Source organism: Pseudomonas sp. EggHat1, assembly GCF_014892995.1.
GTDB classification, from domain to species: Bacteria; Pseudomonadota; Gammaproteobacteria; order Pseudomonadales; family Pseudomonadaceae; genus Aquipseudomonas; species Aquipseudomonas chaetocerotis.
Genome location: NZ_JACKQK010000001.1, coordinates 1 through 458,664, shown reverse-complemented (window position 1 = coordinate 458,664; position 458,664 = coordinate 1). Strand labels below are relative to the sequence as shown.

Genomic DNA, 458,664 nt, shown 5'->3' with positions numbered 1-458,664 from the left:
CGACGGCAGGGGCTTTGGCGAGAGGCGTTGCACCGAGGTGGGGCTGGCCTGCAAGCGAATGGTGCAGGCTCTTCGGCGCTGGCGGTGCGCACAGCGCACCCTACGGTATCGAGAGGGGTAGGGTGCGCCGTGCGCACCGAGGGCTCGAAGCTCGGTGTCTTAAGGCACCAGGTAATTCTTCACCCCGGTGAAGATGATCTGCGCGGCCAGGGCGCAGACGAACAGACCCATCAGGCGGCTGACGATCTGCAGGCCCTGGTCGCCGAGCAGGCGCTCGAACTGGTTGGACAGGTACAGCACCACGCCCACGGTGAGGCTGGCGAGAAAGATCGCCGCCACGGCCACCAGCTTGTCGTCCCAGTGCGGCTGGCTGGCGCCCATCAGCAGCAGGGCGCCGATGGTGCCGGGGCCGACCGTCAGCGGAATGGTCAACGGTACGATGGTGACGTCCTGCTGCACGTTGTCTGTCTGCACCGCCGACTTGCCCTGGGCCATGCCGAGGGCGGAGATGAACAGCACCGAGCCCGCGCCGATACGGAAGGCGTCGATGGTGATGCCGAACAGAGTGAAGATGTGCTTGCCGAACAGGTACAGCAGCACGCTTGCGATCAGCGTGGCTAGCGCCACCTTCCAGGCCAGGCGCTTGCGTTCCTTGAGGGTGTAGCCGCGGCTGAGGCCGATAAAGCAGGAGAGGACGAAGAAGGGGCTGTAGAGCACCAGCATCTTCAGGTACAGGCTGAACAACTCGGACATGGGGCGCTCGTTTGAGATGGGTGGACTGAGGTAGGGCGGATCGGAGCGCCGACCGCTCGTAGCTATGCGAACAGTCCGTCGCTCTTCGTCACAGCGCAAATCCAGCGGCGTACTGCTTCGCGAGTACGCCCTACGATACCTCGCGCTGGCGACGCAGTTCGCGCTCGGCGATCCAGTGCTCGATCAGCTCACGCAGTTGCGACAGTTCCACCGGCTTGGACATATGGCCATCCATGCCCACAGCGCGTGCGCGCTCCTTGTGCTCGCTCAAGATATGCGCAGTCAGCGCCACCACCGGCGTGCGCGGGCGCTTCTCGCTCTTCTCCCAGGCGCGCAATTGTTCGGTGGCAGAGAAGCCGTCGAGCACCGGCATTTCACAGTCCATCAGCACCAGGTCGTAGGGCTGCGCTTTCATCGCGCTGAGGGCTTCCTCGCCGTTGCTGGCAGTGTCCGGCTTGAGGTTGAGCTTGCCGAGCATGCCGCGAATCACCTTGGTCGAGATGCTGTTGTCTTCGGCGACCAGAATGCGGAAGTCGGCCGGCACGTTCAGCGGTGTGCTCACCGGTGTCGGTGCGGCCTGCGCCGGAGTGTCGTTGGGGCGCTGGGCCAGCTCGTCGGCCAGGGTGGTCTTGAGCGTATAGCCGGCCACCGGTTTGGCCAGGATGCGCTTGATCCCGGCGTTACGTGCGATCACCTTGCTCGGCGCGTTGCTGATGCCGGTGAGCATGATGATCAGAATGTCGTGGTTGAGGCTCGGGTCTTCCTTGATCTTGGCGGCCAGTTGCATGCCGGTCATGCCGGGCATGTCCTGATCGAGCAGCACCGCGTCGAAGTATTCGCGCATGTGCGCCTTGGTGCGCAGCAGGGCCAGGGCCTCCTTGCCGGAGGGCACGGCGCTGACCTGCATGCCCCAGGCGTTGCATTGCTGCATCAGCACCTTGCGGCAGGTGTCGTTGTCGTCCACCACCAGCAGACGCGCGCCCTGCAGCGGGCTATCCAGGTCGGCTTCCGGTTGTTCCAGACGGGCGGCGTCCAGCGGCAGGGTCAGCCATAGTGTGGTGCCCTGGTTGCCGCTGCCCTGGATGCCGAACTCGCCGCCCATCAGGCGCACCAACTGGCGCGCGATGATCAGGCCGAGGCGCCCACCCAGGCGGGTGGCGGAGAGGAAGTCGCGGCTCTGCAGTTCGGCATTGAGCAGGGCGTCGCGCTCTTCCGGCAGCAGCGGACGACCGCTGTCCTGTACGGCAACGCGCAGACGATGTTGGCCATCGCTGCTGTCCAGGGCGGCGACCAGCAGGATTTCGCCCTCGTCGGTCTGCTTGAAGGCATTGTCCAGCAGACTCAGCAGGGCCTGGCGCAGGCGCGTTGGGTCACCGCTGATCACACGCGGTACCTGTGGCTGGATGAAGCTGATCAACTCCACGCGCTGTTGTTCGGCCTTGGCGCGGAAGATGTCGAGGCAGTCCTCGATCAGCGCGCCGAGGTCGAACTGCACATCGTCCAGCTCGATCTGCCCGGATTCGAGCTTGGAAATGTCGAGGATTTCGTTGATCAGGGTGAGCAGCTCGTTGCCCGAGCTGTGGATGGTCTGCACATAGTCACGCTGCTTGGCCGACAGCGGCGTGCCCAACAGCAGTTCGGTCATGCCCAGCACTCCGTTCATCGGCGTGCGGATCTCGTGGCTGATCTTGGCCAGGAACTCGGCCTTGGCCTTCAGCTCGGCGCTGCTGGCGGCCAGGGCGGTGCTTTCCTGCAGGGTATTGTGCTGGATCTGCCGCTGCCGCTCGGTCAGCGAAACGCTGAGGATCAGTCCGGCCAGGGTGGCGACACTGAACACGCCCAGCACCAGCCAGCCAGGATTGAGCTGATCGAAGCCCAGCAGCACCGGCACGAAGAAACCGAATCCCATGTTGAAGACCAGCATGCCCACGGTGATCAGGCGTGCCGGCTGATAACCGGAGCGCCAGTGCCGGCTGCTCACCAGCAGCAGATTGATTGCGCTCAGGGCCACCAGCAGGTAGACCAGCGAGCTGTACCAGAACAGCCCGGTGACGACGATCCACAGGGCGTAGGCCAGTACCAGCAGGGCATTGCCCTGCAGCAGGCGATTGAGTGGGCTGTGCTGCACGGGCGTGCCGTGCATGAAGCCCAGGCCAAAGGCCAGGACGCTGAAGGCGGCGAACAGTGCGGAGAGGTCGGCGACCAGTGACTGGTTATAGCCCAGGCTGGGCAGCCACTGGGCGAAGATTCCGAGATTGGCCGCCGAGCATACGGCCAGGCCGATGTTCACCCCGGCCAGCCATAGACCGCTGGCGCTGCGGCTGTAGATGAAGCGGATGAGGTTGTACAGGGTCAGCAGCAGCAGAGCGCCGAACAGCATGCCGTAGAGGTAGGCGGGCTTTTCCAGGCTGACCAGTTCGGCCTGATCCATCACCTTGAACCAGGTCATCAACGGGTGGTTGGAGGTCAGGCGCACATAGGCGACACGGGCCTGGCCGTCATTTGGCAACGGCATCAGATAGAAACGCGACGGCAGCGGTCGCGAATCCAGCGGCATGGCCTCGCCGGTGTGCAGGTTTTGCTCCAGCTGGCCGTCTCTCAGCAGGTAGTAATCGAGGTACTGCACCCGTGGTGAGAAGATCCACAGCCAGGCGGGCTGCTGCTGCGGTGCGAACTCGGCACGAAGCCAGACGGCGTGGTCACTGGGCGGGAAGGTGAAAGACTGCTTGCTGAGGGGCTTGAACTGCTGGCGCTGGGCGCGGACTTCTTCGAGACCCAGACGGGCGCTGGCGTCGACCAGATAGGACCAGCTGTGCGGGCCTGTCGGGGCTGAGTTCGCACTGGCTGTCAGCGCAAGGCTGAGAAACAGCATGCTGGCGAGTAGTCCGATGGCAATCCTGAGCCGGCGCACGGGCAAAATCCTTCTAAATGAGTGGCCGGATTATAGCCAAGCATCTGCTCGCGGGAACATGGTGCAGCCAGGCATTTTTAAGGCTTTTTGTTGGAAAAAGCCGCCTTTTTACCGGACTGCACCCTGTTTCTCGATACCTCAGAACCTGCTTCACGATTTCGCGAGCTAGAGCGATACAACACCGACGGCGGCCCCGCAAAAACAAGCGAGGACCGGTCGGAGTCGCGCTCGACTTTACACGTTGTAAATGAGCAGTACTCGCTTCGCTCGCCCTCCGGGCCGTTAGCCGCAAGCGGCTTCCGACCGGGCTGGCGTTCCAGCATGTTTTTAACGCAGTAGCGCCGACGCGCGCCAGATCGTGAACAGGTTCTAGTCTTCGCCGCGCTCGCGGGCGATAGCTCGATAGCCAATATCGTTACGGTGGAACATGCCGTTCCAGCGAATCTTCTCGGCCAGACGGTAGGCCTGCTGCTGGGCATCGGCAACGCTGGCGCCGATGGCGGTGGCGCAGAGTACGCGACCACCAGCGGTAACGATCTGGCCATCCTTCAGCGCGGTACCGGCGTGGAACACCTTGCCGTCGAGCTTGGCGGCTTCATCGAGGCCTTCGATCACATCGCCCCTGGTGTAATCGCCCGGGTAGCCGCCAGCGGCCAGTACCACGCCCACGGTCGGACGCGGGTCCCAGGTCGCTTCGACCTTGTCCAGCGCCTTGGCCAGTGCGGCCTCGACCAGCAGCACCAGGGAGCTTTCCAGGCGGCACATGATCGGTTGGGTTTCCGGGTCGCCGAAGCGGCAGTTGAATTCGATGACCTTGGGCTTGCCAGCCTTGTCGATCATCAGGCCGGCATAGAGAAACCCGGTGTAGACGTGGCCTTCGCTGGCCATGCCGCGCACGGTCGGGTAGATCACCTCGTCCATCACGCGCTTGTGTACTTCGGCGGTGACCACCGGGGCTGGCGAGTAGGCGCCCATGCCGCCGGTATTCGGGCCGCTGTCACCGTCGCCGACGCGCTTGTGATCCTGGCTGGTGGCCATCGGCAGGACGTTCTCGCCGTCGACCATGACGATGAAGCTGGCTTCTTCGCCGTCGAGGAACTCCTCGATCACCACGCGCGAACCGGCCTCACCGAAGGCGTTGCCGGCGAGCATGTCGCGCACCGCGTCTTCGGCTTCCTGCAGGCTCATGGCGACGATCACGCCCTTGCCTGCGGCCAGGCCGTCGGCCTTGATCACGATCGGTGCGCCTTTCTCACGGAGGTAAGCCAGCGCCGGCTCGATCTCGGTGAAGTTCTGGTAGTCGGCGGTGGGGATCTTGTGGCGCGCAAGGAAATCCTTGGTGAACGCCTTGGAGCCCTCCAGTTGGGCGGCTGCGGCGGTGGGGCCGAAGATATCCAGCTTGCGGCTGCGGAACAGGTCGACCACGCCTTTGACCAGCGGCGCTTCCGGGCCGACGATGGTCAGTTGCACGTTCTTCTCGGCAAAGTCAGCCAACTGCTCGATAGCCAGCACGTCGATGGCGACGTTCTCGCACTTGGGCTCGACGGCTGTGCCGGCGTTACCCGGGGCGACGAAGATTTTCTCGACGCGCTTGTCCTGCGCCACTTTCCAGGCCAGGGCGTGTTCGCGACCGCCGCTGCCGATGATCAATACGTTCATATTTGTCTCCTTGTGGAGGCGGGCCGGTGGCCCGGTTGGTGGATAGAAAAAGCGCTATCCACCCTACGAATTCCGAGGTCGCGATGAAGCCGTTAGATGCTAGGCGCCCCGGGTTTCGACAAGCGGAGTTGCCTACTGGCAATGAGCATTGGCGGAACCCGGGGCAACAACGCAGATGCCGGTTTCAGTGCGGCCGATTTTAGTGCCTGAAGTGGCGCATGCCGGTAAACACCATGGCAATCCCGGCTTCGTCGGCGGCGGCGATCACTTCGTTGTCGCGCATCGACCCGCCCGGCTGGATCACAGCGGTGATACCGGCCTTGGCGGCGTTGTCGATGCCGTCGCGGAAGGGGAAGAAGGCGTCCGACGCCATGACCGCGCCCGGCACTGGCAGGCCAGCGTGCTCGGCCTTGATGCCGGCGATGCGCGCGGAGTTGACGCGGCTCATCTGGCCGGCGCCGACACCCACGGTCTGACGGTTCTTGGCGTAGACGATGGCGTTGGATTTGACGAACTTGGCCACTTTCCAGGCGAAGATCAGGTCGTGGATTTCCTGCTCGCTCGGCGCGCGCTGGGTGACGATCTTCAGGTCGGACGCTGCGATCATGCCGATGTCGCGGCTCTGCACCAGCAGACCACCGTTGACGCGTTTGAAGTCCCAACCCGCAGCACGCTCGGCCGGCCACTCGCCGCATTCGAGCAGGCGCACGTTGGCCTTGGCAGCGACCACCTCACGGGCGGCGGCGCTGATTTTCGGGGCGATGATCACTTCGACGAACTGACGCTCGACGATGGCCTTGGCGGTTTCGCCATCGAGCTCGCGGTTGAAGGCGATGATGCCGCCGAACGCCGATTCGGTATCGGTGGCGTAGGCCAGGTCGTAGGCCTTGCGGATGCCGCCTTCGTCTTCCGGTACCACGGCCACGCCGCAGGGGTTGGCGTGCTTGACGATGACGCAGGCCGGCTTGACGAAGCTCTTCACGCATTCCAGCGCGGCGTCGGTGTCGGCCACGTTGTTGAACGACAGTTCCTTGCCCTGCAACTGGATTGCGGTGGAAACGCTGGCTTCGCCCTTCTTCGCTTCGACATAGAACGCCGCACTCTGGTGCGGGTTCTCGCCGTAGCGCATTTCCTGCGCCTTGACGAACTGGCTGTTGAAGGTGCGCGGGAAGGCGCCGCGACCTTCGGTGGACAGGGTGTCACGCGCCTGGTCGATGGTGCCCAGGTAGTTGGCGATCATGCCGTCGTAGGCCGCGGTGTGCTCGAAGGCCTTGAGTGCCAGGTCGAAGCGCTGGGCGTAGCTCAGGCCGCCGGCCTTGAGCGAGGCGACGATGCCGGCGTAATCGCCGGTGTTGACCACGATGGCGACGTCCTTGTGGTTCTTCGCCGCGCTGCGGACCATGGTCGGGCCGCCGATGTCGATATTCTCGATGGCGTCGGCCAGGTCGCAATCAGGCTTGGCCACGGTGGCTTCGAAGGGATAGAGGTTGACCGCCACCAGGTCGATCGGCTTGATGCCGTGCTCGTCCATCACCGCACCGTCCAGCGCACGACGGCCGAGGATGCCGCCGTGAATCTTCGGGTGCAGGGTCTTGACGCGGCCGTCCATCATCTCCGGGAAGCCGGTGTAGTCGGCTACTTCCACTGCGGCTACGCCGTTGTCCTTGAGCAGCTTGTAGGTGCCGCCGGTGGAGAGAATCTCGACACCGAGGGCGGCCAGTTCGCGAGCGAATTCGAGGACACCGGTCTTGTCGGAAACGCTGATCAGCGCGCGGCGGGCGGGCAGAAGGGTGGTCTGGTCGGTCATTTCACTATCCATCAGAGCGGGGATATCAGCAAAAAAGGCGGCTCATGCGGGCCGCCCTTTTCGGGAGTTCAGGGTTACAGCAGGTCGTACTGCTTGAGCTTCTTGCGCAGCGTACCGCGGTTCAGGCCGAGCAGTTCGGAGGCCTTGGTCTGGTTACCTTTCACGTAATTCATGACGGTTTCCAGCAGTGGCGCTTCGACTTCGGTGAGCACCAGGTTGTACACGTCGGTGACGTCCGCGCCCTCGAGATGGGCGAAGTAATTGTGCAGCGCCTTCTCCACGGCGCCGCGCAGGGTCTGGCCCTCTTCGCTCGGCGTGTTCAGGTGCTGTTTAAGGCTGGTGTTGTCACTCACGGGTGCAATTCCACTCACTAGGGTCTCTGTCATCAACGTCATGCGGCCACCTCGTTTCCATCGTTGTGCCGTTCGCGGAAGAACGCGCGAACGTGGGCGCACTGTGCGTCCGTACTGTCCAGACGGTTGAATTGGGCGCGAAACTCCCTGGCGCCCGGCAGGGTTGCCAGATACCAGCCGACATGCTTGCGGGCGATACGCGTGCCCATCAATTCGCCGTAGAAGGCGTGCAGTGCGGCCAGGTGTTCTAGCAGAATGCGTTCCACTTCGAGCAGGCTCGGTGCCGGCAGGGTTTCGCCGGTACTCAGGTAGTGCTCGATTTCACGGAAGATCCACGGCCGCCCTTGGGCGGCGCGACCAATGAGCAGCGCGTCGGCGCCAGTGGCGTCGAGCACGGCCTTGGCCTTCTGTGGAGAGTCGATGTCGCCATTGGCGAACACCGGAATCGATATCGCCTGCTTGATGGCGGCGATGGTGTCGTACTCGGCTTCGCCGGTATAAAGGTCGGCGCGGGTGCGGCCGTGTACGGACAGCGCAGCAATGCCGGCATCTTCGGCGATTTTCGCCACGGTAATGCCGTTCTTGTTCTGGCGGTCCCAGCCGGTGCGAATCTTCAGCGTCACCGGCACGTCCACCGCACCGACCACGGCAGCGAGGATTTCCCGTACCAGCGGCTCGTCGCGCAGCAGGGCGGAGCCGGCGGCCTTGTTGCAGACCTTCTTGGCCGGGCAGCCCATGTTGATGTCGATGATCTGCGCGCCCAACTCGACGTTCTTGCGCGCCGCGTCGGCCATCATCTGCGGATCACCACCGGCGATCTGTACCGAGCGCGGCTCGGGATCACCAGCGTGCAGCAAGCGCAGGCTGGACTTGCGGCTATTCCACAGGCGCACATCGCTGGTGACCATCTCCGACACCACCAGGCCGGCGCCGAGACGGCGACACAGCTGGCGGAACGGGCGATCGGTTACGCCGGCCATGGGGGCCAGGATCAACCGATTGGGCAATGTGTAAGGGCCAATACGTGGGGCCGACATGGGGCGTCCCTGCTTGTTGGTGCGCAGTTGAGACAAAGGGCGATCAACACCCGCCCTCCACTGTGTCCTCAGGGGAAACGGCGGTGGGTCGGTGCTCGCGAAAGGGTGGGCATGATACCCGCTCTGGATGACCGGATAAAGGTCGTTTTGAACAAATTCTGAACAGCTATGGGCTTATCGCCAGTAGTTAGATGGAAGGCCTGCGACCACGTGTCGCGCCGTCTCCAGGCTACTCGGGCGAGTGGAAGCTCAGGCTGTAGTTCACCGCGCGGGTGCCCGGATCAAGGATGTCCAGGGAGATGTGGATGGGCGTCTGCGGTGGCATCTCGCTCTGTCCGGCCAGCTCGCCGGCCAGGTACTCGCTGGGTTTGAAGCGACGACTGGCGACCAGTTGGCCACCCAGGTCAGCGAAGCGCATCTCCAGCAGTGGGAAGGGCTGGGCGAAGGAGGCGCGGTTATAAAGGATGGCGTCGACGATCAGGGCGCCGGAGAACTCCGGGTGGCTGCGTACTACCAGGTTGCTGCTGCGAATCTGGCTGATGTCCACTTTCGATGGCAGGGTGCAGCCGATGTTCGGGCACAGTTGTTCGAACCAGGGGCGATAGCGGTCCTGGCGTGCCAGTTCATCGAAGTTGTAGGCGGCGTATTGTGCCAGCAGGCCGCCAGCCGCCAGGAGATTGAGCACTCCCCAGCCGAGCAGACGCCCCCATGACGTGCCCTGTGGCTGGCGCCAGTCGAGCTGCAAGGGTTCGTCATCCAGTTCGAACAGGCGCTCCTCGCGCAGGCCCGGCTCGTTGCGCACTGCCTTGGGCTCTTCACGCTCTGTGCGCAGATCTTCGTCCTGTTGCTCGTCATCGATATCACCCAGGCGCGGCTCAGCGGATTCGTCGAGGTCATCGGCGATGGGCTGCTTGTGGGATGTGGCGGGAGGAACGAACTCAATGGCAGCTTTCGGCTCAGGTGCAGCGGTGGGCTCCGGCTGCTCTTCGGTTGGTTGCAGCTCGAAGCTGTCGCGCTCGCGCTTGACTGGCTCGTCGCGCAGCAGGGCTTCGGCCCAGGCTTCGTCATGCGTGTCGTCGTGCTCGTCCGTTGCGCGGCTGGCGAAATTCTCGGCATAGCGCGGCGCCTGTTCCAGTGCGAGGAACTGCTGCGACAGCTGCTGTTCCTGCTCTTCCAGCCTGGCCAGTTCCTCATCGAGATCGAGGTTGTCGAGGTCGAGGTCGTCATGAATCCACAGGGTATCGTCGGCGGAATTGGACGCTGGCGACTTGGTGCGGGTGTCGGGTTGGGCCTTGACCGCAGTGCTTACCGTTTTGGCTATCGCTGGCGCAGGTGCGGCTGCACGGGGGCCGAACAGTTGCTCGGCGGCGTTGAACACGTGCAGGCAGGCACCGCAGCGTACTGCGCCATGGGCAGCAGCCAGCTGCGCCTGACTGACGCGGAAGCTGGTACGGCAATTGGGGCACTGGGTGACGTGGCTTTCGCTCATGCGCGGGTCCGGAAAATCCAAGCAGCTAGTCTAACGCAACGATTGCGCGCGGTTCAGCGCTTGACGCCGCTGATGCGCACCCAGCCGTCCTTGATGGCCGTCGGGTCGAGGTCGAAGGCGCCTGCGTAGGCGGCGCGGACTTCCTCGGCCTGCTCGGCGAGGATACCCGACAGCGCCAGGCGTCCACCGCCTTTGACCAGTGTGGTGATCTGAGGTGCCAGGGAAACCAGCGGGCCGGCGAGGATGTTGGCGACGACCACGTCGGCAGGCTGCTGCGGCAGGTCGGCAGGCAGATACACCGGGAAGCGCGCCGGATCGATACCGTTGCGCGAGGCATTGTCGCGCGAGGCCTCCAGGGCTTGCGGATCGATATCGGTACCCGCTGCCTGCTGGGCGCCGAGCAACAGTGCGGCGATGGCGAGGATGCCCGAGCCGCAACCGAAGTCGAGCACGCTGCAGTTGTCCAGGTTCTGGCCATCGAGCCATTCCAGGCACAGTGCGGTGGTCGGATGGGTGCCGGTGCCAAAGGCCAGGCCCGGATCGAGCAGCAGGTTGACCGCGTCCGGCTCCGGCGCGGCGTGCCAGCTTGGCACGATCCACAGGCGTTGGCCGAAGCGCATGGGCTGGAAGCCATCCATCCAGCTGCGCTCCCAGTCCTGATCCTCGATGCGTTCGACATGATGCTCCGGCAGCGCGCCGCCACACAGCAGCTGCAGGTGGGCGAGCAGGGCGGTTTCGTCGGTGTCGGCCTCGAACAGGGCCAGCAGGTGAGTATTCGACCACAGCGGCGTGGTGCCCAGATCCGGCTCGAAGATCGGCTGATCTTCGGCGTCCATGAAGGTTACCGATACGGCGCCGACTTCCAGCAGGGCATCCTCGTAGGTTTCTGCCTGCTCAGGAGTGATGGCGAGACGGACTTGTAACCAGGGCATGAGAAACCTCGAAAGCATGTGGAACGGTTTGGCCGCGCAGCTTACTTGAACGGATGGCCGGCCGGCCAGTTCGGCTATCGGCCGGAAACGACAAGGGCTGCCCGAGGGCAGCCCTTGTTTAGCACTTCAGTCATGACCTCGCGAGCTAGAGCGAGACAAGGCAAAAACGATCGAGGGAGCGGAGCTTACATTTGTAAGTGAGCATTCCGAGGTCGTTTTTAACGCCGTATCGCCGACGCGCAGCTGGTCATTGGGCTCAGTGCTTGTCCATACCCAGTTTCTTTTCCAGGTAATGGATGTTCACGCCGCCTTTGACGAAACCCTTGTCGCGGGTCAGGTCGCGGTGCAGCGGCACGTTGGTCTTGATGCCATCGACCACGATCTCGTCCAGGGCATTGCGCATACGGGCCATGGCCTCGTCACGGTCCTTGCCGAAGGTGATCAGCTTGCCGATCAGCGAGTCGTAGTGCGGCGGAACGCTGTAGCCGCTGTACAGGTGAGAGTCGACGCGAACACCATTGCCGCCCGGAGCATGGAAATGCTTGACCTTGCCTGGGCTGGGCATGAAGTTGTCCGGGTCTTCGGCGTTGATCCGGCACTCGACCGAGTGACCGAGGATCTTCACGTCTTCCTGCTTGATCGACAGCTTGTTGCCAGCGGCGATGCTGAGCATCTCCTTGACGATGTCGATACCCGTGACCATCTCGGTGACGGGGTGCTCCACCTGAACGCGGGTGTTCATCTCGATGAAGTAGAAACGACCGTCTTCATAGAGGAACTCGAAGGTGCCGGCGCCACGGTAGCCGATCTCGATACAGGCATCGACGCAGCGCTTGAGCACTTCGGCGCGGGCCTTCTCGTCGATCAGCGGGGCTGGAGCCTCTTCGATCACCTTCTGGTGGCGACGCTGCAGCGAGCAGTCACGGTCGTACAGGTGAATCGCGTTGCCCTGGCCGTCGGACAGTACCTGGACTTCGACGTGACGCGGGTTGCCGAGGAATTTTTCCAGATAGACCATCGGGTTGCCGAACGCAGCACCGGCTTCGGTGCGGGTCAGCTTGGCCGACTTGATCAGGTCTTCTTCCTTGTGCACCACGCGCATGCCGCGACCACCGCCGCCGCCAGCGGCCTTGATGATCACCGGGTAGCCCACTTCACGGGCGATGCGCAGAGCTTCTTCCTCGTCTTCCGGCAGCGGGCCGTCGGAACCGGGAACCACCGGGACGCCGGTTTTGATCATGGCCTCCTTGGCCGATACCTTGTCGCCCATCAGGCGGATGGTGTCGGCTTTCGGGCCAATGAAGGCAAAACCGGAGTTCTCCACCTGTTCGGCGAAGTCGGCGTTCTCGGCGAGGAAGCCGTAGCCCGGGTGGATGCCCGTGGCACCGGTCAGTTCAGCTGCGCTGATGATGGCCGGGATGTTCAGGTAAGACTGAGCGCCGGCTGCCGGACCAATGCAGACGGACTCGTCGGCCAGGCCCAGGTGCATCAGTTCGCGGTCGGCGGTGGAGTGCACGGCAACCGTCTTGATACCCAGCTCTTTGCAGGCGCGCAGGATACGCAGGGCGATTTCGCCACGGTTGGCGATAAGGACTTTTTCCAGCTTCTGCATTGCAGGCTCCCCGTGCATCAAACGATGGTGAACAGGGGTTGGTCGTACTCAACCGGCTGGCCGTTTTCCACCAGGATGGATTCGATCACACCGCTGGCTTCGGCTTCGATGTGGTTCATCATCTTCATCGCTTCGACGATGCAGAGGATGTCGCCTTTCTTCACGGTCTGACCGACTTCGACGAAGTTGCCCGAGGTCGGCGAGGCGGCGCGATAGAAGGTGCCAACCATCGGCGAACGCGCCACGGTGCCGTTCAGTTTCGGGGCGGCGGCCGGGGCGGCTTCAGCGCCCGGAGCGACTGCGGCGACAGGCGCCGCGATCGGAGCCGGTGCCGGTGCGTACATCGGCTGCGGAGCATAGGCCGGTTGTTTGCTGTGACGGCTGATGCGTACGGACTCTTCGCCCTCTTTGATCTCCAGCTCGTCGATACCGGACTCTTCCAGCAGCTCGATCAGTTTCTTGACTTTACGGATATCCATGAATGGTCAACTCCCAGAGGTGAGGTAGGACTTGTCTACCAGGCTACGCGTCAGGCGCGCCCGGTCAGTTGTTCGAGTGCCGCTTCCAGGGCCAGCCGATAACCGCTGGCGCCAAGGCCGCAGATCACCCCTACTGCAACGTCGGAAAAGTAGGAGTGATGGCGGAAAGGTTCACGCTTGTGCACGTTGGACAGGTGCACTTCGATGAATGGGATGCTCACTGCCAGCAATGCGTCACGTAATGCGACGCTTGTATGGGTAAAAGCGGCAGGATTGATCAGGATGAAGTCGACACCTTCACCCTTTGCGGCGTGAATGCGGTCGATCAGTTCGTACTCGGCATTGCTTTGCAGGTACAGCAGATGATGGCCCGCCTCGCGTGCGCGGCGTTCCAGATCCTGATTGATCTCGGCGAGGGTGGTGGCACCGTATTTGTCGGGCTCGCGGGTACCCAGCAGATTCAGATTGGGGCCGTGCAGCACCAGTAGGGTGGCCATGGTCGCGTTCCTTGTTGTTCAGGCTGCGCAGGACTATGCCGCAGCTGCGCGATGTCAGCAATAGTCGACACGATGCCTGCTGTTTACGGCAGAAATATGACTATAGCGTTGGTTTTGGTCGTTGCTAGGACATTTGCAGCGTGCGGGCGATGATCGCGTCGACAGCGTTCAACGACCTGCCAGGCGGCTGCTGGCCTGATCCAGGCGGCCAGCGAAGGTGGCGGCATCGACTTCACCTACGACACGCAGATCGAGCAGTTCGTCACCATTGCCGGCAAACAACTGGATGGCAGGCGGGCCGAACAACTTGTAACGGTCCAGCAGGGCGCGCTGGGCGGCGTTGCTTTCGGTGATATCGAAGCGGATCAGGCGCCAGTCAGCGAGCTTGCTGCCGACTTCGGCATTGCCGAATACCTCGCGCTCGATGACCTTGCAGCTGATGCACCAGTCGGCGTACCAGTCCAGCAGCAGCGGCTGACCGGTGGATTTGGCCGCGGCCAGTGCGGCGTCCAACTCGGCGGGGCTGCTCAGGGTTTGCCAGGCACCGCTCTTGGCGCTGCTCTGGCTGGCACCAGCCTGTAGCTGGCCGAGTGGCTTGAGCGGATCGCTCGCACCCTGCAGGGCGCCGACCCAGGCGGCCAGGGCATAGACCAGCAACGCCAGGCCGGCGATCTGGCCGAGCTTCTGTCGATGCGTTTTGGGGCCGAACTCCAGCGCACCGAGGAATACTGCCACGCCACCCGCCAGCAGGCCCCACAGGGCCAGACTCAGACTGCCAGGCAGCACGCGCTCGAGCAGCCAGATCGAAACGGCCAGCAGCAGCACGCCGAAGGCATTGCGTACGCTCACCATCCAGGTACCGGTTTTCGGTAGCAGCGCACCACCGCCTACGGCGAACAGCACCAGCGGCGTACCCATGCCGAGGCCGAGCGCGAGCAGCTTCAGGCCGCCGCCCAGGGCATCGCCACTGGCGCTGATATAGAGCAGGGCTCCGGCCAGTGGCGCCGAGACGCAAGGGCTGACCAGCAGGCTGGAGAGTACGCCGAGCAGGGCTGCATTCAGATGCGAGCCGCCATGGGTTTTGCCGGCCAGGCGATCCAGCGGTTCACTGATGAAACGCGGCAGGCGCAGCTCGAACAGGCCGAACATGGCCAGGGCGAAGAGGGTGAAGAAGGCGGCGAAAGGCACCAACACCCAGGCTGATTGCAGGCGCGCCTGTAGATTGAGGCCGGCGCCGAACAGCCCCATAAGTGTGCCGAGGACGGCGAAACAGATCGCCATCGGCAACACGTAGGCCAGCGACAGAGTCAGGCTGCGAAAGCCCCCCAGTTGCCCGCGCAGCACCACGCCGGACAGGATCGGCAGCATCGGCAGCACGCAGGGGGTGAAGGTCAGCGCCAGACCGCCAAGGAAGAACAACGTCAGTTCTTTCCAGTTCCAGGCTGCAGCCACGTTAGTCACGGTCGACAGGGCGCTTGCCGAGCTCGTCGCCGGCATATCACCGATCTCGATGTATTCGGTCTCGGGCGGATAGCACAGGCCCTTGTCGGCACAACCCTGGTAGCCGACCTGCAGGCGCAGCGGGCGGTTGTCCGGGTTGTCCAGTGGCACGCGGATATCCAGCACGCCGTAGTACACCTCGACATCGCCGAAAAACTCGTCGTGCTTGGCCTCTCCTGCCGGCAATTCGGCGTCGCCGAGCACCAGATCCGCTGGTTCGACGCTGAAATTGAAACGATGGCGATAGAGGTAGTAGCCCTCGGTCGCGACGAAGCGCAACGTCACTGCCTGTGCGTCGCTGCTCACCAGGCTCAGCTTGAAGGCTTCGCGCACCGGCAGGAAGTCACTGCTGTTGTTCAGCGGCGCGCCAATCGGCGAGGCGGCTGGGCGCTGGTCGAACAGATTGGCGCTGGCGGGCAGGCTCAGGCAGAGCAGAAACAGGGGAAGTAGCAGTCGACGCAGTGACATCGGGCGAATATCTCGGCGGAAGGTGGCGGCATGATACCGGAAAGCGCCCGCCCGTATCGTCGCCGCCGCGCCGGGACGTCGATTGCCGGGGATGAGCGGCACCTTGGAGGAGGCCGGCCTTGTAGAGTTCCCGCGCAGATCGCGCCTGCGCTGCCGTGTCGCAGGCGGTTAGACGCGAAACGCCTGCACGGCGCTGTGCAACTGGCCGCCAAGGTGTAGCAGGCGTTCACTCTCGCTGCGTCCGTTGGCGATCAGGCCGAGGTTGTCGTCGCCCAGTTGGTGGATGCGTTCGCCGTGTTCGCGAATCTCGCTGACTGCGTCGCTCTGCTGGGCGGTGGCCTCGGCAATGCGCTCTGCCATGCTGGCGATGGTGCGGATGGCGCTGACGATCTCGTCCAGCGCGCCATCGGCGGCCTCGGCTTTGCCGGCAGTAGCTTCGGCGTGTTCGACCTGGGCGCGCATCGCTTGTACCGACTGGTGCGCAGCCTGTTGCAGGCGGCCGATGACATCCTGGATTTCTGCAGTGGCGCTGCCGGTACGCTGCGACAATGAGCGTACTTCGTCGGCGACCACGGCAAAGCCACGGCCGGCCTCGCCGGCGCGAGCGGCCTCGATGGCGGCGTTGAGGGCGAGCAGGTTGGTCTGTTCGGCGATGCCGCGAATCACCGTGAGTACGCTGCCGATGGTGGCGGTCTCGTCGGCCAGGCGCTCGATGGCCTGGGCATTGTCCTGCACCTCGCTGACCAGCGCGTGCAGCCCCTGAAGGCTCTGGCCGATGACCTGCTGGCCCTGGACCAGGGCGCGGTCTGCGTCGCGGCTGGCGTCGGCGGTCTGGCTGGCGTCCTGGGCGACCTGGCCGATGGTCGCTTCCAGCTCGCCCAGCGCGTCGCGGATCAGAGCGGTATCGCCGGCCTGGCGTTCGGCACCGCCGTGCAGGCCGCCGCTGAGATCGGCCAGGGTACGGCTGGAGCCGGCGACATGCTCGGCATGGCCGCGGATGCTGGCGACCAGCTCCACCAGATAGCGGCGCAGGTGATTGAGCGAGTCTTCGATATCGCGCAGCTCGCGGGTGCGGGAGTGGATGCTGATCGGCGTTGCGAAATCACCTTTGGCCCACTGTGACAGCGCCGGTACCAGGCGCTCGAGCACCTGCGAGAGGCGCCGCTGGATGCGATCGATGAGCAGGGCGATGAGCAGGATCAGGCCGATCATCAGGCCCTGAATCAGTCGTACCTCGCCCTGAATGCGTGCGTATTCGCCTTTTACCAGGGGCTCCAGCGCAGCCAGTGCCTGTTGCACCTGGGTCACTCGTTCGGTGGTGGTCAAGGCCAGTTGCTGGCGTTGCTCGACCAGCTCGCGAGTGCGTTGCAGTTCACTGGGGTAGCGACGCACCAGGGAGCCAAGTTCGCGTTTCAGCTCGATGCCGCGATCCTCCGCCTGTTGCTCCTGTTGTGTGTCATCCAGCCCGAGCAGCGCGGCGAAGCCGACGCTGGCAGAGCTGTCGGCCTGCTGCACGCCGAGTAGCGGCAATTTATCCAGTGCCTCTGCCTGCTGGGCAAGTGCCTTGAGTTCGCGTTCGACATCGCCGAGCAGTTCGCTACGACCCTGACTGGTGAAACGTTCGCGGGCGTGGGCCAGCTTGAGCAGGCGCGAACCGGCTTCCTGCAGCGGTTTGCGATACTCACCGGCGGCAGGGCTGCTGGCATCTGCGACGTACTGGGTCAGTTGTTCCAGCGCAGCGAGCATCTCGCGTTCGGCTTGCAACAGCAGGCCTTGCGGATCACCGGCCAGTTTGCCGGCCGCCAGCAGTTGATTGGCGCTGAAGTCGCGCAGTTGCTCAAGGCTTGGGCGCAGCTCGGTGGTCAATTGTTGCGGCAGTTGTTCGAGGGAGTCGTCGAAGGCGTCGATGGCCTGGGTCGCGCTGCTGTGTTGCACGGCGTTGCCACTGGCCAGGTAGGCCTGAATGTTGTCGGCCACCTCGCGCTGGAACTGCTGGGACAGCGTCAGGTAGCGCTCCATCAGTTGCACCGGTTGCTGCAACGCGCGCTGCGACCACCAGAGCGTCGCCGCCAGCGCAACGCAAACGGTGACCAGCAGCAGGGTGTTTAGGTTGGTGAGCAGCTTGAGGCGCATGGCGGGCTCGATCGACGACTGAACGATGCCCGCGAGCTTATTGCGGTTTGGTTACAGGCTGATGACGCTGTGAGCTGTGTCACGTTCTACGGCGAGTCACTCGCTGCTGTACAGCTCCACCCGGTTACGACCACCGTGCTTGGCCTTGTACAGCGCTTCGTCTGCGCGCTTGGACAGTGTGTTGCCATCCAGGCCCGGTTGCAGCATGGCGATACCACAGCTGAAGGTGCAGGACAGGTCCTGCGGCTGGGCCGGGTAGTGGATTTCGGCGAAGCGCTGGCGAATCTCTTCCAGCACCTTGAGCGCCGATTGCTCGTCGGTATCGGGCAGCACCACGGCGAATTCCTCGCCGCCGTAACGACCGATATGGTCGGTCTTGCGCAGGCGCTGCTTGAGGAACAGCGCCAGGCTCTTGATCACCCGGTCGCCCATGGGGTGACCATAGGTGTCGTTGACCTTCTTGAAGTGGTCGATGTCGAGCATGGCGAAGGCCAGTGGCTGCTCTTCGCGGCGTGCGCGAAAGCAGGCGTCATCGAGCAGCTGCAGGGTATGGGTGTGGTTGTACAGGCCGGTCAGGCTGTCACGCACCATGCGCGCCTTGAGGTTGCGCGCACGTGCTGCGCGGTTGCGCACGGTGGCGATCAGGTGGCGTGGCTTGATCGGTTTGGTGAGGAAGTCGTCGCCGCCCTCGCTCATGGCGTCGAGCTGCTTGTCCAGGTCGTCCTCGGCCGACAGGTAGATGATCGGCACGCTGACGTAGCGGTCATTGTGGCGGATCACCTTGGCCAGTTCGGTGCCGTTGCACTCGGGCATGTACATGTCGAGGATGATCAGGTCCGGCTGGAATTCGGCCAGCGCGTCCATCGCCTGGATCGGCTCGGTGAGGGTGTGGGTGAGGATGCCGGCACTGTTGAGTACGCGCTCGGTGTGGGTCGCCTGGGCCTTGGAATCGTCGACGATCAGCACCTTGTACGGGTCGTACTGCGAGACGTGGGTCAGTACCTCGATGCGTTCGAGCAGGCTCGATGCATCCAGTGAGCCGGTGAAGAACTCCTGGCCGCCGGCGCGTACGGCAGCCAGGCGCGTCGGGGTGTCGGTATCGCAGTGGCTGAAGAACAGCAGCGGAATTTTCTGCTCCAGACCTTCTTGCACCGAGTCGGCAAGTTCCAGGCCTGCCCCGGCGAAGTCGACGTCCATGACAATGGCGGCCGGGTGGCGCTCGCTGATGGCGGCGCGGAAGGCGAACTCATCGCCCAGGGCCTGCGCCGCCAGGCCGAAGAAATCCAGTTGCTGGGCCAGACGCTCGGCGCGCTGGGCATCCTGCAGGGCTAGATAAACCGGTTTGCGCAGGGGGGGCAGGAAGGTCTGTTCGAAGGCATCACTATGACGCAGGCCGGTTCTCGACAAGCGCTGCATGGCCTGATTGAGGCGGGCGATCAGCGTGCTGTTGAGGCGACCGCGATTTTCGACTACGTCATCCAGGCTGACGCCAATGCTTTGCGCCAGTTGCGCGTGCTCGGTCTGTTCGAAACGCTCGGCGTAACGCAGCAGTCGCAGGTTGGCTTCGGTCAGCTCAGCCATGCCGGCATCGTTCCATTCGCTGCGTTGCAGGCGCTGCCAGACTTCCAGCACCTGGCGTGCCTGGTGAATGACGCGCTGGGCGAAATGGTGCTTGAGGCGATCTCGACTGGGATCCGGGTGCTCGGTCATGGGCCGACTTCTATAAGTGGTTAAGTCAGTGGTGGCTCGATGCTATCACTTGCTGGAGGCGCTGACATTGCCGTCGATCAATTGGCGTCGGTATTTCTGTCGAATAAGCGACAGAATTTTAGTTTTCCCCTACCCGCGTTAAGTTTGCCCCTCTGCCCTGCGTTTTGCTGTGGGCTTGCCTTATAGTGCGTAGCAGGTCGCAACCCGTTGCTCGGGTTGTGGTCGAACACTCGAATTCGCTTGAAAAGGACACTGCCATGCTGGACTGGAAGAATCGCGCGACGAACTCGCAGGGCGGCGCCGCCAAGACCTCAGGAGGCAGTCGCAGTGGCGGCAGCCTGATCGCTCGAGCTCTGGGCGGTCTGATTGGTGTCTATCTGCTCATCGCCCTGGTGGTCGGCTGGTACTGGAGCCAGGAGCCGTCTGTCTTCCAGGTCCAGCAGCATGCCCAGAGTTCGGCGCAGCAGGCGCAACGGCAGATGGTCACCGGTTACACCTCGGTGGAAACCCTCAAGCAGGTCGCTGGCACGCTGCTCGACAAACCGGGCGGCTATCTGTCCAACGATCTTGCGCCGCCCGGTCTGTGGCTGGACAACATGCCGAGCTGGGAATATGGCGTGCTGGTGCAGGTACGCGACTTCTCGCGTGCCCTGCGCAAGGACTTCGCCCGCTCGCAGTCGCAGTCCACCGAGGACCCGGACCTGGCCAAGGCCGAGCCGCGTTTTCACTTCGACAACAAGAGCTGGGCGTTACCGGCGTCCGAGTCCGAGTACCGAGAGGGCATCAAGTCGCTGGATCGCTACCTGGCTCGTCTGGCCGACCCGGCGCAGAGAAACGCGCAGTTTTACGCGCGTGCCGACAACCTGAACAACTGGCTGGGTGATGCCGGCACACGTCTTGGCTCGCTGTCTCAGCGCCTGTCCGCCAGCGTGGGCCAGGTGCGCCTGAACGAGAAACTGCAGGTGGGCAGCGATGCCGAAGAGTCCGGGCAGGTGGGTGAGGGCGGCGTTTACGAGACGCCCTGGCTGCAGATCGACAACGTGTTCTACGAGGCTCGCGGTCAGGCCTGGGCACTGGCTCACCTGCTGCGCGCTGTGGAGGTGGACTTCGCCGACGTGCTGGCGAAAAAGAACGCCACCGTCAGCGTGCGCCAGATCATTCGTGAGCTGGAAGCCGCGCAGGCCACCCTGTGGAGCCCGATGATCCTCAACGGCAGCGGTTACGGCGTTCTGGCCAATCACTCGCTGGTGATGGCCAACTACATCTCCCGCGCCAACGCGGGGCTGATCGACCTGCGTCAGTTGCTGAGCCAGGGTTGATGGTCGCGATTTCGGCAGCGGAGGCGGCGCATCGTGCTGCCTCTGACCGCGAGCGCGTGGCCTGGGTCGATGAGCACGACCGGCCGCTGGGCGGTGTTTCTCGTGTCGAGCTGCGCGAGCGCCGGCTGATCGGGCGTGGCACCTACATTCTCCTGTTCAACACGGCCGGGCTGTTGTGCGTGCATCGGCGAACCTTGAGCAAGGCGTTGTATCCCGGTTACTGGGACGTGGCGGCCGGCGGCATGGTGCTCGAAGGCGAGGACTACCGACTCTCCGCCGAGCGTGAGCTGGCCGAGGAGCTGGGTATCGTCGATGCCCAGCTGACCGAGCATGCGCACTTTCTCTATGACGCTCCGGAAAGTCGCCTGTGGTGCATGGCCTACTCGGCTGTATCCGATGCGCCGCTGGTGTTGCAGCCGGAGGAGGTGCTGGAGGCGCGCTTCATCAGCGTCGAGCAGGCGTTGGAGGAAACCCATCGCTTGCCGTATTGCCCGGATTCGCTGGCGGCGCTGGAGCGCTACATAAAAAGGCCATAAACAGGCCGCTTGCGGCTAGCTGATGTGCCCGAAGGGCGGGAGAGGGTGTTTGTGTCGGCACCTGTATTTCGTCGAGCTTAGCTCGTTGGGTGCGCCTTCACCTCGAATAGGGGCCCTTGGCGCGTACCGCCCACCCTACGGCGTCGCGGATTCCGAGCGCTCCGTGCACGATGACGAACGGCGTCGCCATCGTGCCGCACAATGACGCAAATCCATACTTAGCAAGCGCCGCCTTTGCCGTTACACTGCCCGGCCTTTTCGGCGGACGTCTGTCCGTCTGCGCTGCCCCTGCCTGAGTGGGGCTTCGCGGCTGAACCCGTTCAGCCAGTCGCTATCCTGACCCCTACGAGGACAAGCCGGTGGTCAAGAAAGCCTCTTCATTCTCCGCCCTGAGCGGTCTCGTCTATTCCACCGATGGCGGTCGTCATTGCCCGGATTGCAACCAGGCGGTGGATGCCTGCATCTGCAAGCAGACGCGCATTCCTGAAGGCGACGGCATTGCCCGTGTGCGTCGTGAAACCAAGGGCCGTGGCGGCAAGACCGTTACCACCGTCAGCGGCGTGCCACTGGCCGAGGAACCGCTCAAGGAACTGGCCAGTGCGTTGAAGAAACGCTGCGGCACCGGCGGCGCGCTCAAGGATGGGGTGATCGAGATCCAGGGTGATCACGTCGATCTGCTGTTGGCCGAACTGACCAAGCGCGGCTTTACCGCGAAGAAGTCCGGCGGCTGATAAGTCCTTTTCTAAACTTGGATGACGCTCATACGGTCAACCACCGAGCAAACGTCATCTTGCTTTCATCATTTCTAAACTGGCCGCCAGCAAGGTCAGGCTTTTCTCATGGGAGAACCCGATGTCCGCACGACGCACCCGCAAAGACGACGGCAGCCAATGGACCGTAGCCGATAGCCGTAGTGTCTATGGCATTCGCCACTGGGGCGCCGGTTACTTTTCGATCAACGATGCCGGGCGTATCGAGGTGCGTCCCAACGGCCCGGACAGCCAGCCGATCGACCTCTATCAGCAAGTCGACGAGCTGCGTCAGAGCGGCCTGTCGCTGCCGCTGCTGGTGCGTTTCCCGGACATCCTGCAAGACCGCGTGCGCCGCTTGACCGGGGCCTTCGATGCCAGCATCGAGCGCCTGGAATACCAGAGCCGCTACACCGCGCTGTACCCGATCAAGGTCAACCAGCAGGAGGCGGTGATCGAGAACATCATCGCCACGCAGAACGTCTCCATCGGCCTCGAGGCTGGTTCCAAGCCCGAGCTGCTGGCCGTGCTGGCGCTGGCACCGAAGGGCGGCACCATCGTCTGCAACGGTTACAAGGACCGCGAATTCATTCGTCTGGCGCTGATGGGGCAGAAGCTCGGCCACAACGTATTCATCGTCATCGAGAAGGAGTCGGAAGTCGCCCTGGTGATCGAGGAGGCGGCTGAACTCAAGGTCGCGCCGCAGATCGGCCTGCGCGTGCGTCTGTCCTCGCTGGCGTCGAGCAAGTGGGCCGACACCGGCGGAGAGAAGTCCAAGTTCGGTCTGTCCGCTGCGCAGATCCTTCAGGTGGTCGAGCGCTTCCGCGCGGCCGGGCTGGATCAGGGCATTCGCCTGCTGCACTTTCACATGGGCTCGCAGATCGCCAACATCGCCGACTACCGCAAGGGCTTCCGCGAGGCCATCCGCTACTACGGAGAGCTGCGTGCCATGGGTCTGCCGGTCGATCACATCGACGTCGGCGGTGGCCTCGGCGTGGACTACGACGGTACTCACTCGCGTAACGCCAGCTCGATCAACTACGACATGCAGGACTACGCCGATGCCGTGGTCGACATGCTCAAGGAATTCTGCGACCGCCAGGAAATCCCCCATCCGCACATCTTCTCCGAGAGTGGCCGGGCGATGACCGCGCACCATGCCGTGCTGCTGGTGCAGGTCACCGACGTCGAGCGGCACAACGACAAGGTGCCGGAGATCGATGCCAGCGCCGAACAGCCGGAAGTGCTGCAAGTGCTGATCGAGCTGCTGGAAGACAGCGACCCGGAAATGGTCGCCGAAACCTACTGGCGCGCCACCCACTACATCGAGGAAGTGGCTGCGCAGTATTCGGCCGGCAAGCTGAGCCTGGCGCAGAAGGCACTGGCCGAGCAGTGCTACTTCGCCATCTGCCGTCGTCTGCACAACCAGCTCAAGGCGCGTCAGCGTTCGCATCGTGCGGTGCTGGACGAACTCAACGACAAGCTCGCCGACAAGTACATCTGCAACTTCTCGGTGTTCCAGAGCCTGCCGGACACCTGGGCCATCGGCCAGATCCTGCCGATCCTGCCGCTGTCGCGTCTGGATGAGGAGCCGTTGCGCCGCGCGGTGCTGCAGGACCTGACCTGCGACTCCGACGGCAAGATCCGCCAGTACGTCGACGAGCAGTCCATCGAGACCAGTCTGCCGGTGCACGAGATTCGTGAAGGTGAGGATTATGTGCTGGGCATCTTCCTGGTCGGCGCCTATCAGGAAATCCTCGGCGACATGCACAACCTGTTCGGCGATACCGACTCGGTGAACATCTACCAGGGCGCCGATGGCAGCGTGGTGCACGCCGGTATCGAGACGCACGACACCATCGAAGACATGCTGCGCTACGTGCACCTGTCGCCGGAAGAGCTTATGACCCACTACCGCGACAAGGTGGCCAGCGCCAAGATCAGCGCCCGTGAGCGTACGCAGTTCCTCGATGCCTTGCGTCTGGGGCTGACCCGCTCGTCCTACCTGGCCTCGTAAGCCGCCTGCGGCCCCGGATTGCATCCGGGCTACGGTGCGTCCTGAGACCCTTGGTGCGCACGGCCGCCCTGCTGTAGGGGGCGCCGTGCGCACCGCGCCAAGGATTCAGCCGATCATCCCGTAGCCACGCGCCATCAGCGCCGCCAGCAGCGGGATCGCCAGCAACAGCAGCAGCTCGATACGGATGCTCCAGGTCACCAGGGCGACCTGCCGAGCGCTCGGCTCGGGCACCTGGCCGGCCTTCACGGTTTTGCGCCACTTGATGAACACCACCGTTGGCAGGATCGACAGCAGGCCAACCAGGACGAAAAGCCCCACCTTGGCATGAAACAGGCTGTTGCCCATGTAGTAGGCGGCCCCCTTGCCGAACCACAGCACGCGGGCGACACCGGTGGCCAGCACCAGGCCGGCGCAGATGCCGTAGGCCATGTCGGTGATCATCAGGCTGCGCGCACGGCGCAGATCCAGCGGTGCCTTGAACTGCACGTGTTCGACGCTGAGCAGAGCGAACAGCGCGAAGATTGACAGATAGTGCAGGTAAGCGACGAACGCGGCAGCCATGATTGCTTCCTTTCAGTGCGAGCTTGGGATGATTTCACTGCGGTTGTGGCCACCGTGCTCCAGGCGATCGAGCGCCCGCTGGCGTTCGGTTTCATTGGCGGGTAGCGGGGCGCTGAGCATGGGCGATCTCTCCTGTTGCTGGGGAAGGGAACCACAGGTCGCGACGGCTCAGTTGCCAAGCATAGCCAGCCAGTACCAGACTGCGCAGCCCCATGAAGGCCAGGAATGCCAACCACAATCCGTGATTGCCCAGGCTTTGCAGCCACCAGGCCAGCGGCAACACCAAGGCCAGGGCGATGAGCATGGCGTCGCGCATTTCCCGGGCGCGGGTAGCGCCGATGAACAGACCGTCGAGCAGGTAACTCCACACTGCCAGCAGCGGCAGCATCGCCAGATACGGCAAGAAGTTCAGGGCCAGTTCGCGCACTTCGGCGATATCTGTGAGCATGCCGACGAACCAGTGCCCGCCGAGCAGGAAGAACAGGGCGAAGCCGGCGCTGGCCAGCAGCGACCAGGCACCGGCTACCAGTAGCGAACGGCGCAGCGCAGCGCGATCACGCGCGCCCAAGGCGTGGCCGCACAGGGCTTCAACGGCGTGCGCCAGGCCGTCGAGGGCATAGGCGGTCAGCGTCAGACCGTTGAGCAGCAGTGCATTGGCAGCCACTGTGGCATCGCCAAGGCGTGTGCCTTTCACGGTGATCAGGAAGAACACCAGTTGCAGCGCCAGGGTACGGATGAAGATGTCACGGTTGACCGCCAGCAGCGGGCGCCAGTTGCTCCAGCGTTTCAACGCGCTGCTGTCGAGGCGGCCCGGATAGCGCCCAAGCGCGCCGCGGGCCAGCCACAGGCCGAGCAGGGCGCCACTCCATTCGGCGATCACCGATGCCCAGGCCGCACCGGCCACGCCCCATTCGAGACCGAGCACGAACAGCAGGTCGAGCGCCACGTTGATCAGGTTGGCCGTCAGCAGGATCGCCAGCGGGCCACGGGCGCTCTGCGTGCCCAGCAGCCAGCCGATCAGGGCGTAGGTCGCCAGGCTGGCGGGCAGGCCGAGCAGGCGGATCTGGAAATACTGGCGCGCCAGTTGATCCAGCTCGGCCGAGGGCTGCATCAGGCTCAGCGCGGCGTTACTGAAGGGCAAAGCCAGCAGGCCCAGAAGCAAGGCCATGAACACGCCCAGCCCGAGCCCTTGCACCAATACCTGGCGCAGTGCGCCGCCGTCCTCGCGTCCTGCTGCCTGAGCGGCGAAGCCGGTACTGCCCATGCGCAGAAAGCCCATGGCCCAGGTCAGCAGGGTGTAGAGGCTGCCGCCCACCGCCACGGCAGCCAATTGGTGGGCATGCGGCAGATGGCCAACTACGGCAGTGTCGACCAGCGCCACCATGGGCACCGACAGGTTGGAGAGAATCATCGGTGCGGCAAGGGCCCAGACCTTGCGCTGGGTCGGGGCGTGGCGCCAGGCATCGAGCAGGGCGGACATGGGCGGCTCCGGCAAAGCACCGATTATAGGCACAGCGCTGGCGTGGTCGCACGTCGCCTCAGGAGTGTGAGTGGCTTGGCGAATTCTTCTGCAAGGCTCGTCGTTGGCAGGGCGCCTCGGCTATAGTTGTCGGCTTCTGCGCCCCCTGATTCCGGAGCCCGCAATGCCGAACAAAGGACTGCTTCTGGCCCTCGCACTCACACTGCCCCTGACCCTGCTCGGTGCCTGCGATTCTTCTGAACCCCCTGCCACGGTGACCCCCGCCGCGCCTGCCGCACAACAGCCGCAAGTGCCTGCGCCTGCGGTCGACCGCGACGCGCTGGCCAAGCGCTATGCCGGCCGCGAGCTGGAGGTGGTGGACGTTTCCGAGGTGCAACTCGACGGCGCCAGCGCGCTGTCGGTGACCTTCTCCATCCCGCTGGACCCCGACCAGTCCTTCGCCGAGCGCCTGCACCTGGTTGATAGCAAGACCGGCAAGGTCGATGGCGCCTGGGAACTGACCGACAACATCAGCGAGTTGCGCCTGCGCCATCTGGAGCCGCAGCGCAAACTGGTGCTGACCATCGATGCCGGCCTGAAGTCGATCAATGGTGGCAAGCTCGCTGCCGAACATGTCAGTCGCTTCGAAACCCGCGACCTGCAGGCCAGCGTCGGTTTCGCCAGCCGTGGTTCGCTGCTGCCGACACGCCTGGCCGAAGGCCTGCCAGTGATCGCGCTGAACGTCGACAAGGTCAACGTCGAGTTCTTCCGCATCAAGCCCGAGGCGTTGCCGCGCTTCCTGTCCCGCTGGGGGCGTTCCAGCAACCTGGATACCTGGGAGGCGCGCGAACTGCTGCCGATGGCCGATCTGGTCTATGGCGGGCGCTTCGACCTCAATCCGGCGCGCAACACCCGCGAAACCCTGCTGCTGCCGATCGCCGGCCTGGAACCGTTCAAGCAGCCGGGCGTGTATCTGGCGGTGATGCGTGAGGCTGGCAGCTACAGCTACTCGCAACCGGCGACGCTGTTTTCTCTGAGCGATATCGGCCTGTCCGCGCATCGCTATCGCGATCGTCTCGACGTGTTCACCCAGGCGCTGGAAGGTGGCAAGGCGCAGTCCGGCGTGCAGCTTGAGCTGCTCGACGGTGAAGGTGCCCTGCTCGCCGAAGGCAAGACCGATTCGGCTGGCCATGCGCAACTGCCGTTGCCAGCCAAGGCCCAGGTGCTGCTGGCCAAGCAGGACGAGCAGACCAGCCTGCTGCGCCTGAACACGCCGGCGCTGGATCTGGCCGAATTCGACATCACCGGCCCGAAAGCGCATGCCCTGCAGTTCTTCGTGTTCGGCCCACGCGATCTGTATCGCCCCGGCGAGACCGTGCTGCTCAACGGCCTGTTGCGTGATGCCGACGGCAGCCCGGTCAAGACTCAGCCGGTCAGTGTCGAGGTGCGTCGCCCGGATGAGCAGATCAGCCGCAAGTTCGTCTGGAATGCCGGTGATGACGGTCTCTATCAGTATCAGCTGCCGCTTGCCGAAGAGGCGCCGACCGGCCGCTGGCAGTTGCTGCTGGACCTCGGCGACGGCAACCCGCAGCTCTACGAATTTCTCGTCGAGGACTTCCTCCCCGAGCGCATGGCCCTGGAACTCAAGGGCCAGGAGCAGCCCTACGCGCCGGGCGACAGTGCCGAGTTCGCGGTGACCGGGCGTTACCTCTACGGTGCGCCGGCTGCCGGCAATCGTCTGACCGGGCAGCTCTACGTGCGCCCGCTGCGTGAAGCGGTGGCCGACCTGCCGGGCTATCAGTTCGGCGACATCACCGAGGCCGACCTGAGTCAGGACCAGGAACTCGACGAGGTCAATCTCGACGACCAGGGCCGCGCCGTGTTGCGCCCGGAAAATCGCTGGAGCGACGCCAGGTCGCCGCTGCGCCTGATCCTTCAGGCCAGCCTGCAGGAGTCCGGTGGCCGTCCGATCACTCGGCGTATCATCCAGCCGGTATGGCCGGCCGAGCGTCTGCCAGGTCTGCGCGGGCTGTTCGAGGGCGAAGAGGTCGATGCCGACAGCCTGGCCGAGTTCGAAATCCTGGTGGCCGATGCCGCCGGCAACAAGCTGGCCGCCGACAACCTCAACGTGCGCCTGGTGCGCGAGCGCCGCGACTACTTCTGGAGCTTCTCCGACGGTGAAGGCTGGCGTCACAACTACAACGAGAAATTCCTCACCCTCAGCGACGAGCCGCTGAAGATCGCCGCTGGCGGCACCGCCAAGGTCAGTTTCCCGGTGGAGTGGGGCCCGTACCGGGTCGAGGTGGTGGACAACCAGACCGGCCTGGTCAGCAGCCTGCGTTTCTGGGCCGGCTACCGCTGGCAGGACAACGCCGACGGCGGCGCGGTGCGCCCCGACCAGGTCAAGCTGGCGCTGGACAAGCCGGCCTACGCCGCAGGCGATGTGGCCAAGATCACCGTTACCCCGCCGGCTGCCGGCAACGGCTACCTGCTGGTCGAGTCCAGCGAGGGGCCGCTGTGGTGGCAGGAGATCAGCGTGCCGGCAGGCGGCAAGACCTTCGAGCTGCCCATCGACCAGAAATGGGCGCGCCATGACCTCTATCTCAGTGCCCTGGTGATTCGCCCCGGCGAGCGCAAGGCGCAGGTCACGCCGAAACGTGCCGTTGGCCTGCTGCACCTGCCCCTGGAGCGCGCCCCGCGCAAGCTGGCGCTGAGCCTGGAAGCGCCGGAAAAAATGCGTCCGAAGCAGCCGCTGACGGTCAAGGTCAGCGCGCGCAACGCCGACGGCAGCATTCCCGAGAAGGTGCATGTACTGGTCGCTGCGGTCGATGTGGGCATTCTCAACATCACCAGCTACGCCACGCCCGATCCGTTCGCCAATTTCTTCGGGCGCAAGGCCTATGGTGCCGACCAGCTGGATATCTACGGTCAACTGATCGAGGCCCAGGGGCGTGTTGCAAGCCTGGCCTTCGGCGGTGACGCCGGCCTCGCCGCCGGTGGCAAACGTCCGGATACCAGCGTGCTGATCGTCGCGCTGCAGAGCGATGCACTGAAGCTGAACGACAAAGGTGAAGGCGAAGTCAGCCTGGATATCCCCGACTTCAACGGTGAGCTGCGTCTGATGGCGCAGGCCTGGACCGACGAGCGCTTCGGCATGGCCGAGGCCAAGACAGTGGTCGCAGCGCCGCTGATCGCCGAGCTGTCGATGCCGCGCTTCCTCGCCGGTGGCGACGAAACCACCCTGGCGCTGGATCTGACCAACCTGTCCGGCAGTGAGCAGAAGCTCGACGTGCAACTCGGCGTTGAAGGTCAGCTGCGCCTGCTCGGCAAGGGGGAATCACCGATCAGCCTGAAAGATGGCGAACGCACCACCTTGCGCATTCCGGTGCGCGCCGAGGGCGGTCTGGGGCAAGGTCGTATTCATGTCGAGGTGCAGGGCCTGGCGCTGCCGGACGAGACGCTCGGCGACTTCAGCCGTGAGTGGACGCTGGGGATTCGCCCAGCTTATCCGGCGCAGCTGCAGCACTTCCGTGCGGTTCTCGGCGAAGGCGAGCCCTGGAGCATGCCGGCTGGCACCCTCAACCAGTTCGAGCCTGCCGGGCTGGAGGCCGTGCTGGCGCTGTCGAGCCGGCCGCCGCTGAATCTCGGTGAGCAGATTCGTGCGCTCAAGGCCTATCCCTATGGTTGCCTTGAGCAGACCACCAGTGGCCTGTACCCGTCGCTCTACGCCGATGCCGCCAGCCTCAAACGCCTGGGGCTGGAAGGCGAGCCGGACGAGCAGCGACGCAAGAGCATCGAGCTGGGTATCGAGCGCCTGCTCGGTATGCAGCGTCACAACGGTGGCTTTGGCTTGTGGAGCGCCGAGAGCGAAGAGGAATACTGGCTGACCGCCTATGTCACCGATTTCCTCCTGCGTGCCCGTGAGCAAGGCTTCGGCGTGCCGCCAGAGGCACTGAAGAAGGCCAGTGATCGCCTGCTGCGCTACCTGCAGCAGAGCAGCCTGATCGAGGCCAGTTACAGCCAGGACTTCGCTCACACCCGCTTCGCCGTGCAGGCTTATGCCGGCTATGTTCTGGCGCGCAGCCAGCAAGCGCCTCTGGGTGCGCTGCGCAGCCTGTTCGACCGTCGCAACGAAGCGCGTTCCGGCCTGCCGCTGGTGCAACTGGCGGCTGCGCTGAAACTGATGGGCGATGCGCCGCGTGCCGAGCAGGCGTTGAATCAGGGGTTGATCCAGCAGCGCGATGGCGAACGCTGGATGGCCGACTATGGTAGTCCGCTGCGTGACCAGGCACTGATCCTCGCTCTGCTGGAAGAGCACGACCTGGCTGCCGGCCAGCGCGAGCAGCGCTTGTTCAACCTGGCGGATGAGCTGGCTGGCCAGCGCTGGCTGTCGACCCAGGAGCGCAACTCGCTGTTCCTCGCCGGCCGCGGCATTCTCGGCAAACCCGAGCAGGCCTGGAGCGCCAAACTCGCCAGCGGCGCTTTCCAGTTCGACCTGAGCAACCAGCAGCCCGGTATCAAGCTGGAGCGTGGCGAACTGGCCGAACCGCTGAGCGTGAGCAACGGCGGCAGCGCCACGTTGTATCAGCAACTGACCCTGTCCGGTTACCCGAGCCAGGCGCCGCGTGCCGGTGGCGAGAACCTCAGCATCGAGCGCGAATACCTCGGCATGGATGGCCGCCCGCTCGATCTACAGCGTCTGGACAGCGGCGAGCTGGTGCTGGTGCACCTGGCTGTGAGGGCCACGCAGCGCGTGCCGGATGCGCTGGTCGTCGACCTGCTGCCGGCCGGCCTGGAGCTGGAGAACCAGAACCTGGCACAAAGCGCAGCGAGCCTCGATGACGCCGGCAGCAACGTCAAGGAATGGCGTCGTTCCATGCAGAATGCGCGGATCAAGCATCAGGAGTATCGCGGTGATCGCTACGTGGCAGCGGTGGATGTGGAAGGCTACGGCACCACCCATCTGCTCTACCTGGCCCGCGCGGTGACGCCTGGCAGCTACCGCGTGCCGCCACCGCAGGTGGAGTCCATGTACCGGCCGAGCTGGCAGGCGCTGGGCAGTGCGCCGGATAGTCTGGTGGTGAGGGGGCGCTAAAAGCGGCCCCGGATTGCATCTGGGCTACAGGAGTCGCGTAGTCCGGATGCAATCCGGGAGCTTTGTTGAGTGGGCACGGAGGCCCGATCATGGTCGCTTATCGAAGAGCCCGGGTGGCAGGTGGTTGTTATTTCCTGACCCTGGCACTGCAAGACAGATCTAGCGACTTGCTGGTCAGATATTCAACTCGGCTTCGTCAGTGCCTACGGAGCGTTCAAGCGCAGATGCCTTTTCGCCTTCCTGCTCTGGTCGTGCTACCCGACCATCTGCATATGCTGATGGTGTTGCCGACCGATGACGCCGACTTCTCTGCACGGGTTCGCAAGCTCAAGAGAGAATTCATTGTTGCGTTACGCCAACAGGTCGGGATCAGAGTGCAGACCAACGCCAAGGGCGAAGCCAATATCTGGCAGCGACGTTTCTGGGAGCATCTGATCCGTGACGAGCAGGACTACCGCAACCATGTGGATTACATTCACATCAATCCGCTCAAGCATGGTCTGGTCGCTCGTGTACAGGATTGGCCGTTTTCCAGTTTTCATCACTATGTACGGCAAGGTTTGCTACCCAGCGATTGGGCGGGTGGCACAGGCGTTGAGATCGAAAATGCTGGTGAGTAAGGTGATCCCCGGATTGCATCCGGGCTACGCCGACCCTGTATCCCGGATGCAATCCGGGAGCTTGTGCTGACCATGCGACTCAACCACTTGCGTCGCTGGCTCATACTCGCTTGCGTTCCCCTGGCCCTGCTCTGGCTAGCCGACCGCCTGTTCCCGCTGCCCCTGCCCGAGGACGATCTGGCGCGGGTGGTGCTGGCCGAGGACGGCACGCCGTTGTGGCGCTTCGCCGATCGTGACGGTGTATGGCGTTATCCGGTGACGCCGGATGAAGTTTCGCCCTATTACCTGGAAGCGCTGCTGACCTACGAGGACCGCTGGTTCCGCCAGCACCCCGGCATCAACCCACTGGCGCTGGGCCGTGCGGCCTGGCAGAACCTCACCGGCGGGCGCGTGGTGTCCGGCGGCAGTACGCTGTCGATGCAGGTGGCGCGTCTGCTCGATCCGCATGGCCGTGACCTGCCCGGCAAACTCAAGCAACTCTGGCGCACGGCGCAGCTGGAATGGCATCTGTCCAAGGATGAAATCCTTACCCTGTATCTGAACCGCGCGCCCTTCGGTGGCACCCTCGAGGGCGTCGCGGCGGCGAGCTGGAGTTACCTGGGCAAACCACCAAGCCAGCTCACGCGTGCCGATGCCGCGCTGCTCGCGGTGCTGCCGCAGGCGCCCAGCCGCTTGCGCCCGGACCGCCATCCCGAACGCGCCCAGGCAGCGCGCGACAAGGTGCTGCGGCGTCTGGGCGAATTTCAGGTGTGGCCACAGGCCCAGGTGGATGAGGCGCTGGAGGAGCCGGTGTTTCTCGCGCCGCGCCGTGAGCCGAGCCTGGCGCCCTTGCTGGCGCGGCGACTGAACCGTGCCGGCAGCCCGCCATTGATCCATACCACCCTCGATGCCGGCCTGCAGTTGCGTCTGGAGGATCTGCTGCTGGGCTGGCGGGCACGTCTGCCGGAGCGCACCTCGGCGGCGATCCTGGTCGTGGAGCACGAGAGCATGGCCGTGCGCGCCTACCTTGGCTCGGTGGATATCGCCGACACCTCGCGCTTCGGTCATGTCGACATGGTGCGCGCCCTGCGTTCGCCCGGCTCGACGCTCAAACCCTTCCTCTACGGCATGGCCCTGGATGCCGGGCTGATCCACTCCGAGTCGCTGCTGCAGGACGTGCCGCGGCACTACGGTGACTACCGGCCAGGCAACTTCGCTACCGGCTTCATCGGCCCGGTGTCGGCCAGCGAGGCGCTGGCCACCTCGCTCAATCTGCCGGCCGTGCAGTTGCTCGAAGCCTACGGGCCGAAGCGCTTTGCCGGCGAATTGCGCAGTGCCGGTGTGCCGATTCGCCTGCCGGCGCTGGCCGAGCCGAACCTGGCGCTGATCCTCGGTGGCGGCGGTTCGCGCCTGGAGTCGCTGGTGGCGGGTTACAGCGCCTTCGCGCGCGGCGGCATGGCGGCCAGACCTCGCCTGCAACCAGATGATCAACTGCGCGAGCGGCGCCTGCTTTCGCCCGGCTCGGCCTGGATCATCCGGCGCATTCTCAGCGGCCAGGCACGCCCGGATCGCGACCCGCGCGCCTACCTGGCGCAGCGGCCGACCCTGGCCTGGAAGACCGGCACCAGCTACGGCTTTCGCGATGCCTGGGCCATCGGCGTCGGTCCGCGTCATCTGATCGGTATCTGGATCGGTCGCCCGGACGGCACCCCGGTGCCCGGCCAGTTCGGCCTGGCTTCCGCTGCCCCGCTGCTGCTGCAGGTGCATGATCTGCTGGTCAATCGTGACAGCCAGCGCGGCATCGCTGCGCCGGCCGATCCACAGCCGGCCGAGGTTGGCGTGGCCGCCATCTGCTGGCCGCTGGGGCAGCCGATGAGCAAGGATGATCCCAACTGTCGGCGCCTGCGCTTTGCCTGGACGCTCGAAGGCACCACGCCACCGACGCTGCTGGCCGCTGATCAGCCGTTGGGCAGCGGCCTGCGCGAGCGCTATTGGTTGAATGCCGGTGGGCGTCGCGTTGGTCCGGGCTGCCCGGGGGCCGCGGTGCGCGAACTGGCCTTGTGGCCGGCGCCATTGGAGCCCTGGCTACCGCGTCGTGAACAACGCACGGCACGTTTGCCTAGCGTCGATCCGAGCTGCCCGCCACCGCGCAGTAGCCAGGTGGCGCCGCTGTCCATCGTCGGCGTGCGCGATGGTGATCGTCTGCGTCGCCCGCAGGGCATGCATGAGCCGCTGCGGCTCAGCCTTTCAGCGCTGGGGGGAAGTGGCCGGCGCTGGTGGTTCCTCGATGGCCGGCCGCTGGGTGACACTGCGCTGGATGCACCTTTCAATCACGCCTTCGACAGCGGCAGGCATCAACTGAGCGTGCTCGACGAGGGTGGCCAGACCGCTCGTCTGGAATTCAACGTAGGGCCGTAAAGCGCGCCGCTGGCGCCGACCGCTCTGGCCTGCGCCCTGATCATCACTGCACATGATCTCGCCTGGAGCGAATAAAGCTCTGTCGTGAGCCGCCGATATGAAACCTGGCGGTAATCGATTTGCAATTTGTGTACATTTTTGTATCCAATTGCTCGGGCGAGCTCAAAAATAATAACCGGGAGAAGCCTCCATGCGCCTCTGGCAACGCAGTATTCAGTGGCAGTTGATCCTCAGCATGGGCGCTGCCCTGCTGGCCAGCATTCTGATCGTCGTCGGCATCTACTCGGCGGTGGTCGATCGCCTGACTGAACGCTACCTGATCGAAGAAGCGCTGCCAGCGCGGGTGCTGGCGATCCGCAACGACCTGGAGCGGGTGCTGACTGCGCCCATTACCGCCAACGCCTCGATTGCCGAGAACAGCCTGGTGCAGGATTGGCTGGCTGCTGGCGAGGATGCCACTCGGCGTGACGAATTCGCGCGCTATCTGGAGGGTGTGCGCGCCCAGCAGAACGCCATGACCACCTCCATCGTCGCCCTGGCCAGTGGCAACTACACCACCGGTGAAGGGCTGATGCGCACCCTGGACCGCAGTCAGGCGGAGAACCAGTGGTTCTATCGCCTGGTCGACAGCGACCGTGACCGGGTGCTGGAAATCGACATCGACAAGACCACGCGGCTGCCCACGCTGTTCATCAATCAGCGCATCAAGCGTGGCGGCAAGACGCTCGGCGTCTCGGGGTTGGGCTACAACCTGGCGGACATGTCGAAGATGATCAGCGAGTTCCGTTTCGGCGAGCGCGGCCAGGTGTTTCTCATCGACAGCCAGGGCAGCGTCAAGGTCCACCCGCGTTCGCAACTGAGCGGCAGTGGCAAGCTCGCCGAACTCTTCGGCGCCGACGCCAGCCGTCAGGTGCTTGCAGGCGACAGCCGGGCGGTACGGTTCGAGCGCGATGGCGAGATCTTTCTCGCCGTGGCGCAGAAGTTCGCCAGTATCGACTGGCTGCTGGTCAGCGAGGTGCCTGAGGCCGAAGTCTACGCCGAGGCTCGGCAGGCGCTGCTGATGACCAGCCTGATTGGTGTGGCCGTTGCGCTGTTGTTCCTGGGGCTGGTGGTGGTGCTGGCTCGCGGTCTGGTGCGGCCGATCCGTCAGGTGACCCAGGCACTGGTGGAAATCGGTGGTGGCGGTGGTGACCTGACGCGCCGCCTGGATGAATCGCGGGCCGATGAGCTGGGCGATCTGGCCCGTGGCTTCAACCGCTTTCTCGCCAGTCAGCGCGACCTGATCGGCGATGTGCTGGCCACCAGTGAGCGGTTGCGTACCGCAGTCGGCCAGGTGGCGCGGGTGGTGGAGAACACCGCAGGGCGCGCCGGCCAGCAGCAGGAAATGACCGACATGGTGGCCACCGCCGTACACGAGATGGGCCTGACCGTGCAGGAGATCGCGCGCAACGCCAGTAACGCTGCGCAGTCCTCGCACAGCGCACGCGACGAGGCGCAGAGCGCGCGTCAGGTGGTAGGCCAGTCCATCGCCCATATCGAGCGAATGTCCGCCGATATTGGCAGCGCGGCGGGTGCGGTCGCTGAGCTGGCCGAGCAGGTCGCTTCCATCGATCAGGTGCTGGCGGTGATTCGCGGTATCTCCGAACAGACCAACCTGCTGGCGCTCAACGCCGCCATCGAGGCGGCACGTGCCGGGGAGATGGGGCGCGGCTTCGCTGTGGTGGCTGACGAGGTACGCACGCTGGCCAGCCGTACTCAGGCGTCGACCGACGAGATCCAGCAGATGATTCAACGCCTCAAGCAGGGCGCGGAAACGGCCGTCAGTTCCATGCACGCGGGGCAATCGGCCACCGGCACCGGCGTTGAGGCGAGTCAGCGCACCGGGCAGTCGCTCGGCGCCATCACCGAGCAGGTCGAGCGCATCAGCGACATGAACACCCAGGTGGCTGCGGCGACCGAAGAGCAGAGCTCGGTGACCGAGGAGATCAACCGCAACGTGCAGGGCATCGCCGATCTGGCGCACGCCACCACTGGTGAGGTGCGCGCCTGCCGCGAGGATTGTCAGACCCTGAGCCGCCTGGCCGATGACCTGGCCGGGCAGATGGGCAAGTTCCGCCTCTAGTCGGGGTGCTGTCTTGTTAGGGTGCGCCGTGTGCAGCGCTTATCGCCGCAGATTTGCTGGTGCGCGCTGCGCACCCTACCCAAACCCCGCACGATCCAGCGGAGCCTCAGTGATCGGCCGTAACCAGGCGGTTGCGGCCCTCGCGTTTGGCGCGGTAGAGCGCACCGTCGACGCGTCTGAAGAAGGCGTCGGCGTCGCCGTCATGACTGCTGCTGAAGCAGCCGACGCCCAGACTGGTGGTCAGCTCCAGGCGCTGACCGGCCAGCAGCAGGCCTTCCGTTGCCAGTTCCTGACGAAATTGCTCGGCCAGATCCCACGCCTGGGCCAGGGTGGTGCCCGGCAGCAGCACGCCGAATTCTTCGCCACCCAGGCGCAGCAGGGCATCGGCATCACGGCGAAACACCTTGCGCATGCGTTCGGCGAATGCGCTCAGGCAAGCATCGCCACCGGCGTGGCCGTGTTCATCGTTGACCTTCTTGAAAAAGTCGATATCCATCAGCACCAGCGACAGCGGCTCGCCCTGGCGCACCGCATTGGCTACCAGGCTGGGAAACAGGTTGTTGAACTGATAGCGGTTGCCCAGCTGTGTCAGGCTGTCGGTGCGGCTGAGCAGATCGAGCTGACTCTGCTGCTCCAGCAGCTTCAGCTCCAGGTCGAGGGTCGCTCGGTATTCACGGTGATTGCGGCCCAACACCAGAATCAGATAGCCGAGGTAGAAGGTCAGGGTGATCAGCATCGCGTGCTGGTGCTGCCAATTTAGCGCCATCACCGCCAGGCCCGGCAGGTAGAGCAGGGCCAGGGCCAGCAGGGCGCGGCCACGGCGCATGGCGAAGTTGAAGGTCATCGCCGTACCGAAGGCCACCGTGGCGAGGGTGGCGATCATTTCCGAGTCGTTGTAGGCGTCGCTGTATAGCGCCAGCGCGTGAGCCTGCCCCCAGCACAAGGCGGTGAGAAGGATCAGCCCCCAGTGATGATCGAGCCAGCGTTGCAGTTGCTCAGGGTGGTGGATTCCATCAGGACGGTGCAGCAGGCGTGCAGCCAGTAGTACGGCGAACACCGTGCAGCCCAGCACACCGCTTGGAATCAGGCTGCCAGGATCGGCACTGAACACCCAGGTCAGCAGCCAGGCAAGCAGGTAGAAGAATCCTCCCAGACGCGTGCGGATGCGGGTGTCATCCACTTCACGCCACAGGGCGAAGGTATTGGGTTGGCGCGGTACTTCGGCGTCGGTCATTTTTGTGATCACAGAATGCTCTCGCGTGAGCATAGCGCTTTTTGCTTGCAGCAAGGGTGTCGATTGGCCAGCATCCTGCGCCGTTCAGTCCTCAACACCTTGTTACCTTTGCCGCCTGCCTGCAGCGAACCCGCCGCTCTGCAGGCAGTCAGAGCCCAGGCTTCGTTGTCTCGAACGACTGCAACAAATCCGCCGCACACTGCACCATCCACCTTCAAGCGAGCGCTACGCGATGATGTCCGCTGCCAAGGGGATGCTTGGAAAGCTTCCTGTTCTGAGCCCATGGAAATGGGCGTTGCTGTTGGGGGCCGTGCTGGCTGCCTATCAGATGAAAGCGATGCACCTGGACGACCGTCTCTATTTCTGGATCACGACGTCCTGGCATCAGGATGACTGGGCTCACCGTAGTCTGTGGCTACCGGAGTATCGGGTCGAGATCGATGCCAAACCGGTCGTTGGCGTTGCCGATAATTTCTCTGGTCTCAGCTACGACGACGACCGCCATCAGATCTGGGCCGTGCTCAACAACCCGGAGCAACTGTTGAGGCTGAGCCTCGATGGCGAGGTCCTAGGCCGCTATCCGCTGCATGGCTTTCAGGATATCGAGGGGGTGACCTACCTCGGTGATGACCTGCTGCTTCTGGCTGAGGAGCGCAAGCAAGCATTGGTCGCGGTGCCTGTGCCGCACGGTGAGGGGACCTTGCAGCGTGCCGATTATCGTGCACTGACCCTTGGTATCGATCTGGGTGGCAACCAGGGTTTTGAAGGGCTCGGCTACGATCGGGCTGGCGACCGTTTGTTCGTCGTCAAGGAACATTCACCGCGCAAGCTCTACGAGATTCGCGGTCTCAAACGCAGTCTGGAGGGCGAGTTCGGCCTTGAAGTGATAGATCGTCAGGACTGGATAGACCACCGGATATTCGCGAGCGATCTGTCGTCCGTACATTTCGATGAGCGCACCGGCCATCTGGTGTTGCTTAGCGATGAATCGCGCTTGCTCATCGAGCTGGGCAAAGATGGGCGACTGATCAGCTTCCGTTCCCTGCTTCGGGGTTTCGCAGGCTTGCATGGCAGTGTGCCGCAGGCCGAAGGTGTCACCTTCGATGCACAGGGAAATCTTTACCTGGCCAGCGAACCCAATCTGTTCTACCGGCTGCAACGCCAATGAGGTTCACACCCGGCGGATCAGCCAGATGCCGGCAACGATCAGCAGCAAGCCCGCCACCTTGCCAAAGGTGATGGGCGCTTCACGAAAACCTGCCCAGCCGAAGTGATCGAGGGTAATGGCCATGGCCAATTGCCCGGCGATCACCAGCACCATGAACAGCAGTGCCCCAACCCGTGGCCCGGCGAAGGCCGCCGTGGCGATGAAGAAGGCGCCGAGCAGACCGCCACTCCAGTGCCACCAGGTCAATTCCTTGAGTGCGCCGAAGCCAGGCATCTCACGCTGGCTCAGTGTCATCAGCAGCAGCGCCAGGCTGCCGACGGCGAAGGAGATCAGCGCTGCGGCGAAGACGCTGGACAGCTGGCGGGCGAGTTGGCCGTTGATGCCGGCCTGCAGAGGCAGCACCGCACCGGCGAGGAAGGGCAGGGCCAGCAGCCAGCCACTGATGTGGTTCATGATGAGCTCCGAAGACTACAAAAAAGCGCAATTATGCGGCCCTCTGATGCAGGGCGCAGCTGACGACTCATTCCATGACGTTGGGTATGCCCATCCAGTGACCCTGATCCCCAGCATTCAGAATTGACTACTGCAGCACGAATGTGAAAACCGTTTTGGCTTTGCATGATGTGTCTGCTTTGCATGGTGGCTAAACAGTATTACTCTTGCGCGCCTGTCTTTGGTCCTTCGTGCCAGGCTCACTTACACAAACATGGATGAACAGATATGAAAGGAATTCGTAGCGGTCTGGTTACTGTATTCATTGCGTTGGCGGCATTGACCGGTTGTGCTACTCCTCAGCCGCCGGTTGCCATGGATCAAGCTTTCTGGGCTGAAAAGCAGGATCGCATCGGCATCGCCATCACCGAGATTCCAGCACCTTCTGTGCAGATGACCGGACAGCAGGGCCTGCTGGACGTCGCCGTCAACAAAGGCATGGCCTCGGGACTGACCAAGAAGGTCGAAAGCTGGGACTCCACCAGCCTGCGCGGTTTGCAGCAGAAAGTTGCCGAGCGCCTTCAGGCTCAGGGGTATACCGTCAAGCTGCTGGACAAGCCCTACGACTTTAAGGACTTCAAGAAGGCCGAGCGCAAGCTGGGGTACGCCGACCTCGACATGACGCCGCTCAAGGCTCAGGAAGGGATCGATAAAGTGGTGTTGCTCATGCTTGGCGTTAACGGTACGACGCGCAGCTACTACGGCATGATCCCGACCAGCGACCCGGTGTCTCAGGTCACAATGGTCACCACCATTGTCGACCTGGATGACAATCGCCTGATCTACTTCCAACCCTCGGCCGTGAGTCGTGCGGCAGAAGGCGAATGGGATGAGTCGCCCGAGTATCCCAATCTGACCAATGCTTTCTACAAGGCGTTGGACGAAGCCGAGCAAAAGATACTGCTGCCTTTTGACGCGCAGCAGCTGTCCAGTAAGTAATCGTGCGGTTTGGGCGGGTCGGTGCAGGTCTTTTGGGGCTTGCACTGTCAGGTTGTGCGACCGATCCAAACCTCGCTCCTGCTCACAGCGATATGCTGGAAGCCCAGCTGGCACAGGGCTTTCAGCTGGTCATCGAAGCCCCTGAAGACGGATGGCTGAATGCGGATGTGGTGGTCGATGGTTCCCAGCTTTCCGAGGCTGGTGAGCAAACCTCCAGACACCTCAGCGGTACGATGCAGGGCGTGGCGAATTCCGGTGCCGGAGCAGGTGGTGGTGCGGCCGTCGTAGGGACAGTCATTGGCTCGATGCTGCTGGCCAACCTGTCGCAGTCGGCGATCGAGCGGGATGCTCATCGGGCTGCCAAGGACCAGATCGATCCTGTTGACCAGGCCCTGAGCGGTCACGACTGGGCCGACTATTACCACCTTGCGTACAGCCGAGAGTTGAGTAAGCAAGGCTACGCGCCGTCTCTGACTGCAGATATCAGCCTGCGAATCGTCCCACGCGTGCGTTTCAGTGAAGGCATGCAGGTGTTGCGTCTGGTGACCGAAGCTCGGGTGACCCAGGGCAGGAAAACTCTTTACGCCGGGCGCATCGAGTCGTTTGCCGAGCCGATGCAATGTGAAGATTGCCTTAGCCTCTGGCTGGCGCAGGATGCGGCCCACTTGCATGCCGCTGCCGATGCTGGTGTGGATGACAGCGCCGCATTGTTGGCAAGCGACTGGCGCACGAGCAGATTTTCCGGTGTCGCCAGTCAGGAGCAGACGCTGCGCTATCAGCTTGGCGCGACTCGTCATGTCGAACGCGGTCGTTTACTACCGCTGGGAAACTCCCGCTCGGTTTTTCTCAGTCTGCGCGGATGGCTCAAATCCATGCCGGTGGCTGTCGAGGCTCGCTAGCGAACCGCCAGCACGGCGCTCCGCTGGCGGGTTCCTCTGCACGCTCTAAAGTCGTTTTTGCAGTTGCACCAGGGCCACGCGGCCGCCGTCCGGGGCGCGGCGTTCGACGATGCCGACGGTCTGGTAGCCGAGTCGGGTGTAAAGCAGCAGGCCGCCAGCGTTGGCGTTGAAGCAGGACACCTTCATCAGCGGTGCCTTGTAGCGCTCGCGGGCGATCTGTTCCATCACTTCTACCAGGTGCTGAGCCACCCCCTGGCTGCGCGCCCAGGGCGCCACCATCAGGTTGCCCAGGGCGCAGAACTCGTTGTGCTGCCATTGATAGAAATTGGCGAAGCCGGCGACTTTTTCATCCAGTTCCACCACCGTGCTTTCACGCCGCTCGGCGATGGCTGCAGCGAGCTGGCCGACGTTCAGCGGCCAGATGGCCTTGGGGTAGCAGAAGAACAGTTCATCGATGTTCTGCGGGAAGCCGACCACGTCACCGAGGTCGGTGGCCGTGGCCGGGCGGTGTTGCAGGTGTGCGTTCAAACGCGGTGGTCCTTGTTCAGCGCGGTGGATATTGCGAGAGCACCTGGGTGACGGTTTCGCGGATCGCGCGTTCGCGCTCGGCAGGCGTTGGCGGCTGGCTGCGCATTAACTGCTCACCGCTACCGCGCCACACCAGTTTGCCGTCCTTGGCGTCGTACAGGTCGATCTGCAGGGTCGCGACCTTGTAGTCCACGCGGCGCGTTTCGGTGAAGGCCGGACCGCCCCAGTAGCCCCCCCAATAACCACCCCATCCACCACCGTACTGGGTGGTGATCTGATCCTGGCGCTCGTCGACGATCAGCACGCTCTGTACTTTCAGATCACCCTGGCCATCGGCCGCCTGGCGCAGGCCGCGCTGGTCGAGCTGTTCGGCGACGGCCTGGCTGATGCGTGCCTCGGTGATATCGCTCTTCAGGCGAACGTCGTCGGGCTGATAAGTGAGTTTCTCATCCATCCAGCTCCAACTGCGGTAGGCGCCGAAGTCGCGGCTGGGGTCGAAGTCGCGCTCCAGGCTGACACTGGCACAGCCACTCAGCAGCAGGGCCACGATCAGGTAGGACAGGTTACGCATGATGCTCTCCTGGGCAGTCGATCAATAAGGGGGATAGCCGTCCAGCGCGCTGCGGATGGCCGCGCGCATGGCATCGGCCTGCGCAGCCTGGTCCTTGCCGGCCACGGCTTCGCCGCTACCGGACCAGACCACCTGGCGGTCGCGTGGGTCGATCAGTTCGATGCGTACCACGGCCACTTTCTGCTCGTAAGTACGCACGATGGGTACGCCGCCGTAAGCACCGTAGTGACGGTCCCAGTGGCTGCCGGTGCCATAGTAGCCACCGACGTTGTCCTGATACTGGCGCAGGCGGGTTTCCTGGCTGATACGTGCGTTGACCAGCACGTCGCCAGGACCGTTGAGTGCCGGGCGCAGGCCGTACTGGTCGAGGCCGGCGCTGACGCTGTCGGCCAGCTGATCACCACCAGGCGCACGGCCATCCAGCCAGCTCCAGCTGCGGTAGCGGCCGTAGTCGCGTGGTGCTGCTGGATAGGCGCTGCGGTCGAAGGTCGTGGCTGCGCCAGGCGGTGCCGGCGGCATCGGCAGCGATTCGGCCTGGTAAGGGTTCTGGCTCTGGCAGGCGGCCAGCAGCGGCAGGATGAGTATGGCTATGGCGGTGCGCATGGTCGTCTCCGTAGTCGCGCGCGACATCCCCGATGGCTTCAGGCTACGCCGGACTGTCGGCTTCGTCCAACGCGTGCACCACGGTTTCAGCGTGGTCGGCAGATCCAGTGCAGGTAGCGGCCGAGTCCCTCGAAGCTGGGGTGGCGGCGGTGCGCCAGTTCCATTTCCAGCAAGTCGATCAGCTCGGCCTTGGCCTGGAATTGCTGCGGCATGTAATCGTGGAACACGCGCACGCCGCTGCGGCTTTCGACCTGCCAGTGGGCGACGAGTTGCGTGGCCAGTTCGCGTGGGTCTACCGGTTGTTGTGGTGTCAGGCTCTGTTTCTCACCGGCGAAGTGCTCCTTGCGCAGCTTGCGAAAATGACCCTTGAGCAGGTTGCGGTAGATCAGCGCGTCCTTGTTATAGAAGGCCAGCGACAGCCAGCCATTACTTACAGTCAGCTGGTGCAACACCGGCAGGATGGCCGCCGGTTCGGACAGCCACTCCAGAACGGCGTGACATAGCACCAGATCGAAGGGCTCTTGCAGCTGGCCGAGCAGTTCCTGCCAGGGCGCTTGAATGAACGTGGCGTTCTGTCCGGCTTCGGCGAAGCGCTGGCGTGCACCTTCGAGCATGGGTTCGGCGGGTTCGGCCAGAGTGACCTGGTGACCACGCTGGGCCAGCCACAGACTCATGTGACCCAGGCCGGCGCCGACGTCCAGCACCCGCAGCGGGCGATCCGGCAGCGCCTCGGCCAGGTCGGCCTGCAGCACCGCGAGGCGAATGGCACCCTTGGAGCCGCCGTAGATCTTCTCGGCGAAGCGGGTGGCGAGTTCGTCGAAGTGGCGGTCGCTCATTTGAGGAAGCGCCGTTCGTTGTCGGCGAGCTTGTCTAGCACCGCCTGGTTCATGTCGAGGCCCAGCTCACTGCACAGTTGCAGGAGATAGAGCAGTACGTCGGCCACCTCCTGGCCGGCATGGACGAGCTGATCGGGAGGTAACTGGCGGGACTGCTCCTCGCTCAGCCACTGGAAGATTTCCACCAGCTCGGCCATCTCCACGCTAGCGGCCATGACCAGGTTCTTCGGGCTTTGGTAACGACGCCAGTCGTTGTGATCGCGAATGGCGTGCATGCGGGCGGTGAGTTCGGCGAGGTTCATGGTGCGGCTCCGTTCCAGCCGCATAGCTTCGGCTCGAACGACCCGGGCTGCAAGCTGCGCTTTACTTCGGATTGTCTCCCCTCTCCCGCTTGCGGGAGACGACTGCATGGATGCAGGAGGTAGGGCGACGCAGGACGCTAAAGCCGAGGGGCCGGGGGAGAGGGCTGTCCGATAACAACGGTGCCGCCTGAACCGCCCTCTCCCCAGCCCTCTCCCATGAATGGGAGAGGGGGTAGAATGTGCAAATCAGGCCTCCAGAGGCTGCCAACTCCCTGCCATATGCGCTATGTCGCCCTCGCCGATCAGGCGGAACTGGCCGCTGGCGGCAGACTCGCTGGCCTGCAGGGCAACGTGGGTGGGCAGCAGCACGGGTTTCTGGAAGCGTACCTCCACCTCGTAGCCGGTCTGCGGCAGGTGCGCGTGCAGGGCTGAGAGGCTGCGCGCCTTGTTCCACAGGCCATGGGCGATTGCGCGAGGGAAGCCGAACAGGCGTGCCGTCACGGCGAACAGGTGGATCGGGTTGTAGTCGCCGGCCACGCGCGCATAGCGCCGGCCAGTGTCGGCGGGTGCGGCCCAATCGGCCAGTGGCGACAGCTCCAGCGTCTGTTGTTCGGCACCTGGCTGCGCTTGCCCTTCGAGGCGCAGGGCGCGGCAGAGGATGCGGCTATCACCTTCCCAGAGCAGGCCGAGTTGGTCTTCCAGGCGGGTGATCAGGCTGAATGTGGCGCCCTTGTCGTGGGGTTGCAAATCGGCGACCTGCACGCTGATCTGGAACGGCCCCAGCCCACCCAGCGGACGCAACACGCGGATACGATTCTGCAGATGCACAAGGCCCAGGAGCGGGAAGGGAAAGCGGCGGTCGGTGAGCAACTTCATCTGCAGGCCGAAAGCGAGCACGTGCGGATAGACAGGTGGCAGGTATGGGCTGTCTGCGATGGCGCAGACCTGGCGATAGCGCGCCAGGTGCTTCGGGTCCACCTCCACGCGGCAGCGCAGACCGATGTTGGGCAGTTGGCGGCCAGTCACCTTGCGGCGCAGGGCTGCGCGCAGGAACAGACCAGGCAAGGCCGGTGGTGCATCGAGATCGAGCCAGTCGATGGCCATTGGCGAACTCCTTGGCGAATGAATGTCTGCAGCTTAACTCTCAGACCCACGCTGACATTGGCTGTTCTGCCCGCAGCGTGCGCAGGCTAGCCAATCCGTCTGTTGCGCGGTTTGCGCGTGGCAGCTCGCTGCCCCTAAGATGGCGCCGCTCACGAATAAAAAGAACAGCAGGAATCATGCGTGATCTGACCGACGATGTGGCGTTGATGCGCCCGGTAATCGATGCCCTGCGCGCCAGCGGAACCGATCCTGACCGTGTGCTGGTGCGTGTTGGCCTGCCTCCTGGCGGGCTGCCGGCTGGCCGTTTTCCCCATGCGGCCCAGGCAGCGTTCTGGAAAGCCGCCAGCGAAGAGTGCGGCGAGGAGCATGTGGGGCTGTACCTGGCCCAGCACCTACCCGCCTTCCATGGCCTGCTTCTGGAATACCTGTTTCTCTCCAGCGAAACCTTTGGTGCGGGCCTGCGCCATGCGCTGCGCTACGTACGCCTGCTCTCCGACACCCTCAACGCGCGTTTGCATGTTGACGGCGATATGGCCGTGCTGACGCTGGGCCTGCAAGCCGATACGCCGCGCCATTTTCCGGAGATGTTGGCGGGAGCGGTGATCCGTCTGTTCACTGCCTTGACCGAAAACGATTTTCGCCCGCGTGAAGTGCGTTTCATGCATCTCGAGGGTGCACCTGCAGAGCGCTACCTGGCGGTTTATGGTTGCCCGGTGCGCCTCGGCGCCGAGGACTGCGCATTGCTGTTCGACGCCGCGGTGCTGGACAAGGCCTCGCGCCACGCCGCGCCGGAATTGTTGCGTATGCACGAGTCGCTGGCGCGGCGGCAATTGGCGGAAGTGGAGAGGCTGGACCTGGTGCGCCAGGTGCGAGAGCTGATCGCCGAGTTGTTGGTCGATGGTGGCGCCACCCTGGAGCAGGTAGCGGCGCGCTTGAACATGCCGGCGCGGCGCCTGCGCGAGCGCCTGGCCATGGCCGGTGTGCGCTTCAACGATCTGATCACAGATTACCGCTGCCGCCTGGCCAAGGAGCTGTTGCTGAAGACCGACGAGCGCATCGAAGTGATAGTCGAGCGTACCGGCTTCTCCGAGCCGAGCACCTTCTACCGCGCGTTCAAACGCTGGGTCGGGGAAACACCGGTGGAGTTTCGCAAGCGCGGCAAAGGTTGATGCCATCCTGTGGGAGGGGCTTTAGCCGCGACCGTCGCCGCTGAAGCGCCTCTCACAGATAGTCACTCGACTGTAACCGTGGTGTGGGCCGGGCGGCGATCCGCTTCAGCCCACCAGCCCAACGGTCTCAGGCACCGAGCAGACTCTGCCCGCACACGCGCAGTACCTGCGCGCTCACCGCGCCCGAGCCCGGCTGGGCGAACCAGGCCACGGCTTCGGCGACGTCCTGCGGCAGGCCGCCCTGGCTCATCGAATTCATCCGTCGGCCGGCTTCGCGGATGCCCAGCGGAATGGCGGCGGTCATCTGGGTTTCGATGAAACCGGGGGCCACCGCGTTGATGCTGATGCCTTTCTTCGCCAGGGCCGGTGCCCAGGCCTGAGCCAGGCCGATCACGCCAGCCTTGCTCACCGCGTAGTTGGTCTGGCCCATATTGCCGGCAATGCCGCTGATCGAGGCAATCAGCACCACGCGGCCGTTGTCATGCAGTTTGTCGGCGTCCAGCAGCGCCTGGGTCAGCACCTGCGGCGCCTTGAGGTTGACGTCGATTACCGAGTTCCAGAACGCGTCGCTCATCTTCGCCAGGGTCTTGTCGCGGGTGATGCCGGCGTTGTGCACGACGATGTCGAGGCCGTCGGGCAACGCCTCGACCAGGCACTGCGGCGCATCGTCGGCGCAGATATCCAGAGTCACCGCGCGCCCGCCCAGGCGTGCCGCCAGCGCCTGCAGCGCATCGGCAGCCTGTGGCACATCGAGCAGCACGACCTCGGCGCCGTCACGGGCGAGCACTTCGGCAATGGAAGCACCGATACCACGTGAGGCGCCGGTGACCAGCGCCTTCTTGCCAGCCAATGGGCGTGTCCAGTCCTTGACCTGTTCGCCGCAGGCGCCGAGATGCAGCACCTGGCCGGAGACATAGGCACTCTTGGGCGAGAGGAAGAAGCGCAGCGCGCCTTCCAGTTGCTGCTCGCCACCCTTGCCGATATAGAGCAATTGCACGCTGCCACCGCGACGGATTTCCTTGCCCAGCGAGCGGGTAAAACCTTCCAGTGAACGCTGCACGCTGGCGGCGACCGGGTCTTTGAGTGATTCGGGCGCACGCCCCAGCACCACCACTCGAGGGCTATTGGCCAACCCCTTGAAGGTGGGCTGGAAGAAGTCGCGCAGCTCGATCAGTTGCTCGAAACGGGTCAGGTGGCTGGCGTCGAATACCAGTGCCTTGAGTTTGGGGCTGTGCTCGGCGGTCCAGCGGGGCAGATCGAGCTGGCCGTCGCGAGCTGAGAACACTTGATCGGTGAGCTTGTTGGCGAAGGGCACCACGGCCTGGAGCAGTTCGCCTTCACCACCGAGCAGCAGGGCGCCGTCCACCGGTCGCACGCGGCCAGCCATCCAGCGTTCCAGGCGCACAGGCGCCGGCAGGCCGAGGGCGCTAACCAGGCGGCGGCCGGTGGAGGAGTTGGCGAAAGCGAGGTAACGATCGGACATGAAGGGCTCCTGCGGGCGAATCGAAAGTCGTGTCACTGTACGCGGCAGTTGGCAAAGCGCAATTGACTCTGTTGCCTCACATGCCGGCAAGGCGGCCAATGTTCGCACCTGTTTGAGGTTTAGCCTGTGCGGCCAGAAGGCTACAGTGTCACTCTCATGTTTCTGGGAACTGGCGGACGGGCAATAGTTCGCCACAGGTTTCTTCGATTTCTCGACCAGCAAGGAGTCCCCATGACCCAGTTGCGCCGGGTCGCCATCGTAGGCGGCAACCGTATCCCGTTCGCCCGTTCCAACACCGTCTACGCCAGGGCAAGCAATCAGGAGATGCTGACCAGCGCCCTCGAAGGGCTGGTGGAGCGTTTCAATCTGCATGGTGAGCGCCTCGGCGAGGTAGTGGCCGGTGCCGTGCTCAAGCACTCGCGGGACTTCAACCTGACCCGTGAGTGCGTGTTGGGCTCGCGCCTGGCGCCGGAGACCCCGGCCTACGACCTGCAGCAGGCCTGCGGTACTGGTCTGGAAGCAGCGATTCTGGTGGCCAACAAGATCGCCCTCGGGCAGATCGACTGCGGCATCGCCGGCGGCGTTGACACCACCTCCGACGCACCTATCGGCGTCAACGAGGGGCTGCGGCAGATTCTGCTGGAGGCCAACCGCGGCAAGAGCACCGGTGACAAGATCAAGAGCCTGCTGAAGATTCGCCCGCGCCACTTGGCACCGCACATTCCGCGCAACGGCGAGCCGCGTACCGGATTGTCGATGGGCGAGCACTGCGAGTTGATGGCGCAGCGCTGGGCCATCCCGCGTGACGAGCAGGATCAGCTGGCACTGGCCAGTCACCAGAAGCTCGCGGCGTCCTACGCCGAAGGTTGGCACGATGACCTGATGACGCCGTTTCTCGGCCTGACCCGCGACCAGAACCTGCGCCCGGACATCAGCGCGGAGAAGCTTGCGACCCTCAAGCCCTGCTTCGAACGTGGTCCGCGTGGCACGCTGACCCCGGCCAACTCCACGCCGCTGACCGATGGCGCCTCGCTGGTGCTGCTGGCCAGCGAGGAATGGGCCAAGGCCCGTGGTCTGCCGGTGCTGGCCTATCTGCGCGATGGCGAGGCGGCGGCAGTGGATTTCGTCCAGGGCAAGGAGGGCCTGCTGATGGCGCCGGTGTACGCGGTACCGCGTCTGCTGGCGCGCAATGGCCTGACCCTGCAGGATTTTGACTACTACGAGATCCACGAGGCCTTCGCCGCCCAGGTGCTGTGTACGCTCAAGGCCTGGGAGGATGCCGAGTACTGCAAGGAGCGCCTGGGCCTGGACGCCGCGCTGGGCTCCATCGACCGCAGCAAGATGAACGTCAAGGGCAGCTCGCTGGCTGCCGGCCACCCATTCGCAGCCACTGGCGGACGCATCGTCGCCAACCTGGCCAAGCTGCTGGCTGTGGCCGGCGAGGGGCGCGGCCTGATTTCCATCTGCGCGGCCGGTGGTCAGGGTGTGACTGCAATCCTCGAGCGGTAATCCAATACGGGTGGTCGCAAGTCATCGCGATCATTCGATGTAAGCAACTCCGTGATTCGGGCGGCCCGCATAGCGCGTGGCCGCCCTTTTTTTGCGCGCCGCCTGGCTGTGGGAGGGGCTTCAGCCGCGACAAGCGCTCGCAGCGTGCTGTTTTCGGTGAACGCTGCGGTGGCCTGTCGCGCGGCAAATCACCACAGCGCCAGTTGGGCCTTTAGCGGCTAGTCTTTTAGTGCGCATTGATCCAGATCAATACGCCTTTTCGCGCTTTACTCAGCAGCTTCTCGGCTGCATACCACTTCCATAAGAACAATTTCAGCTCGTTTGACTCCAAGACCTGGAGTCTATGGATCGGCTTTGCGTGCTGGGGCCGAAATAACCCTGAATGAGGATGTGACATGTTCGGCCTAGAGGCGCTTGATCTCGCCCGAATCCAGTTTGCCTTCACCATTTCCTTCCACATCGTCTTTCCGGCCATCACCATCGGTCTGGCCAGCTACCTGGCGGTGCTCGAGGGGCTGTGGTTGAAGACCGGCAATACGCTGTACCGCGACCTTTACCACTTCTGGTCGAAGATCTTCGCGGTCAACTTCGGCATGGGCGTGGTCTCCGGCCTGGTCATGGCCTATCAGTTCGGCACCAACTGGAGCGCCTTCTCCGACTTTGCCGGGGCGGTCACCGGGCCGCTGCTGACCTACGAGGTGCTCACCGCGTTCTTCCTCGAAGCGGGCTTCCTCGGCGTCATGTTGTTCGGCTGGAATCGCGTCGGGCCGGGCCTGCACTTCTTCTCCACGGTGATGGTGGCCATCGGCACGCTGATCTCGACCTTCTGGATCCTCGCTTCCAACAGCTGGATGCATACGCCGCAGGGCTTCGAGATCATCGACGGACGGGTAATTCCGGTGGACTGGTTCGCCGTGGTGTTCAACCCGTCGTTCCCCTATCGCCTGGCGCACATGGCCACGGCGGCGTTCCTCGCCACCGCTTTCTTCGTCGGCGCTTCGGCGGCCTGGCACCTGCTGCGCGGGCGTGACAACCCGGCAATCCGCAAGATGCTGTCGATGGCGCTGTGGATGGCCCTGCTGGTGGCGCCGGTGCAGGCCTTCATCGGCGACCTGCACGGCCTCAATACGCTCAAGTACCAGCCGGCGAAGATCGCTGCCATCGAAGGCCACTGGGAAAATGTCGGCGACGAGCCGACGCCGCTGATTCTGTTCGGCTGGCCGGACATGGAGCGCGAGGAAACCCGCTTCAAGGTGGAGATCCCCGCGCTAGGCAGCCTGATCCTCACTCATAGCCTGGACAAGCAGGTGCCCGCGCTGAAGGACTTCCCGCCGGAGGACCGGGCCAATTCCACTATCGTCTTCTGGACCTTCCGCATCATGGTCGCCATGGGCCTGATGATGATCTTCGTCGGACTCTGGGGTACCTGGTTGCGTCGGGGCGAGCGGCTGTATACCTGCCGTCCGTTCCTGCACCTGGCCGTGTGGATGGGCCCGAGCGGGATCATCGCCATCCTCGCGGGCTGGTACACCACAGAGATCGGCCGCCAACCGTGGATCGTCCATGGTCTGATGCGTACCGCCGATGCTTCATCAGGGCATAGTGCGGCGCAGCTGGGCTTCACTCTGGCGCTGTTCGTGGTGGTCTATTTCGTGCTGTTCGGTGCGGGTATCGGCTACATGCTGCGCCTGGTGCGCAAGGGGCCGAAGATCGATGAGGGCAAGGAAACCTCAGAGGGTGGGCCTGGCCAACCGCGTACGCCAGCGCGTCCGCTCTCGGCTGCCGAAGAAGGCCTGGAAGATGGCGAAACCGACACCTTGCCGGAGAGGAGCTGAACATGGGTATCGACCTTCCGCTGATCTGGGCGGTGATCATCGCCTTCGGTGTGATGATGTATGTGGTGATGGATGGCTTCGATCTGGGCATCGGCATCCTCTTTCCCTTCGTTCGTGACGACGGCGAGCGCGACGTGATGATGAACACCGTCGCGCCGGTCTGGGACGGCAACGAGACCTGGCTGGTACTCGGCGGGGCAGGCCTATTCGGCGCCTTCCCGCTGGCCTATGCGGTTGTACTCGACGCGCTTTATTTGCCGCTGATCCTGATGTTGCTGGGGCTGATTTTCCGTGGTGTGGCCTTCGAGTTTCGCTTCAAGGCCAAGGCCGCCAAGCGCCATCTGTGGGACAAGGCCTTCATTGGCGGCTCGCTGACTGCCACCTTCTTCCAGGGCGTGGCACTGGGTGCCTATATCGATGGTTTCGAGGTGGTCAATCGCAGCTTCGCCGGCGGTGCGTTCGACTGGCTGACGCCATTCTCGGTGTTCTGCGGCCTGGCGCTTATCGCCGCCTACGCGTTGCTCGGTTGCACCTGGCTGATCATGAAGACCGAAGGTCGCCTGCAACAGCAGATGCATGATCTGGGGCGCCCGCTGGTATTCGTGGTACTGGGAGTGACCGGCATCGTCAGCCTGTGGACGCCATTTGCCCACCCGGATATTGCCGAGCGCTGGTTCAGCCTACCCAACCTGTTCTGGTTCATGCCGGTACCGGTGCTGGTGCTGCTGTGCACCTGGGCGCTGCTGCGGGCCGTGGCCAGCAACGCCAACTACTCGCCGTTCCTGCTCACCCTGGCGCTGATCTTCCTTGGCTACAGCGGTCTGGGCATCAGCCTGTGGCCGAACGTGATCCCGCCGTCGATCAGTATCTGGGAAGCCGCCGCACCGCCGCAGAGCCAGGGCTTCATGCTGGTGGGCGCGCTGTTCATCATCCCCTTCATCCTCATGTACACCGCCTGGAGCTATTACGTGTTCCGCGGCAAGGTGACGGTGGATGATGGCTATCACTGAGGGCTGTGAAATGACCAAGGTCGAGCAGGATAAAAAACCGCTGTGGCAGCGTCTGGGTTGGCTGGTGCTGATCTGGGCCTGCAGCGTCACCGCCCTGGGTATCGTGGCCTGGCTGTTGCGCCAATTCATGAGCGCGGCGGGGTTGGGGACGCCGGGCTGAGCCCGGCGATCCAGCCAACTTCCATTCGGCCGATTGGGTCGAGTGGATATATTTGAAAATCATTTGCGTTTGTAATATTTTCTCGGGCTTTCCCGGCACCGAGAACTCTGCGTGTCCCTGCCTGTCGATCCACTGCCTCCTGAAGAACTGTTCCGGCGCCATTCCTCGGAGCTGCTGCGCTTCTTCACCCGGCAGACACGCTGCAGCGAGCTCGCCGCCGACCTGCGCCAGGAAACCTGGCTGCGCTTGCAAGGGCGCCGGACCGAGGAGATCGGCAACGTGCGCGCCTTTCTCTACCGCATCGCTCGCAACCTGCTTATCGACCACCATCGTCAACAGCAAGCTCGTCCGCAGTCGGCACCGCTCGACGAAGCGCTGGAAAGCGAACTCCCCGAACCCGAACGCGCCATCGAGGACAGCCGCCGTCTGGCTCGCCTGCAGATCCTGATGCATGAGTTGCCCGAACACCTGCGCCAGGCGCTGTTGTGGAATCGCCTGGACGGGCTGACTCAGCGTGAGATCGGCGAGCGTCTGGGCGTCTCGGAAAGCATGGCCGGACGTTATATCCTCAAGGCCCTCGAATATTGCCAGGAACGCATGGATGACCGCTGAGGCAGATCTGCGCAGCCAGGCCCGGGAGTGGCTGGTGCTGCTGAATTCCGGGCGAGCCAGTGCCGCCGATCGCGCGGCGGTCGAGCGCTGGCGCCAGGCCAGTGCCGAGCACGCCAGTGCTCTGGCCGAGGCGGAGCGTCTGTGGGCGCTGCTCGGCCAGGTCGAGCGGCCGGCTGCCGTGGTGCAGGCCATGCCCAGGCGTAAGCGGCACTGGCCGCTGCCACTGGCCAGCGCGGCCTGCCTGCTGCTGGCGCTGTGGCTGGCGCCGCCAGGCTGGCATGCCGATGTACGTACTCAGGCCGGAGAAATCCGCGAGGTGACGCTGGAGGATGGCTCGCGGTTGCAGCTCAATGGCACCACCGCTCTTGACTGGTACGCCGATGCAGACGGTCAGCGCCGAGTGCGTCTGTATCGCGGTCAGGTCGATTTTCAGGTAGCGGCCGATACCAACCACCCCTTCGTGATCGAGGCCGGTGAGGCGCGCATTCGCGTCACCGGTACTCGGTTCGACGTCAACCTGCTGGGGGATCAGGTGTTGCTGGCGGTCAGCGAAGGGCATGTGCAGGTCAGTGACAGCGAGGGTACCGAGCGAGCCGTGCAGGCTGGCGAGCAGATCGCCTGGCGTGGTGGTCGTCTGCAATCACTGCAGCCACTGGATGCCGCGCGGGCTTTGGCCTGGCAACGGGGGCGGCTGGTATTCCGTGATCGCCCGTTGCCCGAAGTGTTCGAGGAGCTGCAGCGCCAGCAGGCACAGCAGGTGCTGTTTCTCGATGCAGCGGCGCGTGAGCTGAAGGTCACCGGCGTATTCGCTCTGGATGATCCACAGGCCTTACTGCGCGCCATCGAGACCGCTCTGCCGGTCAAGCTGACCCACTTGCCGGGCGTGCTGCTGGTGTCGTCCGACGACTGATCTTCCAACCTGACAACTGCCGGACGTGCACTACGTAGGGTGGACAACGCTCTTTTTGTCCACCGTCGTTGGCCGATTTCGCTACCCGCCCGATGGTGGACAAGCCTTCGGCAGGTCGTACAAACGCTGTAGCCCGGATGCAATCCGGGGCTTTGTTCGCCTCTCCCGGATTGCATCCGGGCTACGACTGGGTGATGGCGCGAATCATTTTTCAAAAATATTTGCAGCGCCGGTTCAGGAATGCGAATTACCTTCGTCTTCTGTTTCTGCAAATGCGACTTTTTCGCATGAATGGCCAGCAGAACACAGGATATCCGTATGCGTTCGATTCCCTTCTTCCCGACGTTGATCGCGCTTTCCCTCGGCCTCGCTGCAGCGCAGGTGCAGGCCGTCGAGCTCGACATCCCGGCCCAGCCTCTGGATTCGGCGCTCACCGATTTCGCCGAGCAGGCCGGCATCCGCCTGCTCTACGATGCCAGCCTGACTCGCGGGATCAGTGGTCGCCAGGCACTCAAGGGGGATTATTCCGTCGGCGAAGGGCTGCAGCAGTTGTTGCAGGGCAGTGGCCTGACTTTCAGTATCGGCGCCGACGGCACCGTCACGCTGATCCCGCGTCCTGATAACAGCGATGTGCTGGAGCTGGGTGCTACCACCGTCAGCGGCCAGCTCGATGGTCGCCGCGACCTGCCGGCCAGCTATGCCGGCGGTCAGGTGGCGCGCGGCGCGAACATCGGCCTGCTGGGCAATCAGGACATGCAGGACGTGCCCTTCGCCTTTTCCAGCTACACCTCCGAGCTGATCGAAACGCGCCAGGCGCAGACCCTGGCCGACGTGCTGGCCAGCGATCCGGGCGTGCGCCAGTCCTATGGCTTCGGCAACTTCTCGCAGGTCTTCGTCGTACGCGGCTTCCAGCTGTACAGCGACGACATCGCCTTCAATGGCCTGTACGGGATACTGCCGCGGCAGATCATCTCCACCGAGTCGGTCGAGCGCGTCGAGGTATTCAAGGGCGCCAACGCCTTCATCAATGGCGTGGCGCCTGGCGGCAGCGGCGTCGGCGGGGCGATCAACGTGGTCTCCAAACGCGCCGAGGACACCCCGACCCGCAGCTTCACCCTGGACTACGCCAACGACAGTCGCGTGGGCGGGCATCTCGATCTGGGGCGTCGCTTCGGCGAGGACAACCGCTTCGGTGTGCGGGTCAACCTGGCGCAGCGTGAAGGCGAGACGGGCATCGACGACGAGCATTCGCGTTTCAGCCTGGCCACCGTTGCCCTGGATTACCGCGGCGAGCGCCTGCGCCTGGCAGCCGATCTTGGCTACCAGAAGCAGCGCGTCAACGAGGGGCGTTCAGTTGTCTACCTGACCACGACGGGGGTCACCTCAACCTTGAGTGGCAAGGTGCCTTCGGCGCCTGACTCTACGCATAACTACGCCCAGCCCTGGAGCTGGTCGCAGCTGGAAGACAGCTATGGCATGCTCAGCGCCGAGTATGATCTGTCGCCGTCCTGGACCGCCTACCTCATTGGCGGCGGCAAGTACACGCGGGAAAACGGTGTGTACGCCTCCAACTACGTCTATGGCGCCGATGGCGCGGCCCGCATCGGCCGCCTGTATTCGCCGCTCGATCAGGAAACCTTGAGCCTGGCCACGGGGCTGCGTGGCGAATTGCAGACCGGCCCGGTCAGCCACAAGGTCAATCTGGCGGCCAACGGCATCTGGCAGGAAAAGCGCAACGCCTTCGAGTCCACCGCCGCTGGTAGCCGTGGCAATGGCAACTTGTACGAAGCGCTGCCGATTGCAGAGCCGCCCGCCACCAGCGTCTCCGGCGATCTGCATGACCCGGATACCACCGCCAAGGTGCAGAACAAAAGCCTGGCCGTCTCCGACACCCTGGGTTTTGTCGATGATCGTGTGCTGCTGACGCTTGGTTTGCGCCGGCAGACCATTGGCGCCGACGCCTGGAGCGCGGCCAGTGGCGCCCGTACCTCCAACTACCAGGACAGCATCACCACGCCCGCCTATGGTCTGGTGATCAAGCCCACCGAATACCTCTCGCTCTATGCCAACCGCGTGGAGTCGCTGCAGCAGGGGCCGACGGCGCCCAATGCCGCGAACAACCGCGGGACGATGTTCGCGCCGTACCGCTCCAAACAGACCGAGCTGGGGGTGAAGCTCGACTGGGGGCGCTTCGGGGGCAACCTGAGTGTCTTCCGTATCGAGCAGCCGCAAGGTGTGCTCGACGGCAGTGGCAACTACGGCGTGGATGCCGAGCAGCGTAACCGCGGTGTCGAGCTGAGCCTGTTCGGCGAGCCGCTCAGCGGGTTACGCCTGTTGGGCGGGGCGACCTGGACCGAAGCCGAGCTGCGCGGCACGGTCGGTGGTGCCAACGATGGCAACCAGGCCGTCGGGGTGCCCGAATTCCAGTTCAATGTCGGCGCCGACTGGGATGTGCCGGGCGTGCCGGGGCTGAGCCTCAATGGCCTGCTGTTGCGCACCGGTGGTCAGTATGTCGATACCGCCAATGACTACAGCATCCCGGCCTGGACCCGCGTCGATCTGGGCGCGCGCTACAAGACTCGTCTGGACCAGCGCGCCGTGACCTTCAACGCGATAGTGGAGAACGTTGCCGACGAGAACTACTGGGCCTCGGCCAATGGTGGCTACCTGACCCAGGGCGCGCCGCGTACCTTCAAGGTCTCGGCCACGGTCGATTTCTGATCGGGGGCGGGGCGGCGTCTGGCTTTTGCTTGCCGGTCGGCGGTTGATCCCGGCGTGTGCTTGTTCCCATACTGGCCTCCTTTCTTCGTCCGCCAAGGAGGCCCGATGTTCGCCCTCAGCGATACGCTCAAACGCCGCTTCGCCGCGCTGAAATCCACTGCCGACTACTGGTCGCTGCGCCATGTGCGCGAGAGCCGGGAGTCCTACTGGGTGCGGCGGCATGTGGCGCAGGCGCCGTCCTTCGTCGACGATGCCGGCGCCATGCTTACCGTGCGTATCGCCGGTGTCGAAGCCTATGCGGCCACCAGCGATCTCAGCCAGACCGGCTTGCAGGCCGCGCTGGAGCGCGCCGAGCAGATGGCCCGCACATTGGCCGGGCACAACCTGCTCGACCTCGTCAGCCTGCCGTACCCCACCGAGCAAAGCGACGATGTGATGCCGGGTTACGCGCAGCCGCTGGCAGGCGCCGGCCACTGGTTCGAGTCGCTGATGGCCGAGTCGGCGCGGATTCCACTGGATACGCGCCTGGTCGACAGTCACGTTGGTCTGACCTTCACCTGCCATGAGCAGATCTACCTCAACAGCGCGGGCGCCTGCCTGCGCCGTGCCCAGCGCTACGTCTTCCCGCAGGTGGGCGTCACCGCCAGCGACGAGCATGACAGCCAGAGCCGCAGTTTCGGCGGCACTCATCTGGCGCGGCAGGGCGGTGCCGAGGTGCTGCAGCAGTTGGGCGTGATCGGCAGTGCTGAGCGCATTGCCGACGAGGCATTGCAACTGCTGCTGGCGCCCAACACCCCGAACGGTTCGCGTGACCTGCTGCTGATGCCGGACCAGATGATCCTGCAGATCCACGAGTCCATCGGCCATCCACTGGAGTTGGACCGCATCCTCGGTGACGAACGCAACTTCGCCGGCACCAGTTTCATTCGCCAGGAAGATTTCGGTCATTACCCATATGGCTCGTCGCTGCTCAACGTGACCTTCGATCCGGGCGTGCCAGGCGAGCTGGCCAGCTACAGCCATGATGACGACGGCACTCCGGCGCAGCGCCATTACCTGATCCGCGATGGCATCCTCCAGCGCCCGCTCGGCGGTGCGCTGTCGCAGTGGCGCAGTGGCCTGCCGGGTGTGGCCAACAGCCGTGCGTGCAACTGGAACCGGCCGCCCATCGACCGCATGGCCAATCTCAATCTGGAGCCGGGTGACAAGACTCAGGCTGAGCTGATCGGCGGTATCGAGCGCGGCATCCTGATGAGCAACAACCGCTCCTGGTCGATCGACGATGCGCGCAACAAATTCCAGTTCGGCTGCGAATGGGGCCAGTTGATCGAAAACGGCGAACTCAAGGGCGTGGTGAAGAATCCCAATTACCGCGGCATCAGCTCGCGGTTCTGGCGCAACCTGCGCGCGGTAGGCGACGCCAGCACCTTCGAGGTGATGGGCACGCCCTATTGCGGCAAGGGCGAACCCAACCAGGTGATCCGTGTCGGGCATGCCTCGCCGGCCAGCGTCTTCGCCGATATCGACGTTTTCGGAGGGGCTGCCTGATGGATGCACGTCAGCATTTCAGTACGTTGCTGGAGCACCTGCAGGAGCAGGTCGTGGGCGAGGAGGGTTTTACCCTGGCCTACGGCGCCGAGGTGTCCAGCTTCATCCGTTTCAACCAAGGTCAGGTGCGTCAGGCCGGGCAGGTGCAGCAGGTGTACGTCACCCTGTCGCTGTACCAGGGGCAGCGCCATGCCGAAAGCAAGCTGGCGCTCAGTGGCGTGCTCGACGAGGATTTGCAGCGCCTGCAGCAGATAGTGCAGCGTCTGCGTGGCGTGCTGCCAACCTTGAGTGACGACCCTTATTTGCGCTTGAATCGTGAGGCCTGGCGCAGCGAGTTGGCGGGCGAAGCGGTGCGGCTCGATAGCGCGGCCATGGCGCAGCAGATCGTCGCGGCGGCGGCTGGCCTGGATCTGGTCGGCTTTCTTGCCGTCGGGCCGCAGTACCAGGGCTTCGCTAGTTCCTGGGGCGCGTTCGGCTGGTACGCCGCGAGCAGTTTCAACTTGGAGTTCAGCCTCTTTCACGGCAACGGCCAGGCAGTGAAAAGCGCTTATGCCGGCGAGCAGTGGGACGCCCAGGCGTTCGCTCACAAGCTGGAGCGTGCACGGCAACAGCTGGAGTTTCTCGGTCGACCGGCCAAGGTGCTGCAGCCAGGGGCCTATCGCGCCTATCTGGCGCCGGCTGCGCTGGAAGAGTTGGTCAGCCTGTGCTGCTGGGGCTTCGGCGCCCAGGCGCTGGCGTCAGGTGGCAGCCCGTTGCAGCGTCTGTTCAACGGTAAGGCCGAGCTCAGCCCGTTGCTGACGATGGACGAACGCATCGAGGGTGGCTTGGCGCCGGCTTTCACGTCCGAAGGGCCACGCCAGCCGCTGCGCCTGATCAGCCAGGGGCGACCTGGCGAACGCCTGATCAGCTCGCGCAGTGCCGCCGAGTATGGGTTGATCGCAAATGGTGCGTGCAGTGGCGAATATCCGCTGTCCTTGCACATGCGAGGCGGTGAGTTGGACGAGCACGACGTGCTGCAACGGCTCGGCACCGGGCTGTATATCGGCAACCTGTGGTACGGCAATTTCTCCGACCTGCCCGCCGCGCGCCTGACCGGCATGACCCGCTTCGCCACCTTCTGGGTCGAGGATGGGCAGATCCAGGCGCCGGTGGACACCATGCGTTTCGATGATTCGCTGTTCGACTTCCTCGGCCCGCAACTGGAGGCGTTGACCCGCGAACCTGAGCTGCTGCTGCCAGGCGGCACTTACGGCGCCAGGCAGACGGGCTCGATGGCCTTGCCGGGCGCGTTGTTGTCGCGCTTTACCCTGACGTTATGACGATCACTCGAGCATCTGGGCGCGCAGCACGCGCTCCTCTCGCATGATGTGGATGATGAAAACGGTTGTGTCTGTATAGCGGTAGAAAATTCGGCAAGGTGGGACGACGATTTCGCGGTACACCGAGTGTGGAAGCTCATCAGGAACGCGGCCCGAGAGGGGGAAATCCACTAACCGTGAGACTGTTTCAACGACTCTTCTGACTAGTGCTCGCGCGGCATCCGGTTTGTCGAGGGCGATGTATTGCGCGAGATCGTCGAGCTGTTCGAGGGCGGTGTTCGTCCAGACTATTTCAGCCATTTGCTCAGCCTTTCCTTGGCCTGCTCATGGTTCAGGGTGTTGCCCTCGATTACGGCACGTTCTCCGCGAGCCAGAGCATCCAGAAGGGCAAGACGCTTCTGCATGAACTGGTAGTCATCGACATCCACCAGATAAGCCGAAGGCATTCCATGTTCGGTGATCAGTACAGGTTCTTTGGACTCGTGAAGGTCGGCCAGAATCTTGGTGGCCTGTCGCTTCAGGTTGGTGACCAACTCGACTTTCATGGACGATGCCCGCTGCGCAGATGAAAGTGCCACTTTAGTGATACTTTTCGGCCGTTACAATCAACGGGTCACTTTCTCGCCTTGAGCACCACGAATTTCGGATTGGCCGCCACCTGCTCGACGCCACGGAACAGGCGCGCCAGCTTGGCGTGGTAGCCCAGGTGGCGGTTGCCGACGATCCACAGTTCACCACCGGTGACCAGCGCCGCGCGGGCTTGCTGGAACATGCGCCAGGCAAGGAAGTCGCCGACCACCTGCTGCTGGTGGAAGGGCGGGTTGCACAGCACCATATCCAGCGAGTCGGCGGGCTGTTCGGCCAGACCGTCGCCAGCGCGTATGGTCACTGGTCGTTCACCGAGTGCCGCGCGCCAGTTTTCCTGCGCCGATTGCACGGCCATATAGGACTCGTCCACCAGCGTCAGCTCCGCCTGCGGGCTACCCAGGGCGTAGGCGATGCCGAGCACGCCGTTGCCACAACCGAGATCGGCGACTCGCACGCGCCCGAGGTGGCGCGGCAGATGCGGAAGAAAGGCGCGGGTGCCGATATCCAGGCCGTCGCGACAGAACACGTTGGCGTGGTTGACCAGCTCCAGCGCCGGTTTATCCAGGCGGTAGCGGGTCGGGTAGGGCGAGTGCGGCATTGCCTTGGTTTCAGGCGTGGCGACCAGCAGGCGGGCTTTTTTCACTGCCAGCGAGGCCTGTACCGGGCCGATGTATTGCTCCAGCAGATCTCCCGCTGCGCGCGGCAGGTGCTTGATCATCGCCCCTGCGACCACGCGTGCGCCCGGCGCCAACTGGCCGTGCAGACGGATCAGTTGCTCCTCCAGCAGCGCCAGGGTCTTGGGCACGCGAATCAGCACCCAGTCGAATGGCCCTTGCGGAGTTTCGCAGCTCGGCAGAAAGGTCACCGTCTCGCCACCCAGGCCGTTACTGGCGAGATTCTTCTGCAGGGCGAGAAAGCCCAGGTGCGAATCGCCGCTGCTGCTCACCTGGCAGTGCCCGGCCAGCGAGCACGTGAGGGCGCCGAAGCTGTCGTTGAGCACCAGCACGCGGCTGCCTGCCTCGATGCCTTGCTCATGAAGATGACCCAGCAGGTATTCGTCGGCGGCATCGAAGGCTTGTAGCGGCTCGTTCGCCTGGTGCGGCTGACGCTGCAGTTCGAGGCTGGCGAAGGGAGTTTCGAGAGTAGGCATGCAAACCTTCGGTGTTTGTCGCTGGCCGATTGCGCCAGACTGGACAGGTATTCAATGAAGAGGTGCCTCTAAACACGTAGGCGAGGCAGTCAGCACAAGGCAAAAACAAGCAAAAAAGCGGAGTTTACGAGCTGTAAATGAGCATTTTGAGCTTGTTTTTAACGCAGTGATGACAACGCAGATAGTGTTTGGAGGTGCCTGAAGGGGTGATTATGACCGTCAGCGAAGACAAGTTCACCCGTCAGACGCTGCTCGAGGTACACAGCCTGACGCCGAGTCTGTTCACCCTGCGCACCTCCCGCGATGCGAGCTTTCGTTTCCGCGCCGGGCAGTTCGTGCGCCTGGGCGTGGAGAAAGCCGATGGCAGCGTGGTCTGGCGCGCCTATTCGCTGGTGTCCGCGCCACATGACGAGTTTCTCGAGTTCTTCTCCATCGTGGTACCGGGCGGCGAATTCACCAGCGAGTTGAGTCGACTGCGCGTGGGCGACAGCCTGCTGGTGGAGAAGATGGCCACCGGCTACCTGACCCTTGACCGCTTCGTCGACGGCCGAGACCTCTGGCTGCTGGGTAGCGGCACTGGCATCGCGCCGTTTTTGTCGATCCTGCAGGACTTCGAGGTGTGGCAGCGCTTCGAGCGTATCGTGCTGGTGTACAGCGCGCGCAGCTTCGCCGAGCTGGCCTATCAGCCGCTGATCCGAAGCTTCGCCGAGCTGGAACACCTGGCCGAATTCGCTCACAAGCTCACCTACCTGCCGGTGGTCACCCGCGAGCAGGCGCAGAATTGCCTGAATGCGCGTATCACCGATCTGCTCGACAACGGTGAGTTGGAGCGTGCAGCGGGCCTGCAGCTGGCGCCCGAGCGTTCGCGAGTGATGATCTGCGGCAACCCGCAGATGATCGACGACATTCGTCAGCGCCTGAAGGTGCGCGGCCTGAATCTGAGCCTGACCCGGCGGCCGGGTCAGGTGGCGGTGGAAAACTACTGGTGATCAGTCTTCGCGGATCGCTTTGAGTCGATGTTCCCAACGGCGCTTGGCGAAGCGGCGCATGTTGGGGATATCGTCGGTCTCGTCGAGAATCGGCTTGCCGATGATGGTTTCCATGATGTCTTCCAGTGTCACCAGGCCGTGCCAGCTACCGAACTCGTCGTACACCAGGCACATGTGCTGGCGCTCCTGCATGAGCAGGGTCATCAGGTTTTCCACGTTCATGCTGTCCGGCACGACCTTGATCGGCTTCATGATCTGGGTGATCGGTTCGCCATCGTTCTCGGCCGCCAGAGCGTCATAACGGAACACCACGCCCAGCGGCGACTCGTCCTCGCCGATCACCGGGTAACGGGAGAACTGGCTCTCGCGGGCACGTGCCTTGAACGCGGCGATCGATTCATCCGGTGCGGCGGATTCGCAGACGATGCGTGGCGTCATGATGTCGCGCAGACGGATCTCGTGCAGATCGAGGATGTTGCTGATCACCCGCTGCTCGTCTTCGTCGAGCTTGCCCACTTCGCGGCCAAGCAGGGTCAGCGCCTTGATCTCCTGGCGAATGTCGTGCTCCGGCTCCTTGCCGCCGAACAGGCGCATGATCAGGTCCGACATGACGATGAACGGCTTGAGCAGCAGGATCATCGCTCGCAGCAGGCTGGGCAGGAAGGGCGCCAGGGCACGCCAGTAACGGGCACCGATGGTCTTCGGCAGAATCTCCGAAAGCACCAGGATCAACAGGGTCATGACCGCCGAGGCAATGCCCAGGTAACCGTCGCCGAAGACGATCGCCACCTGTGCACCGACACCGGTCGCACCAACGGTATGCGCCACGGTATTGAGGGTCAGGATGGCCGCCAGCGGCTGGTCGATCTTGTCTTTGAGCTCTTTCAGCCTTTCGTACAGCTGCGGTTTTGCGACCTTCTGCTGAGCGATGTAACTGGGCGTGAGGGAGAGCAGGGCGGCTTCGAGGATGGAACAGATGAACGAAACCAGAATGGAGAGGACAGCGAACGCTATCAGGAGTGTCATGTAGGGGGATAAGTGGCCAATGGCCGGCCAATTTAGCGCAAGCGCAGTGGAAAACAGCAGAAAAGCTGCAACATTTCATTTCGTCATGCTGGCGCGGTTGGCGTTTGCTGCCCGGCGTCTCTTCTGCCGATGTTTCACTGCCTGCACGTAGCCAGGCTTCGACTAGGCTAAAGGGACACTATCTGGGGAGGTCCTCCATGCCGCTTGAACATCACCCGTTGACCCGCGAATTTCCTCAGCAAGGCGACGTCATGCGCAAGCTGATGCAAAGTCATCCGCACTTCCCTCGCCTGGCTGGCGAATATGAAGCGCTGGACAAGCGCATCTACGAAATAGAGGACGGTCGCGAAGCTGTCGACGACCTGACCTTGCAGGGGCTCAAACTGCAGCGTGTGGGTCTCAAGGACGAGATCGCCGATCTGCTGCGCAAGGCGGGCAGTGCTTGATCCGGATCAAATGAACGGTCGACGTGCAGCGCTAGGCTGGAGCCATCTTCCCTGTCAGAGGCTTCATCATGCACGTCGACCACCATCCGCTGGTTCATGATTTCCCCGAACTGCGCAACGAACTGCAGCGCCTGCGGCAGAGCGATGAACAGTTCTCTCGCCAGGCCGAAGAGTACGAAGCGCTGGACAAGCGCATCTGCCGTATAGAGGACGGTATCGAGTTGCTCGATGACGTTACCCTCAGCGCACTGAAACTCCATCGTGTAGCGATCAAGGACGAACTGGCGCGCCAGCTCAAACGCGCTGCAGGTCAGTGCTGCGGTTGTGGCAATGGCTGTCGGGGTTGATGCCCGGAAAATGCGGCAGACACGGCGCCCCCTACGAGATCGCTACCGGTAGGGTGCGTCGTGCGCACCGGCCTTCCCGGATCTCGTCTTGACTTCGCCATCGGAGCCGAAAGGCCTCAATGCACGGGCGGGTTGATCAGATAAGTGAGCAGCCCGTCCGCCTCTTCTTCTGTCCACACCGGGCGCGCCGGCCTGGGCCATTCGTTCAACAGCTGCTGCCAGAAGGCACAGGCCAGCTCATCCTGACGGTAGAAACGCAGCAGCCAGGGGCTGCCATCGCCCATTACCTGCTGTACCAGGGCGCGACCGATGCCCTGGCGACGATACTTTTTGAGGATGAACAGGTCGGCGAATTCCGGCACATCAAGACCAGGTAACTCGCTCTGTTCGATCAGCAGGAAGCCGGCAATGAAGCCGTCGACCAGTATCAATTGCGCACTCCAGCCCGGCTCCTGCCAATAGCGCTGCAGGTGGGGTTGGTGGATGTAGAAGCGACCGTCCGTCTCCACGTCTTCCTGCTCCCAGTCCGAGCTTTCGTAGGCGTAGAACTGGTAGAGGTTGGCCAGTAGCGGCAGCTGTTCGGCGCTGGTGGGTAACAGTTGGATCTGCATATGTGCATTCCGGGCAGAGTGGCAGTGGTCTGTAAATTTATCCAGTTGTTCGGTATCGTTCCAGCCTTCGTTCAGCGGCAGGATTGATCGCAATGGCCAAGGCAAAACGCATGTACGGCTGCACCGAGTGCGGCGCCACCTTTCCCAAATGGGCAGGGCAGTGTGGTGAGTGCGGCGCCTGGAATACCTTGGTCGAAACCGTGGTGGAGGGTGCCACGCCCAGCGGGCGCACAGGTTGGGCTGGCGACAAAGCCAATATCAAAACCCTGGCTGAAGTCAGTGTCGAGGAAATTCCGCGCTTTTCCACCGCTTCCGGCGAGCTCGACCGGGTGCTCGGTGGCGGTCTGGTGGATGGCTCGGTGGTGCTGATCGGTGGCGACCCAGGCATCGGCAAGTCGACCATCCTGCTGCAGACCCTGTGCAATATCGCTACGCGTTTTCCCGCCCTCTACGTCACTGGTGAGGAGTCGCAGCAGCAGGTGGCCATGCGTGCGCGGCGGTTGGACCTGCCGCAGGACAAGCTCAAGGTAATGACCGAAACCTGCATCGAATCGATCATCGCCACCGTGCGCCAGGAAAAGCCCAAGGTCATGGTGATCGACTCGATCCAGACCATTTTCACTGAGCAACTGCAGTCGGCGCCTGGCGGTGTAGCCCAGGTACGCGAGAGTGCGGCGCTGCTGGTGCGCTTCGCCAAGCAGAGCGGCACGGCGATCTTTCTCGTCGGCCACGTCACCAAGGAAGGCGCGTTGGCCGGCCCGCGCGTGCTGGAGCACATGGTCGACACTGTGCTGTATTTCGAGGGTGAGTCCGACGGTCGCTTGCGCCTGCTACGGGCGGTGAAGAACCGTTTCGGCGCGGTCAACGAACTGGGCGTATTCGGCATGACCGACAAGGGCCTCAAGGAAGTCTCCAACCCCTCGGCGATCTTCCTCACCCGCGCGCAGGAGGCGGTGCCCGGCAGTGTGGTGATGGCCACCTGGGAAGGCTCGCGACCGATGCTGGTGGAGGTGCAGGCGCTGGTCGACACCAGTCATCTGGGCAATCCGCGCCGCGTCACCCTGGGCCTGGATCAGAACCGCCTGGCCATGCTCCTGGCGGTGCTGCACCGCCACGGCGGGATTCCGACCTATGACCAGGACGTGTTCCTCAACGTGGTCGGTGGGGTCAAGGTACTGGAAACGGCGTCCGACCTGGCGTTGATGGCGGCGGTCATCTCCAGTCTGCGCAACCGGCCGCTGCAGCACGACCTGCTGGTGTTCGGCGAGATCGGCCTGTCCGGCGAGATTCGTCCGGTGCCGAGTGGTCAGGAGCGCCTCAAGGAGGCGGCCAAACACGGCTTCAAGCGCGCCATCGTGCCCAAGGGCAATGCGCCCAAGGAAGCTCCGCCGGGCTTGCACGTTATCGCCGTCACGCGCCTGGAGCAGGCGTTGGATGCGCTGTTTGACTGAGTCTCTGTGATGTAGGCCCGTTTGCCATGTGATAGGCGAGCCTGCTGGCTGAGCGCGATATGCGAACTTCCTTGAGGATGCTCTGAAAAAGCCGTCATTCCTGTGTAGGTGGGCATCCAGAGCCTATGGATTTCCTGGGTTCGCGTAGTCGCGGAGTGACGATAAATGGCTTTTTAAGAATATTCTTGGTTCTGGCTCTGGTTTTTAAGAATTTTCTTAGTGCCTGCTCTGGTTTTTTAAGAATATTCTTAGTGCCGGCTCTGGTTTGTTCAGCTTTTGGTCAGGAGTTGTGCGTTAGAGTTTTCCTGGTTATCTGGTCCGAGCCAATGCTCACCTTGAATTCGACTGGCATGCTGCGCGCTTCCTATATCTTGAAGCCTGCAGTGTATTTCTGTGTGGGCGGATTGCCTGCTGTAGATGTGCGCGTCACTACCAAGTCAGTGCATGTAATTGCGTGTCCTGTGATGGTTGGGTCGCCAAGCTGTTAATGCTTGAAAGTGTTCAGTTGTTTGTGTGGCTTTGATGTCGTTATAAGCGCGTGCGGCGTAGTGGCGTGATGTCCGATGGGAACTTTGCGCGCGTAAAGTTTGCTCTTTAATCGGCCTGTCTTAGCCATTGTTTTTGTCAGAAAAGTTATCTTGGGTGATGTCCGGTAGCCTCTGTTGGCCGTCCTCCGGGCACCTTCGTGTGTGGGTGAAATAAGGGCGACTCTGAAATATGGGTGAGGCGGTCAGCGCAATGCTGATTGCTGTTCCGAGAGAAGGCGAAAGACGGTCGGTGTCGCGCACAAGATTTTTTAATGCAGTGATCATGACGCGGGTAGTGCTTAGACATGCTCCGTAGGGCTTTGCGTTACTTGAATTGGTGACATTAGACGCTTTGTGTCGGCGTGTCTTCTTGAAAGGCAGATTACTTTTTTAGCATGGCGTCTTTGTTGCGCTGAGCTACTTCGTTGGTTTGATTTTTTAAGTTTTGATCAGTGTCTGTTGTATGCGGTGCGTGGAGTGAGTCGGAGATTGCAGGCAAGCATGTATGCGCATTAGTTTCCGGTTAGGCAAGGAACGCCTGAAGTGAAAAACTACATTAACTGGAATGGTGTGGGTTCATTATGAATAAGATAAAGCAGCATGGTGTAAACCCCTTGAAAAAGCGGCCGGCCAGTCTTCTGGGTTCGGCAATGGCCGCCATTGCCTGCCTCCCAACGCTGGCTCTGGGTGGCAATGAGTGTGGTGTCGGTCCCACGGTCGTGTGTAACGGCACCGGGAACCCTTATGCAGATGGCATTAACTATACCGGCGCGAATAACAATGTGACGCTGGCCGCAGGCACGGTAGTCGACACAACCGGCGGCAATCCGCTTGGTGCTCACTCGGATACCACCGTAGGTATCGGCCTGGGCGTTCCCTCAGTCACGACCGCAGGTAATGCCTCTCTCACGGTCGAGGCGGGTGCCAGAGTCATCATCGCGCAGGACAACACCTATGGTCTTGTCATTCGCGGCTCGTCGGGTGATTCGACCGGTACGCTGGTCAACAATGGCTCGGTTTCGATGCAGGGAACAGGCGGCCGGGCAATCTACGTATTCACCAATGGCGATGCCTCTGTCACCAATGGCGCGAGTGGCGTTCTCTCAGGGAGCGCTGCCTTCGGTATCTTTGCCCAGGATGCCGGCGTCGACCATGCAGTCTCCGTCGTCAACGACGGCGAAATCAATCTGACCGCTGATGGCTCGACCGGTATTCGCGCTGTTGCCACGGGCGCTGCGGGTTCGGCGTCGGTCATTCAGAACGGTACGGTGTCTGCGGGTGCCGGCGGCATCGGTGTGGAAGTTCGTCTGGGTACTACGGCCGCGAGTACCGGCACATTCGTGAACACCGGGACGATCACGGGGGGGACGGGGGTCAGTTTTTCCCAGGGGCAGGGAACGATGACGGCGACCAACACGGGCTCGATCATCGGTACGGATGCCACGTCCAGCGGCCTGCTGGTTGGTAGCGGTGTAGCCAATATCACCAATGCCGGACTCATCTCGGGTAACACGGGTGTGACTCTGCAGACGGATAACAACAGTCTGACCAACAGTGGAACCATTACCGGAACCGGCGGTACGGCCGTTGCTGTTGCGGGTAACAACAATGCCGTGACCCTCACCGATGGCTCCGTACTCAATGGGGGAGCTGTCAGCACGGGTACGGGCAATAGCCTGCAGTTGCAGGGCTCGGGTTTCGTTTCAGGTGATCTTTCAGGATTCTCCAGCCTGGACGTGTCCGGATCTCTCTGGCAGGTCGGCGGGGATGTCTCGACAACATCCGGTTCGCTGAGCATAAGCTCCGGGACGTTGCAGATCGGTACAGGCGGCACCACCGGCTCCATCACAGGGGATGTAATCAATAACGGTACGCTGGCCTTCAACCGTTTCGATGACATCACCTACTCGGGTGTTATATCCGGTACTGGTGGGCTTTCGCAGATCGGCTTGGGCACCACGACGCTTACAGGCGCCAATGTCTATAGCGGGGAGACGCGTGTATCTGCTGGGCGACTGGCTGCTGGCAATGCGGGTGCATTCAGTTCCAGTTCCACCTATGCGATCGATGCTGGCGGTGTGCTGGACCTGAACGGTTTCAGTCACGCGCTGAACAGCGTGACGAATGCTGGCGAAATCCGCATCGGTGATAGCGCCAATGCTACTTTCACGACGAACAACTACGTGGGTAACGGCGGTGTCATTGCCCTCAGCACCTACCTGGGCGCAGATGGATCAGCGTCTGATCGCATCGTTATCGATGGCGGTACCGCTACGGGTAGCACAACGCTTTCGATCACTAATGTGGGTGGTCCCGGAGCACTCACGACAGCCAATGGAATACAGATTGTCGAAGCCATCAATGGCGCGACGACCTCTGCTGATGCGTTTCGTCTCAATGCGCCGGTGGTGGCCGGTGCTTTCGAGTACAGCCTGTATCGAGGCGGTCTCAATGCGGGCATGAACGATCAGGACTGGTTCTTGCGCTCTATCGATACATCGTCCGCTGGAGGGCCTGGTAATCAAGCGCTGAGTGCTTCGGCGCAGACTGTCCGTGCCTATTCCAGTCAGCTCGGCACTTATGCGCTGTCGACCCTTGGTTCTTTGCAGCAGCGTAAAGGTCATAGCATCTGGCTGAACGGTAGTGCTGACGGCGCTGAGAAAGGTAGCCGCAGTGAGGCAAGCCCAGCCGGTTCCTGGGGGCGTGTGGCTGGCGAGTACGGCTCTTATGACCCCAAGAAGGGTTCGCCGTACACCCAGCACATCGGTTTCATGCAGCTTGGTTATGAAAATACTGCTTTGCAGAATGAGCACGGGGTGCTTAACGCCGGTCTCTACGCAACCATGGGCACGTCGCACGTCAATGTCGACGTTACCCGTGATTCGGCAAGTGGCGAGAAGCGCAGTGGCAAGATCACAACGACCGGCTACGGTGTAGGCGCCAGTGCCACCTGGCTGGAGGAGAATGGCCTCTATGCCGATGCCGTGGGGCAGTTGACCTGGTATGACAGCAAGCTATCGAGCAAAACGGGGGGGGGCAACAAAGGCTGGTCGTCCGTGATGAGCCTGGAGGTCGGTCAGCGCCTTGATGCCGGTTCGGATTGGACGGTGGTTCCGCAAGCTCAATTGGCATGGACTCACGTCGACTTCGACAGTTTCAGCGACGAACATGGTGCACGTATCGTTCAGGCCAAGAACGATAGCCTCAAAGGTCGTGTCGGTGTCCAGTTTGAACCACCTGTGAGCTGGTACAGCGACAACAGTCAGAACAATCCGGTGAAGCTGTACGGCATTGCCAACCTTAGCTACGACATCCTTTCCGGCAGTGAGGTCGATGTCGCCAAGGTTCGTCTCGACCAGAACAACCGGCGCCTTTGGGGGGAGTTGGGAGCGGGTGGCAGCGTTGTCCGAAAAGACAACTGGAGTGCATCTGGTGAGATTAGCTGCGCCGAGGCTATAGGTGCTGGCCGTTCGCACAATCATGCGTTCAAGGGAACGATCAGCGTGAGCTCCGCCTGGTAAGTGCCAGGCAAGGCAGCAACCATTCGAAGCCCTTCCGAACCGGTATGAGCATCGCTCATTCGGTGTGCGAAGGGCTTTTTCGTTCGCAGACAGAGTGCTTCAATTGCGGCGTCCTGCCGCAATTGAAGCATCGGCGACTCTTGACGCAGATCAATAGATAGCCGGCTATCGGCGTGCAGCATGGTGATGTGTCCAAAAAGGAGGCCACATCATGTTTCTGTTCTTCGACTTTTTTTCCCGTGCGTTCAATCCGGATGTTCAGGTCACGCAATCCCGTGAAGCAAAGCGCGAGGCCAAACGTATCGAAGCGCGGCGTCAGCGTCGCAAGGCTGCCGAGGTTGTGTGCCGCGCCCACTGATATGCGCGGGATACACAGGCGTCAGTGGCAGCGTTGGCAACCGTGTTGCTTGTCCTGACGCATCAGGTCGGCAGGTTTTTCGATATCCGTCCTGCGGCGGATGTTCAGGCGATGGTTCCACTGTTCGCGCACTGATTGCCAGTTCACGTGCCGTGGATCTGTTGTTCAAGCCTTGCGCCATCATTTGCGGTATCTGACTCTTGAGCGGGGACAGTGCTGCCTCCGGCGTTGACATGTAGCCAGTCAGCGCCCCGGCCAGCGCCTTGATCGCGGCGATGATTTCTCGTGATCTTGCACCTTTGAGTACATGGCCAGCGGCACCAGCCTGCAGGGATTGGCGGACACATTGCCGGCCACTGTACATGCTCAGTCTCACTACCTTGAACCTCGGATGACCGCGAGCGAGCAGTGCTGTCAGCTACAGTCCGCTGACGTCCCTCAGGCCAATATCCATCAGCGCGATGTCGGGTCGTTCGCGTTCTACCAGCGTCACGGCTTCTTTCGCAGAGCCGGCTTCGGGACTGTATCCGCACACTGGTGCTGGAGAGCCTTGAACCGGTGGCTCTGGAGCGCCTCTGTGCGTTCGTGGAGGGCTTGCTGGCGCGCTTCGGCGATGCGCTGCTGCGCTACAAGGGTGTAGTTGAGGTGGTGAACGAGCCGCGCGAACGCGTGCTGGTGTTCATTGGTGGCGACCTGCCTGAGGATGAAATCCGCCAGGGATTCGCCAAAGCGCTCAGTCGGCCTTGATCAGGGTTGGTCGCCCAGGGCGGCGAGCTCTCGTTCAAGCAGACTCTCGTCGCCCAGATTGAGTTCGACCAGCCGCCGCAGATGGCTGATTGATTCCAGGTCGATATGGCGGCAGACGAAGCCGAGATAACCCGCCTGGGTACGGGTCAGCAACACTTCCATCTTTACCCTCGCTTCGTCGCCGAGCTGGATCTGCGCTTCGAACGGCTGATCCGGGTCAGCGTTCCAGTCTGCCGGAGTCTCGACCATCAGACCCTTGAGCGAAAGGTCATGCAACACCGCCGCCCATTGCCGCTCGTCTTGAACGAGTACGGTGGGGGCGTCGAAGGCGATGCGCTGAAAGCGCCGACGCTCGTTGGCTGATTCACTCATGCCCATACTCCTGAAGGATTTACATCACTATAGCCAAGGCTGACGGCTCCGTACTTTGCCCCTGTGTCGCAGGGCACAGCAGAGGCATACCAGTTTGACAGGTGGCCAAGTCTCGCCAAAGCTCCGTGTGTAGTTTTTATTACTCGATATTGCGGAGCGATAGACATGAGCAAACGACTGCTAGGCAAAGGTTTGGTCTTCGGCCTGTTGAGCATGGCCAGTGTCGGGGCATTTGCCGACGCTGCGGGTGGCAATGGCTGCGGCTGGGGCAACATGCTGTTCGAGGGTCAGCGTGGCATGGCCCCGCATTTCCTGGCCACCACCACCAACGGCACATTCGGTAATGCCACCTTCGGCATGACGTCGGGTACCAACGGTTGCGATACCAGCGGCGCGCTGGGCTACAACGGTCGCTCCATGTTGGCGATGAACGGCATGCTCGACTCCATCGCTGAAGACATGGCCATGGGCCAGGGCGAAGCGCTGGACGCCTACGCCACCCTGCTGGGCGTCGAAGCTCAGGATCGTGCGCGCTTCGCCAAGGTTACTCACGACAATTTCGGCAGCATCTTCAGCAAAGCCGACGCCACCAGTGAGCAGGTGCTGGCAGCCACGCTTCAGGTGATGAGTCGTGACGCGCAACTGGCGCGCTATGTGAAACAGCCCGCGTAGGCGGTAATGTCCGTTTCGTTGTCGGTGCGCACGATTCGCAGAGTTCAGTAGGGTGCGCCGTGCGCACCAGCCGTATACCGTGCACGACAAGGAAATCGACAAGGCAAAAAGAAGCCCGCCAATCGGCGGGCTTCTTTATTTCAGGCCAGCGGCCTTAGTTGCCGTAGACCGGGAACTTCGCGCACAGCGCCTTGACCTGCTCACGCACGCGGCCTTCGACTTCATCGTTGCCGATGTTGGCCAGCACGTCGCAGATCCAGCCTGCCAGTTGACGGCACTCGTCTTCCTTGAAGCCGCGAGTGGTGACGGCCGGGGTGCCGATACGCAGGCCGGAGGTGACGAACGGCGAGCGCGGATCGTTCGGTACGCTGTTCTTGTTGACGGTGATGAAGGCGCGTCCCAGGGCTGCGTCAGCATCCTTGCCGGTGATGTCCTGCTTGATCAGCGAGAGCAGGAACAGGTGGTTCTCGGTGCCGCCGGAGACCACGTCGTAGCCGTTGTCGATGAACACCTGGGCCATGGTCTGGGCGTTCTTGATCACCTGTGCCTGGTAAGCCTTGAACTCAGGCTGCAGCGCTTCCTTGAAGCACACTGCCTTGGCGGCGATGACGTGCTCCAGCGGGCCGCCCTGGCCGCCCGGGAAGACGGCGGAGTTGAACTTCTTCTCCAGCTCTTCGTTCTTGCGCGCCAGGATCAGGCCGCCGCGCGGGCCGCGCAGGGTCTTGTGAGTGGTGGTGGTAACCACGTCGGCGAACGGCACCGGGTTCGGGTACAGACCGGCCGCGACCAGACCGGCCACATGGGCCATGTCGACGAACAGGTAGGCACCAACCTTGTCGGCGATGGCGCGGAAACGCGGGAAATCCAGAACCTGCGAGTAGGCGCTGAAGCCGGCGATGATCATCTTCGGCTTGTGTTCGACGGCCAGGCGCTCGACTTCGTCGTAGTCGATCAGGCCCTGGTCGTTGATGCCGTACTGTACGGCGTTATAGATCTTGCCGGAGAAGCTGACGCTGGCACCGTGGGTCAGGTGGCCGCCGTGGGCCAGGCTCATGCCCAGCACGGTGTCGCCAGCGTTGAGCAGGGCCATGTACACGGCGCTGTTGGCCTGGCTGCCGGAGTGCGGCTGGACGTTGGCGTAGTCGGCGCCGAACAGCTCCTTGGCGCGGTCGATGGCGAGTTGCTCGACCACGTCGACGTACTCGCAACCACCGTAGTAACGCTTGCCCGGATAGCCTTCGGCGTACTTGTTGGTCAGCACGCTGCCCTGGGCTTCCATCACCGCCGGGCTGGTGTAGTTTTCCGAGGCGATCAGCTCGATGTGCTCTTCCTGGCGCTGGGCTTCCTGCTCCATCGCGGCAAAGAGTTCGGCGTCATAACGAGCGAGGGTCAAATCACGGCTGAACATGGCGGTCCCCTGAAATCAGCTGGGCGGTAGAAAGAGGGGGCGGATTCTACCGCAAAGGTCGCATTCAGGCATATGAAGGTCGGTCATGAGCCTGACAAGTGGCCTTCATGCTGAGTTGGGGCCTAGAGCTTGCCGGCGTCCCGCCCGTCAACTGAGGATGAACAGCGCTGCGCCGCTGAATTGGGCTGTGAGCTGACGTGCAGGCATGGGTCTGCCCAGCAGGAAGCCCTGTACTTCGTCGCAGTCGTGTTCACGCAGGAAGTCCAGTTGTGCCTGGCTCTCCACCCCCTCGGCGATCACCATCATGTTCAGGCTGTGCGCCATGGCGATGATGGCGCGGGCGATCTGCGCATCTTGCTCACCATCAGGCAGGCCGTCGACGAAGCTGCGGTCGATCTTCAACACGTCGATGGGGAACTGCTTGAGGTAGTTCAGCGACGAGTAGCCGGTGCCGAAGTCATCCACTGCAATGCACAGGCCCAAGCGCTTGAGGTTACCAAGAGTCTGCATTGCGCTGGCGACATCACGCATCAGTATGCTTTCGGTCAGCTCCAGCTCCAGGCAGGCTGGGGCTACTCCGGTTCTGTCCAGAATGGCGGCGATGCGTGCGCTCAGGTCGCCTTCGGCGAACTGACGGGCCGACAGGTTGACCGAAATCTTGGGGATGCGGATCTTTTCCTCGTGCCACGCCTTGAGCTGACGGCAGGCTTCTTCCAGCACCCATTCACCGACTTGCACCACCAGGCCGAGTTCTTCGAGTACCGGGATGAACTCATCCGGCGGCACCAGGCCGCGTGTCGGGTGACTCCAGCGCAGCAGCGCCTCGACCCCGGTCAGGCGATTGCCATCGCCGGAGAACTGCGGCTGATAATGCAGGACGAACTGGCCCTGTTCCTGAGCGTGGCGCAGGTCGCTTTCCAGCTCCAGGCGTTCCAGGGCACTGGCGTTCATGTCGGCCTGGTAGAACTGGAAGTTGTTCTTGCCGCGTTCCTTGGCGTGATACATCGCGGTGTCGGCGTTCTTCATCAGTTGGCTCAGCTCGCTACCGTCCTGTGGGGCAAGGGCGATGCCAATGCTGGCGGTGACGAAGAATTCGCGGCCTTCGAGAACGAAAGGGCGCGCCAGGCTGGAGAGAATCTGCTCGGCGACATGAATGGCGCGATTGAGCGCTCCCTCGCGGGTGGCGCGCGGCTGCAGCAGCAGGGTGAACTCGTCGCCGCCCATACGCGCCACGGTGTCGTCGCCGTCGACGCAGGCGGACAGGCGCACGGCCACGTCCTTGAGCATGCGGTCGCCGGCGGCGTGGCCGAGCGAATCGTTTATCGGCTTGAAACGGTCGAGGTCGAGGAACATCAGCACCACCCATTCATCATGCCGATCCGCATGCTGCAGTGCGCTGTGCAGGCGATCCTGGAACAGGGTGCGGTTGGGCAGGTGGGTCAGGGCGTCGTAGTAGGCCAGACGATGGATACGCTGTTCGCTGGCCTTGCGCTCGCTGATGTCGCTGAAGAAGCACACGTAGCTGACCAGATCGCCTTCCTCGTCATGCACCGCGGTAATGCCGACCCAGGCCGGGAAATTCTCCCCACCCTTGCGCTTGAGCCACACCTCGCCTTCCCAACTGCCGCGCTGGTTGAGTTGGCCGAGGATGTACTGCAGGTGCGCCGCCTGCTGACGGTCGGCGGTGAGCATGCCGGGAAGCTGGTCGAGCACCTGACCGGCGGAATAACCACTGACGCGGCTGAAGGCCTTGTTGACCTGAACGATGTAACCGGCCGGGTCGGTCACCAGAATCGCCGCGGTGGAGTGCTCGAATACCGTGGCGGCCATGCGCAGGTCTTTTTCCGCGCGGCGTTGCTGGCTGATGTCGCGGCCAACGCCGAGGATGCCTTCGAAGCGACCGTTCTCGTCCCACATCAGCACCAGGCGCAGTTCCACCGGGATCTTGTGGCCGTCGGCGCGCAGGCAGTCGAAGACGAACAGCTGATCCGGCAGCTCCTCGCGCAGACGCTCGAGGCGGTCACGCTCGCCGAGCGAATCGCGAATCCGCTCGAGCAGCACGTAGAGGCTGGCGAGCTGCTGCGGGTTGGCCGCCAGGCCCTGCAGGCCGTTGGTCGTCACCCATTCGGCGTTGTAGCCGAGCATGGCCTCCACCGACGGGCTGACGTAGTTCAGGGTCAGGCTGTCGTCGGTGGAGACGATCACGTCGCTGATGCTTTCCGCCAGCAGGCGGTAGCGTTGCTCGCTGTCACGCAGCGACTGGTTGCGCTCGATCTGCTCGGTGATGTCCTTGGCCACGCCGATCAGGCGGCTGACGCGACCGCGCTCATCGCGCGCCAGAGCCTGCTCGCGGATGCTGAACCAGTGCCATTGGCCATTGCGGTGACGCCAGCGCAGCACCGATTCGAGCAGCAGACCGTTGCCGACCACTTTCTGCAGGTTGCGAATGCGCCAGTAGTATTCGCTGTCGTCCGGGTGCAGTACCTGCTCCCAGAAGTCTCCGCCCATCGCCTTGAGCTCGCTGACGCTATAGCCCAGTTGCAATCCGAGGCTGTGGTTGCTGAACAGCACCTGCCGGTTCTGCATGTCATGCACGTAGAGCAGGTCGGGTACCGAGCGCACCACTTCGGACCAGAAGCGCTCACGTTCGATCAGCGACAGCTCGATGCGCTTGCGGCTGGTGATGTCGCTTATGCTCAGGGTGACGGCCTGATAGTCCTGGAGCATTTCCGGCAGGCGCAGCACCAGCCAGACGTGACGCTGCAAGCCTTGTGCGGTGACCAGCTGGGTTTCCAGCTCCATCAGGTTGGGGCCTTCGAGCACGGCCACGGCCAGGCGGTAACACAGGTCGTCGGGCTGTACCGGGCCGTTGTCGATCAGTTGCTGCCAGGCCTGTTCGGTGGACTTGACCCCGAGCAGATTGAGCGCCACCTGATTGGCCTCGGTAATGCGCAGTTGCTCGACCAGTAGTTGCTGATGCTCGGCATCGGCCTGCAACCAGCGCTGCAGACCCGCCGCATCGCGTAATTTGTGCTGCAGCAACAGGCAGCGCAGGCCGGAGAGGTCGAGCACGCAGAGGGCTACGCCGGTGCCGTCGAAGATGTCCTGATAGCGTCTGCGGGTTTCCTGCAGTACGCGCATGGCCTGCTGCTCATCGGTCACATCGCGCAGCACCCAGACGTAACCGGCATGACGCCCGACTTCGCTGATATCGCTACGGGTCACGGCGAACAGTCGCTCGCGCCCCTCGCTTTCGACTCTGATCAGCTCCGGCCCCAGATCGCTGCTCAGTTGTGGGCTGTTGAGCAGCAACGGGTCGAGATCGGGCAGCAGATCAAGCAGATGGAGTTCCCCGGCCACGTCGCTGGGAACCCCGAACAGCGCTTCGGCCTGCGGGTTCAGGTAGCGCACCTTGCCATCGGCCTGGGTCACCAGAATGCGTTCTTCGACGGCGCCGAGCGCACTGGCGGCCTGGCGCAGCGAGCGGCGTGTTTCGGTATTCAGGCGCTGCAGGCTGCGCTGCTCGCGTTGCAGGCCGTACAGGGCCAACAGGGTAAGCAGGCTGCACAGCGCGAACAGCAGGAACTTGCCGGCCAGGGTCGGCATCAGCTCGTTGCCGGCGCGCTCTGCATCGAACAGGGCGCGCAGTTGCCAGTCGCTGCCGGGCAGGGCGATCAGGTCGAGGCTTTGTGCCTGCTCTGCCGCAGTAACCGGAGCGATGATGCCGCCAGCCTGTTGCAGGTCATCGGCGCGCGCTATCACGCGGTGACTGAGCAGGTCTTCGAGCAACCATTTGTGCTCGCTCTGGTGCTGCTCGCGCAGCCAGCCGCGCAGCGCACTGGTGCGCATGCGCAATATCCGGTGGCTGTTGTCGGGCTGACGCAGCAGCAGGTAGAGCACACCGCCGTCCAGTGAGCTGAAGGCGAAGTGATAGGGCGCCGCGCCACTGCGTTGTTGCTGGTTGCGAACGAAACTCAGGTCGCGCGACTCGCTGGCGCTGTCGGCCAGCAACTGCCCGTTGGCATCGAGCCAGGCCACGCTGTTGACGGTCGGGAAGATACTGCGCAATGCCGTGACCAATTCGCTGCCGTCGCCAGCGCGCGCCGGGCTGCTCTGCAGCATCGCCTGGCCCGCCTGCGCCTTGAGGCGCATGTTCAGACTCAGATGCTTGGCCAATTGGGTGCTGTAACCCTGGCTCAGTTGCTTCTGGCTATCGAGCAACTGGCGATATTCCTGGGTCAGTTGCCACGCCAGCAATCCCAGTATCGCCAGCACCAGCACCACCAGTGCACGGCGCAATGCGGCGCGCGACTCGCCCGGGGAGGAGGAAGGCAGGGATGAGGGAGTCGACACGTTCTGTGAACCTGTAGCCGGTGCTGGGCTATTTTGAGCTTTGTGAGACGCGCGGGCATGCCTGCGCTCGCGCGAGCCGGCTAGAATGCCTGCAAACGTGGCCAAGTGCCAGCTGCGCCGACGAACGTAGGTTTGCCCTGCCACGCACATTCCGGTAGTTTTGCGCCGCGCGCGTGAACTGTCCGCGCGGTACTTGGCGTTCGCTCCAGCAGGGGCTAAGGTCTCTGCAAACGCCCCGCTGCAGGCTTCGTGAAAACTGCCTGCAGCCGGTAATACGGCGGCCAAGCCGGCATGCGCCAGATGGTCAGACTGCAGGCGTTGCTGGTTTCGTCACTCGCAACGCTTTCGCAGTGCCTGCAAGGCCCGCCATTTTCAGCCCTCATTCTCACCAGTCAGGTTCTCCATGGCTCAGTACGTCTACAGCATGCATCGGGTCAGCAAGGTCGTCCCGCCGAAGCGTGAAATTCTCAAGGACATCTCCCTGTCATTCTTCCCAGGCGCCAAGATCGGCGTGTTGGGCCTCAACGGCGCCGGTAAGTCCACGCTGCTGCGCATCATGGCCGGCGTCGACACCGAGATCGACGGTGAGGCCCGTCCGATGCCGGGGATCAAGGTCGGCTATCTGCCACAGGAGCCACAGCTCGACCCGAGCAAGACGGTGCGCGACATCGTCGAAGAGGCGGTAGGCGAGATCAAGCAGGCCCAGGCCCGTCTTGACGAGGTCTACGCCGCTTACGCCGAGCCGGACGCCGACTTCGACGCCCTGGCTGCCGAGCAGGCCAAGCTCGAAGCCATTCTGCAGGCTTCCGATGGTCACAACCTGGAGCGTCAGCTGGAAGTCGCCGCCGACGCCCTGCGTCTGCCGGCCTGGGACGCCAAGATCGAGCACCTGTCCGGTGGTGAGAAACGCCGCGTGGCGCTGTGTCGCCTGCTGCTGTCGGCGCCAGACATGTTGCTGCTCGACGAGCCGACCAACCACCTGGACGCCGACTCGGTCGCCTGGCTGGAGCGCTTCCTGCACGATTTCCCCGGCACTGTGGTGGCCATCACCCACGACCGTTACTTCCTCGATAACGTCGCCGGCTGGATTCTCGAACTCGACCGCGGTCACGGTATCCCTTACGAGGGTAACTATTCCGGCTGGCTGGAATCGAAGGCCAACCGTCTGGCCCAGGAAGCCAAGGCCGAGGCGTCACACGCCAAGGCGATGAAGGCCGAACTGGAGTGGGTGCGCCAGGGTGCCAAGGCGCGTCAGTCCAAATCCAAGGCGCGTCTGCAACGCTTCGAGGAAATGCAATCGCAGGAATTCCAGAAGCGCAGCGAGACCAACGAGATCTACATCCCGGCTGGCCCGCGTCTGGGCGATAAGGTCATCGATTTCCACAACGTGTCGAAGTCCTTCGGCGACCGCGTGCTGATCGACGACCTGTCCTTCAGCATTCCCAAAGGCGCCATCGTCGGCGTGATCGGCGGTAACGGTGCCGGTAAGTCGACCCTGCTGCGCATGATCACCGGCAAGGAGCAGCCGGATTCCGGCCATATCGAGATCGGTGAAACCGTACAGATCGCCAGCGTCGAGCAGAGCCGCGAGATGCTCGAGGGCAACAAGACCGTGTGGGAGCAGATTTCCGACGGCTTCGACATGATCAAGGTGGGCAACTACGAGGTGCCGTCGCGCGGTTACGTCGGGCGCTTCAACTTCAAGGGCGCCGACCAGCAGAAGTTCGTCAAGGACCTCTCCGGTGGTGAGCGCGGTCGCCTGCACATGGCGCTGACCCTGAAGCAGGGCGGCAACGTGCTGCTGCTCGACGAACCGTCCAACGACCTCGACGTGGAAACCCTGCGCGCGTTGGAAGAGGCGCTGCTGGACTTCCCGGGCGCCGCCGTGGTGATTTCCCACGATCGCTGGTTCCTCGACCGTATCGCCACGCATATCCTCTCCTACGAGGACGATGGCAAGGTCAACTTCTTCGAAGGCAACTACACCGAGTTCGAAGCCGACCGCAAGAAACGCCTGGGCGATGCCGCCGCGCAGCCGCACCGCGTGCGCTACAAGAAGCTGGCGTAGGACGGGTTAGTGGCGCCAAGCACGTAATCGGCTGGTTTCACGAGCAGAGTGCGCCGCGTAACCCGCTATGCGATATCCCGGTGTTATGCTGAGATGAAAAAACGGAGCCTGCGGGCTCCGTTTTTCGTTATGGGCGCACGGCGCCCCGTCGCTAACCGGGGCGGGGCCCCACCAAAGGCTGCTTTGGTTTCGTAGGGTGCGCTGTGCGCACCGGTTACGCTGGAATATCGGTGCGCACAGCGCACCCTACTTCAGAGCCTGGCCAGCAGGCTTTCCAGCGCCTTGGCCTGATCCTCGGCCAGATCGATGATATGAAAGCCGGCCCAGCAATGCTGGCCGTCGGCGCCGGGGCGGCTCCACAGGCAGTCGGCGCCCAGGCGCACTTCTTGTACCGAATCGCTACCTGAGGTGCACACCAGACGGCATTCCAGCACCGCGTCGGCGGTGTGGGGGGTGTCGCTGAACAGCATGAAACCATCGGCAGACAGGTCGACTATACGGCCCAGGCGCTGTCCGCTGTTCAGGTCGAAGACCTCCAGCTGCATTTCGGTACCATGGCGGCTGTGTTGACGACGCTCTTCCATGGGAATTCCTCAGCGGGGTTCGGCCGTGCGCCCAGTGAAGCGCTGCAGCACACGGTAAATGGCAGTCAGCGCGCGATCCACCAGTGGCGTCGCGCGTTCGGGTGTCACGATGCGGGCCAGGCCCTTTTCCATCTCGCTGGCCAGCAGGGTCAGCGGCTTGATCGCCACGCGTTGGCCGCTGTGGTCGACGAACATGTAGTTGTGCGTGGTCGGGCTGAACCAGGAAAGCTTGAGTACGCGGCTCTTGCCGCCCTCGACGAACTCGAACCAGGTGCCGAATTCGACGCTGGCCAATTCGTTGGCCAGGGCTTGTGCATGTGCCGAGAGCTTGCTGCGCGAAGGTGCCTGGCGAGCCAGATCGGCATCCTCTCCGAGCATGGCGCCCAGAGGGCTTTCTGGCAGGGTGGGTTTGAGCTGGTCGGCCAACTGCGGTTGTTTGGCTTGCACCGCATGCTGGCATGCCACCAGGTCCTGCAGCAGGCGGCGGATGCCATCCTCATGGTAGCCGCCGAGCAATTCCAGGCCCTTGCGCAGGTCGCTGAGCATGGGCACGCGCTGTTCCTGCAATTGCAGCACCTCGGCCTCGCCGAGCGGTGTGCCGCTCCAGGCCAGCTGTTCGGCCACTTCGCAGGAGCGCTTCCACTCCGTGCTCTGCTCGCCATGGCGCAGCAAGACGAAAACCAGGACGTCGGCCCAGGTCAGCTCGAGGAAATTGCGGATGATTGTCGGCAGGTTGCGTTGCCCGACGCATCGCTGAACCACCTCAAGTGCCTGCTCGCGAGCCCCAAGCAGGCGGTCACGGCCCTTGGCAGCCTCTATCGCGCGGCGTTCGCGCAGTTCGACCTTGTGGCGCAGGGTCTCGACATATTCGTTGAACTCCTCGATCAGACTGTCGAACAGCGCCAGGTCACCGCTGAAACCGTGAATCACCCGTTCGACCACCCATTGCATCTTGGCCAGCAGGCTGCGTTCGTCACCTTCGCTGCCATAAAGCACGCCAGCCTGGGCCATGGTGTTGAGCAGGCGTCGCGCCGGATGGTGGTGCTGGGTGAACAGCGCCTTGTCCTGCAGCGCAATTTTCAGGTAGGGCGTATGCAGGTGCGAAAGTGCGGTCTTGCAGGCGTCTGGCAGGTTCTCGTCATCGAGGATGAAGTCGAACAGCATGCCAACCAGGTCGATCACGTCGGCTTCCTGATCGGACACCTTGCTGTCGCCCGGCAGGCTGCTGTGCGATTCCAATTGTTGCTGCAGGTCGGCCTTGAGGCCTTCAACGGCTTGCGGTTGGTGCAGGCGTTGGGCCAGTTCGTGGGCCGACTGCTGTTGCATGCGATTGAGCGCAGCAAGCAATTCGCTGGCGCTGTAGGTACGACTGGCCTCGCGCGGTGAGAAGCTGATGATGCTCCGTGTGCCGCCCAGCAGCGGGGCGTCCGGGTGGCTCTGGCGATGCTCGCCTAGCAGGCTGGACAGGCCGCTGAACAGCGCGGCCGGATCGCTCGGCGGCGGTGCGCTGAGATCGAGGTCGAACAGCGCCGGTTCCTCGGGGGCAGACGTCGCGCCCGGTCTGCCCGGTGCTTGCTGTTGGGGTGTCGGGGCTTCTGCCTGAGGCGCATCGGGGCGGCTGACGCTTTGATTGATCTGCGCGCTGTACTTGAGGTTGGGCAGCACGCCGGCATCGATCAGGCGCTGGTTGAGTGCGCCGTAGAGTGAATCGAGGCTCTGCATCACATGGCGATCGAAGAGCATGTACAGGATGGTCTTGATCTGCAGTGGGAAGGGGCAGGGCGCCAGCGCATCGCGAAACGCCTGGGCAATGGCCTGTGGGCCGAAAGGGTTGCTGTCCTCGCCGAGCTTCTGGCCGTTGTTGAGCAGTGCCAGGCGCTGCTCCAGAGCGAATAGCGGCTGGGTGCAGCGTGCCTTGACCCGGCTGACCATATTGGTGACTTGCAGGGTTTCTTCGTAATCCTCGTTTTGCACCAGCGCCAACTGCTCGGGGTCCACTTCGGCCGGCGTCTGATCCTGCAGCTTGCCGTCGAGGAAATCGGAAAAATTGTTGGCGATGGCCTGGTGGTAGCTGCGCTCGATCTGTGGACGCTGGCGGCGGATCTCGCGCATGTTGTCGAAGAACAACGTCTGCACCTTGTTGTTCTCGGCTTTCTCGGCGCACTCGAACAGGGTGTCATCGACTTGGCCGAATACACCGCTCAGATGCTCCGCCAGTCGATTCATCACCAGTTTGCGGCAGGCTTGTACCAGATCGCTGAAGCGCGGCTGTATACCGCGGCTGGCGAGGCTGACCACCTTGGGGTGAATGGGGGGCTTGTCCTGGTTGCTCATGGACTGTCCTGACTGGCGTCGTCGGCTGGCGCGTCCTGCGTCGTGCCGCAGTTCGATGAAACATATAGTAGTCCATGGCTTGCCTGCAAAGCATTGTCATAAAAGCAGTTTGCAGGGGTTGACAGGGAAATTTTGCTACGTAAAATGGCGCGCCTCTGAAGCGGTAAAGCGAAAGCCGAAGCGCAGCAGAGCTGGAAGACCGAAGTTCCGCGATAGCTCAGTCGGTAGAGCAAATGACTGTTAATCATTGGGTCCCTGGTTCGAGTCCAGGTCGCGGAGCCAACTTCCTATCGGGGTATAGCGCAGTCCGGTAGCGCGCTTGCTTTGGGAGCAAGATGTCGGGAGTTCGAATCCCCCTACCCCGACCATTTTTGGGTCGTTAGCTCAGTTGGTAGAGCAGTTGGCTTTTAACCAATTGGTCGTAGGTTCGAATCCTACACGACCCACCACCACAACGAACAAGCCCGCCTAGTGCGGGCTTTTTCGTTTTTGCGTTTGGGTTTTGCGGCGTGGCTCGAATGCGGCCCGGGGCGGCTGTTCTGTATCGAGAGCGTCCCGGATTTCATCCGGGCTACGCATCTGCTCGTCTCCCCCTGTCCCGCCCTGCGTCCGCATCTAGCTCGTAGGGTGGGCTTTAGCCCACTAGCGGGGGTGAGAGGTGGGCTGAAGCGGATCGCCGCCCGGCCCACCCTACAACGCTTGTTTCCGCTGCTTCAGTGCAGTTTCAGACGCGGCTCGGTGCTGCGCCCGATGCGATCACTGAGCATCAGCAGCAGGGTGCGTGGCACGCCATACAGGGCCATCTGGTGCATGCGGTACAGCGACACGTAGAACACCCGTGCCAGCCAGCCTTCGAGCATGACGCTGCCGGTCAGATTACCCATCAGGTTACCGACCGCTGAGAAGCTCGACAGCGAGATCAGCGAGCCGTAGTCGCGATAGTGGTATTCCGGCAGCGGCTGGGCGCTGATCTTCAAGCGTAGCGACTTGGACAGCAGCGATGCCTGCTGATGCGCTGCCTGGGCGCGTGGCGGCACGTTGCGGCCTTCGGTGCCGGGCTGTGGACAGGCTGCGCAGTCGCCAAAGGCGAACACGTCGTCATCGAGCGTCGTTTGCAGGGTCGGACGAACCTGCAACTGGTTGATACGGTTGCTCTCCAGACCATCGAGATCCTTGAGAAAACCGGGGGCGCGGATGCCGGCAGCCCAGACTTTCAGGCTGGCCGGGATGAAGTTGCCGTCGGCGGTTTTCAGGCCATCGGCAGTCACTTCACTGACGACGGCGCCGGTCAATACGGTGACGCCGAGCTTCTCCAGGGTCTTATGCACCGGACGCGCGATGCGCTCGGGCAGGGCAGGCAGCACACGCGGCCCCGCTTCGATCAGGGTGATGCGCATATCTTCGGGGCGAATGCGATTCAGGCCATAGGCAGCCAGTTGCTTGGCGGCGTGGTGCAGTTCTGCTGCCAGCTCGACCCCTGTGGCACCAGCGCCGACGATGGCAATGTCGATTTTCGAGCCGTCTTCGCTCTCGTTGGCGTGCGCGCGCAGGTAGTGGCTGAGCATACGGCGATGGAAGCGCTCAGCCTGCGCGCGAGTGTCGAGGAAAATGCAGTGCTCGGCGGCGCCAGGCGTGCCGAAGTCATTGGTGGTGCTGCCAACGGCAATGACCAGGCTGTCGTAGGTGATCCGACGCTCAGGCATCAGCACCTGGCCGTCGTCATCCAGAGTCGGTGCCAGGGTGATGCTCTTGCCGGCACGGTCGAGGTCGGACATGCGCCCGAGCTGGAACTCGAAATGATTCCACTTGGCCTGGGCCACGTAGTTCAGTTCGTCTTCTGAGGAGTTCAGCGAGCCGGCGGCCACTTCGTGCAGCAGGGGCTTCCAGATATGGGTGAGGTTGGCGTCGACCAGAATGATTCGGGCGGCGCCGCTTTTGCCCAGTTTTCTACCCAGACGGGTGGCCAGCTCCAAACCGCCGGCGCCTCCGCCGACAATCACGATGCGATGGGACATGGATATTGCTCACAAGGCTTTGAAAAATGCGGTGTGAGTGCGAGAGGGCGAGCGCAAGGCAGCTCATAGCACCAGTCGACTCAGAAGGCGGCTCAGCAGGCCCAGGCCAATGGTCACGACCATGACCACCGCCAGCAGACGCCAGACGCGAAATGGCTGACGTTCAACCTGATGCTGCGGTGCGCTCAGGTAGTGGTCGACTTTCTGCTGGTCTTCGGGGCTCAGACGACTGGTCATGGGGGCCTCTGCTTGAATGCCGCTATTCTAGGCGTGCCCGCCAGCCTTGGCGAGCGTCGTTGTCCTGCGGGTCAGATAATGGGTCAAGGATTTCAACGCTTACGGCGTCCTCCAGGCGAATGATGCCGCCCTCGATCACGCGAGCGGTGATACCGCCATGGCCACGCATGGCCTGGAAGGTGCCGCGACCAAGGCGTTCCTCCAGGCGGGCACAGGGTTGGCACCAGCCGGTGGTTTCCAGCAGCGCCTGGCCAATGCGAAAACGCCGGCCCTTGAGACTGAACAGATTGATGCCGGCGACCGCGATATTACGGCGCAGCTCGCTGGGCTGCATGGGCGCATCGCGACCGAGCAGGCCTGCGACGACGGCCAGATGCTCCCACTGGATCAGCGTGACCTGCCGCGCATTGCGTGGCCCGGGGCGGCTGTGATCGCCGGTCAGCCCGGCTTCACGCCGCGCTTCCACGACTTCGACTTCGAGCATTGCCTCACGTGCCCTGGGGCGTACGCCTATCCAGCGCACCTGGCCGACCTGCGGTACATCGGCCAGCAATTCCTGCAAGGGGCTCATAGGCCGATACCGATGTCGAACAGCAGGCTGCGTCCGAGATTTTGCCGCAGAAAGTCCGGCGCGTCCGGGTGAGCGAACAGCACACGGGCGAAGCGCGGACCGACCAGCGACAGCGAGCGCCAGCCCTGGCGCAGGTATTCGGTGGGTGGCGGGAAATGACTGTTGCAATCGAGCACGGCGCGCTTGAGGCTGACGAAGGCGACCAGGTCGAGTTCGCCGAGGTCGATGCCGCGCTCGCGGTAGTTATGCGCCTTCTTGCGCAAGGTCGGCGCCAGCCTCGCCTGCATCTCGCTGGCCGGAATGCGCTTGGGGCGTGCTTCGCGGCGTACCAGCTGGCTCAGGGAAAAGGCGCTGCGTCGCCGCTCCAGCTCGGCGCGCCACTCGTCATTCAGGCGCCGGCCCTCATCGAGCACGAAAAACACTTCGAAATTGGCATCGCGAAACAGCACGTCCGGCGGCTCCTGGCCGCTGGGCGTGAAGTCATCGCTGTGGTGACGCACGTTCAGCGCTTGCAGCAGGCGCTGACAAACCCAACGCTCACGCTCCCATTTCTTGGCGTTGGAGAGGAAGGCATTGGCTTGTTCGGCCTGGTGCGTCAGCAGGCGCAGATAGTCGGAATCGTCCATGTCCGAAGCTTAGCTGCAGCGCAGGCTGGCTTGCCAGTGCCGGCAACTCCAGTCGTTCCAGTGAGCGTGGAAATCCAGCTGGGCTTTGTTGGCTGTTGTCGATCAATGGCAGGGCAGTCGCCATTGCAGTTGCTCTGCCGGCAAAATCAAATCCGAGTGCCGGTGTAGACTCCCTGGCACGGCGATGAATGAAGAGAAGGGTGTGCGCATGATCGCTTCCAATCTACTGGCTTTCTCCACCTTGTTGGGCGGCTGGCTGGTCTATGGGCTGGCGCTGCTCTGGGCGATAGCACGGGCGCCCTGGGTCGAGCTGTTCAGTGACCTGCGCCGCCAGCATCTGCTGTTCGGCACCATGCTCGCGCTGTTTCTGCTATGGCTGGTGCGCCGCGATTTCGACTCCGGGCTTTCCTATCACTTCATCGGCATGACCGCCGTAACCCTGCTGCTCGACTGGCCACTTGCCGTGCTGGCGGGCCTGGCGGCGCAGCTTGGCCTGCTGGCTATCGGTCGCATGGACCTGGCCTCGCTCGGCATCAACGGCGTGCTGCTGGTGCTGATTCCGGTGCTGATCACCGAGCTGTGCGCGATCCGTGTCGAGCGCGCGCAGCCGCGTAACCTGTTCGTCTATATCTTCTTCTGCGGTTTCTTTCCGGCAGCGCTGGCTACGCTGATGACGCTGCTCGGCGGCCTTGCCCTGTTGTGGATGGACGGGCTGTTCCCCATGCCACCCTGGCTGGACGACTTTGCCGGCTACCTGTGGCTGGTGGCGTTCCCTGAAGCCTTTATCAACGGCACCATCGTCACCGCGCTCGTGGTGTTCTACCCGGACTGGCTGGAAACCTTCAATCGCAGCCGCTATCTGCAGGCGCCCTGGAAGGAGGGTGATCACGGCGAGTGAATGGCGCTGTATTGGCCGATTGAATGGCGCTGCCGGGATTGATCCTGATCAAAGCTCAGGGCGGGTCTGCCGCCATGCTGTGAAAACCGCTTCCGAGGGACTTGAACATGAGTATTCACAGCTGGGCCAGAAGCGCCCTGCACGATGATTTGCGCGACGGCGAAGCCCAGGGTTTCGAGCGCTTGATGGTATTGCGTGCGCTGCTGGCGGAAATCGTGCAGCAGAACAAGGCGCTGCGCGACGCTCAGGAACTGGCCGGCGAACTGCAGTTTCTCGCCGACAACCTCGACGATGATCGCGATTACGCCTTCATGCGCCCCTGAGCCGTAGGGTGCGCCATGCGCACCGCCTGCGCGCATGATGCTGATGGTCTTCCGTAGGCGCTACCGCAGGACTGGCTTCAGCCGCGATTGCTCGTCAATGCGGTCTTGTTGGCAGCTCGCCGCTGAACATCTCGTCTTCCAGGTCGTTGCCGGGAATCGCATGCTCTTCGGCAGCCCAGGCGCCCAGATCGATCAGCTTGCAGCGCTCGCAGCAGAAGGGGCGGTAGGTGTTTTCGGCTTTCCACTCGACGGGGGCGCTACAGGTTGGGCATTGAACGGTAATGGTCATGGCTGGCCTCCACGCAGGGTCAGATAGAAGTTGTGCAGGCGCTCGACCTCCGCGTCCAGCCAGGCCATATCACGATCATTGATCAGCACGTCGTGAGCATGGCGCAGGCGCTCTTCGCGGCTGGCCTGGGCCTGCATGATGGCGCGAACCTGTTCTTCCGAACTCTGGTCGCGCGCGATGGTGCGTTGCACCTGCAGCTCGGCAGGCGTGTCGACGACCAATATGCGTTGGGTCATCTGCCGCTGGCCGGACTCGACCAGCAGTGGCGACACCAGAATGGCATAGGGCGATTCTGCGCGCGCCAGCACCTGAACGATCTCCTGGCCGATCAGCGGATGCAGCAGGCCTTCCAGCCAGCGGCGCTGCTCAGGGGCGGCAAATATCAGCTTGCGCAGTGCGGCGCGGTCCAGCTCGCCATTGGCTTGCAGTACGCCCGCGCCGAAATGCTCGACGATCCTGGCCAGCGCCGGACGTCCCGGTTCGACCACCCAGCGCGCCGCATGATCGGCGTCCACCACGTGCACGCCACGCTCGATAAAGCCTTGCGCTACCGCGCTCTTGCCGCTGCCAATGCCGCCAGTCAGGCCGAGTATCCAGGGTTTCATAACGCCAATGCGGCCTCGTTACTGCTCAAGGCCGCGATTGTAGGGGGGAATTGGATGCGATGCGAACCGCGTGTACCGCGATCCGTCATCCCCGCGAAGGCGGGGACCCAGCTTGTGGAGTCAGGATGACTCCTGGACTCCCGCCTTCGCGGGAGTGACGAGTGTTGCTGGATTAGCTCAAAAACCGGCGAACTTCAGATAACTGCCGGTAATCACATCACCCCACAGCAGGGCGATCCACCCGGCAATCGCCAGATAAGGGCCGAAGGGAATCGGTGTGCCGGAATCGCTGCCGCGCATGCGCAGCATGATTACTCCGAGCACCGCCCCGACCAGTGACGACAGCAGAATGGTCAGCGGCAGAATCTGCCAGCCACCCCAGGCGCCGAGCATCGCCAGTAGCTTGAAATCACCGTAACCCATGCCTTCCTTGCCGGTGATCAGCTTGAATAGCCAGTACACCGACCACAGGCTCAGGTAACCGGCAATCGCCCCCCACAGCGCGTCCTCCAGGCTGGTGAATAGCCCGAAGTAATTGACGATCAGGCCCAGCCACAGCAATGGCAGCACCAGCACGTCCGGCAGAATCTGGTGATCGGCATCGATCAGGCTCATCGCCAGCAGCCCCCAGGCCAGCACCAGCATGGCGCCGGCCTGCCAGGTGAACCCGAAATGCCAGGCAACATAAGCAGAAAGCAGCCCGCAGGCCAGCTCGACGATGGGGTAGCGCTTGCTGATCGGAGTCTTGCAGTTCGAACACTTGCCGCGCAGGAACAGATAGCTGATGACCGGGATGTTCTCCCAGGGCTTTATCTCATGGCCACAATCAGGGCATGAAGAGTTGGGCAGAAGCAGGTTGAAGGTTTCTGCTGGTGCGGCGGGCGGTAACTCCAGTACCTCCCGCGCCTGGCCTTGCCAATCGCGCTGCAGCATCAGCGGCAGACGGTAGACCACGACGTTGAGGAAGCTGCCGATCAGTAGACCGAAAATCGCACAGACAAAAACAAAGGCCGACAGATTGTCGGCCATAAAGTCGAACGCCATGTTTTAGCCAACCACCGAACCGAGTTGGAAGATGGGGAGATACATGGCGATGATCAGGCCGCCGACCAGCACACCGAGCACAGACATGATCAGTGGCTCCATCAACGTGGTGAGGTTATCTACCGCGTTGTCCACTTCTTCTTCATAGTAACCGGCGGTTTTATCCAGCATTTCATCCAGAGAACCGGCCTCTTCACCGATGGCGGTCATCTGTACCGCCATGGTTGGGAAAATCCCGGTGTTGCGCATGGAGAAGTTGAGCTGCGAGCCTGATGAGACATCATTCTTGATTCGGTTGACCGCATTGCGAAACACCACATTGCCGGTAGCGCCCGCCACAGAGTCCAGCGCGTCAACCAGTGGTACGCCAGCAGCAAACGTGGTTGCCAGGGTTCGAGCAAAACGCGCGACTACAGCCTTGTACAGAATGGGGCCAACGATGGGGGCTTTGAGCAGCGCTCGGTCTAGCGAATCGCGGAACTTCTCCGAGCGTTTGTATGCCTGGCCGAAGCTGTAGAACGAAATAAATAACGCGAAAACTACCAGGAACCACCACTCCTGCAGCCACCTGGAAAGATTCACCACCACCATCGTAAAGGCCGGCAACTGCGCACCGAAACCTTCGAATACGCTCTCGAACTGCGGTACGACCTTGATCAACAGAATCGCCGTGACGATCACGGCAACCACGACTACCGCAATAGGGTAGGTCATGGCCTTCTTGATCTTGGCCTTCAGCGCTTCGGTTTTTTCCTTGTAGGTGGCGACCCGGTCGAGCAGGGTTTCCAGGGCGCCGGACTGTTCGCCCGAGTCGACCAGGTTGCAGTACAGGTCATCGAAGTACATCGGCTTCTTGCGTAGCGAGGCGGCGAAGCTGTTGCCCGCAGCTACTTCCTGCTTGATCTCATCGATCAGCTTGCGCATGTTCGGATTGTCGAAGCCTTCGGCAATGATGTCGAACGACTGCAGCAATGGCACACCAGCTTTCATCATTGTGGCCATCTGGCGGGTGAACAAGGCGATATCCATCGGCTTGATCTTCTTGCCCGCGCTGAAAAGGGAAACCGCCTTTTTACGCACCTTGAGCGGGTTGATGCCCTGCTTGCGCAGCTGGGCCTTGACCAGTGCGGGAGATTGGCCGGAGATCTCCCCCTTGATCTTGCCGCCTTTTCTGTCGGTACCTTCCCAGGCGAATACGCTGGTTTTCAGTGCTTTTTCCGCCATGGATTAGTCCTTGGTCACACGGTTGACTTCTTCCAGGCTGGTGATGCCCTGCATCGCCTTGAACAGCCCGGAAGTTCGGAGGTCATTGAAGCCGTCGGCTTTCGCCTGCGCGGCGATTTCGATGGAGTTGCCTTCCTCCATGATAATGCGTTGCAGGGAGGGCGTGATTTTAACTACTTCATAAATCCCCACCCTTCCTTTATAGCCGCCTTTGCAATTGTCACAGCCATTGGGGGCGAACAGCTTGAAGCTGCCAATCTTGCTTTCAGGGAAGCCTTCTTTGAGCAAGGCCTCGCGCGGTAGTGTTACTTCCTTCTTGCAGTTGCAGAGTTTGCGCGCCAGCCGCTGGGCGATGATCAGGTTCACCGAGGTGGCGATGTTGAATGCCGGCACGCCCATGTTGCGCAGGCGGGTCAGGGTTTCCGCGGCGCTGTTGGTGTGCAGGGTGGACATCACCATATGCCCGGTCTGCGCGGCCTTGATGGCGATTTCGGCCGTTTCCAGGTCGCGAATCTCACCGACCATGATCACATCCGGGTCCTGGCGCAGGAAGGCGCGCAGGGCCTGGGCGAAATCCATGCCGTGTTTCGGGTTGACGTTGACCTGGTTGATGCCTTCCAGGTTGATTTCCACCGGATCTTCCGCGGTGGAAATATTGATGTCCGTGGTGTTGAGGATATTCAGGCCGGTATAAAGCGATACCGTTTTGCCCGAGCCTGTTGGGCCTGTCACCAGAATCATGCCTTGCGGCTGCTTCAGGGCTGTCATGTACAGCTCTTTCTGTTCCTCTTCATAGCCCAGCGCATCGATGCCCATCTGCGCGCTGGTGGGGTCGAGAATCCGCATCACGATCTTCTCGCCCCAGAGGGTGGGCAGGGTGTTGACGCGAAAGTCGATGGCCTTGGTCTTGGAGACCTTCATCTTGATCCGGCCGTCCTGCGGCTTGCGCCGCTCGGAGATATCCAGTTGCGCCATGACCTTGAGGCGGGCGGAAAGACGGCTGGCCAGCTGGATGGGCGGCCGGGCTACCTCATGCAGCATGCCGTCGGTACGAAAACGTACGCGGTAGGCTTTTTCGTAGGGCTCGAAGTGCAGGTCGGACGAGCCGCCCTTGATGGCGTCCAGTAGCATCTTGTTGATGAAACGCACCACTGGCGCATCGTCAGAATCGTTACCGGCGCCAGCATCGTCCGCTTCGTCGCTGACGGCTTCGACATCAAGCCCGTCCAGGTCAACGTCGGCCAGTTCTTCCATGCCGCTTGTTCCGGCGTCGAAAAACTTGTCCAGTGCATCGCCCAGCTTGTCGTCTTCGACCAGTAGCGCTTCGGTGCTGATGCCGGTGCTGAACTGAACATCGGTAAGGGCCTGGTGATTGGTCGGGTCGGACAGGGCGATGAACAGCTTGTTGCCGCGACGGTAGAGCGGCAATACGCGGTGCTGGCGGCACAGTTTCTCGCTGACGAGATCCTTCGGCTGGTGCTCCTTGTCTACCGCGCTGAGGTCGAAGTAGGGCACGCCGAACTGTTCGGCGGCGATCTCGGCCACGGCACGGCTCGAGGCCAGCTTGTTCTGTACCAGATAGGACACCAGCGGAATCTTGTTGCGCAGTGCCTGGGCAAAGGCCTGGCTGGCGGTGCGTTCGTCGATAAGGCTGGCATTGACCAGTTGGCGGGCGAGGCCGGTGAGTTGGGCGGTATCGCTCATGATGCAGGCGCTTGGTCCGAGGATTGATCCTGCTTATATAGCCCATATTACGTCTCGGCCCAAGCGCAGTTATCTGATGTGACCAAATGCGTCACATGCTGCCGAATTCCTGTGAGGTGAATTGGGCCGGTACGCTGGATATCCTTGAAAAAGCGGTATTTCAGAGTTGGCACGCGACCTGCTATGTACTCCGCAGGTCGCTGACCTTAACCACATAGGAGTTAATCCATGAAGTCTCTGAAGAAGCAAAAAGGTTTTACCCTGATCGAGCTGATGATCGTCGTTGCGATCATCGGTATTCTGGCTGCCATCGCCATTCCGCAGTTCAACGAGTATCGCGCCAAGGCGAACGACTCCACTGCTCAGGCTGACACCAAGAATGGTATCAGCGTAATGACCGCTGCTCAGCGCTAATTAATAGAGGAATTTGATATGAAGAACAATCTGCTGGGTTTGATTGCAGCTGTTGCATTCGGTTTTTCGGTTTCCACTGTTGCGGCTCCAACTGCAATCACTGGCGCCGTGATTACCGGTGGTACTACTGGTGCGTGTACTGTTCTTGGCGAAGATGTGAAGGTTAATCTGTCGAAGGGTGTCAAGGGGTCTTATGACTGCTTCGAGGGAACTAACTCTATTAATATCGGCGCTTGCCATGAGGCCGGTAGTCGTAGCAATCAGCTGGTTTGTGCTCAGACTGGTATTAATGGTCAGGGTGCTGCCACATACAACAACGCTGCCTGTAACGACGATAACGTTGGTGACACCATTACGCTTAGTGCTGGCCTGAGTTATCGTGGGTATCGAGCCAGCACTACCGGTGGCTCGGTTGCAACTCAGTCGCTCAGCGCAGCATGCACTGATGCCACTGTGCAAGAATTGGTTAATCAGCAGCAATAATTAGATGTGTTGGCTAGGGGAGGGTTCTGCTCTCCCCTTTCTTTTTTGTGGTTTTCAATGTGCGGGTATCATTTTTTATGAAGAGCACCGCGGGCGGCTTTACTCTTATTGAATTAATGATTGTGGTTGCTATTATTGCTGTGCTTGCTGCGATTGCGATACCTCAATTCAATGAGTATCGAGCTCGTAGTAATGATTCAAGTGCGCAGGCTGATGTGAGTAACGCAATTAAAGTTTTTTCGGTTGATATACGGCGTTGATATTTTTTTCTGATTTTTATTTGATTAAGCGTTTTCAATGCAAATACTTTCTGAGCTGTGTGTGGGGGTTCGCTTATCTGTCAGGGCGGGCTTCTTATGGTTGGTTGGTATATCTGGTTTTGTATTATTTCTTATCGTCTGGATGGCCTCCGAGTTCAGCGGCCGCCAACCTGCAACCGTAGGGCTGGACGTTGGGCTGTCGGTGATGCGCCTGATCCTGCCGTTGATCATGGTGCTGGTGGTGCAGGAGCTGCTCTCGCGCGAGTTCGACAGGCGTTATTTTCTTTCTTCCCTGACGTATCCGCGTGCCCGGCAGGGGTTGCTGCTTGGCCGCTTCGCGTCGGTTGTCGTATTGATGTCGTGCGTGCTGATCGTGATGGCGGTTGCACTCGGCCTGCTGGTTGCCTGGATCGGTGAAGACTACGCCCAGGCCACCGGCGTTTCGCTGGGCTGGCCTTACATCGCGACCGTGGCGCTGATCGGGCTGGATCTGCTGGTGCTGACGGCGCTGGCTGTCTTCCTGGCCATGGTCGCCTCCACGCCCAGTTTCGTGCTGATCGGTACGCTGGGCTTCATGCTGATGGCGCGCTCCTTCGCGGCCATCATCGAACTGCTGACGCGCGAAACCTGGGTCGTCGAGGGCGCGGAAAGCTACCGAGCCGGCGTCGGTGTGCTTGGCTACCTGCTGCCCGACCTGGGCTCCCTCGACATCCGCATGACGGCCCTTTATGGCCGCATGGAGTTCCTGCCCAGTGATCTGGGTGTGCTGGTGCTCAGCTGCCTGGCCTACGCCTTCGCCTTCCTCTGGTTGGCGGTGTGGGTATTGCAGCGCAAGCGTTTCGCCTGATCATGTTCAAGCGCTCCTTGAGTCTTCTATTCGCTCTCGCCGGTTTCGCGGCGTTCGCGGCTGCGGTGCTGTGGCGCAGTGGTCAGCCGATCGTCTTTCACAATGCTACGGTCAAGGACCGTGTTGTGGTGTCAGCCCCGGTCCTGACCGCGCTTTATGCGGGTGATCGCTTTCTCGCTGCGAACATGGAGGCCATACGCCTTTCTGCCACGGCTGTGGACCAGGGGCAGGCCGACATTCATTACCTGGTGCGGGCGCAGGTGGTCGTCGCCCAGCTCAATGCCTGCCACGAAGACAACTATTACCTGGCCAACGGTTTGCTGACCTGGGGTGGCGCGGTTGCCGAGGGTAACGAGGTATTGCGCAGGGCCATGGATTGCCGTTTCTGGGACGGTATCCCGCCCTTCTTCTATGGGGTCAATCTGGCCTTTTTCGAGAAGGACAAGACGCAGGCGGTGCAGGCCCTGGAGTTGTCTGCAGAGCGCTGGCCGGAGAACGCTGTCACCTTGCGACGCATGGCAATCATGTTGCGAGCCGAGGCGCTGGCAGATGAGCGTTTGGCAGTCAATTACCTGATGCAGCAGCGTGATACGACTCATGATCCCAAACTGCGTGAGATGCTCGACAAACGGGTGATACGACTGCAGGGGTTGATCGATCTGCGGGCTGCCCAGCGTCGCTACGAGGAGGCTCATGGCCCTTTGCAGAATTTTCAGCAGTTGGTCGACTCAGGGGAGATGGCTATGCTCCCGCAAGACCCGTTGAGACTGGGTTACGAGTTGCGTGACGGGCGTATCGAATTCAGAGAACTGAAAATTCCTGGTATGGAGAATCAGCAGTGAGTGCTGTGCTGGAGTTCAAGAACGTCAGCCAGACGTTTCGCGTCAAGGGCAAAGAGGTTCGGGCGCTGAAAGACATCAGCTTCGCGCTCGCCGAGGGCGAAGTCTTTGGTTTTGTCGGGCCCAATGGCGCCGGCAAGTCCACGACGATCAAGGTGATGCTCGACATCATCAACGACTATCAGGGCCAGGTGAGCATCTATGGTGTGGATGCGCGCAATGCTTCGGCCCGTGCGCCCCTGGCCTACGTGCCCGAAACGCCGGCTCTGTACGAGCAGTTCACGCCGCTGGAAATCCTGCGCATGGGGCTTTCCATGTACGGGATCAAGGGGGCCGATGCCGATGCCAGATGCATGCACTGGCTGGAGCGCTTCTCCGTCGATATGAATGCCAAGCGGCGAATTCGTGAGCTGTCCAAGGGTAATGTTCAGCGTGTGGCGCTGGCCCATGCGATGGTCGTGCAGCCCAAGTTGCTGGTGCTGGACGAGCCGCTTTCCGGTCTTGATCCAGTCGGGCGCAAGGATGTGGTGGAGATCCTCACCGAGTTCAAGCAACAGGGTGGGGCGATCTTCTTCACCTCACATGTGCTGCATGACGTGGAGCGTATTGCCGACCGCTTCGGCTTTATCAACAAGGGTGAGTTGCTGACCGTGCGCTCGCCGCGCGAACTGGCTGCCGAGCGTGCTGACGATATGCTGGTGCGTTATCACGCTGCGCAGCCGATAGGTGAGCCGCTACGTGTGCTGCGTGAGGGTGAGTTCGAGTGTGAAGTGCAGCAGGCCGAGCTGCCTGCCTTCATTGCACAGCTGAACCAGGTGGGCGGTCATCTTCTGACGGTCAAGCCAGCCGTTTCGTTGGAGACGGTGTTCTTCAATATCCTTGATGGCGCTGCTCGAAAGACGAGTGCCTGACGTAGGGTGCGCCGTGCGCACCGACTGCTTGCTGCGATCTCTCCCGCCCCTGTAGCAGCCGCTCTTGGGACTGGCGTTGTTCTACAACGCCAATCTCATCGACAAATCCACCGCCTTCACATCCTTGGTCAGTGTCCCCAGCGAGATGTAGTCCACGCCCGTCTCGGCGATCACGCGCAAGGTGCTGTCATTGATGCCGCCCGAAGCTTCGAGCTTGGCGCGGCCGGCGGTGAGTCTTACGGCTTCGCGCATATCCTCCAGTGACAGTTCGTCGAGCATGACGATATCGGCGCCCGCTTCCAGCGCTTCGCGCAGTTCTTCCAGGCTTTCCACTTCGACTTCCACCGGCTTGCCCGGGGCGATCTGGTGGGCGGCGTTGATGGCCTGGGCGATGCCGCCGCAGGCGGCGATGTGGTTTTCCTTTATAAGGAAGGCATCGTACAAACCGATGCGGTGGTTATGGCAGCCGCCGCAGGTCACGGCGTATTTCTGTGCCAGACGCAGGCCCGGCAGGGTTTTGCGGGTGTCCAGCAGCTTTACCTGGGTGCCTTCTACCAGGTCTGCATAGTGGCGGCAGCGGGTGGCGACGGCAGACAGGCTCTGCAGGAAGTTCAGGGCGCTGCGCTCGCCACTGAGCAGGGCACGGGCTGGGCCTTCGAGGCGGAACAGGGTCTGGTCGGCGCTGACCTTGTCACCATCCTGCACCTGCCAATGCACTGCGACGCGCGGGTCGAGCTGGCGAAATACCGCATCGACCCACGCTGTGCCGCAAATCACGGCCTCTTCACGCGTGATCACGCGGGCGCTGGCCAGGCGCTCGGCCGGAATCAGCTGGGCCGTGATGTCGCCGCTGCCAATGTCTTCTGCCAGGGCGCGGCGGACGTTGGCTTCGATTTCGCTGCTGAGGTCGGCGAGGGTCAGGTTGGGCATGATCGGCTCCGGTGTAGGCGAGCGGCGATTATAGAGGCAGGCAGGGGGAGGGCAATGGGTTGGAGTGTGCTCGGAACCACCGCGGGGCAAAAGGATTCGCTGCGGGTCGCAGCGCCTGAAAAGGCGGGCGCGGCCCGACCAGCGGGGCAGCGTCACAGGGCTGTCAGCGTTACGCTGTAAAGATACGGCTGTCGTGTATGGGCTACCGTCTGGAGGTGGCGTGTGGCTATCTGTGATCTGGGTCATGTCTGTAGGAAAAATTGGCTTGGTATGGCGCGCGGCCTCCCTATAATGGCTTTACTTTTTTCATTATTGACGCCAGGCCTTTGACGTTACGGACGACGCTCGGTTGACGCTGTGCAGACCAGGAAGCTCGAGTTCGGGCAGTCTGCGGGAGACTAGAATGAAGACCGACGCGAACGTGGTGCACCTGAACAAGGCCACCGCAGAGCAATCGCCAACTTCGCCGGTAGGAAGACTGCCCGTGGCGCTGATTCAGGTGCGTGACAAAGCGGCGCAACAGCTCAAGCAGAACCTGCAGAGCCTGTTCGACAACGCGGACGATACCCTCTTCGAGATGGCGGATCGGGCGACCAGCAATGCCGAGCAGAATGCGTTCTTCGAGGCCATGCGCGACCTGCGTCTGAAGCGCAAGAACATCGAGCGCGGTTTTCTGCAGAAGGTGTTCGAGTCCTTCGCCAATCTCAATCAGTACGAAATCGGCAAGCCTCAGCCAGCCCTGGATGCCGTGTCGTTCGACAGCCTGAGCCTGGTGCAGAACGACGAGCTGGAAGAAACCGTGGCGCTGGACGCCATGGTGGCCAAGGTGATGAGCCGAGACGCTGTTGCCTTGGGTCATCTCACCACGCGCCTCAATGCGGTGATCAGCAAGAAGCTGGACGACAAGAGCAACCCGCTCGGCCCGACCCTGCTCAGTGAATACTTCCTCGACGCCTGCAGCAGCCTGGGTGTGGAGATCAAGGTCAAGCTGATCATCCTCAAGCTGTTCGAAAAGTACGTGCTCGGCAGTTGCGACAGTCTTTATGCCGAGGCCAATCAGGCGCTGGTCAGCGCGGGTGTGCTGCCTGAACTGAAATCCGCACCGCCGCGCCGTCAGCAGCGCCCGGCAGCTTCCGCTTATGTCCAGTCGTCCGGTGAGGAAGGCATTCCCTTGCTCGAAGGCGCCGATCAGGGTGTGCAGGAAGTGTTCGGTGCGCTGCAGGATCTGCTCTCGCAAGTGCGCGGCACGGCGATGCCACGCCGGGCTCAGGCCGCCGATGCAATGCCGATCACCAGCAGCGACCTGATGCGCCTGTTGTCGCACATGCAGCAGCGGGCTCCGGCGCAGGTCAGCGTCGAGGATTTCGATCTTCGCGACCAGCTGGAGCGATTGCTCGAACGTGCCAGTGCCAAGAGTGGCAAGGCGCGGGTGGTGGGCGAGGTCGACGAAGATGTGATCAATCTGGTGTCGATGCTGTTCGAGTTCATTCTCGATGACCGCACCTTGCCGGATTCGCTCAAGGCACTGATTGGGCGCCTGCAGATCCCGATGCTCAAGGTGGCGGTGCTGGACAAGACCTTCTTCAGCCGTGGCAGCCATCCGGCGCGCCGCTTGCTCAACGAAATCGCCTCTGCCGCGCTGGGGTGGGTCGATCAGGACGATGCGCAGCGTGACAGCCTCTATCAGAAGATCGAACAGGTGGTTCAGCGCCTGCTGAACGATTTCGTCGATGATCCTGCGATCTTCTCCGAGCTGCTGGCCGAGTTCATGGCGTTCACGGGCGATGAGCGTCGTCGCAGCGAACTGCTCGAGCAGCGTACCCGCGACGCCGAGGAAGGCAGCGCCAAAGCCGAACTGGCCCGCCGCCAGGTCGAACATGCACTGAACGAGCGGCTGCTGGGCAAGACCCTGCCGGAAGTGGTAGTGCGCCTGCTGCAGGAGGCCTGGAGCAAGGTGTTGATGCTTACCTGCCTCAAGCATGGCGTGGATTCGGACGAATGGCAGGCTGCGCTGCAAACCATGGACGACCTGGTCTGGAGCGTCGCCCCGCACGAGGATCCCGAGGCGCGTCTGCGTTTGCTGGAGCTGGTGCCGGGCTTGCTCAAGGCACTGCGTGAAGGCATGGCCAGTGCTGCGTTCGATCCGTTCTCTACCAGCGAATTCTTCAGCCAATTGGAAGTGCTGCATGTGCAGGCCTTCCAGCGCTTCAAGCGCGCGGTGCCTGAAGCCGAGACGGTCGTTGCCGAGGAAGCTGTGCACACCGATCCGAGTGAAGCCGGCATCGAGCTGCCAATGCTGGAGCTGCCGGCGGCCGAAGAGGTCGAGGACGCTCCGGCGATGGTCGAGGTGGTCGAAGAGATCATTCTGCTCGCGCCGGGCCAGACCCGTCCGCAGGAACCGGACGTGGTGCTCCCGGACGACGACGAAGCGTTGCTGCAGGTGGACAGCCTGCGCGTGGGTAGCTGGGTGGAAATCCAGGAAGATGAGGAGCACAAGCTGCGCTGCAAGCTGGCGGCCATCATCAAACCCACTGGCAAGTATGTGTTCGTCAATCGCACCGGCATGAAGGTGCTGGAGAAGACACGCAACGCGCTGGCGGTGGAGTTCCGCCGCAACGCTGTGCGCCTGCTTGACGATGCGCTGCTGTTCGACCGCGCTCTGGAGTCGGTCATCGGCAACTTGCGCAAGTTGAAGAACGCCTGAGAGCAACTCCGCTGCTGATATCTGTAGGAGCCGGCTTGCTGGCGATGGTCCTTGTCAGGCGAGCGTATGATCGCCAGCAAGCTGGCTCCTACAAACTCTCGTCTGCGTTTGGTTGATTGGTATCGCCCACCCGCTGACGTTTGCCACTCTTCGTTTTAGCGTGAGATTTTCCCGTCTTTGCACATCCTGTTGCGGCCTCGCTCTTGGCCGCCGTAGCCACCTGCTCTAGAGTGGTGACACGTTCAGGAGTGCCGCATGCAGCTCGACCCTTCCACTGGCTGGTTCCAGGGCATCCCTCACTGCCCATCGCCGAATTTCAACGCGCGTCCCGGTGGCGAAATCTCCCTGCTGGTGGTGCATAACATCAGCCTGCCACCTGGGCAGTTCGGTACCGGCAAGGTGCAGGCGTTCTTTCAGAACCGCTTGCCCGTGCATGAGCATCCTTTCTTCGCCGAGATCGCGTCCCTGCAGGTTTCCGCGCATTTCTTCATCGAGCGTGATGGCGGGCTGACGCAATTCGTCTCCTGTCTGGATCGTGCCTGGCACGCCGGGATTTCCTGGTTCGAGGGGCGCGACAACTGCAATGATTTTTCGCTGGGCGTGGAGCTGGAAGGGACGGATGATCTGCCCTACACCGACGCTCAGTACGCCAGGTTGGCCGAGCTGACGCGACAGTTGCTGGACGCCTACCCGGCGCTATCGACGCAACGTATCCGTGGCCACAGCGATATCGCACCTGGGCGCAAGACCGACCCGGGGGCAGCGTTCGACTGGTCGCGTCTGCACGCCGAATTGAAGGAGAGGTAGCAATGAGTTTTCTGGTGATTCTGCTGGTGCTGTGGGTCGAGAAATTTTCCGCCTGGCGTCTGCGCATCCAGCAGGACGGCCCCTGGTTGGCGCAACTGCAGCGCCTGCAACAAGGCGGTCTGCAGCAGGCTCCGTGGCTGTGCCTGGCCATTCTGGTGCTGTTGCCGGTATTGGCGTTGGGGCTGGTGCTGCTGATCCTCAAGCCTCTGGCCTACGGCTGGCTGGCTTTGCCCGTGCATTTGCTGGTGCTGATCTACAGCCTGGGGCGTGGCGATCTGCTTGCGGCGTTGGGGCCGTTTCGCGATGCCTGGCGCCGTGGTGACGGTCAGGCGGCTTACCATGTGGCTGAGCGTGACCTTTCGTTGCAGGCGGAGGAGGGTGCCGAGCTGCTGCAGCAGGTTCAGGGGCATCTGCTATGGCAGGCCTATCAGAGCTTCTTCGCCGTTATCTTCTGGTATCTGCTGCTCGGTCCCATGGCGGCGCTGGCTTATCGCCTGTTGGCCTTGAGCGCCGAGCATGCGCAGCAAGCCGCCCTGCGTGAGCGCGCCGTGCAACTGCGCCACGCCTTCGATTGGCTGCCGGCGCGGGTACTGGCTTCCAGTTTCGCGCTGGTCGGCAACTTCGTCGCCGTCAGCCGCGCTTTGCTGCATGAGCTGCTGAGCTGGGACATTTCTGCCGCGCAACTGGTGATCAAGGCCGGGCGTGCGGCCGGTGAGATGCCGCCGCCGGTGATGGGCGAGGAAGGCGTCGAGACCCTGGATCAGCTGTGGCAACTGCTGATCCGTGCTGCGGTAGTCTGGTACGCCGGTTACGCGGTCTGGGTGCTGTTCATCTAGAGATCCTGCCCGAGCGGTATGCAGGGCGGATGCAGCCTGCTGTCACGCACAGCGGCGGGTTGTTCCCGCCCTACGTGCTGGCTTTGTGGAAGCCGTGCCCCGAGTTGGAACACCTGCATGGCCTTGGCTGAGCGCTCTCGGCGCGCGTTTAACCTTAAGTTACAGAGGCGCGTGTCGATAAGGGGTATAAGGAGGCCGTAGTCGACCCTGTTTGGTGATTTTCGTCACATTTATCTGCCTGTATTCGCCGTATGGATCGGCGCGCCGCAGGTCGGTCGACACAGGACGCCGTGATCAGCCCGTGAGAGGCTCGGCGGCGATCCAAGCGATACCTATAACAATAATGGCAACTGGAGACGTCTAGTGAAGACCGTGTTGTATCCGGCCATCGCGCTGATGAATCGCCTCAGCTTCGGCATGAAGTTCAGCCTGATCAGCGTTTTATTCTTCCTGCCCATGCTCGTCACCAACTTCTATCTGGTGCGCGACTCCTATCGTCAGTTCGTCGGCACCCAGACTGCCCTGGAAAGCCTCGAGCTACTCGGCAGCAGCCTGCAGCTGCGTCGTGATCTTGAAAGCCTCAACGATCTGGTGCAGATCAACTCGATGATCGGTCAGTCCGGTCAGGCGGGGGATCTGGAGGGGCGTATAGATCAACTGCAGGAGTCGCTCAATGCCGGCCTGCAAGGGCTGCAGCCGGTGACCAGCGATGCCGAGCAGGCAGCGGAGTTCGTCGCCAAGCGCGACGAATTGCTGGCCGAGCTGAAAGGCGCACAGGCCGAGACCTCTTTGCAGAGCAAGACCGTCATCGTCGAGAAGCTGCTGGGGTCTTCCCAGGTCTTCATCAAACTGGTGGCCAGTCAGGCGGGGTTGAGCCAGGATCCGCAACGCCAGGTGCGGCAGATCACCGAGCTGATCACCAACGTCACCCCGCAGATCACCGATGTGCTCAGTCAAGGCCGTGCCATCGGCGCCTATTCCCTGGGGCAGGGTTTTCTCAATTCCGCAGCCAGCACCCAGTTCGATGACCTGCTGCTGCAGCTGGAGAAGCTGCACGCCGAGTACGGCCTGAATCTGCAGGAGGCACTGGCCGGTAACGTCGCTGCGCAGAACGGGCTGGGCAGTCTGGCCGAAGCCAGTCGCCAGAGTCTGAAGGACAGCGGCGTGCTGTTCGAGGATCAGGTGATCATCGCCGACAGCCTGGATACGCCCTGGGCGCAGTTCTACGATCAGGTCAGCCAGGAAATGGCCAAGACCTACGCCTTCAACGACGGCCTGCTGGCGTTCCTCGACAGCCAGTTGAGCGAGCGGCTGGCCGAGAACCGTGCGCAGATGGTGTTGCTGGTGGTGGCGCTGGTGGTGGTGTTCCTGCTGATCGTCTACCTCTACAGCGGCTTCTACGTGTCCACCCGCTCGACCCTGAAAAACCTCGGCAAGGTGATGGACAGGGTTGCCGCAGGCGATATGACGGCCAACTTCCAGGCGCAGAGCCGAGACGAGCTGGGCGAGCTGGGGCAGGTATTCAACCAGACTGTGTTGCGCATTCATGATCTGATCGAACGCGTCGGGCATACGGTGGGCGAGGTCGGCGGCCAGGCGGATCGCGTCGAGCTGGTTTCAGGCGAGAGCAACCAGGCGGTGGCCGGTCAGCGTGCACAGATCGAGCAGGTGGCCACGGCGATGAACCAGATGTCCGCCACTGCCCAGGAGGTGGCGCGCAGCGCTGCCGCAGCGGTCGGTAGCGCGCAGAGCGTGAATCAGGAAACAGTCAGCGGCCGCGCGTTGGTCGAGCAGCAGGTTGGTGCGATCCAGCGTCTTGCCGGTGAAATCGACCAGTCGGTGGCGGTGATCAATCAGTTGGCCAGTGACAGTGCGGCGATCAGCCAGGTGCTCGACGTGATCAAGGGGATCGCCGAGCAGACCAATCTGCTGGCGCTCAATGCCGCCATCGAGGCGGCGCGGGCTGGTGAACAGGGTCGCGGTTTCGCCGTGGTGGCTGACGAGGTGCGTAACCTGGCCAAGCGCACGCAGCAGTCCACCGAAGAGATCGAGGCGATGATCGCCAAGCTGCAGGGCGGTGTGGGGGCGGCGGTGAAGGCGATGAACGCCAGCCATCAGATGGCGGATGGCACGGTCAGCCAATCGGGCAAGGTGCAGCAGGCCCTGGAAAACATACTCGGCGCGGTGGGCATGATCGTCGACCAGAACCAGCAGATCGCCGCGGCGGCCGAGCAGCAGACGGCGGTGGCGCACGATATCGACCAGAACATCGTCGAGATCAACCATGCGGGTGAGCGCACTGCTGCTGGGGCCAGCCAGACAGAACAGGCCAGCCGCGAGCTGAGCGAGCTGGTTTCGCGTCTCAAGCAGTTGATCGGCGCATTCAGGGTCTGATCGCACCGTGGGAGGGGCTTCAGCGGCGATGCTTTTGTAGTCGTCGCGGCTAAAGCCCCTCCCACAGCATTCCTGCGACCGCCGCGAATTTGGGCGGCTCGATCTGGAAACATTCACCCCGGGGCGGGGCTCCTACGGACGGTCGTGTAGGGCGATTTGCCGACGCTCTGTGCGGTCTATGTCCAGCCGAACAACTCATCCGCATTACGGCTGCTGGCCGCCGCCAGCTCCTCGGCTGTAACGCCACGTAGCGCTGCCAGCTCGCTGCAGATTTCAGCCAGATACTCCGGGCTGTTGCGCTGGTTGGGATACATAGCGGGGGCCATGTCCGGGGCGTCGGTTTCAAGCACGATGGCTTCCAGTGGTAGCTGTGCGACCACCTTGTGCAGGCGATTGGCCTGCGGCCAGGTGGCGGCGCCGCCGAGGCCGAGGCGAAAGCCCAGCTTGATGTACTCACGAGCTTCCTCATGGCTGCCGGCAAAGGCGTGGATGATGCCGCCGCGCGCCAGGCGAAAGCGCTTGAGTGTGGCGATGGTCGCTGCATGGGCACGGCGCACGTGCAGCAGCGCCGGCAGTTCGAACTCGGCGGCCAGTTGCAGCTGCGCTTCGAACAGCGCCTGCTGGCGCTGCCGATCCAGGTGTTCCAGGTAATAATCCAGACCGAACTCACCGACGGCGCACAGCTGGCGATGCCCGGCCAGTTTGCCCAGCCAGTCGCGCAGCTCAGGGAGATGCTGCGGGTGGTGGTCTTCCAGGTAGACCGGATGCAGGCCGAACGCAGCATGCAGGTTTTCGTTGGCCTCGACCAACTGCCACAGTCGCTGCCAGTTGGCCTGGTAGACGCCGAGCACCACCATGCGCTGCACGCCCAGCGCGCGGCTGCGCGCGAGTACTTCGTCGCGGTCGGCGTCGAAGTCGGGGAAGTCCAGGTGTGAATGGGTGTCGATCAGGCGCATGGGTCTGCTCACCAGCGGGCATTCAGAATCAGCTATTTTCCCCTTTCACGCCAGAACAAGGGAGCGTTGGCGAATCTTTTCAGTCGTATGGACATGGACGATTTTCACTCGGGCAGTGAAATAAGGAGGTCGCTGGGTGCGTCATTTGCGCAAGTTTGTAGGCGCATCGTGCGCCGTTTTCCTGTTGTTGCTGGCGGCGTTGATGCTGTTTCTGGTGCTGTTCGATTGGAATCGGGCGCGGCCGCTGATCAATGAACAGGTATCGGCGGCCCTGAATCGGCCGTTCGCCATCGAGGGCGATCTGCGCGTGGTCTGGCAGCGTGAAGCCGGTCAGCAGGGGTTGAGCGCCTGGCTACCCTGGCCCCATTTTGCTGCCGAGCAGTTGCGCCTGGGCAACCCGGACTGGGCGCCGGGCGATACCTTCGTCAGCCTCGACAGCGTGCGTTTGCGTCTGTCGCCCCTGCCGCTGCTGTGGAAGACGGTCAGCATCCCAAGTATCGAGCTCGGCGCGCCGGTCGCCGATCTGCAGCGCCTGGCCGATGGCCGCGCCAACTGGGTGTTCGACCTGGGCGAAGAGGCAGCGGACGACACCGATCAGCCCGGCGCCTGGACGCTGGATATCGGCACCATAGCTTTCGACAAGGGGCAGGTGAAGCTCGACGACAAGGTCAGCAATACTCGCCTGGAGGTACTCATCCAGCCGCTTGGCGAACCGATCCCATTCGCCGAGATCGTTGGCAAGAGCGCGGTCGAGCGCCTGGCCGAGAGCAATGCCAGCGCCCAGGATTACGCCTTCGCCTGGCAGACCAAGGGCAATTTTCGCGGGCAGCCGTTGACCGGTAACGGCAAGGTCGGTGGCCTGCTGGCGTTGCATGACGCGTCGCAGCCGTTCCCGTTGCAGGCCGATGTGCGCATTGGCGCGACCCGCATCGTGCTGGCTGGCAGCCTGACCGATCCGCAGAATCTGGGCGCACTGGATCTGCGCTTGCGACTGTCCGGCGCAAGCCTCGGTCAGCTGTATCCGCTGACTGGCGTGACCTTGCCGGATACCCCGCGGTACAGCACCGATGGTCGCCTGCAGGCCGACTTGCACGATGCCGACGGGGCGATCTTTCGCTACCTCGGTTTCAACGGCCAGATCGGCGACAGCGATGTCCAGGGCGACCTGACGTTCGTGGCTCGCGAGCCGCGACCGAAGCTGTCCGGCCGACTGACCTCCAACCAACTGCTGTTCAGTGATCTGGCACCGCTGATCGGCGCCGACTCCAGCGCAGACAAGCGCGAGCGTGGCGAGCAGGACGTGCAGCCGGCGAACAAGGCGCTACCTGTCTCCGAGTTTCGTACCGACCGCTGGCGTGCGATGGACGCCGATGTGCGTTTCGTTGGCAAGCGCATCGTGCACAGCGAGCAGTTGCCGATCACCGATCTCGACACTCATGTGGTGCTCAATGACGGCACGCTGAGTCTGGAACCGCTGCGTTTCGGCATGGCCGGTGGCGAGCTCGATTCGCAAATTCGCCTCAATGGCGCCACCACGCCGTTGCAGGGGCAGATGCGTCTGCGTGCCCGCGAGCTCAAGCTCAAACAGTTGTTTCCCAGCTTTGCGCCGATGCAGACCAGCCTCGGTGCGCTCAACGGCGATGCGCGCATCAGCGGCCGCGGCAACTCGGTGGCCGCATTGCTCGGCAGCGCCGATGGCGAACTGAAGATGCTGATCAATGATGGGGCGGTGAGTCGCGGGCTGATGGAGATCGCCGGGTTGAACGTTGGCAATTACCTGGTCGGCAGGCTGTTCGGCGACGAGGATGTGAAGATCCATTGTGCGGCGGCTGATTTCGGTATCAAGCAGGGGTTGATGAGCACGCAGCTGTTCGTCATCGACACCGACAATGCGGTGATCAAGGTCGACGGCAGCGCCAACTTTGCCAACGAGCGGCTGGATTTCACCATCACGCCATCGACCAAGGGTTTTCGCATCTTTTCCCTGCGCTCGCCGCTCTATGTGCGCGGTACGTTCAAGGAGCCGTCGCCGGGGGTGCAGGCCACGCCGCTGGCACTGCGTGGTGTTGGCCTGGTGGCGCTGGGCGTCGCTGTGGCGCCGGCGGCCGGGTTGCTGGCGCTGGTGGCACCCAGCGCTGGTGACGAGCCGAGCCAGTGCGCGCCACTGCTGCAGAAAATTCAGGGTGGTCAGTGATCCGCTCAGCGCGTAGGGCGGGTGCAACCCGCCTCGGCCTCGAGGGCCAATATTCAGGCTCGGGCCTTGAAGCGGCGGCCGATGGCCTCGATGCCGGGCTGATAGTCGTTGTGTTCCACCGCCCGCAGTGTCCAGGCCAGCACGCGTTCGGCGATGCATTCGTGCTGCTGGCTCATGGCATTGACTCGCAGCGGCAGAAAATCCAGCAACTGGGTATCGCCGAAGGTGGCCAGGCGCACTGAAGGCCATTGTTCGCTGCCCTGTTCGCGTAGCGCATCGAACACCCCTTCGAGCAGCACGTAGGCGGTGGTCAGCAGCGCATCCGGCGAGCCGACTTCCTCTAGCAGTGTTTGCATCTGTCGGTAGCCGCAAGCGCGACTGAACAGCTCGCCGTGATAGACGCTGATGCGCCCGTCGAAGCCAGCCAGTGCCGAACGGAAGCCACGTTCGCGCGCCTGACTGATGACCAGCTCCGCGCGCGCGCCGAGCAGGGCGATATGCCGGGGTTTGGGCGTCAGCAGGCTTTCGGTCAGGGTGTGCCCGGCCTGCTCGTCATCGCTGACCACCGAGCGAATGTGAGTGGGCGACAGCGCGCGGTCCACGGCCACGACCGGCAGGCCGGCGGCGACGATGGCCGGATACAGCGGATCGTCCGCAGGCAGGCAACTGGCGACGATCAGCGCCTCGCAGCGGCGTGAGCGGAACAGCTCGAGCAACTGGCGCTCGCTGCTCGGGTCATCGTCGGAACTGGCGATCAGCAACTGATAGCCGGCGGCGCGGGCCTTCTGTTCGAGCAGCTTGGCCAGGCGCGCATAACTGGGGTTTTCCAGGTCCGGCAGGATGAAACCCAGGCAGCGGCTTTGCCCGCGGCGCAGGCTGGCGGCCTGCTGATCCGGGCGATAGCCATGTTCCTCGACCACTGCCAGTACCCTGGCCACGGTGGCAGGGCTGATGCGCCGACGCTCGGCCTGACCGTTGATCACGTAGCTGGCGGTGGTCACCGAGACCTGGGCCAGGCGGGCGATGTCGCTGAGTTTCACGGGCACAGCACCATGCAGGGAAAAGTTTTCGAACGTGCGAGCGCGGCGAGTCTACACCGACTCGACGACGACCGGGCTTCAAGGATTACTCATTATCGGATAAGGTGCCAGCGCTTGATGAATCGTTTCAGCAATGTGATTCATCGACTAGTCTTAGCCAAAACAATAAGCCGGAGACCACCATGCTCGAACTCGATGCCAGCCAAATCCAGATGGGCCGGGCGGCGGCGAACAAGGGCGAAGCCCTGGCCATGCTCGGCGATGCGCTGGCCAGCTCCGGCCTGGCCACTGCGGCTTATCTCGAAGGCCTGCAGGCACGCGAAGCTCAGGGTTCGACCTTTCTCGGCCAGGGCATCGCCATCCCCCATGGCACACCGCAGACCCGCGATCAGGTGCTGCGTACCGGCGTCAGCCTGATCCAGTTCCCCGCGGGCGTGGACTGGGGCAACGGCCAGCAGGTCTACCTGGCCATCGCCATCGCCGCGCAATCCGACGAACACCTGCACCTGCTGCAACTGCTGACCCGCGCCCTGGGCGAAGGCGATCTGAGCCAGGCGCTGCGCGAAGCCCGCGAGCCGGCGCAGATACTCGAACTGCTGCAGGGCGCACCGCAGGCGCTGGCGCTGGACGGTCAACTGGTGGCGCTGGCGCAGCCGGCTGAAGACTTCGATGAATTGCTCTGGAAGGGCGCGCGCCTGTTGCGCCAGGCCGGCTGTGCCCGCAGTGGCTTCGCTCTCGGGCTGGCGCGGGGCGAGCCGCTGCCGTTGGGCGATGGTCTGTGGTGGCTGCACAGCGAGGCCAGCGTCGAGCGGCCCGGCCTGGCGTTCGTCACGCCAGCGCAGCCGCTGACTTTTCGCGGTGAGGCGCTGCGCGGTCTGTTCTGCCTGGCCAGCCAGGGCGAGGCGCACCGTCAGGCGCTGGAACGGTTGTGCGATGTGCTGATCGGTGGTCGCGCGGCCGCGTTCAGCGAAGCCAGCGACAGCCGGCAGGTGATCGAGGCGCTGGGCGGTGAGGTGCCGCCGGACTGGCCCAGCCTCAGCGTGCCGCTGCTCAATGCCCATGGTCTGCATGCGCGCCCGGCCAAGGCGCTGAGCGAGCTGGCACAGGGCTTCGCCGGTGAGACCCGCGTGCGCCTGCTCGGTGACACGGGCGCCGGCGTCTCGGCCAAGAGCCTCAGCCGCCTGCTGGCGCTGGGCGCGCGGCGTGGTCAGATGCTCGAATTCAGCGCCGAACCGGCGATTGCCGACAGTGCACTGCCGGCCATTCGCGCCGCGCTGGAAAGTGGCCTGGGTGAAACGGTCGAGCCGCTGAGCGACGCGCTGCCTGAAGTCGCTGCGCAGCTGGAACCTGTCGAAGCGGTTGCTCCCGTTGCCGGTAGCCGTCTGCAGGCGGTCGGTGCCTCGCCTGGCATCGCTATGGGCCCGGCGCTGGTGCGTACACCGCCAGTGTTTGATTTCGCCGAGCAAGGCCAGGGTGTCGAGCAGGAGCGCGCGCGCCTGGATGCAGCCCTGACCGCTGTCGCTGCGCAGATCCAGCGCATGGTCGATGGCGCCGGTGTGGCGAGCATCCGGGAAATCTTCAGTGCCCACCTGGCCATGCTCGCCGATCCGGCGCTGCGCGAAGACGTCGAGGCGCGCCTGGGCAAGGGTGCAAGCGCCGAAGCAGCCTGGCAGGTCGAAGTCGAGGCAGCTGCCAAGCGTCAGGAAGCGCTGCATGACCCATTGCTGGCCGAGCGGGCGGCTGACCTGCGTGATATCGGCAACCGTGTACTGGCGCACCTGTGTGGCATCGAGCTGCCCAGCGAGCCGAACGAGCCCTACATCCTGGTGATGGCTGAAGTCGTGCCGTCGGACGTCGCCGGTCTCGACCGTCAGCGTGTGGCCGGCATCCTGACCGCCCAGGGTGGCGCCACCGCGCACAGTGCGATCATCGCCCGCGCCTTGGGGATTCCCGCTGTGGTTGGTGCTGGCGATGGCGTGCTGGCGCTGGCGCAAGGCACGCCGCTGCTGCTCGATGGCGACAGCGGCCTGCTGCGTATCGCCCCGGATGCTGCAGAGCGCGACCAGGCGCTGCATGAACGTGAGACGGCGCAGCAGCGTCGCGAGCAGGCGCATGCCGAGCGCTTCAACGATGCGCAGACTCGCGACGGTGTGCGTGTGGAGGTGGCAGCCAATATCGGTGCCAGCGGCGAAACCGCCGACGCCGTGGAACTGGGCGCGGAAGCGGTGGGCCTGCTGCGCACCGAGCTGGTGTTCATGGAGCATGCCCAGGCGCCGGATCACGCCGCGCAGGAGCGCGAGTATCGTCGTGTGCTCGATGCGCTGGACGGGCGCCCGCTGGTGGTGCGTACGCTGGATGTTGGCGGCGACAAGCCCCTGCCGTACTGGCCGATGCCGGCCGAAGAAAATCCTTTCCTGGGTGTGCGTGGCATTCGCCTGAGCCTGCAGCGCCCGGACATTCTGGAAACCCAGTTGCGCGCCTTGCTTGCCTCGGCCGATGGCCGCCCGCTGCGGATCATGTTCCCCATGGTCGGTTCGGTGGAGGAGTGGCGTGCGGCGCGTGACATGGTGCAGCGCCTGCGCGAAGAGATCGAGGTGCGCGACCTGCAAGTCGGCATCATGATCGAAGTGCCCTCGGCGGCTCTGCTGGCGCCGGTGCTGGCGCGCGAGGTGGACTTCTTCAGCATCGGCACCAATGACCTGACTCAGTACTGCCTGGCCATCGACCGTGGCCATCCGCAGCTGTCGGCGCAGGCCGATGGCCTGCACCCGGCCGTGCTGCGCCTGATCGAGATGACCGTGACCGCTGCTCATGCGCAAGGCAAGTGGGTCGGCATCTGCGGCGAACTGGCCAGCGACCGTCTGGCCGTACCGCTGCTGGTTGGTCTCGGCGTGGACGAACTGAGCGTGACGCCGCGTTCGATTGCCCTGGTCAAGGCGCGCGTGCGTGAGCTGGACAGCCGGCAGGCGCGAAACCTGGCCGACCGCGCCCTGACCCTGGACAGTGCCAGCGCCGTTCGCGCGCTGGTGGCGGAGATGCACTGATGGCCCGAATCCTGACCCTGACCCTGAACCCGGCGCTGGACCTGACCCTGCGTCTCGACCGCTTGCAGCCCGGCGCGATCAACCGCTGCCATGAGCTGCGCAGTCACGCCGCCGGCAAGGGCCTGAACGTCGCCCAGGTGCTGGCCGATCTTGGCCATACCTTGAGCGTGGGTGGCTTTCTTGGCCGCGCCAATGCCGCGCCGTTCGAGAACCTGATACACAAGCGCGGTTTTCACGACCTGTTCGTCCGCGTGCCGGGCGAGACGCGCAGTAACATCAAGCTGGCCGAGGCCGATGGCTGCATCACCGACCTCAACGGCCCTGGCCCGCAGGTCGAGGCCGAGCACCTGCAACGCCTGGAGGCTGAGCTGGAACCGCTGCTCGCCGGGCATGACGCCGTGGTGGTCGCTGGCAGCCTGCCACGTGGCGTCACCCCGCAGTGGTTCGCCGGTCTGTTGCGGCGCATCAAGGCCAGCGGCGTACCGCTGGCGGTAGACAGCAGTGGTGCGGCCCTGCAAGCCGCCCTAGGTGTCGCGCCCTGGCTGATCAAACCCAACGAGCAAGAGCTGGCCGAGGTGTGCGGCAGCGACCTTTCTGCTGCCGTGCAGACGCTGCGCGCGCAGGGCATCGAGCATGTGCTGCTGTCGCGTGGTGCAGATGGCGTCGACTGGCATGGGCCGGATATCGCCCTGCGAGCCATACCGCCGCGTGTCGAAGTCGCCAGTACGGTCGGTGCCGGCGACTCGCTGCTGGCGGCCAGCCTGCATGGCCTGCTCGAAGGCTGGCCGGCTGAGCGCACCTTGCGCCTGGCCACGGCGGTGGCGGCACAGGCGGTCACCCAGATCGGCTTCGGTATCCATGATCGCGAGCAGTTGGCCCGTCTCGAAGCGGCCGTGCAACTGCAGCCTTTAGAACAATAAGAGGCACCCACCATGAATCTGCTGATCGTCACCGCCTGCCCCAATGGCCAGGTCACCAGCGTGCTGTGTTCGCGCCTGTTGCAGGCCGCGGCCGAGCGCCTGGGCTGGCAAACCCGTGTCGAGGTGCATGACGCGCGTGCCATTGGCTCCCCGCTGAGCGAGGCCGAAATCGCCGCTGCCGACTGGGTGCTGGTGGTCAAGACTGGTGAGCTGCCGTTGGCGCGCTTTGCCGGCAAGCGCCTGCTGCAGGCCACACCGGCCGAGGCATTGGCCGACCCGCAGCGTTTTCTGCGTGACGCCGCCGAGCGCGCTCAGCCTTATGGCGAAAGCAGCGAGCCTGCTGCGGGCAGTCGTCGCCGACTGGTCGCTGTGACCGCCTGCCCGACCGGTGTAGCGCATACCTTCATGGCTGCCGAGGCGCTGCAGCAGGCGGCGCTGCGTATGGGCATCGAGCTGCAGGTGGAAACCCGCGGCTCGGTCGGTGCGCGCAACCTGCTCGACGATGCCGCCATCGCTGCGGCCGATGCCGTGCTGCTGGCCACCGATATCGAGGTGGATACCAGCCGTTTCGCCGGCAAGAAGGTCTACCGCTGCGGCACCGGCGTGGCACTGAAACAGCCGCAACAGACGCTGGAGCGGGCCTTGAACGAGGCACGGCCGCTGAGCGAAGCCGCAGCCGCCGAGGGCAAGGCCGTCGCCAGTAGTGGCGAGAAAACCGGCCCCTACAAGCACCTGCTCACCGGCGTGTCCTACATGCTGCCAATGGTGGTGGCGGGCGGTCTGTTGATCGCCCTCTCGTTCGTCTTCGGTATCGAGGCATTCAAGGAGGAGGGCACCCTGGCCGCCGCGCTGATGAAGATTGGCGGCGAGAGCGCCTTTCAACTGATGGTGCCACTGCTGGCCGGCTACATTGCCTATTCCATCGCCGACCGTCCGGGCCTGGCACCGGGGATGATCGGCGGGCTGCTGGCCAGTTCGCTGGGCGCCGGCTTCATCGGCGGCATCATCGCCGGTTTCCTTGCCGGCTATTCGGCCAAGGCCATCGCCCACTGGGTGCGCCTGCCGGCCAGCGTCGAGGCGCTCAAACCGATTCTGATCATCCCGCTGGTGGCCAGCCTGTTCACCGGGCTGGTGATGATCTATCTGGTCGGCAGTCCGGTGGCGGGCATGCTGGCGGGGCTCACCGCCTTTCTCGACGGCATGGGCAGCACCAATGCGATCCTGCTGGGGGTGCTGCTCGGCGGCATGATGTGCGTCGATCTCGGCGGGCCGATCAACAAGGCGGCCTATGCCTTTTCCGTCGGCCTGCTGGCGTCGAGCAGTTATGCACCGATGGCGGCGACCATGGCAGCCGGCATGGTGCCGCCCATCGGCATGGCCATTGCCACCGTGCTGGCGCGGCGCAAGTTCGCCCAGAGCGAGCGCCAGGCCGGCAAGGCAGCAGGGGTGCTGGGGCTGTGCTTCATCTCCGAAGGGGCGATTCCCTTCGCCGCCAAGGACCCGCTGCGGGTGATCCCGGCCAGTATTGCCGGTGGTGCGCTGACCGGCGCGCTGTCGATGTACTTCGGCTGCAAGCTGATGGCGCCGCACGGCGGTCTGTTCGTGCTGCTGATCCCCAATGCCATCAATCACGCGCTGCTGTACCTGCTCGCCATCGTCGCCGGCAGCCTGGTGACCGGGGTGCTCTATGCGCTGATCAAACAGCCCGAGGCGCAGCCGATGGCGGTCGGCGCGCAATAAACGCAGGGTCCGTTGCCTCGGTTACACTGAGTCGAACAGCGCCGGGCAAGTAGGCGTCTGTTGAGGGGAGCGGTGCGCCGATGCGCTGCGACGGTCCTCAGCAGGCTTCGTGGCGCAGTCGCCCTCACAAAGAAAGGACCTTCTGTAGATGACTCAAGCTCTCGCGCATCGCTGGCGCTTCTTCCGTGCCGGCGGCTTCGATCAGGTGCAACTGGAAACGCCCGCCGACCTCGCTGCCTTGCGCAGCCTGGACCAGAAACTCTGGGCCAGCCTGGCCTGCCCGGTGAACAACCTGGAGCTGGATCGGCGCATGCTGCAGTACATCGACCTGAACAATGACGGTCGTATCCGCGCCCCGGAAATGCTCGATGTTGTCGATTGGACGCTGGCGCGTCTGGCCGACCCCGCTGTGCTGTTCCATGACGGTCCGCTGCAGTTGTCGTCGCTCACCGACGATGCCGTGGGGGCGCGGCTACGTCTGGCTGCGCAGCGCCTGCTGGGCGTGCTCGGTCGGCCCGATGGCGAGAGCCTGACGCCTGCCGATACCGCTGATCTGGCGAAGCTGTTCCCGGCGCATGAGGCCAACGGCGACGGCCTGGTACCGGCGACCTTTACCGACGATGCCGAGCTCAAGGTCGCCATCGCCGACATCATCGCCAGCCTGGGTGCGCAGACCGACCGCAGTGGCGAGCCGGCCATCGGTGCCGAACAGATCACCACCTTCTTCGATCAGGCGCGTCAGTTGCACGCCTGGCATGCGCGTGCCGCCGAGCAGGGGTTGGATGCGTTCGGTGAGGGTACCGTGGCCGCTGTCGAGGCACTGAGTGCCGTGCGCGCCAAGATCGACGATTACTTCACCCGCGTGGCCATGGCCGAGTTCGATCCGCGCGCCGCCGGCCTGATGAACACCAGGGAAGAGGAACTGGTGCGTCTGGCATCGCTGTCGCTGGCAGATGCCAGTGAGGTGGCCGACCTGCCTCTGGCAACTGTGCAGCATGGCGACGAGCTGCCGCTGAGCAAGGGCCTCAACCCTGCCTGGCATACCGCCATCGACGCGTTCCGTCAGCGTGTGGTGGTGCCGGTGTATGGCGAGCAGGACAGCCTCTCGCGCGAGCAGTGGCAGCATCTGGTCGCACTGTGCGGCAACTACCTGGCCTGGCGCGCCGAGACGCCGAACGTGGCGATTGCCGACGTGCTGGAGCGCGGACGTATTCTCGAGCTGGTGGAGCAGGGCGTCGAAGCACGCCTGCTGGCACTGGTGGAAGAGGACAAGACCGTGGCCGAAGCAGCGGACGGGCTGGTCGAGCTGGACAAGCTGATTCGCCTGCGTCATGGCCTGGTCACGCTGCTGCGCAACTTCGTCTCCTTCCAGGCGTTCTATTCGCGTCAGGAAAAGGCCGTGTTCCAGGCGGGCGTGCTCTACATCGACGGCAAGAGCTGCGAGCTGGTGGTCGAGGTCGACAACGTCGAGGCCCACGCGAAGGTGGCGGCGGCCAGCGACTGCTTTCTGCTCTACTGCGCCTGCACCCGTCGCGGCGAGCCGGTGCGGGGCAAGGAAAGCCTGAATATCGTGGTGGCGGTGACTGCCGGTAGCGAGGGTGATCTGCAGGCGGGGCGCCACGGCCTGTTCTATGACCGCGAGGGCAACGACTGGGATGCCACCGTGGTCAAGGTGGTACAGCACGCGATCAGCATTCGCGAAGCGTTCTGGTCGCCGTATCGACGCGTTTCCAAGCTGGTATCCGATCAGGTGCAGAAGCTTGCGGCCAGTCGCGACGCCGACATGGTCAGCAAGACCGCAGCCAAGGTCGGCGAAACCGGGGCTGCTCCAGCCGCCATGCCGACCCCGGCCTTCGATATCGCCAAGTTCGCCGGTATCTTCGCGGCCATCGGCCTGGCGGTCGGCGCCCTGGGCACGGCGCTGGCGGCGGTGGTCACAGGGATTCTGTCGTTGGCCTTGTGGCAGGTTCCATTGCTGCTGCTCGGCGTGCTGCTGGCTATCTCCGGGCCGGCCATGCTGCTGGCCTGGTTCAAGCTGCGCCGGCGCAGCCTGGGGCCGATCCTCGATGGCAACGGCTGGGCGGTGAATGCCCAGGCGCGTATCAGCATTCCCTTCGGCACCGCGCTCACGCAGATGGCGGAACTGCCCAAGGGCAGCGACCGCGCACTGCGCGATCCCTATGCCAACAAACCGCTGGTGTGGCCCTGGATACTGGCGTTGCTGCTGGCGCTGGGCCTGGGTTACTACGCCTGGAGCAACGGCGTGTTCAGCCCGGAGCCAGAGGTGCCGGCCGAAGCGGCTGCGCCTGTCGACGCCGCGGCTGGCTGAGGGACAACTGTAGGGGCCGCGCCCCGCGGGCTCCTAGCGTTGTTGTAGGAGCCGGCTTGCCGGCGATCCTGCATGACGCTGATCGCCAGCAAGCTGGCTCCTACAAGGTCTGTGGCTCTTAGCTCGTCAACAGCTCCGCCACCCAGCGCGGCAGCTGTTCGGTAGCCGGGCCGTAGCGTTTTTCCGCGAACAGCGAATGGCCCTGGCTCGGCTCCAGATTGATCTCCAGCGTATGCGCGCCCGCGCGACGCGCCTGTTCGACGAAACCAGCCGCCGGGTAGACGTGCCCCGAGGTGCCGATGCTGACGAACAGCTCGCACTGCTCCAGCGCGTCGTAGATGCGCTCCATGTGATAGGGCATCTCGCCGAACCAGACGATATCCGGGCGCAAGGTGCCGACCAGCCCGCAGCATGTGCAGGGCTGCGTGACAGGCATGTCCTCCAGCAATGGAAAACGCTGCTGGCTATTGCTGCAGAGCATCGATTGCAACTCACCGTGCATGTGCAGCAGGCGTTTGGAACCGGCGCGTTCGTGCAGGTTGTCGACGTTCTGCGTGACCAGCAGGAACTCGCCCTGCCAACCAGCCTCCAGCTCGGCCAGGGCCAGGTGCCCGGCATTGGGTGCTATGGCCGGGTCGCGCAACTGCGCGCGGCGCATGTCGTAGAAACGTTGCACCAGTGACGGGTTGCGAGCGAAGCCTTCGGGCGTGGCCACCTCTTCGATGCGGTGGTCTTCCCAGAGGCCGTCGGCGGCGCGGAAGGTGCGGATGCCGCTCTCGGCGGAGATGCCGGCGCCAGTGAGGATGACGATATTGGGATGGGGCATGTTGGCTCCGAAGCAGATCCCACTAGGTGCGGCGCTTCAGCAGGGCTTGCCGTTGGTGCGGTTGTCAGCTGGCTGTACGCACACCTGCTCAACGATGGATTGAATCTGGGGGCTCTTGTCGCGAATGCTGCTGGTGAAGCTGCTGATAAAACGTTCGGCTGAAGCGGCATCGTCAAAGCGTCGCGCACCATTGAGGTTGCCAGTGTAAGAGCCGTTGCTGGACGCGTAGCACTGTTGGTAGCCGCTGCACTTGAGTGCAACGACCCATACCGTCGAGTTGACCAGCACTCCAGCTTGAGCAAGGCCTGTGACTAATAGCAGTGAGAGAAGGGCTACGCGCATATCGAGAACTCCTGTAGTCGAAAGCACGAGAGTAGCGGTTGGGGGACGCTTCGGCTATCGGATACTGGCATCAGTGCCCGGTTTGCTCAGGTGTATAGGGCGGTATAACCCGCCGGTTCGATCATTGTTGGCGTGCTCTGGGTCTCATCCCCGTTCGCTCATTGCCGCCAGCGCCACCGAGGCGGCGGCGGTGCGGGTTTCCACGCCCAGCTTCACGTACACGTGCTCCAGATGCTTGTTCACCGTGCGTGGGCTGAGGCCGAGGATGTCGCCGATGTCGCGGTTGGTCTTGCCACAGGCTACCCAACGTAGCACCTGTACTTCACGCTCGGTGAGCTGGAAGCGCGCCGATAGCTTGGCATGCGCCGGAGCATCGTCGAGGCTGAGGCTGACCGGTTTCGACGCCGCACGTGCGGCTTGCAGGATGCGTGCGGTGCGCAGGTGCGAGGCGACGCGGGCGAGCACCTCCTCGGGGTTGATCGGCTTGGTCACGTAGTCGATGCCGCCGGCCTCGAAGCCCTGCACCACGTGCTCGCTGTCGGTCAGGGCGGTCATGAACAGCACCGGGATATCGGCGCTGCTCGGCTCGGCCTTGATTCGCCGGCAGGTCTCGAAACCATCCAGCCCCGGCATCATCGCGTCGAGCAGGATCAGGTCGGGGCGCCGCCGCTGGATCCGGCCCAAAGCGCTTGCGCCGTCCAGCGCTACCAGCACCATGTAGCCGGCGTCGTCGAGGGCGTCGGAGAGCAGCGCGAGATTATCCGGTGTGTCGTCGACGATCAGGATGATGCCGCGCTCGGCCGACAGGCTGGCGGGCGAGTACGACTCAGACTGGTGGAGCGGCGCATTCATGTTCGGCCTCCTTCAGTTTGCGGTTGAATTCGTCGAGCTGGAAGCTCTTCACCAGCAGGCGCAAGGCGGCGGTGAAGCCGGCGCAGTTCGGGTCGCGCTGGTCGATATCGTCCAGGCGTTGCTGGATGCCACGCACGTAACCCAGCGCGCCCAGTTCGCGCAGCGCCTGCAGGTCGTCGCTGCCCGGCAATGTGATGGCTGCAGGCTGCGGCAACTGCTCCTGAGTGCGGCGCAGCCATGTCAGGCCGAGCTGGTGCTGAATGCGCTCCAGCAACTGCGGGGTGTACACCGGTTTGGCCAGGTAGTCGTCGCAGTCGGCGGCGATGCTGCGTTCGCGGTCGTCGGTGAAAGCATTGGCGGAGATCACGATGATCGGCGCGAGGCACTGGGTGTTGCGACGAATCAGGCGACTGGTTTCCCAGCCGTCCATCTGTGGCATGGACAAGTCCATCAGGATCAACGCCGGGTTGTGCAGCGCCACCTGACGGATCGCTTCCTGGCCACTGGCTGCCTGGATCACCTCGAAGCCCAGCGGCTCGAGCATGCCTGCGAGCACGCGGCGATGTTCGAGGTGATCGTCCACCACCAGAATCAGACGGCGCTCGCCCTGGTAGCCGGTGATGTCGTGTTCGACATGCACCACCGCCTGCGGTACGCGCACTTCGGAAAGGAACAAACGCACCTGAAAACGCGTGCCCTGGCCGTGTTCGCTGTGCACCGAGAGCTCGCCGCCCATCAACGAGGTGAGCATGCGGGTGATGGTCAGACCGAGGCCGACGCCGTTGTCCTGGCGCATCAGGTCGCCGCGTTCGAAGGGCTGGAAGATCCGTTCGATCTGTTCCGGGGCGATGCCAATACCAGTGTCGATGATCTCGAAAGTGGCCGTCTCGCGCATGTAGCCGACGCGCAGGCATACCTCGCCGCGCTCGGTGAAACGCACGGCGTTGCCCAGCAGGTTGATCAGGATCTGCCGCACGCGTTTCTCGTCGCCGCGCACCACGGTAGGCATGCGGCCGATGCATTCGAGGCGAAAGTGCAGGCCTTTCTCCGCCGCCTGCGGGGTGAACATGCGCTCGATCTGGTCGATGAACTCCGGAAAGGGTATTTCCGCCAGTTCCAGGTGCAGTTTGCCGGCCTCGATCTTGGCCACGTCGAGCAGGCCATCGATCAAAGACAGCAAGTGCGAGCCACTGCGCAGGATGGTGGCCAGGGCATCCTTGTGCTGGTTCTGCATGGCGGCGTCGCGCTGCAGGATCTGGGTGTAGCCAAGGATGCTGTTGAGTGGTGTACGCAGCTCGTGCGACAGCCCGGTGACGTAGCGGCTCTTCGCCGCATTGGCCGATTCGGCGGCTTCCTTGGCCTGCTGCAGGGCTTCGTCGGTCTTGCGGTGGGCTTCGATTTCCTGCATCAGCAGCAGGGTCTGACGGTCCGATTCCTCTTGCGCGACACGTCGGCTTTCGCGGGTCAGCACCAGCCACCAGGCGAGCATGGCGGCGAATAACGAGAGCGTCAGGAAGGCCTTGAGGAAAGCCTGGAACAGTGTCTGGCGGACTTCCGGCTCCTGTGTCAGCAGGCTTAGCGACACCTGGCTATAGATCAACGCCAGTGCGCCGAACAGCATCAGTACCAGCAGGCATAGCAGGCCCAGGTATTGCGCCAGACGGCTGTGCAGGCGCGGGATGGAGACGCGCGGGAAGAGCCAGCCGATGAAGTCGTCGAGCTGATCGCTCAGGCGGGCTCTGGGTTTGCAGCGATCCTCGCAGCGCGCGTCGAGCGAGCAGCACAGTGAGCAGATCGGTGCGCCGTAGGCGGGGCAGTGCGCCGTGTCCGGCTCCTCGAAACGGTTGTTGCACAGGCAGCATTGCACCTGGCCGGCTTCGGTGTAGGGGTAGAGCAGATGCGGCTGACGCTCGCGAGCGATGTAGTAGCGCCCGCCCGTGAGCCAGGCCAGCAGCGGCGCCAGCAGGAACGCTGAGCCCAGTGCCACGGCCGGTGAGGCCGCCTGCGCCAGGGCGCCGAACAGGCCGCCGTGGGCGAGCACCGAGAGCAGCGAGGCGATCAGCATGGCGCCGACGCCCACCGGGTTGATGTCGTAGAGGTGTGCGCGCTTGAACTCGATGTATTTCGGCGACAGGCCCAGCGGCTTGTTGATCACCAGGTCGGCCACCAGCGCGCCGATCCAGGCGATGGCGATATTGGCGTAGAGGCCGAGCACTTCCTCGATCGCCTCGAACACGCCCAGCTCCATCAACATCAGGGCGATGGCCACGTTGAATACCAGCCACACCACGCGACCGGGGTGGCTGTGGGTGATGCGGGCAAAGAAATTCGACCAGGCCAGCGAGCCTGCGTAGGCGTTGGTGACGTTGATCTTCACCTGGCTGACGATGACGAACAGCACCATGGCCGCCAGTGCCCATTGCGGCGAGGCGAACACGTAGTTGAATGCCACCAGGTACATCTGCGTCGGCTCGGCCGCGCGCTCCATGGGAATTTCATGCTGCAGGGCGAGAAAGGCGAGGAAGGCGCCGGCGAGCATCTTCAGCGCGCCGGGGATGATCCAGCCAGGGCCGGCCAGCAGCAGCGCCGTCCACCAGCGTACGCGGTTGGCGCGGGTTTTCTCCGGCAAAAAACGCAGGTAGTCGACCTGCTCGCCGATCTGCGTGATCAGCGCCAGGGCGACGGTGCAGGCAGCGCCGAAGTGCAGCAGGTTGAAGCTGCCGGGGTCGCCCTCACGGCCGGCGAAGCTGGTCCAGTCCGATAGCGCCTCGGGGTTCTTGGCGATGACGAACACGTAGGGCAGCACCAGCAGGAACAGCCACACGGGCTGCGTCCACATCTGCAGGCGGTTGATCAGGGTGATGCCGTAGGCCACCAGCGGAATGATGATGATCGAGCAGATCACATAGGCCAGGGCCAGCGGGATGTTGAAGTACAGCTCCAGGGCCAGGGCCATGATCGCCGCTTCGAGGGCGAAGAAGAGGAAGGTGAAGCTGGCGTAGATCAGCGAGGTGATGGTCGAGCCGATGTAGCCGAAGCCGGCGCCACGGGTGAGCAGGTCCATGTCCAGGCCGGAGCGGGCGGCGTAGTAGCTGATCGGTAGGCCGGTGAAGAAGATCACCAGGCTGACCGCGAGAATCGCCCACAGGGTGTTGGTGAAGCCGTAGGACAGCGCCAGGGCGCCGCCGATGGCTTCCAGGGCGAGGAACGACACGGCGCCGAGCGCGGTGTTGGCGATGCGCAGCTCCGACCATTTGCGGAACGACCTGGGCGTGAAGCGCAGGGCGTAGTCCTCCATGGTCTCGTCGGCGACCCAGGCGTTGTAGTCGCGACGGATCTTGATGATGCGCTGGGTGCCGGTTGGCTGCACGGGCGAAGTCCTGCTGGCGTTATCGGGTAAGACCTTCCCTGTCGCGCGTCCCTGTAGGAGCCGGCTTGCCGGCGATGTGTAGGGCTGAAATGGGCGAATCGCCCGCAAGCGGGCTCCTACGGTGCGTTGAAATTGCAACTTCCATGCCCTGGCTCGGCGAGGCCTCTGCCGCGCGCGCGGGCTTCTGTCTGCCTGGTTTTTCTGCGCTGAGCTTGCACCAGGCTGGAGCAGGGCGCTGTACGTCAGATGACGTATGCCCTTACGTCATGCTGCGTATACCCCGCTCGGTGGAGCAAACGCATCCTTGCTGCGAAGCCAATAACCAGCACAGGAGCACGACCATGGACTCTCAACCGATTCGACTTCTTCCACGCCGGCTGGCGGTGGGGGCGGCAGCGCTCTCGCTGCTGGCCGCCAGCCTGTTCAGCCATGTGGCCAGCGCCGAGGTGAATACCACCGGCCTGGCGGTGACCGACAGCGAGGTCACGGTTGGCATTCTGCATTCGGCCACCGGCACCATGGCCATTTCCGAAACCGGTTCGATCCAGGCCGAGCGTCTGGCCATCGAGCAGATCAACGCCAGCGGCGGCGTGCTCGGCCGGCAGATCAAGGTCGTTCAGGAAGATGGGGCTTCCGACTGGCCAACCTTCGCCGAGAAGGCGCGCAAGCTGCTGGTCGGCGACAAGGTCGCTACCGTGTTCGGCTGCTGGACTTCGGCTTCGCGCAAGGCGGTGCTGCCAGTGTTCGAAAAGGAAAACGGCCTGCTCTACTACCCAACCTTCTACGAAGGCCTGGAACAGTCGAAGAACGTCATCTACACCGGCCAGGAAGCCACTCAGCAGATCCTCGCGGGCCTGGACTGGGTCGCCAAGGAGAAGGGCGCGAAGACTTTCTACCTGCTGGGCTCGGACTACATCTGGCCGCGCACCTCGATGAAGATCGCGCGCAAGCACATCGAAAACGTGCTCGGCGGCAAGGTCGTCGGCGAGGAGTACTACCCGCTGGGCAACACCCAGTTCGGCTCGCTGATCAACAAGATCAAGCTGCGCAAGCCAGACGTGGTGTTCGCCGCCGTGGTCGGTGGCTCCAACGTCGCCTTCTACAAGCAGATGAAGGCCGCTGGCGTCACCGCCGACAAGCAGACCCTGCTGACCCTGTCGGTCACCGAAGACGAGCTGCTGGGTATCGGCGGCGAGAACATGGCCGGCTTCTACGCCTCGATGAAGTACTTCCAGAGCCTGGACAACCCGAACAACAGCGCCTTCGTCGAAGCCTTCAAGGCCAAGTACGGCAAGGATGCGGTGATCGGTGACGTGACCCAGGCCGCCTACCTCGGCCCGTGGCTGTGGAAAGCCGCCGTGGAGAAGGCTGGCAGCTTCGACATCGACAAGGTGGTCGCCGCTTCCCCAGGCATCGAGCTGGACACCGCGCCGGAAGGCTACGTCAAGGTGCACGACAACCATCACCTGTGGAGCAAGACCCGCATCGGTGAAGTGCAGAAAGACGGTCAATTCAAGGTGGTGTTCGAGTCCGACCTGATCGAGCCGAACCCCTTCCCGGAAGGCTACCAGTAACACTTCTCTCCTCTTAGGAGCCGGCTTGCGGGCGATCCTTGGCGCCTCACGGGCCGATCGCCGGCAAGCCGGCTCCTACCGGCTTTTCTCTTTTCTTCTGGAGACCATCGACATGGAATGGCTATCGGAATTCGGCGCCATCGCAGCCATGCAGGGGTTCAACGGCTTGTCCGTGTTCTGCGTGCTGCTGCTGATGGCTCTGGGGCTGGCGATCATCTTCGGGCAGATGGGCGTGATCAACATGGCGCATGGCGAGTTTCTCACCATCGGCGCCTACACCACCTTCGTGGTGTCTTCACTGACGTCCAGCTACGCACCGGCCTTCGGGCCTTACTATTTCTTCTTCGCGATCATCCTCTCGTTCTTCATCGCCGGCGCCATCGGCTGGCTGGTGGAATGGGCGATGATCAGCAAGCTCTACCAGCGTCCGCTGGACACCCTGCTGGCCACCTGGGGCCTGTCCCTGGTGATGCAGCAGGGCTTTCGCTCGATCTTCGGCGCGCGTGAAGTCAGCGCCACGTTGCCGGACTGGCTGATGGGCTCCTGGAACCCGACCGAGGCCATCGACATTCCGCGCAATGGCCTGTTCGTCATGGGCCTGACCCTGCTGCTCACCGCCTTGCTGTTTCTGATGATCTACCGCTCGCGCTGGGGCCTGCAGGTGCGCGCCACCATGCAGAATCGGGTGATGGCGCGCTCCGTGGGCATCAATACCAAGCGCGTCGACCGCATGACCTTCGCCCTAGGCTGTGGCGTGGCAGGCGTTGCAGGCGCTGCTTTCACCACCATCGGCTCGACTGGGCCTACGGCAGGTTCGCTGTACATCGTCGATACCTTCCTGGTGGTGGTGTTCGGCGGCGCCTCCAGCTTGCTCGGCACCATCGCCTCGGCCTTCAGCATCGCCCAGGCGCAATCGCTGCTGGAGTTCTTCACCAGCGGTTCGATGGCCAAGGTGTTCACCCTTTCCGCCGTGGTGCTGATCCTGATGCTGCGCCCGCAGGGGCTCTTCTCGGCCAAGGTGCGCAAATGAAAAGTCACTTTCAACCTACTGCGCGCCCCATCTGCGGCGTCGCGCGGTGCTCGCTTCCTCGACGTACTACATGTACGCCTTCGTCGCTGCGCTCCGGGCTTCTTGCAGCTGGAGCTGCTCGCTACGGTTCAAAGCGACTTTTTGTATGCAGGGGGATTAACGGATGAAAAACGCATACGAAAGCCTGCTCGGCGGCAAGCAGGGCGCCATCGGCCTGGCGCTGCTCGCCGCGCTGATCCTGGTGGTATTCCCGCTGGCGCTGGATGCCTTCCGTCTGAACATGGTGGGCAAATACCTGACCTATGCCTTCGTTGCCGTTGGCCTGGTGCTGTGCTGGGGCTATGGCGGCATCCTGAGCCTGGGCCAGGGCATCTTCTTCGGCCTGGGTGGCTACTGCATGGCGATGTTCCTCAAGCTCGAGGCCTCCGACCCGGAGAGCACCAAGATCCAGTCCACACCCGGCATCCCGGACTTCATGGACTGGAACCAGATCACCGAACTGCCGCTGTTCTGGGAACCCTTCCACAGCCTGAGCTTCACCCTGATCGCCGTGGTAGTGGTGCCGGTGTTGCTGGCGTTGGTGATCGGTATTGCGATGTTCAAGCGCCGCGTCGGCGACGTGTACTTTTCCATCGTCACCCAGGCCATCGCGCTGATTCTCACCGTGCTGATCATCGGCCAACAAGGGCTGACCGGTGGGGTCAACGGCATCACCGATCTGCGCACGCTCAAGGGCTGGGACATCCGCAGCGACGAGGCCAAGCTGGTCCTCTACTTCGTCAGTGCGGCGCTGTTGATCGGCTGCATTCTCATCGCGCGTTTCATCATCGCCTCCAAGCTGGGCCGTCTGCTCCTGGCGATGCGCGACAAGGAAGAGCGGGTGCGTTTTTCCGGTTACGACGTGGCCAGCTTCAAGATCTTCGTGTTCTGCGTCGGTGCGGCGTTCGCCGGTATCGGCGGGGCGATGTTCACCCTGCAGGTGGGCTTCATGTCACCGAGCTTCGTCGGCATCGTGCCGTCGATCGAGATGGTCATCTTCGCTGCGGTCGGTGGGCGCCTGTCACTGCTCGGTGCGGTGTACGGCGCGTTGCTGGTCAATTTCGGCAAGACCTACTTTTCCGAGAGTTTCCCTGAGCTGTGGCTGTACCTGATGGGCGGCCTGTTCATCGTCGTGGTCATGTACTTCCCCAATGGACTGGCCGGCCTGTGGGACAGCCACGGCAAACGCTGGCTGGCACGCCTGCGGCGCAAACCGCAGGTGCTCGTTACACCACCGCCTGCCGTCATCGCCACCCGCAAGCGTCCAACCCCTGAACTGGAGACCACGCCATGAACAGCCCCGCAGGCTTTCAGGCCGCCAAGCCGGTACTGGCCATCGAAGGGCTGACCGTGTCCTTCGACGGCTTCAAGGCGGTCAATGACCTCAACCTCTACGTCGACCGCAACGAGGTGCATGTGGTGATCGGCCCCAACGGGGCCGGCAAGACCACGGTGCTCGACCTGATCTGCGGCAAGACCCGCGCCACCGCCGGCAGCATCGATTTCGACGGCCGTGAGCTGACCAGGATGCGCGAGTACGACATCGTCCGCGCTGGCGTCGGGCGCAAGTTCCAGAACCCGTCGATCTACGAAAACCTGACGGTGTTCGAGAACCTGGAAATGTCCTATCCGGCCGGGCGCAAGGTGTTCGGCGCGTTGTTCTTCAAGCGCACGCAAGAGGTGATCGAGCGCGTCGAGCAGGTGGCGCAGGAAATCATGCTCGGCGATCACCTGCACCGTCAGGCCGACCTGCTCTCGCACGGGCAGAAACAGTGGCTGGAGATCGGCATGCTGCTGATGCAGGACCCGCAGTTATTGATGCTCGACGAGCCCGTGGCCGGCATGAGTGTCAGTGAGCGAGTGGCCACGGCCGATCTGCTCAATCGCATCAGCCAGGGCCGTTCGGTGCTGGTCATCGAGCACGACATGGAGTTCGTCAAGAGCATCGCCCACCGCGTCACGGTGCTGCACCAGGGCAAGGTGCTGGCCGAGGGCAGCATGGAGGCGGTGCAGAGCAATCCCAAGGTCATCGAGGTGTATCTGGGGCATTGATCCCGGATGCCGAGGCTTCCACCGACCGTAGGGTGCGCCGTGCGCACCATGCGACCGAGCCGCGTAGCCCGGATGAGATCCGGGACGTGTTTAGCAAGGAGTCATCTATGTTCCAGATCAGCAACCTCGCTTCCGGCTACGGCCAGAGCCAGATACTCCACGAGCTCAACCTCGACGTGGCGAAGAAGGAAATCGTCGCGGTGATGGGCCGCAACGGCATGGGCAAGACCACTCTGTTCAAGAGCCTGATGGGCATCCTGCCGCAGTGGGGCGGGCAGATTCGCGTGGACGGCAAGGACGTGTCGAAACTGGAGACCCATCAGCGGGTGGAAAGCGGCATCGCCTACGTGCCGCAGGGGCGGATGATCTTCTCGCACATGACCGTGCTGGAAAACATCCAGACCGGCCTGCCGGCTTCGGCCGGTGGCAAGGTGCCGGACGATCTCTATGCGCTGTTCCCGGTACTGCTCGAGATGCGCCACCGCAAGGGCGGCAACCTCTCCGGTGGCCAGCAGCAACAGCTGGCCATCGCCCGCGCGCTGGCCACCAACCCCAAGGTGCTGCTGCTCGACGAGCCGACCGAGGGCATCCAGCCGTCGATCATCAAGGATATCGCCCGCAGCCTGAAGGAGATCCGCAACATGCGCGATCTGACCATCGTGGTGTCCGAGCAGGTGCTGTCGTTCACCATGGAAATCGCCGACCGCTTCCTGGTCATCGAGAAGGGCAAGTTCGTCGTCGAGGAAACCCGCGACAAGGTCGATGAGGCGAGCATCAGTCGCTATCTGTCGGTGTGACGCAATCTGTAGGAGCCCGCTTGCGGGCGATGCTGTCGCTTGCAATCAATCGCCGGCAAGCCGGCTCCTACAGGTACAAATTCCCGCTTTACGGCCGGTGTGTTCTCCATGCACCGGCCGCTTTTTCGCGCCTGCGAAAAATGCCTGCAGGCCGCATGAGTCCTGCAATGCGGGCATACGTCATCCAACGTATTGGCCGATTTCACCGCGCGTTCGAGACTGGCTGCGTATCCCGGCACAGGCCGGCATTCCTCACAGGTCTTATGGAGCTCAGTCATGACCGATACCCTGATCAAGGTCGACCTCAACCAGGCTGCTACCGAAAACGAGCAGGTGCACAACCGCTGGCACCCGGACATTCCCATGGCCTGCTGGGTCAATCCGGGGGATGACTTCATTCTCGAGACCTACGACTGGACCGGCGGTGCGATCAAGAACGACGACGACGCCAGCGATGTGCGTGACGTCGACCTGTCCACCGTGCATTACCTGTCCGGCCCGGTAGGTGTGAAAGGCGCTCAGCCAGGTGACCTGCTGATCGTCGAGCTGCTCGATATCGGCGCCAAGCAGGACATGCTCTGGGGCTTCAACGGCTTCTTCTCGAAGAACAACGGCGGCGGCTTTCTTACCGACCATTTTCCGTCCGCTCAGAAGTCGATCTGGGACTTCGAGGGTATGTTCACCAAGAGTCGGCATATTCCCGGTGTGCGTTTCGCCGGCCTGATCCACCCAGGGCTGATCGGCTGCCTGCCGGATCACAAAATGCTCGCCGACTGGAACAAGCGCGAGCAGGCGCTGATCGACACCAACCCGACCCGCGTACCGCCGCTGGCCAACCCGCCGTTCGCCAGCACCGCACACATGGGCAAGATGAAGGGCGAGGCGCGCGATCTGGCAGCCGCTACCGGCGCACGCACCGTGCCGCCGCGGGAGCATGGCGGCAACTGCGATATCAAGGATCTGTCGCGCGGCTCGAAGATATTCTTCCCGGTTTACGTCGACGGCGCCGGCCTGTCGGTGGGCGACCTGCACTTCAGCCAGGGTGATGGCGAGATCACCTTCTGCGGCGCTATCGAGATGGCCGGCTGGGTGCACATGAAGGTCGAGCTGATCAAGGGTGGCATGGCCAAGTACGGCATCAAGAACCCGATCTTCAAGCCCAGCCCGATCGTGCCCACCTACAACAACTACCTGATCTTCGAGGGTATCTCGGTCGACGACGACGGCAAGCAGCACTACCTGGACGTCAACCTGGCCTACAAGCAGGCCTGCCTCAACGCCATCAACTACCTGACCAAGTTCGGCTACTCGCCGGCCCAGGGCTACTCGCTGCTCGGCTCGGCGCCGGTACAGGGGCATATCAGCGGCGTGGTCGACATCCCCAACGCCTGCGCCACGCTGTGGCTGCCGACCGATATCTTCGAGTTCGACATCAACCCCAGCGCCAGCGGCCCGACCAGGTTCCTCGACGGCAGCATCGACCTGCCCATCGCCTACGACAAGTGAGCGTACCCGCCTGTGGGAGGGGCTTCAGCCGCGACAATCGCCGCTAAAGCGCCTCCCACAATGCGCCGTCGTCCTATCTTCCCCGAGGAGCGCTCCGATGCCCATTTACGAATACGACTGCCCGAGCTGTGGCGATTTCACCGTGCTGCGGCCGATGGCCGAGCGCGACGCCGCCTGCGCCTGCCCGTACTGCGACGCGCCGAGCGAGCGGGTGATCCTCAGTGCCCCGGGTCTGGCCAGCATGGCCGGCAGCCAGCGCCGCGCCCATGAAACCAACGAGCGCAGCGCCCATGCGCCGCAGAGCCTCGAAGAGTACAAGGCCAACCGCAAGCACCCGGCCGGCTGCAGTTGCTGCGGCCCGAGCAAACCGGTGGAGCGGACCAAGGCCAACCCCCACGGACTCAAGGCCAGTCCTTCGGCACGGCCGTGGATGATCAGTCACTGAGGCTGTTTATTGGGTCCCCGCCTGCGCGGGGATGACGTGGGTTTTCACCGTCATTCCCGCGAAGGCGGGAATCCAGTTCGCAGAACGTTCCGTAGGAGCGGCTGGGCGGCATCGCGCTTCAGCCGCGATAACCGGCGACACAGAGAGAATTTCGCGGCTGAAGCCGCTTCCACAAACCGCAGTCAACCGGAGGATATACAGCCATGCGCCACGGCGATATTTCCAGCAGCCCTGATACCGTCGGCGTCGCCGTCGTCAATTACAAGATGCCGCGCCTGCATACCAAGGTCGAGGTGCTCGACAACGCGCGCAAGATCGCCGAAATGATCAAGGGCATGAAGCTCGGCCTGCCCGGCATGGATCTGGTGGTGTTCCCCGAGTACAGCACCATGGGCATCATGTACGACAAGGACGAGATGATGGCCACCGCCGCGACCATCCCCGGTGAGGAAACGGCGATCTTCTCCGCCGCCTGCCGCGAGGCCAAGACCTGGGGCATCTTCTCGCTCACCGGCGAGCGCCACGAAGAGCACCCGCACAAGGCACCGTATAACACTCTCATCCTGATCAACGACCAGGGCGAGATCGTCCAGCGTTACCGCAAATGCATTCCCTGGTGTCCCATCGAGGGCTGGTATCCGGGCGACCGCACTTACGTCTCCGAAGGCCCCAAGGGCATGAAGATCAGCCTGATCATCTGCGACGACGGCAACTACCCGGAAATCTGGCGTGACTGCGCGATGAAGGGTGCCGAGCTGATCGTGCGCTGCCAGGGCTACATGTACCCGGCCAAGGACCAGCAGGTGCTGATGGCCAAGACCATGGCCTGGGCCAACAACTGCTACGTGGCGGTAGCCAACGCCACCGGCTTCGACGGCGTGTACAGCTACTTCGGCCACTCGGCGCTGATCGGCTTCGACGGCCGGACGTTGGGCGAATGCGGTGAAGAGGAAATGGGCATCCAGTACGCTCAGCTGTCGGTGTCGCAGATCCGTGATGCGCGGGCCAACGACCAGTCGCAGAACCATCTGTTCAAGCTGCTGCACCGTGGCTACACCGGCGTCTACAACTCTGGTGATGGCGACAAGGGCGTGGCCGATTGCCCCTTCGAGTTCTACCGCACCTGGGTACTGGATGCGCAGAAGGCTCAGGAGAACGTGGAGAAACTCACCCGCTCGAGCATCGGCGTGGCCGACTGCCCGGTCGGTGAGCTGCCGCATCCGGGCAAGGAACGCGTTGCCGGATGAATACCGTGGGAGGGGCTTTAGCCGCGACTGTCTCTTTCGCGGCTAAAGCCCCTCCCACGTAATTTCAGCAACCCCGTCATCAAATCGAGGCGGTCTATGCCCTTCGCCAACGACCTGATCGACAGCAACCGCGAGCGCCTGGAGGATCAAGGCGTTACTCGGCTGCAATCACGCTTCCTCTTCGAGCCAATGGCAGTCATGGCCCTGCTACGTTCGCGCATCGTCGGCCAGGACGCGGTGCTGGCGCAGGTCGAGGCCATGCTCAAGGTGGTCAAGGCCGATATCGGCGAGCGCGAACGGCCACTGGCGGTCACCCTGTTCATGGGCCCGACCGGTGTCGGCAAGACCGAGATCGTGCGCCTGCTGGCGCAGGCCATCCATGGGCGCGCCGATGCCCTGTGCCGCATCGACATGCACACCCTGGCCCAGGAACACTACGCCGCCGCCCTGACCGGTGCGCCGCCTGGTTACGTCGGCAGCAAGGAGGGCACCACGTTGTTCGATGCAGAGGCCATCGCCGGCAGTTTCGGGCGGCCCGGCATCGTGCTGTTCGACGAGTTGGAGAAGGCCAGCCCCGAAGTGCTGCGTAGCCTGCTCGGCATTCTCGAACATGGCTGTCTGACCCTGACCGCCGGCAGCCGCACCCTGGACTTTCGCAACAGCCTGATCTTCATGACCAGCAACATCGGTGCGCAGCAGGCGCAACGCTACCGCGAGCGTTTCGCCCGTGGCTGGCGGCGTTGGTTGGGGCTGGCGCCGAGAGGTGAGGCCGCATTGCTGGAACAGATGCTGCACGAGCGCTTTGAGCCGGAATGGCTCAATCGTATCGACCGCATTCTGGTGTTTGAACGTGTCGACGAGCAGTGGTTGGATGCTTTGCTGAACATCGAGTTGGACAAGCTCAATCAGCGCCTGGGCCGTCAGGGCCGTGCGCTATACGTCGAACAGAGCGCCCGCGCCTGGCTGTGCCGCGAGCACGATATCCGCTTCGGTGCTCGTGCCTTGGCCCGGCGGCTGCGCACCGAACTTGAGCCGGCAATCGCCGAATGCCTGCTGAATGACCCCGCCACGACCCGACTGCTTTGCACCTGCGAGCACGATAGTTTGCAGGTCAGCGAGTGCTCTTCGTAGGAGCCGGCTTGCCGGCGATCAGGGTTAAGCGTGGTTCAGAAGCTGATCGCCCGCAAGCGGGCTCCTACACGTTTGAGCCTTTAGTGATGCTCGCGCGTTGCGCGGAATTTGACCTCCGGCCAGCGCTCTTCCATCAGGCTGAGGTTGACGCGGGTCGGGGCCAGGTAGGTGAGGTGGCCGCCGCCGTCAACGGCGAGGTTCTCATGGGCCTTGTCCTTGAATTCCTTGAGCTTCTTCTCGTCGCTGCACTCGATCCAGCGGGCCGACCAGACGTTGATCGCCTCGTAGGCGCACTCGACCTTGTATTCCTCCTTCAGACGGCTGGCGACCACGTCGAACTGCAGCACACCGACCGCACCGAGGATGATGTCGTTGTTGCGCTCGGGGAAGAACACCTGGGTGGCGCCTTCCTCGGCCAGCTCCTGCAGGCCCTGGCGCAGCTGCTTGGATTTCAGCGGGTCCTTCAGGCGCACGCGGCGGAACAGTTCCGGGGCGAAGTGTGGGATGCCGGTGAAGCCCAGGTTTTCGCCTTCGGTGAAGGTGTCGCCGATCTGGATGGTGCCGTGGTTGTGCAGGCCGATGATGTCGCCGGCGTAGGCCTCTTCCAGGTGCTCGCGCTCGCTGGAGAAGAAGGTCAGGGCGTCGCCGACGCGCACGTCCTTGCCCAGGCGCGCGTGGCGCATCTTCATACCCTGTGTGTACTTGCCCGAGCAGATGCGCATGAAGGCGATGCGGTCGCGGTGTTTCGGGTCCATGTTCGCCTGGATCTTGAACACGAAGCCGGAGAACTTCTCCTCGGTCGGCTCCACCGTGCGCTCGTTGGCCGCGCGTGGCAGTGGGCGCGGCGCCCAATCGACCACGGCGTCGAGCACATGGTCGACGCCGAAGTTGCCCAACGCGGTGCCGAAGAATACCGGGGTCATGGTGCCTTTGAGGAAGGCTTCAGGTTCGAACTCATGGCAGGCGCCCTGCACCAGTTCCAGCTCTTCGACGAAGCGCTCGTACATGTCGCCGAGGTGGTTGCGAGCTTCGTCGGAATCCAGCTTCTCGATGATCTTGACTGCGGTGCGCTCATGGCCATGACCCGGGGTGTAGACGATGATGTAGTCGCCGGTCAGGTGGTAGACGCCCTTGAAATCCTTGTAGCAGCCGATCGGCCAGGTGATCGGCGCTGCCTTGATGTTGAGCACCGCCTCGATCTCGTCGAGCAGTTCGATGGGGTCGCGGATGTCGCGGTCGAGCTTGTTGATGAAGCTGACGATGGGCGTATCGCGCAGGCGGCACACGTCCATCAGGGCGATGGTACGTGGCTCGACGCCCTTACCGCCGTCGAGCACCATCAGCGCGCTGTCCACCGCCGTCAGGGTGCGGTAGGTGTCTTCGGAGAAGTCTTCGTGGCCGGGTGTGTCGAGCAGGTTGATCATGTGCTCGCGGTAGGGGAACTGCATCACCGAGGTGGTGATGGAGATGCCGCGCTGCTTCTCCATCTCCATCCAGTCGGAAGTGGCATGGCGGTCGGATTTACGCGACTTCACGGTGCCGGCAACCTCGATTGCCTTGCCCATCAGCAGCAGCTTCTCGGTGATGGTGGTCTTACCGGCGTCCGGGTGGGAAATGATGGCGAAGGTGCGGCGCTTGGCGACTTCTGCGGCCTGGGTGGTCATGAATACGTGCCTGGATGGAATCGTTGAGGGTGCCTCAGGTTTTGTACGAAAGGTGCCTGCGCTCGGTGAGGCTGCGTTAAAAACAGCCTCAGAATGCTCATTTACAGCACGTAAACTCCGCTTCTTCGCCTGTTTTTGCCTTGCCTGACCTTCGCTCGACGACCTTTCGTACAGAACCTGGCACCCGTAAAACGCGCGATTATACCGATAACTGCGAGCTCTGGCGGAGAGCGGCTATCGGTTTTCAGATGGGCCGGTAGCTGATGCTGCCGGGCCGCGCCGTAGATGCGTAAATAACGCGTAAATGAATGGTTATGAAAATTATTCCCATATAGAGTGGCCGCCCTTCGCAGTGGGTCAGGGCAAGGGTGGCTCCGTCGTGTTCAAGAAAATCATCTTCCAGTTGCACTGGTTCTTTGGCATCAGCGCCGGCCTGGTGCTGGCCGTCATGGGCATCACCGGTGCTCTCTATAGCTTCGAGGGCGAGATAACCCGGGCGCTCAACGCCGAGCGCTGGCAGATCGAGCCCAGCGCACAGGGGCATCTCCCGCCCGGCGAGCTGGCGGCGAAGATCGAGGCCGCTACCGCTGATCGCGTCACCGGGTTGTGGGTCGATAGTCGCCATGACGGACCTGGCACCGCTTTTCTTGTACCTCCGCCGGGCGAGCGGCGTGGGCCGCGCATCGTGTTCGACCCCTACACTGGTGAAGTCCTGGCCGAGCCCGTTGGCCAGGACTTCTTCCACCTGATGCTGATGCTGCACCGCTTCCTGTCCATGGGCGAAGTGGGCAAGCAGATCACCGCTGCCAGTACGATTGCGCTGATGTTCTTCTGCCTGTCAGGCCTGTACCTGCGCTGGCCGCGCAAGGCCTTGAGCTGGCGCACCTGGCTGACTCTGGACTGGAGGAAGAAAGGTCGCAGCTTCAACTGGGACCTGCACGCCGTTGCGGGCACCTGGGCACTGCTGTTCTACCTCTGCGCCGGGCTCACCGGTCTCTACTGGTCCTATGACTGGTACCGCGAAGGGCTGACGCGCATGCTTTCCGATACCCCGGCCGAGCAACGCGGCGAGCGTGGCCGTGGCGGCCGCCAGGCGCCCAGCGGCCCCGCGCCGGAAGTCGACTACGATGCCGTGTGGCAGAGCATCCAGCAGACTGCCGGGCCCAAGATGGTTGCCTGGAACCTGCGCCTGCCGCCGGTGGCCGGGCAGCCGGCGACGGTTTTCTACATGCTCGATGGCGCCGAGCATGTGCGTGCCTTCAACCAGTTCCAGATCGATCCGAAAAGCGGCGAAGTCAGCCGTCATGAACGCTACGCCGACAAGAGCTTCAAGGCGCAGCTGCTGGCCAGCATCTACGCGCTGCACGTCGGCGAGTACTTCGGCATGCCGGGGCGCATTCTGATGATGCTGGCCACCGGGGCCATGCCGCTGTTCTTCATTACCGGTTGGCTGCTGTATCTGGATCGCCGGCGCAAGAAGCGCGCGGCGCTGGCGGCACGCTCTGCGTTGAAGGGCGACGATGCCGGCGATGGTTGGCTGGTCGGCTTCGCCAGCCAGAGCGGCTTCGCCGAGCAGTTGGCCTGGCAGAGCGCCGGGCAGTTGCAGGCCGCCGGCATTGCGGTGCGGGTCGAGCCGCTGTCGCGCGTCGATGCCGACAGCCTGCGTCAGGCGCAGAAGGCGCTGTTCGTGGTCAGCACCTTTGGCGACGGCGAGGCGCCGGATGCCGCGCAGGGCTTCGAGCGCAAGGTGCTGGGCGGCTCGCTGCCACTCGAACAACTGAGTTATGCCGTGCTGGCGCTCGGTGACCGGCAGTATCAGCACTTCTGCGGCTTTGCCCGGCGTATCAACGACTGGCTGGGCTTGCAGGGCGCGCAGCGGCTGTTCGACAGCATCGAAGTCGATGGCGCTGACCCGGCCGCGCTGCAGCGCTGGCAACAGCAGTTGAGCGAGCTGACCGGCGCCGCGCCGATTCGCTTCGAACAACTGCCCTGGCAGAACTGGACGCTGGCCGAACGGCGCCTGCTCAACCCGTGCAGCCAGGGGGCACCGGTGTTCTTCATTGGCCTGACGCCGCCGGCGCAGAGCACCTGGCAGGCCGGCGATATCCTGGAAATTCGCCCACGGCATGCGCTTGCGCGGGTGCAGGCCTGGCTGCAGCACTCCGGTTTCGACGGCCTTGAGCCGGTGACGCTCGATGGGCAGACGACAAGGCTGGGTGAAGCCCTGGCCGAACGCCAGTTGCCGGACAGCTTCGCTCATCTGGTTGGCCTGCATGCCCAGGCGCTGGTCGATGCACTGGTGCCGCTGGGTACGCGTGAATACTCCATCGCCTCGGTGGCGGCCGATGGTGTGCTGCAGTTGATCGTGCGCCAGGCGGTGCAGGCTGATGGCAGTCTCGGCCTGGGGTCTGGCTGGTTGACCGAGTACCTGCCCGAAGGGGGGCAGCTACTGGCGCGGGTGCGGCGCAACAGCGGCTTCCACCTGCCGGACGACAATCGCCCGCTGGTGCTGATCGGCAATGGCACCGGCCTGGCCGGACTGCGTTCGCTGCTGCGGGCACGTGCGCTGGCGGGGCAGGGGCGCAACTGGCTGCTGTTCGGCGAGCGCAACCGCGCCTGCGATTTCTTTTGTGGTGACGAGCTGCAGACGGCGCTGGCCGCAGGCGAGCTGCAGCATCTGGATCTGGTGTTCTCCCGCGATCAGGCGCACAAGCGCTACGTGCAGGATCTGTTGCGCGAGCAACACGAGCGCCTGCGTGCCTGGCTGGACGAAGGGGCTGCCCTTTACATATGCGGCAGCCTGCAGGGCATGGCCGGCGGTGTGGATGCGGCGTTGCGCGACCTGCTCGGCGACGAGGCCGTGCAGGCGCTGATCGAGGAAGGTCGCTATCGTCGTGACGTGTATTGACCCGAGCAAGACGCGCCATGTGGACCAGGGTTGCCGAAGTGGTTTTTATATATGAGAATCATTCGCTTTAATCGCCCTGAGTGACCCACATGACCGCCAGCCTGGCTCGCATCCTGATCGTCGAGGACGATCGCACCCTGGCCGCCCAGCTCGGCGAGCTGCTGCGCGGTCAGGGTTACGCCACCAGCGCCTGTCATCTGGGCGAGTCTGGCCTGGAGACGGCGCTGCGTGAGTCGCCGGATCTGCTGTTGCTCGACGTGATGCTGCCGGACGTCAATGGCTTTTCCGTGCTGCGGCGCCTGCGCGAGCAACAGCAGACTCCGGTGATCATGCTCACCGCATGCGGGGCTGAGGAGGAGCGCATTCGCGGCCTGCGCCATGGTGCCGACGATTACCTGCCCAAGCCTTTCAACATCACCGAACTGCAATTGCGCATCGACGCCGTGTTGCGCCGCACGCGCCCGCAGGAGAGTGCGCGCGGCGGCCAGGCGCAACAGTTGCAGGTCGACGAACTGCAACTGGACCGCCACGCCCAGCAGGCGCGGGTCGCAGGCTGCGACCTGGCGCTGACGCCACTGCAGTTCCGCCTGCTCTGGTTGCTGGTCAGCCATCGCGGTGAGGCGCTGAGCAAACCCTACCTGTACCGCATGGCGCTGGAGCGCGAGTACAGCCAGTACGACCGCAGCCTGGACATGCACGTCAGCCGTATCCGTCGCCGTCTGGGCGAGGCCGGCCTGGGCGCCGACCGGCTGCAGACCCTGCACGGCCGTGGTTACGCCTTCACATGAACCGGCGCCTGTTCTGGAAGCTGTGCCTGGTCATCGGCCTGGGCAGCGTGCTGCTGTTCTGGATCATCGCCCGCGTCGCCTGGCAGACCGAGGAGCGCATGAGCTTCATCGATGCCGAGCACCAGCGCACCCTGCGCCACTACGGCGAGCAGGCCGAGGCGATGTACCGCGCTGGCGATCATGAAGCGCTGGCGCGCTGGCTCACTACCCTGCAGCAGCAGGAGCAGACCTGGGCGGCAGTGGTCGAGTCCGAGGTGCGACCGTTGGCCGGCAGCGTGCTCAACGAGCGCTTCTACGAGGGCTTCGGCCTGGGCCGCGACGTGAGCTGGAAAATTCACCTGTACTTCCAGGAAAACCCCATCATGGATCTGCCGTTCGCCGACGGCCGGACCCATTTCCTGATCATCCTGCCGCAGCGCATGCGCCCCGGCCTCAACTGGCATTACGCCAAGCTGTTGCTGCAACTGGTGGTGCCACTGGTGTTGATGCTGATCGTCTGCCTGGTGCTCTACCGCCACCTGATGCAGCCGCTCGGTCGCCTGGAACAGGCCACCCGGCAGTTCAGCGATGGCCGCCTGGACGTGCGCGTGCGCTCGCTGCTGGGCTCGCGCAATGACGAGCTGGCGCGCCTGGCGGAGACCTTCGACGCCATGGCCGCGCGCACCGGGCAACTGATCATCGATCAGCGTCAGCGCCTGGCGGACATGTCCCACGAGCTGCGCACGCCGCTGACACGCATCGAGATGGCGGTGAGCCTGGCCGAGCAAGGCAGCGACCGGGTCGGCCTGCTCGAACGCATCCGCGAGGACTGCGCCGGCATGCGTCGCCTGGTCGAGGACGCCCTGACCCTGAGCTGGCTGGAAAACGAACGACCCGAGCTGCGCGACGAGAGCCTGGACCTGTCCGAGCTGCTCGACAGCATCCTCGACGATGCTCGCTTCGAGTACCCGGACCGGCAGATTCTCTGCCAGATGCCTGACAGCGCGCCGCTGCATGGCAGCAGCAATCGGGCGTTGGGCCAGGCCATCGAGAACGTGGTGCGCAATGCGCTGGACCACACCCCGGCGGGCGGCCAGATCGAGGTCAGCCTGGCCGAGGAGGATGGCGCCTGGCTGCTGCGGGTCGCCGATCAGGGCCCGGGCGTTGCCGAGCAATGGCTGGAGCGCATCTTCCAGCCGTTCTTTCGCGGCGGCAGCGAGCGCGCCGGTTTCGGCCTCGGCCTGGCGTTGGCACAGCGCCAGGTCAGCGCCACTGGTGGCAGCATTCGGGCGAGCAATCGCGCCGGTGGCGGTTTGCTCATGGACATCCGCCTGCCGCGCACGGCGGTGTAACAGTTGTAAAAGTGGTTCCCTGCCTGGGTGCTTGTGATGAGAATTCGCAAATGCGAAATATTCACATCTTTCCTGGGGAGGATCGATCATGCCGCACTGCCCTTATCGCCTGAGTCTGCTCGGCGCCATAACCTTTGCCAGCCTGCTCGCCGCGCAGGCGCACGGCGCCGATGCCGCGCTGGAGTTGCAGGCGCAGGAGATCACCGCCGCCGCCATCGACCGCAACGAGAGCGTCGAGGCCGAGCAACTGCAGCGTTACCAGGCCAGCGACCTGCAGGAAGTGTTCGAGTCCAATCCCGAGGTGTCCGTGGCCGGCGGCCCCGGCGTGGCGCAAAAGCTCTACCTGCGCGGCCTGGAGGACACCCTGCTGAACATCAGCATCGACGGCGCCAGCCAGCCGGGGCAGACCTTCCACCATACGGGCCGCATCGGCATCGAGCCGGAGCTGCTCAAGCGCGCCGAAGTTCAGGCCGGCACCGGCGATGCGACTGCCGGGCCGGGCGCGCTGGGCGGCGCGATCCGCTTCGTCACCAAGGACCCGGACGACCTGCTGCGCGATGGCGAGCAGCTCGGTGCGCTGCTCAAGACCGGCTACTTCAGCAATGGCGAGGGCTACAAGAGCAGCGCCAGTGTGTTCGGCCGTTTCAACGAGAACTGGTCGGCGCTGGCCATGACCACCTATCAGGATCAGAACGACTTTGAAGACGGCAACAACGACGACGTGCTGGGTACGGCGGCACGGCAGAAGCTCGGCTTCGCCAAGCTGGTGGGCAAGCTGACTGAGGAGCAGACCCTGCGCCTGAGCTACGAGAAGCGCATTGATGAAGGCGAGCGCAGCCAGCGCCCGCAGTGGATCCCGAGCAGCTTCAATCGCCTGTATCCGCTGAGCACCGAACGCGAGACCTGGACGCTCAACTACGCCTGGCAGCCCGTGAACAACGACCTGCTGGATGTCGAGCTGACCACCTATCACACCACCAACGAGCTGGAGCAGGACGGCCGCTTCGGTCTGTACTTCGGCGATACCCGCAGCACGGGGTTCGACCTGCGCAACACCAGCCGTATCGGCGCGCATCAGCTGACCTATGGCGTCGACTACCGTGATGATCGCACCACCCTTGGTCCAGAGGGTGACCGCGAGCTGGATCACGAAGACGGCGAAGTGCTCGGTGTCTACCTGCAGGACCGCTACCAGATCACCTCGCGCCTGCAGCTCGACGCCGGCCTGCGCTACGACCGCTACAAGCTCGACGACCGCGACAAGCAGACCTTCATCGAGGAAGGCATCAGCCCCAACCTGGGGTTGCGCTACCAGCTGACGCCCGAACTGGCTGTTTTCGCCGGCCAGGCGCGGGCGCTGCGCGGGCCGCAGGTGCGTGATGCCTTCAAGCTCGATGTGTCTGGCAACGACCCGGACCTGAAAGCCGAGAAGGCGCGTACCGACGAAGTCGGCTTCGACTACCGCGACGGTGGTTGGGAGCTGAGCGGCAAGGCCTACGTCACACGGATCAAGGATGCCATCGCCGACCCCATCGGCCGGCCCAATCTGTATGAGAACGTCGGTGATCTGAAGAGCAAGGGTGTGCTGCTCAGCACCGCCTACCACTGGCAGCAGCTCAGCCTGGGGCTGAGCTACCACCGCAATGAGGCGCGTCTGGATGGCGAGCGTCTCAACGTCTACGAATACAACGGTCTGGGCACCAGCCTCGGCGACACCTGGACCGCCTTTGCCGACTACCGTGCCAGCGACAATCTCAACCTCGGCTGGCAGGGGCGCTTCGTGCGCGGCATCGACACCCTGCACACCGGCGTCGGCGATGTCTCCAAGCCAGGCTACGGCGTGCACGACCTGTATGCCGAATGGCAGGCCGTGCCTGAGAGCCTGACGGTGACCCTGACGCTGAAGAACCTGCTGGACAAGCAGTACCTGGATCACGCCAGCAACGAGGACTTCGAGCACATTCCGGACTACGAGGGTATCCGTGGCTCCTACGAGCCAGGTCGTGAACTGCGTCTGGGTCTGGCATGGCGAATCTGATGGGACGAGCAATCGTTGCAGTGATGCTGGGGTTGGCGTTGCTGGCCCCGGTACAGGCGCAGGTGCTGATCGATCTGGCCGGGCGTGAGGTCCAGGTGCCCGAGCGCGTCGAGCGCATCGTGTTGGGCGAGGGCCGTCTGTTGCCGGTGCTGGCCATTCTTGAAGGCGAGCAGTTGCTGGAGCGCCTGGTGGGCATGCCTGCCGATCTGGCGCTGGTCGATCCGGGCAGCGCGCGGCAATACCAGCAGGCCTTTCCCGAGTTGGCCAAGGTGCCGCGCATTGGCCAGGGCGCGGCCGATACTTTCAGCCTGGAGCAGGTACTGACGCTGCGCCCTGATCTGGCCATTTTCAGCCTGTCTGGGCATGGCCCGGACAGCACGCAGGGACGGCTGATCGAGCAGCTGCAGCGCGCCGGAGTGGCGGTGCTGTTCGTTGATTTCCGCGAGCAGCCATTGTTGAACACGCCGCGCAGCATGACCCTGCTCGGCCAGGCGCTGGGTCGTGAGGTGCGTGCCGCAGCCTTCAACGCGGCGCATGCCGAGGCGCTGGCTGCGGTGCGTGAACGCTTGCCACAAGGCGCCGCGCCCAAGGTGTTCCTGCACAGCCGCGCTGGCCTTGGCGAGGGCTGCTGCGAAAGCATGGCGCGCGGCATGTTCGCCGATCTATTGGCCGAGGCCGGCGGCGACAATATCGCCCGCGAGCGTCTGCCCGGCCATGCCGGCACCCTCAGTCTGGAGCTGCTGCTCAGCCAGCCGCCCGAACTGTACATCGCCAGCGCCGTGGGCTCGGCCGACAGCCTGGCTGACGACGCGCCCTATATCGCCCTGGGGCCGGGCGTGACGGCGGATGCGGCGCAGGCCTCGCTCAGGCACCTGCTCGGACGCGGCGGCCTGCAGCATCTGGGTGCCGTACGCGAGGGCAGGGCGCATGCCATCTGGCATGGCTTCTACAACAGCCCGTTCAACGTGGTGGCGGTGCAGGTGTTCGCCAAGTGGCTGTATCCCGAAGCCTTTGTCGATCTCGATCCGCAGAGCACCCTGGAACACTTCTACCGTGAGTTCCAGCCGGTGACGCTGGAAGGCCAGTACTGGATCAGCTCGTGAGTGCGCAGCAGGCGTTGCGCATCGGTTACCGGCGAACCTTGTTGCGGCGCTGGGCTTGCCTGGGCGTGCTGGCGGCGTTGCTGCTGGCCAGTTTCATCGCCGATCTGGCCACCGGCCCGGCTGGCCTGAGCTGGTGGGATGTGGCGCGTGGCTTGTTGCAGCCGCAGCATCTGGACGCCGCGCAGGCGGTGATCATTTTAGAAATTCGCGTGCCCTACGCGCTGATGGCGCTGGTGGTGGGCGCCAGCCTGGGCCTGGCTGGCGCGGAGATGCAGACGGCGTTGAACAACCCCCTGGCCAGCCCCTTCACGCTTGGCGTCGGCGCGGCGGCGACGCTCGGTGCTGCGCTGGTGATCCTGCTGCGGCCCAACCTGGCCGGGCTCAGCGCCGACCTGCTGTTGCCGCTGGCGGCTTTCGTCTGCGCTTTCATTTCCTGCCTACTGCTGCTTCTGGTAGCACGGGTGCTGGGGGAGGCGCTGCACACCCTGGTGCTGTTCGGTATCGCCCTGTTGTTCGGGCTCAATGCGCTGGTCGGGCTGCTGCAGTTTCTCGCCGATGCCGATGCGCTGCAGCAGATCGTGTTCTGGACCCTCGGCAGCCTGGCGCGTGCCGATCTGCAGCGTGTGGGGTTGGTGACTGCGGTGCTTGCCGTGTGCCTGACGCTGGCGCTGCGTCAGGCCTGGGCGATGACCAGCCTGCGCGGCGGTGAGGAACAGGCGCGTAGCCTGGGCATTCGCGTCGGCCGCCTGCGCACTTTCGTGCTGTTGCGGGTCAGCCTGCTGACCGGCGTGGCCACGGCCTTCGTCGGCGAGGTCGGCTTTATCGGCCTGGTCGGGCCGCATGTGGCGCGCCTGTTGCTGGGCGAGGATCACCGCTTCTATCTGCCCGGTAGTGCGCTGGCCGGTGCCTTGCTGTTGTCGCTGGCATCCCTGGCCAGCCGTGCGCTGCTGCCCGGGGTGATCCTGCCGGTGGGGCTGGTCACTGCCGTGATCGGCGTGCCGCTGTTCATTGGTTTGATCCTGGCGCGGGGGCGCAGCTTATGAGCCTGCAGATCGAGGGGCTGGGGCTGAGCTATGGCGCGCGCAGCATCTTGCAGGATCTGAGCCTGCCTGCCATGGAAGCCGGCAGCCTGGTTGGCCTGCTCGGCCCGAACGGCGTCGGCAAATCGTCGCTGTTGCGCGCCATTGCCGGTTTGCAGGCGTGCCAGGGAAAGGCGCGGTTGGGTAATTCGACGCTGAGCGGTGTGCCGCCCTGGCGTCAGCAGGTGCAGGTGGCCTACCTGCCGCAACAATTGCCACAGGCGGTGTCGCTGTTGGCGTATGAGAGTTTGCTGGCGGCGGCGCGGGCGCGTTGTCCGCAGCTTGCTTCGCACGAGCTGACTGCGCGGGTGGAGTCAATCCTGCAGCGCCTGGGCATCGAGCATCTGGCCTTGCAGCGCATGGATCGCCTGTCCGGCGGGCAGCGGCAACTGCTTGGCCTGGCGCAGGCGCTGGTCGGCGAGCCGCAACTGTTGTTGCTTGACGAGCCCACCAGCGCGCTCGATCTGCACTGGCAACTGCGCGTGCTCGACTGCGTCGCCGAGCGTTGCCGCACGGAGCGCACCATCGCTCTGGTGGCTTGCCATGACCTCAACCTGGCGCTGCGGTTCTGCAGTCACCTGCTGTTGCTGGCGCCGGACGGGGCTTACCGTTTCGGCGCTCCCGCCGAGGTGCTGGATGCGCAATGGCTGCGCCGCGCCTACGCCATCGAAGCACGTATCGAACACTGCTCGCTCGGCCAGCCGCTGGTGCTGGCCGATAGTCCTCTGCTCAAGGAAGTCTCACCTCATGCCCAATAGCCATAGCCGTTTTCCCAGCAGCCAGGCGCCGCGCCTGCTTGGGCGCCTGTGCAAGCATTTTTCGCACAAGATCGAGGCGCGCTGGAGCGAGCGCGAAGGCCAGCTGCGTTTCTCCATTGGCGAGTGCATGCTGCAGGCCGATGAACAGACGTTGCAGCTGACCTGCACAGCACCGAGTGCGGCCGAACTGGATGAGTTGCAGGAGGTCATCCGGCGCCATTTGCAGGGCTTCGCCCAGGTGGACGAACTGGTGCTGCAATGGCACTGAAACACAGCTGCGCCAAACTGGCTGAAAGCCCCGCCTGTTCAGCATTTCAGGACGTTTTGTGTGATATCCGGAACGAGATGAAATTAGGGGTAATTTCCGGTTGATCTGAGGGGCGCATGGTCTTAAAGTCCGCGCCCGAACGTCCATGCTGGAAACGATCCATCCGGCTCAAGTACTGACGACGAGAGGTTGCCGGCCGGCGAATGGTCGGTACCGGTGATGCTCGGCGACATGCCTTGGGAAGTAGGCGAACCAAAGTGGGGAAACTGTCAGACGTTCAGGCCAGCGTTTAGCGCGGCCAGCCCCGACACGTAGCGGAACCTGTAAGCGGTTCTGCTGCCCGAATCAATGTGTTCCCGGTTTTGCCATTGGAGTCCCCAGCATGTCGATCAAGGTCGAAGACTATTACGCACCCGCCACTTTCCAGCGCATGAAGGCGTTCGCCGATCAACACGAAACCCCGTTCGTGGTGATCGACCGACAGATCATCGCCGATGCCTACGATCAACTGGGCAACTGCTTCCCGTTCGCCAAGATCTACTACGCGGTCAAGGCCAACCCGGCCACCGAGATCATCGAGCTGCTGCGCGACAAGGGCTCGAGCTTCGACATCGCCTCGATCTACGAGCTGGACAAGGTCATGGCCACCGGCGTCGGCCCGGAGCGCATCAGCTACGGCAACACCATCAAGAAGTCCCGTGATATCCGTTACTTCTTCGACAAGGGTGTGCGCCTGTTCGCCACCGACTCCGAAGCCGACCTGCGCAACATCGCCAAGGCTGCGCCGGGTTCGAAGATTTACGTGCGCATCCTCACCGAAGGCTCCACCAGCGCCGACTGGCCGCTCTCGCGCAAATTCGGCTGCCAGCCGGACATGGCCCTGGACCTGTTGATCCTGGCCAAGCAACTGGGCCTGGTGCCCTACGGCATCTCCTTCCACGTCGGCAGCCAGCAGCGTGATATCGACGTCTGGGACGCCGCCATCGCCAAGGTCAAGGTGATCTTCGAGCGTCTGAAGGAAGAAGACGGCATCACTCTGCAGATGATCAACATGGGCGGCGGCTTCCCGGCCAACTACATCCAGCGCACCAATGACCTGGAAACCTACGCCGAGGAAATCACCCGCTTCCTCAAGGAAGACTTCGGCGACGAACTGCCGGAAATCATCCTCGAGCCGGGCCGCTCTCTGATCGCCAACGCCGGCGTACTGGTTTCCGAGGTGGTGCTGGTGGCACGCAAGTCGCGTACTGCGGTCGAGCGCTGGGTCTATGCCGACGTGGGCAAGTTCAGCGGCCTGATCGAAACCATGGACGAAGCCATCAAGTTCCCGATCTGGACCGAGAAGAAGGGCGAGATGGAAGAGGTGGTGATTGCCGGGCCGACCTGCGACAGCGCCGACATCATGTACGAGAACTACAAGTACGGCCTGCCGCTCAACCTGGCCAGCGGCGACCGCCTGTACTGGCTGTCCACTGGTGCCTACACCACCAGCTACAGCGCCGTGGAGTTCAATGGCTTCCCGCCGCTGAAGTCCTACTACCTGTAAGGCGCTGCAAACCTTAGGTTGCTACCGTAGCCTGGAGGCCATGCCGTGTAGGGTTCGCCATGCGCACCGCACTGATAGTGCTGGTGCGCGCAGCGCACCCTACGGGTGATAGGCCGGCGATGCTGCGTGATGAACGCCCACCTCGTGTGGGCGTTTTCATTTCTGCCCAGAGTCTCTCACCTGCGCTGAATCACCAACCTGGAGCGCTCCATTTGATACGGAGAAAAGGCACTGACATTTTTGTTACAAAAGAGGCTCATGTAAATCATTCGTAAAGATTGATTAAGATTGAATCTCAAATACTATCGCGCGCAGTTTCCATCTGGAGTGACTCTCGTGAGCGATAAACACAACAAGCGTGCACCTTTCCCCCAGCGTCGTCTGCTGGCCTCGGCCGTCAGCCTGGCCCTGCTATCCGGTTTCGCCGTGGCCCAGGAGTCGGCAGTCGAACTGGGCGACGTAACCGTTCAGGGGCAGCAGGACAAGGGCTTCAAGGTCGACAAGGCATCCTCGCCGAAACAGACCGCTGCACTGCTCGATACACCGCAGACGGTCAACGTCATTCCGGAAACCCTGTTCCGTCAGCAGAACGCTCGCACCCTGACCGATGTACTGCGCAATACCCCCGGCATCAGCTTCGAGGCGGGTGAAAACGGTTTCGCCACCGGCACCAACAACTTCAGCCTGCGTGGTTTCAACACCAGCGGCAGCCTGTTCATCGACGGTGCGCGTGACAACGGCAGCTACACCCGCGACGTGTTCAACGTCGAGCAGGTCGAGGTGTTCAAAGGGCCGGCAGCCGACAACGGCCGCGGTGGCGCCGGTGGTTACGTCAACCAGGTGACCAAGACGCCGACCCTGGAAAGCTTCATCGCCGGCGGCGCCAGCTTCGGCTTCGACCAATACGACTCCGAGCCGCGCCGCCGTGCCACGCTCGACACCAACCAGATCATCAACGACAGCAGCGCTTTCCGTCTCAACCTGCTGGTCGAGGACAGCGGCGTCGCGGGCCGTGAGCACGCCGAGAAGAACAGCTGGGGTATCGCCCCGTCGGCGGCCTTCGGTCTGGGCACCGACACTCGCGCTATCGTCGCTTACGAGCACGTCGAGATGAACGACCGCCCGGATCTGGGCGTGGCCGGTGTGACCCTGCGTGACCAGCTCAAGGGTGCCAACACCCCGCTAGATTCCTCGGTGTGGTCGGCCGATCGCGACAAGTACTTCGGTCTCAAGTCCGACTTCGACGACACCACCAGCGATGCGCTGATGTTCCGCCTCGAACATGATTTGTCCACTGGCGTCACCATCAGCAACCAGACGCGTCTGGCCCGCGTTGACCGCCAGGCGCGTTACACCCACGTACTGGATGACGACAACAACGCCAATGCTGCGCTGGTCAACGTACAGCGCCAGCAGTATGACCGCGTCAACACGTCGCTGAGCAACCTGACCAACCTGTCCACTCAGTTCGATACCGCCGGGTTGCGCCACAACCTGTCGGCTGGGCTCGAACTGAGCCGCGAGAAGTCCGAATCATTGGGTTATCAATCGCAGACGCTGCCGGGACTGGTAAACGTATTCGACCCGGACTGGGAACGCAGCGTGCCGGCCGCTCTGGCCCCGCGTGATCGCACCAAGGTCGACGTCGATACCGCCGCGCTCTATGTCTACGACACCATCGAGATCAACCCGCAGTGGCAGTTGACCGGTGGTCTGCGCCTGGAGCAGTACCAGGCGAGCATCAGCAACAAACGTCTGGATGGCAGTGCCGCACCGGGTGATGATTTCGACGACACCGAACTGAGCCTCGGCGGCAAGCTGGGCGTGGTCTACAAGCCACTGCCGAACGGCAGTGTCTACGCGGCCTACGGTGTGTCTACCCAGCCGCCGGGTTCCTACCTGTCCAACTCGGATATCTCCCGTAGCGACCAGGGGTTGCCGGCGCTGATCAAGGGCGCCGATCCGGTGCGTGCGCACAGCTACGAGATTGGCACCAAGTGGGACTTCTTCGACAGCCGTCTGTCGACCACCGCTGCGCTGTTCTACACCGAGAAAAAGAAGGTCGCGATTACCGGTCTGGATGTCGGGCAAACAGGCGCCGCTACGCTCAAGGGCTATGGCGAGCAGGTGGTCAAAGGCCTGGAGCTGGGCGCCAGTGGCAAGATCACCGACAACTGGGATGTCTTCGGCGGCATCGTGTTCATGGACAGCGAGCGCAAGCACAGCGCCTATCTGGATGACGTGCGTCGTCGTGCCAATAGTGGCGACTACGGCAGTGAGCTGCGCACCGATGGTGATGAACTGGCCTTCACGCCCAAGGTCTCCGGCAACCTGTGGACGACCTACCGCCTGCCCGTCGGCCTGACCCTGGGCCTGGGCGCCCAGCACGTCGGTTCGTCCTACCTGGGGCGTCCGGATGACGTCGAGCGTATTGTCGCCAATGGTCGCTACGGGCGTGTCCCGAGCTACACCACCTTCGCCGCGATGGCCAGCTATGAGGTCAATGCCAATGTGGACGTGCGCCTGAACATCGACAACCTCACCAATGAGGAATACGTCAGCTCGGCCAACTGGCAGGGTCGCCGTGCATTGCTGGGTGATCCGCGTACCTTCACCCTGAGCACCAACTTCCACTTCTAAGCACGTTTGAGTGGTACAACGCCCCGATTGCAGCGCAGTCGGGGCGTTTTCATTTTGGTGGCGACAGCAGATCGGGCTTCTGTCCGAGTGCTGCAGCCCTTTAGAATCATTCGCAACGGCGATTGGCCCTGGAGAACCCCGAACATGATGCTGAGCATTCCCGACGTGCTGAATGCCGAACAGCTGCAGCAGTGCCGCACCGCGCTCGCCGGCGGCAACTGGCAGGATGGCCGGCTGACGGCTGGGCACCAGGCGGTGAACGTCAAGGCCAACCAGCAGCTCGCTCAGGATGATCCGCTGACGCAGCAGCTGGGCGATTTCATCCTGGCCTGCCTGGCCCAGCATCCGCGTTTCATGGCTGCCGCGTTGCCGCTGAAAGTGGTGCCGCCGCGTTTCAATCGTTACGCCGAGGGCGGCACCTACGGCGACCATATCGACAATGCGGTATTCAGCGTGCCGGGCACGCCGCATCGTATTCGTGCCGACCTGTCGGCCACCCTGTTCTTCAGCGAGCCGGACGAGTACGACGGCGGTGAACTGGTGGTGCAGGACCAGCGCATCAAACTGCCGGCCGGCCATCTGGTCCTCTATTCCAGCGGCAGCCTGCATCGGGTCGAACCGGTGACCCGCGGCGCGCGTCTGGCCTCGTTCTTCTGGGTGCAGAGCCTGGTGCGCCAGGACGAGCAGCGCAACGTGCTGCTGGAACTCGATGACAGCATCCAGGCGCTGCGCCAGCAGGTGCCAGACAGCCCAGAGCTAGTGCGCTTGACCGGGATTTACCACAACCTGCTGCGGCAATGGACGCAGACCTGAGCGCTCGATCCATCACCCTGATCCCACGCACCGACCCGCCGAGTAACAGCATGCCATTGCCCACGCTGCAGCAGATTCCCCAGACCATCGCCGCTGTCGTCGACTACGAGCCCTATGCCCGCGAACGTATGAGCGAGCAGGCCTGGGCCTACCTGGCCGGCGGCGCGGCGGATGAGCTGACCCTGGCGGACAACCGGGCGGCGTTCGAGCGCCTGCGTCTGCGTAGCCGAGTGCTGCAAGACCTGAGCGGTGGCAATACGCGGCTGCGTCTGTTCGGCCAGGATTTCGCCCACCCGATCTTTCTTGCGCCGGTGGCGTACCAGAAGCTTGCCCATCCCGACGGCGAATTGGCCAGCGTACTCGCGGCAGCTGCACTGGGCGCGGGCATGGTGGTCAGTACCCAGGCCAGTGTCGAGCTGGAAGCGATCGCGGCGCAGGCGCAAGCGCCGCTGTGGTTCCAGCTGTATATCCAGCCTGATCGCGAGTTCACTGCGGCCTTGATCCGCCGTGCAGAAAGCGCCGGCTACCAGGCGCTGGTGCTGACGGTGGATGCCCCGGTCAACGGCGTGCGCAATCGCGAGCAGCGCGCCGGCTTCGCCCTGCCGGCGGGTGTCGAGGCGGTCAATCTACGTGGGATGCGACCCTTGCAGGCGCAGGCCGATTCGCAGAACAGCAGCCTGCTCCTGGGCGGCCCGTTGCTGGCCGCGGCGCCGACCTGGGCCGACCTCACCTGGCTGCGCGAGCAGACGCGTTTGCCGATTCTGCTCAAGGGCATCATGAGCGGCGTCGATGCCGAACAGGCGCTGGCGGCGGGCGTGGATGGCCTGATCGTCTCCAACCATGGCGGACGTACGCTGGACGGCCTGCCGGCTACCATCGACGTGCTGCCCGAAATCGCCGCTGCTGTGCAGGGCAGGGTGCCGCTATTGCTCGACGGAGGCATTCGCCGTGGCAGCGATATCCTCAAGGCGCTGGCGTTGGGTGCGGACGCCGTGCTGGTTGGCAGGCCCTACGTCTTTGGCTTGGCAGCGGCCGGTGCGGTCGGGGTAGCGCACGTGCTGCAGCTGCTGCGCGCGGAGCTGGAGGTGGCCATGGCCCTGACCGGTTGCGCCGACCTGGCCAGCATCGGGCCGGATGTGATCTGGCGTCCTGCCACTCGCTAGACGGACATTCTTTGGCAGATGGCTTCTATGGCCAATGTTCGCGCCATGTCGAGTTGGCTACGGCTTACTACTCGATGATCTGCCGCTGATGACTGCAGTGGTGTGGCTTCACACCTGAAGGGTCGGCAATTGCTAGAAAGCAGAACGCCAGCCTCAGGGCTAATGCTGATCAGATAAGTTCTTTACCACCCCCTCCTACTTGCAGCAGAGGGGGCGTTTTTCGTAGGAGCCAGCTTGCTGGCGATGCTTTTTATGGCGTATCACCGGCAAGCCGGCACCTACAAAGATCGAGTGCAACGGCTTAACTGACTGGCATTAGCTCCAGAGCTGGCGTTTTGCGTTGTGGGGTGACAGTCAGAATTCGACTACTGCCGACAGCCAAAGGCGACGACCTTCTTCCATCACGCCAGTGGTGGACTGGGTGCTCTGGATGTAGTCCGTACCGTAGGCCGTGCCATTGGCTGCACCACTGTTGGCGTAAGTGGTATAGGCCTTGCCTTTGACGAAGTCCTTGTCGAGCAGGTTGTAGATTGCCGCGTTGAGCGTCACGTTTTCCGAGGCTTTGAACGAGCCACCCAGATGGAACAGGGTGTAGGCCTTGGTGTTCTTGCCCAGGGTGTCGTAGATCGACTGGTTGGTGGAGTAGCTGCCATTGGCGTTGGCCAGATTTTCGTACTTCGAGGTAAAGCGAGCACGCTCACCACGGTACTCGCTCTTCAGCCAAAGGTTGAGGCGATCAGTGGTCTGCCAGGCGAGCTTGGCATTGGCCAGGTGCTCAGGAGTATTGGTCAGCGGTTCGCCTTTGTTGTCGCCGCTTTTCTGTTCGCTGTCGGTGTAGGTGTAGTTGCCTGAAAGTGTCCAGGCCGGAGCGAAGTTCCAGCTCGCGGCGAGTTCCAGGCCCTGGGTCACGGCTTCGTCGATGTTGATCTGCTGGGCGCAGGTACCACCGGTGTTGCCAGCGCACAGCGGGTCGGTAACCGGGTCACCGGTGGCGATCTTGTCCTTGAATTTGTTGTGGAACAGGGTGGCGTTGGCATTGAAACCGGCCAGGCTGTCGAAGTACACGCCGAATTCGGTGCTGGTGGTGGTTTCGGGTTCCAGGTCCGGGTTGCCGATGGTGATAATGGTGCCCTGGCCGGTGACGCCGTTGATGCCGCTGTGCAGATCATTCAGATCCGGCGTGCGATAGCCACGGCTGACACCACCCTTGAGCGTCCAGTTGTCGGTTGTATTCCATACCAGATAAGCGCGCGGGCTGACGTGGCCGCCGAAGGCTTCGTGGTCGTCATAGCGAGCGCCCAGTGTCAGTGCCAAATCATCGCGCAGGCGCCATTCATCCTCGGCGAAGAGTGCCCAGGTTTTCTGCTCGAAATCGTCCAGGGCGATGCCGTCGGTCATTTCGGCTTTCCACCACTGACCGCCGAGCGTCGCAACGTGTGATTCGCCAATTGGCGCTACGAGTTTGGTGTCGAAAACCAGATTGGTGGTTTCCAGATCTCGATCGTCACCGATGAGTGTGCCCGGGATTCCGGAGCTGTTGCCGATCACATTACCCGGAATGGTGCGGCCGATGGTTTCGGTACGGTTGTGCATCAGGCTGGAATCCAGAGTGCCGAAGCCCAATCGTGCGCTGTGGGTCAGGGCAATCTGCTCACGCTCGAAGCGTAATTCGTCGGCATAGCCGTTGGCGGTGGTGGCGCTGGCAGTGCAGTCGCGGTTCAAACCATCCAGGCTGCCGAGCTGGCACTCGTCGTTGTTGTACTTCTGGCGGCTGCGCTCGATGTCCAGGCCGAAGTCGTGATTCTCATGCGGGGTGAGAGTCAGGCGTGCGCCCAGATTGTTGGTCCCGCCATCGACTGGAGATGGGCCGCGCTTGCTGACTTCAACGCCATTGCCGTAGCTCAGATCGGACTCTTCACGATTGAACAGGCTGCCTCGTACCTGCAGGCCGAGCAGGTCGTCTACCAGCGGGCCACTGGCATAGATGCTGGTGCTGCGGGTATCGCCGAAATCGCGATTCTCCTGATAGGTGTAATCCTGGGTCAAAGAGCCGGTCCACTCCTTGCCGACTTTACGGGTGATGATGTTGATCACCCCGCCCATGGCATCGGAACCATAAAGGGTCGACATGGGCCCACGAATCACTTCGATACGTTCGATGGCGGACAGCGGCGGCATGAAGCTGGTGGACGTCTCATTGAAACCGTTAGGGGTGACGTTGCCGGCTGCGTTCTGTCGGCGGCCATCGATCAGGATCAGGGTGTATTGGCTGGGCATGCCACGGATGCTGATGTTCAGCCCGCCAGTTTTTCCGGTGCCCTGGCCGATGTCGATACCCTCGACGTCACCCAGTGCCTGTGCAAGGTTGTTGTAGCGCTTCTGTTGCAACTCCTCGCGGCTGATCACGCTGATGCTGGCGGGGGCTTCGGTGATCTTCTGTTCGAAGCCGGAAGCACTGACGACCACATCGCCCAGGGCGATAGGCTCGTTGGCCTGGGCGCCGAAACTGGCGGCCAAGGCAATGGCGCTGGCCAAGGCGGTGCGGGAATTGAGGGCGGACATCGATCTACTCCTGGCAGTAAGAGGGTGCAGTCGGAACGGTTGCAGACGGCCGGGATGATAGTGATTTGCATATAAGGTTCAATTGCGGATGATACCGACGGACAGGGCATCCGGCTGGAGAGGCCGTAATGATTGGCCTGCAGGCAGATGTAAATTTTGTAAATGCGATTAATTCTCGAGTGTGGCGCGTGCTTTACGCATGCGTTCCTGGCGCTCTAAGCTGCCGGCATGAACCGTATTCTCCTGAACTGCGACATGGGCGAGGGCTTTGGCGCCTGGCGCATGGGCGACGACGCGCTGGCCATGCCGCTGATCGATCAGGCCAATCTGGCGTGCGGCTTCCATGCCGGCGATCCGCTGATCATGGCGCGTAGCGTCGAGCTTGCCTTGGCGCATGACGTGAGCATTGGCGCGCATCCTTCCTATCCGGATCTGCAAGGCTTCGGTCGACGTCATCTGCAGTGCTCGCCGGAAGAGGTCCGCGCACTGGTGTTGTATCAGGTCGGGGCACTGGATGCCTTTTGCCGAGCAGGCGGCTGTCAGCTGGCTTACGTCAAACCGCATGGCGCGCTTTACAACGATCTGGTTCGTGATGACGCGCTGATGACGGCGGTGCTCGATGCCTGCGCCAGCTACCGCAAGGGCTTACCGTTGATGGTGCTGGCACTGGCTGACAATGATCGGGAGCTACGTTTGGCCGACGAGGCCGATGTGCCGCTGATGTTCGAGGCGTTCGCCGACCGCGCCTATCTGTCAGATGGGCAACTGGCGCCACGCCGGCTCAGCGGCGCGGTGCACCATGATCCCGAGCGAATCCTGGACCAGGCGTTGGCTATCGCCAGCGGCGATTCTTTCGCCGATATCGATGGCAAACCGCTGCGGCTGCGGGCCGATAGCCTGTGCGTGCATGGCGACAATCCTGAGTCGCTGGCGGTGTTGCGCCGCTTGCGCGCTCGGCTGGATGCGCTGTGAGGGATCAGTTGGGTTGCCAGTCCAGGGTCAGCTCTTCCTGCCAGGCAAAACGCTCGAAGTGGCTGCCGACGACGCCCTCCAGGCGTTGCAGATCTTCACTGCTGGCGCTTTCAACCCGCAGGCGCAAGCCCTGGTTTTCTGCCTTCAAGGTCGCGAGACCGGCGTCAAACTCGATGCGGCCCTGCTGCTCGTCGAAGCTGACTGGAATCTTGTGTGCGAAGTGCTTGCACAGACGGCTGATGTAGCGCGCCGGGGTATCGGTCGTGACGAACGCGCTGCTGCTGAAGGGGGTCATGCAAAATCCTCTTGGGCTGTGTATTTCCGGTGGTTACAGTGTTGCGACAGTGCGGTGCGGCTCAGTACGCCAGGGTAAAGCGTTGACGAACGTGCTGCGGCTGCTCGACTTCGTCCAGCATTGCTACGGCCAGGTCGGCCACCGAGATGCTGCCCAGTTCATCGCCGTTCATCAGCAACTCGTCACGGCCCAGGCGGAACTTGCCGGTGCGTGGCCCCGGAACGAGCAGGGCGGCTGGCGAGAGAAAGGTCCACTCCAGCTCCGGCTCTTCACGCAGCATGTTCAGTGCCCGGCGTGCACCTTCGGCGCTTTCCTTGTACTCGGCAGGAAAGTTCGGGGTGTCGATCAGTTGCACGCCGGGGGCGATGTACAGACTGCCGGCACCGCCGACCATCAGCAGGCGTTTGACACCGGCCTGCTTGCTCGCCGCGATGATCGAGCGGCTACCGGCGATGAACTGCTCACGGATGTCTGTCACGCCCCAGCCAGGGTTGAAGGCGCTGATCACCGCGTCGTGGCCGTGTAACTGTTTGACCAGCTCTGCGCTGTCGTGGACGTCCGCCTGAACGGCGGTGAGTTGCGGGTGTGCGTTCAGCTTTTGCGGGTGGCGTACCAGCGCGGTGACCTGATGACCACGGCCAAGTGCCTCTTGCAGCAATGGCGTGCCGGTATAACCAGTGGCACCAATCAGTGCGATTTTCATTGAGGTAATCTCGAAGAGTGACGGTGGACACATGATCACTGCTGGATAAACACCGAAAAAAGTGGCCTGATGAACTTGGATAATTAAGCAGGGCTTTATAATGGAGCAGCTCAAACGCATGGCGCTTTTCGCCATGGTGGTGGAGCGGGGATCGATGGTGGCGGCTGCCGGAGCCATGGGCATGACGGCATCGGCAGTCAGCCAGCAGATTCGCCGGCTGGAGGAAGCCACTGGCGTCACGCTGCTGCACCGCACCACCCGCAAGCTGACCCTGACCGAGGCGGGGGCACAGTTCTATGAAAGCTGCCGACAGATAGTCGAACTGGCTGAGCAAGCCGCGCAGCGCCTGGCCGAACAGCGCGATGCGCCGGTGGGCGAGTTGCGTGTTGCCGCTCCGGTCGGGTTTTCCGGGCCGCTGCTGAGCGAAGCGCTGGCGCCGCTGCTCAGCGCTCATCCGGGGTTGAGCCTGAGCCTGTTCTTTCACGATGAGCCGATCGACCTGATCGAGTCGCGTATCGATCTCGCCATCCGTGTCGGCCGCCAGGAGGACTCCAGCCTGGTGGCCCGTTACGTGACCGATTGGCGCATGATCTTGTGTGCCGCTCCGGCCTACCTGGCTCGCGCCGGTTTACCAGTCGAGCCGGCGCAATTGCTCAAGCTCGACTGGATCGGCCTGCATCTGGAGCGCAGCCAGCACCTGACCTTGCATGGCCCTGGTGGAATGCAGCAGCGGCTGCGGCTGGAGATGCGCATCAGCTGCAACAACATCCTTGCCTCGCGTCAGTTCACCCTGGCGGGTATGGGCGTGTCGTTGCAGCCGGAGCCGGAAGTCCGTGAACTGCTGGCTCGCGGCGAGCTGTTGCCATTGCTGCCGGATTGGCATCTCGAACCTATCGGTCTGCATATCGTCACGCCACGGCGCGATGCTCAACCGGCCAAAGTGCGCTATGCCATCGAGACGCTCAGGCGTCATCTGGTCAGTGCCTGAGCAGTGGGAGTCGGCATCTGCCCCGTGCTGTGAGAGGATGGCCCCTGAACGTCTCGCCCCTGGCCAAAAAGGACCCGTGATCCACACCGATGAAGACGCCCAAACGTATTGAACCCCTGGTCGAAGATGGCCTGGTGGACGAGGTGCTGCGACCGCTTATGAGCGGTAAGGAAGCAGCGGTTTATGTGGTGCGCTGTGGCGAGGAGCTGCGCTGCGCCAAGGTCTACAAGGAAGCCAACAAACGCAGTTTTCGCCAGGCTTCCGAGTATCAGGAGGGGCGCAAGGTACGTGGCAGCCGTCAGGCGCGGGCCATGGCCAAAGGCAGCAAGTACGGTCGCAAGGAACAGGAACAGTCCTGGCAGAACGCCGAAGTGGCGGCCCTCTTTCATCTGGCCAGTGCCGGGGTGAGGGTGCCCAAACCCTACGACTTTCTTGACGGCGTGCTGCTGATGGAGCTGGTCACCGATGGTGAGGGCGACGTGGCGCCACGACTCAACGACGTCGATCTGCACCCGGACGATGCCCGTGAATTTCACGCCTTCATGATCCAGGAAATCGTCAAGATGCTTTGCGCCGGCCTGGTGCATGGCGACCTGTCGGAATTCAACGTGCTGCTTGGCCCCGAAGGCCCGGTGATCATCGATCTGCCGCAGGCCGTGGACGCCGCCGCCAACAACCACGCCTTCAGCATGCTCGAGCGTGACGTGCGCAACATGTCCGAATACTTCGGCCAGTTCGCCCCCGAGCTGAAATACACCAAGTATGCCAAGGAAATGTGGGCGCTCTACGAGGCAGGCAAGCTGCAGCCCGATACGGCGCTGACCGGTGAGTTCGCCGAGCCTGAGGACGCGGCCGATATCGATGCAGTGATGCGTGAGATCAAGGCAGCGTTGGCCGAGGAGGCGAGGAAGCAGGCGCTGCTCAACGCCGAAGACGAGCCCAAGGACGCCGAACCGATCCCGCCCTGGATGCGCTGAGGCAATGTTCGAGGCGCAATCTGCTGCGAGTGTAGGAGCCGGCTTGCTGGCGATGGTGTGTACGCTTAGCAATCGCCCGCAAGCGGGCTCCTACAGAACCGTAGCCCGGATGAAATCCGGGGCGTTTTCGCAGCCTCCCCCGGATTGCATCCGGGCTACGAAGCGCCTTCGTTCCGATGCGAGCATTTCGCAGCGTCGCAGCCCACGCCTTGTTCGATCCCCTTCAATATCGGGCAGTCCGGTCGGTCGTTACCCTGGCAACTGTTCGCCAGCTCCAACAGCGTATCGCGCAGCGCACTCATCTCGGTGATCTTGCGTTCCAACTCCGCGATATGTTCTTCGGCCAGCGCCTTCACATCGGCACTGGCGCGCTGCTTGTCCTGCCACAGGGCTAGCAGCTTTCCAACCTCCTCCAGAGAAAAGCCCAGATCCCGCGCACGCTTGATGAACGCCAGGCGGTGCAGGTCGGCCGTGCCGTACTGCCGATAGCCACTCTCCGAGCGCCCGGCATGGGGCAGCAGGTCGATGGACTCGTAGTAACGAATCATCTTGGCGCTGAGGCCGGTGTGCTTGGCGGCTTGGCCGATGTTCATCGCACTTGATCTCCCTTCGGCTTCCATCGATTGAGCAGCAGCGCGTTGCTTACCACGCTGACGCTGGACAGCGCCATGGCGGCGCCGGCGAACATCGGGTTGAGCAGGCCGGCCGCAGCCAGGGGAATGCCGATCAGGTTGTAGATGAAGGCCCAGAACAGGTTCTGACGGATCTTGTCGTAGGTGCGCCGGCTGATCTCCAGCGCGGCTGGCACCAAGCGCGGGTCGCCGCGCATCAGGGTGATGCCGGCGGCATGCATGGCTGCATCGGTGCCACCGCCCATGGCGATGCCGACGTCCGCTGCAGCCAGCGCTGGCGCGTCGTTGATACCGTCGCCAACCATGGCCACGGTGCCGTGCTCGCGCAGTTCACCAATCAGTCGCGCCTTGTCCGCCGGCAATACCTGGGCGTGTGGTTCGTCGATGCCCAGAACGCTGGCCACCGCCGCCACGCTGCCCTGGTTATCGCCGCTGATCAGGTGGCTGGTGATGCCCTGTTCGCGCAGTTCGGTGATAGCGTCGGCGGCGCCTTCCTTGAGTTGATCACCGAAGGCCAGCAGGCCGAGCAGGCGGGGCGTGCTGCCGGTTTCGATCAGCCAGGACAGCGTACGGCCTTCGGTTTCCCAGCTTTGCGCCGATGTGCCCAGCGCGCCGGCCTGTAACTGGTTTTCCTCCAGCAGGCGGCTGCTGCCCAGTTGCAGGCTGCGCCCCTCGACATCACCGGCGATGCCGCGCCCTGCCAGCGCCCGGCTGTCGCTCAGTGCCGGCAGGGCGATGTGCTGCTCTGCGCAGCGCTGCAGCACGGCCTTGGCCAGCGGGTGTTCGCTGCCCTGTTGCAGAGCGCCGGCCAGGCGCAGCAGTTCTTCCTCGCCGGCTTCGCCCAGGCCGATATGGACGATGCGCGGCTTGCCTTCGGTGAGGGTGCCGGTCTTGTCGAAGGCGATGTGCTGCACGGCGTGCGCCACCTCCAGTGCTTCGGCGTCCTTGATCAGGATTCCGTGGCGCGCGGCGACGCCGGTGCCGGCCATGATCGCGGTCGGCGTGGCCAGACCCAGCGCGCAGGGGCAGGCAATCACCAGCACGGCGACGGCGTTGAGCAGGGCGTTTTCCAGCGATGCGCCAAACGTCAGCCAGCCCAGCAGCGTGGCCAGGGCGATCAGCAGTACCGAAGGGACGAATACCTGGCTGACCTTGTCCACCAGCTTCTGAATCGGCGCCTTGGCAGCCTGGGCGTCTTCCACCAGACGGATGATCCGTGACAGCACCGTTTCGGCACCGAGGGCAGTGGTTTCCAGCAGCAGGCGACCTTCACCGTTGATGGCACCGGCCGTCACCTTGTCGCCCGGCTGCTTGGCCACCGGCAGGCTTTCACCGCTGATCAGCGCTTCGTCCGCATGGCTGTTACCTTCCAGTACCTGGCCGTCGACCGGGAAGCGTTCGCCGGGCTTGACCAGAATCCGGTCGCCCAGCACCAGTGCGTCGATGCCGACGCGCTCTTCACGTCCATCGATCAGGCGCACCGCGTGATCCGGGCGCAATGCCTGCAAGGCGCGAATGGCACCGGCGGTCTGGCGCTTGGCGCGACTCTCCAGGTATTTGCCGAGCAGGATCAGGCTGATGATCACCGCCGAGGCCTCGAAGTACAGGTGCGGCATCTGCCCGGCTGGCGTCACGGCCCACTGGTACAGGCTCAGGCCGTAACCGGCGCTGGTGCCGATGGCCACCAGTTGATCCATGTTGCCGGCACGGGCTTTCAGCGCCTGCCAGGCGGCGCGGTAAAAACGCGCACCGAAGATGAACTGCACGGGCGTGGCGAGCAGGAACTGCGTCCAGGCCGGCAGCATCCAGTGCAGACCGAAGGGTTCGACCAGCATCGGCAATACCAGTGGCAGGGTCAGGACGATGGCCGCCAGCAAGGTCAGGCGTTCCCGCTGCAAGCGGCGTTGTGCCTGATCCGCAGCCGGACGCTCGTCCAACAGGCTGGCCTTGTATCCAGCGGCGGCTACGGCTTTCAACGCCTGCTGCGGATCGAAGCCTGCGAGCACCTGCAGGCGCACCTTCTCGTCGGCGAGGTTGACGGCGACCAGGCTGACACCCTCGAGCTTGCCCAGGGCGCGCTCGATGCGGCCGACGCAACTGGCGCAGGTCATGCCTTCGATGCTCAGCTCCAGAGGCTGGCTGGGCACTGCATAGCCAGCGCCCTCGATGGTGGTGATCAGCTGCGGCAGGCTATCGGCAGGTGCCTCGATGCGCGCCTGCTCGCTGGCCAGGTTGACGCTGACGCTGCTTACCTGCGGCAGCTTGCGCAACGCGCGCTCGACACGGCCGGCGCAACTGGCGCAGGTCATGCCCTGGATGGGCAGGTCGAAGGTGGACATGGTTTGGCTCCCTGTAACGTCGTGGCTACAGGATCAACCTTGCCCCCATGGCAAGGTCAAGTCTTCAGTTCAGCATCGGCGCGGCATGCAGTCGCAGGCCATCGCTGCCCATGGCGATGCGGTAGCGGCGCACTTCGCCGGCCTGCAGTTCCAGCGATTGGCCTGCGAGCTGGTTGATACCGTCCTGACAGGGGCCGGTACCGGTCAGGCCAAGGCGCAGTGAGACGCGGCCAGGCGGCAGGTTGAAAGACACCGATTGGCCCTGATGCAGGCGTGCGGCCATCTGATCATGCACATACAGGGCGACCTCGCAGGTGGTGGCCACCTCAAGGCGTTCGCGCGAGACGATCAACACCGCGTAGCCTTCGCCCTGACTTGTCGAGGGCAGCGGTGCCAGTGGTTCTGCCTGAGCCAGAGGCGCCATCAGCAGGGCAAGGGCGGAGCAGAGCAGGCGCATGGCGAGGGTCCTCATGCAGAAACCGGGGCGGGTGACATGAAGCAAGGGCTTGACCTTGCCATCGTGGCAAGGTCGAGACTACACCCGTCAACCACCGATTCAAGGAGTCAGTCATGCAGCAATTCAAGGTTAGCGGAATGTCGTGCGGTCACTGCGTGCGGGCCGTCACCCAGGCGATCCAGGCGCTGGAGCAGACGGCCAGGGTCGAGGTCGATCTGGCTGCGGGTCTGGTGCGGGTCGAGGCAGGCCTGGATGCAGCACAGATACAGACAGCGATTCGCGACGAGGGCTACGAGGTTGCGCCCGCGTAGAACTCGGGTCGGCTAGGGATGTTCTGAAAAAGCCACTTATCGTCACTCCCGCGAAGGCGGGAGCCCAGAAAGTTCGCGGGTCCTGGATTCCCGCCTACGCGGGAATGACGGCTTCTTCAGAGTTTCCCTAGGGCCACTGTCGCATCAGGCCGCGAAAGCAGCTGTCGATCATCGCCGGGGTATCGGTCTGGGCATCGAACAGGTTGGGATCGCGCAGCCAGTCACTGAACAGGCCGACGAGCAGCGCGTGCAGCGTGCGCGAGGCCAGGCGCGGGGTGATGCCCGGTTGCAGGTACGGTTGTACGGTCGACAGGGCGAACTGTTGTTCGCACAGGTCAATGAACTGATTGACGAAGGTCTCGTGACGCTCCTCGGCCTCGCGCAGCTCCTCGGTGAACTCGCAGCGGCGCAGCAGCACGGTGAGGATGCGCCGGCGCTGTTCGTCGAGCACCAGATTGGCCATGGCTTCTATGCACAGATCGCGCAGCAACTGCAGCGATGACAGGCCATCGACCGCCGCCAGTTGTTGGGCCAGTGGCTCCAGCGGCAGGCGAACCTGGTTGAGCATCTCGTGGAACAGGTGCGCCTTGTTCTGGAAGTGCCAATAAACCGCACCGCGCGTAACCCCGGCATGTCTGGCGATATGTTCGAGGCTGGTATGGGCGACCCCTCGCTCGAGGAACAACTGTTCCGCAGCAGCGAGGATGGCGCAGCGGGTTTTCTCCGCATCTTCTTTGGTTCTACGCATGGCGATCCGGTTAATTGGAACTAGGCTCAGATTGTGCCGAGTTTACCGATTTTGCCCCGCCTGCTGGTGGCGGGCTTGGTTGTCCTGCTTCTGTCCCGTGTCTAGCCAAGGAGAGGAATGCCTCATGCCCTTCGTTCGTCTGGTCGGTATCTGCCTGCCCTTCAGCCTGGTCCTGCTGGCCGCGAGCGTCCAGGCCGCCGATGCGCCACCGACAGCGGTGACGGTCGAGCAGGTCAAGGCCGGCGAACTGCCCATCGTGCTCGAGTATCCGGCGCGAACCGCCGGTTACCGCGAGGTGCAGGTCCGGGCCCAGGTCGGCGGCATCCTGCAGGAACGCACCTATCAAGAGGGTAGTCGGGTGCAGAAGGATCAGGTGCTGTTTCGTATCGATCCTCGCCCCTACGAGGCTGCTCTGGCCCGTGCCAAGGGTGCCCTGGCGCAGGAGCAGGCGCGTTTTCGGCAGACTGATCGTGACCTCAAGCGCATCCGTGAGCTGCAGAAAAAAGGCTTCGCCAGTGAGAGCGAGCTGGACAATGCCGTCTCCAATTTCGAGCAGAGCAAAGCCAATATCGAGGCGGCCCAGGCCGAGGTGCAGTCGCGTCAGATCGATCTCGACTACACCACGGTCAAGGCGCCTATCACCGGCATCACCAGCAAGGAAAGCGTCTCCGAAGGCAGTCTGATCGTCGCTGGCGATCCCAGTGCCAGCCTGCTGACGCAGATCACCCAGCTCGACCCGATCTTCGTCAACTTCGCCTACCCGGACGCCGAGGCCGAGCGCCTGCGCCGCGAGCTGTCCGAAGGCACTCTGGTACCGCCGGCCAGCGGCAAGCTCAGCGTGGAAGTGCATTTCGGTGACGGCTCGGTCTATCCGACTGAGGGCGAGGTGGACTTCACCGACAGCCTGATCGACCGCGGCACCGGCACCGTCAGCGCCCGTGGCGTGGTGCCGAACCCCGAGCAGAAACTGTTGCCCGGGCAGTTCGTGCGGGTGCAGGTCATGGGGCTGACCCGCCCCAACGCCATCACCGTACCGGAGCGCGCTGTCGCTCAGGGGCCGCGTGGCACCTTCGTCTACGTGGTGGACGAACAGAGCGTCGCGCGCATGCGTCAGGTCACCACGGGCGATACGGCCGGCGGACGCTGGGTGATTCTGGCCGGCGTCAGCGATGGTGAGCGGGTGATAGTCGACGGCCTGGCCAAGGTGCGACCGGACAGCCCGGTGCAGGTCGAGGAGGCGAAGGCAGCCACGCCAGCCAGCCCGGCGCAGGAGTAACGGCCATGATCTCGCGCTTCTTCATCGATCGTCCGGTATTCGCCACCGTCATCTCCATCGTCATCGTGCTCGCCGGTCTGGCTGCGATGCGCGCGTTGCCCATTGCCCAGTACCCGGAAATCCTGCCGCCGCAGGTGTCGGTCAGCGCCTCTTACCCTGGTGCCAGTTCGCAGGTCATCGCCGAAACCGTGGCGGCGCCGCTGGAACAGCAGATAAATGGCGTCGAGAACATGATCTACCAGCTGTCCAACTCCTCCAGCAGCGGGGCGATGAGCCTGACGGTGTACTTCGAGGTTGGCACCGACCCGGACCAGGCCACCATCAACGTCAACAACAAGGTACAGGCGGCACTGGCCAAGCTGCCGGAAGAGGTGCGCCGCCAGGGCGTGAAGGTGGAGAAGAAGTCTTCCGACATTCTCCAGGTGATCACCCTCTACTCGCCGGATGATTCGCGTGACCCGATCTTCATCAGCAACTACGCGCTGATCAACGTCATCGACGAGCTCAAGCGCCTCAAGGGCGTTGGCGATGCCAGCCAGTTCGGCTCCAAGGACTATTCCATGCGCATCTGGCTGCGCCCGGACAAGCTGGCGCAGTACAACCTCACGCCCACTGATGTGGTGAACGCCATCCGCGAGCAGAACTCGCAGTTCGCTGCCGGCAGCTTCGGCCAGCAGCCGCTGAAGGAGCCGCAGGACTTCACTTATACGGTCACCACGCAAGGGCGTTTCACCGACCCGAAGGAGTTCGAGAGCGTCATCCTGCGCACTGACGACACCGGTGCCAGCCTGTTGCTCAAGGACGTGGCGCGGGTCGAGCTGGGTGCGCAGGATTACTCGCTGGTCACCACCCTCAATGGCCAGCAGAACGCCGCCTTCGGTATCTATCTGCAGCCCGGCGCCAATGCTCTGGATACCGCCGAGGCGGTCGAGCGCACCATGCAGCGTCTGGCCAAGCGCTTCCCCGAAGGCATCGCCTACAAGATTCCCTACGACACTACCAAGTTCGTCCAGGTCTCGATCACAGAGGTGATCCACACCTTCTTCGAAGCGCTGGTGCTGGTGGTGCTGGTGGTGTTCGTGTTCCTGCAGAATTGGCGTGCCACGCTGATTCCGGTGTTGGCCATTCCGGTGTCGCTGGTTGGCACCTTCGCCGGCATGTACATGCTGGGCTTCTCCATCAACCTGCTGACGCTGTTCGGCATGGTGCTGGCCATTGGCATCGTGGTGGATGACGCCATCGTGGTGATCGAGAACGTCGAACGGGTAATGCGAACCGAAAACCTGAACGCGCGCGAGGCCTCGATCAAGGCAATGGAGGAGGTGACCGGGCCGATCATCGCGATCGTCCTGGTGCTCTGCGCGGTGTTCGTGCCGGTGGGTTTTCTCGGCGGCCTGGCGGGACAGATGTACAAGCAGTTCGCGATCACCATCGCGGTGTCGGTGGTGATTTCCGGCATCGTCGCCCTGACCCTTTCTCCCGCGCTCTGCGCGCTGCTGCTCAAACCCGGCCACCACGAACCGGCAGCGCCGTTTCGCGCCTTCAACCGCTTCTTCGACAAGGCCACCGAGGGCTACGGCGCCGGGGTGCGCTTCTTCCTCAAGCGTTCGCTGGTCGGCCTGCTGCTGTTCGGCGGGATGATCGCGCTGGTCATGCTGCTGTTCTCGCGGGTGCCCGGCTCGCTGGTGCCCGATGAGGATCAGGGCTATGTGATCAACGCCTACTACCTGCCGCCAGCCGCTTCGCTCAATCGCACCGAGGCTTTGAGTGGTGCGGTGAGCCAGCAGCTGATGGAGCATCCGGCGGTGCAGGATGTGGTGACGTTCGCCGGTTTCGACGTGCTCACCTTCGGTGTGCGCAGCAACGCCGGGGTGTCCTTCGTGCCGCTCAAGGACTGGAGCGAACGTACTACGCCCGAGCTCGATGCGCGCAACCTGACGCGCGAGTTCATGGGCATGGGCGCCGCGCAGAAGGATGGCCTGGTGTTGTCGTTCAACCCACCGCCGATCACCGGCATGAGTACCACCGGCGGCTTCGAGTCCTTCATTCAGGATCGCTCCGGCGGCAGCGTCGAGCAGCTCGGCGAGAAGGTCCAGGCCTTCGTCGAGGCCGCCAGCAAACGGCCGGAGCTGGCCGGTATCCAGAGCACCTTCAGCGCCAACGTGCCGCAGTATTACATCGACCTGGATCGCACCAAGACGCGCGCCCTTGGCGTCAGCGTCAGCGATGTGTTCACCGCCATGCAGGCCACCTTCGGCAGTTACTACGTCAACGACTTCACCCTCTACGGGCGTACCTGGCAGGTCAGCCTGCAGTCAGAGTCGGAGTTCCGCCGCAAGCCGGAAGATCTTGGCCAGGTCTACGTACGCTCCAGCAGCGGCGATCTGGTGCCGCTGTCGACCCTGCTGAGGGTGCGGCGCATCCTCGGGCCGGACTCCTATGACCGTTTCAACGTCTATCCCTCGGCCAAGGTGCTCGGCGGCCCGGCGCCGGGCTACAGCTCCGGGCAGGCGCTGGCGGCGATGCAGGAAGTGGCCGATGAGGTGTTGGGCGAGAACTACAGCCTGGGCTGGATCGGCTCGGCCTATCAGGAGCTGGCGACTCAGGGCTCGGGAACCCAGGCCTTCGTCTTCGGCCTGATTCTGGTATTCCTCATTCTCGCTGCGCAGTACGAGCGCTGGACGCTGCCGTTGGCGGTGGTTACCGCTGTGCCGTTCGCGGTCTTCGGGGCGATTCTCGCGGTGTGGCTGCGCGGTATTCAGAATGACGTGTACTTCCAGGTCGGCCTGGTCACCCTGATCGGTCTGGCGGCGAAGAACGCCATTCTCATCGTCGAGTTCGCCGTGCTGCTGCGCGCCGAAGGCAAGAGCATCTTCGACTCGGCACTGGAGGCGGCCAAGCTGCGTTTCCGCCCCATCGTGATGACCTCGCTGGCGTTCATTCTCGGCTGCGTGCCTCTGGCCATCAGCTCCGGCGCTGGCTCGGCCAGTCGTCATTCCATCGGTACCGGGGTGATCGGCGGCATGCTCGCGGCCACGCTGTTGGCCACTTTCCTCATCCCGATGTTCTACCTGCTGGTGGAGTCGGCGGCGCAACGGGTGAGCCAGCGCGGCAAGGCCAGGGAATAACAGGCGCTGCATCGATGAGCGCGAATCGTCGTTCGGCGATCCGCGCTTTCATCTGCGGCCTGGTCGGTGAGATGATTAGCCGGCTAACAATTCTCCGGACTATTCATGAACCTGCGAACCCTGCTGATCCTGGGCGCGCTGAGCGCCTTCGGCCCCTTGGCCATCGATTTCTACCTGCCGAGCTTCCCCACCCTGGCGCAGCAGTTCGGCACCGATGTCGAACATATTCAGCTGTCGCTGGCGGCCTATTTCGTCGGGATCGCCATCGGCCAGCTGTTCTACGGGCCATTGGCGGATCGCTTCGGTCGCCGTGTGCCGCTGCTGGTCGGGGTGGCGTTGTTCACCGTAGCGTCGCTGGCCTGTGCCCTGGCGACGAACCTGGAATGGCTGGTGACGGCGCGCTTCGTCCAGGCCCTCGGCGGCTGCGCCGGGATGGTGATCACCCGCGCGGTAGTGCGCGACCTGTGCGATCCGCTGGCTTCGGCCAAGGTGTTCTCGCAACTGGTGCTGGTGATGGGCCTGGCGCCGATTCTCGCGCCCCTGGGGGGCGGGCTGCTGCTCAATACGCTGGGCTGGCCGTGGATCTTCCACAGCCTGGCGATCTTTGCCGGGCTGTGCCTGCTGGCCGTGCTGCTGTGGTTGCCGGAGACGCGCCCGCAGCATCTGCAACCGGCGCCGCTGAGTGGTGCCTTTGGCCAGTACCGAGCGTTGCTGGGCAATGCGCCGTTCATGGGCTACAGCCTGGCCGGCGGTGTGGCGATGGCCGGTATGTTCGCCTACATCGCCGGCTCGCCCTTCGTGTTCATCGAACTGTACGGTGTGCCGGCCGAACACTACGGCTGGCTGTTTGGCAGCAACGCGGCAGGCTTCGTGATCATGGCGCAGGTCAATGCGCGTCTGGTGCTGCGCGGCGGTCCGGCGCTGTGGCTGCGACGCATGGTGCTGGTGTACCTGGCCAGTGGCTTGTGCCTGCTGGCGTTGGCGCTGTGGCAACCGGCCGAGTTGTGGCCGCTGCTGATTCCGCTGTTCATCTGCGTGGCCAGCCTCGGCTGTGTGCTGCCCAACGCCACGGCTTGCGCCATGGCCGGGCAGGGCCGTCATGCCGGCAGCGCATCCGGGTTGCTGGGCAGCATGCAGTTCAGCGTGGCGGCCAGCGCTTCGGCGTTGGTGGCCTTCCTGCACGATGGTTCGGCCATGCCCATGGCGCTGGTGATCGCCCTGTGCGGCGCTGGCGCCTGCGGCTTCGCCTGGTGGAACAAGCGTTTCGTGGTCTGATCCGGTGCGTTACAGGCGCGCCGCCTTGAAGGTGTCGCAACGTCCCGGCTGACCGCTCTCGAAACCGGCGCTGAACCAGCGCACGCGCTGCTGCGAGGTGCCATGGGTGAAAGCATCCGGCACCACCTGACCGCGCGACTGCTTCTGCAGGCGGTCATCACCGATGGCGCTGGCTGCGTTCAGTGCTTCTTCCAGGTCGCCGGCCTCCAGCCAGGCATGCCGGCGTTGCGCGTGATGCGCCCAGACCCCGGCCAGGCAGTCGGCCTGCAGTTCCTGACGCACCAGCAGACCGCCGTCGCCCTCGACGCGTTCGCCACGCTGGCGCGCCGCATTGACCTTGGCCGAGACGCCGAGCAGCGTCTGTACGTGATGGCCGACTTCATGGGCGATCACGTAGGCCTGGGCGAAATCGCCGGCTGCAGAGAAGCGTTGCTCCATCTCGCGGAAAAACGCCATGTCCAGATACACACGCTGATCACCTGGGCAGTAGAAGGGACCGACTGCCGAGCTGGCGAAACCACAGGCGGAATTGACGCCGTCGGAGAACAGCACCAGTTGTGGATCGCGATATTGCTGGCCAGCCTGCTGGAACAGCTCGCGCCAGGTGTCTTCGGTATCGCCGAGAATGGCGCGGACGAACTCGCTCTGCTCGTCGTTTGCCGGTGGTGCGCTCTGCGTCTGGGCGACCTGTGGCTGGGTGGCCTGGCCTGCAATCTGACCGAGAATCTGCAGCGGGTCCTGGCCCATCAGCAGGCCGACGATGACGATCACCGCCACACCGCCGAGGCTCAGGCCGCCGCCGAGTCGCCTGCCGGAACGGCCGCGCGCATCCACCACGTTGTCACTACGTCTACCGCGTTGCCAGCGCATGGCCGCACTCCCTGGTTGGTTATCGCAGCAGTGTAGCTGCGCGCGCCGACTCAGTTGGCGGGATAGTCGTTCAGCAGCTGATCCTGGCGCGCGCGATCCAGGCCGATCACCTGATAGGCGTCGGCGCGATCACCATATTCCATGCCCGGTGAGCCCATGGGCATGCCAGGTACGGCAGCGCCGATCAGGTCCGCGCGCTCACGCAGTTTGAGAATGTCGGCCGCCGGCACGTGGCCTTCGACGAATTTGCCGTCGATCACGCCGGTGTGGCAGGAAGCCAGGCGAGGCGGAACGCCGAGTCTCTGTTTGACGGCGACCATGTCGGCCTCGACATGGTCGTTGACGGTGAAGCCATTGTCCTGCAGATGGCTGATCCAGGCCTTGCAGCAGCCACAATTGGCATCGCGGTGTACATCGATGGTCAGTGGCTCGCTGGCGTGAGCGAGGCTGGTGAAGAGGCAGAGGACGAACAGGGAACGACGCATGGCAAGGCTCCAGATAATCGAGTGTTCAGCATAGCGTCGGCATCGCGGCTGCCCAAGTCATTGCGACTATGCGTCGCGACCCGTGGCGGCCTATGCTGGCGGCAGCCATCCATTGCCTGGAACCTGCCGATGCTGTTCGCCCGAATCGTCCTGTTGATCCAGATTGCTGCCTTGCTCGTGCTGGGGCTGGCCTACTTCATTCGTCCCGAGGAAATGGCCAGTTTCAGTGGTGCACTGCTGATGGGCAATGCTGCGGTGACCGAAGTGCGCGCCTATTACGGCGGCTTGCAACTGGGGCTGGCGGCTTACCTGGCGATGGCGCTGCTGCGCCTGGATCTGCTGCGCCCGGCACTGCTTCTGCTGGTGCTGCTGTACAGTGTGCTGGCGCTGGCGCGTACTGCCGGTCTGTGGCTGGACGGTGGTGCGCAGCAGACCTTCAACCTCTACGCGCTACTGCTCGAGGTGGTGTCGGCCGGGCTGGCCTGGTGGGCGTTGCGCGGTCTTTAGCGCGAGAGACGTGCGTCACGATACGGCGCGGCACGCTTGCTGTAGGCGGCTCTTGGCAAGAAAATGCGCGGTGCAATATTCCGTGAACAAGGATCTTTGATATGGACATCGTTATGGGCCTGATCGGCCTTGGCTTGATTGCCTTCTTTGCATTCAATGCCACCCGCTTCTTTGGCGAGCATCTCTCGGGGCGCATGAATCTTCAGGATTTGCGCCTGCATGGCAAATCTCATCGTACCTTGCAGCAAAACGAGCGTGACAGCCTGGCCGAGTTCGCCAAAGGGCTTGGCTATCTGGGCACCATGGCACCTTCATACGAACCGTTGACTGACGAAGTTTATCGTTTGAAAGGCGAGGGCAAAGTCGTTCGCTACAGCATGAGCGGCGCCAATTCTGAAACCACCACGATCGATGGGGTTCCCGTCGAGATTCCCTACACGCTGCGCGAGGTTCTGCTGGCTCAGGATAACGAGGCAGAGGTGGTGCTCGCCAAAGGTCACGCGCTGGTGCTATCGCTCAATGGCTACGCCATTGCCCTGGTGGATAGCACGCAACCAGCAACCTGAATCTCAGCGCCTTTCCAGCAACACACCCGCTTCCATATGGTGGGTGTAAGGGAACTGGTCGAACAGGGCGCTGCGCGTCACCTTGTGGGTGTCGCTCAGTTGGGCGATGTTGGCGGCCAGGGTTTCCGGATTGCAGGAGATGTACAGGATACGCTCGAAGCGCCGGGTCAACTCGCAGGTGTCCGGGTCCATGCCTGCGCGCGGCGGATCGACGAAGACACTGCCAAACTCATAACTCTTGAGGTCGATGCCGGCCAGGCGGCGGAACGGGCGCACTTCGTTCAACGCCTGGGTCAGCTCTTCGGCGGACAGGCGCACCAGCTCGACGTTGTTCACGCCGTTGTCAGCCAGGTTGGCCAGGGCGGCATTCACCGAGGCCTTGCTGATCTCGGTGGCCAGCACGCGACGTACGCGGGTGGCCAGCGGCAGGGTGAAGTTGCCGTTGCCGCAGTACAGCTCCAGCAGGTCGTCGTTACGCTCGCCGAGCACGTCATAGGCCCAGCCCAGCATCTTCTCGCAGACTCGGCCATTGGGCTGGGTGAAGGCGCCTTCGGGCTGGCGATAGCGGAAACGGCGTCCGGCCACGCTCAGTTCTTCTTCGACGTAGTCGCGGCCGATCACCAGACGCTGGCCACGGGAGCGGCCGACCAGGCTGACATTCAGCTCGGCGGCCAGGCGTTCGGCCTCGGCTTGCCAGGTGTCGTCCAGCGGGCGGTGGTAGGCCAGGGTGATCAGTGCATCACCGGCCAGGGTGGTGAGGAACTCCACCTGGAACAGTTTGAACGACAGCGCCTCACTGGCCTGCCAGGCAGCGCGCAGGCGCGGCATCAGCGCGTTGATGCGCAGGCTGGCGATGGGGAAATCGTCGAGCAGGATCGGGGTGTGCTTGTCGCCCGGTGCGAACATCGCGTAGTGGCGCTGACCGTCTTCACGCCACAGGCGGAACTCGGCGCGCATGCGGTAGTGCTCGCGCGGTGAGTCGAACACCGCAGGCTCCGGCGCGCCGAAGGGCGCCAGCAGTTCGACCAGGCGGGCCTTCTTCTCGGCGAGTTGGGCGTCGTAGGTGGCGGGGTCGAATGCGGGGCGGCTCATCGGTCACTCATGGGGCAGGAAAACGGGGCGCCATTGTAGCGGAGGCGATGGTCGCGTGCCTTGGGTCGCTCGTCGGCATGGGCGGATGGATGAACATGTAGGGTGGATGACGCCTTTTTCATCCACCGTTTGTGCAGCTGGAAGGAGGGCATTGGTGGACATGAAAAGCGATGTCCACCCTACTTCTTTGGTCATCCACCTTGTGCACTGATCAGGCGAAGTAGGCCAGCTTGACGACGAACAGGGCCGAAAGTACCCACATTGCCGGGTTCAGCTCGCGCCAGCGCCCAGCCAGTACCTTTACCGCGGTCCAGGCGATGAAGCCGAAAGCAATGCCGTTGGCGATGGAGAAGGTCAGCGGCATGGCCAGGGCGGCGACCACCACCGGCGCGGCGACGGTCAGGTCGTCCCAGTCGATCTGGGCCAGGCTGCTCATCATCAGTACGGCGACGAACAGCAGCGCTGGCGCGGTGGCGTAGGCCGGAACGGCACCAGCCAGCGGGGCGAAGAACAGGGCCAGGAGGAACAGCGCAGCCACCACGCAGGCGGTCAGGCCGGTACGCCCGCCGGCGCTGATGCCAGCGGCGGATTCGATATAGCTGGTGGTGGTGCTGGTGCCCAGCGCGGCGCCGGCCATGGTCGCGCTGCTGTCGGCCAGCAGGGCACGGCCCAGACGTGGCATCTTGCCGTCCTTGTCCAGCAGGTTGGCCTTCTGCGCGACGCCGACGAGGGTACCGGAGGTGTCGAACAGGTCGACGAAGAGGAAGGCGAAGATCACGCTGATCAGGCCGATATCCAGCGCACCGGCAATGTCCAGTTGCAGCAGGGTCGGCATCAGCGACGGTGGCATCGACACCACGCCTTGCAGTTCGGACAGACCGAGGGCAATGGATAGGCCGGTGACCAGCAGGATGCCGATCATCACCGCGCCGGTGACCTTGCGATAGGCCAGTGCGGCGATGACGAAGAACCCCAGGCAGGCCAGCAGCGCGCCGCCCTTGCTCATGTCGCCGAGGCCGACCAGGGTGGCCGGGTGATCGACCACGATGCCGGCATTCTTCAATGCGATGATCGCCAGGAACAGGCCGATACCGGCGGCGATGCCGGCGCGCAGCGCCAACGGGATGCTGTTGATGATCCACTCGCGGATCTTGAAGATCGACAGCAGGAAGAAGATCGCGCCGGAGAGGAACACCGCGCCCAGAGCGGTCTGCCAGCTGTAGCCCATGGTCATCACCACGGTGTAGGTGAAGAAGGCGTTAAGGCCCATGCCGGGCGCCAGGGCGATCGGGTAGTTGGCCAGCAGGCCCATGATCAGTGAGCCGATGGCGCCAGCCAGGCAGGTGGCAACGAACACCGCGCCGTGGTCCATGCCGGTCTTGGCCAGCATTTCCGGGTTGACGAAGAGAATGTAGGCCATGGTCAGGAAGGTGGTAATCCCGGCCAGTATCTCGGTGCGCACCGTGGTGTTGTGGGCTTTGAGTTGGAACAGTCTTTCCAGCATGGTGGCTCCCCGAGGCGCGAGCGCGCCGAAATTGATCTGCACAAAGCAAAGCACATTCGTCCGTGCAGGCCGGAAAATTGCTCGATCTGGCAAAAGCCGCGCATCATACCAGCAAGGTTTTGCCGGGTGAATTTATGGTCTGCCGTGTCTTTTTATGACCAGGTGGACAGTTTCATTTTCTGCCTCAAGGAGTGGTGAGATGAGCAAGCGAGCACTGATTGCAGTCGCCGATGGTGTCGAAGATCTCGAATGCGTGACCTTGATCGACGTGCTGCGCCGCGCCGATATCGAGGTACTGGTAGCGAGTATCGAAGAACGCAGGATGATCACCTGCGCCCGTGGTACCCGCCTGACTGCCGATGCCATGCTGGTGGACGTGCTGGCGCAGGATTTCGACCTGATCGTCCTGCCCGGTGGCATGCCGGGTGCGCAGCATTTGGCTGACTTCGAACCACTGGCCGAGCGCGTACGCAAGCAGGCCAAGGCGGGCGAGCTGTTCGCCGCCATCTGCGCCGCGCCCGCGTTGGCCTTGCAGCGCTACGGGGTGCTCAGGCAGCGGCGCATGACCTGCTACCCGGCGTTCAGTGATCGACTGAGCGGCTGCACGTTCGTGGATGAGGTGGTAGTGGTCGATGGCAACTGCATCACCAGCCAAGGTCCGGGAACGGCATTGGCGTTTGCCCTGACCCTGGTGGAGCAACTGGTCGGGCGCGGCACACGCGCCGAGGTGGCCAAGGCGATGCTAGTGTAGAGGGCGCGGCCCTGAATCTGTAGCCCGGATGAAATCCGGGGCGCTGGCGATCATGTTCCCCGGATTGCATCCGGGCTACGCAAAGCGCCGTTCAAGACTCGTGGGCTAAAGCGGATCGCCGCCCGACCCACCCTTGTATCTACGAGCTGAAGCGCCCGCACGGGCTACGTCTCCCGGCTTTCCTGCTCCAGCAACCGCCGTTTGCGCTGCAGTCCCCAGCGGTAGCCGCTGAGGCTACCATCGCTGGCCACCACGCGGTGGCAGGGCAGCAGCAGGCCGATGGCGTTGCTGGCGCAGGCCCGGGCAACCGCCCGCGGGTGACTGCGCAACTGCCCGGCCAACTCGGCGTAGCTGCGGGTCTCGCCTCTGGGGATGTTCTGCAGCGCCTGCCAGACGCGCTGTTGAAAGGCCGTACCACGAATGTCCAGAGGCAGATGAGCGGCACGCTCGGGCTCCTGCAATTGCGCCAGCACTTGCTGCAGCCAGTTGCGCAGACCCTGTTCATCTTCTTCGAGCTGGGCGGCGGCGAAGCGCTGTTGCAGCTCGCTGCGTAGTGCTGCCGGCTCGTCGCCGAACAACAGTGCACAAACGCCTCTGTCGCTGGTGGCCAGTAGCACCTGCCCGAGCGGGCAGGGGGCGATGCTGTAGCGCAGGCGCTCGCCGGCACCACGTTGGCGGCGCTGAGCGGGGCTCATGGCCTGGGGTTGTTCATACAGCGCGCGGGTCCCGGAATAGCCGGCAGCCAGGGCGGCATCGAGCACGCTATCCGCTGCACCCAGTTGCGCCTCCAGACGCTGGCGCCGCTGCGCCGCCGCCCAGGCATTGGGCGTCATCCCGGTGCGCGCCTTGAACGCCCGGGCCAGATGCGATGGCGACAGGCCGATGCGTGCCGCCAGCTGTGGCAGCGTCAGGCGTTGCTCGCCATTCAGAAGCTCACAGGCGGCCGCAACCAGCGTATCGAGTTGCTGAGCCGGACTTTGCCCCTGCGGTGAGCAGCGCCTGCACGGGCGAAAGCCAGCTGCCTCGGCACTGGCGGCATCGGCATGGAAGCTGACGTTGTCGCGCCGTGGCCGCCGCGCAGGGCAGTTCGGCCGGCAATAGATGCCGGTGCTGCGTACGGTGAAAACGAAGCGTCCGTCGAACGTCTCATCACGTTCGCAAACGGCCTGCCAACAGCGTTCCTGGTCGAGCATGGAGCAGCCCTTCTGCTAGCGATCTTGCTGATAATTGTCGACTGCGTTCGCTGTCCTGCCAATCCGCATTGCACTTTCAAAGCTCTGCCGAGGTCATTTGTACGACGGCGTGAGCGCAACTTCAGCCCAGCGCCTTTAATGATGGATAAGCAGGTGCCAACGGAGATCGCCATGCGCGGGATGCTCGATAGGCTGGAGCAGGAGCTGATTCTGGTTGTGGACGATGCAGTCGATGCGCGCCAGCGCCTCGGCGCGCTTTTGGTCGACCGTTATCAGGTGCGGCTGGTTGGCAGCAAGGAGGCGCTACACGCCGCCAGGTCGCGGCCGCAGCCAGACCTGATTCTGCTGGGCTGGCAGGACGATTACGCGCTCTGTCGCGGGCTCAGAACCGATCCGCAGACCTGTCATATCCCGCTGATCCTGGTCACCGGTCGCAGCGATGCCGCCGACGAGCAGTTGGGCTTCGACCTTGGCGCCGCCGACTACATAACCAAACCGGTCAGCGCGCCCATCGTGCTCGCGCGCGTTCGAGCGCAGTTGCAGGTCAAGGCGGCCACCGATTACCTGCGTGACAAGAGCGAGTATCTGGAACTCGAGGTCAAGCGTCGCACGCGCGATATCCAGAACCTGCAGGATGTCACCATCGAGGCCATGGCCAGCGTTGCCGTCATGCGTGACAACCCGAGCAGTCGTCGCCTGGAGCGTATCGAGCGCTATATGACCTGCCTGACCGCTGCATTCGCGCGGCAGCAGCCGGCCTTGTCGGCGTCTCTGAGCGAGGAGCGCATCGCCCAGTTGGGCAAGTCGGCCATGTTGCATGTGATCGACCGGCTGACCCTTCCGGATCGCGTGCTGCTCAATCATGGCGAACCGGATGAAAATGACCTGCGCCTGCTGAGCGAGGGGGTGATCGCCGGACGGGATGCGTTGCAGCGAGCCGAGCGCAAGCTGGGCAGCGTCACCGATTTTCTTTCCGATGCCAAAGACATCGTCTACGGCCAACATGAGCGTTGGGACGGCAAAGGCTATCCGCAGGGGTTGTCAGGCGAGCAGATTCCGCTTTCGGCGCGTCTGATGGCGTTGGTGGGCCACTTCGAAGAGCTGAGCTGCCGACATCCTTACCGACCGCCGATCAGCCCTGCGCAGGCGGTGGCGCAGATCAGCGCGGCCAGCGGCACGCGCTTCGACCCAATGGTGGTGTTGGCCTTCGTCGAAGCCACGGCGGAGTTCCTGCATATCGCCGAAACTCTGGCTGACGACGCCGCTGCGGTCGGCGTGGAGTTGCAGCGGCTGGAGGACTCGCTGGCAGAAAACATCGAGTTGACGCTGCCGCCGACGCCATGACGCGGCGCCGGTGAGACCGGCAGCCGACATTTGCCTGTAGGGTGCGCCGTGCGCACCGCGAGAGTCTACCGCGCGGCGCCATACCTGAGAGCTAGTCGACGATCCGCTCCACATGATGGCAGGCCACCTGCCGCGTATCGATCAGACGCAGCTCCGGGCGCTCGCTACGGCAGCGCTCGTCGGCATGTGGGCAGCGCTTGTGGAAGGCGCAGCCGGACGGCGGGTTCAACGGATTGGGCAACTCGCCGCTGATCTTCATCCGTGGCTTGTCCGGGTCCGGATGAATCGCCGGCGTCGCCGACAGCAGGGCGCGGGTGTAGGGATGCAGCGGGTGCGCGTAGAGCGCCACGGCCGGGCCCATCTCTACCGGGCGGCCGAGATACATCACCAGCACGTCGTCAGCGACATGACGCACCACCGCGAGGTTGTGCGAGATGAACACGTAGCCGGTCTGGTACTGCTCCTGCAGATCCATGAACAGGTTGAGCACCTGGGCCTGGATCGACACGTCCAGCGCCGAGGTCGGTTCGTCCGCCACCAGTACCTTGGGCTGCAGCATCATGGCGCGGGCCAGGGCGATACGCTGGCGCTGGCCGCCGGAGAACATGTGCGGGTAGCGCTGATAGTGCTCCGGGCGCAGCCCCACCTGCTGCATCATCGCCTGCACCTTCTCACGGCGCTCGGCGCGCGAAAGGTGGGTGTTGATCAGCAGCGGTTCGGCCAGTTGGTCACCGATCTTCTGTCGTGGATTGAGCGAGGCGTAGGGGTTCTGGAACACCATCTGCACGTCGCGGCGCAGCTGTTTGCGCTCGGCATGGCTGGTACCGGTCACTTCGTGCCCGGCGATCTGCAGGCTTCCGGAACTGGGCTCTTCGATCAGCGTCAGGGCGCGGGCCAGGGTGGACTTGCCACAGCCGGACTCGCCAACCACCGCCAGGGTCTTGCCGGCCTGCAGACTGAAGGACACGCCGTTGAGCGCCTGCACCAAAGCTGCCGGTTTGAACAGGCCACGGGAAACGCTGTAGTGACGGGTCAGCTCACGGGCTTGAAGTACGGTGCTCATCAGGCCACCTCCGCCGTGGGTACAAGAGGAAAGAAGCAGCGCGCGGCGCCTCGCTCGTGTGCGTCCAGCGTCGGGCGCTCGTCGCGGCAACGTGGCTGCACATAGGGGCAGCGCGGTGACAGCAGGCAGCCCTGTGGGCGGTCATAGCGGCCGGGGACGATACCGGGCAGGGTCGCCAGGCGATGGGCGCCGGCGCTATGTTCAGGGATCGCCTTGAGCAACGCTTCGGTGTATGGATGACTGGGGGCATCGAACAGGGTCGGCACCTGGCCCAGCTCCACCGCTTGCCCGGCGTACATCACGCAGACGCGCTGGGCGGTTTCGGCCACCACGGCGAGGTCGTGGGTGATCAGCACCAGGGCCATGCCCTGGTCGCGTTGCAGATCCAGCAGCAGCTCCATGATCTGCGCCTGGATGGTCACGTCCAGCGCAGTGGTGGGTTCATCGGCGATCAGCAGCTTGGGTTCGGCGGCAATCGCCATGGCGATCGCCACGCGCTGGCTCATGCCTCCGGAGAGCTGATGCGGGTAGGCATCGAGGCGACTGGCGGCGCCGGGTATCTCGACTCTTTCGAGCAGTTCCAGAGCGCGAGCACGCGCCGCTTTGCCTTTCAGGCCGAGGTGCTGGTGCAGCACTTCCTCGATCTGGAAACCCACGGTATAGCTGGGGTTGAGCGCTGTCATCGGGTCCTGGAAGACCATGGACAGGTCCTTGCCGACGATACGCCGACGCTGCCGGCCCTTCAGACGCAGCATGTCGGTGTTGTCGAACTGCATGCAGTCGGCCTGGACGATGCCGGGCGCGTCGATTAGACCCATCAGCGCCATCATGGTCACCGACTTGCCGGAGCCGGACTCGCCGACGATGGCCAGCACTTCGCCCTTTTCCACACTGAGGTCGAGCCCGTCGACCACCGGCACGGCGTCGGCCGCGCCAAAGCGCACCGACAGGTTGCGGATATCCAGCAGGCTCATGGTGTGGTCTCCAGTCCGCTGTGGTGCGCGCGGCGCACCCTACGGGGCAGTGCAGTAGGGTGCGCCATGCGCACCGAGATCATCTTGTGCATATGGGCCTCCTCAGATGGCGTTCTTCAGTTTCGGGTCAAGGGCGTCGCGCAGGCCGTCGCCCATCAGGTTGATCGCCAGCACGCTGAGCAGAATCGCCAGGCCAGGCAGACTTACGACCCACCAGGCGCGTTCGATGTAGTCGCGCGCCGACGCGAGCATGGTGCCCCACTCGGGTGTCGGCGGTTGTACGCCGAGGCCCAGAAAACCCAGCGCGGCGGCGTCGAGAATCGCCGAGGAAAAACTCAGAGTGGCCTGCACGATCAGCGGCGCCATGCAGTTGGGCAGCACGGTGAAGAACATCAGCCGTGGCAGGCTGGCGCCGGCCAGTTGTGCGGCGGTGACGTAGTCGCGGTTCAGTTCACCCATCACGGCCGCGCGGGTCAGGCGTACGTAGGAGGGCAGCGAGACGATGGCGATGGCGAAAATGGTGTTGATCAGCCCTGGGCCGAGGATCGCGACGATGGCTACTGCCAGCAGCAACGACGGCAGCGCCAGCATGATGTCCATCAGGCGCATGATGCCGGGGCCGAGCAGGCGCGGGAAGAAACCGGCGACCAGACCCAGCAGGATGCCGGGAATCAGCGACAGCACCACCGAAGCCAGGCCGATCAGCAGCGACAGGCGTGCTCCGTGGATCAGGCGCGAGAGCAGGTCGCGACCCAGCTCGTCGGTGCCGAGCAGGAAGCGCCACTGACCGCCTTCCAGCCAGACCGGCGGGGTGAGCAGGAAATCTCGGTACTGCTCGCTCGGATGATGCGGCGCGACCCAGGGCGCGAACAGTGCGCAGAACACCATCAGCAGCATGAAGCCGAGGCCACAGACGGCGCCCTTGTTGTGGCTGAAGGCTTGCCAGAATTCTTTCAGTGGCGAGGGGTAGAGCAGGCTCTGGTCGAGATTGGTAACGGTGCTCATGGGCGCACCTCGTGTAGGGTGGATGACGCTTTTTTCATCCTCCGTGAAGAGGCCGCGGTGGACGGGTGAAGCGTCGTCCACCCTACGCAATCTTTATGGTTCTTCATCGCGCCGTCCCTATTTCTGATGGCGAATACGTGGATTGGCCAGGCCATAGAGGATGTCCACGGTGAAGTTGACCAGGATCACCAGGCAGGCGATCAGCAGGATGCCGTTCTGCACCACCGGGTAGTCGCGGGCGCCGATGGCTTCGATCAGCCATTTGCCGATACCCGGCCAGGAGAAGATGGTTTCGGTCAATACGGCGCCGGCCAGCAGAGCACCGACCTGCAGACCGAACACGGTCAGCACCGGGATCAAGGCATTGCGCAGACCATGGACGAACACCACGCGCGTCGGCGACAGGCCCTTGGCTCGCGCGGTGCGGATGTAGTCCTCGCGCAGTACTTCGAGCATGGCCGAGCGAGTCATCCGTGCGATCACCGCCAGCGGAATGGTGCCGAGCACGATGGCCGGCAGGATCAGGTGGTGCAGGGCGTCGACGAAGGCACCTTGTTCGTCACTCAGCAGCGTGTCGATCAGCATGAAGCCGGTGACCGGCGGGATGTCGTAGAGCAGGTCGATACGCCCGGACACCGGCGTCCAGCCCAGACCCACCGAGAAGAACATGATTAGCAGCAAGCCCCACCAGAAGATCGGCATCGAATAGCCGGTCAGCGAGATGCCCATCACGCCATGGTCGAACAGCGAACCGCGCTTGAGTGCAGCGATTACCCCGGCGATCACCCCCAGAGTGCCGGCGAACAGCAGGGCGGCCAATGCCAGTTCGACGGTGGCGGGAAACAGGGTGAGGAACTCTTTCCATACGCTTTCGCGCGAGCGCAGCGATTCGCCGAGGTTGCCGCTGGCGAGCTGGCCGATGTAGTCGAAATATTGCGCATATAGTGGCTTGTTCAGCCCCAGGCGCTCCATGGCCTGAGCGTGCATTTCCGGATCGACGCGGCGTTCGCCCATCATCACTTCCACCGGGTCACCGGGGATCAGGCGAATCAACGCGAAGGTCAGCAGGGTGACGCCGAAGAAGGTTGGGATCAGCAAGCCCAGGCGGCGTGCAATGAAGCTCAGCATGGCGGTGGGTAACTCCTAATCAGAACGGTATCGAGCCGCCTGGAATTCTGGCGATTCCTTCGAGCACGTTGCAGGTTAGCTGTTTGATCACGACATGACCCGGGCGTTTGCCCGGGGCGTCGTTCGGGGGCGCTCGCACAGCCGGCTATCAGTCGTTGCTGACACCGATGAAGCTGTTGCGACCGAAGGGACTGATCTGGAAGCCTTTGACGCTGGTGCGCATCGGTTGGTAGACCGTGGAGTGAGCGATCGGCGTGATCGGCACTTCGCGCTTGAGAACCACCTGGGCCTGACGATACAGCTCGCTGCGTTGTTCCTGATCGGTCACGCGCTTGGCGGCGACCACCAGCTTGTCGTATTCGCTGTCGCACCACTTGGAGAAGTTGTTGCCGTCTACCGAGGCGCAGCCGTACAGGGTACCGAGCCAGTTGTCCGGGTCACCGTTGTCGCCGGTCCAGCCGATCAGCATGGCGTCGTGTTCACCTGCATGGGCACGCTTGATGTACTCGCCCCACTCGTAGCTGACGATACGGGCCTTGATGCCGATCTTGGCCCAGTCGTTTTGCAGCATCTCGGCCATCAGCCGCGCGTTGGGGTTGTAGGGGCGCTGCACAGGCATGGCCCACAGGGTGATCTCGGTACCTTCTTTCACGCCAGCGGCCTTGAGCAGCTCCTTGGCTTTCTCCGGGTCGTAGGCGGCATCCTTGATCGACTCGTCGTAGGACCACTGGGTTGGCGGCATGCCGTTCACGGCCAGCTGGCCGGCGCCCTGGTACACGGCGTCGATAATCGCTGCCTTGTTCACTGCCATGTCCAGCGCCTGACGTACTTCGCGCTGGTCGAATGGCGCACGGGTGACGTTGTAGGCGATGTAGCCGACGTTGTAGCCAGGCTCGGTCGGTACCGCGAGGTTCTTGTCGGCCTGCAGACCCTGCAGGTCGGCAGGGCGCGGGTTGAGGGTGACGTGGCATTCACCGGCGCGCAGCTTCTGTGCGCGTACCGAGGCGTCGGTGTTGATGGAGAAGATCAGGTTATCGATCTTCACCTGTTCGGGTGCCCAGTATTGCGTGTTGCCCTTGAAGCGGATCACCGCGTCCTTCTGATAGCGGCTGAATACGAATGGGCCAGTACCGATGGGTTTCTGGTTGATCTCGTCGGCCTTGCCAGCCTTGAGCAACTGGTCCGCGTACTCGGCCGAATGCACGGCGGCGAAGTTCATCGCCAGGTTCTGCACGAAGGCCGCATCCACGGCGTTGAGGGTGAAGACCACGGTCATGTCGTCGGCCTTCTCGATGCTGGCGATGTTCTTGTCCAGGCCCATATCGGTGAAGTAGGGGAACTCGCTGGGGTATGCCTGGCGGAACGGGTGGTTGCGATCGAGCATGCGCTGATAAGTGAACAGCACATCGTCGGCGTTGAAGTCGCGTGTCGGCTTGAAGTAGTCGGTGCTGTGGAACTTGACCCCCTTGCGCAAATGGAAGGTGTAGGTCAGGCCGTCTTCGCTGATGTCCCAGGAGCTGGCGAGAGCCGGTTGTGCCTTGGTGCCGCCGCGCTCGAATTCGGCGAGGCGGTTGAAGATGGTTTCCGAGGCCGCATCGAAGTCGGTGCCGGTGGTGTACTGACCGGGGTCGAAACCGCCCGGGCTGCCTTCGGAGCAATACACCAGGTTGCTGGCGTGGGCGAACGAAGCACTGGTGAGCAGTCCTGCGGTAAGCAGGGCCTTGCACAGGGGAGACATACGCATGCGAACCTCTTTTTTCTTTTTGTTCGCGCCTGGGTGCAGCGCGAGCTCGGTATGCGGTGAAGGCGGGTAGCCCACCGGGTCGAGCTCGAAATTAAGTCATGCTGAAATTGTGGTCAACAAAAATTAAGCAGCACTAACATTGCGCATGTTTGCCCTGAATTGGGGCAAAAGATCACTCGTTGGCGGGGTGATCGCCGAAAAGCGCCATGGTGGTCATGGTCAGCACCTCGGCCGGGGCATCGGCAGTATTGGCCAGGCGATGCAGCTTGCCGGCATCGAAATGCACCGAGTCGCCGGGGCCGAGGGGGTAGTCGCGACCCTCGATGGTGTAGACGATCTGCCCGCTGAGCACGTAGGAGAATTCCACGCCCTCATGCGCGATCAGTTCAGACTGATAACCCACCGGAATGTTCATCTTCACCGCGTTGATCGAGTTACCGGGAAATGAGCTGGACAGGCGCTCGTAGGCCAGCAACTGACCGCCGACGGTGTAGCGCACCCGTTCGTTGACGTGAGAATCCGGCTGCGCCTGGGTGGGCTGGTCGAACAGCACGTTGAGCGGTATGTCGAGTGACTTGGCGATGCTCGCCAGCGAGGATAGCGATACGCCGGTCAGGTTGCGTTCTGCCTGGGACAGGAAGCTGGCGGTCAAGCCGGCGTCTGCGGCTACCTGATTGAGGGTCTTGCCGGCGGCCCGCCGGTAGCGGCGCAAGCGTTCGCCAATGCGATCTGCGGTCATGGAGGTGGCTCGCTGTTCGGGTCAGCGCAGTATAGCCATGAGCTACTGGGACTTCAGCCTGATGCCGACGCGCTTTTTAAGTCCAGCTGAAAAAAACTTTGACCAGAATTTAAGTTCCACTTAAATTTTGCCGCAACCAATTGCCCGGTGACGATGTTCGTCGTGGGCGCCAGACGAGGATGCGCAGATGACACTGGGAGTGGGCGGCAGCACGCCGGAGCAGGCCTTGGCGCGCCTGCAGAACATGATGGCCGGCGCTGAGCCGATCAGCGAGGCGGAGTACCAGGTACGCATCGCCCGCGCTCAGGCGCTGATGCGCGAGCAGGATATCGCCGCGCTGTTTCTGGCTGCCGGCAGCAACCTGCAGTACTTCACCGGCGTGCAGTGGCATGCCAGCGAACGTATGGTCGGTGCGATTCTGCCGGCCAGCGGCGCACTGGAGTACCTGGCACCTGCATTCGAGGAAGGCACGGTGCGCGACTTTCAGGTGGTGCCCGGCGCGATCAATACCTGGCAGGAGCACGAAAGCCCCTACGTGTTACTTCTGAACTGCCTGAAGCGCCTGGGGATATTGCCCAATGATGGTGCGCAGCCGAAGGTAGGTCTTTGTTCTTCTTTGCCTTTTTTCATGTTCGAGGGCATTCGCCAACTGACCAGCGGTTATCGCTTCGTCGATGCCGGCAGCATCACCACGGCCTGTCGCCAATCCAAATCGCCAGCCGAAATCGCCCTGATGCAGCGCGCCAAGGACATGACCCTGGAAGTGCACAAGGCAGCTGCGAGCATTCTTCATGAAGGTATCAGCACCACTGAAGTTGCCGAGTTCATCCATCAGGCGCACCGCCGTGTCGGTTCACCTGGCTCGATCTTCTGCATCGTGCTGTTCGGTGCTGCCAGTGCCTTTCCGCATGGGGTCAAGCATGCGCAGCGGCTCAAGGACGGCGACATGGTGCTGATCGACACCGGCTGCAAGGTGCACAGTTACCTGTCGGACATTACTCGCAGCTACGTTTTCGGCACGCCCAGCGCGCGCCAGCGCGACTTCTGGAACAAGGAGAAAGCCGCTCAGCAGGCGGCTTTCGAGGCGGCCACCTTAGGGGCGCCCTGTTCGTCGGTGGACGCGGCGGCGCGGCGTAGCCTGGAGGCGGCAGGGCTTGGGCCTGGCTACAGCTTGCCAGGCCTGCCGCACCGTACGGGGCACGGTATCGGCCTGGACATTCACGAAGGACCCTATCTGGTCGGCGGCGATGACACCCCGCTGGCAGAGGGCATGTGCTTCAGCAACGAGCCGATGATCTGCGTGCCGGGCGAGTTCGGTATCCGCCTCGAAGATCACTTCTACATGACCGCCGACGGCCCGCGCTGGTTTACCCAGCCCAGTCATTCGGTGGACGATCCCTTCGGTCTGGGCGCCTAACTGCGCCCAAGTCTGACTCGGACGCCCTGCCCATCAGGGATCGAACCATGGTCGTTCATGGCACGTTCACCCTGGAATAGTTGTTCGAGCCCATCGGGCTGAGCACGAAGCCTTCGACGCCCTTGCGCAACGCTGCGAACTGCTTGGGATGGGCGAGGGCAATCCACGGCGCCTGCTCATGGAAGATCGCCAGCGCCTGGCGATACAGCGCGGTGCGTTTGCTCGTATCGGGCTCGCGGCGTGCCTGGGTTATCAGGGCATCGAAGGCCTTGTCGCACCAGCCCGCCTGGTTCTCGCCGCTTTCGGCAGCGGCGCAGGACAGATTGGGGGTGAGGAAGTTGTCCGGGTCACCGTTGTCGCCGGCCCAGCCCATGAACACCAGGTCGTGCTCGCCGTTCTTGGCACGCTTGATCAGCTCACCCCACTCGAACACGCGAATGTCGCTGCGAATGCCGATGGCGGCGAGATCGGCCTGCAGCATCTGCGCGCCGATGCCGGGGTTGGGGTTGGTCGGCCCACCACCGGGGCGGGTCCAGATCGACAGGGCAAAGCCGTCGGCGTGACCGGCCTCGGCCAGCAGTTGGCGGGCGCGTTCGGGATCGTGCGGCCAGTCGGTGAGAGTGGGGTCATGACCCCAGAGCGTCGCCGGGTAAGGTGCCACGGCCGGCGTGGCATTACCTTCGCCATACTGCGCGCGAATGTAGGCAGCCTTGTCGAACGCCAGATTCAACGCCTGGCGCACGCGTACATCGTCCAGCGGCGGGTGGCGGGTGTTGATGCCGATATAGGCAGTCAGCAGCGAATCCAGCTCCAGCACCTGCAGTTTCGGGTCGGCCTTCAGCGCCGGGATGTCCACTGGGCGCGGGTAGAGGGCGATCTGGCAGTCGCCGGCCTTGAGCCTTTGCTGGCGCACGTTGGGCTCGGGGGTGATGGCCAGCACCAGACGCTCCACCTTGGGTGCGCCATTCCAGTAATCGGGGTTGCCGCGAAAGCGTATCTGAGCGTCCTTGGCGTAGCGCTCGAAAACGAAAGGCCCGGTGCCGATGGGCGCATTGTTCAGGCGTTCGGGTTGGTTCGTTGCGAGCAGATGGTCGGCATATTCGGCCGAGTAGATCGAGGCGAAACCCATGGCCAGGTTGGCCAGGAAAGGCGCCTCCGGGTGTTTGAGGACGAAGCGCACGCGGTGCTGGTCGAGCTTGTCGATGCGCTCGATCAGTTGCGCCAGGCCCATGGCCTCTGCGTAGGGGAAGCCGCGTAGCGACAGCTCGTGCCAGGGATGCGCCGGGTCAAGCTGGCGCTGGAAGCTCCACAGCACATCGTCGGCATTGAATTCGCGGTTGGGGCTGAAATCCTGGTTGGCGTGGAATTTAACTCCTTTGCGTAGCGTGAAGGTGTAGCTCCGGCCGTCATCGGCTATTTCCCAGCTTTGTGCCAATGCCGGCACGATTTCGGTGCTGCCAGGGGTGAAGGCCACCAGGCGTTCGAACAGGGTTTCAGCCGTGGCATCGGCGGTGGTGGCAGCGGTGTATTGAACGATGTCGAACCCTTCCGGGCTGGCTTCACTGCAGACCACCAGGCTGGCGGCCTGGACCTGAGCGGTAAGCACCGCGGCCAGCAGCAGGACGCCGCGCGGAAAAAACAGGGCTGACATGGCAACTCCTTGGTCGAGGGGTGTTGGGCCTGGTTTGCGGCGGTCATGCGTAGGGTGCGCCATGCGCACCAGGTTCGGATTCTCCGAGTACGGGTTGCGCACAGCACACCCTACGCAAGCCAACCGGCCGAGGCAGCGCACTGATCCGTAGGGTGCGCGGTGCGCACCAGCTTTCAGGTTCTCCGAGTACGCGGTGCGCATAGCACACCTTACGGAGGCCGACCGGCTGGCGCAGCCCACTAGCGGGCGCCGCGCGCCCTCACTTGCCGATACCTACACCATAGAACGAGTTGATGCCGAACGGGCTGATGCGGAAGTCCTGCACTTCCTTGCGCATCGGCTGGTACACGGTGGAGTGGGCCAGCGGGGTGATCGGCACCTCACGCTTGAGGATTACCTGCGCCTGCTTGTACAACTCGGTGCGTTCGGCCACGTCGGTGGTGCGCTTGGCGGCCTTGACCAGCTTGTCGTAGTCCTCGAAGCACCACTTGGAGAAGTTGTTGCCGTCGACCGCGTCGCAGCCGTAGAGGGTGCCGAGCCAGTTGTCCGGGTCACCGTTGTCGCCACTCCAACCGATCAGCATGGCGTCGTGTTCGCCGGCCTTGGCGCGCTTGAGGTACTCGCCCCACTCGTAGCTGACGATGCGTGCCTTGATGCCGATCTTGGACCAGTCGGCCTGCAGCATTTCGGCGATCTGCTTGGCATTGGGGTTATACGGGCGCTGCACCGGCATGGCCCACAGGGTGATCTCGGTACCTTCCTTGACGCCAGCGGCCTTGAGTAGCTCCCTGGCCTTTTCCGGGTCGAAGGCCGGGTCCTTGATGTCCTCGTTATACGACCATTGGGTCGGCGGCATGCCGTTGACCGCCAGTTGCCCGGCGTTCTGGTAGACCGCGTTGAGGATGGCCTGCTTGTTCACCGCCATGTCCAGCGCCTGGCGCACTTCCAGTTTGTCGAACGGCGGGTGGGTGACGTTGTAGGCGATGTAGCCGACGTTGAAGCCGGCCTGTTCGGGCATCTGCAACTTGGCGTCCTTCTGCAGCGCCTCGATGTCGGCCGGACGCGGGAACAGGGTGACGTGGCATTCGCCGGCCTTGAGCTTCTGCATGCGTACGGACGAGTCGGTGTTGATGGCGAAAATCAGGTTGTCGATCTTCACGTCATCGGGCTTCCAGTAGTCCTGGTTGCCCTTGTAGCGGATCACCGCGTCCTTCTGATAGCGGCTGAATACGAAGGGGCCGGTGCCGATGGGTTTCTGATTGATGTCGGCGGCCTTGCCGGCCTTGAGCAACTGGTCGGCGTACTCGGCGGACTGGATCGAGGCGAAGCTCATCGCCAGGTTCTGCACGAAGGCGGCGTCCACGTCGTTGAGGGTGAAGCGCACGGTCATGTCATCGAGCTTCTCCAGCTTGGCGATGTTGCTGTCCATGCCCATGTCGGTGAAGTAGGGAAACTCGGTAGGGTACGCCTTGCGGAACGGATGCTCCTTGTCGAGCATGCGGCCGAAGGTGAACAGCACGTCGTCGGCATTGAATTCGCGGCTGGGCTTGAAGTATTCGGTGGTGTGGAACTTCACCCCGGGGCGCAGTTTGAAGGTGTAGGTCAGACCGTCGTCGGACACCTCCCAGCTTTCTGCCAGGCCGGGCTCGACCTTGGTGCCGCCGCGCTCGAACTGGGTCAGGCGGTTGAAGATGGTTTCTGCGGCGGCGTCGAAGTCGGTGCCGGTGGTGTACAGCCCTGGGTCGAAACCGGCAGGGCTGCCTTCGGAGCAGAACACCAGGTTGGCGGCGCTGGCGAGGGGAGCGCTGGCGATCAGCCCAGCGGTGAGTAAAGCCTGGAGAATGGCGTTCTTGCGCATCTTGACCTCATCGTTGTTGTGGTTGTGGTCCTTGAGGAGCCTCTTGTGGAGACCACCGCCGAAACTATGCAGGCCTTGTGCCCGAGGCAAGGGGGTTGCCGCGCGGAAAATGGTTAGCGCTACAGCGCTGTAATTTGCTGTCGCATTTATGAAAATTTTGCAGGGAAAAGATGGCGAAACGCCGTTATCTGACGATAACGGCGCTGCTTTGTTGCGGAGCGAGGTTCAGGGCATCTGCACTTCGATGACGCCGTCGGCACTGACCGTGACCTGGCTGGTACCGGCTTCGATTTGCGGTGTGGGGGCAGAATCCATCATCGCCATGCCCTTGGCTTCGAAGTTGCGCATGGCCATTGGCGGCTGGAAACCACCGGTGTTGAGGTTCAGGCTGACCAGCTTGTAGCCCTTGCCGCCAAGCGCTTCGGTGGCCAGTTGCGCGCGCGCCTTGAAGGCATTCACGGCGTCTTTGAGCATGGCATCTTCACGGGTCTTGCGGGTGTCGGTGGCGATGCTGAAATCCATGCCGGCGATCTTCATCGATTGCAGCAATTCACCGGTGAGGGTGGACAAGCGGGCGAAGTCAGCGCTTTCCAGACGTACTTCGGCGCGCTCGCGCCAGGCGGTGATCTTCTGGCCCTTGTCGTCATACACCGGGTAGCTGTTGCGGCTGCCGAGTTTGACTGCCACGCCCTTGACCTGACGGACCTGCTCCAGCGTCTTGTTGAGGGTAGTGGTGATCTCGGCGGCCAGTTTGGCCGGGTCGCTGTGCTGCGCTTCGGTATAGAGGGTGACGTGCATCAGATCGTGCGCCACTTCCTGATTGACCTCGGCGCGCAGGGCGATCTGGTTGTAACGCGCCTCGGCGGCCAGCAGGCCGGTGCTGGCCAGGCTGGCGGCGGTGAGGGCGAGGGCGGTGGCGATACGGGTCATGGTGCGCATGGTGCGGTTCCTTTTTCGATGGCCTTGTGGCCGTTTAGCGTGAAAGTCGCGTAGCGACGCCCTCATTGATGCCCTTCTCCCTCCGGGAGGCAGCTCCCGCTCCCGGCGGGAGTTCTGCATTCACCACATCCCTGTGGATCAAGGTGGCGCGAAGCGCCGGATGAGGGAGGGCATGCTGCCGGCTTTCATCATTCGGGGCCGCTCGTGGCAAGCCCGTTCCCGAGGTTAGACGAAGGCGAGTCGCGATCCGGGTTAATGCCGTGCAATTTTTTTCATCCTGCCCACCGAGCGGGCTGCGGCGAAGTGTGCGTCCGGTTGCCGCAGCGGCGGAGGGCCGCGCCAAGCTTGGTTATACTCGGCGCAACCAATGGAGTCGTCATGCTCGAACCCGTGCAGTTACTCTCCGCCAGTCGCCAGAACCTCTGGCGGCTGACCCTTATCCGTATTCTGGTGCTGGCCGCTCAGGCAGGCTCGGTCGGTCTCGCCTACAAGTCGGGCATGCTACCGCTACCCTGGTTGCAATTATCGGTCACCCTTGGCGTTTCTCTGCTGTTGTGCCTGGGTACGGCCGTGCGCCTGCGTGGCCCCTGGCCGGTGACCGAGGTCGAGTACGCCGTGCAACTGGGCTGCGACCTGATCATCCACAGCGTGCTGCTGTATTACTCGGGTGGTTCAACCAACCCCTTCGTTTCCTATTATCTGGTGCCGCTGACCATTGCTGCGGCAACGCTACCCTGGATGTTCACCATCGTCCTGGCCGGCCTGGCGTTGGCCGGTTACACCCTGCTGCTGGTGTGGACCCATCCGCTCGAGCTGCCCGCGGCGCGTGAGAGCCTGCTGGTCTACGGCATGTGGCTGAGCTTTGCCCTGTCTGCTGCGCTGATCACGTTCTTCGTTGCCAAGATGGCCGAGGAGCTGCGCCGCCAGGATGAGCTGCGCGCCGAGCGCCGCGAGGAAAGTCTGCGCGACCAACAACTGCTGGCTGTGGCCACTCAGGCTGCGGGCGCCGCCCATGAACTGGGTACGCCGCTGGGCACCATGAGCGTGCTGCTCAAGGAGCTGCGTCAGGAGTATCGCGACAAGCCGGCGCTGCAGGATGACCTGGCCCTGCTGCAGGAGCAGGTCAAACTGTGCAAGTACACCCTGCAGCAACTGGTGCGTGCCGCCGAGAATGATCGGCGCCAGGCGGTGGTGGAGCAGTCCTGTGTCGAATGGCTGGAAACGACCCTCAATCGCTGGCACCTGATGCGTCCCGAGGCCAGCTACCGCTATCAGTGTCTGGGCCGTGGCACGCCGCCGCGCATCATGCCGCCGGCCGATCTCACCCAGGCCCTGCTCAATCTGCTCAACAACGCTGCCGATGCCTGCCCGGACAAACTCGACATTCGCCTGGACTGGGACCACCAGTGGCTGCGCCTGAGCATCCGCGACCACGGTGCAGGTGTGCCGCTGGCCATCGCCGAGCAGCTTGGGCGCCCCTTCTTCACCACCAAGGGCAAGGGCTTCGGCCTGGGACTGTTTCTCAGCCAGGCCAGCGTGACCCGTGCTGGTGGCACGGTTAAGTTGTATAACCATGAAGAAGGCGGCACCCTCACCGAATTGAAGTTGCCGCGAGCCTATGGCGTGGCCTGACAAGGAAAACCCAGCATGAGCGACGAGTCCCTGTTCGAAGGCGAAGAGCAGCCCCATCTGCTATTGGTCGATGACGATCCCACCTTTACCCGCGTGATGGCGCGTGCCATGAGCCGCCGCGGTCTGCGCGTGTCTACCGCCTCCAGCGCCGAAGAAGGCCTGGCCCTGGCCAAGGACGACCTGCCGGATTACGCCGTGGTCGACCTGAAGATGGAAGGCGACTCCGGTCTGGTGCTGCTGCCCAAATTGCTGGAGCTGGACGCCGAGATGCGTGTGGTGATCCTCACCGGTTACTCGAGCATCGCCACCGCCGTCGAGGCGATCAAGCGCGGCGCTGCCAACTACCTGTGCAAACCGGCCGATGCCGACGACGTCCTCACTGCACTGCTTTCCGAGCATGCCGACCTCGACAGCCTGGTGCCGGAAAACCCAATGTCGGTGGACCGTCTGCAGTGGGAACACATCCAGCGCGTGCTGGCCGAGCATGAAGGCAATATCTCCGCCACCGCCCGTGCCCTGGGCATGCATCGCCGCACCCTGCAGCGCAAGTTGCAGAAACGTCCGGTTCGCCGCTAAGCCTTCGCACACCCAGACCCGCAGTGCGTAGGGTGGGCTTTAGCCCACCGGCAGGCTTAGGCCGTAGGATGGGCTTGAGCTCATCAACGCGGGCTCAGCGTGGGCTAAAGCGGATCGCCGCCCGGCCCGCCCTACAGCTGCGTGGCTTTTGCCCATGGCAGGAAGATGCTTAGCCAGCTAACATAGGTCGTCAGACAACCTGCTGGTGTCGTCATGCTCGCCGTCGCTGCACAAACCCTTGCCATCACCGCGCCCGTGTTCGCCATGCTGTTTCTCGGCGTGGCGCTCAAACGCCTGCGCTGGATCGATACGCCCTTCATCGACACTGCTTCGAGCCTGGTGTTTCGCGGCACCATGCCGACCCTGCTGTTTCTCGGTGTGGTCAAGGCTGACCTGGATACGGCCATGCAGCCGCAGTTGCTGAGCTACTTCTTTCTGGCCACTACTGCGTCGTTCTTCGTCGCCTGGGCCTGGGCGATCTGGCGGGTGCCGTTCGAGGATCGTGGCATCTACACCCAGGGCGCCTTCCGTGGCAACAACGGTATCGTCGGTCTGGCGCTAGCGACCAGCATGTACGGCGACTATGGCCTGTCGGTCGGTTCGCTGCTCGCCGCACTGGTGATCCTTTGCTACAACGCGCTCTCGGCGGTGGTTCTGGCCATCTACAGCCCAGGCGTGAAACCCGGCGCCAAGGCCATCGCGCGCAGCATCGTGACCAACCCGATGATCATTGGCGTGCTGCTGGCGGTGCCGATTGCCTACTGGAAAATCCCGCTGCCGCAGTGGTTCCTGACCTCGGCCGAGTACTTCGCGCAGATGACCCTGCCGCTGGCGCTGATCTGCATTGGCGGCACCCTGAGTCTGGCGTCGTTGCGCCGCAGCAGCGGCACGGCCATCGGTTCAGGGATGATGAAGATGGTCTGGCTGCCGCTGCTGAGCACCTTCGGCGCCTGGCTGCTGGGCTTCCGTGGGGCGGATCTGGCGATCCTGTTTCTCTACTTCGCCAGCCCGACGGCGGCGGCCAGCTTCGTCATGGCCCGCGCGGTGGGCGCCAACCATGAGCTGGCGGCGGCCATCATTGTCATCACCACCCTGGCGGCGGTGGTCACCACCAATATCGGTCTGCTGATACTGCAGTGGGGTGGCTGGATCTAGGGGAGGGCGCCGCAGGGTGCGCGGTGCGCACCGATGGCGGTGATGGTTGGTGCGCACAGCACACCCTACGAACGAGTGTTGTTCTGGTACTCGTCGATCACTTCCTGTGCAGCGCGGAAGGCATCGATGCTGGCCGGCACGCCGGCATACACCGCGCAGTGCAGCAGGGTTTCGCGAATTTCCTCGACGGTGCAGCCGTTGTTCAGTGCGCCGCGCACATGGCCTTTGAGTTCCTGCGGGCATTTCAGCGCGGTCAACGCGGCCAGGGTGATCAGGCTGCGGGTCGCGCGCGGCAGGCCGCTGCGCGTCCACACGCCGCCCCAGGCATGCTCGTTGACGAAATCCTGCAGCGGCTGGGTGAACTCGGTGGCGTTGCCCAGGGCGCGATCGACGAACGTGTCGCCCATCACCTCGCGGCGTACCTGCACGCCGCGATCATGGTTGTCGCTCATGCTCACACCTGCTCGCCACGCTGTCTGTGCCAGGCGCGCCCGGCGATGATCACCAGGGTGATGGCGGTAAGCGGCAGTGCGTAGCCGATCATCGCGTCACCAAAGGTCTGAGCCAGCGGGCGGCCCGTGCTGAACATCACCAGATAGAGGGTGTAGGCCACGTAGTAGCCCAGGAACAGCAGGCCTTCCCAGCGATTGATGCGATAGCCGCTGAAGAAGATCGGCAGGCAGGCGACGGCCACGGCGATCATCACCGGGAAATCGAAGGCCAGGGCGTTGGGCGATACTGCGATGGCGGCGGGCGAAACCAGAGAGGCCAGGCCCAGTACGCAGAGCAGGTTGAAGATGTTGCTGCCGACGATATTGCCCACGGCGATGTCGCGCTCGCCCTTGAACGCCGCGATGATCGAGGTGGCCAGCTCCGGCAGTGAGGTGCCGATGGCGATCACGGTCAGGCCGATCACCAGCTCGGAAAGGCCCAGCGCGCGCGCCAGTTGCACGGCGCCTTCGACCAGGAAGTTGGAACCCACCACCAGCAGGACCAGGCCGGCGATGATCAGGCCCAGGTTGATCGCCCAGGCATAAGGCTTGGGCGCCTCGTCGAGGCCGAATTCCTTGGCGAATTCGTCATCGTCGCCGCCCTTGTCCTTGCGCGCGCTATAGATCAGGAAACCGGTGTAAGCCAGCACGCCGGCGAACAGCAAGGTGCCATCGAAACGGCTCAGTTCACCATCCCAGGCCAGGCCGAAGGTGACCAGGCTGGCGCCGATCATGATGGGCACATCGAGGCGAATGAGCTGGCGCGAGACGACCAGCGGTGCGACCAGGGCTGTCACGCCCAGAATCAACAGGACGTTGGCGATGTTGCTGCCGACCACGTTGCCGATGGCCAGATCGCCGCTGCCATTGAGCGCCGACTGCACGCTGACTGCGGTTTCCGGCGCGCTGGTGCCGAAGGCCACCACGGTCAGGCCGATTACCAGTGGCGGAATGCCGAACTGTGCGGCCAGCTTGGCGGCGCCGCGTACCAGTACCTCGGCGCCGGCAACCAGCAGCACCAGGCCGGCGATCAGGTAGACATAGGTCATCAGGGTCATTGCAGGGTAGCTCCGAAAAAAGTGCGGCTAGTGTAGCGATGGCGTTTTTGGCCGCCAGGGGCGGCAGAAAGATTTTGTTGCCAATTGTTCCTCAGTCCAGCGTCTCGATCCTGACCGGCACCACGCCTGCGCGCAGCATGTCGAGGCGCACGGCGGCAGCGCGGGAAACGTCGATGACGCGACCGCGCACGAAGGGGCCGCGGTCGTTGATGCGCAGCACCACGCTGCGCTCGTTGTTCAGGTTGGTGACCCGCACCCGGGTGCCGAAGGGCAGGGTGCGATGAGCGGCGGTCAGCGCATTCTGATCGAAGCGCTCGCCGCTGGCGGTGCGCTGGCCGTGGTGGCGGTCACCGTAATAGGAGGCCTTGCCGGTTTCGCTGCTGCCAGAGCCGCCGCCGAAGGTGGAGCAGCCGCCGAGCAGGGCGAGTGCACCGAGCAGTGCACAGGCCTGTAGCCCGGATGTAATCCGGGGTAGCAAAGGTTCCCGGATTGCATCCGGGTTACGCATCGTCATATTCGCGGTCTCCATGAAAAACGCCGGGCGAGCCCGGCGTCATTGCAGCTAGCGTAAGCGAGCCGGCCTGGCTCAGCCTTCGAGCTTCTTCTTCAGCAGTTCGTTCACTTGCCCCGGGTTGGCCTTGCCCTTGGAGGCTTTCATGGCCTGGCCGACGAAGAAGCCGAACATCTTGCCGCGCTTGGCTTCATCGCTGGCGCGGTATTGCTCGACCTGCTCGGCGTTGGCAGCCAGTACTTCATCGAGCATGGCTTCGATGGCGCCGGAGTCGGTGACCTGCTTGAGGCCCTTCTTCTCGATGATCTCGTCAGCGCTGGCGCCTTCACCGGCAGCCAGGGCCTCGAAGACCATCTTGGCGATCTTGCCGCTGATGGTGTTGTCCTTGATGCGCAGGATCAGGCCGCCCAGTTGCTCGGCGGACACTGGCGACTGCTCGATCTCCAGGCCTTCCTTGTTGAGCAGGCTGGACAGCTCGCCCATCACCCAGTTGGCCGACAGCTTGGCATCGCCGCAGGTCTTCTCGACCACTTCGAAGTAGTCGGCCAGCTCGCGGCTGGCACTCAGCACGCTGGCGTCGTAGGTGGACAGGCCGAACTGGCTCTCGAAACGCTCACGCTTCTGCGGCGGCAGTTCGGGCAGGCCGGTGCGCAGTTCGTCGAGGAAGCTGCGTTCGATCACCACCGGCAGCAGGTCCGGGCAGGGGAAGTAACGGTAGTCGTTGGCTTCTTCCTTACTGCGCATGGAGCGGGTCTGATCCTTGTTCGGATCGTACAGGCGGGTTTCCTGCACCACCTTGCCGCCGTCCTCGATCAGCTCGATCTGGCGCTGCACTTCGTGATTGATGGCCTTTTCGATGAAGCGGAAGGAGTTGACGTTCTTGATCTCGGCGCGGGTGCCGAATTCCGCTTGGCCGACTGGGCGCACGGAGACGTTGCAGTCGCAGCGCAGCGAGCCTTCGGCCATGTTGCCGTCGCAGATGCCGAGGTAACGCACCAGCGCATGGATCGCCTTCACGTAGGCCACGGCTTCCTTGGCCGAACGAATGTCCGGTTCGGAGACGATCTCCAGCAGCGGTGTGCCGGCGCGGTTCAGGTCGATGCCGCTCATGCCGTGGAAGTCTTCGTGCAGGCTCTTGCCGGCGTCTTCTTCCAGGTGCGCGCGGGTAATGCCGATGCGCTTGACGGTGCCGTCTTCCAGGGTGATGTCGAGGAAGCCCTTGCCAACGATGGGTTGGTCCATCTGGCTGGTCTGGTAGCCCTTGGGCAAGTCCGGGTAAAAGTAGTTCTTGCGCGCGAAGACGTTACGTTCGGCGATCTCGGCGTCGATGGCCAGGCCGAACTGGCAGGCCATGCGCACGGCTTCGGCGTTCAGTACCGGCAGGGTGCCGGGCATGCCGAGGTCGACCAGGCTGGCCTGGGTGTTGGGCTCGGCGCCAAAGGTGGTGGCGCTGGCCGAGAAAATCTTCGATTGGGTGCTGAGCTGAGCGTGGATCTCAAGCCCGATCACGGTTTCCCATTGCATGTTCAATATCCCTCAAATGTTTTGCGGTCTGCCCCCTCTCCCGCTTGCGGGAGAGGGTTGGGGAGAGGGTGGCGGGCCATACCCTTTCCCCCGGCCCCTCTCCCGCTCGTCATGAACGAGAAGGGAAGAGGGGAGGGCTGTCTCAGAATCCTGCGGGCGTCGCTTTATGCCAGTCGCTGACCTGCTGGTACTGATGCGCGACATTCAGCAGACGACCTTCCTGGAAGTAGTTGCCGAGCAACTGCACGCCCACCGGCAGACCATCGACGAAGCCGGCCGGCATCGACAGGCCGGGAATGCCGGCCAGGTTGGCAGTGATGGTGTAGATGTCTTCCAGATAGGCGGACACCGGGTCGGCGTTCTTCTCGCCAAGCTTCCAGGCCAGGTTCGGCGTGGTCGGACCGAGGATCACGTCGACGTCCTTGAAGGCTGCGACGAAGTCGTTCTTGATCAGTCGGCGAATCTGCTGGGCCTTGATGTAGTAGGCGTCGTAGTAGCCGGCGGACAGCGCGTAGGTGCCGACCATGATGCGGCGTTTGACCTCGGCACCGAAGCCCTCACCGCGCGAGCGCTTGTACAGATCCTGCAGGTCTTTCGGGTTCTCGCAGCGGTAGCCGAAGCGTACGCCGTCGAAACGCGACAGGTTGGAGCTGGCCTCGGCCGGCGCGATCACGTAGTAGGCGGGGATCGCGTGCTGCATGTTCGGCAGGCTGATCTCCTTGACGGTGGCCCCGAGCTTTTTCAGCTCTTCGACCACGGCCATCACCTTCTCGCCGATACGCGCGTCCAGACCTGCACCGAAGTATTCCTTCGGCAGGCCGATACGCAGGCCTGCCAGTGGCTGGGCGAGGGCGGCCAGGTAGTCATCGACCGGCTGGTCGACACTGGTGGAATCCTTGCTGTCGAAACCGGCCATGGCGCCGAGCAGCAGGGCGCAGTCCTCGGCGGTACGGGCCAGCGGGCCGCCCTGATCGAGGCTGGAGGCGTAGGCGATCATGCCCCAGCGCGAGACGCGGCCGTAGGTGGGTTTGATGCCGGTGAGGTTGGTCAGCGCAGCCGGCTGGCGGATTGAGCCGCCGGTATCGGTGCCGGTGGCAGCCGGCAGCAGGCGTGCGGCTACGGCGGCAGCCGAGCCGCCCGAAGAACCGCCCGGTACGCGGCTGGTGTCCCAAGGGTTCTTCACCGGGCCGTAGTGGCTGGATTCGTTGGCCGAGCCCATGGCGAATTCGTCCATGTTCAGCTTGCCCAGGGTGACGGTGCCGGCGGCCTTGAGTTTCTCCACCACGGTGGCGTCATAGGGCGCCTTGAAACCGGTGAGGATCTTCGAGCCACAGGACGTCAGCACGCCGTTGGTGCAGAACAGGTCCTTGTGGGCGATCGGTGCGCCGAGCAGCGGGCTGTTTTCGCCGGCAGCGCGACGGGCGTCGGCGGCTTTGGCTTGTTCCAGCGCAAGGTCTTCGGTGACGGTGATGAAGCTGTTGAGCTGCGGGTCGAGCTGCGCGATACGCGCCAGCAGGCTACGGCTCAGTTCTTCGGCAGAGAATTGCTTGTCGGCGAGGCCACGGGCGATCTCGGCCAGGGTCAATTGATGCATGTCGAGCCCTTTCCTTTATTCGATGACTTTCGGCACGAGGTACAGGCCGTTTTCCACGGCCGGGGCGATGGCCTGGTAGGCGTCGCGCTGGTTGCTCTCGTTGACCACGTCGGCACGCAGGCGCTGGGTGGCTTCCAGCGGGTGGGCCAGGGGTTCGATACCCTGGGTGTCGACGGCCTGCATCTGGTCGATCAGGCCGAGAATGCTGTTCAGGGTCTCGGTGGTTTGCGGAATATCGCCTTCATTCAGACCCAGGCGGGCCAGGTGGGCGATTTTTTCCACCTCGGAGCGTTCAAGCGCCATCGGGGGTTCTCCAGTGGAAGTGTGACAGAGGGGCCGGTGAGCAGCTGCAGGGAACGTATGTCGCGAGCCAGCGGTCAAAGGCCGCGATGTGCAGCTACAAGGCCCGGAAAAACAGGCAATCTACCATATTGCCGCCTTGCTCAAAATCCCTGCCGTTGTTAGAGTTTGCCGCACTTTTTACCTGCGCGTTTTCCGCGCCTGGCCTTCACCCACGCGTTGCCTAGGGTCCCTTCCTAATGTTCAAGAAACTGCGTGGCATGTTTTCCAGCGATCTGTCGATCGACCTGGGCACTGCCAATACCCTTATTTATGTGCGCGAGCGCGGTATCGTCCTGAATGAACCGTCCGTGGTCGCCATCCGTACCCACGGCAACCAGAAGAGCGTCGTGGCCGTCGGCACCGAGGCCAAGCGCATGCTCGGCCGTACGCCTGGCAACATCTCCGCGATTCGTCCGATGAAAGACGGCGTGATCGCCGACTTCAGCGTCTGCGAGAAGATGCTGCAGTACTTCATCAACAAGGTTCATGAGAACAGCTTCCTGCAGCCGTCGCCGCGCGTGCTGATCTGTGTGCCGTGCAAATCGACCCAGGTCGAGCGCCGCGCCATTCGTGAATCGGCCCTCGGCGCCGGTGCCCGCGAAGTGTTCCTGATCGAAGAGCCGATGGCCGCTGCCATCGGTGCCGGCCTGCCGGTCGAAGAGGCGCGCGGTTCGATGGTCGTCGATATCGGCGGCGGTACCACCGAGATCGCCCTGATTTCCCTGAATGGTGTGGTTTACGCCGAATCCGTCCGTGTCGGCGGCGACCGTTTCGACGAAGCCATCATCACCTATGTGCGCCGCAACTACGGTTCGCTGATCGGTGAAGGCACCGCTGAACGTATCAAGCAGGAAATCGGCACCGCCTATCCGGGTGGCGAGATTCGTGAAGTCGACGTACGCGGCCGTAACCTGGCCGAGGGCGTACCGCGCAGCTTCACCCTGAACTCCAACGAAGTGCTCGAAGCGCTGCAGGAATCTCTGGCGACCATCGTCCAGGCAGTCAAGAGCGCGCTGGAGCAATCGCCGCCCGAGCTGGCCTCGGATATCGCCGAGCGCGGCCTGGTGCTGACCGGTGGTGGTGCACTGCTGCGTGATCTGGACAAGCTGCTGAGCCAGGAAACCGGTCTGCCGGTGATCGTTGCCGAGGACCCGCTGACCTGCGTCGCCCGTGGCGGCGGCAAGGCCCTGGAAATGATGGACCGCCACGCCATGGATCTGCTCTCCACCGAGTAAGGTTCACTCCGCGTGCCTGCCGTGCCGCCTTCGGGCGGCACGCGCATATTCGAGCATTGCAGTACACTCGGCCCAACCTTCGCCTGACCGGTTTGCCTTTCGCATGAATTCGCGCGCTTTCCGCCCCTGTGGCGCACGAGGAGCAGGTCATTAAGCCGCTCTTCGCCAAAGGTCCCTCGCTGGGCATTCGTCTGTTGGTATTTGCCGTGTTGTCGGCGGTGCTGATGGTGGTCGATGCCCGCTTCGAGACCCTCAAGCCGATGCGCAGCCAGATGGGGCTGGTGCTCACGCCCTTTTATTGGCTAGCCGATGTGCCCGTTCGCGTCTGGGATGGGGCGACTCAGCAGATTTCCTCGCGCAGCGAGCTGATGGCCGAGAACGAGAAGCTCAAGGCCGAGGCCCTGCTGCTGCAGCGCCGCCTGCAGAAGCTGGCAGCGCTGACTGAGCAGAACGTGCGTCTGCGTGAACTGCTCAACTCCGCCGCGCTGGTGGACGAGGAGGTGTTGGTCGGCGAGCTGATCGGCGTCGATCCCAACCCCTATACCCACCGCATCCTCATCGACAAGGGCGAGAAGGATGGCGTGTTCCTCGGTCAGCCGGTACTCGATGCGCGCGGCCTGATGGGCCAGGTGGTCGAGATCATGCCCTACACCTCGCGCGTGCTGTTGCTTACCGACAACACGCACAGCATCCCGGTGCAGGTCAATCGTAACGGTCTGCGTGCCATCGCCGTTGGCACTGGCAACCCGGAGCGCCTGGAGTTGCGCCACGTTGCCGACACCGCTGATATCAAGGAGGGTGATCTGCTGGTCAGCTCCGGCATGGGCCAGCGCTTCCCGGCCGGTTACCCGGTGGCCACGGTCAAGGAAGTGATTCACGACTCTGGCCAGCCCTTCGCCATCGTCCGCGCCGTACCCACTGCCGCACTCAATCGCAGCCGTTACCTGCTGCTGGTGTTCTCCGACCGGCGCACTCCCGAGCAGCGTGCCAACGATTCCGCCGAGGCCCAGGAAGCTGCCGACCGCGAAGCCGAGCAGGCACGCAATGGCGAGCAGGTGCCGGCGCAGAGCGACGCATCGGCCGAAGACGCCCCAGCACAGGAGGCAAACTGATGGCTGGCGTACTGCCCCGCAATGGCTGGGTGATCTGGCTGAGCCTGGCGCTCGGGTTGTTGCTCAGCGTTTCGCCGCTCCCCGAGTTCATGCAGATCGGCCGCCCGCTTTGGGTCGCATTGATCCTTACCTACTGGGTGCTGGCCCTGCCGCATCGCGTCGGCATGACCACCGCCTGGATTCTTGGCCTGGCGCAGGACGTACTGTTCGGTACGCTGCTCGGGCAGAACGCCTTGATTCTCACCCTGATCACCTTTCTGGTGCTGAGCCTGCATCAGCGCCTGCGCATGTTCCCCATGTGGCAACAGAGCATGGTGCTGATGGTGGTGTTCGGTCTTGCCCAGCTGGTTCAGCTGTGGCTTAACGCCCTGACCGGTAGCCGTCCGCCAACCCTGGCCTTTGTCCTGCCGGCACTGGTCAGTGCCCTGCTGTGGCCCTGGATCTGCGCCATCCTGCGCGGTCTGCACCTGCGCCTCAACGTCAACTGAACGCGGCCTGCCGCACGGCTGGCCGCGGTTCGCCAAGGGAGATACCCGTATGGCCGAGCTGTTTCTGGCCTCCGCCTCGCCCCGTCGCCGTGAATTGCTGGCCCAGATCGCTGTGCCTTGCGTCACGCAAATCGCCTCGATAGATGAAAATCCATTGCCAGCCGAACCGGCGGCAGCCTATGTAGAACGCCTGGCGCGTGAAAAAGCGCGCGCCGGTCTGCTCGCCTTGGGCGGGCGTGAAGATGCCGTGGTGTTGGGCGCCGATACCGCTGTGGTGCTCGATGGACGTATTCTTGGCAAACCGGCGGACTTCGCCGAGTCACGCGCGATGCTTCAGGCCCTGTCGGGGCGCAGTCATCAGGTGCTGACGGCTGTGGCGTTGGTCGGTGATGGCCGCGAGGCGGCGCGAGTGGTCAGCAGCGAAGTGAGCTTTCGTCCTATCGGCGAGGCGGAAATCGAAGCGTACTGGGCCAGCGGCGAACCCTGCGACAAGGCGGGCAGTTATGGTATCCAGGGGTTGGCAGCCGTGTTCGTCAGCCAATTACGGGGCAGCTATTCGGCAGTGGTCGGTCTGCCGCTGTGCGAAACTGCCGAGTTGCTTGGCGAGTTCGGTATTGCCTGCTGGCAGTTGCCGGCGAAAGGGCCGCGCTAAGAACCCTGGCGGTGGCAGCATAGGTAGTTTTTTGGCGTGCCCGAAAGCTTGAGTCCGCGGGGCGGTGCAGTAGCCCGGCCGGCATGATCACCAGGATGGATGCATGAGCGAAGAGATTCTGATCAATATCACGCCGATGGAGTCGCGCGTGGCGGTGGTGGAAAACGGCGTGCTGCAGGAAGTGCACGTCGAGCGCACGCAGAAGCGCGGCATCGTCGGCAACATCTACAAGGGCAAGGTGGTGCGCGTACTACCTGGCATGCAGGCGGCTTTCGTCGATATCGGCCTGGAGCGTGCGGCCTTCATTCATGCTTCCGAGATTTCCACCCGCGAGGGAACTGCGGTAGAGCCGATCAGCGCGCTGGTGCACGAAGGGCAGAGCCTGGTGGTGCAAGTCACCAAGGACCCCATCGGCAGCAAGGGGGCGCGTCTGACCACTCAGTTGTCGATCCCTTCGCGCTATCTGGTGTACATGCCACGCACCAGTCATGTCGGTATTTCCCTGAAGATCGAAGACGAAGCAGAGCGCGAGCGTCTCAAGCAGGTGGTCGCCGATTGCGTCGCCGCCGAGGGTATCGAGGAAACCGGTGGCTTCATCCTGCGCACCGCCGCCGAGGGTGCGGGTGCTGATGAAATTCTGATCGACATCCGCTACCTGCGCCGCCTCTGGGACCAGATCGGTGCGCAGATCCAGAACTGCAAGGCGCCCACGGTGATCTACGAGGATCTGTCCCTGGCGCTGCGTACCCTGCGAGACCTGGTCAGCCCGCGGACCGAGAAGATTCGCGTGGACTCGCGGGAAACCTTCCAGAAAATCACCCAGTTCGTCGCCGAATTGATGCCGGAGATCGCTGATCGCCTCGAGCATTATCCTGGCGAGCGACCGATCTTCGACCTGTACGGTGTCGAGGACGAAATCCAGCGCGCACTGGAGCGCAAGGTGCCGCTGAAGTCCGGAGGTTATCTGGTGGTCGACCCCGCCGAAGCGATGAGCACCATCGACGTCAACACCGGCGCCTTCGTTGGCCATCGCACCCTCGAAGAAACCATCTTCAAGACCAATCTCGAGGCGGCCACGGCCATTGCCCGTCAGCTGCGTCTGCGCAACCTGGGCGGCATCATCATCATCGACTTCATCGACATGGAGGACGAGGAGCATCAGCGCCAGGTGCTGCGTACCCTGGAGAAGCAGCTCGAGCGTGATCACGCCAAGACCAACATCATCGGCATCACCGAACTCGGCCTGGTGCAGATGACCCGCAAGCGTACCCGCGAAAGCCTCGAGCAGATTCTCTGCGAGCCCTGCACTGCCTGTCAGGGGCGCGGCAAGCTGAAGACGCCGGAGACCATCTGCTACGAGATCTTCCGCGAGATTCTGCGCGAAGCCCGCGCCTACCAGGCGGAAAGCTATCGGGTGCTGGCCAATCAGAAGGTGGTCGATCGCCTGCTCGATGAAGAGTCGGGCAACGTCGCCGATCTGGAAGCCTTCATCGGACGTACCATCAAGTTCCAGGTGGAAACCATGTATTCCCAGGAACAGTACGACGTGGTGCTGCTCTGAGCACGCCAGCTATCGAGGTGAACGCCCTGGCGCGCCTGTTTTCGGCGCTGCTGCGCTGGGGGCTGGGTCTTTGCGCCGCCATGCTGGTGCTGGCTGCGCTGTACGTCAGCCTGGGCCGTGAGCTGGTGCCGCTGGTGGCCGAATACCGGCTCGAACTGGAAGATCGTGCCACGACGCAGCTGGGAGTACCGGTACGAATCGGTCGCCTCGAAGGTCATTGGCAGGGTTTTGCCCCGGTGCTGGTGGCGCATGACGTGCACCTGGGTGACGAAGAGCAAGGCCTGAGCCTGGAGCGTGTGCAACTGGTGCCGGATGTGGGCGCTAGCCTGCTGGCACGCCAGCCGCGCATCGCCCACCTGCAATTCGACGGCCTGCAATTGAACGTGCAGCAGAACGCTGAAGGTGGCTGGCAGTTGCAAGGATTGCCACAGCGCAGCGGCCCCGAGCTGAATGTCGAGCAGTTACTGGAGCAGTTGCAGATCGTGCACCGCATCAGTCTGCTCGACAGTCGTGTGGTGCTGCAGCCGCTCGATCAGGAGCCGCTGCTGCTCAGCTACGTCAACCTGAGCCTGCGTTACGGCAGCAACAGTCAGCGCCTCGACGGCCGCCTGCTGCTGCCTGATGGTCAGCCTGTGGCGCTGCGGCTGCGCACGCGCATGCAGCCCAAGACCTGGCGCGAGGCACAGTCCGAGCTCTATCTGAGCCTGCCGCAGAGCGACTGGGCCACCTGGCTGCCCAAATCGCTGCTTGGCGACTGGCAGGTGCAGCGCTTGCAGGCCGGCGGTGAGCTGTGGCTGGAGGGCCGTGGCCTGGCCTTGGACAAGGGCGCCTTGCGTCTGCATGCCCCCGAGCTGGCCGGCGGCCAGGCCAAGCACAAGGTCGTGACGCTCAAGGACCTGGCCTTCAACGCCTTCTTCACGCAAGACAAGCAGGGCGTGCGGGCGCAGATCGACTCCCTGGCCCTGACCCATGGTGAGCAGCGCATCGGCGAGCTGCACCTGAATCTGAAGCAGAGCGATGAAGGCGAAACCGACGAGCGCTGGGCGCTGACGGCTGATCGGCTTGATCTCGCTGCCTGGTCTCCGTTGGTTCACGCGCTGGTGCCGATGCCCGATGCAGCGCGCGATGTGCTGGTCGCGCTGGCTCCGGTGGGTGCTGTCAACAACCTGTTGCTCGACTATTACCCGCAGCGTGAAGGCGCCGAGCGCCTGCAGTTCGCCGCGAACCTGGACAAGGTGGGCATTCAGGCCTATCACGGTGCGCCGGCGGCCGAGAACGTCAGTGGCAGTGCCTCGGGCAATATGTTCCGGGGCGAACTGCGCCTGAACAGCGAGAATTTCGCCCTGCATCTGGATCAGCTGTTCCCCGAACCCTGGCGATATCGCCATGCCCAGGCACGGTTGAGCTGGGACTGGAGTGAAACCGGCCTGACCCTGTATAGCCCCTATATGCGCGTGGATGGCGAGGAAGGGCAGGTCGCCGGTGACATGCTCATCCGCCTGTTGCGCGATCCCGAGGCTGAAGACTACATGGACCTGCGTGTCGGCATGCGCGACGGCGATGCGGCCTACACCGAGAAGTACCTGCCGAGCCGCGCGCCGGGCATGAGCGCTGAGCTCGATCATTGGTTGAAGACGGCGATCCGCGCGGGGCACGTCGAAGAGGGTTACTTCCAGTATCAGGGTTCGCTGAACAAGGGCGCACCATTGGGCGCGCGCAGCCTCAGCCTGTTCTTCAAGGTCAAGGATGCCGAGCTGGCGTTCCAGCCCGGCTGGCCGTCGCTGCGTGAGGGTGTGGGCGAGGTGCTGATCGAGGATGATGCGGTGCGCGTGCGCCTGCAGAGCGGGCGTTTGCTGGAGAGTCAGGTCAATGACGTCACAGCCAACATCCCCTTGCGGCATGATGGCAAGCCACCGCGCCTGGAGCTCGATGGCGAGGTGCAGAGCAGCCTGAGTGACGCCATCAAACTGCTGCAGGAAGCGCCTCTGGGCACAGCGGGGATCTTTGCCGGTTGGCAAGGTGAAGGGCCTCTGGCCGGGCGTCTGAAGCTGGATATTCCGCTGCAGAAGGGGCAGCCGCCCGGTGTGGTGGTGGACTTCGCCACCGAGGGCGCGAGCCTCAAGCTGGCCAATCCCGCCTTGCAACTGAGCAAGGTGCAGGGTGCGTTTCGCTTCGATAGCGCAGCCGGGTTGAGCGCGCCGGACGTTCGCGCCGAGGTCCTCGGGCGTCAGGTGCGCGGCACTATCCGCGCCGAGGGCGCGCGTGGGCAGGCGCGTACGTTGTTCGATCTGCGTGGACAGGTCCAGGTCGATACCCTCAGCCAGTGGCTGGGCGGGCCGCAGAAGTTGCCGGCCAGCGGACTGCTGCCTTATCGACTGCGCCTGACCCTGGATGGCGATGACAGCAAGCTGCGCGTCGATTCCAATCTGCGCGGCGTGGCGATCAATCTGCCTGCGCCCTTCGGCAAGACGGCGCAGCAGGAGCGTGATGCCGACTGGCGCATGACCCTTTCCGGGCGCGAGCGTCGTTACTGGGCGAACTATGGCGAGCTGGCCAGCCTGAGTCTGGCCGCGCCCCCGGGTGCGCTGGCTGACGGACGCGGTGAGGTGGTGCTCGGTGGCGGTGCGGCCGGCCTGCCTCCCGGTCAGGGTTTACGTGTGCGTGGGCATCTGGATGAGCTGGACCTGGATGCCTGGAAGCAGCTCGGCACCCAACATCCGGTGAAGGTGGATGCTGACAGCCAGCGCCTGTTTCGCAGCGCGCGACTGGATATCGGGCGGTTCCGTGGTTTTGGTCAAGAGATCGAGCAGCTGACGCTTGGTCTGGCACGAGAGGGGCGGGACTGGGCCTTGCAACTCGACAGCGAGTTGGCAGCCGGGCGTGTGCTGCTGGCCGATGCCGAGGGTGTGCCTATTCGTATCGATCTGCAGCACGTGCGGTTGCCGGCGCCAGATCCTGAGGCGACGAAAGTCAGCGATGCGCCCGATCCTCTGGCCGATATCGACCCTCGGCAGATTCCGGCGCTGGATATCGCCATTGAGCGCGTGCAGCGCGGTGACAAGGTGCTGGGCGCCTGGTCGCTCAAGGTCAGGCCCGAAGCACAGGGTGTTCGCTTCGAGGAGCTCGACCTCGACCTGCAGGGGCTGAAGATTGGGGGCAGCGCCGGTTGGCGTGGTACGCCGGGCAACACCAGCAGTTGGTACAAGGGGCGCCTGCAGGGTGAAGAGCTGAGCAAGGTGTTGCTGGCCTGGAACTTCGCCCCGAGCGTCACCAGTGAGAGTTTCCGTGTGGACGCCGACGGCAGCTGGCCCGGTTCGCCGGCCTGGTTCTCGCTCAAGCGCTTCTCCGGCAATCTCGACGCCTCGCTGCGCAAAGGTCAGTTCGTCGAAGTGCAGGGCTCGGCCCAGGCGCTGCGCGTGTTCGGCCTGCTCAACTTCAACTCCATTGGTCGCCGCCTACGTCTGGACTTCTCCGACCTGCTGGGCAAGGGGCTGAGTTACGACCGGGTCAAGGGCAACCTGCAGGCGACCAATGGCCTGTTCGTGACGCATGAACCGATCACCCTGAGCGGACCTTCGAGCAATCTGGAACTAAATGGCAATCTCGACATGAACAACGAGCGCATCGACGCCAAGTTGTTGGTGACCCTGCCGGTGACCAACAACCTGCCGCTGGCGGCGCTGATCGTCGGCGCCCCGGCGATTGGCGGGGCGCTGTTTGTCGTGGACAAATTGCTCGGCGACAAGGTCGCCCGCTTCGCCAGTGTGCAGTACGACGTCAAGGGCCCGATGCAGGACCCGGAGATCAGCTTCGACAAGCCCTTCGAAAAACCGCAATGACCTAGTCTCTTGGCGTACGCTGTTAGAGCCTCTTCAACGTTTCGCGAGCTAGAGCCATGCAAGGCAAAGACAGGCGAGGGCCGGTCGGAGTCGCGTCCGACTTTACGAGTTGTAAATGAGCAGTCCGAGCCTGTTGTTAACGTAGCAGGGCCGACGCGCAGCAGACTTTGAACAGGCTCTAAGACCGAGAACCGATGAGTGCCACTATGAATCTCGCTGTAATCCAGATGGTTAGCCAGGACGACGTGCAAACCAACCTGCGTCTGGCTCGCCGTATGCTGGAGCGTACCGCGCAGGGCGGTGCGCGCCTCGCCGTGCTGCCCGAGAACTTCGCTGCCATGGGTCGCCGCGACCTGGCTGCCATCGGCCGCGCCGAAGCATTGGGCGAGGGGCCGATCCTGCCCTGGTTGAAACGCGCTGCTCGTGACCTCAGTTTATGGATAGTGGCTGGCACTTTGCCGCTGCCTCCGGACGATGATGCCGACGGCAAACCGCACGCCTGCTCACTTCTGATCGATGATCAGGGTGAGCGTGTGGCCCGTTATGACAAGCTGCACCTGTTCGATGTCGACGTGGCCGACAACCGTGGCCGTTATCGCGAGTCCGACGATTTCGCCCATGGCCAGCGCGTCGTGGTGGCCGATACACCCGTGGGGCGCCTGGGGCTGACGGTGTGTTACGACCTGCGCTTCCCTGAGCTGTTCGGTGCGCTGCGCGAAGCTGGCGCCGAGCTGATCAGCGTGCCGGCAGCGTTCACTGCGGTGACCGGTGCCGCGCATTGGCAGGTCTTGACCCGCGCCCGCGCCATCGAAACTCAATGCTATGTACTGGCGGCCGGGCAGGGTGGCGAGCACCCCGGTCAGCGTCTGACGTTCGGCCACTCGGCGATCATCGACCCATGGGGTCAGGTGCTGGCCGAGCAGGACCAGGGGGAAGGGGCCTTGCTGGCTCCCCGCGATGCCGCCGAGCAGGCGAACATTCGCCAACGCATGCCGGTGCAGCAGCACCGCCGAATCTTTTCATCGGACGTACCCCGTCCGATCGTTGTGGAGTGACCATGAACACGATGTTGCAATTCGTCAGCGAGCATCTGCTTGCCCCCGGTAACCTGACGCTCGATAGCCTCGGCAGCGTGCTGGGCGAAGTCGCTGGGCCGGGAATCGATGCCGCCGATCTGTACTTTCAAAGCCAGGTTTCGGAAACCTGGGTGCTGGAGGACGGCATCGTCAAGGAGGGCAGCTTCAATCTCGATCAGGGCGTTGGTGTGCGCGCCCAGTCGGGCGAGAAGACCGGTTTTGCCTACAGCAACGCGATCAGCCTCGATGCGCTTACGCAGGCCGCACAGGCCGCGCGTTCGATCTCGCGTGCTGGCCAGCAGGGCCGTGTGCAGGCTTTCGTCAGCCCGCAGGTGACCCAGCTGTATGCCGAAGGCAACCCACTGGACGTCATGGGGCGCGCCGAGAAGGTTGAATTGCTGCAGCGCATCGACCGCGCCACGCGCGCGCTCGATCCACGTATCAAACAGGTCACCGTGAGCCTGGCAGGCGTCTGGGATCGTATTCTGGTCGCCGCCCATGACGGCAGCCTCAGCGCCGATATCCGCCCGCTGGTGCGCTTCAACGTCAGCGTCATCGTCGAGCAGAACGGCCGCCGCGAGCGCGGTGGCCATGGCGGCGGCGGGCGTACCGATTACCGCTACTTTCTCGATGAAGACCGCGCCATGGGCTACGCCCGTGAGGCACTGCGCCAGGCGCTGGTCAATCTGGAGGCCATCGCTGCCCCCGCTGGCAGCATGCCGGTGGTGATGGGCGCTGGCTGGTCTGGCGTGCTGCTGCACGAAGCGGTCGGCCACGGCCTGGAAGGTGACTTCAACCGCAAGGGCAGTTCGGCCTACAGCGGCCAGGTCGGCCAGAAGGTCGCTTCCAGCCTCTGCACCATCGTCGACGACGGCACCCTGGCCGGACGACGCGGTTCGCTGAGTGTCGACGACGAAGGCACGCCGACCCAGTGCACCACGTTGATCGAGAACGGCGTGCTCAAGGGTTACATGCAGGACAAACTCAATGCCCGCCTGATGGGCGTGGCCGCCACCGGCAACGGGCGTCGCGAGTCCTACGCGCACCTGCCGATGCCGCGCATGACCAACACCTACATGCTGGCTGGCGAGAGTGATCCTGAGGAAATCATCCGTTCGGTAAAGAAGGGCATCTACTGCGCCAACCTTGGCGGCGGCCAGGTGGACATCACCAGTGGCAAGTTCGTGTTCTCCACCAGTGAGGCCTACCTGATCGAGGACGGCAAGATCACGGCGCCGGTCAAAGGCGCCACCTTGATTGGCAATGGCCCGGAGGCCATGAGTCGCGTGTCCATGGTCGGCAATGATCTGGCGCTGGACAGTGGCGTCGGTACGTGCGGCAAGGATGGTCAGTCGGTGCCGGTCGGTGTCGGTCAGCCGACGCTGAAGATCGACGCGATCACCGTCGGCGGCACTGGTGCGTAGAGCCGACAATAGTAGGGTGCGCCGTGCGCACCAGCGGCTGGCGAAGAGTCGGTGCGCATGGCGCACCCTACGGTCAGCGCAATCCGCGGTGGATTTCGTCGAGCTCGCGGATGTACTTGAATACCTTGCGCGCCGCAGCCGGCGGCTTGTTGCGCGCGGCTTCGTGCTGAGCATGACGAACCAGGCCGCGCAGGTGCTGGACGTCAGCGTCGGGGTAGAGCTCGACGAAGCTCTCCAGCGCACTGTCGCCTTCGGTGATCAGGCGGTCGCGCCAGCGTTCGAGAGCGTGGAAGCGTTCGTTGTACTCGCGGGTAGAGCTGTCCACCTGGTCGAGCATGGCGACGATCGCGTCGACATCCTGTTCGCGCATCAGCTTGCCGATGAACTGGATGTGGCGTTTACGCGCGGCATTGGCGGTATGTTTCGGCGCTTCGGCGAGCGCGCGGCGTAAGGCATCGGTCAGCGGCATCTTGGCCAGCAGATCCGCCTTGAGCGTGGTCAGTCGCTCGCCAAGCTCCTGCAGGGCATGCAGTTCGCGTTTGACCTGGGATTTACTCTTCTCCAGAGAGAAGTCGTCGTAGGAATCAGACATGGGGTGGGTCCAGAGGGAAACGCCGCCATGATAGCAGTAACCGTGACTGCCGGCCCGCAGCGGGCAGTCGAGAGCAGGCCTTGGATTTCTTACAGAAAGTGCCTGCGCCAAGAGAATCGGGAGTGGTTATGAGTGAAGTAGAACGCATCGGGCCGCAGGCCTTGCCAGCACTGCAAGAGCAGGTGGAGGCAATTCTCGCCGAGGCCAGGCGCCAGGGCGCCAGTGCCTGCGAGGTCGCGGTCTCGGCTGGTCAGGGGCTCTCCACCACGGTGCGCCAGGGCGAAGTGGAGACCGTCGAATTCAATCGGGACCAGGGTTTCGGTATCACCCTGTACGTTGGCCAGCGCAAGGGCTCGGCCAGCACCTCGGCCACCGGTAGCGAGGCCATTCGCGAGACCGTGGCGGCAGCCCTGGCGATTGCCAAACATACCAGCGAGGACGAGTGCGCCGGCCTGGCCGATGCTGCGCTGATGGCCCGTGAGCTGCCTGAGCTGGATCTCTACCACCCTTGGTCGATCACCCCGGAGCAGGCGGTGGAGCAGGCGCTGCTCTGTGAGGCTGCGGCTTTCGCGGCTGACGCGCGGATCAAGAACGCCGATGGCACCAGCCTCAATACCCATCAGGGTTGCCGTGTGTATGGCAACAGTCACGGGTTCGTCGGCGGTTACGCCAGCACCCGCCACAGCCTGAGCTGCGTGATGATCGCCGAGGGTGAAGGGCAGATGCAGCGCGACTACTGGTACGACGTCAATCGCCAGGGTGAACTGTTGGCCGATGCCAAGGGTATCGGCCAGCGCGCCGCCGAGCGTGCGGTCAGCCGTCTTGGTGCGCGTCCGGTGCCGACCTGCGAAGTGCCGGTGCTGTTCGCCGCCGAGCTGGCCGGTGGGTTGTTCAGCCATTTGCTGGCGGCGATTTCGGGTGGCAACCTGTATCGCCAGTCCTCGTTCCTCGAAGGCGCCCTTGGTCAACGGCTGTTCCCCGAATGGCTGAGCCTCGACGAGCGTCCGCACCTGCCGCGCGCACTGGGTAGCGCGACCTTCGATGGCGATGGCCTGGCCACCTACGCCAAGCCGTTCGTGGAGAAGGGCGAACTGGTGTCCTACGTGCTCGGCACCTATTCCGGGCGCAAGCTGGGTTTGCCGAGCACCGCCAACTCCGGTGGTGTGCACAACCTGTTCGTCACCCATGGCGATGAGGATCAGCAGGCGCTGATTCGCCGCATGGGCCGTGGCCTGCTGGTCACCGAACTGATGGGGCAGGGCTTGAACCTGGTTACCGGCGACTATTCGCGTGGCGCGGCGGGCTTCTGGGTGGAGAACGGTGAAATCCAGTTCCCTGTGCAGGAGGTGACCATTGCCGGCAACCTGCGCGACATGTTCCGCCAGATCGTCGCGGTCGGGCGTGATCTGGAACGGCGCGGCAATATCTGCACCGGCTCGGTGCTGATCGAGAAGATGACGGTCGCTGGTAGCTGAGGCTGCTAGAAACGAAAAGGCCACCCGCGGGTGGCCTTTTCGTTCGTGGGGTGATGCTACTCGCCTTCGTCAAAGTAGTTCTCGATCAACGCAACCAGTGCATCGAGAGCTTCGTGATCCTGTTCGCCTTCGGTCAGCAGGTGCACGTTGGTGCCCTTGCCGGCGGCCAGCATCATCACCGCCATGATGCTCTTGCCGTCTACCAGGCTTTCGGCGCTGCGGCCAATGCGCACCAGGCAGGGGTAGGTGCTCGCTACGCCGACGAACTTCGCTGCAGCACGGGCATGCAGGCCAAGTTTGTTGATGATGGTGATTTCACGTGCTGGCATCGCGGCAGGATTCCTTAGCTGAGGTCGCGGTGACGCACCTGGACGTTCTTCAGCGAGTCTTTGAGTGCCTGGCTCAGGCGGTTGGCCAGGTACACCGAGCGGTGGTGGCCGCCCGTGCAGCCAATGGCGATGGTGACATAGGCGCGGTTGCTGGCGGCGAAGCGTGGCAGCCATTTTTCCAGGTAGACGAGGATGTCCTGATACATCTCTTCGACCTCCGGTTGCGCGGCCAGATAGTCGATCACCGGTTGATCCAGCCCGGAATGATCGCGCAGTTCCGGTTTCCAGTACGGATTGGGCAAGCAGCGCGCATCGAACACCAGGTCAGCATCCACTGGCATGCCACGTTTGAAACCGAAGGACTCGACCAGAAAGGCGGTGCCAGTCTGCGTCTGGCCCAGCAGGCGTAGCTTGAGCGTATCGCGCAGCTGGTAGAGATTCAGTCGGGTGGTATCGATCTTCAGATCGGCACGATCGGTGATCGGTGCCAGCAGCTGGCTTTCGTAGGCGATGGCCTCGGCCAGCGAACGATTGTCGTTGGTCAGCGGGTGTCGTCTGCGCGTTTCGGAAAAACGCTTGAGCAGCGTTTCGTCTTCGGCATCGAGATACAGCACGTCGCAGTGGATACTGCGCTTGCGCACTTCGTCGAGCAGTTCCGGGAAGCGCTTGAGCTGGCTCAGCAGGTTGCGCGCATCGATGGATACGGCCACCTGCGGCAGCAGCATGTCGCTATGCGGCAGGAAGCGTTCGGCAAGATCCGGCAGAAGGCCGGCCGGCAGGTTGTCGATGCAGTAGAAACCGTTGTCCTCAAGTACATCGAGGGCGGTGCTCTTGCCCGAGCCCGAGCGACCGCTGACGATGATCAGGCGCATGTTTATTGACCGTTCTGAATGTCCACGACGACCTGGTAGAGATCTTCGCCGCTGTTGGCCTGGCGCAGACGTTCACGTACATCCTGGCGATCGAGCATGCTGGCTATCTGGCGCAGCAGTTCGAGATGCGCATCGGTTGCCGCCTCCGGCACCAGAAGCACGAACAGCAGATCGACGGGCACGCCGTCGATAGCGTCGAAGTCGACTGCCGTCTCCAAGTGCAGGACAGCACTGATCGGGGCACTGCAGCCAGCCAGGCGGCAGTGGGGAATGGCAATGCCGTTGCCGAAGCCGGTAGAGCCGAGCTTCTCGCGGGCGATGAGGCTTTCGAAGATGTCCTGGGCATCCAGGTCGGGCAGATCGCGTGCAACCACATTGGCGATCTGTTCGAGCACGCGTTTCTTGCTGCCGCCCGGCACGTTCACTAGGGAACGGCCGGGGGTCAGGATATTTTCAAGTCGGATCATGGATAGGGAATGTCAGCGGGCCGTGGCGCCTTGCAGGCGTTCTAGCTGCTTTTCCTTGTGCTTGATGAGTTGACGGTCGAGTTTATCGGCCAACAGGTCGATGGCAGCGTACATGTCCTGGTGCTCGGCATTGGCGACGACTTCGCCGCCAGCGATGTGCAGGGTGGCTTCGATCTTCTGCTTGAGTTTTTCGACCTCCATGGTCACCTGTACGTTGGTGATCTTGTCGAAGTGGCGTTCCAGTCGGCCCAGTTTCTCGCCGATATAGTCACGCAGGGCGTCGGTCACATCCAGCTGATGTCCACTGATGTTGACTTGCATACCGCTTTCTCCTTGTTGCCTTGTGTAAGAGACGGGTCTGGTTCGACCCGCCGCCGGAACACTTTGGCCTGAAGGCCTGAGGCCTTCAGTCGATCTGGCCTACATCAGTCGCTTGCGCTCACTGGAGGGCGCTATACCGAGGGACTCGCGATACTTGGCGACCGTCCGACGGGCGACTTGGATGCCTTGTGCCTCCAGTAAACCAGCGATCTTGCTGTCGCTCAACGGCTTTTTCGCGTTTTCTGCTGCAACCAGTTTTTTGATGATCGCGCGGATCGCGGTGGACGAGCATTCTCCGCCTTCAGAGGTGCTGACGTGGCTGGAGAAGAAATATTTCAGCTCGTAAATACCGCGCGGTGTGTGCATGAATTTCTGCGTGGTGACGCGTGAAATCGTCGACTCATGCATACCCACCGCTTCGGCGATGTCGTGCAGCACCAGGGGTTTCATCGCCTCGTCGCCGTAGTCGAGGAAACCGCGCTGGTGCTCGACGATCTGCGTGGCCACCTTCATCAGCGTTTCGTTACGGCTCTGCAGGCTCTTGATGAACCAGCGTGCTTCCTGCAGCTGGTTGCGCATGAAGGTGTTGTCGGCACTGGAATCGGCGCGTTTGACGAAGCCAGCATACTGCGGGTTGACGCGCAGGCGCGGCATGGCCTCCTGGTTCAGTTCCACCAGCCAGCGTTCGTTGTGCTTGCGCACGATGACGTCGGGCACGACGTATTCCGGTTCGCTGGATTCGATTTGCGAACCTGGACGCGGATTCAGGCGCTGGATCAGGTCGATGACCTGGCGCAGTTCGTCTTCCTTGAGCTTGGTGCGGCGCATCAGCTGGGCGTAATCGCGGCTGCCGAGCAGTTCCAGGTAGTCGCCGACCACGCGTTGGGTCTCGCTCAGCCAAGGCGTGCCGGCAGGCAGCTGGCGCAGTTGCAGCAGCAGGCATTCGCGCAGGTCGCGGGCGCCAATACCCGCCGGTTCGAACTGCTGGATGCGGTGCAGCACCACTTCCACCTCGTCCAGTTCGACATCCAGCTCGGGGTCGAAGGATTCGGTGACTTCCTCTAGCGTTTCTTCGAGGTAACCGTCGTTGTTGATGCAGTCGATCAGGGTGGCCGCGATCAGGCGATCCTTGTCCGACATGGGCGCCAGGTTCAGTTGCCAGAGCAGGTGGCTGTGCAGGCTCTCGCCGCTGGAAGTGCGGGTGGTGAAGTCCCACTCGTCATCATCGTTGCTGGGCAGACTGCTGGCGCTGGTCTGGTAGATGTCTTCCCAGGCCGTGTCGACGGGCAACTCGTTGGGAATACGCTCGCCCCACTCGCCTTCTTCCAGGTTGTCCACAGTGGGAGTGGTTTCCTGGTAGCTGTCTTCCTTGCTCGGGGTCGGAGTGGCACTTTCGGCGCCATCAGCCATCGGATCGCTGTTGTCGAAGTCGTCGCCGTCTTCCTGGCGCTCGAGCATGGGATTGGATTCCAGTGCCTCCTGGATTTCCTGTTGCAGGTCCAGGGTAGACAGTTGGAGGAGGCGGATAGCCTGTTGCAGCTGCGGGGTCATCGTCAGCTGCTGGCCCATCTTGAGGACTAGCGATGGTTTCATTGCAGACCTTAATTTACTGGCGAGTTACGCCTTCCACATCAGGGCGCCGAAGCGCCGCCAGGAAGCAAATTATATGCCTGAATTTCTCGTTTTTGCCTAGGGGTTGCAATATTTTTGTAGCGAAATAGTGGGCGACCTACAGGTTGTGTGAAAGCGTAGCGAGCGAAGATGAGGCAATACCGATGGCGGCCCCGCAAAAACGGGCGAAAAGCGCAGGTTACGATTGTAAATGAGCATTTCGACTGGGCTCGCACGCGAGGCTGTTTTTGACGCAGCAGCACCGAGCACAGTAGTTTTCACGCAGCCTGTTACAGGCGGAATTCATGGCCCAGATATACCTCTTTCACCGTCTGGTTGGCGAGGATGGTCTCGGCGTCACCCTCGGCGATCAGCTGTCCATCGTTGACGATGTAGGCGGTCTCACAGATGTCCAGGGTTTCGCGCACGTTGTGATCGGTGATCAGGATGCCGATACCCTTGGTCTTGAGGTGATGGATGATCTGTTTGATATCGCCCACCGAGATCGGATCTACCCCGGCAAAGGGTTCGTCGAGCAGGATGAACTTGGGGTTGGTCGCCAGGGCTCGGGCAATTTCCACGCGGCGTCGTTCACCGCCGGACAGGCTCATGCCGAGACTGTCGGCGATATGGTGGATGTGGAACTCCTGCAGCAGGCTTTCCAATTCCGCCTGACGTCCAGCGCGGTCCAGGTCCTTGCGCGTTTCGAGAATGGCCATGATGTTGTCGGTTACCGACAGCTTGCGGAAGATCGAGGCTTCCTGCGGCAGGTAGCCGATGCCTGCGCGTGCGCGGCCGTGCATGGGCTGATGACTGACGTCGAGGTCGTCGATCAGTACGCGGCCCTGGTCGGAGCGCACCAGGCCGACGATCATGTAGAAGCAGGTGGTCTTGCCTGCGCCGTTGGGGCCTAGCAGGCCTACGATCTGACCGCTTTCGATGCTCAGGCTGACGTCACGCACGACCTGGCGGCTCTTGTAGCTTTTCGCCAGGTGTTGGGCTTTGAGAATGGCCATTACTGCTGCTGATCCGCGGGTTTGTTCTTCGGTTGGATGACCATGTCGATACGCGGGCGCGGCGTGCTGACGTTGCCGCCTGTGGCGCGGCCTGCGTTGACGATCTGGCGGCGTGTGTCATAGACGATTTTCTCGCCTTCGAAGGTATTGCCTTCCTGAATTACCCTGGCCTGGTCGATCAGTACGATGCGCTCATTGCTGGCGAAGTACTGAATGGTCTTGCCGTAGGCCTTGACGATGTCCTTGTCCACGGCCGGCTTCTGCTCGTAGTAGGCCAGGTTGCCGACCGAGGTGAATACATCGATGTCGCCACTGGCGGTTTGGGTGATGGTGACGGTGTCGCCCGTGATCTTCAGGGTGCCCTGAGTGATGATCACGTCGCCGCGATAAACGGCTACACCTTGCTTGTCATCCAGTTCGGCGCTGTCGGCCTGGATGCGGATCGGTTGATCGCGATCCGATGGCAGTGCCCAGGCAGCCGCGCTTCCCAATACGGCGCCGAGGCTGAGAATCAGGGGGAGGGTATTAACGAACCTCATGCTGGCCTCTTACGTTGGACTGCAGGATCATCCTGCCGTCATTCAAGTACGCTTTCATTCCTTGTGCCGTGGTCACCCCGTTGGCCGCAACGATTCTAACGGCTTGCTCGGTCTGCGCATATTCCTTGTCAGGAATAACGGTCATGCGGCTGCTGGTGATCACGGTGGGGCGGTTCTTGGCGTCGGTGCGAGCGATGCGCACTTCGTCGATCAGTTCTACCTCGACGCCGCCAGGCGAGACTTCGGCACGCTGACTGGTGACTTCCCAGGGGAGCTCGGTACCGCGATAGAGCTTAAGCTTGGGGGTGTCGATCAGGGTGATGTCAGTGCTTTTGATGTGCTCGAGTTTGTCCGCAGTCATGCGGTAGTGCAGTTTGCCGTCATCCTGGAACTGCACGGTGCGCGCGCCCATTGCATAGAAGTCAACGACGTTGTCGTCGCTGGCCCGCTCGGCTTGGCGTGCGCTGTCCGGGGCAAGGTTCCAGTAACCAAGTGCGGCCACGACGACTGCAATCAGAGCAAAGATCAGGGTGTTGAGGATTTTACGTGGCATGCTGTTCTCTACAGGTAGGCGGCCTGGGCCGCATCCAGTGTGCCTTGGGCACGCATGATCAGTTCGCAGAATTCCCGTGCCGCACCGTCGCCGCCGCGTGCCTGGGTTACGCCATGGGCGTGCTGGCGGACGAAGCTGTCGGCGCTGGCCACGGCCATGCCCAATCCGACACGGCGAATGACTGGAAGGTCCGGCAGGTCGTCGCCAAGATAAGCGACCTGTTCATAGCTTAGGCCGAGTTCGGCGAGCAGGCCGTCGAGTACCACGAGTTTGTCCTCGCGCCCCTGGAACAGGTGCTGGATGCCCAGGTTGTTGGCGCGGCGCTCGACCACCGGGGTCTTGCGCCCGCTGATGATGGCGGTGCGCACGCCCGAGTTGATCAGCATCTTGATGCCGTGGCCGTCGAGTGTGTTGAATGTCTTGAACTCGCTGCCGTCTTCGAGGAAGTACAGGCGGCCGTCGGTAAGCACGCCGTCGACGTCGAAGATCGCCAGTTTGATGGCGCGGGCGCGTTCCTGCAGGTCGTTCATCACATTACTCCCGCGCGCAGCAGGTCATGCATGTTGAGGGCGCCGACCGGGTTGTCCAGGTCGTCGACCACTACCAGTGCGTTGATCTTGTGGTCTTCCATGATCTTCAAGGCTTCGGCCGCGAGCATCTCGGCGCGAGCGGTCTTGCCGTGCGGCGTCATGACCTCGTCGATCAATGCCTGGCGCACGTCGATGCCCTTGTCCAGGGCGCGGCGCAGATCGCCGTCGGTGAAGATGCCTGCGAGGCGGCCGTCTTCCTCCAGAACCACGGTCATGCCCAGGCCTTTCTGGGTCATTTCCAGCAGGGCATCGCGCAGGCTGGTACCGCGGCGTACGCGTGGCAGGGCGTCGCCTGCGTGCATGACGTTCTCTACCTTGAGCAGCAGGCGCCGGCCAAGGGCGCCACCCGGATGGGAGAAGGCGAAGTCTTCGGCGGTGAAGCCGCGCGCTTCGAGCAGGGCGATGGCCAGTGCGTCACCCAGTACCAGGCTGGCGGTGGTCGAGGAGGTCGGCGCCAGGTTCAGCGGGCAGGCTTCCTGCGAGACGCGTGCATCCAGGTTGACTTCGGCGGCCTTGGCCAATGGAGAGTCCGGGTTGCCGGTCATGCTGATCAGGCGGATACCGAGACGTTTGATCAGCGGCAGCAGGGTGACGATCTCGGCGGTCGAGCCCGAGTTCGAGAGCGCCAGGACGATGTCGTCCCTGGTGATCATGCCCATGTCGCCATGGCTGGCTTCTGCCGGGTGAACGAAGAAAGACGTGGTGCCGGTGCTGGCCAGGGTTGCAGCGATCTTGTTGCCGATATGCCCGGACTTGCCCATGCCAACCACTACCACGCGGCCCTTGCAGCTGAGAATCAGCTCGCAGGCCTTGATGAAATCGGCATCGATGCGGGGCAATAGCTCCTGCACCGCTTCAAGCTCGAGGCGGATGGTGCGCTGCGCGGAGTCAATCAGGTCGCGGGTCTGGTTCATGCTGGGCAAGGCTGTCGGGCGAAAAAAGACGAGGATTATAACGGGAAAAGCTTTCCGCGCTCACCCTTGCTGCAATGAGGCAGTGTCGAAGCTGTCGCAAGTCTGAACGCTGCTTTGGGGGGCTATTGGGCGGCCTGTTCGGCAAATGCTATAGTTCGCGGCCATTTTGGCCCCCTCTGGCTGGCGCGTGTCCTTGCTTCTGGAGGTGGCGTCTGCCAGGAAGGCCTGATTTTCAAGGAGTTCAGATGAGCGCCGAGCACGAGTACGCGATCGAGTTGCAGGGCGTCAGTTTTCAGCGTGGCGCGCGGTCGATTTTCGACAAGGTCGATATTCGCATACCGCGTGGCAAGGTGACCGGCATCATGGGGCCATCCGGCTGCGGCAAGACCACGCTGCTGCGCTTGATCGCCGCTGAGCTGCGTCCTTCGGCCGGTGATGTTCGTGTAGCAGGCGTCAGCCTGCCGAAGCTGTCGCGCGACGAGTTGTTCGACATGCGCAAGCAGATGGGCGTGCTGTTTCAGAGCGGTGCGCTATTCACCGACCTCGATGTGTTCGAGAACGTGGCCTTTCCATTGCGCGTGCATACCCAGTTACCGGAAGAAATGATCCGCGACATCGTCCTGATGAAGCTGCAGGCCGTTGGCCTGCGCGGAGCGCTGGAGCTGATGCCGGACGAGTTGTCTGGAGGCATGAAGCGCCGTGTCGCGCTGGCCCGTGCCATTGCGCTCGATCCGCAGATTCTGCTGTATGACGAGCCGTTCGTCGGTCAGGACCCCATCGCCATGGGCGTTCTGGTGCGCCTGATCCGCCTGCTCAATGACGCGCTGGGGATCACTAGCGTGGTGGTTTCTCACGACCTTGCAGAAACCGCCAGTATCGCCGACTACATCTATGTCGTCGGTGATGCGCAGGTGCTGGGGCAGGGCACACCGGCCGAGCTGATGGAGTCGGATAATCCACGTATTCGTCAGTTCATGAAGGGCATTCCGGATGGTCCGGTGCCGTTTCATTTTCCAGCGCCTGACTACCGCGAAGATCTGTTGGGGAGAGGTTGATGCGCAGAATTTCACCGCTCGAACGCCTGCGGCTGTTCGGTCGTGCGGGTATCGATGTGGTCGCGACGCTGGGGCGTTCGGTGCTGTTTCTGGTCAGCGCCCTGTGCGGCCGCAGCCGTGCCGGCAAGCCGTTGCAACTGTTGATCAAGCAGCTGTTCGCAGTTGGCGTGATGTCGCTGGCGATCATCGTCGTCTCCGGCATTTTCATCGGCATGGTGCTGGCCCTGCAGGGTTACAACATCCTGGTCAGCTATGGCTCCGAGCAGGCCGTGGGGCAGATGGTCGCCCTGACCCTGCTGCGTGAACTGGGCCCGGTGGTCACCGCGCTCCTGTTCGCCGGTCGCGCCGGTTCCGCGTTGACCGCCGAAATCGGCAACATGAAGTCCACCGAGCAGCTCTCCAGTCTGGAGATGATTGGCGTCGACCCGCTCAAATACATCGTCGCGCCGCGGCTGTGGGCCGGTTTCATTTCCATGCCGCTGCTGGCGATGATCTTCTGCGTGGTCGGCATCTGGGGGGCGGCGATGGTCGCCGTTGATTGGCTGGGCGTTTACGAGGGCTCGTTCTGGGCCAACATGCAGAACAGTGTTTCTTTTTATGACGACGTGCTCAATGGCGTGATCAAAAGCATCGTCTTTGCCTTTGTGGTGACCTGGATCGCCGTGTTCCAGGGTTACGACTGCGAGCCTACTTCCGAAGGCATCAGCCGCGCGACTACGCGCACCGTGGTGTATGCCTCGCTGGCCGTACTTGGCCTGGATTTCATTCTGACCGCTTTGATGTTTGGAGATTTCTGATGCAAAACCGCACGCTGGAGATTGGTGTCGGCCTGTTCCTCATGGCCGGTGTGCTGGCGCTGCTGCTGCTGGCCCTGCGCGTCAGCGGCCTGAGCGTCGGTAGCGCTGGCGATACCTACAAGGTCTACGCCTACTTCGACAACATCGCCGGGCTGACCGTGCGCGCCAAGGTCACCATGGCTGGCGTGAGCATCGGCAAGGTCACTGCCATCGATCTTGATCGTGACAGTTACATGGGCCGGGTGACCCTGGAGCTCGATGGCGGCGTCAATAACCTGCCTGAGGATTCCACGGCGTCGATCCTGACCGCTGGGTTGCTCGGCGAGAAATACATCGGCATCAGCGTTGGTGGTGACGAGGAGGTGCTCAAGGACGGCAGCACCATCCACGACACGCAGTCCTCGCTCGTGCTGGAAGACCTGATTGGCAAATTCCTGCTCAATTCGGTCAATAAAGATGAAGCCAATTGATGAGGGCTCCGGACATGCTCAAGACCGTGCGTAATTCCCTGCTGGCGTTGCTGGCTACCATGCCGTTGCTGGCCATCGCTGCGCCAAGCGCCCATGAGGTGGTGCAGCAGACCACCGAAACCCTGCTGGCAGACCTGAAAGCCAACAAGGAACAGTACCGCAGCAATCCCAATGCCTTCTACGACTCGCTCAACGAGATTCTCGGTCCAGTGGTGGATGTCGAGGGTATCGCCCGTGGCGTGATGACCGTGCGCTATTCGCGCCAGGCTTCGCCTGAGCAGATGAGACGCTTTGAGGAGAACTTCAAGCGCAGCCTGATGCAGTTCTATGGCAATGCCCTGCTCGAGTACAACAATCAGGATATTCGCGTGCTGCCAGCCAGCGGCAGGGCCGAGGGCGAGCGCACGTCGGTCGGCATGGAAATTCGCGATGGCAAGGGCGTGGTCTATCCGCTGTCCTACACCATGGTGTCGATGGACGGTGGCTGGAAGTTGCGTAACGTGGTGATCAACGGCATCAACGTCGGCAAACTGTTCCGCGATCAGTTCGCCCAGTCCATGCAGAACAACCGTAACGATCTCGACAAGGTCATCGATACCTGGGCCGAGACCGTGGCCAGGGCGCGTCAGGCTCGAGGCGAATCGTGAGTCAGGCGAGCATCGGCGAGCGCGCTGCTGGGCAATTGCAGCTTACTGGTGTGCTCGATTACAGCACCGGGCCGCTGCTGCGTGAGCAGGGCGCGCGGCTGATTGCCGCCAGCAGCGCCACGCGTCTGGCGCTCGACTGCAGCATGGTGGAAAAGTCCAGCAGCGTCGGTCTGGCGCTGCTGCTGGCGTTCATGCGTGATGCACGCAAGGCCGGGCGTGAGCTGACGATCAGTGCGCTGCCCGACGACATGCGCGAGATCGCTAAAGTCAGCGGCTTGCTGGAGTTGCTGCCGCTGCAATCGTGAAGCGCTTCCCGTCGTTCCGTCAGCGCCGTTGCTGGCGGGGTTCGCAGGCGGGAGGCTTTTTTGTATGATGGCCGACCCGCGGGCTCAGGTGCCCGAATGCGTCAGTCGAGGTCGAGCATGCAGGCTGCAGAAGTAAAAAGCCTCCTAGAGGAAAAACTCCCGAACACCCAGGTGGAAGTCGAAGGCGAAGGCTGCAACTTCCAACTCAACCTGATCAGCGACGAACTGGCCGCCCTCAGCCCGGTCAAACGTCAGCAGCAGATCTATGCCCACCTCAATGCCTGGATCGCTGATGGCAGCATCCACGCCGTGACCATGAAATTCTTCAGCCAGGCCGATTGGGCCGCGCGTTCCTGAGCCTGCGGGCGACGAGATTCCTAATGGATAAACTGATCATTACCGGCGGTGCTCGCCTCGATGGCGAAATCCGCATTTCCGGTGCGAAGAACTCTGCTCTGCCGATTCTAGCAGCGACCCTGTTGGGCGATGAGCCTGTCACCATCTGCAACCTGCCGCACCTGCACGACATCACTACCATGATCGAGCTGTTCGGTCGCATGGGCATCGAGCCGGTGATCGACGAGAAGCTGTCGGTGGAAGTCGACGCGCGGGCGATCAAGACCCTGATCGCGCCTTACGAGCTGGTAAAAACCATGCGCGCCTCGATCCTGGTGCTCGGCCCCATGGTCGCTCGCTTCGGTGAGGCCGAAGTGGCGCTGCCGGGCGGTTGCGCCATCGGTTCGCGTCCGGTCGATCTGCACATCCGTGGCCTCGAGGCCATGGGCGCGCACATTGACGTGGAAGGTGGCTACATCAAGGCCAAGGCGCCGGAAGGCGGCCTGCGTGGTGCGCACTTCTTCTTCGATGTGGTCAGCGTGACCGGTACCGAGAACATCATGATGGCCGCGACCCTGGCCAAGGGCCGCAGCGTGCTGGAAAACGCCGCGCGCGAGCCTGAGGTGGTCGACCTGGCCAACTGCCTGATCGCCATGGGCGCGAAGATCCAGGGTGCCGGTACCGACACCATCATCATCGACGGCGTCGAGCGTCTGCATGGTGCGCGCTTCAACGTGATGCCCGACCGTATCGAAACCGGCACCTACCTGGTCGCTGCCGCCGTTACCGGTGGTCGGGTCAAGGTCAAGGACGCCGATCCTTCGACCCTGGAGGCCGTGCTGGCCAAGCTGCAGGAAGCGGGTGCCGAAATCACCACCGGTCCGGACTGGATCGAGCTGGACATGAAGGGCAAGCGTCCGAAGGCCGTCAATCTGCGTACCGCTCCGTACCCGGCGTTCCCCACCGACATGCAGGCGCAGTTCATTGCCCTGAATGCCGTGGCTGAGGGCACCGGCACCATCATCGAGACCGTGTTCGAAAACCGTTTCATGCACGTCTACGAGATGCTGCGCATGGGCGCCAACATCCTGGTCGAAGGCAACACTGCCGTGGTTACGGGTGTCGACAGGCTCAAGGGCGCGCCGGTGATGGCGACCGACCTGCGTGCTTCGGCGAGCCTGGTGTTGGCCGCGCTGGTAGCCGACGGTGACACGCTGATCGACCGCATCTACCACATCGACCGTGGTTACGAGTGCATCGAGGAAAAACTGCAGCTGCTGGGCGCGAAAATCCGTCGCGTACCGGGCTGATCGCCTGTCTCCGTTGTCGTAGGGTCGCTCCCTGTCGGAGCGGCCGCTTCCGTTCAAGGAAACCGTTTCATGCTGACCATCGCCCTGTCCAAAGGCCGCATTCTCGATGACACCCTGCCGTTACTGGCCGCAGCGGGCATCGAACCGACCGAGAACCCGGACAAGAGCCGCAAGCTGATCATCCCGACCACTCAGGATGACGTGCGCCTGCTGATCGTGCGGGCCACCGACGTGCCGACCTATGTCGAGCATGGCGCCGCCGACCTGGGCGTAGCCGGCAAGGACGTGCTGATGGAGTACGGCGGCCAGGGCATCTACGAGCCGCTGGACCTGCAGATCGCCAAGTGCAAGCTGATGACCGCCGGCAAGGTCGGCGCGCCGGAGCCGAAAGGTCGTCTGCGCGTGGCCACCAAATTCGTCAACGTCGCCAAGCGTTACTACGCCGAGCAGGGCCGTCAGGTCGATATCATCAAGCTCTACGGCTCGATGGAGTTGGCGCCGCTGGTGGGTCTGGCCGACAAGATCATCGACGTGGTCGACACCGGCAACACCCTGCGTGCCAATGGACTGGAACCGCAGGAACTGATCGCCACCATCAGCTCGCGGCTGATCGTCAACAAGGCTTCGATGAAGATGCAGCATGCGCGCATCCAGGCGCTGATCGAAACCCTGCGCAGCGCCGTTGAGGCGCGACACCAGGGCTGATTCCTTCCCGCGGCGTCTGGTCGCGGCAGCCTATCCGTGTCATAGCCATTTTTCTTGGGTGCCCGCACGGTGGGCTTGCTACATTACGGGCGCCCGAGAAAACGCCATTTAATGAGGCTTTTGCTATGACCGCACCCGTTGCCATCCGCCGACTCAACGCCGCCGACACGGACTTCGCGCGTCATCTGGATCATCTGCTGTCCTGGGAAAGCGTCTCCGACGATGGCGTCAACCAGCGCGTGCTGGAAATCATCCAGGCCGTGCGTGAGCGTGGTGATGCCGCCCTGGTCGAATACACCCAGCGTTTCGACGGCCTGGAGGTCGCCTCCATGGCTGACCTGATCCTGCCGCGTGAGCGTCTGGAACTGGCCCTGACCCGCATCAGCCCGGCTCAGCGCGAGGCGCTGGAAGTTGCCGCTGAGCGCGTGCGCAGCTACCACGAAAAACAGAAGCAGGATTCCTGGCGCTACAGCGAGGCCGATGGCACTGTGCTGGGGCAGAAGGTCACCCCGCTGGATCGCGCTGGCCTTTACGTGCCTGGCGGCAAGGCGTCCTATCCCTCTTCGGTGCTGATGAACGCTATTCCGGCCAAGGTCGCCGGCGTGCCCGAGGTGGTGATGGTGGTGCCGACCCCGCGCGGCGAGATCAACGAACTCGTGCTGGCTGCTGCCGCCATCGCCGGTGTCGACCGCGTGTTCACCATCGGTGGTGCCCAGGCTGTCGCCGCGCTGGCCTATGGCACCGAGAGTGTGCCGCCGGTGGACAAGATCGTCGGCCCCGGCAACATCTATGTGGCCACCGCCAAGCGCCACGTGTTCGGCAAGGTTGGCATCGACATGATCGCAGGCCCGTCGGAGATTCTCGTGGTCTGCGACGGCCAGACCGATCCGGACTGGATCGCCATGGACCTGTTCTCCCAGGCCGAGCACGACGAGGACGCACAGTCGATTCTGGTCAGCCCGGATGCTGCCTTCCTCGACCGCGTCGCCGAGAGCATCGCCAAGCTGCTGCCGACCATGGAGCGTGCCGAGATCATTCGTACTTCGCTGGAAGGCCGTGGCGCGCTGGTCCAGGTGGCGGACATGGCGCAGGCCATCACCGTTGCCAACCACATCGCGCCGGAGCACCTGGAGCTGTCGGTGGCCGACCCGGAAGCCTGGTTGCCGCAGATCCGCCATGCCGGTGCGATCTTCATGGGCCGCTACACCGCAGAAGCCTTGGGCGATTACGTCGCTGGCCCCAACCACGTGCTGCCGACGTCCGGTACCGCGCGTTTTTCTTCGCCGCTGGGGGTGTACGACTTCCAGAAGCGCTCGTCGATCATCTTCTGCTCGCCGGATGGCGCGTCGGAGCTGGGCAAGAGCGCCTCGGTGCTGGCCCGTGGCGAGTCGCTGACCGCGCATGCGCGTAGCGCCGAGTACCGTATCAAGTGAAGTAGGGTGCGCCATGCGCACCTTGTGAATGTATTGGTGCGCACGGCGCACCCTGCGGGATCGCGCTTCGCCGGTTGATCGAAGCGATATCCATCGTCCATGCAACGCATTCGAGGAGAGAAGGGCAGATGAGCAAATTCTGGAGCCCCTTCGTCAAGGACCTGGTGCCCTATGTACCTGGTGAGCAGCCCAAACTGAGCAAGCTGGTCAAGCTCAACACCAACGAGAACCCATACGGCCCGTCGCCCAGGGCCATTGCGGCGATGCAGGCCGAGTTGAATGATGACCTGCGCCTGTACCCGGATCCCAATGGGGATCGCCTGAAACACGCGGTGGCTGCCTATTACGGCGTGCAGCCCGCTCAGGTGTTCGTCGGCAACGGCTCCGACGAGGTGCTGGCACACGCCTTCCATGGTCTGTTCCAGCACGAGGCGCCGCTGCTGTTCCCGGATATCAGCTACAGCTTCTATCCGGTGTATTGCGGCCTGTACGGTATCGATTACCAGCAGGTGGCACTGGACGAGCAGTTCCAGATTCGTGTCGAAGACTATGCCCGGCCCAATGGTGGCATCATCTTCCCCAACCCTAATGCGCCGACCGGCTGCCTGCTGCCGCTCGTGGCCATCGAGCGCATGCTGCAGAACAGCCCGGACAGCGTGGTGCTGGTAGACGAGGCGTATATCGACTTCGGTGGTCAGACGGCCATCGCCCTGGTCGACAAGTACCCGAACCTGTTGGTCACCCAGACACTGTCCAAATCGCGTTCGCTGGCTGGTTTGCGCGTTGGCATCGCGGTCGGCCACCCGGATCTGATCGAAGCGCTGGAGCGAATCAAGAACAGCTTCAACTCCTATCCGCTCGATCGCATGGCCATCGCCGGTGCTGCGGCGGCGTTCGAGGACCGCGCTTATTTCGAGAGAACCTGCCAACAGGTGATCGAGAGCCGTGAGGCGGTGGTCGCTGGTTTGCAGGGACTGGGCTTCGAGGTGCTGCCCTCGGCGGCGAACTTCGTCTTCGCTCGTCATCCGGGCAAGGATGCCGCCACGCTGGCGGCCGGGCTGCGCGAGCAGGGCGTGATCGTGCGCCACTTCAAGCAACAGCGCATCGCCCAGTTCCTGCGCATTACCATCGGTACGCCGGAGCAGAACCAGGCACTGCTGGACGCCCTGCAAGGCCTTTGATCCAGGCGAGTCTGAAGAGAGCCGGTGGCGCGTCAGCGTCACCGGCTTTTTTCATGGCACAGAGGGGGCTTACTCGTGATGCGGCTCGCCGAGGAAAGTCAGCGAGGTGAACAGGCCGCGGCTTTCGATGTTGGGGTCGTTCTCTACCGGCAGGTAGACCGCCGCGCTGATGATGTTCAGCCCTTCGTTGCGCACCATCACCTGAGCGCGGCCTTCGGCATCGGTCTTGGCGCTGACCTGATGTGGCGCGCCACGGTAATCGCCGACCAGCTCGACGCCCGCCAGCGGCTTGCCGTCGGCCAGCACGCGCACGGGCAGAGGTTTGCCGGGGCCGACCTTGAGCGGATCGACTTGCGGAACGATGACCAGTTTCAGCGGTTTGAGGTCGGGCAGCTTGGCGCCCTCGCTGTAGATCGCCAGGCTGTACTTGAAGGTGTGCAGCGACTGGGTCGAGTTCGGCACCTGGCTGCGGCCCTGGTTGATCCATTGGCCTTCCGAGGTCTTTGACCAGGCACCATTGTCCAGGGCCACGCCGAGCACGGCGGGTTTCTTCAAGGGTTGCAGGCGGGCGTGATCGGCCAGGCGCTCGACGGTCACCGGAATCATTCGGCCTGCTGCGTCATAGGCCCAGGCGCCGCTGATCTTTTGTGCCTTGAAGGCATTGTCCTCGGCGCCATGGCCATAGACGACTTCGATATTGCCACGGCGCTCTTCGGTCCAGAGGCCGTGGGCCAGTGCACTGTTGCTGGCGAACAGGCCGGCGAGCAGCAGGTAGGCAGGAGTACGCATGTGAATCTCCGATTCAAAGGTTGAGGGTCAGGCTGACGCTGAGATTGCGAGGGTCGCCGGGCATTACCCAGACGTTGTTGAACGAGCGCTCGTAGTACTTGCGGTCGAACAGGTTGTTGAGATTCAGCCCCAGGCTCAGGTCCTTGCTGGCTTGCCAGCGTGCGAGCAGGTCGACCGTGGTGTAGGCCGGCAACTCGAAATCGCTGCCGGTCTGCCCGGAACGGTCGCCAACGTAGGTGATCGCGGCGCCCAGTTCGGAACCTTGCAGTGCGCCACTCTGGAACTGGTAAACGCTCATCAGGCTGGCGCTGTTGCGGGCGATGCCGAGCAGATCGCTACCTTCAGGGATGCTGTTGTCCTTGGTCACTTCGGCGTCGATATAGGCATAGGCACCGATGACTCTCACGGCCTCGCTGAGTTGGCCGGTGATCTGCAGATCCAGACCCTGGCTGCGCGCCTTGCCGGCGGCGATGCTGTCGCCGGGGTTATTCGGGTCGGCAGTCAGCACGTTTTCCTTGTCGATATGAAACAGCGCCACGGTGGCGCCGATGCGACTGTCGAGCAGGTCGAGCTTGAGGCCGGTTTCGTAGCCGAGACCCTTCTCCGGCTTGAACACCTGACCCTGAGCACCGATGGCGTTGGGTTTGAACGACATCGAGGCGTTGGCAAACACACCGACCTTTGGCGTTAGCTGATAGAGCACGCCCGCGCGCGGTGTGGCGACATCCTTGCTCTGCTCGTTGCTGACGCGGGTGCTGCGGTTCAGTGCAGTCTGTTCGAAGCGCTCCAGGCGCACGCCGAGCAGGCCGCTCCAGCGCTCGTTGAAACTGATCTGATCCTGCAGGTTGAGGGCGTAGCTTTCGGTGTGCTCGTGGAAGTCGTTGGGATTGACTATGGGCGGTTTCGGCTGCCCATAGATCGGGCTGTAGATGTCCTGGCCATAGCCCAGGCCGGTAACGCTTTGCGGGTACTTCTGGCTGTTGCGATAGTTCTCGTACTCCAGCCCCAGCAGCGTCTGATGTTGCCAGCCGGCCAGCTCGAACTGCCCATGCAGTTCGGCCTGGGTAATGCTGTCGTTCCATTCGAAGCTGCGTTCGCGGTAGAAGCGCGTGACCTGATCGCCAATCAGGCGCGAAGGTTCGGAGCTGTTGCCGTCCAGCGTGCCTTGGCTGTAATGGCTGGCCAGGCGTAGCTTCCAGGCAGCGTTCAGATAGTGCTCGAGGCTGACCTGCAGCAACTGGTTGTCGTTACGGATCTTGCCGTCATTGGGTTCGCCGAGAAAGGTCGAGCGTTTGATCGCGCCCATCTTGCCGTTGACGGCGGGAATGCCACGGTCGAACACCGATTCGGTGCGGGAAAACTCGCTGTCGATCATCAGCAGAGTGTCTGGCGATAACTGCCAGGTGAAGGTCGGGTTGATGATCTGCCGCTGGTTGCCGACGTGATCACGGAAGCTGCCGTTGTCTTCCACTGCCAGATTTACCCGCGAAAGCAGGGTGCCGTCCTCGTTCAGCGGTGTGTTGACATCGAGGCTGCTGCGGTAACGATCCCAGCGTCCGGCGCTGGCCTTGAACTGGGTGAAGGGCTCCAGTTGCGGGCGCTTGGTGACGATATTGACCAGACCGCCGGGGTCGCCACGGCCGTAGAGAGCCGCCGCCGGCCCCTTGAGTACTTCCAGGCGCTCGATGGCCGATACGTCCGGCGAGCTGTAGCTGCCGCGGTTGATGGCAAAACCGTTGCGATACAGCTCGCCGGTGGTGAAACCGCGCACGCTGTAGTTGAGGAAGGTCAGGCCGCCGAAATTGTTCTGCCGCGAGACGCCGCCAGCGAAATCCAGGGCGCGGTCGATACGGCTGCTGCCGAGATCGTCCAGCACCTGGGCGGGGACCACGCTGATGGCCTGAGGAATTTCGCTGATCGGTGTGTCGGTGCGGGTGGCACTGGATGAGCGTTTGGCGCGGTAGCCCTGCACTGGCCCATCGGCTTGTTCACTGGGGGCGCTGATGATGCTGTCGGCCAGTTTGGCCGGAGATTCAGCGGCAAGAGCGCAGGGTGTTAACAGGCTGCCGGCAAGCAAGGCGGAAGTGACGCGCAAGGGGAGGGTCTCCGGATGATTGTGGTTTATGTAATAACATTACAATAACCTCAATCGAGAAAAGTTCCCACTTGAAAATGAGCGCCGATCAGTTGCCGTTAACGGGAGGGCGAATACCGACCTCGGCGGTCAGCTGCAGCGGCTTACCGTTGCGCAGCACGTCGATGCGGATATTGTCACCAGGCGTGGTGCGTGCGACCTGATTCATCGAACGGCGACCGTCACTGGCCGGTTCACCATCGATGCTGAGAATCAGGTCGCCAGGCTGCAGGCCGGCCTTCTGTGCCGGGCCGTCGCGATAGACACCGGCGACGACGATGCCAGGACGGCCATCGAGACCGAAGGACTCGGCCAGCTCCGGCGTCAGTGGCTGCACCTCGACGCCGAGGTAGCCGCGAATCACCTGGCCATGCTCGATGATTGCCTGCATCACCTCCATGGCCAGTTTCACAGGAATGGCGAAGCCGATGCCCTGCGAGCCACCGGACTTGGAGAAAATCGCCGTGTTGATGCCCACCAGGTTGCCGTGTGCATCGATCAGTGCACCGCCGGAATTGCCGGGGTTGATCGCCGCATCGGTCTGGATGAAGTCTTCGTAGGTGTTGAGGCCCAGTTGGTTGCGCCCGGTGGCGCTGATGATACCCATGGTCACGGTCTGACCGACGCCGAAGGGGTTGCCGATGGCCAGGGTGACGTCGCCGATGCGAATGCTGTCGGAGCGTCCCAGAGTGATTGCCGGGAGATTGGGCAGGTCGATCTTCAATACGGCCAGGTCGGTTTCCGGGTCGTTGCCAATCACCCGCGCCAGGGTTTCGCGGCCGTCCTTGAGGGCGACGACGATCTGGTCGGCGCCGCTGACCACATGATTGTTGGTCAGCAGATAGCCTTCACGGCTCAGCAGTACGGCCGAGCCGAGGCTCGACTCCATGCGCTGCTGGCGTGGCAGGTTGTCGCCGAAGAAGCGGCGGAACGTCGGATCTTCGAACAGCGGATGGGCCGGTTTGCTCACCAGTTTGGTGGTGTACAGGTTGGCCACTGCTGGCGATGCAGTATCGACAGCCTCGGAGTAGGACACCGGGCCTTCCTGCAGGCGGCTGTAGAGCGGTGCTTGCACCAGTTGCACTTCCTGGCTTGGCAAACCGACCCATTGCGGGTAGCGCTGAATCAGCAGCAGTGCGAACAGCACACCGACCAGCAGGGGCCAACCGAGAAAACGCAGTGCCTGGGGCATCGAGACAATCCTGAGGGTTGCGGGGGCCAAATCCGGCCCTTAAGGTGGCGCATTATAGTGAGGTGCTCGCCAATTAGGCAGCGGCCCGCAACAGCTTGTGAGGAATCTTCATGGCCATTGCCCTGACCACGCTAGTGGAAGAAGCTGACGCTTTTCTTAACGCGTCGCGTATCAATGATTACTGCCCCAATGGCCTGCAGGTCGAGGGGCGTCCGCAGGTCAGTCGCATCGTCAGCGGCGTGACCGCCAGCCAGGCACTGATCGACGCGGCCATCGAGGCCGAGGCCGATGTGCTACTTGTGCATCATGGCTATTTCTGGAAGGGCGAGAACCCCTGTGTCATCGGCATGAGGCAGCGTCGCCTGAAAGCGCTGCTGGCCAATGACATCAGCCTGCTGGCCTATCACCTGCCGCTGGACGTGCATCCCGAGGTGGGCAATAACGTGCAGCTTGCACGGCAACTGGGCATCGTCGTCGAGGGGCCGTTGGAGCCGGAAAATCCGCGTACCGTTGGCCTCGTCGGCTCGCTGCAGGAGCCGATGAGCGCCGCCGACTTCGCCCGGCACGTGCAGCAAACGCTGGGGCGTGAGCCGCTGCTGGTGGAGGGCGATGGGCTGATTCGTCGAGTCGGCTGGTGCACGGGGGGCGGGCAGGGCTATATCGACCAGGCGATTGCTGCAGGTGTCGACCTCTACCTGACTGGCGAAGCCTCCGAGCAGACCTTCCACAGCGCGCGTGAGAATGGCGTGAGCTTCATCGCCGCCGGCCATCACGCTACCGAGCGCTATGGTGTACAGGCGCTGGGGGATTATCTGGCGCGGCGTTTCGCCCTCGAACACCTGTTCATCGACTGCCCCAACCCGATCTGAATCGCCCGTACGGGCAGGTATAACGCTAGATCGTTTCGGTCTAACCGGCGTCCTGAGTATAAGCAGACGCTGTGATAGAGTGCGCGCTCGTCCACGGCCCGCCGGCCCCACAACAGCAAACCGTGAGTAGCCATGCTCGACAAATTGACCCATCTGAAGCAGCTGGAGGCGGAAAGCATCCACATCATTCGTGAAGTGGCCGCCGAATTCGACAACCCGGTGATGCTCTATTCCATCGGCAAGGATTCAGCCGTGATGCTGCACCTGGCCCGCAAGGCGTTCTTCCCTGGCAAGCTGCCGTTTCCGGTGATGCACGTCGATACCCGCTGGAAATTCCAGGAGATGTACCGCTTCCGCGACAAGATGGTCAGCGAGATGGGCCTGGATCTGATCACCCACATCAACCCTGATGGTGTGGCGCAGGACATGAACCCCTTCACCTACGGCAGTGCCAAGCACACCGACGTGATGAAGACCGAAGGCCTCAAGCAGGCGCTGGACAAGTACGGCTTCGATGCCGCCTTCGGTGGCGCGCGTCGCGACGAAGAGAAGTCGCGCGCCAAGGAGCGCGTGTATTCCTTCCGCGACAGCAAGCACCGCTGGGATCCGAAGAACCAGCGCCCCGAGCTGTGGAGCGTGTACAACGGCAAGGTGAAGAAGGGCGAGTCGATCCGCGTCTTCCCGCTGTCGAACTGGACCGAGCTGGACATCTGGCAGTACATCTACCTGGAGCAGATTCCAATCGTGCCGCTGTACTTCGCCGCCGAACGCGAAGTGATCGAGAAGAACGGCACGCTGATCATGATCGACGACGAGCGCATCCTTGAGCACCTGTCCGATGAAGAGAAGGCGCGCATCACCAAGAAGATGGTGCGTTTCCGTACCCTCGGCTGCTACCCGCTGACCGGTGCGGTGGAGTCCACGGCACTGACGTTGCCCGAAATCATCCAGGAGATGCTCCTGACCCGCACTTCCGAGCGCCAGGGCCGCGTGATCGATCACGATGCCGCAGGGTCGATGGAAGAAAAGAAACGTCAGGGCTATTTCTGAGGATCGCGCACCATGAGTCACCAATCCGATTTGATCGGCCAGGACATTCTCGCTTACCTGGCCCAGCACGAGCGCAAGGAACTGCTGCGCTTTCTTACCTGCGGCAACGTCGACGACGGCAAGAGCACGCTGATCGGCCGTCTGTTGCACGATTCCAAGATGATCTACGAGGATCATCTGGAAGCCATCACCAAGGATTCGAAGAAAGTCGGCACCACCGGCGATGATATCGACCTGGCACTGCTGGTCGACGGCCTGCAGGCCGAGCGCGAGCAGGGCATCACCATCGACGTGGCCTACCGCTACTTCTCCACCGCCAAGCGCAAGTTCATCATCGCCGACACCCCCGGCCATGAGCAGTACACGCGCAACATGGCCACCGGCGCTTCGACCTGCGACCTGGCGATCATCCTGATCGACGCCCGCTACGGCGTGCAGACCCAGACCAAACGCCATAGCTTCATCGCGTCCCTGCTGGGCATCAAGCACATCGTCGTCGCCGTCAACAAGATGGACCTCAAGGACTTCGACCAGGGCGTGTTCGAGCAGATCAAGGCCGACTACCTGGCCTTCGCCGAGAAGATCAACCTGCGCCCGACCACCCTCGAGTTCGTGCCGATGTCGGCGCTCAAGGGCGACAACGTGGTCAACAGGTCCGAGCGCTCGCCCTGGTACACCGGCCAGTCGCTGATGGAAATTCTCGAGACCGTCGAGGTCGCTGGCGACCGCAACTTCGACGACCTGCGCTTCCCGGTGCAGTACGTCAATCGCCCGAACCTGAACTTCCGCGGTTTCGCCGGCACCCTGGCCAGCGGCATCGTGCGCAAGGGCGATGAGATCATGGCGCTGCCGTCGGGCAAGACCAGCAAGGTCAAGTCCATCGTCACGTACGAGGGCGAACTGGAGCAGGCCGGCCCGGGCCAGGCGATCACCCTGACCCTGGAAGACGAGATCGACGTCTCCCGCGGCGACATGCTGGTGCATGCCGACAACCGCCCGCTGGTCACCGACAGCTTCGAGGCCATGTTGGTCTGGATGGGCGAAGAGCCGATGCTGCCGGGCAAGAAGTACGACATCAAGCGCGCCACCAGCTACGTGCAGGGCTCTATCCCGAGTATCGTTCATCGCGTTGACGTGAACACCCTGGAGCAGGGCGCGGCCAGCGAGCTGAGGCTCAACGAGATCGGCCGGGTCAAGGTGGCACTGGATGCGCCGATCGCCCTGGATGGTTACGAGTACAACCGCACCACCGGCGCTTTCATTATCGTCGATCGCCTGACCAACGGCACCGTCGGTGCTGGCATGATCATCGCCGATCCGGTCGCTCATGGCGGCGGTCAGCATGGTCGTCTGGCGCATGTGTCGACCGAGGAGCGTGCTTCGCGCTTCGGTCAGCAGCCAGCCACCGTGCTGTTCAGCGGTTTGTCTGGAGCGGGCAAGAGCACCCTGGCCTATGCGGTCGAGCGCAAGCTGTTCGATATGGGCCGTGCTGTGTACGTACTGGATGGCCAGAACCTGCGCCACGACCTGAACAAGGGCCTGCCGCAGGATCGCGCCGGTCGCGCCGAGAACTGGCGCCGCGCCGCCCATGTAGCGCGTCAGTTCAACGAGGCCGGCATGATCGCCCTGGCCGCCTTTGTCGCTCCGGATGCCGAAGGTCGCGAGCAGGCCAAGGCGCTGATCGGTGCCGAACGCCTGGTTACCGTCTACGTCCAGGCCTCGCCGCAGATCTGCCGCGAGCGTGACCCGCAGGGGCTGTACGCCGCCGGTGGTGACAATATCCCGGGCGAAGGCTTCCCCTACGACGTGCCGCTGGATGCCGATCTGGTGATCGACACTCAGGCGCAGTCGGTCGAGGAGGGTGTCAAGGCGGTGCTGGATCTGCTGCGTAGCCGCGGCGCGATCTGACTCTCTTGCGCTGAACGAGAAGCCCTGCAGTAATGCGGGGCTTTTTCATTGCCGCCTCGCAAGGCGCCGGTCGGTTGCAGGCGCGAGCAGAGCTCGCTTCTACAATGTTTGTCCAACAAAAAGCCCCGCAATCGCGGGGCTCGGTATTTCTGGCTGGCGGGTTACTTCTTCAGCCCGTAGCTTTCGTCCAGCATGCCCGGGCCGTCGCTTTTCGGCGCGTAGTCCTTGGGCATTTCATGGTTCTTCGGCGGGGTCAGGCGCTCGCGCTTTTCGCCTGCTTCGGTGCTGTTCAGGGTGGCCAGCAGGCGCTGACGGGTCAGCTCATCCAGGGCCAAGCGGTTGGCACCGTCGGACAGGTGTTCCTGCACGTCCTGGTAGCTCTGGGTGAGTTTCTTCACCAGGCTGGCGGTGGTGTTGAAGTGGGTCACCACTTCGTTCTGGTAGGCCTCGAAGCGTGCCTGCATTTCATCCATCTGCCGCTGCGTACGGCCCGGTGCAGCATTGGGGGCCAGGCGGGCGAGCACAAAGCCCACGGCGATGCCGACCACCAGGGTCAGGGCGGGTATCAACCAGGCTGTAACGGTCTGTTCCACGAGTCCTTCCTCTCAAAACGGCTTTGCTTTACGTTAGCGGCTCGAGCCTGTGCTGTATACGACCAGAACCTGCTCAGAGTCTACTGCGCGTCGGCACTGCTGGGTTAAAAACAGGTTCGGAACGCTCATGTACAACAGTACACTGCGCTTTCTCTCCTGTTCTTGCCTTGCATTGCGCGAGCTCTCGAGACGCTGAACAGGTTCATTTGCCGCACAGGCAGTTTGCTAGACGAGTCGACCCGTTGCGGGGTCACGGAGTTCAGTGTTGCTCAGTCGCGAAACCCCTCTTTTCATTCAAGGCCCGGTGGGTCAACTCGAAGCCCTTCTGCTGGAAGTACCGGACGCCCGAGGCGTGGCGCTGATCTGCCATCCCAACCCGGTGCAGGGCGGCACCATGCTCAACAAGGTGGTGAGCACCTTGCAACGCACCGCACGTGACTGTGGATATCACACATTGCGTTTCAATTATCGCGGCGTTGGCGCCAGTGCCGGCAGCCACGACATGGGCACCGGCGAGGTGGACGATGCCGAAGCCGTCGCCGCCTGGCTGCAGGAGGAATATCCGAACCTGCCCGTCACGCTGCTGGGCTTTTCCTTCGGTGGCTTCGTCGCTGCGGCGCTGGGTGCGCGCCTGGAGGCGCAGGGGCAGGTGCCGAGCAAGCTGTTCATGGTGGCGCCGGCGGTGCATCGGCTGACCGCCGAGACGCCACCTGCCAGCCAGTGCCCGCTGGTGGTGATCCAGCCCGATAGCGACGAAGTGGTCGAGCCGCAGTCCGTGTACGACTGGTCGACCCATCTCGGGCGTGCCCATGAGCTGCTGAAAGTGGCAGAATGCGGTCACTTTTTTCACGGCAAGCTGACGGATCTGAAGGAACTCCTTCTGCCGCGTCTGTGAACGTGGCGTAGGGTGCGCACGGCGCACCCTGCGATCAATCTGGCATTCAAGGCGTCCCGCGGCCTCGGCTCGCGCGATCAGCGAAATAGTTCAAGCAAAGCGAATCTGATCATGACCACCCGTATCCTTACCGGTATCACCACCACCGGCACGCCGCACCTGGGCAACTACGCCGGCGCCATCCGTCCGGCCATCGTTGCCAGCCGCGATCCGCAGATGGATTCCTTCTACTTCCTCGCCGACTACCACGCGCTGATCAAGTGCGATGATCCAGCGCGCATCCAGCGTTCGCGCCTGGAAATCGCAGCCACCTGGCTGGCGCTGGGCCTGGATACCGACAAGGCGACCTTCTACCGCCAGTCCGACATTCCCGAGATTCCCGAGCTGTGCTGGCTGCTGACCTGCGTCGCCGGCAAGGGCCTGCTCAACCGTGCCCATGCCTACAAGGCTTCGGTGGACAAGAACGTCGAACAGGGCGAAGACCCGGATGCCGGCGTGACCATGGGCCTGTTCAGCTATCCGGTGCTGATGGCGGCGGACATCCTGATGTTCAACGCGCAGAAGGTGCCGGTCGGTCGTGACCAGATCCAGCACGTGGAAATGGCCCGCGACATTGGCCAGCGCTTCAACCATCTGTTCGGCAAGGGCAAGGACCTGTTCGTCCTGCCCGAGGTGGTGATCGAGGAAGAAGTGGCCACGCTGCCCGGCCTCGATGGGCGCAAGATGAGCAAGAGTTACGACAACACCATCCCGCTGTTCGGCACTGCCAAGCAGCTCAAGGACGCCGTGGCGCGCATCGTCACCGATTCCAAACTGCCGGGCGAGCCCAAGGATGCCGAGGGTTCGCACCTGTTCACCCTGTACCAGGCCTTTGCCAGCCACGCGCAGCAGGCCGAGTTTCGTGCCGAGCTGGAAGGCGGCCTGGCCTGGGGTGAGGCGAAGAACCGTCTGTACCAGTTGCTCGAAGACACCCTGGGCGAGGCGCGCGAGCGCTACAACGCACTGATCGCCAGGCCAGCCGATCTCGAGGACATCCTCCTCGCTGGTGCAGCCAAGGCACGCAAGATCGCCACGCCGTTCCTCGGCTCGCTGCGCGAGGCGGTGGGCCTGCGCTCGTTCCGCGAACAGGTGCAGGTCACTGCTGGCGAGAAGAAGAAAGCCGCCAAGAGCGCCCGCTTCGTCAGTTTCCGCGATGAAGACGGCAGCTTCCGCTTCCGTCTGCTCGATGCCGATGGCGAGCAACTGCTGCTGTCGAAATCCTTCGCCGATGGCAAATCGGCCGGCATGATCAACAAGCGCCTGCAATCTGGCGATCCGCTGGATGTGCGTGCCGAAGGCCAGGTGTTCTCGGTCTGGATCGACGGTGAGAGCGTGGCGAGCAGTCCCGAGTTCGCTGACGGTCAGGCGCTGGAAGATGCCATCGTCCGTCTGCGTGAGGCGCTGGCGCCGCAGGAGTGAAGTAGCCCGGATGCAATCCGGGGCGAGCTTCGCCAGTATCCCCGGATTGCATCCGGGCTACGGCCATGATTGCCAATCAACGGGGGCGTCGCTAAAGTGACGCCCCCGTTTTTACTTGCCCGGCTAACGAATCATGACCCCCTTAGAGCGTTATCAGGCCGATCTCAAGCGGCCCGACTTCTTCCATGATGCGGCCCAGGAAAATGCCGTCCGCCATCTGCAGCGTCTGTACGACGATCTGATCGCGCGCGACCAGGGCAAGTCCGGGCTGATGGGCAAGCTGTTCGGCAAGAAGCCGCAGGGGCCGGTCAAGGGCCTGTATTTCTGGGGTGGTGTCGGGCGCGGCAAGACCTACCTGGTCGATACCTTCTTCGATGCGCTGCCGTTCGAGCAGAAGATGCGCACTCACTTCCACCGCTTCATGAAGCGCGTGCACGAGGAAATGAAGACCCTCAAGGGCGAGAAGAACCCGCTGACCATCATCGGCAAGCGTTTCGCCGACGAGGCGCGGGTGATCTGCTTCGACGAGTTCTTCGTCAGCGATATCACCGATGCCATGATTCTCGCCACGCTGATGGAAGAGCTGTTCAAGAACGGCGTTTCCCTGGTGGCCACTTCCAACATCGTGCCGGATGGCCTGTACAAGGACGGCCTGCAGCGCGCGCGCTTCCTGCCGGCCATCGCCTTGCTCAAGGAGCACACCGATATCGTCAACGTCGACAGCGGTGTCGACTATCGCCTGCGCGCGCTGGAGCAGGCTGAGCTGTTCCATTTCCCGCTTGGCCAGGCAGCTGAAGACAGCCTGCGCAAGAGCTTCCAGAGCCTGCTGCCGGACTGCACCCACATGGTGGAGAACGAGGCGCTGATGATCGAGAACCGCGCGATTAACGCCGTGCGGGTGTGCGAGGACGTGGCCTGGTTCGAATTTCGCGAGCTGTGCGACGGCCCGCGCAGCCAGAACGACTACATCGAGCTGGGCAAGATCTTCCATGCGGTGATCCTGGCCAATGTCGAGCAGATGAGCGTGGCCAAGGACGACATGGCGCGCCGTTTCATCAATCTGGTGGACGAGTTCTACGACCGCAACGTCAAGCTGATCATCTCCGCCGAGGTGGAGCTCAAGGATCTCTATACCGGCGGCCGCCTGAGCTTCGAGTTCCAGCGCACGCTGAGCCGTCTGCTGGAAATGCAGTCGCACGAGTTCCTGTCGCGCCCACACCGGCCCTGAAAACTGGCGCCCACCCTGCATCGGGCGGGCGTTGCCCGGTCACTGTGGCAGCCAGCTGCGCCACAGCTCCAGCGTCTGCGCACCGTGCTCGACGATCAGTTCACCGCCATAGGTGACGATCAGCAGCGCCACGATCATTACCGTCATCGGCAGGATCCAGCGCTCATAGCGGTAGTAGAAACCCTTGTCGCGCACCTCCTCGTTGGCGGCGGCGATTTCCGCCTCGCCCACCACCTGTCTGGCCAGCAGGTGGTTCAGCGCCACGGGCGGTGACAGGTAGGCCAGTTCCATGGCCGTCAGGGCGATCATCCAGAAATGCACCGGGTGAATGCCGTTGGCATAGGCGATCGGCGCAATGGTGGCCGACACCAGGATCACCACGCCAAAGGCGTCCATCACCATGCCGATCAGGAACAGCACCACCATCAACGCGGTCAGTGCCAGCCAGATGCTCTGGAAGTCCTGCGGGATCAGCTCCATGAGGCCGAAGCGTTCGATCACCCCGCCAGTGGATACCGACAAGGCCATCAGCAAGGTCAGCGCGCCGATATGGCCGACAGTGTCGTAAGTGGCGGCGCCCACAGCCTGGGTGAAGTTGCGTTGGCTGTTGCCTTGATCGTTCTCGATGGCGCGAGCGCTCGGCGTTTCCACCAGTGACTCGCCGCGCAGCTTGTCGAAAATCAGCACCACCAGCAGGATGACTGGCAACATCACCGGCGCGGTGAACTCGTTCAGCCGGGTATCGAGCAGGTAGCTGTAGACCCAGACCACCACGATGGCGATGAGGATGTAGGGTGCCACCGGCACCAGGGCGCGGGCCATGGCGGGCATGGCGTCGCGTGGATGGGCAATGTTGATTCGTTGTTCACGCAGCACCTGCGAGGCGATGAAGAACAGCGACGAGGTCAGGACGAAAACGGCGATCCCCCAGTTGTACAGTTCGGCTGTGGTCACCTGCTTGTTCAGTGCTGCGACCACCACGATCAGCAGGCAGGGGCGCAGTACCACGCCGAGCGAGCCGGACATCGCCGAGACGGCCAGGGCGAATTGCCGGCGGCCTCCGGAGAGCAGCACTTCGCGGTAGATGATGGCCCCGGCGGCGATGACGAAGATGCCCGAGGCGCCCGTGTAGGCAGTCGGCACGGCGGCACCGATCAGGAGAATCCAGGTCAGCAGCTCCGGTGACAGACGCCAGGGGCGAACCAGATCGAGGAAGCGGTCGACCACGTTGGTCTGCTTGAGCAGCATGCCGGCCCAGATGAACAGGGCCAGGTTGAGGAAAATACCCGACAGCTCGACGAGCTGACCCAGGTAGATGGCGATGCCGCCATGGTGGCCTTGCAGCGAAAACGAGGTGAAGGAACTGATCGCCATGATGGCGTACAGCGGCGTGCAGAGCAGCGCCAGCCCCAGATTACCGCCGGGTTCGGCTTCCGCCGGTGGTTTGAGCAAGTTGTAGACGCTGATCAGGCACAGGCAGCTGAACAGTGCGATCCACAGCCCATTGAGATACGGCCTGTTCAGTGGCAGGTCGGCGTTGAGCAGGGTATGCAGGTAGTGGCTGCAGGAAAACACCAGCAAGGCATTGGCGATGACCATGCCGGCAGCCGAGACGCGGTGATCGAGCCGGCTCTTGGCGGGACGCAGCGAGATGTGGTGGTTGCGCAGGGTGGTGGTGATGCCGGCGATGGCGATGAGCAGCAGCAGGAGCAGGGCGCGGTTGTCGGTGCCGAAGCGAAAGATGCCGAAGAACGAGGTTTCCAGGCTGCGGAACAGCTTCAGTTCAGGCGTCATGTGCGCGACGACGGCCGCGTGCAGCGTATGCTGCTGCGCGCAGAGTTGAGCGGCACGTTGCAGGGCGCTGCGTTGCGCTTGCGGGTCGACCTCGGTAGCGTCGAACAGGTCGTCGATATCGCTGCTGGCCCGGGCGGGCTGCCTGGTCAGCGGAGCTTCGAGGTCGGGGGTGGGATCGCAGGTCGGGGTCACTGGATCGGCGCGCAGCATGAAGTACTGCACACCGGCAGCCGGGTCACCGAACAGACGCTCGCCCATGCGCAGAAGTTGGCCATGGAGCATCTCCCCGGTGCCTATGACCAGGGTGAGGGTCAGCAGAAGGAAGACCGGCAGGGTGGAAAGCCATTGGCCAAACAGAGGACGTTTGAACGTCTGGGTTGGCGCAGGCTGGTCATGGCTGATCATGGTCGAGGCAATGGGCATGGCAGGCTCTACGGTCGAGGCGGAGTCCGGGGGCGTGCCCCCGTTTCGTTATTGTTATTCGAGGTTCTGGGCGCACTCGGCATCGGCTGAGTCGATCTGGCAGCGCACGCGCTTCATCACCGCCATCATGCGTTTGTCATAGATGCCTTCCTCGGTCAGCGAAATACGCGCCTCACGCAGCATCACGCTGTACTTCTCCATGTCCTCGGGCGGAATGTCGATCCAGTAGTGACTGTCGATCTCGCTTTCCGATTGCGTGATGATGTCCATGGCGCGGCTGTACTGGCTGAGGGCGAACTCGCGAGATTGCTGCCCGAAGCCTTCGGGGAAACGGTCAGGACGGATGACCAGCTGGTAGGTCAGTTGCAGCACCGGGAAGCGCGCCACGCCGCCGCGTTCACCCATACCCTTCTGCAGTTCCAGCGGTTTGTAGGCCGCCGCCGGCGCACCGACCACATCCACCGAGCCGTTATTGAACTTGCCGGCGAAGTTGGTGACATCGGAGGCGACTGGTTGAGCGCCGATCCGCTGCACCATCTTCGCCTGTGCATTGTCGTAGTCCATGATCGCGAACTTCTTGCCCGACAGTTTGCTGATGTTGTCGATGGTGCGGTCGTTGACGAACAGGTAGGCCGCGCCCATGGGCACGATGCCCGCCACTTCATAGGGGCCGTTGAGCATGAACTTGCTGGCCTTGGCTGAGCTCAAGGTGGTGATCACTGTTTCCAGTGCCTGGTAGCTGGGCAGGGCACCCAGTGCTTCCAGGCTGCCGGTGAATCCGTTGAACTGACGGGCGCGCAAGCCCATGATCATCACGCCATCGCATTGCCCGGCCTTGAAGTCTTCTGCAGCGATTTTCTCGTCGGTGTAGGGCTTGAGTTCGAGGCTGGCGCCGAAATGGTTGGCAGCCAGTTGGTAGTCCTTCATCAGGCTGTAGATGTCGCCCTGGGCACCGAGGATGTCGAACACGCAGATCCTCTGAGCGAAGGCCTGGGGGGAGGCGCCCAGTGCCAGACAGAGCAGAGCGAGGGCGGCTAGGTTGGAACACTTCATGGCGGATACTCCGGATCGTGCTGCTGAGGCGGGAAGGCTTGTGACGATCTGACTAGAGCAGGTCGTCGATCTCGATGCCGGTATCGACCGGCTGTTGCTCGTCCCAGAAACGCAGCAGGCCGCCGATTGGAGTGCGTGTACCGGCATTGGTCGTCCAGTAGCGATCGGCATTGTTCATGACGGTGCTGCTGCTGATGGCATCGACCTGGGCATAGGGTTCGTTGAGCTTGAAGCTGCTGTTCGCCGCTTCGGTCGCGCCGAAGGCCCGCAGCGCGCTGCGCAAGTGCTGCTCGTCGTTCTTCGCGGTGGCGGAGATCGCGTAGAGGGCATGGGCCAGGCGTACGCCGTGACGCTCACCGATCTGTCGCGACTGCTCAAGCACCTGCCAGGGGTTCTGCCCCTCACCGCTGCCTGGCAGCATGTTCCAGACCAGGGCACGTGCCGCCATCGGGGCGCCCCACCACTTCTCATTGTCCAGGCAGCTCATGGCGCGCTCGGTCTTGGCCGCGATGTCCTTGGGTACGCCGACGGCGTTCTGCGAGTTGATGTCGTTCTGGATGGCTTGCAGTCCCTGGATCAGGCCTAGCAGGTAGATCAGTTCGTCGAGATCCTTGTCGAAGGCCGGGCAGCTATCGCCGATGCGGATATCGAAGCGCTTCTCGTAGTAGCTGGCGAAGTTCTGGTACGACTGGTATTGGCGTCGTGCCGCCAGTTCGGCATAGCGCTTCTGGGTGATGCGTGCGTCCTGTGCCTCTTCGACCTGCTTGCTGCGTGAGGCGCGCAGATAGCGCAGCTCCTGCTCGAAGGCGGTCTGCTCGGCACAGGTCGCGGCGGTGAGGTAGAGCAGGGTCAGCAACTGTTGGTTGTCGGCACCCATGCCGCTGGTGGACTGGATGAGTGCGGCGACGGACGCGCCGGAATAACAGGCCATGTCGGCGTCATGGCTTTCGAGCATGGGGCCGACCAGGTTGTTTTCCATGAAGCGCAGCGATTGGTCGGCACCGAAGCGTTTGATCGGGGTGCAGGCTGTCAGTAGCACCAGCGATGCAATGGCACACAGGCACAGCGCACGAGAGGCTCCCATGGCGTTCTCCATCGTTATTGTTGTTGTAGAGGCGCATCCAGCGCACGTTCTTGTGTGTCTGCCACGCGCAAGCGGGCCGACCACGTAAGCACTCTACTGGCAGCGGGTTGGGCTGATACCCAATCTTCTGGTGGGTGTGGCGGAGCGGTAGACAGGTTGTCTAGTGCAGGGCGTTACCGAATCGCCGCAGGCGCGGCGAATGGCGCCTGCGCGATTTCACTGGGGCTGCTGCTGAAACTGGCGGCGATAGTGGTTGGGGGACAGCCCCGTGTGCTGGCGGAACAGGCGCGCGAAGAAGCTGGCATCGTCGTAGCCGATCTCGTAGCTGACGGTCTTGATGCTCTTGCGGGTGGAAGATAGCAGACTCTTGGCGGTTTCGATGCGCAGGCGTTGCAGGTAGTGCAGAGGCTTGTCGCCGGTGGCACCCTGGAAACGACGCATGAAGTTGCGGATGCTCATGCCGTGCTCGCGGGCCACGTCCTCGAAGCGGAACTTGTCGGCATAGTGCTCCTCCAGCCAGTGCTGGATCTGCAGCACGGTGACGTCCTGGTGCAGCTTCTGGCCGCCGAAGCCGATGCGTCCTGGCGTATAGCTGCGCTGTACCTCGTAGAGAATGTCGCGCGCCACGCCCTGAGCCACGCCGGCGCCGCAATAACGCTCGATCAGATAGATATAGAGGTCGCAGGCCGACGTGACGCCGCCTGCACAATACAGATTGTCTGCATCGGACAGGTGCTTGTCCTGATTGAGCAGTACTTTGGGAAAACGCTCGGAAAATTCGCGGAAGAAGCGCCAGTAGGTGGTCGCTTCCTTGCCGTCGAGCAGACCGGCTTCGGCCATCCAGAACACCCCGCTGGCCTCACCGCAGATCGCCGTGCCGCTGGCATGCTGGCGTTTGAGCCAGTCCAGCACCTGTGGATAACGACGACTGAGTGCGTCGAAATCGTCCCAGAAGGCGGGCAGGATGATCACGTCGCAGCTGTCCAGGCCGCCGTCTACTGGCACCTTGACCTTGCTGAAGCTGTTCACGGGCAACCCATCCGGGCTGACCAGATGGATGTCGAACGGCGGTTCGAAGCCCAGACCCTGCTGCTTGGCATAGCGAATGCCAGCCATGTGGAAGAAGTCCTTGGCTTGCATCAGGGTGGAGGCGAAGACGCCGTCGGTGGCGAGAATGCTGACGCGGCGTAACGCCGTACGCGGCTCTGGAATAACCATAAGTATTTATTCTTGTTCAAGGCTAAGTGGTCATGCAGCGGCTGGATCGTCTTATTTTTTGGCGCTTGTGTCCAGTGCGACCAAGCGTTTGCTTGGCTAAAGTCGAGGCCATGCTTTTTCTCCCGCCTCAGACACAGGTAGCGCCATGATCCCCAGAACTCTATTCAGCTCCGACCATGAACTGTTTCGCGACAGCGTGCGCAAGTTTCTCGAGCAGGAAGCCGTGCCTTATCACCACCAATGGGAGAAGGACGGGCATGTCGACCGCGCGCTATGGAACAAGGCGGGCGAGGCGGGGATGCTGTGTTCGCATGTCCCGGAGGAGTACGGCGGCATGGCGGCCGACTTCCTCTACAGCACCGTGGTGATCGAGGAGATCGGGCGCCTGGGACTGACCGGCATCGGTTTCTCGCTGCATTCGGACATCGTCGCGCCCTACATCCTGCATTACGGCAGCGAGGCGCAGAAGCAGCATTACCTGCCCAAGCTGTTCAGCGGCGAGATGGTCACGGCCATCGCCATGACCGAACCGGGTGCGGGTTCCGACCTGCAGGGCGTGAAGACCACCGCCGTACTCGATGGCGACGAGTACGTGATCAACGGCTCGAAGACCTTCATCACCAATGGCTGGCTAGCCGATCTGGTGATTGTCGTGGCCAAGACCGATCCCAAGGCCGGCGCCAAGGGCACCAGTCTGTTTCTGGTCGAAGCCAATACGCCCGGCTTCTCCAAGGGCAAGCGCCTGGAGAAAGTGGGTATGAAGGCTCAGGACACCTCCGAACTGTTCTTCCAGGACGTGCGCGTACCCAAGGAGAATCTGCTGGGCCAGCCGGGTATGGGCTTCGCCTACCTCATGCAGGAGCTGCCGCAGGAGCGCCTGACCGTCGGCATCGGCGCCCTGGCTTCGGCGGAAGCGGCGCTGCAGTGGACGCTGGATTACACCCGTGAACGCAAGGCTTTCGGCAAGGCCGTGGCGGACTTTCAGAACACTCGTTTCAAGCTCGCCGAAATGGCGACGGAGATTCAGGTCGGTCGGGTGTTCATCGACCGCTGCCTGGAGCTGCACCTTGCGGGCAAGCTCGATGTGCCGACGGCAGCGATGCTCAAGTACTGGACTACCGATCTGCAGTGCAAGGTGCTCGACGAGTGCGTGCAGTTGCACGGCGGTTACGGTTACATGTGGGAATACCCGGTGGCGCGCGCCTGGGCCGACGCGCGGGTGCAGCGCATCTACGCTGGCACCAACGAGATCATGAAGGAAATCATCGCTCGTTCACTGGTGTAAATCCGTAGGGTACGCTGTGCGCACCTGCAACGCTGAGGTGCTTGTCGGTGCGCACGGCACACCCTACGTGGTGCGTCAGGGCGCGGGGTTGGGTTGCGACTTGTGGATCGCCTCGATGCCGGCGAGCACTTCTTCGGAGAGCTTCAGCTCGGCGCTGGCCAGGTTGCTGTCCAGTTGCTCCAGGCTGGTGGCGCCAATGATGTTGCTAGTCACGAAGGGCTGCGCGGTGACGAAGGCCAGGGCCATCTGCGCCGGATCCAGACCGTGCTCGCGAGCCAGGGCCACGTAGCGTGAGCAGGCTGCTTCCGACTGCGGGTTGGTGTAGCGGGCAAAGCGGCTGAACAGGCTGATGCGTGCGCCGGCCGGGCGAACGCCGCCTTCGTATTTCCCGCTGAGCATGCCGAAAGCCAGTGGTGAGTAGGCCAGCAGGCCGCACTGCTCGCGAATCGCCACTTCCGCCAGACCTACCTCGAAGCTGCGGTTGAGCAGGTTGTAAGGGTTCTGGATCGACACGGCGCGCGGCCAACCACGGCTTTCGGCCAGTTGCAGGAACTTCATGGTGCCCCACGGGGTTTCGTTGGACAGGCCAATATGGCGGATCTTGCCAGCCTTGACCTGCTCGTCGAGCACTTCCAGGGTTTCTTCCAGAGGCGTGAACTCAACGTCCTTGTGCTTGTAGTCGAGTTGGCCGAAGAAGTTGGTCGGCCGCTCCGGCCAGTGCAGTTGGTACAGATCGATCCAGTCGGTCTGCAGGCGCTTGAGGCTGGCGTCCAGTGCGTTGACGATGTGTTGGCGGTTGAACTTCAGTTGGCCGTCACGGATGTGCGAGATGCCGTTGCCGGGGCCGGCGATCTTGCTGGCCAGAATCCAGTCGGCGCGGTCGCCACGTTGCCTGAAGTAGCTGCCGATGATCTGTTCGGTCTTGCTGTAGGTTTCGGCGCGCGGTGGCACCGGGTACATCTCTGCGGTATCGATGAAATTGATGCCGCTGGCCTTGGCCCGCTCGATCTGCGCATGGCCTTCGCTCTCGCTGTTCTGCTCGCCCCAGGTCATGGTGCCCAGGCACAGTGCGCTGACATCGAGATCGGTTCGGCCTAGCTTGCGGTATTCCATGATTGACTCCTTCGGCAAAAGAGTCATACAAGCAGGTTGAAATTTTTTTCGCAATCAGGATAATTCGGCACCTCTTTCTGCGGTGGAAGTGATGCGCCGCCTGCCGAAGAATCTTGCCGTATTGTGGACGCGCTGACCCGAGCCCCCGATAGCGTCCGTATGCGGCTGCCTTTGACTTGTCAAAGTACGCACTATCCAGTAAGATCCGCCGTCTATTTTTGCTGGGCGGCCCCTGAGGCTATAAAGAATGAAAACTTTTACTGCTAAACCGGAAACAGTAAAACGCGACTGGTTCGTCGTTGATGCTGCTGGCAAGACCCTGGGTCGTCTGGCCACCGAAATCGCGAGCCGTCTGCGTGGCAAGCACAAGCCTGAGTACACCCCGCACGTTGATACTGGCGACTACATCGTCGTTATCAATGCCGAGCAGGTGCGTGTAACTGGTGCCAAAGCCAGCGACAAGAAGTACTACTCCCACTCCGGTTTCCCGGGCGGCATCAAAGAGATCAACTTCGAGAAGCTGATCGCTCGTGCTCCTGAGCGCGTGATCGAGACTGCGGTCAAAGGCATGCTGCCGAAGAACCCGCTGGGTCGCGACATGTACCGTAAGCTGAAGGTGTACAAGGGTGCAGTCCACCCGCACACTGCTCAGCAGCCCCAAGAACTGAAGATTTAACGGAATAGTTCATTATGTCGGCGACTCAAAATTACGGCACTGGCCGTCGCAAGACCGCAACCGCGCGCGTTTTCCTGCGTCCGGGCACTGGTAACATCTCGATCAACAATCGCGCCCTGGATACTTTCTTCGGTCGCGAAACCGCTCGCATGGTAGTGCGTCAGCCGCTGGAGCTGACCGAGACCGTCGAGAAGTTCGACATCTTCGTCACCGTTGCCGGTGGTGGTGTCAGTGGTCAAGCTGGTGCCATCCGTCACGGTATCACCCGCGCTCTGATCGAGTACGACGAAACCCTGCGTAGCCCGCTGCGTAAAGCTGGTTACGTTACTCGTGACGCCCGTGAAGTCGAGCGTAAGAAAGTCGGTCTGCGTAAAGCGCGTAAGCGTCCGCAGTACTCGAAGCGTTAATCGCGACTACGCTTCCCAAAGCGCCCAGTTTCCTTACGGAGCTGGGCGTTTTTTATGGGCGTGGCAAATTGCTGCGACAACGTGCCGCATACGCGTAAGCCGCGTCTTCCAAGGCTTTCGCCAGTCTCTTCGGGGGTAATTACCTTGTCAGAAAAGGGGCTTTTCTTTACCATTTGGCGAATTTTTTGCGCGGCCCGATTTTTACTTAGTAGAGGCCTGAACAACAGGCCACAAAGCTGATGGGAGACGACTGAATGAGCAATGACGGCGTGAATGCAGGCCGGCGTCGCTTCCTGGTTGCAGCCACCTCCGTGGTGGGTGCAGCAGGAGCGGTAGGTGCTGCGACTCCGTTCGTGGGGTCATGGTTCCCCAGTGCCAAGGCCAAGGCGGCCGGTGCACCGGTGAAGGTGAACGTCAGCAAGATCGAGGCAGGTCAGCAGATGGTTGCTGAGTGGCGCGGTCAGCCGGTGTTCATCGTGCGCCGTACCGAGGAGATCCTGGCCAATCTGACCAAGATCGAAGGCAGTGTCGCCGATCCCGAGTCCGCTGCCTCCGTGCAGCCGGAGTACGTGGACAAGAAGACTCGCTCGATCAAACCAGAGCTGCTGATTCTGGTAGGTCTTTGCACTCACCTGGGTTGTGCGCCGTCCTTCCGCCCGGAGGTAGCCCCGGCTGACCTGGGTCCGGACTGGGTGGGTGGCTATTTCTGCCCTTGCCACGGTTCGCGTTACGACCTCGCCGGTCGCGTGTACAAGTCGCAGCCTGCACCGCTGAACTTGCCAGTGCCGCCGCACACCTACGAAACGGATGATGTGATCATCATCGGTGTGGACCAGGAGAAAGCGTGATGAGCAAATTCATGGAATGGGTGGATGCGCGCTTCCCCGCCACCAAGATGTGGGAAGACCATCTCTCCAAGTACTACGCCCCGAAGAACTTCAACTTCTTCTATTTCTTCGGCTCGCTGGCTCTGCTGGTGCTGGTCAATCAGATCGTTACCGGTATCTGGCTGACCATGAGCTTCGAACCTTCGGCTGAAGGTGCTTTCGCCTCCGTCGAATACATCATGCGTGACGTCGAGTACGGCTGGATCCTGCGTTACCTGCACTCCACCGGTGCCTCTGCGTTCTTCGTGGTGGTCTATCTGCACATGTTCCGCGGTCTGCTTTACGGCTCCTATCAGAAGCCGCGCGAGCTGGTGTGGATCTTCGGCATGCTGATCTACCTGGTGCTGATGGCCGAGGCCTTCATGGGTTACCTGCTGCCGTGGGGCCAGATGTCCTACTGGGGCGCCCAGGTGATCATCTCGCTGTTCGGTGCCATTCCGGTCATCGGTGACGACCTAACCCAGTGGATTCGCGGTGACTACCTGATCTCCGGTATTACCCTGAACCGCTTCTTCGCCCTGCACGTGATCGCACTGCCGATCGTTCTGCTTGGCCTGGTCGTGCTGCACATCCTGGCGCTGCACGAAGTAGGTTCGAACAACCCTGACGGCGTGGACATCAAGAAGTTCAAGGACGAGAACGGTGTGCCGCTCGATGGCATCGCCTTCCACCCTTACTACACCGTGAAAGACATCGTCGGCGTAGTGGTGTTCCTGTTCGTGTTCTGCTTCGTGGTGTTCTTCTTCCCGGAAATGGGCGGTTACTTCCTCGAGAAGCCGAACTTCGAAGCCGCCAACCCGTTCAAGACCCCTGAGCACATCGCCCCGGTTTGGTACTTCACGCCGTTCTACGCGATTCTGCGTGCGGTGCCGGACAAGCTGCTCGGCGTAATCGCCATGGGCGCAGCCATTGCCGTTCTGTTCGTGCTGCCCTGGCTCGACCGTAGCCCGGTCAAATCCATGCGCTACAAGGGCTGGATGAGCAAGATCTGGCTGGTGGTGTTCTGCATCTCCTTCGTCATCCTGGGCGTGCTGGGTGTGCTGGCGCCGACCCCGGGTCGTACCCTGCTGTCGCAGGTGTGCACCTTCCTGTACTTCGCGTACTTCATCCTGATGCCGTTCTACACCAGGATGGAGAAGACCAAACCGGTTCCGGAAAGGGTGACTGGCTGATGAAAAAGCTCTTTGCTGCATTTGTTTTCGCTGCGCTGCCGGCCCTGGCCATGGGTGCTGCCAGCAACTACCCGCTGGACAAGGTCGATATCGACCTGACCGACAAGGCTGCCATGCAGGATGGCGCGCGTACCTTCGCCAACTACTGCATGGGTTGCCACTCGGCTCAGTATCAGCGTTATGAGCGTGTTGCCGATGACCTCGGCATCCCGCACGAAATCATGCTGGACAACCTGGTGTTCAACGACGCCAAGATCGGTGACCACATGAAGATCGGCATGAAGCCGGATGACGCCAAGGCCTGGTTCGGTGCAGCTCCACCTGATCTGACCCTGGTCGCTCGTGTGCGTGGCAATGACTGGCTGTACACCTACCTGCGCACCTTCTACGCAGACCCGAGTCGTCCGCTGGGCGCCAACAACAAGGTGTTCCCGAACGTGGGTATGCCCAACGTGCTGGTCGGTCTGCAGGGTAACCAGGTCATCGGCTGCAAGCAGGTTCAGGTCATCACCGACGGCAAGAAGCAATTCGACCCGCTGACTGGTGCACCGATCACGCACGAGGCCTGTGATCAGTTGACCGTCGAGGAGAAGACCGGCGCGCTGAGCGAGGCCGAGTTCGACGAGAAGGTGAAGAACCTGGTGACCTTCCTGGCCTATTCGGCCAACCCGGTCAAGCTGAAGTCCCAGCGTATCGGCACCTATGTGCTGCTGTACCTGGCGTTCTTCTTCGTGTTCGCCTACCTGCTCAAGCGTGAGTACTGGAAGGACGTGCATTAAGCCGTTGCAGTTCTCTGCCTACACCTGCGCGCCCCTATGGGCGCGCAGGTTTTTGTGCCCTGCCATTCCGAGTGACCACCTTGCGGTGTCGTCACTTGCAACTTCAAGAATTGCCCTGGGCAATTTTTCGTGTTTCTGCAAAATCAAAACAAGCGAGGAGGATCGCCATGGCGGTGACCAATAGGTTGACCTGCTACTCCGACCCCGCCGACCACTATTCCCATCGCGTGCGTCTGGTGCTCGCCGAGAAAGGTGTCAGCGTCGAGATCATCGATGTCGAGCAGGGTCGTTGTCCGCCCAGGCTTGCCGAGGTCAATCCCTATGGCAGTGTGCCGACGCTGGTCGATCGTGACCTGGCGCTGTACGAATCGTCCGTGGTGATGGAATATCTGGACGAGCGCTACCCGCATCCGCCTTTGCTGCCTGTCTATCCGGTTGCTCGCGCCAACAGCCGTCTGCTGATGCACCGCATCCAGCGTGACTGGTGTGTGCTGGTCGACCGTATTCTCGACAAGCGCAGCAAGGAGGCCGAGCGCCAGTTGGCGCGAAAGGAGCTGCGCGAGAGTCTGACCGGTGTATCGCCGCTGTTCGCGGACAAGGCATTCTTCCTCAGTGACGAGCTGAGCCTGGTGGATTGCTGCCTGCTGCCCATTCTCTGGCGTCTGCCTGTCCTGGGTATCGAACTGCCGCGTCCGGCCAAGCCTTTGCTTGACTATATGGAGCGTCAGTTTGCTCGTGAGGCCTTTCAGGCCAGTCTTTCTGCTGCCGAGCGCGCGATGCGCTGAGAAGGAGGAAACCATGAATTCCAGTCGTCCCTATCTGGTTCGCGCCCTCTATGAGTGGATCGTTGATAACGATTGCACGCCACATCTGCTGGTCAGTGCCGAGTATCCGGGCGTGCAGGTGCCGCCCGGCTTCGCCAGTGATGGCCAGATCGTGCTGAATGCCTCGCCCAGCGCTGTACGTCATCTGCATATGGACAATCAGGCGGTGAGCTTCGAAGGGCGCTTCGGTGGTGTGGCGCACAGCCTGTACATTCCGGCAGCGGCGATCCTGGCGATCTACGCGCGGGAGAACGGTCAGGGCATGGTCTTCGATATGGAGCCGTCGGTTGCTGGCGGTCCAGAGGAGCCTGAGCCGGATGATGATGGGCCTTCCGGTGGCGAGCCGTCGCGTCCTAGCGGCCGGCCAAGTCTGAAAGTGGTCAAGTGAGCAATGAAAAGGGCGCCCATGGGCGCCCTTGTCGTTTCTGCGTTCGAATCAGTTGGTGTATTCGAACAGGCGCACGACCCGCTGCACCCCCGATACACTCTGTACCACGCGAGTGGCGGCGTTGGCTTCTTCACGCGTGACCAGGCCGAGCATGTAGACGATGCCGTTCTCGGTCACGACCTTGACCCGTGCGCTCGGTACGCTGCTGTCAGCCAGCATCTGCGTCTTGATCTTGGTGGTCAGCAGCGAGTCGTTGCTGCGTGCCAGCAGGGATGCCGGTTGCTGCACCTGCAGCTCGTTGTAGACCTTCTTCACGCCCTGTACGCCGCGGGCGGTCTGAGCGGCGCGATCCTTGAGCTCGCTGCGTGGGGTTTGTCCGGCGAGCAGTACCACGCCGTTATAGCTGGTGACCACGATGCGCGAGGTCGGGCTGGACAGGTCGGCGTGTGCATTGCTGATGCGCGATGCGACTTCCGGGCCGAGGAACTGGTCATCGATCTTGTTGCCGATGCTGCGGCTGCCACAGCCTGCCAGGGTCAGGGTAACGGCCAGGGCGGCCAGAATCAGGGCGGAACGCTTCATTCTTCACTCCCAAACAATTGACTGTCGATCAGGTCGCAGAGGCAGTGGATAGTCAGCAGGTGGACTTCCTGGATGCGTGCGGTGACTTTGGCTGGAACGCGGATTTCGACGTCTTCCGGCAGCAGCAGCGAAGCCATGCCGCCGCCGTCGCGGCCGGTGAGGGCGACGACGGTCATCTCACGATCATGTGCAGCTTGAATGGCCTGGATGACATTCGCAGAGTTGCCGCTGGTGGAAATCGCCAACAGTACATCGCCCGGTTGGCCGAGTGCGCGGATCTGCTTGGAGAAGATCTCGTTGTAGCTGTAGTCGTTGGCGATGGAGGTGATGGTCGAGCTGTCGGTGGTCAGGGCGATGGCCGGCAGGCTCGGGCGCTCGCGCTCGAAACGGTTGAGCAGCTCGGAGGAGAAATGCTGGGCATCGCCGGCGGAGCCGCCGTTGCCGCAGGAAAGAATCTTGCCCTCGTTGAGCAGGGCCTGAACCATCACCAGGCTGGCGTGCTCGATGTATGGAGTCAGTACGTCCATGGCCTGTTGTTTGGTATCGATGCTGGCTTGGAAGAGCTGGCGGATTCGGGATTGCATGTCCATCGGTTAAACCTTGAATTTACGGCCGTCAGGCATCGAAGGCGTTTTTGATCCAGTCGAGGCGAGTGGCGCTGTCGGTACTGATGGCGACCACGTCGAAGCGGCAGGGGTAGCGGGCCCAGCGTGAGTGTTGCTGAAGGAAGAGCTCTGCGGCGATGACCAACTTGCCACGCTTGCGCGCATCGATGCTCTCCAGGGCGCCGCCCCACGCGCTGTGGCGGCGGGCGCGGACCTCGACGAATACTACTGTATCGCCGTCGAGCATGACCAGATCGAGCTCGCCACGGCGACAGCTCCAGTTCTGTTCGATCAGTTTCAGGCCGCTGCGTTCCAGATGCTGGCGAGCCGCCTGTTCGGCGGCTCGTCCCAGATCGTTGTGTGCGCTCAATTGATGCTATCGGGAAGGCGCTGGATCTGGCCGCCACGGAACTCGGCCCAAGGCAGCTGGCGCTCGATGCGCTGCGTGGCGTTGAGGCTGAGGCTGCCCGACAGGCCATCGATACGCGAGTCCGGCAGGGCCTGTAGCTGGCCCAGGCGCGGCGCCAGGCGGTAGGCGTCGACACCCATGGCATACAGGCGGCCCAGGCTGCCACCGGCTTGCGGCCACTGATTGCTGACTTCCTGACGCAGCGGTGCGTGAGTATCGAGCAGCCAGGGTGTTTCGCAGAAGCGAATGCCTTCCAGGTCCTGGTACTGGGCTTGGCTATGGGCGCCGGTAAACAGGTGCGAGGTGGCGTAGACCGGCACATCACCGGCGTACTGGAAGGCCAGGGTCGGCTTGATCTGCTGCGCCTGTTGCGGCGTGGCGGCGAGGAAGATGAAGTCGATGTCCTGGCGACGCGCCGGTTGTGCATCCAGGCTGGTGCCCAGGGTGTTCTGCAGGCGGCGTGCGCGGGCTTCGCTTTCGCGCAATTGGAACAGGTCGGCGATCTGGCGAGCCAGCTCCACGGGTTGGTCGACGTGCTCGGCGGCGATCAGGGTGCCGCCCTGGGCTTGCCAGCTCTGGCGGAAGGCGTCCAGTACGCGGTCGCCCCAATCGCCACGCGGCACCAGTGCTACGGCGCGGCGCATGCCATCATTCCAGGCGCGGCGCGCTACTTCGCGTGCTTCGTCCTCGGCGGCCAGGCCGAACTGGAATAGTTGCGCCGGGCCTTCCTGGCCTGGGTCGCTGTAGTTCAGGGCGAGGGTGGTGATTGGCAGTTGTTCGCGATCGCTGAGCTGCTTGACCAGCGGTTTTTCCAGTGGACCGACCACCAGTTGCACGCCATCGGCTTGCGCCTGTTGGTAGAAAGCGTCCAGCGAGCCAATGCGGGAGCTGTCGTAGAGCTTGATTTCCGGTGGGTTCTGTCCGGCTTGCTGGGCTTCGTAATGCGCGGCGAGGAAGCCGTCACGCAGGGCGCGGGCAACATTGGCCAGTTGGCCTTCCTGTGGCAGCAGCAGCGCGACGCGGGTCAGAGGCTGGCTGGCCAGCTCGCGCAGTTTGCTCAATGCTTCGGGCAGTTGTTCGGCCGCCGGGTGCTGCGGATTTTGTGCGACCCACTGGTCGATGGCCGCTTGCTGCTGTTCGAGCGTGGCGCCGCTTTTGGTCGAGCGAGCCAACTCCAGCCAGCCTGCCAGGTCGCTATCTGCGCCAGCAGAGGTTTCTGGTGGCAGGCTCGATACCAGCTTCCAGATGTTTTCGTGGTTGTCGTTGGCGGCCTGGCCGCTCAGTAGCGGCGCGATGAACACCCGCTCGCGGGCGGCGGCCAGGGTCTGACCGTCGGCTTCCAGAGCGCGCGCGCGGACCAGTTGGGTGCGAATCTGTTGCTCGACCGGCAGCTCACCCAAGCGCTCGAAGCTGGGGTGCTGCAAGGCTGCAAGGGCGCTCTTGGGTTGCTTGCGGGCCATTGCCAGCTCGGCCTTCAGGGTGCTGGCGAAGATCTGCTGGGCAGGCTGCAGGCTGGCAATGTCGATCTGCTCGAGAATGCGGGTGGCGCGGGCCACGTCGTTTTGCTGGTAGCTCTGGTCGGCAGCGGACAGACGCAGCAGGGCGGCCTGCTCTGGTTTGCTCTCGGCAGCTTGCTGAAGCATCTGCTCGATGCTGGCTTGTGGCGTGCGAGGCAACTGGCCCAGGTTATTGGAGGGCGAGCTGGCGCAGGCAGCGAGCAGGCCGGCCAGGAAAAGAGCAGAAAGAGGGCGCAGGCTAGCGATCATCGGGTCATCCTGATACTTGAGCAAAACGAGCGGCGATTGTACCCAAGGGGCGACATCCGTGCGATGCCGCTGGGGCGGAACCGGCTAGAATGAGCGCTCTTTCAATTAACGAGGTGTTTCCAGTGAGTCAGCCCGCAGTCTCAAGCGTCCAGCCAGGCAGCCTGTATGTGGTCGCCACGCCCATTGGCAACCTGGATGACATCAGCGCGCGGGCGTTGCGGATCTTGCGCGAGGTGACGCTGATCGCTGCTGAAGACACGCGGCATTCGGTGCGCCTGCTGCAGCATTTTGGTATCGAGACGCCATTGGCTGCCTGTCACGAACACAACGAACGCGATCAGGGTGGGCGTTTTCTGGCGCGCCTTCAGGCTGGCGAGGACGTCGCGCTGATTTCCGATGCGGGGACGCCGCTGATTTCCGATCCGGGTTACCACCTGGTGCGCCAGGCGCGCGCTGCGGGGGTCTCGGTGGTGCCGGTGCCAGGCGCCTGCGCCCTGATTGCCGCGCTTTCGGCTGCCGGGTTGCCCTCGGATCGTTTCATCTTCGAAGGTTTTCTGCCGGCCAAGGCGGCGGGACGCCGTGCGCGCCTGGAGCAGGTGCGGGAGGAACCGCGCACGCTGATCTTCTATGAGGCGCCGCACCGTATCCTCGAGTGCCTGGAGGACATGCGCGAAGTCTTTGGTGGTGATCGCCCGGCATTGCTGGCGCGTGAGCTGACCAAGACCTTCGAGACTCTCAAGGGGTTGCCATTGGATGAGCTGTGCGCCTGGGTGGCCGCAGACAGCAATCAGCAGCGCGGCGAGTGCGTGGTGCTGGTGGCGGGTTGGCAGGCACCAGAAGGCGAGGAGGCAGTCAGCGCCGAAGCCCTGCGCGTACTCGATCTGCTGATGGCGGAAGTGCCGCTCAAGCGGGCGGCAGCGCTGGCAGCGGAGATCACCGGGGTGCGCAAGAATCTGCTTTATCAGGTTGCTTTGGAGCGCAAGAACTAGGTCTTGCGCTGTCCGTCCAGCTTGCAGCTTGCCATCACGCCCGGTACCCTTGCCGGCGGAGAGTCGATCGGGCAGTCGCTGCCTTCGCAAGAAGGGGGAGGAAAGTCCGGGCTCCATAGGGCGGAGTGCCAGGTAACGCCTGGGAGGCGTGAGCCTACGGAAAGTGCCACAGAAAATAACCGCCTAAGCGTTTCGGCGCCGGTAAGGGTGAAAAGGTGCGGTAAGAGCGCACCGCGCGGCTGGCAACAGTCCGTGGCTAGGTAAACCCCACTCGGAGCAAGACCAAATAGGGTTCCATTGGCGTGGCCCGCGCTGGAACCGGGTAGGTTGCTAAAGGCGTGCAGTGATGTACGTCGTAGAGGAATGACTGTCCTCGACAGAACCCGGCTTACAGATCGACTCTCCTCCTTTCTCTCTCGTTTCGCGCTTCTATTCCCCGCTCGTCTGATACCAAAAAAATCTTACTCTTAACAAATCACTTTAAGTTCGAATTTCAGCTGGCTGGAATAGTTGAGTTTTATCTGTCAAAAGCCGGTTCCGGCATCCCTTTCTCCCTCGCTTTTGTTCGCTAAATCTCCGTCCTGTAAGGATTTTTCCCTTCTGGCGCGCCTTGACGGTGGGGCGTGCGCGTTCCTATAGTGTGCGCAAGTGGTAAGAAGTGGCATGAAGTGGGTTTTTTTGGGCATGGAAAGCTAATTACAGGGGAAGCGCAGCCGTGTTTCGCGGAGCTAACGCCATCAGTCTCGACGCCAAAGGGCGCCTCGCGATGCCGAGTCGGTATCGTGACGAGCTCGTTGCGCGTTGCAGTGGCCAGCTCATCGTGACCATCGACGCCGTCGATCCCTGTCTTTGCGTTTATCCACTGGCCGAGTGGGAGTTGATCGAGAACAAGCTGCGCGAGCTGGCCTCCTTTCGTGAAGAGAACCGCCGCCTGCAGCGTCTGTTGATCGGTAATGCCGTCGACCTCGAGCTGGACGCCAGTGGCCGCTTCCTGGTCCCTCCGCGTTTGCGCGAATACGCCAAGCTGGACAAGCGAGCGATGCTCGTCGGTCAGCTGAACAAGTTTCAACTCTGGGATGAAGATTCCTGGAATGCCGTAGCTGAAGCCGATCTCGCTGCCATCAAGCAGCCGGGTGCCCTTTCCGATGACTTGCGTGACCTGATCCTGTGACCATGACCGATAGCAACTTCCGCCATATCACCGTGCTGCTCGACGAAGCCGTCGAGGGGCTGGCTGTGCGCGGTGATGGTCGTTACATAGACGGCACGTTCGGGCGTGGCGGGCACAGTCGGTTGATCCTGCAGAAGCTCGGGCCAGATGGGCGGCTCTTGGGGTTCGACAAGGATCCCCTGGCGATAGCCACCGGGGAAGCATTGGCGGCCGAAGACGGCCGCTTTGTCGTTGTGCAGCGCAGTTTTGCGGAACTTGGCGATGAAGCTGTTGTCCGCGGCATTTGCGGTCAGGTCTCCGGCATCCTGCTCGATCTCGGCGTGTCTTCGCCGCAGTTGGATGATCCCGAGCGTGGCTTCAGCTTTCTCAATGACGGCCCGCTGGACATGCGCATGAACCCGGACATCGGCGTCAGCGCGGCAGACTGGATCGCCACGGCGGCCGAAGACGAAATCGCCCGTGTGCTCAAGGATTATGGCGAAGAGCGTTTCGCCAAGCGTATGGCGCGCGCCGTGGTGCAGCGCCGCGCCGAGCAGCCGTTCACCCGTACTGCCGATCTGGCGCAGGTGCTTACCGTGGCCAATCCGGCCTGGGAAAAGGGCAAGAATCCGGCGACTCGTGCCTTCCAGGGCATTCGCATTCACGTCAACAACGAGCTCGGTGATCTCGAACGCGGCCTCGAAGCGGCGCTGGAAACGCTCGAGGTGGGTGGCCGTCTGGTGGTGATCAGCTTCCACTCGCTGGAAGACCGCATCGTCAAACAGTTCATGAAGCGTCAGGCCAAGGGCGAGGCGGACAAGCTGCCGCGTGACCTGCCGATCATTCCCAAGGCCTTCGAGCCGCGTCTGAAGCTGATCGGCAAGCCGGTCTACGCCGCTGAGGCCGAACTCAAGGCCAATCCGCGCTCGCGCAGCGCGGTGATGCGCATCGCGGAGAAGTTGCGGTGAGCCGCCGGCTGATCAAGTCCATGCCCAGTGGCAGCTTCCTGATGCTGCTGCTGTTCATCGCCGTCCTGGTTTCCGCTGTGGCGGTGTCTTACAGCGCGCATTGGAATCGTCTGCTGCTCAATGAGCTGTATGGCGAATTGAGCGTGCGCGACAAGTCGCAGGCCGAGTGGGGACGACTGATTCTCGAGCAAAGTACCTGGACCGCGCACAATCGCATCGAGGCGCTGGCCAGCGAACAGCTGAACATGCACATTCCTGACCCTGCCGCCGTGCGCATGGTGCGTCCATGATCGGGCTCGAAGGTGCACTCTATCCCTGGCGCTTCCGCCTGGTGCTGGTGCTGCTGGCGCTGATGGTCTGCGCCATCGCCTGGCGCATGCTCGACCTGCAGGTGCTCGACCATGACTTCCTCAAGGCGCATGGTGATGCCCGCAGCGTGCGACACATCCCGATTCCTGCGCACCGTGGTTTGATCACTGACCGTAATGGCGAGCCACTGGCCGTCAGTACCCCTGTCACCACGCTGTGGGCCAATGGCAAGGAATTGCAGGCCGGTCGTGAACAGTGGCCGGCGCTGGCTGCCGCACTCGGGCAGGATGCTGCCAGCTTCGCCGCGCGTCTTGAGCAGAACAAGGAACGCGAGTTCATGTATCTGGTGCGTGGCCTGACCCCGGAGAACGGTCAGCGTGTGCTGGATCTGAAAGTGCCGGGCGTTTATGCCATCGAAGAGTTCCGCCGCTTCTACCCCGCGGGTGAGGTGGCTGCCCATGTCGTCGGCTTCACCGACATCGACGACCGTGGGCGTGAAGGCATGGAGCTGGCTTACGAAGACTGGCTGGCTGGTGTGCCGGGCAAGCGTCAGGTGCTCAAGGATCGGCGTGGCAAGTTGATCAAGGACGTGCAGGTCGCGCAGAACGCCAAGGCTGGCAAGGCCTTGGCGTTGTCCATTGATCTGCGCCTGCAGTATCTGGCCCATCGCGAGCTGCGCAATGCGCTGCTGGAAAACGACGCCAAGGCTGGCAGTCTGGTGATGGTCGATGTGAAGACCGGTGAAGTGCTGGCGATGGTCAACCATCCCACCTACAACCCGAACAATCGCCGTAACCTGACCCCGGCCGCCATGCGCAACCGCGCCATGATCGACGTATTTGAGCCCGGCTCGACCATCAAGCCGCTGTCGATGGCTGCCGCGCTGGAAACGGGGCGCTGGAAACCCAGTGACATCGTTCAGGTCGGTAACGGCACGCTGCAGATCGGTCGTTACACCATTCGTGACGTGTCCCGCACTCAGGGGCCGGCGCTGGACCTGACCGGCATTCTGATCAATTCCAGTAACGTCGGCATGAGCAAGGTTGCCTTCGATGTCGGCGGCGAGCAGTTGCATCATGTATTCAGTAATCTCGGCTTCGGCCGTGATACCGGGCTGGGCTTCCCCGGCGAGCGGGTGGGTAACCTGCCCAATCATCGCAAGTGGCGCGAGGCCGAAACGGCCACGTTGTCCTACGGCTATGGTCTGTCAGTCACGGCTGTGCAACTGGCCCATGCTTATGCAGCGCTGGCCAATGGCGGTGGGATGACGCCGCTGTCGATGATCCGCGTAGATGAGAAACCCAGTGCGATGCAGGTGGTTCCGACTGACGTGGCCAAAACCGTGCAAGGCATGCTGCAGCAGGTTATCGAAGCACCGCGTGGCGTGTTCCGCGCCCAGGTGCCGGGTTACCACGTCGCGGGCAAGAGTGGCACCGCGCGCAAGACCAACTCTGGCGCCAAGGGCTACCAGACCAATTCCTACCGTTCCCTGTTCGCTGGCTTCGCTCCGGCACAGGACCCGCGCATCGCGCTGGTCGTGGTGATCGACGAACCTGGCAAGGGCGCTTATTACGGCGGCCTGATCTCTGCACCGGTGTTCAGCCGGGTGATGGCAGGTTCGCTGCGTTTGATGAACATCGCGCCAGACAATCTGCCTCCGCCCGAGCAGAAAATGGCCGCCGTTGGCCAGGGAGGGCGCAACTGATGCCCATGTCGCTCAATCAATTGTTGCCAGCTGCCGAGAGCAGCGTGCTGATTCGTGAACTGACCCTGGACAGCCGCAAGGTGCGTCCGGGGGATCTGTTCCTGGCGGTGCCGGGTACCCAGCAGGATGGCCGCGTACATATCGCCGATGCCATTGCGCGCGGCGCTGCAGCAGTGGCCTTCGAGGCTGAAGGTGCTGCACTCATGCATGCTGAAAGTGCTGTGCTGGTGCCGGTCAAGGGGCTGGCTGGCCAGCTTTCGGCCATTGCCGGGCGCTTCTACGGTGAGCCGAGCCGTGCCCTGCATCTGGTCGGCGTTACCGGCACCAACGGCAAGACCAGCGTCAGCCAGTTGCTGGCACAGGCACTGGATCTGCTTGGTCAGCGCTGTGGCATCGTCGGTACCCTGGGTACCGGCTTCCATGGCGCGCTGGAGCAGGGCAAGCACACCACGCCCGATCCGGTCGGCGTGCAGGCCACCCTGGCTTCGCTCAAGCAGGCCGGTGCTCGTGCTGTGGCCATGGAGGTATCTTCCCATGGTCTGGACCAGGGGCGTGTTTCCGCGCTGGAGTTCGACGTGGCGGTGTTCACCAACCTGTCGCGTGATCACCTCGATTACCACGGCAGCATGCAAGCCTATGGTGCTGCCAAGGCCAAGCTGTTCTCCTGGCCGAATCTGCGTTGCCGGGTGATCAACCTGGATGACGCCTTTGGTCGTGAACTGGCTGTGCAGGCGCACGAGTCGCGTCTGATCGGTTACAGCCTGAACGATGCCAGCGCCTTCCTTTATTGTAGCGAAGCGCACTTCGATGATCACGGTGTGCGTGCTCGTCTGGTGACGCCGCGTGGCGAAGGTATGCTGCGCAGCAATCTGCTCGGCCGTTTCAACCTCAGCAACCTGCTGGCGGTGGTCGGTGCGCTGTTGGGCCTGGACTACGCCCTCGACGAGATTCTCAAGGTCCTGCCGCAACTGCAGGGGCCTGCAGGTCGTATGCAACGCCTCGGTGGCGGCGACAAGCCGCTGGTGGTGGTCGATTACGCGCACACCCCGGATGCGTTGGAGAAGGTTCTCGAAGCCATGCGTCCGCATGTCGAAGGGCGTCTGATCTGCCTGTTTGGTTGCGGCGGCGATCGTGACCGTGGCAAGCGTCCGCTGATGGCAGCAGTTGCCGAGCGCCTGGCCGATACGGTGTGGGTGACCGATGACAACCCCCGTACGGAAGCACCGGCGCAGATCGTGGCCGATATCCGCGCAGGTTTTGCGGTGCCGGAGCAGGTGCAGTTCATTCACGGTCGTGGCGATGCCATCGCCCGACTGATCGCCCAGGCCGAAGCCGCCGATGTAGTGGTGCTGGCTGGCAAGGGGCACGAGGATTACCAGGAAATCATGGGCGTGCGTCAGCCGTTCTCCGACCTTATCGAAGCGAACAAGGCCCTGGCGGCCTGGGAGGCCGTGCATGCTTAAGCCCTGGCTGCTCAGCGAAGTCGCCGTTGACTTGAACGCGCGCGTGATTGGCGTCGATGTCTCTTTCTCGGCCGTGGGCACTGACAGCCGCACCATCGCTGCGGGCCAACTGTTCGTAGCGCTGACCGGGCCGCGCTTCGACGGCCATGACTATCTGGCCGAGGTTGCCGCCAAGGGCGCGGTCGCCGCGCTGGTCGAGCGTGAGGTGGCGAATGTACCGTTGCCACAATTGCTGGTGGCCGATACTCGCATGGCGCTCGGTCAGCTGGGCGCGCTGAATCGCCAGGCCTTCACCGGCCCGCTGGCTGCGGTGACCGGCTCCAGCGGCAAGACCAGCGTCAAGGAAATGCTCGCGTCCATTCTGCGGGCAGGTCTTGGCGGCGCGGTACTGGCCACGCGTGGCAATCTCAATAACGACCTCGGTGCGCCACTGACCCTGCTGGAGCTGGCCCCGGAGCATCGCGCCGGGATGATCGAGCTGGGCGCCAACCATGTAGGTGAGATCGCCTACACCGTCAGCCTGACCCGACCGCAGGTGGCGATCATCACCAATGCCGGCAATGCCCATGTGGGTGAGTTCGGCGGTCCGGAAAAGATCGTTGAGGCCAAGGGCGAGATCCTCGAAGGCCTGCCGAACGATGGCGTGGCCGTGCTCAACCTGGATGACAAGGCTTTCATCACCTGGCAGCGCCGAGCTGCCGGACGCAAGGTGCTGAGCTTTGCCTTGCGCGACACCCGCGCTGACTTCCACGGTAGCGATCTGGCCCGCGACGAGCGTGGCTGTCAGGGTTTCACCCTGCGTAGCCCGGTCGGCAGCGCGCGCATTCAGCTCAACGTGCTGGGTGAGCACAACGTGGCCAATGCGCTGGCGGCCTGTGCTGCCGCTCATGCCCTGGGCATGCCGTTGGTCGCCATGGTCGAAGGGCTGGAAAGCCTGCAACCGGTCAAGGGCCGCGCCGTAGCGCAGCTGGCGCCGAACGGCGTGCGAGTCATCGATGACAGTTACAACGCCAACCCAGTGTCCATGTGTGCGGCGGTGGATATACTCGCCGGCTTCTCCGGTCGCACCGTTCTGGTGCTGGGAGACATGGGCGAGCTGGGCGAATGGGCCGAACAGGGCCATCGCGATGTTGGCCGCCATGCGTCCGGCAAGGTCGATGCACTGTATGCCGTTGGCCCGCTGATGCGCCATGCGGTCGAGGAGTTCGGCTCAAAAGGCCGTCACTTCGTCGATCAGGCCGAGCTTATCGAAGCACTGCGTGCCGAACAGGCCGGCAGCACACTACTAATCAAGGGTTCACGCAGCGCTGCCATGGACAAGGTCGTGGCGGCGCTGTGTGGCGTATCTGGGGAGATTCACTAAATGCTGCTGCTGCTGGCGGAGTACCTGCAACAGTTCCACAAGGGCTTCGCGGTCTTTCAGTACCTGACCCTGCGCGGCATCCTCGGCGTGCTCACCGCCCTGGCGCTGTCGCTGTGGCTTGGCCCGTGGATGATCCGTACCCTGCAGATACGTCAGATCGGCCAGGCGGTCCGCCACGATGGCCCGCAGTCGCACCTGTCGAAAAAAGGCACGCCGACCATGGGCGGGGCGCTGATCCTCAGCGCCATCACCGTGAGCACCTTGCTCTGGGCCGACCTGTCCAACCGCTACGTCTGGGTGGTGCTGGCCGTGACCCTGGCGTTCGGCGCCATCGGTTGGGTCGATGACTACCGCAAGGTGATCGAGAAGAACTCGCGGGGGCTGCCGAGCCGCTGGAAGTACTTCTGGCAGTCGGTGTTCGGCCTTGCTGCTGCCGTCTTCCTTTATATGACTGCGCAGAACCCGGTGGAAACCACCCTGATCCTGCCGCTGCTGAAGGATGTCGCCATTCCCCTGGGCGCCGGCTTCGTGGTGCTGACCTACTTCGTCATCGTCGGTACCAGCAATGCGGTGAACCTCACCGATGGCCTCGACGGCCTGGCCATCCTGCCCACCGTTATGGTGGCCGGTGCTCTGGCGATTTTCTGCTACCTGTCGGGCAACGTGAACTTCGCCGAGTACCTGCTGATTCCCTACGTGCCGGGCGCCGGTGAGCTGATCGTGTTCTGCGCCGCGCTGGTTGGCGCCGGCCTGGGCTTTCTGTGGTTCAACACCTACCCGGCTCAGGTGTTCATGGGTGACGTCGGCGCGCTGGCGCTCGGCGCCGCGTTGGGCACCATCGCCGTGATCGTTCGCCAGGAAGTCGTGCTGTTCATCATGGGCGGGGTGTTCGTCATGGAAACCCTGTCGGTGATCATCCAGGTCGCCAGCTTCAAGCTGACCGGCAAGCGCGTGTTCCGCATGGCGCCGATTCACCACCATTTCGAACTCAAGGGCTGGCCTGAGCCGCGCGTGATCGTCCGTTTCTGGATCATCACCGTGATTCTCGTGCTGATCGGCCTGGCCACCCTGAAACTGAGGTAATAGAGCGTGTCATTGATCGCTTCCGACCAGTTCCGCATCGTTGTCGGCCTCGGCAAGAGCGGCATGTCCCTGGTGCGCTTCCTGGCGCAGCAGGGCGTGCGCTTTGCCGTGGCCGACACGCGCGCGAACCCGCCGGAACTGGAGACGCTCAAGCGTGACTATCCGCAGGTGGAAGTACGTTGCGGCGAGCTGGACGTGGACTTCCTCTGTCGCGCCTCGGAACTGTACGTAAGCCCCGGCCTGGCCGTGGCGACTCCAGCGCTGGCCGAGGCCGCTGCGCGCGGGGTCAAGCTGTCCGGCGATATCGACCTGTTCGCCCGCCACGCCAAGGCACCGATCGTCGCCATCACCGGCTCCAACGCCAAGAGCACCGTCACCACCCTGGTCGGCGAGATGGCGGCCGCTGCCGGCAAGCGCGTCGCCGTGGGCGGCAACCTCGGTACGCCGGCGCTGGATCTTCTGTCCGATGATGTCGAGCTGTACGTGCTGGAGCTGTCCAGTTTCCAACTGGAGACCACCGATCAGCTCAATGCCGAAGTGGCGACCTGCCTGAACATCAGCGAAGACCACATGGACCGTTACAGCGGTCTGCCGGCCTATCACCTGGCCAAGCACCGGATCTTCCGTGGTGCCCGTCAGGTGGTGATCAATCGCGACGACGCGCTGTCGCGCCCGCTGATCGCCGACCAGGTGACCTGCTGGGAATTCGGCCTGGGCAAGCCGGACTTCAAACGCTTCGGCCTGCTCGAGGACAACGGCGAGAAGTGCCTGGCGTTTCGCTTCGACGCGCTGCTGCCGGTGAGCGAGCTGAAGATTCGTGGCGCGCACAACCAGTCCAACGCCCTCGCAGCGCTGGCGCTCGGTCATGCCGTTGGCCTGCCGATGGAGGCCATGCTGAGCTCCCTGCGTCAGTTCGCCGGTTTGCCGCATCGCTGCCAGTGGGTCGGTGAGCGCGCCGGGGTGAATTATTACGATGACTCCAAGGCCACCAACGTCGGAGCGGCATTGGCAGCCATCGAAGGCCTGGGCGCGGATATCGCCGGCAAGCTGGTGTTGATCGCCGGTGGCGATGGCAAGGGCGCAGATTTCACCGCGCTGAAGAATCCGGTCGCACGTTTCTGTCGTGCGGTGGTGCTCCTGGGGCGTGATGCTCAGCGCCTGGCCGACACCCTGGGCGACGCCGTACCGCAGGTGCGGGTAGCGAGTCTGGAGGAAGCGGTGCAGCGTTGCAGCGAGCTGGCCGAGGCCGGCGACGCCGTGCTGCTGTCGCCGGCCTGCGCCAGCCTGGACATGTTCAAGAACTTCGAAGAGCGCGGGCGGCTGTTCGCCCTGGCTGTGGAGGGGCTCGAATGATGCTGTCCTTCCTGCAGATTCGTCCCTCGCCGCTGCTGGGCCGCGGCCTCGATCTGGACTTCCCGCTGCTGGCCGGTTGCCTGGGCCTGCTCGGCCTCGGCCTGGTGATGATCGCTTCGGCGTCTTCGGAAGTGGCCGCGGCGCAGACGGGCAGCCCGCTCTATCACATGATTCGCCATCTGATTTACCTGGTGATCGGTCTCGGTGCCGCTGGCGTGGTGCTGATGGTGCCGATGAGCATCTGGCAGCGTTACGGCTGGATCATGCTGCTGGCGGCTTTCGCCCTGCTGGTGCTGGTGCTGGTGCCGGGAATCGGCCGTGAGGTCAACGGCGCACGGCGCTGGATCGGCTTCGGCGCCTTCAACGTGCAGCCGTCGGAAATCGCCAAGGTGTTCGTGGTGGTCTACCTGGCCGGCTACCTGGTGCGCCGCCAGGAAGAGGTGCGCGAGAGCTGGGCCGGCTTCTTCAAACCTTTCGTCGTGCTGCTGCCAATGGCCGGCCTGTTGCTGCTGGAGCCTGACTTCGGTGCCACCGTGGTGATGATGGGCTCGGCCATGGCCATGCTGTTCCTCGGCGGCGTCGGCCTGCTGCGCTTCGGCCTGATGGTGGCCCTGGCGGTCGGCGCGGTGTTCGTCCTGGTGCAGACCCAGGAATACCGTCTGCAGCGCCTGATCACTTTCACCGACCCCTGGGCCGACCAGTACGGCGCAGGCTACCAGCTGACTCAGGCTCTGATCGCCTTCGGCCGCGGCGAGTGGTTCGGTGTTGGTCTGGGCAACAGTATTCAGAAGCAGTTCTACCTGCCGGAAGCCCACACCGACTTCGTCTTCTCGGTGCTGGCCGAGGAGCTCGGTCTGGTTGGCGCGCTGGCCACCCTGGGGCTGTTCGTCTTCGTCAGCGTGCGTGCGCTGTACGTCGGTCTGTGGGCCGAGAAGGCCAAGCAATTCTTCTCCGCCTATGTCGCCTACGGTCTGGCGTTCCTGTGGATCGGTCAGTTCCTGATCAATATCGGCGTGAACACCGGTCTGTTGCCGACCAAGGGCCTGACCCTGCCGTTCCTCAGCTACGGCGGCTCGTCGCTGGTGATCTGCTGCGTGAGTCTGGCGCTGCTACTGCGTATCGAGTGGGAGCGGCGCAACATTCTGGGTAACGAGGACGTGGATTTCACCGAAGCGGATTTTGCCGAGGAGGTCAGCCATGCGCGGTAATGTGCTGATCATGGCCGGCGGCACCGGTGGTCACGTATTCCCTGCGCTGGCCTGCGCGCGCGAGTTCCAGGCGCGCGGTTACGCCGTGCACTGGCTGGGCACGCCGCGTGGCATCGAGAACGAACTGGTCCCGCAGGCAGGCCTGCCGCTGCACCTGATCAACGTCAGCGGCCTGCGTGGCAAGGGCAAGCTGTCCTTGCTCAAGGCGCCGTTCCAACTGCTGCGTTCGTTGCTGCAGGCTCGTCGCATCGTGCGTGAACTGCAGCCAGTGTGCGTGCTCGGTATGGGTGGTTATGTCACCGGTCCCGGCGGTCTGGCCGCGCGCATGGCCGGTGTGCCGCTGGTGATTCATGAACAGAATGCCGTGGCCGGTACTGCCAATCGTCTGCTGTCGCGCATCGCCACGCGCATCTGCGAGGCTTTCCCTAACACCTTCGCGGTTTCCGACAAGCGCCGCACCACTGGCAACCCGGTGCGTGAGGAGCTGTTCCTGGAAACACCGCGCGAGCCGCTGGCCGGTCGCAAGCCGAAACTGCTGGTGCTGGGCGGCAGCCTGGGTGCCGAGCCACTGAACAAATTACTGCCTGCCGCGCTGGGGAAAATCCCTGCTGACCTGCGTCCGCAGGTGTTCCACCAGGCCGGCAAGCAACATGCCGAAATCACTGCGGAGCGTTATCGCGATGCCGCGGTCGAAGCCGAGGTCGCGCCCTTCATCAAGGACATGGCTCGCGCTTATGGCTGGGCCGATCTGGTGGTTTGCCGCGCCGGTGCGCTGACTGTCAGCGAACTGGCCGCAGCCGGTCTGCCGTCGTTTCTCGTGCCACTGCCGCACGCCATCGACGACCACCAGAGCCGCAATGCCGAATATCTGGCGAAGGAGGGCGCCGCTGTCCTTCTTGCGCAACATGCCACTGACGCGGACACGCTCGCCGCGCAGCTCACCGAGGTTCTGATGCACCTGGAAAAACTCAATGTCATGGGCGCCACCGCGCGTCGCCTGGCCAAGCCCGATGCCACCCGCACGGTGGTCGACATTTGCCAGGAGGTGATGCGTGGCTAAGTCTCCCGCTGCGGTCAAAGCCGAAGTTCGGCGCATGCGCCGTATCCGCCGCATCCATTTCGTCGGTATCGGCGGCGTGGGCATGTGCGGCATTGCCGAAGTGCTGCTGAACCTGGGATACGAAGTATCCGGCTCCGACCTAAAGGCTTCGGCCGTCACTGAGCGCCTGAAGAGTTTCGGCGCACAGATCTTCATCGGTCATGCTGCCGAGAATGCTGAGCAAGCCGATGTACTGGTGGTATCCAGTGCCGTCAACACCAGCAACCCGGAGGTCGCCACCGCGCTGGAGCGGCGTATCCCGGTGGTGCCGCGTGCCGAGATGCTCGCCGAGTTGATGCGCTACCGTCACGGCATCGCCGTGGCCGGCACGCATGGCAAGACCACCACCACCAGTCTGCTGGCGTCGGTGTTCGCCGCCGGTGGTCTTGACCCGACCTTCGTCATCGGTGGGCGGCTGAATGCGGCCGGCACCAATGCCCAGCTCGGCTCCAGCCGCTTCCTGATCGCCGAAGCCGATGAGAGCGATGCCAGCTTCCTGCATCTGCAGCCCATGGTCTCGGTGGTCACCAATATCGACGCCGATCACATGAGCACCTACGGCGGCGACTTCAACAGGCTGAAGAAGACCTTCATCGAGTTCCTGCATAACCTGCCGTTCTATGGTCTGGCCGTGCTTTGCGTGGACGACCCGGTGGTGCGCGAGCTGCTGCCGCAGGTTGGCCGCCCGACCATGACCTACGGCTTCGCTGAAGACGCCGACGTGCGTGCGATCAACGTGCGCCAGGAAGGCATGCGCACCTACTTCACCGTGCTGCGCCCGGACTGCGAGCCGCTCGACGTGTCGGTGAACATGCCGGGCAACCACAACGTACTCAACGCCCTGGCGACCATCGCCATCGCCACCGACGAAGGCATCGACGATGCCGCCATCGTCAGCGGCCTGTCGGGCTTTCAGGGTGTCGGCCGGCGCTTTCAGGTCTACGGCGAACTGCCGGTGGACGGTGGCAGCGTGATGCTGGTCGACGACTACGGTCATCACCCGCGTGAAGTGGCTGCAGTGATCAAGGCCGTGCGTGGCGGCTGGCCGGAGCGTCGCCTGGTGATGGTCTACCAGCCGCACCGCTACAGCCGTACCCGTGATCTGTACGACGACTTCGTGCAGGTGCTCGGCGAGGCCAACGTGCTGCTGCTGGTGGAAGTCTATCCGGCTGGCGAAGAGCCGATCCCGGGCGCTGACAGCCGCCAGCTGTGCCACAGCATCCGTCAGCGTGGCCAGCTCGACCCGATCTATGTCGAGCGCGGTGCCGACCTGGCTCCGCTGCTCAAACCGCTGCTGCGTACCGGCGACATCCTGCTGTGCCAGGGCGCGGGCGATATCGGCGCAGTGGCACCGCAACTGATCAAACACCCGCTGTTCGTAGGGGAGTCGAAATGAGTTTGCACAGTACCCTCGATCCCAAGGCCTTCGGTCGCGTCGCCGTGTTGTTCGGCGGCAAGAGCGCCGAGCGCGAGGTGTCGCTGAAATCCGGCAACGCCGTGCTCAGCGCCCTGCAGGCCGGTGGTGTGGACGCCTTCGGCATCGACGTGGGTGATGATTTCCTGCAGCGCCTGAATCGCGAGAAGATCGACCGCGCCTTTATCGTGCTGCACGGCCGTGGTGGCGAAGATGGCTCCATGCAGGGCCTGCTCGAGTGCGCCGGCATTCCCTACACCGGCAGCGGCATCCTGGCCTCTGCGCTGGCGATGGACAAGCTGCGCACCAAACAGGTTTGGCACAGCCTCGGCCTGCCGACGCCGCGCCATGCCGTGCTGACCTCGCGGGCTGACTGCGAGGCTGCTGCCACTGAGCTGGGCTTCCCGCTGATCGTCAAACCGGCGCATGAAGGTTCCAGCATCGGCATGGCCAAGGTCGAGAGCGTCGAGGCGCTGATCGCTGCCTGGCAGGACGCCGCGCGCTACGACAGCCAGGTGCTGGTCGAGCAATGGATCGCCGGCCCCGAATACACCATCGCCGTGCTGCGTGGCGAGGTGCTGCCGCCCATCGGGCTCGGCACTCCGCACACCTTCTATGACTACGACGCCAAGTACCTGGCCGATGACACCCAGTACCGCATTCCCTGCGGCTTGTCTGCCGAGAAGGAAGCCGAGCTCAAGGAATTGACCGCGCGTGCCTGCGAGGCCGTGGGCACTCAGGGTTGGGCGCGTGCCGATGTGATGCAGGATGCCAGTGGCCAGTTCTGGCTGTTGGAAGTGAACACCGTACCGGGCATGACCGATCACAGCCTGGTACCGATGGCCGCGCGTGCTGCCGGTCTGGATTTCCAGCAACTGGTGCTGGCGATCCTGGCTGACAGCGTCGAGGCGAGGGGTTAAGCGATGAGCATCGCCCTGCGTCATCAGGACTCGCTGAGGGCTCCGCAACGCGGCAAGCCCGCGCCGCGTGGCGCCAGCCGTCTGGTGGCCAAGGAGCCGATGCGTCTGCGCATGCCCAAGGCGGATTTCTCTTGGGTGGGACGGCTGCTCTGGCCGCTGGTGCTGGTCGGTCTGGGTTTTGGCGCATACGAGGGGGCGCTGCGCCTGCTGCCTTACGCCGACCGCCCGATCGTGCGCATCAGCGTGCAGGGTGATCTGGCTTATGTCAGTCAGCAGGCGGTGCAGCGGCGGATCGCACCGTACATCGAGGCGAGCTTCTTCAGCGCTGACCTGCGCGGTATGCGCGAGGAGCTCGAGCGCATGCCCTGGATCGCCCACGCCGAAGTGCGTCGCGTCTGGCCGGATCAGATCGATGTGCGCCTGGAAGAACAGCTGCCCATCGCCCGTTGGGGCGACGAGGCACTGCTCAACAACCAGGGGCAGGCGTTCGCGCCACAGGAGCTGGACAACTATCAGCATCTGCCGCAGCTGTCCGGCCCGAAGCGGGCGCAGCCGAAGGTGATGCAGCAGTATCAGATGCTCAGCCAATTGCTGCGGCCGATGGGCTTCACCGTGGTCGGGCTGCAGTTGCGCGAGCGCGGCAGCTGGTTCCTCTCGGCCACCGAGAATGCCAGCGGCCAGCGCATCGACATCCTGCTGGGACGTGATCACGTGGTGGAAAAAATGCGTCGTTTCGCCGCCATCTATGAGCGGGAGTTGAAAGAACAAAGCGCGAACATCGCGCGCATCGACCTGCGTTATGCCAACGGCTTGGCCGTGGCCTGGCGTGAGCCGGTGGAGCCGGCTACGGCCGAGCAGAAAGTGAATTGAGGAGAGGCAGGACTAAATGAATAGCGCGCAGAGCGGCAAGATGATCGTTGGCCTGGACATCGGTACCTCCAAGGTGGTGGCGCTGGTGGGTGAGGTGACGGCCGACGGCCAGCTGGAAATCGTCGGTATCGGCACTCATCCGTCGCGCGGGCTGAAGAAGGGCGTGGTGGTCAATATCGAATCCACCGTGGCCTCGATTCAGCGTGCTGTGGAAGAAGCGCAACTGATGGCTGGCTGCCGCATTCACTCGGCGTTCGTCGGTGTGGCCGGCAATCACATCCGCAGCCTGAACAGCCACGGCATCGTTGCCATTCGTGATCGCGAAGTGAGCCCGGCCGACATCGAGCGTGTGCTCGATGCCGCGCAGGCTGTTGCCATCCCGGCTGACCAGCGCGTGCTGCACACCCTGGCGCAGGACTACGTGATCGACAACCAGGAGGGCGTGCGCGAGCCACTGGGCATGTCCGGCGTGCGTCTGGAGGCCAAGGTGCATGTGGTGACCTGCGCCGTGAACGCTGCGCAGAACATCGAGAAGTGCGTGCGCCGCTGCGGTCTGGAAGTCGACGACATCATCCTCGAGCAGCTGGCTTCGGCTTACTCGGTGCTGACCGAGGACGAGAAGGAATTGGGCGTGTGCCTGGTGGACATCGGCGGCGGCACCACCGATATCGCCATCTTCACCGAAGGCGCCATTCGCCACACCGCGGTGATCCCGATTGCGGGTGACCAGGTCACCAACGACATCGCCATGGCCCTGCGTACGCCTACCCAGTACGCCGAGGAAATCAAGATTCGCTACGCCTGCGCCCTGGCCAAGCTGGCCGGTGCTGGCGAAACCATCAAGGTGCCCAGCGTTGGTGACCGTCCGCCGCGCGACCTCTCGCGTCAGTCCCTGGCCGAAGTGGTCGAGCCGCGTTACGACGAGCTGTTCACCCTGGTTCAGGCCGAGCTGCGTCGCAGCGGTTACGAAGACCTGATCCCGGCCGGCATCGTCATGACCGGCGGCACGGCGAAGATGGAAGGTGCGGTCGAGCTGGCCGAGGAAATTTTCCACATGCCGGTTCGACTGGGCGTACCGCACAGCGTCAAGGGCATGGGCGACGTGGTGCGCAACCCGATTTATTCCACCGGTGTGGGTTTGCTGTTGTACGGGCTGCAAAAGCAGAACGACGGCATTTCCATGTCGGTGGGCAGTCCTTACCAGGACGAAAGCAAAACCCCGGTACTCGAACGCATCAAGCGTTGGGTACAAGGCAATTTCTAAATTTGCAGTAGGCGTTACAACTAGAAAGGAAGGAGAGGGATCATGTTCGAACTAGTAGATAACATTCCGCAAAGCGCGGTTATCAAAGTAATCGGTGTCGGTGGTGGCGGCGGCAACGCAGTCAATCACATGGCGATCAGTAACATCGAGGGCGTCGAGTTCATCTGCGCCAATACCGATGCGCAGGCGCTGAAGAACATCGGCGCACGTACCGTGCTGCAGCTCGGCCCGGGCGTGACCAAGGGCCTGGGTGCTGGCGCCAATCCGGAAGTCGGTCGTCAGGCCGCGCTGGAAGATCGCGAACGCATCGCCGAAGTGCTTGCCGGCACCGACATGGTGTTCATCACTACCGGCATGGGTGGTGGTACCGGTACCGGCGCTGCGCCGGTGATCGCCGAGGTGGCCAAGGAACTGGGCATTCTCACAGTGGCCGTGGTGACCCGTCCGTTCCCGTTCGAGGGCAAGAAGCGCATGGTCATCGCCGATGAAGGCATCCGCGCGCTGTCCGAGAGTGTCGACTCGCTGATCACCATCCCTAACGAAAAACTGCTGACCATCCTCGGTAAGGACGCCAGCCTGCTGTCCGCCTTCGCCAAGGCTGACGACGTGCTGGCTGGTGCGGTGCGCGGTATCTCCGACATCATCAAGCGTCCGGGCATGATCAACGTCGACTTCGCCGACGTGAAGACCGTGATGAGCGAAATGGGCATGGCCATGATGGGCACCGGCTGCGCCAGCGGTCCGAACCGTGCGCGTGAAGCGACCGAGGCGGCGATCCGCAACCCGCTGCTGGAAGACGTAAACCTGCAGGGCGCGCGCGGCATCCTGGTGAACATCACTGCCGGTCCTGACCTGTCGCTGGGTGAGTACTCCGACGTCGGCAACATCATCGAACAGTTCGCTTCCGAGCACGCCACCGTCAAGGTCGGCACCGTGATCGACGCTGACATGCGCGACGAACTGCACGTCACCGTGGTCGCTACCGGCCTCGGCGCGCGCATGGAGAAGCCAGTGAAGGTGGTCGACAACACCGTTCAGGTCGCCGTCAGCCAGCCTGTTGCCCAGCAGCCTGCCGCGCAGCCGCGCAGCGAGCAGTCGGTCAACTACAAGGACTACGAGCGTCCGACCGTGCAGCGCCAGAGCCATGGCGGTGCGGCCACTGCAGCCAAGCTCAATACCCAGGATGACCTCGATTACCTGGATATTCCGGCTTTCCTGCGTCGCCAGGCTGATTGATGGAATTTATCAGGAGTATATGGGTGATTGGTGTTCAGCAAAGGTCGGTTCTGCTATCATTCCCGACCATTGTTGAAAACAGTTCGCAACTAGCGATATAGCGGCCAAGCCATGATCAGACAACGCACCCTGAAGAACATCATCCGTGCCACCGGCGTTGGCCTGCATTCGGGGGAGAAGGTTTACCTGACCCTGAAGCCGGCTCCGGTGGATACCGGTATCGTGTTTCGTCGTACCGACCTCGACCCAGTCGTGGAAATCCGCGCGCTGGCCGGGAATGTCGGTGAAACCACCATGTCGACTACGTTGATCAATGGTGATGTCAAGGTGGATACGGTAGAGCACCTGCTTTCGGCCATGGCAGGCCTGGGCATCGATAACGCCTACGTCGAGCTCTCCGCGTCCGAAGTGCCGATCATGGATGGCAGTGCGGGTCCCTTTGTATTCCTGATTCAATCCGCTGGCCTGCAGGAGCAGGACGCGCCGAAGAAGTTCATCCGCATCCTGCGGGAGGTGACTGTGGAGGAGGGCGACAAGCGCGCCACCTTCGTGCCTTTCGACGGTTTCAAGGTGAGCTTCGAGATCGACTTCGATCACCCCGTGTTCCGCAATCGCACGCAGAGCGCCAGTGTGGATTTCTCCAGCACGTCTTTCGTCAAGGAAGTCAGTCGGGCCCGCACTTTCGGCTTCATGCGTGATATCGAGTTCCTGCGTTCGCAGAACCTGGCGCTCGGTGGCAGTGTGGAAAACGCTATCGTGGTCGACGAATATCGCGTGCTCAACGAAGACGGCCTGCGTTACGAGGACGAATTCGTCAAACACAAGATTCTCGACGCCATCGGTGACCTGTACCTGCTGGGTAACAGCCTGATCGGCGAGTTCAAGGGCTTCAAGTCTGGTCACGCACTGAACAATCGTTTGCTGCGTACGTTGATCGAGCAGACCGATGCCTGGGAAATGGTGACCTTCGAGGACGCCAAGCTCGCACCGATCTCTTACATGCGCCCGGTTGCGGCGGTGTAAACGCACTCTCTTTCCAGCTTCAATTGAGGCCACCTTCGGGTGGCCTTTTTTGTGCTGTGGTGTTTGGCGTGAAGGCGCTGTTCAGGAGAATTTATGGCGCCATTTGTCTGACGGGTGCGGCGAAGTGAAGCACGTCGACGAACGGGGGGAAGGTGTTATTCGCCTTTCTGCGTATGACTGGCCAGGCGCTCAAGTGCCGCGCGCAGCCTGGGGTCGCTGATGCCTTCGGCTGTTGCCTGGATGCTTTGCGCGGCGCTATCTGACAAGTGCAAGGTGCGACCGGTTCCACGATTCTGGCCGCCTCGAGGTTGCACCTTGAACATGATTTTCGTTAAGGTCGCGAATTCTTCGAGTGCCTGTAGTTGTCGTTGCAGTCTTCTTTGCTGATAACGCAGGCGTGTTGCCCAGTGGCCATCGGTCACTATCAATAGCAAACAGCCGTCGCGCCAGGACGCTACATGACAGTGTTCCCGGGCGGCGGGTTGCAGCTGGCTATCGACAAGACGCTGCAGGTGAGTCAGGCGTTGCGCCTGACCGAACAGCGCTTTCAGGGGCTTGGCTTCGCGTAACAGCTTAGCGGGTGCCTGGGCCGGCAAGGGACGAAACGTCATGGCAGGAAGCCTTAAGTTGCAGAGTCGCCATGGTAGCAGAGCGTGCTGCCGGCCTGTGTTCTGCGAAAAGGGGAAGCCATGCATATCATCTTGCTAAATAGCCGTCACGGTTCGGCGCGAACGATCCATCTGGACCTGCGCTGGTTGCTGCTGTCGGTTGTCCTGCTGCTGGTCCTGAGCCTTGCCGCCGGTGCTGCAATGGGCGCCAAGTGGTTGACCGCCGAACCGGTGGTCGACACCTCGCTGGTCGAAGCGCTCGACCAGCAGCGTGAGCAGGTCGGCGCCGTGCGTCAGGACGCGCAACGTCAGCTCGATGCATTCGCCGTACACGTGGCGGATTTGCAGGCGCGCCTCACCCGTCTCGATGCGCTCGGTGAACGTCTCACTGAACTGGCTGAGCTGGACGCCGGTGAGTTCGACTTCTCCCTCAGTGTCGGTCAGGGCGGTGCCGAAGATGCGCTAGGTGCTTCGGCCTATGCGCCACCACCTTTCATGAACACGCTGGATGATCTGGCACTGCGCGTGGAGAGTCGTGAGCAGCAGTTGGAAGTGCTGGAGCAACTGCTTGGCGAGCGCCGCCTGAACGAAGCTGAAACCCTGTCCGGTCGCCCGGTTTTGCACGGTTATGTGTCGTCACCTTTCGGCCGTCGCGTGCATCCACTGACCGGTCGCACCAGTGTCCACAAGGGCATCGATTTCGCAGCCAAGCCCGGCAGTGACGTGGTTTCGGTCGCTGCTGGCGTAGTGACCTTTTCCGGCAGGAAGAACGGTTACGGCAATACCGTGGAAATCAGTCACGCGGATGGCTACGTTACGCTCTACGCTCACAATCAGAGCAACACCGTGCAGATCGGTGATCTGGTGCAGCGCGGCCAGGTCATCGCCAAGGTCGGTCGCAGTGGTCGCTCCACCGGTTATCACGTGCATTTCGAAGTCAGCAAGGATGGCCGACAGGTCAATCCCGCTCTTTATATCGCGCGCGCCAACGGCGTCGAGTAACTCTGGGTCGCTGGCTGGCCTTGAATTGCCAGCATTCATCCCCATATAAAGTTTCACGTCGCGCCCCTGGCTAACCGGGGATGCGCGGCCTGCGCCATCACACGGCAGCAACGGGCTGACAACGTCACTTTCCTCCCTGAGTTTTCCGGGTAGAATGCCCCCTTCGCCCGCAGCCATGCTGGCTGCCAGGTCGCGATTTGCGCCGACCTCCATCCATTCGCCGGAAGATCCTGTCGATATGTTTGCGCCTCTGTTTAAAAAACTTTTCGGAAGCAAGAATGAGCGTGAAGTCAAACGCTTGCTCAAGGCGGTGCAGTCCGTCAACGTCCTCGAAGAGCAGATGATCGCCCTCTCGGACGAGCAACTGCGTGGCAAGACCGAAGAGTTCAAGGGCCGTCTGGCTCAGGGCGAAACCCTCGACAAGCTGCTTCCCGAAGCCTTCGCTGTGGCCCGTGAGGCCGGCAAGCGCGTGATGGGCATGCGCCACTTCGATGTGCAGTTGATCGGCGGCATGACCCTGCACGAAGGCAAGATCGCCGAGATGCGTACCGGTGAGGGCAAGACGCTCGTAGGTACCCTGGCGGTCTATCTCAACGCACTGTCCGGCAAGGGCGTGCACGTGGTCACGGTCAACGAATACCTGGCTCGCCGCGACGCCAACTGGATGCGTCCGCTGTATGAATTCCTCGGCCTGACCGTGGGTATCGTCACCCCCTTCCAGCCGCCGGAAGAGAAGCGCGCCGCCTATGCCGCCGACATCACCTACGGCACCAACAACGAATTCGGTTTCGACTACCTGCGTGACAACATGGCCTTCAGCCTGGAAGACAAATTCCAGCGTGAGCTGAATTTCGCCGTGATCGACGAGGTCGACTCCATCCTCATCGACGAAGCCCGTACTCCGCTGATCATCTCCGGTCAGGCCGAAGACAGCTCTAAGCTGTACATCGAGATCAACAAGCTGATCCCGCGCCTCAAGCAGCACATCGAGGAAGAGGAAGGCGTGGTGACTCAGGAAGGTCACTACAAGGTCGACGAGAAATCGCGCCAGGTCGAACTCAACGAGGCCGGCCACCAGTACGTCGAGGAGATGCTCACCGCTGCCGGTCTGCTGGCCGAAGGTGAAAGCCTCTACTCCGCTCACAACCTCGGCCTGCTGACCCACGTGTATGCCGGCCTGCGTGCGCACAAACTGTTCAACCGCAATGTCGAGTACATCGTGCAGAACGGCCAGGTGATCCTGATCGACGAGCACACCGGCCGTACCATGCAGGGTCGTCGCCTCTCCGAGGGCCTGCACCAGGCCATCGAGGCGAAGGAGGGAGTGAATATCCAGGCCGAGAGCCAGACTCTGGCCTCGACTACCTTCCAGAACTACTTCCGCCTCTACAACAAGCTGTCCGGCATGACCGGTACCGCCGATACCGAGGCGTTCGAATTCCGTCAGATCTATGGTCTGGACGTGATGGTGATCCCGACCAACAAGCCGGTCGCGCGCAAGGACTTCAACGATCTGGTCTATCTGACCCAGGAAGAGAAGTACCAGGCGATCATCGCCGACATCAAGGATTGCCAGGCCCAGGGCCGTCCGATTCTGGTCGGCACCGCCACCATCGAAACGTCCGAGTACGTGAGCCAGTTGCTGGACAAGGAAGGCATCGAGCACAAGGTGCTCAACGCCAAGTTCCACGACAAGGAAGCCGAGATCATCGCCCAGGCCGGTCGTCCGGGGGCGCTGACCATCGCCACCAACATGGCGGGCCGTGGTACCGACATCCTCCTCGGTGGCAACTGGGAAGTGGAAGTCGCGGCGCTGGAAAACCCCACCGACGAGCAGATCGCGCAGATCAAGACCGAGTGGCAGAAGCGTCACCAGCAGGTGATCGAAGCGGGTGGCCTGCACGTGATCGCCTCCGAGCGCCACGAGTCGCGTCGTATCGACAACCAGCTGCGTGGTCGTGCCGGCCGTCAGGGCGATCCGGGTTCCAGCCGCTTCTACCTGTCGCTGGAAGACAACCTGATGCGTATCTTCGCCTCGGATCGGGTGAAGAACTTCATGAAGGCCCTCGGCATGCAGTCCGGCGAGGCCATCGAGCACCGTATGGTCACCAACGCCATCGAGAAGGCTCAGCGCAAGGTCGAAGGGCGTAACTTCGACATGCGTAAGCAACTGCTCGAATTCGACGACGTGGCCAACGAGCAGCGCAAAGTGATCTATCACATGCGCAACAGCCTGCTGGCTGCCGAGAGCGTTGGCGACACCATCGCCGAGTTCCGCGAGGAAGTGCTGACCGCAGCGGTCAACAACCATATTCCGCCGCAGTCGATGCCAGAACAGTGGGACGTGTCGGGCCTGGAGTCGACGCTGCAAAGCGACTTCGGCATCAAGCTGCCTATCCAGCAGTGGCTGGATGAAGATGACAAACTGTACGAAGAAACCCTGCGTGAGCGCATCCTTGCTGAACTGCTGAGCGCATACAACGAGAAGGAAACCCAGGCCAGCGCCGAGGCCCTGCGTACCTTCGAGAAGCAGATTCTGCTGCGCGTGCTGGACGACCTGTGGAAAGACCACCTGTCGACCATGGATCACCTGCGTCACGGCATCCACCTGCGTGGTTATGCACAGAAGAACCCGAAGCAGGAATACAAGCGCGAGTCCTTCGCCCTGTTCCAGGAACTGCTGGAGTCGATCAAGCGCGACGCCATCCGCGTGCTCAGTCACGTTCAGGTGCGTCGCGAAGACCCGGCCGAAGAAGAAGCCCGACTGCGTCGCGAAGCCGAAGCCATGGCCGAGCGCATGCAGTTCCAGCACGCCGATGCTTCGGCCCTGGCAGCTGAAGAGAGCAATGGCGAAGAGGGCGACGTCGCCGTGGCCGCAGCACCAGTGCGCGCCGAGCAGAAGGTCGGCCGCAACGAGCCGTGCCCTTGCGGTTCGGGCAAGAAGTACAAGCACTGCCACGGTCAGATCGGCTGATCATGGCAGCTGCGCGCCGCTAAAGGCGCTTGCAGTAGAGAGGGCTTCGGCTATGCTGTCGCCGCCCTCGATGACGCCGCGACGGCTCTGCCGCTCGCGGCGTTTTACCATCTTTCAGACCGCCTGGCGGTCGGCAACGTCTCACAAGGAGCTCACCTTATGGCTGTTGGTCTTGGCCCGCTGTCTACCCTGCACCCGGTTCCTGGTTTCGAGTTGGGCATCGCCTCAGCCGGTATCAAGCGTCCCGGGCGCAAGGATGTGGTGGTGATGCGTTGTGCAGAAGGTTCGCGCATCGCCGGTGTGACCACCACCAACGCCTTCTGCGCGGCCCCTGTGCTGGTCACTCGCGAGCGTCTGGGTGGTGAAGTGCGCTACCTGCTGACCAACACCGGCAATGCCAATGCCGGCACCGGCGCCGATGGTCTGGCCCGTGCGCGCCGTGCCTGTGCGCGGCTGGCCGAATTGACCGGTGTGACCGAAAACGCCGTGCTGCCGTTCTCCACCGGTGTGATCGGAGAGCCGCTGCCGGTCGAGAAGATCGAGTCCGCGCTGCAGGCGGCTCTGGATGATCTCAAGGCCGACAACTGGGAAGCAGCGGCCACCGGCATCATGACCACCGACACCCTGCCCAAGGGCGCCAGCCGGCAGTTCCAGCACGATGGTGTGACCATCACCGTCACCGGTATCTCCAAGGGCGCCGGCATGATCCGCCCGAACATGGCCACCATGCTCGGCTACATCGCCACTGACGCCAAGGTGGCCCGGGGCGTGCTGCAGGATCTGGTGCGCGACGCGGCGAACAAGTCGTTCAACCGCATCACCATCGATGGTGACACTTCCACCAATGACTGCTGCATGCTGATCGCTACCGGCCAGGCTGCGTTGGCGGAAATCACCGAGGCCTCCGGTGAGTTGTTCGCCAAGCTCAAGCAGGCTGTGTTCGAGGTATTCATGGAAGTGGCTCAGGCCATCGTCCGTGACGGCGAGGGTGCGACCAAGTTCGTTACCGTACAGGTCAACGGCGGTGGCACGCATCAGGAGTGCCTGGACGTGGCCTACGCCGTGGCCCATTCACCGCTGATCAAGACCGCGCTGTTCGCCTCCGATCCGAACTGGGGGCGCATCCTGGCCGCCGTTGGCTACGCAGGCGTGCCGCAGCTGGACGTGAGCAAGATCGACGTGTTCCTCGGCGAAGTCTGCATCGCCAGCAAGGGCTGCCGTGCGGCCACCTACACCGAAGAACAGGGCGCGGCGGTGATGGCCCGCGAGGAAATCACCATTCGCATCGAACTTGGCCGCGGCAGCTGCAGTGAGACTATCTGGACCACCGACCTGTCCCACGAGTACGTCAAGATCAACGCCGAATACCGCACCTGATCGAGTCCTGCTCGTCCGTATTCCCGCGCCTCATGCCCCCATGACGCGCGGGAATTTGCTATTCGGGGTGCAGGCTTTTAACGTCGAGCGACTTCATTCCCGAGGACGCGCGAGATGGCCCTGAAACTGGTAATTGGCGACAAGAACTATTCCTCCTGGTCGTTGCGCGCCGCTCTGGCAGTCGAGCTGGCTGGCGTGGAGTGTGACGAGGTGCTGGTGCGTCTGTATCAGCCCGATAGTCGTGCGCAACTGCTGCGTCATTCGCCTACTGGCAAGGTGCCGGTTCTGCTGACTGAGCAAGGGCCGGTGTGGGATTCCCTGGCGATAGCCGAGTATCTGGCCGAGTGCTATCCCGAAGCGCAGCTGTGGCCGCAGGATCGTCAGGCCCGCGCCTTGGCGCGTAGCGTCTGTGCGGAGATGCACAGCGGCTTCAGCGCTCTGCGTAGCCACCTGCCGATGGACCTGGCGCGTGACAAGGCGTTGCTCGAGCTACCGGACGCGGCGCAGGCCGATATCGACCGCATTTGCGCGATCTGGGCCGGCTGCCGCGAGCGCTTCGCCAGCACCGGCAACTATCTGTTCGGTCAGGCCAGCATTGCCGATGCCTTCTATGCACCGGTCGCCGCGCGTCTGCGCAGTTATCATGTGGTGCTGCCGACAGCGGCAGCGGCCTATGTCGAAACCATCTATCGCTGGCCGGCATTCCAACGCTGGTATCAGGCGGCATTGCAGGAGGTAAAGGGGTGAAACGCGTTCATGTCGCAGCAGCGGTGATTCGGGGTGCCGATGGACGCATCCTGATCGCCAGGCGCCCGCAGGACAAGCACCAGGGCGGTCTGTGGGAATTTCCCGGCGGCAAGGTGGAGGAGGGCGAGGCCGTGCGCGTCGCCCTCGATCGCGAGCTGGAGGAGGAACTGGGCATTCGTCCGCAGGCTGCGCGCCCGCTGATCCAGATTCGCCACGACTACCCGGACAAGCAGGTGTTGCTGGACGTCTGGGAAGTCTCGGCCTTCAGTGGTGAGCCGCATGGCGCGGAAGGTCAGCCATTGGCCTGGGTCAACGAGCGACAGTTGCTGGAGTACGAGTTTCCCGCCGCGAACAAACCCATAGTCGCCGCCGCGCGCCTGCCTGATCGCTACCTGATCACCCCGGATGGCCTGCAGCCGAGTGAGCTACTCGCCGGCATCCGCAGCGCCCTGGCGCAGGGCGTGCGACTGATTCAACTGCGTGCTCCGAACATGTTCGACCCGCAATACCGCGACCTGGCTGTCGATGTGCAGGGCCTGTGTGCCGGCAAGGCACAACTGATGCTCAAAGGGCCGCTGGAGTGGCTGGGAGACTTTCCTGCGGCCGGCTGGCACCTGACCGCCGAGCAACTGCGCAAGTACGCCGCTGGTGGCCGCCCGTTCCCTGAGGATCGCTGGTTGGCTGCGTCCTGCCACAATGCCGAGGAGCTGGCGCTGGCCATGCAGATGGGCGTGGACTTCGCCACTTTGTCCCCAGTGCAGGCGACTGCGACTCATCCTGAAGCGCAGCCGCTCGGCTGGGACGCCGCGCGCGAGATGCTGACCCATTTCAACCTGCCGGCTTATCTGCTGGGCGGTGTAGGCCCGGCCGATATCGAGCGCGCCTGGCAGATTGGTGCGCAAGGTGTCGCGGGTATCCGCGCATTCTGGCCGCGCTAGGGGGCGTCGTGCGCACCGAGCAGCTGTCACGACGACGTAGGGCGGACTCAGGAGCCTAAGCGAACAGTCCGCCATGCAGGTCTAGCCGCTTTCCATCGATACTCCAGCGGCGTACTGCTTCGCGACGACTACACGGATGTAGGCGTCAGAGTGACGCAGGATGCCAAAGCCGAGTACGTCCTACGGTTTGTCGGCCGCCTTCCACAGCACTTCAGCGATGCCCTGGCGCTTGGCGATCAGGCGGGCTGCGACGAACAGCAGGTCGGAGAGGCGGTTGACGTAGGCCAGGCCTTCACCGCGCAATGGCTCGACGGCATTGAGGTGCTGGCAGCGACGTTCGCTGCTGCGCGCGAAGCTGCGGCAGACATGGGCCAGGGCGATCAGCCTGGAACCGCCGGGCAGAATGAAGTTTTCCAGTGGCCCGACCTCCTCGTTCCAGCTGTCGATGGCTGCCTCCAGACGCTGCACTTCCACCTGTTGCAGAGCCTGATACTCGGGCATCGCCAGTTCGCCACCCAGGTCGAACAGGCGATGCTGGCAGGGGCTCAGCACCTCGCTGATCTCCTTGAGTGCCGGCCAGGTCGTGGCGGCATCATCCAGTTCGGCCAGTAGCAGGCCGAGCTGGCTGTTGAGCGTATCCAGCTCGCCGATGGCCTCGATTCGTGGGTGGTCCTTGCCGACCCGGCGGCCGTCGGCCAGGCCGGTCTCCCCCTTGTCGCCGGTACGGGTATAGATCTTCGAGAGTCGAAAGCCCATGGCTCAGAGTCCTGTGTGCTCGGGCAGGGAGGCCAGCGGCAGGCGCAGGGTGAAACAGGTGCCCTGGCCTGGCGTCGAGTGGACCTCCATCTGCCCTTTGTGATTGTTGGTAATGATGAAGTAGGAGACCGCCAGGCCGAGTCCGGTGCCCTGGCCGACCTCCTTGGTGGTGAAGAAGGGTTCGAAGATGCGTTTGCGCACCACCTCGCTCATGCCGGTGCCGTTGTCTTCCACCTGGACCTCCGCCCAACTGCCGGCCTGCCGAGTGCGCAGTATGATGCGGCCGGGCTCGGTGTCCTGGTCGCGCTGGTGAATGGCCTGGGCGGCGTTCTTCAGCAGATTGAGCAGTACCTGTTCCAGTTCGTTGGCGGTGCCGGCTACCGAGCCCAGCAGCGGATCGAACTGGCGCACGATTTCCAGGGCCTTGAAGTCGAACCTGTCGGTCAGGTCGAAGTCATTGCCGGCGATCTCCAGGGCCTGGTCGATCAGCGCCGGCAGATCGCAGGGCGATAGCTGGCGGTCGCTACGCCGGCTGAAACTGAGCATGTGGCTGACGATCTTGGCGGCGCGCTGGCCGGCCTGCTGGATGCCGTCGAGCAGGCGCGGTACCTCACGGGCCTCCATATAGTGCTCAATGGCGGGCAGGCTGACGCCGGCTTGCTCGGCCTGTTCGATGTTCTTTTCCAGGCCGGGCGACAGCCGCCGACGGATGTTCTGCACGTTGTGCAGGATGGCACCGAGCGGGTTATTGATTTCATGCGCCATGCCTGCCGCCAGTCCGCCGACTGAAAGCATCTTCTCCGACTGCACCATCATTTCTTCCAGGGCCAGGCGCTGGGTGATGTCGTCGATACGGATCACCACACCCCGGCCGGCACTGCCCATAAGCGGGTAGAAGGTCAGGGCGTAGTGGTGGGGCTCCTCATCCTTGTGCCAGGTAACGCGCTCGATCTTCTCTACGCGATGTTGCTCGGCGGTGCGTTTGAGCTGCGCGAGAAAGGGTTTGAGTGGCGGGAAGGCAAGAAACACCGGCTGGTTCAGCGCTTCTTCCAGGCGCGTACCGGACAGGGCGCTGGCTTCCTGGTTCCACTGCGTCACGTAGAGCTGTTCGTCGAGAGCGATCAGCGCCGAAGGCATGGAGTCGATGATGCTGTTGAGGTAGTTCTGAAAACCGGTGAGTTTTTTCTCGATCTTGCTGCGCACCTGCACTTCCAGCTCCAACTTGCGGTTGGAGTGGCGGGTTTCCTCGGCCAGGCTCTGCGCCTGATCGAAAGCCTGCTGGGCGTCGTCGCGGGCACGCTTGAGCTGCTGCTCGCGGGCCTCCATGCGCATCAGCATGGTGTTGAACGCATCGGCCAGGCTACCGATCTCGTCCTGATTGCCGCGATTGGCGCGCAGCGCATAGTTCTCTTCGCGGGTGACCTGGCGTGACAATTCTTCCAGGCGGCGAATGGGTTTGGTCACCAGGCGTTTGATCTGCCTGGCCACCAACATCCACAGCAGCACGCTGAACGCCAGAATGACCAGGCTTGCGGTCAGGGTTCCTGTATAGAAAGCGCCAGGCAATTCGCTGGAAGCCACCAGCAGCAGGGCGCCGGGACGACCACTGGGATGCGGCAGGTCGACCAGCAGGTTGGTGCGAAAGGCTGTTTCGCGCCAGTTCTGCAATTGGCCCAGTTGCTGCGGCAGCTGCAATTTTTCCCCTCGCTGCAGTTGTGCCAGGCTGTTGCCATTGCTGTCGTAGATAACCGCTGCGCGCAGGGGGGCATAGTCATCCAGGCGTTTGAGCACGGCCTCGGCCGATGCTGACGAGTGCAAGGCCTCCTTGCTCAGCGTCGGGCTGGCGATCAGGCGACCGAGGGTGTGCAGGGCCTGCGGTGCCATGCTCTCCTGGGTGATCCAGTAGGCTGCGCTGATGAAAGCCAGATTGGCCACCAGCATCACAGCGGCGAGCAACACCAGCAGTGCGGCGAGCAGCTTGCGACCCACTGGCAGATTTTCGAGGCGCTGACGCAGTCTCATGAGGTTATCGTTGTGGTGAGTGAAGGCGGCAGGTTAGCGCGGCTGTCAGGCCATTGCCTACTGCCTGTGCGGGGCGGGGGCAACCCGCCAAGCTGCGAGTGATGGGTTACACCCGGCCTGCGTACTCAATCGAGAGGCAAACCCCGTTCACGCAGGTGGCTCAGCAGGCGCTGCTGCAGATGCTGCAGGTGCGGCACATGCAGTTGATGACGTTGCGCCGAGGCGCAGGCGTAGCCAAGCAGATAGCTGATCTCGGTGCGACGTCCCTGAGTGACGTCCTGATGCATGGACGAATAGTTCGCTGCGGTGGCGAGGATCACGCGCTGGACTTCCTCGTGCAGATTCTCCGCAGCCGCCGGTTGGCCGCAACGCTGCAGCAACTCGCCGAGTTCTGCGCACAGGGTGGCGATTTCGGCCGGGTGCTCGGCGAGCTCACCATTACGGCAGTCATGCAGAACGGTGAGGGGGTTGATCGCGCAGTTCAGCGCCAGCTTGCGCCAAAGACGCGCGAGGATATCCGGACTCCACTGGTGAGCGATGCCGGCACGCTGCAGTTCGCCCAGCCAGGCTGGCGGCCGGGGATCGCGCGGGTCTCCCAGCCAGTTGTGACCGTGGCCGGCGAACACCACCTGAAAGTCGCTAGGGCGAAAAGCGCCTTCGGTACTGGAGACGAAAAGGCAGCGCTGCCTGGGGAGGCGTTGGGCGACTTCATCCTGGCTGCCCAGGCCATTTTGCAACAGCAGCAACTCGGCACCCGGGGCCAGGCGTTCGGCGATGGTCGCCACCGCGCTTTGTGCGTCATAGGCCTTGCAGGCGAGCAGCAGGCGATGGATTGGCGTATCCGCTTGCGGCAACTCTGCGGCAATGGCGTATTGCTGAGGCTGGCCTGCCTCGACCAGCGTTACCCCGCCGGCCTGGCGATAGGCTTCGAGGCGTTGCGGGTTGCGCAGGATCAGCCTGACTGGCAGGCCGGCACGGGCCAGGCGTGCAGCCCAGAGGCTGCCGAGGCTGCCGGCACCGAGGATGTGCCAGGTCACGGCAGAGGTAGGCGCATGGCTGCGACCCGGCCGCTGGCGTAAGACTCTGGCAGCAGATTTTGCGCATGCTGAATCAGTTGTTCGGGGTCAGTGGGCAGCACCTTGGCGTCCAGACCGACCAGGCTGATACCGGCTTTCAGCGTAATGAAACCTTCGCTGGTCTTGAACGCTTTGAAGTTGAGGCCTTCGTGCAGGCGCTTGAAGCTGCTTGGTGAGCACTCGTGCAGGTCTTCGAGCAGGGTGATAAGGCCGAAGTGGTTGTCATCCAGGCGCGTCAACACGTCCAGTGGCCTGACAAGCTGCTGCAGGCGTCGTGCGACGCCATGCAGCAGTTCGTTGAAGAAGCGGTCACCGTACTGGTTGCGCAGCTGACCGGCGTCCTGCAGGCCGATCAGCAGGTAGCACACGGCGCCGCCGCGCGATTCGATCTGGCGCAGGCTGTCGGTGAGCTTCTGGCGCAGATAGCGCGGGTTACCCAGGCCGGTGAGTGGATCGACCAGATTGCGTCGCTCCAGGCTGGCGATGTTCTGCGTCAGCATGCGGTTTTCGTGCAGCAGGCGCTGCAGGGTGTTGCACAGGCGATCAGCGGCGTACACGCGTGGCACCAACTGTTCGTTCATCGCCGCCTTGCTGATGAAGTCATCGACGCCACGGTCGAAGGCTTCGCCCAGGACGTTTTCGCCTTCCTTGCCGGTCAGCAGAATGATGTAGGTGTAGTGGTCGGCGGTCTCGTCCAGCTGGCGTACCCGTGCGGTCAGCTCCAGGCCGTCGATCTCGGGCATCAGCCAGTCGGCCAGAAGCACGCTGGCGGGGCGCTGTTCGAGCAACTGCAGCGCTTCACTGGCGCTGCTGGCGAAGCGCACGTCCTGATAGCCGGCCTGGCTCAGTGCGCGACCGATCATGGCACTGGAGAACTTGGCGTCGTCCACCACCAGGATGCTGAGATGGGGGTTGGGCATGGGGCTGGCTCGCAGACAGAGAGGAAGGACGCCAAACGGCGTGTATCAGTCTGGATATAATGGGCCCGCCATAGTTATCGTCAAGTCAGGCGCGTTCACTCCGTGAAGAGGATCGCGCCGTCCATCAGGAGCCCGCTCATGCCTTCGTTCGACATCGTGTCTGAACTGGACAAACACGAACTGACCAATGCGGTCGACAATGCCATCAAGGAGCTCGACCGCCGTTTCGACCTGCGTGGTAAATGCAGCATCGAGAGCAAGGACAAGGCGCTGACCTTGACCGCCGAAGCCGAGTTCATGCTCGAGCAGATGCTCGACATCGTGCGCAGCAGCCTGGTCAAGCGCAAGATCGACTGCCAATGCCTGGAAACCAAGGAGCCCTATGCCTCGGGCAAGGTGATGAAGCAGGAAGTCACCTTCCGTGAAGGTATCGACAAGGAGCTGGCGAAGAAGATCGTCGCCCATATCAAGGATGCCAAGCTCAAGGTGCAGGCCGCGATCCAGGGTGAGCAGGTGCGCGTCACCGGCAAGAAGCGTGACGACCTGCAGGAAGCCATCGCGCTGCTGCGTGGTCACGAATTCGGCATGCCGCTGCAGTACAACAACTTTCGCGATTGAACCTTTGTGGCGCTGAGGCGTCGCAGGCTAGGTTGATAGCATTTTGATCGCCATGGCATGCCATGGCGGTTTCGTTTCATGCACAGGAAAACGGGAGTACCCCTATGGAGATGAACGTCGACGAACTGGTCAAGCTGTCCGAGGCCTGGCTGCCTGTGGTGCTGGAGTACAGCGGCAAGCTGACCCTGGCACTGATCACGCTGCTGATCGGTTGGTGGCTGATCAGCAGGCTCACCTCCAGCATCGGGCGCATGCTCGAGGCGCGCAAGGTCGATCGCGCGCTGAGCAGTTTTATCAGCAGCCTGGTCAGCATCGTGCTGCGCATTCTGCTGCTGATCAGCGTGGCGTCGATGATCGGTGTGGAGACCACTTCGTTCATCGCCATGATCGGTGCGGCGGGGCTGGCCATTGGCCTGGCGCTGCAGGGCAGCCTGGCCAACTTCGCGGGCGGTGTGCTGATCATGCTGTTTCGCCCGTTCCGCGCGGGCGACTGGATCGAGGGGCAGGGCGTTTCCGGTAGCGTCGACAGCATCCAGATCTTCCACACCACGCTGAAAACGGCGGACAACAAGGTGGTGATCGTACCCAATGGCGCGCTGTCCAACGGCCATATCACCAATTACTCACGTGAGCCGCGTCGGCGTGCCGATATCAATATCGGCATCGACTACTCCAGCGATATCAAGCGTGCCCGTGAAGTGCTGCTTGATATCGCCAAGGACCCGCGTGTACAGCTTGACCCTGCACCCGTGGTTTTCGTGACCGGGCTGGGTGAAAGCGCCGTGAACATCTCGCTGCGCGTATGGGTGGCGACCGGTGATTTCTGGCCGGTGACCTTCGAGTTCACTGAACTGGCCAAGGAGCGTCTGACCGAGGCGGGTATTGGCATTCCGTTCCCGCAGCGGGTGGTGCATCTGGCCAAGGCTGATTGAGGCACCTGGAAGGGTTCTTCTTCGCGTAGTTTGGGAAAAGTGCCGATTGATGCCGGACTGGCAAGTTTGTGTGCGTCTTGCTTGCTGACTTAGCACTATCCGTTACCGCGTGCGCTGAACGTTTGGGTTGCGCCCCTTACGGGCGCCACACCTTTCTTGCTTGCCCAAGAAAGGTGTGCCAAAGAAGGGCACCCCGACATCCGGGTTTCGCTGCGCGAGACTTCCCTCGTTCCGGCGCTGCTCCGGGGGCCGGCTTACATGGGCCATCCCTGGCCCATTAAGCCTCTCGCCGCATCCATGCGGCTCACGCCCCTACGCAACACCTCCACTCGGCCGCCTGAAGGGGACCGGGCCGCGAGCTTGCGAAATCTCCGCAAGATCAAAGTCGGTGGCGTTTGGCTTTTGCTCTTGAAGCGCGATCTTACAGACGACACCCAAGTCCCCTTCAGGAGGCTGAGTGGAATCACCACGTAAGGGGTTGAGCGACATGGATGTCGCGAGAGCCGTGATGGGCCAGGGATGGCCCTTCACGGCGTGCCCCTGGAGTGGTGATGGAACGAGGGAACCGCGGCGCAGCCGGGGCCGTATGTAGGGGTGTGTTTCTTTGCTTACTTTCTTTGCACAAGCAAAGAAAGTGAGTCGCCCGTAAGGGGCGAAACCCAAACGTTCAGGCGACGCGCTAACGGATAGTGCCAACTCTTCGACAGCTAACACTTAATTGCCAGTCCGGTATCAAGCCCTTTCCACCGGGGCCACCGGGGCGTCGCGATTGGGCTGGCGCTTGTCGCGACGCCACTGGATAACGATGAGCAGCAGTGTCGGTATACCCATCAGCGCCGTGGCAAGGAAGAAGTGAGCGTAGCCGAGGCTTTCCACCATTACGCCGGAATAGCCGCCGATCAGGCGCGGCAGCAGCAGCATGATGGAGCTGAGCAGGGCGTACTGGGTGGCCGAGAATTTCAGGTTGGTCAGGCTCGACAGGTAGGCCACGAACGCCGAGGTAGCGAGGCCGGCGCTGAAGTTGTCGCAGCTGATGGTGACAATCAGCATGTTCAGGTGCGGGCCCATGCCCACCAGCAGCATGAACATCAGGTTGGTGGCCGCCGATGCGGTAGCGCCGATCAGCAGAATCGGCATGATGCCGAAACGCACGATCAACAGGCCGCCGACTCCGGCGCCGAGCAGCGTCATCACCAGACCGAAGACCTTGCTGACATTGGCGATCTGTTCTTTTGTGAAGCCCTGGTCGATGTAGAAAACGTTGGCCATCACGCCCATGACGGTATCCGACAGGCGATAGGTGGCGATCAGGCTCAGCAGCAGCAGGGCCTGCCAGCGATAGCGCACGATGAAATCGTTGATCGGCGTGAGCACCGGTGCCATGCCGCCCCAGAACAGGCTGGAGATCGACAGGCTGGTGAGCAGGGTATAGAGCAGCGCACGGAGGAAGGCGCGGTCGTAGTAAAGCAACTCCTGCAGGCTTATCTGGCCCTGGAACAGCAGCATCACGTCACTTTCGTAGAACTGGGTGACCATGGCCGGGATTGCGATCAGCAGAATGATCAGCAGCAGCACGGAAAGTAGCTGGTGGAAGAACCCGTACCTCGCCGCAGCCGTTTTCAGTACCGGTGCCAGCCCGCCCCAGAACAGCCCGGATGCGCAGACGCAGGCCAGGGTGCTGTAGAGCATGGCACGCAGGAAGGCGCGGTCGTTGTAGAGCAGCTCCTGCATGCTGATATCGCCGAGCAGCATCGGTACCAGATCGCTCTGATAGAACTGGATGAACATGGTCGGCACGGCGATGATCAGCATGATGACCGCGCTGATCGCCAGCAACTGGTGGAAAAAACCGTGCTTGGGTGGCGCGACATTGATGTGCGGCGGTGCCGGTGGCTCGCGCATCCAGATGGAGGTGAGCAGGCCCGGCAGCATCAGCAGGGCGAAGAGCATGTAGGTACCGGTCCAGGCGCCGAACTGGTAGTCCTTGGCGGTCGAGCCGAAGCCCTCGGCGAAATACAGCGCGCCAGCGGTGGCCAGCAGCGCGGCGACCCGGTAACCGGTCATGTAGGCGGCAGCCAGCGCAGCCTGATGCTCGTCGCCGAGAATTTCCAGGCGGTAGGCATCGACGGCGATGTCCTGAGTGGCCGAGGCGAAGGCCACCAGTACGGCGAGGGCGATCAAGGAGGACAGGTGCGTCTGCGGGTCGTAATTGGCCATGCCGATCAGGCCGATGGCAACCAGACCCTGCGACAGCACCAGCCAGGAGCGGCGCCGGCCAAGTTTGCCCAGCAGTGGCAGGCGCCATTGGTCGAGCATTGGCGCCCACACCCATTTGAAGGCGTAGGCCAGGCCGATGAGGCTGGCGAAGCCGATGGTCTCGCGCGCCACACCGGCTTCGCGCAGCCATACCGAAAGGGTCGAGAACACCAGCATGTAAGGCAGGCCGGCAGCGAAGCCCAGAAGTAACAAAGCTAGTGTGGCGGGGTTGGCGTAGGTCGCGAGGGCTTCTCGCCAGGATTTGCGTGGCATCAGGCTCGAATCTGGGGTGGAAAATGAATAGCGCGCACTCTAACTGCTGTACTCCATCGGGCGCCAGCCGTGGCGGCACATATCCACACGTTCATTCAGGATACTGATGCCTTCTGCACGCAAGCGCGCCCGTTGTTCGGCGCCGGAAGCGCTGCCGGCGGTCAGGCTGAGGCGGCCGCCAGCGGCGATCACCCGATGCCAGGGCAGCGTGGTGCCATCTGGCAACTGGCTCAGCGTACGCCCGACCCAGCGCGCGGCACGGCCAAGACCTGCCAACTGCGCCAGTTCGCCATAGCTGACGACCTTGCCTGCCGGCACCTGAGCCAATACCAGATACAGTGCTTCGCGGCGTGCCTCGACGCTTGCCGGTGGTGGTGCCTGCCATGCAGACTCTGACGGTTTCGTCTTGCCCATAGGGTTCGTCCTTATCATGCGCGTACTGATCGCCTTATTCCTTTTTACCCTGGCAGCCCCGCTCTGTGCCGATACCGTTTGGTTGGACAACGGTGATCGCCTCAGCGGTGAGATCATCCTGCTCGACGGCGGCAAGCTGGCGCTCAAGACCAAATATGCCGGCCAGGTGCTGATCGACTGGAAGGATATCGATACCCTCAGTTCGGACAAGCCCCTGCTGGTGCGCCGTAGCGGCTTTGACAACGAACGCAGCGAAAGGTTGTCGGCTGCCGGTAGCGGCATGGTACGGGTGCAAGGCGAACGCGAATACACCTTGCCGCTGGCGCAGATCAAGCGTCTGGTGCCGCCGCGGCCGCTGCTGGAGGATCGTCTCTGGGAGGGCAACCTCGATGCCAAGCTGGACATGAAGCGCAACCAGAATGATGTCGATGAATGGAAACTCAAGGGCAATACCCGCGTCGAGCACGGGCGCTGGCGCCATGTGCTAAGTGGCGAGCTGGAGCGTGAAACCAAGAACGACAGAAAGGTCGAGGACAACTGGGAACTGGAGTACGACCTCGATCGCTTTCTCACCGAACACTGGTTCTGGCGAGTTGGTGTGGAGCAGGCCGAGGATGAGTTCGAAACCGTCGACCGTCAGCGTATCGTTGGCACCGGCCCCGGTTATCGCTTCTGGGATGACGAGCTGGGGCGTTTTGACCTGATCGGCCAGTTCAATCGCGTGCGACTGGAGTCGGGCGTTGCCGATCTCGCGTTCAACACCACGTCACTGGAACTGGATTACAAGCGCCTGTTGTGGGGCACGCGCCTGGAATTCTATGCCAACGCCCAGCTGCAGATTCCTCATATCGACGAGATCGACTACGTGCTCGATAGCGAATTCGGCCTGCGCTATCGCCTCAACCAGTGGGCGCGCTTATCGCTCTTGTACGAGCTGGATCAGTTGCGTGCCCCAGGGCAGACGGTTTCGGATCGGCATTATCTGATCGGTGTCGGCGTCGGGTGGTGATGCCGTCTGGCGGAACACCGCTCGACGGATCGCCGCCCGACGGAACGCCGCCCGACGGAAAAAGCTGAACTCTGCGTATTCGGCCCGGTCTGCTGTTGCTCTGGCGCCGGGGTTGCGGATAATGCCCGGCTTTCGCCCACCAACGCCATTACCCAACTTATGTCGCGCCCTATATCGCTGTCCCTGCTTGGCCTGAGCATCGCTCTGTGCAGTTCCGCCACCTTCGCCGATACCGTCTGGTTGAAGAACGGTGATCGTCTCTCCGGCACCATCCGCTTCTTCGACGGTAGCAAACTGCTGCTGGAAACCGACTACGGCGGCTCCATCCCGCTGGACTGGAAGAAAATTGCCACTCTGGAAAGTGACCACGAGCTGCTGGTCAAGCTCGGGCCAGTAGATGGCGAGCGTGCCAAGTCGCTGCTGGCCGCTGAGCCGGGCAAGGTCACGCTGGCCAATGGCGAGTCGCCGAAGACCATCGAGCTGACGCAGATCGAACAGATCATGAAGCCCAAGCCCCTGGTGGAAGACTTCACCTGGAAGGGCAACATCGACCTCGGTCTGGACTACAAGCGCGGTGAGCGCGACTCCGACGACTACGATGTCGACATCAAGACCCAGGCCCGCCACGGTCGCTGGCGGCACAATGCGCTCGCCGACTACAACCGCGAGCTGAAAGACGACGTCGTCAGCACCGACAACTGGAGTGCCGAGTACGCGCTCGACCGCTTCCTCACGGAAAAATGGTTCTGGCAGGGGCGCTTCGAGTACAAGCGCGACCGTATCGAGGAGGTGGAGCGCCAGCGCACTCTCGGTACAGGTCCTGGTTATCAGTTCTGGGATGACGAACTGGGCGCGTTCTCCATCGCTACCCTCGCCAACCGTAGCGATTACCGCTACAGCAACGGTGAGCAGGATCGCTTCTACGCCATGAGCGTGAAGTGGGACTACAACCGCTATCTGATCGGCAAGACCGTCGAGCTGTTCACTGTCGGTGAGTTGGGCAAGCCGCTTGAAGGTGTTGCGGATTACTCCCTGGATGCCGAAGTTGGCCTGCGGTACAAGGTGACCGACTGGGCGTCGCTGAACATGAAGGCCGAGAAGGATATGGTCAGCGGTGCCGAGGGCGACCTGGACGAAACCCGTTATACCCTTGGCTTCGGTGTCGGCTGGTAAGTTCCTGCATCGCAAACGAAAAGCCCGCGATCTGCTCGCAGGCTTTTCATTGGGCGACGGAATCAGGCTTCTTCCTGTTCCCGTTGTTTCCAGCCAGCACCACCCGGTAGCACCAGATTGAGGAGCAGGGCCGTGATTGCGCACAGGGAAATCCCCGACAGGGCGAACTCCTTGCCGCCGATGACCATGCCACCGATGCCGAACACCAGGGTCACCGAAACGATGATCAGGTTGCGAGCTTCGGAAAGATCCACCTGATGGCGAATCAGGGTGTTGAGGCCGACCACGGCGATCGAACCGAACAACAGGCACAGGATGCCGCCCATCACCGGAACCGGAATGCTCTGCAGGGCCACGCCGAACTTGCCGATGAAGGCCAGGGCGATGGCGAAGACCGCAGCCCAGGTCATGATCTTCGGGTTGTAGCTCTTGGTCAGCATCACAGCGCCGGTGACTTCAGCGTAAGTCGTGTTGGGTGGGCCACCGAACAGGCCGGCTGCCGAGGTGGCGAGGCCGTCACCGAGCAGGGTGCGGTGCAGGCCCGGCTTCTTGACGAAGTTCTTGCCGGTGACGTTGCCGATCGCCACCACACCGCCGATGTGCTCGATGGCTGGCGCCAGTGCCACTGGCACCATGTACAGAATGGCGCCCCAGTGCAGTTCCGGGGTGACGAAGTTGGGTACGGCGAGCCAGGCTGCCTGATCGACGGCGCTGGTGTCGATCACGCCGAGCACCGCAGCGATGGCGCAGCCAACGGCGATACCTGAGAGGATCGGCACCAGGCGGAAGATGCCGCGGCCCAGCACCGCCACCAGCAGGGTGGTGATCAGCGCTGGCATCGAAATCATCATCGCCGTGCTGTACGGCACCAGTTCGATGCTGCCATCACCGGCCTTGCCCATGGCCATGTTCACCGCTACCGGCGACAGCGCCAGGCCGATGGAGATGATCACCGGGGCGATCACCACCGGCGGCAGCAGGCGGTCGATGAAGCTGGGGCCGCGCAGTTTCACCAGCGCCGAGAGCAGGATGTAGACCACACCGGCAGCGATCACGCCGCCCATCACCGCAGGCAGGCCGAACTCGCCCTTGGCCGCCAGAATCGGTGCGATGAAGGCGAAGCTGGAGGCCAGGAAAACCGGAACCTGGCGCTTGGTCACCAATTGGAACAGCAGGGTACCGATACCGGCGGTGAACAGCGCGACGTTGGGGTCCATGCCGGTGATCAGCGGCATCAGCACCAGGGCGCCGAAGGCCACGAACAGCATCTGCGCGCCTGAAATGCCCTGGCGCCACAGCGGATCGTTGAATTCCGACTGCGACATGTCAGGCGTCCTTCTGCTTGGTGCCGAAGATCTTGTCACCGGCATCGCCCAGGCCCGGGATGATGTAGCCATGCTCGTTCAGGCGCTGATCGATGGAGGCGGTGAAGATGGTCACGTCCGGGTGAGCCTGCTCGACGGCCTTGATACCCTCGGGAGCAGCGACCAGGACCATGGCGCGAATGTCCTTGCAGCCGGCCTTCTTCAGCAGGTCGATGGTGGCGACCATCGAGCCACCGGTGGCCAGCATCGGGTCGATGATCAGCGCCAGGCGCTCGTCGATTTCCGGCGCGAGCTTTTCCAGGTAGGTGTGCGCTTCCAGGGTTTCCTCATTGCGCGCCACGCCCACGGCGCTGACCTTGGCACCGGGGATCAGGCTGAGCACGCCATCGAGCATGCCGATGCCGGCGCGCAGGATCGGAACCACTGTGATTTTCTTGCCGGCGATTTTCTCGACCTGCACGGTGCCCGCCCAGCCTTCGATTTCGTAGGTTTCCAGCGGCAGATCGTTGGTGGCTTCATAAGTCAGCAGGGCGCCCACTTCCTGGGCCAGCTCACGGAAATTCTTGGTGCTGATATCGGCGCGGCGCATCAGGCCGATCTTGTGACGGATCAGCGGGTGGCGGATCTCGCGAGTGGGCATGGGCTGGGATCTCCAACGGGGCTCTGGGGAAAAATCGCGTTAGATTAAAGCATTGCTTGTGCCAAGTGGTGGGTGACTGATGAGTCACGATGCCCCGTGCCGCGCATCGGCTACGCTGGTCAGTCGATACTTGGCAAGCGTTGCCGGGGTCTGTACCTTTGCCCGCTTTTATTTGACGGTTCGATCAGCTTTCAAGCTGTCCGCCGCCATTCATCAGCCCGATCAAGAGAGAACACATCATGTCCGCCGATCTCGTGCACATTCGCCAAGTCATGGCGGAAGCCGACTGCCTGTTCACCGAAGCCGAGGTGGAAGCGGCTATCGACAAGGTCGCCAGTCAGATCAACGCCGAGCTGGCCGAGCGCAACCCTGTGGTGTTCTGCGTCATGAACGGCGGGCTGATTTTCTCTGGCAAGCTGCTGACCAAGCTGAACTTCCCGCTGGAGGCGTCCTACCTGCATGCCACGCGCTATCGCAACGAAACCAGTGGTGGCGAGCTGTTCTGGAAGGCCAAGCCGGAAGTTTCGTTCATCGACCGCGATGTACTGATCATCGACGACATTCTCGATGAGGGGCACACCCTGGGCGCGATCATCGATTTCTGTCGCCACGCCGGTGCGCGCGCCGTGCACACTGCGGTGCTGATCGACAAGGAACACGAGCGCAAGGCGCGCCCGGACCTGAAGGCCAACTATGTGGGCCTGCAGTGCATCGACCGCTACATCTTCGGTTACGGCATGGACTACAAGGGTTACTGGCGCAACGCTGCCGGCATTTTTGCGGTCAAGGGGCTGTAAGTCCCTTTATCCATACGTAGCGTTAGCACCGCTCGGACAATGGCCAGGTAGGGTGCTCCGTGCGCACCGGTTTTCCGGTCGCTGTCCCCGGTGCGCATGGCGCACCCTACTCGGGTGGCGCCTTCCCTGGTGTGCCATCCAGCCAGCGCAGCGCCTTTTCCCGTGCTTGCGGCAGATCCCGCGCATACGCCAACTCGCCTTCACGACGATGCACTCCGGCGCGGCGCAGCTGCAAGCGCACCTGCGCAGTCGGCCCGCTCAGAATCAGCGCCACGTGCTGCTGACGATAGTCGCGCAGCACGTTGTCCAGCGCGGCGATGGCGGTCATGTCCAGTAGTGGCACTGCGCTGATATCGACGATCACCACGCGCACTCCCGGGGTAAAGCGGCGCAGCACGCTCAGTGCTTTTTCCGCCGCGCCGAAAAACAGCGGGCCGCGAATGGCGTAAGCCAGCACGTGCTCGGGCAGATCCTGCAGGGCCTGACGCTGCTGCCGGCTCAGCGCAGCCGTATCGGTCAGCTCGCTCATGCGCTTGATGAACAGCCCTGCCGCCAGCAGCAGGCCGACGCCAACGGCCAGTACCATGTCGAACAGCACCGTCAGCACCAGACAGGTCAGCAGTACCAGTACGTCGCTGCGCGGGGCGATGCGCAGGGTGTGGGCGACATGCTGTGGCTCGCTCATGTTCCACGCCACCATCAGCAGCAGCGCCGCCAGAGCGGCCATGGGCAGATAACCGAACAGCGGCGCGAGCAGCAGAATCGCTGCCAGCACCACGCCTGCATGCACCAGTGCTGCCATTGGCGAAAAGGCGCCTGCACGTACGTTTGCTGCCGTGCGGGCGATGGCGGCAGTGGCGGTGATGCCACCAAAGAACGGTGCGGCCAGATTACCCAGGCCCTGGCCGATCAGTTCGGCGTTGGGGTCATGCTTGCTGCCGGTCATGCCGTCGGCGACCACGGCACACAGCAATGACTCGATGGCGCCGAGCATGGCGATGGCGAATGCAGGTGCCAGCAGTTGGCGAATCAGTTCGAATGACAGCGCCAGCGGCTGGCCGTCAGCACCCGGCAGGTTCCAGGGAAGCGCCAGATCAGGCAGGAAAGGCGGGATGCCGGGATGTTCAATGCCATCGAGTGAATAGCTGAAGCGCTCGCCCAGTGTCGCCACCGGCAACCCCAGACGTTCCAGTGCGAGCGCGAGCAGCGCGCCAACCGCCAGGGCGGCCAGGTGCGCAGGAATCTTCGGCATCAGGCGCGGCCAGATCAGCAGCGTCGCCAGGCATGCAGCGCCCACCAGGCTGTCGCCGAGCTGCAGGCTGGGGAGAGCGCGGACCAGCAGATTGACCTGTTCCAGCAGATGTTGAGGCGCTCCGGCCAGATGCAGGCCAAACAGGTCCTTGATCTGCAGAACGGCGATGACGATGCCGATACCGGCGGTAAAGCCCAGTGTCACCGGATAGGGCACGAACTCGATCAGGCGTCCGGCGCGCAGCAGGCCCAGGGTAATCAGAATCACGCCAGCCATTAGCGTGCACAACAGCAAGCCACCGAGGCCGTACTGCTGGGTGATCGGCAGCAGAATCACCACGAAGGCGGCGGTAGGGCCGGAAATATTGAAGCGCGAGCCGCCGCACAGGGCGATCAGCGGTGCGGCGATCAACACGGTGTAGAGTCCGTGCTGCGGCGCCACACCCACGGCGATGGCCAGCGCCATGGCCAACGGAATGGCGATGATTCCCACTGTCAAGCCGGCGCCCAAGTCTCCGCGCAGGGCCTTCCACGAGTAGCCTGCACGCAGGGTCTGGCGCCAGGCGGCGAACAGCGGTAACGATGAGCGTGACATGCTGGCTTCCTAATGGCTTGGCGCATTATAGGAGCCAGTTCGCTGGGCGCGGCATGACCTAGGTCGGCTGTCGTGTCGATTGTTCGCGTGTTAGCCTGCCTGGCTGCGCGTTGAGCCGCGCGCGGCTCAGCGGTACACTGCCGGCCCTCTGTAATGCTGGCGGGAGCGGGCGATGCGTAAAGACAAGAAGCAGGTGATTGGCGAAGAAATCAGCGATGACTCGATCAAGCTGTTCCTTGCGGTGGAACCAGCGGACGCAACACCGCCTTCGCTGCACAAGCTGGTCAAGGCTTATCGCGGCCTGCGTATCGATGACTTCGAGCGTTTCGTGGGTTTCTTCGTTGCCGAGGGTTACGATCTTTCGGCCACCGATGCGCAGGGCAATGATTTCATCGCACTGATTCAGGATCAGCGCAATGCCGAGCCCTATATCGACGTGATCAAGGCTGCTCGCGGCTGATTCTCGTCCGCTGGACAAAAATGCCCGCGTTCCATTGAGAAGGCGGGCATTTTTTATGAGCGCAGATTGCGGGCAACTAAAAATTGCCGGGACACGTTTTCAGCGCTGTGCAGTCATGACTCTGTAGAGTGGCCGCCAGGCATGGCAGGCAATAAAAAACCGGCCTCTGGGGCCGGTTTTTCAAGAACCTGTCGCGATTAGGCGGCAGCAGCTTCGCCCAGCGCCTTGATGTGCGCGTTCAGGCGGCTCTTGTGACGAGCGGCTTTGTTCTTGTGGATGATGCCTTTGTCAGCCATGCGGTCGATGACCGGAACAGCTGCGGTGTAAGCGGTTTTGGCAAGCTCGAGATCTTTGGCAGCAATAGCCTTGACTACGTTCTTGATGTAGGTACGAACCATCGAGCGCAGGCTGGCGTTATGGCTACGGCGCTTCTCAGCCTGTTTGGCGCGTTTTTTGGCAGAAGGTGAGTTGGCCACCGTCAAGCTCCTCGAAAACTGGGGGGTTACGACAAATAAGGCCGCGAATCATGCCGATCCATCTGCCTGCTGTCAAGTCTGATGACGCTTTCCTGTGCTGGCCTGACCAGTGGTGGCTCGCTACACTCGACGCCTTCGTTGAGCGGCGGATTGTCCGCTACTGCACCTTTTTATGGAAGCCGAAACACCCCATGAATCTGCTCAAGTCCCTGGCTGCCGTCAGTTCACTGACCATGGTTTCGCGCGTGCTGGGGTTCGTGCGCGACACCATCATCGCTCGTACCTTCGGTGCCGGGGTGGCGTCGGATGCCTTCGTGGTGGCCTTCAAGCTGCCCAATCTGCTGCGCCGTATTTTTGCCGAAGGGGCGTTCTCGCAGGCCTTCGTGCCGATTCTGGCGGAGTACAAGATGCAGCAGGGCGAGGAGGCCACGCGCACCTTCGTGGCCTACGTCTCTGGTTTGCTGACCCTGGTGCTGGCGCTGGTCACGGCTATCGGCGTGCTCGCTGCACCCTGGATCGTCTGGGCCACGGCACCGGGTTTTGCCGATGAGGCCGAGCGTTTCGAGCTGACTGTCGATCTGCTGCGGGTGACTTTTCCTTATATATTGCTGATCTCCCTGTCATCGCTGGCCGGGGCCGTGCTCAATACCTGGAACCGTTTTTCGGTACCGGCGTTCGTGCCGACCTTGCTCAACGTCAGCTTGATCGTCTTCTCGCTGTTTCTGACGCCCTATTTCGACCCGCCGATCATGGCGCTGGGCTGGGCGGTACTGGTCGGGGGGCTGGCGCAACTGCTCTGGCAACTGCCGCATCTGAAGAAGATCGGCATGCTGGTGCTACCGCGCCTGAGTTTCGGTGATCTCGGTGTCTGGCGCGTGCTCAAGCAGATGGGGCCGGCGATCTTCGGTGTCTCGGTGAGCCAGATTTCGCTGATCATCAACACCATTTTCGCTTCCTTCCTGGTGGCTGGCTCGGTGTCCTGGATGTACTACGCCGACCGCCTGATGGAGCTGCCCTCGGGTGTGTTGGGCGTGGCGCTGGGGACCATCCTGCTACCTGCGCTCTCCAAGACCTATGCGAGCAAGAATCGCGACGAGTACCGCCGTCTGCTCGACTGGGGGCTGCGTCTGTGTTTTCTGCTGGTGCTGCCCTGCACCCTGGCGCTGGCGATTCTCGCCGAGCCGCTGGTGGTCTCGCTGTTCCAGTACGGCAAGTTCGGCGCAGAGGACGCGCTGATGACCCAGCGGGCGCTGGTGGCTTATTCGGTCGGCCTGCTTGCGCTGATTCTGATCAAGATCCTCGCGCCTGGCTTCTACGCCCAGCAGAACATCAAGACACCGGTGCGCATTGCCATCGTCAGCCTGCTGGCGACTCAGGCGATGAACGCGCTGTTCGTGTTCGGCCTGGATATGGCGCATGTTGGCCTGGCGCTTGCGATCAGCCTGGCGGCCTGCCTGAACGCCGGCCTGCTGTACTGGCAGCTGCGCCGTGCCGATATCTTCCAGCCGCTGCCGGGCTGGGGCCTGTTCCTGCTCAAACTGGTGGTCGCGGTGGCGGTGATGGTCGCAGTGCTGCTGGGGCTGCTGCAGCTCATGCCAGCCTGGGCCGAAGGCGAGATGCTTGTGCGCCTGTTGCGTTTGGGCGCGCTGGTGTTTGCTGGTCTGATCGCCTACTTCGGCATGTTGCTGGTGCTGGGTTTTCGCCTGGGCGATTTCGCCCGGCGGTCACTGTAGCCATTGCAGGGTGCGCCGTGCGCACCGTCGGGTCGGCGCAGGAGTGGTGCGCATGGCGCACCCTGCGATTCAAGGCGTCGCGATGCCTGTTGTGCGTGGCCTGCTGTGCGTATAATCGGCCACTTTGTGAACAAGAAGCGTGCTATGCAGCTGGTTCGAGGTCTTCATAACCTGCAGCCCCAGGCGCGGGGCTGTGTGGTCACCATCGGTAATTTCGACGGCGTTCATCGTGGGCACCAGGCCATCCTGGCGCGTCTGCGCGAGCGTGCCGCGGAATTGGCCGTGCCCAGCTGCGTGGTGATCTTCGAGCCGCAGCCGCGTGAATTCTTCGGCCCGGATACCGCGCCGGCACGCCTGACCCGCCTGCGTGACAAGCTCGCCCTGCTGGCTGCCGAAGGCGTCGACATGGTGCTGTGCCTGGCCTTCAACCGCCGCCTGCGCGAACTGTCGGCTGCCGAGTTCGTCCAGCGCGTATTGGTCGACGGGCTCAAGGTCAAAGATCTGGAGATCGGCGATGATTTCCGTTTCGGCTGTGACCGTGCCGGCGATTTTGAATTTCTCAAGGCCGCAGGCCTGCGCCACGGTTTCAGTGTCGATGCTTCGACCACCGTCGAAGTGCTGGGTGGCCGGGTCAGCAGCACGCGTGTGCGCCAGGCACTGGCCGATGGCGATTTCGAGTTGGCCGAAGCCCTGCTCGGTCGGCCGTTTCGCATCGCCGGGCGCGTATTGCACGGGCAGAAACTCGGCCGCCAGCTCGATGCGCCCACCGCCAATGTCCAGCTCAAGCGGCGCAAGGTGCCGCTGACTGGCGTCTACCTGGTGAGCTGCGAAGTCGATGGCGTGATTCAACCGGGCGTCGCCAATATTGGCGTGCGACCCAGCGTTGCCGGTGACGGCAGCGCCCATCTGGAAGTTCATCTTCTGGATTTTGCCGGCGATCTGTATGGCCGGCGTCTCTCGGTGGCTTTCCACCACAAGCTGCGTGATGAGCAGCGTTTCGCCTCGCTGGAGGCCTTGAAGGCGGCGATTGCCGCCGATATCGCCGCTGCCCGTGATTATTGGCAGAGCCACCCGCTGATGAAGAGCCCGAAATGACCGACTACAAAGCTACGCTGAACCTGCCCGATACCCAGTTCCCGATGAAGGCCGGCCTGCCGCAACGCGAGCCGCAGACCCTGCAGCGCTGGAACGAGATTGGCCTGTATAGCAAGCTGCGCAAGATTGGCGAAGATCGGCCGAAGTTCGTCCTGCACGACGGCCCGCCCTATGCCAACGGCAGCATCCACATCGGTCATGCGGTGAACAAGATCCTCAAGGACATCATCACCCGCTCCAAGACCCTGGCCGGCTTCGACGCACCCTACGTACCGGGCTGGGACTGCCATGGCCTGCCGATCGAGCACAAGGTCGAAACCACCTTCGGCAAGAACCAGCCGGCCGACCTGACCCGCGAGCGTTGCCGCACCTACGCCAGCGAGCAGATCGAAGGGCAGAAGGCCGACTTCATCCGCCTCGGCGTGCTCGGCGACTGGGGCAACCCCTACAAGACCATGGATTTTGCCAACGAGGCCGGCGAGATCCGCGCCCTGGCCGAGATGGTCAAGCAGGGCTTCGTGTTCAAGGGCCTGAAACCGGTGAACTGGTGCTTCGACTGCGGCTCGGCCCTGGCCGAGGCCGAGGTGGAATATCAGGACAAGAAGTCTGATGCCATCGACGTTGCCTTCCTCATCGAAGACGCTGACAAGCTGGCCGCTGCCTTCGGCCTCAGCGAGCTGAGCAAGCCGACCGCTATCGTCATCTGGACCACTACGCCCTGGACCATCCCGGCCAACCAGGCGCTCAACGTGCATCCGGAGTTCACCTATGCGCTGGTCGATACCGGTGAGCGTTTGCTGCTGCTGGCCGAAGAGCTGGTCGAGTCCTGCCTGCAGCGCTACGGCCTGCAAGGCCAGGTAATCGCTACCGCCCAGGGCGCGGCGCTGGAGTTGATCCGCTTCCGCCATCCGTTCTATGAGCGTTTCTCGCCGGTCTACCTGGCCGAGTACGTCGAACTGGGCGCCGGTACCGGCATCGTCCACTCGGCTCCGGCTTATGGCGAGGACGACTTCCGCACCTGCAAAGCCTACGGCATGAGCAACGATGACATTCTCAGCCCGGTGCAGAGCAATGGCGTCTATACCCCGGATCTGCCGTTCTTCGGCGGTCAGTTCATCTGGAAGGCCAACGCGGCCATCGTCGAGAAACTGGCGGAAGTCGGTGCGCTGCTCAAGCATCAGCCGATCCAGCACAGCTACATGCACTGCTGGCGCCACAAGACGCCGCTGATCTACCGCGCTACCGCGCAGTGGTTCGTCGGCATGGATACGCAGCCTGTACAGGGCGCTCCCCTGCGTGAGCGTGCGCTGGCTGCCATCGAGCAGACCCAGTTCGTGCCTGCCTGGGGCCAGGCGCGCCTGCACAGCATGATCGCCGGTCGTCCCGACTGGTGCATCTCGCGCCAGCGCAACTGGGGTGTGCCGATCCCGTTCTTCCTGCACAAGGCTACCGGTGAGCTGCACCCGCGCACGGTCGAGCTGATGGAAGAAGTCGCCAAGCGTGTCGAGCAAGAGGGCATCGAGGCCTGGTTCAAGCTCGACGCTGCCGAGTTGCTCGGCGCCGAAGCAGCTGATTACGACAAGATCAACGACACCCTCGACGTGTGGTTCGACTCCGGCACCACCCACTGGCACGTGCTGCGTGGCTCGCACGACATGGGCCACACCGACGGCCCGCGTGCCGATCTGTATCTGGAAGGCTCTGACCAGCACCGCGGCTGGTTCCATTCGTCCCTGCTGACCGGCAGCGCCATCGACGGTCACGCGCCGTACAAGGCACTGCTGACCCACGGTTTCGTGGTCGACGAGAACGGCCGCAAGATGTCCAAATCCCTCGGCAACGTGGTCGCCCCGCAGGAGGTCAACGACAGCCTGGGCGCCGACATCATGCGCCTGTGGGTCGCCTCCACCGACTACTCGGGCGAGATGGCCGTGTCCAAGGTGATCCTGCAGCGCAGCGCCGACGCTTACCGGCGTATCCGTAATACCGCGCGCTTCATGCTGGCCAACCTCAACGGTTTCGATCCAGCCAGGGACCTGCTGAAGCCCGAGCAGATGCTCGACCTCGACCGCTGGGCCATGGACGCCGCCCTGCGCCTGCAGGAAGAGATCATCGAGGCCTACGCCGACTACCGTTTCTGGAACGTCTACTCCAAGGTGCACAACTTCTGCGTGCAGGAGCTGGGCGGTTTCTACCTGGACATCATCAAGGATCGCCAGTACACCACCGCTGCCGACAGCGTGGCGCGTCGCTCCTGCCAGAGCGCGCTGTTTCACATCAGCGAGGCGCTGGTGCGCTGGATCGCGCCGATCCTGGCGTTCACCGCCGAGGAAATCTGGCAGTTCCTGCCGGGCGAGCGCAACGAGTCGGTGATGCTCAACACCTGGTATGCCGGTCTGGAGCGCCTGCCGGAAGGCTTCGAACTGGATCGTGCCTATTGGGACCGCGTCATGCAGGTCAAGGCTGCGGTCAACAAGGAGCTGGAGAACCTGCGCACGGCCAAGGCCATTGGTGCCAGCCTGCAGGCGGAAGTGACCCTGTTCTGCGACGAGGCCAAGCAGGCCGACCTGGCCAAGCTCGGCGACGAGCTGCGTTTCGCCCTGATCACCTCGGCGGCGCAGACCGCGCCGCTGACCGATGCGCCGAGTGATGCGGTGGTGACCGAGGTCGAAGGCCTGAAGCTGAAGATCCTCAAATCCGCCCATGCCAAGTGCGGCCGCTGCTGGCACTTCCGCGCGGACGTCGGCAGTCATGCTGCGCATCCGGAGTTGTGCGGTCGCTGCGTGAGCAACATCGAAGGCATCGGAGAGGTGCGCAAGCATGCCTGAGTCCTCGCGTTTCGGGCATCTGCCCTGGCTGCTGCTGAGCGTGCTGATCCTGGTCGCCGACCGGGTGACCAAGGACATCTTCGAGGGCACGCTGAGCATGTATCAGCGCATCGAAGTCATTCCGGGCTACTTCGACTGGACCCTGGCCTACAACACCGGCGCGGCATTCAGCTTCCTGGCTGATGCAGCCGGCTGGCAACGCTGGTTCTTCGCGGCCATCGCCATCGTTGTCAGCGTCGTGCTGGTGATCTGGCTCAAGCGCCTCAAGCGTCACGAAACCCTGCTGGCTGTGGCACTGGCCATGGTCCTGGGCGGCGCGCTGGGCAACCTGTATGACCGTGTGGTGCTCGGCCATGTGGTCGACTTCATCCTGGTGCACTGGCAGAGCCGCTGGTTCTTCCCGGCGTTCAACCTGGCCGACACCTTCATCACCATCGGCGCCATCCTGTTGGCGCTGGATATGTTCAAGAGCGACAAGTCCGCGAAGGAGGCTGCGCAATGACAGACGTACGCATCGGGCCGGACAGGGAAGTGACCCTGCACTTCGCCCTCAAGCTGGAAAACGGCGACGTGGTCGACAGCACATTCGACAAGCAGCCGGCTACCTTCAAGGTCGGCGACGGCAATCTGCTGCCAGGCTTCGAGCAGGCGCTATATGGCTTCAAGGCCGGCGATAAACGCAGCGTACAGGTGCAGCCGGAGCAGGGTTTCGGTCAGCCGAACCCCCAGAATGTGCAGATCATGCCGCGTAGTCAGTTCGACGGCATGGAGCTCTCCGAAGGGCTGCTGGTGATCTTCAATGACGCCGCCAATACCGAGTTGCCGGGCGTGGTCAAGGCGTTCGATGACAAGCAGGTCACCATCGACTTCAACCATCCGCTGGCCGGCAAGGTGCTGGACTTCGATGTGGAAATCATCGACGTCAAGGCGCTCTAGCCCGTGCAGCCGCTCTTGTAGGAGCGGCTTCAGCCGCGAGGCTCCTGTTGCAGTCTGTAGTCCGGATGAGGTCCGGGAAAGCGTGACCATCGTTTCCCGGATTTCATCCGGGCCACGTGAAGCGGGAACCCTGGTCGATCCCGCGTTACACTGCCCCTTCTGAATGACCGCGTGCCGAGAATCTCCATGCATATCAAACTCGCCAACCCCCGCGGCTTCTGCGCCGGTGTCGATCGCGCCATCGAAATCGTCAACCGCGCGCTGGAAGTCTTCGGCCCGCCGATCTACGTACGCCATGAAGTGGTGCACAACAAGTTCGTGGTCGAAGACCTGCGTGCCCGTGGCGCGGTGTTCGTCGAAGAGCTGGATCAGGTGCCGGACGACGTCATCGTCATCTTCAGTGCTCATGGCGTCTCCAAGGCCGTGCGCGACGAAGCGGCGCGTCGTGGCCTCAAGGTGTTCGACGCCACCTGCCCGCTGGTGACCAAGGTGCATATGGAAGTGGTGCGCTACAGCCGTGAAGGCCGCGAGTGCATCCTCATTGGCCACGAAGGCCATCCGGAAGTCGAAGGCACCATGGGCCAGTACGACGCCAGCAATGGTGGCGCCATCTATTTGGTGGAAGACGAGACGGACGTCGCTGAGCTGCAGGTGCGCAACCCCGAAAACCTGGCATTCGTGACCCAGACCACCTTGTCGATGGACGACACCAGCAAGGTGATCGACGCCCTGCGCACCAAGTTTCCCGCCATTGGCGGCCCGCGCAAGGACGACATCTGCTACGCCACACAGAACCGTCAGGACGCGGTCAAGCAGCTGGCCAGCGACTGCGATGTACTGTTGGTGGTCGGTAGCCCGAACAGCTCCAACTCCAACCGCCTGCGCGAACTGGCCGAGCGCATGGGGACTCCGGCCTATCTGATCGACGGCGCCGAAGATCTCAAGCGTGAGTGGTTCGATGGCGTGAGTGGCATCGGCATCACCGCGGGCGCTTCCGCGCCGGAAGTACTGGTACGTGGCGTGGTCGAGCAACTGCGCACCTGGGGCGCGGTAGGGGAGACCGAACTGGATGGCCGGCCGGAGAACATTACCTTTTCGATGCCGAAGGAGTTGAGGGTGAAAGCGCTCTGACGGAAAAGAAAAAGGCGATCCGAGGATCGCCTTTTTCTTGTGTTTGGCTGCTCAGCGCCAGCACTGATCTACCGTCTTGGCATTAGAACCGGTGGACGTCTTGCCTTTGATGCCAACGGCCGTGAGGGTCAGGTTGCCACAGAGGCCGTCGCCGATAGTCTCCTCGGCCGTCAGCGTATAACCGCCATCACCGTTGGTACGGGATACCCCGACCAAGTAGTAGCCATTTTCCGAGCGCACCCTGGCTCCTGCTGCGTCAGCGTTGATGACGCTTGCCTGATTGGAGACCAGCAGGTCCAGATCCTCAGGGGTGGTCACGTAGCGGTTGTTCTGGGCATAGAAGCGCTCCTGCCGAGCGGCCATTTCCTGGAGCAGCGCCATGCCTTCAGCCCTCTTGCTACGGGTGATGTAGTCCTGATAGTTGGGGATGGCGATGGCCGCCAGGATGCCGATGATCGCCACCGCAAGCATCAGTTCGATCAGGCTGAAGCCCTTCTGTTTACGCTGGATCATTGAAACTCCTCAGGCACGATATGCCAGCTCTGGCGGCCGCTGCTGTTAGGGTCATCGCCCACGGTCGCGGGGTCTGCTGCGCCGTCGCTGCCGAATACCTTGTTGCCGGGTGCCAGGGTGAAGCCACCCAGGGCAGGGAAACGCATACCGGATACGACATTGGCATTGTATGCGTCAGTTGGGTTGACCAGGCGATCCGCGTTCAGATCCAGCACGTTGAAGCGTGTGCGGCCACCACTGAAAGCATCCACTGCATACAACCAGGTATCTGCACCTGCCTGGCAGGGATCCTGATTCGGCGTCAGGCTGCTGAGGAACAGGATGGAGCCGCTGGCCGTCATATTGTTGATGATCATCTCGCCCTCCAGTCGCGGGGTCCCGTTGTTGTTCTTGACGGCCATGTCCAGCGCCCAGCCCCACTGCGTTACCAGTGCGTCGGAGGTCGGGACCCTGAGGTCGGCTTCGCTGGTGGTTGGTGCCCGGAACCACTGTGGTAGCTCCTGGCTTACCAGGCGGATGTCACGTGTAGCGCTCTGTTCTTCGTCACCGATAACGACATTGTTTTGTTGCTCGGTGAAGTTCTGTTCCACCAGGCGACCGGCGCGAGTCCCTGCAACTGGCGTAGTTGCAGTGGTGCTCTGGCGTTTGGTGTTGCGATCCCAGATGCCGTACAGCGTCATGGCGCGGCTGGTGTCTACGTTTGCGTCACTCGTTTCCAGATACTTGCCGGTACCGAACAGCACCAGATAGCCATAGCTGGTGGGATGACGCACCAGCGACGGCTGAATGGTGATGGCTTGACGCTTGCCAGCCGTATCCCTGGCCACGAACAGAGGTTTTTCACCATAAGCTAGTTTGAAATCGGCTTTGCTCGTACTGGCGACTTCTGTGTTGGTGCGGGCGAACGGATCACCCGTAATAGATGCGGTGTCGCTGGTGGTTTTCACCAGATCAAAGCGCCACAGGTTGCCCTGGAGATCGCCAGCATAGGCATAGTCCACCAGCCCATCACCGTTATTGTCGGCTCCGCGTACGCTGGACAGGCCATTCGAGAGGGTGATGCTGTCTTCCACGACATCAGGCACGGTGATCTTCTTGATCAGCTCGCCACTCTTGATATTGATGATCAGCAGTGCGGCCTTGTCGTTTGTGCTGTTGTAACCATTGCCCTGCAGGACTGCCCACTCCCCCGTATGCAGGCGCACGATCTCGGGCTGTGCGAAGGTGAAGCCAAGGTCGGCATCCTTGGCTGAGTCGAACTCCCACAGCAGCTTGATCTGCGCAGGGTCGGTGACATCCAGCGCGAACAGGGATTTGCCCCCTGCGCGCAGGGTGCCGATCAGCACGGTGCGCCAGCCTTCATCATCACCGTTGCCAAAGTAGACATCGCGCACGATGGGGGAACCGTCGACAAAATACTGGTGCTCGCCACCTTTGTAGTTTTGTCCCGTGAGCTTATGAAGGTTCTGAATCACTTCGCTTGGAATGAAGGCGAAGGTTTCCTGTCCGGTCGTGGCATTGAAGCCATGCAGCATGCCGTCGTTGCCACCGACATAGATCATTTCCTGGCGATTGGCTTTCTTGTTGGCTTCACGGAACGCTGCGTAACTCCTGTAGCCGGTTAGATCCCCTGTGGGGTTTTCGATCGCGTCGGCGAGGTAGGCGAGGTAAGCAGGCGTGCCGACGACCGCAGGGCTGGAGTTGATGATGTCACCCAGGATCGAGCTGCGTTTGCGGAACTGCGGAGAGGTCAGGCCTTCGTTGCTCCGTTCGCCCCGTACATAGTTCAGGCGGTCTTGACCGCGGCTGTCGAATGCCACACCAAGGCTTTCAGGGTTGCGGTTCATCCAACTTTGCTGCTGGGTGCTGAGGTTGTTCCAGGTGAAGTTCTTGAGTTTGTTGCTGGCAGTGCTGTCGAGCATCAGCACGCGGCGAGTGTTGGGGTTGATACCCTCATTGGCTTTCTGCGCACTCCACAGCAGGGTGGTACCTCCGGTTTTGTCGACCAGGGTCTTGCTCAGCTCGCCACTCCAGTCCTCGCTGGAGAACTGGGTGGCGTAGACATTGCTCTGCAGGGCGTTGTCGCTATCGGACACGAAGGATGCTGCAACCGCAGGACGTGCTGCCGAAGTGGTGCGGTTGGCAATACGGTTGAGGATGTCCTTGAACGCCTTGACCATGTCGTCCGGGCTATCGACGCTGAAGAACTCACCACGCGAGTTGATGGCGGCATGCCAGAGGTCATAGACGTTATTGGATGAACTTTTTGATGCCTCAGGCCAGCTTTGCGCGCCGGATAGCAGGTTTTCATAGCCGCTACCGCCGAAGGTGTCGCCGGTCCAGGGCAGGTTCGGTGCATTAAGGGAGTTGGTGAGTGCCAGCCCCATGGTGTAGTTGACCATGTGTTGCCAGGTGGCCGGGTTGTTCTTGGGCTCCCAGTACTGGGCCGTGGCGTCTGTGTTGGGAACCTGGATGTAGGGTTTGACATCGTTTTCCAGAGTCGGGCGCAGATCCGTGGCCCAGTAGTGCATGGCGATATCCGCAAGGGTGCCAGTGGTCGTTCTCTGGTCATTGCCGTAAGGCTTGCGGCTTGGGCTATAGGTCTGGCTGCCGTCAGGAAGTGTGAAGGTGGCGCCGTCATGTCGTGCGATGCCGCTCGGGAAGTTGTCGTCGTTCCACATGCCGTCAGTCATCAGCACATGGAAGCTCGGGCGGCATGCATGAACGGGGGATTCGATGGTGGCGCCACGGCCTCCCGTTGTAGTGACCGGGTTGGGAGTGTGAGCCCACGCATCTGATGATGTACGCAAAAACTCACCAGCTCGTGCTGTGGCAGCCAGCAGCGGGGTACTGCTGTTGAATTTGACCGAGGCCAGCCAATTCAGAAAGTTGGCCTTGTGGCGTGGGCTGAGTTCACGGAAGTAGTTGTTGTTGCAGTTGTTGGAGTTCAGCGTATTGCAGACGGCCAGCGTTTGCCAGGTAAAGCGGGACGAGGCTGCCAGTTCGTTGAATGCGAGGTTTGCGGCGGTCACCGTAGCCAGTGCGCGAGTGCGATAGAACGAGTACCAGATGGCAAAGTTTTCTCGTTCGTCGGTACCGCCTACGCCGGAGTTGGCCGATACAAAGACTAAGCGATGGCAGGCATCGTTATTTTTATTAGCGTTGCAGCCGGCAAGGGAGGGGTCGTAAACGTAGTAGTAAGCAGGGACGGCAGTCTGGGTCAGGTTTTTGGTGATGCGGAATGAGTCACCATTGTTACGAGTACAGGTTACCCCGGAAGTAGTCGGCGAAATTGAACAGCTGTTTCCAGATCGAGTGAAAGTAACAGCTCTGCCAAGAATATCCCTAGTTACCGGGAGGCCTGCTACTAATGTGATATTCTCGCTGCCACCGAAATCTAAAGTTGGATTTTGTGAGAGGTTAAAAATTTGTCCGGTGGGGTTTGCATAGTTTACTGATGAGTTATAACCATATGTTACAGCTTCATCAGTACTGAAGTTCCACGATACGCGATAGTTGTTGCTTAAGTTGATCGAGCCATAAGAGGTCTGAAAGCCATTTTGATAAGCGGTGGTGAAACTGGAGGTGTAACCGTTTTCTACCTCCGAACCATCGTTATTCAACTTGACTGGCGGGCGATAAGTCACGTTGGGGTTGTAGTACATCGGGTTGGTGCTGGACGACATGCCGCGCCGAGTATTACGCAGATTGCTGGCACTGGCTTCGCGCCCCGCATCATCAGGGCCGAAGGCCCAGCGCATACTGCCGGAGTCATCGAGGGTGAAGATCAGGTTGGGGGCAACGCTCTCGCTCAAAATGAGGGGTTTTTGGCTGATATCCAGCGTTGCCCCCACAGCGGCGTTGAAGCCAGAAAAGACAAATGTGAACAGCAGGGCGCTGCCGACGGTTCTGGTCGTGGATTGAAAAAGATTCATGGAATGACTCCCTGATCGATCACCAGGCACAAAAAAGATGGATTTCATTCGGTTTCGATCCTGCCCTTGGAATTGAGGGCCACGGTCGAGCGCACAGCGCTATTCAAATCGTTGTTACTGGCCATGCCGTTTACCTCGTAACGGAATACGCCAATACCTAGCAGCATGTTTCCGTATTCGGGGTTTTCCGACTCGCCCTGAAGCTCGCCGCCAGGTGCTATCTGTGCGTACCAAGTGGCGTCGCCGTAGAGTTCGGTGTTGTCGTCCGGTGAATAGACCTGCTTGTTGGTCGCGTCTATTGCATAGGCGGGCTCTTTGTCGAGTAGGCAAAGCGTACCGGCGGCAATACCTTCACAGGTGCTGGTCGGTTCCTGAGGGCCACGCTGAACCGTTCTGCGCTCGCCGTCGCGAACACTGGCCTCTGCCACGTTTAGCAGTTGTTTCTGTTCGATCATGTTGCCTGTGATGCGCGACTCCAGGCTGACCTCGCGCATGTTGGCGATTGCCAGAACCGTAATGACAAGCAGAAAAATCAACGCGATGAGCAGGCTTACGCCTTGCTGGCGCTGCCCCAGGTGGTAATGGCGGTTATTGTTCATGGCATCAGGTTCCTCATGCTGGTGCTGCTGGAGAGCATGGTGTATAGGCGTTTGTCATTGGGCGCATTGCCGAACCAGAATTCGTAGACCGCACTGCCGGCACTCTTGCCGACTTCGGTCGGGCTGCCTGCCATGATGGCGAATTGCACGGCACGCACACGGGCGTTCGCCGCCGGTGCTGGTGTGTATTCGGTGATGCGCTTGTCATCGTTGTAGTTGACGCCGTAATCGAAGTTCAGCGCTGTTATGCCTGTGGCGATGGTTTGTCCGTTGCAACGCAACTCACCATTGGTGAGTTGAAAGATTTCGACGACTGGATCGGTGTTCACGTAAGGGTCATTTGGAATGTCGGCAATCAGGTCGCCGCTGCAGGTGCGAGCGCCCGGAAAGGCAGGTTGGTAGCGGATGCAGAAGCTTGTTGCGTCAATGCGCTTTACAACTTCTCCGGTAGCCATTCCGTTGCAGTTACCGCCACTAAACGAGGGAAATGCTGCCTCCATGGTTTCATCGGGGCGACGGCGATAGCCGGTCTTGGCCAGCGTTTGCTCCAGTAGAAGGATGGAGAAGCGAGCGCTCTCGATATTTTGTCCCTGGCTCTGCTGGAACAGCGTGTTCTCGCGGTTGTCCAGGTAAACCTGAGTGATACCCAGGATCAGGAAGCTGCTGATCAGCAGGGCAACCATCATCTCGATAATGGAAAGGCCATGTTGCTTGTGCATGGTCAGAGTTCTCCGCGCAGGCGCAAGGTACAGATAAAGGGATCGGCGCCATTGCCGCAGGTCTCGCCGTTGGAGCGCCAGGCAACCTGAACCTCGACAGTAGAACCAGCGGCACAGGCACCGGGTACCTGGGAACGGCAGATATAGAACGCATTGCGCACTGCCACTGCATCAGCGTCGTCGCCAGCAGCTCCGGGCATCAGCGTGCGCACTTTCTCGCTCCAGCAGGTCAGTTGCCTGGCTACATTGTCGACGGGGATGGGGGTGTCGCCACATGCCCCCTGCGCCTCGAGCGCGTTGATCATGTAGTCATCCCGAGCATCGGGATTGGCGCGGATCTTTTCCATGATCTCGGTCGCCAGCATGACGGCGTTGTTACGCGCCACGGAGTCCGAGGTGAACTGGATACCACGGCCTTGCATAGCCACCAGACCGAGCATGCCGACGGTCAGCAGAAGCAGTGTGACCAGTACTTCGATCAGGCTGAAACCACGTTGTGTATTGCGCAGGGTCATGGTTGGCAGTCTCCCAGGTCGTTGCCCTCATCGTCCTTGCCACGTGGCATCAGACGCGTACTGCCGCTGGGCTGAACCTCGATTCGATAGGCAAAGACCGGGTTATCGTCGCGGCAAACGACGAAGCTTGCGGTTTCGGCTGTGCCGTTTGCTGTAAAGGTGAGCGTGACCGGCGCCAGGCTGCTGGCGACACTGGCGTGATCCGGGTTAAAGGTTTCCTGGCGCAGCCGGGTGGCATCCGCTGCGTTCTCGACAATCCAGTCATTGTTGTCGTTGCGCAGCCTGATCGAGGTACGGCGTACCACCGCCTGCGAACGAGCGAACTGCAGCAAACTGTTGAGCGTCTGCGCCTGCGCCTCGATCTGGTTGTTGGCAACCAGGCGGGCGAAGTTGGGTATTGCGATGCCTACTGCGATAGCCAGCAATGCCAGCACGATCATCAGTTCGATCAGGCTAAAACCTCGCATGTCAGGATGGCGTGACATGTTTTGCTCCTTGGGGACGTCCGAGCGAATACTGCGATAACGTCCTTTGTCTGTCTGCCGTAGCAGGACGGCTGGCTGACTGGAGCGGATGACTGGTTGCTGTGTTGTTCAGCCCTGACAGCGATGGACCTGGGCGAGGTTTTCCTGATGACTTGCGAGGCGTACTCGCCCCTGTCGGTTGAGTATCAGTTGCCAGGCTATTTCCGTGCCTTTGCACTGAAAGAAGCGGCCGTTGCTGGACGGGCTGGTGCCGTTGGCGTGAAAGCGAATGCGCGAGTCGAAGCCGACCCAGCGTAATGGTGTACTGCTGCGATGCTGCTGGATCAGCATGATGTGTTCCGGTGCGTTCATGAACTGCATACGCCAGCCCTGACTCCAGTCGTGACCACAAGTTGCACCATCGTGCGATCCGCATAGCTCTACGCTTGTTTTGTGCACTACGGCTTGTAGTCGGGCGTGACTGAGAGAGGCGCGCAGATGGTTGCACAGGGCTTCGCGTTCGCTTTTTTGTTGTAGTGCAAGGAGACTTGGTACTGCCAGAGAGGCGCCGGTGCTGAGCAGTGCCAGCACGACAAGAAGCTCGTAGAGGCTGAACGCCAACTGTGTAGGTAGTTTCATGGGTATAGTCCTTTACATTCTGCTGTGTGCGTTCCTGGCACGAGTAAAAGGTTTAGTAGTGATTGACTGTCTTGGCAAATGAGAGGGCGATGTGGGGCGTACGTTAGTAGTTGGAGGAGGGGCTTTGGGTTTGCTGTCCGCCAAGTTGTTGGCAGCAGCGAACGAGGGTGTACTCCTTCTGGATCGTCAGGGTGTCGGCCGCGAGTCCTCCTGGGCCGGCGGCGGCATTGTTTCCCCGCTTTATCCCTGGCGTTACAGCGCAGCGGTGACGGCGTTGGCGCATTGGTCGCAGGATTTCTATCCGGGTTTTGCGCGGCAGTTGCTGGAAGACACCGGTATCGATCCCGAGGTACATGCCACCGGGTTGTACTGGCTGGATCTCGATGATGAGGCCGAGGCGCTGGCCTGGGCTGCACGCGAGGGGCGTCCGCTTTTTCCAGTGGATATCGCCGAGGCGTATCGGCAGGTGCCTGTTCTGGGTGGTGGTTTTGAGCGCGCCATCCATATGCCGGGCGTGGCCAATGTGCGTAATCCTCGGTTGGTCAAAGCGTTGCGAGCGGCTTTGGCGGCCATGCCGAACGTGGAGCTGCGTGAGCATTGCCCGGTCACGGGCTTTATCCAGGAGGCGGGTCGGATCTGCGGCGTGACTACGGCCGATGGCGATATTCGTGCCGAGCGTGTGGTACTGGCTGCCGGGGCCTGGAGTGGCGAACTGCTCAAGACGCTTGGTCTGGAGTTACCGGTCGAGCCGGTGAAGGGGCAGATGATTCTCTACAAGTGCGCCGAGGACTTTCTGCCAAGCATGGTGTTGGCCAGGGGGCGCTATGCGATCCCGCGGCGCGATGGGCATATCCTGATTGGCAGCACGCTGGAATACGCCGGTTTCGACAAGACGCCGACCGATAATGCGCTGGAAAGCCTCAAGGCCTCGGCCGAAGAACTGTTGCCTGCACTCAAGGGTGCCGAGGTGGTGGGGCATTGGGCTGGTTTGCGGCCAGGCTCGCCTGAAGGTATTCCCTTCATTGGCGAGCTGCCTGCGTATCCCGGTCTTTGGCTCAATTGCGGGCATTTCCGCAACGGGTTGGTGCTGGCGCCAGCGTCCTGCCGGCTGCTGGCTGATCTGCTGCTGGGGCGCGAGCCGATCATCGATCCGGCGCCTTATGCGCCAGCGGGGCGGTTGCACTGATACCTTGTTATCCCCGCATCAAGGGACTTCAGGACTCGGCGCAGGCTGTCTTGATCGCCGGCAAGCCAGCTCCTACATGCGCGTGATCCGTGGTCAGTCGATACCCAGTTTCTTCAGTCGATAGCGCATCGACCGGAAGGTCAGGCCCAGACGCTGAGCCGCCGCCGTGCGGTTCCAGCGCGTTTCTTCCAGAGCCTGCATGATCAGCTTGCGTTCGATGTCCTCGAGGTAGTCCTCGAGGTTGTCGATCTGCGCCAGGCTGGCTTCGCCACCTTCGCTACTCGGGCCGCTGGCATCGGCCAGGCGTAGGTCACTGGGCGTGATCTGATCGTCTTCGCACAGTGTGTAGGCGCGTTCGAGCATGTTTTCCAGCTCGCGCACGTTGCCGGGGAAGCGATAGTTCTTCAGTTTTTCCAGGGCATCGGGGTGCAGCCTGGCGGCGGCGAGGCCGGTGCCATCGGCCAGGCGCGCGAGCATCACGTCGGCCAACTGGGCGATATCTTCGCGACGTTCACGCAGCGGAGGCACGCGCAGTTCGATGACGTTGAGGCGGTAGTAGAGGTCCTGGCGGAAACGGCCGGCCGCGACTTCGGCTGCCAGATCCTTGTGGGTGGCGCAGAGGATGCGTACATCGACCACCACTTCCTGCTGGCCACCGACGGCGCGCACGGCTTTTTCCTGAATCGCGCGCAGCAGTTTGACCTGCATCGGCAGCGGCAGGTCGGCGACCTCGTCGAGGAACAGGGTGCCGCCATTGGCCGCCTGGAACAGCCCCTGCTTGTCTTCGATGGCGCCGGTGAAACTGCCTTTCTTGTGGCCGAAGAATTCGCTCTCCATCAGCTCCGAGGGAATCGCACCGCAGTTCACCGGCACGAAAGGCTGTTCGACGCGCGGGCCTTGCTCATGGATCAGGCGGGCGACCAGCTCCTTGCCGCTACCCGATTCGCCGCTGATGTAGACCGGCGCCTGGCTGCGCGAGAGTTTCTGGATCTGCTTGCGCAGCGACTTCATCGGCGGCGAGTCACCGAGCAGACGGCTGTCGACCGGGGTTTCCTCACCCTCGGGAGAGCGAATGCGCAGGGCGGTGGCCACCAGTTCGCGCAGGCGACCGAGGTCGACCGGTTTGGTGAGGAAGTCGAAGGCGCCGGCCTTGAGCGAATTGATCGCGGTATCGAGGCTGCCGTAGGCGGTGATCATCGCCACTGGAACTTGCGGATGGCGCTGCTGGATATGCTGCACCAGATCCAGGCCAGTGCCATCGGGCAGGCGCATGTCGGTCAGGCACAGATCGAACGGCTCGCGTGCCAGCCACTCTCGCGCTTCCTTGACGTTGCGGGCGCTGCGGGTGTCCAGTTTCATGCGTCCGAGGGTGATTTCCAGCAATTCGCGGATATCGGGTTCGTCGTCGACGATCAGTGCTCTCTGACGGTTCATGCTCAGCTCAGTTTGCGCGGATGGGCGAAGGTGATACGGAAGCAACTGCCGCCCCCTTCACGAGGTTTATAGTCGAGGCGGGCCTGGTTGCCCTGGCACAGCTCGCGAGAAATATACAGGCCCAGGCCGGTGCCCTTGTTCTCGGTGGTGTAGAAAGGCTCGAAGATGTGCTGCTCCTGCTCGGGCGGCACGCCGGGGCCGTCGTCGAGGATTTCCAGCACCGGCAGGTCGCTGTTCTCGTCGCGGAAAAGGCGCAGCCAGACCTGGCCGAGTCGATGTTTTTGCGCGCTGTAGCGCAGGCCATTCTGTACCAGATTGGTTAGCACCTGGGTCAGTTGGTGCGGGTCCATGCGCGTTTGCAGGCTGCCGCCCTGGGTCTCCAGGTGGATCTGTCGATCAGCCGGTGCCGAGCTGCGAAACTCGCTGGCGAAGCGGTGCAGCCAGTACTTCAGGTCGAGCAGTTGCGGTTCGGCCTGGCGCCTGCGTGACAGTTGCAGGACGTTCTCGATCACCAGGTTCATGCGCTTGGAGTGATCCTGAATGATCTGGGCCAGGCGCTGATCCGGGCCGTGCAAGTCCTCCGACTCCTGCAGCAATTGCGCGGCATGGCTGATTGCGCCGAGCGGGTTGCGAATTTCGTGGGCGATACCGGCGGTCAGGCGGCCGAGCGAGGCCAGCTTGAGTTGCTGCGCCTGCTGGGCGATCTGCGAGATGTCGTCGAGAAACACCAGGATGTGCTGCTGGTCACCGCGTTGCAGGGAAATGAAACTGGGTTGCAGCACCGGGCCATCGACCTGGGCCTGCAGGCTTTCCGGGCGCAGGGTCGGGTTGTGCAGCCACTGTTGCAGGCGTTTGACCAGCTCGGGGCAATGCGGGTCGATGATCTTGCCGGTCAGTTCGCCGCGCCCCAGCAGTTGGGTCGCGCCCTGGTTGGCCAGCAGCACACGATGTTGGGTATCGAGCACCAGGATGCCAGTGCGCATGCGCTGCAGGATCTGGGCGTTGAGTTCTTCCAGGTTGGCCACGTCGGCGGCACGCTGTTCGGCCAGGTTTTCGCTGACCTGCAGGCGGCGGGTGATGCCCTGGATGAACAGCGCCCCGGCGAAGCACAACGCGCCGAGGGCTCCAGCTTGTACGTACTGGGCTGCTGCGGCCGGGCGGCTGAGGCTGAGGTAGAAGGTCAGGTAGATCAGCGCCATGGCGGCGACGGCGGCGATCAGCAGACCAACGCGTCCGCGCAGGAGGATATTGGCGATGGCCACCGCCACCACCAGCAGGTTGCCGATGCCGCTGGGCGTGCCGCCGGCTGCGTAGAACAGCGCCGAGAGAAAGATCACATCGACTAGCGCCAGGCTGAACAGCTGCATCAGGTGCTTGGGTTTCTGCACCAGTACGGCGATGAAGATGTTGAGGATCAGGTAAACCCAACTGCCGGTGCGAAACAGCTCGATATGCACGACGTCCAGCAACTGTTCGTCGAGGTTGCTGGAAATCATCAGGATCAGCGCCAGGCCGATGCTCAGGCGATAGAAGTGATAGAGCCTGAGGATACGTCGCCCCTGAGTGTTGCCGGGTGCGCTGATATCAGCGGTCACCGGTGTGTGGGCCTTGTTCGAGGTGGGCCTGACTGCAGTACCACTGCTGATCCTGGCTCAGTGCCTGGGTCTTGGGAATGTGCACGCCGCAGTGCGCGCAGCGCACCATCGGGGCTGCAGCGTCCTCGGTGGGGCGAGTGCTCTTGGCTTTGCTGATGAAACGACGCCAGATCCAGATTGCGGCGAAGATCACTGCAACCCAGAACAGCAGGCGGAACAGGCCCATGGTGTGCTCTTTTATCCGGTTAAAGTCGGCAGTTTAGCCAAGCTGAGACCATCGGCACAGAGGGGCGGTGGCAGGCTGTGAGCTGATTCCGAGGGGGACGGGCTGCAAGTCGGAGTCGGGCCCGTAGCCTGGATGAATTCACGGGCACAAAAAAGGGAGGCCGTGGCCTCCCTTCTGCACTGACGCGTCGATCAGTCGAACAGACCGAAGGTCATGTAGCTCCAGATCGAGCGCTTCTTGGCGGTTTCGCCAGTCTTGGCGTCCTGCTGCAGTTCGCGCGGTATCTGCTGCTCGGCTTCCTCGTACTGACGAACCACGTCCTGGCTGGCGCGGGTTTCACCCGGCGGCAGCGGCGTGTCGGTTTCGATCAGGCCCAGGGTGGCCTTGGCCAGCCAGGAGCGGTTGTCTGCTTCCTCTTCGAGCGGGACGAACTCGCCGCTTTCCAGGCTCGGATGGTCAGGGTAGTTGAGCTTGAGGGTTTCCAGGCTGGTGGCAGCCAGGTCGTCCAGGGACAGGCGCTGATAGGCCTCGGTCATGATCGCCAGGCCGTCACCGACCGACGGGGTTTCCTGAAAGTTTTCCACCACGTAGCGGCCACGGTTGGCGGCAGCGACATAGGCCTGGCGGGTCAGGTAGTAGTGGCCGACATGTATCTCATAGGCAGCCAGCAGGTTGCGCAGGTAGATCATGCGCTGTTTGGCGTCCGGGGCGTAACGGCTGGTCGGGTAACGGCTGGTGAGCTGAGCGAACTCGTTGTAGGAATCGCGCGCGGCGCCTGGGTCACGCTTGGTCATGTCCAGCGGCAGGAAGCGCGCCAGCAGGCCACGGTCCTGGTCGAAGGAAGCCAGGCCCTTGAGATAGTAGGCGTAGTCGACGTTGGCGTGTTGCGGGTGCAGACGGATGAAGCGCTCAGCCGAAGACTTGGCGGCTTCCGGCTCGGCATTCTTGTAGTAGGCGTAGATCAGTTCCAGTTGCGCCTGCTCGGCATAGCGTCCGAACGGATAGCGCGATTCCAGCGCCTTCAGTTTGGCGGTGGCCTGGGTGTAGCTGCGGTTGTCCAGGTCGGCCTGGGCCTGCTGGTACAGCTCCACCTCGCTGAGGTTTTCATCGACCTCCGGCTGCTTGGAGGAGCAGGCGGCGGTAAGGGCGAGGATGGCGATCAGCAGCAGGTGTTTCACTTGCATGGCGGCTTGCGTCCCTGTGACGGCCGCGCGGCCGTCCTGTTATGATGAGCGCCCCCGGAAACCCCTGGGGCAAAGACGCCGTATTTAACCACAAGCCTGTCGCCGAAACCAAAGGCCAGGCTCCCGCCGTTGCCGAAGATGACTTCTATAAAGAAACAGCTGATCCAACTCCAAGCCATTGTCCCCTTTGAACAGGGCGGTCAACGCCTCGACCAGGTGGCTGCGCAGCTGTTTGGCGAGTTCTCCCGTTCGCGCCTTTCCACCTGGATCAAGGATGGTCGTCTGACCGTCGACGGCGCCGTGGCGCGCCCGCGCGACACCGTGCATGCCGGCTCGACCCTGGTGCTCGATGCCGAGCAGGAGGCGCAGGGCGAGTGGATCGCGCAGGACATCGAACTGAACATCGTCTATGAAGACGAGCACCTGCTGGTGATCGACAAGCCGGCTGGCCTGGTGGTGCATCCGGCTGCCGGGCATGCCGATGGCACGCTGCTCAATGCCCTGCTGCATCACGTCCCGGACATCATCAATGTGCCGCGCGCCGGCATCGTCCATCGTCTGGACAAGGACACCACCGGCCTGATGGTGGTGGCCAAGACCCTGCAGGCGCAGACCAACCTGGTCGAACAGCTGCAGAAACGCAGCGTCAGCCGCATTTATGAATGCGTCTGCATTGGCGTGATCACTGCTGGCGGCACCATCGATGCGCCGATCGGCCGCAGCTCCAGCCAGCGTCAGCGCATGGCGGTGACTGACGGCGGCAAGCCGGCGATCAGTCACTACCGGGTGCTTGAACGCTACCGCTCGCACACCCATGTACGGGTCAAGCTGGAAACCGGGCGTACCCACCAGATTCGTGTGCACATGACCCACGTTGGTTACCCGCTGGTAGGCGATCCGGTCTACGCCGGTCGTTTCCGCATTCCGCCAGCCGCCAGCCCGACACTGGTGCAGAGCCTCAAGGAGTTCCCGCGTCAGGCGTTGCACGCGCGTTTCCTCGAACTGGATCACCCGGCTACCGGCAAGCGCATGAAGTGGGAGTCGGAACTGCCGGATGATCTGGTCTGGCTGCTGACCCTGTTGCGTCAGGATCGCGAGGCCTTCGTCGGGTGAGTGCCCACGACTGGCTCATTCCTGATTGGCCTGCGCCGGCCAACGTGCGCGCCTGCGTTACCACGCGTAGCGGCGGCGTCAGTGCTGCGCCGTTCGATAGCTTCAACCTGGGCGATCATGTCGAGGATGACCCGATTGCAGTGACCAGCAACCGCCAGCATCTGGTCGATGCCCTGGGTTGCCAGCCAGCCTGGTTGCGTCAGGTGCATGGCACCGTCGTGGCACCAGCTGATCCTTCAACTGTCATCGAAGCCGATGGCAACTGGACAGCCACGCCCGGTATCGCCTGCACGGCGATGACTGCCGATTGCCTGCCAGCATTGTTTTGCGACCGCACCGGTACGCGTGTGGCGGCGGCCCATGCCGGCTGGCGCGGTTTGGCCGGTGGCGTGCTGGAGGCGACTGTACAGGCGCTGGACGTCGCACCGCAGGAATTGCTGGTCTGGCTCGGCCCGGCCATCGGCCCGGCCGCGTTCGAGGTCGGTGGTGAAGTGCGCGAGGCCTTCGTGCAGCAACATGCCGAGGCTGCCAGCGCATTCGTGCCCAGCGCCAATGCCAGCAAGTTCATGGCCGATATCTACCAGCTGGCGCGCATCCGCCTGGCTGCCATCGGCGTGACCGCCGTCAGCGGCGGTGGCCTGTGTACCTACAACGATCCGCGTTTCTACTCCTATCGCCGCAATGCCCGCACCGGGCGTTTCGCTTCGCTGATCTGGCTGCAGCCCTGAGCGTGGGGTGGATCACGCTCTGTCGATCCACCAGATCAGCGTCCGCCCAGCCGCCTATGTACATCCGAAAAATAGCTGGCACAGCGATCTGTATGGGCTGTGGGAGCGGCTTTAGCCGCGAAATGCATCGCGGCTGAAGCCGCTCCCACAGGTTCGCGGTTGTTCCATGTCCTGCGGCCGGCGGATCACGCTTCATCGATTCACAGTGGCGTAGGGCTCGAAGGGTCTATCCATCCGGGTGCTGCGTTCTAGACCTCAATCACCAATATCAATAGTGCTGTCACAAGCGAGACGACCGGTCATATGCTCGGCGCCATGAACAGCATTCGACTCGACAAGCGCGACCTGATCCTGAGCAAAGGCTCGGCGGTGATGACGCGCCGTGGCTACCACGGCACCGGCGTGCTGGAGATCGTCCAGGCGGCCGGGATTCCCAAGGGCAGCTTCTATCACTACTTCGCCAGCAAGGAAGACTTCGCCCTGCAGGCGCTGGCCTTCATCTATCGGCCACGCCTGGCGCGCTACGCCCAGGCGTTGAACGACCCGGCGGCGAGCCCGCGTGCGCGCATCCTCGGCTATTACCGCGACCTGCTGGCGCATTTCGCCCGGCAGGAGACGCCGCAATATCACTGTTTCATCGGCAGCCTGAGTTTCGAGATGAGCGAGATGCTGCCGGCCATCGGCGCCGAGGTCGCAGCTATTCAGCAGACTTCGGTGGACATTCTGCGTGACTGCCTGGAGCAGGCGCAGGCTGCCGGTGAACTGTCGGCTGACGAGGACTGCGGCAACCTCGCCACCTTTATCAGCGACGCCTGGCAGGGCGTGCTCGCCCGCCTCAAGGTGGGCCGTAACCTGCAGCCGCTGGAAGCTTTCGTCACCCGCCTGGAGCGTTTGCTGCAGGCCTGATTACCCTTCAACCCCAGAGGAAAGATGATGAGCGCTCCCGTTCAAGCCCTGTTCGCCCCGTTCCGTCTCGGTAACCTGGAGCTGCCGACCCGCGTGGTCATGGCGCCGATGACCCGTTCCTTCTCGCCCGGCGGCGTGCCCAACGCCAAGGTCATCGAGTACTACCGTCGCCGCGCGGCTGCGGGCGTGGGCCTGATCGTTACCGAAGGCACCACCGTCGGCCACAAGGCCGCCAACGGCTACCCGAACGTGCCGCGTTTCTATGGCGAAGATGCCCTGGCCGGCTGGAAGCAGGTGGTCGACGCCGTGCATGCCGAAGGCGGCAAGATCGTTCCGCAGCTCTGGCACGTGGGTAACGTGCGCCGTTTGGGCACCGAGCCGGATGCCAGCGTGCCGGGCTATGGCCCGATGGAAAAGCTCAAGGACGGTGAAGTGGTCGTGCATGGCATGACCCAGGCCGATATCGATGAGGTGATCGCTGCCTTCGCCCAGGCTGCACGCGATGCCAAGGCCATCGGCATGGACGGCGTGGAGATCCACGGCGCCCACGGTTACCTGATCGACCAGTTCTTCTGGGAGGGCAGCAACCAGCGCACCGACCAGTACGGCGGCGATCTGGCGGCGCGTTCGCGTTTTGCCATCGAGCTGATCCAGGCGGTGCGCGCGGCGGTCGGCCCGGATTTCCCGATCATCCTGCGGTTCTCGCAGTGGAAGCAGCAGGATTACACCGCGCGCCTGGTGCAGACCCCGGAGCAGCTGGAGGCCTTCCTCAAGCCGCTGTCCGATGCTGGCGTGGACATCTTCCATTGCTCGACGCGTCGCTTCTGGGAGCCGGAGTTCGAAGGCAGCGACCTCAACCTGGCGGGTTGGACGCGCAAGCTCACCGGCAAGCCGACCATCACCGTCGGCAGCGTCGGCCTGGATGGCGAGTTTTTGCAGTTCATGGTCAAGACCGACAAGGTGGCCGAGCCTGCCAGCCTCGAGAATCTGCTCGAGCGCCTGAACAAGGAGGAGTTCGACCTGGTGGCCGTGGGGCGTGCACTGCTGGTCGACCCGGACTGGGCGCTGAAGGTGCGTGAAGGTCGTGAGCAGGACATCCTGCCGTTCAGTCGTGATGCGCTGACCACGCTGGTCTGACTCTGTTTCTAGCGGGCGTTGCGATCCGGCGCCCCATTTTCAGCCCCGGCACATCGGGGCTTTTTTACGTCCGCATGTTTTGAGCGGATGTGCTGGCGTAGGGCGGGTGAAACCCGCCGCCCTTCAATGGCGGGTTTCACCCGCCCTACCGGCAAGCGCTGCTTCAACGCTGACCTGAGGTTGCATGGCGCTGCGCAGGTGCTGTTCGAACAACGCGACGATGCCGTCCCAACTCAGGTGGCTGGCATGCCGGCGCGCATTGAGACGTATGCGCCGTAGCACTTCGGCATCATCCAGCAACTCACAGGCGGCTTCGCAGAAACCGGCTTCGTCGCCAGGGCGAGCGAGCATGCCATTGTGGCCGTGATGAATATGCTGGGCGGCCGCCGCCTGGTCGAATGCCACCACGGCAAGACTCGATGCCAGGGCTTCCAGCACCACGTTGCCGAAGGTTTCCGAGAGGCTGGGAAACAGGAACAGATCGCCCGAAGCGTAGTGCGTGGCCAGCGCTTCACCGCGTTGCAGGCCGCAGAACAGTGCGTCTGGTAATTGCGCCTGGAGGCTGGCACGCAGCGGTCCGTCGCCGACCATAATCAGGCGCATGCGTCGTTGTGGGTGTGCCTTCTGCAGGGCGTGGAAGGCCTTGACCAGCAGGCCGAGGTTCTTCTCTGCCGCCAGGCGACCGACATGCAGCACCGCCAGATCATCCGGCCCCAGGCCCCAGCTTTCACGCAGGGCCTCGTTGCGTCTGCTTGGGTGAAACAACTGACTGTCGACGCCACGGGCAAGCAGGGCCAGGCGTTCGAAATCGCGGCGTTCGAGGTCGACCTTCTGGCCGATGCTCGGCACCAGCGTCAGCTGCGTGCGGTTGTGGAACCAGCGCAGGTAGTTGGTCATCGCCCGCGTCAGCAGGCCGATGCCGTAGTGTCCGGTGTACTGCTGGAAGTTGGTGTGAAAACCGCTGACCACCGGGATCGCCAGGCGCCTGGCTGCGCGCAAAGCGGACAGGCCCAGCGGACCTTCGGTAGCGATATAGAGCACATCCGGTCGCTGCCGTTGCCAGCGCCTGAGCAGCTTGTGCAGGGATGACTGACCCCATTGCAGGCCGGGGTAGCCGGGTAGCGGCCAGCCACGCGTGAGCAGCAGATCATTGCCGGCGTCCTGTTCCTGATCGACCTCCTGGCGTGGCCGCACCAGTTGCACGCGATGGCCGCGGCTGCGCAGGCCGTCGACCAGGCGGCCGAGGGTATTGGCCACGCCGTTGATTTCCGGCGGGAAGGTTTCGCTGATCAGCGCGATGTGCAGAGAAGGTGCGTTCATGCAAGCAGTCTCTGCTCAGGTCATGTAGTGAACATGACGTTTCGATTGCGTTTATATGTCAGGCAAGCAGGCCGTGCAGTTGTTCACGCAGCCAGGCATGTGCCGGGTCGTGGTGCTGCTGGCGGTGCCAGATCAGGCTGATCTGCACGGCCGGCATGTCGAAGGGCAATGGTGCGACCTGCAGGGCGAAAAGCGGCGCGACGCGGGCCAGGTGCGCCTGCAGCATCGGCAACAGCGCGGCCTGGGCGTAGTCGTTGAGCGACAGGCTGAACACATGTGGCGTCCGCGCATCGAAGGGTTCTGCCGGACCGAGGCCGGCCTGCAGCAATTGCAGCGCCTGGCGCACGGGTGGGTAGAGGGCCAGGGCGCGCGCGGTCGGGGTCATGCCGCGGGCGGTGCGCTGGAACAGCTCCTCGCCCAGTTGCTGGCGCAGGCGGGCGAGGGCGTTGCTCACGGTTGACTGACTCAGGTGCAGGCGTTGGGCGGCGCGGGTCAGATTGCCTTCCTGCATCAGGGCGTCGAAGACCAGCAGCAGGTTGAGGTCGAGCTGACGTAAATTCGTTATCACGGATAATGCTCTTTTCAAATATCCATTATTCGAATGATTTGGCCGGGCCTAGACTGCTGTCAATCCACAGGAGAGCGCCATGGCCTACAACAATGACAATGCCCAGGCTTTTCGCAGCGATTACCGGGCTGCCATCCATCCGCGGTACAACCCCTGGCTGCATGCCGCATTCGTACTGGCTTACGGGCTGCTCTGCATCGGGTGGCTCGGGAGCACGCTGGAAGCTGTGGCGCCCTGGCAGTGGCTGCAGGTGCCGGTGACGCTGGTGTTCTTCAGTTGGGGTGAGTACCAGGTGCACAAGCGCCTCGGCCACAACAAGACGCGCTTCGGCAATCTCTTCTACAAACGCCACACCGGCGATCACCACAGCTTCTTCGTCGAGACGCTGATGCCCTACGAGACGGCGCGCGACTGGCGGGTGATCCTCTTTCCGGCCTGGCTGATCGTGCTCTACAGCCTGCCGTTGTTCGCCGCCTGGTGGCTGTTGTCCCATCTCGACGGCAACCTCGCCGCGTTGTTCGCCGGCAGCATGCTGCTGGGCTACATGAGCTATGAAGTGGTGCATGCCTGCGAGCACCTGCCGGCCGAGCACCCGGTTTCGCGCTTGCCGTGGATTCGCCAGATGCGCCGCCTGCATGCGCTGCACCATCGCCGTGAGCTGATGCATTCGCGCAACTTCGGCATCGTCCATCCGCTGATGGACTGGCTGCATGGCACCCTGCACTGGGAGCCTGAGGCGATCCATCAGCAGAACCGCCAGCAGCACCGCATTCGCATCGCCCGGCCTGCCGCGCGCGTGCTGGAATACGCCGCGGCGCCGAGTCATTGGCCGCAGTGGCACCCGTCGTCACTGCGCATCTATGGGCGCGAAGGGGCCTTGCTCGCGGGTGAGCGCTTCGAGGAAGACATTCATGCCGGCGGTCGCGCCGGGCATCTGCGCTGGGACGTGCTCGACCATCAGCCGGCCCAGCGTTGGCAGGCCAGTGCGCAGGGTGATCATGGCCTGCACCTGCTGCTCACCTACGAGTGCGTGGCGGTCGAGGGCGGCTGCGAGTTCGTGCGCACCCTCGAATACGGTTTCGCCGGCTGGCCGATGCGCCTGGCCAATGACCTGTTCATGCGCCGGCGCATCGAGCGCGAGTCGCAGGCGTCGATGCAGGCGTTACACGATGTCCTTGCGCGAACCTAGCGCCTGCTCGCCGCGCTCGCGTACCCAGAATAGCGTGGCACCGGCCACTGCCGCCGGCATCATCAGGATGTTCAGTCCCGGCACCAACAGGGCGGCGTAGGTAATGCCGCCGAAGCTCAGGCTCTGCCAGCGCTTCTCGCGCAGCCAGGCGAGCATGTCCTGCCAGCTCATCTTGTTGTTGTCCGCTGGGTAGTCGATGTACTGCACGGCCATCATCCACACGCCGAACAGCAGCCACAGCGGCGCAGCGATCAGGTTCACCACCGGGATGAAACTGAGGATCAGCAGGCCGATGGCGCGTGGCAGGAAGTACGCCAGCTTGCGCATCTCGCGGCCCATGGTGCGCGGCACCATGGCTGCCAGTTCGGCCCAGCTGAATGGCGGGAAATGATCTTCACCGCGTGCTACCACTTCGACCTTCTCCGCGAGAAAGCCGTTGAACGGCGCGGCGATGATGTTGGCCAGCATCGTGAAGGTGAAGAACACCATCAGCAGCACCAGCACCACGAACAGTGGCCAGAGGATGTACTGCAGAAAGCTCAGCCAGCTCGGCAGTGTGGGCATGAAGGTATCGACCCAGCCGCTGAATTGCTGCACGGCAAAGCTGATCAGGGTAACGAACAGGAGCAGGTTGACCGTCAGCGGCAGCAACACGAACAGGCGCAGACCAGGGCTGAGTACCAGTTTCAGGCCTTCTCGCAGGTATTGCGGGCCGGACAGGACGGGAGCGGCGGGCATGGTGGTCTCCTGAGTAGTTGATGCGCGCGACCATACCGACTTTGCCCGCGCGGTGAAAGTTCAGCCATGGAGCAAGGTTCAACCCCGACGGTAATAGGCGGATTCTATTCGCGGAATTGGTAATGGATATTTCCGCTTCGCACACCGCCCCGATAGCCTTGCGTCCAGTTTCCCTTCAGGGATTTCCTGAAAAAAGCCATTCATCGTCACTCCCGCGAAGGCGGGAGCCCAGGTGATTCGTAGGTTCTGGATGCCCGCCTGCGCGGGCATGACGGCCTTTTCAGTGTTTCCGTAGGGCTTTCCTTTTGCGGGGCTCTCAACGTTCCAAGCCTTCCCCTAGTGCTTCGAGAGTCCCTTTTTATCTGGCCTGCCGGCCCTATGGGCTTGCGAGGAGTTAGCGATGTCTGCCGTTCGTCATGCCCGTGTCATCATTCTGGGTTCCGGCCCTGCCGGTTACAGCGCAGCGGTGTATGCCGCGCGCGCCAACCTGAAACCGCTGCTGATCACCGGCATCCAGGCCGGTGGCCAACTGACCACCACCACCGAGGTGGACAACTGGCCGGGCGATCCCCACGGCCTGACCGGGCCGGCGCTTATGCAGCGCATGCAGGAACACGCCGAGCGCTTCGAGACCGAGATCGTCTTCGATCACATCAATGCCGTGGACCTGGCCGGCAAGCCCTTCACCCTGGTCGGTGACAGTGCCACCTACAGCTGCGATGCGCTGATCATCGCCACCGGCGCCAGTGCGCGTTACCTGGGGCTGCCCAGTGAGGAGGCGTTCATGGGGCGCGGCGTTTCGGCGTGCGCGACCTGTGATGGCTTCTTCTATCGTGGCCGCGAGGTCGCGGTGGTCGGTGGCGGCAATACTGCCGTGGAAGAGGCGCTGTACCTGGCCAATATCGCCAGCAAGGTGACCCTGATTCACCGCCGCGAGACTTTCCGTGCCGAGAAGATCCTGCAGGACAAGCTGCGTGCGCGTATCGCCGAAGGCAAGATCGAACTGCAGCTCAATGCCGAGGTGGACGAGGTGCTGGGTGATGCCAGCGGCGTCACTGGCGTGCGTCTGAAGCAATACGGCGGCGCTTACCGCGAGCTGCAGGTGGATGGTCTTTTCGTCGCCATCGGCCATACCCCCAATACCAGCCTGTTCGAAGGCCAGTTGGCGCTGAAGGACGGCTATCTGGTGGTCAATGGTGGGCGCGAGGGCAATGCTACCGCGACCACTATTGCGGGTGTGTTCGCCGCCGGCGACGTGGCCGATTCGGTCTATCGCCAGGCGATCACCTCGGCCGGTGCCGGCTGCATGGCGGCGCTGGATGTCGAGCGCTATCTCGACGGGCTGTGAGGTTGCGGCCGCGTTGTCGGCGGCCGTTGTAGGAGCCGGCTGGCCGGCGATGCCTGGCAATGGCTGATCGCCCGCAAGCGGGCTCCTACGGGCCTGGTGTCTGGCAGCTCAATCCGGCCAGTGCCAGGGCGGCTCGTCGAGCATGCCCTGGCCGCGTATGCAGGTCTGCCCGAGCTGTTTGTCCAGCTCCAGTGTGTTGCAGTCGGGGCTTTCCTTGAGCGTGGCGATCAGTCGGCTGGCGTGAGAGACGACCCACACCTGCGTTTGCTTCGACGCGGCGATGATCAGCCGGCCAAGTGCAGGTAACAGATCCGGGTGCAGGCTGGTTTCCGGTTCGTTGAGCACCATCAGTGAGGGCGGCCGTGGCGTGAGCAGGGCGGCCACCAGCAGCAGGTAGCGCAACGTGCCGTCGGACAGCTCGGCTGCGCTCAAGGGGCGCAGCAAACCCTCCTGGCGCAGTTCCACGGCGAAGCGCCCGCCGGCCTGAAAATCGATATGCAGGCGGCTGCCGGGGAAGGCGTCGTCGATGGCGGCGTCCAGCGCCGCGCGGTCGCCGATCTCGCGGATGGTCTGCAGCGCAGCGGCCAGATCGCGGCCATCGTGATGCAGCACCGGTGTGCGCGTGCCCAATTGCGGCTGGCGCGCCGGCGCCTCGGCATCACTGCGAAAGTGATCGTAGAAGCGCCAGCGGCGAATGGTTTCGCGCAGTTGGAAGACTTCCGGGCAATTCGGGTCGTTGCCGATCTGGTCGAACAGGCTGTCGTAGTTCGGCACGTGCTGGGCCAGTACCTGCCAGCTGCGACCTTCACGGATGCGCACCATGGGCCCGGCGCGATCCACCAGCAGCGAGGCAGGGCGGTAGCTGGCGCCAGCCCAGATGCACTCGCGCTTGATCTCCGGGTCGAGAGCGAAGGCCGAGCTGCTTGGCTCGGGCAGGCCAAGGGCGATGGCGTAGCCGAAATCCTCGCCGGCAAAGCCCAGGCGCAGACGCATCACGTTCTGCCGCGGGCCACCCTGCACGGGCACCTCGCCGCCCAGCATGCGTCGGGAAATCTTCTCCGGTCCGGCCCAGAAACTCGATTCCAGCCCGCCTTCGCGTGCCAGCGCGTTGACCACGCCACCTTGCGCGGTTTCTGCCAGCAGGCGCAGCGCGCGGTAGAGGTTGGACTTGCCGCTGCCATTGGCGCCGGTGATCAGGTTGAGCCGGTCCAGTGGCAGCACCAGACTGTTGATCGAGCGGTAGTTGGCGACGGCGAGGGTGTGCAGCATGGCGGAGTCATCCTGACAAAACGATCAGCGACCATGGCGTGGCGAAAACGCCAGCCAGGCCAGCACTGGGTAGCACAGGTAATGCAGGCTGAAGAGAAACAGGCCCATGGGGCTAGGCGTGTCCTGCAGATACATCATGGCCAGCAGGCCGAGATAGAGCAGCCCGAGCACGCCGCCATAGAGCAGGGTGAAACGCCAGCGTTCGGCGCTGCTTGGCGCGCGCCCCTGGCGCCAGTGAAACACCAGCGCCAGGCCGGCCGCGATGGCGGCGGCGATCAGCAATGTGGTGAACACGCCGCCCAGGCGCACGAAGGTGCGCAGCAGCAGGTTCAGCAGCACGGCGGCGATCACTCCCGCGACGGCGTAGTAGCGCACTGGCAGGCTCTGGCTCAAAGCTGCTGCACCAGGCCGAAGCGTTTGCTCAGTACCCGTTGTAACAGTGCCTTGGGCAGCAGCGTGGCAAGCAATGGCAGGGCGCGGCTGCCATTACCCAGGCGCAGCAGGCGCGGGCGCTTGTCACGCTGTACGGCGGCCAGCAGTTGCGCAGCGAACTCGCTGGTCGGGGTCGGGTTGTCCTGCGAGGCGTTGGCGCGGGCGCGGATGCCATCGCGTAGCGGCCACCAGGGCGAATCCTCGCGAATCAGCGCCTCGGCTTGCTGACTGGCGTTGGCGCCGAAGCTGGAGGCGATGGCGCCGGGCTGCACTTCCATCACCTCGATGGAGAAGGGCGCCAGCTCCATGCGCAGCGCGTCGCTCAATGCATGCACGGCAGCCTTGGAGGCACAGTAGGCACCGGCGAAGGGCGTCACCAGTACGGAGGAAACGCTGCCGATATTCACCACCAGACCACGGCTGCGGCGCAGCAGCGGGAAGAGCGCGCGGGTGACGCCGACGATGGAAAACACATTGGTTTCGAACTGCCGCTGCATCGCTTCCACGCCGCCGTCGAGCAGTGGGCCCATGGCGCCGTAACCCGCGTTGTTGATCAGCACATCGAGGCCGCCGATTTCCTCGCTCAGGCGTGCGGCCAGTTGCTGCAACGCCTCGCCATCATTGACGTCGAGCTGCACCGCGTTGAAACCGGCCTGCTGCAGGGCGGCCAGATCGCCCTCCTTGCGCGCCGTGGCCCAGACGGCGTAGCCACCTGCCTTGAAGGCGTCGGCCAGAGCGCGGCCGATGCCGCTGGAGCAGCCAGTGATCAGGACGCTGGGTTGAGGCATGGCGGGGTTCCCTGAGACGAGATGGGGTTGCAGCTTAGCAGGCTTGGCTTGAGGTGATGGCGGACTGTTCGCCTAGGCTCCTGAGTCCGCCCTACGCGCTTAATGCCGTAGCCCGGATGCAATCCGGGAACCGCCATAGGCAGCATCCCCGGATTGCATCCGGGCTACGAGGCTGCGTTCGGCGTGCAGTAGGTGTCAGCGAATGAACTTGCCTTGCAGGCGCTCGGCGCGAAACTCCAGGGTCGCCGGGCGATAGCCGCTGCGCAGGTCGGGCAGGGGCATGCAGTCGCTCCAGCTGGCGCCCGGCAGCAATTCACCGGGGCCGCTGTAGCGCGGCGATTCGTAGAGGCGCTGGGCCAGGTTGGTGGCATTGCCCGGACGGTAGGCGGCGACTTCCCAGCGCAGCTCAAGCAGGGCTGCGTCGCTGCCGTTCTTCAGGTCGATGGCCAGGGGGCGATCGGCAGGGCAGCGCTGCGGGTCGTAGTGCAAGCGCAGTTCGAGATGGGCGAGGTAGCGCTCGTCGCGAGTTTCCTGCCAGAGCACCCAGGTGGCCACCAGGCCGAGACCGACCAGCGCGGCCATGGACACCGGCAGCGCCTTGGTCGGGTAGCGGATCAGCAGGATCAGCCAGGTGATGACGAGTACGACACCGAACAGCATGAGGGCAGCCTTTTGCGAAGTCTGCGCTCATCCTACACAAGGTGTCAGGTCAGGGTAACCGCGTGGGCTGTCGCAGGGTGTGACAGCTTCCTTCATCTGGCGGGAAAGGGGCAGAGAAAGTGAGAAACTGCAACGGCGTGGCGTCTTCTGCCCTCTCCCCCAACCCCTCTCCCATGAATGGGAGAGGGGAGTTCGTTGCGCATGCCTTGGATGAACTGGGGCGTAGCCCGGATGCAATCCGGGGCCGAGATCGACCCGTATTGCATCCGGCTACGAACAGCTCAGTGGGCGGCGCCAGCGGCTAGCGCATCGCTACGACCGTACACGTCTTCCAGGCGCTCGATATCGTCTTCGCCGAGGTAGGTGCCGGACTGCACCTCGATGATCTCCAGCGGGATCTTGCCCGGGTTGGAGAGGCGGTGCACCGAGGTCATCGGGATGTAGGTGGACTGGTTCTCGGTGAGCAGGAACTCACGGTCGTCGCAGGTCACCCTGGCCGTACCGGACACCACGATCCAGTGCTCGGCACGGTGGTGGTGCATCTGCAAGGAGAGCTGCGCGCCCGGCTTGACGGTGATGTGCTTGACCTGGAAACGACCGCCCATGTCCACCGAGTCGTACGAGCCCCACGGGCGGTACACTTCGCAATGGTTCTGGGTCTCGCTGCGGCCCTGCGCGTCGAGCTTGCCGACCAGTTTCTTGACGTCCTGCACGCGGTCCTTGTGCGCCACCATCATGGCGTCCTTGGTTTCCACGACGACGATATCGTCCAGGCCCAGCACCGAGACCAGCTTGCCGTTGCCATGGATCAGGCAGTTGCGGCTGTCTTCGAGCACCACGTCGCCCTTGGTCACGTTGCCGTCCTTGTCCTTGTCATGCACTTCCCAGATCGACGACCAACTGCCCACGTCGTTCCAGCCGGCGGCGAGCGGCACCACGCAGGCGCGGCTGGTCTTCTCCATCACCGCGTAGTCGATGGAGTTGTCCGGGCAGCAGGCGAAGGTGGCCGGGTCGATGGAGATCTGCGTGCCCTCGCGCTGGCTGCGTTCCAGGGCCAGCAGGCAGGTGTCGTAGATGTCCACATCGTGATGCTTAAGCTCTTCGAGGAAGCGGCTGGCGCGGAACAGGAACATGCCGCTGTTCCAGTAATAGTCGCCGCTGTTCACATACTCGGTGGCGCGTTGGGCGTCGGGTTTTTCGACGAAACTGGCGACGCGCGCCACGCCATCGGGCAGGGCGCCGTCAGCCTGGCCGCGGATGTAGCCGTAGCCGGTTTCCGGGCGGTCGGCCGGTACGCCGAACAGCACCATCTCGCCTTTTTCGGCGGCCACGGTGGCCAGCGCCAGGGCCTGGCGGAAGGCTTGCTGGTCGTCCAGTACGTGATCGGCCGGCAGCACCAGCATCAGTTCGTCACGACCTTCGGCGACCAGCTGCAGGGCGGCCATGGCCACGGCGGGGGCGGTGTTGCGGCCGAACGGCTCGAGCAGCAGCATTTGCGTCTGCTGACCGATCTGCTCCAGTTGCTCGAGCACGATGAAGCGGTGCTCCTGGTTGGCCACCAGCACTGGCGGTTGCATGCCGTCGAAGGAGAGGCGCTGCAGGGTCTGCTGGAACAGCGTCTGCTCACCGGTCAGGGCGAGGAACTGCTTGGGATACAGCTTGCGCGAAAGAGGCCAGAGTCGCGAGCCGCTGCCACCGGATAGGATGATGGGGGTCATGGTTGTGTCTCTCCTGAACGATTGATCAAGTGGTTTGCCCGTGTCGTGTCGGTGCGGCGTGTACCCGCCGTTTTCCTTGTTCTAGAAACTCACTGCATCAACCGTCGATGGGGCGCTTGACCCACACCGGCGACAACTTGCCCTGACCACCGGTGACGAACAGGCTGACCACTTCGCCGCGTTCCAGCGTTACCGGTTTCAGGTCGGCGACCTTGCGTTCGCCGTCGAACAGCGCCAGGCCGACCTTGACCGGGTTGATCTCGCGGTCGCCACGGCCGTCCGGCTTCACATCGGCGACCACATCGGTCTTGCCGTCGGCGGTTTTCAAGCTGAGGGTGCTGTCAGTCAGGTTCTGCACGCGCAGCAGGGCTTTCTGCCGGCTGGTGAAGGGCGGTTCCTCGACCAGGCGCGGCTTGGCGCCGGTCTGACTGACCAGGGTGTAGTAACGCGCGGCCTGCAGGTCCACCGGCATCTGCGCGCTACCAACCTGGGCCTGATAGCTGCCGGCCGGGAGGAACTTGAAGTCGCTCGAGCCGAGCGGCGAGATCTGCTTGAGCTGGGTCTGGCCGACGCTGACATCGAGTTCGGCGCTGCTGGCGTTGTAGGCTCGGACGAAGGCCGAACCCTTGGGCGCCTTGGGCCCGTAGAGGGCGCCGTCATCGGCATGCGCCTGAAGCATGCCGAGGCCCAGGGCCAGGGCGCAGGCGCTCAGAGTGAAACGACGCAGGGTGGTTTGAGTTGTCATCGGATAGTCCTCCTTGGGGGATGAATCAGTGACTGGCAGCAGCCAGCCCCTGGCGCTCGCCGCCGTCTTTGAGTGCGGTGAGCCATTGCGGGTCGAAATCGGTGAAATCGCTGGCCATCGGCAGGTAGCGCTCGGGGAATTCCCAGATCACCAGCTGTGGTGGGTTGTTCTTCAGCTCGTCGCTTTGCAGGTACTTGAGCATCGGTACCAGCGGGCCGCCGCCTTCCTCGGCGTGGTTGGCCAGGTCGCGTTGCAGGTGTTCACGCAGGGCACCCGCGAAGTTCCAGGCCGGGTTGGCGCTGTAGCTGGTACCGACCAGCGTCACCGGCAGGTCGCTGTCGCCGAACAGGTCGTCGTCGCTGCCTTCGGCGGCGTGGGTTTCGCGCTGCTGCAGGCGGTCGGCCTGCGGCATCAGGCTTTCGAACAGCGGCGCCAGCGGCAGGAAGCGGGTCAGGTCGCCCTGGTGCGAGCGGGTTTCCACGGTCTCGGTGACGAACTGCTGTGGCTCGCCACGCAGCTGCATGGCGCTGTGCACCACCTCGCTCAGGGCGCGGGCCGTGATGTCGGCGCCTTCCGGGGTCCAGTGAGTGTCGGTGCGCAGGAACATCGGTGCTTCGCCCTTGGCTGCCTGCAGCGGGCCGAGCAGGTCCGGCGCGGCGATCCCGGCGTTACGCACCGCGCGGTGAAAACGCGGGTACAGGCTGCGCTGCAGCGCGCTGGGGCGATGGCTGCCGGTGTGTTCCGGGTACAGGCGGGTCTTGGCCGGGACGATGGCCAGCAGCAGCTGGATGTCACGTTTCTCCAGTTGGCGCTGTACACCACGGATCAGCGCCAGGTTGTCGCGCAGCTGGCGCTGACCGTCGGCCAGCGGGTCGAACTCCTCGTCCGAGTACAGCCAGCCGTCCTCGCCGACCACCAGGCCGCTGCGGCCTTCGCCGAACGCCAGGTATTCGAGGGCGGCCCAGAGGTTGATACCGGCCTGCTTGAGCGGGAAGTTCTCGTCGTAGTGACGCTCGATGCTCTTGGCCAGGCGGCCGTCGAGCACGCTCGGCTGCGCCGGCATGCGGTAGGCGCCGAGCTTGCTCAGAGCCAGCAGGCTGACTGGCAACAGCAGCAGGGCGAACAGCGCGACATACAGGGTCTTGATGGGGCGATTCATGCTCGGCCTCCGCTCAGAACTGGAAGTACAGGAAGGGGGAGTAGCTCTGCGCCGAGAGCTTGAGCAGCGAGGCGCAGAACAACAGCAGCAGGGCGCCGCGCACGGCCACCATGCGCAGGTCGATGGCCTGCAGGGCGACACCGGTGCTGGCCAGGGTCAGGCCCGGTTCATGGCTACGACTGGCAAGGAACTGGCGGGCGCCGTTGACGGCGATCACCACCCAGGCCAGTACCAGAGTGACCATCTGTAGCCCGGTGATGTGCGCCTGGGTCAGCTCGCTCAGCTGCCAATCACCGAAACTGAACAGGGCGGTGTACATGCGCCCGGCCACCTCCAGGTTCTCGGCACGGAAGATCACCCAACCGAGCATCACCAGCAGCAGGGTGAAGGCCCATTTCAGCGGGTTGAACACAGTCGGTGCGGCTTTCACGCCGAGCGCTCGTTCGATGGCCAGCCACATGCCGTGCCAGGCGCCCCAGATCAGGAAGGTCCAGTTGGCGCCGTGCCAGAAACCGCCCAGCAGCATGGTCAGAAACAGGTTGCGGTAGGTGTTGAAGGTGCCGTGACGGTTGCCGCCCAGCGGCACGTACAGGTAGTCACGCAGCCAGGTGGACAGGCTGATGTGCCAACGTCGCCAGAACTCGGTGATCGACTGGCTGATGTAGGGCTGGTTGAAGTTCTCCATGAAGCGAAAGCCCATCATCAGGCCCAGGCCGATGGCCATGTCGCTGTAGCCGGAGAAGTCGAAGTACAGCTGCGCGGTGTAGGCGATCATGCCCAGCCAGGCGTCGCCGGTGCTGGGGTTTTCCAGGGCGAAGCAATGGTCCACCAGCGGCGCCAGGCTGTCGGCGATGAACACTTTCTTGACGAAGCCCTGCATGAAGCGCGTGGCGCCTTCGCTGAACTTGTCGAGGCTGTGGGTGCGGTCGGTGAACTGGTCGGCCAGGTCCTTGTAGCGCAGTACCGGGCCGGCGATCAGCTGGGGGAACAGGGCGATGAACGCGGCGAAGTTGATCAGGTTGCGCGTCGGTTCGGTGTCCTTGCGGTACACGTCGATCAGGTAGCTGATCGACTGGAAGATGTAGAAGGAAATACCGATCGGCAGGATGACCGACGTCAGCACGAAGGGCTCCAGGCCCATGGATTCGAGCACGGCGTTGATGTTGGCCACGCCGAAGTTGGCGTACTTGAAATAGCCCAGTGTGGCCAGGTTGCCGACCACTCCGGCCACCACCCAGCGGCGCGCCGCTTCGGTGCCGGCGTGAGCCTGGATGCGCAGGCCGAAGATGTAGTTCCACAGCGTCACCGCAGCGAACAGCAGAAGGAAATCCACCCGCCACCAGGCATAGAAGGCGTAGCTGCCGATAAGGATCAGCAGGTTGCGCCCGCGATTCGGGCACAGGTAGTACAAGCCGAGGAAGATCGGCAGGAACAGGAACAAAAAGACGTTGGATGAAAAGACCATCCGTGCTTCTCCGTGAACAGCCGGGGCAGCGCCCCCCTTTCCCCCCGTGAGCGGAGGGTTTGTTTTTGCTACGTCCGTAGGAGCTGGCCTGCCAGCGATCAGCTTTTAAAAGCATCGCCGGCAAGCCGGCTCCTACGGCTTTCCGAACACCTGGGTCACCTCGCCACCGAGGCGGAAGCTATTGAACGGCCCCATCTCCTGGTTCAGTTCGCGGGTCTCTTCACTGCAGGCATAGAGGCTGCAGTAGGGCGCCAGCCAGGCGTACTTGAAGTCCTTGCGCAGCTCGCTCATGTCCTGCTTGGCGCCAGTGCGCTGGGCGAACGCAGCCGGGTCGCGCGCGCCTTGCAGCACGCGCTCGGCCAGGCGCTGCAGGGCACCATGGTTCTCGCCACGCAGGTCGACTTCATTGGCTTCGGCAAATGCCGCAATCATCGCCAGCGGCGGCAGGGCGTAGTTGTGGTAGGCGAGGGCGCGTTGGCTGCGGCGCATCTCGTTGGCCAGGTAGCCTTCGTCATCGACCTGATTGGCAGCGATGCGGAACTGGCCTACGGACCAGTCGAACAGGTCGCGGCGATCATCGATCACCGCCACCGCCATCACCGACCAGGCAGCCCAGTAGCTGTGGTTGTTGATCTTCTTCAGCGGCAGGTCGCTCCACTCGCGCACCGTGTGCTCGGCCAGGCGGGTGAACCAGGCCTCGATGCGTGCGCTCTGCTGCGGGTAGGCGGCCAGCGGCTGCGACTCGGAAAATTTCAGGCGCAGCCAGGCGCCGGCCAGGCTGCCGAGCGCCCATTTGCGCATCGACTTGCCGGTGTGGTTGAACTGCTCGGACTCCAGCGCATCGGCGCTGGCCCACTGGTCCAGCCATTCGATGGCGCATTCCAGGCGCTCGCGCTGACCGGTACGCATGTAGCCGGTGATCATCCGCCCGGCCTCCTTTTCCAGGCGGGTGATGTGCGCGGTCTGCTCGCGGAAGTTCTTCTCCGCCTGGCGATTGAGCGTGGCGCGCGCGCTGTCGGAGCCCTCGTACTTGCTGGTGAACTGCAATTCACCGGTGTAGGGCTGCGGTACCGCCGGGCAGGCGGGCGCCTTGCCGTCGCGCTGGTCAACGGCGGCGTAGTAGCCCGCCGGCGGTTGCAGTTCGGCAAAGGCCGGGCCGCTGAGCAGCAACGCCATGATAGTGAGTGGAGCGAGTCGTTTGGGCATGGGAGCCTCCTCAGTCGTGCAGGGCGACTTGCTGGCCGGGCCCGCTAGGGCGTTGGCACAGGCTGGCCTGGACTTTCAGGTCGTCGGCGCTGTCCTCGGGCTTCTGGATTTCCAGGGCGAAGAAGTTCTGCTCACCCCAGCCCGGCTCGTCACGCAGTTCGACGGCGAAGCGGCCGTCGGTGTCGACGGTGTCGGGTTTCTCCAGCTTGAGCTGTTCGCGGCGGCCGTTGAGGTACCAGATGGTGGCGTCGACGCGCTTGACCGACGGATCGCTGAAACGCAGGTCGAGTTGGTGGCGATTGCCGGCCAGGGTCAGCAGCTTGTTCTGGCCGTTGACGAGAATTTCGTTGCTGCCCGGATGCAGGCGTTTCTCGCTAGCGAGCAGCTCGGTCTGGCCGCTGCAGCCGTTGTTCAGGCTGGCCATCAGTTGGCGATGGATCTTGTCCGAGGCCAGGTCGTAGAGCGGCGAAAATTCCCAGATCAGGACCTTCGGCGGGTCGTTCTGGAACGAATCGCTGGCTAGGTACTCGAGCATCGCGCCTTCCAGGCCACCGCCGGGGAAGGCGGCGTTGAGCACGTCGGTGCCCAGGTACTGTTCCAGGAAGCCGCCGAAGTTGTAGTTCTTGCCGCTGTGGCTGGTGCCGACCAGGGTGATCTGCGGGCTGCTGTCGTCGCCGAACAGCGCGTCGCCATCGCTGGCGTCCTTGGGCTCGGTGATGAACTGGTCGACGTACTGCACGGCGTAGCCGGTGCCGCACAGCTGGCTGGCGACGTTCTGCATGGTGCCGGTCTTGCCCATCAGGCCGACGCGCTCGGTAACGAACTCCTTGCGCGGAATGTCTTCGAAGCCGGGGATGCGCTTGACCGTCTCGGCCACCAGACGCGCGGTGCGCTCGGCACCGTAGGGTGTCCAGTGCTGGTCGCGGCGGAAGTAGAACTCCTTGTCGCTGTCCTCGTCGGTCAGCGGGGCCAGATCCGGCACCCAGATACCCAGCTGTTCGAAGCGGGTCAGCGCCTGGCGATAGTTGCGCAGAGCCTTGTCGTAGTCGAAGCGCTGATAGTCGGCCGGGCGCAGCTTGCTGCGATTGACCAGGCCGCGAGTCGGTTGATAGACCACCACCAGTTCCACGCCGCGCTGCTTGAGGCCGTCACGCAGTTCCTTCAGCCGCTGGTAGCCGACTTCGCTGGTGCCGAATTCGGTGCGCAGGTCTTCGACGCTGCGAAACAGCCAGCCCTCGTCGGCATCCATCAGGGTGACGAAGTTCTTCATGTAGTTGGTGGTGTAGCGGCTGGCGTCATGCGCAGCCGGGCACAGCGAGCAGCAATCTTCCACCTGGTATTGGGGCGCCTGGCGCTCTTCGGCCTGCAGGGTGCTGCCGAAGGCGGCACAGGTCACTGCCAGGGCCAGGGTCTTGAGTGTGTATGCAGTCATTAGAGGCCTCGTCAGTTGGTCATCAGCTCGGGATCGATTGGGTCGATCAACACGGGCAGGCGCTGGCGCACCATGAGGTCGAGGATTTCGTCCTGCTTCTCGCCGAGGATGCCGGCGAGCTGGATGCCGCTGCTCTTGCGCGGCGCGAGCATCTTCACGCGGTACAGCTCGACGGAAAGTGGCGAGTCGATGTTGATCGGGCTGGAGCCATTGCCGGCCAGGGTGCCGCCGACGATGATCATCGAGATCTTGGTGTCGAACGGGTCCAGCTGCAGGTCGCGGTCGGTGTCGGACAGGTCCTTGATGTGGCCGTACACGCCGGTGAGCTGATTCATCGCCGAGACGTTGTCGTACAGGCGGATGTTCTCGCTGTTGCGGATGCGGATGCCGTGGCGCTGGTTGCGCAGCACCTGGTTGCCCCACAGCAGGTTGTCGCCGCTCTCGTACAGGGTGATACCGTCGGCATGATTGCCATGCACGCGGTTGTAGGCGATCAGGTTGTGCTCGCTGTTACGGTCGATCACCACCCCGGAGAGCTTGTTGTCGTAGCTCTCGTTGTTGAAGATCCAGCTGTCGTTGACCTCGCGCGAGATGATGATGCCGTGCTTCTTCTTCGTACCGAACACGGTGTTCTCGGCGATGATCAGGCCGTGCGAGCGGTCGTGCGGATCGATGCCGTAGACGATGTTGTCGCGGTAGGTGTTGCCCTTGATCACGACGTTCTGCGCTTCGTAGCAGTAGAAGCCGTACCAGTGGTCGACGAACTCCGAATCGATCAGCCAGCCGGTCGGTTCTTCACGTTGCAGGCGCTCGTGCATGTTCGGCGTGTACTGGGTGATCGACACGCCATAGGACTTGGAGTTGTCGTAGCCCAGGCTGGTCAGCACGCTACCTGCGATGTACAGCTCGCTGCCGCCCCAGGACACCAGGAACGGGCGGAACTCCTTGCCGTCGTCGCGCAGGGTCGCCGGGCCGTTGTCGGCCTCGCGCCACGCGGTGACGCGGGTGTCGGTGAGAAACATCAGGCCGTCGTTGACCAGGAACGCGCCGCGCTCTTGCGACAGGCGCAGTTCGCGGGTTTCCTTGCCGACATGCAGCGCTGCGCCTTCTGCCACGACGATGGGCAGGCGGGCGAGGTACACGCCCGGTTCCTGCTCGGCGAACTGGCTCTCAGGCAGCGCCTTGGCGATGTCCTGGGCGGTGACCAGGCCACCTTCGATGAAGATCGCCTGGGGCATGCCTTGCTGGCGTTTGATCCACTCACGCAGGCGCTCGTTGCCGCCGGTGAAGTCCTTCAGCGCGTCCTGGCGCAGCATGCGCCGTACCACCACCTGACCGCGCTTTTCACGCGGGATCTTGGCCAGCACGGCCTCCTTGGTGTAGCCGGACAGGTCCGGCAGTTTGGGTGCTTCCATATGCAGCTCGTCCGCTGGTGCACTACGCACGCGGTAGTCGAACTGGTGCTGCTCGGGGTTGGCCTGGGCCAGGGGCGCGGTGAGACACAGTGCGCCGAGCAGCAGGGGTAGGGCTAAGCCGTTGGGTTGCATGATCCGATCCCTCAGAAGCGCCAGATGAAGTCGACGAAGGCGCGGTGCATCACCGAGTCGGTGCCGCTGCCGTAGGCGTCGCCTGGCAGGAACACGCCGGCGCGCAGGCGCACCAGGGCCGAGCGCTCATCCAGTTGTTCGGCAACGGCGGCCGGCAGCAGGCCCTGCTTGAAATAGCGGGTCAGCACCAGGTCGACTTCCTGGCCGATGTCTTTCTCGCCAGCCACCAGCGGCGCGGTGATGCCGCTGTCGCCAACGTCCTGGTCGCCATCGACGCGCCAGAAACGGTGATAGACGACGCTGGCGTCGTAGTCCTCGCCCAGTTGCCAGGAGCTGAAGGCACTGGCCACCTGCAGGTTGGAGAGCTCGCCGCGGAAGGACTCGCCGTAGCGGTGCAGGCGCGATTCGACGCCGGTGAAATTGGCGCGGTTGCTGTGCAGGCCGGTCTGCATGAACTGGCGCGACTTGCCCTCGTCGCCACCGCCGCTGCCACGGGCATAGGCGGCGCCGATCTTCCAGTTTTCGTCGAGGCTGTAGCGCAGGCCCAGGTCCATAGCCCAGGCGTCGACGTCCTGGCTGCGCGAGCCGGTGGCGATGCGGTCGCTGCCGACCACCTGCTGCTGCAATTGGTCGGTATCGCCCTGCAACCAGGTCAGCTGCGCCCAGTAGTTGAGGCGGTTGCGTGAATTGCGCTCGAAGAAACCGCCGTCGGCGTGCAGGCCAAACCAGGTCAGGTCACCGGTGTAGCGCTTGCTCAGCTCGTCGACGCGCTCGCCGGGATTGGCCAGGCGGCCGTCGTCGCGGCTGTGATGCAGCTTGGTGCCGATGCGGTGTCCGGGCGTCCACTGGTAGTCGATGCCGGCGAAGAAATGCTGGCGGTCTTCGTCTTCGGGCGCCAGGTCGTCGAGATCGGTGCGGTAATCGGAGAAGCGCTCGGCGATGCCGACGTTGGCCTGCAGCAGAGTGGTATCGAAGCGCCAGTTGACCGCTTCGATGTTGGTGTCCCACCAGGTGCCTTCGTCACTGCGCAGGCGCTGACGACCGACGCGCAGGTGCTCACCCGGGTAGGCGGTGAGGCCGGCGTAGTCGACCCAGAATTCGCGCATGGCCAGGTAGCTCTTGTCCGGCTGGCGGGCGTCGCTGCGCTGCGTGCTGTCTTCGCCATCATCCTGCAGCGGGTCGGTTTCGATGGTGTCGGTGGCGGTAACTGCCTGGCCCATGGCGAAGGCGCTCCAGTTGCCGCGTTCGCCGTAGGCCCAGGGGCGCAGGTCGAGACCGATACCGCTGACGTCGCCACCCTCGCGTGTGCCGAGGTCGCGGTCGTCTTCCGATTGCGCGGTGATCTTCACATCCAGGCCGAAATTCTTCGGTGCATCCGCCGCCCAGGCGGCGCTGGCCGCCAGCAGGCTGGCACTGAGGCCGAGCTGGCTGGCAATACGGTTTAACTGCATGCGTGCATCCTTGTTCATGGCTGGCTGACCTGCAGGGCGGCCTGCTGCTGCAGGACGATGCCGCGTGCATCGCGCTCTTCGCGCAGCAGGCGTTGGCCTTCGGCCAGTTGTGCCGGGGTCAGGCTCTCGGCCAGCGCATGCGCCAGCTCGACGGTCGGCGGCGTGTTGCGTGGCAGGGCCAGTTGGCTGAATACGTAGGCGTTGACCGGGTTGGGCTTGACCCCGCGACCCTGGCTGAACATCTGCGCCAGGGCGAAGTCGGCGCTGAGCTGGCCAGCGCGCGCAGCGCTGAGCAGGTGGTCGAGCGCCTGCTGGGCGTAGACCTCGCCGAGGTAGCCGCGCAGGTAGATCTGCCCCAGGTAGTAATTGGCGCTGGGTTCGCTGGGCGCGGCCTTGCGCAGGTGCTCTTCGGCTTTCTTCGGTTGCTGCGGCAGCAACTTGCCTTCGTAGTACAGGCGCCCGAGTAGCAATTCGGCGCGTGGCAGGGCAGCCTCGCGGCCCTTGTCCAGATAACCGAGCAGCGTGTCGATATCGCCTTGCGCCGGATAGTCGTAGAGCAGGCGCGCCAGGCTGACCCAGGCGGCCGGATAGTTCGGTGCGATGGCTTCGAGCAGCTCCTGTGCCTGCTGCGGTTGCGGTTGGCCGACCTCAGGGTCGCTGAGGACTTGAGCCACGGAGTCGACCTGGTTGGGCGAGACAGTGCCGGCGCGGTAACCCGCCAGCAGTTGCTCGATCAGCGCCTGACGGTCGTCTTCGCGATTCTGCTTCTGATACACGGTGGCCAACTCGGCGTAGCAGGCGTCGTTGCTGGTCAGACGTGCCTGGCAGATGCGCTCGATCTCGCCCAGGTGCTGATCGTAGGTGCCATCGGTGCGATACAGAAGAATCTGCGCCAGTTCTGCCTGCGGCAGACCCTGCTGGCGCCAGTCCTGAATACGTTGCGCGAGGTTCATGGCGGGAAAATCCTGTGGGTAGAACAGGTAGAGTTCGGTCAGCGGCAGCAGCGCACTGGGCTCGCGGGCCTGGGCTGCGCTTTCCAGCAGCTCGGCGGCCTCCTGGCGCTCGGCCAGGCTGCTGCCGGGCTTGCGCGCCAGCAGCTTGCCGAGGCGCGCCTCGGCCCGTGGCGAACCGTCCAGGGCCTGGCGGTAGATGCGCTCGGCTTCATCCAGGTCCTGGGTCTGGCCGCCCGCTGCGTAGATGTCGGCGAGGCCGATCTGCGCGTCGCTGTAGCCCATCTCGGCGAGCTGGCGGAAATGCCATTCGGCAGTCTGCTGGTCGCCGCTGTGCAGGGCTTCGCGCGCCAGGCGCTCATCCGGCAGACCGGCGCAGCCGGCCAGCGTGGCGCTGACGGCGAGGCCGAGCAGGGCGGGACGAAGAAGGGGCATGCTCACGACACGTTCTCCTTAGCGGCCTGCCGCGACGGCGCGGTCGACCAGCCAGCCCAGCGACGGGCCACGGTCGATGACCACGTCCACCGGTTGCCCGGCGAGGCTGGCCGGCAGGGTTTCCTGGGGCTTGATCACCACGCGGATGTCCGAGCTCAGGCCGCCGTCATGCAGGGCGCTGCTGACGATCTCGCCGTGACGCGCCTGGTCTTCGCCGGCCACCTTGAAGGTCACCGGCGTGCCGGGGCGCGCCTGTTCCAGATGGCGGTAGGGGAAGCTGGCGGCGACGGTGGCGATGCCGTCCTGCGGCACCAGTTCGAAGATCACGTCGCCCTTGCTGGCGAACTGACCGTCGGCCACCAGTTGGCGAGAGATCTTGCAGTTGCATGGGCTGGTCAGAGTGCCCTGCATCTCACGCGCGAACAGCGCTTCGATCTGGCTCGGGTCGAGCTGGTCTTCACCCAGGTGCCCCTTGAGCATTTCCAGCATGCTGGTGGTGAAGGTGGCGATTGGTGCGCCTTTCTCGACGATGCCATCGGGCTGCGCCAGGCTCTGCACGCTGCCTTCACGCGGCATGGTCACCTGCAGCGCCGGCAGGCTGATCTGCGCTGACTGGGCGTGGGTGACGAAGTACAGGCCGTAGATCGATTTGCCGATGTAGCCGAAGGCGGCCAGACCGATGAGGAAGATCGCGCCGCTGAACGTCACCGCACGCAGGCGGCCGAACACGCCCATGCCGCCGCTACCGCCGTTCTTGCGCGCCTTGGTGAAGTTGTCGCGCTGGAGGATGTGCAGCACTTCGCCGACGTTGACCAGCTCGCCAGCCAGGTGCGCGCTGATCAGGTGGCGCAGGGCCGCGGTTTCACGTGCGCCGACGCCATGGAACTGGCAGCCGATTCGGTTGTGCTCGGGCTGTACCGAGTTGACCTGAAACTCCACGTCCAGGCCCAGCACCAGGCTGTCGAGCTGGAACTGCAACTGGCCGCGATGAAAATCACCGACCTTGTGCGTGGTCTTTTCGTTGGTGAAGCTGAAACCGCCGGCAGAGACATCCTGCAGACGCGCATCGATGCGTTCGCCCTTGGCATTGGTGAAGCGCAGACGCCCCGGCAGCTTGACGCGGGCGTGCTGGCGCTGGGCCTCGGACTCATGGACGACGTTGTGATTGGCGACTGAGTTCATGGTGGCTAATTCCTATTCGAGTACGGTCACACCAGCGCCAGCAGCGCGGCGATGAAGACACAGGAGGCAGAGAAGGTCATGGCACGCGACGACCAGCTGTTGAACCAGTTGGCGAAGCTGGACAGGCCGCGATTGAGCTTGGTGTTCTGGCGCGTCCAGGATTGCTGGTCGAGGCGGAAGAACACGTAGATCTTCACGATCGCGCCGACGATCTGGTTGTAATAGAGCAGCGCCGGGTAGGCCGGACCGATACGGTGGCCGGAGAGCATCAGCAGCAGCGTCAGGATCAGCCGCGTAGTGCCGATCCACAGCAGGTAGATCAGCAGGTACATCAGGCTGTACTTGATGCTGGCGATGATCGCCACGCACAGACCCAGCAGGCAGGTCCACATCGACACGCGCTGATCGAACAGCACCAGGCTGGTGAAGGCGCCGAGGCGACCCATGCCCAGACGCAGGGCGCGCGAGTTCTGCCGCAGGTTGTTGCCGTACCAGCGGAACATCAGCTTGCGGCTGGCCTTGATGAAGCTCTTCTCCGGCGGGTGCTCGACCGTGTTGATCGCCGCATCCGGCACGTAGAAGGTGTCGTAGCCCAGGCGCATCAGGCTGTACCAACTGGACTTGTCATCACCGGTGAGGAACTGGAAGCGACCCAGGCGCCAGTGCTCCAGGTGATCGCTTTCCACGTCGCGGATGAACTCGGGGTCGGTCACCACGCTGGCGCGGAACACCGACATGCGCCCGGTCATGGTCAGCACGCGTTTGCTCAGGGCCATCGAGCACATGTTGAGGTGGCGCTGGGCGAAGCGCAGCTTGTGCCACTCGCTCATCAGGTAACTGCCGCGTACCTCGCAGAACTCGTTGGTGGTCAGCCCGCCGACGTTGGGGAAGAGCTTGAACCAGGGCACGCATTTACGTACCACTTCAGGCTCGAGCACGGTGTCGCCGTCGATCACCGCCACCACCGCATCGCGGTCCGGCATCTGCCGGGAGATGGCGCGAAAACCATGGGCCAGGCCATCACGCTTGCCGGTGCCGGGAATGCGCACGATGTCCAGGGTGACATGCGTCGGCGGCTCGGCCTGAGCCCAGAGGTTCTTGATCAGCAACTCGTCGGAGAGCTCGACGATCGAGCACACCACGGTGGTTGGGTACCCGCAGTCGATGGCTTCGCGAATCACCGAGCGGTAGACCATGGCGGTGGTCAGCGCCTCGATGCGGAAGCTGGTGACCAGCAGGAACACATGAGAGGGGTCGGCGTCCTTGCCGAGTTTTGTAACCTTGCGGCGATACCAGGGGTAGACCAGGTAAAGGAACAGGCAGCCGCGCACGAAGTGCATGGCGCCCATGGAATAGCGCCAGATGCCGACGATACCGATGAGCAGGATGAAGTCCCGCGCTTCAGGGTCGAACACCGTGCGTGGCAGGGCCAGTGCCAGCAGCATCAGCAGGCTGAGATAGAGCATCCAGCCGCTGGCTTGGTTGAGGCCGTTCTTGAGCTTATCCATATGCGTCTCCGAGTACCTGCACGCGCTGGGCGCGCAGGTACGTTCGGGTCCTTACCAGCAGATGCCTTCGGCCACGCCATTGCTGGCGTGGGGCATGAAACCGACCAGGTCGATCACCCGCTTGCCGCTCGGCGCCTGCTCGGCCAGCTTGGCGAAACGCTCGTCGCTGTTGCCCAGGACGATGATGTCGGCCTTGGCCACCACGTCGTCCAGGTCACTGTTGAGCAGCGAGGAGACGTGCGGGATCTTCGACTCGATGTAGTCCTTGTTGGCGCCGTGCACGCGGGCGTATTCGACGTTGCGGTCGTAGATGCTCAGGTCGAAGCCCTTGCCGATGAGCATTTCCGCCAGTTCCACTTGCGGGCTTTCGCGCAGGTCATCGGTGCCGGCCTTGAAGCTCAGGCCGAGCAGGGCGACTTTGCGCGAGTCGTGGCTGGCGATGATGTCGAAGGCCTTCTGCACCTGGGCGGCATTACTGCGCATCAGCGAACCGATCAGCGGCGCTTCAACGTCCAGGCTGCCGGCGCGGTAGTTCAGCGCGCGCACGTCCTTGGGCAGGCAGGAGCCGCCGAAGGCGAAGCCGGGCTTCATGTAGTACTTGGACAGGTTGAGCTTGTGGTCCTGGCAGACCACGTCCATCACCTCGCGGCCGTCGACGCCGACTGCCTTGGCGATGTTGCCGATCTCATTGGCGAAGGTGACCTTGGCCGCGTGCCAGACGTTGCAGGTGTACTTGATCATCTCGGCGACTTCGATGTCCTTGCGGATGATCGGCGCGTCGAGCTCTTCGTAAAGGCTGGCCAGCAGGTCGCCGGAGGCGGTGTCCAGCTCACCGATGACGGTCATCGGCGGGAAGTCGTAGTCCTTGATTGCGGTGCTTTCGCGGAGGAACTCGGGGTTCACCGCCAGGCCGAAATCGACGCCGGCCTTCTTGCCCGAGCAGTCTTCGAGAATCGGCAGGACCACGTTCTTGGCGGTGCCTGGCAGCACGGTGCTGCGTACCACCACGGTGTGGCGCTCGTTCTTGTCGCGCATGGCCATGCCGATCTCGCGGCACACACCCTCGATGTAGTTCAGCTCCAGGTCGCCGTTCTTCTTGCTCGGCGTGCCGACGCAGATGAACGACACATCGCTTTCCAGAACGGCAGCGGCGACGTCGGTGGTGCCGCGCAGGCGACCCTGACGCAGACCCTGTTGCAGCAGTTCTTCCAGACCCGGTTCAACGATGGGCGATTTACCGTTGTTGATCAGGTCGATCTTGTTCGCGGAGATATCCACGCCAATCACGTCGTGACCGCGTGCCGACAAACAGCCGGCACAAACGGCACCTACATAACCCAAACCGAAGATACTGATTCGCATGGTATTCACCTCGTCCGTTCGATGCAGTTTCAAATACTGGCCTTATGGCCAAAACTAGTCCGTGAACTCGCCGTTTTAATAGGAGCAAGTTCATTCAGGCATAAATAGAGTGGGGCGCCGGAAGTGGCACCAAATGTGGGCCTTTATATTGAAGGGTGGCCCTTTGATGTTGTCGCTGCCGCCTCGCTTGAGGCCTCTATCTCGGTACTGTGACGGGTTGCTGTATCTCCCTTTGAAATACACGAACTTTTCTTTGGGTGAAGCTGTCCGGCGAAAGTTAATTCGCTATCTGGCAGGTTCAAGTGATCAGGAAGTTATGTATTGAAATGTGTTACGGGCTGTATGAGTAGCGGCCCTTTCGGATAGTTCCTACCGTTCGTCCTGAAGCTGAACCGAAGCTGAACGGCTAATTTGATTGCAATGTAATGGCAAGTTGCAAAATGCATGATGGCAATATGTTCATTAATGCGCTCGAAACTATCCGATAACTTAATGACGCAATAAGTTCTATGGAAAGTGCACGTGCGCTGAATCTGTGATGCCAAGCAGGTTTTGAGAATCAAACGCAACGGCGAGGGAATTTTTGCCAGGCGCAGCGCTCGGGGCGCAACGAAGCGACAGGGTGAGGAAGGAGGGGATCGGCAAGCGCAGCGGCCAACCCATGCAGCAACCGATGAGCGGTGCATGGGCTAGCCGGCGTAGAAGAGGTCAGTCTTGCGGCTGGTCGCGCAGGAAAACCAGGCTGTCGGCCTTGGAATGCTCGGCCGAGTAGCGATAGCCTTGGTAGTTGAAGTCTTTCAAGCCTTCGGGGTTGGTCAGGCGCTCCTTGATCACGTAGCGCGCCATCAGGCCACGGGCTTTCTTGGCGTAGAAGCTGATGATCTTGTACTGGCCGTTCTTCAGGTCCTTGAACTCGGTGTCGATGAGGCGTGCGTTCAGCGCCTTGCGCTTGACCGCGCCGAAGTACTCGTTGGAGGCCAGGTTGAGCAGCACGTCATCGCCCTGGGCGGCCAGGGCTTCGTTCAGCCAGCCGCTGATGCGCTCGCCCCAGAAAGCGTACAGATCCTTGCCGCGACTATTGGCCAGCTTGGTGCCCATCTCCAGGCGATAGGCCTGCATCAGGTCCAGCGGGCGCAGCACGCCGTAGAGGCCGGAGAGCATGCGCAGGTGAGTCTGGGCGAAGTCGAAGTCGTCTTCTGAGAAGTCCTCGGCGTTCAGCCCGGTGTAGACATCGCCCTTGAACGCCAGCAGCGCCTGCTTGGCGTTGGACGGGTTGAACGGGCGCTCCCAGCTGCCGAAACGGGCGGCATTGAGGCCGGCAAGCTTGTCCGACAGATGCATGAGCTCGGCGATCTGCGCCGGGCTGAAGTCGCGCAGTTGGGCGATCAGTTCCTGGGCGTGGTCGAGGTGTTCGGGTTGGGTGAAGCGCGGGGTGGCGGGCGGCGTCTCGTAGTCGAGGGTCTTGGCCGGTGAAATCACCATCAGCATGTGCGAAGTCTCCAGAAAGCGTGACGGCGATTCTAGAGGTCGGGGGGCGGCAAGACCACCTATCGGGACGATTGAGAAGAACAGTATTGATGCCTTTGTAGGCGCCGGCTTGCCGGCGATCCGGTCAGCACTGATCGCCGGCAAGCCGGCTCCTAAAGGAAAGCAGATTCGTGGCGACGCGAAAGGCGGCTGCACCTTATTAGCGCGGCGTGCTGCATGTGGGGGCGGTAAGCGCGGCGAGTTGCAGCAGGTAGGACTTCGGACTGTAGCGGGGTGCTGGTGGCTCGCCAAGCGCTATTTGTCGCGTCTGCAAATAAACCTGCGTGGCGAAAAAAAAACGTTTTTCTGTCATGTGAATTGGAGTAATAAAAAAGCAAGACCGCCGAAACCTGCAGACAGGTGGCGGCCATTGGCCCTCACCTTGTTTGCCTCCTTTCGGCCCCGACCTGAAAAAGTCGGCGGTCTCTGTCCGGCGCAGCACCGCCCCAGGTATTGCGTCGTCTGGCTACTACAAGAAGGTGACCGACGTATGGATGACCACGGACGCTCCAAGCCCACCGCTCCAACCCTCTACGCTCTCGACACCAACGTCCTGATTCACGATCCCAACGCCTTGCTCAACTTCGAAGAACACCATGTCGCCATCCCGATGACGGTGCTGGAGGAACTCGACAAACTGAAGTCCGGCAAGCACGGCGTCGCCGCCGAATGTCGCCAGGCCATCCGCCTGATCGACCAGATCCTCGCCGGGGCGGCACCCGAGGACGTCGAGTACGGGGTACCCATCCAGCGCGGCAAGAGCGGCCCCTGCGGTCGTCTCTCCATCCTCATGAGCAAAAGTGCGGCGCCAGTGACCTGGCTGCCGGAAAACCTCAACGACAACAAGATCATCAACCAGTTGGTGGAGCTGAAGTCGCGCAACCCCGGCCTGTCCGTGGTGCTGGTGACCAAGGACATCAACATGCGCCTGAAGGCGCGCGCCTGCGGCATCGACGCCGAGGATTACCACACCGACCAACTGGTCGATGACGTCTCGCTGCTGTCGAAGGGTTATCACGACATGCCCGGCTCGTTCTGGGATCGTGTGAGCAAGGTCGACACCCGTCAGGACCACGGGCGTACCTGGCATCGCGTGCAGCTCATCGACAACCTGCCGGCGGTTCACGTCAACGAGTTCATCCTCGATGAACAGGGCTTTGTCGGCTGGATCAAGGCGATCAAGGGCGACGAGCTGGTGATCCTCGACATGCATCAGGAGCCGCTGCTGCATCAGGAAGCCTGGGGCCTGAAACCGCGCGACATCCACCAGGCGCTGGCGCTGTTCGCCTTGCTCGACCCTGACATTCACCTGGTCAACCTGTCCGGCGCCGCCGGCTCCGGCAAGACCATCCTGGCGCTGGCTGCCGCCATCGAGCAGACCATGGTCAGCAAGCGCTACCGGCGCATCATCGCCACCCGCAGCGTGCAGGGGCTGGATCAGGAAATCGGCTTTCTGCCCGGCACCGAGGCGGAGAAGATGGAACCCTGGCTCGGCGCGATTACCGACAACCTCGAAGCGCTGCATATGGAGGACGAGAGCACTCACGGCAGCGTCGACTACATCCTGCAGAAGGTGCCGCTGCAGTTCAAATCGCTCAACTACATCCGCGGGCGCAGTTTCCAGCAGAGCCTGATCCTTATCGACGAATGCCAGAACCTCACCCCGCACCAGATGAAGACCATCATCACCCGTGCCGGCAATGGCTCGAAAGTGGTGTGCCTGGGCAACCTGGCGCAGATCGACACCCCCTACCTGTCAGCACCCAGCTCGGGCCTGACCTACCTCACCGAACGCTTCAAGGACTTCCCGCACGGCGTACACATCACCCTGCAAGGCGTACCGCGCTCGATCCTCGCGGAGTACGCGGAAACCCATATGTAACCCTCGGGCTGTTAAACATTGGCGCCCCTGCTCGCAAGAGCAGGGGCGTTTTAGTCTGTATTGACGAATTTCTACAGGTCCCGTGGGAGCGGCTTCAGCCGCGATGATCGCGGATAAATCCGCTCCTACAGTTGCGTAGCCCGGATGAAATCCGGGAATTTTTGTCGCCGTGGCCGCGGATTTCATCCGACCTACAAGATGACTGCAAATCCTGACTTGCAGGTTTACAATCGGTCGATTCCCGTCTGGAGCTTTCCCCGTGCTGACCCACCTCGATTCCCAAGGCCGCGCGCACATGGTCGACGTCACCGACAAGGCGACCACCTTCCGCGAAGCCACCGCCGAAGCGCGCGTGCGCATGCTGCCGGCCACCCTGCAGATGATCGTCGCCGGCGAGCATCCCAAGGGCGACGTGTTCGCCGTGGCGCGTATCGCCGGCATCCAGGCGGCGAAGAAAACCAGCGACCTGATCCCGCTGTGCCACCCGCTGATGCTCACCGGGGTCAAGGTCGAGCTCAGCGCAGAGGGTGACGACACCGTGCATATCACTGCCCGTTGCAAACTGTCCGGGCAAACCGGTGTCGAGATGGAGGCGCTGACGGCCGCCAGCGTCGCCGCGCTAACCCTCTATGACATGTGCAAGGCCGTGGATCGCGGCATGGTCATCGAGCAGGTACGCCTGCTGGAGAAGCTCGGCGGCAAGAGTGGTCACTACAAGCTGGAGGAACAAGCATGATCCGCGTGCAGTACTTCGCCCGCTACCGTGAAGCCCTGGGCCGTGACGATGAACAACTCAGCGGCGATTTCGCCACCCTCGACGACCTGCGCCTGCACCTGGTGGCCCGTGGCGGCGAGTGGGAAGTGCTGGGCGAGCAGAACCTGATGTGCGCGCGCAACCAGGAACTGTGCAGCCTCGACGAACCGCTGGCCGAAGGCGATGAAGTCGCCTTCTTCCCCACAGTCACTGGTGGTTGATGCTGATCCAGCTGTAGGGTGGGCGTAGGGTGGGCCGGGCGGCGTTCCGTTTCAGCCCACCAAACCGACTCTGAAAACGCCTCATCAAACGAGACACCCCCATGACCATCCGCGTCCAAGCCCAACCCTTCGACCCCGGCACCGAGCTCAACGCCCTGCATGCCGCCAACCTCGGCATTGGCGCGGTGGTCACCTTCGTCGGCTACGTGCGCGACTTCAATGAAGGCCGCGAAGTCGGCGGTATGTTCCTCGAACACTTCCCCGGTATGACCGAAAAGGCTCTGGCCAAGATCGCCGATGAGGCGCGTGAGCGCTGGCCGCTGCTGGGCATCGAGATCATCCACCGCATCGGTCGCCTGGAGCCGGGCGAGCCCATTGTTTTTGTCGGCACCAGTAGCGCGCACCGGCAAGCCGCGTTCGATGCCTGCAACTTCATCATGGATTACCTGAAAACCCGCGCGCCGTTCTGGAAGAAGGAAGACACCAGCGAAGGCCCGCGCTGGGTCGAAGGCCGCTGCAGCGACCAGAGCGCCGCAGAGCGCTGGAAGTAGTAGGGAGTCATGGGGCTGTTACCTGAACCCACCTTCTGCGTGGCGCCATTAAACGCTTGGTGGGTTACGCGGCGCACGGCCTGAAGGCCGGTATTCTGCGTTGCCAGCTTCAGTGGCCGCGAAAGCCACATCACGTGTAGGAGCTGGCTTGCCAGCGATGCTTCAAGCGGATCGCCAGCAAGCTGGCTCCTACAAGAGCGGCTTCACGCCAACGCCAGATGCACCCGCAATGCAATCGGCACCAGCATCAGCAATACGCCCAAACCCAGCACGCGTACGCCCCATTCGTGCTCGCGAAAGTTGAAGCCGACTCCCAGCAGCAGAAAGCCACCGATCAGCAGCATCAGCATCAGGTGATAGTGGTCCATGGCGCTTCTCCACTTCGCAGTCCTGATTACAGCTTAGTCTCGCCGTCTGGCTTGGGGCTGACCTGGGGCAATTAAAGTCTGACTCGATTGGCGACAAACTGCGTCTCGATTGGTCGCTGCCTGGCGTCATGGCCTGCTCCATACTGTGCGCAGTCATCGTCAAGGATCGTCCATGCGCCTGCTCCTCTCCCTCCTGCTCGCCGGTCTGTTGAGCGCACCGCCGCTGGTCGCTGCCGAGCGTCATTTCACCATCCTGCACAGCAACGACTGGCAGTCGCGCCTGCTCGGTTTTGGCCCCAACAATGAATACAGCCCGGCGACGGTGAACGATGACGACACCGTCGGCGGCGTAGCCCGGCTTGCCACATTATTGAATGAACGTCGCGCAGCAGCCGATGAAGAACCTCTGCTGTTGCTCGACGGCGGCGACTTCACCATGGGCACGCTGTTTCACACCATCGCCCGTGAAATGGGCAGTGAACTGCGCCTGATGACCGAACTGGGCTACGACGCCGCGGTGATCGGTAACCACGAATTCGACTTCCGCCCGGCCGGGCTCGCCGCGATGATCAGCGCTGCGCACAGGGCCAAAGGCGACAGGCTGCTGCCACTGCTGTCGAGCAACATGCGTTTCGATACCGCGAGCAAGGCCGACGACAGCCTGCAGGCGCACGCTGAGGCCGGGCGCATCTTGCCGTACAAGCTGATCGAGCGCGGCGGCATTCGTTTCGGCCTGTTCGGTCTGCTTGGCAACAACGCCGTGGCGGTCAGCCCGATGATCAAGCCGGTGACCTTCGCCGACCCGGTCGCCACCGCCAGGGAAACGGTGGCCAAGCTGCGCGAGGAGGGCGCCGAGGTGGTCATCCTGCTCTCGCACATGGGCGTCACCCAGCAGGCCGATGGCAGCTGGCGCGGCGAGGAAGTGGAGTTGGTCGAGCAGGTGCCGGGCATCGATATCGTCGTCGGCGGCCATTCGCATGTGGCACTGCCGCAGCCGGTGCTGGTTAATGGGCGTACCCCGGTGGTGCAGGCCGGCTCGGAGATCCAGTACCTTGGCGAGCTGCGCATGAGCCTGGGCGACGACGGCGTGCCGCGTGTGCGTGACTATCGCCTGCATGCGGTCAACGACAGCATCGTCGGCGACGCGACCATCACCGCCAAGGTCGAAGACTTCAAACAGGTGGTCAGCGAGCGCATGTTGACGCCCAAGGGCTATCGCTTCGACCAGCCGCTGGCCAGGGTCGACCAGAGCCTGGGCCGTGATTTCACCGATCAGACCCTGGCCAACCTGGTCACCGATGCGCTGCGTCATGCGGTCGATGCCGATCTTGCGTTCACCGGCAACGGCACCATCCGCGATGACCTGCTCAAGGGCCGCAATGGCGTGCAGGACGTCTCCGACCTGTTTCGCATCGCCCCGCTGGGTATCGGCCAGTTCGACGACGAACCGGGTTACCCGATGATCAAGGCCTACATCAGCGCGCGCGAAATCAAGTCGTTGCTCGAAGTGCTGCTGCTCGCCTATCAGCTGCGCGACAGCCAGAGCTATTACCCGCGCGTTTCCGGCGTGCGTTTCACCTACAACCCCTGGCGTGTGCCGTTCGACCGCGTCAGCCGCATCGAAATCGGCGATCCGCACGGTGGCTACCGTGACCTGGACCTGAACGACACGCGCCTCTACAGCATCGGCGCCACCAGCTACGTCGGCAGCTTCACTTGGCTGGTGCCGGACCTGACCAAGGGCCTGCTCGACGTCATCCCCAAGGATGCCGAGGGCCGCCCGCTGCCGCGTATCGAAGACGCCATCATCGACCTGGACCCGGATAAGGAAGGCGTGCAGGAACTCAAGGAGTGGCAGGTGCTGCTCGATCATATCCGCAGCCTGCCGGATCTCGATGGCGACGGCCTGGCCGATATTCCCACCACGGGTGCGGCAGCCGAAGCGCGCATGATCCGCGCGCCCAGCCTGCATCCGACCGAGCTGTTCCGCCTGGCCGGGCCGATGCAGTGGGGCGCCAGCGCGGTGATCCTGGCCGGGGTGCTGCTGATCCTCTGGCTGCTGAGTCGACCGCTGCGTCGCCGCAGTCAGCGTTGACGGCCGTAGGGTGCGCCGCGCGCACCGAATACGCCGAGATATGCCGAGATACTGCAACGCTCGCCGCTAAAGGCCTCCCACGGTTTGGCGCCGGCCGATTCGTGGGAGGGGCTTTCGGCTCGGGCATCCTGCTTAGCTCTACCTCCTGCATCCATGCAGTCGTAGCCGCGACGGTGTCACTGCAGAGTTGGTGTACACGGCGCACCCAACGGTCCGCAATCTTGCCAAGCCTTGCGTGCCTCCGTATGGTGCAAAGCCGCCTGATTCGGAAGCTACGCAATGATCGCTCAGCACTGCCCGCTCGGTGACCGCGCACAGCCGGCCAACCCCCATCCAGATAAATGTCGCGCCCCTGGCGTGGCACTCGCCTCATGAACGCACTCAATCATTCGCGCCCGCTGGCGCTGTTCGGCCTGCTGCTGGCCAACCTTTGCTGGTCCGGTAACGCTCTGGTGGCGCGCGCCTTCGCGGGCGAGATCGCCCCGTTCACCCTGTCGTTCTGGCGCTGGTGCCTGGCCCTGGCACTGTTGCTGCCTTTCGTCGCCATGCCGCTTTGGCGTCATCGTGTGGCAGTGCGCACTGCCGGCTGGCGTCTGCTGGTGCTCGGCGGGCTGGGTATCGCCGGCTACAACTCGCTGCTCTACAGCGCGGCGCAGACCACGGCGGCCATCAACATCTCGCTGGTCAATACCTGCCTGCCGCTGGTGACCTTCATCGGCGCCGGGCTGCTGCTCAATGAATGGCCGGCACGCCGCGCCTGGTGGGGCATGCTGGTGGCGGTGATGGGCCTGGCGGTGCTGATCAGCCAGGGGCAATGGAGCCGCCTGGCCAGCCTGTCGTTCAATCAGGGCGACCTGATCATGCTGCTGGCGGTGGTCGACTGGGCGTTGTACTCGCTGCTGCTGCGGCGCTGGGCTGCTTACCTGCAGCCGATCCCGCCGCTGGCATTGCTGGGCGTGTTCATCCTGCTGGGCGTACCGCTGATTCTGCCGTTCTATCTATATGAACTGAGCCAGGGCGCGCATCTGGCAATCAATGCCGCCAACCTCTCGGCCGTCGCCTACACCGCCGTGTTCGCCTCGCTGCTCGCCTACCTGGCCTGGAACCACGGCATCCGCGTGATCGGCGCGGCCAAGGCGGCGCTGACCAACTACCTGATGCCGGTATTCACCGCGTTGTTGGGGTGGGTGCTGCTGAACGAGAGCCTGCAGCTCTATCACTGGCTGGGTGCCGCGATGATCTTCGGCGGCCTGCTGCTGGCCACTCGGCCAGGCAAGAGCGCCTGAAAATACCCCCGATTAGCGTAACGCTGTTCACATAAGGTCCTGCGCGCTTTGCTCCCCTCTCCCATTTATGGGAGAGGGGTTGGGGGAGAGGGCTGAAAACGCCGTAAGTCTGCCGGCCACCCCCGTTGGACGTGGCTCGGGGGAGAGGATGCTAGTTCTTTCACTCCGGCTTAAGCATCACGAAGGCCTCACCGCCTTCACGATCATGCATCAGGATGAACGGCTGCCCGGCGATCATCATCTTCACCGGCACCTTGCGCGATACCGTGGTGCCGGCGTTGATCGCCGCTGCGCTGAGCAACTGACGAGTCAGGCTGTCATCCTCCTGCGCCTCGCTGGTTACCACGCATTCGTGGCTGACCTTTACCTGAATGCTCAGGCTCTTGTCCGCATTGAAGCCTACGGTGGCGAAGCCCATATCGGTCATCTCGGTGACGCCATGCTGCCGCGCCACGCGATGCGCCTCGGCAAAGCTCGGCGCCGTCTGCAAACAGATGTCGCGAAAGGCCTGCACCACGGAAGAGGTGACCGGCACCGGCGGCTGCGAGCCCAGGTTGGCGCAGGCGCCGAGAAGACCAACGCTGACAAGCAAGGCGAACTTTTTCATCACATCATTCCTTAATGAAGGTGTTCAGGGTTGCTCGCAAAGATCATGCCCCAGCAACTGCGAGGCCAGACCCTTGGCCAGATAAGTCTCTACCACGCGGCCATCGCCGCATTCGGTCTTGTGGCCGAGGGCGAAACCGATGGAAAGCAACACGAATAGCGCCAGGCCGATATTCTGGATGGGCGTCATGACAGGGCTCGCAGGGTAAACAATGGGGCAGGATGAACAGGCGGGCAGGGGATGGCAAGTGTCAATGCACGCCCCTGGCGTTGTCGGCTCGGCAAGCCGATACTGGCGATCACGTAAACCGGGCAAGGGACTGTGCAATGAAGAAACTGATCATCATCCTGCTGTTGGGCGCCGCTTTCTGGCAGTTCTATCTGAGCAAGCCTGGTAATCCGATGATCAGCAACATCGCTAGCGATGGCTCGGTTCTGGACAATCCGGTGGTCACCCAGCCAGGTTCTTCCACCTTCTCGCTGGACAGTCTGCGCCCCTCACCCTCGATCAGCCAACCTGCAGCCCAGGTCGCCAGCACGCAGTATCGTTGCGATGGCCGAGTTCACTGCTCGCAGATGACCTCCTGCGCCGAAGCCACCTTTTTTCTGCGCAACTGCCCCGGCACCAAGATGGACGGCGACAACGATGGTGTGCCCTGCGAAGGGCAATGGTGCGGGCGTTAGGGCAGGGTGATCGACAGACTGCTCAGCGCAAGCTGGGCGACAAGCAGCCAGGCAACCGCACTGATGACGCCCAGCACGCTGTAGCCGACGACGATCCCAATCGCGATCTGCTTCCACAGCCCGGCGTAGCGGTTGGGTTCGTGTCGGTAATGCGTCGGCATGTCGCGCTCCGCCCGCAGATCGTCGAAGTCGTCTCTCGCTCTCAAGGTGTTCTCCTGGTTCATGGGCCAGCACACGGCGGTGCTGCAGCTTGCTGGAGGCGGATTTTCCGGCATCGCCCGACAGCCCCGCAAGCACCGCTCGAGCGGTTGAGAGGTCAGCCGCAGGCTCAGAAACGAGCGATTGAGCGCATCGCCACCACTGAAGCCTAACCGCTTGATAAAACGTAAATTTATCGATGATCTGGGGTTGACAGCGGTAGGCGAGACGCGGAGAATGCGCGCCGTTGGCTACATAGCTCAGTTGGTTAGAGCGCAGCATTCATAATGCTGATGTCCCAGGTTCAAGTCCCGGTGTAGCCACCATATTTTTCAAAGGGTTAGCTTCGGCTAGCCCTTTGTCGTTTCTGGGGTAGTGACTACGAAGTGACTACACCCTGTCTACAGCGGCTGATTCTGGCTAGTTGCTCCAGGGATCTACCAAGGCAACGCCCAGCGTTTCGAAGTGGCGAATATTGCGAGTTGCGATCACGGCATCATGTAGCCGACCAATTGCAGCGATCTGCGCATCGGCCATATCAACCACTCGCCCTTTAGCCTCGGTTTCTGCGGCTATCTCTGCGTAGTGCACAGCGGCATCCGCGTCGAAGGGCAGAATATTGGCCGCGAAGTCTTCATCGAACATGACCGAGGCTACATCAAGCAATCCTTGCTTGCGCTTACCGTCTGGCATCCGGGCAATGCCATAGAGAATTTCCGCAACGGTGATCGAGGTGATTACCAGATCCCCGGCAGGCTGAGCGTCAACCCACTCCAGAACCTGGGGCGCAGGCTTGGCACGCATGAGTTCCGACAGCACGTTGGTATCAAGCAGGATCATTCATCAAAGCTCGCTGCTCGGGCTTTGGTTTTGCGCTCTGGCAACTCAAGGTCAGCCCCACCGACAGCGGCAAAGCGAGAGTGAATACGACTGCCCAAGCCCCCACGCTTTTCTTGACGGGACAGAGCCTGCCGAATGATGAACCGGACCTCTTCTTCCATGGAGCGACCGTGGCTGGCAGCGACAATGCGGAGCTGAGCTTTCAAGTCGTCGTCGAGGTTTCGAATAGTGATAGCGGCCATGGCTACCTCCTGTGGATTCAGTGCAATCATTGATAGCATACCTGCATGCAGGTTACATGCATACAGCAGCAGGCCTCACTGATAGATGCCTTGGAATCCCGCCACGCTGAAGCCATTCATTCTCTTGTCGCCGACCAATATGACCGGTACGCCATTGCCGCCAATCGAGTCGTAGGCGTTGCGGGCTCGCTGGTCTTTCTCGATATCGTATTCAACGAAGCTGATGCCGTTCTGCTGGAAGTACTGGCGGGCCTGCTTGCAGTAGCCGCACCAGACAGCGGAGTACATCACGACTCGCTTTGATTCGGCGCCCTGGACTGGAGTGATCGCTTCATAGCTGACGCTCTCATAGGAATTGACCTTGATCGAGAGCAGCTCGGCTTTGTCCTTGTCTTTTGGTTTGTCACCGAAGTGAACGCGCCCATTCTCGTCTGTCCATTTGTAGATATCTGCGGAGCAGATCAGAGGGAGGGTGGCGATTAGGGCGAAGATCATTCGTAACATACAGGCGCTTCCATTCAGTGGCGGTTGAGCTTAATGCCTGGATCAGTTTGCTGAAATTTCAACAGATCTAAGAAACATTGATTCACCCCCGTATATCTGAGCCTCAAGGCGCTCAACTATATGCGGGTGTGCCCATACAGCTAGCGTTTCCAGGTTGGAGATTTCGGCGGGTGTGGCTGGGGTTTCAACACCTTCAAAATAGATGCTGAGCCCACCTGAAATGGCATCTTTCTTAGCGTAGTGCTGAGGATGCAGATAGTCCTCTGGAATCGCGGCCTTTCCGACTTTCGTCCATGCATAGCGATTAGGTGTATCTCGATAGACGATCACCCTAAAAGCGACAGGAAGCGAGAGAATTTCCGAGGGTGATAGCTCATCAGTGCACCCTTTCAAAAATACCCTTGCGGTACCGTCAGCCAACCATTGGCAATAGCCGTATGTGCCTTCTTTAGTGAGTGGAAATCTGAGAAGGTCGCCGGGTTTCTTGATGATTCGAGCCACAGGTAACAGTCCTTTGTAGATGCCTCAAATGGGAGAATCCCCGGTCCATACGGTGCAATTTTCTATGTCGATGGTACCCATATAATCCAGAGTCGGACTAGGCAGTCTTTCGCATTGCCTGCAATTGAGACAGCGGAGAGAGCCTAAGCGCCGACTCCAGGTGATCAGGCGACAGGTGCGCATAATCCCATCGTGGTCTTGAGATTGCGCAGGTCCAGCTCGATGTGCCACCTGTCTTTGAACAGTGCCTTCAAAGCCGCTTTCGGGGTTTCGCGTGCGCAGCCCAGCGTCGCAACTAGGATCTTGTTTCCCGCTTTCAGCTCCCGGACTTCCAGCTGATCAGGCGCTTGCTCGTAGCTGGCCTGACTCATCCAAGCGGGCCGCCTGGAAGGCTTTTCCAGGGTAATTAGGTGATCGCGCGTGCCCAGGCGCGTACCTCGTCGGAAGTCGGTACTCCGTCGGCGAGCACCATATTTTTCGAACACGCCATCAATACCTCTGCGCTGCAATTCACAGAGTAAAAAGTAGGTCGCGTAGAAGGCGTCCCCCAGCAAAACATCCCCAGTATTCAAGGTGTCGAGCATCGAGCGCAGCAGCGTCTGCTCGTCGCCACCCTTGCCTCGGAAACGCCCGAGGGCTGCGTCCAGCACGGCTCCGCTGGAGAGACAGACGATGCCAACCATCCGGCAAATGGGAAAGCCAAGTCCCGGCTTTTGCCCGCGCGATTGCGGGTAGGCATCCTGGTTCGCCTGGGTATCGGGCATTACCACTGTCGTGCCGTCTACCAACCGAACGGGGCGCCCCCTCCAGTGCCCGGACCGAGCGTTGCTGCTGATCAAGTTGCCGGTGTTACGTACCAGACTGGAAACCATCTCCACCGGCAAGCGCTGACGGGCACGGCAGTAGCCACCGGTGTGCGTACTGCATGGCTTCAACCCTGCTCGTAACTGCTTGACCGCCAACTCATTGACCGCCCTCTGGCAGGACCGATCAGCGCTCAGAGCCTGAGCCATGAACATGGATAGCGTCTCGGTTGGCGGAAACAGACGCTCCCTGTGGTCTGGCAGCAGCGATTCGACCTGGTCAAATAGCTCGGGGCCGGTCAGCAGATTGAAGAACGCGTAGGCATCCGCATTGGATGCGAGGTGATGTGTACGGCGCTGTTGAAGGATGGCGGCTTGGCGCCTAGGATTCATCTGGGCTGCTCCTTGGTCTTGGTGTGTGTTCGCAACTATCACCGTAGACCAAGAGCAGCCTTTCTTCTTCTAGATCAATTAGTTAACGAGTAAGTAAGTGCCATTCTGGTCTGTCCCCTATTGTTTTTTTAATGCTAATGGTGCGGTAGTCCCCTTTCAGGATATCGAAGAAGGTTCTATAGACTAAGTTCCCGAACTTTATGGGTGTCTATAATCTGTCGAGAAGTCTTTTGATATTCGCTATGAGCTGAGATATGGCTCGAATCAACAGTGTGATAGCTAGGATAAGGTCAATAAAATCACTCATGACATTTACCTCTTCTGGATGTGTGAGGCAAATCTAGAGAAAAACCAGGGACTGGTATGGGGTGGAAAAAGGCGATGGTGCAGGTGGAAATTCACCCCCTATGCAGGCGATATGAATGTTGAACCAATCCTCTGATCAGGGAGAAGGCTTCGCTCTCGGTCGTACAGCCTTGCCAAAATTCCTTCGGAGTCTGCCGGATAGAAGACCTTCAGAAACCTCAGTAAAGGTTTCTCTTGATGGCTATCCGTTAATGCTCTAGTCGGACGGATGTTGGCATTCCAAATCAAGTTCATGCATACACTATGTACAAAGGACTCAGCACAGCTATCAGGCCTTTTGTCGTAATCTATAGCGCTAATTTGATCGTTCACGAGAGCATGGATTTTGTCTAGCTCCAGGAGTGCGTCGTGCAGTCTTTCGCTGATGACTTTGGTGAAGGCCGAAGGAATTATGTCATTAATTGAGGAGGATAAATTTTTATATCCTAAGTCGAGTTTTCTTTTTGTTTTGAGTAGTGTCCTCTGATGTGATGAGTGAAGGCTGAGGGATTCTTTTGGGGTTTGGGGGAATACTTCTGAAGTTTCGTAAGAATGTATGGAGTCCGAGATAAGCAAAAAAACCCCGTCTAGGTCACCCTTGTATCGACCAAATTTCTGGGTCTCTCTGTTGATTCTGTTTCTAAATGTTCTCCCCATTGCTTCATACGAGCGATCTATAAGTCTCTGAGTTTTCTCCGAGTTCAAATCGGGGCTAGAGCTGTTTTTGAAGTGTTTTCGTATTTTTGCTAAAGAAGATTTTTCTTCTTCAGATAGCGAGGCATAGCACTCTATTGACAGATGGCCCTGCTCGAAAAATGGCAGTTCGTTAGTGTCAATATGGTTCATTCGTTTGGGCGCCTATAACTAAAGGCAAGAAATTTTTGGCTGAGGGATATCAAGGTAGATACTCGTGCGGGCTGCCCCTAGAGCGCAACAGCTAAGGCATAAGGGGTGTCCCCTTTCGGCCTCAAAACACCATGCAATGGATACTAGCCAATAGCTGGCACCAGAGCAACGATCCGAGCCGACGCAGCCTTACTTTACTGCCTTGCTCTCGAGGTATGCGTTGACTGCATGATGAATTTTGATCGTTTCATCTGGAATTCTTTCTTCCGCAAAAAAAGCACCATAAAGAATGCCAGAGTCAGTTATTCCGATGATTTTGCAATTGCCATTCTCAACGCACTGGATACAGTCAACCCCCTTGATGGGGTTGATGGGGAGATAAATGATGTCGAGTCTCGCGCTTCCAGGGCTGTCATGGATATATCGCTGAAATAATCCGCTTACAGAGTCTTTGGTGTATTTGAATGCTCGTGAATCAGTATCACAAGAAGATCTTCTATTTGCATCAAGTGTTGATTCTGGGTTTCTGATGTCCGTGTGTATAACTGAAATGCTTAGCTTCTCTTCACTTGGGGCTGGTTTGGTTTCTGATGCTTTTATTCTGCTTTCTGACGAAGTCCAGTAATTAGCAGAAGCCTTGTCTGTCAGAGAGGGATACCAGAGTTCTACGGAAAATGGATTGTTCCGTTTATACTCCCAGCCTGGATAAATTCTGGCGGATGATTTGGGGATTCGTAAGACGATTGCGTCATTCCCTTCTTTATCCACTATCGCGTACTCGTAATAGTCAATGAGCCATTTCCAAGCGATGAATAGGACAAGGGGAGTGAACGGCAGAAGGATCCATTTTATGCTGACGGAGGAGAGAGGTGGGGTCATGCTGTAGGCATCCATGCAAGAAAGTGAGCTGGCCGCTTCCTTAGGCCGAGAGGTGTCCCCTGGTGCCGTTGAATGACCACGCAGTGGATACTAGCCAATCGTTGGTGCCGCTAAAAGCCCCTATTTTACGGGCTTCCAGCTTCTACCGAAGGAGGTGGCGCTTTTTCATAATGCCCAGCTCCCGCCAGCCTTGACCCGTTAATTCCCCACCCCAAAAACAACAAAACCCCGCCAAAGCGGGGTTCTGTCTACGCACTGCTTACAACGATCAAACGTTAAAGCGGAAGTGCATCACGTCGCCGTCTTTGACGATGTAGTCCTTGCCTTCCAGGCGCCATTTGCCGGCTTCCTTGGCGCCGGCTTCGCCCTTGTAGGCGATGAAGTCGTCGTAGGCGACCACTTCGGCGCGGATGAAGCCTTTTTCGAAGTCGGTGTGGATCACGGCAGCAGCCTGCGGGGCGGTGGCGCCGATGCGGACGGTCCAGGCACGCACTTCCTTCACGCCTGCGGTGAAGTAGGTCTGCAGGTTGAGCAGCGAGTAACCGGCGCGGATCACGCGGTTCAGACCCGGCTCTTCCATGCCCATGGTTTCGAGGAACATCTGCATTTCTTCGAGATCGTCCAGTTCGGCGATCTCGGCTTCGATCTTGTTACACACCGGCACGACGATGGCGCCTTCCGCTTCGGCGATGGCGTTGACCACGTCGAGGTGCGGGTTGTTCTCGAAGCCGTCTTCGGCGACGTTGGCGATGTACATCACCGGCTTGGTGGTGAGTAGGTGGAAGGTCTTGGCCAGGCGCTTCTCGTCGTCACCCAGGTCTTTGAGCAGGCTGCGCGCCGGCTTGCCTTCGGTGAGGTGGGGGATGAGCTTTTCCAGCAGGGCCTTCTGCGCCACGGATTCCTTGTCGCCACCCTTGGCGGTACGGGCAACGCGCTGCAGTTGCTTCTCGCTGCTATCGAGGTCGGCCATGATCAGTTCGAGGTCGATGATCTCGATGTCGCGCTTGGGGTCGACGCTGTTGGCAACGTGGATGACGTTGTCGTCTTCGAAGCAGCGCACCACGTGGGCGATGGCGTCGGTCTCGCGGATGTTGGCGAGGAACTTGTTGCCCAGGCCTTCACCTTTCGACGCGCCCGCGACCAGGCCGGCGATGTCGACGAATTCCATGGTGGTGGGGATGACCTTCTCGGGCTTGACGATCTCGGCCAGGGCATCCAGGCGCGGGTCAGGCATGGGCACGATGCCGCTGTTCGGCTCGATGGTGCAGAAGGGGAAGTTCTCCGCCGCGATGCCGGATTTGGTGAGGGCGTTGAACAGGGTGGACTTGCCGACGTTGGGCAGGCCGACGATGCCGCAGTTGAATCCCATGGTGTGTCCCTCGGGGTAAAGGTGGTTACTGGGTGGCCTTCTGGCTGTGCAGTTTGCGCATGGCCACGGTCCAGTCGCCGGCGAGTATTTCCGGCAGGACGTCCAAGGCGAAGTCGATGCTCTTGTCGAGCAGTTCCTGTTCGCTGCGTGGGGCGCGTCCGAGCACGAAGCCGGAAACCAGGCTGGCGTGCCCTGGATGGCCGATGCCGAGCCGCAGGCGATGGAAGTTATTCTGGTTGCCGAGCTGGGCGATGATGTCGCGCAGGCCGTTGTGCCCGCCGTGGCCGCCGCCCTGTTTGAGCTTGGCGACGCCGGGTGGCATGTCGAGTTCGTCGTGGGCCACCAGGATCTCTTCGGGTTTGATCTTGAAGAAATTGGCCAAGGCCGCCACGGACTGGCCGCTGCGGTTCATGTAGGTGGTGGGGATAAGCAGACGAACTTCGCGTCCCTGGTGGTTGAACTTGCCCACCAGGCCGAAATATTTGCGATCGACAGAGAGGTTGACGCGCTGGCTCTCGGCCACGCGCTCAACGAAAAGGGCCCCTGCATTGTGCCGGGTCTGGTCGTATTCGGGGCCGGGGTTACCCAGGCCAACGATCAGTTGTACGGCAGTCATACAGGAGCCCTTTTGAGGAAATCGCCCGGCGTGATCGCCTGCCGAGCGGGTTCCGCGCTGCGATTACTCGGCGGCGCCTTCTTCGTCTTCAGCCTTCACGCGGGAAGCGTGAATGTTGGAGACAGCCAGGTCGTTACCGTGAGCCAGAGCAACCAGCTCAACGCCTTTCGGCAGCTTCAGGTCGGACATGTGGACAGTCTGGCCAACTTCTACGGCAGCCATGTCGACTTCGATGAATTCCGGCAGGTCTTTCGGCAGGCAGGAAACTTCGACTTCGCTGATGGTGTGAGAGATCTCGCCACCTTGCTGCTTCACGCCAACGGCGGTTGCTTCGTTGAGGAAGTGCAGCGGTACGTGAGCGGTCAGTTTCTGGCCGGCTACGACGCGCTGGAAGTCAGCGTGCAGGACGAAGCCTTTGGCCGGGTGGCGCTGCAGGGCCTTGATCAGGACGCTTTCTTTGGTGCCGGCAACGTCCAGGCTCAGAACGTGGCTGAAGGCCGCTTCGTTTTCCAGCAGCTTGGCCAGGTCTTTGGCCAGCAGGCTGATGGATTGCGGGGCTTTGTCGCCACCGTAGATCACGGCAGGAACCATGGACACGTTACGACGCAGGCGGCGGCTCGCACCTTTCCCCAGGTCGGAACGCACTTCGGCATTCAGGGCAAATTCAACAGTCATTTCACTTCTCCAAAATAACCAAACCGCCTTGTGGCTTGCGACCAGCCTCGGGCGGTAGGGCAAAAAGCCCCGCACGAGGCGGGGCAGTGTGATCTGGCCAGTTCCGCTTAGCGGAACATGGCGCTGATCGATTCTTCGTTGCTGATGCGACGAACCGCTTCGGCGACGACCGGGGCGATGTCGAGCTGGCGAATGCGCGAGCAGGACTGCGCCGCAGCGGACAGCGGGATGGTGTTGGTGACCACCAGCTCGTCCAGGACGGAATTCTCGATGTTCTCGATGGCGCGGCCGGACAGCACTGGGTGGGTGCAGTAGGCGTAGACCTTGGCGGCACCGCGCTCTTTCAGTGCTTTTGCGGCGTGGCACAGGGTACCGGCGGTGTCGACCATGTCGTCGACCAGGATGCAGGTACGGCCCTCGACGTCACCGATGATGTGCATCACTTCGGACTGGTTGGCCTTCTCACGACGCTTGTCGATGATCGCCAGGTCGACGCCCAGGCTCTTGGCCACGGCGCGGGCACGAACGACGCCGCCGATGTCGGGGGAGACGATCATCAGGTTGTCGAAGCGCTGGTCTTCGATGTCGTCGACCAGGACCGGGGAACCGTAGATGTTGTCCACCGGAATGTCGAAGAAGCCCTGGATCTGGTCAGCGTGCAGGTCGACGGTCAGCACGCGGTCGATACCGACCACGGTGAGCATGTCGGCGACCACTTTGGCGCTGATTGCCACGCGCGCGGAGCGCGGACGGCGATCCTGGCGGGCATAACCGAAGTAGGGGATGACTGCAGTGATGCGAGTCGCCGAGGAACGGCGGAAGGCGTCGGCCATCACTACCAGTTCCATCAGGTTGTCGTTGGTGGGTGCACAGGTCGGCTGAATCAGGAAGACGTCCTTGCCGCGGACGTTCTCGTTGATTTCGATCATGACTTCGCCGTCGGAGAACTTACCGACCGAAGCATCGCCGAGGGGAATGTGCAGCTGACGAACGATCCGTCGCGCCAGATCGGGGTTTGCGTTCCCCGTGAAGACCATCATCTTGGACACGCGCAGTACCTGCCGGCTGGGGGTATACCTGGATGGGTATGGAAAATGGCAGGGGCGGCTGGATTCGAACCAACGCATGCCAGGATCAAAACCTGGTGCCTTACCGCTTGGCGACGCCCCTATATTCTGTGTTGAACGCTTGTTGACTCGGTTGCCGATGCCTCCCTAAGGAGGTTATGGCAGGGGCGGCTGGATTCGAACCAACGCATGCCAGGATCAAAACCTGGTGCCTTACCGCTTGGCGACGCCCCTGTATCGTATAACCGAATGCTGAGCATTCACTTCTTGGCCAATGCTTGGAGCCTGCGGTGCAGCATCGAAATGTTGCGACCTTGAGCGACAAAGCTCGGCAGAGTGCCTGGAAGTTGGCGGGCGACTTTATCAGCATCGTCCCGATTTGGGAAGCTCCCAAATATGCAAGCTCCAGTGCCGGTCAATCTAGCTGAAACAAATTTGTTCAACAAGATCAAAGCGTTACGAACTTCAGGGTAACGCTTCTCGACGACCGGCTGGCAGTCGTTTCGACCACCCCCCGCAAGAAGGCTGCGAACTTTAATGGGCGGCGTATCGCGTGTCAACTCGCGCGAGCCGAAAACTTCTGCAGTGCTGACAAAGACTTGCGGCACCGCGACGAGGAACCAGGGTTCGTCCAGTTCGACCGGGGTCAGGCGCTCGCCAACGCCCTCGGCGAAGGCTGCGCGGCCGCGCACGAATACCGGTACGTCGGCGCCCAGGGCCAGGCCCAGTTCGGCCAGGCGATCTTCGCCAAGCCCGGTGCGCCATAGGTTGTCGAGGCCGAGCAGGGTGGTGGCGGCATCCGAGCTGCCACCACCGATGCCGCCGCCCATGGGCAGGCGCTTGTCCAGCCAGATATCGGCGCCGAGCCGGGTGCCGGATGCCTCCTGCAGTCTTTTCGCCGCACGCACGATCAGGTTGCTGTCATGCGGTACGCCTTCGATGGGCGTGTGCAGGTGGATTTCGCCGTCCTGGCGGACGCTGAAGCTGAGCTCGTCGCCATGGTCGAGAAACTGAAACAGGGTCTGCAACTCGTGATAGCCGTCGGCGCGGCGACCGAGGATATGCAGCATCAGGTTGAGCTTGGCAGGGGCGGGCAGGGTGAGTTCGGCGTGGGCGGGGATGGCTGTGCGGCTCATGGCGATGTCGTTGGCGGGAGTTCGTTGCCCGGATGCAATCCGGGGCTGGGTGGAGAGAGTCCCCGGATTGCATCCGGGCTACGGCTCCTGTGGGAGGCGCTTCAGCGGCGACGGAGCAAGCCAATGTCGCGGCTGAAGCCCCTCCCACAGGATCTGCAGTGAGTTTATTGACCGAGCTGACGCGGCTGCCAGTCCTTGATCACCAGGGTCACTTCCAGGTCCTGGCCATAGAGTTTCAGGCGCTCCGGCAGGGCATAGCCGTTCTGCTCGGTGTAGCGCTGGTATTCCACTTGCCAGCCGTCCTGTTCCAGGCGCGCCAGGTGGCTTTCACCGTCGAGGGTGATGCGGCTGCGGCTGTCCGGGGCGGGCAGGCCGCGAATCCACCAGAGCAGGTTGGAGACCGGCAGGTCCAGGCGCAGTTGCTCTTGCAGCAGCGCTTCCGGCGATTCGGCGCGGAAGCGGCCACGGTTGGACACTTCCAGCAGGATGTCACCCGGGCGGCCGGTCAGGCGTGCGGCTCCGCCACCCAGCGGGCCGGACAGGCGAATGTCGTAGTAATCCTGGCGCTGCAGCCAGAACAGCGTGGCACTGCCGGAGTCACGCGGGGCACGGATGCCGATCTTGCCGTTGATCTGCCAGCCGTCGAGCTGGGTGATCTGCTGTTTGTGGGCTTTCCACTTGGCCGGGTCGCCCTGGCCTTCCAGTGCTTCGTGCGGGGTGAGGCCGGCGCAACCGGCGAGCAGGGCAAGGAGGCTGAATACGAGTAGGTGACGAAGCATCAAAGAGTCTCGGAACCGGTCAGGCGCAACAGCGTGTCACGCAGAATGGGGCTGTCGGGCGTTTCGGCGAGGGCGTCGCCCCAGATACGTCGAGCTTCGCGCTGCTTGCCCTGGGCCCAGAGCACTTCGCCGAGGTGGGCTGCCACTTCGTGATCGGGGAATTTCTCCAGGGCCTGGCGCAGCAGGCGCTCGGCCTCGTCGAGGTTGCCCAGGCGGTAGTTGACCCAGCCGAGGCTGTCGAGAATCGCCGGGTCATCCGGGTTGAGCAGGTGCGCCTTGGCGATCAGGTCGCGCGCTTCTTCGTAGCGCGTGGTGCGGTCGGCCAGGGTGTAGCCGAGGGCGTTGAGCGCCATGGCGTGCTCCGGCTCGCGCTCGATGATGTAGCGCAGGTCGGTTTCCAGCTGCGCCAGGTCGTCGCGCTTTTCCGCGAGCATGGCGCGGGTATAGAGCAGGTTCAGGTCGTTGGGAAATTGCTCCAGGCCCTCGTTGATCACCTTCCAGGCCGGCTCGACCTGCTGGTCATTGCTCAGGCCTTCGGCCTCGATCAGGTACAGCTGGATGGCGTAATCGGGCTGCGCGTCGCGTGCCTGGGCCAGGCGTGCGCTGGCTTCTTCGCTGCGCTGTTGGGCGAACAGCAGCTCGGCCTGGCGTTGCTGGGCCGGCAGGTAGTCGTTGCTCGGGCCGACCAGGTTGTATTCCTGCAGGGCACTGTCGTTGTCGTTCAGCGCCTCGTAGGCGCGGCCGAGGTTGTAGTGCGCGGCATCGACATGGCTGCGGCGTTCGACCAGCTCTTCGAGGTAGACGATGGCCTCTTCCCAGGCTTCGGCTTCCAGGCACACCAGGGCCAGGGAGAAACGCAGGTCGTCGTCGTTGGGGTTTTCCTGCACCAGCTTGGAGAACTCGCCCTTGGCGTCGTCAAGGCGATCCTGCTCGACCAGCAGGCGCGCGTAGGTCAGGCGCAGGCGTTTGTCTTCGGGGTTGTTGCGGATGCCTTTGTGCAGCAGCGGCAGGGCTTCGTCACCACGGCCGAGGCTCTGCAGCAGGCGGGCGCGCAGCAGGATCGGCGACACTTCGTTGCTGCTCGCTGCATTGTCTTCGAGCAACTGCAGGGCCTCTTCGGCGCGGCCGTCCTGTTGCAGAAGGATGGCCTTGCCGAACAGCAACTGGCTGTTGTCCGGGTTCTTGCTCAGCAGGCGATCGAAGCCCTGCAGCAGGCCGGCGCGGGTGTCCGGGTCGGTCTCGGCGGCAGACAGGGCGAGGAAATCGAAGTGGGTATCGCCCTGGCGCTGCAGCACCTGCTCCATATAAGTCATGGATTCGTCGTAACGGCCAGCGCGGGCCAATTGCACGGCGGCGGCGCGCTGGGCGTCGATGTTGCTTGGCGCGTTCCTGGCCCAGATCAGTGCACTGTCGAGCGCAGCCTGTTCGGCGCCGAGGTATTCGGCAATGCGGAAGGCGCGTTCGGCGACGCCGGCATCGCCGGTGGCGTTGGCCTGCTGCACGTAGTTGCCGAGGGCGATGTCGAAGCGATTGCGTTGGCCGGCCAGCTCGGCGGTGAGCAGGGCGAACAGGGTTTCCTGGCTGAACGAGCCGTATTCGCTCGGTTCCAGCGGAGTGGTCTGGTCGGCTTCCTGTACCGGCGGCGTACCGTCCGGTTCACTGGGGGCGAAGGTTTGGCAGCCGCTGAGGAAGGCGAGTGCAGTGAGCAACGCGAGGGGTCTGTTCATAGTGCCTTGTCGTGCGTTATTCCGGGGCGACGGCCGTGCCGGCTCGTGCCCTGCGACGTTCGCGGCATCATGACACAAGCCTTGGAGCAAGCCCACTGGCCAGGACGATGCGGCGAACTGTCTATTGGGACAATAGGTCGCGGGAGTTGTTCTCTCGGGGGCGAAGTAGGACAATTGCCGGCTTCCGTATTGCCCCTCAGCGACCCTGCATGGCCTTTATCGCCCTCGGTATCAACCACAAGACCGCCTCGGTAGAGGTGCGCGAGCGCGTTGCTTTCACCCCGGAGCAACTGGTCGAAGCCCTGCAGCAGCTGTGCCGGCTGACGCCCAGCCGTGAGGCGGCGATCCTCTCTACCTGCAATCGCAGCGAGCTGTACCTGGAGCAGGATCAGCTGAGCAGCGACGAAGTGTTGCAGTGGCTGGCTGATTATCATCGCCTGAGCGTCGACGAACTGCGTGCCTGCGCCTATGTGCACAGCGAGGACGATGCGGTGCGGCACATGATGCGCGTGGCGTGCGGGCTCGACTCCATGGTGCTGGGCGAGCCACAGATTCTTGGCCAGCTCAAGTCTGCCTACGCCGTGGCGCGCGAGGCCGGCACCGTCGGGCCGCTGTTGGGGCGGTTGTTCCAGGCCACCTTCAGCACCGCCAAGACCGTGCGCACCGATACCGCCATTGGCGAGAACCCGGTATCGGTGGCCTTCGCTGCAGTCAGCCTGGCCAAGCAGATCTTCTCCGACCTGCACCGCAGCCAGGCGTTGCTGATTGGTGCCGGCGAGACCATCAGCCTGGTGGCGCGCCACCTGCATGACCAGGGCATCAAGCGTATCGTCGTCGCCAACCGCACCCTGGAGCGCGCCAGTCAGCTGGCCGAGCAGTTCGGTGCGCATGCCGTGCTGCTCTCGGACATCCCTGACGTGCTGGCGCACAGCGATATCGTCATCAGCTCCACCGCCAGTCAGCTGCCGATTCTCGGCAAGGGCGCGGTGGAAAGTGCGCTGAAAAAGCGCAGACACAAGCCGATCTTCATGGTCGACATCGCCGTGCCGCGCGATATCGAGTCGCAGGTGGGCGAGCTGGATGACGTCTACCTCTATACCGTCGATGACCTGCACGAGGTCATCGAGGAAAACCTCAAGAGCCGCCAGGGCGCGGCGCAGGCTGCCGAGGAACTGGTGGCCGCCGGCACTGACGAGTTCATGCAGCGCCTGCGTGAGCTGGCTGCGGTCGATGTGCTCAAGGCCTATCGTCAGCAGGCCGAGCGCCTGCGCGACGATGAGCTGGCCAAGGCCCAGCGCATGCTGGCCAACGGCAGTAATCCCGAAGACGTGCTGGCGCAGCTGGCACGCGGCCTGACCAACAAGCTGCTGCACGCACCCAGCGTGCGCATGAAGAAACTTACTGCCGAGGGGCGCGTCGACGCGCTCAGCCTGGCCCAGGAATTGTTCGCCCTCGACGAGAGCGCGCCGCAGGACAAAGGTCTGCAATGAAAGCTTCACTGTTGAACAAGCTGGACAATCTCAGCGACCGTTTCGAGGAACTGACGGCGCTGCTCGGCGACGCCGAGGTGATTTCCAAGCAGACGCAGTTTCGCGCCTATTCCAAGGAATATGCCGAGATCGAGCCGGTGATCGCCACCTTCCGCGAGCTGCGCAAGGTGCAGGGCGACCTCGAAGGTGCCCAGGCGCTACTCAAGGACAGCGACGCGGACATGCGCGAGATGGCCGAAGAGGAAGTCGCCCAGGCCAAGGAAGCGCTGCTCACCCTGGAAGACAAGCTGCAGCGCATGCTGCTGCCGAAAGATCCCAACGACGGGCGCAACGTCTATCTGGAAGTGCGTGCCGGCACAGGCGGCGACGAGGCAGCGATCTTCTCCGGCGACCTGTTCCGCATGTATTCGCGCTATGCCGAGAAGCAGGGCTGGCGCGTCGAGGTGTTGTCGGCCAACGAGGGCGAGCACGGCGGTTTCAAGGAAGTGATCGCCCGTGTCGAAGGCGACAACGTCTACGCCAAGCTCAAGTTCGAGTCCGGCGCTCATCGTGTGCAGCGTGTGCCGGAAACCGAGTCCCAGGGCCGTATTCATACCTCGGCCTGCACCGTGGCGGTGTTGCCGGAGCCGGACGAGCAGGCCGCCATCGAGATCAACCCGGCTGATTTGCGCGTCGATACCTACCGCAGCTCCGGCGCCGGTGGTCAGCACGTCAACACCACCGACTCGGCGATCCGCATCACCCACATTCCCACCGGCACTGTGGTTGAGTGTCAGGAAGAGCGCTCGCAGCACAAGAACCGCGCCAAGGCCATGGCCTGGCTGGCAGCCAAGCTGCAGGACCAGCAGGAAGCGGCGGCGCACAAGGAAATATCCGAGACGCGCAAGCTGCTGGTTGGCTCCGGCGACCGCTCCGAGCGCATCCGCACCTACAACTTCCCGCAGGGCCGGGTGACCGACCACCGCATCAACCTGACCCTGTATTCGCTCAATGAAGTGATGGCCGGTGGTGTCGATGCCGTGATCGAGCCGCTGCTGGCCGAGTACCAGGCCGATCAGCTGGCGGCGTTGGGCGATTGATTGCAGCGGTGCGTATGACTGACGCCGCGTAGGGTGCGCCGTGCGCACCGTAGCCCGGATGCAATCCGGGGACCGATTTCCCGGATTGCATCCGGGCTACGAGAACGACATGGCCACCATCGAATCCCTGCTCAACACCGCCGATCTGCCTGATTCGCCGACGCCGCGTCTGGACACCGAGCTGCTGTTGGCCGCCGCGCTGAACAAGCCGCGCAGCTACCTGCGCACCTGGCCGGAGCGTGAGCTGGATGTCGATCAACTGGCCCAGTTTCAGAACAACCTGCAACGTCGCCGCCAGGGCGAGCCGGTCGCTTATATCCTCGGTCATCAGGGCTTCTGGAGCCTCGATCTGGAAGTGGCGCCACATACCCTGATCCCTCGTCCGGACACCGAGCTGCTGGTGGAAACCGCGCTCGAGCTGCTGCCTGCAGCGCCGTTGGCCGTGCTCGATCTGGGCACTGGCACCGGCGCCATCGCCCTGGCCCTGGCCAGCGAACGTCCGACCTGGCAGGTGACTGGTGTGGATCGCGTCGAAGACGCCGTGGCCCTGGCCGAACGCAATCGTCAGCGCCTGCAACTGGGCAATGCCGGCTTCCTGCACAGCCACTGGTTCTCCGCGCTGACCGGCCAACGCTATGGCCTGATCCTGAGCAATCCACCCTATATACGCGCTGACGACCACCATCTGAACGAAGGCGACGTGCGCTTCGAGCCAAGCAGCGCCCTGGTCGCCGGCAGCGACGGGCTGGACGATATTCGTGCGATTATCCAGGCCGCGCCGGAGCACCTGCTGTCCGGTGGCTGGCTGCTGCTGGAACATGGCTTCGACCAGGCCAAGAACGTGCGCAGCTTGCTCCGCGAGGGCGGCTTCGTCGAGGTCGATAGCCGGCGTGACCTGGGCGGCCATGAGCGCATCAGTTTGGGACGTTTCGACCGTGAGTGATCAGATGCTGAGCGATGAAGAACTGCTGCGTTACAGCCGGCAGATCCTGCTGAAACAGATCGATGTGCAAGGGCAACTGCGCCTCAGGCAGGGCCGTGTGCTGATCGTCGGCATGGGCGGGCTGGGTTCGCCAGTGGCGCTGTACCTGGCAGCCGCTGGCGTCGGTGAACTGCACTTGGCCGACTTCGACACGGTGGACCTGACCAACCTGCAGCGGCAGATCGCCCACGACACCGCCAGCATCGGCCAGGCCAAGGTGGATTCGGCCATGGCGCGTCTGGCAGCGATCAACCCGCAGATCAGCCTGGTGCCGCATCGTCAGGCGCTGGACGCCGACTCGCTCGCCGCCGCCGTGGACGCCGTCGATCTGGTGCTGGACTGCTCGGATAACTTCACCACCCGCGAGGCGGTCAACGCTGCCTGCGTTGCGGCCGGCAAGCCGCTGGTCTCCGGCGCGGCGATCCGTCTGGAGGGGCAACTGTCGGTGTTCGATCCCCGCAATGCGGCCAGCCCCTGCTATCACTGTCTGTATGGCCACGGCAGCGAAGCCGAGCTGACCTGCAGCGAAGCCGGTGTGGTCGGGCCTCTGGTCGGCCTGGTCGGCAGCCTGCAGGCGCTGGAGGCGCTGAAACTGCTGGCCGATTTCGGCGAGCCGCTGGTGGGCCGCCTGCTGCTGATCGATGCGCTGGGCACGCGCTTTCGCGAACTGCGGGTCAAGCGCGATCCGGCCTGTGAGGTGTGCGGTGGGCGTTAACAGTCCGTTGAAAAACGTAGGCGAGGCAGCCAGTGCAATACCGATGGCGGCCACGCAAAAACAGGCGAAAAAGCGGAGTTTACGAGTTGTAAATGAGCATTTTGAGCCTGTTTTTAACGCAGCAATGGCAACGCAGGTAGTTTTTCAACAGCCTGTTAAGGACAGGCTGCAGAACTGTAGGAACGAGCTCTGCTCGCGAAGCTTCTTGCGTCGGCAGCAGCGTTCGCTAGCAGAGCTTGCTCCTAACGAGGATGATTTGAAATGAATCAGTCGCAGGCGCCGATTGGCGTTTTCGACTCCGGTGTCGGCGGCCTGTCGGTGCTGCGCGAGATTCGTCAGTTGCTACCCAACGAGACGCTGCTTTACGTCGCTGACAGCGGCCATGTGCCCTACGGCGAAAAAAGCCCGGAATACATTCGCGAGCGCTGCGTGCTGATCACCGAGCACCTGCTGGCGCAGGGCGCCAAGGCTCTGGTGCTGGCCTGCAATACCGCGACGGCAGCAGCTGCCGCCGACTTGCGCGAGCGTTATCCGGACTTGCCCATCGTCGGCATGGAGCCTGCGGTAAAACCGGCGGCGGCGGCGACCCGCAGTGGCGTGGTCGGTGTGCTGGCAACCACCGGTACGCTCAAGAGCGCCAAATTCGCTGCTCTGCTCGACCGCTTCGCCAATGATGTGCGAGTGATCACGCAGCCTTGCCCGGGGTTGGTGGAGTGCATCGAGGCGGGCGAGTTGCAGGCAGCGGCTACCCGTGAGCTGTTGCAGGGCTACGTTGCGCCGCTGTTGGCCGAGGGCTGTGACACGCTGATTCTCGGCTGCACCCACTATCCCTTCCTGCGTCCGCTGCTGAGCGAGCTGGTGCCGGCCTCGGTAACCCTGATCGACACCGGTGCGGCAGTGGCGCGTCAACTGCAGCGTCTGCTCACTCAGCACGACATGTTGGCAACCGCGCCTGCTCAGGCCACTCGCTATTGGAGTAGCGGAGAAACTGCGCAGCTTTGCCGCGTATTGCCGATTTTGTTGAATGAAGAGTCCGAAGTTCTTTCGATATAGTGAATTTTTTTGGAATTAGGCTCTCTCTGATATCGAATACTTCTATATTTTTGCAACGAGCCTAATAAAAACCTCTCGCTATAAAGGAATGACTCATGAAGAAGTTGTGTGCCTTTGCTGCAGCAGCGGCCCTGACGTTTGGAACTCTGGGTACTGCACAGGCTGCGGATGTAACCGCAGCTATTGGTCAGAGTGGCGACTCCACCATGGTCTATCGGCTGGGTGCGCAGTGGGACTGGAACCACAGCTGGCTGGAGAGCAGCTATGGCCGTCTGACTGGCTACTGGGACCTGGGTTACACCTACTGGGATGGCGACGAAACGGCGAGCAATCACAGTCTGTCGTTCTCGCCAGTGTTCGTCTACGAATTCGCCGGGCAGAACGTGCGCCCTTACATCGAGGCCGGCATCGGCGTTGCAGCCTTCTCCAGTACCGATCTGGAGAGTAACGAGCTGGGCTCGTCGTTTCAGTTCGAAGACCGTATCGGCGTCGGTCTGCGTTTCGCGGGCCAGGAGATTGGTTTGCGCGCGATCCACTACTCCAACGCGGGTCTGAAGAACCCCAATGACGGCGCAGAAGCTTACACCGTGCACTACCGCATGAGCTTCTAAGCGACTATGTAGGGTGCGCCGTGGGCACTGCTGGCGGTAGCGCTGGCTCTTCGGTTCGCACGGCGCACCCTACGGGTTCAGATGTAAGCGTCGGCGATACCGCGGCGCTCTTCCAGGCATTCGGCCGAACCCAGCTCGAACTCCCGGCAGATCAGTGGGCGCACCTCGTAGATGGTGCAGCGCATGCTGTTGCGGTCCAGCGCTGCGCACCAGTTGTCGTCCAGGCGACGCATCACTTCGCTGCCCCACTGGTCGGTATCGATGAAGCGTTGCGGCACGCCTTCATCGCCGAACAGCATGACTTCCAGCTGGCAGCAGCAAGCCGCGCAGGTGCTGCAACTGACCTCGGGCTCGGTTGGCAGTTGGGTATGGGGGATGGTCTGGCTCATGGCGCGGCAGTGTACGCGATGCAGTGGATACGCGGGGTTTGGGCTGACAGGGGGCTACGCGCAGTGCCGCCATTGCTGCATGCCGGCCAGCCGTTTTTCGCAGAACCCGTGCCGCCCAGATTCGCGGCTGGGCGCCGCTCCTACAGCAGTGATCGGCTAGGCCGAGCGGCGGTTGCGCAGGCTCTGCTCGTATTGCCCGCGATAGAGTTTGGCGAAGCCATGCAGCACCGGCAGCACCACGGCCCAGATCAGCGCGAAGATCGCCAGGGTTGGCCAGGTGCCGAGCGGCAGGGCGACGCCGGCGATTTTGGCGCCGCCGTAATAGGACAGTGGTGCGGAAACCGCGCCGAGCAGGCTGGCTCGCCACCAGGGCTGGGCGGTCCAGGCCAGACAGTGATTGAGGGTGCTGGCCAGCAATAGCCAGAGCAAGGCCAGCCACAGGGGAATCAGCTGGCGCTCCTCGCCGAAATCGAACACGCCGAGGTTGAGCAGAAAACTGTCCAGCGCACTGCCGGCGAGAAACACGCTGAGCAGCAGCTTGCCTTCGGCGGCCCAGCTGCTGACCCACAGCAGGTGCACGCCAATGATCACTGCCACCACCAGCAGCCAGGGGCTGTCGCCAGCAAAGACGCAGACCAGCCAGCCGAGCTGGAACAGGAGGGCATTGGCGATCAGCTTAGGCATCGAAGTTTCCTAACAGAGGCGCAGGGCGTGCGGCCGGTTTGGCCAGCAGCAATTGCGCGGTGCCAATGGTGCGTTCGAGGAAGCCGCCTTCGCAATAGCAGAGGTAGAACTCCCACAGGCGATAGAAGTAATCGTCGTAGCCCAACTGCTCCAGGCGCTGCCGCGCGTGACGCAGGTTGTCGTGCCACAGGCGCAGGGTACGCGCGTAGTGCAGGCCGAAATCCTCCATGTGGTGCAGGTTGAAGTCGGTGTGCCGGGTGACTACGTCGAGCATCTTCTGCACCGAGGGTAGGGCGCCGCCCGGAAAGATGTAGCGCTGGATGAAGTCCACCGACTTGCAGGCCTGCTCGTAGCGCTGGTCGCGGATGGTGATGGCCTGCAGCAGCATCAGCCCGTCGGGCTTGAGCAGGCGCGCGCACTGCTCGAAGTAGGTGGATAGGAAGCGATGGCCGACGGCTTCGATCATCTCGATGGAGACCAGCTTGTCGTACTGGCCCTCGAGGTCGCGGTAGTCCTCCAGTAGCAGGGTGACGCGATCCTCCAGGCCCAGCTCGCGAATGCGTTGCTCGGTGTGCGCGTGCTGCTCGCGCGACAGAGTGGTGGTGGTCACCCGGCAGCCGTAGTGGGTCGCAGCATAGATGGCCATGCTGCCCCAGCCGGTACCGATCTCCAGCAAGTGGTCGCAAGGCTTCAGCGCAAGCTTCTGGCAGATGCGTTCGAGCTTGTTGAGCTGCGCCTGCTCCAGGCTGTCGTCCTCGTTCGCGAACATGGCTGCCGAATACATCATGGTCGGGTCGAGGAATTGTTCGAACAGGTCATTGCCCAGGTCATAGTGCGCGGCGATGTTGCGACGCGAACCCTGTCGGGTGTTGCGGTTGAGCCAGTGCAGACCCTGGATCAACGGTCGACCGAGGCGCGCCAGGCCGCCTTCCATCGCGTCCAGCACGTCGAGGTTGGCGACGAAGATGCGGATAACCGCCGTCAGGTCCGGCGTGCTCCAGTAGCCGTGGATATAGGCCTCACCCGAGCCGATCGAGCCGTTACCCGCCACCAGGCCCCAGACTGCCGGGTCATGCACCGTGATCTCGGCGCGCAGGCTGGCCTGCGGGTTGCCGAAGTGCAGGCTGTCGCCCGCCTCGTGGATGACCAGCAGGCCGTGGTGCAGGTTTTGCAACTGGCGTATCACGGCACGCCGCAACAGGCCGGCGCCGATGCCGTTGCCACTGCGTACCAGGCTTCTGGTGGAGGTCAGGCTAGAGCTCTTCATGGTGCATGTCCTTCACTTGCGGGCGGGCGACACGGAAGCTGCCTTCCGCGGGCTTGTGGTCGAAAATCGGGATGCGCTTGAACAGCAGGCGCATCGCCTGCCAGTAAATGGCGACAAGGGTCTTGCCGGTCATCCAGGGGAAACTGAGCAGATAGCGGTGCAGGCTGGCGCGGTCGAGGGCCTGGCGGTGGAGGCTGAGGCTGGCGTCGAACATCTTGGTTTCGCCCTGCCAGTCGGCCATGTGCACGCCCAGGCGTTCACCGACCGCGCTGAAACTCATGCGGTATTGCAGCTCGCGTGGCAGGAAGGGCGAGACGTGAAAGGCCTTGTCCACGCTGACCTGGTGGCGGCCTTCGCCCTCTGCCGGCAGCACGTAGTGATAACGCTCACGCCACGGCGTATTGCTGACTTCACAGAGAATCGCCATCAGCTGCTGGTCAGCATCATGGCAGTAGAAGATGCTCACCGGGTTGAAGGCCAGGCCCCAGCTGCGCGGCTGGGTCAGTACGCAGATGCGACCTTGCGGGCGCGTGCCCAGTGCCTGCTCCACGCGATCGCGCACGGCCTCCTGCAGCGCCACACCCTGGCGGGTGAACTCGGGCAGGTAGTCGCTCTCGCGGAAGGCGAAGGGCGCCCAGCGGCCGGAACCGGCCAGCTTCGAGAGGGTGAACAGTTGCGCCTGTTCGCTCAGGTCGAGGTACAGCAGACCCATGCGATAACGAAAGGCATGGGCGCGCGGGGCGAAGCGGCGATGCAGCACCCAGCCGCTGTACAGGGCGCTGTGCATCAGAGGGTTTCTCCGAAGGCGCGCGCTACACGCAGCGCACTGACCACGCCATCTTCATGAAAACCGTTGGCCCAGTAGGCGCCGCAGTAGTAGGTGTGCTGGCCGCCGAGCAGCTCTTCCCAGCGCGCCTGGGCTGCGGTACCGGCCAGGCTGTACTGCGGGTGGGCGTACTGGAAGCGTGCGAGGATCTTGCTCGGGTCGATGGCGGCCGTCTGGTTGAGGCTGACGCAGAAGGTGGTATCGCTGTCGATGCCCTGCAGGATGTTCATGTTGTAGGTCACGGCCGCCATCTGATCGGCGGATCGCTGCAGAGCTACTGCGCTCGGCCATGCTGCGTTTAAATCCGGCTCGGGATGCTCATTTACGCCGAGTAAACTGCGCTCCCTCGCCGGATTTCGCCTTGCCTGACCTTCGCTCGCTACGCTCTGAAGCGACCCGCAGGGCCCTCCCAGGCGATAGTTCCAGCTGGCCCAGGCCAGCTTGCGCTTGGGCAGCAGGCGCGTGTCGGTATGCAGCACCACGTCGTTGTTGGCGTAGGGCAGGGCACCGAGAATTTCACGTTCCTTCTCGCTGGCCTGATCGAGCAGGGCCAAGGCCTGATCGCTGTGACAGGCGAAGATCACCTTGTCGAAGCGCTCGGCGCCAGCCGCACTGTGCAGGGTGACGCCGTCTTCATCGCGCATGACGCGGCTGACCGGGCAGTTGAGGCGAATGCGCTCGGCGAAGCTGGCGGTCAACGGCGCCACGTAGCTGCGCGAGCCGCCTTCGATCACCTGCCAGGTCGGCCGGTCGCTGACCGAGAGCAGGCCATGGTTCTTGCAGAAGCGCACGAAGAACTGCAGCGGGAAACCGAGCATGTCGGCCAGCGACATCGACCAGATGGCCGAGCCCATCGGCACGATGTAATGCTCAATGAAACGGCGGCCATAGCCGTGGCTGTCGAGGTACTGGCCGAGCGTGATGTCGGCGCTGATGCGGTTGTTGGCCAGGTCGTCCAGCGACTGTCGATTGAAGCGCAGGATGTCACGCAGCATGCCCCAGAACGCCGGCGACAGCAGGTTGCTGCGCTGGGCGAACAGGGTGTTGAGGTCGTGGCCGTTGTACTCCACGCCGGTGGTCGGGTCGCTGACCGAGAAACTCATTTCGGTGGGCTTGAAGCCGACGCCGATCTGCTCCAGCAGGCGGATGAAATTGGGATAGGTCCAGTCGTTGAAGACGATGAAACCGGTATCGATGGCGTAGCTTCGCCCCTCCACCTGCACGTCGACGGTGTGGGTGTGGCCACCGATCCAGTCGCTGGCTTCGAACACCTGAATGTCGTGCTGGCGGTTGAGCAGGTAGGCACAGGTCAGGCCGGCGATGCCGCTGCCGACGATGGCGATTTTCATGCGTTGTCCTCGTTGCGCGCCATGCGGCGACCTATGGCCAGTTGCAGGCTGCTGGGCAGGCTGCCGAGCAGTTTCAGTACGGCGATGAAGGGAGTGGGAAAGGCGATCTCATGTGGGCGCTTGTCCAGGCGCGCGGCGATATGCCGGGCGGCGCGCTCGACCGGCCAGCGCATGGGCATCGGGAAGTCGTTCTTCTGCGTCAGTGGGGTGTCGACGAAACCTGGGCTGACCAGGGTGACGTCGATGCCTTCGCTGGCCAGGTCGATACGCAGTGTCTGCATCAGGTAACGCATGGCGGCCTTGGAGGCGCCATAGGCTTCGGCGCGCGGCAGCGGCATGAAGGTCACCGAGCTGCCAACGCCGACCAGGTGTGGGCGCTCGCCCTGGCGCAGCAGGGGCAAGGCTGCTTCGATGCAGTAGCTGGCGGAAAACAGGTTGGCGCTGACCACACGTTCGATCATTGCCGCCTCGAACTGGCGCACGTCGACGTATTCGCAGGTGCCGGCGTTGAGGATCACGCAATCCAGCGCGCCCCACTGTTGAGCGATGCGTTCACCGATGGCGTGTACCTGCTCGGCGTCGGTCAGGTCACCCGGGGCGACCAGCACCTGATCGCCATAGCGCGCTGCGAAGTCCTGTAATGGGCCACTGCTACGCGCGCTCAGTGCCAGTTGATGGCCGGCCTTGAGCAGTTCTTCGGCCAGTGCGGCACCGATACCGCTGCTGGCGCCAGTGAGCCAGATACGTCTCATGCCAGTCTCCGTTTCAACCAGGCGATCACGCTACCGAGCAGTGGCAGGTGTTCGTAGAGCAACGCACCGGCATCGAAATAATCGCGGTGTTGATAAACACGGTCGCGCCAGAGCAGGTGTGAGCAGCCTTCGACTGCAATTTCGGCACCGCCCCGCAGGCACGGATGGCGGTAGCGCATGGTCCAGCGCAGGTAGCCTTCGCCTTCGGCAACCTGATCGAAACCGTGAAATTCGAAATGCAGTGCCTGCACGTTGGCGTACAGCTCGGCGAAATAGCGGCGTACCGCTGTCAGGCCGTGCACCTCATGCAGCGGGTCGCGAAACAGCACATCGTCGCTGTACAGCTCGCCGAGCAGATCTAGGTTGTCCTTGTTCAGCGCGGCGAAGCGCTCGGCGAAGTCATGAAGGAATGCACTCATGCTGGAACCTCCCGCGCAGAAAGGTTCTTGAACGCCGCCAGCGCGCGCTCGCGCGAGCGCGACAGATCGACGATCGGGCGCGGGTAACCGGCGGGTGCGAACAGGCCGCCCAGAGCGGATGGATCATGAATATCGCGCTTGTTCAGCCCGGCCAGTTCTGGCACCCACTGGCGAATGAACTGGCCATCGGGATCGAACTTCTGCGACTGGCTGATCGGGTTGAAAATTCGGAAGTAGGGCGCCGCATCGGTGCCGGTGGATGCACTCCACTGCCAGCCGCCGTTGTTCGCCGCCAGGTCGCCATCGATCAGGTGACGCATGAAGAAGCGCTCGCCCTCGCGCCAGTCGATCAGCAGGTTCTTGGTCAGGAACATGGCGACGATCATGCGCAGGCGGTTGTGCATCCAGCCGGTTTCCAGCAGTTGGCGCATGGCCGCATCAATGATCGGCAGGCCGGTGCGGCCCTCTTGCCAGGCGGTCAGCTCTTCCGGGGCGTGGCGCCATGGCACCGCCTCGGTTTCCAGGCGGAAGGCACGGTGGCGAGATACCCGAGGGTAGCCAACCAGTGTGTGCTTGTAGAACTCGCGCCAGAGCAGCTCGTTGATCCAGGTGACGATGCCTGGGTTGCCACTGTCGAACTCGCCCTGATTGGCCGCGAGCGCGGCATGCAGGCATTGGCGCGGCGATACGACCCCGGCGGCGAGGTAGGCCGACAACTGGCTGGTGCCAGGCTTGGCGGGGAAGTCGCGTTCGTCCTTGTAGTAGATGACTTGCTCGTCGCTAAAGCGCGCCAGGCGCTGCAGCGCAGCCTCTTCTCCGGCGGGCCAGAGCAGGCGCAGGCTGTCGCTGGGGATGGCGAAACCCTCTACGGTTTCGGGAATGGCGTCACTGCTGATGGCCAGCGGCGTTTGTGCCTTCGGTGCTGAGACCAATGCCGGCAGGGCGGTGTGCAGGCGCTCGTAGCACACCTTGCGAAACTGGCTGTAGACCTGAAAGTAGCCGCCGGAGCGGGTCAGTACGCTGCCAGGTTTGAAGAACAGTTGATCGAGGTGGCTGTGCCAGGCGATGGCCTGCTGGCCGAGGTAGGCGCAGACCTGTTGATCGCGCAGGCTCTCGTTGATGCCGTACTCCTCGTTGACGTGCACGGCGCTGATGTCGTGTTCATGACAGATCTCGGCGACCTGCACCGGCGCCTCGCTCCAGTCATGGCAGTGACGCACCAGCAGCGGCACATTGAGCGCTGCCAGGGCTTTGCTCAGCTCGGCCAGGTTGCGCAGCCAGAAGTCCACCTTGCTCGCAGCATCGTCATGGCGCTGCCACTGGCCGGGCGTGACGAGATACAGGGCGATGGTCGCGCCGCTGCTCATGGCGCGGCTCAGGGCGGTGTTGTCCTGGGTGCGCAGGTCGCTGCGAAACCACATCAGTTGCTGCATGGGGTGACCTCTTGGGCGCCGAGCAAACCGTTACGGAACAGCCAGGCGTGCGCGGCGAGCGGGTCGCTGGCCGACTCCAGGCTGGTCAGCGAGTCGCGGTGAATGTGGGCGGCGGGGCCAGCTAGCAGCAGTGGCACCGGGCATTGTTCGGCCAGGCGGGGTAACTGGCGGCGCACCAGGGCGCCGTCCAGCGCTTCTTCGGCGTACAGCAGCACGGCGCGCGGGGCGATGTGCTCCAGCGCCGTCAGCAATTCATTGGATGGTAGCGGCCAATCGAAGACCTCCACCGGGCAATCGCTGGCACTGGCCAGCCAGGCGCACAGCCACAGGCCCGGCTCCATTGGCGCCTCACCGAGGTTGATCAGCAACAGTGGCGCGCCGCCGACCTGGCGATTGCAGTGATAGATGCGAGTGGCCAGCTTGCTGCGTAGCCAGGAGAGGAAGAACACCTGCTCGGCACGTGCGCCGAACTGGCCTTGCCAGCGCTGACGCAGATCACCAAGCAGCGGCCACAGCAGTTGCTCGACCAGGGTGCTGGTCGGGTAGAGCGCCAGGGCCGAGTTGAAGCGATCATCCAGACGTCGCTCGTTGAACTGGACGATGCAACCAAGCAGCTCGTTGCGTTGCCGTGACCAGTTGTCGGTCTGGGTTGCTTGCGGCACCTGCTCATGGTCGAGCAGTGCCTTGACCTGGCCGACGGCAACGCCGCGAGCCAGCCAGGCGAGAATGGCGTTGATGCGTACGAGGTTGGCCGGTGAATAGAGACGGTGCCCCTTGGGCGTGCGGTAGGGCACGATCAGGCCGTAGCGGCGTTCCCAGGCGCGCAGGGTCACGGCGTTGATACCGGTGCTGCGTGCCACCTCGCGGATTGGCAGGTAGCCCTCGTCGAGCGCCTGGCGGTAGTCGTGGCCGGTTTCTTCTTCGGCGATGGTTTCGCTGGTCATGGCATCACAACGCGTTGCGCAGGCTGAGTGGCTCGGGGTGCGGCTGCAGGTACGCCTGCCCGGCGATATAGCGATCCGGGTGACGGCGGAAGTGGTGCTTGAGCAGCGTCAGCGGTACCACCAGCGGCACGATGCCCTCGCGGTATTGACCGATCAGTTGCTGCATCTCCTGCTTGTCCTCAGGGCTCAGGGTGCGTTTGAGGTAGCCGCTCAGGTGCTGCAGCACGTTGCTGTGGGTGCCACGGGTGGCGCATTTCTTCAGCGCGCTCATCAGCTCGCTGAAATAGCGCGGCGCCAGCTCGCCCAGATCGTGCTGGCTCAGGTCGCCGAGCATGCGTCCGAGCGTCTTGTAGCGCACCGGGTCGGTCGCCATCAGCAGGTACTTGTAGCGCGATTGGAAGGCGATCAGGGCGCGACGCGTCAGGCCTTGCTGCAACAGACGCTGCCATTCGGCGTGGGCATAGACGCGGGTGATGAAGTTCTCGCGCAGCACCGGATCATTGAGGCGGCCGTCTTCTTCCACCGGCAGATCCGGATGCCGCGCGCAGAAGGCCGCAGCGAAGATGCCGCGCCCCGGCTCGCTCGGGCGTCCGCCTTCCTGATACACCTTGACCCGTTCCAGGCCGCAGGACGGTGACTGCTGCATGAAGATGTAGCCGCTGATGCCCTGCAGCTCTGTGGCCATGCGTTCGCCGTAGGCGGCCAGGGCATCGGTGACGTCGCGCGAGCGGTCGACGGTGCCGACCGCGCGCGGCGCTTGTGGGTCGCCGACCAGGCGAATCGGCTCCCGAGGAATCGACATGCCGATGCCGACTTCGGGGCAGACCGGGATGAAATCGAAGTGTTCGGTCAGGCTGCGGCTGCATAGGCGCGACAGTTTGTGGCCACCGTTGTAGCGGACTTCGGCGCCCAGCAGGCAGGCGCTGATACCTAGTTTGGCTTTGCTCGCTTGCATAACCTGACCTCGTTAGACCTTGTACATGAAGTGATCCATGTACAACTTGTGTCTATCATAGGTGCGCGGTTATACAAGTCAAATACTTTGTATAGGTTTGGTATTGGTTTTGCTGTGCGGGCAGGCGGCGTCAGTCGAGGGGCCGCCGCCAGCTATCGCGGGAGGGTCAGCGCCAGCCTTGCAGCCAGCGTTCGCTGTCTTGCAGCTGGCGCCAGTCGAGTTGCTGGCTGCGTTGCGTGAGGACCGCCTGAAGCTCGACGCCGAGGATGTTGTCTTGCTCGTCGCGGATCAGCTCGGTCACCAGGAAATGCCGCTCGCGGTTCTGCGGCTGCGCGGCTGTCCATTTCGACAGCAGCAGTTTGCGCGGGTTGAGGCGACGTTTGTCAGGCCTGTTGCTGGGCTGGCTCATTGCAAGTGCTCGAGCAGACGACGCGCAGCATCCTGGCCGCTGAGCCAGGCACCTTCGACCCGCCCCGACAGGCACCAGTCGCCACAGGCATACAGGCCCAGATCGGCATCGGCCAGCGCCCCCCACTGATGCGCCTGTGCCGGGCGTGCATACAGCCAGCGATGGGCGAGGGTGAAGCTCGGTGGCGGCACGGCGCAGCCGATCAGCTCGGCGAAGGCGCCGTGCAACTGCTCGATCACCGCTTCCTTGGGCAGATCGAGATTCTGCCGGCTCCAGGCGCTGCTGGCGTGCAGCACCCAGGTGTCGAGATGGTTGTCGCGGCCAGGTTTGCTCGGGTTGCGCGCCAGCCAGTCGAGCGGACTGTCCTGCACGAAGCAGCCCTCGACGCGAGTGTCCAGGGGGCTGTCGAAACCCAGTGCGACCGCCCAGGTCGGGTCCATGATCACGCTCGCTGCGGCGCCAGCCAATTTCGGTGCGGCCGCCAGCAGGGCGCTGGCTTGTGGGGCGGGGGTGGCAACGATGACGTGGCTGTAAGGGCCGTGGCTGTTGCCTTCGGCATCCTGCAGGCTCCAGTAGCGGTCGCCACGGAATACTTCGGTAATGCGGCAGCTGAATTTGACCGGCAGTGCTCCGAGCATGGCGCGGGTGATCGCGCTCATGCGCGGGCAGCCGACCCAGCGCACTTGCTCATCCGGCGAGGCACTGAGCTGGCCGTCCTGAGCGTTGTACAGGCTCGGCTGCCATTCCGCGACCCAGCCGCGGGCCTGCCATTGCTGCACCACCTCGACGAAGCGGCGGTCACGTGCGGTGAAATATTGCGCGCCAAGATCCAGGCTGCCGGCGTCGCTGCGCTTGCTTGCCATGCGCCCGCCACTGCCACGGCTCTTGTCGAACAGTTCGATGTCCCGGCCAGCGGCGTGCAGGGCCTGGGCAGCGGATAGCCCTGCGATGCCGGTGCCGATGATGGCGATGGGTGCGTTCATGGTTACCTCGTCAGCGCTGAATGCTTTACAGGCTAAGGCTTGGACAAAAGCTATACAAGAGTGTTTTCATGTACAGCTGTCGCCGAAAGCGGCGCTCCCTTGCTTTAGGTTTAGGACAAACGCGGCACGTATGCGCGTCATGAACCAGACTAAAGGTGAAGTTTCTTCCATTGCCATGCGAGGACGATGCCATGCATATCCTGCTGACCGGCGGTACCGGTCTGATCGGACGCGCGCTCTGTGCACACTGGGCCGAGCAGGGCCACCGCCTGACGGTATGGAGTCGTGAGCCGAGCAAGGTCGCCCATCTCTGTGGGGCCGATGTACGCGGCATTGCCCGGCTCGAGGAGCTGGGCGAAGAACCGCTGGATGCGGTGATCAACCTGGCCGGCGCACCCATTGCCGACCGCCCCTGGAGCAGCAAGCGCAAGGCGCTGCTGTGGGCGAGCCGTATCGGTCTGACCGAGCAGTTGCTGACCTGGCTGCAACGGCGCCAGCAGCGTCCTGCAGTGCTGCTGTCGGGCTCGGCAGTGGGTTGGTACGGCAACGGCGGTGAACGTGAGCTCAGTGAAGATACGCCGCAGGTCACCGATGATTTTGCCGCGCAGCTGTGTGGGGCCTGGGAAGAAACTGCACAACGCGCCGAGGATCTGGGGGTTCGCGTGGTGCTGCTGCGCACCGGCCTGGTGCTGAGCCCTGAGGGTGGCATGCTCAAACGCCTGCTGCTGCCGTTCAAGCTCGGCCTCGGCGGCCGCATCGGCGATGGTCGACAGTGGATGCCCTGGATTCATATCGCCGACCAAATCGACCTGATCGATTTTCTCTTGCAGCAGGGCGACGCTCGCGGTCCTTATAATGCCTGCGCGCCATTACCCGTACGCAATGCCGAGTTCAGCAAGGCGCTGGGCCAGGCTCTGAGCCGCCCGACCATTTTCCCGGCGCCGGCCTTCGTCCTTCGTGCTGCACTCGGCGAAATGTCCGAGTTGCTGCTCGGCGGCCAGCGTGCCGTGCCGACGCGGCTGCTGGAGGCGGGTTTCAGTTTTCGTTTTACCCATCTGGATGTGGCCCTGGCGGATTTGCTGGGCCATCAATGACCGCAGGCAGTTGTAAAACTACCTGCGTTGCCATTGCAGCGTTAAAAACAGGCTCGGAATGCTCATTTACAACACGTAAACTCCGCTTCCTCGCCTGTCTTTGCCTTGCACTGGCTGCCTCGCTAACGTTTTTCAACAGCCTGCTAGGATTTCGCATGACCGATCACGCATTGTTGCTGGTTAACCTGGGTTCGCCCGCGTCCACCGAAGTAGCCGATGTCCGCCGTTACCTCAATCAGTTCCTGATGGACCCCTACGTGATCGACCTGCCGTGGCCGCTGCGTCGTTTGCTGGTGTCGCTGATTCTGATCAAACGCCCTGCCGCATCGGCGCACGCCTACGCCTCGATCTGGTGGGACGAAGGTTCGCCCCTGGTGGTCATCAGCCGCCGTCTGCAGGAAGCGATGAGGGCGCAGTGGACTCAGGGCCCTGTGGAGTTGGCGATGCGTTACGGTGAGCCGTCCATCGAGTCGACCCTGCAGCGTCTGGCCGCGCAGGGCATTCGTGAGGTGACCCTGGCGCCGCTGTATCCGCAGTTCGCCGACAGCACCACCACCACGGTGATCGAAGAGGTCAAGCGGGTGGTGCGCGAGTGCGGTCTGGACATGCGTCTGTCCACTCTGCCGCCGTTCTACGATCAGCCGGAATACCTCGACGCCCTGGTGGCCAGTGCCAAACCCTATCTGGAACAGGATTTCGATCACCTGCTGCTGAGCTTTCACGGCCTGCCGGAGCGCCACCTGCACAAGCTCGATCCCAGCGGTCATTGCCTGAAAGGCCAAGATTGCTGCCGCAGCGCTTCGCCCGAGGTGCTCGCCAACTGTTACCGCGCGCAATGCCTGCGCAGTGCGGAGCTGTTCGCTCAGCGCATGGGCCTGCGTCCTGAGCAATGGTCGGTGAGCTTCCAGTCGCGTCTGGGCCGTGCCAAATGGATCGAGCCCTATACCGAGGCTCGTCTTGACGAGCTGGCGGCGAAGGGCGTGAAGAAGCTGCTGGTGATGTGTCCCGCCTTCGTTGCCGACTGCATCGAGACCCTGGAGGAGATAGGTGACCGTGGCCGCGAGCAGTTCGTCGAGGCCGGTGGCGAGAGCCTGCAACTGGTGCCGTGCCTGAATGATCATCCTGACTGGGCAGCGGCGCTGAAGGTGCTGTGCGAGCGGGCGCCGCTGATGATCTGAATGCCTGCTCAGGTAAACAGGCGCTGCAGCCAATGCCGGTCAGAGACTGAGCCGTAGGAGCCGGCTTGCTGGCGATCCGCTCAAAAAGCATCGCCGGCAAGCCGGCTCCTACAGATTCGCTTAACTGACGGGAAGTACGCTCTGAGCGACTATCGAGTTTCGCTACCGAGCCATTCGCCCTTGCGGGTATGAAGCATTCGCCGGCCTGATAACACCTTCGAGCGATACTCACCACCGTTTATATCGTCCTAAGCTGACGCTTCTTTCAACCGTCGCGCGTCGCGTTCTGCGGTGCCGAGGAGAGCGTCCGTGCATAACAACAATAACGGCTATCCCTCCAGTGCCCGAGCCTGGGCTACTGTTGCCATCCTGATGGTGGCGTACGTCCTGTCCTTCGTCGATCGGCAGATCCTCAATCTGCTGGTCGAGCCCATCCGCCGCGATCTGGCGATCAACGATACGCAGATGAGCCTGCTGATGGGCCTCTCGTTCGCCCTGTTCTACACCGTGTGCGGCATCCCCCTGGGGCGTGTGGCCGATACCCGCAGCCGGCGCGGGCTGATCGCCGTCGGCATTCTGTTCTGGAGCGCCGCTACCGCCGCCTGCGGCATGGCCAAGCTGTACTGGCAGTTCCTGTTGTGCCGCATCGGTGTGGGTGTGGGCGAAGCGGCGCTGTCGCCGGCTGCTTATTCGCTGATTGCCGACAGCTTTCCTGCAGAGCGTCGTGCCACGGCCATCAGCGTCTATTCCATGGGCGTCTACCTCGGCTCAGGCCTGGCCTTTCTGGTCGGCGGCCTGGTCATTCAGTTCGCCTCGGCACAGGGCGATGTGACCCTGCCGGTGCTGGGCGAAGTGCGTCCCTGGCAGTTGATTTTCCTGATTCTCGGTGTGGCGGGTGTGTTTTTCACCCTGTTGATGCTGGCCATCAAGGAGCCTGTCCGGCGCGGTGCCGGTGCGGGTGTCGCGGTGCCGCTGAGCGAAGTGGGGCGCTACATTCGCGCCAATCGTCGTACCGTGCTGCTGCACAACTTCGGTTTCGCCGGGCTGGCTTTTGCCGGTTACGGCAGTGCAGCCTGGATACCGACTTTCTACATCCGTACTTATGGCTGGGACGCCGGCCAGGTTGGCATCGTCTACGGCAGCATCGTCGCGGTGTTTGGTTGCCTGGGCATCGTCTTCGGCGGGCGCCTGGCAGACTGGATGGCCAAGCGCGGGCGCAGCGACGCCAACATGCGTGTCGGTCTCTACGCCGCACTGGGCGCTCTGCCGATGGTGGTGCTGTTCCCGGTGATGGAGACCGCCTTCTTGGCCAGCCTGCTGCTGGCGCCAGCGGTGTTCTGCCTGAGCATGCCGTTCGGTGTGGCGCCAGCGGCGATTCAGGAGATCATGCCCAACTCGATGCGCGGCCAGGCTTCGGCCATCTATCTGTTCGTCATCACCCTGATTGGCCTGGGTGTTGGTCCGACCGCCGTGGCGCTGGTGACCGACTTCGTCTTCGCCGACGACAGCGCGCTGCGCTACTCGCTGCTGATCGTCACCACCCTGGCGGTTCTGATGTCGATCATCCTGCTGTCCAAGAGCCTCAAGCCCTATCGCGAGAGCGTGACACGGTTGGAGCAATGGGCCGCCAATCCAGCCTGAGCGGACGCATTTTTCTGCCGTGCCGAGCATTGTTCGGCACGGTTTATGCGCCAGGGCACAGGCAGTATGGAATTTTTACGCTTTACTCAGGTTCTGAGTGTTGCGTGCGCCACTGGGGCGCGTGCCAGCCAGGGAACCTCTGTATGGGAGCGAGGCCAGCGTCTGCTGCACAGGGCAGGCCATTCGACAGCTCAATATGTTGGCAACGGTCAGTGCTGCCGGTGCTGGCTGCGCTGTTGCTGTTGAGCGGCTGCAGCGGCCGTCTGGATAACGAATCCATCGTTCACACGCGTAGCCCGATCAAGCCTGCCGAGGTGCTGCAGACCGACGTCGATCGCATGGCAACCCTGGCCATGCGTAACAACCTCAACAGCCTGTATCGGCTGATGAACAAGCTGTATCAACGTAACCCGCGCGAGTGGCGCAAGAATTCCCTGCCTGACGCCGCCGCTGCCGAACGCGCCATCCAGTACGCCATCGAACACAATCAGGATTGGCCGACATTGGGCGGTCGGCGTGATGTCGCGGCGCTGGATTACTCACTTAGCTCGGGATTCCAGGGCGATCGCGTAGCGGCCTTCACCTATGCCATCGGCAGCATGCTGGTGACGGCTCACGGTGGCCGTACCGAGTTCTACCTGACCGACAGCTTCAACGCGCAATTCATCCATAACGCCGCACGCAATCTGGAAAAGGCCGGCTGGATGCTCTCGCAGCGCCGTGATGCCACGGGCCGGCTGCTGCTGCTATCCAACGAGTTCTCCGAACAGGGCAACAACCTCAGCTATGCGGTGGAGTTCGGCAAGATGGTGGCGCGTCTCGATCTGCTCACCCATGTGCTGGAAGAGCGCTACCGGCGCATGGGGGCCAATTATGCACAGAGCCTGTTCCTGCTGAATTTCCTGCCGGTGCAGTAGCGGTGTCACTGATTCCAGCGTTGCTGAATTTCGTCCAGCTTGCCGGACTTGCGCAGGCGCACCAGCGCCTCGGAAAACTGCCGGGCGCGTTCGGTATCGCCTTTGGCGAAGGCGACAAAACGCGGCATCTGGATCAGCGGGCGAGGTAGCACGCGCACCTGCTCCAGAGCGCGCTGCTCACGGATGAAATAGAGCAACTGGGTATGGTCGCCGACGATGATGTCGATGCGTCCGGCCAGCAGCATCGACACCAGTTGCCGTGGGTTCTGCGCGCTGGTGTCTCGGGCCAGGTCGGCGCGGTCGAAATCCTCTTCATAGGCATAGCCGCGAACCTGGCCGATCACGTAGGGTGAAAGGTCATCCAGCGTCTGCCAGTCGCTGATCGCGGTCTTGGCGGTAGTCATGAACACGGTCGAACCACTGCGCAGCGGACCGACCAGCTCGTATTGCTGCTGACGTTGCGGCGTGCCGGCGAACTGGAAGGCCATCTGTACTTCCCCGCGGTCGAGCATGCGCTTGACGCGTTCCCATGGGTAAAGACGGATTTCATAGGGTACCTGCGCTTCGCGCAGTACCGCGTCGACCAGTTCGACGTCGAGCCCGCGCGGCGTGTCGTCCTCGGCGGTGACGAAACTGTAGGGGGCGAACTGTTCGTCGCCCACTACCCGCCAGGGCTGTGCTGCCAGCGAATGGGTCAGAGCCAGAAGAGCGAGCAGCAGATAGCGCATGGTGGCGTTCCTCATGACCGGCCTGTCTTCAGGCTAGTCAATTTCTGCGAGGGACGGGTGTGAATCAGACCTTGCGCACGAACTCGGACTTGAGCTTCATCGCGCCTATGCCATCGATCTTGCAGTCGATGTCGTGATCGCCGTCAACCAGGCGAATGTTCTTCACCTTGGTGCCGACCTTGACCACCAGCGACGAGCCCTTGACCTTGAGGTCCTTGATCACGGTGATGGTGTCGCCGTCCTGCAGCAAGTTGCCGACCGAATCCTTGATCACCCGCGCGTCATCGCCGCCGTCGGCCTTCTCGCCGGCTTTCCACTCATGGGCGCACTCGGGGCAGACCAGTTGGTCGCCGTCTTCGTAGGTGTATTCGGAGTTGCATTTGGGGCAGGGCGGCAGAGCGGTCAAGGGGTGTCCTCGGTGCAGGTGAGAAACCGCAGATTATATAGGGTTTTGTTCACGGGCGCCGCTCTAGGACGTGGAGTCTTGAGAGACGGGTGTTTAAAATATTGGACTTATTGGCGGCAGGTTATTTGCCGGAATTACCTGTAGGCGCCTTTTGAAGGGCATTTCGTCGATGTGTGATAAATGGCTTGCTGGAAAATTTCGAGTGGATTTGTTTGACATATTTTACGGCTCGGGCAGACTGGATGCAGATTCCGTTGCCGAACCGGGTAACGGGCAGCATCGCTGCAGCCTCCTCTCCGGATGGAGTTGACCCGGTTCGAGCCGCCGTCGGAAGGCGACACTTTGGCTCAGGATGAGTCTCGGTGCACGGAGTTAGCCAAACAGGCCATGGGTGACAAGCAGAGCCTTCTGCTTGGCATCGGCTTGCACAGCAACGATAGGCCCGGCCTGTCCCAAGGTGACGTATGTCCGACAACAAGATCCGCAGTACTCCCAGCAAGAACAATCTCCGCAAGCCCGTCGTGTTGATGTCCATGGGCGCTCAAGAGCGCAAGGGCCACGACTATCAAGTAATGACTCACAAATACATCCAGCCTCTGGTCGAGTTCTCCGGTTGCATGCCGGTGCTGGTTCCCACCTGCTGCGGCATCGAGGATCTCGAGCAGTATCTGGACATGGCCGATGGTGTTTACCTGACCGGTGCCGGCAGCAACATCGACCCGGCGCTCTATGGACAGGAGAACGAAACGCCGAACAAGGGCCAGGACCGCGACCGCGACCTGTTCGATCTGCCGCTGGTTCGTGCCGCCATCGCTCGCGGTCTGCCGATCTTCGGCATCTGCCGTGGCATGCAGGAAATCAACGTGGCGCTGGGCGGCGACATCTACCAGAAGGTCTACGCCGAGCCTGGCTTCAACGACCATCGCGAAAACCCCGATGATCCGGTCGAGGTGCAGTACGCAGCCAGCCATAGCGTGCGTCCGGTGGCTGGCAGCTGGTTCGCCGAGCTGATGGGCAAGGACGAGATTCAGGTCAACTCCCTGCACGGCCAGGCCATTCGCAACCTGGGCAAGGGACTGGAAGTGCTGGCTACCGCCGAGGATGGCCTGATCGAGGCGATCCACGCGCCGAGCCTGTCGCCTTTCCTGTTCGCGGTGCAGTGGCACCCGGAATGGCAGGCGGCGAAGAACCCGGATTCGGTAAAGATCTTCCAGGCCTTCGGTGAGGCCTGTCACCGCCGAGTTGCTTCGCGCAACAGCCGCCAGGCGGCCTGATCGCCCTGTAATCGCCGGCTCCTGCTTCAGTAGGAGCTTGGCGGTTGCGGCCAGTTCAGGATACCGCTGTCGCTGAAGCGGCGGGTGCCGAACAGGCCGTCGGCGAGCTTGCCACGCAGCATGTAGGGCACTTCCTGGCCAGGTTGATAACCGGCCACGCCCCAGGCCTGACGCATCACCGAAAACGCTGAAATACTCACCGGCACGCTCAATACCGTCTCGCCGAAACGCGGCACGCTGCCGCTCTGGTCGCTGACACCACTGGCCAGCGGCTGGCCGTTCACGTCCAGATCCAGTGCCATGCCGTTGAAACTCACCGCGCTGTCATTGGGGTTCTGCACCCGTAGCTTGACCGCGAAACGCACCTCCAGGCCCTGACCGGGCAGGGGTTCGAGGCCGACCAGATCGACCCGCAGCGGGTCACGATTGCCCAGGCTGGCGCAGGCGCTCAGGCCTGCTGCAAGCAGGGCAACGAGACAAAGACGAAGCAGAGGGTGCATGGTGATCTTCCCTGGACATGATGGGTTCAGGATAGAAGACCACTGCACGCGCCGTTAGCTCCCGGCACGTTGCCGGCTGCCCAGTACCAGCGCGATACCGCTGAGCACGGCAACGGCGCTAAATGTCAGGCGCAGCGACAGCGCTTCGCTCAGCAACAGGCTGCCGCCGAGCGCGGCGAGAATCGGCACACTCAATTGCACCGTGGCGGCCTGGCTGGCGCGCAGGCCGGGCAGGGCGCTGTACCAGATGGCGTAACCGACGCCGGAGGTCAGGGCGCCGGACAGCACAGCGTAGAACAGGCCAGGCCCATCCCAGTTCAGTTGCGGCAGCAATGCCAACGGCAACAAAACGGCAAGCGGTGCTGCGCGCAGGAAGTTACCGGTGGTCACCGCCAGCGGATCCCCCTGGCCGCGACCGAGCAGCGAGTACGCGCCCCAGGCAACGCCGGCCAGCAGCATCAGCAGTGCAGCCAACAAAGGGGGCGCAGTGGCGCCGGGTAGCAGCAACGCCAGCAGGCCGGCCGTGGCCAGCGCCGTACCGAGGCTGGCGCCCAGCCCCAGACGCTCACCACGTAGCAAGCCCCAGAGCAGCATGCTCAACTGCACGGCGCCGAACAGCAGCAGGGCGCCGACGCCGGTATCCAGTTGCAGGTAAGCAAAGGAGAAGGCCGCCGCATAGGTGAACAGCGCCAGCGCACCAGGCCAATTGCCGGCGATGGGTTGCCCGGTTTGCCTCAGCTTGAGCAGCAGCCACAGCGTCAGGGCGCCGGAGAGCAGGCGGATAGCCGTGAAACTGGCCGCGTCGATTTCCGTTTCACGCAGCGCCAGACGGCACAGCAGCGAGTTGCCGGCGAAGGCCAGCATGGCGAGGCAGGTAAGCAGCAGGATACGCGGTGGCATCGTCCATCCTTGGGTGAAGGTCTGGTGATGCCGGGCAGCTAAACACGTCAGGCCGGTCAAGGGCATTGGCAGAAGGTCGCAAGTTGCTGCGACCTTGGCCATTCAAGCTTGATGGCGTGTCTCAGAAGTGCGCCTTGACCAACAGGCTGGCGGTGTTCTGGTCGGTCGAACCCACGAAATTTTCGCTGACGAAACCGCCGTCCTTGATGCCGTACTTGTTCTTCCAGTAGTCGTACTCGATACCCACGTACAGCTGCTTCTCGCCCCACTTCAGCGCCTTGCCCAGGTCGTACTTGATCTGCGGGTTGAAGTGCAGGTTGGCGTGGTAGTCGCCGCGGCGATTGCTGTCGTTGTCCACCACCCAGTCCATGAAACCATCGATGAGAATGTCCGAGTCGCCCACCGCAATGGTGTAGCTCCACACCGGGGTGATCTGCCAGACGTTGCTGCCGGCGCGGCTACCGTCGGTGGTGCGCAGGTAGGTGTTGAGCTGGAAGTAGTCGAAACCGGGGATATCGAGGTCGATCGCCGGACCGATCAGGTAGGAGTCGACGTCGTCTTCACCGAACTCGTAGGTGGTGGAGATCAGCACGTCCTTGATCGGGCCGAAGGAGAAATCGGTGCCGGTGAGCTTGCCCAGCGAGAAGCGCGGGCTGAATTCGCCGTAGAAGGTATGGCCGTCACCGGCGCCATTGGTGGCGTCGGTGTTGTACTTGATCACGTCGACGAACAGGAACAGGTCCCCAAAGCTCCAGCCGCTGGCGTGCTCGAAGGTGACGGTCTGCTGAATCTCCGGGTCGATCTTGAAGTCCTGGCCATAGAGGTAGGTCAGGCTGTTGTTCTGCCACTGCAGCAGATCGCCGGCGACGGCCTGACCGCCTGCCAGCAGACCGCCGGCGAGCGCCAGCGAAGAGAGAGTGCGATTCATGGAAGCTCCTGGTGGTTAAGACGTGTCGTTATGGTTTTTGTGGCTTGCTATCCCTCGCGGGCCGTCGGCGTAGCCGACGTCAAAAATCGCTCCCGGCGATTTTTTGTGGCCTGCCATCCAAGGCGGACAGCCTTCGGGCCGTCGCAGATCGACGTTTAAAACACTCCCGGCATTCTTAAACCTGTCCGCCTGGTCAGGCTGGTGCTGTTAGAGCAAAAACGGCGCCAATTCTCTTTATTGCTCATATCCGTTGTAAATCAATTGGATGTGAGAATTTTTCAGGCTCACTCAGGTACATGTGCTGCACCGTTTTCTGACCATAAGGACAAAAACGGCCATAACTTGGTGCGCAACCGTTTGGCGGTTGCGGCGATGCTTTTTCACAGATGTGCTTGATTATTTTGATTATGACCGTAATTCAATATTTAAATTATGATCATAATCTCATCGGTGAGAGGATCTCCTCTCACTCATCACGCCACCCAGGAGACTTGCCATGAATGCCCAATCCACCCTCGGAACCGCTCTGGTCACTGGTGCCTCGTCCGGCATCGGCGCCACCTATGCCGAACGCCTGGCCCGACGTGGTCATGACTTGCTGCTGGTGGCGCGCGATGCCCAGCGCCTCGATGCGCTGGCCAAGCGCCTGGGCGCCGAGTACGGCGTTGCAGTCGAGGTGATGCCGGCGGATCTCACCAGCAAGGCTGATGTGCTCAAGGTGGAAAAGCGTTTGCGCGAGGACTCGAGCATCGCTTTGCTGATCAACAACGCCGGTGTCGCAATGAACGGTCCGCTGGCTGCTGCGGACCTGGACCAGGCCGAGACCATGATCCAGCTCAACGTCGTGGCGCTGACGCGTTTGGCTGCCGCGGCTGCGGCCAATTTCTCCACGGCGGGGCGTGGCGGCATCATCAATCTTGGTTCGGTGGTGGCGCTGGCACCGGAGATGTTCAATGCGGTGTACAGCGCGACCAAGGCCTATGTGCTGAGCCTGACCCAGACCCTGGCAGGTGAGTTGCGTGGTTCGGGCGTGCAGGTGCAGGCGGTCATGCCGGGCGTGACGCGCACCGAGATCTGGGAGCGCAGCGGTACCGATGCCTCTGCGCTGCCGCCGTCGATGATCATGGAAGTGGGCGAGATGGTCGATGCGGCGCTGGCCGGCTTCGATCAGGGCGAACTGGTGACCATACCCTCGCTACCGGATGCAGCCGACTGGGACGCCTTCGTCGCTGCCCGCGCGGCGCTTGGGCCGAACCTGTCGCGCGACCAGGCGGCTGCGCGTTACAAGTGATATCAGATGGTTCGAGCGGGCGGTAGGGGGCGCCGTGCGCACCGCTTGCCTGTCTGCTATTGGCCCTGCGTTTGTTCGATCAACAGGCGACGGGTCGTCTTCAGCAGGCGGTCGGACAGCTCCGGGTCCTTGACGCTACGCGATAGCAGCAGGGCGCCGACCATGGTCGAGAGCAACAGCACGCTCTGCTCGGCGGCATCATCACCACCGAGGTTGTTCTCGATCAGGGCCAGACGGTCGCGCACCAGGGCGTCAGTGGTTTCGCTGGCCTCGCCACGCTGGCCCAACTCGGCGGACATGGTTGGCAGTGGGCAACCACTGCCGGGGTTGGCGCGATGCGCGCTGGACAGGTAGCTGGCGATAAAGCGTGGCAGCGGTGCCTCGGCATCCTTGGCCAGCGCCTCGGTGCTGCGGGAAAGTTCCTCCACAGCATGGCGCAGAGCATTTTCCACCAGATCGTCCTTGGACTTGAAGTGGGCATAGAAACCGCCATGGGTCAGGCCCAGTGCCTTCATCAGCGGCTGCAGGCCGGTGGCGCCGACACCATCGCGGCGAAAGCGCAGGGCTGCCTCTTCGATGATGCGTTGGTGGGTCTTGGCCTTGTGGTCTTCCGAATAGCGCATGGGCTTTCTCGTCTATCAGATGCTGGCTGTCATCTTACACTTGCGTCGCTGTTCTGGCGCGGCGCGTTCATGTCGAGAATCAGGCAGGTGGTGGAGGCGACGGCGTAGAGGCGCTCGTCGACGTCGTACAGGCGGCCTTCGGCCAGCGCGGTGGAGCGGCCGACGTGGATGATGCGGCCTTCGGCGCGTACCGGACCGACTTCGCTGCGCAGCGCGCGGATGTAGCTCACTCGCAGGTCCGCAGTGGTGTAACCCTGGCCTGTCTTGAGCAGGGTATGCACGGCGCAGCCCATGCAGGAATCGAGGAGTGTGGCGATGTAGCCGCCATGCACGCTGCCCAGCGGGTTGTAGTGGCGCTGATCGGGCGTGCCCTGGAAGACGAACAGGCCGCTGGCCCATTGCACCGGGGTGAAGTCGAGCACCGCGTTGATCGGTGGCGAGGGCAGGTCGCCACGGCCGATACCGTCGAAGAAATCCATCGGCGTCATGGCGGCCACTTCCGCCAGGCTGAGGGTGCCGGGAGCGGCGAGCTGGTTGCGAATGGCCTGTTCCTCGGCAATCCAGGTGGCGAGGCGGGCGTCTCGGGATAAGGCGGTCATGCTGGCTCCAGACAAATATGATGGACGACATTCAATGTTTCATATTATGGTCAAAATATAAATAGCCGCCAGTCGCTGTCGATCGGAGTTTCGCCATGCAGCCTTCCCCTGTTTTGTTGATCATCCTGATGCTGCTCACCGCACTGGGGGAAACCTCCACGCAGTTGCTGATTCCCGCCCTTGGCGAGCTGGAGCGCGGGCTGGCGGCCGAGCCTGGTAGCAGTCTGTTGGCGCTGTCGCTGTTCGTCGGCGCCTTTGGCCTTGGCCAGCTGCTGCTCGGGCCGCTATCGGATCGGTTGGGGCGCCGTCCGGTGCTACTTGCCGGGCTGAGCCTTTATCTGCTGGCGACCCTGGGCATGCTGCTGGCGCCGAACATCGACGTGCTGATCGGCATGCGTGTGCTGCAGGGGCTGGGCGCCTGTGCGGCGCTGGTGCTGGCGCGAGCCATAGTCCGTGACGTGTGGCAGGAACAGGCAGGGCCGGCCCTGGCGCTGACGGTGCTGGGCATGTTCGCGGCCATCGTCCTGTCGCCGGTGGTCGGTGGCCTGCTGACCCAGTTCGGTGGTTGGCGCGCGCCGCTGTTGGCGACCCTTGTACTTGGCAGCCTGGCCTTGCTGGCGGTGCTTACCCGTTATCGTGAGAGCCATCTGCAGCGCGATCCCCAGGCTGGCCGGCTCAAAGGCCTGCTGGCCAGCTACCTGCAGGTGTGGCCCAGTTGCCGCGCTTTGGCGCTGACCATCGCCTGCACCTATGGCGCGATGTTCGTGGTGGTGGCGGGGTCTTCGTCGGTGTACATCGGCCTGCTGGGGCTTAGCGCCGCGCAATACGGGCTGACCTTCGCCCTGATCGTTTCCGGTCTGCTTGGCGGCGCGCTGTTCACCCTGCGCAACGTACAGCGCCTGGGGCCGCAGAAGGTAGTGGGCATCGGCGTCGCGCTGGTGCTGCTTGGGTCGTTGCTGACCCTGGCGATCTATCTGCTGTTCGGCCTGTCGCTGCTGGGACTGTCGCTGCCGCAGGTATTGGTGACGCTGGGCGGTGGCATGCTGCTGCCGGCAGCGGTGGCCGGTGCGGTGATTCCAAATCCGCAGCGTGCCGGGTTGGCTGCGGGGCTGATGGGCTTCTCGCAGATGGCGGGCGCTACTCTGGCCGGCCTGCTGCTCGGTGCCCTGCAGGATGGCTCGGCCTGGCCTATGGTTGCCTTGAATGCGCTATTCGCCGTGTTGGCGTTTCTGTTCTTCCACCTCTTGCGCGTGCGCCCGGCCGTCACGGCTGCGGTGGCTGGCAAACTTCCCTGATTCGAGGACAAAGCTATGAGCAGCTATGACGTGGTCATCATCGGCGCCGGCCCCGGCGGCTACAACGCGGCTATTCGCGCCGGGCAACTGGGTCTGAAGGTAGCCTGCGTGGAGGGGCGCGAAACGCTCGGTGGTACCTGCCTGAACGTCGGCTGCATGCCGTCCAAGGCCTTGCTGCATGCATCCGAACTCTACGAGGCTGCCGCCGGTGGTGAGTTGAGTGCCCTAGGGGTGGAGGTCACGCCGACGCTCAACCTGGCGCAGATGATGAAGCAGAAGTCCGATAGCGTCGAAGCGCTGACCAAGGGCGTGGAGTTTCTGTTTCGCAAGAACAAGGTGGAGTGGGTCAAGGGCTGGGGGCGTATCGACGGCCCCGGACGGGTGCAGGTGAAACTGAGCGAAGGCGGCGAGTGCCTGCTGGAAACGAAGAACATCGTCATCGCCACAGGCTCGGAGCCAACACCTTTGCCGGGTGTGGAGATCGACAACGTGCGCATCCTCGACTCCACCGGCGCGCTGTCGCTGCCCGAGGTGCCCAAGCACCTGGTGGTGATCGGTGCCGGGGTGATCGGTCTGGAGCTGGGCTCGGTGTGGCGCCGCCTGGGCAGCCAGGTCACGGTGGTGGAATACCTCGACCGCATCTGTCCCGGTCTTGACGGCGAGACGGCCAAGACCCTGCAGCGCACCCTGAGCAAGCAAGGCATGAGCTTCAAGCTCGGCACCAAGGTCACCGGTGCCAAGACGGGCAAGTCCGGCGTGACCCTGACGCTGGAGCCGGCAGCAGGCGGCGCGAGCGAGACCCTGGAAGCCGATTACGTACTCGTGGCCATCGGTCGACGCCCTTACACCAAAGGTCTCGGGCTGGAGAGCGTCGGCCTGAACACCGACAAGCGCGGCATGCTCGGCAATGAAAAACACCAGAGCGGCGTACCGGGCGTGTGGGTGATCGGTGATGTCACCTCCGGGCCTATGTTGGCGCACAAGGCCGAAGATGAGGCGGTGGCCTGTATCGAGCGCATCGCCGGACATGCGGCGGAGGTCAACTACGGGGTAATCCCCGGGGTGATCTACACCCGCCCGGAAGTGGCCAGTGTCGGCAAGGGTGAGGAGGAGCTAAAGGCCGAGGGGCGCGCCTACAAGGTCGGCAAGTTCCCTTTCACCGCCAACAGTCGGGCGAAGATCAATCACGAGACCGAAGGCTTCGTGAAGATCCTCGCTGACGCCAATACCGACCAGATTCTCGGCGTGCACATGATTGGCCCGAGCGTGGGCGAACTGATCGGCGAGTACTGCGTGGCCATGGAGTTCTCCGCCTCGGCCGAGGACATCGCGCTGACCTGTCATCCGCACCCGACCCGTTCGGAGGCAGGGCGTCAGGCAGCGATGGGCGTACATGGCTGGACCATGCAGGCCTGAGAGCGAGTAGGGTGTCGCGGGGGCGCGCTGGTCGAGCGTCCAGGCGGTTACTTAAATTGAACGATCGCATCTGAAAAAACGTCATGCCCGCGCAGGCGGGCATCCAGAACCTACGAATCATCTGGGCTCCCGCCTTCGCGGGAGTGACGATAAATGGCTGTTTCAGCGCGTAGCCCGGATGCAATCCGGGAAATGAGCGAGAGCCCCGGATTTCATCCGGGCTACGTCATAGGATGTGGTCGAGGTTCACCGGTTCGCCCGGCTGGACGTTGAGTTTGCTGCGGATGTCGGCGAACACCTTGTCGTACTCGTCGTGGCCGCGCATCACCGGGCTGGCATTGGGGTGCAGGCCATGGCGGGCTGCGATGCGGGTCGCTACGCTGGCGAAGTTGAAGGCGACGTCGCGGTGCAACTCGAACTCTTCCTCGAAGTGCCTGCCGTCGACGTCGCCGACCAGGCGCATATGCAGCATCGGCCCTTGCTGCGGGTCCTTGCGGACTTCGTAGTAGAAGTCCACCGAGAAGGGCGGCAGCAGGCGCATATGCTCGGGGCGGTCGTTGTTGTCGCGGTGCAGGTGGCCGGGGGTGAACATGATCGAGACCTCTCAGCGATAGACGATGCCAGTGCAGTCCAGGCTGATGCGCGTGCCTGAGCGACCCTGGACGATGGCTTCGATATTTTCCAGTGAACCGATCACCGCACTGCTGCCGGTATTGCGGGCGAACTCGCAGGCGGCCTGCACTTTCGGACCCATGGAGCCGGCGGCGAAGCCGAGCGTTTCGATAGCGTCGGGATGAGCTTCGGCGATGGATTGCTGGGTGGGTTTGCCCCAGTCGATATAGGCCGCGTCGACATCGGTGGCGATCACCAGCAGGTCGGCATTGAGCTGTTCGGCCAGCAGCGCCGAGCACAGGTCCTTGTCGATCACCGCTTCGACGCCCCGTAACTGGTCGCCGTCGTACATGGTCGGGATACCGCCGCCGCCGGCGCAGATCACCACGCTGCCTTTTTCCAGCAGCCACTTGATCGGGCGAATCTCGAAGATGCGTTGCGGCCTGGGGCTTGCCACCACGCGGCGGAACTTGTCGCCGTCCGGGGCGATGCTCCAGCCTTTCTCGGCGGCCAGGCGTTCGGCTTCTTCCCTCGTATAGACCGGGCCGATGGGCTTGGTTGGTTTCTTGAATGCAGGGTCGGCGCTGTCCACTTCCACCTGCGTGAGCAGGGTGGCGAAGGGCACTTCGAACGGCAGCAGGTTGCCCAGTTCCTGTTCGATCATGTAGCCGATCATGCCTTCGGTCTCGGCGCCGAGCACGTCCAGCGGATAGGGGTTGGCCGCGTCATAGGCGTTGCCCTGCAGGGCCAGCAGGCCGACCTGCGGGCCGTTGCCGTGGGCGATCACCAGCTCGGCGCCGTCTGCCACCTTGGCAATCTGCTGGCAGGCGATACGCACGTTGTCACGTTGGTTTTCCGCGGTCATGGCTTCACCGCGGCGAAGCAGGGCGTTGCCGCCCAGGGCGATGACGAGTCGCATGGTGTTCTCCTTGTTCGTGTTCGTAGCCCGGATGCAATCCGGGGCAGTGGAACAGGTCGTTCCCGGATTGCATCCGGGCTACATGACGGCGTTACCGGCCAGCCCCTCTCCCCCGGCCCCTCTCCCGCAAGCGGGAGAGGGGAGGCAAGCGTGCAGCGTTAGATGTCAGCCAGAGTGGCGACCAGTATCGCCTTGATGGTGTGCATGCGGTTTTCCGCCTGCTCGAAGGCGATGTTCCAGGGCGACTCGAACACGTCTTCGGTGACCTCGATGCCGTTCTTCAGGTGCGGATACTGCTCGGCGATCTGCTTGCCGACCTTGGTCTCGCTGTTGTGGAAGGCCGGTAGGCAGTGCATGAACTTCACCCGTGGGTTACCGGCGGCCTTCATGATCTCGGCGTTGACCTGGTAGGGCAGCAGTTCCTGGATGCGCTCGCCCCAGGCCTCCACCGGCTCGCCCATGGAGACCCAGACATCGGTGTGAACGAAATCAACGCCCTTGACCGCTTCCTTAGGATCTTCGGTGAGCAGGATGCGGGCGCCACTTTCCTGCGCGAACTGCTTGCAGGCGGCGACGTGTTCGTCGCTTGGCCACAGTGCCTTGGGGGCGGCGATGCGCACGTCCATGCCGAGCTTGGCGCCAATCAGCAGCAGCGAATTGCCCATGTTGTTGCGCGCGTCACCGAGGTAGGCGTAGGCAATATCGTGCAGCGGCTTGTCGCTGTTTTCGCGCATGGTCAGCACGTCGGCGAGCATCTGCGTCGGGTGATACTCATCGGTCAGGCCATTGAACACCGGCACACCGGCATAGCTGGCCAGCTCCTCGACGATCTCCTGCTTGAAGCCGCGATACTCGATGGCGTCGTACATGCGCCCGAGCACGCGGGCGGTGTCCTTCATCGATTCCTTGTGGCCGATCTGCGATGAATTGGGGTCGATGTAGGTGACGTTGGCGCCCTGGTCGTAGGCAGCCACCTCGAAGGCGCAGCGGGTGCGGGTGGAGGTTTTCTCGAAGATCAGCGCGATGTTCTTGCGCTTGAGATGTTGCTGCTCGGTGCCGGTGTACTTGGCGCGTTTGAGGTCGCGCGACAGGTCGAGCAGGTAACGCAGCTCGCGGGTGCTGTGGTGCATCAGGCTGAGCAGGTGACGATTGCGCATGTTGAAAGCCATGGTTCTTTCTCCGTTGAGAATGCTGTGCGAGGGACGCCCCTCACCCCCGGCCCCTCTCCCGGGGGGAGAGGGGTGGCTTGGTGATCAGTAGTCGATAGGGTCGCGGATGATCGGGCAGGTCATGCAGTGGCCGCCGCCACGGCCGCGCCCCAGTTCGCTGGCGCTGATGGTGATGACCTCGACGCCGGCCTTGCGCAACAGTGTGTTGGTGTAGGTGTTGCGGTCGTAGCCGATCACCACGCCTGGCTCCAGGCAGACCACGTTGTTGCCGTCGTCCCACTGCTCGCGTTCGGCCTCGTAAGCATCGCCGCCGGTCTCCACCACGCGCAGCTTCTTCAGGTTGAGGGATTCGGCGACCACGTCGACGAAGGGTTTTTCCTCGCGGCGTACGTCGATGCCGCCAGGGCGGCTCTCGTCCGGGCGCAGGGTGAAGGGCACGATGCTGTTGGCCACTTCCGGGAAGATGGTCACCAGGTCGCGGTCACAGAAACTGAACACGGTATCCAGGTGCATCGCCGCACGGGAGCGGCCGAGGCCGGCAACCACCACCTTGTCTGCCGCGCCCTTGGCGAATAGCGCGCGTGCGACCTGGCCGATGGCCTGGTGCGAGCTGCGTTCGCCCATGCCGATCAGCACGGTGCCGTTGCCGATGGGCATCACGTCGCCGCCTTCCAGGGTGGCCGAACCGTGGTCCTGGTCCGGGTCGCCGTACCAGATCTCGAAGGGCTCATTGGCGAAGTCCGGGTGGAAGGTGTAGATGGCGCTGGTGAGCAGGGTTTCCTGACGGCGTGCGGGCCAGTACATGGGGTTCAAGGTGACGCCGCCATAGATCCAGCAGGTGGTGTCGCGGGTGAACTGGGTGTTGGGCAGCGGCGGGAAGATGAAGCTGGCTTCGCCGAGGTAGGCGTTGAACATCTTCGCCGCCTCGGAATCCGTGTGCTTGGCCAGGTCGGCGCCGGATACGCCGCCGATCAGGAACTCGGCGATCTTGCGGGGCTCCAGCCCTTCGATGAAGGCGCGCACTTCATTCTGCAGACCGAGGCCGACGCTGTTGGGGGTGATCTTGCGGTCGAGAATCCACTTCAGCGCGCTGGGGTCGCTGACGGTCTCTTCCAGCAGGTTGTGCATCTCCACCACTTCGATGCCGCGTTCGCGCATCTTGGTCATGAAGTCGAAGTGGTCGCGCTTGGCCTGGGATACCCAGATCACATCGTCGAACAGCAGTTCGTCGCAGTTGCCGGGGGTCAGGCGCAGGTGGGCGAGGCCTGGCGAACAGACCATCACCTTGTGCAGTTTGCCGGCTTCGGAATGAACGCCGAGGGGCTTCTTGGACATATCGAACTCCTTCTCTTACAGACTCAGGAAGCCGTCATACAGCCCGTAGGCGGCGATGGCGGCACCGATCAGTACGGCGACGAAAATGATCTTCTCGACGCCGGTGAAAATGGGCTGTCCCAGTTCGCGCTTGGCCTTGGCGAAGAGGAGCGCGCCAGGGGCATAGAGCAGCGCGGACAGCAGCAGGTACTGCACGCCGGCGGCGTATACCAGCCACACCGCGTACAGGGTGGAGATGGCCGCGATCAGCAGGTCCTTGTTGCGCTCCCCGGCTGCGTTCTCGTAGGTCTCGCCGCGCACCGCCAGCAATACTGCGTAGGCGCTGGACCAGAAGTAGGGCACCAGGATCATCGAGGTGGCCAGGTACAGCAGGCTGAGGTAGGTGGAGGCGCTGAACAGGGTGATGATCAGAAACAGTTGGATCAGTCCGTTGGACAGCCACAGCGCATTGGCCGGAACGTGGTTGGCGTTCTCCTTGCGCAGGAATTCCGGCATGGTGTGGTCGCGGGCGCTGGCGAAGAGAATCTCGGCGCACAGCAGCGTCCACGACAGCAGCGCGCCGGCCAGCGAGACGATCAGGCCGATGGCGATCAGCTGCGCGCCCCAGGGACCGACCACCTGCTCCAGCACGCCGGCCATGGACGGGTTCTTCAGCCCGGCCAGTTCGGCCTGGGCCATGATGCCCTGAGACAGGATGTTGACCAGTACCAGGAGCAGAAGCACGCCGACGAAACCGATCACCGTGGCCTTGCCGACGTCACTGCGTTTCTCGGCACGGGCGGAGAAGATGCTCGCACCCTCGATACCGATGAATACCCAGACGGTGACCAGCATCATGTTGCGCACCTGGTCCATCACGCTGCCCAGCTCGCTGTTGCCACGGCCCCAGAAGTCGCTGGTGAATACATCGAGCTTGAAGGCGATGGCGGCGATGACGATGAACAGCGCCAGTGGCAGCATTTTGGCGATGGTGGTCACGGTGTTGATGAAGGCGGCTTCCTTGATCCCGCGCAGCACCAGCAAGTGCAGTAGCCAGAGCAGCACGGATGCGCAGATCACGGCGGGCAATGTATTGCCCTCGCCGAATACCGGGAAGAAATAACCCAAAGTGGAGAACAGCAGCACCATGTAGCTGACGTTGCCGATCCAGGCGCTGATCCAGTAGCCCCAGGCCGAGGAGAAGCCCATGTAGTCGCCGAAACCGGCCTTGGCGTAGGCGTAGACGCCGCCGTCGAGTTCGGGCTTGCGGTTGGCCAGGGTCTGGAACACGAAGGCCAGGGTCAACATGCCCACACCGGTGATCAGCCAGCCGATCAGGGTGGCACCGGCACTGGCACTGGCGGCGATGTTCTGCGGCAGCGAAAAGATACCGCCGCCGACCATGGAGCCGACGACCAGCGCGATCAGCGCGCCAAGGCGGAGTTTTTGCGTCGAATCAGACATCTCAATTACCTCCGTGTCACAAGGGGACATAGGTATTGAGCGCGTTTGGCGAGCACAGCATTCTGACCTAAATCAAGGGTCAGGATTCGTCAACGCACATCCTTGTTCCAAGCGTTGTCGAGCACCTGAATGAGTCAGGACTGCTGCTCTGGCTGGCGCAGCCAGGCGCCAGTCCTGACACGATAGTCCGAACTTTCTGTTACGCAATGATGGCGAGTTGAGATGGGAGGACGGTGGGGGAAAGAAATGGGCGGGGCGGTTGGCCCCGCTCGACGCGCTGGCCGGATAGGCTGGCGCAGACCCGAAGGTCAGAAGGAGAGAACACGGCGCCGGGCGGGTAGCCCCTGCAGGCAGTTGCGTCGTGTGTGAAGCATGCCGCGGGAAGCTTTCAGCCAGCTTTCCGCGACATTACCGGCCACGATCAGCCGATAGTCATCAGGCTGGCGTTACCACCAGCCGCTGCGGTGTTGACGCTCAGGGCGTGCTCCACCAGCAGACGTTCCAGGGCGATGTCGGTTTCGCCCTTGTTCAGGCCGTGCACGCCGACGATGGCGCCCTTGCGCTGCGCCGCCTGCTCGCTGACCGCGCGCAGCTGGTCGGAGTCGCCGTGGTGCAGGATGGCGTCCAGCTCCACGTCGACGCTGTTCCAGTCGGCCACCAGCCGGATGTGCTTCTGCACCTCTTTTGGCAGCTCGGCGTACAGCGCACGCTGGCTCTCCAGCCAGATCGCCTGGCTGCCCACCGCCAGGGTGGCGGCCAGTTGGGCAAGCAGGTCGCTGCGTTCGTCGGCCAGGTTCAGCACGTGCTCGCGCGGCAGCAGGGTGTAGCTGTTGCGCTCGCCGGTCGGGCCGGTCAGCGTATGGCTGCTGTAGCTCTGCGACAGCGCGCGGTACTGCTCGAACAGCGCGGCGATGGCCGGCTCCTGCTTGGCTGCCCATTCGGCGAAGGCAGCGCGCACCTTGTCCAGCTCGGTTGGTGCTGGCAGGGCCTGCACGTCGGCCTGTTGCAGGTACTGGGCGACGGCGTCCTGCGGACGGGTCGAGAGCAGACGATAGAGGTACAGCGGGCCACCGGCTTTCGGGCCGGTACCGGACAGGCCTTCGCCACCGAACGGCTGCACGCCGACCACGGCGCCGACCATGTTGCGGTTCACATACAGGTTGCCGACCTTGGCCGTACCGACCACCTGGGCGATGGTCTCGTCGATGCGCGTGTGTACGCCGAGGGTCAGGCCGTAGCCGCTGTCGTTGATCTGCTGCAGCAGCTTGCCCAGGTCCGCGCGCTGGTAGCGCACCACGTGCAGCACCGGACCGAAGATCTCGCGCTTCATTTCGTCGAAGCTGTCCAGCTCGATCAGGGTCGGCACGACGAAGGTGCCGCGCTTGATGTCGTCAGCGTTGACGCGCGCCAGCTGAGTGACCTTGCGGCCTTTCTCGCGCAGCTTGGCGATGTGGGTGTCGATGCCGGCCTTGGCTTCGGCATCGATCACCGGGCCGATGTCGGTGTTCAGGCGCTCCGGGTTGCCGAGTGTGTACTCGGCCATGGCGCCCTTGAGCATGGTCAGCACGCGGTCGGCAACATCGTCCTGCACGCACAGCACGCGCAGGGCCGAGCAGCGCTGACCGGCGCTGTCGAAGGCGGAGGCGACCACGTCCATCACCACTTGCTCGGTCAGCGCCGAGGAGTCGACGATCATGGCGTTGAGGCCGCCGGTTTCGGCGATCAGCGGGATGGTGCGGCCCTGGGCATCCAGGCGCCCGGCGATATTGCGCTGGAGGATGCCGGCCACTTCGGTGGAACCGGTGAACATCACCCCGCGCACACGCTCGTCACCGACCAGGCGCGCGCCGACGGTTTCACCACGGCCCGGCAGCAACTGCACGGCGCCAGCCGGTACGCCTGCTTCGAGCAGGATGCGCACGGCCTGGGCGGCGATCAGCGGGGTCTGTTCGGCCGGCTTGGCCAGCACGGTGTTACCGGCGGCGAGCGCGGCGGCCACCTGGCCACTGAAGATCGCCAGGGGGAAGTTCCACGGGCTGATACACACCACCGGGCCCAGCGGGCGGTGGCTGTCGTTGCCGAAGCTGCGTGCCTGGATCGCGTAGTAGCGGAGGAAATCCACCGCCTCGCGCACCTCGGCGATGGCGTTGGCGAAGGTCTTGCCGGACTCGCGTACCAGCAGGCCCATCAGTTGCTGCAGCTCGGCTTCCATCAGGTCGGCGGCGCGCTCCAGCACGGCGGCGCGCTCGGCTGGCAGAGTGGACTGCCAGATCTGCCCGCTGGCCAGGGCGCAGAGGATGGCGCTGTCGACATCCTTGACGCTGGCTTCGCGCACGTGGCCGACCAGGTCACGATGATCGGCCGGGTTGCGTACCGGCTCCGGCTCGCCCGGGTTGGGTGCATCGCAGCCGAGCATGGGTTCGGCGACGTAGCTGAGATTGGTGGACGACAGCAGCGCCGAGGACAGCGAGCCGAGGCGGTGTTCGTTGGCCAGGTCGAGGCCGGCGGAGTTGACCCGCTCCTTGCCGTACAGATCACGCGGCAGGGCGATGCGCGGATGCGGCAGGCCGATGGCGCCTTCCTGAGCGGCCATTTGCTCGACCTGCAGCACCGGGTCGAGCACCAGATCCTTGAGCGAAATGCTGTGGTCGGCGATGCGGTTGACGAAGCTGGTGTTGGCGCCGTTTTCCAGCAGGCGGCGTACCAGGTAGGCCAGCAGGGTTTCGTGGCTGCCCACCGGTGCGTAGATGCGGCACGGGCGGTTCAGCTTGCCGTCGGCGATCTTGCCCACCACCTGTTCGTACAGCGGCTCGCCCATGCCGTGCAGGCACTGGAACTCGTACTGGCCTGGGTAGTAGTTCTGCCCGGCCAACTGGTAGATGGCCGACAGCGAGTGGGCGTTGTGGGTGGCGAACTGCGGGTAGATGGCTTCCGGCGCGGCCAGCAGCTTGCGTGCGCAGGCCAGGTAGGACACGTCGGTGTACGGCTTGCGGGTGTACACCGGATAGCCTTCCAGACCATTGACCTGAGCCAGCTTGATCTCGCTATCCCAGTAGGCGCCCTTGACCAGGCGGATCATCAGGCGATGACGGCTGCGCTTGGCCAGGTCGATGACGTAGTCGATCACGTACGGGCAGCGCTTCTGGTAGGCCTGGATGACGAAGCCGATGCCGTTCCAGCCGGCGAGGCTTGGCTCGAAGCACAGGCGCTCGAGCAGATCCAGCGACAGCTCCAGGCGGTCGGCTTCCTCGGCGTCGATGTTGAGGCCGATGTCGTACTGCTTGGCCAGCTGGGTCAGGCCCAGCAGGGTCGGGTACAGCTCGTCCATCACACGCTCGTACTGGGCGCGGCTGTAGCGCGGGTGCAGGGCGGAGAGCTTGATCGAGATGCCCGGGCCTTCGTAGATGCCGCGACCATGCGAGGCCTTGCCGATGGCGTGGATGGCCTGCTCGTAGGACGCCAGGTAACGCTTGGCATCTTCCTCGGTCAGCGCGGCTTCACCGAGCATGTCGTAGGAGTAGCGGAAGCCCTTGGCTTCCAGGGTGGCGGCGTTGGCCAGGGCTTCGGCGATGGTCTCGCCGGTGACGAACTGCTCGCCCATCAGGCGCATGGCCATGTCCACGCCCTTGCGGATCACCGGCTCGCCGCTCTTGCCGATCAGGCGGTTGAGCGCCGAGGTCATGCCGGCTTCGGTGTGGGTCGACACCAGCTTGCCGGTGATCAGCAGGCCCCAGCTCGCCGCGTTGACGAACATCGACGGGCTCTGGCCGAGGTGCTGGCTCCAGTTGCCGTTGGCAATCTTGTCGCGGATCAGCGCATCGCGAGTGGCCTTGTCGGGAATGCGCAGCAGGGCTTCGGCCAGGCACATCAGCGCCACGCCTTCCTGCGACGACAGCGAGAACTCCTGCAGCAGGCCCTGCACCAGGCCCTGGCGGCCGCTGGCGTTCTTCTGGTTACGCAGCTTCTCGGCGATGCCCAGGGCCAGCTTCTGCGAGGCCTCGGCCTGCTCCTTGTTCAGGCGCGCCTGCTCCAGCAGCATCGGCACCACTTCGGTTTCCGGGCGGCGGTAGGCGCTGGTGATGGCGGCGCGCAGCACCGACTGCGGGAGGATGCTTTCGGCGAAATCGAGGAACACCTGCAGACCCTGCTCGGTCAGCGACTCCAGCGCTTCTTCACCGGCGGCAGCAGCCAGGCCGGCATGCTCGGCGGGTGTCAGGCCACTCTCGACTTGCTCCAGATAATTGAAGATCGCCTGCTTGATCATCCAGTGCGGAGTGCGGTCGATCTGCGCAGCAGCCTTTTTCAGGCGCTCGCGGGTGGCATCGTCGAGTTTTACGCCAAGCGTGGTGGTGGCCATAGGTGTGTCCTGTTTTTGTCGGTTGTACAGGGTGAAACTGCCTGGAGCAGTTTCTGGCGTCGCTTGCGACGGCCCCAGGGGCTGCCGCCATGGATGGCGGGCAACAAAAAAGCTGCGGGAGATTAAACCCGAGAATATGCGTGGTGCAACCAGGTGCAACCAATAATTATCCTGGGCCGACGAACGTCTAATCTCTCGATATCTTCTCGGTGCCTTTACAGTCTGCGAGCGGCTGGCCTGGTCCGTTATGAGCAACGCCAGGGCATGCTGAGGGTCGCTGTACGCTTGTGGTGCAACCTGGGTGCTACCCGATCACCGGCAAGGTGCTGCCTATTGATCAGGGTAGACCGCCGATATGGGAAGAGTGGCGCGAGGTGACGGATTGCAGGCGCCGAGTAGCGCCTGGCGGGGATCAGTAGCGGCAGTCTTCGCCGATACGTTGGTAGATCAGGGTGTGCTGCTCACCGTTGGAGTCCAGATAGACCATGCGGGCTTCACCCGCTTGGCAACCTTGTGGCAGGGTCTGACTGATGACCTTGGCGATGTCCAGCCGCATGCCGTAATGGTAATGCTCCGGCGTTTCGGCATATGCCAGGGTAGTGGCGCAGCCCAGAGCGAGCAGGTAGGCGATACGTTTCATGATGGCCTCGATGCAGGAAAAAGGGCCGTTTCAGCGGCCCGAGGGACGCCGGTCAGGAGCGCGGCCGGCGCCAGGTAAGCTCTGGTTCAACCGTGCTGATCGCTGTTCTGCGTGCTCGCGGTTTGCGCCTGCTGGGTGGCGGTGGCGTGCGGCTGTTGCTGGTGAGCCTGTTGATGAGCGACGAAGGCCGCCGACTCTTCGGCGAAGCAGGCCTGGGCGGCCAGCAGAGTGGAAAGGGACAGGACAGTGGCAGTGAGAAGGTTCTTCATTTGGGCGATCCTCTTGGGATTCTTCGTGGGTTCGAAGTCATCCTAGTGAGGCATCGAGGTGCGAAAAAGCGCGTTCCGGGTGAATGACCCTTACCTTTCGCGCAACAATCCTGCAGGCGTCGCCCAGTATTGCGCGTCATCCAGTACCGCTTCGTCACCGCGCAGCAGCGGCGGCAGTTCGGCTTTGAGAAACTCCACCCAGGTGCGGGTCTTGGCATCGAGAAAGCGTCGCGACGGATACATCGCATAGATGTTCAGGGCGCGCAGGCGGTGCTGCGGGAGGATGCGCAGCAGGCGTCCTTCACGCAGCGGCTGGCTGGCGACGAACGAGGGCAGCAGGCAGAAACCCATGCCGGCCTGGGCCGCCTTGACCAGCGCCTCGGCGACGTTGACCTGGAAGCACTCGGCCGGCAGGGCCTCGAGTTGTTCGTCGCCGAAATCCCATTGGCCACGGTACAGCGGGTCGGTCAGGCGCAGGTAGCGGTGCTGCTGCAGATCGCTCGGCTGCTGCGGGATGCCATGCTGAGCCAGGTAGCTGGGGGCGGCGCAGAGCACGCTGTAGACCGGACCCAGGCGTTGCGCGACCAGCTGCGAGTCCGGCAGGTCGCGGGCGAAGGCGATGGTCACGTCGTGGCCGTCTTCGAGCAGATCCGGGGTGCGTTGCGCCAGCGTGAGCTCTACCACCACCTGTGGATAACGCTCGGCGTAGCGGGCGATCAATGGCGTCAGGTGCTGCAGGCCGAGGCCGGTCATGGTGTGCACGCGCAGGCGACCGCTGGGGGTGTGATGCGCGCCGCGCGCCTCGGCGTCGGCTTCGTCGATCTGGCCAAGAATCTGCCGGCAGCGCTCCAGATAGCGCTCGCCGGTTTCGGTCAGCGCCAGGCGCCGCGTGGTGCGCTGCAGCAGGCGCGCCTGCAGGTGYTGTTCCAGGTCGGTGATCAGTCGCGATACCTGCGCGGTGGACAGATCCAGCGTCTGGGCGGCAGCGGTAAAGCTGCCGCGCTCGACCACCTGAACGAACACGCGCATCGCATGAAGGGTATCCATTGTTGCTCCTGGCGTAATAGGCCAGAGGCATTATGCGCGACGGCGAACCTTACAACGCACCCAGGATCAGTTGCGCTGCCACGGCGAACATCATCGCTGCCACGCCCAGGTCGATCAGGCGCCAGGTTAGTGGCCTGGCCAGCCAGGGTGCAAGCCAGGCGGCGCCGAGCGCCAGGGTGGCAAACCAGAGAAAGGAGGCGCTGGCGGCGCCTGCCGCATAGGCGCCAGGTTCAGGTTGCTGGGCACCGAGCGAGCCGATCAGCAGCACGGTATCCAGATAGACGTGCGGGTTGAGCAGGGTTACTGCCAGCGCGGCGAGCATCACTGCGCGCAATGAGCGCGGTTCGCTGCCTGCCGCTTGCAGCGATTGCGGGCGCGCGGCGCGCAGCAGCGCCTGACTGCCGTACCAGATCAGGAAGGCTGCGCCACCCCAGCGAGCGATGGCCAGCAAGGTCGGGCTTTGCGCCAGCAGGGTGGCCAGGCCGAACACGCCGGCGGCCACCAGCAGGGCATCGCAGACGATGCACAGGGCTGCCACCGGCAGGTGATGTTCGCGGCGCAGGCTCTGCGCCAGGACGAAGGCGTTCTGCGCCCCGATGGCCATGATCAGACCGATAGCCACCAGCAGGCCGTTGCTGTAGCTCTGCCACATCACGACAGCTCCGGCATGGACGCCGCCGACAGGGCGCGCAGGGTGGAGAGCGCCCGTTCGGCTCGCTCGCTGGGCACGAAAATATGGTCGTGATGGAAACCTGCGACCACGTTGCAGCTGATGCCGGCCTGCGCCAGGGCGGCGGAGAAGGAAGCAGTGAGACCCACGGCCGCCAGCGACGAATGCACCTCAAGGGTGATCCAGGCGGCGACGTAGTCGTAGCTCAGGCCATGGGCATCGGCGATTTCGCGCGTCAGCACTAGGCTAAGACCCTCGGACTCGCGCATGCTGGCGAGCGGCTGCAGGGCGCCGCAGTCATGCTCGGCTGGGACACAGCAGAACACGTACTGACCGGGATTGAGCTGCGGCGTCATGCTCTGCAGCAGGCGTGCGAGATTGGTTTCGCCAGACATGGCGGGCTCCTGATTGGGCTGAATGCTGGCAAGTCTGCTGTGTGCGGGTATATAAGAGAAACCAATATTGCTGATCGCTCATTAGGAAAATCGATTGTTCGATTACAAACTTCTCGCCGCCCTGGCTGCTGTGGTGGAGCAGGCCGGCTTCGAACGCGCCGCGCAGGTGCTGGGGTTGTCGCAGTCGGCGGTGTCGCAACGCATCAAGTTGCTCGAGGCGCGGGTCGGTCAGCCGGTGCTGGTACGCGCGACGCCGCCGGCGCCCACCGAAATCGGCCGGCGTCTGCTCAACCATGTGCAGCAGGTGCGCCTGCTCGAGCGCGACCTGCAAGGCCAGGTGCCGGGGCTGGATGAACAGGCCTTGCCGGAGCGTCTGCGCATCGCCATCAACGCCGATAGCCTGGCGACCTGGTGGGCGGCGGCGACGGCGGAGTTTTGCGCCACCCAGCAAGTGCTGATGGAGCTGGTGGTAGAAGATCAGGAGGTTGGCCTCAAGCGCATGCGAGCGGGCGAAGTGGCCGGTTGCGTGTGTGCTGCCGAGCGTCCGGTGGCGGGGGCGCGCAGCTTGGCGCTGGGTGCGATGCGCTATCGCGCGCTGGCCAGCCCGGGCTTCATCGCCCGGCATTTTGCTGCAGGCGTCAGCGTCGACGCGCTGGTGCGTGCGCCAGCCATCGTTTACGGCCCGGATGATCAGTTGCAGCATCGTTACCTGGCGGGCCTCGGCGTCACAGGCGCCTTCGCCTATCACCTTTGTCCCTCGTCCGAAGGATTCGTGCGCCTCGCTGAAGGCGGCTTGGGCTGGGGTCTGGTGCCGGAATTGCAAGTACGCGAGGAGCTGGCCAGCGGCAGGTTGGTGGATCTGCTGCCCGAGCGCTTCATCGATGTGCCGTTGTACTGGCACCATTGGCGCAATGGCGGCGAGTTGCTCAGCGAGTTGACCGAACGCCTGCGTCGCGCAGCCGGCGGCGCGTTGGTGCAGACGCAACCCGGTCCGTAGGGTGCATGCGCCCGCCCGACGAGTGAGGCTTGGCGGGTCGGTATTCTGGCCGTTACCGACAGGGCAGGGGGGATCAGGCGCTGCTAGAGTGCGGCAACTACAAGAATCAATGGCAGGGGATGGCGATGAGGATTCTGGTGACCGGCGCGAGTGGCTTCATCGGCGGGCGCTTCGCGCGCTTCGCGCTCGAACAGGGCCTGGACGTGCGGGTCAACGGCCGTCGTGCCGAGGGCGTGCAGCATCTGATCAAGCGCGGTGCGCAGTTCATTCAGGGCGATCTCGGTGATGCCGAGCTGGCCCAGGCGCTGTGCCGGGATGTCGAAGCGGTGGTGCACTGCGCAGGCGCGGTGGGCGTGTGGGGCGACTACGCGCATTTTCATCAGGCCAACGTGACGGTCACCGAAAATGTCGTCGACGCCTGCCTCAAGCAGAAGGTGCGGCGCCTGGTGCATCTGTCCTCACCGTCGATCTATTTCGATGGCAAATCCCATGTCGATATTCGCGAGGAGCAGGTGCCCAAACGCTTCTCCGATCACTACGGCAAGACCAAGTACCTGGCCGAGCAGCAGGTGTTCGCCGCGCAGGAGTTCGGCCTGGAGGTGATCGCCCTGCGCCCGCGCTTCGTCACCGGCGCGGGCGATACCAGCATCTTCCCGCGGCTGATCGGCATGCAGCGCAAGGGACGCCTGGGGATCATCGGCAATGGCCTGAACAAGGTCGACTTCACCAACGTGCACAATCTCAACGACGCCTTGCTCAGTTCGTTGCAGGTGGACGGTGCGGCGCTCGGCCAGGTTTACAACATCAGCAATGGCGCGCCGGTGCCGCTATGGGACGTGGTCAATTACGTGCTGCGTCGCCTGGAGCTGCCGCCGGTGACGCGACATGTGCCGTTCCCACTGGCCTACGCCGCGGCGACGCTCAACGAAGGCGTGTGTCGGGTGCTGCCGGGGCGGCCCGAGCCGAGTCTGTTTCGCCTCGGTGTGGCGGTAATGGCCAGGGATTTCTCCCTGAACATCGACCGTGCCCGCGAGTACCTTGGCTACGAGCCCCGGGCCAGCCTGTGGGATGCACTGGATGAATTCTGCACCTGGTGGCAGGCGCAGATGGGGCCTCAGGCATAGATGCGCTGGCCGCGATAGATGCGTACCGAGCCGGTTGGCGCACCGACCGGTAGCTCGACGGCGGCCAGTGGCGTGGCCGCTGCGCGCTGCGGTTGATCGGACAGTTCGGCCAGGCGCTGGCCGAGACGGCGGGTTTCTTCATCGTCGGATTTCAGGCTGCCATCGAGCATGGCACCGACCGAGTTGGGCTGGCTCAGGCGAATGTCCACGTCCTGCTCTTCGCGTAGACGACGACGCAGCGCTTTCATGCAGTCCAGTACTTCTTTGTTCAGTTCCATTGCCACTTCCCCCGATTGGTTGAAGGGTCACGGGCTCAGGCCTTCCTCGCCATCCGTAACCGCGCCAGCCTGATCTCCGTCGACTGGAACACTTCTTCGTGCTTTGCAGAACTTTCAGGCCGCCTGCTGGCTTGTGAGCGACGCGCTATCGGCTCGTTCACGACGGGAGAAAAAGCAAAGTGCGTACCAGTTCAAGTTTTGCGGAACTGCCGGGCTGCAGGCGAGTCGATGGCCCTGTCGCGCCCTTCGTCGGTGCGCCGCGCACCTGCTTGGCGCGACGCTGATGGTGTAATGGCGAATCGGTATACTGCGCGGCATTTCCGTTAATTCGTTCCAACCATAGGTCCGACCATGCGTAACGACGCCCACGACGAACTCGACAATCTGCCCAGCCTGACTCCGGAGCGCCGTGAGGATTTCGCCGAGCCGCGTGAGGAGCCCGCTGCGCGCAGCAGCCGCGTGACCAGCAGCAAGGTGCCAGTGGCCAAGGGCGCCAGTACCGGGCCGCTGTGGGCGCTGGTTGGCGCGCTGAGTTTTGCTCTGGCCGGCCTGGGCTGGTGGAGCCTGCAGCAGATCGGCCTGATGGAGCAGCGCCTGGTGGCGACCCAGGAAAGCTTCGCGCGCATCAGCGAGGAGGCGGCCGGACGTATTCAGGATATTTCCGGCAAGGTGGTGGCGACCGAATCCAACGTCACCAGCGGCAGCGAAGCGCTCAAACTGCAGGTCAAACAGCTGGAAAATCGGCTGGCCGAACTGGGCAAGCAGCAACAGCAGAGCGCCACGGCGCAGGCTGCACTGGATAAGCGCGTCGAGCAGTTGGGAACCGAGCTCAAGAGTGGCCTCGGCGCCAGCGCCGATTTCGACAAGCGTCTGCAGGCGCTTTCCACCGAGCAGGCCGCACTGAAATCCGCGCAGGGGGATGCCAAGGCGACCCAAGCCGAACTGGCCAAGCTCGACACGCGTATCAAGGCCCTCGGTGGCGATATCGATGCGCTGAAGAAGCAGGGCAATCCGGCGCAATCGATCCGTAGCCTGGAGCAGGATCTGCTGGTGCTGCGCAGCGAGCTGGACAACCGCCCGGCCGCCAGTGCCGGTCCGAATACCGCCGAGTTCGATGCCTTCCGCGCGCAGATGACGCGCAACATCAATACCCTGCAGAGCCAGGTGGTGAATCTGCAGCAGCAGATCAATCAGCGCTGAGTGCCACGCTCTCGATAAACGAACGCCCCGCAATGCGGGGCGTTCGTTTATTGGTCGCGGCTAAAGCCCCTCCCACAGGATATCGCTTGCGGGAGGTGCATTAGCTGCGATCTCACAGGCGCGGATAGTCGATATAGCCGACCGGGCCCGAACCGTAGAAGGTTTCCGGGTGCGGCTCGTTCAGCGCAGCGTCCTGCTCCAGGCGCTGTGGCAGGTCCGGGTTGGCGATGAAGGGGATGCCGAAGGCCACGGCATCGGCTTTACCTTCGGCCAGCCAGGCGTTGGCCTGATCCTTGGTGAAGCGTTCGTTGGCGATGAATACGCCGCCGAACGCCTGCTTCAGTTGCGGCGTCAGGCTGTCATCGTCGGCTTTCTCACGAGCGCAGATGAAGGCGATGCCGCGCTTGCCCAGCTCGCGAGCGACGTAGCCAAAGGTTTCGCCCCGGTTGGCGTCGCCCATGTCATGGGCGTCAGCGCGCGGTGCCAGGTGCACTCCAACACGGCCAGCGCCCCAGACGGAGATGGCTGCATCGGTCACTTCCAGCAACAGGCGCGCGCGGTTTTCCACGCTGCCGCCATAGTGATCGCTGCGCTGGTTGGTGCTGCTCTGCAGGAACTGGTCGAGCAGGTAACCGTTGGCGCCGTGGATTTCCACGCCATCGAAACCGGCAGCCATGGCGTTTTCGGCGCCTTGACGATAAGCCTCGACGATATCGGCAATCTCTTCGGTCTCCAGCGCACGCGGGGTGACGAAGTCCTTGATCGGGCGTACCAGGCTGACATGGCCGGCCGGCTGGATCGCGCTAGGAGCGACCGGCAGTTCGCCATTCAGGTAGATGGGGTCGGAGATACGGCCGACGTGCCACAGCTGCAGGACGATCTTGCCGCCGTTGGCGTGCACCGCCTGGGTGATGTTGCTCCAGCCGCGAATCTGCGCATCCGACCAGATGCCGGGGGTATTCGGGTAGCCCACGCCCATCGGCGTGACGGCGGTGGCTTCGCTGATGATCAGGCCGGCAGAGGCGCGCTGTACGTAGTACTCGGCCATCAGCGCGTTGGGCACGCGGCCTTCGTCGGCGCGGCAGCGGGTCAGCGGCGCCATGATGATGCGGTTGTTCAGGTGCAGATCACCGATCTGGATGGGGTCGAACAGTGTGGGCATGGTGGTTTCTCCGAGGGAAAGGTCAAATCAGAGTTGCTGGCCGAGGCGCTCGACGAAAGCCTGGATCAGCTCGTCGTTGCGCTTGAAGAAGTGCCATTGGCCGACCTTGCGACTGGTCACCAGACCGGCGCGTTGCAGGGTGGTCAGATGGGCGGAAACGGTGGATTGCGACAGGCCGGTGCGCATGAAGATCTTGCCGGCGCACACGCCGATCTCCAGCGGGTGATCCTGTTCGGCGAAGTTGAGCTCGGGCTCCTTCAGCCAGTCGAGGATGTCGCGGCGCAGCGGGTGGGCGAGGGCCTTGATGATGAGGTCGATGTCCATGGCGGTGTCGGTGTGTATCGTCATGGGGCGAACCTTATATCGTCTCTTGGCGATATACAGATCGATTGTTCCAATAGTCTCCATCAACGGCTTCGATTGTCATGCTCAGGGCGGTAAGCTCGCGGGATGAACTACCTGGCCCATCTTCATCTTGGTGGCGACGCACCGCCGCAGTTGCTCGGCAGCCTCTACGGCGATTTTGTCAAAGGCCCGCTGAGTGGGCGCTGGCCGGCAGAAATCGAAGCGGCCATCCGCCTGCACCGGCGCATCGACGCCTTTACCGACAGCCACCCGCTACAGGCACGCGCGCGTGCCCGGTTTCCCGCCGCGCGGCGACGCACGGCCGGCATGCTGCTGGACCTGTTCTTCGACCATTGCCTGGCCCGCGATTGGGCCGAGTATGCGGCGCAGCCGCTGGACCATTTCACCCGCGAGGTGTACCGGGTGCTGGCCGCCGAGGCCGAGCTGCCAGGGCGCCTGGCGTTGATGGCGCCGCGCATGGCGGCGCAGGACTGGCTGGGCAGCTACCGCGAGTTCGCGGTGCTGGAGCAGGTGATTGCCGGCATGCAGCGGCGCCTGTCCAAACCGCAACTGCTCGATGGCAGCCTGGCGGAGTTGGAGCTCCTGTACGAGCCGCTGAGCGAAGATTTTCGAGCCTTCTATCCTGAGCTGATGGCCTTCGCCGAAGCTGAGTTGAACGCATCGGGATAGAGGCGGTGCGCATGGCGCACCCTACGGGTCGGCATGTGTAGGGTGCGCCGCGCGCGCCGAAAGCGCTTGCGATGGCGGCGGATCGACAGGGCGTATCCGTTGTTGCGGGCTAGCTGCGGTGCGCATGGCGCACCCTACGGGAGTTCCCGGCATCCGTAGGGGGCGCCGCTGAAGCGCCTGCCACGGGGTTTGGCGATCGTTCTGGGCAGGTTGGCGATGCATGAGCACCGTGGGAGGGGCTTTAGCCGCGACGACCATCGCTCAAGCCCCTCTCACAGAGGCTCAGGCCGCCTGGGCATGCAGGCCAAAGCGCCGCACCACCCATTTCTCCAGTTCCGCCACGCTGAACAGCGCCAGGCCTGCCAGCAGTACCCGCAGCCACTCATCCGGGCTCATACCGACTGAGCCAAACACAGCCTGCATCGGCGGCGCATAGGTGTAGAGCGCCTGCAGCACCAGGCAGGCGGAGATGGCCAGCAGAACCGCGCGGCTGCCGAACAGGCCGTCGAGGCTGAGCACGGAGGCGAATATGCGCCGGCTGTTGATCAGGTAGAACACTTCGCACATCACCACGGCATTCACTGCGATGGTGCGGGCGCTTTCCAGGCTGTTACCGCGCTGCATTTCCCAGAGGAACAGGCCGATACCAGCGCCGGCCATCAGCAGCGATACCAGCAGCACGCGCCAGACGAAGAAACCTGACAGCAATGACTCGTTCGGCGCCCGAGGCGGGCGCTCCATCAGCCCGGATTCGGCCGGTTCGAAGGCCAGCGCCAGGCCCAGTGTCACCGAGGTGACCATGTTGATCCACAGCACCTGTGCCGGGGTCAGAGGCAGGGTCAGCTGGAACAGGATGGCGGCGATCACGATCAGTGCCTGGCCGCCGTTGGTGGGCAGGGCGAAGAGGATGAATTTCTTCAGGTTGTCGTAGATCGCCCGGCCCTCGCGCACGGCACCGGCGATGCTGGCGAAGTTGTCGTCGGCGAGCACCACTTCGGCCGCTTCCTTGGCCGCTTCGGTACCCTTGTCACCCATGGCCACGCCGACGTCGGCGCGCTTGAGGGCCGGCGCGTCGTTGACGCCGTCGCCGGTCATCGCCACCACGTCGCCGCTGGCCTGCATGGCCTGTACCAGGCGCAGCTTGTGCTCCGGGCTGGCGCGAGCGAACACCTCGATGCCAGGCAGTACCTCGCGCAGGCTGCGCTCGTCGAGCAGCTCCAGCTCGGCGCCGGTCATCGCTGGCATGCCGATACCGATACCCAGCTGGGCGCCGATGGCACGGGCGGTTTCGGCATGGTCGCCGGTGATCATCTTGACCCGTATACCGGCGCGCTGGCATTCGGCGACTGCGGCGATGGCTTCCTCGCGCGGCGGGTCGATGATGCCGACCAGTGCCAGCAGGGTCATGCCCTGTTCCACATCGGCGAAGTTCAGACTGCGTTGGGAGGCCGAGGTCGTGCGGCTGGCGATGGCCAGCAGACGCAGGCCACGGGCAGCCAGATCGGTGGCCTGGCGCCGCCAGTAGTCGGCGTCCAGCGGCTGCACGCTACCGTCGGCATCGCGCTGCTCGCTGCACATTTCCAGCAGGCGCTCCGGCGCGCCCTTGAGGTAGATCACCCCATGGCCCTGATGGTCATGGTGCAGGCTGGCCATGAAACGATGCTCGGACTCGAAGGGGATGCTGTCGCTGCGCGGCAGTTGCACATTCAGCGTCGGGGTCTCCAGCCCGGTCTTCAGGGCCAGGGTGTGCAGTGCGCCCTCGGTGGGGTCGCCTTGCAGGCGCCAGCTGCCAGCGGCGTCCTGCTGCAACTGGGCGTCATTGCACAGGGTGGCGGCGCGGGCGATTTCCAGTAATGCGGCATCCGGCTCCACCAGCGCACCGTCGAGATGGAAGGCGCCCGCCGGGGCATAGCCGACGCCGCTGACGTCGAGCACGCGGCTGGCAGTGACCAGACGCTGCACGGTCATCTCGTTGCGCGTCAGGGTGCCGGTCTTGTCCGAGCAGATCACCGTCACCGAACCCAGGGTTTCCACGGCCGGCAGGCGCCGCACGATGGCGTTGCGCGCGGCCATGCGCTGCACGCCGAGGGCGAGAATCACCGTCATCAGCGCCGGCAGGCCTTCGGGGATGGCGGCAGCGGTCAGCGCCACCACCATCATGAACATCTCGGCCGGGTCCTGGCCATGCCAGAAGGTGCCGAGGGCGAAGGTCGCCAGGGCGAAGATCAGGATGGCCAGTGCCAGCCAGCGGCTGAACTGCTCGATCTGCCGCAGCAGCGGCGTGGTCATCGTCTGCACCTGTTGCAGCATGGCGCCGATACGACCCAGCTCGGTGTCAGCACCCGTGGCTACCACCACGCCGCTGGCCTGACCACTGGCTACCAGGGTGCCGGAATAGGCCATGCAGCGGCGGTCGCCCAGCGCCGCATCCGTCTGGCAACGAGCCAGGGATTTCTCCACCGGTAGCGATTCGCCGGTCAGCGCCGCCTCCTCTACCAACAGGTTCTTCACGCTGATCAGGCGCAGGTCGGCCGGCACCTTGTCGCCGGAGGCGAGCAGGACGATGTCGCCTGGCACCAACTGATCTGCGTCGATCTCGCGACGCTCGCCGCCACGCATGACCAGGGCGTGTGGCGACAGCAGGTTGCGAATGGCGTCGAGGGCATTCTCCGCCTTGCCTTCCTGGATGAAGCCGATCACCACGTTGATCAGCACCGCAGCGAGGATCACTGCGGTATCGACCCAGTGGCCGAGCAGGGCGGTGACCAGGGCTGCAGCCATCATCATGTACAGCAGCACGTTGTGGAACTGGTACAGCAGGCGCAGCAGCGGTCCGCGTCGTTTGGGTGGAGGCAGACAATTGGGGCCGTGACGTTGCAGGCGCAGTTCGGCTTCTTCCTGGCTGAGACCGCTGGTGCTGCTGTGTTGGGTGTCGAGCGCTTGTTGTGCAGTCAAACCGTGCCAGGTGTGGTCACTATGTCGTGAGGGGGCGTTGCCCATGCGGCGCATCTCCTTCGTTGGGCCGGGCTGCACCTGTCGAACGCCATCTGGTGGCGCAGTGAGCAGTCCTGATTACCCTAGCCCGCTTTACCGCGTCGGGCCTGACCTGCATCAAGGAGTACGGAGTCTGCAGGCGCTTGAATGTAACGCGGTGCTAACCCATGGAGGAAACGAGATGATCAAGATTCTGGTAGCGACCGATCTGTCCGAGCGTTCGGCGCACGCGGTACAACGGGCCGTGCAACTGATCCGTCGCCAGGGCGGCGGTGAGTGGAGCCTTGTGCATGTGATCGATGACGATGCGCCGGCCGCGCACGTGCAGCGTCAGGTGCAGCAAGCCGAGACGCTCTTGCAGGCGCAGGCCGAACGCCTGGGCGAGCAGGCCGGTAGCGTTCCGCGAGTGATCGTGGGCACCGGCGAGGCTGCGGCGGTGATCGTCGAGAGCGCGCAGGGCCTGGGCGCCGATCTGCTGGTGGTGGGCGCGCATCGCAAGTCGGCGCTGCGCGATTTCTTCGTCGGCACCACGCTAGAGCGCGTGGTTCGCAGCAGCCATCTGCCCGTGCTGCGGGTCAATGGCCCGGTAACGCGCGAGTATCGTCACGCGTTGCTGGCGATGGACCTGTCGCGCACCTCGCAACAGGCGCTGAATCGGGCGCGTGAGTTGGGCCTGGCGAGCCTGGACAACCTGCATGTGGCCAGTGCGGTCGAGCCGGTAGCGGCGGGCGCGATGATGGAAGCCGGCATCAGCGCCGAGGTGCTGGAGAACCAGTGCGAGCTGCTGCGCCAGCAGCTGGTCGAGCGTCTGGATGCAGTCGGGGCGAAGCTGGGCGATGAGCGTTTGCGGGTGCAGATCGGCTCGCCCGAAGGTGTGATCGGCGAAGCCTTGCGTCAATCCGGTGCGGACCTGCTGGTCCTGGGCACTCACGCCCGTGAAGGCGTTTCGCGCTTCTTCCTCGGCAGCGTGGCCAGTCGGTTGCTGGCCACGCTCGACAGCGACGCGTTGATCGTGCCGCCGGCTGACTGAGCGGTTATGACCTGTAGCCTGGATGAAATCCAGGGAGCCCTTGCAAAAGCCCCCGGATTGCATCCGGGCTACGCGGTGGATTAGGCGGCTTCGGCTTCGGTCGGCACCATGGCGGGCGTTTCCAGTTGCAAGGCGCTGGCGATGATGGCCTGGCTGTGCCGGGCCAGTTCATTGCGGCTGCGTGATTCGCTGGGGATTGGCGCGAGCAGGCGTATCTCCACTTCACAGGCCGAGCTGGAAAGCAGGCGCAGCAGGTGCGAAAGCATGTCGTTGTCGCCGACAAAGGGCGCTACCGGGCAGGGTTGGCCATCGCGCAGATAACGGATAGCGACCGGTTGGACGGCCACGCCGCTGTCGATGGCGCTGCTCAGCAGACGGCCATGGAACGTGCGCAGGCCCAGGCCGTCGGTGGTGGTGCCTTCGGGGAATATCAGCAGGTGATGGCCCTGCTGCAGATGGCGGGTGAGCTGCTGGCCGACCTGGCTGCTGTCACCGGCACCGCGACGGATGAACAGCGTGCCGGCCTTGTGCGCCAGCCAGCCGGCGACCGGCCAGGCGCGCACTTCCGCCTTGGACAGGAAGGACAGCGGCTGCAGGGCGCCCAGCAGCGGAATGTCGGTCCATGACACATGGTTGCTGACCCATAGCATCGGCTGCGTCGGCAGCTCGCCCTCGACCCGCACGCGAAACGGCAGGGCGCCGCCCAGGCGCGCCAGAAACCAGCGGGTCAGACGTTGGCGCAACGGCATCAGGTCATGCCGAACCACCCGTTCGAACAGGCTGACGATGCCGGCCAGCAAGGTGCCGAAGGCGATTACCAGGGCCAGGTGCAGCAGGCGCAGGGCCAGGCGCAGTCGGGTCATGCAGGACTCCAGATGAAAAAAGCCGGCCTCTATCTACAGGGCCGGCGCAGGTGATGCAAGTGTAGCTGTCAGACTGCAGCCTTGAAGTGCCGGGCGTAGCGTGGGCACAGCTCGTCGCGCTTGAGCAGGATGAACACGTCGGCCACCTGGAAGTCGCGGTCCCAGCAGGGTTCGCCGCAGATCTTCGCGCCCAGGCGCATGTAGGCCTTGAGCAGCGGCGGCATCTCGGCGATGACGTTGCCCGGCACATCCAGTTGCGGCAGCGGGTGCTTGGGTTCGGCGCGCAGGTGCTCGGTGCACAGGTAGCGCTCACGCAGGCGCTGCATGATGGCCTGGGCCTGGATGCCGCCGTCCTGCATGGAGATGCTGGCGCAGCCCATCAGGTAGCGGTAGCCACCTTCGTTGAGTACCTCGGCCAACTCGCCCCAGAGCACGGCGATGGTGGCGCCGTTGCGGTAAGCGACATCGACGCAGGTGCGGCCGATTTCCAGTACCGGGCCTTCCAGTTTGGCCAGGCCGTGCAGGGCGAATTCCTCCTCGCTGTAGTAGCGACCGAGGCCCGCAGCGGCCTGGTGATCGAGCAGGCGAGTGGTGGCGACCAGCTCGCCGCTGTTGAGGTCACGTACGCCGATATGGCGGCAGTGGATGTCGTAGTCGTCCATATCCAGACCCAGTTCGGCGCCATTGAGCTTGGCATCGAATTCCGCGCTGAATACGCGATAACGCAAGGCCTGAGCTTCACGCAGGGCGGCGGGGCCTTGCAGGCGTTCGGCCTGCAGACGGCGAGCGGTTTGAGTCATGCCAGATCCTCCGTGTGCCGGCTGAGTGCTTGCAGCCGGTCGATCTTGTTGGGCAAGCTCAGGCTAGGTAGCTGCAGTGTCACCACCGTGACGCTTTTCTTATGCTTATGTGACAGCGGCGCAGATGCTGCTGCGAGGAGCCTGTGCGATGCCCTGGTCGAGTCTGTTTCAGCCCGGTGAACGCCTGACTGCCGAGGCGGGCCTGGAAGACTGGTACGCCCGCTTGCTGGCGCGTCTGAGCGGCACGCCACTACCCTTCGAGCTGGCGCTGTTGGGCGGCCTGCTGGCGGCTACGCCGGGGTTGGCGTTTCTCGCCGGCTATCAGGCAGCGCTGCGCGTGCTCTGGCCTGCGGCGCCCTGGACGGCCGGCGCCCTGTGCGTGACGGAGAACCGCAGCACCCGGCCGGCGGACATGCACACGCGTATCGATGGCCTGCAGATCACCGGGCGCAAGGATTTCGTCACCGCCGCCGAATGCGCCGACTGGCTGCTGGTGGCGGCGCGCGAGGAAGGTGAGGGTGAAGCGCCGCGGCTGGCGCTCGGCGTGGTACGCCAGGGCGCACCGGGCGTTTGTATCGAGCCGCTGCCGGCACTGCCGTTGATGCCGGATATCGGCCATGCGCGACTGCACCTGCAACAGGCCCAGGGCGAGCGCCTGGCCGGCGACGGCTGGGATGACTACGTCAAACCTTTCCGCACCCTGGAAGATGTGCACGTACTCACTGCCGTCGTCGCCTGGCAATTCGGCGTGGGGCGCGATTGTGGCTGGCCTGAAACGCTGCTGTTGCGTCTGCAGGCGCTGCTGGCCGGCTGTGCCGAGGTCGCGCGACAGGCGCCCGATGCGCCCACTACCCATCTGTTGCTGGCCGGGTTGTTCGCCACGCAGCAGGCCTTGGCGGGCGAGCTGGAGGTGGCCTTTGCCGCTGGCCCTGCGCAATGGGCCGAGCTGTGGCAGCGCGACAAGGGCTTGCTGCGCATCGCCGAGGCGGCGCGCGGCAAGCGCCTGGAGAACGCGCGGCGGATTGTCGCCGCCCGTTGATCCATATCAGTACCCATTGCTGTTGGCGCGCATAAGGTTGCCTCGCGATTCACTGACGAGGTTTCCATGCGCCGCGAGCCCATCGTGCTGTTCGATAACGGCAACCACCAATGCCTGATGTTCGATGACCTGGTCAGCGGCGAAGGCGTGCAATCCAACCAGTTCCTGATCACCGACAACGAGCAGTACCTGCTGCTCGATCCGGGCGGTGACCTGACCTACACGCCGCTGTCGCTGGAGCTGTCCAAGCACATCCCGGTGCAGGACCTGACCTACATCTTCGCTTCGCACCAGGACCCGGACATCATCGCCTCGCTGGACAAGTGGCTGCTGCATACCCGTGCGCGGGTGATCTGCTCCAAGCTGTGGGCGCGTTTCTTGCCGCACCTGACCGCCAATTACCTGGTGCTGAGTCGTGGCATCAACACCTTCGATCGCATTATCGCGTTGCCGGATCGCGGCCAGAGCATTCCACTGGGCAAATGCTCGCTCAAGGCCGTGCCGGCGCATTTCCTGCACTCGGTGGGTAACTTCCAAGTGTATGACCCGGTGAGCAAGATCCTCTTCTCCGGTGACATGGGCGCCTCGATGGTCGATGACGCCACGCCGGTGCGCGACTTCGTCAACCATGTGCCGAACATGGAAGGCTTCCACCGCCGCTATATGGCGGGCAACAAGGCGTGTCGCCTGTGGGCGGCGATGGTGCGGCAGATGGATGTGGCGATGATCGTGCCGCAGCACGGTCGGCCCTTCGTCGGCCCGGAAATGATCAGCGCCTTTCTCTACTGGATCGAGAACCTCGAATGCGGTCTCGACCTGATGGGGCCGGAGGATTACCAACTGCCCAGATAGCGGCAGGGTGCGCTGTGCGCACCGATACCACTTGGCAATCGGTGTGCACGGCGCGCCCCCCCTGCCCGAATGAAGGCGGGGGATGGCGGTTTCGTCACTTCAAGCCGTCACCATGGCCATGCTAGGGTGCGCCACGATTTCTGATCGAGGCCGCCCATGTCCACCTCCTTGCTTCGTCGACTGAGCCTGGCGCTCGGTTTCAGCCTGGCTGCCAGCACCGCCCTGGCGGAAAACTGGCCGCAACCCGACTGGCAGAGCCAGCCACGCGTCGAGAGCGCCGCGCTGGCCGAGCTCGAACAGTACGCCTTCCCGGAACGCAATGACGCCGAACGCACGGGCGTGCGCACCGATGCGCTGCTGGTGATCCGCGACGGGCAGATTGTCTACGAGCGCTATGCCGAACCGACCACGGCGCAGACCGCGCACCTCTCCTGGTCGATGGCCAAGAGTCTGCTGGCCAGCACCTTGGGTGTGGCTTATGGCGAAGGGCGCTTCAGGCTCGACGCGCCCGCTGCGCAGTACTACCCGGCGATGGCCGAGCATCCGCAGATCAAGATCGGACACTTGCTCAACTGGGCTTCGGGTCTGGCCTGGGAAGAGGACTATGAATACGCGCCGCTGAAATCCTCGGTGGTGGCCATGCTCTACACCCGCGGTCGCGCCGACATGGCCGCCTTCACCGCCGCGCATGCCGCAGACGCCGCGCCGGGCACGCGCTTTCGTTATTCCAGCGGCGACAGCAACGTGCTGGCGGCCGCGTTGCGTGGCATGGTCGGCGAGCCAGCCTATGCCGACTATCCCTGGACGGCGCTGTTCGAGCCGCTGGGCATGACCAGCGCAGTGTGGGAGCGCGATGCCAGCGGCACGTTCATCGCTTCGTCCTACGCCTACATGACCGCGCGCGACCTGGCCCGTGTCGGCCTGCTGATGCAGCGAGGCGGCCGCTGGGGCGAGCGCCAGCTGCTGCCGTCCGCCTGGGTCGATTTCGTATCCACGCCTTTCGCCAGCTATCAGCCGCAGTTGGCCAAGCCGGGCGATGCCGTCCCAGGCGGGCATTGGTGGCTCAATGCCGAACTGCCGGGCAGCGCGCGACCCTGGCCGGATGCACCGGCCGATACCATCGCTGCGCTCGGGCATTGGGGGCAGGGGCTGTACGTGATGCCCGAGGAAAAACTGGTGGTGGTGCGCTACGCCGATGACCGCGACGGCAGCTTCCAGCACAACGAACTGCTTAAACGTGTGCAGGCGGCTTTCGCCACGGAGGTGCAGCCATGATTCGTCGTCATCCGATTCTTAGCGTGGTGGCGCTGTTGGTGATTCTGCTGCTGGCCTGGGCCTGGCCGAACCGCGCGCATCTGGCGGCGTTCCCCGACATCATCGGCGCCTACACGGCCAAGGAGTACTGCTCCTGCCGCTACGTCAGTGGCAACCCGGCGGCCTATTGCGAAGGCTATGTGAAGCAGTATGTACCGATCAGCAGCCTGCTCGATGACGACAGCGCCAAACGTGTTACCGCCAGCGGTCTGGGCCGCACTCACAGCGCGGTCTGGCTGGGCGAGCGGCAGGGCTGTCAGCTGCTGCCGAATGAGTAGGGCCTCTCCCCGGACTCCTCTCCACCAGGCGTGCCCCATGAATGGGAGAGGGAAGCCAAGCGCGTAGCCCGGATGAAATCCGGGGCATGTTGGTGAGGCGCTCCCGGATTGCATCCGGGCTACGGGTGGAAGAGGCGCCGGGCTTTGCAAGGCGGGCCGTGGCGACTATCGTTGCCGCCTGGTCACGCCTTTTTCGAGTTCTCATGCGCCGTTCGCTTCTCGCCCTGTTGCTTGCCGCTGCCTTGCCCGTTCACGCCGACTGGTATCTGGACAACGAATCTTCGCGTCTTTCGTTCATCTCCACCCATTCCGGCAGCCAGTCGGAGGTGCATCGCTTTCTCACCCTGCACGGGCAGATCGCGGCCGATGGTCGCGCGCGCCTGCGCGTGGATCTTGATTCGCTGAGCACCGGTATCCCGCTGCGTGACGAGCGCCTGCGTGCCATGCTGTTCGACACCTCGCGTCTGCCCGAGGCGCGCATCACTGCCCAGGTCAACCTGCCGCAATTGACCGACCTGGCACCTGGCGCGCAGCTGGAGTTGCGGTTGCCTCTGCAACTGACCCTCAACGAGCGTACGCGCGAACTGGACAGCGAACTGCTGGTCACGCGCCTCGATGATCGCCGCTTCCAGGTGGTGACCCTGGCGCCGCTGGTGCTGCACGCCGAAGATTTCGCCCTGGCCAGTGGCATCGAGGCGCTGCGTAAAATCGCCGAACTGCCGGCCATCAGCCTGTCGGTGCCGGTGGGTGCCGTGCTGATCTTCACGGCGCGTTGAGCGTGCATGCGCGCGGCAGCATCTTTCCCTGGCGAGGCGGCAATCGCTTCGAATTGCTGCTGGACGGCCCGGTGTTTTTCCCGCGCATGCTGGCAGCCATCGAGGGCGCCCGGCAGCAGGTGGAAATCGAGCTCTATCTGATCGAAGACGGCCGCTGTAGCGAGCGTCTGGTCGACGCGCTGTGCCGCGCGGCTGAGCGCGGGGTGAGGGTGCGTGGTCTGTTCGATGCCTACGGTGCGGCAGGCCTGGGCATCGCGTTGCGTGAGCGCATGCAGGCCGCCGGTGTACAGCTGCGCTGGTACAACCCGGTGCGCTGGCGGCGGGGTATCCGCAATTTTCACCGCGATCACCGCAAGCTGCTGCTGGTGGACCAGCGCCTGGCCTACGTTGGCGGCACCGGCTCCACCGATGAGTTCTGGTTGCCAGACGAGCCTCGAAGTCCCTGGCACGAAGTCATGGTGGAGATCGAAGGACCGCTGGTGGGCGACTGGCAACAGCTGTTCGAGCAACTCTGGCGCGCACGATTTTCCTGGCGCCCGAGTCATCAGCCGATACCGCTGAGCCTGCCCGAGTGCCCGCCGGTCGGGGTTGGTCTCGGGCGTGTCGCCTATGCCGACGCGGCACAGCATCGCGACATTCTGCTCTCACTGTTGCGCGCGCTGAAGGGCGCCAAGCAGCGCGTCTGGCTGGCCACGCCTTACTTCCTGCCGACCTGGAAAATCCGCCGTGCCCTGCGCCGCGCAGCCGCACGTGGGGTGGAAGTGCGCCTGCTGTTGGCCGGGCGCAACACCGATCACCCGCCGGTGCGTTTTGCCGGGCAGCGCTATTACCCGAAACTGCTCAGGGCTGGCGTGCGCATCTTCGAGTATCAGCCGCGTTTTCTGCACCTGAAGATGGTGCTGGTGGACGATTGGGTCAGCGTCGGCTCGTGCAACTTCGACCACTGGAACCTGCGCTTCAATCTCGACGCCAATGTCGAGGCGCTGGACCCGGATTTTACCCGGGCAGTGACGGCCAGCTTCATCGAGGATTTTGGCGTCAGCCGCGAAATCACCCTCGACGATTGGCACCAGCGCCCCTGGTGGCGTCGTGCGCAACAGCGCCTGTGGGGCTGGCTGGATCGGTTGGCGGTGAATGTGCTCGATCGCTGGCGCTGAACGCCTGAGCGATCCGGCCGGAGCCATGAGCTTCGCCGGAAGGCTCTATCTCAAGGTTTTCGGTCATATCCTGCAATGCATTGCCACCTTGGTGGTGGGGGGCGGTTGCTATAGTCGATCGCTTCTTTACGCCTGCTTCTGGTCGTAGCAGGCGTTCAGCATGGAACCCCGATACAGGAATGCGCCCGTGAAGAAAACCCTGCTCCTCGCGACACTTTCCGCCAGCCTCCTTCCCCTCTCCGCGCTCCAGGCTTCGCCGCAGGCCGGGTATGGCCCTCAGCTGGAAGGTTTCGAGTATCCCCACCCGATCCAGCGCTTCGAATTCAGTTCGCAGCAGCAGGCTCTGTCGATGGGCTACATGGACGTGAAGCCAGCCGGCCAGGCCAATGGTCGTACGGCGGTGCTGCTGCATGGCAAGAATTTCTGCGGCGCGACCTGGGAGGCGACCATCAAGGCGCTGAGCGATGTCGGCTACCGCGTGATCGCGCCGGATCAGATCGGTTTCTGCAGTTCGAGCAAGCCACGTGGCTATCAGTTCAGCTTCGGCCAACTGGCCAGCAATACCGACGCGTTGCTCGAGTCGTTGGGTGTGGAGAAGGCCACGGTGATCGGCCATTCCATGGGTGGCATGTTGGCCGCGCGCTACGCCCTGAGTCATGCCTCGCGTGTCGAGAAGCTGGTGCTGGTCAACCCTATCGGTCTGGAGGACTGGCAGGCGGAGGGCGTGCCCTACGTGACGGTGGACCAGCTTTACCAGGGGGAGTTGAAGACCTCCTACGACGGCATCAAGAACTACCAACTGAAGTTCTACTACAACGGTGTGTGGAAGCCCGAGTACGACCGCTGGGTCGACATGCTCAATGGTATGTACAGTGGCCCGGGCAAGCAGATCGTCGCCTGGAACCAGGCCCAGACGGCAGAGATGCTGTTCACTCAGCCTGTGGTGCACGAGTTTGCCAACATCAAGGCGCCGACCCTGCTGCTGATCGGAGGCAAGGATCGCACCGCCCCAGGCGCCAATCGTGCGCCGGAAGAAGTCGCGCAGCGCCTTGGCAACTACCCGGAACTGGGTCGCAAGACTGCCGAGGCGATTCCCGAGGCAAAACTCGTGGAGTGGCCGGAGCTGGGCCATTCGCCGCAGGTCGAAGCGCCGGTGCTGTTCCACGAGGTCCTGTTGCGCGAACTGGCGGCCGGCAGCAACTGAGCGACCCGGCAGAGCCCGATTTCGGGCTCTGCCGATGGCGATCGGATTTGGGCGCTCCCGGCGGCCGTCGTTCCAGCCCTGTCTTGTCCGGGCTTCGCGCTCCCTGTTCGCGGCGGTGTGCCGCCCCTGCAGTTCAGCGCCGCAGCGCATTGGGCGGCACGGTCTGCCAATAACAATGAATAGTTCCCTACCTCTCTGATACCCCGTCATTCAGCACGCTGAGTGTCGCGGCCTGCGGCCCGCGCCAGGGCGCCATTCATCCTTTCGGGCGACAGATGAAATCCCTCCTTGGTGCGCTTATCCGGGATGTGGTCGCTGCGTAGGGTTCCCTGCAGTTGCACCCCACTTCAGGAGACCCGCATGACAAGAACAACAGGGCCCGGACTATTCCAGCCGCACACCTTGGCTTTGGCCGTCGCCGTCGGTTTCGTCGCACCGGCGCAGGCCGTCAACTTCAACATCGGTGAGATCGAAGGGCAGTTCGACAGCTCGCTGTCGGTCGGTGCCAGCTGGTCGATGCGCAGTCCGGATCGCGATCTGATCGGCCCCAACAACGGCGGCCAGGGCCAGGCGCAGACTGGCGATGATGGACGCCTGAACTTCAAGAAGGGCGAGACCTTCTCGAAGATCTTCAAGGGTATTCACGACCTCGAACTGAAGTACCGCGATACCGGCGTGTTCGTGCGCGGCAAGTACTGGTACGACTTCGAGCTCAAGGACGAAAGCCGCCTGTTCAAGGATATCGACGACAGCAATCGCAAGGAGGGCGCCCAGTCTTCGGGGGCGGAAATTCTCGATGCATTCCTCTACCACAACTACGCCATTGGCGATCTGCCGGGCACGGTGCGGATCGGCAAGCAGGTGGTGAGCTGGGGTGAGAGCACCTTCATCGGCAACAGCATCAATGCCATCAACCCTATCGACGTGGCCGCCTTCCGCCGCCCAGGCGCGGAGATTAAGGAAGGCCTGATCCCGGTGAACATGCTCTACCTGTCGCAGAGCCTGACCGATCAGTTGAGCATGGAAGCCTTCTACCAACTGGAGTGGGACCAGACCATCATCGACAACTGCGGGACCTTCTTCTCCACCGCCGATGTGGCCGCCGATGGCTGTGACAATGGCTATCACATCGGCTCGCCAGCCATTGCGCCGTTGCAGCCGGTTGCTGCAGCGTTCGGTCAGGGCTTCCGCGTCGACAGCGAAGGGGTGATTCTGCCGCGTGCCGGTGATCGCGATGCGCGCGACAGCGGCCAGTGGGGCCTGGCCCTGCGCTGGCTGGGTGACGAGACCGAGTACGGCGCGTACTTCATGAACTACCACAGCCGCACGCCCATCGTCAGCACGCAGAACGCCGGCCTGGCGACCCTGGCAGCGCTGCCGGGGATCATTGGCACCGCCAATGGCATCGTACCGGGCAGCGGCGCGGGGCTGGCGCAGAGCGTGATGCTCGGCAATGGTCGCTACTACCTCGAGTACCCGGAGGATATTCGCCTCTACGGCATGAGCTTCTCCACCACACTGCCCACCGGCACTGCCTGGGCGGGTGAGGTCAGCTACCGGCCGAACCTGCCGCTGCAGATCAACACCACCGACATGACCCTGAGCCTGCTCAACCCCATCGCCCCTGGCACTGCACCGGTCGCCGCCGGGCCTGGCCAGGACAACGTCGGTTACCGGCGCAAGGAAGTCACCCAGGTGCAGACCACCTTCACCCATTTCTTCGATCAGGTAATGGGTGCCGGGCGCTTCACCCTGGTGGGCGAGATCGGCATGGCCCACGTCGGTGGCCTGGAGAGCCGTGAAGACCTGCGCTACGGCCGCGATTCGCTGTTCGGTGCCTACGGATTCCGTGGCGACACTCACGGCTTCGTCACCAGCACCTCCTGGGGCTACCGCGTGCGTGGCATCTGGGAGTACAGCAACGTGTTCGCCGGGGTGAACCTCAAGCCGAACGTCTCCTGGTCGCATGACGTCGACGGCTACGGCCCCAACGGCCTGTTCAATGAGGGTTCCAAGGCCGTGAGCATCGGTATAGACGCCGACTACCGCAATACCTACACCGCCAGCCTGTCGTACACCGACTTCTTCGGCGGTGATTACAACGTCGCGGTCGACCGCGACTTCCTGGCGCTCAGCTTCGGCGTGAGCTTCTAGGCCATCAGGATCAGTTGAGGAATGCAGATGAATACAACCCTGAAGATGCTCGGCGCACTGTCCCTGAGCCTGCTGGCCAGCGGTGTGCTGGCCGCGGTCAGCGAGCAGGAAGCAGCCAAGCTCGGTACCAGTCTGACCCCGTTGGGTGGTGAGATGGCCGGCAACGCCGCCGGTACCATCCCCGCCTGGACGGGCGGCATGGCCAGCGATGCCGGGCAGGTCGATGCGCGCGGTTTTCTCAGTGACCCCTTCGCTGGCGAGCAGCCATTGTTCACCATCACCGCACAGAACCTGGAGCAGTACCGCGAGCAGTTGTCGGCCGGGCAACTGGCGATGTTCGCGCGCTACCCGGACAGCTATCGCATGCCGGTGTACCCGACGCACCGCAGCACGGCGGTGCCGGACGCGATCAACGCCGCAGCCAGGACCAGCGCGCTGAAGACCGGTCTGCGTGATGGCGGCAACGGTTTGACCGGCTTCACTGACAGCCGCTATTACGCCTTCCCGATTCCGCAGAACGGCCTGGAGGTGGTGTGGAACCACATCACCCGTTATCGCGGTGGCAACCTCAAGCGCAGCATCGTGCAGGCCTCGCCGCAGACCAATGGCGCCTATACCCTGGTGCACTTCGAGGATGAAGTGGCCTTCCCGGAGAACATCCCCGATGTCGATCCAGGCAAGGCGGAAAATGCTCTGTTGTTCTTCAAGCAACGGGTCACCGCACCCTCGCGTCTGGCCGGCAACGTGCTGCTGGTGCACGACTCGCTCGATCAAGTCGCCGAGCCGCGCATGGCCTGGCTGTACAACGCCGGCCAGCGACGGGTACGGCGGGCGCCGCAGGTGGCGTACGACGGTCCGGGTACTGCCGCAGATGGCCTGCGTACCTCGGACAACTTCGACATGTTCAACGGCGCGCCGGATCGTTACGACTGGAAACTGGTGGGCAAGCGCGAGCTGTTCATCCCCTACAACAACTACCGCGTGGCCACGCCTGAGGTGAAGTATGAGGACATCCTCAAGGCCGGCCACGTCAATCAGGACCTGATCCGCTACGAGCTGCACCGGGTGTGGGAAGTGGAGGCGACGCTCAAGGCGGGCGAGCGCAACATCTACGCCAAGCGTCGCTTCTACGTGGACGAAGACTCCTGGCAGATCGCCCTGTCCGAGCACTACGACGGCCGCGGCCAGCTCTGGCGTGTCGGCGAGGCGATGTTGATGCAGCAATATGCGCAGAAGGTGCCGGTCTACGCGTTCGAGGCGCTGTACGACATCATCGCCGGGCGATACATCGCCATCGGCATGGCCAACGAGGAGAAAACCTCGGTGCAGTACGGCACTCAGGCGTCGGCCAAGGACTTCACCCCGGCCGCGCTGCGTAACGCCGGCGTGCGCTGACCTGGTAGCAGCCCGAAGCAAGCCGGTGTCGCCCTGTGCGCCACCGGCTTTTTTCTGCGTGCCTCTCTCACGTGAATCTCGCGCCATAAGCGCCAAGGGGTGGTCGCACGCGGTGAGCGGGGTACCATCGCCTGGTGGTTCAACAATGACAAGCAGAGAGAACCGCTGCCATGCCTACCCTTGCCATCGCCCGTGCGAGTGCGCTGCAGGTGCAACCTGCCGATCTACCGCGTTTGCCGCCGTGTGTGGTTTCCCGCCCAGCCCTGCTGCAGCGTCTGCTCGCCAGCGAGTCGCGCCTGCGTTTGCTGTGCGCGCCTGCCGGTTCTGGCAAGAGCGTGCTGCTCGGTCAATGCGCGCGCCACACGCCGGCCGCCGTCGAGCGCGTATGGCTCGATCTCGGAGGGCGCAGCCTGACGCCGCCGCAGCTGTGCAAGCGACTGGCCGCAGCCATGCAATTGCCGTTCGACGATGCCGGCGAAGCGGGGCTGATCGATCGGTTGCATGAGCATGCGGGGCGTTTGTGGATCTTTATCGACGACTACCCGCGACAGGCTGACGATGAACTCGATGCCTGCCTCGACCGGTTGTTCGCTGCGGCGCCTCAGCAGGTCTCCTGGTGGGTCGCCAGTCGTCGCATACCGGCCTGGAACCTGCCACGCCTATTGCTGCAGGGCGATCTGCTGGAGCTTCAGGGTGAGGAGCTGGCGCTGGATGACGCGGCGCTGACCGAGCTGCTGACGGCGTTGCAAGTGAGCCTGGCTGATGACGTCCGGCAGGCCCTGCTCGAGCGCAGCGAAGGCTGGTTGGCGGCGATCCGTCTGCTGTTACTCGATGTCGACGAGGATGCGCTGCGCCAGCGTTTGCAGGAGGGCTGCCCGGTGCTGCGCGACTACGTGCAGCGTGAGGTGCTGGCCGATCTGGACGAGGAGCTGCGCAGCGATCTGCATGCCCTGGCTCTGCTGCCGCGTTTTTCCCTGCCGCTCTGCGAGCACCTGCTGGAGGGTCGTGGCAGTGAGCTGCTGGGCGAACTGCAACGGCGCCAGCTGTTCGTGCGCAGTCTCGACAGCAGCGGTACCTGGTTCCGTCTGTGGCAACCGCTGGCCGAGGTACTGCGTCGCCTGCCGGGCGCGCCGGTGCCGGCCTCCATCCATGTGCGTGCCTGTCAGTGGTTCGCTCAGCACGGTGATATTCGCGAGGCCGTCGAACATGCCCTGCTGGCGGGGCAGGTCGAGGTTGCGGTCAACTACCTGCAGCGCTTCAGCCAGGAACAATTGCTGCAGGGGCACTCGGTCGCTCAGTTCCTGCAATGGCGCGAAGAGCTGCCAGCCTGGCTGTTCGCCAGTTCGCCGCGGTTGATCGTGCTGCAGGCCTGGGCTCTGATCATCTGCGCTCGTTTTGATGAAGCGGCCGACTGCATCCAGGGGCTGGCGCATTTCATGCCGCAACCGGATGAGCGCCGCCAGCGCAAACTGGTCGCCCATTGGCAGGCATTGACAGGTGTATTGGCGCGTCAGTGCGGGCGCCGCGATGCCCGGTTGCACTGCGAGCAGGCCCTGCAGATGCTGGACGAGGGCAGCTGGTCGCAGCGCGTGCTCTGTTACCAGGCGCTGGCCCAGCAGCATATGGCCGAACATGCGTTGGACCAGGCCAAGCAGGCGCTGGATCAGGGCCTGCGTCTGGCACGGCTCAATGGCAGTCTGATTTTCGAGGCTTTGCTCAATACCGATCACTGCCTGCTGCTGCAGATGCGTGGTGAGGCTGGGCGCGCCGCTGAACTCGCCGAGCAGTCCCTGGCGCTGCTGCGCGAACGCTTCAACCATAGCCCGGTGGTCGCTCGCCTGCTGTTGGTACGGGCCAGCCTGCTGGCCCGCCAGGGCCTCGATGAGGCGGCGCAGCAGGCGTATCGCCTGGGGCTGCAGGAAGCCGAGCACTGCGAGGATGCCTACATCATTTCCGGCTATCTCGGCATGCTGGAACTGGCGGAAAGCCGTGGCGATCTCGACGAGGCCCATCAGTGGTTGCAGCGGGCCGAGCGGGTGATGCAGTGGTCGCACGTGCCTGAAGTGCGTTACCGCTGTGTGCTGCAGTTGCAGGCAGGGCGGCTGCTGCTGCGTCAGGGGCAGACCGGGCGCGCACGCGAGCTGTTCGCCCAGACCCTGCAGCAGTTGCAGCAGCGTCAGCAACTGGCGCCCTCGGAGTTCTACGATCTGTTGCCACGCTTGCGTCGTTACCTGGCGCTGAGCGACCTGCTGCTTGGCCACCACGCTGCCGCTGAGCATGCACTGCGCCTGCTGCTGGATGAATGCCAGCTCGCCGGGCATCGCAGCCTGGTCTGCGAATGTCGGGTCAGCCTGGCCGAAGCGCTGCTCATGCAGGGGCAGCAGGAGCAGGCCGATGGCCTGTTGCAGCAGGCGCTTGGCGAGGCGCGACAGCTGCGTCTGCTGCGGCCACTGCAGGAACTGCAACAGCGTCAGGCGCAGTGGCTGGAGCGCCTGTTGCCGAGTGAGGCTGGGCAGAGCCTGCACCAGCGCCTGTTCGAGCCGGCGCCGCGCCTGGATGAGCCGGCCAGTGCCGGTACTGCGCTGCTCAGCTCGCGGGAGCTGGCGGTGCTGCAGCTGATCGCGCAGGGGGGCTCCAATCAAGAAATCGCCGATCGCCTGTTCATCTCGCTGCACACGGTCAAGACCCATGCGCGGCGGATCAACGTCAAGCTCGGCGTGCAAAGACGCACCCAGGCCGTGGCGATGGCCAAGGCGCAGGGGCTGATGGGGGATTGAGCAGGCGATGTCCGCCTGGAACAATGCCCGCTCTTTCAGGAGGCGAGCTCTGTGAGCCGCCGCTGGTGGGCTGAAGCCCACCCTACAAGAGGCGGATCTCCGCCCGTCCCACCCTACAGATTGGAGCTCACCCCAGGGCGGGTGGGCTGCCTGAGAGTGGTGCAGGTCAGCCCGTAGGGTGGGCTTTAGCCCACCTGAGTTGGTCAGCGTGGGCCGAAGCGGATCTCCGCTCGGCCCACCCTGCAGGGCCTCGCTGTTTGGTCAGCCGAGGAAGTAGAACGCGCCGCAGATCACCACGCCCGAGTACAGCAGCATGATCAGGCAGTAGCCCATGATGTCGCGTGCGCCGAGGCCGACGATGCCGAGCAGCGGCAGTGCCCAGAACGGCTGGATCATGTTGGTCCAGGCGTCGCCCCAGGCAATCGCCATGGCGGTAACGGTCGGCGAGACGCCCAGTGCCTGAGCAGCCGGCAGCATGATCGGGCCCTGCACGGCCCACTGGCCACCGCCAGACGGTACGAAGACGTTGACCACACCAGCGCTGAGGAAGGCCAGCAGCGGGAAGGTGTCAGCCGAGGACCAGGAGATGAACGCTTCGGTGATCTGCCGGCCAAGGGAGATGCCGTCGGCGTTGGCGCCCATCATCATGCCCATGATCCCGGCGTAGAAGGGGAACAGCAGGACGATGCCGCCAATGCCGCGCACGCTCTCGTCCACCGCGCGCATGTAGCGCTCTGGGGTGCCGTGCATCAGCAAGCCGCTGAACAGGAAGATGGCGATGACCACGTCCAGGCCGAGCACGAAGCCCTTGGTGGCGAAGTGGTTGAACAGGTAGATACCGGCCATGGCCACCAGTGCCAGACCAAGGATGCGGCTGTCGTCCAGGCGCTGTGCCGGGGTTTCACGAGCCGGCAGCTCTGCACGCGATTCCACCAGCTTGGCGGCATCAGCGACCTTGGCGCCCTGACGCGGGTGCATGGCGCGGTTGAGCAGCGGCAAGCCGATGAACAGCAGAGCCACGATGGTCAGGTTCAACGGGCTGAACAGGGTCTCGGTGATGCTCACCGGATCGGTCAGCACGCCTGCGGTGATACGTGCCAGATCCGGGCCACCGGTGGCCATGGACAGCGGAATCGAGCCGGCCAGGCCGCCGTGCCAGACCAGGAAGCCCGAATAGGCCGAGGCCACCAGCAGCGGGTAGTCGACGCCATCGACCTTGCGCGCCAGGGCGCGGGCGAATACCGCGCCGATCACCAGGCCGAAGCCCCAGTTGACCCAGCAACCGACCAGCGCCACCAGGGTGACCATGATGATCGCCTGACCGGGCGTGCGTGCCAGACCGGCGAGGCGGTCGAGTTGGCGGTTGATGATCGGTGCGCTAGCCAGGGCGTGGCCAGTGACGAAGATCAGCGACATCTGCATGGCGAAGCCGAGCAGCGTCCAGAAACCACCGCTCCAGTGTTGCACCATGGCCGGTAGCGATTGGCCGGTGGAGAAGATACCAGCGAGCAGCACGCCCAGCGTGAGCAAGGCGGAGAAAACGAACGGTGAGGGCAGGTACTTCTGTACCAGGCTCACGCTCATGCGGGTGAGGGTGTTGAACATGGATGACGCCTCTTTCTTATGGTTGTGTAAGAACCTGTTCAAAGCCTGCTGCGCGTCGGGCCTGCAGCGTTAAAAACAGGCTGGAACGCCAGCCCGGTCAAATGCTCATTTACAACTCGTAAAGTCGCACGCGACTCCGACCGTTCTTCGCCTGTTTTTGCCTTGCATGCCTCTAGCTCGCGAGGCTTTGAACATGTTCTGGGGCTTTACCAGGCATTCGAGGTTGGCTTTGCCTGGGCGTTGCAGTGGATATGACAAAGCTCGGCCGAGGCCGAGCTGGTTGGTGTAGCCCGGATGCAATCCGGGAGGTCCATGTCAGGTTTCCCCGGATTGCATCCGGGCTACGGTGCTCTGGTTTCTCAAGCTGGCCTGCAGGGTGGATGTCGCTTTTTACATCCACCACAGCGGTGGATCGGTGAAGCGCGATCCACCCTACGGCTCAGCGCTCGATGGCCAGCGCCACACCCTGACCACCACCAATGCACAGCGTGGCCAGGCCTTTCTTGGCGTCGCGGCGGATCATCTCGTGCAGCAGGCTCACCAGCACGCGGCAGCCCGAGGCGCCGATGGGGTGGCCGAGGGCAATGGCACCGCCGTTGACGTTGACTTTGTCGGCATCCCAGCCCAGTTCCTGGCCGACCGACAGCGCCTGGGCTGCGAAGGCTTCGTTGGCTTCGATCAGGTCCAGATCGGCCAGGCTCCAGCCGGCCTTGTCCAGGCAGCGGCGGGTGGCGGATACCGGGGCGATGCCCATGATCGCCGGGTCGACACCGGCGTTGGCATAGCCGGCAATCTTCGCCAGCACTGGCAGGCCCAACGACTGCGCCTTGGCCGCGCTCATCAGCATCACGGCAGCGGCGCCATCGTTGAGGCTGGAGGCGTTGCCGGCGGTAACGCTGCCGTCTTTCTTGAATGCGGGTTTGAGCTTGGCCAGGGATTCGGCGGTGGTGCCGGCACGCGGCTGCTCGTCACGGGCGAAGGCGACGGGGTCGCCCTTGCGCTGCGGGATCAGCACTGGAGTGATCTCGGCATCGAAACGCCCAGCCTCGATGGCCGCCACGGCCTTCTGTTGCGAAGCGGCGGAGAAGGCGTCCTGGGCTTCACGGCTGATGCCGTATTTCTCCACCAGATTCTCGGCGGTGATACCCATGTGGTAATCGTTGAAGGCGTCCCACAGGCCGTCGACGATCATGCTGTCGAGCATCTGCGCGTGACCCATGCGCAGGCCGGTGCGGGCTTTGGGCAGCACATAGGGCGACAGGCTCATGTTCTCCATGCCGCCAGCGATGATGACCTGGGCATCGCCACAGCGGATGGCCTGGGCGGCCAGGTGCAGGGCTTTGAGGCCCGAGCCACAGACCTTGTTAAGTGTCATGGCTGGCACGGCATGGGGCAGGCCGGCGCGGATGGCAGCCTGGCGCGCGGGGTTCTGGCCGGAGCCTGCGGTAAGTACCTGGCCGAGGATCACTTCATCGACCTGGGCGCCGTCGAGGCCGGTCTGTTCCAGCAGGCGTTTGATGACGATGGCGCCGAGCTCCGGCGCGGGAATATCGGCCAGGCTGCCCTGGAAGCTGCCGATGGCGGTGCGGGTGGCGGCAACGATGACGACGTCTTGCATGGGGAGTCCTCTTGGCTGATGGGCCGCGTATTGTGGGAGGGGCTTTAGCCGCGACGAGAAAGGCTCGCCGCTAAAGCGCCTCCCACAATGCAGAAAAACGTTCCGTAGGCGCCGTGCGTGGTGGCGCCTACAGAACGGTAGACAACTTAGAAGCTCATTTCCGGCACGTGTTCGGGGACGATCAGTTTACCGGCGGTCTTGGCGACGATTTCCTCGATGCTCACCCCCGGCGCGCGCTCGCGCAGAATGAAGGCGTCGTTCTCGATTTCCAGGTAGGCCAGGTCGGTCAGCACCTTGCGGATGCAGCCGCAGCCGGTCAGCGGCAGGCTGCAGTGCTCCAGCAGCTTGGATTCGCCGTCCTTGGAGGCGTGGGTCATGGTGACGATGATGTTGTCGGCGCCGGCCACCAGGTCCATGGCGCCGCCCATGCCCTTGACCAGCTTGCCGGGGATCATCCACGAGGCGATGTTGCCGCGTACGTCCACTTCGAAAGCACCGAGCACGGTCAGGTCGACATGGCCGCCACGGATCATGGCGAAGGACTGGGCCGAGTCGAAGATCGCTGCGCCCTTGATCGCGGTAACGGTCTGCTTGCCGGCGTTGATCATGTCGGCGTCCACTTCGTCTTCAGTGGGGAAGGCGCCCATGCCGAGCAGGCCGTTTTCCGACTGCAGCATCACCTGCATGCCCTCGGGCACGTAGTTGGCCACCAGGGTGGGGATGCCGATCCCGAGGTTGACGTAGAAGCCGTCCTGCAATTCACGGGCGACGCGCTGAGCCATTTGTTCACGGGTAAGAGCCATGCTGGTATCTCCTCAGGCGCGCAGCGTGCGTTTTTCGATGCGTTTCTCGAAGCTGCCGCAGATCAACCGGTCGACGTAGATGCCGGGCGTGTGAATCTGCGTCGGGTCGAGTTCACCGGGTTCGACGATCTCTTCCACTTCGACCACGGTGATGCGCCCGGCGGTGGCGACTACCGGATTGAAATTCTGCGCGGTGTGGCGGTAGACCACATTGCCGAAATGGTCGGCCTTCCAGCCTTTGACGATGGCGAAATCGCCGGTGATGGCGGGTTCGAGGATGTAGTGGCGGCCGTTGATCTCGCGCGCCTCCTTGCCCTCGGCGACCGGGGTACCGTAGCCAGTGGCGGTGAAGAAGGCGGGGATGCCGGCGCCGCCGGCGCGCAGCTTCTCGGCCAGGGTACCTTGCGGAGTGAGTTCAACTTCCAGCTCGCCGGAGAGCAGTTGCTGCTCGAACAGGGCGTTCTCGCCGACATAGGAGGCAATCATCTTGCGGATCTGCCGATCTTCCAGCAGCACGCCGAGGCCGAAACCATCGACCCCGCAGTTGTTGGACACCACGGTGAGGTCGCGCACACCACGGCGGCGGATCTCTGCAATCAGATTCTCGGGGATGCCGCACAGGCCGAAGCCGCCGGCCAGTACGGTCATGCCGTCCTGCAGGCCGTCCAGGGCTTCTGCATAGCTGCCGACGCGTTTGTCGAGTCCGCTCATTCGAGGCTGCCTCTTGTTGTTGTGGGGCAGGAGCACTGCCAGGCTGTGGTCAAGCTTCTGCGCTATGAGCTTATTTGTTAAGTTTGTTTTTCCTCTTGATTGATCAGGTAAATAAATCAATGACCGTCAAGCAGCTACGCGCCTTTCTCGCCGTGGCACAGAGCCTGAGCTTCGCCCAGGCCTGCGAGCGCCTGCATCTGTCGCAACCGGCACTGAGCCTGGCGATCAAGAATCTGGAGCAATCGCTCGGTGGCCAGTTGCTGGTGCGCACCACCCGCAGTGTGGCGCTGACGCCAGAGGGCGAGACGTTATTGCCTATTGCCGTGCGGCTGCTGGCCGACTGGGACAACGCCGAGGACCTGTTGCACCAGCACTTCACCCTGCAGATGGGCAAGGTGGCAGTGGCCGCCATGCCATCGTTCGCCGGCAACCGCCTGCCAGCGGCGCTGCGCGTGTTTCGCGATGCCTACCCACGGGTCAACGTGACGGTACATGACGTGATCAACGAACAGGTGATGGAAATGGTGCGCGATGGCCGCGTCGAGCTCGGCATCGCCTTCGAGCCGGCGACCCTCGACGGTCTGCAGTTCACGCCGCTGTACGATGATCGTTTCGTGGCCGTGGTGCCGGCGACCAGCGAGCTGGCCGGGCAGTCGGCGCTGACCTGGACGCAGTTGCTGGAGCAGCCCTTCATCACCCTGCAGCGCCCTTCGGCGGTACGCCTGCTGCTGGAAGACAGCGTGATCTCCAGCCACGGCAAGCTGCCGGTGGCGTTCGAGAGTCATCAGTTGGTCACGGTCGGACGTATGGTCGCCGAAGGCCTCGGCGTCAGCGCCGTGCCGCAGCTGTGCCTGCAGCAGATGGAAGAGCTGGGGGCTCGTTGTCTGCCGCTGAGCGAGCCGCAGGTGTCGCGTAGGGTGGGCTTGCTGCACCAGGCCGGGCATCAGCTGTCCAGCGCGGCGCAGGCGCTGAGTGAGGTGCTGTTGCGCCAGACCGGGCGGTAAGGCGGGTGAAACCCGCCATGGGGCGCTATGGTCGAGCCAGGTCTTCCGGGGTATCGATATCCTGCAGCACGCCGGGGTCAGCCAGCTCGACGATATGCACCGCTTCAGCGTTCTGTTGAAGCACGGTCCTGGCTCCTGCATCGCCGCTCAGCGCCGCCAGCTGCGGCCAGAAATCACGGCCGAACAGCACCGGGTGGCCGCGTTTGCCCTGGTAGCTGGGCATTACGATTTTTTCTGCGCTGGCGTAGGCGAGCAGGGCTTCCAGGCTGTTCCGGCGAATAAGCGGCATATCGGCGAGAAAGATCGCCACCGCGTCAGCGCTCGATTCGGCGAGCAGACACTCGGCCCCTGCGGCCAGACTATGGCCCATGCCTTGCGCCGTCGCTGGATGCTGGACGATCCTGATGCCTGCGGATAATCCCAACTCAGCGCCTGTCTCGTCCGGGCGCAGCACCAGCCAGACCTCTTCGAGCATCGAACAGGGCAGTGCCAGGCTGGCCGCCAGCAGCGAGCGACCGTCGTCGAGCACGAGACGGCGCTTGTCGGCGCCGAAGCGGCGGCTGTAGCCAGCGGCGAGCATCAGCGCTGCTACGCCTTGTGCTGGGCACTCGCTGGCCATGCTCAGCCGGCCAGACCCGCTGCTTTGGCGCGGGCAGCGTGGAGTTTCTTGTAGCTGTCGATCAGGCGCAGGTGCTTGTCCAGCCCTTCCAGTTTCATGCTGGTCGGCGTCAGGCCATGGAAGCGCACGCTGCCGTCTACCGAGCCAATCACTGCGTCCATGCGCTCGCTGCCGAACATGCGTCGCAGGTTGTGCTCGTAGTTGGCCAGCTCCAGTTCATCGTCCAGCTGGATCTCCAGCACCGCATTGACCGCCTGGTAGAACAGGCCGCGCTCGACGGTGTTGTCGTTGTACTGCAGGAAGGCCTCGACCAACTCCTTGGCGTCGTCGTATTTCTTCAGCGCCAGATTGATCAACAGCTTCAGCTCGAGGATGGTCAGCTGGCCCCACACCGTGTTGTCGTCGAACTCGACGCCGATCAGCGTGGTGATGTCGGTGTAGTCGTCGACTTCGGTGTTGCTGAGGTTGCGCAGCAGCGACTTGAGCTCGCGGTCGCTGAGGGCGTGCAGGTTGAGGATGTCCTTGCGAAACAGCAGCGCCTTGTTGGTGTTGTCCCAGATCAGGTCCTCGACCGGATAGATCTCCGAGTAGCCCGGCACCAGAATGCGGCAGGCGTTGGCGCCGAGGTCGTCGTAGGTGGCCACGTAGACTTCCTTGCCCATGTCCTCGAGGATGCCGAACAGGGTGGCGGCTTCCTGCTCGTTGGAGTCGGCACCTTCGCCGGAGAAGTCCCACTCGACGAATTCGAAGTCCGGCGTGGCGCCGAAGAAGCGCCAGGACACCACGCCGCTGGAGTCGATGAAGTGCTCGACGAAGTTGTTCGGCTCGGTCAGCGCCAGGCTGTCGAAGGTCGGCTGCGGCAAGTCGTTGAGTCCCTCGAAGCTGCGGCCTTGCAGCAGCTCGGTGAGGCTGCGCTCCAGCGCCACTTCCAGGCTCGGATGGGCTCCGAATGAGGCGAACACGCCGCCGGTACGTGGGTTCATCAGGGTCACGCACATCACCGGAAATTCACCGCCGAGCGAGGCGTCTTTCACCAGCACCGGGAAGCCTTGCTCCTCCAGGCCCTTAATGCCGGCGACGATGCCCGGGTACTTGGCCAGTACGTCTGGCGGCACGTCCGGCAGGCACAGCTCGCCTTCGAGGATTTCGCGTTTGACCGCGCGCTCGAAGATTTCCGACAGGCACTGCACCTGGGCCTCACTCAGGGTATTGCCGGCGCTCATGCCGTTGGACAGGTACAGGTTTTCGATCAGGTTGGAGGGGAAGTACACCGTCTCGCCATCGCTCTGACGCACGAAGGGCAGCGAGCAGATGCCGCGCACAGTGTTGCCGGAGTTGGTGTCGTACAGGTGCGAGCCGCGCAGTTCACCGTCCGGGTTGTAGATGGCCAGGCAGTGCTCGTCGAGGATTTCCTCGGGCAGCGCATCCTTCGGCCCGGGCTTGAACCAGCGTTCGTTGGGGTAGTGGACGAACTCGGCGCTGGCGATGTCCTCGCCCCAGAACTGGTCGTTGTAGAAGAAGTTGCAGTTCAGCCGCTCGATGAACTCGCCGAGGGCCGAGGCCAGGGCGCTTTCCTTGGTCGATCCCTTGCCGTTGGTGAAGCACAGGTTCGACTGCGCGTCGCGAATGTGCAGCGACCAGACGTTGGGCACGATGTTGCGCCAGGAGGCGATCTCGATCTTCATCCCAAGGTCCGCGAGGATGCCCGACATGTTGGCGATGGTCTGCTCCAGCGGCAGGTCCTTGCCCGCAATGTAGGTGGTGGTATCCGACACCGGCATCAGCAGCGCCTGGGCGTCGGCGTCGAGGTTCTCCACCTCCTCGATGATGAACTCGGGGCCCTGCTGTACCACCTTCTTCACCGTGCAGCGGTCGATGGAGCGCAGGATGCCGAGGCGATCCTTCTCGGAAATGTCCGCCGGCAGCTCGACCTGGATCTTGAAGATCTGCGCGTAGCGGTTCTCCGGGTCGACGATGTTGTTCTGCGACAGGCGAATGTTCTCGGTGGGGATGTCGCGCGTCTGGCAGTACAGCTTGACGAAGTAGGCCGCGCACAGCGCCGAAGAGGCCAGGAAATAGTCGAACGGCCCCGGCGCCGAGCCGTCGCCCTTGTAGCGGATCGGCTGATCGGCGATCACCGTGAAGTCGTCGAACTTGGCCTCAAGGCGCAGGTTGTCGAGAAAGTTGACCTTGATTTCCATGGGGCAGTACCAGCGAGCGAAACAAAATGGCCGCCATTATCCGGTTTTTCGGCGGCCTGTCTTGCTTGGCTGCTGGCGATCGAGGCGCGCCGGACCGGCGGCGAGCGCAATGCCGGCCCGAGCGACGGCTCAGCTGTCGAGTTCGGCGGTGTTGCTGGTTCCGATGGAGGTGTAGCTCGGCCATTGCCGCAGCAGGGTTTCGACGAACTGTTCCGCTGCCGGTGACAGCGAAGAGCCGCGGCGGCGAACCAGGCCCAGGGTGCGGCTGATCACCGGGTCGACCAGCGGCCGGCTGACCAGAATCGGATGGTCCTCGGCCGGCATCGCCAGGCTGGGCAGGGCGGCGATGCCCAGGCCGGCCTCGACCATGCCCAGCGATGTCGAAAGATGCTGCACCTCGTAGAACCAACTCGGGCGCCAGTCGAGGTGGGCCAGGCCGTGATCGAGCAGCACGCGGTTGCCACTGAGGCGTCCGACGCCGATCAGGCGGTAATCGCTCAGCTCGCGCCAGGCCACTTCCGGCTGCTTGGCCAGGGGATGATCGCGCCGGCAGGCGAGCACGAAAGGCTCGTTGACCAGCGGGGTGAAGTCGATTTCCGCGCTTTGTCCGCTCTGCATGTTGATGCCGAAATCCGCCTCGCCACGGATCACCGCTTCCAGCCCTTCATGGGCGCTGAGGTCGAGGATACGGATGCGGATCTTCGGGTACTGCAGGTTGAAGGCGCGGATCACCGTCGGCAGGAAGTAGAAGGCTGCCGTCGGGATGCAGGCGAGGGTGACCTGGCCGGACTGACGCTCGGCCAACTCACGGATACCGAGGATCGAACGCTCGAAGTCATCCAGCAGACGCTGCGCCTTGGGCAGAAAATCACGCCCCACGGCGGTCAGGCTGACGCGGCGCGTGGTGCGGTCCAGCAACTGGGTGCCGAGGCTTTCCTCCAGCTTCTGCATGCGACGGGTCAGTGCCGGCTGGGACAGGTGAATGGCGTTGGCGGCCTCGTGAAAGTTGCCGAACTCGGCGATTTTCACGAAAGCGCGGATGTCTTGCAGTTCGTAATTCATGCGCTTGGGTTATCAGTCTGGCGTATTTTTGTTTGCAGGTTAGCAATGAACCCTAGTCTTTCGGCTCAGGACTGGCAAGCGAGGAAATACGCACACGCATTAATGCGTTTAATGGAATAAATATCGAAATATATGCATTTTACAGAATAAATATCCGCTCCTCATAATCGACGCAAAGCAACAATCACCAGTTTTATTGCGTTGGAGGCATCATGCGGACGGTACCTTGTGTACTCATGCGAGGCGGTACTTCGAAGGGGCCGGTCTTTCTGGCCAATCACCTGCCCACGGACCCGCAGCAGCGCGACGAGGTATTGCTCAGCCTGATGGGCTCTGGCCACGAGCTGGAAATCGACGGTATCGGTGGTGGCAGCCCGCAGACCAGCAAGGTGGCGATTGTCAGCCGTTCGCCGCACCCGGATGCCGATGTCGACTACCTGTTCGTGCAGGTCATGGTCACCCAGCGCCGCGTCGACACTGCGCCCAACTGCGGCAACATGCTTTGTGCCATCGGTCCTTTCGCCATCGAGCACGGCCTGGTCAATGCCGGCTCGCCGATGACCCGGGTGCGCATCCGCAATCTCAACACCAACACCTTCGTCGATTCCGACGTGATGACCCCAGGCGGCCGCGTGCGTTATGACGGCGACACCGCCATCGACGGCGTGCCCGGCACCGCCGCGCCGATCAAGCTGACTTTCCTCAATGCCGCTGGTGGCAAGACCGGCCGTCTGCTGCCCACCGGCCGCGTGCGTGACGCGTTCGATGGTATCGAGGTGACCTGCATCGACATGGCCATGCCGATGGTGCTGATGCATGCCGAGGCACTGGGCAAGACCGGCTATGAGTCGCCTGCCGAACTGGATGCCGACAGTGCGTTTCTCCAGCGCCTGGAGCGCATTCGCCTGCAGGCCGGCCTGGCCATGGGCCTTGGCGACGTATCGCAGATGGTCATCCCCAAGCCGGTGCTGCTGGCACCTGCACGTCACGGCGGCACGCTGAGCGTGCGCTATTTCATGCCGCACAACTGCCACCGCTCGGTCGCCGCCACCGGGGCCATCGGCCTGGCCACGGCCTGTGCGCTGCCCGGCAGCGTCGCTCAGGACATCGCGCCCATCGAAGGCGAGGCGCTGGTACGCCTGGAACACCCGGGCGGGCAGATCGAGGTTTCCCTGCAGCCTGCCGCCGACGGCAACCCCGAGCACCTGCGCGCCTCGCTGGTACGCACGGCCCGTCGCCTGTTCTCGGGTGAGGTGTACATCCCCAGCCTGCGGCGCACCGGCACCTGATTTCGCCTCACTACAACCACACCCGTAGGGCCAACCACAATGACAAGAAAAAAATCCCTCAGTTGCTCCGTCGTCGGCATGACGGTCATGGCGCTGCCTGCAGTCAGTGTCCATGCCGCCGGTTTCATCGAGGACAGCAAGGCCAGCCTGGAGCTGCGCAACTTCTACCTCAACCGCGACTTTCGCGAGAATGCCGGGCAGAACAAACGTGAAGAATGGGCGCAGGGCTTCATCCTCAACCTGGAGTCCGGATACACCCAGGGCACCGTGGGTTTCGGTATCGATGCCATCGGCATGCTAGGGGTCAAGCTCGACTCCTCGCCTGATCGCAGCGGTACCGACCTGCTGCCGCGTGACAGTCGCAACCGTGCCGAGGACGACTACAGCAAGCTCGGCGTGACCGGCAAGGTGCGTTTCGCCGAAAGCCAGCTGCGCGTGGGCACCTTGCTGCCAAAGATGCCCTACCTGCAGTACAGCAATTCGCGTCTGCTGCCACAGGTGTTCGAGGGTTGGCAGGTGCAGAGCAAGGATCTCGAGCGCGCCACCTTCACCCTGGGCGAGATCGACCGTGTGGTGCAGCGCAATGTCTCCGGCTCCGACAAGCTGGCGCTGAACAACAAGAATGGCCGCTTCGGTCGCAGCCCCGAGAGCGACGAGCTGCGCTTCGCCGGGGTCGATTACGCGATCAACCCGCAGTTGCTCGCCAGCTATCACTACGCCGAACTGAGCGATGTCTATCGCCAGCATTTTCTCGGCGTGCAGCACAACCTGGCGCTGGGGCCTGGCAAGCTGAAAAGCGACCTGCGCTATTTCAACAACAGCGAAGCGGGGCAGGAGCGGGTTGGCAAGATCGACAACCAGGCCGTCAACGCGATGTTCACCTACAGCGTCGCGGGGCATTCTCTGGGGCTCGGCTACCAGAAAATGCTCGGCGATGATGCCTTTACCTATGTCAACGGTGCCACGCCTTACCTGACCAACTTCCTGCAGATCAATGATTTCGCCGGCCCGGACCAGCGTTCCTGGCAGCTGCGCTATGACTTCGACTTCGCCCGTGTAGGCGTGCAGGGACTGACCTTCATGACCCGCTATGTACGCGGTGACCAGGTCGACCTGGCGGTAGGCGAGGGGCGCGAGTGGGAACGTAATACCGATATCGCCTACGCCTTCGGCGATGGCCCGCTGAAGAATCTCAAAGTGACCTGGAGAAACGCGACTTACCGTTCGAGCTTCGTTCGTGACCTGGACGAGAATCGTCTGATCCTGAGCTATATCGTGCCGCTCTGGTAACGCATCGGCCTACATACAAGACCAATAAGAGGAACCCATCATGATCACCTGCACTATTCGCCGCATTCTGCCGCTGTCTTTCGCCGTATTGCTTGCCAGTGGCTCGGCACTGGCTGGTGAACCTTCCCGTCCGGAGTGCATTGCTCCAAGCAAGCCAGGCGGCGGCTTCGACCTGACCTGCAAGTTGGCCCAGGCCGGTTTCAAGGATGAAGGCCTGCTCAAGGCACCGATGCGCGTGACCTACATGCCTGGCGGCATCGGCGCCGTGGCCTACAACTCCATCGCCGCCAACCGCCGGGCAGAATCCGGCACCCTGGTGGCCTTCTCCGGCGCTTCGCTGCTGAACCTGGCTTTGGGTAAATACGGTCGTTTCGATGAGACCGCAGTGAAGTGGCTGGCCACCGTCGGCAACGATTACGGCACCCTGGCAGTACGTGATGACTCGCCTTACAAGAACCTCGACGATGTGGTGCAGGCGCTGAAGAAAGACCCTAAAAGCATCGTGGTTGGCGGCGGCGGCAGTGTCGGCGGTCAGGGCTGGGTGAAGATCGCCCTGCTGGCCCGCGCGGCAGGTGTCGATCCGCGCGAGCTGCGTTACGCCGCGTTCGAGGGCGGCGCCGAGCACTACATGGCGCTGATGGGCGGCCACGTGGACCTGGTCACTGGCAGCGCAAGCGAGATCCGCGCGCAGCAGGGCAACAAGATCCGCACCCTGGCGATCTTCAGCGAAGAGCGTCTGGGTGGCGATCTGGCCTCGATTCCCACCGCCCGCGAGCAGGGTTACGAGATCCAGTGGCCACTGATTCGCGGCTACTTCCTCGGCCCAGACGTGAAAGAGCAAGACGTGGCCTGGTGGCAGGAGCGCTTCGCCAAGCTTGCGGCCTCCAGCGACTTCCAGGCCTACCTGGCCGACCGCGATGTACTGCCTTACTACGTGACCGGGCCGGAGCTGGATGCGCTGGTCAAGAGTCAGGTTGCTGAGTACCGCAAGCTCGGTCGCGAATTCGGCCTGGTCGAGTAATCGAGTTCCCATGCGCCGTCCCTGACGGCGCAGCGTTCTGGAGCGCATCCACATGCATGACCGTATCTTTGCGGGGGTGACCCTGCTGCTTTGCTGCATCCTGGGATTTTTCGCCTGGGGCTACAGCGCCCCGTTTTCCTACGAGCCGGTCGGGCCCAAGGCCTTCCCGCTGCTGCTGTTACTGCTGATCGCCTTTGCCTGCCTGCAACTGCTGCTCAAGCCGGCCGGTGAGGTGCAGGGCGAAGAACCGCCCCTGAACCGCCAAGTGATGATCAAGGCGCTGGTCTTTCTCGGCCTGATGATTGGCTATGCGGTGCTGTTCGAATCGCTCGGTTTCATCCCCGCCAGCGTGCTGTTCGGCATCGGCATGGCGCGTCTGTATGGCGGCAGCTGGCTGCACAGCCTGATCAGTGGTGTGGTGTTGGCAATCGGCCTCTACCTGCTGTTCGACAAGGCGCTGGCCGTACCCCTGCCGCTTGGCATCCTTTCGACCCTGGAGAGCTGAACCCATGGATACTCTCGGTTATCTCAGCCATGGCTTCGGCGTGGCGCTTAGCCCCTACAACCTGCTTACTGCCCTGTGTGGCACCTTGATCGGCACCGTCGTTGGCCTGCTGCCAGGCCTTGGCCCTATCAACGGCGTGGCCCTGCTGATTCCCGTTGCCTTCGCGTTGGGGCTGCCGCCGGAAACCGCCTTGATCCTGCTGGCGGCGGTGTACCTGGGCTGCGAATACGGCGGCCGTATTTCCTCGATCCTGCTCAACATTCCGGGCGAAGCCTCCGCGGTGATGACCACCCTCGACGGCTACCCGCTCGCCCGCCAGGGCCAGGCCGGCGTCGCACTGTCCCTGTCGGCCTGGAGCTCGTTCATCGGCGGCCTGATCGCTACCGCTGGCGTCGTGTTGTTCGCACCGCTACTGGCCAGGTGGGCGGTGGCGTTCGGCCCCGCCGAATATTTCGTGCTGATGGTGTTCGCCATCACCTGCCTGGCCGGGATGGCCGGCAACAAACCCTTGAAAACCGCTGTCGCGGCTCTGATCGGCCTGCTGCTGTCGTGCGTGGGCATCGACGCCAACAGCGGCGTCTATCGCTTCACCTTCGGCAGCCTGGGCCTGGCCGATGGCATTCAGTTCGTGGTGCTGGTGCTGGGGCTGTTCTCGGTCAGCGAGCTGCTGGTGCTGCTCGAGCGTACCCATCATGGGCAGAAGGCGATCAAGGCCAGCGGGCGCATGCTGTTCAGCATGAAGGAGGGCGGCTTCGTGCTTGCCACCAACCTGCGCAGCGGCGTGGTCGGCTTCGTGCTCGGCGTGCTACCAGGTGCCGGGGCGACGCTGGCCAGCGCTGTTTCCTACATGAGCGAAAAGCGCATGGCGGTGAAGGACAATAAATTCGGCAACGGTGACCTGCGCGGTCTGGCCGCACCGGAAACCGCCAACAGCGCTGCAGCCTGCGGCTCCATGGTGCCGATGTTGACTCTCGGCGTACCGGGTTCGGGCACCACTGCGGTGATGCTCGGCGCCCTGACGCTGTACAACATCACGCCGGGACCGCTGTTGTTCCAGAACCAGCCGGACATCGTCTGGGGCCTGATCGCCTCGCTGTTCGTCGCCAACATCATGCTGATCATCATGAACGTGCCGATGATCAAGGTCTTCACCAAGGTGCTGGCCGTGCCTTACTGGGCATTGGTACCGGCGGTGGCGATCATCACTGCGATCGGTGTGTACGCGGTGCACGCGACCACCTTCGACCTGTACCTGATGATCGCCATCGGCCTCTTCGGTTACGTCATGCGCAAGCTGGACTTCCCGCTGTCGGCGATCCTGCTCGGTTTCATCCTCGGCGGGATGATGGAGCAGAACCTGCGTCGTGCGCTTTCCCTGTCCAGCGGTGATCTCGGTATCCTGTACGCCAGCCCGATCACCTGGGTGGTCTGGGGCCTGGTGGCGGTGATGATCGTGCTGCCATTCTGGCGCGCCTGGCGTGCGCGTCGTCAGCAGGGCCGCGCCGCCAGCGTGGCCTGATTCGGAGGGTTGGCATGCGTATCGTGATACCGGATGACTATCAGCGGGTCGTTCAACAGCTCGATTGTTTCCGCTTGTTGGAGGGCTTCGATGTCCGCCTGTATCACGACGCCGTGAGCGATCCGCAGGTGCTGGCCGAGCGCTTCGCCGATGCCGAGGCGCTGGTGCTGACCCGCGAGCGCACGCGTATCGATGCCGCGCTGCTGGCACGCTTGCCGAACTTGAAGCTGATCAGCCAGACCGGGCGAGCCGGCCCGCATCTGGATCTGGAGGCTTGCCGCGAGCGCGGCGTGACCGTAGCCGAGGGCACCGGCTCGCCGATCGCAGCGGCCGAGCTGACCTGGGCGCTGATCCTCAATGCCCGGCGGCAGTTGCGCGAGGCCATCAACGGTCTGTATGCCGGGCACTGGCAGGTCAACCTCGGCCAGCGTCTGTATGGTCAGACGCTGGGCATCTGGGGTTACGGCAAGATTGGCCAGCGTCTGGCGCGTTATGCACGAGCCTTCGACATGCGTGTCCTGGTGTGGGGCAGCGAGGCTTCGCGCCAGGCCGCCATCGCCGATGGCTACGAGGCCGCATCGACGCGCGAAGCTTTCTTCGAGCAGGCCGATGTTCTCACCCTGCACCTGCGCCTGGTGCCTGCCACCCAGCACTGTGTAGTCGCCGCTGACCTGGCGCGGATGAAGCCTGACGCGCTGTTGGTCAACACAAGTCGCGCCGAGCTTATCGCGCCGGGGGCTCTGCTTGACGCGCTGGATCTTGGCCGTCCTGGTCAGGCGGCGCTGGATGTTTTCGAGCAGGAGCCGATCCTGCAGGCCGATCATCCGCTGCTGACCCATCCGCGCGTGCTCTGTACACCGCACCTGGGCTACGTCGAAAAGCACAGCTACGAAGCCTACTTCGGCGAGGCCTTCGCCAACGTCAGGGCGTTTGCGCAAGGATGACGCCCTGAGCATCGCGGCAAGGATTCTCGAGGCAGAGTCCGAATCCTCCTCGGCGTTCTTTCACCATCGCTAGCTCTCTGTGCTCAGCATCCAGCGCTGGCCGCTCTATCGCATCAGCTCAACGCATCGATCTGCAGCGTTTCTGCAGCGTGCTCTTGAGCGAATCACCGAGTTGGATGCAGGCCTCTGCCAGGTATTTCGGTAGGATCGCACCTGGGTTCAGAAATGGAGATAGGGATGCACTCGTCCGAGCGGCTGAAGGGGATCGATGTCTTTGTGGCTGTCGCTGATTCTGGCAGTTTCAGTGCTGCTGCCGAACGCCTCAATCTCACCGGCTCCGCCGTCAGCAAGAGCGTGGCACGGCTGGAGGAGCGGTTGGGCGCGCGGCTGTTCAATCGCACCACCCGCTCGCTGGCGCTCACCGACGCCGGAGTCCTGTTCTACAGAACCTGCACATCGGTTCTGTCCGAGCTGGAAGAGGTCGAGCACGCGCTCGTCAGCGAGGAACACGAGCTCCATGGCAAGGTCCGCATAGACCTGCCGGCCTCCTACGGTCGCCTCCATGTGCTGCCGTTGATCATGGATTTTGTACGCCTGCACCCCATGCTTCAGCCGCATATCTCGTTCACCGATCGGTTCATCGATCCTGTTCACGAGAACATCGATATCGTCGTTCGCATCGGTGGCCCGGATACCTGGCCGGCCAATCTGGGGCATGAGTATTTCGGTGCGCAGCGCCTGATCTTCTGCGCTTCACCGGACTACGTGAGGCGCTTCGGCTGTCCAGAAAGACAGGATGATCTGGATAACCACCAGTGCATCGGTTACGTGCAGAGCGATGGCTTGGTTGGTCCCTGGTTCTTCAGGGGCGCACGGCCGGGAGAGATGGAGCGCCGAACCATGCAGACGCGAATTGCAGTTGGAGACGGTGAAGGGGAGGTGGCAGCGGTGCTTGCAGGTCACGGTATCGGGCAGTTACCGACCTGGCTTACGCAGCGCCACATTGAACAGGGCACGCTCGTCGAGGTGCTGCCAGACCTGGCTACGGATGGTTTGCCCATGCATTTGATCTGGCTGAAAAATCGCGAAAACGTCGCCAAGGTCAGAGCCCTTCTGGACTACCTGCGCCTTCGGCTTACGCCTTATGGAACGAGAGTCTCGACAGATACGGCGGAACACTGATCACGCCGAATCATGCTCCGCATTGATCAGAACCGACGCTTTCAGGTCGCAGGTGCCTGCTCCTGCCGGGACGCCAGCTTGTGTACCAGCGGCACCAGCATCAGAGCCATGACGGCGATAGCCGCAGCCGCATAGCCAAGATAATCGACCCCCAGATTGGCAATGGTCATGCCGCCGACAATAGCGCCAATACCGATGCCGGCATTCGCCGCCGATACGTTGGTGGTGCCCGCCAGTGCCTTGGAGTGGGAGACCGAACTCATGACGCGGACCTGGCTGACCGGATAAAGAGCGGTATTTGCAATGCCCCACAGGCCCAGCGCAGCACAGAAAATCAGGCTCACATGAGCGAACGGAACAATCGCAGTCATGCCAATCGCCAGCAGAAGCAAAAAGAGCACGCTGGCCTTGATCGGGGATATATCAATCGCCTTGCCGCCAATCCAGTTGCCGACCAGGCCGACTGCGCCGAATGCCATCAGCCACCATCCGATATTTTCCGGATGCACGCCCGCCACGCGCTCCAGGATGTCGGCCAGGTAGGTGTAAGCGGTGAACATGGCGCTGAACACGACGATGGAAAGCAGCACATTCGAAAGGAAATAGGGTTCCTTGAAAATCTTCGCTTGCTGCAGAAAATTCACCTTGGCAGTGCGGGAAACGGCAGGCATGAACGCCAGGACTGCCAGCGCCATGATCATCGATAAGCCGGCGAGCGACCAGAATGCGCCCCTCCAGCCGAGCGCATTCGACACCAGAGTGCCCAGCGGAATGCCGAGCAGCATCGCGGCAGAGATACCCAGGTAAACATTCGCGATCGCCTGGCCCGCTTTTTCGGGACCGACCAGTTGCCCTGCGGTTTCACTGGCGGTACCCCAGAAAACGGGCAACGCCAGTGCAGGCACCAGGCGCGCGACGGCGAGAAGCCAAAAGCTCTCCGATACCGCCGCAAGCGCGTTCGATGCGGCGAAAATCAGCAGAATGGCCACGAACAGCTTCTTCCGATCAAGATGAGACAGCATTGCTGTCAGCGGTGGGCCGAAAATCATCACTGTGAAGGCAAAAAGAGTCACCAGTTGGCCTGCCATGGAGATGGAAATGTCCAGGTCTCGGGCAAGAGCAGGCAGGAGGCCGACGATCAGAAATTCAGTGGTGACGATGAGAAAAGCGGAAAATGCCAGGATGGCGACGCTAAGGCCGGCGCCTCGTTGCGAGCCGACAGAGTGAGAGGCTGATTCATGAACAGACATGGGCGGAGCTCCGATAAGAACGGCCGCGAGTCTATTGATTATTTATGTTCTTATTTTTGGCATTTATTCATTTTATTAATGAATAAATTTCGCTAATTGGTAGTGGCAACTGAGCGCTGGCCAGGACAACCATCCGCCTGCCGAAAGGGCAGGCCGCCCATTCCTCGCGACACACCACCGCCGGCCCCTTCATCCACAACGGCGGCAACATCCTCACCCTGCAGGACATCCTGGGTTACTCCAGCCTGGTCATGCTCAGGCGCCGGAGCATCTGGCCGAGGCGGTGAGGCTGAATCCTGGCGCGGAGATATCTGCCCGGTTTGGCGTGGAACCCTGTTGAATCCTCTTCGGATGCGGGCAAGATTTCCTCCATGACTCAACCCTTGGCGAGCCGATTCAGTCCAGCCTCAGTCTCGTCAGACCTGCGGCAGCGGTCAGGTCGCCCATCGAGCTGTCCGCATAGCCCTTCGCCGCGAAAGCCTCGCGCGCCGCTTTGATCAGTTTGTTGCGCGTTTCCACGATCATCGCTGCACGCTTCTGCGCCATCGAAATTCGTCCTCAAGCAATTTGCGTGCGATGCGTATGAGTCAATTGGCATGCGCCGCGTACGTTGTATTCTGATTCGCATACGTGTTGCATGCAGTTGCATTGGGGCTGCTTTCATCCATGCAGGCGCAGGTACCTGCAGACAAAACAGGAGATGGCGCCATGGACGAGCAGCGTCACCATCAAATCTTCGCTTCTATCAGATACCAGGCCAATGCCACTGATGCTGTGGCGGGTGAGAAAGGGCAGGGCGGCGAGGGCATGTCGCGTGCCATGTTCGCAGCTATAGGCTATCAATGGCCGATGCTCCCGGACCTGCTGCGCCTGGTATTGTGCTCGATGACGCGCGTACCGGTAGTGCCGCACCGGGCGAGATGGCCCGATCAGCAGGTACGACGTTCGCAGGTGTCGTGCCCCTCCTGCCGCGTCCCCCGTGCTAGCGAGCGTGCTCTGTTCTACGGGTGACTATCCTGAGCGATGATCTGATAGCAGAGGTAAGCGTCGGTGAGCTGACCGCAGCCCTTGGATTCAATGTCCGATGAACGGTTGACCATTGCATTGACATATCGGTAAATGTCGATATTATTGCCCCCATGGAACTGATCAATGTATTCAAAGCCCTTTCGAACCCTACACGCCTTGGAATCCTCAAGGGGTTGAAGGATCCGGTGAAGAACTTTCCTCCCCAAGATGAAGGGGACGTTCATACCGTGGGCGTCTGCGTAAGCAGTATTCAGGAAGGTGTTGGTCTGTCGCAGTCGACGGTGTCGGATTACCTTGCGACGCTGCAACGAGTCGGCCTGGTAGAAGTTCGTCGTATCGGGCAGTGGACCTACTACAAGCGCAATGAAGCCAATATCCGTGCTCTGGCTGAGCTCATAGGCAAAGAGCTGTAATTTTTTAACTTAATGTATCGATAATTCTCGATATCCCTTTTTACCGAAGCGAGGATTCACGATGGAGAGACCTTAGGCGCGACCGTGCATTTTTTTTAATCATATATATCGAAAATTCTCTATATCCCTTTTTCCAGAAACGAGGAACCAAAAATGAAAGCGCAAACTTTTTTGAAGAACGTACTTACAGCTGTAATTCTGGCCCATGTGGCTTCATCTGCACTCGCTGTAACTCCTTCTAACCCGCAGCCGTTGCAAAGCGCTACGACCGGCCAGCAAGTAACCACCGACCATCTGGATGTTTCAGAAAATGGTTTCGACCGCACGCCTCTCGGCGAACGTATTGCTGAAGACGGTTTCGACCGCACGCCTCTCGGCGAACGTATTGCTGAAGACGGTTTCGACCGCACGCCTCTCGGCGAGCGCATTGCTGMAGACGGTTTCGACCGYACGCCTCTCGGCGAACGCATTGCTGCAGACGGTTTCGACCGTACGCCTCTCGGYGAACGCATTGCTGCAGACGGTTTCGACCGTACGCCTCTCGGCCAACGCATTGCTGAAGGTGGTTTCGACCGCACCCCTCTCGGCSAACGCATTGCTGAAGGTGGTTTCAGCCGCACGCCACTGGGCCAACGACTGGCGGTAACCGACAGCGAGCGCGCAGGGCGCGTTCATGCCTAACGTGAATAGTTAATTTACGCACTTATATATCGAAAATTCTCTATATCCCTTTTTGCAGAAGTGAGGATCCACAATGAAAGCGCAAGTACTCAAATCCTTTGGCGGCCCGAACGCGTTCGAACTGAGCGAAGTGGCCAAACCCGTACCGCAGGCAGGACAGGTGCTGGTGCGGGTTCACGCAACCTCCATCAACCCGCTGGATTACCAGGTACGCCGGGGCGACTACGTTGATTACGTCCCTCTCCCCGCCATTACCGGGCATGACGTATCCGGCGTCGTCGAAGCTGTAGGCCCGGGTGTGACGAGCTTCGTGCCAGGTGACGAAGTCTGGTACACCACGCAGATTTTCGAAGGCGATGGCAGCTATGCCGAGTACCACGTTGCATCCGA

General features: G+C 63.0%; 410 protein-coding genes, 6 tRNA genes, 1 other RNA gene and 6 pseudogenes. 212 read left to right on the top strand and 211 right to left on the bottom strand.

Translation table 11 applies throughout. The features are described 5' to 3' along the window. Positions 1-159: 159 nt before the first annotated feature. From INS93_RS02100 to INS93_RS02035, 14 genes are all read right to left on the bottom strand, one after another. Entirely contained in the window at positions 160-753 is a 594-nt protein-coding gene (locus tag INS93_RS02100) for a MarC family protein (protein ID WP_075745367.1), read from the bottom strand. A gap of 130 nt (positions 754-883) precedes the next feature. Beyond that, the gene (locus INS93_RS02095) at positions 884-3,664 is read right to left on the bottom strand and encodes a hybrid sensor histidine kinase/response regulator (RefSeq protein WP_192980117.1); all 2,781 of its coding nucleotides are present in this window, start codon (positions 3,662-3,664) and stop codon (positions 884-886) included. A gap of 369 nt (positions 3,665-4,033) precedes the next feature. Then, positions 4,034-5,323: a phosphoribosylamine--glycine ligase gene (purD, locus tag INS93_RS02090; protein ID WP_192980116.1), complete on the bottom strand. Its 1,290-nt coding sequence runs from the start codon at positions 5,321-5,323 to the stop codon at positions 4,034-4,036. Between the two features lie 199 nt (positions 5,324-5,522). Continuing rightward, positions 5,523-7,130, bottom strand: a complete 1,608-nt coding sequence (gene purH, locus INS93_RS02085; RefSeq protein WP_192980115.1) for a bifunctional phosphoribosylaminoimidazolecarboxamide formyltransferase/IMP cyclohydrolase — start codon at positions 7,128-7,130, stop codon at positions 5,523-5,525. 74 nt (positions 7,131-7,204) lie between these two features. Continuing rightward, positions 7,205-7,525, bottom strand: a complete 321-nt coding sequence (gene fis, locus INS93_RS02080; protein WP_026088753.1) for a DNA-binding transcriptional regulator Fis — start codon at positions 7,523-7,525, stop codon at positions 7,205-7,207. Next, positions 7,522-8,520: a tRNA dihydrouridine synthase DusB gene (gene dusB / locus INS93_RS02075; protein WP_160019299.1), complete on the bottom strand. Its 999-nt coding sequence runs from the start codon at positions 8,518-8,520 to the stop codon at positions 7,522-7,524. Before dusB ends, fis begins: the two co-directional genes overlap by 4 nt. A 229-nt stretch (positions 8,521-8,749) precedes the next feature. After that, complete coding sequence (locus INS93_RS02070; RefSeq protein ID WP_192980114.1) at positions 8,750-10,009, bottom strand: DUF3426 domain-containing protein; 1,260 nt, start codon at positions 10,007-10,009, stop codon at positions 8,750-8,752. 53 nt (positions 10,010-10,062) lie between these two features. Further along, on the bottom strand, positions 10,063-10,941 hold the full coding sequence (gene prmA / locus INS93_RS02065) for a 50S ribosomal protein L11 methyltransferase (protein ID WP_192980113.1): 879 nt from the start codon (positions 10,939-10,941) through the stop codon (positions 10,063-10,065). 256 nt (positions 10,942-11,197) lie between these two features. Continuing rightward, positions 11,198-12,553: an acetyl-CoA carboxylase biotin carboxylase subunit gene (accC, locus tag INS93_RS02060; RefSeq protein ID WP_192980112.1), complete on the bottom strand. Its 1,356-nt coding sequence runs from the start codon at positions 12,551-12,553 to the stop codon at positions 11,198-11,200. Between the two features lie 17 nt (positions 12,554-12,570). Next, on the bottom strand, positions 12,571-13,032 hold the full coding sequence (gene accB, locus INS93_RS02055; protein WP_192980111.1) for an acetyl-CoA carboxylase biotin carboxyl carrier protein: 462 nt from the start codon (positions 13,030-13,032) through the stop codon (positions 12,571-12,573). Positions 13,033-13,082: 50 nt separating this feature from the next. Continuing rightward, the gene (gene aroQ, locus INS93_RS02050; RefSeq protein WP_104727239.1) at positions 13,083-13,529 is read right to left on the bottom strand and encodes a type II 3-dehydroquinate dehydratase; all 447 of its coding nucleotides are present in this window, start codon (positions 13,527-13,529) and stop codon (positions 13,083-13,085) included. 168 nt (positions 13,530-13,697) lie between these two features. After that, a complete protein-coding gene (locus tag INS93_RS02045) occupies positions 13,698-15,497 on the bottom strand; it encodes a protein-disulfide reductase DsbD (RefSeq protein WP_192980110.1) in 1,800 nt (599 codons plus the stop codon). A gap of 168 nt (positions 15,498-15,665) precedes the next feature. Beyond that, complete coding sequence (locus INS93_RS24970; RefSeq protein WP_420707270.1) at positions 15,666-16,709, bottom strand: methyl-accepting chemotaxis protein; 1,044 nt, start codon at positions 16,707-16,709, stop codon at positions 15,666-15,668. A 1,017-nt stretch (positions 16,710-17,726) separates the two neighbouring features. Then, positions 17,727-19,340 (bottom strand): response regulator, encoded by a 1,614-nt coding sequence (locus INS93_RS02035; RefSeq protein WP_192980108.1) that lies wholly within the window; start codon positions 19,338-19,340, stop codon positions 17,727-17,729. Positions 19,341-19,597: 257 nt separating this feature from the next. Between INS93_RS02035 and INS93_RS02030 the strand changes: the two genes are divergently transcribed. The 4 genes from INS93_RS02030 (at position 19,598) to speA (ending at position 23,961) form a co-directional block, all read left to right on the top strand. Continuing rightward, positions 19,598-20,659 (top strand): DUF2333 family protein, encoded by a 1,062-nt coding sequence (locus INS93_RS02030; protein ID WP_160019306.1) that lies wholly within the window; start codon positions 19,598-19,600, stop codon positions 20,657-20,659. Beyond that, positions 20,659-21,195 (top strand): NUDIX hydrolase, encoded by a 537-nt coding sequence (locus tag INS93_RS02025; protein WP_160019307.1) that lies wholly within the window; start codon positions 20,659-20,661, stop codon positions 21,193-21,195. The genes INS93_RS02030 and INS93_RS02025 overlap by 1 nt, the downstream gene beginning before the upstream one ends. Positions 21,196-21,554: 359 nt before the next feature. Then, positions 21,555-21,926 carry a translation initiation factor Sui1 gene (locus INS93_RS02020; protein WP_160019308.1) on the top strand — a complete coding sequence of 124 codons (372 nt, stop codon included), beginning with the start codon at positions 21,555-21,557 and terminating at the stop codon, positions 21,924-21,926. A 121-nt stretch (positions 21,927-22,047) separates the two neighbouring features. Next, positions 22,048-23,961 carry an arginine decarboxylase gene (gene speA, locus INS93_RS02015; RefSeq protein ID WP_160019309.1) on the top strand — a complete coding sequence of 638 codons (1,914 nt, stop codon included), beginning with the start codon at positions 22,048-22,050 and terminating at the stop codon, positions 23,959-23,961. A 105-nt stretch (positions 23,962-24,066) separates the two neighbouring features. Here speA and INS93_RS02010 read toward each other — a convergent pair whose 3' ends face one another. Both INS93_RS02010 and INS93_RS02005 read right to left on the bottom strand, forming a co-directional pair. Then, positions 24,067-24,522 carry a DUF2214 family protein gene (locus INS93_RS02010; RefSeq protein WP_160019310.1) on the bottom strand — a complete coding sequence of 152 codons (456 nt, stop codon included), beginning with the start codon at positions 24,520-24,522 and terminating at the stop codon, positions 24,067-24,069. A 91-nt stretch (positions 24,523-24,613) separates the two neighbouring features. Beyond that, entirely contained in the window at positions 24,614-26,002 is a 1,389-nt protein-coding gene (locus tag INS93_RS02005) for an MATE family efflux transporter (protein ID WP_192980107.1), read from the bottom strand. A 163-nt stretch (positions 26,003-26,165) separates the two neighbouring features. Between INS93_RS02005 and INS93_RS02000 the strand changes: the two genes are divergently transcribed. The 5 genes and pseudogenes from INS93_RS02000 to INS93_RS24960 all read left to right on the top strand — a co-directional run bounded on the left by INS93_RS02000 (position 26,166) and on the right by INS93_RS24960 (position 36,215). After that, the gene (locus INS93_RS02000) at positions 26,166-31,076 is read left to right on the top strand and encodes an alpha-2-macroglobulin family protein (protein ID WP_192980106.1); all 4,911 of its coding nucleotides are present in this window, start codon (positions 26,166-26,168) and stop codon (positions 31,074-31,076) included. Between the two features lie 89 nt (positions 31,077-31,165). After that, the gene (locus INS93_RS01995; RefSeq protein ID WP_192980105.1) at positions 31,166-31,696 is read left to right on the top strand and encodes an REP-associated tyrosine transposase; all 531 of its coding nucleotides are present in this window, start codon (positions 31,166-31,168) and stop codon (positions 31,694-31,696) included. A gap of 72 nt (positions 31,697-31,768) precedes the next feature. Then, complete coding sequence (pbpC, locus tag INS93_RS01990; RefSeq protein ID WP_192980104.1) at positions 31,769-34,093, top strand: peptidoglycan glycosyltransferase PbpC; 2,325 nt, start codon at positions 31,769-31,771, stop codon at positions 34,091-34,093. 190 nt (positions 34,094-34,283) lie between these two features. Further along, a pseudogene (locus INS93_RS24965) lies at positions 34,284-35,351 on the top strand (cache domain-containing protein); the annotation flags it as partial. A gap of 126 nt (positions 35,352-35,477) precedes the next feature. Next, positions 35,478-36,215, top strand: a complete 738-nt coding sequence (locus tag INS93_RS24960) for a methyl-accepting chemotaxis protein (protein ID WP_420707269.1) — start codon at positions 35,478-35,480, stop codon at positions 36,213-36,215. 106 nt (positions 36,216-36,321) lie between these two features. Here the strand turns inward: INS93_RS24960 and INS93_RS01980 are convergent, their stop codons facing one another. Then, positions 36,322-37,449, bottom strand: coding sequence for a GGDEF domain-containing protein (locus tag INS93_RS01980; protein WP_192980102.1), 1,128 nt, complete (start codon positions 37,447-37,449; stop codon positions 36,322-36,324). Positions 37,450-37,681: 232 nt separating this feature from the next. Here INS93_RS01980 and INS93_RS01975 point away from each other — a divergent pair, with 232 nt between their 5' ends. Beyond that, on the top strand, positions 37,682-38,617 hold the full coding sequence (locus INS93_RS01975; protein WP_192980415.1) for an SdiA-regulated domain-containing protein: 936 nt from the start codon (positions 37,682-37,684) through the stop codon (positions 38,615-38,617). A gap of 3 nt (positions 38,618-38,620) precedes the next feature. Here the strand turns inward: INS93_RS01975 and INS93_RS01970 are convergent, their stop codons facing one another. Next, positions 38,621-39,070 (bottom strand): DMT family transporter, encoded by a 450-nt coding sequence (locus INS93_RS01970; RefSeq protein WP_192980101.1) that lies wholly within the window; start codon positions 39,068-39,070, stop codon positions 38,621-38,623. A gap of 267 nt (positions 39,071-39,337) precedes the next feature. Between INS93_RS01970 and INS93_RS01965 the strand changes: the two genes are divergently transcribed. Together INS93_RS01965 and INS93_RS01960 are read left to right on the top strand one after the other, a co-directional pair. Further along, the gene (locus tag INS93_RS01965; RefSeq protein WP_192980100.1) at positions 39,338-40,048 is read left to right on the top strand and encodes a hypothetical protein; all 711 of its coding nucleotides are present in this window, start codon (positions 39,338-39,340) and stop codon (positions 40,046-40,048) included. 92 nt (positions 40,049-40,140) lie between these two features. Next, entirely contained in the window at positions 40,141-40,947 is an 807-nt protein-coding gene (locus INS93_RS01960) for a hypothetical protein (protein WP_192980099.1), read from the top strand. Between the two features lie 45 nt (positions 40,948-40,992). On the opposite strand, the gene INS93_RS01955 is transcribed toward INS93_RS01960, so the two are convergent. The 6 genes from INS93_RS01955 to INS93_RS01930 all read right to left on the bottom strand — a co-directional run bounded on the left by INS93_RS01955 (position 40,993) and on the right by INS93_RS01930 (position 44,891). Continuing rightward, positions 40,993-41,475: a GNAT family N-acetyltransferase gene (locus INS93_RS01955; protein WP_192980098.1), complete on the bottom strand. Its 483-nt coding sequence runs from the start codon at positions 41,473-41,475 to the stop codon at positions 40,993-40,995. A gap of 16 nt (positions 41,476-41,491) precedes the next feature. After that, on the bottom strand, positions 41,492-42,049 hold the full coding sequence (locus INS93_RS01950) for a DUF4136 domain-containing protein (RefSeq protein ID WP_319017535.1): 558 nt from the start codon (positions 42,047-42,049) through the stop codon (positions 41,492-41,494). Positions 42,050-42,067: 18 nt separating this feature from the next. Further along, positions 42,068-42,649, bottom strand: coding sequence for a DUF4136 domain-containing protein (locus tag INS93_RS01945; RefSeq protein ID WP_192980096.1), 582 nt, complete (start codon positions 42,647-42,649; stop codon positions 42,068-42,070). An 86-nt stretch (positions 42,650-42,735) separates the two neighbouring features. Continuing rightward, complete coding sequence (locus INS93_RS01940) at positions 42,736-43,485, bottom strand: methyltransferase domain-containing protein (RefSeq protein ID WP_192980095.1); 750 nt, start codon at positions 43,483-43,485, stop codon at positions 42,736-42,738. Next, complete coding sequence (locus tag INS93_RS01935) at positions 43,482-43,787, bottom strand: nucleotide pyrophosphohydrolase (RefSeq protein WP_160019322.1); 306 nt, start codon at positions 43,785-43,787, stop codon at positions 43,482-43,484. Before INS93_RS01935 ends, INS93_RS01940 begins: the two co-directional genes overlap by 4 nt. Positions 43,788-44,033: 246 nt before the next feature. Further along, complete coding sequence (locus INS93_RS01930) at positions 44,034-44,891, bottom strand: MaoC family dehydratase (protein WP_192980094.1); 858 nt, start codon at positions 44,889-44,891, stop codon at positions 44,034-44,036. A gap of 176 nt (positions 44,892-45,067) precedes the next feature. Here INS93_RS01930 and INS93_RS01925 point away from each other — a divergent pair, with 176 nt between their 5' ends. Continuing rightward, the gene (locus tag INS93_RS01925; protein WP_160019324.1) at positions 45,068-46,060 is read left to right on the top strand and encodes an AraC family transcriptional regulator; all 993 of its coding nucleotides are present in this window, start codon (positions 45,068-45,070) and stop codon (positions 46,058-46,060) included. A gap of 127 nt (positions 46,061-46,187) precedes the next feature. Here the strand turns inward: INS93_RS01925 and INS93_RS01920 are convergent, their stop codons facing one another. Continuing rightward, entirely contained in the window at positions 46,188-47,543 is a 1,356-nt protein-coding gene (locus INS93_RS01920) for a 3-oxoacyl-ACP reductase (protein WP_192980093.1), read from the bottom strand. 231 nt (positions 47,544-47,774) lie between these two features. Between INS93_RS01920 and INS93_RS01915 the strand changes: the two genes are divergently transcribed. The 9 genes from INS93_RS01915 (at position 47,775) to INS93_RS01875 (ending at position 59,167) form a co-directional block, all read left to right on the top strand. After that, a complete protein-coding gene (locus INS93_RS01915; RefSeq protein ID WP_160019326.1) occupies positions 47,775-49,052 on the top strand; it encodes an acetyl-CoA C-acetyltransferase in 1,278 nt (425 codons plus the stop codon). A gap of 395 nt (positions 49,053-49,447) precedes the next feature. Beyond that, on the top strand, positions 49,448-50,887 hold the full coding sequence (locus INS93_RS01910; protein WP_192980092.1) for a cytochrome ubiquinol oxidase subunit I: 1,440 nt from the start codon (positions 49,448-49,450) through the stop codon (positions 50,885-50,887). A 2-nt stretch (positions 50,888-50,889) separates the two neighbouring features. Next, positions 50,890-51,897, top strand: coding sequence for a cytochrome d ubiquinol oxidase subunit II (gene cydB / locus INS93_RS01905; protein ID WP_192980091.1), 1,008 nt, complete (start codon positions 50,890-50,892; stop codon positions 51,895-51,897). Between the two features lie 10 nt (positions 51,898-51,907). Then, positions 51,908-52,057 carry a DUF2474 domain-containing protein gene (locus INS93_RS01900; RefSeq protein WP_099522599.1) on the top strand — a complete coding sequence of 50 codons (150 nt, stop codon included), beginning with the start codon at positions 51,908-51,910 and terminating at the stop codon, positions 52,055-52,057. A 111-nt stretch (positions 52,058-52,168) separates the two neighbouring features. Beyond that, complete coding sequence (locus INS93_RS01895; protein ID WP_192980090.1) at positions 52,169-52,669, top strand: RNA polymerase sigma factor; 501 nt, start codon at positions 52,169-52,171, stop codon at positions 52,667-52,669. Beyond that, positions 52,659-53,579 carry a FecR domain-containing protein gene (locus tag INS93_RS01890; RefSeq protein WP_192980089.1) on the top strand — a complete coding sequence of 307 codons (921 nt, stop codon included), beginning with the start codon at positions 52,659-52,661 and terminating at the stop codon, positions 53,577-53,579. Before INS93_RS01895 ends, INS93_RS01890 begins: the two co-directional genes overlap by 11 nt. Positions 53,580-53,897: 318 nt before the next feature. Beyond that, on the top strand, positions 53,898-56,300 hold the full coding sequence (locus INS93_RS01885) for a TonB-dependent receptor (protein WP_192980088.1): 2,403 nt from the start codon (positions 53,898-53,900) through the stop codon (positions 56,298-56,300). 105 nt (positions 56,301-56,405) lie between these two features. Beyond that, positions 56,406-57,848 carry a TldD/PmbA family protein gene (locus INS93_RS01880; RefSeq protein ID WP_192980087.1) on the top strand — a complete coding sequence of 481 codons (1,443 nt, stop codon included), beginning with the start codon at positions 56,406-56,408 and terminating at the stop codon, positions 57,846-57,848. Continuing rightward, the gene (locus INS93_RS01875; RefSeq protein WP_192980086.1) at positions 57,848-59,167 is read left to right on the top strand and encodes a TldD/PmbA family protein; all 1,320 of its coding nucleotides are present in this window, start codon (positions 57,848-57,850) and stop codon (positions 59,165-59,167) included. Before INS93_RS01880 ends, INS93_RS01875 begins: the two co-directional genes overlap by 1 nt. A 3-nt stretch (positions 59,168-59,170) precedes the next feature. Here INS93_RS01875 and INS93_RS01870 read toward each other — a convergent pair whose 3' ends face one another. From INS93_RS01870 to INS93_RS01860, 3 genes are all read right to left on the bottom strand, one after another. Further along, positions 59,171-59,467, bottom strand: coding sequence for a type II toxin-antitoxin system RelE/ParE family toxin (locus INS93_RS01870; protein WP_192980085.1), 297 nt, complete (start codon positions 59,465-59,467; stop codon positions 59,171-59,173). Then, positions 59,455-59,712 carry a type II toxin-antitoxin system Phd/YefM family antitoxin gene (locus INS93_RS01865; protein WP_021487971.1) on the bottom strand — a complete coding sequence of 86 codons (258 nt, stop codon included), beginning with the start codon at positions 59,710-59,712 and terminating at the stop codon, positions 59,455-59,457. The genes INS93_RS01870 and INS93_RS01865 overlap by 13 nt, the downstream gene beginning before the upstream one ends. A gap of 68 nt (positions 59,713-59,780) precedes the next feature. Beyond that, positions 59,781-60,905 (bottom strand): class I SAM-dependent methyltransferase, encoded by a 1,125-nt coding sequence (locus INS93_RS01860; RefSeq protein WP_192980084.1) that lies wholly within the window; start codon positions 60,903-60,905, stop codon positions 59,781-59,783. Positions 60,906-61,117: 212 nt separating this feature from the next. On the opposite strand from INS93_RS01860, the gene INS93_RS01855 reads away from it, so the two are divergent. After that, a complete protein-coding gene (locus INS93_RS01855; RefSeq protein WP_192980083.1) occupies positions 61,118-61,894 on the top strand; it encodes a ferredoxin--NADP reductase in 777 nt (258 codons plus the stop codon). Here the strand turns inward: INS93_RS01855 and INS93_RS01850 are convergent, their stop codons facing one another. After that, the gene (locus INS93_RS01850) at positions 61,895-62,920 is read right to left on the bottom strand and encodes a CNNM domain-containing protein (RefSeq protein ID WP_100547167.1); all 1,026 of its coding nucleotides are present in this window, start codon (positions 62,918-62,920) and stop codon (positions 61,895-61,897) included. A 197-nt stretch (positions 62,921-63,117) separates the two neighbouring features. Here INS93_RS01850 and INS93_RS01845 point away from each other — a divergent pair, with 197 nt between their 5' ends. Both INS93_RS01845 and INS93_RS01840 read left to right on the top strand, forming a co-directional pair. Continuing rightward, positions 63,118-63,366, top strand: coding sequence for a YdcH family protein (locus tag INS93_RS01845; RefSeq protein ID WP_017678808.1), 249 nt, complete (start codon positions 63,118-63,120; stop codon positions 63,364-63,366). Between the two features lie 68 nt (positions 63,367-63,434). After that, positions 63,435-63,713 carry a YdcH family protein gene (locus INS93_RS01840; protein WP_160019337.1) on the top strand — a complete coding sequence of 93 codons (279 nt, stop codon included), beginning with the start codon at positions 63,435-63,437 and terminating at the stop codon, positions 63,711-63,713. A 116-nt stretch (positions 63,714-63,829) separates the two neighbouring features. On the opposite strand, the gene INS93_RS01835 is transcribed toward INS93_RS01840, so the two are convergent. Beyond that, positions 63,830-64,324: a GNAT family N-acetyltransferase gene (locus INS93_RS01835; RefSeq protein ID WP_192980082.1), complete on the bottom strand. Its 495-nt coding sequence runs from the start codon at positions 64,322-64,324 to the stop codon at positions 63,830-63,832. A 92-nt stretch (positions 64,325-64,416) separates the two neighbouring features. Between INS93_RS01835 and radA the strand changes: the two genes are divergently transcribed. The 3 genes from radA (at position 64,417) to INS93_RS01820 (ending at position 70,181) form a co-directional block, all read left to right on the top strand. Continuing rightward, positions 64,417-65,775, top strand: a complete 1,359-nt coding sequence (gene radA, locus INS93_RS01830) for a DNA repair protein RadA (RefSeq protein ID WP_192980081.1) — start codon at positions 64,417-64,419, stop codon at positions 65,773-65,775. Between the two features lie 1,108 nt (positions 65,776-66,883). Beyond that, the gene (locus INS93_RS01825; protein ID WP_192980080.1) at positions 66,884-69,823 is read left to right on the top strand and encodes an autotransporter outer membrane beta-barrel domain-containing protein; all 2,940 of its coding nucleotides are present in this window, start codon (positions 66,884-66,886) and stop codon (positions 69,821-69,823) included. Between the two features lie 211 nt (positions 69,824-70,034). Next, positions 70,035-70,181 carry a hypothetical protein gene (locus INS93_RS01820; protein ID WP_192980079.1) on the top strand — a complete coding sequence of 49 codons (147 nt, stop codon included), beginning with the start codon at positions 70,035-70,037 and terminating at the stop codon, positions 70,179-70,181. 21 nt (positions 70,182-70,202) lie between these two features. Here the strand turns inward: INS93_RS01820 and INS93_RS24775 are convergent, their stop codons facing one another. After that, on the bottom strand, positions 70,203-70,328 hold the full coding sequence (locus tag INS93_RS24775) for a hypothetical protein (RefSeq protein WP_264294411.1): 126 nt from the start codon (positions 70,326-70,328) through the stop codon (positions 70,203-70,205). Between the two features lie 411 nt (positions 70,329-70,739). On the opposite strand from INS93_RS24775, the gene INS93_RS01815 reads away from it, so the two are divergent. Next, positions 70,740-70,928, top strand: coding sequence for a hypothetical protein (locus INS93_RS01815; RefSeq protein WP_192980078.1), 189 nt, complete (start codon positions 70,740-70,742; stop codon positions 70,926-70,928). Here INS93_RS01815 and INS93_RS01810 read toward each other — a convergent pair whose 3' ends face one another. After that, complete coding sequence (locus INS93_RS01810) at positions 70,929-71,300, bottom strand: PilZ domain-containing protein (RefSeq protein WP_160019343.1); 372 nt, start codon at positions 71,298-71,300, stop codon at positions 70,929-70,931. A 165-nt stretch (positions 71,301-71,465) separates the two neighbouring features. Here INS93_RS01810 and INS93_RS01805 point away from each other — a divergent pair, with 165 nt between their 5' ends. Then, positions 71,466-71,972: a DUF3015 domain-containing protein gene (locus tag INS93_RS01805; protein WP_160019344.1), complete on the top strand. Its 507-nt coding sequence runs from the start codon at positions 71,466-71,468 to the stop codon at positions 71,970-71,972. Positions 71,973-72,126: 154 nt separating this feature from the next. On the opposite strand, the gene glyA is transcribed toward INS93_RS01805, so the two are convergent. Next, complete coding sequence (gene glyA, locus INS93_RS01800; protein ID WP_004425032.1) at positions 72,127-73,380, bottom strand: serine hydroxymethyltransferase; 1,254 nt, start codon at positions 73,378-73,380, stop codon at positions 72,127-72,129. Positions 73,381-73,527: 147 nt separating this feature from the next. Beyond that, entirely contained in the window at positions 73,528-77,733 is a 4,206-nt protein-coding gene (locus tag INS93_RS01795; protein ID WP_420707255.1) for an EAL domain-containing protein, read from the bottom strand. Between the two features lie 403 nt (positions 77,734-78,136). Between INS93_RS01795 and ettA the strand changes: the two genes are divergently transcribed. Beyond that, complete coding sequence (ettA, locus tag INS93_RS01790; protein ID WP_192980077.1) at positions 78,137-79,801, top strand: energy-dependent translational throttle protein EttA; 1,665 nt, start codon at positions 78,137-78,139, stop codon at positions 79,799-79,801. A 251-nt stretch (positions 79,802-80,052) separates the two neighbouring features. Here ettA and INS93_RS01785 read toward each other — a convergent pair whose 3' ends face one another. Further along, positions 80,053-80,385, bottom strand: coding sequence for a PilZ domain-containing protein (locus INS93_RS01785; RefSeq protein ID WP_160019374.1), 333 nt, complete (start codon positions 80,383-80,385; stop codon positions 80,053-80,055). Between the two features lie 9 nt (positions 80,386-80,394). Beyond that, complete coding sequence (locus tag INS93_RS01780) at positions 80,395-82,719, bottom strand: DUF1631 domain-containing protein (protein WP_192980076.1); 2,325 nt, start codon at positions 82,717-82,719, stop codon at positions 80,395-80,397. A gap of 206 nt (positions 82,720-82,925) precedes the next feature. Between INS93_RS01780 and INS93_RS01775 the strand changes: the two genes are divergently transcribed. The 3 genes from INS93_RS01775 (at position 82,926) to INS93_RS01765 (ending at position 83,168) form a co-directional block, all read left to right on the top strand. Continuing rightward, positions 82,926-83,001, top strand: a tRNA-Asn gene (locus INS93_RS01775). A 9-nt stretch (positions 83,002-83,010) separates the two neighbouring features. Then, a tRNA-Pro gene (locus INS93_RS01770) sits at positions 83,011-83,087 on the top strand. 5 nt (positions 83,088-83,092) lie between these two features. Beyond that, positions 83,093-83,168 (top strand) — tRNA-Lys (locus INS93_RS01765). 264 nt (positions 83,169-83,432) lie between these two features. On the opposite strand, the gene INS93_RS01760 is transcribed toward INS93_RS01765, so the two are convergent. The 4 genes from INS93_RS01760 to INS93_RS01745 form a co-directional block, all read right to left on the bottom strand. Beyond that, positions 83,433-84,734 carry an NAD(P)/FAD-dependent oxidoreductase gene (locus INS93_RS01760; RefSeq protein WP_192980075.1) on the bottom strand — a complete coding sequence of 434 codons (1,302 nt, stop codon included), beginning with the start codon at positions 84,732-84,734 and terminating at the stop codon, positions 83,433-83,435. 63 nt (positions 84,735-84,797) lie between these two features. Beyond that, entirely contained in the window at positions 84,798-84,971 is a 174-nt protein-coding gene (locus tag INS93_RS01755) for a DUF3094 family protein (protein ID WP_075745439.1), read from the bottom strand. Positions 84,972-84,993: 22 nt separating this feature from the next. Next, on the bottom strand, positions 84,994-85,542 hold the full coding sequence (locus tag INS93_RS01750) for an MOSC domain-containing protein (protein ID WP_192980074.1): 549 nt from the start codon (positions 85,540-85,542) through the stop codon (positions 84,994-84,996). Next, the gene (locus INS93_RS01745) at positions 85,539-86,168 is read right to left on the bottom strand and encodes a DUF1780 domain-containing protein (protein ID WP_004425012.1); all 630 of its coding nucleotides are present in this window, start codon (positions 86,166-86,168) and stop codon (positions 85,539-85,541) included. Before INS93_RS01745 ends, INS93_RS01750 begins: the two co-directional genes overlap by 4 nt. Before the next feature lie 208 nt (positions 86,169-86,376). On the opposite strand from INS93_RS01745, the gene INS93_RS01740 reads away from it, so the two are divergent. Continuing rightward, positions 86,377-87,066 carry an energy-coupling factor ABC transporter permease gene (locus INS93_RS01740; protein ID WP_192980413.1) on the top strand — a complete coding sequence of 230 codons (690 nt, stop codon included), beginning with the start codon at positions 86,377-86,379 and terminating at the stop codon, positions 87,064-87,066. 107 nt (positions 87,067-87,173) lie between these two features. Beyond that, positions 87,174-87,389: a hypothetical protein gene (locus INS93_RS01735; RefSeq protein WP_072423153.1), complete on the top strand. Its 216-nt coding sequence runs from the start codon at positions 87,174-87,176 to the stop codon at positions 87,387-87,389. Positions 87,390-87,483: 94 nt separating this feature from the next. Here INS93_RS01735 and yacG read toward each other — a convergent pair whose 3' ends face one another. From yacG to pilB, 5 genes are all read right to left on the bottom strand, one after another. Further along, positions 87,484-87,678 (bottom strand): DNA gyrase inhibitor YacG, encoded by a 195-nt coding sequence (gene yacG / locus INS93_RS01730; protein WP_021487989.1) that lies wholly within the window; start codon positions 87,676-87,678, stop codon positions 87,484-87,486. Next, entirely contained in the window at positions 87,675-88,283 is a 609-nt protein-coding gene (gene coaE, locus INS93_RS01725; RefSeq protein WP_192980073.1) for a dephospho-CoA kinase, read from the bottom strand. The genes yacG and coaE overlap by 4 nt, the downstream gene beginning before the upstream one ends. Positions 88,284-88,460: 177 nt before the next feature. After that, the gene (locus INS93_RS01720; protein WP_167371357.1) at positions 88,461-89,327 is read right to left on the bottom strand and encodes a prepilin peptidase; all 867 of its coding nucleotides are present in this window, start codon (positions 89,325-89,327) and stop codon (positions 88,461-88,463) included. Positions 89,328-89,330: 3 nt separating this feature from the next. Further along, entirely contained in the window at positions 89,331-90,551 is a 1,221-nt protein-coding gene (locus INS93_RS01715) for a type II secretion system F family protein (protein ID WP_160019380.1), read from the bottom strand. Positions 90,552-90,554: 3 nt separating this feature from the next. Then, the gene (pilB, locus tag INS93_RS01710; protein WP_192980072.1) at positions 90,555-92,255 is read right to left on the bottom strand and encodes a type IV-A pilus assembly ATPase PilB; all 1,701 of its coding nucleotides are present in this window, start codon (positions 92,253-92,255) and stop codon (positions 90,555-90,557) included. 228 nt (positions 92,256-92,483) lie between these two features. On the opposite strand from pilB, the gene INS93_RS24865 reads away from it, so the two are divergent. The 6 genes from INS93_RS24865 to INS93_RS01680 all read left to right on the top strand — a co-directional run bounded on the left by INS93_RS24865 (position 92,484) and on the right by INS93_RS01680 (position 96,009). Then, entirely contained in the window at positions 92,484-92,669 is a 186-nt protein-coding gene (locus INS93_RS24865; RefSeq protein ID WP_160019382.1) for a type IV pilin protein, read from the top strand. A gap of 18 nt (positions 92,670-92,687) precedes the next feature. Next, positions 92,688-93,152, top strand: a complete 465-nt coding sequence (locus INS93_RS01700) for a hypothetical protein (protein WP_192980071.1) — start codon at positions 92,688-92,690, stop codon at positions 93,150-93,152. 77 nt (positions 93,153-93,229) lie between these two features. Next, on the top strand, positions 93,230-93,412 hold the full coding sequence (locus INS93_RS24860; protein ID WP_160019384.1) for a prepilin-type N-terminal cleavage/methylation domain-containing protein: 183 nt from the start codon (positions 93,230-93,232) through the stop codon (positions 93,410-93,412). Between the two features lie 205 nt (positions 93,413-93,617). Continuing rightward, positions 93,618-94,259, top strand: coding sequence for a hypothetical protein (locus tag INS93_RS01690; RefSeq protein ID WP_226945272.1), 642 nt, complete (start codon positions 93,618-93,620; stop codon positions 94,257-94,259). 2 nt (positions 94,260-94,261) lie between these two features. Beyond that, a complete protein-coding gene (locus INS93_RS01685) occupies positions 94,262-95,101 on the top strand; it encodes a hypothetical protein (RefSeq protein WP_192980069.1) in 840 nt (279 codons plus the stop codon). After that, entirely contained in the window at positions 95,098-96,009 is a 912-nt protein-coding gene (locus tag INS93_RS01680; RefSeq protein ID WP_192980068.1) for an ABC transporter ATP-binding protein, read from the top strand. The genes INS93_RS01685 and INS93_RS01680 overlap by 4 nt, the downstream gene beginning before the upstream one ends. 81 nt (positions 96,010-96,090) lie before the next feature. Here INS93_RS01680 and nadC read toward each other — a convergent pair whose 3' ends face one another. Beyond that, positions 96,091-96,939, bottom strand: a complete 849-nt coding sequence (gene nadC, locus INS93_RS01675; protein WP_075745463.1) for a carboxylating nicotinate-nucleotide diphosphorylase — start codon at positions 96,937-96,939, stop codon at positions 96,091-96,093. A gap of 403 nt (positions 96,940-97,342) precedes the next feature. Here nadC and INS93_RS01670 point away from each other — a divergent pair, with 403 nt between their 5' ends. The 5 genes and pseudogenes from INS93_RS01670 to INS93_RS24950 all read left to right on the top strand — a co-directional run bounded on the left by INS93_RS01670 (position 97,343) and on the right by INS93_RS24950 (position 103,680). Further along, positions 97,343-99,643, top strand: a complete 2,301-nt coding sequence (locus INS93_RS01670; protein ID WP_192980067.1) for a DUF1631 domain-containing protein — start codon at positions 97,343-97,345, stop codon at positions 99,641-99,643. A 255-nt stretch (positions 99,644-99,898) separates the two neighbouring features. Continuing rightward, positions 99,899-100,450: a 1,6-anhydro-N-acetylmuramyl-L-alanine amidase AmpD gene (gene ampD, locus INS93_RS01665; protein WP_192980066.1), complete on the top strand. Its 552-nt coding sequence runs from the start codon at positions 99,899-99,901 to the stop codon at positions 100,448-100,450. A 2-nt stretch (positions 100,451-100,452) separates the two neighbouring features. Further along, the gene (gene ampE / locus INS93_RS01660; protein WP_192980065.1) at positions 100,453-101,286 is read left to right on the top strand and encodes a regulatory signaling modulator protein AmpE; all 834 of its coding nucleotides are present in this window, start codon (positions 100,453-100,455) and stop codon (positions 101,284-101,286) included. A gap of 396 nt (positions 101,287-101,682) precedes the next feature. Further along, a pseudogene (locus INS93_RS24955) lies at positions 101,683-102,825 on the top strand (HAMP domain-containing protein); the annotation flags it as partial. Between the two features lie 141 nt (positions 102,826-102,966). After that, positions 102,967-103,680 carry a methyl-accepting chemotaxis protein gene (locus INS93_RS24950; protein WP_420707268.1) on the top strand — a complete coding sequence of 238 codons (714 nt, stop codon included), beginning with the start codon at positions 102,967-102,969 and terminating at the stop codon, positions 103,678-103,680. Positions 103,681-103,856: 176 nt separating this feature from the next. Here INS93_RS24950 and INS93_RS01650 read toward each other — a convergent pair whose 3' ends face one another. Beyond that, positions 103,857-104,636, bottom strand: coding sequence for a TatD family hydrolase (locus INS93_RS01650; RefSeq protein ID WP_192980063.1), 780 nt, complete (start codon positions 104,634-104,636; stop codon positions 103,857-103,859). Positions 104,637-104,772: 136 nt separating this feature from the next. Between INS93_RS01650 and INS93_RS01645 the strand changes: the two genes are divergently transcribed. After that, a complete protein-coding gene (locus tag INS93_RS01645; protein WP_192980062.1) occupies positions 104,773-106,830 on the top strand; it encodes an AsmA family protein in 2,058 nt (685 codons plus the stop codon). 53 nt (positions 106,831-106,883) lie between these two features. Here INS93_RS01645 and cra read toward each other — a convergent pair whose 3' ends face one another. Continuing rightward, a complete protein-coding gene (cra, locus tag INS93_RS01640) occupies positions 106,884-107,870 on the bottom strand; it encodes a catabolite repressor/activator (protein WP_192980061.1) in 987 nt (328 codons plus the stop codon). A gap of 182 nt (positions 107,871-108,052) precedes the next feature. On the opposite strand from cra, the gene ptsP reads away from it, so the two are divergent. From ptsP to INS93_RS01620, 4 genes are all read left to right on the top strand, one after another. Beyond that, a complete protein-coding gene (ptsP, locus tag INS93_RS01635; protein WP_192980060.1) occupies positions 108,053-110,914 on the top strand; it encodes a phosphoenolpyruvate--protein phosphotransferase in 2,862 nt (953 codons plus the stop codon). Next, complete coding sequence (gene pfkB / locus INS93_RS01630) at positions 110,914-111,834, top strand: 1-phosphofructokinase (RefSeq protein WP_192980059.1); 921 nt, start codon at positions 110,914-110,916, stop codon at positions 111,832-111,834. The genes ptsP and pfkB overlap by 1 nt, the downstream gene beginning before the upstream one ends. A gap of 12 nt (positions 111,835-111,846) precedes the next feature. Then, positions 111,847-113,574, top strand: a complete 1,728-nt coding sequence (locus INS93_RS01625; RefSeq protein WP_192980058.1) for a fructose-specific PTS transporter subunit EIIC — start codon at positions 111,847-111,849, stop codon at positions 113,572-113,574. Positions 113,575-113,722: 148 nt separating this feature from the next. Further along, positions 113,723-115,903: a hypothetical protein gene (locus INS93_RS01620; RefSeq protein WP_192980057.1), complete on the top strand. Its 2,181-nt coding sequence runs from the start codon at positions 113,723-113,725 to the stop codon at positions 115,901-115,903. A 118-nt stretch (positions 115,904-116,021) separates the two neighbouring features. Here the strand turns inward: INS93_RS01620 and cobB are convergent, their stop codons facing one another. The 4 genes from cobB to INS93_RS01600 form a co-directional block, all read right to left on the bottom strand. Continuing rightward, positions 116,022-116,729, bottom strand: a complete 708-nt coding sequence (gene cobB / locus INS93_RS01615; RefSeq protein WP_192980056.1) for a Sir2 family NAD+-dependent deacetylase — start codon at positions 116,727-116,729, stop codon at positions 116,022-116,024. Positions 116,730-116,765: 36 nt separating this feature from the next. Beyond that, positions 116,766-117,071, bottom strand: coding sequence for a hypothetical protein (locus tag INS93_RS01610; RefSeq protein WP_160019400.1), 306 nt, complete (start codon positions 117,069-117,071; stop codon positions 116,766-116,768). A 144-nt stretch (positions 117,072-117,215) separates the two neighbouring features. Further along, positions 117,216-117,923: a response regulator gene (locus tag INS93_RS01605; protein ID WP_192980055.1), complete on the bottom strand. Its 708-nt coding sequence runs from the start codon at positions 117,921-117,923 to the stop codon at positions 117,216-117,218. After that, on the bottom strand, positions 117,898-121,293 hold the full coding sequence (locus INS93_RS01600; RefSeq protein WP_192980054.1) for an ATP-binding protein: 3,396 nt from the start codon (positions 121,291-121,293) through the stop codon (positions 117,898-117,900). The genes INS93_RS01605 and INS93_RS01600 overlap by 26 nt, the downstream gene beginning before the upstream one ends. Before the next feature lie 341 nt (positions 121,294-121,634). On the opposite strand from INS93_RS01600, the gene urtA reads away from it, so the two are divergent. The 9 genes from urtA (at position 121,635) to INS93_RS01555 (ending at position 131,114) form a co-directional block, all read left to right on the top strand. Further along, on the top strand, positions 121,635-122,867 hold the full coding sequence (gene urtA / locus INS93_RS01595) for an urea ABC transporter substrate-binding protein (RefSeq protein ID WP_192980053.1): 1,233 nt from the start codon (positions 121,635-121,637) through the stop codon (positions 122,865-122,867). A 112-nt stretch (positions 122,868-122,979) separates the two neighbouring features. Next, complete coding sequence (urtB, locus tag INS93_RS01590; protein WP_072423750.1) at positions 122,980-123,897, top strand: urea ABC transporter permease subunit UrtB; 918 nt, start codon at positions 122,980-122,982, stop codon at positions 123,895-123,897. Positions 123,898-124,060: 163 nt separating this feature from the next. Continuing rightward, positions 124,061-125,230, top strand: coding sequence for an urea ABC transporter permease subunit UrtC (gene urtC / locus INS93_RS01585; RefSeq protein WP_192980052.1), 1,170 nt, complete (start codon positions 124,061-124,063; stop codon positions 125,228-125,230). Continuing rightward, entirely contained in the window at positions 125,227-125,988 is a 762-nt protein-coding gene (urtD, locus tag INS93_RS01580) for an urea ABC transporter ATP-binding protein UrtD (protein ID WP_192980051.1), read from the top strand. Before urtC ends, urtD begins: the two co-directional genes overlap by 4 nt. Positions 125,989-126,095: 107 nt before the next feature. Then, positions 126,096-126,785 (top strand): urea ABC transporter ATP-binding subunit UrtE, encoded by a 690-nt coding sequence (urtE, locus tag INS93_RS01575; protein ID WP_160019406.1) that lies wholly within the window; start codon positions 126,096-126,098, stop codon positions 126,783-126,785. 276 nt (positions 126,786-127,061) lie between these two features. Then, positions 127,062-128,291: a formamidase gene (gene fmdA, locus INS93_RS01570; protein ID WP_192980050.1), complete on the top strand. Its 1,230-nt coding sequence runs from the start codon at positions 127,062-127,064 to the stop codon at positions 128,289-128,291. Between the two features lie 97 nt (positions 128,292-128,388). Then, positions 128,389-128,736: an FmdB family zinc ribbon protein gene (locus INS93_RS01565; RefSeq protein ID WP_045734082.1), complete on the top strand. Its 348-nt coding sequence runs from the start codon at positions 128,389-128,391 to the stop codon at positions 128,734-128,736. 203 nt (positions 128,737-128,939) lie between these two features. Beyond that, complete coding sequence (locus INS93_RS01560; RefSeq protein WP_192980049.1) at positions 128,940-129,983, top strand: aliphatic amidase; 1,044 nt, start codon at positions 128,940-128,942, stop codon at positions 129,981-129,983. A 96-nt stretch (positions 129,984-130,079) separates the two neighbouring features. Further along, positions 130,080-131,114, top strand: coding sequence for an AAA family ATPase (locus INS93_RS01555; protein ID WP_192980048.1), 1,035 nt, complete (start codon positions 130,080-130,082; stop codon positions 131,112-131,114). Between the two features lie 80 nt (positions 131,115-131,194). On the opposite strand, the gene INS93_RS01550 is transcribed toward INS93_RS01555, so the two are convergent. Next, a complete protein-coding gene (locus INS93_RS01550) occupies positions 131,195-132,778 on the bottom strand; it encodes a peptide chain release factor 3 (protein WP_192980047.1) in 1,584 nt (527 codons plus the stop codon). Between the two features lie 379 nt (positions 132,779-133,157). Here INS93_RS01550 and INS93_RS01545 point away from each other — a divergent pair, with 379 nt between their 5' ends. The 12 genes from INS93_RS01545 to INS93_RS01490 all read left to right on the top strand — a co-directional run bounded on the left by INS93_RS01545 (position 133,158) and on the right by INS93_RS01490 (position 149,213). Further along, complete coding sequence (locus tag INS93_RS01545; RefSeq protein ID WP_192980046.1) at positions 133,158-135,686, top strand: PepSY domain-containing protein; 2,529 nt, start codon at positions 133,158-133,160, stop codon at positions 135,684-135,686. Between the two features lie 89 nt (positions 135,687-135,775). Beyond that, entirely contained in the window at positions 135,776-136,474 is a 699-nt protein-coding gene (locus tag INS93_RS01540; protein WP_192980045.1) for a response regulator transcription factor, read from the top strand. Further along, positions 136,471-137,805, top strand: a complete 1,335-nt coding sequence (locus INS93_RS01535; protein ID WP_192980044.1) for a sensor histidine kinase — start codon at positions 136,471-136,473, stop codon at positions 137,803-137,805. Before INS93_RS01540 ends, INS93_RS01535 begins: the two co-directional genes overlap by 4 nt. Before the next feature lie 88 nt (positions 137,806-137,893). Further along, on the top strand, positions 137,894-139,843 hold the full coding sequence (locus INS93_RS01530; protein ID WP_192980043.1) for a TonB-dependent receptor domain-containing protein: 1,950 nt from the start codon (positions 137,894-137,896) through the stop codon (positions 139,841-139,843). Beyond that, positions 139,843-140,946 (top strand): ABC transporter substrate-binding protein, encoded by a 1,104-nt coding sequence (locus tag INS93_RS01525; RefSeq protein ID WP_192980042.1) that lies wholly within the window; start codon positions 139,843-139,845, stop codon positions 140,944-140,946. Before INS93_RS01530 ends, INS93_RS01525 begins: the two co-directional genes overlap by 1 nt. Next, positions 140,943-141,989 carry an iron ABC transporter permease gene (locus INS93_RS01520; protein ID WP_319017529.1) on the top strand — a complete coding sequence of 349 codons (1,047 nt, stop codon included), beginning with the start codon at positions 140,943-140,945 and terminating at the stop codon, positions 141,987-141,989. The genes INS93_RS01525 and INS93_RS01520 overlap by 4 nt, the downstream gene beginning before the upstream one ends. After that, on the top strand, positions 141,986-142,783 hold the full coding sequence (locus tag INS93_RS01515) for an ABC transporter ATP-binding protein (protein WP_192980041.1): 798 nt from the start codon (positions 141,986-141,988) through the stop codon (positions 142,781-142,783). Before INS93_RS01520 ends, INS93_RS01515 begins: the two co-directional genes overlap by 4 nt. Next, positions 142,773-143,051, top strand: coding sequence for a DUF2218 domain-containing protein (locus INS93_RS01510; protein WP_192980040.1), 279 nt, complete (start codon positions 142,773-142,775; stop codon positions 143,049-143,051). The genes INS93_RS01515 and INS93_RS01510 overlap by 11 nt, the downstream gene beginning before the upstream one ends. A 382-nt stretch (positions 143,052-143,433) precedes the next feature. Continuing rightward, complete coding sequence (locus tag INS93_RS01505; protein WP_017678861.1) at positions 143,434-144,597, top strand: type III PLP-dependent enzyme; 1,164 nt, start codon at positions 143,434-143,436, stop codon at positions 144,595-144,597. Positions 144,598-144,933: 336 nt separating this feature from the next. Then, positions 144,934-147,237, top strand: a complete 2,304-nt coding sequence (locus INS93_RS01500; RefSeq protein WP_192980039.1) for a TonB-dependent receptor — start codon at positions 144,934-144,936, stop codon at positions 147,235-147,237. Between the two features lie 144 nt (positions 147,238-147,381). Beyond that, on the top strand, positions 147,382-148,050 hold the full coding sequence (locus tag INS93_RS01495) for a Fe2+-dependent dioxygenase (protein WP_192980038.1): 669 nt from the start codon (positions 147,382-147,384) through the stop codon (positions 148,048-148,050). Positions 148,051-148,100: 50 nt separating this feature from the next. After that, on the top strand, positions 148,101-149,213 hold the full coding sequence (locus tag INS93_RS01490; protein ID WP_192980037.1) for an alpha-hydroxy acid oxidase: 1,113 nt from the start codon (positions 148,101-148,103) through the stop codon (positions 149,211-149,213). Positions 149,214-149,567: 354 nt separating this feature from the next. On the opposite strand, the gene INS93_RS01485 is transcribed toward INS93_RS01490, so the two are convergent. Continuing rightward, positions 149,568-151,775: a TonB-dependent receptor domain-containing protein gene (locus tag INS93_RS01485; protein ID WP_192980036.1), complete on the bottom strand. Its 2,208-nt coding sequence runs from the start codon at positions 151,773-151,775 to the stop codon at positions 149,568-149,570. A 228-nt stretch (positions 151,776-152,003) separates the two neighbouring features. Between INS93_RS01485 and INS93_RS01480 the strand changes: the two genes are divergently transcribed. Then, positions 152,004-152,747, top strand: coding sequence for a 5-oxoprolinase subunit PxpA (locus INS93_RS01480; protein WP_192980035.1), 744 nt, complete (start codon positions 152,004-152,006; stop codon positions 152,745-152,747). Between the two features lie 4 nt (positions 152,748-152,751). Here the strand turns inward: INS93_RS01480 and INS93_RS01475 are convergent, their stop codons facing one another. Both INS93_RS01475 and INS93_RS01470 read right to left on the bottom strand, forming a co-directional pair. Beyond that, complete coding sequence (locus tag INS93_RS01475) at positions 152,752-153,042, bottom strand: DUF2218 domain-containing protein (RefSeq protein ID WP_160019422.1); 291 nt, start codon at positions 153,040-153,042, stop codon at positions 152,752-152,754. A gap of 61 nt (positions 153,043-153,103) precedes the next feature. Continuing rightward, entirely contained in the window at positions 153,104-153,745 is a 642-nt protein-coding gene (locus INS93_RS01470; protein ID WP_192980034.1) for an NAD(P)-dependent oxidoreductase, read from the bottom strand. Between the two features lie 100 nt (positions 153,746-153,845). On the opposite strand from INS93_RS01470, the gene INS93_RS01465 reads away from it, so the two are divergent. Together INS93_RS01465 and INS93_RS01460 are read left to right on the top strand one after the other, a co-directional pair. Beyond that, positions 153,846-154,733 carry a LysR family transcriptional regulator gene (locus INS93_RS01465; RefSeq protein WP_192980033.1) on the top strand — a complete coding sequence of 296 codons (888 nt, stop codon included), beginning with the start codon at positions 153,846-153,848 and terminating at the stop codon, positions 154,731-154,733. Positions 154,734-154,822: 89 nt separating this feature from the next. Continuing rightward, positions 154,823-155,710 (top strand): PA4780 family RIO1-like protein kinase, encoded by an 888-nt coding sequence (locus tag INS93_RS01460; RefSeq protein WP_192980032.1) that lies wholly within the window; start codon positions 154,823-154,825, stop codon positions 155,708-155,710. 155 nt (positions 155,711-155,865) lie between these two features. Here the strand turns inward: INS93_RS01460 and cueR are convergent, their stop codons facing one another. The 3 genes from cueR to INS93_RS01445 all read right to left on the bottom strand — a co-directional run bounded on the left by cueR (position 155,866) and on the right by INS93_RS01445 (position 159,138). After that, positions 155,866-156,303, bottom strand: coding sequence for a Cu(I)-responsive transcriptional regulator (cueR, locus tag INS93_RS01455; protein ID WP_192980031.1), 438 nt, complete (start codon positions 156,301-156,303; stop codon positions 155,866-155,868). Further along, positions 156,300-158,681: a heavy metal translocating P-type ATPase gene (locus INS93_RS01450; protein WP_192980030.1), complete on the bottom strand. Its 2,382-nt coding sequence runs from the start codon at positions 158,679-158,681 to the stop codon at positions 156,300-156,302. Before INS93_RS01450 ends, cueR begins: the two co-directional genes overlap by 4 nt. A 64-nt stretch (positions 158,682-158,745) precedes the next feature. Continuing rightward, entirely contained in the window at positions 158,746-159,138 is a 393-nt protein-coding gene (locus INS93_RS01445; protein ID WP_192980029.1) for a hypothetical protein, read from the bottom strand. A 113-nt stretch (positions 159,139-159,251) separates the two neighbouring features. Between INS93_RS01445 and INS93_RS01440 the strand changes: the two genes are divergently transcribed. Continuing rightward, positions 159,252-159,449: a heavy-metal-associated domain-containing protein gene (locus INS93_RS01440; RefSeq protein WP_160019429.1), complete on the top strand. Its 198-nt coding sequence runs from the start codon at positions 159,252-159,254 to the stop codon at positions 159,447-159,449. 127 nt (positions 159,450-159,576) lie between these two features. On the opposite strand, the gene INS93_RS01435 is transcribed toward INS93_RS01440, so the two are convergent. After that, positions 159,577-160,197: a TetR family transcriptional regulator gene (locus INS93_RS01435; RefSeq protein ID WP_192980028.1), complete on the bottom strand. Its 621-nt coding sequence runs from the start codon at positions 160,195-160,197 to the stop codon at positions 159,577-159,579. Between the two features lie 124 nt (positions 160,198-160,321). Between INS93_RS01435 and INS93_RS01430 the strand changes: the two genes are divergently transcribed. The 3 genes from INS93_RS01430 to INS93_RS01420 all read left to right on the top strand — a co-directional run bounded on the left by INS93_RS01430 (position 160,322) and on the right by INS93_RS01420 (position 165,876). Then, positions 160,322-161,473: an efflux RND transporter periplasmic adaptor subunit gene (locus tag INS93_RS01430; RefSeq protein WP_192980027.1), complete on the top strand. Its 1,152-nt coding sequence runs from the start codon at positions 160,322-160,324 to the stop codon at positions 161,471-161,473. Positions 161,474-161,478: 5 nt separating this feature from the next. Then, positions 161,479-164,601 carry an efflux RND transporter permease subunit gene (locus INS93_RS01425; RefSeq protein WP_192980026.1) on the top strand — a complete coding sequence of 1,041 codons (3,123 nt, stop codon included), beginning with the start codon at positions 161,479-161,481 and terminating at the stop codon, positions 164,599-164,601. A 105-nt stretch (positions 164,602-164,706) separates the two neighbouring features. Then, positions 164,707-165,876: a Bcr/CflA family multidrug efflux MFS transporter gene (locus tag INS93_RS01420; protein ID WP_192980025.1), complete on the top strand. Its 1,170-nt coding sequence runs from the start codon at positions 164,707-164,709 to the stop codon at positions 165,874-165,876. A 9-nt stretch (positions 165,877-165,885) separates the two neighbouring features. Here INS93_RS01420 and INS93_RS01415 read toward each other — a convergent pair whose 3' ends face one another. Both INS93_RS01415 and INS93_RS01410 read right to left on the bottom strand, forming a co-directional pair. Further along, the gene (locus INS93_RS01415) at positions 165,886-166,746 is read right to left on the bottom strand and encodes a neutral zinc metallopeptidase (protein WP_192980024.1); all 861 of its coding nucleotides are present in this window, start codon (positions 166,744-166,746) and stop codon (positions 165,886-165,888) included. Positions 166,747-166,796: 50 nt separating this feature from the next. Further along, positions 166,797-167,231: a DUF411 domain-containing protein gene (locus tag INS93_RS01410; RefSeq protein WP_160019434.1), complete on the bottom strand. Its 435-nt coding sequence runs from the start codon at positions 167,229-167,231 to the stop codon at positions 166,797-166,799. 129 nt (positions 167,232-167,360) lie between these two features. Here INS93_RS01410 and INS93_RS01405 point away from each other — a divergent pair, with 129 nt between their 5' ends. Further along, positions 167,361-167,738, top strand: coding sequence for a DUF4345 family protein (locus INS93_RS01405; RefSeq protein WP_192980023.1), 378 nt, complete (start codon positions 167,361-167,363; stop codon positions 167,736-167,738). A gap of 101 nt (positions 167,739-167,839) precedes the next feature. Beyond that, positions 167,840-168,304 (top strand): hypothetical protein, encoded by a 465-nt coding sequence (locus INS93_RS01400; RefSeq protein WP_192980022.1) that lies wholly within the window; start codon positions 167,840-167,842, stop codon positions 168,302-168,304. 3 nt (positions 168,305-168,307) lie between these two features. On the opposite strand, the gene trmA is transcribed toward INS93_RS01400, so the two are convergent. Continuing rightward, positions 168,308-169,396 (bottom strand): tRNA (uridine(54)-C5)-methyltransferase TrmA, encoded by a 1,089-nt coding sequence (gene trmA, locus INS93_RS01395; RefSeq protein WP_192980021.1) that lies wholly within the window; start codon positions 169,394-169,396, stop codon positions 168,308-168,310. A gap of 211 nt (positions 169,397-169,607) precedes the next feature. After that, positions 169,608-170,900 carry an NCS2 family permease gene (locus INS93_RS01390; protein ID WP_192980020.1) on the bottom strand — a complete coding sequence of 431 codons (1,293 nt, stop codon included), beginning with the start codon at positions 170,898-170,900 and terminating at the stop codon, positions 169,608-169,610. A gap of 199 nt (positions 170,901-171,099) precedes the next feature. Between INS93_RS01390 and INS93_RS01385 the strand changes: the two genes are divergently transcribed. Beyond that, positions 171,100-171,651, top strand: a complete 552-nt coding sequence (locus INS93_RS01385; RefSeq protein WP_192980019.1) for a DJ-1 family glyoxalase III — start codon at positions 171,100-171,102, stop codon at positions 171,649-171,651. Between the two features lie 164 nt (positions 171,652-171,815). On the opposite strand, the gene ada is transcribed toward INS93_RS01385, so the two are convergent. Then, positions 171,816-172,844, bottom strand: coding sequence for a bifunctional DNA-binding transcriptional regulator/O6-methylguanine-DNA methyltransferase Ada (gene ada, locus INS93_RS01380; RefSeq protein WP_192980018.1), 1,029 nt, complete (start codon positions 172,842-172,844; stop codon positions 171,816-171,818). A 171-nt stretch (positions 172,845-173,015) separates the two neighbouring features. Between ada and INS93_RS01375 the strand changes: the two genes are divergently transcribed. Continuing rightward, positions 173,016-174,188 (top strand): HD domain-containing phosphohydrolase, encoded by a 1,173-nt coding sequence (locus tag INS93_RS01375; RefSeq protein ID WP_192980411.1) that lies wholly within the window; start codon positions 173,016-173,018, stop codon positions 174,186-174,188. 91 nt (positions 174,189-174,279) lie between these two features. Here INS93_RS01375 and INS93_RS01370 read toward each other — a convergent pair whose 3' ends face one another. From INS93_RS01370 to INS93_RS01345, 6 genes are all read right to left on the bottom strand, one after another. Beyond that, the gene (locus tag INS93_RS01370; RefSeq protein WP_192980017.1) at positions 174,280-175,251 is read right to left on the bottom strand and encodes a peptide ABC transporter ATP-binding protein; all 972 of its coding nucleotides are present in this window, start codon (positions 175,249-175,251) and stop codon (positions 174,280-174,282) included. Further along, entirely contained in the window at positions 175,251-176,225 is a 975-nt protein-coding gene (locus tag INS93_RS01365) for an ABC transporter ATP-binding protein (RefSeq protein WP_192980016.1), read from the bottom strand. Before INS93_RS01365 ends, INS93_RS01370 begins: the two co-directional genes overlap by 1 nt. Positions 176,226-176,327: 102 nt before the next feature. Beyond that, positions 176,328-177,230 carry an ABC transporter permease subunit gene (locus tag INS93_RS01360; protein WP_192980015.1) on the bottom strand — a complete coding sequence of 301 codons (903 nt, stop codon included), beginning with the start codon at positions 177,228-177,230 and terminating at the stop codon, positions 176,328-176,330. A gap of 117 nt (positions 177,231-177,347) precedes the next feature. Further along, entirely contained in the window at positions 177,348-178,358 is a 1,011-nt protein-coding gene (locus INS93_RS01355; RefSeq protein WP_192980014.1) for an ABC transporter permease subunit, read from the bottom strand. Between the two features lie 148 nt (positions 178,359-178,506). Beyond that, positions 178,507-180,096, bottom strand: a complete 1,590-nt coding sequence (locus tag INS93_RS01350; protein WP_420707267.1) for an ABC transporter substrate-binding protein — start codon at positions 180,094-180,096, stop codon at positions 178,507-178,509. A gap of 178 nt (positions 180,097-180,274) precedes the next feature. Continuing rightward, positions 180,275-180,841 carry a cupin domain-containing protein gene (locus tag INS93_RS01345; RefSeq protein WP_192980012.1) on the bottom strand — a complete coding sequence of 189 codons (567 nt, stop codon included), beginning with the start codon at positions 180,839-180,841 and terminating at the stop codon, positions 180,275-180,277. A 187-nt stretch (positions 180,842-181,028) separates the two neighbouring features. On the opposite strand from INS93_RS01345, the gene INS93_RS01340 reads away from it, so the two are divergent. Continuing rightward, positions 181,029-182,258 (top strand): M24 family metallopeptidase, encoded by a 1,230-nt coding sequence (locus tag INS93_RS01340; protein WP_192980011.1) that lies wholly within the window; start codon positions 181,029-181,031, stop codon positions 182,256-182,258. 55 nt (positions 182,259-182,313) lie between these two features. On the opposite strand, the gene INS93_RS01335 is transcribed toward INS93_RS01340, so the two are convergent. The 3 genes from INS93_RS01335 to INS93_RS01325 all read right to left on the bottom strand — a co-directional run bounded on the left by INS93_RS01335 (position 182,314) and on the right by INS93_RS01325 (position 186,706). Beyond that, positions 182,314-183,909 (bottom strand): ABC transporter substrate-binding protein, encoded by a 1,596-nt coding sequence (locus INS93_RS01335; protein WP_192980010.1) that lies wholly within the window; start codon positions 183,907-183,909, stop codon positions 182,314-182,316. A gap of 259 nt (positions 183,910-184,168) precedes the next feature. Further along, positions 184,169-185,767 (bottom strand): ABC transporter substrate-binding protein, encoded by a 1,599-nt coding sequence (locus tag INS93_RS01330; protein ID WP_192980009.1) that lies wholly within the window; start codon positions 185,765-185,767, stop codon positions 184,169-184,171. Positions 185,768-185,992: 225 nt separating this feature from the next. Continuing rightward, positions 185,993-186,706: an SIMPL domain-containing protein gene (locus INS93_RS01325; RefSeq protein WP_192980008.1), complete on the bottom strand. Its 714-nt coding sequence runs from the start codon at positions 186,704-186,706 to the stop codon at positions 185,993-185,995. Positions 186,707-187,084: 378 nt separating this feature from the next. Between INS93_RS01325 and INS93_RS01320 the strand changes: the two genes are divergently transcribed. From INS93_RS01320 to INS93_RS01310, 3 genes are all read left to right on the top strand, one after another. Then, positions 187,085-188,338: an ATP-binding protein gene (locus tag INS93_RS01320; protein ID WP_074675904.1), complete on the top strand. Its 1,254-nt coding sequence runs from the start codon at positions 187,085-187,087 to the stop codon at positions 188,336-188,338. A gap of 15 nt (positions 188,339-188,353) precedes the next feature. After that, the gene (locus INS93_RS01315) at positions 188,354-188,914 is read left to right on the top strand and encodes a response regulator transcription factor (RefSeq protein ID WP_004424835.1); all 561 of its coding nucleotides are present in this window, start codon (positions 188,354-188,356) and stop codon (positions 188,912-188,914) included. Between the two features lie 213 nt (positions 188,915-189,127). Continuing rightward, positions 189,128-190,069, top strand: a complete 942-nt coding sequence (locus INS93_RS01310; RefSeq protein WP_192980007.1) for an AEC family transporter — start codon at positions 189,128-189,130, stop codon at positions 190,067-190,069. 65 nt (positions 190,070-190,134) lie between these two features. On the opposite strand, the gene INS93_RS01305 is transcribed toward INS93_RS01310, so the two are convergent. The 6 genes from INS93_RS01305 to gatC form a co-directional block, all read right to left on the bottom strand. After that, complete coding sequence (locus INS93_RS01305) at positions 190,135-190,521, bottom strand: carboxymuconolactone decarboxylase family protein (protein WP_192980006.1); 387 nt, start codon at positions 190,519-190,521, stop codon at positions 190,135-190,137. 2 nt (positions 190,522-190,523) lie between these two features. Beyond that, positions 190,524-191,618 (bottom strand): calcium/sodium antiporter, encoded by a 1,095-nt coding sequence (locus INS93_RS01300; protein WP_192980005.1) that lies wholly within the window; start codon positions 191,616-191,618, stop codon positions 190,524-190,526. 91 nt (positions 191,619-191,709) lie between these two features. Then, entirely contained in the window at positions 191,710-192,132 is a 423-nt protein-coding gene (locus tag INS93_RS01295; RefSeq protein WP_192980004.1) for a septal ring lytic transglycosylase RlpA family protein, read from the bottom strand. A 72-nt stretch (positions 192,133-192,204) separates the two neighbouring features. Continuing rightward, positions 192,205-193,653: an Asp-tRNA(Asn)/Glu-tRNA(Gln) amidotransferase subunit GatB gene (gene gatB, locus INS93_RS01290; RefSeq protein WP_192980003.1), complete on the bottom strand. Its 1,449-nt coding sequence runs from the start codon at positions 193,651-193,653 to the stop codon at positions 192,205-192,207. 142 nt (positions 193,654-193,795) lie between these two features. Further along, complete coding sequence (gene gatA / locus INS93_RS01285) at positions 193,796-195,247, bottom strand: Asp-tRNA(Asn)/Glu-tRNA(Gln) amidotransferase subunit GatA (RefSeq protein WP_192980002.1); 1,452 nt, start codon at positions 195,245-195,247, stop codon at positions 193,796-193,798. Between the two features lie 15 nt (positions 195,248-195,262). After that, complete coding sequence (gene gatC, locus INS93_RS01280) at positions 195,263-195,550, bottom strand: Asp-tRNA(Asn)/Glu-tRNA(Gln) amidotransferase subunit GatC (RefSeq protein WP_160019457.1); 288 nt, start codon at positions 195,548-195,550, stop codon at positions 195,263-195,265. 236 nt (positions 195,551-195,786) lie between these two features. On the opposite strand from gatC, the gene mreB reads away from it, so the two are divergent. The 8 genes from mreB to tldD all read left to right on the top strand — a co-directional run bounded on the left by mreB (position 195,787) and on the right by tldD (position 206,976). Next, positions 195,787-196,824: a rod shape-determining protein MreB gene (mreB, locus tag INS93_RS01275; protein WP_013714086.1), complete on the top strand. Its 1,038-nt coding sequence runs from the start codon at positions 195,787-195,789 to the stop codon at positions 196,822-196,824. 185 nt (positions 196,825-197,009) lie between these two features. After that, the gene (gene mreC, locus INS93_RS01270) at positions 197,010-197,936 is read left to right on the top strand and encodes a rod shape-determining protein MreC (RefSeq protein ID WP_372241845.1); all 927 of its coding nucleotides are present in this window, start codon (positions 197,010-197,012) and stop codon (positions 197,934-197,936) included. Then, the gene (mreD, locus tag INS93_RS01265; protein ID WP_178094715.1) at positions 197,936-198,424 is read left to right on the top strand and encodes a rod shape-determining protein MreD; all 489 of its coding nucleotides are present in this window, start codon (positions 197,936-197,938) and stop codon (positions 198,422-198,424) included. The genes mreC and mreD overlap by 1 nt, the downstream gene beginning before the upstream one ends. 49 nt (positions 198,425-198,473) lie before the next feature. Next, positions 198,474-199,076, top strand: a complete 603-nt coding sequence (locus INS93_RS01260) for a Maf family protein (RefSeq protein WP_192980001.1) — start codon at positions 198,474-198,476, stop codon at positions 199,074-199,076. Between the two features lie 103 nt (positions 199,077-199,179). Further along, positions 199,180-200,637: a ribonuclease G gene (rng, locus tag INS93_RS01255; RefSeq protein ID WP_192980000.1), complete on the top strand. Its 1,458-nt coding sequence runs from the start codon at positions 199,180-199,182 to the stop codon at positions 200,635-200,637. A 17-nt stretch (positions 200,638-200,654) separates the two neighbouring features. After that, complete coding sequence (locus INS93_RS01250; RefSeq protein WP_192979999.1) at positions 200,655-204,476, top strand: YhdP family protein; 3,822 nt, start codon at positions 200,655-200,657, stop codon at positions 204,474-204,476. A gap of 206 nt (positions 204,477-204,682) precedes the next feature. After that, positions 204,683-205,531 (top strand): carbon-nitrogen hydrolase family protein, encoded by an 849-nt coding sequence (locus INS93_RS01245; protein ID WP_192979998.1) that lies wholly within the window; start codon positions 204,683-204,685, stop codon positions 205,529-205,531. A 2-nt stretch (positions 205,532-205,533) separates the two neighbouring features. Continuing rightward, positions 205,534-206,976, top strand: a complete 1,443-nt coding sequence (gene tldD / locus INS93_RS01240) for a metalloprotease TldD (RefSeq protein ID WP_192979997.1) — start codon at positions 205,534-205,536, stop codon at positions 206,974-206,976. Positions 206,977-207,049: 73 nt separating this feature from the next. On the opposite strand, the gene yjgA is transcribed toward tldD, so the two are convergent. Next, positions 207,050-207,568, bottom strand: coding sequence for a ribosome biogenesis factor YjgA (gene yjgA, locus INS93_RS01235; protein WP_226945271.1), 519 nt, complete (start codon positions 207,566-207,568; stop codon positions 207,050-207,052). A 128-nt stretch (positions 207,569-207,696) separates the two neighbouring features. Here yjgA and pmbA point away from each other — a divergent pair, with 128 nt between their 5' ends. Continuing rightward, the gene (gene pmbA, locus INS93_RS01230) at positions 207,697-209,043 is read left to right on the top strand and encodes a metalloprotease PmbA (RefSeq protein ID WP_192979996.1); all 1,347 of its coding nucleotides are present in this window, start codon (positions 207,697-207,699) and stop codon (positions 209,041-209,043) included. 56 nt (positions 209,044-209,099) lie between these two features. Here the strand turns inward: pmbA and INS93_RS01225 are convergent, their stop codons facing one another. From INS93_RS01225 to INS93_RS01180, 10 genes are all read right to left on the bottom strand, one after another. Then, positions 209,100-209,372, bottom strand: a complete 273-nt coding sequence (locus INS93_RS01225) for an HPr family phosphocarrier protein (RefSeq protein ID WP_160019464.1) — start codon at positions 209,370-209,372, stop codon at positions 209,100-209,102. A gap of 14 nt (positions 209,373-209,386) precedes the next feature. Further along, positions 209,387-210,244 carry an RNase adapter RapZ gene (rapZ, locus tag INS93_RS01220; protein ID WP_160019465.1) on the bottom strand — a complete coding sequence of 286 codons (858 nt, stop codon included), beginning with the start codon at positions 210,242-210,244 and terminating at the stop codon, positions 209,387-209,389. Between the two features lie 2 nt (positions 210,245-210,246). Next, positions 210,247-210,711 (bottom strand): PTS IIA-like nitrogen regulatory protein PtsN, encoded by a 465-nt coding sequence (ptsN, locus tag INS93_RS01215; RefSeq protein WP_160019466.1) that lies wholly within the window; start codon positions 210,709-210,711, stop codon positions 210,247-210,249. Positions 210,712-210,723: 12 nt separating this feature from the next. Further along, positions 210,724-211,032 carry a ribosome hibernation-promoting factor, HPF/YfiA family gene (hpf, locus tag INS93_RS01210; RefSeq protein WP_003459233.1) on the bottom strand — a complete coding sequence of 103 codons (309 nt, stop codon included), beginning with the start codon at positions 211,030-211,032 and terminating at the stop codon, positions 210,724-210,726. A 99-nt stretch (positions 211,033-211,131) separates the two neighbouring features. Then, positions 211,132-212,625 (bottom strand): RNA polymerase factor sigma-54, encoded by a 1,494-nt coding sequence (locus INS93_RS01205; protein WP_192979995.1) that lies wholly within the window; start codon positions 212,623-212,625, stop codon positions 211,132-211,134. A gap of 308 nt (positions 212,626-212,933) precedes the next feature. After that, positions 212,934-213,659, bottom strand: a complete 726-nt coding sequence (gene lptB / locus INS93_RS01200) for an LPS export ABC transporter ATP-binding protein (RefSeq protein ID WP_192979994.1) — start codon at positions 213,657-213,659, stop codon at positions 212,934-212,936. Then, a complete protein-coding gene (lptA, locus tag INS93_RS01195) occupies positions 213,659-214,198 on the bottom strand; it encodes a lipopolysaccharide transport periplasmic protein LptA (RefSeq protein ID WP_192979993.1) in 540 nt (179 codons plus the stop codon). The genes lptB and lptA overlap by 1 nt, the downstream gene beginning before the upstream one ends. After that, positions 214,185-214,751 (bottom strand): LPS export ABC transporter periplasmic protein LptC, encoded by a 567-nt coding sequence (gene lptC / locus INS93_RS01190; RefSeq protein WP_192979992.1) that lies wholly within the window; start codon positions 214,749-214,751, stop codon positions 214,185-214,187. Before lptC ends, lptA begins: the two co-directional genes overlap by 14 nt. A gap of 8 nt (positions 214,752-214,759) precedes the next feature. Next, complete coding sequence (locus tag INS93_RS01185; RefSeq protein ID WP_160019469.1) at positions 214,760-215,281, bottom strand: KdsC family phosphatase; 522 nt, start codon at positions 215,279-215,281, stop codon at positions 214,760-214,762. After that, positions 215,281-216,255: a KpsF/GutQ family sugar-phosphate isomerase gene (locus tag INS93_RS01180; RefSeq protein ID WP_160019470.1), complete on the bottom strand. Its 975-nt coding sequence runs from the start codon at positions 216,253-216,255 to the stop codon at positions 215,281-215,283. Before INS93_RS01180 ends, INS93_RS01185 begins: the two co-directional genes overlap by 1 nt. 245 nt (positions 216,256-216,500) lie before the next feature. Here INS93_RS01180 and INS93_RS01175 point away from each other — a divergent pair, with 245 nt between their 5' ends. The 10 genes from INS93_RS01175 (at position 216,501) to hisC (ending at position 224,494) form a co-directional block, all read left to right on the top strand. Beyond that, positions 216,501-217,310 (top strand): ABC transporter ATP-binding protein, encoded by an 810-nt coding sequence (locus INS93_RS01175; RefSeq protein ID WP_021488074.1) that lies wholly within the window; start codon positions 216,501-216,503, stop codon positions 217,308-217,310. Then, the gene (gene mlaE, locus INS93_RS01170; protein WP_160019472.1) at positions 217,310-218,107 is read left to right on the top strand and encodes a lipid asymmetry maintenance ABC transporter permease subunit MlaE; all 798 of its coding nucleotides are present in this window, start codon (positions 217,310-217,312) and stop codon (positions 218,105-218,107) included. Before INS93_RS01175 ends, mlaE begins: the two co-directional genes overlap by 1 nt. Next, entirely contained in the window at positions 218,107-218,577 is a 471-nt protein-coding gene (mlaD, locus tag INS93_RS01165) for an outer membrane lipid asymmetry maintenance protein MlaD (protein WP_017678927.1), read from the top strand. The genes mlaE and mlaD overlap by 1 nt, the downstream gene beginning before the upstream one ends. A 14-nt stretch (positions 218,578-218,591) precedes the next feature. Then, the gene (locus INS93_RS01160) at positions 218,592-219,224 is read left to right on the top strand and encodes an MlaC/ttg2D family ABC transporter substrate-binding protein (RefSeq protein WP_192980409.1); all 633 of its coding nucleotides are present in this window, start codon (positions 218,592-218,594) and stop codon (positions 219,222-219,224) included. Continuing rightward, on the top strand, positions 219,221-219,529 hold the full coding sequence (locus tag INS93_RS01155) for an STAS domain-containing protein (protein WP_160019474.1): 309 nt from the start codon (positions 219,221-219,223) through the stop codon (positions 219,527-219,529). The genes INS93_RS01160 and INS93_RS01155 overlap by 4 nt, the downstream gene beginning before the upstream one ends. A 117-nt stretch (positions 219,530-219,646) precedes the next feature. Beyond that, positions 219,647-219,886 carry a BolA family protein gene (locus tag INS93_RS01150; protein WP_003459267.1) on the top strand — a complete coding sequence of 80 codons (240 nt, stop codon included), beginning with the start codon at positions 219,647-219,649 and terminating at the stop codon, positions 219,884-219,886. A gap of 23 nt (positions 219,887-219,909) precedes the next feature. Further along, positions 219,910-221,175: a UDP-N-acetylglucosamine 1-carboxyvinyltransferase gene (gene murA, locus INS93_RS01145; RefSeq protein ID WP_192979991.1), complete on the top strand. Its 1,266-nt coding sequence runs from the start codon at positions 219,910-219,912 to the stop codon at positions 221,173-221,175. A 69-nt stretch (positions 221,176-221,244) separates the two neighbouring features. After that, the gene (gene hisG, locus INS93_RS01140) at positions 221,245-221,880 is read left to right on the top strand and encodes an ATP phosphoribosyltransferase (RefSeq protein WP_192979990.1); all 636 of its coding nucleotides are present in this window, start codon (positions 221,245-221,247) and stop codon (positions 221,878-221,880) included. A gap of 125 nt (positions 221,881-222,005) precedes the next feature. Beyond that, positions 222,006-223,313: a histidinol dehydrogenase gene (hisD, locus tag INS93_RS01135; RefSeq protein WP_160019477.1), complete on the top strand. Its 1,308-nt coding sequence runs from the start codon at positions 222,006-222,008 to the stop codon at positions 223,311-223,313. Positions 223,314-223,441: 128 nt separating this feature from the next. After that, positions 223,442-224,494 carry a histidinol-phosphate transaminase gene (gene hisC / locus INS93_RS01130; RefSeq protein WP_192979989.1) on the top strand — a complete coding sequence of 351 codons (1,053 nt, stop codon included), beginning with the start codon at positions 223,442-223,444 and terminating at the stop codon, positions 224,492-224,494. Between the two features lie 69 nt (positions 224,495-224,563). Here the strand turns inward: hisC and INS93_RS01125 are convergent, their stop codons facing one another. The 3 genes from INS93_RS01125 to algW form a co-directional block, all read right to left on the bottom strand. Next, positions 224,564-225,283, bottom strand: coding sequence for a DUF4198 domain-containing protein (locus INS93_RS01125; RefSeq protein WP_192979988.1), 720 nt, complete (start codon positions 225,281-225,283; stop codon positions 224,564-224,566). Positions 225,284-225,296: 13 nt separating this feature from the next. Beyond that, positions 225,297-227,378, bottom strand: coding sequence for a TonB-dependent siderophore receptor (locus INS93_RS01120; RefSeq protein WP_192979987.1), 2,082 nt, complete (start codon positions 227,376-227,378; stop codon positions 225,297-225,299). 88 nt (positions 227,379-227,466) lie between these two features. Further along, the gene (gene algW / locus INS93_RS01115; RefSeq protein WP_160019481.1) at positions 227,467-228,609 is read right to left on the bottom strand and encodes a Do family serine endopeptidase AlgW; all 1,143 of its coding nucleotides are present in this window, start codon (positions 228,607-228,609) and stop codon (positions 227,467-227,469) included. Positions 228,610-228,719: 110 nt separating this feature from the next. Between algW and INS93_RS01110 the strand changes: the two genes are divergently transcribed. From INS93_RS01110 to cysN, 3 genes are all read left to right on the top strand, one after another. After that, positions 228,720-229,478 (top strand): Nif3-like dinuclear metal center hexameric protein, encoded by a 759-nt coding sequence (locus INS93_RS01110; protein ID WP_192979986.1) that lies wholly within the window; start codon positions 228,720-228,722, stop codon positions 229,476-229,478. Positions 229,479-229,610: 132 nt separating this feature from the next. After that, on the top strand, positions 229,611-230,528 hold the full coding sequence (gene cysD, locus INS93_RS01105; RefSeq protein ID WP_192979985.1) for a sulfate adenylyltransferase subunit CysD: 918 nt from the start codon (positions 229,611-229,613) through the stop codon (positions 230,526-230,528). A gap of 12 nt (positions 230,529-230,540) precedes the next feature. After that, a complete protein-coding gene (gene cysN / locus INS93_RS01100) occupies positions 230,541-232,436 on the top strand; it encodes a sulfate adenylyltransferase subunit CysN (RefSeq protein ID WP_192979984.1) in 1,896 nt (631 codons plus the stop codon). Between the two features lie 161 nt (positions 232,437-232,597). On the opposite strand, the gene INS93_RS01095 is transcribed toward cysN, so the two are convergent. Further along, positions 232,598-233,029 (bottom strand): YhcB family protein, encoded by a 432-nt coding sequence (locus tag INS93_RS01095; RefSeq protein WP_160019485.1) that lies wholly within the window; start codon positions 233,027-233,029, stop codon positions 232,598-232,600. Between the two features lie 265 nt (positions 233,030-233,294). On the opposite strand from INS93_RS01095, the gene INS93_RS01090 reads away from it, so the two are divergent. The 3 genes from INS93_RS01090 to zapE all read left to right on the top strand — a co-directional run bounded on the left by INS93_RS01090 (position 233,295) and on the right by zapE (position 236,610). Beyond that, positions 233,295-233,924 (top strand): alpha/beta hydrolase, encoded by a 630-nt coding sequence (locus INS93_RS01090; RefSeq protein WP_160019486.1) that lies wholly within the window; start codon positions 233,295-233,297, stop codon positions 233,922-233,924. A gap of 111 nt (positions 233,925-234,035) precedes the next feature. After that, positions 234,036-235,382: a tryptophan--tRNA ligase gene (locus INS93_RS01085; protein WP_192979983.1), complete on the top strand. Its 1,347-nt coding sequence runs from the start codon at positions 234,036-234,038 to the stop codon at positions 235,380-235,382. A 133-nt stretch (positions 235,383-235,515) separates the two neighbouring features. Beyond that, the gene (gene zapE, locus INS93_RS01080; RefSeq protein WP_192979982.1) at positions 235,516-236,610 is read left to right on the top strand and encodes a cell division protein ZapE; all 1,095 of its coding nucleotides are present in this window, start codon (positions 235,516-235,518) and stop codon (positions 236,608-236,610) included. Between the two features lie 39 nt (positions 236,611-236,649). Here zapE and INS93_RS01075 read toward each other — a convergent pair whose 3' ends face one another. From INS93_RS01075 to INS93_RS01060, 4 genes are all read right to left on the bottom strand, one after another. Further along, complete coding sequence (locus INS93_RS01075) at positions 236,650-238,827, bottom strand: TRAP transporter large permease subunit (RefSeq protein WP_192979981.1); 2,178 nt, start codon at positions 238,825-238,827, stop codon at positions 236,650-236,652. Between the two features lie 54 nt (positions 238,828-238,881). Then, positions 238,882-239,880, bottom strand: a complete 999-nt coding sequence (locus INS93_RS01070; RefSeq protein ID WP_192979980.1) for a putative solute-binding protein — start codon at positions 239,878-239,880, stop codon at positions 238,882-238,884. Between the two features lie 52 nt (positions 239,881-239,932). Then, on the bottom strand, positions 239,933-240,964 hold the full coding sequence (locus tag INS93_RS01065) for a hypothetical protein (RefSeq protein WP_192979979.1): 1,032 nt from the start codon (positions 240,962-240,964) through the stop codon (positions 239,933-239,935). 216 nt (positions 240,965-241,180) lie between these two features. After that, complete coding sequence (locus tag INS93_RS01060; protein WP_178094761.1) at positions 241,181-242,080, bottom strand: GlxA family transcriptional regulator; 900 nt, start codon at positions 242,078-242,080, stop codon at positions 241,181-241,183. A gap of 247 nt (positions 242,081-242,327) precedes the next feature. On the opposite strand from INS93_RS01060, the gene INS93_RS01055 reads away from it, so the two are divergent. Then, positions 242,328-243,467, top strand: a complete 1,140-nt coding sequence (locus INS93_RS01055; RefSeq protein WP_192979978.1) for an acyl-CoA dehydrogenase family protein — start codon at positions 242,328-242,330, stop codon at positions 243,465-243,467. 75 nt (positions 243,468-243,542) lie between these two features. Here the strand turns inward: INS93_RS01055 and INS93_RS01050 are convergent, their stop codons facing one another. Continuing rightward, a complete protein-coding gene (locus INS93_RS01050) occupies positions 243,543-244,580 on the bottom strand; it encodes an NADP(H)-dependent aldo-keto reductase (protein ID WP_192979977.1) in 1,038 nt (345 codons plus the stop codon). Between the two features lie 247 nt (positions 244,581-244,827). Between INS93_RS01050 and rplM the strand changes: the two genes are divergently transcribed. The 7 genes from rplM to INS93_RS01015 all read left to right on the top strand — a co-directional run bounded on the left by rplM (position 244,828) and on the right by INS93_RS01015 (position 249,713). After that, positions 244,828-245,256: a 50S ribosomal protein L13 gene (gene rplM, locus INS93_RS01045; RefSeq protein ID WP_017678951.1), complete on the top strand. Its 429-nt coding sequence runs from the start codon at positions 244,828-244,830 to the stop codon at positions 245,254-245,256. A gap of 14 nt (positions 245,257-245,270) precedes the next feature. Further along, a complete protein-coding gene (gene rpsI, locus INS93_RS01040; RefSeq protein WP_106738907.1) occupies positions 245,271-245,663 on the top strand; it encodes a 30S ribosomal protein S9 in 393 nt (130 codons plus the stop codon). A gap of 254 nt (positions 245,664-245,917) precedes the next feature. After that, on the top strand, positions 245,918-246,511 hold the full coding sequence (gene petA / locus INS93_RS01035) for a ubiquinol-cytochrome c reductase iron-sulfur subunit (RefSeq protein WP_160019495.1): 594 nt from the start codon (positions 245,918-245,920) through the stop codon (positions 246,509-246,511). Continuing rightward, the gene (locus tag INS93_RS01030; protein WP_160019496.1) at positions 246,511-247,722 is read left to right on the top strand and encodes a cytochrome b; all 1,212 of its coding nucleotides are present in this window, start codon (positions 246,511-246,513) and stop codon (positions 247,720-247,722) included. The genes petA and INS93_RS01030 overlap by 1 nt, the downstream gene beginning before the upstream one ends. Further along, positions 247,722-248,501, top strand: coding sequence for a cytochrome c1 (locus tag INS93_RS01025; RefSeq protein ID WP_192979976.1), 780 nt, complete (start codon positions 247,722-247,724; stop codon positions 248,499-248,501). The genes INS93_RS01030 and INS93_RS01025 overlap by 1 nt, the downstream gene beginning before the upstream one ends. 167 nt (positions 248,502-248,668) lie before the next feature. Continuing rightward, a complete protein-coding gene (locus INS93_RS01020; RefSeq protein WP_192979975.1) occupies positions 248,669-249,286 on the top strand; it encodes a glutathione S-transferase N-terminal domain-containing protein in 618 nt (205 codons plus the stop codon). A gap of 13 nt (positions 249,287-249,299) precedes the next feature. Beyond that, complete coding sequence (locus tag INS93_RS01015; RefSeq protein ID WP_017678955.1) at positions 249,300-249,713, top strand: ClpXP protease specificity-enhancing factor; 414 nt, start codon at positions 249,300-249,302, stop codon at positions 249,711-249,713. Positions 249,714-249,761: 48 nt separating this feature from the next. Here the strand turns inward: INS93_RS01015 and INS93_RS01010 are convergent, their stop codons facing one another. The 4 genes from INS93_RS01010 to INS93_RS00995 are packed head-to-tail and all read right to left on the bottom strand — an operon-like array spanning position 249,762 to position 253,075. After that, a complete protein-coding gene (locus INS93_RS01010; protein ID WP_021488097.1) occupies positions 249,762-250,295 on the bottom strand; it encodes a BON domain-containing protein in 534 nt (177 codons plus the stop codon). Then, complete coding sequence (locus INS93_RS01005; protein ID WP_160019500.1) at positions 250,292-250,885, bottom strand: phosphoheptose isomerase; 594 nt, start codon at positions 250,883-250,885, stop codon at positions 250,292-250,294. Before INS93_RS01005 ends, INS93_RS01010 begins: the two co-directional genes overlap by 4 nt. Positions 250,886-250,910: 25 nt before the next feature. Further along, the gene (locus INS93_RS01000; RefSeq protein ID WP_160019501.1) at positions 250,911-251,270 is read right to left on the bottom strand and encodes a YraN family protein; all 360 of its coding nucleotides are present in this window, start codon (positions 251,268-251,270) and stop codon (positions 250,911-250,913) included. Further along, positions 251,267-253,075 (bottom strand): penicillin-binding protein activator, encoded by a 1,809-nt coding sequence (locus INS93_RS00995; protein ID WP_192979974.1) that lies wholly within the window; start codon positions 253,073-253,075, stop codon positions 251,267-251,269. The genes INS93_RS01000 and INS93_RS00995 overlap by 4 nt, the downstream gene beginning before the upstream one ends. Positions 253,076-253,164: 89 nt before the next feature. Between INS93_RS00995 and rsmI the strand changes: the two genes are divergently transcribed. The 18 genes from rsmI (at position 253,165) to lpxC (ending at position 272,492) form a co-directional block, all read left to right on the top strand. Beyond that, complete coding sequence (rsmI, locus tag INS93_RS00990) at positions 253,165-254,064, top strand: 16S rRNA (cytidine(1402)-2'-O)-methyltransferase (RefSeq protein WP_192979973.1); 900 nt, start codon at positions 253,165-253,167, stop codon at positions 254,062-254,064. A gap of 59 nt (positions 254,065-254,123) precedes the next feature. Beyond that, positions 254,124-254,471: RNase P RNA component class A (gene rnpB, locus INS93_RS00985), an RNA gene on the top strand. 308 nt (positions 254,472-254,779) lie between these two features. Further along, complete coding sequence (gene mraZ, locus INS93_RS00980; RefSeq protein ID WP_003459315.1) at positions 254,780-255,235, top strand: division/cell wall cluster transcriptional repressor MraZ; 456 nt, start codon at positions 254,780-254,782, stop codon at positions 255,233-255,235. Between the two features lie 2 nt (positions 255,236-255,237). After that, entirely contained in the window at positions 255,238-256,182 is a 945-nt protein-coding gene (gene rsmH, locus INS93_RS00975; RefSeq protein WP_192979972.1) for a 16S rRNA (cytosine(1402)-N(4))-methyltransferase RsmH, read from the top strand. After that, positions 256,179-256,472, top strand: coding sequence for a cell division protein FtsL (gene ftsL / locus INS93_RS00970; protein WP_160019505.1), 294 nt, complete (start codon positions 256,179-256,181; stop codon positions 256,470-256,472). The genes rsmH and ftsL overlap by 4 nt, the downstream gene beginning before the upstream one ends. Beyond that, positions 256,469-258,196, top strand: coding sequence for a peptidoglycan D,D-transpeptidase FtsI family protein (locus INS93_RS00965; RefSeq protein WP_192979971.1), 1,728 nt, complete (start codon positions 256,469-256,471; stop codon positions 258,194-258,196). Before ftsL ends, INS93_RS00965 begins: the two co-directional genes overlap by 4 nt. Next, the gene (locus INS93_RS00960) at positions 258,196-259,659 is read left to right on the top strand and encodes a UDP-N-acetylmuramoyl-L-alanyl-D-glutamate--2,6-diaminopimelate ligase (RefSeq protein ID WP_192979970.1); all 1,464 of its coding nucleotides are present in this window, start codon (positions 258,196-258,198) and stop codon (positions 259,657-259,659) included. Before INS93_RS00965 ends, INS93_RS00960 begins: the two co-directional genes overlap by 1 nt. Next, positions 259,652-261,022 (top strand): UDP-N-acetylmuramoyl-tripeptide--D-alanyl-D-alanine ligase, encoded by a 1,371-nt coding sequence (locus tag INS93_RS00955; protein ID WP_192979969.1) that lies wholly within the window; start codon positions 259,652-259,654, stop codon positions 261,020-261,022. The genes INS93_RS00960 and INS93_RS00955 overlap by 8 nt, the downstream gene beginning before the upstream one ends. Then, positions 261,023-262,105, top strand: coding sequence for a phospho-N-acetylmuramoyl-pentapeptide-transferase (mraY, locus tag INS93_RS00950; RefSeq protein ID WP_160019509.1), 1,083 nt, complete (start codon positions 261,023-261,025; stop codon positions 262,103-262,105). It begins immediately after the preceding gene. A gap of 6 nt (positions 262,106-262,111) precedes the next feature. Next, positions 262,112-263,458, top strand: a complete 1,347-nt coding sequence (gene murD, locus INS93_RS00945) for a UDP-N-acetylmuramoyl-L-alanine--D-glutamate ligase (RefSeq protein WP_160019510.1) — start codon at positions 262,112-262,114, stop codon at positions 263,456-263,458. Continuing rightward, positions 263,458-264,666: a putative lipid II flippase FtsW gene (gene ftsW / locus INS93_RS00940; protein WP_160020191.1), complete on the top strand. Its 1,209-nt coding sequence runs from the start codon at positions 263,458-263,460 to the stop codon at positions 264,664-264,666. The genes murD and ftsW overlap by 1 nt, the downstream gene beginning before the upstream one ends. Next, a complete protein-coding gene (gene murG / locus INS93_RS00935) occupies positions 264,656-265,726 on the top strand; it encodes an undecaprenyldiphospho-muramoylpentapeptide beta-N-acetylglucosaminyltransferase (protein WP_192979968.1) in 1,071 nt (356 codons plus the stop codon). The genes ftsW and murG overlap by 11 nt, the downstream gene beginning before the upstream one ends. A gap of 34 nt (positions 265,727-265,760) precedes the next feature. Beyond that, positions 265,761-267,161, top strand: a complete 1,401-nt coding sequence (murC, locus tag INS93_RS00930; protein ID WP_218580348.1) for a UDP-N-acetylmuramate--L-alanine ligase — start codon at positions 265,761-265,763, stop codon at positions 267,159-267,161. Continuing rightward, positions 267,158-268,099: a D-alanine--D-alanine ligase gene (locus INS93_RS00925; protein WP_192979967.1), complete on the top strand. Its 942-nt coding sequence runs from the start codon at positions 267,158-267,160 to the stop codon at positions 268,097-268,099. The genes murC and INS93_RS00925 overlap by 4 nt, the downstream gene beginning before the upstream one ends. Before the next feature lie 3 nt (positions 268,100-268,102). Further along, positions 268,103-268,969, top strand: coding sequence for a cell division protein FtsQ/DivIB (locus tag INS93_RS00920; protein WP_192979966.1), 867 nt, complete (start codon positions 268,103-268,105; stop codon positions 268,967-268,969). A gap of 16 nt (positions 268,970-268,985) precedes the next feature. Continuing rightward, positions 268,986-270,233, top strand: a complete 1,248-nt coding sequence (gene ftsA / locus INS93_RS00915) for a cell division protein FtsA (RefSeq protein WP_160019515.1) — start codon at positions 268,986-268,988, stop codon at positions 270,231-270,233. A 42-nt stretch (positions 270,234-270,275) separates the two neighbouring features. After that, the gene (gene ftsZ / locus INS93_RS00910; RefSeq protein ID WP_160019516.1) at positions 270,276-271,469 is read left to right on the top strand and encodes a cell division protein FtsZ; all 1,194 of its coding nucleotides are present in this window, start codon (positions 270,276-270,278) and stop codon (positions 271,467-271,469) included. A 111-nt stretch (positions 271,470-271,580) separates the two neighbouring features. Continuing rightward, positions 271,581-272,492: a UDP-3-O-acyl-N-acetylglucosamine deacetylase gene (gene lpxC / locus INS93_RS00905; protein WP_192979965.1), complete on the top strand. Its 912-nt coding sequence runs from the start codon at positions 271,581-271,583 to the stop codon at positions 272,490-272,492. 155 nt (positions 272,493-272,647) lie between these two features. On the opposite strand, the gene INS93_RS00900 is transcribed toward lpxC, so the two are convergent. Further along, positions 272,648-273,103, bottom strand: coding sequence for a DUF721 domain-containing protein (locus INS93_RS00900; protein WP_160019517.1), 456 nt, complete (start codon positions 273,101-273,103; stop codon positions 272,648-272,650). Positions 273,104-273,181: 78 nt separating this feature from the next. On the opposite strand from INS93_RS00900, the gene INS93_RS00895 reads away from it, so the two are divergent. From INS93_RS00895 to INS93_RS00875, 5 genes are all read left to right on the top strand, one after another. Beyond that, positions 273,182-274,102 (top strand): M23 family metallopeptidase, encoded by a 921-nt coding sequence (locus INS93_RS00895; RefSeq protein ID WP_160019518.1) that lies wholly within the window; start codon positions 273,182-273,184, stop codon positions 274,100-274,102. A 238-nt stretch (positions 274,103-274,340) separates the two neighbouring features. Continuing rightward, positions 274,341-277,076, top strand: a complete 2,736-nt coding sequence (secA, locus tag INS93_RS00890) for a preprotein translocase subunit SecA (protein ID WP_192979964.1) — start codon at positions 274,341-274,343, stop codon at positions 277,074-277,076. A 159-nt stretch (positions 277,077-277,235) separates the two neighbouring features. Further along, positions 277,236-278,453 (top strand): bifunctional glutamate N-acetyltransferase/amino-acid acetyltransferase ArgJ, encoded by a 1,218-nt coding sequence (gene argJ / locus INS93_RS00885; RefSeq protein ID WP_160019520.1) that lies wholly within the window; start codon positions 277,236-277,238, stop codon positions 278,451-278,453. Positions 278,454-278,567: 114 nt separating this feature from the next. Then, positions 278,568-279,200: a glutathione S-transferase family protein gene (locus INS93_RS00880; protein ID WP_192979963.1), complete on the top strand. Its 633-nt coding sequence runs from the start codon at positions 278,568-278,570 to the stop codon at positions 279,198-279,200. Beyond that, positions 279,197-280,138: a Nudix family hydrolase gene (locus INS93_RS00875; RefSeq protein ID WP_192979962.1), complete on the top strand. Its 942-nt coding sequence runs from the start codon at positions 279,197-279,199 to the stop codon at positions 280,136-280,138. Before INS93_RS00880 ends, INS93_RS00875 begins: the two co-directional genes overlap by 4 nt. Before the next feature lie 180 nt (positions 280,139-280,318). Here INS93_RS00875 and INS93_RS00870 read toward each other — a convergent pair whose 3' ends face one another. The 4 genes and pseudogenes from INS93_RS00870 to INS93_RS00855 all read right to left on the bottom strand — a co-directional run. Next, positions 280,319-280,894, bottom strand: coding sequence for a cob(I)yrinic acid a,c-diamide adenosyltransferase (locus INS93_RS00870; protein WP_192979961.1), 576 nt, complete (start codon positions 280,892-280,894; stop codon positions 280,319-280,321). 3 nt (positions 280,895-280,897) lie between these two features. Then, entirely contained in the window at positions 280,898-282,916 is a 2,019-nt protein-coding gene (locus tag INS93_RS00865; RefSeq protein ID WP_192979960.1) for an ATP-binding protein, read from the bottom strand. A 125-nt stretch (positions 282,917-283,041) separates the two neighbouring features. After that, positions 283,042-283,953 (bottom strand): putative 2-dehydropantoate 2-reductase, encoded by a 912-nt coding sequence (locus INS93_RS00860; protein ID WP_192979959.1) that lies wholly within the window; start codon positions 283,951-283,953, stop codon positions 283,042-283,044. Continuing rightward, positions 283,950-284,915 (bottom strand): annotated as a pseudogene (locus INS93_RS00855) (response regulator); the annotation flags it as partial. The gene INS93_RS00860 and the pseudogene INS93_RS00855, both read right to left, overlap by 4 nt. Positions 284,916-285,050: 135 nt before the next feature. Between INS93_RS00855 and INS93_RS00850 the strand changes: the two are divergent. Both INS93_RS00850 and INS93_RS00845 read left to right on the top strand, forming a co-directional pair. After that, positions 285,051-285,530 carry a YajQ family cyclic di-GMP-binding protein gene (locus tag INS93_RS00850; protein ID WP_125836020.1) on the top strand — a complete coding sequence of 160 codons (480 nt, stop codon included), beginning with the start codon at positions 285,051-285,053 and terminating at the stop codon, positions 285,528-285,530. Between the two features lie 104 nt (positions 285,531-285,634). Next, positions 285,635-286,462, top strand: coding sequence for a mechanosensitive ion channel family protein (locus INS93_RS00845; protein WP_160019527.1), 828 nt, complete (start codon positions 285,635-285,637; stop codon positions 286,460-286,462). Positions 286,463-287,194: 732 nt separating this feature from the next. Here INS93_RS00845 and INS93_RS00840 read toward each other — a convergent pair. Further along, a complete protein-coding gene (locus INS93_RS00840; RefSeq protein ID WP_192979958.1) occupies positions 287,195-288,991 on the bottom strand; it encodes an AmpG family muropeptide MFS transporter in 1,797 nt (598 codons plus the stop codon). Between the two features lie 39 nt (positions 288,992-289,030). Then, entirely contained in the window at positions 289,031-289,405 is a 375-nt protein-coding gene (locus INS93_RS00835) for an MGMT family protein (RefSeq protein ID WP_192979957.1), read from the bottom strand. Positions 289,406-289,421: 16 nt separating this feature from the next. On the opposite strand from INS93_RS00835, the gene INS93_RS00830 reads away from it, so the two are divergent. Together INS93_RS00830 and INS93_RS00825 are read left to right on the top strand one after the other, a co-directional pair. After that, complete coding sequence (locus INS93_RS00830; protein WP_192979956.1) at positions 289,422-290,414, top strand: DUF481 domain-containing protein; 993 nt, start codon at positions 289,422-289,424, stop codon at positions 290,412-290,414. Between the two features lie 159 nt (positions 290,415-290,573). Next, complete coding sequence (locus INS93_RS00825; protein WP_192979955.1) at positions 290,574-291,587, top strand: DUF481 domain-containing protein; 1,014 nt, start codon at positions 290,574-290,576, stop codon at positions 291,585-291,587. A gap of 62 nt (positions 291,588-291,649) precedes the next feature. Here the strand turns inward: INS93_RS00825 and INS93_RS00820 are convergent, their stop codons facing one another. Next, a complete protein-coding gene (locus tag INS93_RS00820; protein ID WP_160019532.1) occupies positions 291,650-292,912 on the bottom strand; it encodes a uracil-xanthine permease family protein in 1,263 nt (420 codons plus the stop codon). Position 292,913: 1 nt separating this feature from the next. Further along, a complete protein-coding gene (upp, locus tag INS93_RS00815) occupies positions 292,914-293,552 on the bottom strand; it encodes a uracil phosphoribosyltransferase (RefSeq protein WP_160019533.1) in 639 nt (212 codons plus the stop codon). Between the two features lie 239 nt (positions 293,553-293,791). Here upp and INS93_RS00810 point away from each other — a divergent pair, with 239 nt between their 5' ends. Next, positions 293,792-294,349 carry a hypoxanthine-guanine phosphoribosyltransferase gene (locus INS93_RS00810; protein ID WP_192979954.1) on the top strand — a complete coding sequence of 186 codons (558 nt, stop codon included), beginning with the start codon at positions 293,792-293,794 and terminating at the stop codon, positions 294,347-294,349. 106 nt (positions 294,350-294,455) lie between these two features. Here the strand turns inward: INS93_RS00810 and dauA are convergent, their stop codons facing one another. Beyond that, entirely contained in the window at positions 294,456-296,195 is a 1,740-nt protein-coding gene (gene dauA / locus INS93_RS00805) for a C4-dicarboxylic acid transporter DauA (protein ID WP_192979953.1), read from the bottom strand. A gap of 172 nt (positions 296,196-296,367) precedes the next feature. On the opposite strand from dauA, the gene INS93_RS00800 reads away from it, so the two are divergent. Further along, complete coding sequence (locus INS93_RS00800; protein ID WP_160019536.1) at positions 296,368-296,655, top strand: PA4642 family protein; 288 nt, start codon at positions 296,368-296,370, stop codon at positions 296,653-296,655. A 197-nt stretch (positions 296,656-296,852) separates the two neighbouring features. Here INS93_RS00800 and rpsT read toward each other — a convergent pair whose 3' ends face one another. After that, positions 296,853-297,131, bottom strand: coding sequence for a 30S ribosomal protein S20 (rpsT, locus tag INS93_RS00795; RefSeq protein ID WP_003243036.1), 279 nt, complete (start codon positions 297,129-297,131; stop codon positions 296,853-296,855). A gap of 191 nt (positions 297,132-297,322) precedes the next feature. Between rpsT and murJ the strand changes: the two genes are divergently transcribed. The 6 genes from murJ (at position 297,323) to ispH (ending at position 304,854) form a co-directional block, all read left to right on the top strand. Next, positions 297,323-298,864: a murein biosynthesis integral membrane protein MurJ gene (gene murJ, locus INS93_RS00790; RefSeq protein ID WP_192979952.1), complete on the top strand. Its 1,542-nt coding sequence runs from the start codon at positions 297,323-297,325 to the stop codon at positions 298,862-298,864. Positions 298,865-299,008: 144 nt separating this feature from the next. Beyond that, a complete protein-coding gene (ribF, locus tag INS93_RS00785) occupies positions 299,009-299,959 on the top strand; it encodes a bifunctional riboflavin kinase/FAD synthetase (RefSeq protein WP_160019538.1) in 951 nt (316 codons plus the stop codon). Then, entirely contained in the window at positions 299,956-302,787 is a 2,832-nt protein-coding gene (gene ileS, locus INS93_RS00780; RefSeq protein ID WP_192979951.1) for an isoleucine--tRNA ligase, read from the top strand. Before ribF ends, ileS begins: the two co-directional genes overlap by 4 nt. Beyond that, the gene (gene lspA / locus INS93_RS00775; protein ID WP_059390538.1) at positions 302,780-303,289 is read left to right on the top strand and encodes a signal peptidase II; all 510 of its coding nucleotides are present in this window, start codon (positions 302,780-302,782) and stop codon (positions 303,287-303,289) included. The genes ileS and lspA overlap by 8 nt, the downstream gene beginning before the upstream one ends. Beyond that, on the top strand, positions 303,286-303,723 hold the full coding sequence (locus INS93_RS00770) for an FKBP-type peptidyl-prolyl cis-trans isomerase (protein WP_160019541.1): 438 nt from the start codon (positions 303,286-303,288) through the stop codon (positions 303,721-303,723). Before lspA ends, INS93_RS00770 begins: the two co-directional genes overlap by 4 nt. A gap of 186 nt (positions 303,724-303,909) precedes the next feature. After that, positions 303,910-304,854, top strand: a complete 945-nt coding sequence (gene ispH / locus INS93_RS00765; protein WP_192979950.1) for a 4-hydroxy-3-methylbut-2-enyl diphosphate reductase — start codon at positions 303,910-303,912, stop codon at positions 304,852-304,854. Positions 304,855-304,905: 51 nt separating this feature from the next. Here the strand turns inward: ispH and INS93_RS00760 are convergent, their stop codons facing one another. From INS93_RS00760 to INS93_RS00730, 7 genes are all read right to left on the bottom strand, one after another. Further along, complete coding sequence (locus INS93_RS00760; RefSeq protein ID WP_160019543.1) at positions 304,906-305,367, bottom strand: type IV pilin protein; 462 nt, start codon at positions 305,365-305,367, stop codon at positions 304,906-304,908. After that, positions 305,364-309,350, bottom strand: a complete 3,987-nt coding sequence (locus tag INS93_RS00755; protein WP_226945270.1) for a pilus assembly protein — start codon at positions 309,348-309,350, stop codon at positions 305,364-305,366. The genes INS93_RS00760 and INS93_RS00755 overlap by 4 nt, the downstream gene beginning before the upstream one ends. After that, the gene (locus INS93_RS00750) at positions 309,347-309,901 is read right to left on the bottom strand and encodes a pilus assembly PilX family protein (protein ID WP_160019544.1); all 555 of its coding nucleotides are present in this window, start codon (positions 309,899-309,901) and stop codon (positions 309,347-309,349) included. Before INS93_RS00750 ends, INS93_RS00755 begins: the two co-directional genes overlap by 4 nt. After that, positions 309,898-310,620, bottom strand: a complete 723-nt coding sequence (locus tag INS93_RS00745; protein ID WP_160019545.1) for a PilW family protein — start codon at positions 310,618-310,620, stop codon at positions 309,898-309,900. Before INS93_RS00745 ends, INS93_RS00750 begins: the two co-directional genes overlap by 4 nt. 2 nt (positions 310,621-310,622) lie before the next feature. Next, positions 310,623-311,135, bottom strand: coding sequence for a type IV pilus modification protein PilV (gene pilV, locus INS93_RS00740; RefSeq protein WP_160019546.1), 513 nt, complete (start codon positions 311,133-311,135; stop codon positions 310,623-310,625). Next, a complete protein-coding gene (locus tag INS93_RS00735; protein ID WP_160019547.1) occupies positions 311,132-311,620 on the bottom strand; it encodes a GspH/FimT family pseudopilin in 489 nt (162 codons plus the stop codon). The genes pilV and INS93_RS00735 overlap by 4 nt, the downstream gene beginning before the upstream one ends. A gap of 108 nt (positions 311,621-311,728) precedes the next feature. Next, complete coding sequence (locus INS93_RS00730; protein ID WP_160019548.1) at positions 311,729-312,238, bottom strand: GspH/FimT family pseudopilin; 510 nt, start codon at positions 312,236-312,238, stop codon at positions 311,729-311,731. 91 nt (positions 312,239-312,329) lie between these two features. Here INS93_RS00730 and thiO point away from each other — a divergent pair, with 91 nt between their 5' ends. Then, positions 312,330-313,424 (top strand): glycine oxidase ThiO, encoded by a 1,095-nt coding sequence (thiO, locus tag INS93_RS00725; protein WP_192979949.1) that lies wholly within the window; start codon positions 312,330-312,332, stop codon positions 313,422-313,424. Positions 313,425-313,517: 93 nt separating this feature from the next. Here thiO and INS93_RS00720 read toward each other — a convergent pair whose 3' ends face one another. From INS93_RS00720 to INS93_RS00705, 4 genes are all read right to left on the bottom strand, one after another. Then, positions 313,518-314,858, bottom strand: a complete 1,341-nt coding sequence (locus INS93_RS00720; RefSeq protein WP_160019550.1) for a sigma-54-dependent transcriptional regulator — start codon at positions 314,856-314,858, stop codon at positions 313,518-313,520. A 2-nt stretch (positions 314,859-314,860) separates the two neighbouring features. Then, the gene (locus tag INS93_RS00715) at positions 314,861-316,453 is read right to left on the bottom strand and encodes a sensor histidine kinase (RefSeq protein WP_192979948.1); all 1,593 of its coding nucleotides are present in this window, start codon (positions 316,451-316,453) and stop codon (positions 314,861-314,863) included. Continuing rightward, entirely contained in the window at positions 316,443-316,679 is a 237-nt protein-coding gene (locus tag INS93_RS00710; protein ID WP_160019552.1) for a PP0621 family protein, read from the bottom strand. Before INS93_RS00710 ends, INS93_RS00715 begins: the two co-directional genes overlap by 11 nt. 191 nt (positions 316,680-316,870) lie before the next feature. After that, positions 316,871-317,863, bottom strand: a complete 993-nt coding sequence (locus tag INS93_RS00705; RefSeq protein ID WP_160019553.1) for an outer membrane protein assembly factor BamD — start codon at positions 317,861-317,863, stop codon at positions 316,871-316,873. A gap of 138 nt (positions 317,864-318,001) precedes the next feature. Between INS93_RS00705 and rluD the strand changes: the two genes are divergently transcribed. The 4 genes from rluD to INS93_RS00685 all read left to right on the top strand — a co-directional run bounded on the left by rluD (position 318,002) and on the right by INS93_RS00685 (position 321,747). Continuing rightward, positions 318,002-318,976 (top strand): 23S rRNA pseudouridine(1911/1915/1917) synthase RluD, encoded by a 975-nt coding sequence (gene rluD / locus INS93_RS00700; RefSeq protein ID WP_192979947.1) that lies wholly within the window; start codon positions 318,002-318,004, stop codon positions 318,974-318,976. Next, positions 318,973-319,704, top strand: coding sequence for a peptidoglycan editing factor PgeF (gene pgeF / locus INS93_RS00695; RefSeq protein WP_192979946.1), 732 nt, complete (start codon positions 318,973-318,975; stop codon positions 319,702-319,704). Before rluD ends, pgeF begins: the two co-directional genes overlap by 4 nt. A gap of 315 nt (positions 319,705-320,019) precedes the next feature. Continuing rightward, positions 320,020-320,610: a TetR/AcrR family transcriptional regulator gene (locus INS93_RS00690; protein WP_226945268.1), complete on the top strand. Its 591-nt coding sequence runs from the start codon at positions 320,020-320,022 to the stop codon at positions 320,608-320,610. Positions 320,611-320,637: 27 nt separating this feature from the next. Beyond that, complete coding sequence (locus INS93_RS00685; protein WP_192979944.1) at positions 320,638-321,747, top strand: NADH:flavin oxidoreductase; 1,110 nt, start codon at positions 320,638-320,640, stop codon at positions 321,745-321,747. Between the two features lie 123 nt (positions 321,748-321,870). Here INS93_RS00685 and INS93_RS00680 read toward each other — a convergent pair whose 3' ends face one another. Together INS93_RS00680 and INS93_RS00675 are read right to left on the bottom strand one after the other, a co-directional pair. Then, complete coding sequence (locus INS93_RS00680; RefSeq protein ID WP_192979943.1) at positions 321,871-323,067, bottom strand: glycosyltransferase family 4 protein; 1,197 nt, start codon at positions 323,065-323,067, stop codon at positions 321,871-321,873. A gap of 169 nt (positions 323,068-323,236) precedes the next feature. Next, positions 323,237-323,635, bottom strand: a pseudogene (locus INS93_RS00675) (LysR family transcriptional regulator); the annotation flags it as partial. Between the two features lie 79 nt (positions 323,636-323,714). Between INS93_RS00675 and INS93_RS00670 the strand changes: the two are divergent. After that, a complete protein-coding gene (locus INS93_RS00670) occupies positions 323,715-324,824 on the top strand; it encodes an SRPBCC family protein (protein WP_192979941.1) in 1,110 nt (369 codons plus the stop codon). Here INS93_RS00670 and cysZ read toward each other — a convergent pair. Next, a complete protein-coding gene (cysZ, locus tag INS93_RS00665) occupies positions 324,798-325,562 on the bottom strand; it encodes a sulfate transporter CysZ (protein ID WP_192979940.1) in 765 nt (254 codons plus the stop codon). The genes INS93_RS00670 and cysZ overlap by 27 nt on opposite strands. Before the next feature lie 400 nt (positions 325,563-325,962). Between cysZ and trxB the strand changes: the two genes are divergently transcribed. After that, positions 325,963-326,910 carry a thioredoxin-disulfide reductase gene (gene trxB / locus INS93_RS00660; RefSeq protein ID WP_192979939.1) on the top strand — a complete coding sequence of 316 codons (948 nt, stop codon included), beginning with the start codon at positions 325,963-325,965 and terminating at the stop codon, positions 326,908-326,910. A gap of 108 nt (positions 326,911-327,018) precedes the next feature. Here the strand turns inward: trxB and INS93_RS00655 are convergent, their stop codons facing one another. From INS93_RS00655 to yaaA, 17 genes are all read right to left on the bottom strand, one after another. Further along, positions 327,019-328,179, bottom strand: coding sequence for an AAA family ATPase (locus INS93_RS00655; RefSeq protein ID WP_192979938.1), 1,161 nt, complete (start codon positions 328,177-328,179; stop codon positions 327,019-327,021). A 24-nt stretch (positions 328,180-328,203) separates the two neighbouring features. Continuing rightward, positions 328,204-328,572, bottom strand: a complete 369-nt coding sequence (locus tag INS93_RS00650; protein WP_192979937.1) for a hypothetical protein — start codon at positions 328,570-328,572, stop codon at positions 328,204-328,206. Next, positions 328,569-329,399 (bottom strand): SDR family oxidoreductase, encoded by an 831-nt coding sequence (locus INS93_RS00645; RefSeq protein ID WP_192979936.1) that lies wholly within the window; start codon positions 329,397-329,399, stop codon positions 328,569-328,571. The genes INS93_RS00650 and INS93_RS00645 overlap by 4 nt, the downstream gene beginning before the upstream one ends. A gap of 195 nt (positions 329,400-329,594) precedes the next feature. After that, entirely contained in the window at positions 329,595-330,059 is a 465-nt protein-coding gene (locus INS93_RS00640; RefSeq protein ID WP_160019566.1) for a multidrug transporter, read from the bottom strand. Between the two features lie 281 nt (positions 330,060-330,340). Further along, the gene (locus INS93_RS00635; protein ID WP_192979935.1) at positions 330,341-331,777 is read right to left on the bottom strand and encodes a mannose-1-phosphate guanylyltransferase/mannose-6-phosphate isomerase; all 1,437 of its coding nucleotides are present in this window, start codon (positions 331,775-331,777) and stop codon (positions 330,341-330,343) included. Between the two features lie 97 nt (positions 331,778-331,874). Continuing rightward, a complete protein-coding gene (locus INS93_RS00630) occupies positions 331,875-332,522 on the bottom strand; it encodes an alginate O-acetyltransferase AlgF (protein WP_192979934.1) in 648 nt (215 codons plus the stop codon). A 25-nt stretch (positions 332,523-332,547) separates the two neighbouring features. After that, positions 332,548-333,681: an alginate O-acetyltransferase gene (locus INS93_RS00625; RefSeq protein ID WP_192979933.1), complete on the bottom strand. Its 1,134-nt coding sequence runs from the start codon at positions 333,679-333,681 to the stop codon at positions 332,548-332,550. Positions 333,682-333,694: 13 nt separating this feature from the next. Continuing rightward, complete coding sequence (locus tag INS93_RS00620) at positions 333,695-335,146, bottom strand: MBOAT family O-acyltransferase (protein ID WP_192979932.1); 1,452 nt, start codon at positions 335,144-335,146, stop codon at positions 333,695-333,697. Between the two features lie 132 nt (positions 335,147-335,278). Further along, positions 335,279-336,352 carry a mannuronate-specific alginate lyase gene (locus INS93_RS00615; RefSeq protein ID WP_192979931.1) on the bottom strand — a complete coding sequence of 358 codons (1,074 nt, stop codon included), beginning with the start codon at positions 336,350-336,352 and terminating at the stop codon, positions 335,279-335,281. A 10-nt stretch (positions 336,353-336,362) separates the two neighbouring features. Further along, a complete protein-coding gene (locus INS93_RS00610) occupies positions 336,363-337,784 on the bottom strand; it encodes an alginate O-acetyltransferase (RefSeq protein ID WP_192979930.1) in 1,422 nt (473 codons plus the stop codon). Between the two features lie 11 nt (positions 337,785-337,795). Next, positions 337,796-339,331, bottom strand: coding sequence for a mannuronan 5-epimerase AlgG (gene algG / locus INS93_RS00605; RefSeq protein ID WP_192979929.1), 1,536 nt, complete (start codon positions 339,329-339,331; stop codon positions 337,796-337,798). 11 nt (positions 339,332-339,342) lie between these two features. Then, complete coding sequence (locus INS93_RS00600) at positions 339,343-340,782, bottom strand: alginate export family protein (protein WP_192979928.1); 1,440 nt, start codon at positions 340,780-340,782, stop codon at positions 339,343-339,345. Positions 340,783-340,796: 14 nt separating this feature from the next. Next, complete coding sequence (gene algK, locus INS93_RS00595) at positions 340,797-342,173, bottom strand: alginate biosynthesis TPR repeat lipoprotein AlgK (RefSeq protein ID WP_192979927.1); 1,377 nt, start codon at positions 342,171-342,173, stop codon at positions 340,797-340,799. 12 nt (positions 342,174-342,185) lie between these two features. After that, entirely contained in the window at positions 342,186-343,349 is a 1,164-nt protein-coding gene (locus INS93_RS00590; RefSeq protein WP_160019576.1) for an alginate biosynthesis protein Alg44, read from the bottom strand. Between the two features lie 26 nt (positions 343,350-343,375). After that, positions 343,376-344,857 carry a glycosyltransferase family 2 protein gene (locus INS93_RS00585; RefSeq protein ID WP_192979926.1) on the bottom strand — a complete coding sequence of 494 codons (1,482 nt, stop codon included), beginning with the start codon at positions 344,855-344,857 and terminating at the stop codon, positions 343,376-343,378. A gap of 51 nt (positions 344,858-344,908) precedes the next feature. Then, the gene (gene algD / locus INS93_RS00580; protein WP_192979925.1) at positions 344,909-346,219 is read right to left on the bottom strand and encodes a GDP-mannose 6-dehydrogenase; all 1,311 of its coding nucleotides are present in this window, start codon (positions 346,217-346,219) and stop codon (positions 344,909-344,911) included. A gap of 708 nt (positions 346,220-346,927) precedes the next feature. Next, a complete protein-coding gene (gene yaaA, locus INS93_RS00575; RefSeq protein ID WP_192979924.1) occupies positions 346,928-347,707 on the bottom strand; it encodes a peroxide stress protein YaaA in 780 nt (259 codons plus the stop codon). 529 nt (positions 347,708-348,236) lie between these two features. Here yaaA and INS93_RS00570 point away from each other — a divergent pair. From INS93_RS00570 to moaE, 4 genes are all read left to right on the top strand, one after another. Then, complete coding sequence (locus tag INS93_RS00570) at positions 348,237-349,628, top strand: PhoH family protein (RefSeq protein WP_192979923.1); 1,392 nt, start codon at positions 348,237-348,239, stop codon at positions 349,626-349,628. 259 nt (positions 349,629-349,887) lie between these two features. Then, positions 349,888-350,364 (top strand): cyclic pyranopterin monophosphate synthase MoaC, encoded by a 477-nt coding sequence (gene moaC / locus INS93_RS00565; protein WP_116619775.1) that lies wholly within the window; start codon positions 349,888-349,890, stop codon positions 350,362-350,364. Continuing rightward, complete coding sequence (locus tag INS93_RS00560; RefSeq protein ID WP_003459467.1) at positions 350,361-350,603, top strand: MoaD/ThiS family protein; 243 nt, start codon at positions 350,361-350,363, stop codon at positions 350,601-350,603. Before moaC ends, INS93_RS00560 begins: the two co-directional genes overlap by 4 nt. A gap of 101 nt (positions 350,604-350,704) precedes the next feature. Next, positions 350,705-351,154, top strand: coding sequence for a molybdopterin synthase catalytic subunit MoaE (gene moaE, locus INS93_RS00555; protein ID WP_039964337.1), 450 nt, complete (start codon positions 350,705-350,707; stop codon positions 351,152-351,154). A gap of 203 nt (positions 351,155-351,357) precedes the next feature. Here moaE and INS93_RS00550 read toward each other — a convergent pair whose 3' ends face one another. Further along, a complete protein-coding gene (locus tag INS93_RS00550) occupies positions 351,358-351,522 on the bottom strand; it encodes a hypothetical protein (protein WP_003459472.1) in 165 nt (54 codons plus the stop codon). Positions 351,523-351,694: 172 nt separating this feature from the next. On the opposite strand from INS93_RS00550, the gene INS93_RS00545 reads away from it, so the two are divergent. Together INS93_RS00545 and INS93_RS00540 are read left to right on the top strand one after the other, a co-directional pair. Beyond that, a complete protein-coding gene (locus INS93_RS00545) occupies positions 351,695-353,617 on the top strand; it encodes a bifunctional metallophosphatase/5'-nucleotidase (RefSeq protein WP_192979922.1) in 1,923 nt (640 codons plus the stop codon). A gap of 371 nt (positions 353,618-353,988) precedes the next feature. Beyond that, positions 353,989-354,903 carry a DMT family transporter gene (locus INS93_RS00540; RefSeq protein WP_192979921.1) on the top strand — a complete coding sequence of 305 codons (915 nt, stop codon included), beginning with the start codon at positions 353,989-353,991 and terminating at the stop codon, positions 354,901-354,903. A 160-nt stretch (positions 354,904-355,063) separates the two neighbouring features. Here INS93_RS00540 and INS93_RS00535 read toward each other — a convergent pair whose 3' ends face one another. Beyond that, on the bottom strand, positions 355,064-355,510 hold the full coding sequence (locus tag INS93_RS00535; protein ID WP_192979920.1) for a hypothetical protein: 447 nt from the start codon (positions 355,508-355,510) through the stop codon (positions 355,064-355,066). Positions 355,511-355,534: 24 nt separating this feature from the next. Beyond that, positions 355,535-355,699 carry a hypothetical protein gene (locus INS93_RS00530; RefSeq protein WP_192979919.1) on the bottom strand — a complete coding sequence of 55 codons (165 nt, stop codon included), beginning with the start codon at positions 355,697-355,699 and terminating at the stop codon, positions 355,535-355,537. 137 nt (positions 355,700-355,836) lie between these two features. Here INS93_RS00530 and INS93_RS00525 point away from each other — a divergent pair, with 137 nt between their 5' ends. After that, entirely contained in the window at positions 355,837-356,193 is a 357-nt protein-coding gene (locus INS93_RS00525) for an excalibur calcium-binding domain-containing protein (protein WP_192979918.1), read from the top strand. Here INS93_RS00525 and INS93_RS00520 read toward each other — a convergent pair. Then, complete coding sequence (locus INS93_RS00520) at positions 356,190-356,417, bottom strand: hypothetical protein (protein WP_192979917.1); 228 nt, start codon at positions 356,415-356,417, stop codon at positions 356,190-356,192. The genes INS93_RS00525 and INS93_RS00520 overlap by 4 nt on opposite strands. A gap of 223 nt (positions 356,418-356,640) precedes the next feature. Here INS93_RS00520 and INS93_RS00515 point away from each other — a divergent pair. Continuing rightward, positions 356,641-356,717 (top strand) — tRNA-Met (locus INS93_RS00515). 94 nt (positions 356,718-356,811) lie between these two features. Here the strand turns inward: INS93_RS00515 and INS93_RS00510 are convergent. The 16 genes and pseudogenes from INS93_RS00510 to INS93_RS00435 form a co-directional block, all read right to left on the bottom strand. Then, positions 356,812-357,231 carry a type II toxin-antitoxin system VapC family toxin gene (locus INS93_RS00510; protein ID WP_192979916.1) on the bottom strand — a complete coding sequence of 140 codons (420 nt, stop codon included), beginning with the start codon at positions 357,229-357,231 and terminating at the stop codon, positions 356,812-356,814. After that, positions 357,228-357,473, bottom strand: a complete 246-nt coding sequence (locus INS93_RS00505) for a FitA-like ribbon-helix-helix domain-containing protein (protein WP_011921115.1) — start codon at positions 357,471-357,473, stop codon at positions 357,228-357,230. The genes INS93_RS00510 and INS93_RS00505 overlap by 4 nt, the downstream gene beginning before the upstream one ends. Positions 357,474-357,548: 75 nt before the next feature. After that, on the bottom strand, positions 357,549-357,977 hold the full coding sequence (locus INS93_RS00500; protein WP_192979915.1) for a glutaredoxin domain-containing protein: 429 nt from the start codon (positions 357,975-357,977) through the stop codon (positions 357,549-357,551). Between the two features lie 42 nt (positions 357,978-358,019). After that, positions 358,020-358,478, bottom strand: a complete 459-nt coding sequence (locus INS93_RS00495; protein ID WP_192979914.1) for a hypothetical protein — start codon at positions 358,476-358,478, stop codon at positions 358,020-358,022. A gap of 182 nt (positions 358,479-358,660) precedes the next feature. Then, positions 358,661-359,674: pseudogene (locus tag INS93_RS00490) on the bottom strand (IS4 family transposase); the annotation flags it as partial. A gap of 405 nt (positions 359,675-360,079) precedes the next feature. Continuing rightward, complete coding sequence (locus tag INS93_RS00485; protein ID WP_192979913.1) at positions 360,080-360,865, bottom strand: hypothetical protein; 786 nt, start codon at positions 360,863-360,865, stop codon at positions 360,080-360,082. A 189-nt stretch (positions 360,866-361,054) separates the two neighbouring features. Next, entirely contained in the window at positions 361,055-361,744 is a 690-nt protein-coding gene (locus INS93_RS00480) for a hypothetical protein (protein WP_192979912.1), read from the bottom strand. Positions 361,745-362,012: 268 nt separating this feature from the next. Further along, entirely contained in the window at positions 362,013-363,113 is a 1,101-nt protein-coding gene (ychF, locus tag INS93_RS00475) for a redox-regulated ATPase YchF (protein ID WP_192979911.1), read from the bottom strand. 25 nt (positions 363,114-363,138) lie between these two features. Continuing rightward, entirely contained in the window at positions 363,139-363,729 is a 591-nt protein-coding gene (pth, locus tag INS93_RS00470; RefSeq protein ID WP_192979910.1) for an aminoacyl-tRNA hydrolase, read from the bottom strand. 63 nt (positions 363,730-363,792) lie between these two features. Next, on the bottom strand, positions 363,793-364,404 hold the full coding sequence (locus INS93_RS00465; RefSeq protein ID WP_192979909.1) for a 50S ribosomal protein L25/general stress protein Ctc: 612 nt from the start codon (positions 364,402-364,404) through the stop codon (positions 363,793-363,795). A gap of 107 nt (positions 364,405-364,511) precedes the next feature. Beyond that, positions 364,512-365,453: a ribose-phosphate pyrophosphokinase gene (locus tag INS93_RS00460; RefSeq protein ID WP_003244667.1), complete on the bottom strand. Its 942-nt coding sequence runs from the start codon at positions 365,451-365,453 to the stop codon at positions 364,512-364,514. 46 nt (positions 365,454-365,499) lie between these two features. Then, a tRNA-Gln gene (locus INS93_RS00455) sits at positions 365,500-365,574 on the bottom strand. A gap of 56 nt (positions 365,575-365,630) precedes the next feature. After that, positions 365,631-365,705 (bottom strand) — tRNA-Gln (locus tag INS93_RS00450). A 26-nt stretch (positions 365,706-365,731) separates the two neighbouring features. Next, the gene (ispE, locus tag INS93_RS00445; RefSeq protein ID WP_192979908.1) at positions 365,732-366,607 is read right to left on the bottom strand and encodes a 4-(cytidine 5'-diphospho)-2-C-methyl-D-erythritol kinase; all 876 of its coding nucleotides are present in this window, start codon (positions 366,605-366,607) and stop codon (positions 365,732-365,734) included. Positions 366,608-366,771: 164 nt separating this feature from the next. Beyond that, entirely contained in the window at positions 366,772-367,389 is a 618-nt protein-coding gene (gene lolB / locus INS93_RS00440) for a lipoprotein insertase outer membrane protein LolB (protein ID WP_420707252.1), read from the bottom strand. Then, entirely contained in the window at positions 367,386-369,113 is a 1,728-nt protein-coding gene (locus INS93_RS00435; protein WP_192979906.1) for a tetratricopeptide repeat protein, read from the bottom strand. The genes lolB and INS93_RS00435 overlap by 4 nt, the downstream gene beginning before the upstream one ends. Positions 369,114-369,322: 209 nt before the next feature. Here INS93_RS00435 and hemA point away from each other — a divergent pair, with 209 nt between their 5' ends. The 6 genes from hemA to INS93_RS00405 all read left to right on the top strand — a co-directional run bounded on the left by hemA (position 369,323) and on the right by INS93_RS00405 (position 375,043). After that, on the top strand, positions 369,323-370,603 hold the full coding sequence (hemA, locus tag INS93_RS00430) for a glutamyl-tRNA reductase (protein ID WP_192979905.1): 1,281 nt from the start codon (positions 369,323-369,325) through the stop codon (positions 370,601-370,603). After that, entirely contained in the window at positions 370,600-371,682 is a 1,083-nt protein-coding gene (gene prfA / locus INS93_RS00425) for a peptide chain release factor 1 (protein ID WP_192979904.1), read from the top strand. The genes hemA and prfA overlap by 4 nt, the downstream gene beginning before the upstream one ends. A gap of 109 nt (positions 371,683-371,791) precedes the next feature. Then, positions 371,792-372,625 carry a peptide chain release factor N(5)-glutamine methyltransferase gene (gene prmC / locus INS93_RS00420; protein ID WP_192979903.1) on the top strand — a complete coding sequence of 278 codons (834 nt, stop codon included), beginning with the start codon at positions 371,792-371,794 and terminating at the stop codon, positions 372,623-372,625. 4 nt (positions 372,626-372,629) lie between these two features. After that, positions 372,630-373,379 (top strand): molybdopterin-synthase adenylyltransferase MoeB, encoded by a 750-nt coding sequence (locus INS93_RS00415; RefSeq protein WP_192980407.1) that lies wholly within the window; start codon positions 372,630-372,632, stop codon positions 373,377-373,379. A gap of 261 nt (positions 373,380-373,640) precedes the next feature. Further along, positions 373,641-374,432, top strand: a complete 792-nt coding sequence (gene murI, locus INS93_RS00410; RefSeq protein ID WP_192979902.1) for a glutamate racemase — start codon at positions 373,641-373,643, stop codon at positions 374,430-374,432. 95 nt (positions 374,433-374,527) lie between these two features. After that, complete coding sequence (locus INS93_RS00405; protein WP_160018511.1) at positions 374,528-375,043, top strand: acyloxyacyl hydrolase; 516 nt, start codon at positions 374,528-374,530, stop codon at positions 375,041-375,043. 77 nt (positions 375,044-375,120) lie between these two features. Here INS93_RS00405 and INS93_RS00400 read toward each other — a convergent pair whose 3' ends face one another. The 12 genes from INS93_RS00400 to INS93_RS00340 form a co-directional block, all read right to left on the bottom strand. Further along, a complete protein-coding gene (locus tag INS93_RS00400) occupies positions 375,121-375,432 on the bottom strand; it encodes a YkgJ family cysteine cluster protein (RefSeq protein ID WP_192979901.1) in 312 nt (103 codons plus the stop codon). A gap of 156 nt (positions 375,433-375,588) precedes the next feature. Continuing rightward, positions 375,589-376,116, bottom strand: coding sequence for a DUF2878 domain-containing protein (locus tag INS93_RS00395; RefSeq protein ID WP_192979900.1), 528 nt, complete (start codon positions 376,114-376,116; stop codon positions 375,589-375,591). Continuing rightward, positions 376,109-377,383 carry an SAM-dependent methyltransferase gene (locus tag INS93_RS00390; RefSeq protein ID WP_192979899.1) on the bottom strand — a complete coding sequence of 425 codons (1,275 nt, stop codon included), beginning with the start codon at positions 377,381-377,383 and terminating at the stop codon, positions 376,109-376,111. Before INS93_RS00390 ends, INS93_RS00395 begins: the two co-directional genes overlap by 8 nt. Further along, positions 377,370-378,170, bottom strand: coding sequence for a DUF1365 domain-containing protein (locus INS93_RS00385; RefSeq protein ID WP_160018507.1), 801 nt, complete (start codon positions 378,168-378,170; stop codon positions 377,370-377,372). The genes INS93_RS00390 and INS93_RS00385 overlap by 14 nt, the downstream gene beginning before the upstream one ends. Beyond that, positions 378,170-379,558 (bottom strand): FAD-dependent oxidoreductase, encoded by a 1,389-nt coding sequence (locus INS93_RS00375; RefSeq protein ID WP_226945265.1) that lies wholly within the window; start codon positions 379,556-379,558, stop codon positions 378,170-378,172. The genes INS93_RS00385 and INS93_RS00375 overlap by 1 nt, the downstream gene beginning before the upstream one ends. Further along, on the bottom strand, positions 379,555-380,310 hold the full coding sequence (locus tag INS93_RS00370; RefSeq protein ID WP_192979898.1) for an SDR family NAD(P)-dependent oxidoreductase: 756 nt from the start codon (positions 380,308-380,310) through the stop codon (positions 379,555-379,557). Before INS93_RS00370 ends, INS93_RS00375 begins: the two co-directional genes overlap by 4 nt. After that, positions 380,307-380,729 (bottom strand): nuclear transport factor 2 family protein, encoded by a 423-nt coding sequence (locus INS93_RS00365; RefSeq protein ID WP_192979897.1) that lies wholly within the window; start codon positions 380,727-380,729, stop codon positions 380,307-380,309. The genes INS93_RS00370 and INS93_RS00365 overlap by 4 nt, the downstream gene beginning before the upstream one ends. Then, positions 380,726-382,162: a deoxyribodipyrimidine photo-lyase gene (gene phrB / locus INS93_RS00360; RefSeq protein WP_192979896.1), complete on the bottom strand. Its 1,437-nt coding sequence runs from the start codon at positions 382,160-382,162 to the stop codon at positions 380,726-380,728. The genes INS93_RS00365 and phrB overlap by 4 nt, the downstream gene beginning before the upstream one ends. Continuing rightward, a complete protein-coding gene (locus tag INS93_RS00355) occupies positions 382,150-383,106 on the bottom strand; it encodes a MerR family transcriptional regulator (protein ID WP_160018502.1) in 957 nt (318 codons plus the stop codon). Before INS93_RS00355 ends, phrB begins: the two co-directional genes overlap by 13 nt. 4 nt (positions 383,107-383,110) lie before the next feature. After that, positions 383,111-384,061, bottom strand: coding sequence for a DUF523 and DUF1722 domain-containing protein (locus tag INS93_RS00350; protein ID WP_192979895.1), 951 nt, complete (start codon positions 384,059-384,061; stop codon positions 383,111-383,113). 166 nt (positions 384,062-384,227) lie between these two features. Continuing rightward, positions 384,228-384,470, bottom strand: a complete 243-nt coding sequence (locus tag INS93_RS00345; protein ID WP_160018500.1) for a TIGR02450 family Trp-rich protein — start codon at positions 384,468-384,470, stop codon at positions 384,228-384,230. After that, entirely contained in the window at positions 384,467-385,453 is a 987-nt protein-coding gene (locus INS93_RS00340; RefSeq protein ID WP_192979894.1) for an NAD(P)/FAD-dependent oxidoreductase, read from the bottom strand. Before INS93_RS00340 ends, INS93_RS00345 begins: the two co-directional genes overlap by 4 nt. Before the next feature lie 191 nt (positions 385,454-385,644). Here INS93_RS00340 and INS93_RS00335 point away from each other — a divergent pair, with 191 nt between their 5' ends. The 4 genes from INS93_RS00335 (at position 385,645) to INS93_RS00320 (ending at position 390,283) form a co-directional block, all read left to right on the top strand. After that, a complete protein-coding gene (locus INS93_RS00335; RefSeq protein WP_192979893.1) occupies positions 385,645-386,547 on the top strand; it encodes a TIGR01777 family oxidoreductase in 903 nt (300 codons plus the stop codon). Between the two features lie 155 nt (positions 386,548-386,702). Beyond that, a complete protein-coding gene (gene hemH / locus INS93_RS00330; protein ID WP_192979892.1) occupies positions 386,703-387,725 on the top strand; it encodes a ferrochelatase in 1,023 nt (340 codons plus the stop codon). Positions 387,726-388,034: 309 nt separating this feature from the next. After that, complete coding sequence (locus tag INS93_RS00325; RefSeq protein ID WP_192979891.1) at positions 388,035-389,366, top strand: spinster family MFS transporter; 1,332 nt, start codon at positions 388,035-388,037, stop codon at positions 389,364-389,366. Between the two features lie 143 nt (positions 389,367-389,509). After that, positions 389,510-390,283, top strand: a complete 774-nt coding sequence (locus tag INS93_RS00320; protein ID WP_226945264.1) for a hypothetical protein — start codon at positions 389,510-389,512, stop codon at positions 390,281-390,283. Between the two features lie 5 nt (positions 390,284-390,288). Here the strand turns inward: INS93_RS00320 and INS93_RS00315 are convergent, their stop codons facing one another. Further along, a complete protein-coding gene (locus INS93_RS00315; RefSeq protein WP_192979889.1) occupies positions 390,289-391,011 on the bottom strand; it encodes a substrate-binding periplasmic protein in 723 nt (240 codons plus the stop codon). 64 nt (positions 391,012-391,075) lie between these two features. Further along, complete coding sequence (locus INS93_RS00310; RefSeq protein WP_192979888.1) at positions 391,076-391,417, bottom strand: zinc ribbon domain-containing protein YjdM; 342 nt, start codon at positions 391,415-391,417, stop codon at positions 391,076-391,078. A gap of 464 nt (positions 391,418-391,881) precedes the next feature. Here INS93_RS00310 and INS93_RS00305 point away from each other — a divergent pair, with 464 nt between their 5' ends. Next, positions 391,882-392,691: a gamma-glutamyl-gamma-aminobutyrate hydrolase family protein gene (locus INS93_RS00305; protein WP_192979887.1), complete on the top strand. Its 810-nt coding sequence runs from the start codon at positions 391,882-391,884 to the stop codon at positions 392,689-392,691. Positions 392,692-392,717: 26 nt separating this feature from the next. Here INS93_RS00305 and INS93_RS00300 read toward each other — a convergent pair whose 3' ends face one another. The 3 genes from INS93_RS00300 to INS93_RS00290 form a co-directional block, all read right to left on the bottom strand. Further along, positions 392,718-393,191, bottom strand: a complete 474-nt coding sequence (locus INS93_RS00300) for an LEA type 2 family protein (protein ID WP_192979886.1) — start codon at positions 393,189-393,191, stop codon at positions 392,718-392,720. 54 nt (positions 393,192-393,245) lie between these two features. Continuing rightward, complete coding sequence (locus INS93_RS00295; protein ID WP_192979885.1) at positions 393,246-394,091, bottom strand: EamA family transporter; 846 nt, start codon at positions 394,089-394,091, stop codon at positions 393,246-393,248. A gap of 121 nt (positions 394,092-394,212) precedes the next feature. Beyond that, positions 394,213-395,019: an outer membrane protein OmpK gene (locus INS93_RS00290; RefSeq protein WP_160018489.1), complete on the bottom strand. Its 807-nt coding sequence runs from the start codon at positions 395,017-395,019 to the stop codon at positions 394,213-394,215. A gap of 496 nt (positions 395,020-395,515) precedes the next feature. Between INS93_RS00290 and INS93_RS00285 the strand changes: the two genes are divergently transcribed. Further along, on the top strand, positions 395,516-396,310 hold the full coding sequence (locus INS93_RS00285) for an SDR family NAD(P)-dependent oxidoreductase (protein WP_192979884.1): 795 nt from the start codon (positions 395,516-395,518) through the stop codon (positions 396,308-396,310). A gap of 56 nt (positions 396,311-396,366) precedes the next feature. Here INS93_RS00285 and INS93_RS00280 read toward each other — a convergent pair whose 3' ends face one another. Beyond that, positions 396,367-396,933 (bottom strand): TetR/AcrR family transcriptional regulator, encoded by a 567-nt coding sequence (locus INS93_RS00280; RefSeq protein ID WP_160018477.1) that lies wholly within the window; start codon positions 396,931-396,933, stop codon positions 396,367-396,369. 29 nt (positions 396,934-396,962) lie between these two features. Further along, positions 396,963-397,532, bottom strand: coding sequence for a PaaI family thioesterase (locus INS93_RS00275; protein WP_160018476.1), 570 nt, complete (start codon positions 397,530-397,532; stop codon positions 396,963-396,965). Positions 397,533-397,627: 95 nt separating this feature from the next. Here INS93_RS00275 and INS93_RS00270 point away from each other — a divergent pair, with 95 nt between their 5' ends. Both INS93_RS00270 and lpdA read left to right on the top strand, forming a co-directional pair. Further along, the gene (locus INS93_RS00270; protein WP_192979883.1) at positions 397,628-398,827 is read left to right on the top strand and encodes an MFS transporter; all 1,200 of its coding nucleotides are present in this window, start codon (positions 397,628-397,630) and stop codon (positions 398,825-398,827) included. 15 nt (positions 398,828-398,842) lie between these two features. After that, complete coding sequence (gene lpdA / locus INS93_RS00265) at positions 398,843-400,243, top strand: dihydrolipoyl dehydrogenase (protein ID WP_192979882.1); 1,401 nt, start codon at positions 398,843-398,845, stop codon at positions 400,241-400,243. Positions 400,244-400,469: 226 nt separating this feature from the next. Here the strand turns inward: lpdA and INS93_RS00260 are convergent, their stop codons facing one another. The 11 genes from INS93_RS00260 to INS93_RS00210 form a co-directional block, all read right to left on the bottom strand. Next, the gene (locus INS93_RS00260) at positions 400,470-400,835 is read right to left on the bottom strand and encodes a DUF5064 family protein (protein WP_192979881.1); all 366 of its coding nucleotides are present in this window, start codon (positions 400,833-400,835) and stop codon (positions 400,470-400,472) included. Between the two features lie 12 nt (positions 400,836-400,847). Then, complete coding sequence (gene arcC, locus INS93_RS00255) at positions 400,848-401,774, bottom strand: carbamate kinase (protein ID WP_192979880.1); 927 nt, start codon at positions 401,772-401,774, stop codon at positions 400,848-400,850. Positions 401,775-401,932: 158 nt separating this feature from the next. After that, the gene (locus INS93_RS00250; protein WP_192979879.1) at positions 401,933-402,943 is read right to left on the bottom strand and encodes an ornithine carbamoyltransferase; all 1,011 of its coding nucleotides are present in this window, start codon (positions 402,941-402,943) and stop codon (positions 401,933-401,935) included. An 84-nt stretch (positions 402,944-403,027) separates the two neighbouring features. Continuing rightward, positions 403,028-404,278: an arginine deiminase gene (arcA, locus tag INS93_RS00245; RefSeq protein ID WP_192979878.1), complete on the bottom strand. Its 1,251-nt coding sequence runs from the start codon at positions 404,276-404,278 to the stop codon at positions 403,028-403,030. A gap of 15 nt (positions 404,279-404,293) precedes the next feature. Then, a complete protein-coding gene (gene arcD, locus INS93_RS00240; protein WP_192979877.1) occupies positions 404,294-405,721 on the bottom strand; it encodes an arginine-ornithine antiporter in 1,428 nt (475 codons plus the stop codon). 421 nt (positions 405,722-406,142) lie between these two features. Continuing rightward, the gene (putA, locus tag INS93_RS00235) at positions 406,143-410,078 is read right to left on the bottom strand and encodes a trifunctional transcriptional regulator/proline dehydrogenase/L-glutamate gamma-semialdehyde dehydrogenase (RefSeq protein WP_192979876.1); all 3,936 of its coding nucleotides are present in this window, start codon (positions 410,076-410,078) and stop codon (positions 406,143-406,145) included. Between the two features lie 412 nt (positions 410,079-410,490). Next, a complete protein-coding gene (locus tag INS93_RS00230; protein WP_192979875.1) occupies positions 410,491-410,718 on the bottom strand; it encodes a DUF2790 domain-containing protein in 228 nt (75 codons plus the stop codon). Between the two features lie 86 nt (positions 410,719-410,804). Further along, positions 410,805-410,987: a hypothetical protein gene (locus INS93_RS00225; protein WP_169970321.1), complete on the bottom strand. Its 183-nt coding sequence runs from the start codon at positions 410,985-410,987 to the stop codon at positions 410,805-410,807. Between the two features lie 90 nt (positions 410,988-411,077). After that, entirely contained in the window at positions 411,078-412,034 is a 957-nt protein-coding gene (locus tag INS93_RS00220) for a LysR family transcriptional regulator (RefSeq protein ID WP_192979874.1), read from the bottom strand. Positions 412,035-412,083: 49 nt separating this feature from the next. Next, positions 412,084-412,686 carry a LysE/ArgO family amino acid transporter gene (locus INS93_RS00215; RefSeq protein ID WP_160018464.1) on the bottom strand — a complete coding sequence of 201 codons (603 nt, stop codon included), beginning with the start codon at positions 412,684-412,686 and terminating at the stop codon, positions 412,084-412,086. Continuing rightward, complete coding sequence (locus INS93_RS00210) at positions 412,686-413,099, bottom strand: ACT domain-containing protein (RefSeq protein WP_192979873.1); 414 nt, start codon at positions 413,097-413,099, stop codon at positions 412,686-412,688. The genes INS93_RS00215 and INS93_RS00210 overlap by 1 nt, the downstream gene beginning before the upstream one ends. 94 nt (positions 413,100-413,193) lie before the next feature. Here INS93_RS00210 and INS93_RS00205 point away from each other — a divergent pair, with 94 nt between their 5' ends. After that, the gene (locus INS93_RS00205; RefSeq protein WP_160018462.1) at positions 413,194-414,096 is read left to right on the top strand and encodes a LysR family transcriptional regulator ArgP; all 903 of its coding nucleotides are present in this window, start codon (positions 413,194-413,196) and stop codon (positions 414,094-414,096) included. A 125-nt stretch (positions 414,097-414,221) separates the two neighbouring features. Then, entirely contained in the window at positions 414,222-415,220 is a 999-nt protein-coding gene (locus INS93_RS00200; protein WP_192979872.1) for an NAD-dependent epimerase/dehydratase family protein, read from the top strand. On the opposite strand, the gene INS93_RS00195 is transcribed toward INS93_RS00200, so the two are convergent. Next, positions 415,211-415,498, bottom strand: coding sequence for a hypothetical protein (locus tag INS93_RS00195; RefSeq protein WP_192979871.1), 288 nt, complete (start codon positions 415,496-415,498; stop codon positions 415,211-415,213). The genes INS93_RS00200 and INS93_RS00195 overlap by 10 nt on opposite strands. A 351-nt stretch (positions 415,499-415,849) precedes the next feature. Between INS93_RS00195 and INS93_RS00190 the strand changes: the two genes are divergently transcribed. Then, entirely contained in the window at positions 415,850-416,698 is an 849-nt protein-coding gene (locus INS93_RS00190) for an ATPase (protein ID WP_160018459.1), read from the top strand. A 112-nt stretch (positions 416,699-416,810) separates the two neighbouring features. Here the strand turns inward: INS93_RS00190 and INS93_RS00185 are convergent, their stop codons facing one another. Beyond that, positions 416,811-417,860 carry an alkene reductase gene (locus INS93_RS00185; protein ID WP_192979870.1) on the bottom strand — a complete coding sequence of 350 codons (1,050 nt, stop codon included), beginning with the start codon at positions 417,858-417,860 and terminating at the stop codon, positions 416,811-416,813. Positions 417,861-417,887: 27 nt separating this feature from the next. Continuing rightward, entirely contained in the window at positions 417,888-418,184 is a 297-nt protein-coding gene (locus INS93_RS00180; protein ID WP_192980406.1) for an ArsR/SmtB family transcription factor, read from the bottom strand. Positions 418,185-418,310: 126 nt separating this feature from the next. Between INS93_RS00180 and INS93_RS00175 the strand changes: the two genes are divergently transcribed. Continuing rightward, complete coding sequence (locus tag INS93_RS00175; protein WP_192979869.1) at positions 418,311-418,895, top strand: ACP phosphodiesterase; 585 nt, start codon at positions 418,311-418,313, stop codon at positions 418,893-418,895. A gap of 282 nt (positions 418,896-419,177) precedes the next feature. Here INS93_RS00175 and INS93_RS00170 read toward each other — a convergent pair whose 3' ends face one another. Continuing rightward, positions 419,178-421,895 carry a cation-transporting P-type ATPase gene (locus tag INS93_RS00170; protein WP_192979868.1) on the bottom strand — a complete coding sequence of 906 codons (2,718 nt, stop codon included), beginning with the start codon at positions 421,893-421,895 and terminating at the stop codon, positions 419,178-419,180. Between the two features lie 175 nt (positions 421,896-422,070). Between INS93_RS00170 and INS93_RS00165 the strand changes: the two genes are divergently transcribed. Further along, a complete protein-coding gene (locus INS93_RS00165; RefSeq protein WP_192979867.1) occupies positions 422,071-422,919 on the top strand; it encodes a universal stress protein in 849 nt (282 codons plus the stop codon). Between the two features lie 80 nt (positions 422,920-422,999). Here INS93_RS00165 and INS93_RS00160 read toward each other — a convergent pair whose 3' ends face one another. Further along, a complete protein-coding gene (locus INS93_RS00160) occupies positions 423,000-423,782 on the bottom strand; it encodes a lysophospholipid acyltransferase family protein (RefSeq protein WP_192979866.1) in 783 nt (260 codons plus the stop codon). Positions 423,783-423,850: 68 nt separating this feature from the next. Then, the gene (olsB, locus tag INS93_RS00155) at positions 423,851-424,582 is read right to left on the bottom strand and encodes an L-ornithine N(alpha)-acyltransferase (protein WP_160018452.1); all 732 of its coding nucleotides are present in this window, start codon (positions 424,580-424,582) and stop codon (positions 423,851-423,853) included. A gap of 148 nt (positions 424,583-424,730) precedes the next feature. Here olsB and INS93_RS00150 point away from each other — a divergent pair, with 148 nt between their 5' ends. From INS93_RS00150 to INS93_RS00105, 10 genes are all read left to right on the top strand, one after another. Further along, positions 424,731-425,621 carry an acyl-CoA dehydrogenase gene (locus tag INS93_RS00150; RefSeq protein WP_192979865.1) on the top strand — a complete coding sequence of 297 codons (891 nt, stop codon included), beginning with the start codon at positions 424,731-424,733 and terminating at the stop codon, positions 425,619-425,621. A gap of 66 nt (positions 425,622-425,687) precedes the next feature. Then, positions 425,688-426,473, top strand: a complete 786-nt coding sequence (locus tag INS93_RS00145; RefSeq protein WP_192979864.1) for an MBL fold metallo-hydrolase — start codon at positions 425,688-425,690, stop codon at positions 426,471-426,473. 156 nt (positions 426,474-426,629) lie between these two features. After that, the gene (locus tag INS93_RS00140; RefSeq protein WP_192979863.1) at positions 426,630-427,748 is read left to right on the top strand and encodes a serine hydrolase domain-containing protein; all 1,119 of its coding nucleotides are present in this window, start codon (positions 426,630-426,632) and stop codon (positions 427,746-427,748) included. After that, positions 427,745-428,065, top strand: coding sequence for an amidase (locus INS93_RS00135; RefSeq protein ID WP_192979862.1), 321 nt, complete (start codon positions 427,745-427,747; stop codon positions 428,063-428,065). Before INS93_RS00140 ends, INS93_RS00135 begins: the two co-directional genes overlap by 4 nt. Positions 428,066-428,268: 203 nt before the next feature. Then, complete coding sequence (locus INS93_RS00130) at positions 428,269-428,841, top strand: YceI family protein (protein ID WP_160018447.1); 573 nt, start codon at positions 428,269-428,271, stop codon at positions 428,839-428,841. Positions 428,842-428,843: 2 nt separating this feature from the next. Further along, positions 428,844-429,998 carry a phospholipase D-like domain-containing protein gene (locus INS93_RS00125; protein ID WP_192979861.1) on the top strand — a complete coding sequence of 385 codons (1,155 nt, stop codon included), beginning with the start codon at positions 428,844-428,846 and terminating at the stop codon, positions 429,996-429,998. 160 nt (positions 429,999-430,158) lie between these two features. Then, complete coding sequence (locus tag INS93_RS00120; RefSeq protein ID WP_420707250.1) at positions 430,159-431,202, top strand: alpha/beta fold hydrolase; 1,044 nt, start codon at positions 430,159-430,161, stop codon at positions 431,200-431,202. A 360-nt stretch (positions 431,203-431,562) separates the two neighbouring features. Beyond that, the gene (locus INS93_RS00115) at positions 431,563-433,356 is read left to right on the top strand and encodes a DUF1302 domain-containing protein (RefSeq protein WP_160018444.1); all 1,794 of its coding nucleotides are present in this window, start codon (positions 431,563-431,565) and stop codon (positions 433,354-433,356) included. Between the two features lie 27 nt (positions 433,357-433,383). Then, positions 433,384-434,751 carry a DUF1329 domain-containing protein gene (locus tag INS93_RS00110; RefSeq protein WP_226945262.1) on the top strand — a complete coding sequence of 456 codons (1,368 nt, stop codon included), beginning with the start codon at positions 433,384-433,386 and terminating at the stop codon, positions 434,749-434,751. A 170-nt stretch (positions 434,752-434,921) separates the two neighbouring features. Continuing rightward, positions 434,922-437,528 carry a LuxR C-terminal-related transcriptional regulator gene (locus INS93_RS00105; RefSeq protein ID WP_192979858.1) on the top strand — a complete coding sequence of 869 codons (2,607 nt, stop codon included), beginning with the start codon at positions 434,922-434,924 and terminating at the stop codon, positions 437,526-437,528. A gap of 261 nt (positions 437,529-437,789) precedes the next feature. On the opposite strand, the gene INS93_RS00100 is transcribed toward INS93_RS00105, so the two are convergent. The 4 genes from INS93_RS00100 to INS93_RS00085 form a co-directional block, all read right to left on the bottom strand. Further along, positions 437,790-439,133, bottom strand: a complete 1,344-nt coding sequence (locus INS93_RS00100; protein ID WP_160018441.1) for a short-chain fatty acid transporter — start codon at positions 439,131-439,133, stop codon at positions 437,790-437,792. 439 nt (positions 439,134-439,572) lie between these two features. Then, entirely contained in the window at positions 439,573-440,751 is a 1,179-nt protein-coding gene (locus INS93_RS00095; protein WP_192979857.1) for an acetyl-CoA C-acetyltransferase, read from the bottom strand. Between the two features lie 146 nt (positions 440,752-440,897). Beyond that, positions 440,898-441,554 carry a CoA transferase subunit B gene (locus tag INS93_RS00090; protein WP_160018439.1) on the bottom strand — a complete coding sequence of 219 codons (657 nt, stop codon included), beginning with the start codon at positions 441,552-441,554 and terminating at the stop codon, positions 440,898-440,900. Between the two features lie 12 nt (positions 441,555-441,566). Further along, positions 441,567-442,265: a CoA transferase subunit A gene (locus INS93_RS00085; protein ID WP_074859308.1), complete on the bottom strand. Its 699-nt coding sequence runs from the start codon at positions 442,263-442,265 to the stop codon at positions 441,567-441,569. Positions 442,266-442,384: 119 nt separating this feature from the next. Between INS93_RS00085 and INS93_RS00080 the strand changes: the two genes are divergently transcribed. After that, the gene (locus INS93_RS00080; protein ID WP_192979856.1) at positions 442,385-443,269 is read left to right on the top strand and encodes a LysR family transcriptional regulator; all 885 of its coding nucleotides are present in this window, start codon (positions 442,385-442,387) and stop codon (positions 443,267-443,269) included. A 25-nt stretch (positions 443,270-443,294) separates the two neighbouring features. On the opposite strand, the gene INS93_RS00075 is transcribed toward INS93_RS00080, so the two are convergent. From INS93_RS00075 to INS93_RS00065, 3 genes are all read right to left on the bottom strand, one after another. Continuing rightward, positions 443,295-443,888 carry a nucleotidyltransferase family protein gene (locus tag INS93_RS00075; RefSeq protein WP_192979855.1) on the bottom strand — a complete coding sequence of 198 codons (594 nt, stop codon included), beginning with the start codon at positions 443,886-443,888 and terminating at the stop codon, positions 443,295-443,297. Positions 443,889-443,890: 2 nt separating this feature from the next. Then, the gene (locus tag INS93_RS00070) at positions 443,891-446,089 is read right to left on the bottom strand and encodes an OsmC domain/YcaO domain-containing protein (protein WP_192979854.1); all 2,199 of its coding nucleotides are present in this window, start codon (positions 446,087-446,089) and stop codon (positions 443,891-443,893) included. 129 nt (positions 446,090-446,218) lie between these two features. Then, complete coding sequence (locus tag INS93_RS00065; protein WP_160018433.1) at positions 446,219-447,151, bottom strand: LysR family transcriptional regulator; 933 nt, start codon at positions 447,149-447,151, stop codon at positions 446,219-446,221. 212 nt (positions 447,152-447,363) lie between these two features. Between INS93_RS00065 and INS93_RS00060 the strand changes: the two genes are divergently transcribed. The 7 genes from INS93_RS00060 (at position 447,364) to INS93_RS00030 (ending at position 454,901) form a co-directional block, all read left to right on the top strand. Further along, complete coding sequence (locus INS93_RS00060) at positions 447,364-448,440, top strand: 4-oxalomesaconate tautomerase (RefSeq protein WP_160018431.1); 1,077 nt, start codon at positions 447,364-447,366, stop codon at positions 448,438-448,440. A gap of 39 nt (positions 448,441-448,479) precedes the next feature. Further along, complete coding sequence (locus INS93_RS00055; protein WP_192979853.1) at positions 448,480-449,730, top strand: OprD family porin; 1,251 nt, start codon at positions 448,480-448,482, stop codon at positions 449,728-449,730. A 40-nt stretch (positions 449,731-449,770) separates the two neighbouring features. After that, positions 449,771-450,751 carry a Bug family tripartite tricarboxylate transporter substrate binding protein gene (locus INS93_RS00050; RefSeq protein WP_160018427.1) on the top strand — a complete coding sequence of 327 codons (981 nt, stop codon included), beginning with the start codon at positions 449,771-449,773 and terminating at the stop codon, positions 450,749-450,751. A gap of 52 nt (positions 450,752-450,803) precedes the next feature. Then, positions 450,804-451,256 (top strand): tripartite tricarboxylate transporter TctB family protein, encoded by a 453-nt coding sequence (locus INS93_RS00045; protein WP_192979852.1) that lies wholly within the window; start codon positions 450,804-450,806, stop codon positions 451,254-451,256. A 4-nt stretch (positions 451,257-451,260) separates the two neighbouring features. Next, positions 451,261-452,775, top strand: coding sequence for a tripartite tricarboxylate transporter permease (locus INS93_RS00040; protein ID WP_192979851.1), 1,515 nt, complete (start codon positions 451,261-451,263; stop codon positions 452,773-452,775). Between the two features lie 14 nt (positions 452,776-452,789). Further along, entirely contained in the window at positions 452,790-453,719 is a 930-nt protein-coding gene (locus INS93_RS00035) for a D-2-hydroxyacid dehydrogenase family protein (protein ID WP_192979850.1), read from the top strand. A gap of 237 nt (positions 453,720-453,956) precedes the next feature. Continuing rightward, positions 453,957-454,901 (top strand): LysR family transcriptional regulator, encoded by a 945-nt coding sequence (locus INS93_RS00030; protein ID WP_192979849.1) that lies wholly within the window; start codon positions 453,957-453,959, stop codon positions 454,899-454,901. A 41-nt stretch (positions 454,902-454,942) separates the two neighbouring features. On the opposite strand, the gene INS93_RS00025 is transcribed toward INS93_RS00030, so the two are convergent. Next, on the bottom strand, positions 454,943-456,151 hold the full coding sequence (locus INS93_RS00025; protein WP_192979848.1) for an MFS transporter: 1,209 nt from the start codon (positions 456,149-456,151) through the stop codon (positions 454,943-454,945). 116 nt (positions 456,152-456,267) lie between these two features. On the opposite strand from INS93_RS00025, the pseudogene INS93_RS24945 reads away from it, so the two are divergent. After that, a pseudogene (locus INS93_RS24945) lies at positions 456,268-456,491 on the top strand (hypothetical protein); the annotation flags it as partial. 56 nt (positions 456,492-456,547) lie between these two features. On the opposite strand, the gene INS93_RS00020 reads toward INS93_RS24945, so the two are convergent. Continuing rightward, on the bottom strand, positions 456,548-456,697 hold the full coding sequence (locus INS93_RS00020; RefSeq protein WP_420707249.1) for a TetR family transcriptional regulator: 150 nt from the start codon (positions 456,695-456,697) through the stop codon (positions 456,548-456,550). A 593-nt stretch (positions 456,698-457,290) separates the two neighbouring features. Here INS93_RS00020 and INS93_RS00015 point away from each other — a divergent pair. The 3 genes from INS93_RS00015 to INS93_RS00005 all read left to right on the top strand — a co-directional run. Continuing rightward, complete coding sequence (locus tag INS93_RS00015; RefSeq protein ID WP_072423782.1) at positions 457,291-457,593, top strand: ArsR/SmtB family transcription factor; 303 nt, start codon at positions 457,291-457,293, stop codon at positions 457,591-457,593. Between the two features lie 153 nt (positions 457,594-457,746). Next, on the top strand, positions 457,747-458,274 hold the full coding sequence (locus tag INS93_RS00010) for a hypothetical protein (RefSeq protein WP_192979847.1): 528 nt from the start codon (positions 457,747-457,749) through the stop codon (positions 458,272-458,274). A gap of 73 nt (positions 458,275-458,347) precedes the next feature. Continuing rightward, positions 458,348-458,664: alcohol dehydrogenase catalytic domain-containing protein (locus INS93_RS00005; protein WP_192979846.1), on the top strand; the 317-nt coding region annotated here is incomplete at its 3' end.

Coding starts and splice junctions, on each gene's coding strand:
- INS93_RS01980 (WP_192980102.1), bottom strand. CDS start 37,449: ATGACCGACGCCGAAGTACCGCGCCAACCCAATACCTTCGCCCTGTGG.
- argJ (WP_160019520.1), top strand. CDS start 277,236: ATGGCTGTTGGTCTTGGCCCGCTGTCTACCCTGCACCCGGTTCCTGGT.
- nadC (WP_075745463.1), bottom strand. CDS start 96,939: ATGCCCAACCTGACCCTCGCCGACCTCAGCAGCGAAATCGAAGCCAAC.
- INS93_RS00390 (WP_192979899.1), bottom strand. CDS start 377,383: ATGAAGAGCTCTAGCCTGACCTCCACCAGAAGCCTGGTACGCAGTGGC.
- INS93_RS01350 (WP_420707267.1), bottom strand. CDS start 180,096: ATGTCTCCCCTGTGCAAGGCCCTGCTTACCGCAGGACTGCTCACCAGT.
- INS93_RS01720 (WP_167371357.1), bottom strand. CDS start 89,327: ATGGCGTTCGACTTTATGGCCGACAATCTGTCGGCCTTTGTTTTTGTC.
- INS93_RS00680 (WP_192979943.1), bottom strand. CDS start 323,067: ATGAACGCACCTTCTCTGCACATCGCGCTGATCAGCGAAACCTTCCCG.
- INS93_RS01785 (WP_160019374.1), bottom strand. CDS start 80,385: ATGGAAGAGCGTCGTCAACACAGCCGCCATGGTACCGAAATGCAGCTG.
- INS93_RS01750 (WP_192980074.1), bottom strand. CDS start 85,542: ATGAGCCCCTTGCAGGAATTGCTGGCCGATGTACCGCAGGTCGGCCAG.
- INS93_RS01690 (WP_226945272.1), top strand. CDS start 93,618: ATGCGCCTGATCCTGCCGTTGATCATGGTGCTGGTGGTGCAGGAGCTG.
- INS93_RS00545 (WP_192979922.1), top strand. CDS start 351,695: ATGCGCCTGCTCCTCTCCCTCCTGCTCGCCGGTCTGTTGAGCGCACCG.
- INS93_RS01475 (WP_160019422.1), bottom strand. CDS start 153,042: ATGACCCCCTTCAGCAGCAGCGCGTTCGTCACGACCGATACCCCGGCG.
- INS93_RS01325 (WP_192980008.1), bottom strand. CDS start 186,706: ATGCGCACCATGACCCGTATCGCCACCGCCCTCGCCCTCACCGCCGCC.
- INS93_RS01900 (WP_099522599.1), top strand. CDS start 51,908: ATGACCAAGGTCGAGCAGGATAAAAAACCGCTGTGGCAGCGTCTGGGT.
- INS93_RS00525 (WP_192979918.1), top strand. CDS start 355,837: ATGAAGAAACTGATCATCATCCTGCTGTTGGGCGCCGCTTTCTGGCAG.
- cysZ (WP_192979940.1), bottom strand. CDS start 325,562: ATGCCCGCCGCTCCCGTCCTGTCCGGCCCGCAATACCTGCGAGAAGGC.
- INS93_RS00150 (WP_192979865.1), top strand. CDS start 424,731: ATGCCCTGGTCGAGTCTGTTTCAGCCCGGTGAACGCCTGACTGCCGAG.
- INS93_RS00095 (WP_192979857.1), bottom strand. CDS start 440,751: ATGCAAGACGTCGTCATCGTTGCCGCCACCCGCACCGCCATCGGCAGC.
- INS93_RS01805 (WP_160019344.1), top strand. CDS start 71,466: ATGAGCAAACGACTGCTAGGCAAAGGTTTGGTCTTCGGCCTGTTGAGC.
- INS93_RS00055 (WP_192979853.1), top strand. CDS start 448,480: ATGACAAGAAAAAAATCCCTCAGTTGCTCCGTCGTCGGCATGACGGTC.
- INS93_RS00900 (WP_160019517.1), bottom strand. CDS start 273,103: ATGACGTTTCGTCCCTTGCCGGCCCAGGCACCCGCTAAGCTGTTACGC.
- INS93_RS00315 (WP_192979889.1), bottom strand. CDS start 391,011: ATGCGCTATCTGCTGCTCGCTCTTCTGGCTCTGACCCATTCGCTGGCA.
- aroQ (WP_104727239.1), bottom strand. CDS start 13,529: ATGGCCACCCTACTGGTGCTGCACGGCCCCAATCTGAATCTGCTGGGT.
- INS93_RS02100 (WP_075745367.1), bottom strand. CDS start 753: ATGTCCGAGTTGTTCAGCCTGTACCTGAAGATGCTGGTGCTCTACAGC.
- INS93_RS01515 (WP_192980041.1), top strand. CDS start 141,986: ATGAGCCTGCAGATCGAGGGGCTGGGGCTGAGCTATGGCGCGCGCAGC.
- urtE (WP_160019406.1), top strand. CDS start 126,096: ATGTTCCAGATCAGCAACCTCGCTTCCGGCTACGGCCAGAGCCAGATA.
- INS93_RS24865 (WP_160019382.1), top strand. CDS start 92,484: ATGAAGTCTCTGAAGAAGCAAAAAGGTTTTACCCTGATCGAGCTGATG.
- INS93_RS01780 (WP_192980076.1), bottom strand. CDS start 82,719: ATGAGCAACCAGGACAAGCCCCCCATTCACCCCAAGGTGGTCAGCCTC.
- INS93_RS00400 (WP_192979901.1), bottom strand. CDS start 375,432: ATGAGCCAGACCATCCCCCATACCCAACTGCCAACCGAGCCCGAGGTC.
- INS93_RS01060 (WP_178094761.1), bottom strand. CDS start 242,080: ATGGCTGGCATTCGCTATGCCAAGCAGCAGGGTCTGGGCTTCGAACCG.
- INS93_RS00355 (WP_160018502.1), bottom strand. CDS start 383,106: ATGACCAGCGAAACCATCGCCGAAGAAGAAACCGGCCACGACTACCGC.
- INS93_RS00200 (WP_192979872.1), top strand. CDS start 414,222: ATGAGGATTCTGGTGACCGGCGCGAGTGGCTTCATCGGCGGGCGCTTC.
- INS93_RS00065 (WP_160018433.1), bottom strand. CDS start 447,151: ATGAATTACGAACTGCAAGACATCCGCGCTTTCGTGAAAATCGCCGAG.
- INS93_RS00510 (WP_192979916.1), bottom strand. CDS start 357,231: ATGATCCTGCTTGATACCAACGTGCTGTCGGAACTCATGCGTGCCAAG.
- INS93_RS01540 (WP_192980045.1), top strand. CDS start 135,776: ATGACCGCCAGCCTGGCTCGCATCCTGATCGTCGAGGACGATCGCACC.
- cysN (WP_192979984.1), top strand. CDS start 230,541: ATGAGTCACCAATCCGATTTGATCGGCCAGGACATTCTCGCTTACCTG.
- secA (WP_192979964.1), top strand. CDS start 274,341: ATGTTTGCGCCTCTGTTTAAAAAACTTTTCGGAAGCAAGAATGAGCGT.
- INS93_RS01495 (WP_192980038.1), top strand. CDS start 147,382: ATGATGCTGAGCATTCCCGACGTGCTGAATGCCGAACAGCTGCAGCAG.
- INS93_RS01910 (WP_192980092.1), top strand. CDS start 49,448: ATGTTCGGCCTAGAGGCGCTTGATCTCGCCCGAATCCAGTTTGCCTTC.
- INS93_RS01755 (WP_075745439.1), bottom strand. CDS start 84,971: ATGACCAGTCGTCTGAGCCCCGAAGACCAGCAGAAAGTCGACCACTAC.
- lpxC (WP_192979965.1), top strand. CDS start 271,581: ATGATCAGACAACGCACCCTGAAGAACATCATCCGTGCCACCGGCGTT.
- moaE (WP_039964337.1), top strand. CDS start 350,705: ATGACCATCCGCGTCCAAGCCCAACCCTTCGACCCCGGCACCGAGCTC.
- INS93_RS00585 (WP_192979926.1), bottom strand. CDS start 344,857: ATGGATAAGCTCAAGAACGGCCTCAACCAAGCCAGCGGCTGGATGCTC.
- INS93_RS00870 (WP_192979961.1), bottom strand. CDS start 280,894: ATGGGCTTTCGACTCTCGAAGATCTATACCCGTACCGGCGACAAGGGG.
- INS93_RS01310 (WP_192980007.1), top strand. CDS start 189,128: ATGCTCGCCGTCGCTGCACAAACCCTTGCCATCACCGCGCCCGTGTTC.
- INS93_RS00685 (WP_192979944.1), top strand. CDS start 320,638: ATGAGCGCTCCCGTTCAAGCCCTGTTCGCCCCGTTCCGTCTCGGTAAC.
- INS93_RS02030 (WP_160019306.1), top strand. CDS start 19,598: ATGCTGGACTGGAAGAATCGCGCGACGAACTCGCAGGGCGGCGCCGCC.
- INS93_RS01025 (WP_192979976.1), top strand. CDS start 247,722: ATGAAAAAGCTCTTTGCTGCATTTGTTTTCGCTGCGCTGCCGGCCCTG.
- INS93_RS01335 (WP_192980010.1), bottom strand. CDS start 183,909: ATGTCAGCCCTGTTTTTTCCGCGCGGCGTCCTGCTGCTGGCCGCGGTG.
- INS93_RS00190 (WP_160018459.1), top strand. CDS start 415,850: ATGCGTAACGACGCCCACGACGAACTCGACAATCTGCCCAGCCTGACT.
- INS93_RS01560 (WP_192980049.1), top strand. CDS start 128,940: ATGCGCCACGGCGATATTTCCAGCAGCCCTGATACCGTCGGCGTCGCC.
- INS93_RS00260 (WP_192979881.1), bottom strand. CDS start 400,835: ATGTTCACCCCCGGCCACCTGCACCGCGACAACAACGACCGCCCCGAG.
- INS93_RS01970 (WP_192980101.1), bottom strand. CDS start 39,070: ATGAACCACATCAGTGGCTGGCTGCTGGCCCTGCCCTTCCTCGCCGGT.
- INS93_RS00800 (WP_160019536.1), top strand. CDS start 296,368: ATGCGTAAAGACAAGAAGCAGGTGATTGGCGAAGAAATCAGCGATGAC.
- INS93_RS00480 (WP_192979912.1), bottom strand. CDS start 361,744: ATGACCCCACCTCTCTCCTCCGTCAGCATAAAATGGATCCTTCTGCCG.
- INS93_RS01885 (WP_192980088.1), top strand. CDS start 53,898: ATGCGTTCGATTCCCTTCTTCCCGACGTTGATCGCGCTTTCCCTCGGC.
- INS93_RS01425 (WP_192980026.1), top strand. CDS start 161,479: ATGATCTCGCGCTTCTTCATCGATCGTCCGGTATTCGCCACCGTCATC.
- INS93_RS00335 (WP_192979893.1), top strand. CDS start 385,645: ATGCATATCCTGCTGACCGGCGGTACCGGTCTGATCGGACGCGCGCTC.
- hisG (WP_192979990.1), top strand. CDS start 221,245: ATGCTGACCATCGCCCTGTCCAAAGGCCGCATTCTCGATGACACCCTG.
- INS93_RS00720 (WP_160019550.1), bottom strand. CDS start 314,858: ATGAACCGTCAGAGAGCACTGATCGTCGACGACGAACCCGATATCCGC.
- INS93_RS00035 (WP_192979850.1), top strand. CDS start 452,790: ATGCGTATCGTGATACCGGATGACTATCAGCGGGTCGTTCAACAGCTC.
- INS93_RS01940 (WP_192980095.1), bottom strand. CDS start 43,485: ATGAGCGACCGCCACTTCGACGAACTCGCCACCCGCTTCGCCGAGAAG.
- INS93_RS00645 (WP_192979936.1), bottom strand. CDS start 329,399: ATGCCTCAACCCAGCGTCCTGATCACTGGCTGCTCCAGCGGCATCGGC.
- INS93_RS00210 (WP_192979873.1), bottom strand. CDS start 413,099: ATGTCTGGCGAAACCAATCTCGCACGCCTGCTGCAGAGCATGACGCCG.
- INS93_RS01620 (WP_192980057.1), top strand. CDS start 113,723: ATGACTCAAGCTCTCGCGCATCGCTGGCGCTTCTTCCGTGCCGGCGGC.
- urtB (WP_072423750.1), top strand. CDS start 122,980: ATGGAATGGCTATCGGAATTCGGCGCCATCGCAGCCATGCAGGGGTTC.
- pbpC (WP_192980104.1), top strand. CDS start 31,769: ATGCGACTCAACCACTTGCGTCGCTGGCTCATACTCGCTTGCGTTCCC.
- tldD (WP_192979997.1), top strand. CDS start 205,534: ATGAACACGATGTTGCAATTCGTCAGCGAGCATCTGCTTGCCCCCGGT.
- ettA (WP_192980077.1), top strand. CDS start 78,137: ATGGCTCAGTACGTCTACAGCATGCATCGGGTCAGCAAGGTCGTCCCG.
- INS93_RS00280 (WP_160018477.1), bottom strand. CDS start 396,933: ATGCGCTATTCGGAAGACCACAAGGCCAAGACCCACCAACGCATCATC.
- glyA (WP_004425032.1), bottom strand. CDS start 73,380: ATGTTCAGCCGTGATTTGACCCTCGCTCGTTATGACGCCGAACTCTTT.
- INS93_RS00690 (WP_226945268.1), top strand. CDS start 320,020: ATGAACAGCATTCGACTCGACAAGCGCGACCTGATCCTGAGCAAAGGC.
- INS93_RS00635 (WP_192979935.1), bottom strand. CDS start 331,777: ATGACCCCCATCATCCTATCCGGTGGCAGCGGCTCGCGACTCTGGCCT.
- INS93_RS01480 (WP_192980035.1), top strand. CDS start 152,004: ATGAACCGTATTCTCCTGAACTGCGACATGGGCGAGGGCTTTGGCGCC.
- INS93_RS01610 (WP_160019400.1), bottom strand. CDS start 117,071: ATGCGCGTAGCCCTTCTCTCACTGCTATTAGTCACAGGCCTTGCTCAA.
- rsmH (WP_192979972.1), top strand. CDS start 255,238: ATGACCGATAGCAACTTCCGCCATATCACCGTGCTGCTCGACGAAGCC.
- INS93_RS01415 (WP_192980024.1), bottom strand. CDS start 166,746: ATGCGCTGGCAACGCGGTAGACGTAGTGACAACGTGGTGGATGCGCGC.
- INS93_RS00115 (WP_160018444.1), top strand. CDS start 431,563: ATGACAAGAACAACAGGGCCCGGACTATTCCAGCCGCACACCTTGGCT.
- INS93_RS00185 (WP_192979870.1), bottom strand. CDS start 417,860: ATGCCCACACTGTTCGACCCCATCCAGATCGGTGATCTGCACCTGAAC.
- INS93_RS01110 (WP_192979986.1), top strand. CDS start 228,720: ATGGCCATTGCCCTGACCACGCTAGTGGAAGAAGCTGACGCTTTTCTT.
- INS93_RS01530 (WP_192980043.1), top strand. CDS start 137,894: ATGCCGCACTGCCCTTATCGCCTGAGTCTGCTCGGCGCCATAACCTTT.
- ispH (WP_192979950.1), top strand. CDS start 303,910: ATGCATATCAAACTCGCCAACCCCCGCGGCTTCTGCGCCGGTGTCGAT.
- ampD (WP_192980066.1), top strand. CDS start 99,899: ATGCAGCTCGACCCTTCCACTGGCTGGTTCCAGGGCATCCCTCACTGC.
- INS93_RS01470 (WP_192980034.1), bottom strand. CDS start 153,745: ATGAAAATCGCACTGATTGGTGCCACTGGTTATACCGGCACGCCATTG.
- INS93_RS01920 (WP_192980093.1), bottom strand. CDS start 47,543: ATGTCCGATCGTTACCTCGCTTTCGCCAACTCCTCCACCGGCCGCCGC.
- INS93_RS01070 (WP_192979980.1), bottom strand. CDS start 239,880: ATGAAGTGTTCCAACCTAGCCGCCCTCGCTCTGCTCTGTCTGGCACTG.
- INS93_RS00040 (WP_192979851.1), top strand. CDS start 451,261: ATGGATACTCTCGGTTATCTCAGCCATGGCTTCGGCGTGGCGCTTAGC.
- murJ (WP_192979952.1), top strand. CDS start 297,323: ATGAATCTGCTCAAGTCCCTGGCTGCCGTCAGTTCACTGACCATGGTT.
- fis (WP_026088753.1), bottom strand. CDS start 7,525: ATGACGTTGATGACAGAGACCCTAGTGAGTGGAATTGCACCCGTGAGT.
- INS93_RS00100 (WP_160018441.1), bottom strand. CDS start 439,133: ATGTTCAACACCCTCACCCGCATGAGCGTGAGCCTGGTACAGAAGTAC.
- dauA (WP_192979953.1), bottom strand. CDS start 296,195: ATGTCACGCTCATCGTTACCGCTGTTCGCCGCCTGGCGCCAGACCCTG.
- INS93_RS00370 (WP_192979898.1), bottom strand. CDS start 380,310: ATGAGACGTATCTGGCTCACTGGCGCCAGCAGCGGTATCGGTGCCGCA.
- INS93_RS00340 (WP_192979894.1), bottom strand. CDS start 385,453: ATGAACGCACCCATCGCCATCATCGGCACCGGCATCGCAGGGCTATCC.
- arcD (WP_192979877.1), bottom strand. CDS start 405,721: ATGTCTGATTCGACGCAAAAACTCCGCCTTGGCGCGCTGATCGCGCTG.
- INS93_RS00965 (WP_192979971.1), top strand. CDS start 256,469: ATGATCGGGCTCGAAGGTGCACTCTATCCCTGGCGCTTCCGCCTGGTG.
- yacG (WP_021487989.1), bottom strand. CDS start 87,678: ATGACCATTACCGTTCAATGCCCAACCTGTAGCGCCCCCGTCGAGTGG.
- arcC (WP_192979880.1), bottom strand. CDS start 401,774: ATGCGACTCGTCATCGCCCTGGGCGGCAACGCCCTGCTTCGCCGCGGT.
- INS93_RS00320 (WP_226945264.1), top strand. CDS start 389,510: ATGGGAGCGAGGCCAGCGTCTGCTGCACAGGGCAGGCCATTCGACAGC.
- INS93_RS00540 (WP_192979921.1), top strand. CDS start 353,989: ATGAACGCACTCAATCATTCGCGCCCGCTGGCGCTGTTCGGCCTGCTG.
- prfA (WP_192979904.1), top strand. CDS start 370,600: ATGAAAGCTTCACTGTTGAACAAGCTGGACAATCTCAGCGACCGTTTC.
- INS93_RS00745 (WP_160019545.1), bottom strand. CDS start 310,620: ATGCACAAGCAACATGGCCTTTCCATTATCGAGATGATGGTTGCCCTG.
- INS93_RS00110 (WP_226945262.1), top strand. CDS start 433,384: ATGAATACAACCCTGAAGATGCTCGGCGCACTGTCCCTGAGCCTGCTG.
- INS93_RS00385 (WP_160018507.1), bottom strand. CDS start 378,170: ATGCACAGCGCCCTGTACAGCGGCTGGGTGCTGCATCGCCGCTTCGCC.
- INS93_RS00535 (WP_192979920.1), bottom strand. CDS start 355,510: ATGAAAAAGTTCGCCTTGCTTGTCAGCGTTGGTCTTCTCGGCGCCTGC.
- accC (WP_192980112.1), bottom strand. CDS start 12,553: ATGCAGAAGCTGGAAAAAGTCCTTATCGCCAACCGTGGCGAAATCGCC.
- INS93_RS01915 (WP_160019326.1), top strand. CDS start 47,775: ATGACCCAGTTGCGCCGGGTCGCCATCGTAGGCGGCAACCGTATCCCG.
- algD (WP_192979925.1), bottom strand. CDS start 346,219: ATGCGAATCAGTATCTTCGGTTTGGGTTATGTAGGTGCCGTTTGTGCC.
- INS93_RS01925 (WP_160019324.1), top strand. CDS start 45,068: ATGCGTGATCTGACCGACGATGTGGCGTTGATGCGCCCGGTAATCGAT.
- INS93_RS01745 (WP_004425012.1), bottom strand. CDS start 86,168: ATGGACGATTCCGACTATCTGCGCCTGCTGACGCACCAGGCCGAACAA.
- INS93_RS00305 (WP_192979887.1), top strand. CDS start 391,882: ATGTCCGACAACAAGATCCGCAGTACTCCCAGCAAGAACAATCTCCGC.
- INS93_RS01935 (WP_160019322.1), bottom strand. CDS start 43,787: ATGAACCTCGCCGAACTCACCGCCCGCATGCACGCCATTCGCGATCAC.
- INS93_RS00840 (WP_192979958.1), bottom strand. CDS start 288,991: ATGCCACGCAAATCCTGGCGAGAAGCCCTCGCGACCTACGCCAACCCC.
- INS93_RS01605 (WP_192980055.1), bottom strand. CDS start 117,923: ATGAATGCGCCGCTCCACCAGTCTGAGTCGTACTCGCCCGCCAGCCTG.
- INS93_RS01890 (WP_192980089.1), top strand. CDS start 52,659: ATGACCGCTGAGGCAGATCTGCGCAGCCAGGCCCGGGAGTGGCTGGTG.
- INS93_RS00165 (WP_192979867.1), top strand. CDS start 422,071: ATGATCAAGATTCTGGTAGCGACCGATCTGTCCGAGCGTTCGGCGCAC.
- INS93_RS00520 (WP_192979917.1), bottom strand. CDS start 356,417: ATGAACCAGGAGAACACCTTGAGAGCGAGAGACGACTTCGACGATCTG.
- INS93_RS01185 (WP_160019469.1), bottom strand. CDS start 215,281: ATGAACGACCTGCAGGAACGCGCCCGCGCCATCAAACTGGCGATCTTC.
- INS93_RS01525 (WP_192980042.1), top strand. CDS start 139,843: ATGGGACGAGCAATCGTTGCAGTGATGCTGGGGTTGGCGTTGCTGGCC.
- INS93_RS00760 (WP_160019543.1), bottom strand. CDS start 305,367: ATGATCCAGCGTAAACAGAAGGGCTTCAGCCTGATCGAACTGATGCTT.
- INS93_RS01820 (WP_192980079.1), top strand. CDS start 70,035: ATGTTTCTGTTCTTCGACTTTTTTTCCCGTGCGTTCAATCCGGATGTT.
- INS93_RS01700 (WP_192980071.1), top strand. CDS start 92,688: ATGAAGAACAATCTGCTGGGTTTGATTGCAGCTGTTGCATTCGGTTTT.
- INS93_RS01865 (WP_021487971.1), bottom strand. CDS start 59,712: ATGAAAGTCGAGTTGGTCACCAACCTGAAGCGACAGGCCACCAAGATT.
- olsB (WP_160018452.1), bottom strand. CDS start 424,582: ATGACTCAAACCGCTCGCCGTCTGCAGGCCGAACGCCTGCAAGGCCCC.
- zapE (WP_192979982.1), top strand. CDS start 235,516: ATGACCCCCTTAGAGCGTTATCAGGCCGATCTCAAGCGGCCCGACTTC.
- INS93_RS01445 (WP_192980029.1), bottom strand. CDS start 159,138: ATGCGCCTGCTCTGCTCCGCCCTTGCCCTGCTGATGGCGCCTCTGGCT.
- INS93_RS00030 (WP_192979849.1), top strand. CDS start 453,957: ATGCACTCGTCCGAGCGGCTGAAGGGGATCGATGTCTTTGTGGCTGTC.
- INS93_RS00045 (WP_192979852.1), top strand. CDS start 450,804: ATGCATGACCGTATCTTTGCGGGGGTGACCCTGCTGCTTTGCTGCATC.
- INS93_RS00020 (WP_420707249.1), bottom strand. CDS start 456,697: ATGGCGCAGAAGCGTGCAGCGATGATCGTGGAAACGCGCAACAAACTG.
- ampE (WP_192980065.1), top strand. CDS start 100,453: ATGAGTTTTCTGGTGATTCTGCTGGTGCTGTGGGTCGAGAAATTTTCC.
- murA (WP_192979991.1), top strand. CDS start 219,910: ATGGATAAACTGATCATTACCGGCGGTGCTCGCCTCGATGGCGAAATC.
- INS93_RS01460 (WP_192980032.1), top strand. CDS start 154,823: ATGAAGACGCCCAAACGTATTGAACCCCTGGTCGAAGATGGCCTGGTG.
- ileS (WP_192979951.1), top strand. CDS start 299,956: ATGACCGACTACAAAGCTACGCTGAACCTGCCCGATACCCAGTTCCCG.
- mreD (WP_178094715.1), top strand. CDS start 197,936: ATGGCTGGCGTACTGCCCCGCAATGGCTGGGTGATCTGGCTGAGCCTG.
- INS93_RS00465 (WP_192979909.1), bottom strand. CDS start 364,404: ATGACTGTTGAATTTGCCCTGAATGCCGAAGTGCGTTCCGACCTGGGG.
- INS93_RS00060 (WP_160018431.1), top strand. CDS start 447,364: ATGCGGACGGTACCTTGTGTACTCATGCGAGGCGGTACTTCGAAGGGG.
- INS93_RS00505 (WP_011921115.1), bottom strand. CDS start 357,473: ATGGCCGCTATCACTATTCGAAACCTCGACGACGACTTGAAAGCTCAG.
- INS93_RS01965 (WP_192980100.1), top strand. CDS start 39,338: ATGAAAGGAATTCGTAGCGGTCTGGTTACTGTATTCATTGCGTTGGCG.
- INS93_RS00160 (WP_192979866.1), bottom strand. CDS start 423,782: ATGACCCGACTGCGCCTGGCCCTGCGCCTGCTGCACCTGGCCCTGGTA.
- INS93_RS00250 (WP_192979879.1), bottom strand. CDS start 402,943: ATGGCTTTCAACATGCGCAATCGTCACCTGCTCAGCCTGATGCACCAC.
- INS93_RS00705 (WP_160019553.1), bottom strand. CDS start 317,863: ATGCAAGTGAAACACCTGCTGCTGATCGCCATCCTCGCCCTTACCGCC.
- INS93_RS00710 (WP_160019552.1), bottom strand. CDS start 316,679: ATGGGCCTGTTCCGCCTGCTGTTCTGGGTTGCAGTGATCTTCGCCGCA.
- hpf (WP_003459233.1), bottom strand. CDS start 211,032: ATGCAAGTCAACATCAGTGGACATCAGCTGGATGTGACCGACGCCCTG.
- INS93_RS01975 (WP_192980415.1), top strand. CDS start 37,682: ATGATGTCCGCTGCCAAGGGGATGCTTGGAAAGCTTCCTGTTCTGAGC.
- gatB (WP_192980003.1), bottom strand. CDS start 193,653: ATGCAATGGGAAACCGTGATCGGGCTTGAGATCCACGCTCAGCTCAGC.
- INS93_RS01085 (WP_192979983.1), top strand. CDS start 234,036: ATGACCACCCGTATCCTTACCGGTATCACCACCACCGGCACGCCGCAC.
- INS93_RS02045 (WP_192980110.1), bottom strand. CDS start 15,497: ATGTCACTGCGTCGACTGCTACTTCCCCTGTTTCTGCTCTGCCTGAGC.
- ftsA (WP_160019515.1), top strand. CDS start 268,986: ATGAATAGCGCGCAGAGCGGCAAGATGATCGTTGGCCTGGACATCGGT.
- INS93_RS01355 (WP_192980014.1), bottom strand. CDS start 178,358: ATGCTGAGCTTCATTGCACGCCGCCTGGGCTTGCTGATCCCAACCTTC.
- rpsI (WP_106738907.1), top strand. CDS start 245,271: ATGTCGGCGACTCAAAATTACGGCACTGGCCGTCGCAAGACCGCAACC.
- prmC (WP_192979903.1), top strand. CDS start 371,792: ATGGCCACCATCGAATCCCTGCTCAACACCGCCGATCTGCCTGATTCG.
- cydB (WP_192980091.1), top strand. CDS start 50,890: ATGGGTATCGACCTTCCGCTGATCTGGGCGGTGATCATCGCCTTCGGT.
- INS93_RS00025 (WP_192979848.1), bottom strand. CDS start 456,151: ATGTCTGTTCATGAATCAGCCTCTCACTCTGTCGGCTCGCAACGAGGC.
- INS93_RS01305 (WP_192980006.1), bottom strand. CDS start 190,521: ATGAGCGACAACCATGATCGCGGCGTGCAGGTACGCCGCGAGGTGATG.
- INS93_RS00500 (WP_192979915.1), bottom strand. CDS start 357,977: ATGTTACGAATGATCTTCGCCCTAATCGCCACCCTCCCTCTGATCTGC.
- accB (WP_192980111.1), bottom strand. CDS start 13,032: ATGGATATCCGTAAAGTCAAGAAACTGATCGAGCTGCTGGAAGAGTCC.
- pilV (WP_160019546.1), bottom strand. CDS start 311,135: ATGACCCTGCGCAATACACAACGTGGTTTCAGCCTGATCGAAGTACTG.
- INS93_RS00170 (WP_192979868.1), bottom strand. CDS start 421,895: ATGGGCAACGCCCCCTCACGACATAGTGACCACACCTGGCACGGTTTG.
- INS93_RS02025 (WP_160019307.1), top strand. CDS start 20,659: ATGGTCGCGATTTCGGCAGCGGAGGCGGCGCATCGTGCTGCCTCTGAC.
- INS93_RS00630 (WP_192979934.1), bottom strand. CDS start 332,522: ATGACAACTCAAACCACCCTGCGTCGTTTCACTCTGAGCGCCTGCGCC.
- INS93_RS00895 (WP_160019518.1), top strand. CDS start 273,182: ATGCATATCATCTTGCTAAATAGCCGTCACGGTTCGGCGCGAACGATC.
- INS93_RS01735 (WP_072423153.1), top strand. CDS start 87,174: ATGAGTATTCACAGCTGGGCCAGAAGCGCCCTGCACGATGATTTGCGC.
- INS93_RS00350 (WP_192979895.1), bottom strand. CDS start 384,061: ATGCAAGCGAGCAAAGCCAAACTAGGTATCAGCGCCTGCCTGCTGGGC.
- INS93_RS02070 (WP_192980114.1), bottom strand. CDS start 10,009: ATGAGCGAAAGCCACGTCACCCAGTGCCCCAATTGCCGTACCAGCTTC.
- INS93_RS01860 (WP_192980084.1), bottom strand. CDS start 60,905: ATGCCTACTCTCGAAACTCCCTTCGCCAGCCTCGAACTGCAGCGTCAG.
- INS93_RS00295 (WP_192979885.1), bottom strand. CDS start 394,091: ATGCCACCGCGTATCCTGCTGCTTACCTGCCTCGCCATGCTGGCCTTC.
- INS93_RS00405 (WP_160018511.1), top strand. CDS start 374,528: ATGAAGAAGTTGTGTGCCTTTGCTGCAGCAGCGGCCCTGACGTTTGGA.
- INS93_RS01300 (WP_192980005.1), bottom strand. CDS start 191,618: ATGACCCTGATGACCTATGTCTACCTGATCGCCGGCCTGGTGCTGCTG.
- INS93_RS00085 (WP_074859308.1), bottom strand. CDS start 442,265: ATGAGCGGACTCGACAAACGCGTCGGCAGCTATGCAGAAGCCCTGGAC.
- INS93_RS01125 (WP_192979988.1), bottom strand. CDS start 225,283: ATGCGTACTCCTGCCTACCTGCTGCTCGCCGGCCTGTTCGCCAGCAAC.
- INS93_RS00615 (WP_192979931.1), bottom strand. CDS start 336,352: ATGCCCAAACGACTCGCTCCACTCACTATCATGGCGTTGCTGCTCAGC.
- ada (WP_192980018.1), bottom strand. CDS start 172,844: ATGCTCGACCAGGAACGCTGTTGGCAGGCCGTTTGCGAACGTGATGAG.
- INS93_RS00590 (WP_160019576.1), bottom strand. CDS start 343,349: ATGAACTCAGTCGCCAATCACAACGTCGTCCATGAGTCCGAGGCCCAG.
- upp (WP_160019533.1), bottom strand. CDS start 293,552: ATGCCCACTCGCGAGATCCGCCACCCGCTGATCCGTCACAAGATCGGC.
- INS93_RS01055 (WP_192979978.1), top strand. CDS start 242,328: ATGATCCCCAGAACTCTATTCAGCTCCGACCATGAACTGTTTCGCGAC.
- INS93_RS01945 (WP_192980096.1), bottom strand. CDS start 42,649: ATGCGCACCGCCATAGCCATACTCATCCTGCCGCTGCTGGCCGCCTGC.
- purH (WP_192980115.1), bottom strand. CDS start 7,130: ATGACCGACCAGACCACCCTTCTGCCCGCCCGCCGCGCGCTGATCAGC.
- INS93_RS01835 (WP_192980082.1), bottom strand. CDS start 64,324: ATGCAGATCCAACTGTTACCCACCAGCGCCGAACAGCTGCCGCTACTG.
- INS93_RS01410 (WP_160019434.1), bottom strand. CDS start 167,231: ATGCGTCGTTCCCTGTTCGTCCTCTGCCTCTTCACCAGCCTCGCTCAC.
- INS93_RS01375 (WP_192980411.1), top strand. CDS start 173,016: ATGCGCGGGATGCTCGATAGGCTGGAGCAGGAGCTGATTCTGGTTGTG.
- INS93_RS24960 (WP_420707269.1), top strand. CDS start 35,478: ATGACCGACATGGTGGCCACCGCCGTACACGAGATGGGCCTGACCGTG.
- INS93_RS00300 (WP_192979886.1), bottom strand. CDS start 393,191: ATGCACCCTCTGCTTCGTCTTTGTCTCGTTGCCCTGCTTGCAGCAGGC.
- INS93_RS01550 (WP_192980047.1), bottom strand. CDS start 132,778: ATGACCACCCAGGCCGCAGAAGTCGCCAAGCGCCGCACCTTCGCCATC.
- phrB (WP_192979896.1), bottom strand. CDS start 382,162: ATGCAGCAACTGATGTGGTTTCGCAGCGACCTGCGCACCCAGGACAAC.
- trmA (WP_192980021.1), bottom strand. CDS start 169,396: ATGAGCCGCCCCGCATTCGACCCCGCCACCTACGACGCCCAACTCGCC.
- INS93_RS01960 (WP_192980099.1), top strand. CDS start 40,141: ATGCTGGAAGCCCAGCTGGCACAGGGCTTTCAGCTGGTCATCGAAGCC.
- INS93_RS01315 (WP_004424835.1), top strand. CDS start 188,354: ATGAGCGACGAGTCCCTGTTCGAAGGCGAAGAGCAGCCCCATCTGCTA.
- INS93_RS01880 (WP_192980087.1), top strand. CDS start 56,406: ATGTTCGCCCTCAGCGATACGCTCAAACGCCGCTTCGCCGCGCTGAAA.
- INS93_RS00120 (WP_420707250.1), top strand. CDS start 430,159: ATGGAACCCCGATACAGGAATGCGCCCGTGAAGAAAACCCTGCTCCTC.
- trxB (WP_192979939.1), top strand. CDS start 325,963: ATGTCTGCCGTTCGTCATGCCCGTGTCATCATTCTGGGTTCCGGCCCT.
- INS93_RS00620 (WP_192979932.1), bottom strand. CDS start 335,146: ATGGTCTTTTCATCCAACGTCTTTTTGTTCCTGTTCCTGCCGATCTTC.
- INS93_RS00625 (WP_192979933.1), bottom strand. CDS start 333,681: ATGAATCGCCCCATCAAGACCCTGTATGTCGCGCTGTTCGCCCTGCTG.
- ribF (WP_160019538.1), top strand. CDS start 299,009: ATGCAGCTGGTTCGAGGTCTTCATAACCTGCAGCCCCAGGCGCGGGGC.
- rplM (WP_017678951.1), top strand. CDS start 244,828: ATGAAAACTTTTACTGCTAAACCGGAAACAGTAAAACGCGACTGGTTC.
- mraY (WP_160019509.1), top strand. CDS start 261,023: ATGCTGCTGCTGCTGGCGGAGTACCTGCAACAGTTCCACAAGGGCTTC.
- INS93_RS01650 (WP_192980063.1), bottom strand. CDS start 104,636: ATGCGCCTGATCGACACCCATTCACACCTGGACTTCCCCGACTTCGAC.
- INS93_RS01295 (WP_192980004.1), bottom strand. CDS start 192,132: ATGACGATGCGTAACCCGGATGCAATCCGGGAACCTTTGCTACCCCGG.
- INS93_RS24860 (WP_160019384.1), top strand. CDS start 93,230: ATGAAGAGCACCGCGGGCGGCTTTACTCTTATTGAATTAATGATTGTG.
- INS93_RS00180 (WP_192980406.1), bottom strand. CDS start 418,184: ATGGACATCGACCTCATCATCAAGGCCCTCGCCCACCCGCTGCGCCGC.
- INS93_RS00655 (WP_192979938.1), bottom strand. CDS start 328,179: ATGCTGCACACCCTCGCCGTCGCCAACTACCGCTCGATCAACAGTCTG.
- algG (WP_192979929.1), bottom strand. CDS start 339,331: ATGCAACCCAACGGCTTAGCCCTACCCCTGCTGCTCGGCGCACTGTGT.
- INS93_RS00435 (WP_192979906.1), bottom strand. CDS start 369,113: ATGAACAGACCCCTCGCGTTGCTCACTGCACTCGCCTTCCTCAGCGGC.
- ptsP (WP_192980060.1), top strand. CDS start 108,053: ATGCTCGAACTCGATGCCAGCCAAATCCAGATGGGCCGGGCGGCGGCG.
- INS93_RS00485 (WP_192979913.1), bottom strand. CDS start 360,865: ATGAACCATATTGACACTAACGAACTGCCATTTTTCGAGCAGGGCCAT.
- INS93_RS00090 (WP_160018439.1), bottom strand. CDS start 441,554: ATGGCTCTTACCCGTGAACAAATGGCTCAGCGCGTCGCCCGTGAATTG.
- cueR (WP_192980031.1), bottom strand. CDS start 156,303: ATGAACATCGGCCAAGCCGCCAAGCACACCGGCCTCAGCGCCAAGATG.
- INS93_RS00225 (WP_169970321.1), bottom strand. CDS start 410,987: ATGAAGAACCTTCTCACTGCCACTGTCCTGTCCCTTTCCACTCTGCTG.
- cobB (WP_192980056.1), bottom strand. CDS start 116,729: ATGCCCCATCCCAATATCGTCATCCTCACTGGCGCCGGCATCTCCGCC.
- INS93_RS00175 (WP_192979869.1), top strand. CDS start 418,311: ATGAACTACCTGGCCCATCTTCATCTTGGTGGCGACGCACCGCCGCAG.
- INS93_RS00050 (WP_160018427.1), top strand. CDS start 449,771: ATGATCACCTGCACTATTCGCCGCATTCTGCCGCTGTCTTTCGCCGTA.
- urtD (WP_192980051.1), top strand. CDS start 125,227: ATGAACAGCCCCGCAGGCTTTCAGGCCGCCAAGCCGGTACTGGCCATC.
- INS93_RS01505 (WP_017678861.1), top strand. CDS start 143,434: ATGTCGATCAAGGTCGAAGACTATTACGCACCCGCCACTTTCCAGCGC.
- INS93_RS01320 (WP_074675904.1), top strand. CDS start 187,085: ATGCTCGAACCCGTGCAGTTACTCTCCGCCAGTCGCCAGAACCTCTGG.
- pmbA (WP_192979996.1), top strand. CDS start 207,697: ATGAGTGAAGTAGAACGCATCGGGCCGCAGGCCTTGCCAGCACTGCAA.
- INS93_RS01150 (WP_003459267.1), top strand. CDS start 219,647: ATGCAGGCTGCAGAAGTAAAAAGCCTCCTAGAGGAAAAACTCCCGAAC.
- INS93_RS02035 (WP_192980108.1), bottom strand. CDS start 19,340: ATGACCGAGCACCCGGATCCCAGTCGAGATCGCCTCAAGCACCATTTC.
- INS93_RS02000 (WP_192980106.1), top strand. CDS start 26,166: ATGCCGAACAAAGGACTGCTTCTGGCCCTCGCACTCACACTGCCCCTG.
- INS93_RS01360 (WP_192980015.1), bottom strand. CDS start 177,230: ATGAGCACCGTTACCAATCTCGACCAGAGCCTGCTCTACCCCTCGCCA.
- INS93_RS01845 (WP_017678808.1), top strand. CDS start 63,118: ATGCCGCTTGAACATCACCCGTTGACCCGCGAATTTCCTCAGCAAGGC.
- INS93_RS00560 (WP_003459467.1), top strand. CDS start 350,361: ATGATCCGCGTGCAGTACTTCGCCCGCTACCGTGAAGCCCTGGGCCGT.
- INS93_RS01010 (WP_021488097.1), bottom strand. CDS start 250,295: ATGAAGCGTTCCGCCCTGATTCTGGCCGCCCTGGCCGTTACCCTGACC.
- radA (WP_192980081.1), top strand. CDS start 64,417: ATGGCCAAGGCAAAACGCATGTACGGCTGCACCGAGTGCGGCGCCACC.
- INS93_RS01465 (WP_192980033.1), top strand. CDS start 153,846: ATGGAGCAGCTCAAACGCATGGCGCTTTTCGCCATGGTGGTGGAGCGG.
- prmA (WP_192980113.1), bottom strand. CDS start 10,941: ATGCCCTGGTTACAAGTCCGTCTCGCCATCACTCCTGAGCAGGCAGAA.
- INS93_RS00735 (WP_160019547.1), bottom strand. CDS start 311,620: ATGTCACGCCATCCTGACATGCGAGGTTTTAGCCTGATCGAACTGATG.
- INS93_RS00925 (WP_192979967.1), top strand. CDS start 267,158: ATGAGTTTGCACAGTACCCTCGATCCCAAGGCCTTCGGTCGCGTCGCC.
- INS93_RS00750 (WP_160019544.1), bottom strand. CDS start 309,901: ATGAACAATAACCGCCATTACCACCTGGGGCAGCGCCAGCAAGGCGTA.
- hemA (WP_192979905.1), top strand. CDS start 369,323: ATGGCCTTTATCGCCCTCGGTATCAACCACAAGACCGCCTCGGTAGAG.
- fmdA (WP_192980050.1), top strand. CDS start 127,062: ATGACCGATACCCTGATCAAGGTCGACCTCAACCAGGCTGCTACCGAA.
- arcA (WP_192979878.1), bottom strand. CDS start 404,278: ATGTCCAAGAAGCCCCTCGGCGTTCATTCCGAAGCCGGCAAACTGCAC.
- INS93_RS00070 (WP_192979854.1), bottom strand. CDS start 446,089: ATGGAAATCAAGGTCAACTTTCTCGACAACCTGCGCCTTGAGGCCAAG.
- INS93_RS01245 (WP_192979998.1), top strand. CDS start 204,683: ATGAATCTCGCTGTAATCCAGATGGTTAGCCAGGACGACGTGCAAACC.
- INS93_RS01850 (WP_100547167.1), bottom strand. CDS start 62,920: ATGACACTCCTGATAGCGTTCGCTGTCCTCTCCATTCTGGTTTCGTTC.
- petA (WP_160019495.1), top strand. CDS start 245,918: ATGAGCAATGACGGCGTGAATGCAGGCCGGCGTCGCTTCCTGGTTGCA.
- INS93_RS01840 (WP_160019337.1), top strand. CDS start 63,435: ATGCACGTCGACCACCATCCGCTGGTTCATGATTTCCCCGAACTGCGC.
- INS93_RS01855 (WP_192980083.1), top strand. CDS start 61,118: ATGACCGTCAGCGAAGACAAGTTCACCCGTCAGACGCTGCTCGAGGTA.
- INS93_RS00230 (WP_192979875.1), bottom strand. CDS start 410,718: ATGAAACGTATCGCCTACCTGCTCGCTCTGGGCTGCGCCACTACCCTG.
- pfkB (WP_192980059.1), top strand. CDS start 110,914: ATGGCCCGAATCCTGACCCTGACCCTGAACCCGGCGCTGGACCTGACC.
- INS93_RS01385 (WP_192980019.1), top strand. CDS start 171,100: ATGAGCAAGCGAGCACTGATTGCAGTCGCCGATGGTGTCGAAGATCTC.
- INS93_RS01175 (WP_021488074.1), top strand. CDS start 216,501: ATGAGCGCCGAGCACGAGTACGCGATCGAGTTGCAGGGCGTCAGTTTT.
- hisC (WP_192979989.1), top strand. CDS start 223,442: ATGAGCAAATTCTGGAGCCCCTTCGTCAAGGACCTGGTGCCCTATGTA.
- INS93_RS01420 (WP_192980025.1), top strand. CDS start 164,707: ATGAACCTGCGAACCCTGCTGATCCTGGGCGCGCTGAGCGCCTTCGGC.
- murI (WP_192979902.1), top strand. CDS start 373,641: ATGAATCAGTCGCAGGCGCCGATTGGCGTTTTCGACTCCGGTGTCGGC.
- INS93_RS00145 (WP_192979864.1), top strand. CDS start 425,688: ATGCGCCGCGAGCCCATCGTGCTGTTCGATAACGGCAACCACCAATGC.
- INS93_RS00880 (WP_192979963.1), top strand. CDS start 278,568: ATGGCCCTGAAACTGGTAATTGGCGACAAGAACTATTCCTCCTGGTCG.
- pilB (WP_192980072.1), bottom strand. CDS start 92,255: ATGAGCGATACCGCCCAACTCACCGGCCTCGCCCGCCAACTGGTCAAT.
- ptsN (WP_160019466.1), bottom strand. CDS start 210,711: ATGATCCGACTTGAAAATATCCTGACCCCCGGCCGTTCCCTAGTGAAC.
- ftsW (WP_160020191.1), top strand. CDS start 263,458: ATGCTGTCCTTCCTGCAGATTCGTCCCTCGCCGCTGCTGGGCCGCGGC.
- INS93_RS01020 (WP_192979975.1), top strand. CDS start 248,669: ATGGCGGTGACCAATAGGTTGACCTGCTACTCCGACCCCGCCGACCAC.
- INS93_RS00130 (WP_160018447.1), top strand. CDS start 428,269: ATGCGCCGTTCGCTTCTCGCCCTGTTGCTTGCCGCTGCCTTGCCCGTT.
- rng (WP_192980000.1), top strand. CDS start 199,180: ATGAGCGAAGAGATTCTGATCAATATCACGCCGATGGAGTCGCGCGTG.
- INS93_RS00960 (WP_192979970.1), top strand. CDS start 258,196: ATGCCCATGTCGCTCAATCAATTGTTGCCAGCTGCCGAGAGCAGCGTG.
- INS93_RS02010 (WP_160019310.1), bottom strand. CDS start 24,522: ATGGCTGCCGCGTTCGTCGCTTACCTGCACTATCTGTCAATCTTCGCG.
- INS93_RS00395 (WP_192979900.1), bottom strand. CDS start 376,116: ATGCCTAAGCTGATCGCCAATGCCCTCCTGTTCCAGCTCGGCTGGCTG.
- rsmI (WP_192979973.1), top strand. CDS start 253,165: ATGAGCGCTCTTTCAATTAACGAGGTGTTTCCAGTGAGTCAGCCCGCA.
- yaaA (WP_192979924.1), bottom strand. CDS start 347,707: ATGCTGATGGTGATTTCACCGGCCAAGACCCTCGACTACGAGACGCCG.
- INS93_RS00270 (WP_192979883.1), top strand. CDS start 397,628: ATGCAGCCTTCCCCTGTTTTGTTGATCATCCTGATGCTGCTCACCGCA.
- hisD (WP_160019477.1), top strand. CDS start 222,006: ATGACCGCACCCGTTGCCATCCGCCGACTCAACGCCGCCGACACGGAC.
- INS93_RS01875 (WP_192980086.1), top strand. CDS start 57,848: ATGGATGCACGTCAGCATTTCAGTACGTTGCTGGAGCACCTGCAGGAG.
- INS93_RS24970 (WP_420707270.1), bottom strand. CDS start 16,709: ATGATCGGCCTGATCCTGCTCATCGCCCTGCTCATCGATCGCATCCAG.
- ftsZ (WP_160019516.1), top strand. CDS start 270,276: ATGTTCGAACTAGTAGATAACATTCCGCAAAGCGCGGTTATCAAAGTA.
- INS93_RS01870 (WP_192980085.1), bottom strand. CDS start 59,467: ATGGCTGAAATAGTCTGGACGAACACCGCCCTCGAACAGCTCGACGAT.
- INS93_RS01810 (WP_160019343.1), bottom strand. CDS start 71,300: ATGAGTGAATCAGCCAACGAGCGTCGGCGCTTTCAGCGCATCGCCTTC.
- INS93_RS01430 (WP_192980027.1), top strand. CDS start 160,322: ATGCCCTTCGTTCGTCTGGTCGGTATCTGCCTGCCCTTCAGCCTGGTC.
- INS93_RS00075 (WP_192979855.1), bottom strand. CDS start 443,888: ATGGCCAGCGAGTGCCCAGCACAAGGCGTAGCAGCGCTGATGCTCGCC.
- INS93_RS01740 (WP_192980413.1), top strand. CDS start 86,377: ATGATCGCTTCCAATCTACTGGCTTTCTCCACCTTGTTGGGCGGCTGG.
- urtA (WP_192980053.1), top strand. CDS start 121,635: ATGGACTCTCAACCGATTCGACTTCTTCCACGCCGGCTGGCGGTGGGG.
- INS93_RS01555 (WP_192980048.1), top strand. CDS start 130,080: ATGCCCTTCGCCAACGACCTGATCGACAGCAACCGCGAGCGCCTGGAG.
- INS93_RS01065 (WP_192979979.1), bottom strand. CDS start 240,964: ATGGGAGCCTCTCGTGCGCTGTGCCTGTGTGCCATTGCATCGCTGGTG.
- hemH (WP_192979892.1), top strand. CDS start 386,703: ATGACCGATCACGCATTGTTGCTGGTTAACCTGGGTTCGCCCGCGTCC.
- INS93_RS01005 (WP_160019500.1), bottom strand. CDS start 250,885: ATGGACATGCAATCCCGAATCCGCCAGCTCTTCCAAGCCAGCATCGAT.
- ispE (WP_192979908.1), bottom strand. CDS start 366,607: ATGAGCCGCACAGCCATCCCCGCCCACGCCGAACTCACCCTGCCCGCC.
- INS93_RS00550 (WP_003459472.1), bottom strand. CDS start 351,522: ATGGACCACTATCACCTGATGCTGATGCTGCTGATCGGTGGCTTTCTG.
- INS93_RS01510 (WP_192980040.1), top strand. CDS start 142,773: ATGCCCAATAGCCATAGCCGTTTTCCCAGCAGCCAGGCGCCGCGCCTG.
- INS93_RS00140 (WP_192979863.1), top strand. CDS start 426,630: ATGTCCACCTCCTTGCTTCGTCGACTGAGCCTGGCGCTCGGTTTCAGC.
- INS93_RS01370 (WP_192980017.1), bottom strand. CDS start 175,251: ATGAGCACCGTACTTCAAGCCCGTGAGCTGACCCGTCACTACAGCGTT.
- INS93_RS00080 (WP_192979856.1), top strand. CDS start 442,385: ATGACCGTCAAGCAGCTACGCGCCTTTCTCGCCGTGGCACAGAGCCTG.
- INS93_RS01340 (WP_192980011.1), top strand. CDS start 181,029: ATGACACTGGGAGTGGGCGGCAGCACGCCGGAGCAGGCCTTGGCGCGC.
- INS93_RS00345 (WP_160018500.1), bottom strand. CDS start 384,470: ATGAGCCAGCCCAGCAACAGGCCTGACAAACGTCGCCTCAACCCGCGC.
- lptB (WP_192979994.1), bottom strand. CDS start 213,659: ATGGCCATTCTCAAAGCCCAACACCTGGCGAAAAGCTACAAGAGCCGC.
- INS93_RS00415 (WP_192980407.1), top strand. CDS start 372,630: ATGCTGAGCGATGAAGAACTGCTGCGTTACAGCCGGCAGATCCTGCTG.
- purD (WP_192980116.1), bottom strand. CDS start 5,323: ATGAACGTATTGATCATCGGCAGCGGCGGTCGCGAACACGCCCTGGCC.
- INS93_RS00810 (WP_192979954.1), top strand. CDS start 293,792: ATGTCCGCCGATCTCGTGCACATTCGCCAAGTCATGGCGGAAGCCGAC.
- INS93_RS00820 (WP_160019532.1), bottom strand. CDS start 292,912: ATGTCGCAGTCGGAATTCAACGATCCGCTGTGGCGCCAGGGCATTTCA.
- INS93_RS01205 (WP_192979995.1), bottom strand. CDS start 212,625: ATGAAACCATCGCTAGTCCTCAAGATGGGCCAGCAGCTGACGATGACC.
- gatC (WP_160019457.1), bottom strand. CDS start 195,550: ATGGCGCTTGAACGCTCCGAGGTGGAAAAAATCGCCCACCTGGCCCGC.
- lptA (WP_192979993.1), bottom strand. CDS start 214,198: ATGAGGTTCGTTAATACCCTCCCCCTGATTCTCAGCCTCGGCGCCGTA.
- murC (WP_218580348.1), top strand. CDS start 265,761: ATGCGCCGTATCCGCCGCATCCATTTCGTCGGTATCGGCGGCGTGGGC.
- INS93_RS01485 (WP_192980036.1), bottom strand. CDS start 151,775: ATGTCCGCCCTCAATTCCCGCACCGCCTTGGCCAGCGCCATTGCCTTG.
- INS93_RS00825 (WP_192979955.1), top strand. CDS start 290,574: ATGTCGCGCCCTATATCGCTGTCCCTGCTTGGCCTGAGCATCGCTCTG.
- INS93_RS00670 (WP_192979941.1), top strand. CDS start 323,715: ATGGCCTACAACAATGACAATGCCCAGGCTTTTCGCAGCGATTACCGG.
- INS93_RS00215 (WP_160018464.1), bottom strand. CDS start 412,686: ATGTGGCAGAGCTACAGCAACGGCCTGCTGGTGGCTATCGGTCTGATC.
- INS93_RS00365 (WP_192979897.1), bottom strand. CDS start 380,729: ATGAGTGCATTCCTTCATGACTTCGCCGAGCGCTTCGCCGCGCTGAAC.
- INS93_RS00640 (WP_160019566.1), bottom strand. CDS start 330,059: ATGCTGTTCGGTGTCGTACTCGTCATCACCTGGCTGATCCTGCTGATC.
- INS93_RS01405 (WP_192980023.1), top strand. CDS start 167,361: ATGCTGTTCGCCCGAATCGTCCTGTTGATCCAGATTGCTGCCTTGCTC.
- mlaD (WP_017678927.1), top strand. CDS start 218,107: ATGCAAAACCGCACGCTGGAGATTGGTGTCGGCCTGTTCCTCATGGCC.
- INS93_RS00850 (WP_125836020.1), top strand. CDS start 285,051: ATGCCTTCGTTCGACATCGTGTCTGAACTGGACAAACACGAACTGACC.
- INS93_RS01670 (WP_192980067.1), top strand. CDS start 97,343: ATGAAGACCGACGCGAACGTGGTGCACCTGAACAAGGCCACCGCAGAG.
- INS93_RS01625 (WP_192980058.1), top strand. CDS start 111,847: ATGAATCTGCTGATCGTCACCGCCTGCCCCAATGGCCAGGTCACCAGC.
- rapZ (WP_160019465.1), bottom strand. CDS start 210,244: ATGCGCCTGATCATCGTCAGCGGTCGCTCGGGCTCGGGCAAGAGCACC.
- INS93_RS00865 (WP_192979960.1), bottom strand. CDS start 282,916: ATGAGACTGCGTCAGCGCCTCGAAAATCTGCCAGTGGGTCGCAAGCTG.
- INS93_RS01535 (WP_192980044.1), top strand. CDS start 136,471: ATGAACCGGCGCCTGTTCTGGAAGCTGTGCCTGGTCATCGGCCTGGGC.
- INS93_RS01435 (WP_192980028.1), bottom strand. CDS start 160,197: ATGCGTAGAACCAAAGAAGATGCGGAGAAAACCCGCTGCGCCATCCTC.
- INS93_RS01490 (WP_192980037.1), top strand. CDS start 148,101: ATGCCATTGCCCACGCTGCAGCAGATTCCCCAGACCATCGCCGCTGTC.
- INS93_RS00830 (WP_192979956.1), top strand. CDS start 289,422: ATGCGCGTACTGATCGCCTTATTCCTTTTTACCCTGGCAGCCCCGCTC.
- INS93_RS00105 (WP_192979858.1), top strand. CDS start 434,922: ATGCCTACCCTTGCCATCGCCCGTGCGAGTGCGCTGCAGGTGCAACCT.
- INS93_RS01825 (WP_192980080.1), top strand. CDS start 66,884: ATGAATAAGATAAAGCAGCATGGTGTAAACCCCTTGAAAAAGCGGCCG.
- INS93_RS00570 (WP_192979923.1), top strand. CDS start 348,237: ATGGATGACCACGGACGCTCCAAGCCCACCGCTCCAACCCTCTACGCT.
- INS93_RS01390 (WP_192980020.1), bottom strand. CDS start 170,900: ATGCTGGAAAGACTGTTCCAACTCAAAGCCCACAACACCACGGTGCGC.
- INS93_RS01160 (WP_192980409.1), top strand. CDS start 218,592: ATGCTCAAGACCGTGCGTAATTCCCTGCTGGCGTTGCTGGCTACCATG.
- INS93_RS00530 (WP_192979919.1), bottom strand. CDS start 355,699: ATGACGCCCATCCAGAATATCGGCCTGGCGCTATTCGTGTTGCTTTCC.
- algW (WP_160019481.1), bottom strand. CDS start 228,609: ATGCCCCAGGCACTGCGTTTTCTCGGTTGGCCCCTGCTGGTCGGTGTG.
- INS93_RS01260 (WP_192980001.1), top strand. CDS start 198,474: ATGGCCGAGCTGTTTCTGGCCTCCGCCTCGCCCCGTCGCCGTGAATTG.
- dusB (WP_160019299.1), bottom strand. CDS start 8,520: ATGTCGGCCCCACGTATTGGCCCTTACACATTGCCCAATCGGTTGATC.
- INS93_RS00920 (WP_192979966.1), top strand. CDS start 268,103: ATGAGCATCGCCCTGCGTCATCAGGACTCGCTGAGGGCTCCGCAACGC.
- murG (WP_192979968.1), top strand. CDS start 264,656: ATGCGCGGTAATGTGCTGATCATGGCCGGCGGCACCGGTGGTCACGTA.
- INS93_RS01440 (WP_160019429.1), top strand. CDS start 159,252: ATGCAGCAATTCAAGGTTAGCGGAATGTCGTGCGGTCACTGCGTGCGG.
- INS93_RS00755 (WP_226945270.1), bottom strand. CDS start 309,350: ATGAAATCCATCTTTTTTGTGCCTGGTGATCGATCAGGGAGTCATTCC.
- INS93_RS00610 (WP_192979930.1), bottom strand. CDS start 337,784: ATGACTGCATACACACTCAAGACCCTGGCCCTGGCAGTGACCTGTGCC.
- ychF (WP_192979911.1), bottom strand. CDS start 363,113: ATGGGATTCAACTGCGGCATCGTCGGCCTGCCCAACGTCGGCAAGTCC.
- INS93_RS00375 (WP_226945265.1), bottom strand. CDS start 379,558: ATGAAAATCGCCATCGTCGGCAGCGGCATCGCCGGCCTGACCTGTGCC.
- yjgA (WP_226945271.1), bottom strand. CDS start 207,568: ATGTCTGATTCCTACGACGACTTCTCTCTGGAGAAGAGTAAATCCCAG.
- INS93_RS01715 (WP_160019380.1), bottom strand. CDS start 90,551: ATGGCGGAAAAAGCACTGAAAACCAGCGTATTCGCCTGGGAAGGTACC.
- INS93_RS00995 (WP_192979974.1), bottom strand. CDS start 253,075: ATGATCGCTAGCCTGCGCCCTCTTTCTGCTCTTTTCCTGGCCGGCCTG.
- INS93_RS01225 (WP_160019464.1), bottom strand. CDS start 209,372: ATGCCAGCACGTGAAATCACCATCATCAACAAACTTGGCCTGCATGCC.
- INS93_RS01330 (WP_192980009.1), bottom strand. CDS start 185,767: ATGCGCAAGAACGCCATTCTCCAGGCTTTACTCACCGCTGGGCTGATC.
- gatA (WP_192980002.1), bottom strand. CDS start 195,247: ATGCATCAATTGACCCTGGCCGAGATCGCCCGTGGCCTCGCCGACAAG.
- INS93_RS01015 (WP_017678955.1), top strand. CDS start 249,300: ATGAATTCCAGTCGTCCCTATCTGGTTCGCGCCCTCTATGAGTGGATC.
- INS93_RS01760 (WP_192980075.1), bottom strand. CDS start 84,734: ATGTCCCATCGCATCGTGATTGTCGGCGGAGGCGCCGGCGGTTTGGAG.
- INS93_RS01345 (WP_192980012.1), bottom strand. CDS start 180,841: ATGACCGCAGATCGCATTGGCGAACGCTTGCGCCGCTACCGGCGGGCC.
- INS93_RS01180 (WP_160019470.1), bottom strand. CDS start 216,255: ATGAACCAGACCCGCGACCTGATTGACTCCGCGCAGCGCACCATCCGC.
- INS93_RS00135 (WP_192979862.1), top strand. CDS start 427,745: ATGATTCGTCGTCATCCGATTCTTAGCGTGGTGGCGCTGTTGGTGATT.
- INS93_RS00015 (WP_072423782.1), top strand. CDS start 457,291: ATGGAACTGATCAATGTATTCAAAGCCCTTTCGAACCCTACACGCCTT.
- lptC (WP_192979992.1), bottom strand. CDS start 214,751: ATGCCACGTAAAATCCTCAACACCCTGATCTTTGCTCTGATTGCAGTC.
- cysD (WP_192979985.1), top strand. CDS start 229,611: ATGCTCGACAAATTGACCCATCTGAAGCAGCTGGAGGCGGAAAGCATC.
- INS93_RS01930 (WP_192980094.1), bottom strand. CDS start 44,891: ATGGCCATCGACTGGCTCGATCTCGATGCACCACCGGCCTTGCCTGGT.
- INS93_RS01050 (WP_192979977.1), bottom strand. CDS start 244,580: ATGGAATACCGCAAGCTAGGCCGAACCGATCTCGATGTCAGCGCACTG.
- lpdA (WP_192979882.1), top strand. CDS start 398,843: ATGAGCAGCTATGACGTGGTCATCATCGGCGCCGGCCCCGGCGGCTAC.
- INS93_RS01075 (WP_192979981.1), bottom strand. CDS start 238,827: ATGCCCATTGCCTCGACCATGATCAGCCATGACCAGCCTGCGCCAACC.
- INS93_RS01450 (WP_192980030.1), bottom strand. CDS start 158,681: ATGTCCACCTTCGACCTGCCCATCCAGGGCATGACCTGCGCCAGTTGC.
- INS93_RS00835 (WP_192979957.1), bottom strand. CDS start 289,405: ATGGGCAAGACGAAACCGTCAGAGTCTGCATGGCAGGCACCACCACCG.
- rluD (WP_192979947.1), top strand. CDS start 318,002: ATGACTTCTATAAAGAAACAGCTGATCCAACTCCAAGCCATTGTCCCC.
- pth (WP_192979910.1), bottom strand. CDS start 363,729: ATGACTGCCGTACAACTGATCGTTGGCCTGGGTAACCCCGGCCCCGAA.
- INS93_RS00955 (WP_192979969.1), top strand. CDS start 259,652: ATGCTTAAGCCCTGGCTGCTCAGCGAAGTCGCCGTTGACTTGAACGCG.
- speA (WP_160019309.1), top strand. CDS start 22,048: ATGTCCGCACGACGCACCCGCAAAGACGACGGCAGCCAATGGACCGTA.
- INS93_RS00845 (WP_160019527.1), top strand. CDS start 285,635: ATGGAGATGAACGTCGACGAACTGGTCAAGCTGTCCGAGGCCTGGCTG.
- mreB (WP_013714086.1), top strand. CDS start 195,787: ATGTTCAAGAAACTGCGTGGCATGTTTTCCAGCGATCTGTCGATCGAC.
- INS93_RS01365 (WP_192980016.1), bottom strand. CDS start 176,225: ATGAGCCTGCTGGATATCCGCAACCTGTCGGTGCGCTTTGGCGCGGCC.
- INS93_RS01995 (WP_192980105.1), top strand. CDS start 31,166: ATGGTCGCTTATCGAAGAGCCCGGGTGGCAGGTGGTTGTTATTTCCTG.
- INS93_RS00770 (WP_160019541.1), top strand. CDS start 303,286: ATGACAGACGTACGCATCGGGCCGGACAGGGAAGTGACCCTGCACTTC.
- INS93_RS01685 (WP_192980069.1), top strand. CDS start 94,262: ATGTTCAAGCGCTCCTTGAGTCTTCTATTCGCTCTCGCCGGTTTCGCG.
- INS93_RS01565 (WP_045734082.1), top strand. CDS start 128,389: ATGCCCATTTACGAATACGACTGCCCGAGCTGTGGCGATTTCACCGTG.
- INS93_RS01030 (WP_160019496.1), top strand. CDS start 246,511: ATGAGCAAATTCATGGAATGGGTGGATGCGCGCTTCCCCGCCACCAAG.
- INS93_RS01400 (WP_192980022.1), top strand. CDS start 167,840: ATGGACATCGTTATGGGCCTGATCGGCCTTGGCTTGATTGCCTTCTTT.
- INS93_RS00285 (WP_192979884.1), top strand. CDS start 395,516: ATGAATGCCCAATCCACCCTCGGAACCGCTCTGGTCACTGGTGCCTCG.
- urtC (WP_192980052.1), top strand. CDS start 124,061: ATGAAAAACGCATACGAAAGCCTGCTCGGCGGCAAGCAGGGCGCCATC.
- INS93_RS00195 (WP_192979871.1), bottom strand. CDS start 415,498: ATGGAACTGAACAAAGAAGTACTGGACTGCATGAAAGCGCTGCGTCGT.
- mlaE (WP_160019472.1), top strand. CDS start 217,310: ATGCGCAGAATTTCACCGCTCGAACGCCTGCGGCTGTTCGGTCGTGCG.
- lspA (WP_059390538.1), top strand. CDS start 302,780: ATGCCTGAGTCCTCGCGTTTCGGGCATCTGCCCTGGCTGCTGCTGAGC.
- INS93_RS02005 (WP_192980107.1), bottom strand. CDS start 26,002: ATGTCCGCCCTGCTCGATGCCTGGCGCCACGCCCCGACCCAGCGCAAG.
- INS93_RS00290 (WP_160018489.1), bottom strand. CDS start 395,019: ATGAATCGCACTCTCTCTTCGCTGGCGCTCGCCGGCGGTCTGCTGGCA.
- coaE (WP_192980073.1), bottom strand. CDS start 88,283: ATGAAACCCTGGATACTCGGCCTGACTGGCGGCATTGGCAGCGGCAAG.
- putA (WP_192979876.1), bottom strand. CDS start 410,078: ATGGCCACCACCACGCTTGGCGTAAAACTCGACGATGCCACCCGCGAG.
- INS93_RS00600 (WP_192979928.1), bottom strand. CDS start 340,782: ATGCAGTTAAACCGTATTGCCAGCCAGCTCGGCCTCAGTGCCAGCCTG.
- INS93_RS00730 (WP_160019548.1), bottom strand. CDS start 312,238: ATGAAACTACCTACACAGTTGGCGTTCAGCCTCTACGAGCTTCTTGTC.
- INS93_RS24950 (WP_420707268.1), top strand. CDS start 102,967: ATGAACCAGATGTCCGCCACTGCCCAGGAGGTGGCGCGCAGCGCTGCC.
- INS93_RS00275 (WP_160018476.1), bottom strand. CDS start 397,532: ATGACCGCCTTATCCCGAGACGCCCGCCTCGCCACCTGGATTGCCGAG.